Consider the following 424,949-nt stretch of genomic DNA (forward strand, 5'->3'; position numbering starts at 1 on the left):
TGCGCGCAGCTGCTGAACACGCTTCCGTCTGATCTCAGCAGCAAACATCGGGCCAAACCTGTTCCACCAATATCGGATAGTTTCGTGGCTCACGTCGATGCCTCTCTCGTGCAGCAGATCTTCGACATTCCGAAGCGAGAGCGGGAAACGGATGTACAGCATCACCGCAAGGCGGATGATCTCGGGACTGGTTTTAAAGTATTTGAATGAGGCAGGTCTGGTCATGGGCAAAAGCTACGCAACTGCCCTGCCCCGCTCAAGCAAAGTTCTTCTGACAAGACCCTCATAACAATCAAGAAACAACGCGACCAGAGGGAGTAGGCAATTTACGAAATCGTCGAACTTAGATGAAGTATTTACCATAGGCCGTTTAACAACCAATTGGCCTTGGGTTCGTCTACAATGTGCGTTTTTCCGTTGTGACTGTAGACCTATTTTGTCGAATTTGGAGCAAAATCTCTGAAAATTGCGAAAACTTTACGGGTCTGAGACCATGAATGTTAGTTTTCAACCGTTGTTTTTTAACGAGTTGAATATGTTAAGACTAGGTGAATGGAAGCTATTGCCTGCAAAAAGTAGGCTCTCCCAGTATTTCTCCCTTGGGAATAGCTCCCAATCATCTTTCAAAGCGTTTTTGGAAATAGCCGGCCCAATATGCGTTCTTGCAGTTTTGCTTGCCTATAGCCTTCATAAGGCTTCTGCCGCGAGCTACGCATCGATCCTCATGTGAAACAATTTAGCTTCGGCCGAGATGCCAGGTTCTTTGCTTAAAGATGTTGCAACAACTACTAGTCTTAAAGCGGGCATTCGCTTCAATTGCCACAAAGTCTGACCGCTAAAAACACAATTCATGACCAGACTGCTCCAGAGGCCTTCAAATTCAGACCGACGTGAACACAGGCTAGGGCATGATTGTTCGTTGGTTCATTAAATGAAGTCTCCAAAGAAAATGTAACAAATGCAACAACAGTATGAGTTCAGTGAAATTGAAGGAACACCGCGTGAAGATCTATTCTGTATTCGTTTGGATGCTGGCCCTGACCTTGATGGTTGGCGTCATCGATGTGGCTTCCGCCAAGGAAAAAGGCGGGAAGTCAAAAGACAAGAAAGTTCAGTTGGATGGCAAGCCGGATAAGGGTCAGAAAGCTGTGCCGCCAGGGCAAATAAAGCGCTATTCAAGAGGAGCCAAACTTCCCGCCGACTTGGATTACTCGGACATCGGCGACCTTTCCAACTGGAAATTGAAACCTCCAGGAAAAGGAAATCGTTACATACGCGTCAACGATGAAATTTTGGAAGTTTCTGATGATCTTTCGACTGTAGTCGACGCCGTTGGCATCGTTGGTGACCTTGCTAAGTAAAACGGCTGAATCATAACACCTGGACTCAACGCGGTCAGCTGATTGATTTGGTCAGATGTCGGCTTTTGGACGGATAGCAGACCCAACGTTGCAAAGCGCCAACGTCCGCCTTGCGGACAAAGCAGACCTTACATTATTCAGTGTCGGGCGTCCGTCATTTGGTTAGGACGGTGCTATTTGGATTGGCTGAGTTGCTCATTCATGTCCGCAAAAGACACGGCCCAGAATTCCGCCAAAAACGCTGAACATTCTTGTTCGGAGATTTCCGAACGCGTTCCATCGGCATCGGTTGCTATACCCATTGTGTAGCGAAGCTCGGTGCCCGTCTTAGTTTCTGTCAGATGGTAGGTCTCAGGGAAGCTGACGTTTGGGCGCGCAGGGTCCAGAATGCGCGTTGAAAAATAATCAAAGGGTTCCCAATCTGTAACACGATAAAAAAAATGGGCCATTTCGTGTGCGCAATGATAGCCCGACCCTGGACCAAGGCGTCCAAGGGGGTTCTCCATCTTGATATCGCCGACGCGATTCATCCACTTCAGTTTATGTTCGGGAGCAACGAGAGCCTCCCAAACGACCCCAATGGGAGCGTCGAAATGATATCGCAAGGTCCATACGCCATCCTGCTCTTCCAAGAAATCGCGTTGGCGATCAGCGCGCATTTTTTTCCAAGATTTGGCCAAATCGTAGACCTTCATGCGGACTTCACCAAAATGTTCGATATCCTGCGAAAAAGGCTGCATTATTTCACTGACGTCCATGGCGGCGGCGGCGGCTTCGCTGAACAGGGCATAGCTGTGAATACTGGTGTTCTCAGATACGTCTGTTTTGGTCATCCGGTGAACAAGGATGACATCGGCTCCCGAAATGTCCTTAGTCGGGCCAAGCTGCATTTCGTCAAATTGGCCGTGGTGGGCGATGATTTTGAGGTCCAAATTGTCGACATTGGCGCAAGCTCGGCATGGGCATGTCGTGTTTGCGATTATGTCCTGCCGCCTGAGGGTAAATGCGTTGTACAGGTTTTCGCAGATGGTCAGAAACGTCTCACCCGACGGGAAATCCTGACGTGTCGAGTATGCAAGGACAGCGTCGCCCTCGGTTTTCCAAAAATGCAACGGATCGCCGACTTGCTCAATCAGTGCTGCCAACAGCGATTGCAGGATAGGATTGGCATGGTCCATTTCCGAGGATGTCAGGAATTGCGTGTACCCCGAAATATCGGCGATCAGCAGATACCCAGTGTGTGTTGCTGTCATAGTCCCCTCCCCAAAGAGCGGTCGGTACGTTTCTTGCACCAGTACCGGAAAAGTACACGCAAGCGTCTGTCATGGCCATACGGCATAGAAGGTCTCAATTTCAGATTGCTGTAGTCGACCGCTTCGGGCTCAAAGTAGACATTCAGAGGAGTCCGCCCAATGTCTGCTGTGCGGGACGAAGCCGTCATCCGATTTCGACCCTTCGCCGACGCAGCATAGGTTTGCATCTGCAGCGACCCCAGCTCCGTTTCGCAGCCCATGTCGCCAAACCGGTCATTCGCCGGCGGCATTCCCGCCCGAACAAAGATCGTACTTTCGCTGCGCTTTGTAAGAGTCATCAGTCTGCGGGACCTTGTTGCCGTTTGCTTCCGCGGTTGTTGCTGACGCTGCATTTGCTCATGCTTGCAGCACGGCCATCTTTGCACCGTTGCCGAAGTCAGTAGTGCAGTCATTATAAACTGGTCTAAGCAGTCAAATCCAAACTGCTTTTTGGCTCTTTCACTCCTCGCACACATGGCAACGGAGCGCCGGTCTATCCCACGCGAAATCCCACATGTAATGTGCGGGCCTCACGTCGATCTTTGCCCGGATGCCGATCTGTTTTGCAACCCCACCCAGCGAACATGAGAGCGCCCGACAGCCGTGGGACGCCCTCAAATGCTCATGCAATCACGTAAGGCTTGGGGGACCGTTAGGGCAGTCGATCAAATACCCCCAACCGCCGCTCTCCAGCTTTTTGGCGACCTCGGTGGATTGACCTTCGGCCAACACCGTGCCGTCCGGTGCAATCACACTCCAATTTGCGCGCAGCATGGCGACATCACCATTAATGACCTCGCTGAACACCTCGCTTTTGATCTGAGGGCGGATGTCCAAGAAACCTTCAAAGGCTTTGCGAGCCCCTTCCAGCCCTGTCAGTGGCGGCTGGTCGGGTGGAAAGAAGATCTGGCAATCTGGATGAAACATCGAGGTGATGCCATCCAGATCACCTTCTTGCAGATAGGCGCTGACGCAATCAGCGATTTCACGGGGTTGATGGGCAATGCGTTGTGTCATGTCGTTGCCTTCGGATTGGGGGTGATCAGAAATCGAAGGCACCAGCGTCGCGCATCGCGTCAGGCAGCCACGTTTCATGGATGTGTAACCACGTCACTGGATTGGTCATCTTGACGACAACACTTGTGACGCGCGCGTTGTTTTTCTCTGCTGATAGCGCAGCACCCATTTGCCATTCGGTGTAGGTCGCCATCACCAGATCACCGATTTCATGCCGGATCGTGACATCGCGAATTTTGGTACGGAAATCCTTGTTCGCCCCATAGCCACGGTCAAAACCGCCCCGGAGCATATCGCCGGTCATGATGTGCCCCTCGGGCGGGATGAAGATGATGTTCGTATCTAGGCGTGACAAGAACTGTGGGTCCAGTTGGTCGCGCTCAACGGTTCCGTTGAACCACTCAGTAAAGAAGTCATGAAGATCGACGAATTCTTTGGTGACAATCTCAAGCGTATTCATGTCGAGCTCCTAAGCTAAAATTGCATTTTGGGGAGAATTGGCAGCGCCTGATCAGGCGCTGCCTCAGCCGTTTACTCCGGGCCGTTGTTGTCCATGTCGAGGAACATTTTCCACGCACCGCTCTCGTCGCGCTTGTAGCCAAGCATCAAGCGGCCTTCGGGCTTTTTGACTTCGCCGGTATCGCGCATCTTCATGGTGCCGTAGAAACGGCCAGACACAATGACCGTGTCGCCATATTCCTGCAACTCTTCGATATCATAGCCTGATGTAATCTCGGCGGCTGCGATACGCGGGTTGTACTTGTCATGGATGGCCTGCGTGCCAACGGTGACAGGCTGGCGTTCATTGATCGTCATGACATTTGGATGGCAAGTTGCTACCATTTGCTCGATGTCGCCGCCGTCTAGGCCGCTATTCCAAAGGTGGATGACTTCTTCGATTTCTTTACGGACACTCATGATCTTACTCCTTGGCTTATTGGGCGAAGAACCGGTCATCTACCAACTCTTCACTTCTTCATTTTTGCGTCTTGCTGAGTATGTACCGCACTGTTATCGTAAGAATAACCCTACATTATCCTAACGTTATGATCGGAAAAACGAACAATGGCCCGTAGCAACTTTGCTGACATTCGTGTCTTTGTCGAAGTCGCGCGCCGTGGTGGTTTCCGCGCGGCGGCTGAACATCTTCAGCAAGCTCCGGCGTCGGTGAGTGGGGCGATCCAACGTTTTGAAGACCGTCTGGGCGTGCGGCTGTTCGAACGTTCATCACGGTCCGTCGTGCTGACACCGGCGGGCGAACAGTTCTATGTAAAAAGCCTGCCCGCCATCGTTGATCTGGAAGGCGCGCTGGAGGACATCCATGCACAGAAAGATGAGGTCGCTGGCACCTTGAGGCTTTCGGCGCCTTACAGCGCTGGCCCCTTCTTTCTGGATGATCTGGTCGCGCGTTTCGCGGCTGCATTTCCAAAGGTCGATGTCGAAGTGATCTATGATGATCAGAAGGTCGATCTTCTGACGTCAGGCGTCGATGCCGCCATTCGTTCAAGCACGCTACTTGGGCCAGATACTCATGCCGTTTCTGTTGGGCCAGAGTTAGAAATGACCATCGTCGCATCTGATGCGTACCTTGCGCAGAAGGGGACACCCGACCATCCGCGGGACATCCTAGAGCACGGTGCAATTTGCTATGCTTTTGGCTCGGGTGGTAATCTGGCCGCGTGGGGGTTCAACGGGCCAGAGGGCATGTACACGATACAGCCAAAACCGCGTATGGTGGCAAACGATATGCGGTCGCTTCTTGCTTATGCAAAGCAAGGGCTTGGTCTTGCGTATCTTTACAGGGAAATAGCCGTGCCCCATCTGGAAGAGGGTGGCCTGACCGAAGTTCTTAGCGGCCAAGTGGGACAGCTTCCGCGCTATTCTTTAAATTACCGCAGTAAGCGTAATATGACACTACGGCTCAGAGCATTTGTCGATATGGCAAAAGCGTCAGGCAAGGCGGCGTAGCGCAGGTTGGGGCGATTTTCCGGGTCAGCCTGGCATTGTTGCGACGCTGTCAGAACACAAAGCCGCGTCGCCCGAGAGATGATCAATTAGCGCGCGCACCCGCGTTGTGAGGCGCCTGTTCTGCGGGAAGAGCGCAGCAACAGTATATGGCGAGACCCGGTGCTTAGCAAAAAGTTCAACCAAGTCGCCGGACCTGAAGGCCTCCGCCACCGTGTAGGCGGGGCAACGTGCGATTGCAGCGCCTGTTGCAGCGAGCCTGGCTGCGGCTGCGGGCGCGTTCATGCGAAAGCGTCCACTGACTGAGACAGCCTCTTCCTGGCCATTGATATTGAACCTCCAGACGGTGGGCTCGGTCATGTTCCCGTCGAGAATACACTCATGCGTGGCCAGCGCGCGCGGGTGGTTTGGCGTTCCAGCTTGCTCCAGATAGGCAGTTGATGCGCAGATCACCAAGGGCATGCGGCCCAGTTGCCGTACCTTGAGTGAGCTGTCTCGCATAGGGCCAATCCTGATGGCGAGGTCGAAGCCTTCTTCAATGATCGACACGCGGCGGTCAGAGAATTGCAGATTTAGTTCCACGTTGGGGTGTTTCGCTCCAAACTTTGCAAGCGACGGCGTTAGCCGCAATGCACCGAACCCGGTGGGGGCCGAAATGTGTATTGCACCACGTAGCGACGTCTGATCGTGTCTGACCCTTTCCTCCAACTCATCAAAGCCATCAAGGAGCGGTTCACACAGCGTCAGGTATGTCGCGCCGGCGTCTGTCAAAGAGACACTACGTGTGGTGCGGTTGAGCAGCTGCACACCAAGCGCGTTTTCCAAGTCAGCGACGTATTTGCTGACCAAACGCGCAGATCGCCCCATGCGTTGCGCAGCAATCGTGAAAGAGGCGTTCTTGGCGACAAGCGCAAACGCCCGCATTCGGTCAATTTTATCCATCTTATTGCGCCCTTTCAGGGCTTAAACACTCGCCAACTTAGACAATTATCGCTGAAGTGTGCAACTGGTAGGGCTTGCGCATACGTTGAAAAATGACTGGAGCCACAAATGCCAAACGCCGTTCGCATTCACCATTTTGCAAAATCAGGTCACGCCCATCGCGCCTTGGTGTTTGCGAAACTCGCAGGGATCGCTCACGAAGAAGTTCCCGTAGATCTGGCAGGTGGTGAACATAAATCGCCCGAGTTCTTGGCGATGAACCCAAATGGGCAGGTGCCCGTCATAGAAGATGGCGATCTCATTGTCTCGGATTCAAACGCGATCCTCGTCTATCTTGCACGGACATACGCGCCCGACTGGATGCCAAGTACCCCGGTCGACGAAGCTAATGTTCAGCGCTGGCTCACCCTTGCGGCGGGCGAACTTGCCTTTGGATCATGTGCTGCACGTTTGATTACTGTGTTTGGCGCTCAGTTGGACGTAGATTTCGCCGATGCGACCGCGACAAAGGCGATGCAAAAGCTGGAACATGGGCTGGCAGGACGTGATTGGTTAGTTGGCGATCGCCCGACGATCGCAGATGTCGCCAATTATTCCTATACCGCCCATGCGCCTGAGGGAAAAATCTCGCTGGACCCTTACCCGAATGTCCGCGCATGGCTCACCCGGTTCGAAGCCTTGCCAGGCTTTGAAGCGATGCCTGCGACCGCTGTCGGCCTCATGGCCGAATAAAGGGATTTTGTCATGACAACCGAAGCCCCCCGCCACCCGTTACCTCCGTTTACGAAAGAGACCGCAATCGAAAAGGTGCGCCTCGCAGAAGACGGTTGGAACGGCCAAAACCCGGCGAAAGTCGCCCTTGCATACACACCTGACAGCAAATGGCGCAACCGCGTCGAGTTTCCGAAAGGGCGTGCGCAGATTGAAGAATTCCTGACCCGCAAGTGGGCCAAGGAATTGGACTACCGTCTCATCAAAGAACTGTGGGCCCATGACGGCAATCGCATCGCGGTGCGATACGCCTATGAATATCACGACGACAGCGGAAACTGGTTTCGGGCCTATGGCAACGAGAATTGGGAATTCGACGAGGATGGCTTCATGGCACTTCGTTTTGCCAGTATCAACGAGCACCCTATTCAAGAGGCGGATCGCAAGTTTCATTGGCCGCTTGGTCGCCGTCCTGATGATCATTCGGGGCTAAGCGATCTGGGGCTTTAGTCCTAACGCTGTCGCACCAAGAATCGTTGACGCCTTCCATCCGATGGAAGGCGTCAACCGAAGCATCGCAAGACAACTGATTTTCAAACGGATGATTGGGACACGAAATGGTTCGGACACATAGATCGCACAAAGGTGAGCTGCTGCTTCAAAGGCGGCGCAATACGCCCAAAGAACTGATCAACGCCATTCCTCAGTACATAGATAGCGATATGCCGCAGCAGCACGCAGATTTCTTTGCGGGCCTGTCTTACTTGCCACTGGCGACGCTGGATCGAGACCGGCGGCCGTGGGTCAGCTTGCTGGTCACACAGTCGGAAAGTGATCCGGCGGTTGGCATCAAGATTACGGGTCACAACGCAATGGACGTCGTTGCAGAAAGCAACCCACACGATCCCTTTGTACGTGCTCTAACGCAGAACACACAGCCCGGCCCACAACCACAGCTTTTTGCTGGTGTTGGCGTAGATTTCACCAACCGTCGCCGAAACAAAATCGCTGGCGCAATTCGCACGTCCTTCGTGGAAGACACAGGAAAAATCAACCTGCAACTGGTATCCGACCAACACTTAGGAAACTGCCCCAAATACATTACCTTGCGCGATTTAGCGCACAAACAGCGCACCGCCGAACGCATGTATGACAGCTTTCAAAACCGCACTTTGGCCTTGCCGGATGCGGCCAAGGCGGTTGTGGATCAGGCCAGCACGGTCTTTCTGGCGACAAAGCACAGTGGAGATGAAACCGCGACTGGCACCAAGACGGATATGGGGGTCAATCATCGCGGCGGCGCTCCGGGCTTCACGCGTATCTACGAAGAAACCGATGGCGACCACATCACGACCTATCTGGTTTTGCCCGACCATTCGGGCAATCGTTTCTATCAGTCTTTGGGGAATATTGAGACGGATCCGCAGGTCGGCCTCGTATTTCCAGACTTCACGACAGGTGATGTCCTCTACATCACAGGGGATGCCGAAAACCTGCTAGATAACGAAGCCGAAGCATTGATGCCACGTGTCAGCATGCTAACGCGCATCAAGGTAACGGGCGCGGTATTTGTGAAAGATGGTCTGAACCTCAGGCTGACATCCGACGAACAGTATTCGCCCTATAATCCACCGGTGCGACACTTGCGTCAGGAGTTACAACAAATGGGGCACGCACTCCTTGCACACGAAACGTCGGCAGCCGTCACAGCCACACTCGTGTCGACGAAACCCCTTTCTGACAGCATCACAACCTTCAACTTCGCACTGTCGCAGCTGATTGATGCGCCATTTCCCGGCGGGTTTGGTGTTTTCGATTTCTCAGGTCTCCTCGACGCCGGATACAGTCACATGAACGAAGCCAACCCCCAGCTCGTCAACGAAGACTATGTGCGCACCTGGACGCTTTCGAACGCGCCCGGTTTCGATACCGCAAGCAAAGCGTTCGCTGAGACTGATCAGGTCAGCATTACTGTCAAAAGAAAGCCGGGCGGCTTAATGTCGAATGTTCTGCACGACAACGCTGACAAACTGATCGCGGACAAGCTGCCCATCGCATTCAAAGGCTCCGGCGCGGGCTTCACCTGCTTCACGCAAGACACTAAGAACGCTCCTCCAAATATCCCATCCAAGATGCTTTGGATCGCAGGTGGTGTTGGCATTACCCCATTCATGGCGATTTGGGACGGCATCCTTGTGATGGCGAGTTCACAGCCGCAAACATCGACCGACATCGTCCTGTTGTTCTCTGGTCGTGGTGACGAAATCAAAGTGCTAGAGCATTTTGCCAGGCAAATTGGGCCAGTCCCAGCCAATGTTAAACTGTGCATTGTCGCGTTCCAAAGCGTCGGAGATGACCCATCGGTCGCAAAATCTGCACGGGATGATCTGCGTCTGGCATTTTCTGAGGATGGGCTGCAGATTGAAGAACGGCGTGTGCAGGTTGAAGATATCGAATGCATCTCAGCAGTCGACTCGCGAGAGGTCTACATGTGCGGACCTGATGCGTTCATGACTTGGGGTGAAGCAGCGCTCACTGAACTAGACGTTGAGGAAAGTAGGCGTCATCGTGAATCCTTCATCTTCTGACTACAAGACTCACAAAGCCGATGACGGTTTGGCCCGCAGGCAATGAATTCTGCATCAGATCTTTGCTGCATTATGTACGAATGTCTGGTCTTTCCGCTGCGTGGCAGCATTAAAATTTACACCGGCGCAGCATTTCCCGCGCTGCATGCGCGCGCAGCGAGAAAACCGAATTTACAGGACGGGCTCGGAGCAGTCATTCGCCGCACTCGGCATGAACGACTGCTACGCGGACAAAGCAGCCACTGAAAGCAAGTTCGACCCTACCAATGAACGAAGACCACGAATGACAATCACAAGTACGTGGGTTTTCCTCTACGACACGCTCGTAGTCAGAAAGAGAAGGTTACACCAACCAGTGGTCCTGTTTGCATGACGTCATAGGCGAATGTCCCATCGGCCCGTTCAGTCTCATAGTCGATTTCGTAGTGCCGCCATCCGAAACGAATAGAGGTATTTTCCCAAGCTTGATAGGCGAAGCCCAGCGAAACACGCCAGTGGGAATTGACATTTTCGCCACCAAGGCCTGCGTCAGCCGCAGCAACCAAGAACCAACGGTCCGAGAGCTCCCACGTGCCACGAGCGCCAACAACCACCTCGGTCCATGTTTCAGTCCCGCCAAGGGTAACGCTAGGCCCCAAAGTGGAAACGTCTGCCTCCTGCTTCAGTTCATTGTAGCGAAGCCCAGCTTGTAGATCGACAGAGTATCGGTGGCCATTGTTGCCATAAACCCCATTTGCAACTTTGTAACCGCCCAAAAATCCGATCCACGATTGCTTAACATCGAGGTCAACTTCAATGTTCCCAGCCGGAAGCGGGATGGATTGTTCGGTCCCTAGCTTTGCGTAGTTTGCGTCGACTATGAAACCCCAGTTCCCCGTCCAACCTTCGTATTGTGCCGAGATGCCGAAGTCCAAGAGATCCAGCGCGTCTTGAAAATCCAAATCAAGATCAACGCTGGTATTAGCAATAGTCGAAGTCCCGGTCAGCGATTGTGGAAGAAAACCGTAGACAGTCACGCCATGTCGCCAGTCTTCAGAAAATGAAAGGGCCACGGGTTCGGCCTTTGTGACCGAGGGCAACACTATGCCGAAAACAGCAGCGATAAGAGCCAGAGATTTCGGGGAGAAAAAGAAAGCAAGTTTCATCGCGTTCGATCCTTCAATCGCGCAAGTTCTAGATAAACCTGACCGGACTGTGCCGGTCAGGACACCTGATAGGGGGCCGCTTAATCCGACTTTCTAGTGAGACCTTGAGCAAATAGGATGTTGTCCACGAGTTCCTTTGTTTCAGGTCGAAGGTTTTCAATTCCGCCATACAGTGGCCCATGCCCGGGAGGCTTGTCAGGATAAAGCTCTTTCATGGCAAGATGGCGTTGGGCCATCAGACTGAAATTGGCGCCGAAACCTACTCCAATACGAATGGAATCCTGCGGCCGATCCTCGCGCGGGTTCTTGTATAGGTCGTACATGGCAGCAAGGATGGGGTTTCCGCCAGGGGGTGGCAAATGCATCTTGTATTGTTGCTTGACAAGAGATCTCAGCACAAACCCTTCGTAGACGAATACATAATCTCGACGCCCATGCGTTTCCCCGAGAAGCCAAAGCGCGGTTTGATCGACCCCGTCGATAATCCGGTCGCGTGGGATGCTCGCCTCGCCGTCGCCCAGTCGCGCAAAGGTGCTGAAAAGATCAGAAACGTGAGTGATATCTTTTACGCGTGTCCCTTCCTCAATCATCCCGGGCCAGCGGACAAAGGCATTAACACGAACGCCACCCTCCAGATGCTCGGTCTTGCCGCCGCGATATATCCGGTCGGACTGGCCGCTCTTGTCGACGAACTCCATGAACGGGCCATTGTCTCCCATGATCACGATGATCGTATTGTCTGCTATTCCCAGTTCCTTGACCCGAGACAGGATTTCACCGATGTAACCATCGACCTTAACGATAGCTTCTGCGACCGGTCCACCGTTCAGAGTCTGCGCTTGTTCGATATCAGTCCTGGTAAAGCTGATCGGGAACAGCGGCCAGTACTGCAAAAAGAACGGCTTGTCGCCTTTGGCGAGCTTTTCCAGTTGATCTAGAGTGCTCTGCTTGTAGCGCTGCCCCATGGCAACATAGTCGTCCTGCGAGAACTTCTGCCCCGGCTCCATGTGGACCTCTCGTATCGCTCCACCTTTTTCGCCGACGGTTCCATAGACCATTGCATAAGGGTCGATGCGGAATATGTCATCCAGCATCAGATCGGTTGAACGAAGCCGCAGATCGACACCATCAACATGTCCTTCGTTCAAAGCCATCGAATTCATCAAGGCAAGTTGCGCCTGTTGGTGAATCGGATGTTCGGCATAATCGAAACCTTGGTTGATCGCATAGCTTTGCTCGATATCACCCATGTGCCACTTGCCGATATGGGCCGTTGCGTAGCCATTCTCGCTCAGCACTTCGGCCAAGGTCACTTCGCGGTCCGCCAAACCTTCGCCCTCAGGAACCGCTTTGGCCTCATCGAAACCGGTCCGGACCGGGTGTCGCCCGGTCAACATGGCGACTCGAGTGGGTGTGCAAGACGGTTCGGTATACATCCGCATCATGGACATACCTTGGTCTGCGAAGTTCGTTATGTTTGGTGTCGAGTATCCACGTACCACGTCCAGATCTGGCATTCCGACTTCGCCAAACCCTACGTCATCCAACAGGATGTACAGTATATTTGGGGGGTTTCCGCCGTTCTCATCTCGGAACTCCGCCAGCTTAACGTCGATGTCTTTGTCTTCAGCTGCCCAGCGATCTCCGTGCTGACGTTCCAGAATTCGATACTCGGCGTCTCGAATGATCGAGCCTTCTTGAGCCCGAGCTATGGATGTCGACAAGACAAGAGCGACCCCGAAAACCGGTACTAGGAATTGATATAGACTTCGCATTTTGGCTCCTCATTTGTTGTATTGTGAAACGGTGTTCGTAGCGCCCGAAAATCACCCGGGCGCTCCAAACTCTCTTGTCCGTTGTTCCAATTGTCCCGCTCTACTCAGTCGGGTTCGAGCTTTGCCAAAATTTCCTTCTTCAACCCTGCAAGGCTACTATTGAAGGCATCGTTCCAAACATCCTCTTGAGCGAATTCGCTTTGCCGGCTCGTCATCAGAAGTTCGAAATCTCTGCAAATCTCTTCAAGCTCAGCGTCCGTTTTTCGGCGCTTCTGAATTTTTTCTGCAAGTCCACCAAAGTGCTTCTCGAATACTCGCATGTGCCTATCGAACCCATTAGCTCCCGCTAAGATCACATTACCAACCGCTGAAGCCAGTGGGAGTTTCACACGGTGAGAAAGGGGTGAAAATCCTTTCAATTTGACCGTCTATCAGTAGTCTGCTGGCATGGGTCCTAGGGAAACTACAGCCAACAAGCACCCGCTTTGGTCGGGGCCTCTGGAGTTGGAAGAAGTTCGTGAAGAGCTCAATCGCGTGAAGTCCAGCGAGCTTTTCAAAGGCGCGATTCGGCTCTCTGAATTGCTGGACTACATCGTAGAACAGAACCTTCTTGATTACACACGAAAGCCACTCGCCAAAACAATCGCCGAGGATGTCTACGGCAGACCTCCGGATCAAAATGGTGACAGCCATAACATCGTTCGGGTTGACGCTGGGCGTCTCAGGCGCCGGCTTGCACAGTATTTTGCCGGCCCGGGAAGAGACGATCCAATCCATATTCATATCGATCCCGGCGGGTATGTACCTCGTTTCGAGCTCAGGTATCCAACGGACACTCAGACTGAGGAGGCTGCGACAGATTTACAACTCGATAGCAGATGGAAGAGCAGGGCGATTCAGTTTGCCGTTAGCATCTTTGTGGCGCTTGGTGTCGGTTTAGGCTTGGGGATCACGATCAGTTCTATGGGAGAAACCACGACCGACGTGTCCGGACAATTCGAGACCTCAAATGATCCCACGCTAGAGGCAGAAAGGCGCGCACATCTGGCTAAGTCACCGTCTAGCCTTCAAGCGGTGACGCTGTCAGATCAGGCGCGGAATTTGATTTTTCCCATGATTGAGCGCGCACAGCTTGAATTAGCTCTGGCCATGTTCCGTCATGCTATCGAGAAGGATGAATCCTACTTTGGTGGATATGCAGGTGCATCTCAGTGTTTGGCCGCTCTTGCGATTTTCGCGCCAGACGGTCCTGAGCGTTCTGCGCTGCTAGAGGAGGCACGCCATTTGGCCAACCAAGCCGAAGTTCTATCACCTGCCAACTCATGGACGCAATCGGCGCTGTCTTGGGTTGACCTTGCCGAAGGAGATACAAAGCGAGCTACGGAACACGCAGACATTGCCTTGGATCTCGCCCCTAAGGACGGCAACGTTCTAGATTTCTACGCAATGGTCATGCTGGCGACTGGCGACTTTGACGCTGCACTCGCCGCGTCGACGAGCGACCGTCCGCGGACATCAGGCTTAGGACGATTTGCAAACAAAAGTATCTATGGCGCTGCTAGCTTTCACGCAGGAAAATACGAGCAAGCCATCGACGCTCTCAATGCCGCCACCCGCGCTGGAGATCCGATTTCGGCTCCCACTTTGATCTACCTCGCAGCAGCGAATGCGGCGCTCGGAAATCAAGCAGAGGCCTTGGCATTGGAGGCAGACTTAAATCAAAACTGGCCGACAATTGACGCTGTTACCCTTTTGGATCGCCTTTATGTGAACTCAGAGCAGGTTCGCGCCTTAACTGATCACCTAAGTACCATACCTCAAAGGTGAGCTTTGGGCTCAGAGAAGCCGTAACCGCGGAACAGTATGTAAGGGTTGGACAAAGGACTGCTTCGGGCTCGAAGCCGTCATCCGACAGCATTAGCGATGAGACTGGTTTGTGGTTGCGAGCGGTCATTGGGGCCGCTCTCAGGATTGGTCCGACATCGGCCCTCCCAGCACTATTCAACGAGCTTCCAAGCTTGACGCTGAGGTTCTACCGTCGCCTGACCCTCTCTCGATTACGCTCCCGACGTTCGATGTTGATCCGGTGGTCGCGACCCAATGCCCGGTAGAACCCCAGTCCCTTGGACCAGTTCAGAAAATGCGCAAAGCTATCGACCTGATCGTCGTTACGCCCGCGTGGAAAGGACTGAAGCTCTCGTTTGAATACCGGCAGCCAGGGTGCGTCTGCAGGCAGATACACCTTGCCCTCTTCGACAGGACCGCAAGCGGACTGGAACCGGGTTTCCTTGTCCTTGTCGGGTTTAATGCGTTCGTAGCGCCGACGGTCATCACGAAACAGCTCGTCCAGAAGCGGTTTACCGGAGGCCGCATCTTCGATCAAAACACGATCCGGATCCCAAAGGCCGACAAGCTGTAGCGCCTTGGCTTTCAGGTCTGGGTAGTCCACCTGCCCGCGCCAGACGTCGAGAAGGTACCACGCATTTTCGCGGAATCCCCAGGTTGTACAGGCCGAGAAGTCGGACCGGGGATCCGCTGACATGCCCGTATCCCAGCTTTGAACCACCAGTTGGAACCAGCGACGATTTTCGATGGTCTCATAAATACTGAACCACTCCCAGCGAAGGGGCGATCCGTCTGGTGCAATCGGGTTCTGCTGATACTGGCAATTGAACACGGCTGCGCCCATTTCACGGCGCTTGGTATCCAGCGTTTGCTGATCCAGGCGCGACGGGCAAAGGAGATCACCCGGTTTGCGGTGCATGGCCCTTCCACGCCCAAGAGGCACCGTCTCATATTCTTCGGCGATGGCAGACAGATTCAGGTGCCGATAGGTACCGCGTTCAAGCAGGTAGCCTGGCGGATCCATCTCGTGCAACCGTTGTGCAACCATAACCACACGCCCTTCGGCCGGGTTGTCAAAGCGCGACAGCAAGGTCCCCTCAATGAACTCCTGTGCCTTGACCAGCTCGGCTTCGGAACCCGCATCACCAGCTTTCAGCAGGTCATCGATGATGATGTAATCAGCGCCATGGCCAGTAACAGAACTGCCGATGGAGACAGCCTTGCGACTGCCTCCCTTTGTGGTGCGGATTTCTTCTGAGGAGTTGCCCTTTTGGGCCAAAACCGTTTCAGGGAACATTTCCCGGTACCAGCGCGCGGACATGATCCGACGACAATCTTCAGAATGCTTGCGCGCCAAATCCAGCCCGTAGCTGGCAACAATAATCTTGGCGCTGGGTGAGTGCCCCAGAAGATAAGCGACATATGCAACGGCCACGGTGACCGATTTCAGGCAACGTGGCGGGATGTTGATGATCAGCCGCTTGTTTTCGCCTTGGCGGACATTGTCCAACTCATGGCACATGGCACGCACATGCCAAGCCGGATCAAAGCTGCGGTCAGTCCCTTGGTGCAGCGTGTCAAACACACGCCACACGAAAGGAAAGAAATTGTCCCGGCAAACCTCGCGAGCGGCTTGCAGGACCATTTTTGGATCAGGAGTCGTCATCTTCCGCCTCCTCGTTTTCCGGACCACCGTCACCGTCCAGTTGGCTGGAAAAGAAATCCCGGAGGATGTCATAGTCAACTGCCTCCGGCCCATTCACTTCAGAGCCAGCCTGTTCGCTCCCATCATCTGGACCGCCGAACAGATCAGCGTCGACCTTGAGAAGCGCCATTAGCAATTTCGTGTCGCCCTTCAACGCACCGGCCGTGAGCCGCTTTGCAATTGCCTCCGCCTTGGAAATCCGAGCTTCGTTGTTGCCTTCGCGGACGGTGATCTTGGCTTCCAGTTCGCGTTTCAAGCTAGCATTCACCCCTTTGGCACCTTTTGGTCGTCCCTTCGGATTGCCGGAGCGGCCTTTCTTGAATTGGGTCGCTTTGGGCGGCTTGCCGTAGCCCACCTCATACTCTTTCGTATCGTCAGACATGATCCACCTCCTGCTCTGAAGTGGTGTCGTTGGCTGCAGAACGCGTATCGAACGTTTGCCCCGTGACAGCATGCACCGCGCTTTCACCGGTCATCTCCTGCCAACGGTGGATGGCGACATCGACGTAAACAGGGTCAAGCTCAATGAGCCGCGCCCGGCGCCCGGTTTTCTCAGCTGCCAGCAAGGTCGCGCCGGACCCGCCAAAGACGTCCAGCACGACATCGCCGCGATGACTTACATCCATCATGGCATCTGCCATCAAAGCTGTCGGCTTCACCGTGGGATGATCAGCGAGATCCGCTTCGCGTCCTGCCCCAAAGCTGTTCACACCGGCGTAATCCCAGACATTGGTGCGGTTGCGCCCATGTTTGCCCAGTTCGACATTGTTGATATGCGACGCGCCGGGCTTCTTAAAGATTGCGACCAGCTCGTGTTTGGAACGATAAAGGCTGCCCATCCCTCCGTTAGTCTTATTCCAGACGCAAAGATTGATGAGATCCAAGCCGCCTGCCTTGCCGGCCGCAATCAGTTCTTCAATGTGACGCCAGTCCATGCAGATCATCGCAATGCTTCCGTCCGGCAAGCAGTCAAACAGCCGGGTGACCACGCCTGAAAGAAAGACGCGGAACTCACTGTTAGACATTTCACCCGACGCCATGGCAAACTCGCGATGTTCGCCACTGATGCCACAGCGGACATGCCCATTGACCGGTACGTTGTATGGAGGATCGGTGAAGACCATCTGCGGGCTCTCGCCCTTCAGCAAAGTGTCGTAGCTCTGGGCTTGCAGGGCATCCCCGCAGAAGATGCGATGATCTCCAAGAACCCAAAGATCGCCCGGCTGAGTGATTACGGGTGCCGCAGGGTCCGGGGCCTCTACAGTCTCCGCTTCCGTCTCCGTGGCCTCGCCCGCGCCGTCGATGATGATGTCGATCTCCGGCGTCTCAAACCCAGTGATATCGAGGCTGAAGTCCAGTTCACCATCAAGGCTGAGATCCATCAACTCGGCAAACTCAATCTGGAGGGCCGCTTCGTTCCAGTCGGACAATTCCGCCAGCTTGTTATCCGCAATGCGCAGAACGCGCACTTCTGCTTCTGACAAGTGATCCGCGACAACTGTCGGCACGGACGTCAACCCCAGAGCCTTGGCGGCCTCATAGCGGCCATGACCCGCGATGATTGTGCCCGAACCATCCAACAGGATCGGGGTGACAAAGCCAAACTGGGCCACCGACGCCATAAGCTTGTCGATGTTCTTGGCTGCATGCACGCGGTTGTTGTTGGCGTATGGCTTGATCTGGCTGATCTGAGATTGGACGACTTTGTCCGCCATCCAGATCGGCGCATTGGACGCCGTGGCGTCGCTCTGTGGTTTCTTGGCAGGCATGTTCGCCTCCTTTTGCTTGGCGCCATGTGGACGCCGAGATGGAGGGATCGCGTTGGAAAATCGGAGAGAGCACAAATCGCAACTCCCCGGACCAATCGATCCGAGACGTTGCTCCTTTGAATGCTCTCTGCGGAAACCTGTGTTTCCAATGAGTGCTGCCTGCGGGAGCAGTTTCTCGCCCTGATAGTCCGGGCGATTGAACAAAATGTAGGTTTCATCAATACAGGATGCAACCCCCAAAACAAAAGTAACCAATTAAGATTGTTGACTAATAATCGGGGGTACGGCAGCAGCGCCCTGCAAAACACACCCCTCCTGAGGCTGCTCCAGAAAGAGCTGGACTGTTGCTATGAACCACGCATCACTGAACCCACGCCCGAGTCATTCGGGCGCTCCTCGGTACTGGGGTTCCGTATCTCGCCGACCCAAGATTAGAGGAGACAGTTCATGCCCAAGCGGAAGCAAACTAAAATTGACAAGGTGCAAGCTTTGTTGCGTCGCCCGAGCGGCGCCAGCCTTGAGGCGCTCTGCAAAGCAACGGGGCGGCAGCCTCATTCGGTCCGAGCGGCTCTAAGCGGTCTGCGGAAAAAAGGCGTCACAATTGAAAGGCGGGCATCCGACAAACCAGATGGTTCTTCCACCTATCACCTGACGGTGGGAACAGGAGAAGAGTCATGACGAAGACTGGCGAAATTGCCGATCTGGCCGCCATGGGGCGATCGGATCTGGTCACGCTTTGGCAACAACTGTTTGATCAACCCGCACCCGCCATGCTCAGCCAACCCTTCCTGCGCCGTTTTATCGCCTTTGAGATGCAGTCCCGCCGTCATGGCGGGCTATCCCGGCAGGTCAAAGCCACGCTGGAAAAGGGCTCTGAGAAGAAACCCCGGCCTACATGCCCTGCCCTAAAACCCGGCGGGCGCCTGCTGCGCGAGTGGAATGGCGTGACCCATGTAGTCGACGTTACAGAGGATTGCTTTGTCTGGAACAGTTGGTCCTATCGCTCTCTCTCGGCCATCGCCCGAGAAATTACCGGTGCGCATTGGTCAGGTCCGCGTTTCTTTGGGCTCACCGGCAAGGGGGCCAAATGAGCCCGCGCCGTAAAATCCTATGCGCCATCTACACGCGCAAGTCCTCAGAAGATGGTCTGGATCAGGACTTTAATTCGCTGGACGCGCAATACGAAGCCTGCGCAGCCTATGTCACCAGCCAGCGACATGAAGGCTGGACCCTATTGCCAGAGCGCTACGATGACGGTGGCCTGTCGGGCGGCACAGTCGAACGCCCCGCCCTGCAAAGCCTGCTTGACGAGATTGATGCAGGGCGTATCGACTTGGTGGTGGTCTACAAGATCGACCGGCTGACCCGATCGCTCGCCGACTTCTCCAAGCTGGTCGACCGGCTGGAACAGGCGAACAGTTCTTTTGTGTCCGTCACACAGGCCTTCAACACTTCTTCCTCCATGGGGCGACTGACTCTCAATGTGCTACTGTCCTTTGCTCAGTTTGAACGGGAAGTTACCGCCGAACGTATTCGCGACAAGATTGCAGCGTCGAAGAAGAAGGGGCTTTGGATGGGTGGCAACCTGCCTCTGGGCTATGATCGTCACCCCGATCCAAAAGCAAGAACGCTGGTGGTGAATGAAGATGAGGCCAGAACCGTCCGGCTTCTCTTTGGTCTTTATGAGGAACTGGGGTGCCTGCGCAAGGTAGAAGAACGGGCAACAGCAGAAGGGTTGCGGTCAAAACGGGTAGTTCGAGCGGATGGCAGCGTGAAGGGGGATTGTCCGCTCTCACGCGGTCAGATCTATTACCTGCTGCGCAACCCGGTTTACATCGGAAAAATTCGCCACAAGGATAAGATCTGGGACGGACAACATCCGGCGATCATCGACAAGGGCATCTGGGACCGGGTGCAGGAAAAAATGCGCCAAGCGGCGCAACGATCTCGTGCAGACCCTTCACCCAATGCACGCCAACGTTCCAATGACCCCGGCGCCTGGCTCACCGGTCTGCTGCAGGACGAAACTGGTGATCGGTTGACGCCGACCCACACCACGCGCAAAGGCCGACGGTTGCGCTACTATATCTCCAATCGACTGATCTCGGGTGGCAAGGATATCTCTGCCTGGCGACTGCCCGGCCCGGCGCTGGAAAATGCGGTCATTGCTGTCATCGTCGGACATCTGCAAGACGCCGCCGCTGCACACCAGGTACTGGCGCAGCCCGAGGCTGGGTCAGCCAAGGCAGTCCAGACCTCAATTGCCGATCTAGTGACCCGCCTTCAACGCCAAGTCGGTCAGGTCGGCGCTGATATTCTGGCCAGCGGCGGAATCGCACGAGGACAGATCGACCTCGAATTGAACCCCAAAACCCTGGCAAGCGCAATTGGCATCGCGACCGATCATCTGCACCCGGATCTCACACACATCACCGCATCCCTCGATCTGCGCCGTCGCGGCGTCGAGGCCAAGGTCATCGTCGGAGACATGGCACCCCAACCCGATCCCCACCTCCGTTCCATGCTAATCCGCGCCCATAGCTGGGCCCGTGATCTGAAAGCCGGAGTTCAACTGATGGAAATTGCGCGGCGCGAAAGCGTCCCCGGCGCATTTATCCGTACCCGCGCCCAGCTCGCCTTTCTCTTACCGAAGATTCAGGCCGCGATTCTCGACGGCACGCAGCCGCCCGAACTCACACTCAAGCGTCTGATCAGCGTGACCCACCCACTAGACTGGTCCGAACAAGAACGCCTGTTCGGCTTCTGACATCTCCAAGTCCTTCGTCCCTGCTAGAGGGTTCGCCCTCCCTGATCCGTCGGCACAATTCCCTGTTCCCACGAGAAAACTCCCTGTTCCACCTCTTAGGGAATTTGCATCATAAGCCTCTGAAAAACAGACAGTTCTGGCATGTGAAGCTCTGGGTTCTCGACCCATCTAACGAAAATTCCCTGTAAACTGCCGGGTATCAGGGAAATCTGGCCCAAAGCGACCCCGCCAAAATGTGGCACTGAGACTGAGGCTTGAATCGTGCTCCGAGTGTACGGTCTGCTCCGTCTCTGATTGAAAGCGCACGCGCCAACGCGCGGGAATTGCGGCACAATTCCGGGTCAGAAATTACAACTCAAGTGAGACAGATATGAGTGGCGGGGAGACAGGGATTCGAACCCTGGGAACGCTCTCACGTTCAACGGTTTTCAAGACCGCCGCATTCGACCACTCTGCCACCTCCCCGCGTGGGGCCGGGTCTAAGGCCATCGCGAACCGGTGGCAAGACCAAATAGGGAATTCTTGCCGAAGCGCCCGCTGCGGTCTTTCCATGACACTTTGGCCGCGTTATGATCTGCAGGAAAGACCGAAGCAGGCTGGCATCACAGAACCAGCAATCGGCGGCGGGTCTCGGGAAACGAGGCCCAATCAGGCAAGGGATGACAAGATGAAGCGAGCGACAGAGACACGCGCACATCCGCGAGCGTTAGCGACTTTGGCCGTTGTGTCCGTGGTTTTGGTTGGTTGCGATGAGGTGCTTTCCCCCGAAAATGTCTCGGCAGATACCCAGAGCGCCGAATCCGCACCAGACGGTCGGACCGACCTTTTCCCCACTCCAAGCGGAAGCCCGAAAGATGATGTCGAAGCGCCCGAGGTGTTTCAGCTGTCTGAGCCCGGACTATGGGATGGCCGCCCGTCATTGGGCGGCATATGGGTTGCCCACCCGGATGTGACACAGCCTGAACGTGTGCGCGTCAAAAACCCCAAGAACAATAGAACAATCACCGCCGCGTTGTTCCGTCGCGAAAGAAACCTGCCGGGTCCTGAACTGCAGCTTTCCTCTGCTGCGGCCGAAAAACTGGGCATTCTGGCTGGCGCGCCTACACAGGTTGATGTCGTCGCCCTGCGTCGCAAAGCGCCCGAGCCGAAACCTGAGCCGGTTGAAGAAAAGCCCGCAGCCGAAGAGATCCCTGTCGAAGAAACGCAAACCGCAGCAGCGGATGAGCCCAAGACCGACATCGCCGAAAGTGAGGCCGCAGAAGCTGAACAGCCAGCCAAGCTCAAGTGGTGGCAACGCAAAAAACCTGCTGCGGCGGCCGGTGCCGCGACTGCGGCTGCTGTAGCCGCAGATGCCGCGACCGACACGGCCACCGACACAGCGGCGGAAGCAGCCACCGAGGCGGTCGAAACTGTCGCAGAGACGGAAGAACCGACCAAGCCCAAATGGTGGCAGCGCAAAAAACCTGCCACGGCGGCCGTGGCCGCTGATGCTGCGACCGATACGGCGACTGACACAGCGACTGAGGTGGTTGAAACGACGGCAGAAGCAGCATCATCGGCTTCACTGGTGGACCCAGAGGTTACCCCCCCGACTGAACAACCGGCCAAACGTAAATGGTGGCAAAAGAAAAGTCCCGATGAAATCACCGAAACGCCGCTGGACCCGATCGCGGGCGCGGCTGCGGCGATTGACGCGGCAGAACCCACACCGGCCAGCCCCCCCTCTGCCGCAACAGCGGGCGCATCGGCAGCCACGGCGGCTTCGGTATCGTCCTTGTCAAAACCGTTCGTCCAGGTTGGCACTTTCGGGGTTGAAACCAACGCCAATAGTGCTGCCAACAAGATCCGCCGCAACGGAATGCCTGCCGAGGTGCGAGAACTAACCTCGGACGGCAAAACGGTCTGGAGGGTCCTGGTCGGCCCAGCCACGTCGCGCTCGGAACGCAATGCCATGCAGCGCGATGTCAAAGACCTGGGCTTTAACGACGCGTTCACCGTCAAAAATTGAAACCTAGGAGGCCCCCATGCTGTCCTCACTGCGATCATCTGTTTTGACCCTCGGGCTGGCGCTGTTTGCCCTGCCCGCCCACGCTTTCGACACAACCGCCCGCGCGGCCTATGTGATCGATCAGACGACCGGAACGGTTCTGCTGTCGAAAGAAGCAGACCAGCCCCTGCCGCCTGCGTCGATGTCCAAACTGATGACGCTCTACGTCGCGTTTGAGGCGCTGCGCGATGGCCGCCTGACCCTGGGGGAAACCTTGCCCGTGTCGGAACACGCCATGAGCTATGGTGGGTCGACCATGTTCCTGAACACGCAGGATCGTGTCAGCGTCGAAGATCTGCTGCGTGGCATCATCGTTTTGTCTGGTAACGACGCATGTGTGGTGATTGCCGAGGCGCTAAGCCCCGATGGGACCGAGGCCGGGTTTGCCCGCTACATGACACAGCGCGCCAAACAGATGGGCATGGACAACTCGAACTTCGCCAACTCGAACGGATGGCCGGCGGCGGGCCACATGATGTCGGTCCATGACCTTGCCGTATTAGCCAACCGGCTGATCAGCGACTTCCCCGAATACTACCCACTGTTCGCTGAAGAAGAGTTTGAGTTTGATGGCCGTGCGCCGTCTAACAAACGTAACCGCAATCCGCTGCTGAAACTGGGGATCGGGGCCGACGGCCTGAAAACCGGGCACACGCAAGAGGCGGGTTACGGCCTTGTCGGCTCGGCCAAGCAAGGCGACCGTCGGGTTGTCTTTGTCCTGACCGGCCTCGATAGCACCGCCCGTCGCGCAGAGGAGGCTGAGGCCGTGGTTAACTGGTCGTTTCGCAATTTTGTCGAGAGGACAATTGCCGACGCCGAAACGCCGATAGCCGAAGCCCAGATTTGGATGGGCGCAGAAAAGACTGTTGGGCTGGTGCCCGAAGGGGATCTGACCTTGTTGTTCCCAGTTCTCAATGACAAGGATGTCAAAGCTGAGGTCGTCTATGAAGGTCCGATCAACGCGCCTGTGGAAAAGGGGCAGAAACTGGCTGAGCTGGTGATCACACCCGAAGGATTGCCCGAAATCCGTCGCCCACTTTTCGCGGCCAAAGACGTGCCTGTAGGCGGCTTTGTCGTGCGCATGAAAACCGTTGGCGGTATTGTTCTGGAAGACGTGATCGGCAATCCGCTGGAGGCGATGTGACGAAGGCAGGGTTGTTTCTGACCTTCGAAGGTATTGACGGGTCTGGAAAGTCATCACAAGCACGAATGCTTGCCGAACATTTGCGTGGCCTCGGTTACGATGTCGTTCTGACCCGCGAGCCCGGAGGATCTGCAGGCGCTGAAGAGATCCGAAGCCTTGTTCTGGAAGGTGACACGGATCGCTGGTCCGCAGAGACGGAAATCCTACTGTTTACGGCCGCCCGCCGGGATCATTTGGAACGCACGATCAGGCCAGCGCTGGCCGAGGGCAAAGTCGTGATCTGCGACCGCTTCGCCGACAGCACCCGCATGTATCAGGGCCTGTCGCGCGGCGATCTGCGGGGATTGGTCGATCAATTGCACGACCTGATGATCGGGCGCGAACCCGACATGACCGTTTTGATCGACATGGACCCCGAAACCGGGCTGTCCCGCGCCAAGGGGCGTCAGGGAACAGAAGAACGGTTCGAAGATTTCGGGCTGGATCTGCAACAACAGATGCGTGCAGGGTTTCTGGCCCTTGCGGATGAGTATTCCGACCGTTTCCGCGTGGTTGATGGTAACCGGGACATGGACAGTGTTGCACAGGATGTGACAGATATCGTTCTGCAAGCTTTGCGATAGACGATAGATGAGCGACGACACCCCAACCCCGGATCAGGCACCCGGTGCCCCACACCCGCGCGAGACACTGCGCCTGTTTGGTCAGGACGCGGCGGAACAGGCTTTTCTAAGTGCCTATACCTCTGAGCGTCTGCACCACGGCTGGTTGATTACTGGTCCACGTGGGGTCGGCAAGGCGACGCTGGCCTGGCGGATCGCGCGATTTCTACTGGCAACACCTCCGACTGAGGATGACGGGCTATTTGGTGCACCGCCACCGCCCGATAGCCTTGAGATCGATCCTGAACACCCCGTCGCGCACCGTATTCAGGCTGGGGCCGAGCCCGGCTTGGCCGCAATTACCCGATCTCTGAACGATCAGGGGCGGTTGCGTAATGAGATTGTGGTTGATGATATCCGCAAGCTTGGCAAGTTCTTCGGCCTTTCCTCGACTGACGGTGGTCGCCGCGTTGTGATTGTGGATGCCGCGGATGAGATGAATGTCAGCGCCGCCAACGCGCTGTTGAAAATGCTCGAGGAGCCCCCGGCCCGCACCACCCTGCTGCTGATCTCGCACCAGCCGTCGCGTCTGTTGCCGACAATCCGGTCGCGGTGCCGGACACTGCGCCTGTCTCCGCTGGGATCTGAGAATATGGAAGCCGCGCTGATGCAGACCGGCACAGAAATGCCGGGACAGGCGGATCATTTGGCTGCACTGGCTGCCGGGTCCGTGGGTGATGCGGTGCGCCTGATAAACCTGGGCGGGCTTGAGATTTACGCCGAGCTGATCGCCATTCTGGGCACCCTGCCCCGAATGGACCGTCAGCGCGCGCTTGCCTTGGCCGAGACTGCTGCCCAACGTGGCGCGGCCGAGCGGTTTGAACTGTTACTGACGTTGATCGACGTCGCCCTGTCCCGGCTTGCGCTGACCGGTGCAACCGGCGCGGCCCCGATGCCCGAGGCCGCTCCGAACGAGGCAGAAACCCTTGCCCGCCTGTCTGCCTCACCGCAGCAGGCCCGCAAATGGGCAGAGGTCGCTGCAGTGATCACCGCACGTGCGCGTCATGGGCAGGCGGTGAACCTTGACCCTGCCGCTCTGGTCCTAGATACGGTGTTCAAGATACAGGAAACCGCCGGTCAGAGCAGATGAGCAATACGCCCGAAATCACCGACAGCCATTGCCATCTGGACTTCCCCGATTTCGAAGGTCAGCTGGATCAGATCGTGGCCAATGCTACCGAGGCTGGCGTGACCCGCATGGTAACAATTTGCACCCGCTTGCGGAACGAACCAACCGTCCGCGCCATCGCCGAAACCCACGCGCCGGTCTTCTACGCGGCTGGAACGCACCCGATGAGTGCCGCTGATGAGCCGATGGCATCGGTCGATGAACTCGTCGCCTTGTCCCGGCACCCCAAATTTGTAGGTATCGGCGAAACCGGGCTGGATTATCACTATACCGCCGACAGCGCAGCGGTGCAGAAGCAATCCTTGCGGGTGCATATTGAGGCTGCCCAACGCACTGGCCTGCCTTTGATCATTCACGCCCGTGCCGCCGATGACGACATGGCCCGCATTCTGGCCCAGGAACACCGCAACGCGCCCTATTCCTGCGTGATGCACTGCTTTTCATCTTCTGCCGAACTGGCCAAAGCCGCCCTTGAACTGGGGTTCTACTTGTCGATGTCCGGCATCGCGGCCTTTCCCAAAAGCCAAGAGCTTCGCGATATCTTTGCCAGCGCCCCGGTCGACCGCATCCTTGTTGAAACCGACGCGCCATACCTGGCCCCCCCCCCGTATCGCGGCAAACGGAACGAGCCCGCCTATACCGCCCACACAGCGCGCAAAGGGGCCGAGGTGTTTGGGATGGACTACGCCGATTTTGCTGCCCATACGCAGGCAAATTTTGACCGGTTGTTCACCAAAGCAGCGACCTACAAGGCGGCTGCATGACCGAATTGCGATGCACCATCCTTGGCTGCGGATCATCCGGCGGCGTCCCCCGGCTGGGCGGGCACTGGGGCGATTGCGACCCCAAGAACCCCAAAAACATCCGTCGCCGCTGTTCATTGCTGGTGGAACGGGACGGCCCGGACGGTACAACCTCGGTGCTGATCGACACCTCCCCCGACATGCGCAGCCAATTGCTCGACAGCGGGACCGGACGTCTGGATGGAGTTATCTACACCCATTCGCACGCCGATCACGTCCACGGCATCGATGACCTGCGTATGATTGTGTTCAATATGCGCGAGCGCGTGCCCGTGTGGGCCGATGGCGACACGCAGAACGCCTTGTTGGGACGGTTCGGTTACGCCTTTGTCCAGCCCGAAGGTTCACCCTACCCGCCGATCCTTGACCTGAAGTCCATCGACGGCCCGTTCGAGGTGGACGGCCCCGGCGGCCCGATCCCGTTCCAGCCATTCAAAGTCAACCACGGCTCGATCGACTCGCTTGGTTTCCGGATGGGCAACCTGGCGTACCTGCCGGATGTGGCGGAAATCTACGAAGAGGCCTGGCCGATGATGGAAGGGTTGGATTGCCTGGTCATCGACGCGCTACGTCGGAAACCTCACCCGACCCATGCGCATCTGGAAAGGACCCTGGGCTGGATCGAACAACTGAACCCCAAGCGCGCGGTTCTGACCAACATGCATATCGATCTGGACTATGCCACGGTTGATGCAGAAACTGCCGACAACATCACCCCAGCCTATGACGGAATGGTGATCCATCAGGCGCTATAAGACCCCACGCAACCGACCTGGGACGCAGCAATTTTGCGTCGGCCCAGCCTGCAAAGCGGTGCCATGCTTCAAAGTCTGATCGACGTCATTCTACCGGTTTTCCTTGTGATCGGGGCAGGTTATGCCTCGACCCGGTTGGGGTATTTCAAGGAAATTCACATCGATGGATTGATGAAGTTCACCCAGGGCTTTGCAATCCCATGCCTTCTGTTCCTTGCAATCTCGCATCTGGATCTAAGCGCTAGTTTTGATCCCCGGCTTCTGGTCAGCTTCTACTCAGCAGCTGGCCTGTGTTTCACTGCTGGTCTGTTCGGTGCACGGTTGATCTTTGGCCGGGATTGGGAAGATTGCGTTGCCATCGGGTTTTGCTGTCTGTTCTCGAACTCTGTCCTTTTGGGACTGCCTATTACCGAACGCGCCTATGGCCCCGAAAACCTGACCGGCAACTATGCGATCATCGCCTTCCATTCACCCTTTTGCTACGGCGTTGGCATCACGGTGATGGAGGTTATTCGAAATCGCGGCCAAGGTGGCCCCCGCATGGTCAAATCCATCTTGTCGGCCATGTTCCGCAACGCACTGATCCTTGGCATCGCGCTGGGTTTTGCCGTGAACCTGTCGGGTATTGGCATACCTGCGGTCGTGGACGAAGCGCTGGGCCTTGTGACTCGCGCCGCCCTGCCCGGGGCGCTGTTCGCGCTTGGCGGAGTACTTGTGAAGTACAAGCCCGAAGGTGACCTGCGCGCCATCGCCTTTGTCTGCGCGATTTCACTAATGCTGCATCCCAGTCTTGTCTGGTTATTCGGCTCAACAGTTGGTCTGCCGCAAGACCTGTTCCGCTCGGGCGTGCTGACGGCAGCGATGGCTCCCGGTTTTAATGCTTACATCTTTGCCAATATGTACGGACGGGCAAAACGGGTCGCGGCCTCGTCCGTTCTGGTCGGAACCGGCGTCTCGATCCTGACAGTCTGGCTTTGGCTGACATTATTGGGATAGCGTGACGTCCCACGGATTGACTTTGCACCAGCCGGACACACCTAACTGAAAAGCCACAGGATACTCCTAAATGCCGCACGCCCTGATCGTCGCCCACGGCCAACCCTCGGACCCGGCCCCTGCCGAAGCGGCGCTAGCTTCCTATGCGGCAGAGGTCGATGCGTATTGCGATGGCGTCAGCGTTCATTCAGCTACGCTTGCTGCGCCTGGAATGCTGGAGGCTCGTTTGGATGAACTGCCCGACGAAACCGTCATCTATCCCCTTTTTATGGCCAAGGGGTGGTTCGTGACACGTGCGCTGCCCAAGCGTCTGGGTGATAGAAACATCCAAATTCTGGACCCGTTGGGCGTTGACCCAGAACTCCCCGCTTTGGCTGCGGGCGCATTGCTGGATGCGTTATCGGGCAAGGGGTGGGACGCGGACAAAACGGATCTGGTTCTGGCGGCACATGGATCGGGCCGTAGCCGCAATCCATCAGCTGTCGCCATTGAGTTTTCCAGAGAACTGGCCCGGTGCATGACCTTCCAATCCATCCGCGTCGGTTTTGTGGAAGAGGCCCCGTCCATTACAGAAGCCGCGACCGGGACTGGCGATCAATCTCTGTGCTTGCCCTTCTTTGCCAGCACCGGCGGGCATGTTTTGGAGGACGTGCCACAGGAACTAGAGCGAGCGCGGTTCAATGGCCACGTGATGCCGGTTGTCGGAGATCTTCCCCCGATCAAGCGCCATATTGCGGAAATTCTGACACGGGCTATTGCGCTGGATTAACTTAAATACCCGCCCCGCGCGGATTCATAAGTCATTGAGAACTGGCCGGCTTCAGCCCAGTGGTCGCAAGTGCCGAGTACAGACAATGCCGCGAACGCCCCTGCCGCTTTGCATCGTACAGCGCCTGATCCGCTGCATTCAGCAGCTCTGCCGCATCCGGCGTGCCAAATTGCGTGGACAAGGCCGTTCCGATGCTAGCTGAAATCTTACACTGGGCACCCTGAAACATCATGGGTTGGCATAGCCTGCTGATCAGGCGCCCCGCTATGTCAGACAGGACACTTTCGTCGACCAGACCTTTAAAAATGATAACAAACTCATCACCACCGATCCGGGCGACCGTGTCCTCAGTTCGTGTTTCTTCCTCCATAATGCATGCGGCCTGTTGCAACACAAAGTCCCCCGCCGCATGGCCAAGGCGGTCGTTGACACTTTTGAAGAAATCCAAGTCCAGATGCATAAGCGCAAAAGCGCAATTGGCCGAGATCAAGTGGCCGAGAACCACATCCATCGCACGGCGGTTTTTCAACCCCGTCAACATGTCTGTCACAGCCTGTTCTTCAGCGGCCAGCATAGCTCCCTGCAGTCGCAGGTTCAGTGAGCGCGATGCCTCCATCGCGGCCGTTTTCGCCTCAACCAGGTACAGCAGTTCGATCGCCAGATCTGTGCCAGAGAAATCCGCGCTGGTCAGGGCATAGTCACGAACTGCGTCCAGGATAGAAATCCCAAAGGACAGGTTAATGATTGCCCCGTTCCCTTTTGGCAAAGGCGCGATCAGCCCCGTCAGCGCGGTCCGAGGCTCGTCGTGAAATTTCAAATGCACCTTGTTACCGGTCAGAGATAACAGCGTGGAAATCGTTGTTATTGTTCGCGGTCGCACAAGTTCAAAAACGTCCAGTAAATCGCGCCCCTGCATCGGATGGTCCGGACGAAGCTTTTGCAGCGTTGGTCCTGCGTTTACGATCATGCCTTTGTCGTCCACCATCACGAACATGGGGCACAACGTGTCCAAAAGAGCTGAGAGTTCAGAGGTTTGCATCATGTTTTGCGTGCCCCCAGATCGAAATGACGCCCTTCGGCGAACGCGCTTTCGATCAGAACGATCGTGATGACCTCAGCGTCGGCCTGCTGCCCTTCATGCGACAGCATGGCCAATGCTCCATAATCGTCTGCAATTGCCCGTAATACGCCGACCATCACGCTGGAATAGCCTGGCAGACCGGGGTAGCAGTACAAGTGATATTCTGCCGGTGACACCTCACACAACTCCAGCATTGGCAGACGCAGATCGGATACTGCAAGGCGGGCACGATCCGATAAGTCATCCAGCGAGTGCAGGAATTCGACATATGTCACACCGCCGAACCGAAGCAGTCGGCGCAAATCTTCCATATTGTGGTGTGACACCAGATAGGTTCCAAGATCCTCCAGTATCTCGGCCCGTGGACGATTCAGGTCAGCACATAACACGTCCAAAACCTGCGCGGTCATGGCGTCGTCATAAAGCAGCATTGCCTCAAACTCGGCAAAACCCAGGCCCGCAGCCTCGGTCACCCGCAGCCAGCAGGGTTGTCCATAAGTCGCGCAAACAAATGATTGTATTGCCCGATTGATCAGACCATGCATGAGATGCCCCAAATTGGTTACGCCCCAATCTGGACAGATAATCCTTAACAAATAGCCAAAAAACACGTTGCGGTGATGGCAATCCGACAGAGTCTCAATCTGGAAGTCACTGTTGTTACATTAGAAATCCGTCGGCGCGCCACCCTCGGCCTTTCGGCGGGCAACAAAGTCCTCCAACTCCTCGCGAATCCCGTCATCTATCGGCGGGGGCTCAAAGCTGGTTACGATTTCCTTGAACATGTGGTGGGCGCGCTCAGCGGTCCAGATGCCGCCAGCCACGTCCCAACCTTCATAGTTTTTCCAATCGCTCAGGAACGGCTGATAAAACGCGGTCGTGTAACGGTCCTGGGTGTGCTGAATACCAAAGAAATGGCCATCGTTCCCAACAGACTTGATAGCATCCAGCGCGATTTCATCTGGGCCTGTTGCTGTGATCTCGGGCTGCATGTATCGCTGGATTTGCTGCAGAATTTCACAATCCATAATGAATTTTTCGGGGCTCGCAATCAGCCCGCCCTCAAGCCATCCGGCCGCGTGATACACCATGTTGGTACCCGACTGCACAGCAGCCCAAAGTGAGTTCGACGTCTCCCAAACAGCTTGCCCATCGGGTACGTTCGCCGCACACACGCCCGAAGACCGCATCGGCAAACCATAGTATCTTGCCATTTGGCCGGTCATCTGGGTTGAGCGCATATATTCGGGCGTTCCAAATGCAGGTGCGCCGGATTTCATGTCAACGTTGGAGGTGAACGTCCCGATAACACAGGGAATTCCCGGCCGGACATATTGGAACAGCGCAATTGCGCACAACGCCTCGGCCAAGGATTGCGCAACCGCACCGGCCATCGTAACGGGCGCCATCGCACCGGCCAATGTGAACGGTGTCACGACAATTGCTTGCCCGCGCCGCGCAAGACGCAGGCAGCCGTCAATCATCGGATGGTCGTGTTTCAACGGTGAGGTCGAGTTGATGTTGGTATACATCCGCGGGGTCGCTTCGAACTCTTCATGGCTGTGACCTCCAGCGATCCGCACCATCTCCATCACGTCCTCAACGCGTTCCTTACCCAGCGAATAGGCATGCATCGCCTTGTCGGTCAGCGTCAGCTTGTCATAGAGCACGTCCAGATGTCGGACGCTGGCGTGGATATCGACCGGCTCGACCGGATAGCCCCCCGCAAAGTGAATGCAGTTGAAGTACTGCGTCAGCTTCAGCAAATTCCGGCACATCTCGCGATTTCCGGCCACCTTGGTACCAATCTCAAGATCCCAGTAGTTCGGAGGAGAAGACACGTTCCCGAACAACAGGGTTTTGCCACCAACTTCAATCGTCTTGTCAGGATTTCGCGGCGTGATCGTGAACTTTGATGGCGCTTTGGCCACCATTTCCATCACAAAGTCACGACCCATGCGAACGTTGTCGCCATTGATCGTACAGCCTGCCTCTTTCAGGATGCCAAGGGCTTCTTCGTTGTAGAACTCGATCCCGATCTCTTCGAGGATGCGCATGGCCCCCTCGTGGATCGCTTCGATTCCAGCTTGGTCCAGCGGTTCGGTGGGTTTGTCGGTATTGATCGGCGGGTTCCACGGCATTTGGTCGATCACCGCGCTGCCCCTGCGCGCTGCCGCACCTGCCCGTCCCCCTCCGCGCCGTTTGCGAGTCTGTGTGTCAGCCATTGGATCCCTCCGGAACTTGCTTTCTTCAAGCAAGCCCTGAAGTCGGCCCAGTGGCCGCTCTGTCTGCGACAAGGTTTGTCGGTTTTATTACTTGGACAGTCGAATTCAGCCGAAGCTGGATCAGTTTTCTGCCAGCCAGGCGGGAATGTGACCGATGTCCGGCAGCACGACATCTGCCATCGGAGCAAGCGCCTTGGCCGGCGCCAACCCCGTCAGCACACCGATTGTGATCATCCCCGCCGCTCGCCCGGCCTGAAGATCATGCAGGCTGTCCCCCACCATCGCCACCCGCGACGGGTCGACACCAACATGGGTTGCAAAGGCAATCAATTGCCCGGGCCCGGGTTTGAACCCATGGCCGCTGTCGTAGCCAGCAACAAAATCAAAGTGGTCGCGAATCCCGACTGAGGCGAGATGTTGCAGCGCTGGCATTTCCCCGTCGTTCGTGGCCACGCCCAGCTTTAGGCCCGCCTGCCGCAAAGCATCGAGGAAGGGAACCAGCGGAACAGCCGGGGCCTGTGTCGCCGTCGCCGATTCCGTGTTCAGAATGTCAATCAGCTCATCGCTGGGCATATCCGGGAAGTAGGGTGCAAGGGCTTCGGCGATCTCCTCGACGGTCCCCGCAATCACGATGCTGTCGTCGGCATATTCTTCCGAAACCGGATCAAACCCGATGGCCCGGCCCAGTTCGGCAGCCCGTTTTTGGTCGCCATCTGACAACTTTTCCAACACGCTGCGCCCGAAACCACCCCATGTGTCCGCAAAGTCAAACAATGTTCCGTCCTTGTCGAACAAGATCGCATCGATGGGCATTACATGTTCCTGTCAGTGAATTGAATCAGGTCCAGTGAACGTCGCCACCAGACAAAACAGCCCGCGCCTGACCCGGCAGGTCATAGGGCACGGAATTGGCGTCACAAAAGGCGATCACCCACGAATCGTCAAGCATCAAGAATTCAAGAACCGAACTCAGGAACTCCGACTCTGATGCGCGAACCCGCAAGTCCTCGGTGGATGCACCCGTCGAGCCCAAAAAGATCGGCAGCAATTCGTCATTCCTGACCAGCCAGCCCAGGACGTTCAGGGCAAGCGTTTCGGCGGATTGGGCGGTGATCGGCATAAAGAGGCCTCGAATATGCATTTGGAAAGGGTTTGTTAACCAGACTCATAAACACTTTGGCAACGCATGCAATCAACGGTGACAGATATGTCCGTGCAGGGAACCATCCTTGTCCTCGACGGGACTTCGACCAATCGCATTATGCTAAAAGTTCAGCTGACGGCGGCGTGGTATCACGTGGTTCAGGCTGAAAAGCTGCAGGGGCTGGCCGGGCTGCTAAGTCGCACACGCCCCGATCTGGTGCTGGTGGCACAAACGCTGCCCGATGGCTCAGCTGCGGACGTCAAAAGACTGGTGATGGCGAATCCGGAACTGGCCGATGTACCGGTCGTTGCAATCGCGCCGCAGAACGACAAGGCGGCAAGGTTACAGGCATTGTCAGATGGGTTGGACGACGTGTTGGCAGCCCCGTTCAAGGACACCCTGCTTCTGGCGCGAATTCGCAGTCTGCTGCGCGCGCGCGCAGATACGCAAGAGCTTCAGCTGGGCGGCGGATCACATCCAGTCGGATTTGCAGAACCCGCGACCGTGCTGATTACGCCGTCGAAATCGGCCCATGTGGCCATACTGACCCAAAGCGCCCGGATCGGGACATTGTGGAAATCCGCGTTGTCCGAGAAATCGCATCACAGCCTAAGCACACATGCAGCTTCGAACATGCGTGCTTTGCTGTCAGGGCCAGTGCCAGACGCGATCCTAATCGAAATAGATACGACGGCCGCGGGCCTGAATACGTTGGCGGACCTGAAGTCACGCGGGGCAACTCGGCATACCGTATTGATCGCCGTCTTGGCCGATGAAAATGCGACAATGGCGAGCGAGGCGCTGGATCGTGGCGCTGACGCCGTGTGTATGGGGGGGTTCTACGTCGAAGAGGTGCAACTACATCTGGATAACCAGATCACGCGAAAGGCCCGAATGGACCAAATGCGCGCCTCATTAAAGCGCGGGCTGGCCGAGTCGTGGGTCGACCCCCTGACTGGGTTGCACAACCGTCGCTATGCTATGCAAGCTATGGATAAGTTGGCACGACAACCATCGCAAACCGGTCACGGTTTCGTTGTCATGTTGGCAGACCTGGATCATTTCAAAACCATCAACGACCGTTTTGGGCATGTCAGCGGCGACCAGGTTTTGACCGAGGCCGCAAAGCGCATGAAGCGCACGGTTGGCGCGGCGGGTTTTGTCGCGCGCATCGGGGGAGAGGAGTTTATGATAGGTCTGCCTGACAGCTCTCAGGCTGGGGCGATGGATCTGGCTAAAACCTTGCGCGACTGTATCAGCAAGACACCATTTTCTCTGCCCGATACCACAGCCCCCGTGCCAGTCACCATCAGCATCGGCCTGACGGCACCGATCCCGCCCCTGCCCCCTGGTGACCCGGTGGAGCGGTTGCTGAAATCCGCCGATACTGCGCTTTATGCAGCCAAGAAGGCTGGTCGCAATCAAGTAAGGATCAGACAGAGCGCTGCCTGAAACCCTCAGTCCTTTTTCTTGTGGCCACGCGGGCCGCGTTTAACGACCTCTTCCAGCCGGTCGGCATAGACCAGACGCTCTTCATCGCTCATGGCTTCTACCCGAGCCAACCACTCTTGCTGCAGGGCATTCTGCAGGTCCGCCATAGACTGCGCTTGCTGGTCTAGCAGGGCTTGAACCGCCGCAGCGTCAAAGGGGCTTGCCCGCAAAGCAGTGCTGAGTTGGGCAAAATCCTGGGATCGGTTGTGTGTCCCCTTTTTGTGTCGGTCGAACAGCTCGCCCCGCATGGCTTTACGCTCTTCCTTTGGCAGCGCACGATACAGCGCCGAACCAAAGCCTGGCGGAGATTTTGCATGATCCCCACCTTTGACTCGCAGTGCGGTCCCCAGGGCAACGCCGACGATCAGCAGGTTCAGGGCCAGCGAGATGACCAGTAGAACCGACATCCAGCGGTTTTTGGGTTTGGGGCTATCGCTCATTCGGCGTCCTCCAGAAAACTCGTATCCAGACTTAGGTCAGCGACCACGAAACTAACATCCTGCGCGTAAATGTAATTGGCGGGATCAGGCAAAAACGCCGGTGCTGAAAAGCCGATCCAGACGCCCGCCATACTGGCGGCAACCAAACCGCCCATTCCCTGCCAGCCGCCAAACCCGGCCAGCAGGCGCGCCCACAGAGAGTTTGTCTTTGGCTCATCTGGCTTCAGGCGACCCAGCCGAACAGATTCCGCGTCGGTGAGAATGCGCACAGCCAGATCATCCGGCAAGTCTTGCCGATCCTGCCGGGCTTGGGCGAACAACAGATCCAGATTGTCTTTGTCGTCAGTCATCGTCGTACCCCAGTTCATCACGTCGCCCGGCCAGAATCGCCGCTAACGACCGTTTTCCTCGTGCCGTAAGGCTTTCCACCGCTTCCACCGAAATACCCATGATCCCAGCGATTTCAGGGTTGGGCAATTCCTCAATATGCCGCAAAACAACAGCTTGTCGTTGACGCTCCGGCAGTTGTGATAGTGCCATTTGCAGGGCATCCTTTCGGGCTGCGTCCTGCAGACGATCGGCCGCACTGGCCTTTTCATCTGCTGGCTCTGGCACATCCGCCAGTAGGTCCGGCGTCTTTTTGCGGCGCAGATCAACACACAGATTTAGCGTCACGCGATAGAGCCATGTCGATACTTTGGCCTGACCGGGCACCCAATCGGGTGCCATCTGCCACAGGCGCATCATCGCATCTTGTGTCACATCTTCAGCCTCGGCGCGATTGCCCAGAAACCGAAGGGCCACTGATAAGCTGCGCGGCGCAAGCCGATCGGTGAGAACGCGCGCCGCCGCAGCATCGCCATCGGCAAACTGCCTGAGCAACACATCGTCGCCCAATTCGTCCGCGGCGTAATCCACGCCGCGAACGTATTGTGGAGCAGAGGTCAGGTCCTCCATCCCGCATCAGCTGTCGTCAGAGTCCGCTTTCCCATGTTTCTTGTGGCGCTTTCCCATTCTGTCTTTTGCATCGGCAAATTCTTCTTCCGTGATAGCGCCGTCCTCGTTCGCGTCGATCCGGTCAAACATCTTGTCAGCACGGCGCGGCTTGGGCAACTCGTCCTCGCTCAGAAAACCGTCCTTGTTGGCATCGTTGCGTTCAAACATCTTCGTAACACGGTCGTTGGCCTTCTTTTGACCTGCTGCCTGCATCTCTTCGACGCTCAGCTGGCCGTCGCCATCGGTGTCGGCATTGGTGAAACGCTGATTCCGATGAGCCTGCATTTCTTCCTTGGTCACCTGCCCGTCACCGTTCGCATCGAGCTGTTGAAAGGTCACAGGTTCGCGATCTTTACCCCCTGCGGCGAAAACGGATGTGCCAGTGATTGCCAGTGCTGACACAATGATTGCCGGAATGAATTTGGCGCTTTTCATAACGTTTTTCCCTTGTTTTCGCGGCGCCATTGCCGCTGCTTACATAGGTTCAAACGGGGCAGGCATCCCATTCCGTCGCAGGAAGTGAAACTTTTTTAGAAACGTCTTAGCGATGCAAAGCGACGCACCCCCTTTCCCGAAGCTGCAAACAAGCGTTATATCCTCATCATTGGAACGCGCGAGTATCAACATGACAGATCAGACGATCGAAACCCACGATGTAGAAGACCGCCCGACAAAGCCAGCACTGGTCAAAGGGTTCCGTTGCCGTTGCCCAAATTGCGGCGAGGGCAAACTGCTGCACAGCTACCTCAAGGTTAACAACGAATGTTCGAATTGCGGGCAAGAGCTGTTTCACCATCGCGCCGATGACGGGCCGGCCTATCTGACTATTCTTCTGGTGGGTCACCTGCTGGCACCGGCGCTGCACTTATCTTATGTCCATTGGCGCCCTGAGCCCCTGACGATGTTCCTGGTTTTGGCAATTGGCTGTACTGCCCTGTCACTATTCCTGCTGCCACGATTGAAAGGGGCAGTTGTCGCCTATCAATGGGCTCGTCGCATGCACGGCTTTGGCCAGTCCGCGTGATCTTGAACCGCAAGTTGAGCAACGGATGACGGTGGACAAAACAGCCATACGCGACGCGGCGACAGTCATCGTTTTGCGGGATCGTCTGACCAATCCATCCATCCTGATGGGGCAACGCGGTGCAAAAGCCGCGTTCATGCCGAACAAATTTGTCTTTCCAGGCGGCGCTGTCGATGCGTCTGATGCAGATGTTGCACTGTCAACAGATCTGCCCGCTGTGTGCTGTGATCGCCTTGCGGAGCGGTCACAAGCCGGGCTGCAAAATGCCTTGGCGGCGGCGGCGATCCGAGAGCTTTGGGAAGAAACCGGACTGATTTTGGGCCAACCAGGTGATTGGGCGGGCCCGCGGACCGAAGATTGGGCGACATTTGCGCAGATGGGATACCGCCCATCGGCACAAGCACTTCAGTTCGTTTTTCGTGCCGTCACCCCGCCTGGGCGACCCCGCCGGTTCGATGCACGCTTTTTCCTGGTAGACGCCGCCGCAATTCAGGGCGATCTGGATGATTTCAGCCACGCCTCGGACGAGCTGTCACATCTGCAATGGGTGCCGCTGGACCGGGCGCGCGAATTCGACCTGCCGTTCATTACAGAAGTCGTGCTGGCCGAAATCGCCGCTCGGGTGACAGACCCAACGCCACCTGAAACTGTTCCGTTCTTTCTGAACAGTGAGGAGGAAAGCCTTTTCCTCAAACTTCGCGGTTATCCCATGCCAGAAGCAGACTGAGGGCCGGTGGCCCTCAGACACGTTATTTCATGCGGCTGATTACCGTGGTGACTTCGGGCTTTTTCCCAATCTCGGTCTTTGCTGTTTGGCGAACGATCCGGCGTATTGCTTCTTCCAGTTTGTCATCATCGCGCAGGGTCTTGGCATCGGCCCGCATTAAGAACTGATTCAGGTCTTCTTCCAGAACTTCGACCAATGCAGCCCGGGACGATCCAATCTCGGACAGACCCATCGTATCGCACCACGGCTCGCCCAGTGGTTCGTCCTCTTCGTCCAGAATGACCGTGACAGTGACGTGCCCGTTCAGCGCCATGCGAATCCGGTCACGCACAACCCCATCCAGGGCGCCAACTTTGACCGTGCCGTCCAGATAGGTCCGTCCGGTTTCGACATAATCGACAACCCGTGGCGCATTCCCTGTCAGATCCAGCATGGTTCCGTTTACGGCCAGAATACCGGTACGCCCACCAGCTTCGGCCAGTTTGGCATGCTCGCGCAGGTGACGATGTTCACCGTGCATCGGAATAATCATCTGCGGATCGACCAGCCCGTGTACTTTCTCAAGATCCGGACGGTTGGCGTGACCAGACACATGGTACAGGCCCGCACTGTCATCGACCACATCCACGCCCTTTTCACTGAGCTGGTTCATGATGAAAATCACGCCACGCTCGTTGCCTGGGATGGTTTTGGACGAGAAGAGAAACAGATCGCCCTCTTTCAGTTCCAACCCGCGGTATTTGCCCCGCGCAAGTTGTGCGCTGGCCGCGCGGCGTTCTCCCTGGCTGCCGGTGACGATCAGCATCAGGTTCTGGCGCGGCATGTCCACAGCCTCTTCGGCGCTGACGACGCGTGGAAAGCTGGTCAGAATGCCCGTTTCGGTCGCGGCTTCGATCATCCGGCGCATCGCGCGACCCAGCAGAACGACCGAGCGCCCCGCCCGTTCACCCGCCTCGGCCAGCGTTTTCACACGTGCGACATTCGACGCAAATGTGGTGGCAACAACCATGCCGCTGGCTTCCTCAACCAGCCTGGTGATCTCGGGGCCGACCTCGGATTCCGAACGACCCGCATGGGGGGAAAACACGTTCGTACTGTCACACACCAGCGCTTTGACGCCAGACTTGGCAACCTCAGCCCAGAGATTGGGGTCAAAAGGTTCACCCACGATCGGATTTTCATCCAGCTTGAAGTCGCCGGTATGTACGATCCGCCCCTCTGGCGTGTCGATCACCAGGGCAGCGCTTTCGGGGATCGAATGCGAGACCGGCAGGAAACCCACCTTAAACGGACCAACGGAAATCTGTTCGGGCCAGGCCGATGCAGTATGTACGGCATCCTCGGGGTGTCCGTGCTCTTCCATCTTGCGGCGCGCGATGTTGGCGGTGAAGGCCCGTGCGTAAACAGGCGCACCCAGCGCCTCATAGCAATGCGCCACAGCGCCCACGTGGTCCTCGTGTGCGTGGGTAACGAACACGGCTTCCAGCCGGTCGGCACGTTCGCGCAGCCAAGAAATGTCGGCATGGATCAGGTCAACGCCCGGGGTGGTGTCCATGTCCGGAAATGTCACGCCCAGATCCACAAGGATCAGCCGTTCCTGACCGGGTTTGCCATAGCCGTAGACATAGGCGTTCATGCCAATTTCGCCGGCACCGCCCAGCGGTAGGTAGATCAATCTTTCGCTGCTCATGTCGAGCCATTGTCCTTGTTATAGCGATGTATCACGGTAAGCCCGTGCATCGTCAGATCATCTTCGATTGCGTCAAACCCCACGTCCGCCTGATCGAACAGCGGCGCGAGCCCACCGGTTCCAACGACTTTCATCGGCATTCCGTATTCCGCCTTGATCCGGGAAATCAGCCCCTCGATCAATCCGGAATAGCCCCAATACACGCCGGATTGGATACAGCCAACCGTATTCGTGCCAATCACATTTTCAGGGCGGGTGATATCGATATGCGGCAGGGCAGCCGCACCCTGGTGCAACGCCTCGAGGCTGAGGTTCACGCCCGGCGCAATGATCCCGCCGACATAGGCCCCATCCGCCGCAACCACATCAAAGTTCGTCGCCGTGCCAAAATCCACAACAACCACGTTGCCGCCATGCCGGTCAAACGCAGCCACCGCGTTGGCCAGACGATCCGGGCCGGGCACTGTACCCTCGTCAACACGCGGATTCATCGGCAACAGGCAATCGGGTTTGCCCACGACAAGCGGCCGACACCCAAAGAACCGATCCGCAAAGACCCGCAGGTTGAACACAACGCGCGGCACGGTCGAGGCGATGATCACATCAGTGATTTCAGCCTCGATCCCATAATGTTTCACCAGCGTCGAATACCACGTGAAATAGGCATCCGCCGTGCGCGCATGGTGGGTCGATGTGCGCAGGGTGCACAGAAACCTTTCACCGTCCCAGATCGAGAACACAGTGTTCGTGTTGCCGCAATCAATAGCCAGAAGCATCTGGGCCTCCTTCAGAAAAACACATCCGCCGCCGGAATGCTGACGCGGCCTTTGGCGGTGTTTAGGACAAGATTGCCCGCTGCGTCCACCGTTTCAAAGGTTCCAACCGTTTCCGACGCTGCGGTACGGGCGGTGATGACCTCACCCAACTTGGCAGCCCGGGCCAACCACGCGGTCCGGATCGGTTCGAACCCGTAAGTCACGAATTGGTTCTCGTATCTGGCATAGGCGACAGCCAGTTCGGTCAGAAAATCCTCGGGCGTTACGTTGGCTCCGGCTTCCGATAATAGGGAAACCGGTCGGACGGCGCCGGGTTCTACCTGATCTGCTCCGGGTGCCTCTGACAGGTTCACGCCGATGCCGATGGACAGGTGCGAAACGCCGCGCCCCTGCCCTGTGCTTTCCAACAGGATACCCGCCAGTTTGCCGCCATTAAGCAGTACGTCGTTGGGCCATTTGAGGGACAAGCCTGTCGCCCGACCGGTCACCGCAACGCAGGCGTCAAACAGCGCCAGCGCAGCCACAAAGCTGCGTAGTGCGGCCTGTTCCGGATTTCCCTGTGGCCGCATCAAAAGGGTCGCGGCAAGATTTCCCTTGGGATTTGCCCATGCCCGACCCCGTCGCCCACGCGCCGCCGTTTGGTGATGCGCCATGATCCACACCGGACCGGTCGTGGTCGGGGCCATGCGGGTGGCCTCGTTCAATGTGCTGTCGACCTCTTGCAGCACGTGCAGGCCGTATCCCTGTGGCCAGTCTGTCATGTCAAAAAGGCCCGGTCTGCTGACCGAGCCCCCAAGTTTGCTGTGTTACGCTGATCAATTGACAAGAGTGGCCGCCGCAGCTGCCGCCGCGCCTTCAATACCGAACTGATAGAACACACCCACCAGCATCAACGCAGCCGAGCCCATTAGAGCAACCCACAGAACCGGCGAAGAATGCGTTTCGATCGGGTCGTCGTTTTCAGCTCCGAAATACATGTAGAACACGATCCGCAGATAATAAAACGCGCCGATGACCGAGGCGATGGCTGAGGCGATCACCAGACCGGTCAGGCCCGCGCTTACGCCAGCCTGCCAGACACCGAATTTGGCGAAAAAGCCCAGCATTGGTGGGACACCCGCCAGGCTGAACATCAGGATCAGCACCGCCAGCGCCTTGCCCGGTTCGCGTTTGGAATATTGGCGTAGGGCGTCGATGTCCGTGACCGGTTTGCCGTCTCTCTCCATCATCAGGATGAAAGCGAAAGTGCCGATATTCATCGTCACATAGATGGCCAGATACATCAGCATAGCCTTGATGCCCAACTCGGTTCCCGCAGCCAGCCCGATCAGCGCATAGCCCATATGGGCAATCGACGAAAACGCCATCAGCCGCTTGATGTCACGCTGGCCAATCGCCGCGACCGCACCCAACAGCATCGACAGGACCGAGAGCAAGACGATCACCTGCTGCCAATCCTTGATCACACCACCAAAAGCGTCGTGCATTACGCGTGCGAACAGGGCCATGGCCGCCACTTTCGGCGCTGTGGCAAAGAAAGCGGTGATAGGCGTGGGCGAGCCTTCGTACACATCCGGTGTCCACATATGGAACGGCACAGCGGACACTTTGAACGCTAGACCCGAGATCAGGAACACCAGACCAAACAGCAGGCCAACCGAAATCTCACCATCCTGAACCGTTTGAATGATACCCGAGAACAGCGTGGTGCCTGTGAACCCATAAACCAGCGAGGCGCCGTACAGCAGCAGGCCCGAGCTGAGCGCACCAAGCACGAAGTACTTCAAACCGGCCTCGGTCGATTTGGCACTATCCCGGCGCAGCGCGGCCACGACGTACAGCGACAGTGACTGCAGCTCTAGCCCCATGTACAGCGACATCAGATCGCCAGCACTGACCATCATCATCATACCTACAGCGGCCAGCGCAACCAATAGAGGGAATTCGAACCGCAGCAGATCGCGACGCGCCATGTATTCCTGGCTCATCACCAGAATGGCAGCCGCTGATAGCAGGATCGCCACCTTCGAGAACCTTGCGAACCCGTCATCGACAAACATGCCATTGAACGCGACATTGGTACCATCGCCGTTGGTCGCGATCCAAATCGCCAGCAGCGCCATCAACCCAGCCGTTGTCCAGACCAGCAAAGGTGCCAGCCCGTCTTTCGTCGTGTAGACAGCCGCCAACAGCGCCGCCATCGCATATACGGCCAGAACAATCTCTGGCAGGATTATCGTCAGATCAGCCTGGATCATGTCTCCAAAGCCCCCTTAATGCGATGTGGCTGACTGGGTCGCGGCCTCAGCCGCGGCCAGAGCCATGTCATAGTTCGAAATCAGCGCGGCGGTCGAGTTGCCGATTACATCGGTCACCAGCGACGGGTAGACGCCCAGCAAGATGGTCATCACGATCAGCGGCGCAAAGATCAGCCGCTCGCGCGAGCTCATGTCCGTCATCGCCTTGAGGCTTTCTTTGATCAGATCGCCAAAGACCACCCGACGATACAGCCATAGCGCATAAGCTGCCGAGAAGATTACGCCAGAGGCCGCAACAGCTGTCACCCATGTGTTGACCTGGAAGGTGCCCATCAGTGTAAGGAATTCTCCGATGAATCCACTGGTGCCAGGCAGACCTACATTGGCCATCGTGAACAACATGAAAACCAGCGCATAGGCTGGCATGCGAATGACCAAACCACCGTAAGCCTCGATGTCGCGAGTATGCATCCGGTCATAGATCACGCCAACACACAGGAAGAGCGCAGCCGAGATGAACCCGTGGCTGAGCATCTGGAAGATCGCGCCGTCAATGCCCTGCTGGTTCGCCGCAAAAATACCCATGGTCACAAAGCCCATATGCGCGACTGAGGAATAAGCTATCAGCTTTTTCATGTCTTCCTGCACCAGCGCCACAAGCGAGGTATAGACAACGGCTATCGCTGACATCCACAACACTACATCGGTCATTACTGCCGAGCCCACCGGGAACATCGGCAGGCTGAACCGTAGAAAACCATAGCCGCCCATCTTCAACAGGATCGCCGCCAGAACGACCGACCCGGCGGTCGGCGCCTGAACGTGCGCATCCGGCAACCAGGTGTGTACTGGCCACATCGGCATCTTCACTGCGAATGATGCAAAGAACGCCAGGAACATAAGTGTCTGCATACCGCCGACAATATAGATTCCAAGCACGCTGAACCCTTCGGACGAGAAGTGGTGGCTCATCAGTGCTTCGATATCCGTAGTGCCCGCGTCCGCATACATCGCGACCATCGCGACCAGCATCAGCACTGATCCAAGGAAGGTATAGAGGAAGAACTTGAAACTGGCGTAGATGCGTTCTTTGCCGCCCCAGATGCCGATAATCAGGAACATCGGGATCAGCCCAGCCTCAAAAAACAGGTAGAACAGCACCAGATCCAGCGCCATGAACACGCCCAGCATCAGCGTCTCCAGAAGCAGGAAGGCGATCATGTATTCCTTGACGCGGTCCGTGACATGCCAGCTGGCCAGAATGGTCAGGGGCATGATGAAGGTGGTCAACAAGACAAACAGAACGCTGATACCGTCCACGCCCATCTTGTATTTCAGGCCCAGCAGCCATTCGCCTTCTTCCACCATCTGGAAGCCGGTGTTGGACGGATCAAAACCCGTGTAAATGCCGATCGAGACCAGGAACGTCACCGTGGTAGCCACCAGTGCAACCCATTTGGCATTGCGCTGCGCGGCCACGTCCTCGCCATGCAGGAACAGGGCCAGAATGCCTGCTGCCACGGCGGGGATGAAGGTGACAATGGAGAGGATATTATCCATTAGTGTGCGCCTCCGCCGATCGATATCCAGGTGACAAGGGCAGCGATACCCAGAACCATCCAGAAGGCGTAAGTAAAGATGTAGCCCGTCTGCGCCTTACCTGCGAGGCGGGTAAAGAAGGGCACAACGCCCATCGCCACCCCGTTGAGGAAACCGTCAATGGTGTTGCCGTCACCCCGTTTCCACAGGAACCGGCCGAGCGCGATGGTGGGTTTGACGAAGACCGCGTCATAGATCTCGTCAAAGTACCACTTGTTCAGCAGGAACAGGTACAGAGGACGCTGGTTCTGCGCCAAACGCGTCGGCAGCGATGTGTTCACGATGTAGAACCAGAAGGCCACGATAAAGCCCAAAGCCATGGCGACAAAAGGCGAAACCTTGACCCACTTGGGGGCAGCATGCGCATCGTCCAGAACATGATTGTCCGGCGCGATGTAAATCGCGCCCTCGCCCGGCTCACCCGCGAAGACGTAATGGTGGTCGTCGCCGTGCGCCGCTTTTTCTTCGTGTCCGGCGTCATCACCATGGCTTTCATCCGCGTGCGCCTCATCCGCATGCGTATCGTCTCCATGGGTCGTATCGGCTGTACCGTGATCACTGGCCTCTGCATGCTCGGACGCCTCAGCCACCGGTATACCGTAGAACTTGCCGACCTTGTCTGTGTGACCAAAGAAGTTGCCATACCAGATCATCCCGGCAAACACCGCGCCCAAGGACAGAACACCCAGCGGCACCAGCATGGTCATCGGACTTTCATGCGCGTGCTCATGCGTATGCTTGTCGCCACGCTCTTCGCCATAAAAGGTCAGGAATATCAGACGCCAGCTGTAGAATGACGTGAACGCCGCCGCGATCACCAGCATCCAGAAGGCATATCCGGTGCCGCCGGCAAAAGCGCTTTCGATGATGGCGTCCTTGGACAAGAACCCGGCGAACCCGATTTGGGTCAGCGGGATGCCGACGCCTGTAATCGCTAGGGTGCCGATCATCATCGCCCAGAATGTATAGGGGATCTTCTTCCGCAGGCCGCCGTATTCGGTCATCTCCTGCTCGTGATGCATCGCGTGGATCACCGAACCTGCGCCAAGGAACAACAGCGCCTTGAAGAAAGCATGGGTCAGCAAGTGGAACATCGCTGCCGAATACATACCAACACCCGCGGCCACGAACATGTAGCCCAACTGAGAACAGGTCGAATAGGCAATGACGCGCTTGATGTCGGTCTGAACCAGGCCAACGGTCGCGGCGAAAAACGCGGTCGAGGCCCCAAGGAAGGTGATGAACCCGGTGGCACCCGGCGCAAATTCCATTAATGGCGACATCCGGCAGATCAGGAACACACCCGCCGTCACCATGGTTGCAGCGTGGATCAGCGCCGAAACAGGCGTCGGGCCTTCCATCGCGTCTGGCAACCAGGTGTGCAGGATCAATTGCGCTGATTTCCCCATCGCGCCGATGAACAGCAGGACGCAGATCACCTCGATTGCGGTCCACTCACCCCACAGGAAGTGCAACTTCTCTTCGGCCAGCGCAGGGGCCGAGGCAAAAATGTCCGAGAAATTGATGCTGTCCGTCAGGAAGAACAACGCGAAGATGCCCAGAGCAAAGCCAAAGTCGCCAACCCGGTTTACGATGAATGCTTTCATCGCCGCCGCATTGGCCGTGGGCTTGCGATAATAGAACCCGATCAGCAGGTAAGAGGCCACACCCACACCTTCCCAGCCAAAGAACATCTGAACCAGATTGTCGGCTGTCACCAACATCAGCATGGCGAAGGTGAAGAACGACAGATAGGCAAAGAAGCGCGGCTTATAGCTCTCGCCCTCGCGCCATTGCGGATCGTGATCCATGTAGCCGAAGGAATAGAGGTGCACGAGCGCCGAAACCGTCGTCACCACGATCAGCATGATCGCGGTCAGACGATCCAGTCGAACGGCCCAGCTTGTCGACAGCGAACCGCTTTCGATCCAGCGCATGATTTCGATCTGCTGGGTCACACCGTCGAACGAGAAGAACACGATCCACGACAGCAGACAGGCCAGGAACAGAAGGCCAGTGGCGGTCCACATGGCGGCTTTCTCGCCAATGAACTTCCAGCCGAACCCGCAGATCAGCGCGCCCACCAGCGGGGCAAAGAGGATGGTGGTTTCCATGTTCTCTTACCCCTTCATCATATTGACGTCTTCAACCGCGATGGTGCCACGGTTGCGGAAGAAGCAGACCAGAATGGCCAGCCCGATCGCGGCCTCGGCCGCCGCCACGGTCAGCACGAACAGCGTAAACACCTGCCCGACCAGATCGCCGAGAAAGCTGGAAAACGCCACGAGGTTGATATTCACCGCCAGCAGCATCAGTTCGATGCTCATCAGCAGGATGATGACGTTCTTGCGGTTCAGGAAGAGACCGAAGATGCCGATGACGAACAGCGTCGCCGCGACTGTAAGATAGTGTTCAAGTCCGATCATCGTCTTAAAGCCCCTGCCCCGGTTTTACGTCCTTCAACTCCATCGCCTTGGCCGGGTCGCGCATCATCTGGCCGACGATGTCCTGACGCTTGATGTCCTTGCGGTGGCGCAGCGTCAGAACGATGGCGCCGATCATGGCCACCAGCAGGATCAGGCCCGCCAGTTGGAACAGAAGGAAGTATTGATCATAAAGGATAACACCTAGGGCCTCGGTGTTGTGACGGTCAGCCGGGACCGGTTGCGCTAAGTTGGCCGCTGCACCCTGCGCGCTGTCCCAAGCCCCGAAGGCCATGACGAACTGCATCAGGATGATCAGACCAATCAGCAGGGCCAGCGGCATATAGCGCGCCATCTCGGCCTTGAGCTCGGCAAAGTCAACATCCAGCATCATCACCACAAACAGGAACAGCACCGCGACCGCGCCGACATAGACGATGATCAGCAGCATCGCCACGAACTCGGCCCCCAGCAGCACGAACAGCCCCGCCGCTGACAGGAACGACAGGATCAGCCATAGCACCGAGTGCACCGGCTGACGGCTGATCACCGTGAACAGCCCGCCGGTGATGGCGCTGATTGCAAACAGGTAGAAGGCAAAGACGGTCATTGATCCTCATCCTCGTTGTCGCCCATGACCTCTTGCGCCAGTTCCAACGCGCGGGTCATAGCCGGGATGCCGGCAAAGACCGACATCTGACCGATCGTTTCCACGATCTCTTGTTTCTTTGCGCCCGCCTCCAGTGCATGGCGCACGGTCTGCCTTACGGCCGCATCCGCCTGCGCGCCCTGACAGGTCAGCCCGGCCAGCGTCAGCAGCAGGCGCGTCTTGGCATCCAACCCGTCCTTGTTGACAGTGTTGCCGAACATCATCTCCATGACCTCTTTGGGCATGGTCGGCCACAGCGCTTCGAACCCTTTGGGCGAGAAATTCTCCATCGCCGGGTTCATCGCCTTGGCCATGTCCTGAGCCTGCTTCATCATTAGGTCGAACGGATTTGTAGGATTATCAGTCATTGGGGGCGCAACCAGTATGCTGTCCACGTCGCAAAGACGAGAATATATAAAAGGACGTCCAATCCCGGCTTTTTGAATTTCGAAAGCACTAGATCAGCGGCAAAGTACAAAGTGCAAAGGAGAATCCCACCAACGAACGCATCGAAGGGCCTATCGAAACCCATGTACCAATTAAGACCAGAGAACAGCGAAAATCCCGCAATTATTGCAAGATAGAATTTTCGCCTGGACAAGAGCACATTCATCATCGGTACGGCGCGTCCATTTCCAGATTGCGGGCGATCTCGGCTTCCCAGCGTTCGCCGTTATCCAGCAGTTTTTCCTTGTCGTAAAACAGCTCTTCGCGGGTTTCGGTGGCGAATTCGAAATTCGGACCTTCGACAATGGCATCGACCGGGCAGGCCTCCTGACAGAAGCCGCAATAGATACACTTGGTCATGTCGATGTCATATCGCGTGGTGCGGCGGCTGCCGTCTTCGCGTGGTTCGGCGTCGATGGTGATCGCCTGCGCCGGGCAGATCGCCTCGCACAGCTTGCAGGCAATGCAGCGTTCTTCGCCGTTAGGATAACGGCGCAAGGCGTGCTCACCGCGGAAACGCGGGGACAGAGGGCCCTTTTCGTGCGGGTAGTTGATGGTGGCTTTCGGGCCGAAGAAATACTTCAGCCCCAGCTTCATGCCGACCCAGAAGTCCTGAAGCAGAAAGTATTTGGCAGCGCGGGTGTAGTCTATGTTTGCCATATCAGCCTCCTACGCTCCAACGCGCAAACGCGCCCCAGAACCAATCGAATTTTGCCGCGAAGGCCACGAAGACCACCCAGGCCAGCGAGAACGGCAGAAATACTTTCCAGCCCAGACGCATCAGCTGGTCATAGCGGTAGCGAGGGGTGATCGCCTTGACCATCGCAAAGAGGAAGAAGAAGAACGCCATCTTGGCGACCATCCACAGCACGCCATCCGGCAGGCCCGGGATCGGTGACAGCCAGCCGCCGAAGAACAGCAGCGTGGTCAGCGCGCACATCAGGAAGATCGCGATATACTCGCCGGCCATGAACAGCAGGAAGGGCGTGGCCGAGTATTCGACCTGATAACCGGCGACCAATTCCGACTCCGCCTCGGGCAGGTCAAACGGAGGCCGGTTGGTTTCCGCTAGCGCCGAGATGAAGAACAGAAAGACCATCGGGAAATGCGGCAGCCAGTACCAGCTGAAGAACCCGAACCGGCCATCTTGCGCCTCGACAATGTGGCCGAAGTTCATGGAACCGGTTGAGATGATAACACCGATGATAATCAGGCCAATGGAAACTTCATAAGAAATCATCTGAGCCGCAGAGCGCAATGATCCAAGGAAAGGGTACTTTGAGTTCGAGGCCCAACCGCCCATAATCACGCCATAAACTTCCAGTGAGGACACGGCAAAGACATACAGGATTGCGACATTGATATCCGACAACACCCAGCCATCATTGAACGGGATCACGGCCCAGGCGATCATCGCCAATACGAATGAGGTCAGCGGAGCGAGGATGAACACTGTGCGGTCGGCCCCGGCGGGTATGACCACCTCTTTTACCACGTACTTCAGGGCGTCAGCCACCGATTGCAGCAGTCCATAGACGCCAACCACGTTGGGGCCGCGGCGCATTTGGACGGCGGCCCAGATCTTGCGGTCGCCGTAAACAAGGAACAACAGCGAAATCATCACGAAGGCAACAACTGCAAGCACTTGCGCCAGAATGATGATGGCTATTCCGCCTGGGGTGCTAAAGAAATCAGCCATTGGTCCTCACACCGTGGGTATTCAATTTTTCGCGGGTGATGATCAGGCCAAGTGCCTGCGCATCTTGCGGTTGGGTCGGCGCATAGGTGTAAACAGCATCCACAGCCATAGCGCTACCTTTTTCATTGCGTTTCATGCGCAGTTCCCTGGTGCCCGCACCGCAAGCGATGTTGGCTTCTGAAAGCGATATGAAACGGGTCTGGTTCATTCTGCCGCAATCTTCCCGGTATTCCGAGACTGCGCCTGAGCAGAAAGCTCGGCCATCAACTGCGACGCCCGTGCAATCGGGTTGGTCAGATAAAAATCCCTGATCACATTGCGGAACGTCGCCTGACCCAGAGGGCCGGCATCCAACGGCTGGACCTCATTCTCGATCACGTGGTCGATCTGGGCCAGATGCGGGACAGCTTCGATCAACGCTGTGCGCAGTTGCGCCAGCGAGTCGAAAGGCAACGTAGCGCCCAGCTGTGCCGACAAAGCCCGCAAGATGGCCCAATTCTCTTTCGCCTCACCCGGGGCGAACCCGGCACGCATCGCCAGTTGCGGGCGGCCTTCTGTGTTCACGAACAACCCGTTTTCCTCGGTATACGCGGCACCAGGAAGGATCACATCGGCACGGTGCGCGCCACGATCACCATGGCTGCCCTGATAGATCACAAAGGCCCCTTCGCCGATTTCAACCTCATCTGCGCCGAGGTTGTAGATCACGTCAGCCGCACTAACCGCATCCATTCCGCCTTCGTTGGTGGCATCCACATCCATCGCCCCCACGCGAGACGCAGCGCTGTGCAGGATCAGCAATCCACTTTCGGTATTGGCTGCAATCGTTTGCGCGGCGGCCAGCACAGCTGCGCCGTCGGCTTCAAGCAGCGCGCCCTGCCCGACGATGACCAGCGAGGCTTTGCCCTTGATCTCAACATCGCCGCCCATATCGACAACCTTTTGCAACGCCGCGCGGTCGTCGCCCATATGGTGATACGCGTAGGTCAGATCGGCCGCTGGCCCAACCAAGGCCACCTCAGTCCCATGTGCCCAGGCCTTTCGGATACGCGCGTTCAAAACCGGAGCTTCGTCGCGCGGGTTCGTTCCGATCAGCAGAATACGCTCGGCTGTGTCGATATCCTCAATCGCGGCCGTCCCGGCATAGGCACCGCGATTTCCCGCAGGCAGCTTGGCCCCATCGGTTCGGCATTCAACAACACCGCCCTGCCCTTCGATCAATTGCTTCAGCGCGAACGCGGCCTCGACCGGAGCGAGATCACCTACGATACCCGCCGGCTTTTCGGCCTCTTTCAGCGCCTCGGCAACTTTGGTCAGCGCCTCGGGCCACGAGGCCGGGCGTAGCTTGCCGTTTTCGCGCACGTAAGGTTTGTCCAAACGCTGACGACGCAGGCCATCCCAAACGAACCGGGTCTTGTCGCTGATCCATTCTTCGTTCACGCCGTCATGGTTGCGCGGCAGGAAACGCATGACCTCGCGCCCCTTGGTGTCCACACGGATATTGGCCCCCAGCGCATCCATGACGTCTATGGATTCAGTCTTGGTCAACTCCCACGGGCGGGCGGTAAAGGCGTAAGGCTTGGAAGTCAGCGCCCCAACCGGGCAAAGGTCGATGATGTTGCCCTGCAAGTTCGAATTCAGCGTCTCGTTCAGATAGGACGTGATCTCGGCATCTTCGCCACGCCCGGTCTGGCCCATCTGCGTGATCCCGGCGACCTCGGTCGTGAACCGCACGCAGCGGGTGCAGCTGATGCAGCGGGTCATCGCGGTTCCGACCAGCGGCCCCAGATCCAGATCGTCTACGGCGCGCTTGGCTTCCTTGAAGCGCGAGCCCGACACACCGTACGCCATCGCCTGATCCTGCAGGTCACACTCCCCACCCTGATCACAGATCGGGCAGTCCAGCGGGTGGTTGATAAGCAGGAACTCCATCACCCCTTCGCGCGCTTTCTTGACCATGGGCGAGTTCGTCTTGACCTCTGGCGGCTGACCTTCCGGTCCCGGGCGCAGATCGCGTACCTGCATCGCACACGACGCCGCAGGTTTGGGCGGGCCGCCAACAACTTCGACCAGACACATCCGGCAATTCCCGGCAATCGACAGACGCTCGTGATAGCAAAAGCGCGGCACCTCGACCCCGGCCTGCTCACAGGCCTGGATTAGGGTCATCGCACCATCGACTTCGATTTCCTGCCCGTCGATATTGACTTTGCGGAGGTCAGACATGGTCTAGTTCACCCTCAAATAAACGCCGATGGCGCTGTTTCTTTCGATCTCTGCCTGCCCCAACGTGCAGAAAGATTTGGGATTGTCATAAGACACACCGTTCGCGGCCAGGTACGCCTCGCCTTTGGCACGCATCCGGTCCTTTTCGGCATCCGATTCCACGTAAGCGCGGATTTCGCCGTCCGAATACCCCATACTGTTCGCCTTGGACTTGAGCCCCCACATCACGCCAATCGCCTTCAGCCTGCGCCCGCTGATCGACGGGCAGTAATCCGAAATCTCGTTTGCGATAGCGATGTAATAGAGTTCGTCGTCAATCCCTTTGACTTCCCGCAAGGGCGGTTTGGCGTCGGCCATAGCCGGGATAGCCAGAACAGACAGCACAATAAGCAGTTTCACACCAGACATGACAAATCCTTTCGTCTTGGACAGGCCAAAACGATCCAGGACTGGCGCGCTATTCAATAACACGCCCTGCGTCACGCTCTGATATGCGAAAAACCGGTTCATGGTCGCTGGCAGGTTCCTGCAAAGGTCAATTTATTGTCGGTGATGCGCAAATTCTGCGGTTCGGTGTCGGGTCCGACTTTCCAGTTGATTTTAGAAGTCCCAAAGGCGTCGATACAGAATTTGGTTCCTTCGTGCCGCCCCGCTTCGCGCGCGCCATCCAAAGACGCGGACACGCCGTTCACCACAACCGTAAAATCCGTCGGAGCGTTCCTTTTGTCGACGGCCTTCGCTTTGGCCCGGAAGGCTTTGCCATCAAAGAGGATTCGGTCACTGGACGACGTGCCGCAGGCCGAGACAAAAACTGCAGCACCCAAGGCGGCGGTCAGTACCACACGTCCCATCCTGAATTTTGATCCAGTCAACGGATAAGTACCTTTCTTTTCCATTAGAACGCCGCCACCAATGCCATGAAGCCCATCACAACCATACAGGCCCATCCGACAACGTAGGATACCGATCGAACGCCGCTGTGCGGTTGTCCAATACCACGCATGTGAATAACCAACATGACGATGCGCGCAATCAGAGCGACCGATGCCAATAGGTTCACCCAGAACGGGCTGACCCCAAGCAACATGGCCGCGACTGTGACAGCGATATAGGCCGGCAGCGTCTCGGTCCCGTTCAGATAAGCCCGGTTCAGGCGATACGCCTTGTCCGAATAGTCCTGTTCCGGCGTTGCCCCGGGGGCCAGGCCCTTGCCCTGTTTGGCCAGCGCGGAAAACGGCGCAAGCGCCAGAATGATCAACGTAAAGACCACGAGGGATGCGATTGCATGTGAATACTCAGCAAAAGATTCCATTAGTTCAACTCCCTGATCTCAACTTGGTTTGGGTTTGATCCGATATCATGCAACTTGATCACTCCGCCGCCATCGCGCCCATACGGCCCGATTTCTGGGCCTTGATACGATCCTCGATTTCCTCACGGAAATTGCGGATCAGGCCCTGGATTGGCCAGGCGGCCGCATCGCCCAACGCACAGATCGTGTGGCCTTCGACCTGCTTGGTCACGTCAAACAACATGTCGATCTCTTCCAGTTCGGCCTCACCCCGCACCAGACGGTCCATCACGCGCATCATCCAGCCGGTGCCTTCGCGGCAAGGAGTACACTGACCACAGCTTTCATGTTTGTAGAACTTCGACAAACGCCAGATCGCTTTGATGATGTCCGTAGACTTATCCATCACGATTACAGCCGCCGTCCCCAGACCAGACCCCAGATCATTGCGCAAATGGTCGAAATCCATGATGGCCTCGCGCATGTCTTCACCGCGCACACAAGGCACCGAAGAACCACCGGGGATCACCGCCAGCAGGTTGTCCCATCCGCCGCGAATGCCGCCACAATGGGTTTCGATCAGTTGCTCAAACGGGATCGACATCGCCTCTTCAACCACGCAGGGGTTATTTACGTGGCCCGAGATCGCAAACAGCTTGGTGCCCGCATTGTTCTGGCGGCCAAATCCAGCAAACCAATCCGCACCACGGCGCAGAATGGTCGGCACAACGGCGATGGATTCCACGTTGTTCACCGTGGTCGGGCAGCCGTAAAGCCCCGCCCCCGCCGGGAACGGAGGTTTCATGCGCGGCATGCCCTTCTTGCCCTCAAGGCTTTCGATCAGGGCTGTTTCCTCACCGCAGATATACGCCCCGGCCCCGTGATGCAGAAACAGGTCGAAATCCCAACCCGAACCGGCGGCGTTTTTGCCCAGCAATCCGGCATCATAGGCCTCATCAATCGCGGCTTGCAGTGCCTCGCGCTCGCGGATGTACTCACCACGCAGGTAGATATAGCAGGTATGTGCATTCATCGCGAAAGACGCGATCAGGCAGCCTTCGATCAGCGTATGCGGATCGTGGCGCATAATCTCACGGTCTTTGCAAGTCCCGGGCTCGGATTCGTCCGCGTTCACCACCAGATAGGCCGGACGACCGTCGCTTTCCTTGGGCATGAACGACCATTTCAGACCGGTGGGAAAACCCGCACCGCCGCGACCGCGCAGGCCCGAGTCCTTCATCGTCTGGATGATCCAGTCACGCCCGTTCCCAATCAGGCCAGCTGTGCCGTCCCAATGCCCGCGGGTCTGCGCGCCTTTCAGCGTACGCTCATGCATCCCGTAGATATTGGTAAAGATCCTGTCCTGATCCTTCAGCATCATGTCTTACCTTCAGCTGTCCTGACGCATGCGCCAGAGTTGAAAAATGTTCACGCCCGCATAGATGAAACCCGCCAAAGCGGCGAAATCAAACAGCAGCGCATAGCGCCCGGGCAATCCCAGTGCCGGGCCGATGAACAACGAAATGGCAAGCCACAACAGCATGGTCACCGCGATGACCACCCCGATATGTCGGCCCTTGCGGGCCATGGCCTGTTCTTTTTCTTTGTCCATCTCACCTTGATGCCCTGAACGGGCACCGTCCTATTCAGTCTTGGTAGGTGCCGTCTTCTTTGGCACGTTTTGCAAATTCGGTTTCTTCGCCTGTCGCCAGTAGGGCTGCTTGTCCGATCCAACCGTCCCGCTCGATCCGGCCCTTGAATTTTAGCCGCGCATCTACCCAGGCCACCTGTTCCGGCGTCCATGCTGCGATCTGGTCAAAGTGGAAAAAGCCAAGTTCGTTCAGCGTCTGTTCAAGCTTGGGGCCCACACCTTTCAGCATCTTGAGGTCATCCGCTTTCCCCTCCCGCGCGGCGGTCAAAGTTTCGGGCTGATCCTCTTTGATCAGTGCCTTCTTTGCCTCTTCCGCCTGCTTCACGGCGGGTTTGGCGGGTGCCGGCGCCTTTGGTGGCTTTGGAGCGGCCTTGGTCGCCGCAGCCTTGCCGTCTTTGCCCAGCCATGGCGTCAGGATCGGAACCTCGGTCCCGTCGATGCGCTTGACCGTATCACCAAGTTCTTCGGCCAGTTCAGCACTGGCATTGTACTGCGGTTTTCCGGCATCGTAGTCCGTGAGGCTGGTCAGACCGCTCAGCGGTTCTGCCGCGTATCTGCCATTCTGCGGACCCGGTGTCGGCACCTTGCCTGCGGCCAGATCGTCAATGATCTTGCCAAAACTGTCAGCGGTCAGATCTTCGTAATAGTCCTTGCCGATCTGCGCCATCGGCGCATTGGTGCAGGACCCAAGGCATTCCACCTCTTCCCAACTCAATTTACCATCAACTGAAAGCTCATGCGGTTTGGCAGCGATCTTCTCCTTGCAAACCGCGATCAGGTCTTCGGCCCCGCAGATCATGCAGGAGGTCGTTCCGCAGACCTGAATATGCGCGACAGATCCAACCGGTTGCAGTTGGAACATGAAGTAGAACGACGCAACCTCGAGCACCCGGATATAGGCCATGCCCAGCATGTCGGCGACAGATTCAATCGCGGGACGGCTCAGCCAGCCTTCTTGTTCCTGCGCGCGCCAAAGCAGCGGGATAACCGCGCTGGCCTGACGGCCGTCAGGGTATTTGGTGATCTGTGCTGTGGCCCACTGCTGGTTGGCAGCAGTGAAGGCAAAGCTTTCAGGTTGTTCGGGGTGCAGACGGCGCAGCATTAGCAGGCATCTCCGATCACGAAAATATAGGGGTCTTCCTGATGCGCGCGGCCTTGATTGACAAGGCGGGCAATCAGATCAGGCGTTTCGGCCTGAGTAAAACCGGCGGGGCGCAATTTGATCTGAGCTTCTTCGTCGACCATGCGGCACCCGTTCAGACGCACAAAATCATAAAGTGCATCGGCACGGCCCGCCGTGTCCTCTGGCGCAAGCCCATGCGCACCGCAGATCGCCGGAGCAATTTCGAATGTCGCACCGTCCAGCCCGGCCACCCCCTGTTCAGCCCAGGAATTTATCACAGCGCTGACATCTTCGGGTCGCAGGTCATGGGCAGAAAAGGCTTCCTCGGCGCGCGATACATCCAGCCGGCAGCCGTTTTCGCGCATCACCTCAAGCACTTTTGCCGTCGGATGGGTCGAGGCGGCCTGCAACGGTGTGGCGGCTGCAAGCGCCAGGATCAAAACAAGGCGTTTCACCGGTCAATCTCTCCGAACACAACATCCATCGTCCCGATGATCGCGGCCACGTCAGCCAGTTGGTGGCCCCCGGCGATATGGTCCATGGCTTGTAGGTGCAGGAAACCCGGCGCGCGTAGCTTGGCGCGGTAAGGTTTGTTGGTGCCATCAGCGACGAGGTAGACGCCGAACTCGCCCTTAGGGGCCTCGACGGCGGCGTAAACCTCGCCTGCAGGCACGTGGAAGCCTTCGGTGTACAGCTTGAAATGATGGATCAGGCTTTCCATCGAGGTCTTCATGTCCGAGCGTTTCGGCGGGGTGATCTTGCCGCGGGCCAGAACGTCGCCCGGGCAGTCACGGATTTTGGCGATGGCCTGCTGGATGATCGACAGGGACTGGCGCATCTCTTCCATGCGGACCAAATAGCGGTCATAGCAGTCGCCGTTTTTGCCGACAGGGATCTGAAACTCGAACTCGTCATAGCATTCGTAGGGCTGTGCGCGGCGCAGGTCCCATGCCAACCCCGATCCGCGCACCATCACACCCGAGAAACCGTACTTCTGGATATCCTCTTCGGTCACGACACCTATATCGGCGTTGCGCTGCTTGAAGATGCGGTTTTCGGTCAATAGGCCATCGATGTCGTCCAAAACGGCGGGAAATTCCTGGCTCCACGCCTCGATATCGTCCAGCAGTTCGGGCGGCAGGTCCTGATGCACACCACCGGGCCGGAAATAGGCCGCGTGCAGGCGGGCACCGCAGGCACGCTCATAGAACACCATCAGCTTTTCGCGTTCTTCAAAGCCCCAGAGCGGTGGTGTCAAAGCACCCACATCCATCGCCTGCGTGGTTACGTTCAGCAGGTGGTTCAGAATGCGGCCGATCTCGGAATACAGCACCCGGATCAGTGAGCCCCGGCGCGGAACCTCGACGCCGGTCAGCTTTTCGATGGCCAAACACCAGGCGTGCTCCTGGTTCATTGGCGCCACATAATCCAGACGGTCGAAATACGGCAGGTTCTGCAGATACGTTCGGCTTTCCATCAGCTTTTCGGTGCCACGGTGAAGCAGGCCGATATGCGGGTCACAGCGTTCAACGATCTCGCCGTCCAGCTCAAGCACAAGACGCAGAACCCCGTGCGCCGCAGGGTGTTGCGGGCCGAAGTTAATGTTGAAATTGCGGATCTTCTGTTCTCCACTCAGCGCGTCGGTGCTGCCGTCATCGTATCTTGAGCCGTCCATCATAGCCTCTCAATTCGCTTTCGATGAATCATCATCGCCGCGATCATACAAAACGCTGGTACCGCAAACATTGGTATAAAACCCACAAATGCCCACCAAACAGGATACTTCAACTCGCGCAGACAGACCGCCATTCCGAGAACGCCGCTCAGGCTAAGCCCCCAGAGCAACCAAGGATTAAAGTCCTCAAAGTTCCAAAACCCTTGGATCAAGGTTGTAGGGTCTGTCAACGCCGCCCCCGTTTCTTTTTCGCATCAGCCCGAACCCGGACCTTTTCCGCCTCGACAGCCTTGGCCGCAGCCCCTGCCAGCAGGACCCCCAGCGCACCCAAAGCGATCAGTTCCCCCAGCAGCATCAGCATCTTATCGGCGCTCCAACTCTTGCAGTTTCAGCCCGACCCACCACAGCAACGCGATCGTGCCGAATGGAACCAGACAAAGAAGGCACCAGAATTTATTGATCCCGAAAAACGGCAATATCTTCACCATCGGGATGATGGTCAGCGCAGACAGGATCAGCCACCAGATGCCACCCATTATTCAGCCTCCTGCTTTTCATCACCCGGCAGTATGTAATTCGCGCCCTCCCACGGGGACATGAAATCGAACTGACGGTATTCCTGGACTAGCGACACCGGCTCATACACAACGCGCTTTTGGGCCTCGTCATATCGAACTTCGGTGTATCCTGTGGTTGGGAAATCCTTGCGCAGGGGATAGCCACGGAATCCATAGTCGGTCAGGATGCGCCGCAGATCCGGGTGGCCTGAGAACAGGATGCCGAACATGTCGAACACTTCGCGCTCAAACCAATTGGCCGAGGGATGCACATCCACGATCGAAGGCACCATGTCCTCTTCGCGGATCGAGACCCGCAGGCGGATGCGCTGGTTCTGATACATCGACAGGAAGTGATAAACCACGTCAAAACGCTTGGCCCGTTCCGGGTAGTCGACGCCGGTGATATCGACGAGCGTGGAGAACTGGCAGCCGCGGTCGGACTTCAGGAATTCAATGAATTCCACAACGTTCGACAGCGCCACATCTACGTTCAACTCACCATGGGTCACGTCCCAGGACAGAACACAATCAGTTCGCTTCAACTCCAGCTGGGTGCCGAGTTCTTTGAGTGCTTCGCTCATCAACTCTCTCCTCAGCGCACGATGGTGCCGGTACGGCGGATTTTGCGTTGCAACTGCATCAGACCGTACAGCAGCGCCTCAGCGGTCGGGGGGCAGCCGGGGACGTAGATGTCCACTGGAACAATACGGTCGCAGCCACGCACAACTGAATAGGAGTAGTGGTAATAGCCGCCACCATTGGCGCAGGAGCCCATTGAGATCACATAGCGCGGCTCGGGCATCTGGTCATAAACCTTGCGCAGAGCGGGGGCCATCTTGTTGGTCAGGGTGCCAGCCACGATCATCACGTCCGACTGACGGGGGGAAGCACGGGGTGCGATGCCAAACCGTTCCGCATCGTAACGCGGCATCGAGGTGTGCATCATCTCAACCGCGCAGCAGGCCAGACCGAAAGTCATCCAGTGCAGCGAGCCGGTGCGAGCCCAGTTGATGATGTCTTCGGTCGAGGTCAGCAGAAACCCTTTGTCCTGCAGCTCGGCATTCAGGGCCTGGGTGGCGACTTCTTTGTCGACGCCGGCGGTGTTTGCACCCGTCATCACTCCCATTCCAGGGCCCCCTTCTTCCATTCATAGGCAAAGCCGATGGTCAGAACGCCCAGGAACACGATCATGGACCAGAAGCCAACATCGCTGATGTCCTTGAAGCCGACAGCCCAGGGGAACAGAAACGCGATTTCCAGATCGAAGATGATGAACAGAATCGCGACCAGATAGAACCGGACATCAAACTTCATCCGCGCATCATCGAACGCGTTGAAACCACATTCATATGCGCTGACTTTCTCGGGGTCGGGATTGCGGACCGCCAGAATGACTGCCGCCAGAATCAAAACGATTCCAAGGCCCACAGCTACGGCCAGAAACACCAGAATCGGGAGATACTCCCGCAATAGGTCTTCCACGTACAGCTCCTTTCCTGCGCATACCCCGAAAGGGAGCGCCGTCAATTGGCGTGTTGACTGGACATTCTCTATCCCTGCGGGGTCAGAGGGTCAACCGAACACAAACGCACAGGGGGTTAATATTCGACTTATCGAAGCTCTGTCCCAGAAGGTCACCCACACAATCGCGGCCACATCACAAGTGGCGCCTAAACCTTACTAATCCATGCAGGTTTTCTTTTTTCAAAGAATGCGCCGATTCCCTCCTTGGCCTCTTCGGTTTCCCACCTGTCAACCAGCTCGCGGATCGTGTGGTCGATCACGGCATCGTCAATGCGCGGCCCCAGCTGGCGAACCAATTGCTTGGCCGATGCCACCGCGCCGGGTGCACAGGCAAGATAGGGCAGGACTTCGGACTCAACCGCATCATTCAGGTCGGCAGCGGGCACAATTCTGGCCAGCAGGCCCAGCTCTACCGCTTCTGCGGCTTCGAAGACCCGGGCCGACATGAACACGCGCCGCGCGCGGGCTTCGCCCATGCGGGCGATGACATAGGGGCCAATCGTGGCCGGGATTAGCCCCAGCTTGGTCTCTGTCAGCCCCATTTTGACCGTTTCCACTCCGATCGCTACGTCACAAACCGACGCCAATCCCACACCGCCGCCAAAAGCATTACCGTGGATCGCGCCAATTAGCGGTTTGGGCAACGTGTTCAGCGCCTGCAACATTTCGGCCAGCTTACGCGCCTCGACAAACCGGGTCTCGGATTCTGCCGCCATCTGAGATTGCATCCACCCCAGATCACCGCCAGCACAAAAGCTTTTGCCCGCACCGGTCAGTACAACAACACGCACGGCGTCGTCGGTTCCAAGCTGGTGCGCGGCTTGCGTAAGATCGGTGATCATCTGCGCCGACATGGCGTTGTGCTTGTCGGCACGGTTCAGGGTCAGAGTGGCCACACCACGCGCATCCGTGGTCACCGCAATCGTTTCAAACATGTCCGCTCCTTACTGGGATCGCATGTCGCGTGCCATCTGCGCGGCCTCTTCAATGACCGCAAGGTCGAGGCCGGTCTGATATCCAAGCCGCTCCAGATGGGCCACGACAGCTTCGGTGGCGACGTTTCCGGCAGCGCCCGGCGCGTAAGGACACCCACCCAATCCCCCAACGGCGCTGTCGAACACCCGAACGCCCAGCGCCAGCGCAGCGTCAATATTGTCGATGGCCCGCCCGTTGGTGTCGTGGAAATGCCCCGCCAGCCGCGTCATCGGTACGCGTTCGCGCACGGCCAGCAACATATGGGCGATAGTGTCGGGCGTGCCCTGCCCGATCGTGTCCCCCAGCGATACTTCGTAACACCCCATCGAAAACAGCCGGTCCGCAACTTCAGCCACTTTCTCAGGCGGTGTTGGTCCGTCATAGGGGCAATCAGTTACGCAGGACACATACCCACGTACTGGCAGGTCGATGTGGCGCGCAGCTTCAAGAATCGGGGCAAAGCGGTCGATGGATTCTTCGATAGTCGCGTTGATATTGGCTTTTGAGAACCCTTCCGAGGCCGAAGCGAATACCGCGATCTCATCCGCCTTTGCGGCCAGAGCGTCTTCGTATCCCTGCATGTTCGGCGTCAGCGCGCCATACCGGACACTGTCGGCCCGTGTGATCCCGGCCAACACCTCCGCGCTGCCCGCCATTTGCGGCACCCATTTGGGCGAGACAAAACTGGCCACTTCGATGCGGTTAAAACCGGCCTTGCTCAGGCAATTGACCAGCGCCACCTTGTCCGCCACTGCAATTTCGCGCTTTTCGTTTTGCAGACCGTCGCGCGGACCCACTTCGAAGATTTCGACCCGTTCACCCATTGCTGTGTCCTTCTCTGATTGCCGCATTCGATCCGACTGTGCCACGTTGTTCGAAAAGGGGACAGTTCATTCCTCCTCCAGCCGGACCAACGCGGCCCCAGCCTCAACCTGCGCCCCGGCATCCGCCAGCACTTCGGCAACGATGCCGTCACGGGCGGCCAGCAGGGAATGTTCCATTTTCATGGCCTCAAGGATTGCCAGCCGGTCGCCTTCCTGCACGGCTTGACCCACCTGCGCAAAGACAGCTTTGACCAGACCCGGCATCGGGGCCTCAATCACATTGGTGTCGCCAGCGGCACCGGCATCGCGGTCCAACGGATCAACAATTTCCAGGACTTGACCATAGTTTTCAAAGACTGTGATCTGCGAACCCGAGACAGACACGCACGGCATAGGGGCTCCGTCGATCATCCAACCGCCCGGACCGCGCTGGGCAAGGATTGTTTGCTCTCGGACCTGCCAGACCTGACGGTTCTGACCTTCTACCTGAACGTCCAGATCAATATCATCACCTGCCCGCAACTGGACCGCGCGATGCAGCGGTGCCCACAGCGAAAACCCTGTTTCCTCAACTGTATCCACCAGATCCAAAGCCGTCATCGCGGCCGCGACGATCGAAGACGCCGGGATCGGCTCTGCACGGGCCAGCACATCCAGATCGCGACCAATCAGGCCAGTATCAACATCACCGACGGCAAAGCCCGGATGCCGCGTCAATGCGCCCAGAAAGCCAAGGTTCGTGACTGTCCCCGCAACCTCAGTGCCTTTCAGGGCGCGATACAATTGTTCCAATGCGACAGCGCGTGTGGGGCCGTGCACGATCACCTTCGCGATCATCGGATCATACCAGGGGCTGATCGTATCACCCGCGCGCACGCCGCTATCTGCGCGGCACGCCACGGGGAAGCGCAGATGGGTCAGTGTACCGGTCGCCGGCAGAAAGCCCTTTGGCACGTCCTCGGCATAAAGCCGCGCTTCGAAGGAATGGCCTGAGATCGACAGGTCACTCTGCTGCTTCGGCAGGCTCTCGCCCGCCGCAACACGCAACTGCCATTCGACAAGGTCGACGCCGGTGATCGCCTCGGTCACCGGATGCTCGACCTGCAGGCGGGTGTTCATCTCCATGAACCAGAAACGGTCCGGACGCAGCCCGTCCGAGGCATCCACGATGAATTCAACCGTCCCCGCGCCTTTGTAACCGATGGCCTCGGCGGCACGTACGCCCGCCTGCCCCATCGCGTCGCGCATCTCAACGGTCATGCCCGGGGCCGGAGCTTCTTCGATCACCTTCTGATGTCGGCGTTGCAGCGAGCAGTCGCGTTCAAACAGATGCACTGCATGGGTGCCGTCGCCAAACACCTGGACCTCTATATGGCGAGGCTTGGAGACAAATTTCTCGACCAGAACAGCATCATTGCCAAAGGCGGTGCGAGCCTCACCCCGGGCGCTGTCCAATGCCTCGGGAAAATCCTCGGGCTGTTCGACCAGCCGCATACCTTTGCCTCCGCCACCCGCGACGGCCTTGATCAGGACCGGATAGCCAATCGTGTCGGCCGCACCCGCCAGATGCTCGGGGTCCTGATTGTCGCCGTGATACCCCGGAACAACCGGCACGCCCGCCTGCTCCATCAATACCTTGGCCGCGTCTTTGAGACCCATCTTGCGGATCGCATCCGCCGAAGGGCCAATAAAGGTCAGGCCAGCCGCCTCGACCGCATCCACGAAATCGGGGTTTTCCGAGAGAAATCCATAACCCGGATGGATCGCCTGCGCCCCGGTATCGAGCGCGGCTTGAATGATCACGTCGCCCTTGAGATAGCTCTCAGCCGGCGCCGCACCACCAATATGAACAGCTTCGTCCGCCATCTGCACATGCCTGGCCGACGCATCGGCATCAGAATACACAGCCACGCAAGTTACGCCCATTTTCTGAGCGGTTTCCATCACCCGGCAAGCAATCTCGCCCCGGTTGGCAATCAGGATTTTATTGAACATAGTTTAGCCCTTATCCACCAGGTCTTCGATCAGGCGGAACCGTTCGCAAAGCAATTCCATCTCGGGATCAAACCCGCCGTTACGCTCAAAGTAACGCCGGTGATCCTCGCGCCACCCGTCTAACGTTTCGTTTTCACCTTCGGCCAAGGCGAAGTCTTCGGTCATGTCACAATAGCGGCAGATCGAAACCTCGACCGTCTCAATCACCAATGCGGGACGATCATCCCATTCAAGGGCAATATCGCGCCGCCCAACAACCGGGGTATCAAGGCTGCCTTCTGGATAATCGCGCAGAGCGCCGCAGGTTGCCGTTTTTTGCCCTGCCCGAACCAGCGCTAAAAGCTCGGCACTCAGGATTGCACTGTCGCCGAATTTGAACGTCTGTGCATCGGGATAACGCGCTTTTATTTTTTCCAGGTCGATGCTCATCTTACATCCTGAACACGCCAAAGCGTGTCTCCTCAATCGGCGCATTCAGTGCCGCGTTCAACGACAAGGACAGCACGTCCCGGCTTTTGCGCGGGTCGATAATTCCGTCGTCCCACAGCCGCGCTGAGGCATAGAGCGGATGGGATTGTTCTTCGAACATCTCCAGCGTGGGGCGCTTGAACTCGGCCTCTTCTTCCGCCGACCAAGTTCCGCCCTGGCGTTCAATCCCATCGCGTTTTACGGTGGCCAGAACACCCGCCGCCTGCTCTCCACCCATCACGGAAATGCGCGAGTTTGGCCATGTCCACAGGAACCGCGGTTGGTAGGCCCGTCCTGACATGCCGTAATTCCCCGCTCCGAATGAGCCACCCACCAGCATGGTGATTTTTGGCACATTGGTCGTCGCGACCGCAGTCACCATCTTGGCCCCATGCCGCGCGATGCCTTCGTTTTCGTATTTCCGCCCAACCATGAAGCCAGTGATATTTTGCAGAAACACCAATGGAATTTTGCGCTGTGAACACAGTTCCACAAAATGCGCGCCCTTTTGCGCAGCTTCCGAAAACAGCACGCCGTTATTGGCGATGATCCCAACCGGGCAGCCTTTGACATGAGCGAACCCTGTCACCAGCGTCTCACCAAAGCGCGGCTTGAATTCGTCAAAGCGCGAGCCATCGACCAACCGCGCAATCACCTCGCGAATGTCATAGGGCGTGCGCAGATCGGCGGGGACGACGCCCAGAATCTCTTCGGGGTCATAGGCCGGATCCTCGGGGTTGGCCCAATCCACCGTCTGTGGCTTGCGCCGGTTCAGCGATCCGACGGCCCGCCGCGCCAAAGCTAGCGCGTGGGCGTCATCCTCGGCCAAATAATCCGCCACCCCGGACAGGCGCGTATGGACATCTCCGCCACCCAAGTCTTCGGCGCTGACCACCTCACCCGTCGCGGCCTTGACCAAAGGTGGTCCGGCGAGAAAGATGGTGCCCTGTTCCCTGACGATGATCGTTACATCTGACATCGCGGGCACGTAGGCCCCGCCAGCCGTACACGACCCCATCACCACAGCGATTTGCGGGATGCCCTTCGCGCTCATCCGCGCCTGATTATAGAAGATGCGGCCAAAGTGATCGCGATCGGGAAACACCTCATCCTGATTGGGCAGATTTGCGCCGCCGCTGTCGACCAGATAGATGCAGGGCAGTTGGTTTTCCTCGGCAATCTCTTGCGCGCGCAGGTGCTTTTTGACTGACAACGGATAATAGGTGCCACCCTTCACGGTGGCATCGTTGCACACCACCATGACCTCTTGCCCCTGCACCCGGCCAATCCCTGCAATTACCCCGGCACAGGGAGCGGCGTCGCCATACATCGCATGCGCCGCCGTCGCGCCGATCTCAAGGAACGGCGACCCCGGGTCCAACAGGTTCGCCACCCTACGACGCGGCAGCATCTTGCCCCGCGATTCATGCCGTGCGCGGGATTTTTCGCCGCCGCCCATGCGGGCGGCCTCAGCGGCGTCGGCAATTTGCGCCAACGCGTCCAGATGAGCCGCGCGGTTTTCCCGGAAGCCTTTGGACGAGGGCAAAGCAGAGGATCGGAGCTTCATCTTGTGTACTCTCTTAGAAAATCTCGAACGGGGTTTTCGCTGACTGCAAAGCTCTGCATCAGACGCGCGTAACCTTGCGCCACGTTGCTGGAACAAACTGCGTCAAGTTTTTTGATCTCTGGCTCTTCCAGAAAATCTTCCAGATCCGACATCGGGACCATAAAATAATAGTCAAATGGCAGCATCTCGGCCGCCATCTCCATCGCCTCGATGGCCTCTTCGTTATCCCCGCGGCACAAATAGGCCAGGGATAGGTTGTGATAGGCGCCTCCCATTGCGTCATAGTCGCCGTCCGCCTCGTACTGGCTCACGGCAAGTTTGAAACGCCCGACGACTTCGCGATTGTAAAAATTCTCATCCGCTTGCGCTTCCGGCAGGAACATCGAGACATAGGCCAGATTTTCATCATGCCATCCGTCGGTTTGCATCTCGGTGCTGAAGACACTTCTCAGCATGCGAATTTCGGGTTCATATTTCAAGGTGCTGTAAGAGGCAGAGATCGCATCTAAATAGTTGTCGTAAAATGCAATTTTTCGTTTGTCTTCGTCATCAAGGCTCGCCACTCGACCGGCTACTTTGCGCAATTCAGAGATAGCCTCGTCGGGATAATCATAATAAACTAGAAGGTCTGCCAGTTGCAGTTGCTCTATGACTGCAATTTTGTCTTCGACGGCTTTATCGATTGTGTCCCGCATCCACGTCTCGAAGTAAGCCTTACCGGCCCAAGCAGCGCCAATGACCGCAATTGCCGTCGCGCTGAATTCAATCCCCGTTCTGATACTGGACTTATCCGCCATGATTTCCCTCCTCAGACGCGCGACGCTTCAATTCCTTTCGGATTACTTTTCCGGTCACGGTCAAAGGCAACTCTTGCACAAAAGCCACTTCACGGGGGTAAGAATAATGCGCAAGGCGGGTTTTAACCCACTCCTGCAACTCGGATTCCGAGGCGTCAGCCGCCGGTTTCAAAACCACATATGCCTTGACGATTTCTGTCCGCAGCTTGTCGGGCTTGCCGACCACGCCCACCGTTGCCACCGCCGGGTGGGTCAGCAGGCAATCCTCGATCTCTGCCGGGCCGATACGATAACCGGACGAGGTGATGACATCATCGTCGCGCCCGACGAAACGCAGGTACTCACCCTCCCACACACCGCGGTCGCCGGTAATCAGCCAATCGCCGCGAAATTTCTCAGCCGTTGCCTCGGGGCGGTTCCAATATTCCAACAGCATTGAGGCCGAGCCTCGCCGGATGGCCACGTCACCCTCATCAGCCGTCGGGTTGCCGTCCTCGTCGATCACCGCAATTTCGTGCCCCGGGACCGGTTTGCCTATGCAACCGGGCCGCACCGGGAAGTCATCTGAGCAGGAAGAGACAACCATGTTGCATTCGGTCTGGCCGTAGAATTCGTTGATCGTTAGACCGAACGCCTCCTGCCCCCAGGCTAACATCTCGGCCCCCAGCGGCTCACCCCCGGACGCGACTGACCGTAGCCCGGGAAGTGCCTGATTCGCCGCCTTGAGCATTCGAAGTGCCGTTGGGGGAAAGAACACGTTTCGCACACCACCGCGCGCAATCACATCGGCGCAGGCTTCTGGGGTGAATTTATCCAGCCGTGCGGCGACTACGGGGATTCCCAGCGCAAGACCGGGCATCAGCACATCGAACAACCCGCCGATCCAGGCCCAATCGGCCGGTGTCCAGAGGCAGTCGCCTTCGCACAGGTTGTTATGGCTGATCGAAACCCCCGGCAGGTGGCCGGTCAGCACCCGGTGGCCATGCAACGCACCTTTCGGACTGCCCGTGGTGCCGGATGTATAGATCAACACCGCCGGATCCTCTGGCCCGGTGTCAGCGAATGGCACAACGCCTCCGTCTTCGCCAATCTGGTCCGCCATGAGCGGTTCTGCCAAGTCGCCTAACAGCGTCGCGCCGTCCGGGTCGGTCAGCACAACCTGCGCTCCGGCGTCGCCCACCCGAGACCGCAAAGCATCCTGCTTGAACAGTTTGAACAACGGCACCGAGATGGCACCGATCTTCCAGATCGCCAGATGCACCGCCGCACACCACGGTGACTGGCTGAGCAGCACGCCCACGCGATCCCCCGGCTGCACTTTCTTCGACAGCGCGCGCGCGATTCCGTCTGTCATTTCAGCAAGCTGCCCGTAGGTGACGCGCCGCTCGTCGCTTCCGGTCAAGTCGATCACGGCGACCTGATCCGGTGCGTGATCAAGACACTGGCGCGCCATATTCAGACGAGATGGCACGTCCCAGCCCCCCGCTGAACGCAAACCCGGTATGCGATTAGCTTCTGGCACGCTGCAATTCCCTTATTTTCAAGGGCCTTACCGGAGAAGCCTCCGATGACCCTCTCACACAAATTTGATGCAGATCAGAGTGCGCGGACCACGCGGCTGTCAATTCAATCTCATCAACTGAACCAAAGGCAAGACCATGACCAACAAACTCGCCGCTTTGACACTTTCCACCGCGCTGGTGGCGCTTGCCGCCCCCGCCTTCGCCCAATCGCAGGGTGATTGGACCGTCGGTGTCGGTGTCGGTTACCTCAACCCCAAGTCCGATAATGGCACGCTGGCCGGACAAAAGGCCGAGATCGACTCGGACACCCGCCCGATCTTCACTGCCGAGTATTTCATCCGTGACAATCTGGGCATCGAATTGCTGGCCGCGACACCGTTCAAGCACACCGTAACCCTGGGCGGAAGCATCGAGGCTGGCACCGTCAAGCACCTGCCGCCCACCCTGTCGCTGAACTATCACTTCCCGACCAACAGCGCATGGAAGCCCTATGTCGGTGCCGGTCTGAACTACACCATCTTCTTCGACGAGCAGTCCGCACTGGGTGATCTGAAGGTCGATGACTCTTTCGGTGTCTCGCTGCAGGCCGGTCTGGACTATATGGTCTCGGACAATGGTGCTGTCCGTCTGAACGTACGTTGGTTTGATATCGACACGGACGTCAAACTGAACGGAACCAAGATCGGCAAAGCCGATATCGATCCCTTCCTTGTCGGCGTATCCTACGTTCATAAGTTCTGATCCTTCCAAGGAAAACGCTTCGCAGTTCCCTCGTCTGCGAAGCGTTTTCTTCTCTCAGCGCATCTCGTTCATCAGTTCCCGCCCGATCAGCATCCGGCGGATTTCGCTAGTGCCCGCGCCAATCTCCATCAGCTTGGCATCGCGGAAAATCCGGCTGACCGCCGAGTCAGACAGGAACCCTGCCCCACCCATCGCCTGAACAGCTTGATGCGCCTGCGACATGCCCTGTTCTGAAGCATAAAGACAGCACGCAGCCGCATCCTGACGGGTTACATCCCCCCGGTCACAAGCCTTGGCGACCTCATAGACATAGGCCCGTGCGGAATTCATAGCGGTGTACATATCGGCGATCTTGCCCTGCATCAGTTGAAAGCTGCCGATCGGTTTGCCGAACTGCTTTCGCTCTGCCAGATAGGGCATGATCTCATCCAGACAGGCCGCCATGATGCCGGTTCCAATTCCGGCCAGAACCACACGTTCGTAATCCAGCCCGGACATCAGAACCGCAACGCCCTTACCTTCTTCGCCCAAAACGTTTTCGAACGGCACCTCGACATCTTCAAAGATCAGCTCGGCCGTGTTCGAACCGCGCATCCCCAACTTGTCGAAATGGGGCGAGGTCGAGAAGCCCTTCATCTCCTTCTCAATCAGAAACGCGGTGATGCCCTTCGATCCGGCCTCCGGGTTGGTCTTGGCATATACGACCAGCGTATCCGCGTCCGGCCCGTTGGTGATCCAGTATTTGTTGCCGTTCAGCCGGTAGTGATCATTGCGTTTTTCAGCACGCAACTTCATCGACACTACATCGGATCCGGCGGAAGCCTCGGACATGGCCAACGCACCAACATGCTCACCTGAGATCAGGCGCGGCAGGTATTTCGCCTTTTGCTCGTCATTACCGTTCAGCTTAATCTGATTGACGCACAGGTTCGAATGCGCGCCATAAGACAGAGAGACCGAGGCCGATGCCCGCGCAACCTCTTCCACCGCAACGGTGTGGGCCAGATAGGACATCCCTGCCCCACCGTATTCCTCGGACACAGTGATGCCGAGCAAACCCAGATCGCCCATCTCTTTCCAAAGCTCGTTTGGAAATGCGTTCGAGGCATCGATGTCACCCGCCATCGGCTTGACCCGCTCCTGCGCCCACCGGTGTACCATTTCACGCAGGGCATTCACGTCCTCGCCCAGATCAAATTGCATGGCCGCCGTGAACATAAGCGATCTCCTCTTTCGCATTAATGAACAGTTGTTCAATAAATAGCAGCGAATCTGAATTGGGTCAACGACGGCATCCCAAAAAACAAACCGCCGCCCTGATCGGGGCGGCGGTTTCATACAAATAAAGCGTGCGCGTCACGCGCACTCGATTGGATTACGACTGATACACTGCGCTCACCTCTGCCCGAATGATCCGTGCGATCAGCGCGCAATCATCAAGCGAAAAGGTCAAGGGAACGCGCATGTCGACGATCCCGGCGAGGATTCGATCACTTTTTGGCATCGGCGCGCTATCGGCATATCGCCAGCTGTCATAGCGCGATGTAAAGCCGTTCGGCTCGGCCCCGCCGAACCACTTAAGCTCGACCCCCCGGGCCGCGCAGCGCTGGATAACCTCGTTTACCCGCTCCGCCGACCAATCGAGCAACAGGAACTGGATCGAGGAACCGACAAATGTCTCGGCCTCTGGCCGGTCGACAACGCTCAGACCTGGCGTCTCGCGCAGGCCTTTTTCGATTTCGAAATAGCGTTCGTTCCAGCGTTCGATCTGCCGATCCAGATCGCGCAATTGCGGGCGCAGGATTGCGGCCCGCAGATTATCCATTCGCCCCGAGACATTGGGGGTATGATACTTGATCCGCTCAAACACCTCTGGCCCCGGTGCCGCAAGGTGGCGTTCGTACAGCATGTAGGACCCCGACAGCATCGTTGCCTTTGCCGCCAGTTCCTCATCATCGGTGATAAGCAAGCCGCCCTCGCCCGAATTGACGTGTTTGTAGGTCTGGCAGGAATAGCAGCCAATCGCGCCTTGTCGGCCCGAAACCTGCCCATGCCACGCAGCGCCCATTGTGTGGGCGCAATCCTCGATCACCGTGACACCTGCGGCATCGCACATCTGCATCAGCCGATCCATGTCACACAGATGACCACGCATATGGCTCAGCATCAAAACGCGGGCCTGATCCAGCTTGGTTTCGAGATCGTCCAGATCAATCGTAAGGTCTTCGGTCACACCCACAAAAACGGGGCGCGCACTGACCGAAGCAATAGATCCGGGCACAGGTGCCAGAGTGAACGTGTTCGTCAGCACCGGGTCCCCCGGGTTGACCCCCACGGCCCTCAGTGCCGTTGCCATCGCATAGCCGCCCGAGGACACGGCCAGACAGTATTTGGCACCTGTCTGGGCGGCAAATTCCTGTTCCAGCAGGGCGGTTTCGCCCAATTCGCCAGGTACGACGTTATAACGATGCAGACGCCCGTGGCGCAGTACCACCAGCGCGGCCTCAACCGCCTCTTCTGGAATGGGTTCCTGCTGTGTGAAGCTGCCAGTGAATATCTCTGTCATAAGAGTGTTCTGGTCCTGCAAAACGTTCGGGTCAAGGGATTACGCGGCCGCGCCAATCAACTCTGCAACCAATTCTGGTAAATCATGGAAATGGTGCAGCAGAGCTTCGGGTTCCAGCGCGGCCATATCATCGCCGGACGGGCCGAAGGTAACCAATACCGACGGCACACCCGCGGCGCGGGCCGTGTTTCGGTCAGTGTCGGAATCGCCAATCAGAACACATAAATCAGGATGACCACCCGCCCGGCGTGCAGCTTCACGCAGCGGTTCCGGATCAGGCTTGCGCACCGACAGCGTGTCTGCACCAACTAAAGAGGCAAACAGGTCACGCACTCCCATCTGCGTGAGCAACTGATGGGCCAAGGCTTCAGGCTTATTGGTACAGATGCCAACCCCGTAACCTGCGGACTTCAACAATTCCACTGCGTCCAGCGCGCCAGGGTAGAAATGGGTATGCGTGTCGATATCGTCGGAATACGCTTCAAGCAGCATCGGGTAGTAGTCTTGAACCGTTGCATCGTCATAAGCGCCCACCCGTTTCAATCCATGGGTCAGCATCATTCGGCCACCGCGCAGCGCAACGCCCGCATCTTCGCCGTGAACCAACACATCCCCATGCCCCATATGCCGAAAACAGTGGTTGGCGGCGGCCAGCAAATCGCCCGATGTATCGGCCAAGGTCCCGTCCAGATCGAAGATAACCGTACGCATTTTGCCCCCTAATTCGGCGAGACTTCGCCATAAGTGTTGCAAACGGCAATCTTGTTTGATGCCCGAACCGCTTGCGACTTTGAACTCAGCGGATAAAACGGGCCGCAACAAAACACAAAGAGAAATCGTTTTTATGACCATCGCCCTTGTTATCCTTGCCGCCGGAAAAGGCACCAGGATGAATTCGGATACCCCGAAAGTTTTGCACCCGATTGCCCAAACGCCGATGTTGGTGCACGCGATGCGCGCCGGTGCGGTGCTGTCACCCGAACGAACCGTTATTGTCACTGGTCACGGCTCTGAGGAGGTTGCTAGGACCGCCACTTCCGAGGATGAAGCCGCGCAGATTGTCGTTCAGAAAGAACAGCTTGGAACAGCGCATGCAGTTGCGCAGGCGCGGGATGCACTGGCCGATTTCGATGGCGATGTGATCATCCTTTACGGCGACACGCCCTTTATCGACCCCAGAACACTGGAGCGTATGATTGAGGCGCGCGCATCCTTTGATCTGGTCATGCTGGGCTTTGATATTGCCGAAGTTCAGCCCCGCTATGGCCGATTAATCATGGATGGCGAAAAACTGGTCGAAATCGTCGAGTACAAAGACGCAACCGAAGAACAGCGCGCCATACGCTTTACCAACAGTGGATTACTGGCCTGCAACGCAAAAGTACTGTTCGAATTGATTGACGCGGTCGGCAACGATAACGCCTCGGGTGAATACTACCTGACCGAAATCGTGGCACTGGCAAATGCGCGCGGTCTGTCGGCAACTGCCATCAAATGCGATGAGGCTGAAACGCTGGGCGTGGACTCTCGTGCTGATCTGGCTGCGGCCGATGCCGAGTTTCAGACCCGTGCGCGCAATGAGTTGTTGGCTTTGGGCGTGACGCTGATGGCCCCCGAAACGGTTTATCTGTCCGCTGACACGATCGTAGGTCGAGACACGGTGATCGAACCCAACGTCGTCTTCGGCCCCGGCGTTACCGTCGAAAGCGGCGCGACGATCCGTGCATTCTCACATCTGGAAGGCTGCCATGTTAGCCGCGGTGCCATCGTCGGCCCCTACGCGCGCCTGCGCCCAGGTACAGAACTGGCCGAAAACACCCGTATCGGCAATTTCGTTGAGACAAAGAATGCCCAGATCGCTGAAGGCGCTAAGGTCAACCACCTCAGCTATATCGGCGACGCCTCGGTTGGAGCGTCGACCAATATCGGCGCGGGTACGATCACCTGTAACTATGACGGCGTGATGAAGCACCAGACGACCATCGGAGAGAACGTCTTTATCGGCTCCAACACTATGCTAGTTGCCCCCGTTTCTGTTGGTGACGGCGCGATGACCGCAACAGGTACAGTCGTCACGCGGGATGTAGAACCCGACGCGCTGGCCGTGGCACGTGCCAAGCAGGACAACAAGCCCGGCTATGCGCGCAAATTGTTTGAGATGTTGAAGGCGAAGAAGGCTCGCCGCAACAAGGGAGCCTGAGTTATGTGTGGAATTGTAGGTGTACTGGGTGAGCATGAGGCCGCGCCAACTTTGGTCGAGGCGCTAAAACGTCTTGAATATCGTGGCTATGACAGCGCCGGGATTGCCACGGTCAATGGTGGCACGCTTGGACGTCGTCGGGCGGTCGGCAAGTTGGTCAACCTGAGCGATCTGCTGGTGCACGACCCGCTGCCCGGCAAATCCGGTATTGGTCATACCCGTTGGGCTACCCATGGCGTACCGTCGGTGACCAACGCGCACCCGCATCAGGCCGGCCCTGTGGCGGTTGTTCATAATGGTATCGTCGAAAACTATCGTGAGTTGCGGGCAGAACTGGCCGAACATGGCATCGGTTTCGCGACCGAGACGGACACCGAAACCGTCGCCCTGATGACGGAGTATTACCTGAAGACAGGCCTGTCGCCGGTTGAGGCCGCCTTCAAGACCATCGATCAGCTTGTTGGTGCGTTTGCGCTGGCCTTTCTGTTCGACGGTCAGGACGATCTTATCGTCGCCGCGCGCAAGGGATCACCTTTGGCCATCGGTCACGGAGATGGTGAGATGTACGTGGGCTCAGACGCCATTGCGCTGGCCCCGCTTACGGATCGCATCACCTATCTTGAGGAAGGCGACCGGGCTGTTCTGACCCGAACCTCTCTGGAAATCCGCAACGAAGCCGGTGAATTGGCTAATCGCGGGACTCGCCAGATCAAACTGGACCACACACAGACCGAAAAGAACGGCCATAAACACTTCATGGCCAAGGAAATTGCCGAACAACCCATCGTGATTGCCGACGCGATCCGGTCATACCTGCCAAGTGGTGGTGATCAGGTAGTTCTGCCTGGCGCCGATCTGGATTTCACCAAACTGGATCGTTTGACCATGGTGGCCTGCGGTACCGCATTTTACGCCTGCCTGACGGCGAAGTACTGGTTCGAGCAATTGGCCCAAATGCCCGTCGAGGTCGATATCGCCAGCGAGTTCCGCTATCGCGAACCTCCGATCACGGGGCGCACGATGGCGCTGTTCGTTAGTCAGTCGGGTGAAACTGCCGACACTCTGGCGGCACTGCGCTATTGCGAAGGCAAGGCGGACAAGATCGTCTCGGTCGTCAACGTCCCCGAAAGTTCGATCGCCCGCGAAAGCGATATCGCCCTGCCCATCCATGCAGGCGTTGAGATCGGCGTGGCTTCGACCAAGGCGTTCACGTGTCAACTGAGCGTTCTGCTGATGATGGCGCTCAAGGCGGCTGCGGATCGTGGTACGCTGACCGACGACGAGCTGGCCGACCACTATGCTGCGCTACGCGGCCTGCCAACGGTGATGAATGCAGCGCTGGATCAGAATCCGGCCATCAAGACGTCCGCACAGCGCCTGTCCGAAGCCCGCGACGTTCTGTTCCTGGGTCGCGGCCTGATGTATCCGCTGGCGATGGAGGGGGCGCTGAAGCTCAAGGAAATCAGCTATATCCACGCCGAAGGTTATGCTTCGGGTGAGCTGAAGCACGGACCAATCGCCCTGATCGACAAGAACATGCCTGTGGTGGTTATGGCCCCGCGCGACGCCGTGTTCGACAAAACGGTGTCGAACATGCAAGAGGTGATGGCGCGCAAGGGTAAGGTTATTCTAGTCTCGGACGATGACGGGATTGCCGAGGCTGAAGATGGCGTCTGGAGCATCATCCGGATGCCGCATGTCCACCCTAGCCTGGCGCCGATCCTCTACTCGGTCCCGGCGCAACTGCTGGCCTATCACACGGCGGTGGCCAAAGGCACGGATGTAGACCAGCCGCGCAACCTGGCAAAATCGGTTACAGTGGAGTGAGACATGGCCAAGCAATTTCCGGAACTGGACGACGGGCAGCGTAAATTCATCGAAGAACAGCACATGTTCTTCGTCGGCACTGCGGCACCCGACGGACGGGTCAACATCTCGCCCAAGGGCATGGATTCGCTACGCGTTCTTGGCCCGAACCGGATTGCCTGGATGAACCTGACCGGCAGCGGCAACGAAACCGCCGGTCATCTGCTTGAAGCGAACCGCATGACGCTGATGTGGTGTTCGTTCACGACCCGCCCCATGATCCTGAGAACCTATGGCACCGCGCGCACGCTGCATGTGGGGGACGATGGCTGGGATGAATTGGCTGGCCTTTTCCCTGATCACCGCAGCGCGCGTCAAATCTATGATCTGGATATCGATGTGGTCCAGACTTCGTGCGGCTATGCCGTGCCGTTCATGGAATATCAGTCCGAACGCGACACGATGCAGAAATGGGTCGATGGCAAGTCCGACGAGCAGATCCAATCCTACTGGGTTGAAAAGAACCATCAGACCATTGATGGCAAACCCACGCGCACCCGACCCTGAGTTTATTGATGCTTGAAGCCTATCTGGACCAGATCAAAGCCCATTCCGATCCCGAGCGCGCCGAACAAATGGCGGCCTACCACAAGGCCGACCGCACCCATCTGGGCGTGGCAAACCCGATCCTGAATGATCTGACCAAAACCTGGCGACAGGAGTTGGATGTGGCAGCGCGCGTCGAACTCGCAGATGCGCTGTGGCAAACCAATATTCACGAAGGACGTCTTGCCGCCGCAAAACTGCTGACACAGGCACGCATACGACCTGATGATGCCGTTTGGGACCTGCTGCAAAGCTGGTTGCCGGATTTTGATGCCTGGGCTGTGGCGGATCACGCCTGCATGGCGATGCAAAAGCGCCTGTCAGCCGACCCTTCGCGGCTGGATCAGGTGGAAAGCTGGACAAAATCGGACCACATGTGGACCAGGCGCGCGGCGCTGGTGGCGACCCTGCCCTGGACCAAACAGAACCACCCCAAACCGGAAGACCTGCAACGCCGAGACCGCATTCTGGGTTGGGCTGCAGGCTACGTGCCCGATCGCGACTGGTTCATTCAAAAAGCCGTCGCTTGGTGGCTGCGCGAATTGTCCAAGCACGACCCGGACCGGGTCATTGCCTTTTTGAAAACACACGGCGACGCGATGAAGCCATTTGCGCGAAAAGAGGCCGGTAAATATCTGAAAGGTCAGTTGGAATAAACTTCCAGCTCAACCAGTTCATCAAATGGCAGCAGCAGGGCCCGCATCGCATCCAGCGAAAGGCGGCTGCCGCCCCCGGCTGGCCCGGATGCCGGAATCAGCGTGATATAGGCCTGCGCGCCCGTCCGCGGTACAACCACGCGCCCGGTGAATTCAGTCTCCACCAAAGACGTTTCCAGCCATCGACCAGGTGTTGTGGGATCTCCCAGACCGGCAATCGTGGTTTTTGGACCGAGCCAACCAGTGGCGGCAACGGCAACGGGTTGCGGCTCGACCACCTCTTCTACAACGGCTGGTTCTGCCTCTTCAGGGGGCTTGTCACCACCAAAGACACGATCGGTGGTCGACCGAACGGTGTCACATCCCGCCACCAGAACACAAAAAGCCAAAAGCGCATATCTCATGACGCAAACCTATCGCCCTGCGCGCATCTGTTCCAGCGCAAAGCGCAGTTCGCCCTTGTCGCAGGGCGGTTGCAGCTTTACCTATGTCGCATGACAGCTCCGCTTATCGACCCGTTCGCACGTGCCATCACCTATCTCCGCGTATCCGTCACGGATCGCTGCGATTTCCGCTGCGTCTATTGCATGTCCGAAGACATGACCTTTCTGCCCAAGAAAGACCTACTGACGCTGGAAGAGCTTGACCGCATGTGCTCGACCTTTGTGAATATGGGTGTTGAAAAGTTGCGCATCACCGGCGGTGAGCCTCTGGTGCGCCGCAATATCATGACATTTTTCAATTCGATGACCCGACACCTGGACAGCGGCGCCCTGAAAGAGTTGACGCTGACCACCAATGGTTCGCAACTGCACCGATTTGCCGATGATCTGTACGCCGCAGGTGTGCGTCGCGTGAACGTATCGCTGGATACGCTGGACGAGGATAAATTTGCCAAGGTCACCCGTTGGGGACGCCTCAAACAGGTTCTTAACGGAATCGACGCCGCGCAGAAAGCGGGTCTGCGGATCAAGATCAATGCGGTCGCCTTGAAAGGGTTCAATGAACCCGAGTTGCCAAAGATCACTGAATGGTGTGCCGAGCGTGACATGGATCTGACCTGGATTGAGGTCATGCCCATGGGCGATATCGGAAACGAAGACCGCCTGGACCAGTACTGGTCTCTTGAAGATGTGCGCAAGGAATATGAAAAACACTATTCCGTCACGGATCTGGCCGAACGGACTGGTGGACCTGCGCGTTATGTACGGCTTGAGGATACGGGCCAGAAAATCGGCTTTATCACTCCGCTGTCGCATAACTTCTGCGAAAGTTGCAACCGCGTGCGCCTGACCTGCACCGGTGAGCTGTACATGTGCCTTGGGCAAGAGGATATGGCCGACCTGCGCGCGCCGCTGCGCGATCATCCCGACAGTGATAGATCATTGGAAGAGGCAATCAGGTCCGCGATCACGCTCAAGCCCAAAGGGCATGATTTCGACTATTCCCGTCAGGCCGTCGACGGCCAGATGAGCCGCCACATGAGCCACACGGGCGGCTAAAGTGCCAAACAACCCCGACCAGCCAACGCTGCTGTACAAGCTGTATTGCGGCCTGACTTCCGTTGCGGCCCCGCTGGCATGGCGCACCGTTCGCAAAAAGCTGCAGACGGCGGGCGTTCCCGAAACGCGCCAGCAGGAACGCCTTGGCCACGCCACGCAAACCCGCCCGGATGGGCAGCTGATCTGGTTCCACGCCGCCAGCGTTGGCGAAACTCTGTCGGTCATCAGCCTCATCAAACGTCTGGGCGAACGCCTGCCCGAGGCTGAGTTTCTGATCACTTCCGGAACCCCAACTTCGGCGGCGCTGATCGAGAAACGAATGCCGCCGCGCGCACGCCATCAATACCCACCACTGGACACAGCCGGACCGGTGAGGCGTTTTTTGGATCACTGGCACCCGGACGCTGGCGTTTTCGTCGAAAGCGAAATCTGGCCACGCCTGATTGTCGAAGCCTCTCGCCGCGAGGTTCCGCTGGCGCTGCTCAACGCGCGTCTATCGGATCGCTCGGTCGAGGGATGGAAGAAGCGACCCAAAACCGCGCGATTTATTCTGGACCATTTCACACTGTTCCTAACCCAGAATGACAAGACGGCGGGAAATCTTATCGACATGGGTGCACTCCCCGGTCGGGTACAGCCCGGCACCAACCTCAAAGCCATGTCGGACCCCCTGCCGGTCGATCGAACCACGCTGAGCGATATCCGCGCTCAAATCGCCGACCGCCCGGTCTGGATCGCCAGTTCGACCCATGCAGGTGAGGAAGAAACGGTTCTGGCCGCGCATGCCAAGCTGTTGCAACGCTGGCCCGATCTGCTGCTTCTGCTGATCCCCCGGCACCCCGAACGACGGTCAGAGGTTGCAGATCTTCTCGAGTCCGCCGGGCAGTCCGCCGCCTTCCGCACCAAGGGCGACAAGATCGCGCCGCAGACTCAAGTTTACGTCGCTGACACACTGGGCGAAACTGGCACATGGTACGCATTGTGCCCAATCGTGTTCCTGGGCGGCTCGCTCAAGGAAATCGGCGGTCACAACCCGTTTGAGCCCGCACAGGTCGGTGCCGCTGTGATCACTGGTCCTGGGTACTTCAATTTTGCGGAAACCTTCGCGCCACTGATCGAAAGCGGCGGCGCGACCGAGGTCAATTCCGCCCCGCAACTCGCGGATGCAGTTGCGAATTGGGTGTCAGACGACACCGCGCTCGACAAAGCGCAGGCTGGCGCAAAATCCTGCGTAATTCTCCAGAAATCCACGTTGGACGATGTCATCAACACCTTGTGCGATACACTCAACCTCGCCTGACACAGCAAGGGTCCAACTTCATCTGGCCAAAACCATCGCGGGGAGCGCGAGGGGCTACCCCCTCGCTTCCTTACGCCTACATCAGGCTGCGGGCATCCGTTGTTCCACGATCCCGGCCCACCAACTGCATCCAGCCGGAATAGCTTCGTCGTTAAAATTGTATTCAGGATGATGCACAGCAGCTGTATCGCCATTGCCAACCAGGATGTATGCTCCGGGCCGTTCTTCCAACATAAAGGCAAAGTCTTCACCGCCCATGATCAGTGGCGCTTCGTCACAGTTTCCAGACACCGAGCGCGCGACATCCGCTGCAAAATCGGTCTGCTCGTCGCTGTTTACCATCACCGGATAACCCCGGTAATAGGTCACATCGGCCTGACCACCAAAAGTGGTGGCGATACCTGCGCAGATTTCCTGAACGCGCTTTTCAGCCAAGTCGCGCATATCCTTGCTCATCGTGCGCACGGTCCCTTTGATCTTCACCGATTGGGGGATCACATTGAACGCGTTTGACGACGTCTCAAACGACGTGACCGAAACCACAAGACGATCAATCGGGTCAGCATTGCGCGATGCAATGGTCTGCAGCGCCAAGACAGCCTGAGCAGCCATCACAGTGGAGTCGACCGTTTCATGAGGCTTGGCGGCGTGCCCGCCTTTGCCTTCGAAAGTGATGTCGAACTGATCTGTAGCCGCAAAAAAGGCCCCAGGCCGAATGGCGAAGCTGCCCACCGGGCGGCCGGGCCAATTGTGCATGCCGTAGACCTCTTGAATGCCCCAGCGGTCCATCATGCCGTCTTCGCACATCTCGCGCCCACCGCCGCCGCCTTCTTCGGCGGGTTGGAAGATCACAATCACAGTGCCGTCAAAATTGCGCGTCTCGGACAGGTATTTCGCGGCCCCTAACAGCATCGCCGTATGCCCGTCATGGCCGCAAGCGTGCATCGCGCCATCGGTTTTTGAGGCATAGTCCAACCCCGTCGCTTCGTGGATCGGCAGCGCATCCATGTCTGCACGCAACCCGATCACCTTGCCGCTGGTGTCCGTCTTGCCCTGGATCACGCCGACAACTCCGGTTCGGCCGATGCCTGTCACCACTTCATCACAGCCAAAGTCTCGCAATCTTTCGGCGACCAGGGCACTGGTGCGGTGGGTTTCGAACAGGATTTCCGGGTTTTCATGAATATCGCGTCGCCACTCGGTGATTTCACCCTGCAACTCGGCGAACCGGTTTTTGATCGGCATGTTGGTCTCCTAACTGTTGGTTTTCCGGCCTGCTGCACCGCTATGACCCCGCCATGACTTCAATCTGTTTCGGCAGGTCGCAACGAACCCGCCAACAGGACAATGAATACGGCCAGCGGCAACAGCGCCGTGAATGCTACGCGCAATGTAAGCATCTCTGCGAGAAACCCAATAAGCGGTGGGCCAATCAACAGGCCTCCGTACCCCAGCGTGGCGACGCTGGCGATCGCCTGCCCCGGCGGTACGTTGGGATCACTTGCCGCCCGGCTGAACGCCAACGGCATGATCACCGCGTACCCGATCCCCATCATCGCAAAACCTGCCAATGCCAGTCCTGCCTCGGCAGCGGACACAACACAGAAAACACCCAAAGCGGCGCAAGCCCCGCCAAATCGCGCTGTTGCCACCGGTCCAAACCGCGCAATGACAAACCCGCCTGCCAAGCGGAAAGCAACCATGGCAACCGAGAATACCGCATAGCCCAATGCCGCAATGCTTTCGGCGGCGTCGGTCACGTCCCGCAGGAAAATCGCACTCCAATCCGCCACTGCACCTTCCCCCAAAGCTCCGCACAGGGCGGTGAAGCCCACAAGGATCAAAGCGCCTGAAGGCAAAGCAAAAACCTTGCCTCCGGACACGGCCGCGCGGCGCGATGTCCAGCGTACCCATGACAATGCCAATGCCAGCCCAACGACGATCCCGCCCGCCAGCAAAAAGTGTTGGATCACTGTCAGCCCCATCTGCACCGCTGCAAATCCGCTGAGGGCGCCCAACCCTGCCCCAAGGCTCCACATCGCGTGGAATGATGACATCACGGGCTTCTTATACGCCAGCTCAACCTCCGCCGCCCAGGCGTTCATCGCCACATCCATCGAGCCGTGGAAAGCCCCGAATACAAATAAAAAAGCCGCAAGCGACCAGAAGCTACCCGCGAGAGCCAGAAGGATCAACGAAACCGTATAGAGAACGGCAATGTACCGCGTCAGAACCACCGCGCCGAACCTGTCGGTCAACCGGCCTGTGATCGGAAATGAACACACCGCGCCCGCCGCCATGAACAACAGGCCATATCCCAGTGTCTCATGCGTCAGGTCCAGTTTATCCCTGACCGCTGGAATGCGCGATGCCCAGATGCCGAACAATGCGCCATTCAATATGAACATGGCGGCCACGGCCCGCCACGCCGACACGATTCCAATCACAGAGAATTCCTCGACCCAAGTGTCAAACGCGTTTGTTGTACAACTCGCTGGTCCAAAGGCAAATACGGATCTACTCCAACCGCTTTCGAATCCTACGAACGGCAAACCATACCGCCAAGACAACCGGAATCGTCACCGCTGCGCTTAACATCCCTTTACTGATCCCGGTATCCGTCAGGGGGTAGAGCAGATAGCTGACCAGCGATACGGCGTAATAGCTGATCGCGACCACGGAAAGCCCCTCGACTGTGTGCTGCAGACGCAGCGCCAGATCCGCGCGGCGATCCATGCTTTCCAACAGGGCCTGGTTCTGTGCGCTTCGCTCAACATCTACACGGGTTCGCAGCAATTCCCCTGCACGGATGGCCCTATCTGACAGGGCTTGCAGGCGGCGTTCCGTGGATTTCACCGTACGGATCGCCGGGTCGTATCGGCGCATCATAAAGTCCGCAAAGTTCTGACCGCCTTCAAAACGCTCTTCGCGCAGGACCTCAATCCGCTGATTTACGATGGCCTCATAGGCACCCGTGGCTCCGAACCGGAACGAACACTGCGCCGCCAAAGTTTCCAGTTCAATCGAGGTCGACAGCAAGTCCTGAAGCAACTCGTCGGGCTGGGCAGAATTGTCGGTCATCTGCCCCATCAGGCGCGTCAGTTTTTCATCCAGCTTTCCGATACGAGGCATCAGTTGTTTGACCCGCGCAAAACCCAGCATGGACATTGCCTTGTAGGTCTCGATCTCACACAAACGCTGGACGATCCGTCCCGTCCTGCGCCGACCGGTTCCATTCGCGACAAACAGCGCAAACCGCATGTGCCCTGCCGGATCGATACGAAAATCACTTGCACAAACAGCTGCGTCATCCAGCACCCGAGCAACAGCCAGGCTTTCTGGTTCGAACCAATCCAGCAGCTTGGATTTGATCACCTCGTCGCCTTCGCGTTCGACAACACGCACCATGGCCGACGTGACCCTCTGACCGGGGCTGGCCATCAACCAGTCGGGGGGAAAAACCTCAAAATCAGCCGGGTTGAACGCACGCTCGCTGACGTTCTGGGCGATGGCCGTATAGGTCACGAACTCGGTATGTTGCTCCCACTTCAACCAATGGCGGCCGATTTGTCCGGCATAGTGCGTGGCGTCCGGCTGCGGATGCTGCGCCCCGTGGCGGTCGAGAAGATCGATCAGGTGATCCAGATCTTCGCGGCGATCCCGTGCGACGGCGGCAACAGATTTCTTGATCGCAAGAAAGACCACTGTACAGGGCATTGCCGCCACCGGAAACGGACGGGCGTGCAATTCATTAGCCAACGCATAGCGCAGCGGATGGTCATCTATCGGCGTCATCTTGGGCTCCGTTTCGTCCGAAGCACTATACGACACCTATAAAATTCATCAATTCTCTTTTTATTTCATATACTTACAAGGATACTACGGCATACAAACCCGCTATCTCATTGATTTGGCTGCCACAGCTCGATCGGGTTGCCCTCTGGGTCATGGATGCGCGCGAACTTGCCAACCTCACTGTCCCACTCTGCGTTAGTTTCAACCTTGATCCCTGCGGCTTCAAGCTGTGCAATCATGGTGGCTAGGTCATCGACACGAAAATTGATCATCCACTCCTGCTCGGATCTTCCGAAGTACGCGGTGTCCTGCGCAAAGGGGGCGAAGACTGTGTAACCCTCGCGCTGTTTCCATGGCTCCGGGATATAGTGATTTACGCCCAGGTGCTTTTCATACCACGCGCTCAAGGCCTCGGGATCACGAGCGCGAAAGAACACGCCGCCTATGCCGTTCACTTTTTCCATCGGGCACCTCCTTTTCAATTCAGAATACACCAAAAACAGAAAAGGCGCCCACTGGGGCGCCTTTCCGATAGTTATCCTGACCCGTTCAGTCGATCATGGGCAGCAATTTGTCCAGGCTTGCCTTTGCGTCGCCGTAGAACATGCGGGTGTTTTCTTTGAAGAACAGCGGGTTTTCGATGCCCGAGTACCCGGTGCCTTGGCCGCGTTTGGACACGAAGACCTGCTTGGCCTTCCAGCATTCCAGAACCGGCATGCCGGCGATGGGGCTGTTGGGGTCTTCCTGCGCCGCAGGGTTCACGATGTCGTTCGAGCCGATGACGATGGCCACATCCGTTTCGGGGAAGTCGTCGTTGATCTCGTCCATTTCCAGCACGATGTCGTATGGCACCTTCGCCTCGGCCAGCAGCACGTTCATGTGGCCCGGCAAACGGCCCGCGACCGGGTGGATCGCAAAGCGCACATTCTTGCCCTGCGCCCGCAGCTTGCGGACCAGTTCGGACACCGATTGCTGTGCCTGCGCCACCGCCATGCCGTAGCCGGGGATGATCACCACGCTGTCAGCATCGTTCAGCGCGGCGGCCACACCGTCGGCTTCGATGGCGATCTGCTCGCCCTCAACCGCCATCTGTTCACCCTGTGGGCCACCAAAGCCGCCCAGGATCACGCTGACAAAGTGACGGTTCATCGCCTTACACATGATGTAGGACAGGATCGCACCCGACGAGCCCACAAGCGCACCAACCACGATCAGCAGGTCGTTGCCGAGGCTGAAGCCGATCGCCGCTGCCGCCCAGCCCGAGTAGCTGTTCAGCATCGACACAACCACCGGCATGTCGGCACCGCCGATACCCATGATCAGGTGATAGCCGATGAACAGCGCCGCCAGCGTCATCAGGAACAGCGGGAAGAAGCCGCCTGATGCGGTGTACCAGATCAGACAGATCAACGAGAGACCTGCCGCCGCCGCGTTCAGCGCATGGCCGCCCGGCAGCTTGGTTGCCGCAGACGTCACCTTGCCCGCCAGCTTGCCATAAGCCACGACCGACCCGGTAAAGGTGATCGCACCTATGAAGACGCCCAGAAACAGTTCGACATGCAGGATCGACAATTCCGCCGGGGTTTTCTTGGCGATCAGTTTGGCAAACCCTCCGAGGCCCGTGTACAGAACTTCTTTCGATGCATCCGAGACCGCCATCACCTCGGCGACGTTCAGAACTTCAAAATGCGCGTTGTATCCGACGAACACAGCTGCCAGACCGACCAGCGAGTGCATCGCGGCCACCAGCTGCGGCATCTCGGTCATCTGCACGCGCTGTGCGACGTACTGACCGATCAGACCACCGCCCGCGATCAGCAGCAGCGACAGCAGCCACAGACCCGAACCGGGACCAACCAGCGTGGCGAAGACCGCCAGCGCCATACCGACGATGCCATACCAGACCGCGCGCTTGGCGCTTTCCTGGTTCGACAGGCCGCCGAGCGAAAGGATGAACAGAACAGCCGCAACAACGTAGGCGGCAGTAGTGAAGCCAAATTCCATGTGCCCGGCCTCCTTAAGATTTCTGGAACATGGCGAGCATGCGCCGGGTTACGAGGAAGCCGCCGAAGATGTTGATCCCGGCCATGAAGATGGACAGCGCCGCCAGCAGAATGACCAGGATCGACCCCGATCCGATCTGCATCACAGCCCCAACGATGATGATCGACGAGATCGCGTTGGTGATCGCCATCAGCGGTGTGTGCAGGCTGTGCGCGACGCCCCAGATCACCTGGAAGCCCACAAAAATGGCCAGCACAAAGACGATGAAGTGCTGCATGAAGCTGGCCGGAGCGATCAGCCCCACCAACAGCATCAGCGCGCCACCAACCCCCAGCAGGGTGAACTGCTGTTTGGTCTGCGCCTTGAAGGCCGCAACCTCCTGCGCCTTTTTCTCTTCCGGGGTCAGTTCCTTGACTTCCGGTTTCTTCTGCGCCGCGATCGCCTGCACCTTGGGTGGCGGCGGCGGGAAGGTGATGTCGCCTTCAAATGTCACAGTCGCACCGCGGATCACGTCATCTTCCATGTCGTGATTGATCTGACCGTCCTTTTCAGGCGTCAGGTCGGTCATCATGTGACGGATGTTGGTCGCGTACAAAGACGAGGACTGCGCCGCCATCCGGCTGGGGAAGTCGGTATAGCCGATGATGGTCACGCCATTGTCGGTCACGATCTTCTCATCCGCCACGGTCAGCTTGCAGTTGCCGCCCTTTTCCGCCGCAAGATCAACAATGACCGAGCCCGGCTTCATCGCCTCAACCATATCCTTGGTCCAAAGCTCCGGCGCTTCGCGGTTCGGGATCAGCGCGGTGGTGATCACGATGTCTATCTCGGGTGCCAGCTCGCGGAACTTGGCCAGCTGCGCCTCGCGGAACTCTTCCGACTGAACGCTGGCGTAGCCACCGGTGGCCGCGCCGTCTTGCTGATCCTCACTGAAATCCAGATAGACGAACTCGGCCCCCATCGATTCGACCTGTTCGGCCACCTCGGGGCGCACGTCGAACGCGTAAGTGATCGCGCCCAGCGAGGTCGAGGTGCCGATGGCCGCCAGACCAGCCACACCGGCCCCAACGATCAACACCTTCGCAGGCGGAACCTTACCGGCAGCCGTCACCTGACCGGTGAAAAAACGGCCAAAGTTGTTGCCCGCCTCGATCACCGCACGGTAACCGGCGATATTTGCCATCGACGACAGCGCGTCCATCTTCTGCGCGCGGCTGATCCGCGGCACCATTTCCATGGCGATGACATTGGCACCCTTGGCCTTGGCCGCTTCCATCCCTTCTTCGTTCCCCGCAGGGTTGAAGAAGGAAATCAACGTCTTACCCTTGGTCAGACGCTTCAGCTCAGCCTCGTTCGGTTGACGCACCTTGGCAACAATGTCGGCCTGCTTCCACAGCGACGCAGCCGTCTTGACGACCTCAACCCCAGCTGCCTCATACGACGCATCCGAAAATCCAGCCGCAGCACCAGCACCCTTCTCAATCAGACATTCATAGCCCAACTTCTGAAGCTGCAACGCTGACTCTGGCGTCATCGCAACACGGTTTTCACCGTCATAAGTCTCTCTCGGTGTGCCTATCTTCACTGGCAGTCCCCCTAATTTTCACTCTGACCGAGCGGGTGGTCGGTATTGTTTGTTAAGCAAAGGTGTATCCCGCGCAACATTATTTCGCAAGCGCAGCATTATTACGTTGTGTCATTACCACATCACCTCATATCCATCGGCGGGTTTGGCGTTCATATCGGGCAAAGTCGGCGCGAAAAGTTCTGCGCATTCTGTCCTCTTCTGGCACGATGAAACGACGTTCCAAAAGCCACACGAAAATCGGAATCAGAACCAGTGATGCAACCGCATCAAACCGCAGGATCAGGCCGGACAAGATCAGCACATCGCCAACGTATATGGGGTTTCGGCTACGCTTGAAGATCCCGGATTGCACCAGCGATGTAGGCGTTTCATGCGGAATGATCGTGGTGCGATGACGGCGAAACTCGGCCGCGGCCAGGACGATCAGGATGATGCCGCCGCCGATCAGAACACCGCTGAGCAAATCGACAAACCCATTGTCGAGCGACAGCCCCATCGGCATATGCCGCGCCTGCAGCCATGCCAGCACCGCAAAGCCCAGCAACCACACCGGAGGGACGTCGATTTTTCGCATGTCAGGCAATCTTTCATATCCGGGCGGGACAAAGTGTCGCTTTTGCCCGATGACCTACCGCTTTTCGCTGGAAATAGCAAAATCACAGTTAGTCGCAGCCGTGCGATCGGCGCGCGTCCGGACATGGTTGCAGAGAGGGTCTTCGATGATGGACAGCCGCTTTTGGATCAGATAGCCGTTTTGCATCAACAATTGCCCACACAATGATGAGAAAACGATGACCGACTTTGCCGCGACAAAAGCCCTGTTCAACCTTCCCCAAGGCGTCGTTTATCTGGACGGAAACTCGCTTGGACCGCTGCCCCGCGCCGCCGGAGATCGGGTCAGTGACATGATGGTTCAGGAATGGGGGCAAATGCTGATCACCGGCTGGAACAAGGCAGGCTGGATGGCGTTGCCGACCGGTTTGGGTGATCGCATCGGACGGCTAATTGGCGCAGAACCCGGCAGTATCGTCACCGGCGACACCCTGTCGATCAAGGTTTACCAGGCCGTTGCTTCAGCGCTGGAATTGTGCCCGGACCGCAAGGTCGTGCTTTCGGACAACGGTAACTTTCCTTCCGACCTCTACATGGTGGATGGCCTGCTTCGCTCACTCGGGCCGGAATATGAACTGCGCGTCGTCGCACCGGAAGACGTAGCTGACAATGTGACCGAGGATGTAGCCGTTTTGATGCTGACCGAGGTGGATTACCGCTCGGGCCGGATCCACGACATGAAAGCTCTGACAGAACTTGCCCATGCAAACGGTACAGTGACAGTCTGGGACCTGGCCCATTCAGCTGGCGCGATTCCCGTCAATTTGGCGGCATGCAATGCAGATTTCGCGGTTGGTTGCACCTACAAATACCTGAACGGCGGGCCGGGTGCGCCCGCATTCATCTATGTCGCCCCACGCCTGACGGAACAGGTGCGCCCCGCATTGTCCGGGTGGTTGGGCCACGAGTCGCCTTTTGCCTTTGATCTGGACTATCGCGCCGGCGACGGGATCGAAAGAATGCGTGTAGGTACGCCTCCGATCCTTCAGATGGTCGCCCTATCCGCGGCGATGGACATATGGGATATGGCTGACATGCAGGACGTACGGACCAAATCCATTGAATTGACCGAGTTGTTCACCAAACGTGTCGAATCCGCCTGCCCCGATTTGCAACTGGCAAGCCCGCGTGATCCTGCCCAGCGCGGTAGTCAGGTGTCTTTCCGATTTGCCGACGGCTATGCCGCCATGCAGGCCCTGATTGCCCACGGTGTGATCGGAGACTTCCGCGCGCCTGACATCATGCGGTTTGGCTTCACGCCGCTGTACATTGATGAGCAGGATGTTGAAAATGCAGTCGAAATCTTGGCGGACATCATGCAGAACCGCCTGTGGGACGCACCAGAATTCAAGGTGCGTCAGCGCGTTACCTGACTTCTAGCCCAGCTCCTATCAGAGCGGCAAACTGGGCAACACGGGTTTCATATTCTTCCGCGCCAATAGCGCTTGCCTTCAGCCCCTTCAGAGTGGCCGTTATCGTTTTGGCCGTCTCGTCTGCCTCCACCTGCAACCTGACTCGCCCGGCCTGATCTTCGCGCTTCAGCCACTTGGCATATAGGCGCGCAAGCTTAGCCTCGCCTTGCGATATGATTTCTGACGACATGGATTTGGTCGTATCCAACATTTCAAGCCCATGTGGGGACGCTAGGATGGTGGCCATCCCTTCGGTTTGAGCGTGAACCGCGCCCTTGAAAATGTCCGAAACTGAGCCCGGTTTGGTCAGCGCCGCAGCCACTGCAACGCTTTTCGCTGCATAGTAGAGTTCGGTCAGCTTAGTGACGATCGCCTCTTTGTTTTTGAAATGCAGATACACTGCAGGACGGGACATCCCTGCGCCCTGCGCTATGTCGTCCATCGAGGTCTTGCGGAATCCATAAGTCGCAAAGGCCCGAAACGCCGAGTCCAGGATCGCCTGTTGCCGTGAATCTTCAGTTACATCTGCCATCCCCGAACTCGTGACACTTTTTGTTCATTTTGTCAATTGACATACTGACACTTTTCAACAATTATGTCAGAAACCAGCCACAGCTACGAGAGGTGCGCCATGGCGACCGCCCTTAAGATCAACGGAACGCAACATCAGGTTGACTTGCCCGATGACGTCCCCCTGCTTTGGGTTCTACGGGATGAGGTCGGTTTGACTGGCACCAAATTCGGCTGCGGCGTGGCCGTTTGCGGGGCCTGCACCGTGCACATTGACGGCGAGGCTGTGCGTTCGTGCCAAGTGGCCCTGTCCGATGTCTGGGGCGATGTGACCACGATTGAAGACATTGGCACCCCGGACGCGATGGCCGCGATTCAGCAGGCCTGGGTCGATCATCAGGTGGCGCAATGCGGCTACTGTCAGTCGGGCCAGATCATGCAGGCCGCAGCGCTGCTGGCCGAAAACCCTGCGCCTTCGGATACCGATATCGACGATGCCATGCAGGGCAATTTGTGCCGCTGTGGCACCTACCCCCGCATCCGCGCTGCAATCCACGACGCGGCATCCAAGCTGAAAGAGGCATAAACGATGGCATCCGTTGCAAAAATCCTCCGTCGTACTTTCTTGATTGGCTCAGCAGCGATTGTCGGGGGCGTGGCCTTTGGCGCCTATTACGTCAGCCGTCCGGCCGCCAATCCGCTCAAACCTGCTAGGGGCGAAACCGCGCTCAGCCCCTTTGTTCTGATTGATCAGCAAGGCGTCACCCTGTTCGCCCCGCGTGCTGAGATGGGACAAGGTGTAATGACCACGTGGGCGGCGCTGATCGCAGAAGAACTGGATGTGGAACTGGACCAGATCCGCGTTCTGCACGGCCCCGCAGCAGCGGCCTATTACAACTCGGCCCTGGTTGGTGAGGGATTGCCGAACAAGGGTTATGACATCTCGGACTTCCAGCACAATTTGGGGGAGGCTCTGGGCGTTCTTGGCAGGACGCTGAGCTTGCAGGTGACCGGTGGTTCGACCTCGATGAAAGATGGCTTCGAGCGTATGCGCGAAGCGGGTGCGACCGCGCGCGAAACGCTGAAACAGGCCGCCGCTGACCGTCTGGGCGTGGATCGTGCGCAACTGAAGACCGAAAACGGTGCTGTAATCGCGCCGAACGGGACGCGCATTCCGTATACTGAGCTTGCCGAGGCCGCCGGTCAGATTGAACCGCCGGAAGTCGAATTGCGCGATCCGTCCAACTGGCGCTTGCTGGGGCGGAACTTGCCGCGTGTGGATGTGGTCGGCAAATCCACCGGAACGGCTGAGTTCGGGATCGATGTGCGCCCCGAGGGTCTGAAATTCGCCTCGGTCCGGATCAATCCCAAGCTGGGCGGCGAGATGAAAGGCTTTGATGCCAGCGCGGCCGATCAGATGTCGGGCGTTGAAAAAGTGGTTGATCTGGGCAACGGCGTGGCTGTGATTGCCACCAACACATGGCTGGCCATTCAGGCCGTCGAGGCGATTGACGTAGATTGGGGCGACGCCCCATACCCGCCGGAAACCGACGCCATTTTCACCGAAATTGCCAGTGCATTCGACGCGTCCCCCAATTCGACCATGCGCGATGACGGCGACGTTGACACTCTGCCCGACGGCGCCACCGAAATCACGGCCGAATATACGGTGCCCTATCTGGCCCATTCCACGATGGAGCCGATGAACGCCACAGCGCTGTTCACAGGCTCGGCGCTGGAACTGTGGTGCGGCAATCAGGCCCCGACGCTTGTCCAAATACGCGCGGCCAACACGGCCAACCTGGACAAAGAGGCCGTTCAGATCCACACCACCTATCTGGGCGGAGGGTTTGGCCGCCGGGGCGAGCTGGACTTCGGCGAGATCGCGACAAAGGTCGCAATGGCCATGCCCGGCGTCCCTGTCCAGACCACCTGGAGCCGTGAAGAGGACATGCGCCATGACTACTATCGCCCCGGCGCGATGGCTCGGATGCGGGGGGCAGTCAAAGACGGCCAAGCCGTTCTGATTGACGGCAAGGTCGCGGCGCAATCCTGCACGCAACAAGCGGTTCAGCGCTATACCGGCTTGCCGGCTGGCGGACCTGACAAAGTGCTGGTCGAAGGGTTTTTTAACCAACCCTACGCGGTGCCAAACTATCGCATGAGCGGGCACATCGCCGATCTGGATATTCCGGTCGGCTTCTGGCGCTCGGTCGGGAACAGCCACAATGGCTTCTTCCACGAGACATTCATGGACGAGATGGCCAATGCCGCAGGACGAGATCCGCTGGAGTTCCGCTTGGAACTGGCCAAAGCCGAGCACGCGCCATCGGCAGGCTGCCTACAGGCCGTGAAAGAGATGTCCGGCTGGACCGGAGAAACCCCGGACGGTGTCGGGCGCGGTGTGGCGATGGCCTATAGTTTTGGCACGCCGGTCGCACAGGTGATCGAGGTCGTCGATGAGGACGGCACTATCCGTATCGCCAAGGCATGGATCGCCTGTGACGTCGGTCTGGCCTTGGACCCCGGCACAGTCGAGGCACAGATGTTCGGCGGCATGATTTATGGCCTGTCGGCGGCCGTGATGGGTGAGATCACATTCTCGGACGGTGAGGTCGAACAGTACAACTTCCCCGACTACGACGCTCTGCGGATGCACAATGCTCCGGTGACACAGGTGAAAATTCTGGAAACGAACCACCACATGGGTGGCGTTGGCGAACCGGGGACACCCCCGTCCATGCCCGCGCTCGGCAATGCCCTGTTCGACCTGACGGGTGAGCGCGCCCGCACCCTGCCTTTGATCAATCAGTTCAATCTGCTGGTTTGATCGCGCTGCGCCGGTCCGAACCCTCTCTCTCGGATCGGCGCAGGAATTACGCGGATTGTTGGACCAGCGCCCTATCCGAACCGGTTGCCCATGCATGTACAGCAGCACCGAACGCCTTGAATAAAGGGCGGGACACGGGATCATTTTCGGCGTCCCATTCCGGGTGCCATTGCACTGACAATGTAAACCCGGGTGCGTCCTGAATATAAATCGCCTCGGGCGTTCCATCGGGGGCTTGACCATCAATCACAACCCGACGCCCAACCGATTTGATCCCCTGTCCGTGCAACGTGTTCGTCATCACTTCGGTCGCGCCCATCAAGCGGTGGAATACACCGCCTTCGTTCAGCGCAACGACATGTCGCAAGGCAAATTTCTCTTCCAGAGTCCCATCGGGCGGCATGCGGTGGTTCATCCGACCCGGCAGATCGCGAATTTCCGGGTACAGTGTCCCGCCCATCGCCACGTTGACCTCTTGGAACCCTCGACAAATGCCAAAGAAGGGCTGCCCACGCACCACACAGGATCGCACCAGCGGCAGGGTAATGGCATCGCGCGCCCGGTCGAACTCGCCATGGGCCTCGGTCGCGGACTCGCCGTATTCCTCGGGGTGGACGTTCGGGCGCCCGCCGGTCAGCAGAAATCCGTCGCAGACCTCAAGCAGCTCATCGACCGAGACATAGCGCGGATCGGCTGGGATCAGCAGCGGCAGACAGTCCGAAACATTGGCAACCGCGTCCGAGTTCATCGTGCCACCGGCATGGGTCGGATATTGATCATTCATCAAGTACGAGTTGCCGATGATACCGACGACGGGTCGAGACATGCTGCGTTCCTGCGTTTTCTGTTTGCTTTCCAAAAACTATCGACCGCAAGAACAGCGCGCAATAGCACAGGCCCTGCGTGTCAGCGCAAGCTCTTGTTCAACTGTGCACATGATGGAATATGAACGCGCTTTGTCTGGTAATTTGGCCATTGCCCGTATTTGTGGCTGTGCACGAACATCGCATTGGGTCAGAGAGCCCAAAAGGCTCTCCGACAGTCATCAGGTTCAGATCTCGCCAATCAGGCCAGCAGTTTCGATCCCGGCCAATGCCGCTGCGGCATCATTGTCAGACGTATCGCCGGTCACGCCGACCGCACCGATCACTGCGCCCTTTTTGTCGCGCAGCAACACACCACCCGGGACCGGAACGACCTGCCCGCCATAGACGCCATTCACAGCTGCCATGAAATAGGCCTGCGCCTCGGCCCGCTGCATCTGCGCTGTGCCAGCCAGGCCAAGCATCACCGAGCCATATGCCTTGCCATGCGCAATCGCGAACCGACCGGGGGACGCGCCGTCTTCGCGTTCAAATGCGATCACGTAGCCGCCTGCATCAAGAACGACGACGGAAAGGGGTTTCAGCTCCATTTCGTGCCCCTTCTCAAGGGTCTTTCGGATGATGGTGCGGGCTTTGCGGAGGGAAACTCCCATGTCGTGTCCTATCGTTCCTGATGGTTTAAAGGCTGGCTTTCAGTTCCAGACGGCGAGCATGCAGGACCGGCTCGGTATAGCCCGAGGGTTGCACACGCCCCTTGAAGACCAGATCACAGGCCGCTTGGAAAGCAATTCCGTCGTAACCGGGTGCCAACGGGCGATAGTCTGCGTCATTTTCGTTCTGGCGATCCACCACAGCGGCCATTTTTTGCATCGCAGCCATGACCTGCCCTTCCGAGACAACATCATGGTGCAACCAGTTGGCCAGCGCCTGAGACGAAATCCGGCATGTCGCGCGATCCTCCATCAGACCGACATCGTTGATATCCGGCACCTTCGAACAGCCAACACCCTGATCGACCCAGCGCACCACGTATCCAAGAATGCCCTGCGCGTTGTTCTCGATCTCTCGGGTGATCTCGTTCTCGCTGAGGTTTCGACCGCCCAGCAACGGAATGGTCAGCAAATCCCCCAGCGTCCCCCGCGCCCCACCGGCAGCCAGTTCATCCTGGCGCGCCAGCACGTCGACCTTGTGATAATGCGTCGCGTGCAATGTCGCGGCTGTCGGCGACGGCACCCAGGCGCATGTCGCGCCGGATTTCGGGTGGCCGATCTTCTGCTCCAGCATATCACCCATCCGGTCGGGCATAGCCCACATGCCCTTACCAATCTGCGCCTTGCCCTTCAGGCCGCAGGCCAAACCAATATCTACGTTGCGATCTTCGTAAGACGCAATCCACGGCGTGTTCTTGATGTCGCCCTTAGGCAGCATTGGCCCAGCTTCGATCGAGGTGTGAATCTCATCCCCAGTCCGGTCAAGAAAACCGGTGTTGATGAAGGCCACCCGCGATTTCGCAGCGCGGATGCATTCCTTGAGGTTGACCGACGTGCGGCGTTCTTCATCCATGATGCCCAGCTTCACGGTATTGCGCGGCAGGCCAAGGATGTCTTCGACCATGTCAAAAATCTCGACAGAGAACGCGACTTCTTTCGGGCCGTGCATTTTGGGTTTCACCACATAGACCGAGCCTTGGACCGAATTTCCGCCGTCTCGCTTAAGATCGTGCATGGCAATCAGCGTCGTGCAGAGTGCATCCATCAACCCTTCGCCGATCTCATTGCCCTGTTCATCCAACACAGCAGGGTTTGTCATCAAATGCCCGACGTTGCGGATCAGCATCAGCGAACGACCCTTCAAGCTGCCTGTCTCACCGGATGCCGTTGTAAAGCTTAGGTCCTTGGCAAGTTTGCGGGTGAAAGTCGTGTTGCCCTTGTTCACCTCTTCGGTCAGGTCACCCTTCATCAACCCAAGCCAGTTGCCATATGCCACCACCTTGTCAGCGGCATCGACGCAAGCGACCGAATCCTCGCAATCCATGATGGTCGACAAGGCCGATTCCAGACGCATATCGGCAATACGCGCCGGATCAGTGGCCCCGATAGCGCTGTGTCCGTCGATCCTGATCTGAATGTGCAGCCCGTTGTTGCAGAGCAGTACCGCATCCGGTTTGCCCGGATCTCCGTCGTAACCTACAAATTGTTTAGGATTGGCCAGAGTTGGCATCAGCGCGCCGTCCTGTACGCTCAGATCTGAGACATCAGCCCATGACCCGAAAGCCAGCGGCACTGCGTCATCCAAGAACCCTTTGGCCCATGCAATCACCCGCGCGCCCCGCGCTGCGTCGTAGCCGCCAGCCGCGGGCAGATCACCCATCGCATCCGTTCCGTAAAGCGCATCGTAAAGGCTGCCCCAACGTGCATTGGCTGCGTTCAGTGCAAATCGCGCATTGGTAATCGGAACAACAAGCTGCGGTCCGGGGATCGAGGCGATCTCGGGGTCGACATTGGCGGTTTCAATCTGGAAATCCGCACCTTCCTCAACCAGATAGCCGATCTCGTGCAGGAAAGCCTGATAGACTTCGGCGTCGTGGTCCTGCCCTTGGCGCTCAAGATGCCATGCATCGACCTTGCCCTGAATGTCCTGCCGCTTGGCCAGAAAGGCGCGGTTCTTGGGGCCAAGCTCGGCGACCATGCGCGCCAGACCATCCCAGAAGGCATCTGCTGTGACACCGGTTCCCGGCAGGGCTTGGCCTTCGATGAACTCGGCCAGAACCGTATCCACCTGCAATCCGCTGCGCGCCTGTCTGCTGCTCATTTTGTTTCTCCCGGGAATGTGCACGACTGTATGCCGTCAGCATTTAGGACGAAAGTTTCCGATAGGCAACGTGCGCCGCAGCGTCGCGGTCAAAAAGACTTACCAAAATCAATTTTCGGGACATTCCGACGCGCGGATCGCACCGCTTGCAGCCAACCGCCACAGCCCATACGTTCGCGCAAACACAAAATCACGCGAGGCCCCTGATGCGCGACGCTGCCCCAACGACGATCTATCTGAAAGACTACACACCCTTTGGTTATCTGGTGGACAGCGTGCACCTGACGTTCGACCTCGCCGCCCACGCAACCCGCGTCACCTCTCGCATTGCATTTCGCCCGAACCCGGAGGCCAGCGACAAGACGTTCTTCCTGCACGGCGAAGACCTCAAGCTGATCCGCGCATCCATCGACGGTGCGGATATCACCCCCGAGACTACCGATAAGGGCCTGACCGTTGCTGCCCCCGACGCGCCATTTATCTGGGAAGCCGAGGTTGAGATCGACCCGGGAAACAACACCGCCCTCGAAGGGCTTTATATGTCGAACGGCATGTATTGCACCCAGTGCGAGGCAGAAGGGTTCCGCAAGATCACCTTTTACCCTGACCGCCCTGATGTGATGTCCACTTTCACTGTGCGCATCAATGGTGATCTTCCTGTTTTACTGTCCAACGGCAACCCCTCGGACAAAGGCGAAGGTTGGGCAGAATGGACCGACCCGTGGCCCAAGCCCGCCTACTTGTTCGCGTTGGTCGCGGGCGATCTGATTAACCATCCCGGCCAATTCACCACAATGTCGGGCCGCGAGGTCGAACTAAACCTCTGGGTCCGTCCCGGCGACGAAGGCAAATGTGCTTTTGGTATGGAAGCCCTGAAGAAATCCATGAAGTGGGACGAAGACGTCTATGGTCGGGAATACGACCTAGACGTGTTCAACATCGTGGCCGTAGACGATTTCAACATGGGTGCGATGGAGAACAAGGGGCTGAACATCTTCAACTCATCTGCTGTTCTGGCCAGCCCTGAAACCTCGACCGACGCCAATTTTGAACGGATCGAAGCGATCATCGCGCATGAGTATTTCCACAACTGGACCGGCAACCGGATCACCTGCCGCGACTGGTTCCAACTGTGCCTGAAAGAGGGCCTGACCGTTTTCCGGGATGCGCAGTTTACGTCAGATTTGCGCTCGGCCCCGGTAAAGCGGATTGAGGACGCTATCGACCTGCGTGCGCGGCAATTCCCCGAAGATAACGGGCCCTTGTCGCATCCAGTCCGGCCTGAGAGTTTTCAGGAAATCAACAACTTCTACACCGCGACCGTCTACGAAAAAGGTGCCGAGATCATCGGTATGCTGAAACGTCTGGTTGGTGATGAGGCCTACTCAAAGGCCTTGGATCTGTATTTCCTCCGCCATGACGGACAGGCCTGCACCATTGAAGACTGGATCAAGGTGTTTGAGGACACCACCGACCGCGATCTGAGCCAGTTCAAGCGCTGGTACAGCCAATCTGGCACGCCGCGCGTGACAGTGAGCGAAGATTGGAATGACGGCACATATACGCTGACATTGGCGCAGCACACCGAAGAAACACCTGGGCAGTCCGAAAAGCTGCCGCAAGTGATCCCTGTCGCGGTGGGTTTGCTTGGACAAAATGGTGACGAAGTACGCGCGACCGAAGTTCTGGAACTGACTGAGGCGGAACAAAGCTTCCAATTCACTGGGCTGGCGGCAAAACCTATGGCCTCGATCCTGCGAGATTTCTCGGCCCCTGTGATCCTTGAGCACGATCACACCGATGCCGAACGCGCCTTCCTTCTGGCCCACGACACTGATCCTTTCAATCGGTGGCAGGCGGGACGGTCATTGGCGCAGGACACGCTGTTGCGCATGATCCTCGAAGACGCAACGCCGGGTGCGGATTACTTGGACGGGGTGCTGGCCGTTCTGCGCGACGGCGAATTGGACCCGGCGTATCGCGCCCTGATGCTGGGTCTGCCTTCCCAATCCGAACTGGCCGCTGCGTTGTTCGACCGGGGTGAAACACCTGACCCGATGGCGATCTGGACAGCGGTAGAAACACTGCGGCAGGCAACCGCGCAGCACGTTCAGGACTTGCTGCCGCGCTTGCACAGCGAAACCTTGATCGAGGCACCATACAGTCCCGATGCAGACCAAGCCGGCAAACGTTCGCTTGGCAATGCCGCACTGGCCCTGACGTCACGGCTTGATGGTGCGGCAATGGCAGCCGAGCAATACGCGGCGGCTGGCAACATGACACAGCAACTGAACGCCCTGTCCTGCCTGCTGCGCGCAAGCAAGGGTGAGGCCGAGCTTTCTGCGTTCTACGAACAATGGCAGCACGACCGTCTGGTGATGGACAAATGGTTTGCCCTTCAGGTCGGAATGGCCTCGCCAGTGGCCACAGTAGACATCGCCCGCACCCTGACCGAGCACGCCGATTTCAACTGGAAAAACCCCAATCGTTTCCGGGCGGTGATGGGTGCGCTGGCGATGAACCATGCCGGTTTCCACCGCGCAGATGGTGCGGGTTATGCGTTGCTGGCCGACTGGCTGATTAAACTGGACCCGGTCAACCCGCAGACCACCGCGCGGATGTGTTCGGCCTTCCAGACCTGGAAACGCTATGACGCAGACCGTCAGGACCTGATCCGTGCAAAGCTGACCCGCATCGCAGAAACGCCTGACCTGTCGCGCGACACGACAGAAATGGTTTCGCGCATTCTCAACGCATGACGGAATTCGAATTTACGCGTCAGAACCGGGCACCGCGCACTGTCGGTGTCCTGATCTGCGTTTATGCGGCCTTGATGGCACTTGTGATCCTGTTCGACGCGGCATGGTGGCTGGTGGTGCTGTTGGCGTTGCCTACGTTACCGGCCATTTGGGATATTGCTCAGAACACCAGCGCAGGGCTGGTTCTTGATCAAAACAAACTGCGCTGGTTTACCGGCGCTCGTGAGGCCGAAATTGATCGTTCAGACGTTGATTATGTTCGCTTTGACACGCGTTGGGATTTCTCGGTGCGCGTTTCTCTGGTTCTGACATCCGGCAAGCGGATTCGGCTACCTGATGAGTCGTCTCCGCACCACAGGGAGTTCGAACAGGTCCTGCAACAGGCTGGTTTTCGAATTGAGCGTCATCACTTCGTCACATTTTGAAACAATAGGTTCATTTTTGAAAGATTAGAGGCAAATGCCAACCAGTCCCCTTCAAAGACCTTGAATTTGACACCGATTGCAGCAAAGCTCTTACCCTCAAGTTTCTGGTTTGTTTGTTTCGAGTGCCGCCATGTTCTGGTTTTTTAGGGACCGTTCGTCCCGTTCCCGATCTTCTATTACTCATCCGGCTGCATCCGGCGCGTATTTCGCTGACCCGGCTGTTTCGCCCGTGTTGCCAGACCAAGGGCAATTGAACATCCCATTGGCTGATGTTCAGGCCCAGGATGAGATTGGGCGCAGCTCGATAGAAAAAGGCCGCTTCCTGGCCAGACAGGATCGCTGGGCAGAATTGTCCGACCTAATGCACAAAGCAGACGACGCTCGGGAAACTGCACCCGACGGAATGCCTGTCGCGGAATTGCTGGCGTTTGGGGCGCGGGCCGATGTGGTTCTGGCGGCAGAACATGCGCTGTCCGATGCCAAAGCGCTATCAGAGTTTGACGTCCTGAGCGGCATTTCCGAATTGGAAGACGAGATGCGCGCGCATTCGGGTGACCCGATGATCGCCTTGGTTGTCGCTTTGGCCCACATTGATATGGCATGGGCATGGCGCGGTACGACGAACGAAGCAACCCTGCCCTCGCTGCACCAATCCCGCTGCGCCGCCCATTTCGATCGGGCAGCTGCAATCCTTCCCAATTGTCGCGAGGCCGCAGCGGACAGCCCCATTGTCGCCTCGGCTGGCTGCGCAATTTTGGCGGGTCAGCGTAGAGCCAACACACGGGTGGCGGATGAATACGAGCGGTTGATCAAGCTCGACCCGTTGAATCATCGGCACATGCGCGCGATGGGGACCCACCTGCTGCCGCGCTGGTTCGGAAGCTATGGCGAGCTTGAGGTCCAGGCACTGCGTATGGCGGCCCAAACCCAGGATATCTGGGGCGCCGGAGGATATACTTGGGTTCAGTTTGACGCGATCGCCCTGGACGAAGAGGCCTGCGCGCGTCTGGATGTCGATTTCTTCCTGGAAGGCATGCACGATATTCTGCGTCGGCGTCCTGACCAGCAAACCGTCAACATGCTGTCGGCTTACTGTGCCATCACGATCCAGAACGGCGTTGGCCAGTGCGACAAGGCTGATCTGGTGCGCAGTCAAATACACCAGGCTGCAAACTGGCTGATCCGCGACCACCTGACAGAACTGCACCCGTTGATTTGGGCCCATGCAGCAAATGGCTTCAACAACAGTGTTCGGATCAATTCACCCGAACGGTTCGCGGCCCGTGGGCAGCGCGATGCCCTGCGTGCAATTGGCGATCTGTTCCGTGATGAGCTGCGCAGCGGATTGGATGTGACGTTTACTCCGACGGGTTTGCGCCTGTCCGGGCACTGATTCCCCCTTGCCCCTCGGCCGAGCCGGGCCTAATACGCAGGCTTAGACTTCTGCGGAAATGAGGCGCGCCATGCTCGACCTGACATACGAAATGCCCAAACCCAAAACCATTGCCGGGGCCAAGCACGATTGGGAACTGGTCATCGGGATGGAGGTGCATGCGCAGGTCTCGTCCAATGCCAAGCTGTTCTCGGGCGCATCGACCCAATTCGGGGCCGAGCCGAACTCGAACGTGGCATTCGTGGACGCGGCGATGCCGGGAATGCTGCCGGTGATCAACAAATACTGCGTCGAACAGGCGGTACGAACCGGTCTGGGCCTGAAGGCGGATATCAACCTGGTATCGGCCTTTGACCGCAAGAACTATTTCTATCCCGACCTGCCGCAGGGCTATCAGATTTCCCAGCTGTACCAGCCTATCGTAGGCGAAGGTGAAGTGCTGGTGGAAATGGGCGACGGCACTGCGCGCATGGTGCGAATTGAACGCATCCACATGGAACAGGACGCAGGCAAATCGATCCATGACATGGACCCGCATATGTCCTTTGTCGACCTGAACCGGACCGGTGTTTGCCTGATGGAGATCGTCAGCCGCCCCGATATTCGCGGCCCCGAAGAAGCCGCAGCCTACATCGCCAAGATGCGCCAGATTCTTCGTTATCTGGGTACCTGCGATGGCAACATGCAAAACGGCAACTTGCGGGCGGACGTCAATGTTTCGATCTGCTTGCCCGGTGCCTATGAAAAGTATCAGGAAACGCAGGACTTCTCGCATCTGGGTACGCGTTGCGAGATCAAGAACATGAACTCGATGCGCTTTATCCAGCAAGCGATCGAGGTCGAGGCCCGGCGTCAGATTGCCATCGTCGAAGGTGGCGGTACTGTCGATCAGGAAACCCGCCTGTATGATCCGGACAAGGGTGAGACACGCTCGATGCGGTCAAAGGAAGAAGCGCATGATTACCGCTATTTCCCCGACCCTGACCTGCTGCCCCTGGAAATTGAACAGGCGTGGGTTGATGACATCGCAGCCAGGCTTCCGGAACTACCGGATGCCAAAAAGGCGCGTTTTATTGGCACCTTCGGTCTGACGGATTACGATGCGTCGGTTTTGACGGCCGAAGTAGAGTCGGCTGCCTATTTCGAAGAGGTCGCCAAAGGCCGCAACGGTAAACTGGCAGCGAACTGGGTCATCAACGAGCTATTCGGTCGCCTGAAGAAAGAAGACCACGACATCACCGCCTCACCGGTCTCGCCTGCGCAGCTGGGTGGGATCATCGACCTGATCGCCTCAGACGCCATTTCTGGCAAGATCGCTAAGGATCTGTTCGAGATTGTCTACACCGAAGGCGGCGACCCGGCGCAGATCGTTGAAGAACGCGGCATGAAACAAGTTACCGACACCGGTGCCATCGAAACTGCGCTGGACGAAATCATCGCGGCCAACCCATCGCAGGTCGAAAAAGCCAAGGTGAACCCGAAATTGGCAGGCTGGTTTGTTGGTCAGGTCATGAAAGCAACCGGCGGCAAGGCGAACCCCAAGGCCGTCAATGAGTTGGTCAGCAAAAAGCTGAGCTCGTAAGCCTTTCGGTTCATGAAACTGCAACGGCAAGGTCCGTGCGTCTGGCGCGGACTTTGCCGGTCCCGCGCGCGGGGCGCAAAAGACAAAACAGAATTTGCCCAAAGGGCGATGATGACTGTTCGAAACCCGACAACATGTTAGATTGCTGGGGATCGGCAACCAGGAAAATCTGATGCAGCGCTACGAATACAAAGTTGTCCCCGCCCCACAAAAAGGCACCAAGGCCAAGGGCGTCAAAACTGCCGAAGGGCGGTTTGCAGTGTCGATCGAACAGATACTGAATCAGATGGGGCAGGATGGCTGGGATTACCAGCGTGCGGAACTTTTGCCCAGCGAGGAACGCGCAGGCCTGACCAGTTCCACCGTGAACTGGCGCAATGTTCTGGTGTTTCGGCGACAGGTTGCAGTTGAGTTTTCTTCAGAGCGCGAGCCGGTTGAGAACAGCGATGATGCACCCGTGGCTCAGCCGGTGCCCGGACCAGAAGAAGTGAAGGCCCCTGCACCGATTTCAGAAGAGGTCAAAGATCCGCCATTGACCCTGAAGCCCACGGATCTGTCCGAAAAGGACAAAGAGCAGACCTAAGCGGTCTGCTCCGCGTTTTCACAGCCTGCAGCTGAATTACTCGGCAGCGCTTGCCGCTTGGCTAAGATCCTGCGCCAGCATCAGCGCATTGCCGTCCGGGTCGTAGAACGTTGCGGTGCTGACCATGCCCTCGATCGTTTCAGTCGCCCCATCGAACCTGACGCCCGAGGATTCGAGCGCCTGACGCGCCGTCGCAATATCGGACACCCCGAACACCGGCACCGTATTGCCTGGCGCAGGCTCGGCCTGCTCACCCAGGCCCAAGGTCACACCGTCGGTTTTGGTCTTCATCTCGCTCCAACCGGCTTCGTCAATATGGTGGATCAGCTCGAACCCCAGCTTGGCCTGATACCATTCGGCACTGACATGCCTGTCTTGCACGGACATGGCGAGCGTGATCGTGTTTTCCAGTGAAACGAGTGGCATTGAACTATCCCTTTGGCGAAAATTAAAGTAACTATACTTTATGGACATAAAGATTCTTGTCAAGCTTACGTCCCGCGCCTGGTCCCTGAACATTCTGGCGTTAATGCATGAAGGCATGCCGGGACGACAGGCACCGCTGCTGGCTGCGACAAGCGCCGGCAGAACGGCATTTGCCCAAAGCCTTGACCACCTGATTCAATTGGGTTTTCTGGAACGGAATCCCGGCCACGGTCATCCGCTGCGTCCCGAATTTCGATTGACCCAAGCGGGTGTATCTGCGGCCGAAATCGCCAGCAGGATCGTGAATGTCGTGCCAGATGACGCTGATTTCGCGTTGCTCAGACGCAGTTGGACGGCACCTATTCTGGCGCTGACCGACAGGCCCCAACGATTTTCGACTCTCAAATCCGGTCTGATCACGATTTCCGATCGCGCACTTTCGACGTCGCTTCTGCGCCTGGAAGAGCAAGCGTGGATACGGCGAGACATTGATGCGACGCACCGGCTGCCTTTTCCCACCTATCGCGCGGTGAATCAGGGAATCGCCGTCAACAGGGCCATTTCTCTGGTCGCCTAGGCATCGACCAATGGGTCTGTTCAGGCATCAATATCCAGCGCCAGCGCATGAATGCGGGGCACGATGTCGCCCAATGCCTTATGTACCGCACGGTGGCGGGCGACGCGGGATTGCCCCTGAAAAGCGTTGGCACGAATGCGGACGTTGAAATGGCTTTCGCCGCCCTCTTGAAACCCGGCGTGCCCGCGGTGGCTTTCGCTGTCATCTACGACTTCCAACTCGCGCGGTTCAAAGGCTGCCATCAGGCGGGTTCGGATCTCATCGGTCACGGTCATTTTTTTGCTCACGGGCGAAAATTTTACCGCCCCCCCTCTTCTACTTTCGGCTGCTTAGACTAAACTGCTGCCTCCGAGTCGAAAAGATGCGTTCTTAAGGATGAGCACATGGTGAAGTCAGACCCCTTCGGATTTGATATGTCCGTATCCACTTCCAAGAAAAAGAACCCGCGGGGGCGTCGCGGAATGTCGGGCGCGTCTGAAACCTCGACGCGTATCTGCGATCACGAAGGTTGCGAAGAACCGGGCAAGTTCCGTGCACCCAAGGCCCCGGATGTACTGGACGACTTTTTCTGGTTCTGCCAGCAGCACGTTCGCGAATACAACAACAAGTGGAACTTCTTTGACGGCACCACCGAGGCCGAGCTGAACGCTCAGCGGTCCAAGGACAAAGTGTGGGAGCGCGAGACCAAGCCGATGGGTGACCCCGAAGCGCGCGCATGGGCCCGTCTGGGAATCGAGGACCCGCATCAGGTACTTGGCGCAAACAGCACCCAAAACAAAGGACGCACGTCAGGTGGTGGCGGTCGTCGCCTGCCCCCCACGGAACGCCGCGCGATCGAAATTCTGGAAGCCAACGACAGCTGGACCAAAGCCGAGGTGCGCAAAGCGTACAAAAAGCTGATCAAGGTATTGCACCCCGACATGAACGGCGGCGACCGTTCTCAGGAAGAGCAGTTGCAAGAGGTTGTCTGGGCGTGGGATCAGATCAAGGACAGCCGGAACTTTAGGTAGTCGATCTATTGTTTGATCATTTCCCGTAAAAGCTCGGCTTCGGGGCGCTTCAAGCAACGCACACGCGTTTGTTTCCAGGCGGATCCACGGCTGAACCGTTCTGGAAAGAGCACACGAAGTTCTTCTACATCTCCGCGACCGAAAGACAACAGCGCCATATCACCCAGAAACAAGCTTTCCGTTGGCAAACCGTGCGACATCAAAACTGCGTGGCGGTTGCAGGCAATATGGAAGTATGTCACCGCCTCATTGGACCACACCTGTCGAATAGTGTTGTCGTTCACAAGATGTATTGCCGCTGCAAAAACCCTCGGCTCACCGAACAACAATTCGGCGCGCCACCCTTCCAGAACAATTCTGTGTTGCGGTGACAAGTACAAATCGCGGTCAGGCAAAGCATCTCCGATCGCTCCTTTTTTGATACAAACGGGACGCAATCGCGGGTTTTGCTGCAACGCTTCCGCCCTCACGGTCTTCTTGCCAATCCACAAAATGGGTAGCAGCGCACCGCTGGAAACACGAACTTTGTCCCCAACCGACAGTTCTTCGACAGGGCGAGGGCCTTTTTCGGTTTCTATCAAGGTGCCCTTTACAAAACACGGCACTGTTCCCGCAGGAAGATCGACTGTCACATTCAGGATGGCATTGTTACCGGCCCCTGGCTGCCCGTTCGTCGCCCCTATTCGAACCGTGAGTTGCGTATTCGGAGGGATGTCCGCCCCCTCAGTAAGCTCAACGGTCAAAACTCCACTAGGTGAAATCGAAACAGTGTAGTCTGATGGATCCAATCCACCATCGCCAGTTACGGTCACGCTCCAAGTCACAGCTTTGGTCGTGGTATACTGCTCCATAACCGAGGTCGACCCACTGGGGATCGAGATAGAAGTCGGACCTGAGATTACTAACGACATTTGTACCTACACTCATAAAATAACAAAATCGGGAACCGCTTTTGCATAATCATATATGCATATTTAACTCATCACATCTTACTATTGCAATATTAATGCTTCACGGGACTGCGTGGCGGCGTTCTGGGCCCAAAATTCGGGCTGTCCAAGATTTGAAAGATTAGCTCGAGACATTGGACGCAACATCGATAAGGCCAGTTTCAAAGAAACATCCGCCTAAGTTCCTACCAGCACGGCTTTCCCTTGCCCTTGCCCGCAATATGTTGCACCACACACGAGTTCAAACCCGGCAACGCGGGGCAAAGGATAAGGACAAGGCGAATGGCTGACGGATCGATCGACGTAAACGCAAAACCCACCGAAGAAATTTCGGTCCGTGACGTGTTCGGTATTGAAACCGACATGGCGATCAAGGGCTTTGCTGACCGCAGTGACCGCGTACCCGCGATCGACCCGACCTACAAGTTTGACCCGGAAACCACACTGGCCATTCTGGCAGGCTTTTCGCACAATCGGCGTGTGATGATCCAAGGCTATCACGGTACGGGCAAATCGACCCATATTGAACAGGTCGCGGCCCGCCTGAACTGGCCCGCCGTCCGTGTGAACCTCGACAGCCACATCAGCCGGATCGACTTGATCGGTAAGGACGCGATCAAGCTGCGTGATGGCAAACAGGTGACCGAGTTCCACGAAGGCATCCTGCCCTGGGCGCTGCGCAACCCCGTTGCCATCGTTTTCGACGAATACGACGCAGGTCGTGCGGACGTGATGTTCGTGATCCAGCGTGTTCTCGAACATGACGGTAAGCTGACCTTGCTGGACCAGAACGAGATTATCACGCCGAACCCGAACTTCCGCCTGTTTGCCACCGCGAACACCGTCGGTCTGGGCGACACTACCGGCCTGTATCACGGAACGCAGCAGATCAACCAGGCACAGATGGACCGCTGGTCGCTGGTCTCGACGCTGAACTACCTAAGCCACGATGCCGAGACGATGATCGTTCTGTCCAAGGCGCCACATTACAACACCGAAAAGGGCCGCAAGACCGTCAGCCAAATGGTCACCGTCGCCGACCTGACCCGGACCGCCTTCATGAATGGCGACCTGTCGACTGTCATGTCGCCCCGGACCGTGATCAACTGGGCCCAAAACGCCGAGATCTTCCGCGACGTCGGCTACGCCTTCCGCCTGTCCTTCTTGAACAAGTGTGATGAGCTGGAACGCCAGACCGTCGCCGAGTTCTATCAGCGTTGCTTTGACGAGGAGCTGCCGGAAAGCGCGGCGAGTGTGAGCTTGGGGTGATAATCTTCTTTGTCATAGCATCTATCTGGGTTGTTCTTGATTCAGCTTGGCTTTTTGACAAAGTAGATTGGAAAAAGACGGCGCCTTCAGAAATGACGGCGCCGCAGCATGTCCACCTGACACGGCTGCGCTGGGAATGCTTAGTGCTTTTCTCGGCAGCAATGATCTGGAGTACGTTCATTGTCTAAACCAAACGACAACCCCGCTGATCCGTTCAAGAAGGCCTTGGCCGAAGCCACCAAGGTGATGGCCGATGATCCCGAATTATCGGTAAGCTATACTGTCGACCCCTCGGGTCTGTCGGGCGAGTCGATGCGTTTGCCGCAGGTTTCTCGGCGCATGACTCGCGAAGAGGTTTTGCTGGCGCGCGGTACGGCGGATGCTTTGGCGTTGCAGCGCCGGTACCATGACGATGCGACCCATAATCGCTATGCGCCTCCGGGTGATATGGCGCGGGATCTTTATGAGGCCATGGAAGTTGCCCGGTGTGAGGCGATGGGCGCGCGGGATATGCCCGGCACGGCCTCTAACATCGATGTTAAAATTGGGCACGAGGCGCTGCGCCGTGGGTACGACCAGTGCAAGCAGCCTGCTGATGCCCCCTTGTCGGTGGCCGCGGGTTATCTGATCCGTCACTTGGCAACCGGACGGGACCTGCCGCCTGCGGCCGAGAACATCATGAACCTGTGGCGCGGCTTCATCGAAGAGCAAGCCGGCGGGACGCTGGAAAACCTGCAGGAAATCCTGTCGGATCAGGCCGAGTTTGCCAAATTTGCCCGTCAGATGATCAAGGATCTGGGGTATGGTGACCAGCTGGGCGAAGATCCGGACGAGCTGGACGAAGATCAGGAAGATCAGGCCGAGGACGACGCCGAAGAACAGCCCGACCCCGATAGCACTGGTCAGGATGATCAGGACGAGCAGGACGCCGACGCGACCCCCGAGCAAACGCAGGAAGAGCAGCAGGACCAATCTCAGGCCCAGGTCTCGATGGACGAGATGGCCGAGGATGAGATGGGCGATGAGGCCGAGATGCCTGACGGTGAGGCCCCGATGGAGCCGCCGTCCCCGCCCCCTGCATCCGAGGCCGACCCGGACTACAAGGTTTACCTTGGCACCTTCGACGAAGAGATCGCAGCCGAGGATTTGGCCGAGCCTGCTGAATTAGAACGGCTGCGCGCCTATCTGGATCAGCAGCTTGAGCCGCTTAAGGGTGCCGTCAGCCGTCTGGCGAACAAACTGCAGCGCCGATTGCAGGCGCAACAGAACCGTTCTTGGGAGTTTGACCGCGAGGAAGGCATTCTGGATGCCGGTCGTCTGGCGCGTGTTGTGGCCAACCCGACCACGCCGCTGAGCTTCAAGGTCGAGAAAGACACCGAGTTCCGCGATACAGTGGTGACGCTGCTGCTGGATAACTCGGGCTCAATGCGCGGTCGCCCGATCTCGATCGCGGCGATCTGTGCCGATGTTCTGGCCCGGACGCTGGAACGTTGCAACGTGAAAGTCGAAATCCTTGGCTTTACTACGCGCGCTTGGAAAGGCGGCCAGGCACGTGAGGCATGGCTGAATGACGGCCGCCCGCAACAGCCGGGGCGTCTGAACGATCTGCGTCACATCATCTACAAAGGTGCGGATGCCCCGTGGCGTCGAGCGCGACCCAACTTGGGTTTGATGATGAAAGAAGGCCTGCTGAAAGAGAACATCGATGGCGAAGCACTGGAATGGGCGCATCGCCGGATGCTTGCGCGACGCGAGCAGCGCAAAATCCTGATGGTGATCTCGGACGGTGCGCCGGTTGATGATTCAACACTCAGCGTTAACCCCGCGAATTACCTGGAAAAACACCTGCGCGACGTGATTGGGATGGTCGAAAAACGCAAGATGGTCGAGCTTTTGGCCATTGGTATCGGCCACGATGTAACCCGATACTACGATCGCGCGGTAACAATCACGGATGTCGAACAGCTGGCAGGTGCGATGACTGAACAGTTGGCGGCATTGTTCGACAGCGATCCTCGGGCACGTGCACGCGTGATGGGGATGAAAAGGGCCAGCTGACGCTGGCCCTGCCTCCGGCAGGAGTATTTTTCAAAAGATGAAGGGGACTGCCCCCCGTTTACGAGAGGTGTCACATGTTTCAGTCCTTTGCAGTCACTGCACGTCCGGAACAGGGACCGCCCAGACTGGCCGCTTTGCGATCCCAGATGGCGCAGGATGGGTTGGACGGTTTTCTGATCCCACGCGCAGATGCGCATCAGGGCGAGTATGTGGCCACACGCGATGAACGGCTGGCATGGCTGACGGGCTTTACCGGTTCGGCCGGCTTCTGTGCGGCATTGTCCGAAATTGCGGGTGTATTCATCGACGGCCGATACCGCACCCAGGTCAAGGCGCAAGTGGCGGAAGAATTCACGCCCGTACCCTGGCCCGAAACAAGCCTTAGCGCCTGGCTCAAGGAACAACTGCCGAGCGGCGGAAAGGTTGGTTTTGATCCCTGGCTGCATGCAGCTGGGCAGATTTCCAGCCTGAAGAAAGAGTTGAACGCGAGCGGCATCGAGCTGGTTCGGTGTGACAATCTGGTGGATCGGGTGTGGCCGGATCAGCCGGACGCCCCGATGAACCCGGTCAAGGCACACCCGATTGAGTTTGCCGGGGAAACCGCTACAAGCAAAATCGCGCGGCTGGCGGATGATTTAAAGCAGAACGGGTGTGAGGCGGCGATCATTTCCTTGCCGGATTCGATCATGTGGCTGCTTAACATTCGCGGATCGGACATCGGGTATAACCCGGTTGCCCATGGATTTGCCATTCTGCATGCCAACGGTCGGGTTGATCTGTTCATGGCGGCACAAAAACTGGCGGGGTTGGACGATCATCTTGGCGACCATGTTCAGGTTCACGACCCACAGGTGTTTCTGGAAGCCGTTGCGGGTTTGGTCGGCAAGGTTCAAGTCGACTTGGGGACTTTGCCGCAAGCAGTTGCTGACGTTCTCAGCGACAAGATGATGGATGCAGGGGATCCCTGTGCCTTGCCCAAAGCTCGCAAGAATCCGGCGGAAATCGCTGGAAGTGCCGAAGCGCATCTTCGCGACGCGGTGGCCGTTATTGAGACGTTATGCTGGCTGGACGCAAAGACCCCGAGCACAATGACGGAAACTCAGGTAGTCACGCAGCTTGAGGAAAACCGCCGCCGGGATAACGCGCTACAGGATATCTCGTTCGACACGATTGCGGGCACCGGGCCCAATGGCGCGATCATGCATTACCGGGTGACCGAAGAAACCGACAGCCGACTGGAAAATGGGCACCTGTTGGTTTTGGATAGCGGTGGGCAGTATCTGGATGGCACAACCGACATCACCCGCACCATTGCGATAGGGGAAGTAGGCGATCAGGAAAAAGCCTGCTTTACCCGCGTGCTAAAAGGGATGATCGATATGTCCATGCTGCGCTGGCCCGCCGGGCTGGCCGGACGAGATATCGAATGCATCGCACGCGCCCCCTTATGGGCAGCGGGCCAGGATTTCAATCACGGGGTCGGCCATGGCGTCGGTGCGTATCTGAGCGTCCATGAAGGGCCGCAGCGCTTGTCAAAGGTCAGCCATGTACCGCTGGAGCCGGGCATGATCCTGTCCAACGAGCCCGGATATTATCGCGAAGGCGCGTTCGGCATTCGGATCGAGAACCTTGTTGTGGTTCAAGATGCCCCGCCGCTGCCCACCGCTGACACCGAGCGTGCGATGCTGAACTGGCGGACGCTCACATACGTTCCAATTGACCGGCGGCTGATTGTAGTTGATATGCTAACGACAGAAGAACGCGCGTGGCTTAACGCATACCACCGCGACGTTGCGGAAAAAGTTCGCCCAAGGCTGGGCGACGACGCTCAACTGTGGTTGGATGCCGCAACTGCGCCGATCTGACACCGGACTGTCACATAAACCGGGCAGAGGAGTGATCCGTACTGAAGACGAGGGAAGAAGCAGAGATGACAGACATAACGATCCGCAAAGCAGCTGGTAAATGGAGCGTTCGTTCCGGGGGCGCCGTTCTCGGAGAGAGCATGAATGCGCTGGAGCTGCTGGAAGGTGATCTGGATCCGGTGATCTATTTCCCTCGCGCCGATATCGGAATGGCATTTCTGGACCGTACAGAAAAGGTTACGCACTGCCCGCACAAAGGCGATGCGACGCATTTCTCAATCGTCAATAAATCATCCGTGACCGAAAACGCAGCGTGGAGCTATGAGGACCCGGTCGCCGCAATGGCCGAGATCAAGGGTTATGTCGCGTTTTACCGCGTCGATTCTGTTAAGGTCGAACAGATCTAAATCCCTCAGATGGCCTCTCTGACCCGCTCGGTCGCGGCCATGTCGTGACGCACACGCCCATAGGCCTGTGCCATGGATGTCAGAGTATGCGGCGGGCAGCCAATTTCTGCGAGGCAAGAGGCATCGATCACACGCACGCGCCGCTGAAAGGCCTGCTCAACCACCTGATCTACAGGTTCATCGCCCGGTCCAAAGGTCAGGTTGTGATAGTGGAACCCCTGCCCTGGCGCAGTAACGCCCAGATTGTGTCGCACGCGATGCGAGCCCAGCCAGTGCAATAGAAACTGTAGCCCCTCGTCCTGCCCCGGGTCCGGTACATGCGTCGCCTCGATCTGACCAAGCTCAGGTTGCAGACGAAACTGTACATATGTCTTGGGCGTCCAGATCCGAACGGGTTGCACGAAATCAATGAAACGTCCCATGCGCCAGCCGCGCAGACGCGGACCCAGGCCCAGGGTTGTCGTAACAAGGCTTACCGGGGCTTGCGACACGGCATAGACAGACGCAAAAAGGCTGCATCGACCATCCTGTTTCCGCTTGAGTGTCAGCGCATTGAAATTTCCACGATTCGTGTAGTTCCGCGGGGATCCCAACGCGCGCGCCAGCCTCAGACAGTTGATCGTATAAGGCGCGTGGTCCAAAAAGCCGAACTGAGTGATTTGTGGCAGGCTTCGCGCAAGCAATGTGGCCGTGCCTAGGACGCCTGCAGCCAGGAACACCTGGCGGGCCTGAATGCGTGTCCCATCCGCCAGTTCCAAGCATACACAATTCTGGTCATTTTCGATCCGTTGCACACGGCCCGCACGGACTTCGACATTTGGCATTTCGCTTAGACGGTTTCCTACGGCCCGCGCCATTGCACCCAAGCCGATATCCGGGGCGTCTTTTGTTCCTGTCAAAAGGCGTGGCACACTTTTTTCCAACCCATCGCCCAGTTGCTCGCGCTGGATGCCGCCTATGACCTGCAGGTCACTTTGCACGGTCTCGCAGGCGGCGGTGTAATCTGCCCAGCTTTCAAGATATCGCCCCTGACCCCAGGGATCATCGTTATCGTAGACCTGCAATTGTTTGCCCCAAAAATTGGCAAGCCCACCCACTTCGGCGGCGACGAACAGCGGCGGGGCATCCCCGGATACATCGGTCCGTTCGGTCATAAAGGCCGGCTGCTGACGTTCGTACGCGACAGACACAATCTTGGCCGGGCCGTCCTCACATGGTTCAGATCCCGCGCCTGTAATCACCACCACCGAACCTGAAACCGCTCGCATTGCAGTCAAAGCGGCGTAGCCAGCGGGGCCCGCGCCTATCAACGCAACATCAAATACTCGCATAGTGTGGACCTTTGCCCGGCGCCCACCGTTGTATTGACCTGATGGTCGCCAAACCGTGGCTGAAACAGCCTCGTGGGGGCATTGCAGAAAAACTGGTAAAAAATTGGACGTCCTGAGATACTTGTTTGCCTGACCCGTCCCGATCAGCAAACCACCTGCCTCCCAATTTGGCGAGGTAAGAACCTCCTTGTTCGGACAACAACCCGCCCATCCGGTTATTTCCGTGCGAGACCCTCACACCAGGTCTCCGAGCCGGATACCTGAAGGAGGGGTTTTGAAACATAGCCGTTGAGACACGTGATGCGTGTAGGCTGCATAAATCCGGGAGTGCAAATCAAGATGCAGAAATAGCATTTTCAAAGTACTCCCGTTCGCGCGAGTTTCAGTTCAAAAATAAGTCAATGCAGTTATGTCGTTCAAGATCTTGAAATTTCTTGGCTCCCGACACTCGCTTTGGGAGTAAATTTCCTTTGGTCGCGTAGGGATATCGCTGCAATCGTCACAAATATTAACGATTTTTTGGCCTTTTGATCAAGAAATTCGGAAAAAAAGTGAAAATTTTAGATGTATTTGGGATGCAGCTTACCAGCAAAAACCCGCCAAGACATGCAGCCAGAAGGGTTTCGCCAGCAGTTCAACCCGGGCCACACCCCCAAAAACATCGGGTTCACGATCTAATCACGGGGCTGTTGCATGCATGTGAGGCATCAAGAGTGCACAATGCCACCAAACACCGCCCAGAGGATGCCATGTCACTTACTCGTCGCAGTTTCGCAGGATCATTGGGGACCGTGCTCTTGTTGCCTGGCGCATTGTCCGCGCAACAAGACCCCGTGCTGGATGCCGTGCGTTCCACCTTGTTCGGAAGCAACGCGGAGTTTGAGCAAGGCATGGCCTTTCTCGTGCAACGCGGCAACCCGGATGTGGTGCCTGCTTTGCTGACCGGTATGCGATACGCCAGACGTCGCAGCAGCGACATCGTGAAGGTCATGCAGACCCTGACTGGTGAGAGTATTGGTCAAGACTGGTTTGACTGGATGTTGTGGCAGGAAAAGAATCCGCAAATCGTGCCGCACCCCTCGCTCATCCCGTTCAAACGCGAGGTTCTCCTGGGGGTAGATACGAATTTTGATGTCTTCCTGAAGCCAAAGTACTTGCAGCGCGACAAGATGAAGATCCGGCTTGAAGAGATCGCTTGGGGTGGTGTGAACAAGGACGGTATCCCATCGCTGGACAATCCGGCGCTGATCCCTGCCGCGCGCGCAGATTACCTTAAGGACGATGACCTGGTCTTTGGCGTTTCGATCAACGGGGACGAACGAGCCTACCCGCTGCGGATCATGGGCTGGCATGAAATGTTCAATGAGGTGATTGGCGGGGTTCCGGTTGCCTTGGCCTACTGCACACTGTGTGGTTCAGGCATTCTGTTTGAAACGCAAGTGCCGGATCGCAGCAAACCGCTTATCTTCGGCTCATCCGGGTTTCTGTACAGATCCAATAAACTGATGTTCGATCGTCAAACGCATTCCCTGTGGAACCAATACACCGGCAAGCCTGTTGTTGGCGCGCTTGTTGGCAACGGTATCGAATTGAAACAACGCCCGGTGGTCATCACCACTTGGCAAAGCTGGAAAACATCTCACCCCAAGACGAAGGTCCTTTCAATGAACACCGGTCACCGGCGGAATTATGGGTCGGGTGTCGTGTATCGGGAGTATTTCGCTTCATCCGAATTGATGTTCCCGGCGCTGGTCGATCAGTCCAGCCACAGGCAGAAAGACTATGTTTTCGCCATCCGTCAATTTGGTGCGGCGCGAGCATGGCCCCTGGATGCGTTCGGCAGAAGCCGGGTAATCAATGACGCCATCGCCAACCGGCCGCTGGTGCTTATCGGAAACGACGAAAAGCGCGCAGTGCGGGCTTATGAACGCGCATCCCACAAGTTCGCTGCGTCTGGCAGCGATTTGGTGGATGAAACGGGTCAGAAGTGGACCATGACCGAAGAGGCGCTGGTTGGAGCAGGAGGCGCGGAATTGCCCCGGGTCGCAGGCCATATTTCGTACTGGTTTGCTTGGGACAACTACCTTGGCGATACCGCTACAGTGTATAAACGCTAAGAGTGCTCTTCAGCCGCAGTGGCAGCCAAGGCGCGATTATACGCTTTCAGTGCATCGACGTGGTAAAGCGCTCCGACCGGGTTTTCACTGCCGTCCTCTTCGACAATCACCACCGGAATACAGGGGATGTCATCCCTGTCGAAATAAGGCATCGCGGCCTCTAGCGTGGCGCTAGCTTGAACACATAGCCCTTGTTCGATCAATTCGACCGCCTGTTCTTTCGTGATCGAGCGCGAATCGCCCAAGGGGCGCATGACCGCCCCGGTTCGCAGCATCGCCAGCAGATAGGCTTGCGGCCCTGCGGCCAGATGCACGTTACGACGTTCCAGCTGGGTCAAGAAGAAGGACCGATCCACAAGACGCGAGGCCAGCGCTGTCGACATCGACACCGAAACCATCACAGCCAGGCCGATCTGCCAGTCTCCGGTCAGTTCAAAGACAATCATCGTGGTCGAAATCGGTGCGCCCAGAACCGCGGCAGCAACGGCCCCCATTCCGGCAAAGGCATAGAGCGTATGGGTGCCAGAAACATCAGGCAGCAGCCCGGTTGCGATCAGGCCGAAGGCCAGTCCGGTCAACGCCCCAATCATCAGCGATGGGGAAAACACCCCGCCGCCCATACGTCCGCCCATGGTGATCGCTACGGCAACCGTCTTGATTACCGCAAACAGGATGGCAAAACTCAGGGTCAGGTCACCTGCCAAAGCGCGGATCGTGGTTTCATACCCGACGCCGATGATGTGCGGGAACCAGATCGCCAGCAGCCCCAACATCGCGCCTGAAACAGCTGGGCGCAGCCAGCCAGGCAAGGCAAGCCGGTTCTGGATATGGTTGCCGATATCTTCGGCAAAAAAGATCGACCGCATGAGCAGAAGCGAAACCAGCCCGCAGATTAGGCCAAGTAGCAGGAAGGCGGGCAATTCCACGTAGAATTGCAGGGAACCGGGTGTATCCAGAACAAACTCGGTCACGTCGCCATATTCCAGCCGGTTGATTACTGTCCCCGCAACCGAAGCGATCACGATGGGCGCAAACGCATGCACTGCAAAGTGGCGCAGTACGACCTCAAGCGCGAAAAGTGCACCTGCGATCGGTGAGTTAAAGCTGGCCGAGACGGCTGCGGCAACGGCGCACCCCAACAGATCGCGCCCAGTGATGCCATCGGCATGGATGCGGTTGCTAACCCAGGTTGAGATCACGCCAGCCATGTGCACGACCGGCCCCTCTCGGCCCGTGGACCCGCCTGTACTGAGCGTGACGAGCGAGGCAAAGAACGACGCGATACCCGCCTTGCTTTCCACGCGACCATCGGTCACCGCAGCCCCTTCGATGACGTCAGCGACGGATCGCACGCGTCCGTCGTCGGTGAACTTGTTCAGGATCACGCCCACGATTAGCCCGCCGATGATGGGAATGATCAGGATCAGAAACCAAGGCAACTTTTCCGCATGGCTGTGCAGCAGCAAAATGTCATCCGTATCATAGACATAAGCCTGCAGCGACCGGATGGCCTTGCGGAACCCCAATGCCATGAAACCTGCCGCAATCCCGATCGCCAGCGCAATGAACCAGAACTGAATTTGGCTGGGCCCACGCCGCCGCATCACCCGCCAAGCGTCCTTGATCGCGGCCAAAGCCTGATTGAGCTGGTTGCGCAGAACAGTGCGGGTTGATTGGGTCATTGGCCCTCGGGGATCACGTCTTTCCCCTTAGTAAGCCACGGAGCGCCCTTATAAAAGTGGGATCGCGACGGATTGAACACGCGAAAGCGGCAGAATTGCCTCAGGCCTGCAAAAGGGCTCGGGCGGCAGCGCGCGCCTCGTCCGTGATCGTGTCGCCTGCGACCATACGGGCAATTTCATCCACGCGGTCGGGTTCGGCCAGCGGAACAACGGTAGAAAGGGTCTGCCCGTCGGTGACGTGTTTTTGCACCCGCCAGTGATGTGCCGCGCGGGCCGCCACCTGCGGTGAGTGCGTCACAACCAGCACCTGCCCGCCCTGCGCCAGCGCCGCCAGACGCCGCCCGACCGCATCGGCAGTTGCACCACCAACGCCCCGGTCTATCTCATCAAAAATCATCGTGCGCGCGCTGTCATTCCCGGTCAGGCAGACCTTGAGCGCCAGAAGAAACCGACTGAGTTCGCCGCCCGAGGCGATTTTGTTCAGCGGACCAGAAGGTGCGCCGGGGTTGGTGGCAACTGTGAAAGCTACTGCGTCAATTCCATCGGGACCGGGATCCGCGGCTGTAATTTCGGTTTGGAACACAGCGCGCTCCATCTTCAACGGGGCGAGTTCGGTCATCACGGCGGCATCCAGCTGACCGGCTGCCTTCTGTCGCACAGCACTTAGCTTGGCCGCTGCGCCGTTATATGCGGTCTGAGCGGCGTCCACCGCTGCCCGCTGAACGGCCAGATCCGCGTCGCCAGCGTCAAGCCGGTTCAAACGGTCACGCAAAATTTCGGCAAAGGTACCCAGTTCATCAGGTACAACATCATGTTTACGAGCCAGTGCGCGGATGGCGAACAGGCGTTCTTCGGCCTGTTCCAATTCCGCCGGATTGAAATCCAATTTCTGCAGACAAGCCTCGACACCGTCCTGCGCCTCACCCAATTCGATCAGGGCGCGCCCCAGGGCCGCGATTGGTGCCTCCAATTGGCCGCCGGCATTGTCCGAGACGCCTTCGAGCCAACGCACAGCGTCCGCCATTGCGCTTTCAGCCCCGTCCCCGCCTAGCAGAGAGAAAGCCCGAGCGACATCATCCCGGATACGCTCAGCTCCTTGCATCATGCGACGGCGGGCATCGAGCTCGGCGTCCTCGCCGGGTTGCGGGTCCAGCTGATCAAGCTCGGATACCGAATGCCTAAGAAATTCCTCTTCCGCGCGCATCGCCACAAGGGTCGATTCCGTTTGAGCAAGAGCTTTGCGCGCACGTGACATCTCGGACCAGGCCGACCGCACCTTTGCCAGTTGGGGTTCTGCGCCGGCGTAATCATCCAGCATTGTCCGGTGACCGCGCGGGTTCAACAGGCCGCGATCATCGTGTTGACCATGCAGTTCGATCAGGGTCTCGGACAATGCGCGCAGCACCTCGCCCGAACAACGGCGATCATTGACCCACGCGGTCTTGCGCCCCTCGGCCGTATTCACCCGCCGCAGGATAAGTTCCTCTCCGCCGGGCAGGCCCGCGTCGGCCAGAATTGCATGTGCAGGATGGTCTTCGTGTAATTCGAACTCCGCCACGACTTCACCCTGGGCGGCGCCCTGACGGACTAGTTCAGCCCGGCCACGCCAGCCCAGAACAAACCCCAGCGAATCCAGAAGAATCGACTTGCCCGCACCGGTTTCACCAGTCAACGCATTCAGGCCCGGCTGAAACGTCAGTTCCAGCCGGTCGATGATCAGCATGTCACGGATATCGAGGGCGCGCAGCATCGGGTCTTAGCGTCCCACCCCATTGGCCATGGCGATTACAACCACTCACCTTTGACGGTCTGACGGTAGATCGTGCTGAGCCAGTTGTTGCCACGGCTCTTGAGATCCAACCCGCGTGACGTCAGCAACGAATAGCCCGCATCGTACCATTCGGACGATTGATAGTTGTACCCAAGAATGGCCCCTGCCGACTGTGCCTCATCCACAAGACCCAGTGCCAGATAGGCTTCAATCAAGCGGTACAGAGCTTCGGCGGTATGAGATGTGGTCTGGAAATCTTCAACCACCACACGGAACCGGTTGATGGCTGCGGTATAATGGTCCTGGCGCAGATAATAGCGTCCAATTTCCATCTCTTTGCCAGCCAGATGGTCAAATGCCAGATCGAATTTCAACACCGCAGAGGTCGCGTATTCGCTATCCGGATAGACCTCGATCACTGTGCGCAGCGATTGCAACGCCTGAAAAGTCAGGCCCTGATCGCGCCCGACCTCGTCAATCTGGTCATAATAGCTGAGCGCCAGAAGATATTGGGCATAAGCCGCATCTTCGTCCGTCGGGTAAAAGTCGATGTACCGTTGTGCGGCGCCTCGGCTCTCTTCGTAGTTTTTGTCCGAGTGGTATGAGAACGCCTGCATGATCAGCGCGCGCTTGGCCCAATCGGAATACGGATACAGACGTTCAACTTCTGAAAAATACCACGCCGCATCGTCCGAACGATTCTGCGACAGCTCATATTCGCCGCGCGTGAAAATCTGTTCAGGAGTGAACCCTTCCAGGTTCTGATTGCGGTCTGCGCCTTTTCCAGCGCACGCCGTCAAAACTGCTGTCAGAAGAATCGCGCCTGCGAACCTGACTGCCGCTTTGCTGCCAACCATTCCGCCTATCCTTGTCGTATTACTTGACGGGGTTAAGCCCCGATTTAGGCCAAGGTCTAGCACATAAAATTCCGGTGCAAAACGTCTTATGCGCCCCTTCGCGGAATTGTCGACAGAGTTGATCCAATCAAGCGACTTCGGGGATTTCGTCCCGGACCAGGCCCTGCCCCGGAAGGCGGGCTGCCTGTTCGGGCGTACACAGGATCGGACGGACGGCACCCGGTGTTTCGAACAGCTTGCGCAGCAGAGTATTGGTCATTGCATGGCCGGATTTGTCACCGGTAAAGTGACCAAAGATCGGACCGCCTGCCAAATACAGGTCACCAAGGGCGTCCAGCATCTTGTGACGCACTGCCTCATCCGCGTGGCGGAAACCACCCGGGGTAAGGACTTCATCACCCTGGACAACGACGGCATTTTCCAGCGTACCGCCCAAAGCCAGCCCGTTTTCGCGCATCGCCTCAACATCAGTACGGCGACAGAACGTCCGGCAGTCACACAGCTCACGTGCGAACGAGCCGTTGCGCATATCCAGTGTCTTGGTCTGGCTGCCGATGGCACCGTCTTCGAAGTCGATATGGAAATCGATGATCAGACCATTTGCAGGCGCAATCGATGCGCTGGCACCTTCACGCACAGCGGTCACCGGCTTAAGAACCTCATAGGCCAGAACCGGGCTGGCTTGGCGACGCACGCCCTTCGCCATGATACCGCGAACGAAATCAATCGAAGACCCATCCATGATCGGAACTTCGGGACCATCAATCTCGATCAGTGCGTTATGTATTCCGCAACCGGCCAGCGCGGCCATGATGTGCTCAACCGTAGACACAGACACACCTGCGTCGTTGATCAGGCGGGTGCACAGCGGGGTGCGCTCGACCACGTCATAGATCGCAGGGACAAGGGCATTGCCCAGCTCAATATCCGTCCGTTTGAACCAGATGCCGTGACCGGCGGCCGCCGGTTTCAGGACCATCGTCGCAGGCTTACCGCTATGCAGTCCGACGCCTGTAAACGTGACCGGAGATTTGAGCGTATGTTGCAAGGTGAACCTCGAAGAGTGGTGTCCGGCCTCGGTTGGCCGTGTTGGACACTCAGTTAAGGAAGGCGGCGTCAAGGCTCAACTCACTCTTTGCAACCGAATGAAACATGTATGTGACAGATCGGCAAATCCCTGCTTACACCCCATTAAGCATCTGTAAAACAAAAGAAAAGGGCCGCCACTTGGCGACCCTCTGCATTCATTTTGTTACCGCGATCAGTTGGCCTGGCGCCGCAAAAAGGCGGGAATTTCGATCCGGTCCTGTTCGGGATCGATCTCATCCCTTGCAGGTGCCGTAGCGTCAGATTGGCGCATAACGGGCTGTTGGCGCGGTGGTTGCGCCGGAGTATCTGCCGCGTGACCGGTCATCCGATCGATCAATCGGTTAAAGCCAAACCGGGGACGATCATGCGCTTCTTCCTGCGGCGCAGGGGTCGGCTGTGGGATCGCAGGGCGAGCCATCGAAGGGCTCCGCTCGGACGGCGGAACGTTCTGGACTGCGGCCTGCAAGCGCTGCAGCGCCTCGGGCGACGGTGTTCCCGCTGCCGGTTGAGGCTGCGGCGCGACATAGTTTTCGGACGCAGGCTCAACCGGTTCGGGGGTCGGCTCGAATTCGGCAACGCGCGGCTGATAGGCCGGCGGAGGCAAACCATCATCATCCTGCCGGGCACGCGACTGGAACTGCGGCTGGGCAGGCTCTTCCGGCGCTTCAAACAGCGAGGGTTCGCGGATCATATCTTGCTGCGGCGCTTTCTCAGCGACTTCCGCAGCAACCGGGACCTCTTCCTGCACCGACTCTTCTGCCGAAACGGTGCGGGTCAGCGGTGCCGACATAGAGCGGCGCGCGACAGGGACATCTTCCTGCTTTTCACTGGCATCGATACCGGTCGCGACAACCGATACGCGCATGCCGCCTTCCATCACGGTATCCAGTGTCGAACCAACGATGATGTTCGCCTCGGGATCCACTTCTTCGCGGATGCGGTTGGCGGCTTCGTCCAGTTCGAACAGGGTCAGGTCGTGCGAGCCGGTGATGTTGATCAGAACGCCCTTGGCACCCTTGAGGCTGATTTCGTCCAGCAGCGGGTTGGCGATCGCCTTCTCGGCGGCCTGAACCGCGCGATCTTCGCCGGTGGCCTCGCCGGTTCCCATCATCGCTTTGCCCATCTCATCCATCACGGCGCGAACATCTGCAAAGTCGAGGTTGATCAGGCCCGGACGGACCATCAGATCGGTCACGCCTTTGACGCCCTGATAGAGAACATCGTCCGCCATCGAGAACGCCTCGGTAAAGGTGGTCTTTTCGTTGGCCAGACGGAACAGGTTCTGGTTCGGGATGATGATCAGAGTGTCGACGACCTTTTGCAGCATCTCAACGCCGTCTTCGGCCTGACGCATCCGCTTGGCACCCTCAAACTGGAAGGGCTTGGTCACAACACCAACAGTCAGAACGCCCAATTCCCGTGCAGCTTGCGCGATGATCGGGGCCGCGCCTGTACCGGTGCCACCGCCCATTCCGGCGGTGATAAAGCACATATGCGCCCCAGCCAGATGATCAACAATCTGTTCAATGCTTTCTTCGGCTGCTGCCGCACCCACAGTCGGACGGGCCCCTGCCCCCAGACCTTCGGTGACTTTCACGCCCAGTTGAACCCGTGCCGAGGACTGGCTTTGTTGCAGTGCCTGTGCATCGGTGTTGGCGACCACAAAATCGACGCCGTCCAGCTGTTTCTCAATCATATTGTTGACAGCGTTGCCGCCTGCACCACCAACGCCAAATACTGTGATCCGAGGCTTCAGTTCGTCGTGCCCGGGCATCGAAAGATTCAATGTCATGCTCTGTCCGCCTGTTTTTTTGTTCCCGCCAAAGCGGTGTTTTTCTTACCTATCCACTAACAATCCTACCGTTTGAAACGGCAAACGTCACGCCAAAAATCGCGCAATTCCACAAAATATGGAGGAAATAAGGCGCTGACCGGCAGTATTTCGCAAATACCGCCAGATGTTGCGCAAAGAACTCAATGTAGCACAAAACAGGCGATTTGTGCGCGGCACTCAACCGACGCATCACCAAAGGGACTCATAAACTGTCAAACTGCGGAAAACTGCTCAGGTCCTGCCGCGGGCCTCTGTCGGGCCTTGTGGATATCTTGCGGGATAAACGAGTCAGCTGCAACCCATTTCTTTAGCTGATCGGGGCACTTGGACAATTCAAACCGTCCTCGGTGATGCTGCGCACCTCCTGGATTTCGCTGTCCGCAAAAGTGGCCAGTCGCACCATCAACTTGCCCTTATATTCGAAAGGCCACCAACACACCGCTGGCCCTTCGACTGCATCATCATAGAGAAAACAGATTTGCCCGTTCGGCGTGGTGATTTGTCCGTATACGCACCCTCTTCCCTCACGGCGCCAAACCGAAACGGTGGAGCTGAGAAATTCTTCGGTGCCAACAAGGTCGCCGCTGCGAAAGTCATGAAAGTCGACGGTTTTGCCAAGAACCGCATCCAGAAATGCCTCAGGGGTGATCCGGGTTTGCGCCTGAGCGGTCAGCGGTGTCAGGGCCAGCAGCGCTGCGACCTCTAGCTTACCAATTGTCACGGAACCAACGCACGGCCCGCTTGAACGGGCGCGCGGCATAGGTGTCGACAGGGATTTCAAAGTCCCACCATTCGTCCTGTGGGTGCGCTGCAAACAGGCTAAGCCCCACTGCGGAGGAGAACCCCGGCCCGGTCGCCGATTGCGGTAGACCATGCACACGCAGCGGCCGGCCAAGGCGAACGCGCTGCCCAAGGATGCGGGTGGCCAGTCCGTCCAGCCCCATGATCTGACTGCCACCACCGGTTAGGACGATCTGCTGGCTTGGCATATGCTCAAACCCGGCCGCATCCAGGCGGACGCGCACTTCTTCAAGAATTTCCTCGACCCGCGGGCGCATGATCCCGATCAGTTCAGCACGGCTGACGGTGCGGCGATCATGTTCCCAGTCGCCGGTATCCCCGCCGATGTCGATCAGGTCCCGATCATCCGCGCCCGTTGCGTGAACGCCGCCATTAAAGGTTTTTATCCGCTCAGCCACCGAGGCGGGAATGCCCAACCCCATCGAAATGTCCGAGGTCACATGATCACCACCCATGCGCACGCAATCGGCATAGATCATGTGCTTTTTCATAAAGATCGACACGCTGGTCGTGCCGCCACCCATGTCGATACAGGCCGCGCCCAGTTCCTGCTCATCCTCGACTAAGGCGGAAACACCAGACACATAGGCCGAGTTTGCAATTCCGGCCAATTCCAGATCGCAGCGTTTGATGCAGCGCACGATGTTTTGGATTGCAGTTGCGTCGACGGTCAGCATGTGCATGTCGACGGCAAGGCTCTGCCCCATTTGGCCGCGCGGGTCGATCAGACCTGAGCGGTTGTCCAAAGCGAAGTTTACCGGTTGGGCATGCAACACCTCGCGCCCTGCCCCGTAGTCCGGCACATCACAGGCGTTCAGGACACGGCCAACCTCTGCCTCGGTCACGACCTGACCCTCAAGATCGACCTGCGCGTCCAACCCGTAAGAGCGCGGGTTCGCACCCGAGAAGCTGGCTATCACATGATCGACCCGGATATCGGCCATCTTTTGCGCCGCCTGCAGGGCGGTTCGGATCGCCCGTTCCGTTTCCTGCATGGCGGTGACTTCGCCAAATTGAACGCCCCGCGACCGTGTGGTCGCAGCACCAATCACCCGGAACCCGGTCTGCCCGGCCATCGACCCGATGGTGTTGTCCTCGGTCAGGCGGCCGGTCCCGTCAAAGCGCAATACAAGACAGGCAATCTTGGAACTGCCAACATCTAGAATGGCGACAACACCGCGTTGCATGGCTTGTCTGCGCATCTGCCGCATGGCGCGCTGGGACTGATAAAGATCGGTCATCATGGTCGTTACTGCTCGCTACCCACTGTCACTTTTGTATTCCACCAGTCTTCGCTGGCAGCTTTGGTCATTCTTATTGTCGGACGTTGCCCAAGGCGCATGTCGACCACCGCGACGTCGCGTTCCAAAAGGTCCTGCACCTCATTCACGGCCAGAACGCGTTCCAACGCGCGTACGGGGCGTTCGGTTGGCAACATGATGCGTTGGCCGCGGTCCATAACCAGGTCCCAGCGACGTTCACCAATCCGGACCAATCCGCGCACACGACCGCCGAGGCTGCGGGCGGTTGTCAGCAATTCAAGCGCCTCACCTACGTGACCGTCTGCACCTTTGCCCGCGATCAGAGGTAAATTAGAGTGATCCTTGCGCGACGCGATGCGTTCCACATGCGCGCCGGTCTCATCCAGCAATTCGATCCCACGGCGCGTACGCCAGACGATGACGGGCTGACGCTCGACAACATCCACCTGCAGAATGCCGCCCGGGCGCACCCGTACCGTGGCGGATTTGACCGGATTCAGCCCAGTAATCGTATCGCGGATTTGCTCAACATCCAGATCCCATGAGCTGACAGGGAAATCCAGCGGCACGACCTCACGAATATCCTCGGACAGGTTGGTCCCTGCCCCGTCAATGGCCATCAGATTGACCATGAACTCTGGCCGTTGCTGAATCGAAGTCTTGATGTCGATGACATAGGCCACCACCGCATCGCGACGCTCTTGCGAGCCGAAATAGATGCCAACTGCGGCGCAAACGGCAAACACCGGCAGGCCAATCTTTAGGCTGCGCCGAACGCCCCGCGTCAGCAACCAGCGCTGCAGGCGGTAGCTGAGGCGCGACGGGGCCGGGTCGAGGCGATCGCCCTTGCGGCCAAACATTCCGCGCAACCGCAATTTGGGTTCGGCTCCGGTACGCGCGCCGGATTCGAATTCGGCATCGGGACCGGCCAGTTGCTTGGGCCGGTGAACCACAGGCGCTCGGGTGGCTCTTAGCGGTCGCATGATGCGTCCTCCACCATCCAGGCGCAAAGCTGCCCGAAACTCATCCCCAGATGTGCGGCCTGTTCAGGCACCAGTGACGTCGGCGTCATGCCGGGCTGAGTGTTGGTCTCGAGCAGGAAAAGCCCATCGGCACCCATACTGTCATCCCAGCGGAAATCCGTACGGCTTACGCCTTTGCATCCCAGCGCGGAATGAGCGCGCAATGCGTAGTCCATGCACAGGCCAAAAATCTCGGTCGGTACGTCAGCGGGCAAAACATGCCACGATCCGCCGGGCTTGTACTTGGCGTCATAATCGTACCAACCGCCATCGGTCATGATCTCGGTAACCGTTACGGCCTTGTCGTTCATCACCGTCACGGTCAACTCGCGTCCGGCAATGTACTTCTCGACCATAACCTGATCGGGCATTTCATGCGAAAGTTGCGGAGGGCCATTAGACCCTTCATGCACGATGTAGATCCCAACGCTGGAGCCTTCGTTGTTGGGCTTGGCCACGTAAGGAGGCTCCATCACATGAACCTTAACTACCTCAACCTTTGGTACGATCACGCTGGCAACAACGGGTAGGCCCTCGGCCTCAAACACCTCTTTGCTGCGCTGCTTGTCCATCGCCAGCGCCGAGGCCAGAACGCCAGAGTGCGTGTACGGAATGCGCATCCATTCCAGCAGACCCTGAACACAGCCATCCTCGCCCCAGCGGCCATGAAGGGCGTTAAACACAACGTCTGGTTTGATTTCCAAAAGGCGCGCATAGAGGTCAGGACCTGCGTCCAGCTCAACTACTTCAAAGCCTTCTCCCACAAGGGCGGCCGCGCATTCGCGCCCAGAGCTGAGAGACACCTCGCGTTCCTTCGAGGGTCCACCCATCAATACCGCCACTTTGGGGATTGTCCTGCTCGACATACCCAACGTGCGCCTCAATGTCTCCGGACCTTATGTGGTGGTCCGTACTGCGTTTATCTCCTTGATCCGTCGCCTTAATTTGCCTGTTATGGTCTGACGGTCAGGGCTTTATTCTGTCAACGGATCACCGATCCGCATGATTTCCCACTCTAGCGTGATGCCGCTTGTTTCGTAAACCTTTTTTCGCACCTCTTCGCCCAGACCTTCGAGGTCAGCGGCAGAGGCATCACCGGTATTGATCAGGAAATTCGAGTGCTTTTCGCTCATCTGTGCGCCGCCGCGCGTCGCGCCGCGCATGCCCGCATCGTCAATGACCTTCCATGCCTTAAGGTCGTGTACATCATCCGCCCGCCCGGTCGAAGAAAACCCTGCCGGGTTGCGGAAGGTTGACCCGGCGCTGCGGTCTTTGGTCGGCTGGGTTTCGTCGCGTTTTTGCAACTGCGCGGACATCCGGGCGTGCAGCTCTTCCGGATCGCCGGATGGACCTTCGAAAGTGGCCGAGATCAGCACCGCGCCTTCGGGCAGATCGGACTGGCGATAACGAAAATTCAGGTCTTCCGGAGCCAGTTCCACAAGCTCTCCCTGCCGGGTAACTATGGTCGCCTTGCGCAGCACGTCTGCCGTGTAGCTGCCATAACACCCTGCGTTCATCCGCACCGCACCGCCAATTGAGCCCGGGATGGTACGCAAAAAGGTCAAGTCCACGCCCTCATCCGCCGCCTTGCGCGCCACATGCGCATCCAACGCAGCTGCTCCGGCGGTAACGATGTTTCCCTTTACCGAGATAGCATTGAACCCGCGCCCCAATCGGATCACAACCGCGCGCAGACCGCCATCACGCACAATCAGGTTTGACCCGACCCCCATCGGGAAAACCGAAATATCTGCGGGTAACCCATTCAGGAAACTCTGTAAGTCTTCTATGTCAGCTGGCTGGAACAGATAATCCGCCGGACCGCCAACGCGCAGCCATGTCAGATCATTGAGGGATCTCTGCTCGGTAAGTCTACCGCGAACCGGGAATGAAGTAAGTGTCATCGGCCTCTTCTATAACTGGCTTTCGTGGATGTCATCCTTCGAACAAACAATGATCAATGATTATCCCGCATCTTCTTAAGGGCACCAATCAACCCACCTAAGATGGCTCCCGCCAGAGCGGGAAGTACCAATGACCACGTCAAAATGACCGCCAAAAAATCAGCGTCTTCTGGCGGGCCGTCGTTACCAGGGGGGAAGAGATATGCGATGCTCATAGCTGATACCACGATTGCCACAATCACGATCCACGCAAATCCGCTCCTAAACAACAAATGGGCGACGGTTGTAGTGGCAAGAAAAGAAACAACACCCAGGAAACATAAGGCGATTAATGCAGCTGTCATTCAAAACTGCGCCCCATCCGCCGTACCCACCGCCCCAAATAGATCACCGGCCAACGCAGCACCGACATTCCTGCGGCCAAAACGATCAGTCCAATCCATGGGCCGTTTTGCAAGGTGACGTAACCCAATATCGGAATCCCCACAGCGATCAAAACATAGGCGCGCGTCCAGTGGTTGTCCTTGCTGGGGATCATCGCCAGCACATTCGCCGAAATTCCCCAAAGCGCAGCGAGGGCGATCGACAAATTCATTCCTCGACCTCTAGCCCGGTCCAGCGGCGCCAGTAATAGCGAATGGGATTGCGGAACATGGATGCAAAGGCGGCAAAGGCCAGCACCGAAAAAAACCAGCCAAAGTCATGGCCTAACCAGACGATCAGCGCAGGTGCAGAAATAAACAGCACAACGCCCGGCGGAAATTGAAGGCGCATCGGCAGCATGGCCACGACCGTTGAGGCCAAAACCCACAAGCCAGCAAAAAGCACTGAATATACCAACTGCCCCTCCGAGGACGATCATTGCTGCAACTGCAACATCACACTTTAAAGTTGCAATGCTAGAGAGTCCATTCCATCAAACGGCTTGCTTTTGTCGCAGCCTTTCTGGCAGCCCGTTGGCCCAAGTGCTGATCGTACCAGCGCCGAGACAGACGACCATGTCGCCGGGGCGGGCCTGTTCGCGCACAAGGCGCTCCAGATCGTTTTCGTTCAGCAATGCACGCGCGTGGCGGTGGCCGTGACGGATCAGGCCCTGCACCAGATCATCTCTACTGACTCCTTCGATCGGGTCCTCTCCGGCAGAGAAAACATCGGCGATGGCAACAACGTCCGCGTCATTGAAGCAGGTGCAGAAATCGTCAAACAGATTGGACAGGCGCGAGTACCGGTGCGGTTGGTGCACGGCGATAACGCGCCCGTCGGTTGCCTGACGCGCGGCTTTTAGAACGGCTGCGATTTCTACCGGGTGGTGGCCGTAATCGTCGATGATGGTAACGCCATCGACCTCTCCGACTTTGGTGAAGCGGCGGTTGACGCCACCGAAATTGGCCAGCGCATCGCGGATTTCAGAGGCCTTCATGCCCAGATGGCGGGCAACGGCCACTGCAGACAGCGCGTTCGAGACATTGTGGTCGCCGGGCATCGGCAATGTGCAGCCTTCGATCACCTTGTCTTCGTACTGAAGGTGGATGTCGAAATGCGCCACGCCGCCCTTGTAGGTCAGGTTCAAGGCGCGCACATCGGCCTGCGCGTTGAACCCATAGGTCCGGACACGGCGGTCGGTGATACGTCCAACCAATGTCTGCACTTCGGCGTGGTCCGTGCAGCACACAGCCAGACCGTAGAATGGCAGGTTTGATACGAACTCGTAGAACCCGTCGCGCAGTTGGTCGAAGTCACCCCAATGCTCCATATGCTCGGGGTCGATATTCGTAACAATGGCAATGGTCGCGGGCAGTCGGTTGAACGAACCGTCGGATTCGTCGGCCTCGACCACCATCCATTCACCCTGCCCCATCCGTGCGTTCGAACCGTAGGCGTGGATGATGCCGCCATTGATGACGGTCGGATCGAAATCGCCGGCCACCATCAGCTCGGCCATCATGGTGGTCGTGGTGGTCTTGCCGTGGGTTCCGGCAATAGCGATGTTGGATTTCAGGCGCATCAGCTCGGCCAGCATGTCGGCGCGACGAACAACCGGCAGGCCTTGCGCCCGGGCGCCGTCCAGCTCGGGGTTGCCAGGCTTGATCGCAGTCGACACCACGACAACGGCCGCGTTTTCAAGGTTTTCGGCACGCTGGCCGACAAATATCTCAGCCCCAAGGCTCGCAAGACGATCGGTGATCTTGGACGCCTTCAGGTCGGACCCCTGCACGCGGTAACCGAGGTTCAGCAAAACCTCGGCAATGCCCGACATCCCAATCCCGCCGATCCCCACAAAGTGAATCGACCCTACGTCTTGCGGCAGTTTGGTTGCAGGATTCATGTGGTCTCCTTCTGCGCCAGTTGTTCGACAAGGGCCGTCAGACGTTCAGTCGCGTCGGGGGCACCGGTCGAGAGGGCGGCATGGGCCATCTTTTGGGCGGCTTCGGGGTTGGTCAGAACGGCGCTGATTTGCTCGGCAAGCGCGGAAACGTCAAGTGCGTTTTCCGGGATCATGATCGCGCCGCCTGCCTGAACCAATCCTCGCGCATTGGCGGTCTGATGGTCGCCTGCGGCTGCGGCAAACGGGATCAGGATCGATGGACGTCCGATGACCGAGATATCCGCCACACTGGATGCGCCGGACCGGCTGATGACAAGTTGTGCATCCGACATGCGACGCGGAACGTCGTCGAAAAAAGGTTTGACCTCGGCCCGGATGCCACGTTCGGCATAGAACGCCGTAACACGTTCCCCGTCTTCGTCGCGGGCCTGATGTGCGACCCGGATATGGCTGCGGAGGTCGTCAGGCAGGGCAGCAATCGCGCCAGGGACAATATCGCTGAGAATGCGCGCACCCTGACTGCCGCCTATAACCAGAATAGACATAGGATAGTCGCCCGGTGGGATGTAACCTGCGGCCTCGCGCTCAAGCACGGCGGCGCGGACCGGGTTTCCGGTGTGGATGCCATTGGCCCCTTCGGGCAGATCGGTCGGCCAGACACCACAGGCGACGTTGGCAACACGCGTGGCAAACAATTGGTTCACGCGCCCCAGAACCCCATTCTGTTCGTGGATCATGCGCGGAACTTTCAGCATCGTCGCGGCCCCCAAAGCCGGGATCGACGGGTATCCGCCAAAGCCCACGACAACGTCCGGTTTGTCTCGCATCATCTGGAACGCCATGCTGCTGACGCCGCCCGCAATCCTTGGGCCGACCAATGCCTTAGCGGCCAGTCCGCCCCGCGAGAAGGTGGCAGAGGCAACCTCGACAATCTCCACCGTTTGCGGAAAGGCGCCTGTGTAGCGCGCGCCACGCTCATCCGTGGACAGGCGCACGCGCCAGCCTTTATTCAGCATCGCTTCGGCCAACGCCTGCGCCGGGAACATATGGCCCCCGGTGCCGCCAGCCGCAATCAACAGGTAAGGTTTCCCCATTATCCTCTTCCGCGTAGAATATCGCCAAGTTCGCCCTGTGGGCGGCTTCTGGTGAAGGCCAGCAGCATTCCTACAGCGATGCCGCCCGCAATCAGCGACGACCCACCATAGCTGACAAAGGGCAGCGTCATGCCCTTGGCAGGCAGCAGACGCACGGCCACACCCATGTTGATCATGGCCTGAACGCCAAACATGCAGGCCAGACCGGTCCCGGCCAGACGGATGAACATATCGCGCTCGCGCATCAGCCGCAGAAGCGAGCGTACAACGATCAGTGAATACAGCGCGATGATGATCAGCACCAGGATCAGCCCGTATTCCTCGGCCGCCACGGCGATGATGAAATCCGTATGGGCATCGGGCAAGGACCACTTCACCTGTCCCTCACCCACGCCGACACCGAACAGACCGCCTTCGCGGATGGCGTTCGTGGCATAGCCAAGCTGGGTGGTCGGGTCGACCTCCTGGTTCAAGAAGCCATCAATACGGCGGGCAAAGTGTTCCGAATTCGAATATGCGAACATACCCCCCAGGACAACGACGCCCGCCATACCAACCAGCAGCAGCATCGGGGCACCGGCCACAAAGTACATCACACCCCATCCAAACAGGATCAGGCAGGCCTGACCGAAGTCCGGTTGCAAAACCAGCATCGCCACAATCGCAATACACAGCGCAAATGACCACAACCGACCCGGAGGGCCGTTGATCTGTTGCGACGCAGCCAGCAGCCACGCGGCCACGACGACAAATCCGGGTTTCAGAAATTCCGACGGCTGCAAAGATGCAAAGCCCAGCGAGTACCAGCGCACCGCGCCTTTTCCGAAATCCGTTCCGAAGACGGGCAGAAAGGCCAGCGCCACAAACGAGGCAAGGAACCCAAGTACTGCCAATCGGCGCACCAGTGTCGGCGACATCATCGACGTCAGCAGCATCGCAATCAGCGCCAGTCCGCCGAACAGCGCCTGCCGTTCGACATAGTGGAACGGATCAAACCCGTTGCGCCCTGCCAGTGGTGGTGATGAGGCCAGCCCCAGCAACAATCCGATGACAAACAGGATCAGAACGCAGGACATCGTCCAGCGATCAATCGTCCGCCACCATTTCGGAAGAATCGGTTCTCCGCGCTGGTCCTGGACCGCGCCATACACCATCTCAGTCATGAGATACCGCCACTATCTGCCTCGTTAACGTCCCGTTTTTCGGGATCTGATTGAGAGTCTACAGGGATTTTTGCGTTTGGGCTAGCGGAATGAATAAGGATGGAGAAATCTGCTCATCGTTGCGGCTGAGCGGGGGAACACCTACCGGACTTTATCATGAAAAAGCTCGTCATGACGTTTCTTGATCTTGGGCCAGACTTCGGCAACCGCCGGGACATTCAGGCCAAAGTCATACTTCAGGCAGTCAACCAACTCCTTTGGTGTCGAAATGGTTTCCTCACGTATTCTCATAGTATCAATCGTCCTCATCACCAGACCGCGTAGTATGATATGCCTGTTGGTATAACGCCTTTGCGCGGTCAGGGTGCGTAGAAATGGCGAGTTGGGATCGGTCTGCAAATGTCGACTGGCAGACTGGAACAAGCTTGGTTCGACACTTTCCTGAGTAAACCAATAGCCTGTTTCCCCTCCGCCTGCGCTTTCTGAATATTGAACAAAGCCATCACGCTGGGCGGTTAGCGAAATATTGTAAGGCTGCTGCAATCCCGTGAATGGTTCCAGCGGGATTGGAGTAGACATCGCGCCACCAAATCCAACATCAACAAGCAAATGCTCATCGCACTTGACCTTCAAAAGCATATGATCCGGTGCCTGATCTGGAGAAGGTTTGTCCGGGCCGACGTATCCAGCCAGGTATGACACCTGAAATCCGATTTCCTGCAGTACCCAACTGAAAAGAGAGTTTAGCTCAAAACACCATCCGCCACGTTTCCGCGCAACGACTTTTTCAAACACGTCGTTCTGATCAAACGAAACCGGAACCCCCAATTGTTGATCGATATTTTCGAAAGCAACCATCCTTAGTTGCGCCGCGAAGAGATTGTCGAGCGTCACCCGATCTGGCTTTAGGTCGCCCGAATACGCTATTCGGTCCAAGTAGTTTTTCAAATCCATTTAAGCACCCTCAAAAGCACTGCACTGTTTGGCGTCATAAACTTGCTTGTAATTCCTCAAGCTAGGTTGAGCTCAAGACAAAATTCTGGATCGTTCATCTGAGACTTTGACCCCTTGCCTTCCTTTGCGATCCAAGCCATGCGCAGCACATGACCTATGACACGATCATCCTTGGCGCCGGTGCAACCGGTATGATGTGCGCCGCCCATTGCGGCGGGCGCGTTTTGGTGATCGACCACGCCAAGGCTGCCGGAGAGAAAATTCGTATCTCGGGCGGTGGGCGCTGCAACTTCACCAACATGTACGCGGGACCGGGAAACTTCCTGTCGCAGAATCCGCATTTCTGCAAATCCGCGCTGGCGCGGTATACGCAATGGGATTTCATTGATCTGGTCGGTCGACACGGCATTGCGTGGCATGAGAAAACGCTGGGGCAACTGTTCTGCGATGGGTCATCAAAACAGATCATCCAAATGTTGCTGGATGAGATGGAGCGCGCCGGGGCGGAATTGTGGGTTCGGACTGAACTGAAGAACCTGCGTAAGACCGATGGCGGATTTTCTGTTGACCTCGAATGTGAAGGGCAGCGGCATAGCCTTAATTGCACCAACCTCGTGCTGGCTACTGGCGGCAAGTCGATCCCCAAGATGGGCGCGACCGGGCTGGCCTACGAAATTGCGCGCCAGTTCGGACTATCGATAACCGAAACGCGGGCGGCACTCGTGCCGTTTACGTTTTCGGATGGTAAATTCAAGGACCTGTCTGGCGTATCCCTACCCGCGCGGCTGTCGAATGACCGGACCAGCTTTGACGAGGCTTTGCTGTTCACCCATCGCGGGCTTAGTGGACCATCGGTTCTGCAGTTGTCTTCCTATTGGCGCGAAGGCGAGGCGGTCCGCGTAAACCTGATCCCGGATCTGCCGCTGTTTGATTTGCTGCGGGATCAGCGGCAAAGCGGCGGACGCAAGGCGCTGACCACGGAACTTGCGCGCCACCTGCCCGGGCGTCTGGTCGAGTACCTGAGCCATCATATCCCCATGCCAGGCAATCTGGCCGATCAGTCGGACGCCGCGCTGTCCGAACTGATCGCAGCACTGTCCGACTGGCAGCTTACCCCCTCGGGCACCGAAGGGTATCGTACGGCCGAGGTGACGCTGGGCGGGATTGACACTGATAACTTGTCGTCAAAAACGATGGAGGCCAGGGATGTCCCCGGCCTCTATGCGATTGGCGAAGCGGTGGATGTCACCGGATGGCTGGGCGGTTACAACTTCCAATGGGCGTGGTCCTCGGGCCACGCCGCAGGAATTGCAATCGCCGGGCAGAGTTAGCCGACGACGTTGTAGCCACGTCCGCGCATGCAGTTGCGCACGATAACTTCTTTGTTCTGGTTTTTGTTAATCACGTCTGCGCCGGCGCCAACAAGCGCACCGGCAACTGCCGCACGGCCCAGATTGTCACTGCTGTCCTGAACAATCCCGGTTACAGCCGCCGCACCTGCCGCGCCTATCGCTGCGTTTCCTGCGGTAGAGCCATCAACGCTGGCTTGTGATGCCGCCAGTTGTTGGCACTGCTGAAGGTCTACGTTGTAGTTCGGGCCGATCGGGCCGTCGACGATTGGTTGATAATTGGCACCTGTGTTGGTGCAGGCACCGGCAACGAGAATGGCAGGCAGGATCAGAGAAAACTTACGAAATGGCATAGTCATAACCTCGTGTTGAATTTGCAGGCAAGCAAAACCAATAATGATGGCGCGTCAAGCTGATAGCATCGCAGCTTGGCCCAACCGGCGGTCTATTGCAAATGGCTATTCCGGAAGCCGTTGCCTGACTTCCGCTACAAAGTCCTCTCCGCGCTGCTCGAAATTGTCATATTGGTCGAAACTGGCCGCGGCTGGCGCAAGCAGGACTGTCTCGCCGGGTTGGGCATCCTTCATGGCTTGCTCAACAGCCACGGACATGGTGGTGCAAACCAGCGCATCGGCCTTAAGTTGCATGGCGAAACTCGCGGCCTCGCGACCAATGACATAAGCTTTGACCACCTGGTCTGCGGCTGCGTTCAGAGCGGCGACACCGCCTTCCTTCTCAAGCCCCCCACAGACCCAGCGGACCTTCCTGAAAGCGCTCAACGCCTTGAGAGCGCTGTCCACATTGGTGGCTTTTGAGTCATTCACATAAGTAATACCGCCTACCTCGGCGATGATCTGACTGCGATGCGGCAGGCCCGGATAGCTGTGCAGCGCGTCTTCGATTACGCGCGGTGCCAGCCCAAGCGCGCGACAGGCGGCATAGGCCGAACAGGCGTTTTGGTGGTTATGTGCGCCGGGAAGGCCCGTGATTCCGCGCAGGTCAATCGAGCCCGCTTGCCGTCCCTTACGGTATTCCGACAAGAACCCTTTACGCGCAAACACCTGCCATCCGGGTCCCGTCAGTTTGCGCGCAACCGACACCCGGATAACCCGATCGTCTGCGCGGCCCTCTGCCAGTTGACCGGCCAAAAACGCGCCCTCTTTCTCGTCAATGCCAATCACGGCGCGGTCCGGGCCACCTTCGGCGAACAACCGACGCTTGGCGGCAAAATAGCCCCCCATCCCGCCGTGGCGGTCAAGATGGTCGGGCGACAGGTTGGTGAAAACGGCCACGTCCGGGGTAAGGGCCCGGGCCAGTTCTGTTTGATAGCTGGACAGCTCCAGCACAACGACCGAACCGTCACCACCCGGATCAATATCCAGCACGCCACGACCGATATTACCCGCCAGCTGTGCCTCGCGCCCGGCTTCGGTCAGGATATGGTGGATCAAAGCCGCGGTGGTCGATTTCCCGTTCGACCCGGTCACCGCGATCACACGCGGCGGAGAGTCATAATTGTTCCACTCAGGCCCTGCAAAGGATCGGAAAAACAGCCCGATGTCGTTATCGACCGGGACACCGGCCTCAAGCGCCGCAGCCACAATTGGATTGGGGTCAGGATAGAGATGAGGAATACCGGGCGAAACGATCAGCGTGGCGATATCGTCAAACGCTCCATGACGGCGCAGATCGGCACAGACGAACCCTTCAGCCTCAGCCACTTCCCGGGCGGCAGGGTTGTCATCCCAACACACAGGCTCAGCTTTACCTGCCTGCAGGGCACGCGCCGTGGCCAGCCCCGACCGGCCAAGCCCCAGAACCGCAACCTTCTGCCCTGAAAACCCTTTGACCGGGATCATACTGCCTACCTTTTAGTGACTTAAATTTGGCCGCCACACTGCACCGAAGAAATCACCGATGGCAAGGGTGGCAAAAGGCTCGCGCTTCAGCGCGAGCCGGGCCCAACAGGTGACAGGTGGACCGCAGGTCCGCCGAACCTGACGGGAGCGTTACCGGACTTTCAGCGTTGCCAGACCGATCATTGCCAGGATTAGCGAGATGATCCAGAACCGGATCACGATCGTCGGCTCTGCCCAGCCCTTTTTCTCGTAATGGTGATGGATCGGCGCCATCAGGAACACCCGACGTCCAGTACGTTTGAAATACAGCACTTGGATGATCACGCTCAGCGCTTCGACCACGAACAAACCACCTACAATCGCCAAAACCAGTTCGTGCTTGGTGGCTACCGCGATGGCACCCAATGCACCGCCCAGAGCCAGCGATCCGGTGTCGCCCATGAACACCGCAGCTGGTGGCGCGTTGTACCAAAGGAAGCCAAGACCGGCACCGAACAGGGCCGAGGTAAAGACGAAAATCTCACCTGTTCCGGGCACGTAATGGACATCCAGGTATTCGGTAAAGTCGACCCGTCCAACGGCATAGGCAATCACTCCCAGCGTCGAAGCCGCAATCATCGCCGGCATGATGGCCAGACCATCCAGACCATCGGTCAGGTTCACAGCGTTGGCTGCACCTACGATCACTACGATCGAGAAGGGTATGTAGAACATGCCCAGATTGATCAGTGTATCCTTGAAAATGGGCAGCGCCAGCTGGTTCTGAAGGGCCTCGGGATGGTGCAGCGTAGCCCAGGCCGAGGCCAGAACTGCGATGATAACCCCCAGTGCCATACGCATTTTACCCGAAACGCCCTTGGTGTTCTGTTTCGACACCTTCGCATAGTCATCAGCAAACCCGATCGCCGCATAGGCCAGCGTTACAAACAGAACCATCCAGACATAGGGATTGTCCCACCGTGCCCAGATCAATGTCGATGTCATCAGCGCGCCCACGATCAGCAGCCCGCCCATCGTCGGTGTGCCCGCCTTCGAAAAATGCCCTTCGGGCCCATCATCCCGGATCGGCTGGCCCTTGCCCTGCTTTTTGCGCAGCACGTTGATCAGCGGTTTGCCGAAGAGAAAACCGAAAATCAGCGCGGTCAAAAAGGCGCCGCCTGCGCGGAACGTGATATAGCGGAAGAGGTTGAAAAAATCCCCTCCGTCCGACAGGGCGGTCAACCAATAGAGCATTTCAAAACCTTTCTCACACTGAGGTGGCGGGCGCGATCATCAATCAAGCGCGCCCCCTTGCCCCATTTTACGCAAACCGTCAACAATCTGCGCCAATGCCATGCTCAGCGATCCCTTGGCCAACACAGTATCACCGGCCTGAACAAGCTCGGGCAGTTGAACCGCCATCTCGGAGCTGGTCTCGAACCAAAGCCCGCGTTTATCCGCCGGAAGTGCATCGTACAGCGCCTTCATCAGCGGGCCGACGCAATGTACTTTGTCCACGCGCTGCATAGCCGAAACATCCGCCATCGCCGCATGCATAGCAGTTTCTTCCGGCCCCAACTCCTTCATATCCCCAAGAAAAGCGATACGACGATGCCCTTGCGCCGCGGCCAAAACATCCAGTGCGGCCTCCATCGACGTCGGGTTAGCGTTATAGCTGTCATCCAGCAGTTCGATCCGGCCACCGTCGGTCAACGCGATCTGTTCGCGCACCCCGCGACCCTTGACCGGCGACCATCCGCCGAGACCTGCAATCGCCTGATCCAGATCGACGCCCAATTCGACACAGGCAGCCAATGCCCCCAGCGCGTTCATGGCGAAATGCGTGCCCGCTGACTGCACGTCAAACGCAATCGGGCGCCCTGCGACTGTTGCCTTTGCATGAACCGAGTCAGTCTCTTGGGTTACATCGGTCAATGTGTAGTCGGTGCCATTGCGGCCGAAATCCACCGTTTTCGCGCCCAAGTCCCGCGCACAGTCGCGCAGGATGTCCGCGTGCTCGATATCCGCGTTCAGGATGGCCGCGCCGCCCTCGATCAGGCCGTCAAAAATTGCCGCCTTTTCATGCGCAATACCGGCCACCGACTCAAAAGCTTCTAGGTGCACTGCCGCCACGGTCGTGACCAGCGCCACATGCGGGCGGGCTTGCTGCGCCAGCGGAGAAATCTCTCCGGGGTGGTTCATACCGATTTCGATCACCGCGAATTCTGTGTCACGCGGCATCCGCGCCAAGGTAAGCGGCACGCCCCAATGATTGTTGTAGCTGGCAACGCTGGCATGAGTTTTTCCCTGCGTTTCCATAATCGTGGCCAGCATTTCCTTGGTCGATGTCTTGCCGACACTCCCGGTCACCCCGAGCACCCGCGCATTGCAGCGGTTACGACCTGTGCACCCCAGCGCCTCAAGCCCCAACTGCACGTCTTCGACGATCAGCAAGGGCGCATCTTCGGTTACGCCCTCAGGAATACGCGACACCAAGGCCGCCCCAGCGCCTTTTTCCAAAGCCTGCGCTACGAATTCATGCCCATCCCGCGCAGCTGTGAGTGCGACGAAAAGATCGCCGGGCTGGATGGTGCGCGTGTCGATCGACACACCATTGACCGCCCAATCCGAAGTGACGCGTCCACCGGTTGCCTCGGCGGCCTCGGCTGCAGCCCACAATGTCATGCCACCCTCCCGTCCAGTGCGGCCACACTGATGCTGGCCTGTTCGACATCATCAAATGGCAGAACCTGATCGCCAACGATCTGGCCGGTTTCATGCCCCTTGCCCGCAATCAAAAGCGCATCGCCGGGTTGCAGCGCGTCTATCCCGCGCAAGATGGCCTCGGCCCGATCGCCGACCTCGGTGGCCTCTGGAGCCCCGTCCATCACGGCGGCGCGTATGGTGGCCGGATCTTCGCTGCGCGGGTTGTCGTCGGTGACGAAAACAACATCTGCGTGGTTGGCGGCGGCTTGCCCCATCAGCGGGCGCTTGGTCGCGTCGCGATCACCGCCCGCGCCGACAATAGCGATCAGGCGGCCCATCACATGCGGGCGCAATGCCTTGAGTGCGGTCGCCACTGCGTCAGGTGTATGAGCGTAATCCACAAACACCGCTGCCCCATTCTCGCGCGTCGCGGCCAGCTGCATTCGTCCACGAACCGTCGTGAGATGCGGCAGGGTTTCGAACACGTGTTCAGGCTCTTCCCCTGCAGCAATAACCAGACCGCAGGCCAACAAGATATTTTCGGCCTGAAAACCGCCGATAAGATTCAAACGGGTTTGGAAAATCTTGCCCTGCCAAGAAAACCGCAGGTCCTGACCTGTTGCGTCAAACCGCTGATTCATCAGGCACAGGTCTGCTTCCCCAAGCCCAACGGTCAGAATCTTCTGCCCCCGGTCTTTGGCAATTCGGAGGATCTGAGCCCCCTTGGGATCGCTCATGTTGACGACAACAGTGCCGTCTTGCGGCAGAACCCGATCAAACAGACCTGCTTTGGCTTGGAAATACGCCTCGAACGTTTCGTGGTAGTCCAGATGGTCCTGAGTAAAGTTCGAAAACCCCGCCGCAGCCAGCTGTACCCCGTCCAAGCGGCGCTGTTCCAACCCGTGCGAGGATGCCTCCATCGCAGCATGAGTCACTCCGTTCTCTGCAGCCTGATACAGGCAACGATGCAAAGTGATTGGTTCGGGCGTTGTATGGGCTAGTGGTGCGGTCCACGCCCCCTCGACCCCTGTGGTCCCGAGGTTGACCGCGGCGTGACCAAGTTCGGTCCATATCTGGCGAACAAATGTCGCGACCGAGGTTTTGCCATTGGTGCCAGTAACCGCAACGATGGTCTTAGGCTGCGCTCCGAACCACAGTGCAGCGCACCCGGCCAGCGCCTGACGCGGGTCCTCGAGCACGATCAGCGCCGCATCTGATGCCGCCAGTTCCTCGGCTGCGATCTCTGCCCCTTCAGCATCCGTCAGGATGGCTGCGGCCCCCATACGCAAAGCGTATTGAATGAACTCACCGCCATGAACACGTGTACCGGGAAGTGCCGCAAAGAGGAAACCGTCTTTGACTTCGCGGCTGTCGACCGCCAGCCCTGTGATATCAGGATTGGTGCCACCTCGGGCGGTCAGGGCCAGTTGGCTGAGTTTCTTTGTCCTTGCGCCCATGACCCACCTCGTTTGGACAGCCTAATTTGAGGTCAGCGTTATAGCAGCGCCGGCCTCAGGCTCAACCCGAGGACGCAGGCCCAGCAACGGTGCGATGCGCCCGATCAATTCTGCGGCCACAGGAACCGCTGTCCAGCCTGCCGTACGGCGCTTTTCGCCATAAGCAAGGATGGATGGTTCGTCCAACGTTACGATCAGGACGTATTTTGGGTCATAGGCGGGAAAGAACGTCGCGAAGGTCGCGATCACCTTGTCGTCGTAATAACCACCACGCGGCTTGGGCTTATCTGCGGTGCCGGTCTTACCGGCCACATCATAGCCTGCCACATCGCCAAAACTGGCGGTGCCATCTGTTACCACCCGGCGCAACATGTTCTGCGCCTGGTTTGCCGCGTTATCAGACATCACCCGAGGACCGTATTGTGGCCCATTTTTGCGCAGGATCGTCGGGCTTACATAGTGCCCGCCATTGGCAATCGCCGCATACCCCGCCGCCAGGTGCATGGGGCTGGTCGACAGACCATGACCATATGAGATGGTCACCGTGCTCAGTTCGCCCCATTTCTTGGGCTTCAGCGGTTCGCCGCCCTTGGCTTCGACGATTTCGAACGGGGTGGGATCGAACATACCAAGCGATTCCAGGAAATCCTGCTGCCGTTGCGCGCCGATCTGCAGCGCCAGTCGCCCGGTGCCCCGGTTCGAGCTGTGGACGATCACATCGGCTACGCTGATCTTGCCGTAATTCTTGCCGTTGAACTCACCAATCGGGAAACGGCCGATCTTCATCGGCCCCGAGGTATCGATGATCGTGTTCGAATTCACCAAACCCAACTGAACCGCCTGCGCGGCGGTGAAAATCTTAAATACGGATCCCAGTTCGTAAACGCCCTGTACATAGCGATTGAACAGCGGGCTATCTGATGGATCGAACCCCGAGGTCGGCGGGCGCGGGCGATCATTGGGATCGAAAGACGGCAACGAGGCCGCTGAGATCACCTCGCCCGTATGCGCGTTCATCAGAACCGCCGACGCACCCTTGGCGTTCATGATCTTCATGCCGCCATATAGCACCTGCTCAACGGCGGCTTGAACCGTCAGGTCCAATGAAAGTTGCAGCGGCTTAGTCCCATTCGCGGGATCACGCAGGTAGTCGTCGAATTGCTTTTCAACACCGGCCACACCGATCACTTCAGCAGCGCTGACGCCTTCGCGCCCAAAGCTTGACCCGCCAAGGATATGCGCCGCCAGACGGCCATTCGGGTACAACCGCATCTCACGCGGGCCGAACAGGATGCCAGGATCACCGATATCGTGCACGGCTTGTTTCTGCTCGGGCGAGATACGCTTTTTGATCCACAGGAATTTGCGATTGCCGGTGAAGTCCTTGACCAGGCGTTCTTTTTCCAGATCTGGGAAAATCGCCACAAGCTGATCAGCTGCGGCAATCGGGTCGATCATCAGCGGCGGCTGCGCATATACCGAATAAGTGTCCAGATTGGTCGCAAGAATGCGCCCTTCCCGGTCTACGATGTTGGCCCGCTGCATCGCAATGGCTGCACCAGGGGCCGAAGCCACAGGCTCCTGCGCTTCGGATGTGGCCAACATGCCCATCCGGACGCCCACGACTGAAAAGGCACAGAAAAAGAACAGACCCAGCACCAGCAAGCGGCCCTCAGCACGGGTGCGGCTGCGGTCTTTCATGTCTTCGTGACGCTTGCGGATGTTTTCGCGCTCAATGGCTTTGGGATTCTCGCCCCGCGAGCGCGCGTCAAGGATTCGGGCGAGAGGGCGCAGCGGCGTGCGGGTCATGGAATCTGCACCTCACCCAGCGCCTGAATATTCGTGATGGCCTGCAGCTCGATCGGGTCGACGATCGGCAGGTCAGGATCTTCCGCATAGGCAATCTGATCGGCGCGACCGAATTGCTCAGCCCGCAGGGGCAAAAGGCCCAGCCGTTCAAAGTTTAGATCTGCAAGCTCACGCAACCTATCGGGGCGGTTCAGATAAGCCCATTCGGCGTTTAAAACCGCCAGCTTCACCTGCGCCATACCAATTTCGCGCTGCAGCTTCTGCGTTTCCTTCACCACCTGCTGCGTGCGATAGTTTTCCTGATACGCCCACAGCGCCAGTCCAAACACGGACAGAGCAGTCAACACATACAAAACACTCTTCATTTTGCTCTTCCCCCTAGTTGCGGCATGCCAACGGCGCGGGCATCAATTTCCCCCGACGGCGCATCCGTTCGAATTGCAACACGCAGCTTTGCCGAGCGTGAACGCGGATTTTCCTGCAGCTCCTGATCATCCGGCCCCACGGCCTTACGAGTCTTAAGCGTGAACTGCGGCAGCTCCTGCTCAATCTCGGGCGCATAGCGATTGGCCCGGCCCGTTTTGCCCGCACGGGACTGAAAGAACCGTTTGACCATCCGGTCTTCGATGGAATGGAACGTCACGACTGCCAGTTGCCCGCCCGGCTTCAAAGCGCGCTCAGCAGCCATAAGGCCCTGATACAGCTCTTCATATTCAGCATTCACTGCGATCCGCAGGCCCTGAAAACTGCGCGTTGCAGGGTGGGACTGCCCCGGCTTGGGACGCGGCAAACAGGATTCGATGATCTGAACCAGGCGCAGAGTTGTTGTTATCGGCTCTTCCGCACGCGCTTTGGCGATGGCTTTGGCAATGCGGCGGCTGGCACGCTCTTCGCCATAATGATACAGGATATCAGCCAGTTGTTCCTCGGTCGCAGTATTGACCAAATCTGCCGCGCTTTCGCCCTCCTGACTCATACGCATGTCGAGCGGGCCGTCCTTCATGAAAGAAAATCCGCGTTCCGCCAAGTCGAGCTGCATCGACGACACACCCAGATCCAGAACGACACCATCCAGATCCTGTGCGTATTCGTCCATGCGCGAGAATACACCCGGCTGCATCACAAGCCGGTCGCCATAATCTCCGACCCAATCCGCCGCCATTTCAAAGGCCAATGGATCACGGTCCACGCCGATGACCTTATCTGCGCCAGCGTCCAGCAGGCCCCTTGTATATCCGCCTGCGCCAAACGTTCCATCCAGCCAGACGCCCGACACGGGCGCAACAGCAGCCAGCAATGGACGCAGCAGAACGGGAATATGAGGTTTATCAGAAGGGGTGTTAGCGCCGGCCATGCCGTTACGCATCCCCGGTGCCGTCAAGGAACTCCAAAGGATCAAAGTCCTCGGGCTGTTCGTCCAACCACTCTTCGGCCGCAGCCAATTCTTCGGAATCGTAAGTTTCAGGCTTCCAAATCTGGAACGTGTCACCCGCGGCGATAAAGAATGCCTCACCTTCAAGATTGATCTTGTTGCGCAGCTTGGCCGGCAGCACCAGACGGCCGGTTTCATCCACTGTGGTCGGGAAAGATTGACCGTGGAACATGCGCTGCAACATCTTCCGCTGCATCGACCCGCGCGGCAGCGCATCGATCTTGGCATCGACCTCTTCGATCGCCTGCATAGTATAGCATTCCAAGAATTTGCGTCGGTGGTCGCCGTAGACAATTACAAGCTCAGGAGTGTCGCCGGGCTGCCAGTTCGGGTCAGAGGATTCAAGCACACGGCGAAACGAGGCCGGGATCGACACCCTGCCCTTCGTATCCACCTTGTGGTGGCTTTCACCTCTAAACCTGCGCGCCAAGACGACTGTCCCTTCCGCTTGCGCCCCACTTAAAATTCACTCCCCCAGATGAAAAACGGCGGGTTGATCTGCTGCCACTGATCAACCCGCCGCATTGACCCGCTGTGCGGGATGTCCAGCTGCGCGCGCCACCTGGGGGGATGTCTGCTCGCCCGCGCGCCGGATCTCTTGATTGATGAAAGCGAGATGCCTGTATGAAACCTGTTTTTATTGGTTCGGGGTCGTTTGGCGCCCCATGTGCCTCGTCCTCATCGGATGAACTAGGGATGACATGGGAATTCATGGAAATCAACAGAAAATTTGCCGACCCTATGTTCAGAATCACAGTTTAGCCAACGCAACTGGGAAAGAAAACCACCCCGCAGACACCAATTGTAGGTAGTTTATGTTATCAGAATACTAAATAGGCCAATTTCGGAGCCACCCCAAATATTCCCATAATTTCCCAGAAAATTCTCCCAGAGGTGATATTTTATGATGAGCATAGCGAAAATGGGCCACTGGGTTAACGAATCATCCCAATTTTTAACCTCAGCCACATGTGGATTCTGCGCCGCCCCAGCTGACGCCCATGAATTCCCACGATCAGAAATCATCATGTCAGCCGCCGCGCGCCTGGCCCGTCCAATACACAAAGCGCACAAGAATTGACAAACTACGCTCAAAAGACGCGCAGACACGAAAATTCAGAAAACCTTGTTGAGACCTTCCCTAGGGGAAACACTCACTGAAGGCCTTATTTTATTGGCTCGGCCAAACCCACACTGGCAACCGGTTGATATCTATGCATTTGCTGCATAGCAGCATTGACGTTGTCGGGTATTGTGCAATCGCAGCATTTGATTATTTTCAATCTCAAGCAAGCGCCGGACAACACCGGCAACAACGAATACATCGAGTAAAGCAAATGGCTGTAGCAACACAGAACACCGCGCTCAAAGGCGCACCGGCAGTTAGCCTGGCTTCGCTGTTCGAGGCGGCAAAGACCCGGTTCACCCGATATCGCGTCTATCGCCAGACAGTTCACGAACTGTCTGATCTGTCGAACCGCGAACTGACTGATCTGGGGCTTCACCGCTCAATGATCCGCCGCCTGGCTCAGCAAGCGGCCGAAGAGCACGTCGCGCGTTAAGCGACACAGAAACATCGAGATCAGGTCCTTCCTCCTCCCTTTTGGACCTGTATTTCAGCGGCGACATCTCTCCTCCTCCCTGATGTCGCCGCCCTTAATACCGGCCTTGAACGCCGGAACGTGACACACCGGGTACTCCTCCTCCCTTTCCCGGTGTTGAAAGCGCGCGGCGACGTCTCTCCTCCTCCCTGACGTCGCCGCGTCTTCCTCATACCGGGATCAAACCCGGGTTCGGATACATCGGGGCTCTCCTCCTCCCTGCCCTGATGTTGAAAAGAACGGCGGTTCCCTCTCCTCCTCCCTGGGAACCGCCGTTTTTGTTTCTGCAGACAAGAAAAAAGCGCCGCGGTCGAAACCGGGCGCTTTTCAAAAAGATCGAGCATGTGCCGTCAGGCAAATTCCGTTTGCTTAAAACGGCACATCATCCTTGGCGGACAGAAAGCGGGAAACCACTTTTTTCAATCCAGCTTTTTCGAAATCGACCTCGACCTTGTCGCCTTCGATGCCGATCACCGCGCCATAGCCGAATTTCTGATGAAACACGCGCTCGCCAAGGGTGAAACTGGCGACCGCAGTCGCGTCAATCACCGTATTGCGGCTTTCGCGGGGTTGGGACATTCCATACTGCCCCTGCCGGGCCTGCAATCGCCGCCAACCGGGGGAGTTATAGACATTGGCCTCGGCCGCACGGGTTTCGATACCGGCAGTCGGCTGACCACCCCCATACAGCCCCGGCGGCGTCAGAACTTCGACATGATCTTCAGGCAACTCGTCAATGAACCGCGACGGCATCGCGTTTTGCCATTGACCAAACACCCGACGATTGGCCGCAAAAGAAATCGTACAGATCTCTTCCGCGCGTGTGATGCCGACATAGGCCAATCGCCGTTCTTCCTCGAGTCCCTTGATCCCGGATTCGTCCATCGACCTTTGCGACGGGAACAACCCGTCCTCCCACCCCGGCAGGAACACGGCCGGGAACTCCAGCCCCTTTGCCGCGTGCAGGGTCATGATCGAGACTTTTGCCCCGTCCGATTCCTTCTCGTTGTCCATCACCAGGCTGACATGTTCCAAAAACCCTTGCAGATTCTCGAAATTATCCAGTTGGTTGACCAATTCCTTGAGGTTTTCCAACCGCCCCGGAGCCTCAGGCGTTTTCTCGTTCTGCCAGTGGGCCGTATAGCCGGATTCGTCCAGGATGATCTGCGCCAACTCAATATGTGACACCTCTGGCTCACCAAACCGCATCGGAGCTGTGCCGTCATCAATCACAGAATCATCGTCGACTTCGATCTTGGGCCCGCGCGTCATCGCGTTCCAACGCGCCAACCCGTCGATAAGCTCGCGCAGTGCTTTGCCGCCTTTGCCTTTGATCAGCCCATTGTCGACAGCAATCCGCGCCCCATCGACCAGCGACACGCCATTTTCCCGCGCCGTCATCTGAATCGTCTGCTGCGCCTTGTCACCAAGCCCGCGTTTCGGGGTATTCACGATCCGCTCGAAGGCCAGATCGTCGCCGGGGCTAACCACCAGCCGGAAATAGGCCATCGCGTCACGGATCTCCATCCGCTCATAGAATCGTGGGCCGCCTATGACCTTGTAGGGCAGGCCGATGGTCAAAAAACGGTCCTCAAACGCGCGCATTTGATGGCTGGCCCGCACGAGAATCGCAATTTCATCCAGATTAAAGGGCCGCGCACCGCGCGTTCCCCCCTGCATTGCGTCGATCTCTTCACCGATCCAGCGCGCCTCTTCCTCGCCATCCCAGTGGCCAATTAATCGTACTTTTTCGCCATCCTGCGCATCAGTCCACAGTTCTTTGCCCAACCGGCTTTCATTGCCGCGAATTACATTGGACGCAGCCGCCAGAATATGTGGGGTTGAACGATAATTTTGTTCCAGCCGGACAACATAAGCCCCGGGAAAATCTTTCTCGAACCGCAGGATGTTGCCCACTTCGGCCCCGCGCCAGCCATAAATTGACTGATCATCGTCCCCCACGCAACAAATGTTCTTGTGCGCCCCGGCCAGCAACCGCAACCACAAATATTGGGCGACGTTGGTATCCTGGTATTCGTCCACGAGAATGTAGCGGAACCAGCGTTGGTATTGCTCCAACACATCCTGATGAGTCTGGAAGATCGTGACCATGTGCAACAGTAGGTCGCCAAAATCCACCGCGTTCAGCTCTCGCAGACGAGTTTGGTACTGCGCGTAGATCTCGAGACCTTTGTGGTTATAAGCCCCCGCATCGGCTGCCGGCACTTTGTCGGGCGTCAGGGCGCGGTTCTTCCAGTCATCAATGATGCCGGCCAACATGCGCGCAGGCCAGCGTTTGTCATCAATATTAGCCGCTTGAATCAGCTGTTTGAGCAGCCGCAACTGATCATCCGTATCCAGAATGGTGAAATTTGATTTCAGATCGACCAGTTCCGCGTGCCGCCGCAGCAGCTTGACGCAGATCGAGTGGAACGTGCCCAGCCAAGGCATCCCCTCGGCTGGTTGCCCCAACAAACGGCCCACGCGGTTCTTCATCTCGCGCGCGGCCTTGTTGGTGAATGTCACCGACAAGATCTCGTTCGGGCGCGCACGCCCAATACTAAGCAGATGCGCGATACGCGCGGTCAGTGCCTTGGTTTTGCCCGTACCTGCGCCTGCCAGCATCAGGACAGGCCCATCCAGTCGCTCGACCGCGTCACGTTGCGCCGGGTTCAGCTCGTCCAGATAAGGCATAGGGCGCGCGGCCATGGCGCGCGCGGACAGGGATGCGCCCTCAAAGGCGTCCATTTCGTCGAAACTGCTCATCTTGCCAAACTACGCTGGATGTTGGCCGAGGGAAAGGGTTTGTTCACGCCTTGTTCGCACAGTTTTTGATGCTCTGTTACGATCAATTCTAATCAAGCGACTTGGACTGAGAACGGTTTCATTAACCATCTGTAAAACACCCGCCGCGATGATCAGTAAATTGCTGTGGGAGCGCGAAGGTATGACTCAGGATAATCGGGGGGCCGTAAATTACCGGCTGAAATGGATCGGTATCAGCATGTTGCTGATTTCTCTGACAATTGGATGCGCTGGGGAATTTACAAATTGCCTGCGCCGCTGGTCGACAGGATGCTAAAGGTCGACATTCTCAAGCAAGCCGAACTGTGGAAGCGCCGCGTCGTCTTGCATCTGGAGGACCCCGAGAGCGCGCTTAAGACCGGCGTGATTGATGCGCATGACGCCGAATTTCTGGCCGCGATGCCCGAAGCTTCTGATGTTTACCGCTTCAAATTGCTTGACTCGAATGGGCGTGTCACCTGGTCGACTCGTCCGACAGAGGTAGGCAGTGTTGAAAACCGTGATTTCTTTCGCAGCGACGTTGCCAGAGGAATGATTCACTACATTCAGGAAGTAGTTCCACTGTCCGAGATCGACGGGCTTGATCTGCATACGGACAATATCCTGAACGCAACGCAGCACCATGTTGCCGAAGTTTTTATGCCCGTGGCCAAGAATGGGCGTTTTATAGGCGCCATTGAATTCTTTACTGATATCTCCGACTTGCGCACCACGTTCATCACGCGGCTTAGGATTTCTTTGACCGTTCTAAGTGGCATCGCCCTGCTTGCGCTTGTTGCCGTGTCCTTTGCCAGCTACCGGGCGAACCGCTTGCAATTGCGGGCCCTGCAAAAACAATCCGCCAAAGAGCGTGATCTGATGGAAGATCAGCTGCGCCTGGCCCGCGAAGTACGATTGTTAGGCGAATTGAACGAGTGGTTGCAATCCAGCCGGTCCTTGGACGAGCTGTTCGATATGGTCTCGCGCTTCATGACCCATATCCTACCCGAGGCTGAGGGCAGCGTTTACGTGTATTCCAACTCGCGCGACGTCCTGGATGGCTGTGCCAGTTGGAATGGCGGGACCCATAAGGCGCACATCCATCCCGAAGGGTGTTGGGGGCTTCGGCGTGGCCGAACCTATGAATACGACGCGTCCGAGATCGACTTTGTCTGTGAACACGCCGAACCACATGACGGGCGACCTTATTTCTGCTTTCCGATACTGGCGCATGGGGAAACGGTCGGCCTTCTGCACCTCCGCGCCCTTGAGGGTACAGATGAGGCGTTTCACACGAGTAAAAAGCTGGCACAGCTCAGCGCCGAACAGATCAGCATGGCGATTGCCAATGTACGGATGCGCGATCAGTTGCATGACCAGTCCGTCCGGGACCCGTTGACCGGGCTGTTCAACCGGCGGCATATGCTTGAAACCCTGCGCAAATCCATCAATCGCAGTCAGCAAACCGGAGCGCCGCTCAGCCTGATTGCCGTGGATGTCGATCATTTCAAGAAATTCAACGACACCCATGGGCATGATGCCGGTGACATGGTGTTGCGTGCAGTTGGTGCCGCTTTGGAACAGGGCTGCGACCGGGATGAAGTTGCCTGCCGCATTGGTGGTGAAGAATTTATGCTGATCCTGCCCGACAATACATCGGACGACGCAGTCACCCGCGCCGAACAATTGCGGCAAGCGGTCGAGGCCGTCTCGGTGCGCTACGGTGAGAAATCCCTGCCCCGTATCACGATCTCGGTTGGGGTTTCGCATTATCCGGCACATGGCACCATGCCGCAGGATCTGATGCGCGCTGCCGATGATGCGTTGTATGCGGCAAAGGACAAAGGTCGCAATCAAGTGCAGGTCGCCGGCAGCGGAAGTGACTCACAGCAGATTTCCCAGCTCAAAAAGCCGGTAAAAGCCATTGGTGGGAAATCAACGGCTTAAAATCCTTGCCGAATCGCGCCTTTGGTCCGATCAATCCCCATGGACCTTCATAGTCGCTTTCCCGGCATCGCCGATCTGAAACACCGCGCCCAGCGCAGGATTCCTCATTTTGTCTGGGAGTATCTGGACAGCGGAACCGGGGTTGAAGCCACGCTGCGCCGCAATCGCGAGGGATTGGACCGCGTCGGTTTCCTGCCGTCTATCCTGCACGGACCATTGGAATTTGACACTTCGACCGAGTTCCTGGGTCAGACCTACCCATTACCGTTCGGCGTTGCCCCGATCGGTATGGCCGGCCTGATTTGGCCTGATGCCGAAGCTCATCTTGCCCGCGCTGCCGCAAGCGCCGGTCTGCCTTTTACCCTATCCAACGTTGCCTGCCAAAGCCCCGAGGACGTCGCGCCGCATCTGGGTGACAACGCGTGGTTTCAGCTTTATCCGCCAAAGGACCCGGACATTCGTAAGGATCTTCTGAATCGGGTCCGGGATGCTGGCTTTACGACGCTTGTGATGACCGCAGACGTTCCGGTTGCATCCCGACGCGAACGGCAGACACGCTCGGGCCTGACCAATCCACCAAGATTGACGCCGCGCCTGCTAGCCCAAATCGCGATGCGGCCGGAATGGGCGCTTGGAATAGCGCGCAGCGGGCCGCCGCGGATGCGGACACTGGACAAGTATACGGACAACTCCAGCAACTTGCCCCCGACGGCCCATGTTGGGTATCTGCTCCGCACGTCTCCGGACATGGACTATGTTCACTGGCTGCGCGATGCCTGGGATGGCCCGCTGATTGTAAAAGGCGTGCAGCGCCCTGAAGATGCCGAGCCATTGCAGCGGGCTGGCGTCGACGCCATCTGGATATCGAATCACGGCGGACGACAATTCGATGGTGCCCCCGCCGGAATCGACGCCTTGCCTGCAATCCGCGCGGCCACAGACCTGCCCCTGATCTTCGACAGTGGTATCGAAGGTGGTCTGGACATCTTGCGTGCCAAGGCCCTTGGGGCCGATTTTGTGATGCTGGGCCGTGGCTTCATGTATGGGCTGGCCGCCCTCGGCGCCAAAGGCCCTGCCCATGTCATCGACATTTTGCGGCAGGATATGCACGCGAATATGGGTCAAATGGGGGCTGTGTCGCTGAATCACCTGCCCCCAGTCGTGCCGCTTGCCGATGCTGCGGTGCAGCGTTATTAGATAAATAGCGCTAATAGGGGGCGTTTGCGAGCGTTAACATGCCGGTTCTACCCAGAACGACTGATATACGTGCGCGTATTGTCCGCCTATCAACACGGCCAAACAAGTAGGACCGGGACTCGACATGACTGAATTCACCAAGATCCTGATCGCCAACCGAGGCGAGATTGCCATTCGCGTTATGCGCGCCGCCAATGAGATGGGCAAACGCACCGTTGCCGTCTTTGCCGAAGAGGACAAGCTGGGCTTGCATCGGTTCAAAGCGGACGAAGCCTATCGCATTGGCGAAGGGATGGGGCCTGTTGCGGCCTACCTGAGCATCGATGAGATCATCCGCGTCGCTAAAGAATGTGGGGCAGATGCGATCCATCCCGGCTATGGCCTGCTGTCCGAGAACCCGGACTTTGTCGATGCCTGCGTGCAGAACGGCATCACCTTTATTGGCCCGAAGGCGGAAACCATGCGCGCCTTGGGTGACAAGGCCAGCGCGCGCCGCGTGGCCGTCGCGGCGGGTGTGCCTGTGATTCCGGCGACTGAGGTTCTGGGCGATGACATGGATGCGATCCGGGCCGAGGCAAAAGAAATCGGTTATCCCCTGATGCTCAAGGCGTCGTGGGGCGGTGGCGGGCGCGGTATGCGCCCGATCCTATCCGAGGATGAACTGGAAGAGATGGTTCTGGAAGGCCGTCGCGAGGCCGAGGCCGCGTTCGGCAATGGCGAGGGTTATCTGGAAAAGATGATCATCCGCGCCCGCCATGTCGAGGTGCAGATTCTGGGCGACAAGCATGGTGAGATCTATCACCTGTATGAACGCGACTGCTCGGTCCAGAGACGGAACCAGAAGGTGGTCGAGCGCGCCCCTGCCCCGTATCTGTCCGAAGAGCAGCGTGCCGAGATCTGCGAACTGGGCCGCAAAATCTGCGCCCATGTGAATTATGAATGCGCCGGCACTGTTGAATTCCTTATGGATATGGAAACCGGCAAGTTCTACTTCATCGAAGTGAACCCACGTGTTCAGGTGGAACACACCGTCACCGAAGAAGTCACCGGTATCGACATCGTTCAGGCGCAAATCCTGATTGCCGAAGGCAAAACTCTGGCCGAGGCCACCGGCGCAAACAGCCAGTCGGATGTGCACCTGACCGGCCACGCGCTGCAAACCCGGATCACCACCGAGGACCCGCAAAACAACTTCATTCCCGACTACGGTCGTATCACTGCCTATCGCTCGGCCACTGGCATGGGCATCCGTCTGGATGGCGGCACCGCTTATGCGGGGGGTGTGATCACGCGCTATTACGACTCGCTGTTGACCAAAGTGACTGCCAAGGCGCCGACACCCGAGGCTGCGATTGCCCGGATGGACCGCGCCTTGCGTGAATTCCGAATTCGCGGCGTCAGCACCAATATCGACTTTGTCATCAACCTGCTCAAACACCCGACTTTCTTGTCGAATGAATATACAACCAAATTCATCGACACGACGCCGGATCTGTTCTCCTTTAAACGCCGCCGCGACCGGGGCACCAAGGTTCTGACCTACATCGCCGACATCACGGTGAACGGGCATCCCGAGACCAAGGACCGCCCCGAACCTCGCGCTGATCTGAAAGACGCAAAGCCCCCGGCACCGAACTCCGAGCCGCAGATGGGCGCTCGCAACCTGCTGGAACAAAAAGGTCCGCAAGCCGTTGCTGATTGGATGAAGGCGCAGCGCCAGCTTCTGATCACCGATACAACCATGCGTGACGGGCATCAGTCTCTGCTGGCGACCCGGATGCGTTCGATCGACATGATCAAAGTGGCACCAACCTATGCAGCCAACTTGCCCCAGCTATTCTCGATCGAGTGCTGGGGGGGCGCGACCTTTGACGTGGCCTATCGTTTCTTGCAGGAATGCCCGTGGCAGCGCCTGCGCGACCTGCGCGAGGCGATGCCGAACTTGATGACCCAGATGCTGCTGCGCGGCGCGAACGGGGTCGGTTACACCAATTACCCTGACAACGTTGTGCAGGAGTTCGTGCGTCAAGCATCGCAGAACATCGACGTGTTCCGTGTGTTCGACTCGTTGAACTGGGTCGAGAATATGCGCGTGGCCATGGACGCCGTGGTTGAGAACGGCAAAATCTGTGAGGGCACCGTCTGTTACACCGGTGATATTCTGGACCCGGACCGCGCCAAGTATGACCTGAAATACTATGTCGGCATGGCGAAAGAACTGCGCGATGCAGGTGCACACGTTCTGGGTCTGAAGGATATGGCGGGTCTTTTGAAACCGGCCTCGGCCAAAATCCTGATCCGTGCGCTGAAGGAAGAGGTCGGCCTGCCAATCCACTTCCACACACACGATACTGCCGGTATCGCCAGCGCCACCATTCTCGCTGCATCCGAGGCGGGCGTGGACGCGGTGGATTGCGCGATGGACAGCTTCTCGGGCAACACTTCGCAGGCGACGCTGGGCACCGTGGTCGAAGCACTGCGCCATACCGAGCGCGACACCGGGTTGGACATCAAGGCAATCCGTGAGATCAGCGATTATTTCGAGGCAGTGCGGGAGCAATATGCGGCCTTTGAATCCAGCCTGCAGGCCCCGGCTTCTGAAGTTTACTTACACGAGATGCCCGGCGGTCAGTTCACCAACCTCAAGGCGCAGGCGCGGTCGCTGGGACTTGAGGAGCGTTGGCACGAAGTGGCTCAGATGTACGCGGACGTAAACCAAATGTTCGGCGACATCGTGAAAGTTACACCTTCGTCGAAAGTGGTCGGTGACATGGCGTTGATGATGGTCAGCCAGAACATGACCCGTGAACAGGTCGAAAACCCGGATACCGATGTGGCCTTCCCCGACTCGGTTGTGGACATGATGCGCGGCAATTTGGGTCAACCTCCGGGCGGGTTCCCCGACACTATAGTCACGAAGGTCCTCAAGGATGAAACACCCAACACAGATCGCCCGGGCAAGGATGTCCCACCGGTTGACCTTGAAGGCACACGCGCCGAGCTGTCCCAACTTTTGGAAGGCAAAGAGGTCGATGACGAGGATCTGAACGGCTATCTGATGTATCCCAAGGTGTTCCTGGACTACATGGGGCGTCACCGGGCTTACGGTCCTGTGCGCACTCTTCCCACGCGCACCTTCTTCTATGGCATGGAACCCGGCGAAGAGATCACGGCCGAGATCGACCCCGGCAAAACACTGGAAATCCGCTGTCAGGCCATCGGTGAGACCGATGAAAAGGGCGAGGTCAAAGTGTTCTTTGAACTCAACGGCCAACCGCGTGTGATCCGGGTTCCAAACCGTCTGGTGACCTCAACCACGCAGTCCCGTCCTAAAGCCGAGGCAGGCAACCCCAACCACATCGGCGCGCCGATGCCGGGCGTGGTGGCCACTGTTGCCGTGACCGCGGGTCAGGAGGTCAAGGAAGGCGACATGCTGCTGACCATCGAAGCGATGAAGATGGAAACCGGCATCCACGCCGAGCGCGATGCGACGGTCAAGGCTGTGCATGTTCAGCCGGGCAGCCAGATTGACGCAAAGGACCTACTGGTCGAACTGGAATAAACGACCTAACCTTTTCGGGAACAAGGGCCGTTCGGGGAACCGGGCGGCCCTTTTTTGATCCTGAAAGGAGCAGACCATGCTGTCCATCACCCCAGTCTATGCCGCATTGCTGGCACTTCTCTATGTCGCGCTCAGTGTGCGGGTCATCATGCAGCGCCGCGGCGACAAGATTTCTTACGGCGATGGTGGTAACACCGACATGCTCAAAGTGATGCGCACGCATTCCAACTTTGCCGAATATGCACCGTTTGCCCTGTTGCTGATCGCCATGGTCGAGCTGCAGGGCGCCGGTGGCTGGTTGGTCAATCTGTTGGGCCTTGGCATTCTGGCCGGGCGCGTGCTGCATGCCTATGGGTTCGGCCGCAAACCGCAGATCGTGATTCTGCGCCAGATCGGCATGTTGCTGACCTTCGCCGTGATTGTGTTAGCAGCCATAGCCAGCCTTTTGATGGCGCTGTGAACCGGATGGCGGGGATTACCCCGCCAAAATCTGCGTTTCGATTCGAGGGGATTCCGTAAAAATTGATTCGACATCGCCCATTCGATTCTCGCCTTTGCCAGACACCGCCGTAGCCAGCAAAATCATCGCCGCCAGGGCCGCCATCTTCAGATCCTTAGTATACGTCATTTTCGTCACCTCCACCGTTCTTATTCTTGGATGCTCTGGTTCTTGAACGGTTAAGAGGCGCGTTTCCGTCGCAAAGAATTTTCCTCTTTTTTGTTTTTTCCGCTTGAAGCCCTGCTTGGGAATTAATACACCCCTCCTCACTCAACGGCGCGGGCGTAGCTCAGGGGTAGAGCATAACCTTGCCAAGGTTAGGGTCGGGCGTTCGAATCGCCTCGCCCGCTCCATTGAGAGACCGAATGGTCGAAAATATGTATCTGATGCGGGCGTAGCTCAGGGGTAGAGCATAACCTTGCCAAGGTTAGGGTCGGGCGTTCGAATCGCCTCGCCCGCTCCAGATACAAACCTCTCTGAACATGCTGGTTCTTTGTCTGGTGTTGCGGCATTCTCGAATGGCACGCAATCACAACAGAGGTGCGCTGATGCCAGAATACGTTATTCGCGCTTTGACTGAAGACGAAGTACAAACGGCCGTCGATTGGGCCGGCCAGGAAGGCTGGAACCCAGGGCTACACGACGCGGTCTGCTTTCGCGGTTCCGACCCCGAAGGGTTTAAGGGCGGTTTCCTGGATGGGCAGATGATCGCATCGGCCTCTGCTGTGAATTATGACAATAACTACTCGTTTTTAGGCTTTTATATCGTGCAACCCGAGTATCGCGGATCGGGATATGGGCTGCAGGTTGCCGAGGCGGTCAAGGCGCATTGCCAGCACCGGAACATGGGCATGGACGGTGTCGTCGAACAGCAGGACAATTATCGAAAATTCGGGTTCGAGCTGGCCTATGACAATTACCGCTTCTCGGGCACGGTGGGTAAAATCCTAGATCAACTGGGCCGGTCCCTTCACGATCAGATCACACCCCTCAGCGCCCTGTCAGATGATCTGAGGTCGTATGATCGGGGCCTGTTCCCTGCCCCGCGCGACACATTCCTTCACGCCTGGCTCGGTGCGCCCAGCCACGTCTCTCGCGTGTTCGAAGAAGATGGTCAGATCAAGGGCTATGCAACCCTGCGGCGATGTTTGAGCGGGTACAAGGTCGGCCCCCTATTTGCGAACAATCCCGAGATCGCACAAGCCCTTTTAATGTCACTGCTGGCTACACTTCCCGCCGATCAGATGGATGCGGAGGTCTTCATCGACATGCCCAACCCCAACGCGCATGCTATGGCAATGGCGCAACAGTTGGGTTTGACCAAAGTCTTCGAAACAGGTCGCATGTATTCCAGCCACGCACCAAATATTGATCTGGACCGGATTTACGGCATCACAACATTCGAACTGGGGTAAATTTACCCCACACTCGACATTCCAAAAGCGCATTTACAAAAAGGAAATCTATAGAATGCCCAGCGATACCCAAAAGCGATTGCTGCTTGAGATGTTTGAGAATCTGCCGGGCGTAGTTTTCATGCTTTTGTTTCGGGCCACGGATGATATGCGATTGGCCGGGTGGATCGGCACGGTTCTGGCCGCCTCGGTTTGCGTTACCTATGTCAGGAAAACGCTGCGTCCACAGCCCATTTTACTTGGTATCAATCTCTTCATGGTGGCGATCACGCCACTGATCGAATGCCTGATCTTGCTTGGCTATCGCGACACGGCGACGATTTTGACCCGGAACATCGCGACCCTCGTTATTATGAGCGTTTTCTTGACGGGTGTCGTTTTGACCTTGTTCAGAACGAACGGATTCCTGAACTATCAGACCAATGGGACAAAACAGAGAAACACGCACTCTGCCGTTTTGCTGATTGTCTGCGCTTTCGGTGTGGTTTGGTCGCAATTGGCCGGAGAAAACTATCTGGTCTCGCTTGGCATTCCGCTGATGGTATTGTTCGGTGTGCATCAGTTGCTCCGGGCAGGAACAACTGATCAGCAGGCGCGCAATGGCGCGATTTTGGCATGTGCCGCGCCACAAGGTTCCGTGTCCGACGCTTCGGCCTGACTCAGAACGCCTTGAAGGTCATAGTGGTCAGCGAACGCTCGATATTCGGGATCACAAGCAGGTTTTCATTGATGAAATGACCGACATCGTCGGTTTCAGGGATGTAGAGCTTGAGTAGCAGGTCATATTCGCCGCTGGTCGAGTAAAGCTCGGAGTGAATCTCGCGCAGCGCGATCTCTTCGGCGACCTTATAGGTGGTGCCGGGTGTGCAGCGGATCTGAATGAAAACGCAGGTGGACATGTTTTGGACCTGTTGATTGAGTTTCCGGCAGGCTGGCATGGCACGTCACCGGGCGCAATCCCCTGCAACAGATTGTAGTGAAAGCAACGCTTGGTCTGGATAAGCCGACCAATCCCCGTCTATAAGCGCGCCTGTAGCAAAAGGAATTCGCCCATGCGCAGCGCAAAGATCAGCCGTCAAACCGCCGAGACCGAGATTTCGGTCGAGGTCAATCTTGACGGAACCGGCACCTATGACAACCAAACCGGTGTTGGGTTCTTCGATCACATGCTGGACCAACTTGCGCGCCATTCGCTGATCGACATGACGATCCGCGCCAAGGGTGATTACCACATCGACGACCACCACACTGTCGAAGATACCGGTATTGCACTGGGTCAGGCGCTGACACAGGCATTGGGCGACAAGAAGGGTATCCGACGCTATGGCGAGTGCCACCTGCCCATGGATGACGCGCAAGTACGCTGCGCTCTGGACTTGTCCGCGCGTCCATTTCTGATCTGGAACGTGGACCTGCCGACACCCAAGATCGGCAACTTTGACACCGAATTGGTGCGCGAGTTCTTTCAGGCGCTCAGCACCCACGGCGGCATCACGCTGCACATCGACCAGTTGCACGGCTTCAACAGCCACCACATCGCCGAGGCCGCGTTTAAGGCCGTCGCGCGTGCGTTGCGTTTGGCGGTCGAAACCGATCCGCGCAAGGCGGACGCGATTCCGTCCACGAAGGGCGCGTTGTAGATGCTGACGGCCATTATCGACTACGAAAGTGGCAATCTGCACTCGGCCGAAAAGGCGTTTCAGCGCATGGCGCGCGAGATGGACGCGGGTGAAGTTGTCGTAACCTCGGACGCGGAGGTGGTTGCCCGTGCGGACCGGCTGGTTCTACCCGGTGACGGCGCTTTTCCCGCCTGCGCGAATGAGCTGCGCGGGCACAAAGGCATCTACGACGCGATGGTCGAGGCCGTCGAACAGAAAGGCCGCCCCTTTCTGGGCATCTGCGTCGGCATGCAATTGATGGCCTCCAAGGGTCACGAATATCGCGAGACCGACGGTCTTGGCTGGGTTGCAGGCGATGTGGTGCGGATCGAGCCGTCAGATAGTGCGCTGAAAGTACCGCATATGGGCTGGAACGATCTGGTTCTGGAAAGCGAGCACCCGGTCTTTGCCGGGGTGCAATCAGGCGATCACGCCTATTTCGTGCACTCCTATCATTTCCGTGTCACCGATCCGGCGCAGCGTCTGGCCTTTGTGGATTATGGGCAGGAGGTCACGGCCGTGATCGGCCGCGACACAATGGTTGGGATGCAGTTTCACCCTGAGAAAAGTCAGGATTTGGGCCTGCGGATGATCGGGAACTTCCTGACCTGGACGCCCTGAGTGTTTACTGAACCCGCGTCCAGTCCTGCCCGCGACACACGAGACCGCCCACAGCACAGCCTTTGACGGTCAGCTTGTTCTGGCTGTCCAACGTCATTTTCGAGCTGTAGGTCTTGTCCCGGTCCGGGGCCCAGATCTTGCCGCCGCTATAGCTGCCGCCGCCATCGGGCACCATATCCCAGATGATCTGCTTGCCGAGGTTTTCATACGCCAGCTGCTCATTACCGTCTTTGTCAAAGGCGGTGTCGATGGTGCCACAAATCGCGCTGCCGCATTCCGAAATCGAAACGTGTAGATACCCACCGGTATCCCCGGGCTGAGTCTTCCAAAGACCGTCAACCGGATCGGCCGCAAAAGCAGCGCTGGCCAATACCGCAAACCCGGCTGCAAGTGTGAATGTTTTCATGATTTCCTCCCTTATTTCTGCTCAGTCTGGCCCGGCTGGGCAATTCCGGCAAGATTGACTTGGCGTCGCGTTGCATCCCCTGCCCCGCATGTGCGATATCCCGCGCGAACAAATCAGATATAGGGCCGCCTGACATGATCCTCTACCCCGCCATCGACCTCAAAGACGGACAGGCCGTACGCCTGCTGCGTGGTGAAATGGATAAGGCAACGGTGTTCAACGAAAACCCGGCGGCACAGGCCCGTGCTTTTGTCGAGGCAGGCTGTGAATGGCTTCACCTCGTCGACCTGAACGGCGCTTTCGCGGGTGAGCCGGTCAACGCCGCCCCGGTTGAAGCGATCCTGAGAGAATGCAACGTGCCCGCGCAGTTGGGCGGTGGCATTCGCGACATGTCCACGATTGAGACATGGATCGACAAAGGTCTGGCGCGCGTGATTCTGGGCACCGTGGCGGTCGAAAACCCCGATCTGGTGCGTGAAGCTGCCAAGGAATTTCCGGGCAAAGTTGCTGTCGGCATCGATGCGCGCGACGGCATGGTGGCCACCAAGGGCTGGGCCGAAGAGACCAACGTGAAGGTCACCGATCTGGCCGGCAGTTTCGAGGACGCAGGCGTTGCGGCCATCATCTATACCGACATTAATCGCGACGGGGCGATGCAGGGGCCGAACATCCAGGCAACGGCAGATTTGGCCCGTGCGGTGTCAATCCCGGTCATCGCCTCGGGTGGGGTCAGTTCGCTGGATGATCTGATCGCCCTGCGTGATTGTGGCGTGGCATTGGACGGCGCGATCTCGGGCCGGGCGCTTTATGATGGCGCGATTGACCTTTCCGAGGCCATTCGCGCCTTAAGCTGATCACTCGGCCGCAACCGAAGTCAGTTTTGCAAGCGCACCGCGCATCTTTTCGATGACAGGTGATTTCTCGACTTCGTCGAGCTCATCCATCGTCTCTTTCGGGTCCTCATAGGCCAGCCAGACCTGCCCGGTCTCGTCTTCGTATGCCTGCACTTTGAGCGGCAGGAAAAGCCCGGCACGTGGATCAATCTGCATCGCGGGCGTACCCAGTGCCGGGTTGCCAAAGATCAGAACCTGATTGGCGGGGATGGTCAGACCGACCTTTTCCGCACCAGCTGCATGATCGACGCGTGCAAAGACGGTCGCGCCCGCATTGCCAACGGCAGCTTCTAGCGCGTCCAACGCCTCTTGCACCGATTTGTTCGTGTTTACTTTGATGATGTCGTCAGCCATGGCAGACATCGCCCCTCCAAAAGTCAAAATTGTTGCCAATATCAGATTTCGCATATCGGGTTTCCTTCTGTAAATTTCATCCAAATTGTCTCAGCTTTTCGCGAACTTGCAATCACATCTCCGGCATCGGCGAAGCCTTGCCACGCACTCGACCCCTCGCAACTTTGAAACCCGCGCAGACCGTCCCGTATTCGAGAACAATAACCCATTCTGACAGATATTTTACCCAGCTTGGCCCAAACTTCGTCTTAATTCGCCTGTAGCAGTTCGCAAAAGAACTCGAGCAGGGAATTCCACCGTGAGTATTACCAGCACAGAATATTCGAACAATTCTTGGTTCAGAATTGCGATCATATTCAGCTTTTGCACCACAGTTTTTGTCAGCGCTTCTCTATTGTTTTTTGTTCAGCCCCTGTTTGCCAAGCTGGTCTTGCCGCAAATTGGTGGCGCTCCTGCGGTTTGGACGACCGCTATGCTGTTCTTTCAGGTGGTTCTGATCGTTGGCTACATTTACGCCCATGTGTTGACGAAATGGATCCCCTTGCGCTGGCAGCTTGTGACTCACCTGGCACTTTGGGCGGCTGCACTGACATACCTGCCCCTCTCAATTAGCGACGGCTGGAGTTATGACGCATCCAGCTCGACCGCGCTGCAAACCCTTAAGTTGTTTGCCCTGGGTGTCGGCCTGCCATTTGCGGTTCTTTCTGCGAATGCGCCATTGCTTCAGGCGTGGTATTCACGGTCCGGTGGGCCTTCGGCAGACGACCCCTATTTCCTATACAGCGCAAGTAACGTCGGTTCCCTGCTGGCTCTTTTGGCTTTTCCTTTGCTGGCAGACCCCCTTTTGGGTGCCAGTGCGACCAGTAAAATTTGGTCCATCGGGTTTGTCATCTTCGGTGGGTTAATGGCGATAAGTGGCCTTATAGCGCTGCGCGGATCGAGCAGCGTCATTGCGCCGATCGCAGCTGATATCGCGAAGAGCACCCCAAAAATGAAGCAGATTGCAACCTGGATTGTGATCGCCTTTGTACCTTCATCTCTGATGCTGTCATTTACCACGAAAGCCAGCACAGATCTGGGCTCAATCCCGCTTATCTGGGTTGTGCCTCTGGCAACTTACCTTCTTTCCTTCATTTTCGCCTTTGCGAAATTGAAAAGACTAAGTGCGAAATCTCTACACGTTCCAATGATTTTGGCACTGGCGACAGGTGTAGTCTTGCTGTCCAACAAAATCGGCCACCATTCGGGCCCAATCGTCTTTTTGTTGTACGTTCCCGTACTGTTCGTAATCGCCCTGTATGCGCACAGGTTGCTTTACGAAATGAGGCCGCCAGCAGAACAGCTTACAGTGTTCTACATCGCGCTGTCGGTAGGCGGCGCATTCGGTGGATTGTTCAATTCAATCCTTGCCCCTTTGGCATTTGCCCAAGAAGTCGAGGCGCAGCTGACACTATTCCTGGCCAGCGGATTGCTCTTGATAGGAAAAGGAACAGTTACGCCCAGAAACCTGGCGATTGGTCTGATTGTCAGCTACCCGATCCTCCTTCTGTTCGGCATGATCGATGGAGTTGATCTTATTGCAGACGGGCCTCTGAGTGCACTTGTAGCAACCGCAATGCTGCTGGGTGCATTGATCCTGTTTCGCAGTCAACCTGCACGTATCGTCGCCATCATCGCGGCGCTGATGCTGCCGGTCCTTTGGCCACATAAGGGTTCGCTGCTTCAGGATCGGAGCTTCTTTGGAACCCATAGGGTCTACTCGGAATCGGGTCTGAGAATTTATCAAAACGGGACCACTCTGCACGGTTTGCAATTGGAGTCAGAATTTGGCGAAAAACCAACGCCGAAGTCATACTTCTACCCCAACGGTCCGATCGCTCAGGTCATAACATCCGATTTCGGGCGTGACGCCGACAGCATTGGTATTATCGGCCTCGGAGTTGGGGCTTTGGCCTGCTACAAACTTCCATCGCAGGAATGGGCCTTCTTTGAAATCGACGCCATGGTGGATCAAGTAGCGCGCGACCCATCCCTTTTCACCTACATCTCGGAATGTGCACCAAATTCGCCAACGCATCTTGGTGACGCTCGTATCGTCCTGGCGCAGACAGACTATACCTTCGATGTACTCGTTCTGGACGCCTACAGCTCTGACGCAATCCCCCTGCATCTGACAACTGAAGAAGCGGTGCGGATGTACATGGATCGACTGGTTGATGACGGGATTCTGGTTTTCCACATCACCAATCGCTACTACGACTTAGTTGACCCGCTGGCGCGCATTGCAGGCAAGCTTGGGCTTCATACCGCCAGTCAGTTTCATCAGATCGAGCCGGACAGCAATGAACTTGGCGCGCACGAATCCCATGTGATGATTGCCAGCCAAGACCAGTCTAAGATCGACAGTTTTGTCGAGAGCGGAAAATGGAAGGCCGTGGTTTCGGATGGAGGTGAGCCGTGGACGGACGACAAGGCCAATCTTCTGTCTGCGCTCAAATTGCTAAAGGACAACAAGCAATAGAACCGGCGCAAGATCTTAGCCAATGATTGACCCCGCCATTTTCCGCAACGCGCCCTAACGGTACTGGAAAAGGCGGGGTTTTGCCGATACAGGTGCGCCAACAAAGGACGCCGGTATGCTGAAAACCCGTATCATTCCCTGCCTGGATGTCGCCGATGGCCGTGTTGTCAAAGGTGTCAATTTCGTTGGCCTGCGTGACGCGGGCGATCCTGTAGAGTCGGCCAAAGCCTATGACGCAGCAGGCGCGGATGAGATCTGTTTTCTGGACATTCATGCCACCCATGAAAATCGTGGCACCATGTTCGATGTGGTTCAGCGCACGGCAGAACAATGCTTTGTTCCGCTGACCGTCGGCGGAGGTGTCCGCACCAAGGACGACGTGCGTGCGCTGTTGCTGGCTGGCGCCGACAAGGTCAGCTTCAATTCGGCCGCTGTCGCCAACCCGGATGTCATCGCAGAAGCTGCCGATCAGTTCGGTAGCCAGTGTATTGTGTGTGCCATCGACGCAAAAACAACCAGCCCAGGCAAGTGGGAGATCTTCACCCACGGTGGCCGCAAGCCGACCGGTATCGACGCGCTTGAGTTCGCCAAAACCGTTGTCGCCAAAGGGGCTGGCGAAATCCTTTTGACCTCAATGGACCGCGACGGCACCAAGGCAGGCTTCAATCTGCCGCTGACCCGCGCGATCTCGGACGCGGTGGACGTGCCGGTGATTGCTTCTGGCGGCGTAGGCAACCTGGATCATCTGGTCGAAGGTGTGACAGAAGGCGGGGCCAGTGCCGTGCTGGCGGCCTCGATCTTCCATTTCGGCGAATACACCATCCGCGAGGCCAAAGAACACATGGCTGCGGCTGGCATCCCCATGAGGCTGATATGAACATCCTACACGATCTGGCCGCGACGATTAAGACCCGCAAAGGTGCCGAGCCCGACTCTAGCTGGACCGCAAAACTGCTGGCCAAGGGGCCAGAGAAATGTGCCGAGAAGTTCGGGGAAGAGGCTGTTGAGGCCATCATCGAAGCCGTCAAAGGCGACAAGGACAAGCTGACCGCCGAGGCTGCGGATGTCCTCTATCACCTGTTGGTCATGCTGGCCGCGCGGGACGTGGCGCTGGATGACGTTTTGGCCGAGTTGGCCCGACGCCAGGGCACAAGCGGAATCGCGGAAAAGGCATCACGCCCAAAGACCTAAGCGCGGGTTCCGTCCTGCCGCCCTGCCCTGTATAGTCAGGGACCAGTGTGGGACCGACCGAGGAACGCGGGAATGACCAGGGCTCTGGCCAGTGTAATGGCTTTGCTTTCGCTTGTGATGATTACCGCGTGTTCGGCACCGCCGCGCTCGACAGGTGATGAAGTTCAACGACTGGCAACGGAAATCCGCAGCCTTGGTCCCGACATCGACCCCGAAGAAGCTGACCGCGCAGCCCGCATCGCCTATTCCTATACCGCGCAGTTGGTTCAGGAATACGAAATCACTGACCCTCCGCTGATCCACAATGCCAAGGTCAACAAGGGTCTACGCCCGCGTGGGCTGTGCTGGCATTGGGCCGAGGATATCGAACGTCGGCTGAAGCAAGAGAACTTCCGGACGCTGGACTTGCACCGTGCGATAGCAAATGCGGACAACCAGTTCAGAATCGACCACAGCACAGCCATCATCAGCCGCAAGGGCGAGACGATGTATGACGGCGTGGTGCTGGACCCATGGCGGTACGGCGGTGTTCTGTTCTGGTCGCCCTTGGTGGAAGACACCAAGTATGAGTGGGTGCCCCGAAGCGTTGTTCTGGAAAAGCGCCGCCAGGAACAATACGGGGAATTGCTGCCGTATGTCGGCGGCTAACCTTCACAGTCTGGAAGAAATCACTCCGGTCGCGAATCCACCCATGCGCAGCTCGCCAAACAGGCGCTGATATTCGATTTTAGGACAGCGATTCATCACCACATCCACGCCGCGCGCCTGTGCTTTGGCTGCGGCTTCGGGGTGTTCAACGCCGATCTGCATCCAGATCGTGCGTAGGTCGGGAAAAGAAGACAGTGCTTCGTCGACTATTGACGGAACAGCTTCGGAACGGCGAAAGATGTCAACCATATCGACCGGCTGAGTAATCTCAGACAATGACGCGCGAACGGTCTGCCCGAAAAGTACTTTCCCGGCATGACCTGGGTTCACCGGGATCACCGTGTATCTCTTAAGTGAAAGATACCGCGCGACATAATAGCTGGGCCGCACCGGGTTCATCGAAACGCCCACGACAGCAATCACCTTGGTGCGACGCAGGATGTCTTTCAGGAATGGGTCTGTGTAATTCGGCATGCGGGCACCCTAGACTTGGCGCAGCAAAGAAAAAAGCGCTCAGGTCGAACCTGAGCGCCAGTTGTTGGAACGAGGGACAGTGAAATGACCCGCGGCAGTTCCGTTCCGCGGTCACTGTGACATTTAGGCATAAGTTCCGAGAAAAAAAGAGGGGCGTCGCATTTTTGTGATGACAGCCCAAAGAAGGCGGAAATTCGCCTAGTCTTGATACAGCACCACAGGCCAGTTTTCCTCGGCCATGTGAATGTATTCTGCACGATCTCCACGCCAGAGCTGCTCAATCTCAGGCGAGTGGGTCAGGTACAGCCGGCCTTCCACCATGTCCCAAAGCATCGGATCGGTGCTTTTTAAGATACCTTGCGCCATGGCATAGGCGCAGTAGCCCCCGAACTGAGGGGAAAAGGCGCGAGGATTGCTTTCAAACAGATCGCGATTCTCGGCCGAGGCGAAATGCCACTCGGCCCCTTTCCAGATCACAGAATATTCTGGCAATCCGCGGACCGGCGTTTCCTCAAGAAAATATGAGACAGGGTCGTAGCCGGCCATGACGGCACCGTCCGCCTCATAGAAGACGGGCATGTCCTGTGCTTGGGCGGCAGAAAGAAGGGCAACGGCGGCTATCGCGCCAAGTATGAAACGTTTGATTGGCATCACATGCTCAGGATTACAAATTCAGGGTACCAAAATGCAATCTTTTGTCGCGCGAAACACCCCTATTAACGCGGTTGTGAACGCTCGTGTCGCTTTATCCCGCGTCAGTCAAAGATATCCTCGACCACATCCCATGCTTCATCAATGACGCGCGCAAAAATCCCCTTTTTCTTCTTTTTCTTTTTGGACTTGTATGCGGTAGCGGTTTTGTAGCTGTCGCGCTTTGGCTTGTCATTGCTCAGCTTGCGCTTGGGAACCATCTTGAGGTCATGCAAAGGGGCCCCACAGCTAGAGCAGCTGAGTTCGTGGCGTTGCTTCCCTTTCAGAACCAACGCAGCGCGCGTTCCGCAGTAACAGCAAGTAGCGATTTTGGTCGGGCTGGTAATGGCTCTCTCCTGTCTATCGATGCCTTGAAGCATATAAGGCAATTGCGGCAGCATTTGAGACGTTAAGAGAACCAAACCCACCGGATGCGTCGATTTTCACCAGTTGATTGACAGTTTCCTTGGTCTTTTGCCGCAGGCCGGGACCTTCGGCCCCCAGAACCAACGCGACAGGTTGATCCAGTTTGCCGCCCAACGCCGTCTCGATGGTTTGTTCGGCCTCACCGTCCAGACCCAATACCAGAAAGCCCATGTTCTGCAGCTCGACAATGGTATCCGCCAGATTGCGCACGCGCAGATAGGGCTGACGCTCCAGTGCTCCACTCGCGGTTTTGGCCAGCGCGCCCGTCTCCGGCGCCGAATGGTGCCGCGTACCGATCACGGCACTGGCTCCAAGCACTTCGGCCGAGCGAAGAATCGCCCCAACATTGTGCGGGTCGGTAACACGGTCCAATAAAATGACCCTGGGATGCTCACGCCCAATGCAATTTTCAGCCAGCCCGCCCCAATCCAGCGGCTTGACCTCAAGTGCAGCCCCCTGATGGACTGAACCGGGATCAATGGGCGCGGTGAATTTTCGCGGATCGACCATTTCGGCCTCAATCCCTGCAAATTCAATCGCTTCTGCCAGTTTATCCCGTGCGTTCCGCGTCACAATCAGTTTCAGTTTCTGCCGGTTCAGGTTCATCAAAGCATCCCGAACGGCATGCAAACCGAACAGCCAAACGGTTTCAGACGCCGCAGCTTTGCGCGCCTGTTCCTTTTCAACGACCCACTTGGGTTTCTTCATTTCTTGGGCCTCCGGGCCGGGAATTCGGTTTCCTGCGTCAAAGCCAAATTTTCCTGTTGACGCTTCTTCAAGGCGCTAGTAATCACGCCTCCACGTCAGGTGCAACGCCTGACAGTGGGCGACAGGCCGCAAGGTGTGGCAGGGGACTGTAACTCCCTCGCGGAGACGCACGCCTGGTTCGATTCCAGGGTCGCCCACCACTTTCCAATCACATAGAGATCCCTCGATCCAAGCATTTTCGTTTGCACTGGCCTTCGATTGCGAGGCTCTGTTGCAAATTGTTGACCTTGGCAGAACGCTACGCGATTGCGCCGACGCTGGCCTACAGCTGTTGATTCTGGGGATCGCGGTCGACACCGGAACGGTCATAGCAGGCGATACACTGGTCGATCTTGGTGCCAGTCCGACTTGGCGCGATTTGGAAGACTGGCTTAAAAACCTGGCCGGGCGCTTTTGTCATATTCAGCAGGCTCGGGCGGGAACAAAGGCTATACTTCGATCCTACACTGGAATTGTCCTTTTTCTATTACCCTAAGACGGGCCTAATCGGCTCATCACCTTTTCTTGGCGCTGGACCGACCCATTGAGCCAGGTCGCTATATCCGGGTCGAGGACGTCATGTCGGGGGCAACTAACTTTTCTTTAGGCTTCACTGCTGACCGCGATCTTCGGCTGGCCCGACCAAGTCATTCGCTGACCCTGGACCGGTATCAGCAATATCGCCATTGGCCCCAATCGGACGCGCCGTTTACCGCAGATGCAGATATTGACACTGTTGCATCAGAAATAGTGACACGTCTCAGGGCGACAGCTGGTGCACTTGCGCGATCTTTCCGGTCCGCCATTCCGATTACCGGTGGGTATGACAGCCGGGCACTGGTCGCGTCGGCCAAGGAGCACCTTGAACATGTCAGTGCGTTTTATACGCACCGGATTAACTATCTGTCATCGCTGGATTGTCTGCTTGCCCAGAAAATTGGACAGAAGCTTGGTTTTTGAGCCCGAACGGATAGATAGCATGAAGCTGGCTGAAGAACACGGCCCGTCGGATGAACTGAGCCTCGAGGAAAAGCTGTTCGGGCTTCGAACGGGCGGACATACGTCGACCATGGGGTATCGTGAACTGGCGGCACACGAATTCCTGCCTGATGCCGAGATCTCGGTGCGTGGAAGTGTCAAGGACATGAACCGTGCAAATCAGTGGAAAGGGCAGGATGCGTTTCGATTTCCAGATCTGGTGCGGCACCTGCGCTTAAGGGCGCATGATGGCATTCCACCCGCTGTCCATTGGCAACGTGAGGTGATGACTTAGCTGACACACTGCCACCGGAAACGCACCGCAACGCGTTTGACCTATCATTTCTTGAGAACATCCTTCCAAACACAATGGGTGCCGGGCTGAACGGGATGCCGCGTCACTTTACGCTCAATCCGTTCAATGACAGATATCTGATCTCGCGCAATATGGGCATTACTCCTGCCCTACGCCGGAACGGAGAGATGAACGCGGCGATCTTGCGTCAGTCGGTGCCCGAACTGGCCGAGCTTCCTTACAACCAAGAAATCAAACGCGACCCCGAGGCGCGCCGCGCCGCCGAAGCCGTGTTTGCAGATTAACCGACGCCTAGTTAGGCAGGCATGGCCATTCACTAACCACCTGCCTGCCTCGGACGGCCAGAATGGTGCCGAACTGATTCAGCACAGCCTCGCTTTGATCAGGGCGAAGCAGTGCGATGTCGCCCGGCGATACCTCTGCCGAACGTGGACCTGTCCACACTTCCTGATTGCTTGAACGGCCAAAGACCGCTGAGTAGCCAAACGCTGCTGGGAAAACCGGCTGGGCAAGGAAGTGGCCGCCAAAGATCGCAATATCCGTTTTTTGTCGCGGCAAGAACTCCAGACCCGGCAATGCGTTTCCCGGCATTACTTTCAGAACCGGTGTCGCGATGAACGCGGCTGGGTCAAACGCCTGCGTCGTGGCGTGGTCAAAATCGCCGGGCTTTACCAGGACCGAGCCGAATGCCACTTCATTCGCTGAACCCTCGGCAAGGTAGGATTGAAAGGTCAGGCTGCCGCCTGTGTTCAGACACAACCCATCCTCGTCACGCGGCAAAGCGGCGACGGCTGTGTTGAACGCATCTGCACTGGCCCGAACCGCGCGGTTGCGCAGAATGCCGGGCAGTTTCGCCAAATGCGCCTCGTACCCCATGACCCCGGCTAGCTGCCCGTATGGGTGCGCCATTATTTGTTGGGCAAGTTCTGGGACATTCTGAGAATTTAGCCCGCCACGGTGCAGGCCGATATCCAGTTCCAAAGACAAACGCAGTGACGTCTGGCGATCTGAAGCCAACGCCAGATATTCCCCAAGCCGAGCTGGTGTGTCGATCAACCATTGAACGCGCCTTGCCGCGTCGTGATTGGTGGTCAGAAGCCTTGCAGCCATACTGACAGGCAGGGGCTTCCCGATCAGATTGTCCGTATCGGGCTCGGCCGTCAAAAGCGCCTGCAACATCGGTTCGGAAAACGTCATCAGGCCAGAGGTCGAGATGCGCTCGCGAATGAAATCCAACAAAGGAAGGCAGGGCAGAGACTTGGCGACCAGCCTGCGGGCCAGCCCAGCGTCAGCAGCCCTGTTCGCGACAACACAATTGGCGTCCAACAAGTCTAAGTCCACTACGACGACGGGCTTGTCGACCCCGTGTGATCGCAGAGCATTTGACAGAGCTTTCAGGGCTGCTGCGTTCATGGTCGAAACAACCGAGCAAGCGAGGGCGTCAGAAATTTACCCTGTGGATCGAGCTGTTCGCGCAACGCACAAAACTGGTCAAAATCCGGATACATTACGGACAGGTCTTTGTAAGTCAAATTGTGCATCTTGCCCCAATGAGGGCGGCCCCCTGCTTCGACAAATAGCGGCTCAATGGCTTCGAAATACCGTTTATGATCCTCGGCTGCGTCGGTGTGGATGGCAATGGAAATGCGCGGCCCACCCTGGAACGGAGACAGACAGGCCGTGTCACCAGCGGTCTGGCGCACCTCGATCGGAAAGTAGATATCCTTATGGTCGCGGTGCAGGCGCGTCAGAATCTCTTGCAGAACATCCCCAGCCACATCTGGCGGCAGATGGTATTCCATTTCCTTGAAACGAATATGCCGGTCGCTACACAAAACCCGCCAGCTTTCGCCGACGTAATCCTCGTCCGACTGCGCAAGCGTCAGTAGCTTGAGCATCGCACGGCGCAAACCCTCGCTGATCCGCCCCGCGCTGCGTGCAAGTTTCAGTACTTTTACAGCGATCATATCCAAATCGCGCGGTGCCTTGCTTTCGGCGGCATCGATGATGGCGTGACGTAGCTCGACAGTTTTTCCGGTAAACGGGATGCAGAAGAATTCGAAATTCCGGTTCTCCGTCCAATTCTGGTGCATCGTGGCCAGACTTTCCTCGACCGAGGCAAGCTGAACCTGACGACGTAAGTTGTATTTTGGCACGACCGAAATCTGCGCTTCGGTCAGAACGCCTAGCATCCCCAAACTGACCTGTACCATCTCAAGCGGGATATCATCCGTGGTCAGAATATCTCCACTTGCTCCGATCATCTGGGCTGCAGTGATTTCTGCCGCAAGGCACGGCAAGTCCCGCCCGGTCCCATGCGTCGCAGTCGACGCCGCACCCGCCAGCGATTGGGTGTTGATATCCCCAAGGTTTCGAAATGCCAGTCCTTTGTCCGCCAGCGCCGGTGACAGATCCCGCAACCGCGCATTGGCGTTGACCCACACCCGATCCTGCCGGGCATCACCAAGCGTTGGCAGATCCAAATCAGACAAGTCCACGATCCGGTCACCACCGGCCACGATTGGCGTAAAGGAATGCCCCGCACCCAAGACCCGCAGGCTTTGGGGTCGCGCGATCTCATTTTGCAGTTCAGCAATCGACGTCGGGCGCGCTATTGGCGTATCCGTGCGCTGGTTTCCGGCCCAGTTGGTCCACATGCACTGTCTCCTCCGAGAGAGAGGATTGCAGCACATGCGACACGAAACAAGTCAGGAAAACAGAAGCTTACCCGACGGGAGCTTTGTCAGGCCGCGGCCTCACGTTGCGCAGTGACGCGGTCGAACCATGCAATGATGCTTTCTGGATCAGGTGCGATCTGTTCGGCAGCACCACCAGTGAACGCGTCGAATTTTTCTTTGTTCAGACCGTTCACACCAACAAGGACGGGAATATCCAGTGCCAGAGCTTCGGCGATCACGGGGCGGAATCCACGCCCGTCAGCCTCGTGCTTGCCGAATTTGTTGATGATCAGCAATTGGGGCGCATCGGCCAGCGAAGACGTCACATATCCTACGGCCTGTTCCAACGCAGCAGGATCCAAACGGCAACCGCGCGACTGCTCACCAAGGGATTGCGAGATGCGAATGGTCTCTCCCTCGGGCAGAACCCGAACATCCATGTCACACTTGCTGCTATCCGCGCATTCGGTATTAGTTTGCACGACTCCGGCAAGGCTCGCGCCTTTCGCGAGCAGGTGTTCGGCAACCGCGCTTAAAAGACGATCGGTTGCGCCGCGGTCGGTGGTAGTGACATAGGCCAGATGCATCTAAGGACCCCTAAGTACAGATTTGTGACATTCCAGATAGCACGCAAGTACTCGCGCGGCCACTCTCTTGCTTTACGGCAGTGGTGACAACCCGATCACAGGCGCGTGCAGATGAAGCAGGGCCATGTAGATGATGATAGCAACAAACCAGACCCAAGGGCGCGGCCAAGGACGCGGCGCGCGCAGCGACAGACGACCTGTATTGCGGGACAACCGAGTCCATTCCATACCCATATCGCGTTGTTTACGGCGGTCGATCAAGGCCATGCCTAAGACAGAAAAACCGGCAAAAAGGCCAAACAGGATCACGTGTGACAGACTGCCATTGGCCAGCAGATGCGCCACTGCCCACAGCATCAAGGCGACAAGAATAGGGTGGCGCGTTGTCCGCAGAATGCCCGGTTTTTCAGGATCGAAGGCGCGGCGCCCCATCCCGCCAAAAGAGAACGGGTTTTGGATCGACAAGCCTGCAACCGCCAGCCAACACACGATCGGCATCACCAAGAGTGGTGCCCAGCGAAAAATGGCAAACGGTGGTATGACCTCAACATATGGTGCTTGGGCTGCAGCGACGATCAGCCACGCGAGAACCAATAGGGACAATGCGGAATATGCAGCGAAATACCCCCTGCGCCCCAACATATCGATCAGCCGACCGCGCACGGCCGGTCTTACCGTGATGGCGTGGCTGAGAAGAAAGGTAATCAGTGCTGCGAGGAAGAAGGCCCAACCGGTCATCGTGTTCTCCGAACGTGTTACGCGCGGTCTACGTCTCGAACGCTGTCCGGTCTTTGTCTAAGATCAAGTGCAGGGCAAAAGGGGCGGACGCGCCGCCCCTGCCCCATTTTACAGTCCCAGCGCTTTGCGCCGTTCTTCGGCAAAACCCTGTACGATACGGTCGGCAACAAGCGCCAGAATCGCCATAGCAGCACCGGCCGAGATGCCCAGACCCACATCCGCTTGCCCTAGTGCAAGATAGATCGACTGCCCCAGACCGGTGGTCCCGATCAGTGCCGCGATCACCAGCATTGCAAAGGCATAAAGGATGGTCTGGTTCAACCCCAGCAGGATCGTCGGCGCAGCATATGGCGCGCGCACGTCGCGCATGATCTGCCACTCGGTCGCACCGCTCGAGATTGCGGCCTCCATCATCTCTTCCGGTGTGTTGACCAAACCGTGCCTCGTGTAGCGGATCATCGGGACAATGGCGTAGGCACAGATCGCCAGAAAGGCCGAGAACTCGCCAATCTGGAAAACCATCAGCACAGGGATCAGGAAGACGAACAGCGGGATTGTCTGCAGCATGTCGCAGATCGGACGAACGACCTTCCAGACCGGCAACCATACGGCGCTGGCTAGGCCGATCAAGCCACCTGCGATGGCGCAGGAAAACACCGCAGCACCGCTGAGGTAAAGCGACAGCAAGGCGCGCTCCCACAGGCCGGACACTAGGATGGTGCAAAGCAACCCAACGGAAAGCGCCGCCAGACGCCAGCCCCCCGCGACATAGCTGAGCGCAGCCGCCCCGGTCAGGACGAAGGGCCATGGAAGGTTTGAAATACCCGTTTCCAGCATTCCGATCAGGATCAGAACAACCAAACCACCTGTCAGGTGGCCGCGCCATGCCATCAATGCGGCGATGACGCCGCCGGCAGCAAAAAGGCCAAAGCTCATCCCTGCTGTCCACTGGAAACCCCATGTGAAGGGCAGAACAGCTTGATCCAGTCCGATCCGCAACGGCAACAGCACGTAAAACAACGAGTTGTTCTTGAGAGCATCCAGCCAAGGACCATTCGCCTGCGTGAACGCTGTCAGTCCGCTGTCGACAGCCTCAGCCATCGGGTCCAGCAGGGTCAACTCGGACGGGTTCGGCAGCCAAGCCCAAAAGGCGGCGGTAAACAGGACCGTAAAGCCCAGAACTGCCCAGACAACGCGTGGATCATAGCGCTTACGCTCGGTCGCCAACGTACCGCTCATCCGATCGATCACCACGGCAAAGACCACGATGACGAGACCGGCCATCAGCGACTCACCAAACTGCGCCTTGCGCATGGTCAGAAGAACTTCCCAGCCGATATCGTTGAACCCGCCGATAACGGCGGCGATGATGACCATCGAAAGGGCGGCCATCAGGCATTGGTTTACGCCCACCATGATCTGCGTCGCCGCTGCGGGGATTTCGACCTGAAACAACTGCTGAAACCGCGTGCCGCCGGACATGATGGCGGCCTCTTTGATCTCGGGCTCGACCCGTTCCAGACCCAGCATCACGTTGCGCGCCATTGGCGGGGCCGCATAGATGGCCGAAGCGATCAGCCCTACGACCGGACCAAAGCCGAACAACAGCAACAGCGGGGTCAAATAGGCAAATGTCGGAACCGTCTGCATTACGTCCAGCACCGCCTGAACAAAGGACCTGACGCGCGGCACTTCGTTGGCAAGGATGCCGATGGCACCGCCGACGACTAACGCGACGGGCACAGAAACGGCAACCAGCGCCAGCGTATTCATACTCTCGGCCCAGTAGCCTGAGGCCAGCACGAAACACAGCCCAAAGAAACCCAACGCCGCCATGGGCAATCCGCCCAGGAACCAGCCCAGTGCCGTTACCAGACCGATGAGGATGGGCCATGGTGTATTACCCAATACGAAATTGGCCCCGTTCATGGGATATGCCATCAAATCGGAAAGCAACCGCATCGCTGGTTTGATGCCGTTCAGAAACCAGTCCAAAAACGCGCCAACCCACTCAGTCGCGGGCAATTCCCAAGCGGTGGGCCACTTGACCAACCAAGGCGCAAGACCCTCCAACGCAAGGCAAATCGCGCCGACAACGACTGTGATCAATGCCGCCTTCGCGCCAACCGTCAATTGGGCCGCGTTGTTACTGGGGATGTCTGAAACGGTAGTCATGTCTCATCCACCTGAAGGGCGGCGGCAAGATCAGAAGGATGAACCGTGCCGACAATATTGCCGTTTTCATCGCGTACAGGAACAGGTTCATAAAGCTCCATGCAATGCGCCAACGCGGCGTCCAGGGTCATCGAAGTTGTCAGGCCAGGATCATCCGGGCCACGTTCTGATTCGTCCCGCATGACCGAGGCAACCTTGGCGTGCTGACCCTTGGCGACGTCTTTCGAAAATTCGCGCACGTAGTCATCTACGGGGCGCAATACGATATCCGTCGGCGTTCCGATCTGGACGATCTTGCCATCGCGCATGATGGCGATGCGGTCGGCCAGTTTCAGCGCCTCTTGGATATCATGAGTAATGAAGACGATGGATTTCTTCAGCGTCGCCTGAATGCGCAGGAATTCGTCCTGCAGCTGTCGGCGGATCAGCGGGTCGAGGGCCGAGAACGGCTCGTCCAGAAACCAGATGTCCGGGTTCACCGCCAAAGACCGTGCAATTCCCACGCGCTGACGCTGACCACCGGAAAGCTGACGCGGGTAGCTGTCCTCGCGCCCCTCCAGTCCGACCAGAGTGATGACCTCTTGCGCACGGGCCATTCGTTCCTTTTTGCCGACGCCCGATACGCGCAGTGGATAGGCCACGTTGTCCGCAACAGTCATGTGTGGAAACAGGCCAAAATGCTGGAACACCATGCCCAGTTTTTTGCGCCGCAATTCGGTCAGCGCTTTCTTCGACGCGCCGATAACGTTTTCGCCGTCGACACGGATTTCGCCGCCCGTGCCCGGCAGCAATTGCGAGATACAGCGGATCAGTGTGGACTTGCCCGATCCCGACAGGCCCATGATGACGAACAGCTCGCCCTCTTTGACTTCAAAATTTGCGTCCTGAACGGCCGGGATGAACCCGTGTTCGCGCAGATCGGCGGCGGCTTTGTCTGCGTCATTCCCTGACCGAGACAGCGCGTCGGTCAGGGCTTTGTCTGCGCCTTGACCAAAAACCTGCCAGAGATTCTGGCAGGTAATGGCTGGCGTATTCGCGTCAGTCACTTATGCGAACTCACTGCGTTGCCGCGTCAACAACCGGACGCCATTTGTCTTCGTTCGCAGCCATCCATTCGGCGACAACTTCTTCGACTTTACCGCCGTCAACGTCGATCGCGCCCATCATCGGCTGCTGGTCCTCGACCGCCAATTGATAGTTGGACAGGATTTCATAGGCCGCGGGCCATTTTTCTTCCATCCCGTTCCAGCTGGCTTTGAAGATGCGCGAGGGCGAGAAATCGCAGTCGTTCACGGCGTTCGGGTTCGGTCCCCAGGCCGGGTCGTTAAAGCAAGCTTCTTCACCGGCAGGCAATTCAACGAACTGAACTTCATAGGCCGACATCGCCCAATGCGGCTGCCAGAAAGTGATCAGCAGCGGCGACTTGCGCTCGGTCGAGGCGCGCAATTCGGCGATCAAAGCACCTTCGGAACCGGCAGGCACAGCTTTGAACGGCAGTTCAAGACCGGTCATACGGTCGGCGCCGGGCGTACCCCAATCGGCAGGATAGTCGACCAGACGACCACCGGGCAGAGTTTCAGCGGTCGCGAAGACCTGCGCGCAATCCTTCAGCGCTTCCCATGCCGGCAGACCGGGGCACAGATCGGCCACGTGCGCCGGATAAGCGATGCCTTCCTTGGCATCCAGACCCAGATCGCCAATTTCGACGACGGTGCCTTCGTCGATTTTCTTGGCGTATTCGTCCGATACGTTTGACGACCAGATTTCCAGCGTCGCAGTGATGTCGCCATCCGCGATTGCCTGGAACTGGTTCATCATACCAGCGGTCACATATTCGACGTTGTAACCCGCGGCTTTCAGCATCTCGCCCGCCACTTGGGTCGTTACGTGCTGACCGGTCCATTCGTTGATCGCCAGTTTGATCGGCTCGTCCACGGCACCCATATCGGCGGCGTAAGCGGAACCGGCTACCATCATAGCCAACAGGCTGACACTAAGTTTTTTCATCGACATTCTCCCTGTCTTTTTTTGTTTTTCGTCCACCTCAGCGCACAGGTGCGCGCCGGAAGGTTGGACAGACGACAATACCATGTCGCAACATGCACAATATTGGCCGCAAAAGGGAAGTGAACACTTTGAACAAAGGCGGAATTTTTCGCCTTGTATTAAGCCGCAAGTCCCCACTCGCTGCGTTGTACTGATCGCGCGCGTTTTTGCTTAACACAAATATCAGGCGCAGGTCTTTGATTGACGAGTCAATCAGAAACCCGATTCCCCTGTTTTGTCGAGCATTTCTTTGCTCGATGTTCGATTTTTCTGCATTTTTTTGATCTCAGACGCACCAAAAGTCCAAAACCTCACTCTCTTTGAGACCTTGCAACGAAGCGTTCAACAAGCAACTTTAACGGTGGAGGACATGATTGATGCATCATTTCGATGAAATATTTGTAATGGCTGCCAATCGCCATGGTGGCCCGGATGCGTTGAATGAAAAATTGAGCAAACCCAAAAGCCTGGCCGAGCTTGCTGAGATGCCGGAAGATCGCTGGCTGTCGATTATTACCAAGACTATTTTTCAGGCGGGGTTCAACTGGAAGGTCATCGAAAACAAGTGGGACGGGTTTGAAATCGCATTTGACGGTTTCGATGTCGGACGCTGCGCCTTCATGGATGATGAGATATTCGACGCCTTGCTGCAGGACACCCGCATTGTGCGCAACGGAACCAAGATCGCGACCGTTCGTGACAATGCCGCATTTCTGCTGGAACTGCGTAATGAAGGCGGCGCGGGTCAGGTGCTTGGAGGATGGCCATCCGAAAACTACGTCGGTCTGTTGGCGATGCTGGCCAAGCGCGGGTCGCGTCTGGGCGGCGCGTCGGCCCAATACGCCATGCGATTTGCAGGGCGTGACAGTTTTATCCTCTCGCAAGATGTGACCGCGCGGCTGGTTGCCGAAGGGGTGGTTGATAAACCCGCGACTTCGAAAAAGGCAATGGCTGCGGTGCAAGAGGCCTTTAATACATGGATGGATCAATCAGGCCGGTCGCTAACCGAAATCAGCAGGGTTTTGGCGATGAGCCTGTGAAAACGGGTTGCAGCGCGGGCGCATCGCATTAGGCTTTGATTATGGCCTTTCGTATTTTGATGACGCTATTAATTTTGCTTGCTGCCTGTGGTCGCCCTTTGACGGATCAGGAACGCGCATTTGCAAGTGCCGTTCAAGGCGACACGCTGGATCTGGATCGCGTGCGACTTGTCGAAGGTGCGCCGGTAACGCCGATCACGTTTTACCGCAAGGACCGGCCGCGCCTGGCCTGTCGGGAACGTATCCTGCCACCAACCGAAGAAGGGGTCGTAACCGCGAAACCCGCCGCTGTTGCGTTGTTCAATAAGGTCTATTTTAACAAGGACTGGTACCTTGAGGACTATATGTCCGATTTCCCAGAACAGATGGACCTGATTGCCGGGATGTTGCTTGCACACGAACTGACCCACGTCTGGCAATGGCAGAACCGCCAGTCCACTGGTTACCATCCCTTGCGAGCCGCCGCCGAACATGGCGGAAGCAAGGACCCGTACTTGTTCGACCTGCAGACATCGCCGGATTTTTTATCCTATGGATTCGAACAACAGGGGGCGATCGTCGAGGAATACGTCTGCTGCCGGGCATTGGACCCTACCGCACCGCGGACCCTGCGCTTGCATGACATGTTGGGCGCGCATTTCGACTTGTCACCGCTGCCTGGCGCGCAGCGCAAGCGTGCCGTTGTCATTCCGTGGAGCGGAGCGAAGGTCGAAGGGATTTGCCGCGAAGGCTAAGCCTTATTGCAGCGTCTCCAGATAAGCCACCAGATCCACAATCGGCTGACTGGTCAGGATCGGCTGCCCATCGGGTGTTTTCATCGTGGTATCCTGCCCGTCGAAATAAGGACCGTAAACCGGCATCGGGCTGCCATGACTGACCAAGGGATCACGCCCGTCGATACGCGCCACAACACGGGCTGTTGGGAATACTCCATCCCTGGATGCCAGCAGGGTCAGATCAGTCGGCTGTATCACCAACACACCAGCCATTGGTCCATGCCCGGTCGCATCGATCCCATGACAAGTCGCACAATAATGCTGATAGAGTTCGGCACCGGTTTCAACGTTCTGCGCCATGGCCGGAGACGCCAACGCAGCAACACTCGCACAAACGGCCCTGAACATCGGTCTGATCATCGCATCCTCCTGTCACGATTGACATTTGCAGGCTTGCCCGCCGGGCGGCTTGGCGCAATGATCCAGATCAACGAAGCGGGAGGATACGGGCAATGACACAATACGCAGCCATTATGCTGGCGGCCGGGATCGGCGTTCCGATTCTGGCGGCTTTGAATGCCGCACTGGGCAAGCTGATCGGGTCCCCGACAACCGCCGGCGTAGTCCTGTTTGCCATCGCGTTCGTGGCGTCAGCCCTGGTCATGCTGCTGTTTCCAGGAATGGAAGCGCTATCCAAAGTGGCCCAAGCCCCGAAACACTTGTTGCTGGCCGGTGTTTTGATTGCGTTTTATGTTCTGTCGATCACGCATGTTGCCCCCCATTTCGGGGTCGGCAACGCAGTGTTCTTTGTTCTGCTGGGACAGCTGATCAGCACGGCGGCCATCGATCATTTTGGCCTGTTTGGTGCTCAGGTCACGCCGCTGACATGGATACGGGCCGGGGGCATCGCCGTGATGGCGGCCGGTGTCGCCATCACTCAACTGGCTTAAGAACGCCCGCCTCCAGCCGCAGTTTTCGGTCCATCCGCGCGGCCAGATCCATGTTATGCGTGGCAATCAACGCTGAAAGCCCTTCATCCCGAACCAGCGACATCAACGCACCAAATACCTGATCCGAGGTTTCGGGATCCAAGTTTCCAGTCGGCTCATCCGCCAGCAAAACGCGCGGCTTGTTTGCCAAGGCCCGACAAAACGCAACACGTTGCTGCTCGCCCCCCGATAAGGCGGCGGGGCGGTGATCGGCCCTTGCTGCAACACCAACGCGGTCCAGGAGGGTCATCGACCTGTCCTGCGATGCTTTGTCAGATACACCGTTAGCCAGTTGCGGCAGGGTGATGTTTTCCAGCGCGGTAAACTCGGGCAACAAATGATGGAACTGGTACACGAACCCAACGTCCTGCCGCCTAAGCGCAGTACGGGTTCGATCCCCCCTACCCGCTACATTCTGGCCCGCGATTTCTACGGTCCCCTCATCCGGTTTGTCCAGCAGTCCGGCAATGTGCAACAGTGTCGATTTGCCTGCCCCGGATGGCGCGACCAAAGCTACTGCCTCACCTGCGCGCAATTCCAGATCGACCCCACGCAACACCTGCACCTCACCTGGAGTGCCCTTGAGGTAGGTCTTGGTCAGACCGTTCAGCCGCATCGTCAGATCATTCATAGCGCAGCGCCTCAACCGGGTTCAGCCGCGCCGCGCGGCGGGCCGGGAAATAGGTGACAATGAACGACAGCCCCAACGACAGCCCAATTGCCTTGAGAACATCTGAAAGGTGCAATTCAGCGGGTAAGGAGTAGATGCCGCGAATGGACGGATCCCAGACGCCGCCGCCCATGACGTAGTTCACGAATGAGAATATCGGGTCGATATAGATGGCAAACAGGCAGCCGAGGATCACGCCCATAATGGTGCCGATGATGCCTGTGAACGCGCCGCAGATGAAAAAGACCCGCAGGATCGACCCTTCGCTCAGGCCAATGGTGCGCAGGATACCGATATCGCGCCCCTTGTTTTTCACCAGCATGATCAAGCCCGACACGATGTTCATCGCCGCGATCAAGACGAGGATCGACAGGATGATGAACATCACGTTGTCTTCCACCTCGAGCGCGCGCAGAAACCCGCCCGAAGCATCCTGCCACGTCCAGAGCTGACTGCGCCCCTCGGCAGCTTCGAGAATCGGGATCAGAACCGGGTTCAAGTCCTCGGGCCGTTCGACCATCACTTCGATCTCGTCGGCCACACCGTCGCGGTTGAAAAAGCTCTGAGCTTGCGTGAACGGCATGTACACGCGGGTGCGGTCGATGTCATACCGCCCGGCCGAGAACACATAGACCACCTGATAAGCGTTCACGCGCGGAGACGTCCCAAAGGCGGTTTTCACCCCATTGGGTGAGGTCAGCTTGACGCTGTCACCGACCGTCGCTCCGATGCTGCGCGCCACACCGGACCCAATGGCAATCACATCCTCTCCGTCTTGAAACTGGGTCAGATCACCGACGGCCTGTTCGCTTTGCGCGACGCCGGGCAGATCGCGCAGGTCGTCGGGGCGGATACCAAAGACCTCGACCCCGCTGCTGCGATCGCGATTGGTAATCAGGACCTGTCCTTTGACCAGCGGGGCCGCACGTTCCACGCCCGGAACCTGCGCGATCCGGCTGGTCATCTCTTCATATTCCGCGATTGTGCGGTCAACGCGCCCCTGCGCATCAAACTCTCCGGCGGAGTACACAGTCACATGGGCGTTTGCGCCCAGAATAGTGCCGACGAATTCGGACCGAAATCCAGAACGGACGGCCAGAGTGGCAATCAGGGCAAAGACGGCCAGCGTGATCCCGATCAGGGAAATCCACGTCATGACGCTCACGCCACCTTCGGCACGGCGCGCGCGCAGGTAACGCCACGCGATTTTCCACTCAAATAGGGCAAAGGGCGGGGGTGTTCTGGCCATGCCTGCTCCGGTTATTTTGTTGTCGCGACCCTTTCGGCATTTCACCGGATGGTCAAGCCGGTTGTCAGCCGGTCAGCGTCGCCGCGCGGTTTAGCACCTCTTCGGCGCGCGGTCGGGTACAAATACCCCTGTCTTCCAACTCGGAAAACACACGATCACGCAGATCGCCGGGCAACAGCGACAAGGCGCGGTTATGCAGACCCAACGTCAATGCAGCGGGATCATCCAGCATCGCCAACTGCGATGCCATTTCCTCGGGCGAATAGGTCGGCCAGAGCCCGATATTGCATTGCGCGTGGTCCTCGAACCACGGTGCATAGCCATCAGGTGACTTGAGGCAGAACGCATTCAGCAGCATGAACTCGGACGGCCGCCTGCGCGATCCAAACAACGCCTGCACCGAGCCATACCGATCGTTGATCTCGTCCAACAGCGCCAAGGCCAAGGATCGGCGCATCGCGAAAGGGGTCGCAAATGTCGTGGTCCTTAACCCGTTGAGGTCGGTACCTGACGCGCCCAGTGCATCAAGGCTCTCGACCAGCCAATTGCGGTGGTAATCGCTTTGGACGTCGATGAAAGCGATACGCGCCGCACCATTGTCAGCAAAGAACTCAGTCGGATCAAAGCTGCGCAGAAAGACGTTCTTGGTGTCCAGGATAACCATGTTCTCGGACGCCGCAACGCGCGCGGCGCCCAGCTTCAGAACTTGCTGACTGCGATACCCGTTGGACCCGCGCCACCCCTGCCTGCGAATGCCGGGAATACGAAACCGATTTTCGATCATGATCCGATCCGACAAGGATCGCCCCGCGTACTGACCGGGCTGCAACAACAGGTCATCGCCGCCCAGGACCTGAACCTTGGATCGCAGTGGGCCGTATGAAGCCAAAAGGGGTTCGATTTTTGCCCTGAGCGTATCTTCGTCGCAGTCATTCATGATCACGTGAATCGACGAAACCATGTCCGGATCGACAAAACGGGCAAAAGACAGCGCCTGAAGTTCAAGCAGGGGAAAGTCCTTGGAATACACGACGGTCGCGAAACTCAGCACAGCGCGGGCCCTTTCATCGTTTTGCTCGGTTTATCAGCAATTTCGGCGCGGTCAAATTCACTCTCAAAGCCTCGAAAATGCGAATCAGTAGGGCCACGGGTCGAACGGTCACACGAATTTAAGGAGATCGTCCGCCACCAAAATATACCCCCGGTTGTGACGCTCTTCACAGACAGCCCGGTATTGTTTCAGGTATGAAGTCAATGTGAGCATGGCGAGGCAAACTGAACTCAAAATGCAACATTTGAAACGCAACTTTATTTCGCGTTTTGCTTATTTTTGGAAACTTTGTCACCCTGATTGTGGGGGAATACATTTTTTAGAGCGGGGGTCGCTCATGAGTATTCGAATTGAAACTGAACAACCGGACGCATTTTCGGTCCGACAAACATCAACAGAACTGGATTGTGAATCCGCAGTTCTACTGCGAGCAACGATCCTTCCGATCTTTGCCAGCGCGGCAAGCTGGGCTGGTCTGACCGACATCCTGAACGACAAGGGGTATCGCCTGGTCTTCCGGGATGGACGGATGTGCCTAACCGATCAAACTACCGGAGACCGGATTTGCGGTCTGCGCTTTCTGGGCCTTGAGTTCAGGGATTTGGTGCGACGGCTGGGCCGTCCAGTCGTTGTCGCACGGGGCCATGAGGCAGACGGAGATGTTCTGACCGCCCGACCGACAGCCTGACGCGCCTAAAAGCTGCGCCAGAACTGAACGGATCGGCGTGTCGTCTTCCACAGACTATGGCGCGCGGCGGCTTTGATGGCATCCGACGTGCCGGGCTTTAACAAGCGCTCAAGGATCAGGGCCGTGGGCATGTGACCGCGTCGGTAATATCGAGCGAAATCGGACTGTGTTAGGCCATCGGCCGACCTGTACCCGCTGTAGTAATTCATCCAGACACGGGCGTAGTCTTCCGCTGTTGCGGCATCGTCGCTCGTAGCGCCCCTGCCCCAGAACATGGATATCGGGTCGTCAATGCGCTCGCCCTGATACCCTTCGGTCAAAAGGCGTAACATCAGATCGTAATCGGCCGCGACGCTAAATTGAGTGTCATGTCCGCCCAGCGCCAAAAACACATCCCGCTTCAGCAACACAGAGTTATGACAGAACGGCATCCGCTGCAGAATCGCTGTCAGCGACATCCGTTTCTCTCGGCTTTCCGACCCATCCTCGAACCGGCGCAGGGTCGAGCCGAACAGGAAATCCGGCTGTGTCGCTTCAAGCCGATCAGCGGCGATGTTCAAAATGTCGTCGGATGCCAGCGAGTCATCCGAGTTCAGGAACAACAGATATTCCCCTCGCGCGGCCTGCGCCCCCTTGTTCATCGCGTCATACAAACCGGTATCCGGTTCGCTAATCAGCCGAGTGCGAGCTGCGTCCGCAGTCAGGTCCTGTAGAACCTCGACCGTACCATCGGTCGAGGCCCCATCCTGAACGATATGCTCAGCCCAGTCGCAATTCTGACGCGCCATGCACTCAATCACCTCGCGAAAACTGTCCTGCCGTCCTTGCGATAGCAGGTCATAGGTCGCGGTGATGACCGAGATTAGCGGCGCGTCTGAGGTATCAGGCGATGCGCTCATAGATCTCGGCGATCTTGGTGACGGCGGCTTCGGGGGACATCTCCTCGCTTTCGCCTGTACGGCGACAGGTCAGTTCAACTACTCCGTTTTTCAGCCCGCGCGGGCCAACGGTGATACGCCAGGGCAGACCGATCAGGTCCATAGTGGCGAACTTGCCCCCTGCCCGTTCCTTACGGTCATCATACAACGGGTCGAGGCCCAGCGCAGTCAGCGCGCCGTAGATCTTGTTACAGGCGGCGTCGGCCTCGTCATCACCCTGTTTCAGGTTGACGATACCGCAATGGAACGGAGTCACGCCTTCGGGCCAGATGATGCCCTTGTCGTCATGGCTGGCCTCGATGATCGCGCCGATCAGGCGGCTGACGCCGATACCGTGGCTGCCCATGTGAACAGGAACCGGCTTTCCATCGGGGCCTTGAACAGTTGCGCCCATGGCTTCGGAATACTTGGTGCCGAAGTAGAAGATCTGACCAACCTCGATCCCGCGCGCCACACGGCGACGCTCTTCGGGGACCTGATTGAACAGCGCCTCGTCATGGGTTTCATCCGTGCGCGCGTATTTCGAGGTGAACTCCTCGAGAATGGCCTGACACTGCTCGTGACTGTCATAGTCGATCTGACGATCACCAAAGGTCAGATCGGTGACTGCACTGTCATAGAACACCTCAGATTCACCGGTATCGGCCAGAACGAGGAACTCGTGCGTGTTGTCGCCACCGATAGGGCCGGAATCGGCACGCATCGGTATGGCTTGCAGACCCATGCGCTCATAGGTGCGCAGATATGTGACCAGATGGCGGTTATAGGCGTGCAGCGAGTCTTCTTTGGTCAGGTCGAAATTGTACCCGTCCTTCATATAGAACTCACGTCCGCGCATTACGCCGAAACGGGGGCGGATTTCGTCGCGGAACTTCCACTGGATTTGGTACAGCGTCAGCGGCAAGTCTTTGTAGCTACTCACATGACCGCGGAAGATGTCGGTGACCAGTTCTTCGGCAGTCGGTGTGAACAGCATATCCCGGTCATGCCGGTCTTTCATGCGCAGCATTTCCTGACCGTAGTCATCATACCGCCCGGATTCGCGCCACAGGTCCGCCGACTGGATGATGGGCATCTGGATCGCGATGTGGCCAGCGCGTGCCTGCTCTTCATGGATGATGTTTTCCAGCTTACGCAGCACTTTGAAACCCAGCGGCAACCATGAATAAATTCCGGCAGCAGCTTGCTTGATCATCCCGGCGCGCAGCATCAGCCGGTGGCTGACGATCTGGGCCTCGGAGGGGTTTTCCTTGAGAACGGGCAGAAAGTAACGGCTGAGGCGCATTGGTGAACCTTTGAAGGTGAATTTGGACTTCAAAGTTGCTTATGCCAAAGCCCCGCCGGGGGCAATCATGCATTGGTTAATTTGCGACCTCGGGCCAGTCGGTTTTTTGATTGACCCGCCAGTCAGGGTTTTCAATTGTGACTGAAATACCAATTCCAGGGGGCACCCATGCAAACCATTCAGGAACCCGCGCGTCAAATACCGGTTGTTCATCAGACAGACGTTCTTGTGGTCGGGTCAGGACCGGCAGGGCTGGCCGCCGCGCTGGCCGCCGCTCGGGCCGGGGTCGAGGTGTCGCTGGTCGACCGCTTCGGCTGCATGGGTGGCAACATCACCGCCGTGGGCGTTGAGGGCTTCGCCTGGTATCGCCATGAACAGACGGTCGAAGCTGGTGGAATCGGCATGGAGTTCGAGACCCGCGCCAAGGACATGGGTGCGGCCGTACCAGAGAGCCAGTCGCTGAGCTATGAGTTGGACAGCGAAGGTTTTAAGCTAGTGGCCGACAAGCTGGTTGAAGAGGCAGGCGTTCATCCGATGCTGCACCGGCAATTCGTCGCTCCGATCATGGAAGGTGACCGGATCACCGGCATCATCACTGAATCCAAAGCAGGGCGCGAAGCGATCCTGGCCAAGTTGGTGATCGACGCCACCGGCGACGCCGATGTAGCCCACCGCGCAGGCGCGCCAACCCACAAAACCGCCCGCGAAGACATGATGGCCGCCTCGGTCATGTTCCATCTGGCCGGTGTCGACAAGCGCGCGTTCATGGAAGGTGTCAAAGCCGATCCGCAGACCTACAAGGATTGGGGCGGCGGCGGCGAGTGGAACATCGAAACTTCGGGCAAAGAAGACGACATGTTCTCTCCCTTCGTGCACAAGCCGTTCCAGCAGGCCATCGATCAGGGCCTGATCCCGCCGCATCTGAACACCATCGCGGGCACATGGGGCGCAATGCACGACACGGGCGAGCTCACTTACATGAACCTCATCCATCTGGGCGAAATCGACGGGACCGACCCCGACAGTCTGACGAAGGGCGAGATTGAAGGCCGCCGCCAATCCATGCTGGCAATCGAGGCGCTGCGCCGGTTCATGCCAGGTTGCGAGAATGCTCGGTTGCGCAATTTTGGGATGACCATCGGCATTCGCGACACGCGGAAGATCGACGCGGTCTATAACATGACTGAAGATGACGCCCGCCATCAGGGCCGGTTTGAGGACACGATCGGCATCTACCCTGAATTCATTGATGGCTATGGCATCCTCATCCTCCCGACTACCGGGCGATATATGCAGGTCCCCTATCGCTCGATGCTGCCCAAAGGTGTCAAAGGGCTGCTGGTAGCGGGCCGTTCGCACGGTGCCGACAAGGTTGCCCATGCCGCGACGCGCAATATGGCTTGCTGCGCGGTCATGGGTCAGGGTGCAGGAATTGCCGCAGCCATGTCGCTGAAAAGCAATCGGGACCTGCACGAGTTGAACCTCGCCCCTGTTCACGCCGAACTGGATCGGCAAGGCGTGAGGATTCACTGATGCAATCAATCCCGACGATCGACATCTCTCCACTGAAAGACACGGCCCATCCGGACCATGACGCAACCGTTCAGCGGATATTGGACGCCTGCACCGACATCGGCTTTCTCTCCATCACAGGCACTGGGGTTTCGCCTGACACCGTTGATCAGGTCCGCGTCAAGACGCGCGCGATCTTTGACATCGATGAACAGAGCAAGTGGGATCAGGCGATCACCCGCGACAACTATCGCGGATATATCCCCATGGGTTTCTTCACGCCCAATGATGGCTCGGGCAAAGCGGACAAATACGAAGGTTACAAGCTGCATTTCGAGGTTTCCGAGGACCACCCGGTTCGCGATGACTGTGCCCTTTATGGCCCGAACCTCTGGCCAGCGGAGGTACCGGGCGCGCGGGAAGTGATATTGGAGTATTGGTCGCAACTGGACCACGTGGCCGAACTGCTGCTGGGCGCGCTTGAAATCGGCTTGGGTCTGAAGCCCAACGTCCTGAAAGCGGCTTTTGCAACCCCCATGACCAACATGACACTGTTGCACTATCCGCCGCAGGCCCCGGATGAGGAAGGCTTTGGCATTCATCCGCACAAGGACACCGATGCCCTGACCATCATTGCCCCCGACCCCGTCGGCGGGCTTGAGGTGCAGACCAGGGATGGCGGATGGATCACCCCGGATTGCCCTCCCGGCGGTTTCATCGTGAATATCGGCGATATGCTTGAGCTTTGGTCCGGCGGTCAGCTTAAATCCACTCCGCATCGGGTGGTCAATAAATCTGGCAAAGAACGCTATTCCTTCCCTTATTTCGCAGTTCCGCGTCATGACGTGGTCGTTGAACCGCTACTGCCGCTCCTGCCCGGCTTTGATCGACCATCTGTTCATTGCGGACATTGGTCCGCCGAAATCTGGCGCACCAACTGGCCCGATGAAAATGCCACCGTCGATACACCCGAGCTTGGGACGCTCAGCTCATAATCCTTGGAAATTTCCATGGCATGAACCGCTTGCATCACGTGGCCGCTTACGCCAAGAACACCAGTAAGAGCCAAGAACAAGGGGACGAGCATGGCCTTGCCGGTAAAGGATCAACTCAGATACTGGGGCGTCGCGGCTGTCATTTTTGTGCTTTGCCTATGGGCGCTTGGCGACGTTTTACTACCGTTTGTGATTGGCGGTGCGATCGCCTATTTCCTTGATCCGCTCGCAGATCGTTTGGAAAATCTGGGCCTGTCGCGCATGGCGGCTACTGCGATAATAACGGTTGTCGGTATTTTGGGCTTTGCTCTGGCGATCCTGATGGTCGTTCCCGCGCTGATTACCCAGTTGATCGAATTGGTCGAGGTTATGCCAAGCCTGTTCCAACAGCTGCGCAGTTTCATCGAACAACAGTTCCCGTCCCTTCTGGACCGCGAATCCAACTCGCATCAATTCCTTGTCTCTTTGGGCGAAACGCTGAAGTCCAAAACAGGCGATGTATTGCAATCCGTAGCTGCCTCATTGGGTTCGGCGATCAACGTCGTAGTTCTGTTGGTCATTGTTCCGGTTGTGGCCGTCTACATGCTGCTGGACTGGGACCGCATGATCGCCCGGATCGGGGATCTGCTGCCCCGAGATCACGCCCCCACGATCAAACGCCTGGCCGGCGAAATTGACGCCGTTCTGGCCTCATTCGTGCGCGGTATGGGCACGGTCTGCCTGATCCTTGGCACCTATTACGCCGTAGCCCTGATGGCGGTCGGCCTGCAGTTCGGACTGATCGTCGGTTTCATCGCGGGTCTGGTCACATTCATTCCCTACCTCGGCGCGCTTATCGGTGGCACGCTGGCCATCGGTCTGGCGCTGTTCCAGTTCTGGGGGGATTGGGCGCATATCGGTCTGGTTGCCGGAATCTTTGCGCTGGGCCAGGTAACCGAAGGCAATTTCCTGACGCCAAAGCTTGTAGGTAGCTCAGTGGGTTTGCACCCAGTATGGTTGCTGCTGGCTCTGTCAGTTTTCGGTGCCTTGTTCGGCTTTGTCGGGATGCTGATCGCGGTGCCCGTTGCCGCAGCGCTGGGAGTGCTGGCGCGGTACGCAACATCGGTCTATTTGGGCAGCCGCCTGTATACCGGCCTCGAAAGCGCGGATCAGGAAGACCTGTAGGATGGCCCTTCAGCTAAGCTTTGATCTTCCGGCGAAAACTGCGCTGGGGCGTGAGGATTTTTTCGTCTCTCCCGCGAATGCACTTGCGGTTGCCATGATCTCGGCCACGTCCTGGCCGGGCAACAAACTGGTTCTGAGCGGCCCTGCGGGCGCAGGTAAAACCCATCTGGCACATGTCTGGGCAGCGGAAACCGGTGGTCGGATTTTTAAGGCCACGGATGTGCGTCACGAAGACGTGCCGGATCTGGCACGCGCGCCTGTCGCGGTTGAAGACGTCCCGATGATCGCGGACGACTTAGAACAACAGAAAACACTGTTTCACTTGCACAATCTTGTGTTGGCCGAAGGTAACGCCCTTCTTATGACTGGACGGCTTGCCCCTAATTTCTGGCAACTTCCGCTGCCCGATCTCCAAAGCCGGATCGAGGGCGCGCATCACGTGGCACTGGATCCTCCGGATGATGCATTGCTGGGCGCGGTTCTGGCCAAGCTGTTCGTAGACCGGCAATTGAACCCCAGCCCTGAGGTCATCGCCTATTTGGTCAAACATATGGACCGGCGCTTTGAAACTGCCGCCAGTGTTGTGGCGCAACTGGACCAGCTTGCCCTATCGGAAAAGCGCGACATTACCCGCGCCTTGGCGGTGCGTGTTTTGAGCGCAGATTTAGATGATATCCAATCTGGGAATTGACCCACGCCGGGTCATCTCGCATTCTGCACGCGGAATATCTGGAAGAGACATGGATCAGACTGTCGTTACCGAAATCCCTGACTGGGGTCCGTTCGGAAAGCCCCTCTTTGATGACCCCCAAGCCCGAGCTCTGTCACGCGTGGGCGTGGTTGACGTCGGATCAAACTCAGTCCGGATGGTGATCTTTGACGGCGCCGCGCGCTCACCGGCATATTTCTACAACGAAAAAGTGATGTGCGAGCTCGGCGCGGGCCTTTCGGACACGGGGCGGCTCAACCCTACGGGTCGCAAGCGCGCTCTGGCTGCTTTGGGTCGGTTTGCCCAACTCTCCGATGACCTTGGCCTGCCCGGCCTACATGTCGTCGCCACCGCCGCCGTGCGCGAGGCCGAGGATGGCCCCGAGTTTTGTGCTGAGGTCAAAGCCGAAACCGGCCTGACCGTATCGGTCATTAACGGCGATGAAGAGGCTCGCCTGTCCGCGCAGGGTGTCCTGCTTGGATGGCCCGGCGCATATGGCCTGATCTGCGACATCGGCGGGTCCTCAATGGAATTAGCCGAGATCGGAGACGGCGGCGTCGGCCGGCGCCTGACCTCGGTGCTGGGGCCGCTGAAACTGCGGGACATCAAAGGTGGCCGGCGTGCGCGCAAGGCGCACATCAAAGCCACGATGGAGGATCTGCGCGACCAGATGGGGCCGCAACGGGACCGGTTGTTCCTAGTGGGCGGAAGCTGGCGGGCCTTTGCGCGCCTGGACATGCTGCGTCGGGGTTATCCCCTGAACGTGCTGCATGAATATCGCATGACCACCAAGCAGGTGCGCGAGACCATTAAATTCATCGAAAAAGGTGACCCGGAAAAGCTGCGCAGCAAAGCCGGTGTGTCGGGATCACGGATGGCGCTGATCCCCTATGCGATGGATGTGCTGGCACGCTTGATTCGCACGTTCAAACCCAAGGATATCGCCATTTCCAGCTATGGTATCCGCGAGGGTCTGCTTTACGAGCAGATGCCACAAAACCTGCGGGACCGCGATCCGTTGATCGAGGCGAGCCGTTTTTCCGAAGCCAAGGACGCCCGCCTGCCCGGTTTCGGAAAACATCTGCTCGATTTCGTGATGCCGCTGTTCAAATCAGCCCCACCCGCGCGCATCCGCCTGATAAAGGCGGCCTGTCTGTTGCACGACGTCAGCTGGCGCGCACATCCTGACTATCGCGCCGAGGTCTGTTTCGACTACGTCACACGTGCCAATCTGGGCGGCTTGAAGCACTCAGAACGAGTCTATATCGGGCTGGCCCTGCAGCACCGGTATCGCAACAAACGCGAGGGCAACCGGTTCACCGCATTGTACGAACTCCTAGACGAGAAAGATCAAAAACAGGCCGAGATTTTGGGAAAGGCCATGCGGTTTGGTGCTATGCTGTGGATGCAGAACGATGCGCCGATGGCGACTTTAAAATTTTACCCCAAGAAGCAACAACTGGACCTGTTCTTGCCAACTGCAGCACGCCCCCTGTTCAACGAAGTGGCCGAGGCACGGCTAAAGTCACTCGGCAACGCTTTGAAATCCGAAACCCGCGTCATCATCCGGGACTAGATATCAAATCTCGGTTTCGCCCTCGGGCGGGCCTTCAGGGATCTCTGGCTGTATCTCTGGGTCCTGCGGCGGCTTTTTGCGGATAATTATATCGCCGTTAGGCAGGATCTCGGGAGTTTCATAGGCGCTCCAATCCTCAATCTCATCTGCCAGCTCGGCCAAGGCGGGCCCCATTTCCGCAATAAATGACTGCATTGCAGGGCCAAACTGTTCAGCGAGTCCCAGCAGTTCATCCAATGCAGGCTCCATCTCCTGGCGCAAGCCTTCAAAGAACAGCTCTGCCCCCTGCTCCATCAGGGATTTGTTCCCCTCTTCCTCGGCAGAGGCCGGAAGGGCAAAAGTGACGGTCAGCGCGCAGATTGGAATGAAACGTCTCATATCCAAAACATAGGGCAACTAAAAGTCGGTTGGAAGGTCACAGCTCGATATCCAGAGTGACAGGGAAATGGTCAGACGCGGTTAGCAACGCTTCATGTAGATCCTGCGCATCACGGCAAGCCGGATCGCGAAACGGATGCCATATGCGCCAGACCGGGCGACGATCCTTTAACCCATCGCTGATCATAATATAGTCCAACAACGCCTCAAGATACCCGCGATCTTGGGGCCGATAAAAGCGCGCGGTAGACGGGCGTTCACCCGGTTCTGACCCGAAGGCCGTATCCGCGTGGGGGTCGAACACCCCCGATTGCAGCAGGATTTCAACCGAAGAGCGACCAAACAAGTTTTCAAATTCGTCCAGCCCCGGACCATCGTTCAGATCGCCCATTAAGATCACCTGTTCATCAGCCGCCAGATGCGCCTTGATCCGCCTGCCCAGCCAGATCGCCTGAGCCAGCTGTTTCCGGCGATTGGCGATCGAGATGCGGATCGCCGCATCGCGGGTTTCCGCCCCATGAGGCGCCTTTGACTTCAGATGCGCGCCAATAAGACGGAACCGTTCGCCTGCCTTGGTTTCAACTGCCAATTCCATAGGCGGCTTGGAAAACTGCACCTGATCCTCGGTTGCGTCGATATCGAGGTCGATGTGAAACACCTGGTCGAAACGCGGAGCCCGTTGCCCTCCGTCTTTTGGATCATGTCGCACCGTCAGAACGCGCGGGTCATACAACAAAGCCAGTTCTTGATGTGTATCGTTGGCAAATCCCATCACGGCTTCGCTGGTGCGCAGATCGAAAGCCTCGGCAAAGTTTTGTTGCGCGCGGACCGTGTTCTGAGATTTCCCTGTGTTTGGTGCTTCGACAACCAGCACAGCATCCGCATCGATCGCCGTCAAAACTTTGGCGATAGCCTCGATCTGTTGCGCCTTGGTGACATCATGGCGACCTGACCAACTGTCATCGGCGATCAGTTCGTCATGACGATCAAACAGATTGGCGAACCACTCGATGTTATAAGTCGCGAGGCGCATGCCTCAGGCCTGCGCGCCGTTGATTTCGTCCCAGGCGCGGTTGATGTCGATCATCTTCTTTTCTGCCAAACGTACGGCCTCTTCTGGGACACCACGTGCCAACATCGCATCGGGATGCGTTTCGCGCACAAGTTGCCGCCAAACCTTGCGAATATCGGGTAACGGCATGTCCCGTGGCACCCCAAGAACCGTGTAAGGATCATTGGGCGCATCAGGCACAAAACGGGCACGCAAGGCCATGAACTGCGCATCGGTCTGGCCGAAAATATGGCTGACCTCTTCCAGAAACTCGTTTTCGTTGGGGTGATAGAACCCGTCTGCCATGGCGATGTGGAACAACCCCTCCATCAAATCGCACAACGTGGTGCTGTCTTCGGAAAACATGCGCGCGATCTTGCGGGCGTAGTCCTGATAACCCGCGACATCTGTACGGGCCATGTTGAATACGCGCGCCGCGCCTTCCTCATCATCGCGGGCAATCTGGAACACGTCACGAAACGCCGTGACCTCATCCCGCGTCACCTGCCCATCCGCCTTGGCCATTTTCGCACCCAAGGCGATCACAGCGATGGTGAAAGCCACCGACCGTTCGGGCGGCGAGCGCAGCTTTTCAAAGACTGCGGTAAGGCTTTCACCCTGGGCAAGCGCGCTTAGCGCATCGGATATACGGATCCAGATCGACATGAGCGCACCCTAGCGTCCCAAATCGGGACTGTCAGGTGCAACCAAACCGTCTGAGGCAAGAATTTTCTGCATCAGCACAAGGTCCAGACGTTTCCCCCACTTGAACCCAACCTCGGGCATGCGCCCTACCTCGACAAAGCCCACGGCCGCGTGAAAAGATACTGCCCCCGGATTTGCCGAAGAAATCCCCGCCACCAGTGCATGAGCTCCCTCTGCCCGGGCGGCGGCCTCAAGCGCCCGCATCAAAACGCGCCCCGTACCTTGTTCACGCGCATCAGTGGCCAGTTGGATCGTTAGCTCTCGGCACTGCGCGTATCCCGGACCGGATCGAAACGGACCATAGGTGGCAAACCCAAGAATCTGGTCGTCCTGTTCAGCCACAAGATAGGCCGGACCGCGCGCTTCGATGTCACGCGCAATGCTGTCTACACTGCGTTCGTCGGTTGTGAATGTTACCAGCGTGTCGCGGATGATTGCGTTGGTGATCGCAGCTATCTCTTTGGCATCCGCAGCTTTGGCTTGTCTAATTTTCATTCCAAAACGCGTTTCCCATGCGGAGTTTCGAACTCTGCTCGCAATGCGACCGGGCCTGTGTCGAAAACCACAGCGTCCATTTCGCCTAGCAGCTTGGCTAGCTCCAGTGCGTCCGGGTGAAAAACCACCAATCGACGCAAACGGCAGCCGCTATCCTGCAGCATATTTGCCGGATGCAAATCTCCGTGCCACTGAATAAGCGCCGGGAACAGATTGTCGAAAGGCAGACGCCCGTTTGGCGGAACCGCCATTTGCCAGCGTAACGCCCCGCGGGCCAAGTCGATCGGGTGGCCCACCCCATCCGGAAACACGGTCAACGAGGCTGAAATGTCCGGCACCCGGCATATCCAGTTGGTAAGGCGCGGCACGCCCTTGAACCGGTCCAGATCGAACCATCTGGTTCTTTGCGGATTCGGTGCCTGTGGGTCAATCGCGATGGCCTCAAGATACAAGCCGTCTCGCAATCCTAACAGGCGGTTATATGTGCCAAACCTTTCATGCTTGCCGCCGTCCTGCAGCGGTACTCCCAATGCCTGTTCGACATGGGCAGACGCTTCTTCGAGCGTTTCGCCCGCAACCGCCAGATGATCCAGTAACACGCAGCGCCTCCTATTAAAAACGACCAAACCCTATCGGATCTGGTCGCATGTTTTCCTTAAAGGCGGTGGATCACAAGATTTTTCGACGAAAATCTTTGAAACCCTCAGCCTTTCGCTTCACCGATCAGGCGCAGGATGTCCTGAGCGGCTTCGGGGATGTTGGTGCCCGGGCCAAAGATCGCTTTGACGCCGTGATCATAGAGGAATTGATAATCCTGCTGCGGGATCACCCCGCCGCAGATTACAAGAATGTCCTCGGCACCGGCTTTCTTCAGCTCTTCTACTAGCTGCGGTGCCAGTGTTTTGTGCCCCGCTGCCTGCGACGAAATACCGATGACGTGCACGTCGTTGTCCACGGCGTCCTGCGCGGCCTCAGCCGGGGTTTGGAACAGCGGGCCTACATCCACGTCAAACCCGATATCCGCAAAGGCGGTTGCGATCACCTTGGCACCGCGGTCATGCCCGTCTTGCCCCATCTTGACCACAAGCAGGCGTGGACGGCGGCCTTCGGCCTCGGCAAACTCTTCGATGGATTTCTGGATCGCAGCAAAGCCTTCATCGCCTTCATATGCCGCGCCATAGACACCGGCCAGCGTTTTCACTTCGGCGCGGTGGCGACCGAATTCTTTTTCCATTGCCATGCTGATCTCTCCTACGGATGCACGGGCGCGGGCGGCCTCAACGGCAGCAGCCAGCAGGTTTCCACCCTCGCGGGCGGTCTTGGTCAGAGCATCCAGTGCCGTTTGACAGGCGGCTTCGTCACGGGTTGCACGGATACGTTCCAATCGCGCGACCTGAGCTTCGCGCACGGCCACATTGTCGACGTCCAGAATGTCGATCGGGTCTTCCTTTTCCTTGCGGTACTTGTTGACGCCGACGATCACCTCGTCACCCCGGTCAATCATGGCCTGACGGCGGGCGGCGCTTTCCTCGATCCGCAGCTTGGGCATACCGCTGGCAACGGCCTTGGTCATACCGCCCATTTCCTCGACCTCTTCCATCAGAGCCCAGGCTTTTTCGATCAACTCGTTGGTCAGGCTTTCGATGTAATACGAACCGGCCAGCGGATCGACCACATCGGTCACGCCGGTTTCCTCTTGCAGAACCAGCTGCGTATTCCGCGCGATACGGGCCGAGAAGTCGGTCGGCAGCGCAATCGCCTCGTCCAACGCGTTGGTGTGCAACGACTGGGTGCCGCCCAGAACCGCGCTCATCGCTTCATAGGCGGTACGGATCACGTTGTTATAGGGATCCTGTTCCTGCAAAGACACGCCGGACGTCTGACAGTGGGTGCGCAGCATCTTGGACCGCTCGGATTTCGCGCCAAAATCGGTCATCACCCGGTGCCACAGCGTACGGGCGGCGCGCAGTTTGGCGATCTCCATGAAGAAGTTCATGCCGATGGCAAAGAAGAACGACAGACGGCCTGCGAACTTGTCCACGTCCATCCCGGCCTGTGTCGCTGCTCGGACGTATTCACGCCCGTCGGCCAGCGTATAGGCCAGTTCCTGCACCAGGTTCGCCCCGGCCTCTTGCATGTGATAGCCCGAGATCGAAATCGAGTTGAATTTCGGCATCTCATTCGACGTGAACTCAATGATGTCCGAGATGATCTTCATCGAAGGCTCAGGCGGGTAAATATAGGTGTTGCGCACCATGAACTCTTTCAGAATGTCATTCTGAATGGTGCCGGACAGGACGGATTTGTCATGCCCCTGCTCTTCGCCTGCAACGATGAAACTGGCCAGAATTGGAACAACCGCCCCGTTCATAGTCATCGAGACCGAGACCTTATCCAACGGAATGCCGTCGAACAGGATCTTCATGTCCTCGACGCTGTCGATTGCCACACCGGCCTTGCCCACGTCACCGACAACGCGCGGATGGTCACTGTCATAGCCGCGGTGCGTCGCCAGATCGAAGGCGACCGACACACCCTGCTGACCGGCCGCCAGATTGCGGCGATAGAACGCGTTTGATTCTTCAGCGGTCGAGAAACCCGCATATTGGCGGATCGTCCAAGGGCGGCCCGCATACATGGTCGCCTTCACACCGCGCGTGAACGGCCCGAACCCAGGCAGCGACCCCATATGCGGCAGTTCAGCGGTGTCTTCCTGCGTGTAAAGAGGTTTGACTTCGATACCTTCCAAAGTCTCTTTGGTCAGGTCGTCCAACGGGCGTCCGCGCAGCTCTTTCTCGGCCAGCGCCTGCCAGTCTTTCGTATCGGTCATTGCGTATTCCTTTTCTCAATTCGGGTCGCGAACAGGCTTGGCCTGCGCGTTTTAACGTTCGGTGCCGCGCGTCGCGGCAGGTGTAAACGCGATATTTTGAAGCCTGCGTGCATTTCGCCGGTCGCATTCACCGGCGCAGAGGCTATATTCAAACGAACAGGAGGCCCTATGACACGAACGCTTGCCCTTGTTTTCTCGGCACTATTCCCGCTGGTCGCGATGGCGGCAGATGGGTCTGCGCCCGCCGATGAAGATTTTGTCCGCCCCGCTGGTGATAGCGAGCTGAGCGAATACTTATGGGTCAACCGGCCCATCGTCGTCTTTGCCGATACCCCAGCCGACCCGCGTTTCCGGCAGCAAATCGACATGCTTCTGGAAGGCGAAGAAGCCATGCGCGACCGGGATGTGGTCGTGCTGACCGATACCGATCCGTCTGCCCGTTCTCCGATCCGGTCACAATTGCGCCCGCGCGGCTTCCAGATGGTGTTCGTCGACAAGGACGGCGTGGTTAAACTGCGCAAACCCTCGCCGTGGAGCACACGTGAAATCGGCCGTTCCATCGACAAAACGCCCCTGCGCGAACGCGAAATCCGCGAACGACGCGAGGGCGGCTGAGCGCTTTCGCCACGCCCAAAGCTCCCGGCGCGAACCGCCGGGAAACCATGGAGATATGGTGAAAACGCGATCATGATCACTCGAACTCTATGATCACGTCGTCCACGGCGAGGTTGTCGCCGGGGCCTGCGTTGACTTTGGACACGACACCCTTCTTCTCGGCGCGCAGGATGTTTTCCATCTTCATCGCCTCAACAGTGCACAGTGCCTGACCTTCCTGCACTTCCTGCCCCACTTCGACATCGATCTTCACGATCAGGCCGGGCATCGGGCACAGCAGCATTTTCGAAGTATCCGGCGGCAGCTTTTCGGGCATCATACGGGCCAGTTCGGCCTGACGCGTCGTACGGACATGGACTTTGAGGTCTGCACCCCGGTTGCGAATACGGAACCCGCCCGAGATTTTTCCGACCTTCAAAACCAGCGGGCTGCCATCGACGTCCAGCACCGCCAAATGATCGCCCGGCGTCCAGTCCGAAGTGACCCGCACGGTATTACCGTCCGAGAACGTCACGGTTGACCCATCGCGATCCGCATCAATCTCAACCGCATATTCCTGCCCTTGCAGTGTGACGACCCAATCAGAGCCGACCTTGCGTTCGTGATTGTCCATCCGGCCAGAAACGCGGGTGCGGCGAATCTCGGCCACGCGGTGCATCGCGGCGCAGGACGCGGCTATGCGGCGCAAGTCGGCCTCGGGCAGTTCAACGCCTTCGAACCCGTCGGGATATTCCTCGGCGATAAAGGCTGTGGTCATGTCACCGCTGACGAATTTCGGATGGTCCATCACAGCCGACAGGAATGGCAAGTTGTGGCCAATGCCTTCGACCTCGAAACTGTCCAGCGCCACGCGCATCGCCTCGATCGCCTGTTCCCGCGTCGGAGCCCAGGTGCACAGTTTGGCGATCATCGGGTCATAGTACATGCTGATCTCGCCGCCTTCGTAGACGCCGGTGTCGTTGCGCACGGCGGCTTCACCTTCGGGCGCTTCACCTTGCCATTTATCGTTCACCAACAGCGGACCAGAGGCAATCTCTTGCGGCGGACGATAGCGGGTCAGACGACCAATCGACGGCAGGAAGCCACGATACGGATCTTCGGCATACAGGCGGTTTTCGATGGCCCAGCCGGTCAGGGTCACGTCGTCCTGTGTGATCGACAGCTTTTCACCTGCTGCGACGCGGATCATCTGCTCAACCAGATCGACTCCGGTGATCAGTTCGGTGACCGGGTGTTCCACCTGCAGACGCGTGTTCATTTCCAGGAAGTAGAAATTCTTTTCGCCATCGACGATGAATTCAACCGTACCGGCGCTGGCATAGTCTACGGCCTTGGCCAGTGCCACGGCCTGTTCGCCCATCGCCTTACGGGTCGCTTCGTCCAGGAAAGGTGACGGTGCTTCTTCGACCACTTTCTGGTTCCGACGCTGGATCGAGCATTCACGCTCGCCCAGATAGATGCCGTTACCGTGGCTGTCGCATAGAACCTGAATCTCGATGTGACGCGGCTGGGTCACGAATTTTTCAATAAAGATACGGTCATCACCGAACGAGTTTGCCGCCTCGTTCTTGGACGACTGGAACCCCTCGCGCGCTTCTTCGTCATTCCACGCGATCCGCATGCCCTTGCCGCCGCCGCCGGCACTGGCCTTGATCATGACCGGATAGCCGACTTCGTTGGAAATCTTGACGGCCTCTTCTGCGTCTTCGATCAGCCCCATGTAACCGGGAACAGTGGAAACACCGGCTTCTTGCGCGATCTTCTTCGAGGTGATCTTGTCGCCCATGCTTTCGATTGCCCGAACCGGTGGACCAACAAATGCAACGCCTTCAGCCTCAAGCGCCTCGGCGAATTTCGAGTTTTCCGACAGGAAGCCATAACCAGGATGCACCGCCTGGGCCCCACTCTGGCGAATGGCATCCATGACCTTGTCGATCACGATATAGGACTGGTTCGCAGGCGGCGGGCCGATATGCACCGATTCATCCGCCATCGACACATGCAAGGCGTTCTTGTCTGCATCCGAATAGATGGCAACGGTGCCGATACCCATCTTGCGGGCTGTCTTGATGACCCGGCAGGCGATCTCGCCCCGGTTGGCGATCAGGATCTTGTTAAACATGGAACGTCCTTTGTCTTGATGTTCTGAGAACGCAAAACGCCGCCGCAGGGAACGTTCCCCACGGCGGCGTGATGCGCGATTACGGTCGGGGCGACGCGCGCCCCGAAAAACCCGGTATTACCTACAGTTGTTTTGTGTCTTGCAGTACAGGACGTTGCCCGCCGCGCCGACAACCGCGCCGAACAGCGGGTCGGCGCTGACAACAGCCGCCCCGACGGCGCCTGCGCCGCCGCCAAGCAGCGCCTGTTCGCCCGTCGTGTCACCACAGGCGGCAAGGCCTGCGCAGGTCGCCATTGCAAGAACGAGTTTCGAGATTCGCATGATATCTGCCCCTTTGGAATTCTTGATGCGTTCCGGGGCAGATGTCCGATTTCGACCTTGTTATTCAATAACAGGCAGTCCTGAACGGAGATTTGCGCAAATTTGTGCCGCTTTACGCTTGGATCATGCGCAAAGAAAAACGCGGGCAGGACTTTGTGAACATCACAAGCCTGCCCGCGGAAGGAAGGGGTACGGAATAGTAGGTGCTTGTGCGACGCAGGCAAAGTAGAGCCGCACGGCTTGGTCAGGTTGCTTGGCACAATTAAATGCGTAAACAACGTATTGTTTCCGGTCAGGTTTCCGGCTGGAAATCGCCCATTGGGCGAATCTGCGCGCAGATTCGTGCCGAGATCAGGTGCAGTTTTAGGTGAGAAACGCGAGGCCAATGCCGTCACGTTGCTGTTACTTTTCCTCAGCAATTGATCCGTTTCTGCACCTGCAACATCACGGGTTGCGGAAAAGGTCGTTAGAAATTCTCTTCTCAAACGCAAAGGGTTAACCGATCTGTTCACCATAGGGTGAAAACGGTTCGGAAGTTTTGCACGTTTCCTTGAGAAACTAGGCGCTTTCCATCCCGTTCTCGTGATTTCCCTCAAGTTCTCTTGCGTGGAACGGTACCCGTGCACACTCGCACACAAGGAAACATCCACATGATTGCAAAGAGAAAAACGGCGTTGCTGCTTGCCGTATCCGCGCTTGGCATGTCCGGCGCGGCTGCTTTCGCCCAAGACGCCCAGACGCAAACGGAACTTGATGCCCTGCGTGCCCGCGTCGAAGCCCTGGAGGCCGGGAAACCCGGCGCTGGCACTGGCGATCTTCGAATCGGAAACACAACTCTTGATGTTTACGGGTACGTTAAGGCTGATTTCTTCTACGACACCGACTTTGAACTGGGCGATCTTGCCGATGCGACCCGAATTGGCGAGCCAGCAAACGCCACCAGCGGCACCTTTGGGGCCACCGTGCGCCAATCGCGCATCGGGCTTCGGACCAATACGCCGTCTGCCATCGGCGATATTGCCGGCCAGCTGGAACTGGATCTGTTTTCCGGCGGGACGGATGGGCCTGCTGAACTGCGCCTGCGCCACGCCAATATCCGTATTGGTGATAACTGGTTGATCGGTCAATTCTGGACCAACTTCCAGCCGTTGGACACCTATCCCACGACCGTTGAATTCAACGGCCCCGTTGGCATTCCTTTCGCTCGCGTCCCTCAAGTGCGCTATACGAACACGCTGGGCTCTGACACAACTTTTGCGGTGGCGATCGAGGAAAACGTTGGCGGCTCGGATTCGAATGATCCCGTCCTGACCGGCTCCATCGAATACAACAACGGTACCTACCTGGCCCGCGCCTCGGCTTTGTATGGTAAGGCGCAATCCAGCGCGGTCGAAGTGGATCAGACCGGCTATACCCTCTCGGCAGGCATCCGGCCCTGGCAAGGCGGTCTGTTTCAGGTCAACTATGTCGACGGCGAGGCTTTGGGCCCCTACCTGATCGCTGCCGGTGACGCCATCGTCAACGGACAGGCCAACGACGTGGATGGATTTACCGTGGAATTCCGCCAGGAACTGAGCCCCAAATGGAACGTCGGCATCGCTTATGGGCAAGAGAATTACGACCTGCCGACCTCGACCGGGACCCTGTCCTTTACCGAGGTTGAAACGATCCACGTGAACGCCTTTTACAAAGCGACCGACAATCTGACGCTTAGCGCCGAATACTTCTATGGTGAGCGGAACGATGCACCGACCGGACGCACCTTTGACAGCAACCGAATTCAATTGGCGGCGCAACTGAACTTCTGACCACACATACCGACCCTGCCCCGACACGGGCAGGGTTTTTGGCCTGGATGGCCTCACCGCGTTATGTGCGACAGCGGTTGGCACGATCAGCGCACCCCGTCAAAAATTTCGGGGAAGGAAATCCGACCCACATTCGAATCAATAACCAAAAGCGCGTCGTAACTAGCTGGATCAAAAGGATCTTCGGCCGGAATGACTTCGCGTTCGAACAGCCAGCAAAGACGGCCAGCATCCAAATTGCCCCTCTCAAACGGTTGGTCGCCAAAATGCGCCCACAGGGCTTCCATAAAAGCCGCATCCGCGCGCTTGTCCGCGGGTTTACGATCTCGAAACCGCTCGCGGCGGGTCAGGGGCGTCACGCCTTTGGGATTGGCCCGACGAATAATGAACTGAAAGTCAGTTCCCGGCAGGCGCCCGGGAAATCCGCGATGTTTCAGCATGGTTCCACCTCAATTGCACAAGGGGTCATGGGGATCAGATATTCACATCCGTCACAGGATGATGTCATGGTGCGCACCTCCAAAGCCGCGTAGCTGTTCAGAAATGCCCTGACGGGATGAATAGCGCGATTCATAGTCAAAGCCCCTCCCAGATACACCGGGACTGTTCCAGCCGGTAGGCTTCAAAGAACTGCGTGGCATCAGGGGATGTACGGCCGAATTCGATGGGCCGGTCAGACAGGGAAATGACCACCCGGGCAGCGTCCAGTTCGTATTTAGCCACATAAGTAACCGCAAGCGTCTGGCACAGATGTTCCATGTCGACCGAGGCGATATCGTACCCGATCCGGCCAATGTCCGAACCGATCTTGGGCGCAATAAAGCGAAATCGCACCCAAAGTTCACCGGGGTTATTGTCCAGCAGAACGTCGCTCAGGTGCACTGGCTGTCCGGACGGGACCGGCAACAGGTTTTCGGAGTCAGCCAGAACGGGGATCGCAAAAACCGACAGTACAACAGCTAAGGCGCGATCCCGGACCCGCCACAGGCGAGCTCCTCTCTCCGGGATCGCGCGCGCCTGGCTTTCGGCCCGCGCTGTTCTATGTCTTATTGGGCAACTCATTAGCAGTTGTGGCCTCAAAGTCAATTTTGCACCCAAGTAATCTGCCCTGACCGTTTGTCCGAGACGCTGTCCAAACCGTTTTGGCCGGGCAGATTTCCTGGCACATCCCCTCAAAGAGGGATGTTGTCGTGCTTTTTCCACGGGTTTTTCACGTGCTTGTTCCGCAAGCTGGCAAAGGCTCGCGAAACGCGACGGCGGGTCGATTGAGGCATGATCACCTCATCGATAAAGCCACGCTCAGCCGCGACAAACGGGTTCGCAAACCTGTCCTCATAATCCTGCGTGTGCTGCACAATTTTCTCGGCATCGCCCAGATCGGCACGGTGAATGATCTCGGTCGCGCCCTTTGCGCCCATCACCGCGATTTCGGCTGTAGGCCAGGCATAGTTGAAGTCACCGCGCAGGTGCTTGGACGCCATAACATCATAGGCACCACCATAAGCCTTACGGGTGATGACGGTAACTTTTGGCACCGTGGCTTCACCGTAGGCAAACAACAGCTTGGCGCCGTGCTTGATCACTCCGCCATATTCCTGCGACGTCCCCGGCAGGAATCCAGGTACATCCACCAGCGTCAGGATCGGAATTTCGAAGCAATCGCAGAACCGCACAAACCGCGCGGCCTTGCGCGAGCTGTCGATGTCCAGACAACCGGCCAAAATCATCGGCTGATTGGCTACAACGCCCACTGTCTGCCCTTCAAGCCGGATGAACCCGGTGATGATGTTTTTGGCAAAATCCTCCTGAATTTCGTAGAAATCACCCTCATCCGCCACTTTGGTGATGAGTTCCTTCATGTCGTACGGCGTATTAGGGTTGTCGGGGATCAATGTATCCAGCGAGGTTTCCAGACGGTCGGGTTCGTCAAAGAACGGGCGCACAGGCGGCTTTTCGCGGTTGTTGAGCGGCAGGAAATCAACCAAACGCCGCACCTCGGCCAGTGCTTCAACGTCGTTCTCAAACGCTCCGTCAGCAACCGAGGATTTCTTGGTATGGGTCGACGCCCCACCCAGTTCCTCGGCGGTAACCACTTCGTTTGTGACCGTCTTGACCACGTCGGGGCCGGTCACAAACATGTACGAGGTGTCTTTGACCATGAAGATAAAGTCTGTCATCGCCGGGCTGTAGACTGCGCCACCAGCACAGGGCCCCATGATCACGCTGATCTGCGGAACCACGCCTGACGCCATGATGTTGCGCTGGAACACCTCGGCATAACCAGCCAGCGACGCCACGCCTTCCTGAATTCGCGCCCCGCCCGAGTCGTTAATGCCAATCACCGGTGCACCGTTCTGAACGGCCATATCCATGATCTTGCAGATCTTCTGAGCATGGGTTTCCGAAAGCGAGCCGCCAAAGACTGTAAAGTCCTGGCTGAACACATAAACCATGCGACCATTGATCGTACCCCAGCCAGTAACGACACCGTCACCCGCTGGCCTTTGCTTCTCCATCCCGAAATCGGTGCACCGATGGCTGACAAACATGTCAAATTCTTCAAAGCTGCCTTCATCCAGCAACAGTTCAACCCGTTCGCGCGCAGTCAGTTTGCCGCGCGAGTGCTGTGCGTCGATGCGCTTTTGTCCACCACCCAGCCGCGCGTTGTCGCGACGGTCTTCAAGTTCGGAAAGGATGTCTTTCATAACGATGATCCCCTGTAAAATCTGGCCGGACACTATACGCAGATGCCGCGAGACCAAAGTAACTTTCGGCAAATTTGCAAATCTTATCCAATCATCTTGGTGAATATTGTAAACTTGCTAAATTTCACTTACAAAACGCGTGATGGATGGCATTCCTATCCGTGGTGACTATACACGTGAACTATGCAGTTTAGTTCTTCGTCGGCGCATCGCTCGCCTCCTAAAATTACCACTCTGGTTTTGCTGTCCGGATTGTCCGCGCTCAGCCTCAATCTGTTTTTGCCGAGCCTGCCCAATATGGCACTGCACTTTCAGGCCGACTACAAGGTCATGCAACTGTCGATTGCCCTGTACCTGCTAGTCAATGCGGTTCTTCAGATTCTGATCGGACCAATTGCCGACAAGGCGGGGCGCCGCCCCGTTCTACTTTGGGGGTTGGTCCTTTTTTTGGTGGCTACGTTGGGCTGCATCTATGCCCCCAACATTCAGGTCTTTCTTGTCTTCCGGATGTGTCAGGCCATCATCGTGGTCGGGATGGTTCTCAGCCGTGCGGCGGTTCGGGACCTATATGATCAGGACCAGGCCGCGTCGATGATCGGTTACGTAACGATGGGCATGGCAATTGTCCCCATGATCGGACCCGCGATCGGAGGCCTGTTGGAGGAGAGCTTTGGCTGGAAAGCCAACTTCTGGCTACCCTTCGTTCTTGGCGTAATGACGCTGGTGCTAACTTACTTAGATTTTGGCGAAACCTCAGCCAAGAGCGGCAAAACACTGGTTCAACAATTCCGGGAATACCCCGAACTGCTGGGTTCACCGCGATTTTGGGGCTATTCGCTGTCATCCGCGCTGTCGTCTGGCGCCTTCTTTGCCTATCTGGGCGGCGCTCCCTTTATCGGCACCGAACTATTCGGCCTCAGCGCCGCCGAGGTCGGCATCTACTTTGGCGCCCCAGCCGTAGGGTATTTTTTTGGCAATTTCTTCAGCGGTCGCTATTCCGTTCACTTCGGCGTCAATCGAATGGTACTTTGGGGCTGCTGGCTGAACGCAGCAGGCGTTGCAATGTCCGCGATCTTGTTTCTGGCCGGCTTCGGAACGGCGCTTAGCTTTTTCGGCTTCATGACCTTTGTAGGCATTGGAAACGGCATGACGATTCCCAACGCAACGTCGGGCGCACTTTCGGTGCGACCGCATCTGGCCGCCACAGCATCCGGACTGAGTGGAGCGATCATGCTGGGCGGCGGCGCGGGCCTCAGCGCGCTTGCAGGAGCCTTGCTAACCCATGAAACTGGAGCAATGCCCCTGCTGTGGTTGATGCTGGCAACCTCGGTCCTGGCAGTATGCGCAATATTGTCCGTCATTCGACGCGAACGGCAACTGGGTCTTTGAATGGCTTGCCTATGACGGTTTGCAAAGTTAGCTTGCCGAATTAGGAAAGTTGCAAAGGCCCAACATGGCGACTCAGAAACTCTATGCAGGTGCAAAGCTACGCGAAATGCGTACGCGCTTGTCCCTGACCCAAAAGGAATTTGCCGCCAAACTGGGTGTTTCCCTGCCCTATCTAAACCAGATGGAGAACAACAACCGTCCGATTTCGACCACGGTCGTTCTGGCGCTGGCGCAAGAATTCGGAATGGATGTCACCGAGTTGAGCACCGGCGACAGTGAACGCCTGGTCTCGGACATGCGCGAGGCATTGGCCGATCCGGTCTTTGACGATGCCGTTCCGCCACTCGCCGATCTCCGCCTGACGGCTTCAAACGCACCCGCTCTGGCACGAGCCTTCATTGCTCTGCACCGCACCTATCGTCAGACGCATGAACGCCTGGCCTCTCTTGATGAAGCATTGGGGCGCGAAGACGCGCAAATCCAGGCCAGCCCATGGGAGGAAGTGCGGGACTTCTTCCACTATTGCGACAACTATATCGACGCGGTGGACCGCGCGGCTGAACGATTTGCCGGGCGCGCCGAGGATGCAGGTGGCATACGCGCCGCAGCCCTGGACGGCCTCGCGGAGCGCGGCATCCGGGTACAATTCCCGGATATCGATGAAACCCGAAAGTACGACCCAGAAAACAAAACACTGCAGCTTTCGTCCAGAACCGCACCACAAACTCAGGTGTTTCAGTTGTTGTTGCAGGTTGCACTGATCAGTCAGGACAAACTTCTTGAAGCAACGCTAGATTTTGCCAAATTTCACAGCGATGAGGCCCGTGCCATTGCCAAGATCGGGCTGGCAAATTACTTCGCCGGCGCATCACTGATGCCTTATGCCAAATTTCTGGCCACAGCACAGGAATATCGTCACGACCTTGAACTGCTTAGTAACCGGTTTGGCGCATCGATCGAACAGGTGGCGCACAGGTTGTCGACCCTGCAACGCCCTGGCGCAAAAGGCATTCCGTTTTTTTTCGTTCGCGTTGATCAGGCCGGAACGATCACCAAAAGACACTCGGCCACGCGCCTGCAATTTGCCCGGTTCGGCGGCGCCTGCCCCTTATGGAACGTGCACCGCGCCTTCGAAACACCCGGCCACTTTCTGCGTCAGCTTGCAGAAACACCCGATGGCGTTCAGTATATTTCTCTGGCTCGAGACGTGTCGAAATCCGGAGGCTCATACGGTGCACCGGTACGTCGTTATGCCATTGCCCTTGGGTGCGAAGTGCGTCACGCCGAGGCGCTGGTTTATGCCGACAATCTGGACTTCAACAACGCCAGCGCCTACGAGCCAATTGGCATATCCTGCCGCATCTGCGAGCGGCAGAATTGTCATCAGCGATCGGTTCCGCCATTGGAAAGACGCTTAACGATAGACGCCCATACCCGCGGCACCCTGCCCTATGAAGTCACCTGATCTTTACCTGGCCTGACAATATCCCGGGGGAGGCGCGGCCTGCCGCGACCGGGGGCGGAGCCCCCGACATGCCTCAGGCTTTCGACAGGATAGCCCAGATCTCGTCTTTCAAACCCGCACGTTTCTTACGCAGGTCCGTTTCAGCAAGATCATCCATCGGCTCGACATTCGTTTCGGCTCGATGCACTTCGCGGTTAATCTCATGGTATTCATCCGCCAGCCGCGCAAAGTGAGCGTCCGTCTGCTTGAGTTGGCTCATCAGCTCAACCTTTTCCGGAAACTCTTCAGCCAGTTCGTGCGGGGTATGGGACATTCCTGTTCGCTCCTCAAAACATGTTGTTGCGATTCAAGTCTATTCGTCCGGTCCCCGTCAATCTTTGACGCGGATCAAATCATTCTTTCGATCATCGCTGTGCAACCGCCCATTGGGGATTAATCCAAGGTTGGTCATTGGCTGCTGGCAGGGCATTCTTACCCAACAGATGATCGGACATCTTCTCACCCACCATGATAGATGGCGCGTTCAGATTGCCATTGGTGATCTGCGGGAAGATGGAGCTGTCGGCAACGCGCAGCCCGTCCACGCCAATAACGCGCCCCTCGGGATCGACCACAGCGTTTTTGTCATCAGCCCGACCCATCCGGCAGGTTCCACAAGGGTGATACGCGCTTTCGGCATGTTCCGCGATAAAGGCATTGAGCGCTTCGTCAGACTGCACGTCCGCACCCGGCTGAATTTCTTTACCGGAATACGGTTTGAACGCATCCTGCCCGAAAATCTCGCGTGTCAGGCGAATACAGGTGCGGAAATCTTCCCAATCCTGCTCGTGGCTCATGTAGTTAAAACGGATCACAGGCGCGTCCTCGGCATTGGCCGACCGAAGTGAGACCGCCCCGCGCGAGGGCGAGCGCATCGGCCCGACATGCGCCTGAAAACCATGACCTTCAGCTGCTGCCTGACCGTCGTAGCGTACGGCGATCGGCAGAAAATGGTACTGAATGTCAGGATATTCCACGCCCGGCTTTGATCGGATGAATGCCGCACTTTCGAACTGGTTTGATGCACCCAACCCGGTCTTTGTGAACAACCATTGTGCTCCGATCAGGCCTTTACTGATCAGGTTCCAGTGTTTGTAGAGTGTGATGGGCTGTAGGGATGCCTGCTGGATATAAAGCTCCAGGTGGTCTTGCAGATTGCCACCCACACCCGGACGGTCCGCCACAATTTCGATCCCATGCTCGGCCAGATGCGCTGCCGGACCGATGCCTGACAGCATCAGCAGCTTGGGAGAGTTGATGGAGGACGCGGCAAGAACCACTTCGCGCCGAGCGCGGATGACCTCAGTCTTGCCACCTCGGATCAATTCCACTCCAATTGCGCGGCCATTTTCCATAACCACCCTTGAGGCCAGTCCGCGCACGATATCGCAGTTGTCGCGCTTGAGCGCAGGTTTCAGATAGGCATTCGCCGCCGACCAACGCCGTCCTTTCCAGACGGTTTGTTCCATCGGGCCAAAGCCTTCCTGCTTTTCACCGTTGTAGTCGCCGGTAACCTCGTACCCCGCCTGCTGACCCGCATCGACGAAAGCCTGAAATAGAGGGTTCTCGCGCGGTCCGCGAGAAACATGCAGCGGGCCATCGGTGCCGCGCCATGTCGGATCACCGCCGTGGCCACCATCATGCCAGGTCTCCATGCGTTTGTAGTACGGAAGAACATCCGCAAAGGACCAGCCATCGGCGCCCATCTCGGCCCATGTATCGAAATCGCGCGCGTGGCCACGAACGTAGACCATACCATTGATCGAAGACGAGCCGCCAATCACCTTGCCGCGCGGGCAGGCCAGTTCGCGGTTATTCAGGTGCGGCTCAGGCTCGGACTTGTAACCCCAGTCATACATCGGCATGTTCATCGGATAGCTCAGCGCCGCTGGCATCTGGATGAACGGTCCGGCATCGGTGCCACCATGCTCGATCACCAGAACCGAGGCCCCGGCCTCGCTCAGGCGATATGCCATCGCGCAACCTGCGGATCCTGCGCCGACGATGACGAAATCTGCTTCCATTTTCAGGTCTCCATATCCTGCCGAACTGCGTTTTGAACCGTTCGGCAGGAGTATTTTCAAAAAGGTGAAGAGGTTACTCGCCGCGCGGGTAGCGGGCGTTTTCCTCGACGACATTCAGATCCATGTGATTGCGCATGTAGCGCTCGGATGCCTTCTGCAGTGGCTGGTAATCCCATGGGTAATACCCGCCCTGCCGCAGCGCCTCGTAAACAACCCAGCGGCGCGCCTGGCTGGCGCGGACATCCGCGTCGAATTTATCCAAGTCCCAACGCGCCTGAGATTTCGCGCGCAAAGTTTCCAGTGTACCTGCGTGTTCGGGATTTTCCGCGTGGTTTTCCAACTCATGCGGGTCAGCCTCAAGGTCGTACAACTGATCAGGGTCCAGTGCGCAGCGATTGTATTTCCACTTGCCATAGCGCAGCGAAACCAGCGGCGCATACGAGCCTTCGGCCGCGTATTCCATCTTCACCGGAGCAGTCCGTTCGGTGCCATTGGCCAGTGGTACAAGGTCTTCGCCATCGGTCCACGGCGCGATCTCGGCCATATCTACACCCGCCAGTGCGCCAAGGGTTGGCGTGACGTCGATTGTCGAAACCGGTGTGTCGATACGGCCTGCCGGCATATCCGGCGCGGCAATCATCAACGGCACGCGTGCCGATCCCTCGTAGAAGTTCATTTTGAACCACAGGCCCCGTTCACCCAGCATGTCGCCGTGATCCGAGACAAACATGATGATCGCCTCTTGCCGGGTTGTTTCCAGCACCTCGAGGATTTCACCGATCTTGTCGTCCAGATACGAGATATTGGAAAAGTACGCGCGGCGCGACTTGCGGATGTCTTCTTCTGTGATGTCGAAGCTGCGCCAATCATTGGCATCAAAGATACGCTTTGAGTGCGGGTCCTGATTGTCATAGCCAATGTCCGCAATCTCGGGCTGCAGGTGCTCGCAGTCTTCGTACAGATCCCAATACTTGCGGCGCGCCACGTAAGGGTCATGCGGGTGGGTAAAGCTGACGGTCACGCACCATGGGCGGTCATCCTTGCCGCGCGCCAGATCATAGAGCTTGGCCTTGGCGTTGTAGGCGACCTCGTCGTCATACTCCATCTGGTTGGAGATTTCGGCCACGCCTGCGCCCGTCACCGAGCCCATATTGTGGTACCACCAGTCAATACGCTCACCCGGTTTGCGATAGTCCGGCGTCCAGCCAAAATCAGCCGGGTAGATATCGGTTGTCAGGCGGTCCTCAAACCCGTGCATCTGATCTGGGCCGACAAAGTGCATTTTGCCGGACAGGCAGGTGTAGTAGCCCGCACGGCGCAGATGGTGCGCATAGGTCGGGATGTCGCTGCGGAATTCTGCGGCGTTGTCGTAGACACCCGTGCGCGAAGGCAGTTGACCGGACATGAAGCTGGCCCGCCCCGGCGCGCAAAGCGGCGAAGCCGTATAAGCATTGGCAAACCGGGTCGACCGCTCAGCCAGCTTCTTCAGGTTTGGAGCGTGAAGCCAGTCAGCGGGACCGTCTGGAAAGAGGGTCCCGTTCAGCTGATCCACCATCAGGATCAGAATGTTCGGTTTTGTCATTTTTCAGCCTCGAGCAGAGTGTTGAGGACACGCATTGCGTGATTGACCGCCAGCTGCGGTTCTTCCGGCGCGCTTAGTGCGGCGCGGATATACAGCCCATCGATCAGGGCGATCATGTTTTCGGCCGCCTCGGCCGGATCGCCCAGCAATGGGCGCAGGGCGTGTGTCAGGTTCGACCGGATACGCGCCTGATAGATTTGCCACAGGCGCAAGGCGTCATCATTCGTTTGGGCCAGCACGTAAAACGTCATCCACGCAGCGATGACATCCGGTGTGAAACACGATGGTGCAAAACAGGCCCGAATAATGGCCTGCGCGCGTTCCTGCGGGACAGCATTCTTCAGCTCCTGCCTAGCCTCGTCGGCAAAGTCCGACAGGATACGGCGCATGGCAGCCAGAAAGATCTGGTCTTTGCCACCGAAATAATGATGCGCCAGCGCGCTGGACATGCCTGCCCGTTTGGCAATCTGGCTGACCGTTACATCAAGGGATTTCTTCGACCCGAGCTCGGCAATTGTTGCCTTGACGATCGCGTCACGGCGGATTGGCTCCATTCCGAGTTTCGGCATCGCTATCCCCTCATTGCGTATTTGAGAAAACGCTAAGGGGTTTTTATTGACTCGTCAATCAATAACGTTTCATGCGGCCGTCAACGGTCAGAGTTTGGGTGCGATACTGGGGGTCGTCAAGCTGCTGCGGTTCAAAACCGCTTCGCGCCAGGCAATGAAACTGACCGCCAACAGAATCACCGTACCACCCGCGACAACCCAAATGTCGATGCTTTCGTTGAAGACCAGCGCGCCCAACAGGGTGGCCCAGATCAGCTGCAGGAATGTAACCGGCTGTGTGACCGCGACCGGGGCCGCCTTAAGTGCGATCGTCATGAAATAGTGGCCCGCCGTGGCAAAACTGGCCACCAGAAACAGCACGCCGAGGTCGCGCAAGCTGGGCGTGGTCCAAACTGCAATCGCAAAGGGGATCAAGGCTATGGTCACCCAGATCGACATATGCGCCACAACGACCGACGGCGGCAGATCACGCACAAGCACTTTGGCGATCAGATAAGATCCGCCCAGGGTCAGGGCCGTGCCCAGCATGGTGATATGACCCAGTGAAATCTCACGAAAACCCGGCCTTAGGATTATCAGAACGCCAACCAGTGCCACGCCAATCGCGGCGATCCGACGGATGGCCAGCTTTTCGCCCAGAAACAATGCGGCCCCCAACGTGACATAGACCGGCGTCATGTAGTTCATCGCCGTAACCTCGGCCAGCGGGATCTGGGTCATCGAGAAGAACCACAGCATCACTGCAAATGCGTGGACGACACCGCGTGTCCCCAGCAATACGATGTGGCTGCGTGTAAGGTGGGTTTTCAACACCAGGCGCAACGCTGGCAACAGAAAGATCAAGCCGAAGGCAAAGCGTAGGAACGCAGCCTGCGTAGGGTCCATCGTGGAGCCCAGCGACTTTACCAACGCGGTCATGACCACAAACGACAAGCCTGCCGAAAACATCCAGAGCATGCCAGCTACGGGGCGGTGTTGGGCGGTTAAAGTTGACATGTTAACGGTTGAACACCGAATACTTGGTAGAGGCAACCCGTCACATCAATACGAGCTTTGCAGCAATTGCCAGCATGACCACGCCGATTACTAAATCCAGCACCTGCCACGCCCGTGGTCTTGTGAAAATTGGGGACAGCATCCCTGCCCCGTAGCCCAGCGAAAAGAAGAACACAAAGCTGGACGTCATTGCCCCAAGCGCAAAGGCCAGCCGGTCATCATACTGCGCCGAGATTGACCCAATCAGCACAACTGTATCCAGATAGACATGCGGGTTCAGCCATGTGAACGCAAGAACGGTCAGCAAAACAGATTTCAGGCTGACCCGCTTCCCTTCGCCGATCTCCATCACCGCTCCGCCGCGCCAGGCCGAATTCAGGCTGCGCAAACCGTACCATATCAGAAAGATCGCCCCGCCATACCGCATGACGGTCTCGAACCAGGGCAACGCGTGCGCCAATGTTCCGAAACCCGCAACGCCGGCGGCTATGAGAATGGCATCAGACACCGCGCAAGTCAGGCACAGTGGGAATACGTGCTCGCGCCGCAATCCCTGACGCAGAACAAAGGCGTTTTGCGCGCCAATGGCGAGGATCAGGCTGAAGCCAAGCACAAAGCCTGCGATCAAGGATGTGGACATGAAACCTCCGATAGTCTGAGGCGTTGACTACTTGCTTACCAAGCATCTATCAAATTAAAGAAACTGACCTGAATTAAGTCTGTCTAATGCTGCTGGATCCAAACCACCTGACTGCGTTGTCTGCCATCCTGCGTCATGGCAGTTTTGACGCGGCCGCCTCAGAACTTGCGGTTACGCCTTCCGCGGTTTCACAGCGGATCAAAGCGCTGGAAGACCTTGTCGGCGCAACCCTGATCAATCGGGGAACGCCCTGCACGGGTACTCCGATGGGTTTGCGCATCGCTCAACACGCTGAGGACATCGGGCTACTTGAGACGCATCTGGCCCGCGAACTGACGCTTGATCAAACCAACGGCCCCGCGCGCGTGCGCGTCGCCGTGCCAGCCGACGTCCTGGCGACGTGGTTCATCAATGTCATGTCTCAGGTCGACGGCCTGCTGTTCGATCTGGTCGTTGACGATCAGGATCATTCGGCGGAATGGCTGAGGCGCGGAGAGGTCAGCGCCGCCATAACGGTCGGAGGTGATACAGTCCCAGGCAGCGACGCCGTCGCCCTTGGCGCCCTGCGGTACATCCCCACGGCCAGCCCCGATTTCATGCGCAAATGGTTCGCGGACGGTGTAAACGTCGACACGTTGTCCCGCGCCACCTGTTTGACATTCAACCGCAAGGATGGGCTGCAAAAAGCCTGGATTACCCGGCAGACAGGTCAACGGCTATCACCCCCTTCGCATTTCCTGCCGTCCTCTCAGGGATTTGTAGAAGCGGCCATTGCGGGGATTGGTTGGGGAATGAATCCGGAAAACCTTGCGCTCTCAGCGCTGGAAGACGGCCGGTTATGCCCTTTGGTACCGGGCGCGCATCTTGACGTAGGGCTGACCTGGCAGGTGGGTCGTGTGCTATCCACGGCGTTGGCCCCGATGACTGACGCAGTCAAACGCGCCGCCAATGGTGCCCTGCTTCCTGCTGACACGGCAGACTAGGACTGAACCGCTTTTTTCTCGCTGGGAATAACAACACGGTAACAGGCGACCGCCGCGAAAACGCTTGTGGCGACGATGAAGGCGATTGCCCAGGCGACCTCGTGCAAATGCGCAACGCCTGCCAACGCGGCCGAGAGCAATACGCCAGAGATCCGGCAAATGCTCTTGATCGCTGCGGCACCTTTGACCCTCTGATCTTTTGGGGCAACGTCCAGGAAGTACAGCTTGCGGGCACTGCTGATCCCTGTCACCGCAACAGTGACAACGAACAAGGCAATGGCGTGTAAGTGAACGTCATGGTCCATGCCCAGAAAGTGCACGGACAAAAGCGCACCGCCCGTCAGTGCCACCATCAGGTTCCCGGTGACCATCACGGCGCGATGCGATTTCATGTTCACCAATTGCCACAGTGGGGCAGATACAAGATACCCCGACGCCGACGACACGATCATCGCCGTCAGCCCTCTGGCCGAATCGTGGTGCGCTTCGGCTGCGATCAGCGCAAAGAACGGTACGGACAGGGATACGACAACAAGCGGCATGCGCATGATCATGTAACGGCGGAACCAGTGCTGATCGAACATTGCAGCGATATCGGTGAAGTTATCCAGGAACTTTCGCTTCTTGACCCGTTGCGCGCCCTGTTCCTGGGTGGGACCGGCGGTTTCGGACATCATTAGAATCGACAGGCCGGATAGGACAAAGAATGTTACCGAAACGGCGATGACTGCGGAATGGCGCGAAAACGGTGGGTTTTCTTTGGTGATCTCGTGAACCAGCAACGCCAATCCGATTGCGCCCAATCCACCCACCCCCAGCTGCAGATAATGCATGATCATCCGCGATTTGGAGCGCACCTGATCGCCCAGCAGATCGGTATACATCAGCGACTGAATTTCTTCGATCAAACCGATCATGAAAAATGCCGCGACAAAAGCCACACCTATGACCGGAACAACACCTGTTGAGGCCACCAACAAAGCCAAAATCAGGCAGGCACCGATTGCGACCTCAGTCATCGCGATTGCACGTTTCTTGCGGTCACGCGCTGCGATGGGATACGCGAGGAAAACATCCGAGATCATGCTGCCAACCATCCGCACCGACACCAGCGCGCCGGCTATGTACATCGGAAGCTCAAGCGACACGGCCAGAAACGGCAAGACCACGGATGGGCTACCAAGGGTCCACGCCACCTGAGACAGAATGCTTTGCCCAGCCAGGACTGGAACGTTTCTTTTTGATGTGTCCAGTGACTTGTCAGTCATATGCGCGCTTGGGTTCCTCGGCTCGCAAAAGGGCGCGCCACTTGGGTTTGATCAATCCATGGTACTCAGTTCCACGTAACCGGCCAAGAACCCCCTGTGTCAAAAATGAAAACCCGGCCAAAGACCGGGTTTTTCGTGCTTTTCTTGCAATGCGGATCAGAGCTGAGCCATGACTTCGTCCGTGGCTTCGAAATTCGTCGTCACGCGTTGAACGTCATCGTCGTCCTCCAGCGCATCGACCAGCTTCATCAGCTTTTGCATGTCTTCCAGACCCAACTCGGTTGTCGTCGTAGGCTTCCAGATCAGCTTGGTGGAATCGGTTTCCCCCAGCGCAGCTTCAAGGGCGCTCGACACTTCGTTCAGGTCGGTATCGGCACACCAGATGATATGCCCTTCTTCCGAGCTTTCGACATCTTCAGCGCCGGCTTCGATTGCGGCTTCGAACACGGTGTCCGCGTCGCCGACGGAACCCGGATAAACCACTTCGCCCTTGCGTTCGAACATGAAGCCAACTGAACCGGTTTCGCCCAGGTTGCCGCCGTTCTTGGAAAAAGTCGAACGCACGGTCGAAGCTGTGCGATTGCGGTTGTCGGTCATCGTCTCGACGATCACCGCCACGCCGTTCGGGCCATAGCCCTCATACCGGATTTCTTCGTATTCATCGCCTTCGCCCGCCGTCGATTTCTTGATCGCGCGGTCGATGACATCTTTTGGAACCGACTGTGACTTGGCTTCTTTCACGGCCAAACGCAGCCGTGGGTTTTTTTCAGGATCGGGGTCGCCCATCTTGGCAGCGACGGTGATCTCTTTCGACAGTTTGGAAAACAGTTTGGACCGCGCGGCGTCCTGACGCCCCTTGCGGTGCTGGATGTTGGCCCATTTGGAATGGCCTGCCATGTTGCGTCCTCGTCATCGTGATTGCGTATTCGGCGCTCATATAGACGTTTGCGGGGCCAAGGATCAAGAGAGCGGCTTGCGACAGTCGCCGCGAAGGGTATGGTGGCCGCATGACGACAGACCAGATTATTCTTTTTTCCCTTTTCGCCACTGTGTTTGGAATGCTGCTTTGGGGGAAGTTTCGATACGACCTTGTGGCCTTCACCGCGCTATTGATCGGAGTTACGCTGGGTGTTGTGCCGGTCGATGACGCCTTTGCCGGGTTCGGACACCCCGCCACGATCATCGTCGCTTTGGTATTGGTTGTCTCGGCCGGGTTGGTGCGCTCCGGCGCTGTTTTCCTGATCACCCGCACGCTGGTCGATGCCTCGCGCGGGCTTGGCGCACATATCGCGCTGATGGGCGGGATTGGCGCTGTTCTGTCGGCTTTTATGAACAACGTGGCCGCGCTGGCGCTGCTGATGCCGGTCGATATCCAAACCGCGCGCAAGGCGGGGCGGCCGGTCGGTCTGACCCTGATGCCGCTGAGCTTTGCCACCATTCTGGGCGGCATGGCCACGTTGATTGGAACGCCCCCTAACATCATCATCGCATCGATCCGGGCTGAAACATTGGGTGAACCGTTCCGAATGTTCGATTTCGCCCCCGTTGGTGGATTGGCAGCGATTGCCGGGCTGGCATTTGTCGCGCTGGTCGGATGGCGGTTGATTCCCAATCGCGGAACACAGGAAGAGGCCTCGGAAACCCTTGCCGAATACATCGCGGAACTGACGGTCCCGCCAGAGTCGCCGCAAATCGGAAAACGTGTCAGCGAGCTTTATGAGGCCGCTGAGAAATCCGACGTGGCCATCATCGGCCTTATTCGAGATGGCAAACGGCGCTATGGCCGGTCGGCCCATGCTACAATCAAACCGGGCGACGCTTTGGTGCTGGAGGCCCGCCCCGAGGCGCTAGATGAATTTCGCACCGCGCTGAACCTCGATTTCTCGGATACCCGCCGTCAGGAGTTGCTGACCGCCGAAGGGGACGGTCTTGAAGTGATTGAGGTAGTTGTGCCGCTAAACGCACGCGTCACCGGTCGCACCGCGCAGGGCCTGGGATTGGCCTGGCGTCAAAGCACCGTTTTGATGGGGATTTCACGTCAAGGGCGTCGCATTACCGAACAGGTCCGTAAAACTCAGATTGAGGCAGGCGACATTCTGTTGCTGCTATGCCCACGTGACCGCAGTGCCGATGTGACCGAATGGCTGGGGTGTTTGCCACTTGCTGAACGCGGTCTGAACGTCACCGCCAACGAAAAAGCGTGGCTTGCCATTGGCTTGTTTGGTGCAGCTGTTCTGGCGGCCAGTGTCGGGCTGATCTACCTGCCCATCGCTTTGGGGCTGGTCGTTGTCGCCTATGTTCTGACCAAGATCATGCCGATTGCCGATATCTACAATCATATCGAGTGGCCCGTTGTCGTTCTGCTGGGCTCGATGATCCCGCTAGGCAGCGCGTTGGAGACGTCAGGCGGTACAGAACTGATTGCGAATGCTTTGATTCAATTGACCGACGGGCTGCCGGCCTGGGCCATTCTGACCGTGTTGATGGTGGTCACAATGACCCTGTCAGACGTGCTGAACAACACAGCCACCGCCATTGTTGCGGCTCCGGTCGGTATCCAGATGGCCCGCACGCTTGAGGTTTCACCCGACCCTTTCCTGATGACCGTCGCCGTCGCAGCCTCGGCCGCGTTCCTGACGCCGATTGGACATAAGAACAATACGCTGGTCCTGGGTCCCGGAGGGTATCAGTTTGGTGACTATTGGCGCATGGGGCTGCCGCTGGAAATCCTGATCATTGCGGTTTCCGTTCCCGCCATCCTTGTGTTCTGGCCACTGTGACGGATAAAGGCCTTTCATGAAACGCTTTCTGATCCTGCAGCTACGTCCGGAAACCGATGCCTCGGATGCCGAATATACCTCGATCCTGGACAAAACCGGGCTGACTCCCGACCAGACCCATCGTATCCGATTGGATTGTGAGGCTTTGCCCGACGATTTGAATGTCACTGACTATGCTGGGGTGATTGTTGGTGGTGGACCGGGATGCGTCAGTGACGACCCCGCAACCAAATCCGAAGCCGACGCGCGCATTGAAGGCGCCATCATGGGATTGATGCCGCAGATCATCGCACAAGATCATCCCTTTATGGGCTGTTGCTATGGGCTGGGCATTCTGGCCGCCCATCTTGGCGGTGACGTCAGCAAAGAGAAATACGGTGAACCTGTCGGACCTTCGACCTGCCACCTGACTGCAGACGGAGCGCAAGACCCGCTAACGGCAGGGCTGACCGGAACATTCGACGCCTTCGTCGGCCACAAAGAGGCCGTGCAGGCGCTGCCGAACGGGTGCATCCACCTGCTGGCCTCGGACCCCTGCCCGTTTCAGATGATCCGCTGGGGGCAGAATGTCTATGCCACGCAGTTCCACCCCGAGGCGGACGCGCGCGATTTTGAGCAACGCATCAATATCTACAAGAACCACGGCTATTTTCCGCCCGAAGACGCCCAGCGCCTGATCGACATTTGTCACGCAGCGGACGTCACGCAACCGGCCGAAATCCTCCGCAGATTTGCCGAACGCTATGGGTGACCCAACGGCGTTATTGCCTGATCCACGACCGCTCGCTTAGGGTGGCCCGAACGGCTTTGGGAGGAGTTGTTCTTGGATCTTCTAATAAATGTCGGCCTGCCGCTGTCGCTGGCCATTATCATGCTGTCTCTGGGCGTTGGGCTCGAAGTCGCTGATTTCCGCCGCGTGCTCAGCCGGCGCTATCCATTCGCCATCGGTGCGTTGTGCCAGGTTGTGTTGCTGCCGGTCGCGGCTTTTGTCACGGTCACACTTTTTGCGTTGCCACCCGAGATCGCTGTCGGCTTCATGATCCTCAGTTTTTGCCCTGGCGGTGTGACCAGCAACATCCTGTCGAAACTGGCCAAAGGCGATGTCGCCCTTTCGGTCAGTTTGACGGCCGTCATCAGCCTGCTTTCGATGGTCACCGTGCCGTTTCTTGCCGCCTGGTCAGTGAACTATTTCATGGGCGATGCGGCACCCGAGGTGTCCATTTCAGGGCTTGCAATCGCCATGTTCCTGATCACAACGCTACCCGTGGCGCTTGGCATCACACTTCGCAGCGTTGCAACAGATTTTGCAAGGCGGATCGAGCCCGGGCTGTCCAAGCTTGCGACCGTATTGTTCGTGCTGATCGTTGTGGCTGCTCTGGCTGGAAATTGGCAGCTGTTTGTCGACAACCTCGGCGTCATGGGCGCTGGGTTGATCTCGTTGAACGTCGCGCTTTTGCTGATCGGGTTGGGGCTGGCACGTGCCGCAAAGCTGTCGTGGAACGAAAGCAAGACTGTTTCCATCGAAACCGGCATACAAAACTCGACACTTGGGATTACACTGGCCGCACTGATCACCGGGACGGAAAGCGGGTTCAGCCCGCTGGCCCTGCCGTCTGCGGTATACGGAATCACGATGTATGTTGTGGCCCTGCCCTTCATCCTTTGGTTCCGCAGTCGCTGAAAGGACGTGACATGACCAACAATACTGCTGATGCCATCGTCGTGGGGGCCGGGCTTGCCGGGTTGGCCGCAGCTGCCGAACTGGGCGACCGTGGCAAGAAGGTGATCGTGGTCGACCAGGAGCCCGCGCATTTCCTAGGTGGTCAGGCGTTTTGGAGTCTCGGCGGCCTATTCATGGTCGACACGCCGGAACAGCGGCGCATGGGCATCAAAGACAGCTACGACCTTGCCTTGCGCGACTGGATGGGCAGCGCGCAGTTCGATCGTGACGAGGACGCATGGCCCAGGAAATGGGCCGAGGCCTACGTTGAATTTGCCGCCGGCGAAATGCGCCCTTGGCTGCATGACATGGGCCTGCGCTGGTTTCCGATAGTCGGCTGGGCCGAACGCGGTGGATCATATGCGGATGGTCACGGCAATTCTGTGCCCCGCTTTCATATCACTTGGGGCACCGGCCCAGGTGTTCTGGAGCATTTCAAACGCCGGGTGCGTGACCATGTCAGCAACGGATTGATCGAGCTTAAATTCCGCCATCAAGTCAGCCACATCATCATGCAGAACAGCGCTGCCAAAGGCGTCTCGGGCGAAGTTCTGGCAGACGACACCGCACCCCACGGCGCCAAGACCAACCGTGATGAGGTCGGCGAGTTCGAGTTTTACGCCCCAGCCGTCATCGTCACGTCAGGTGGCATCGGCGGGAATTTTGAAATGGTGCGCAAAAGCTGGCCACGCGACCGTCTGGGCGAGCCACCACAGGACATGGTCGCAGGCGTGCCATTCCACGTTGATGGCCGCATGATCGGCATCAGCGAAAAAGCCGGCGGCCATGTGATCAACGGCGACCGGATGTGGCATTACACCGAAGGCGTGCGTAACTGGAATCCGATCTGGCCATCACACGGTATTCGCATTCTGCCCGGCCCGAGCTCAATGTGGTTCGACGCTGAAGGCAACCGGCTGAAACCGCCATGCCTGCCGGGATTTGATACGCTAGGGACGCTGAAGGAGATCCTGAAAACCGGCCATGAATACAGCTGGTTCGTCCTGACCCAGAAGGTAATCAAAAAAGAGTTCGCTCTGTCCGGGTCTGAACAGAACCCCGACATGACGGACGGAGGTTGGAAAGAAGTTCTGTTCCAACGCATTCTGACCGGGTCCAAGGCCACCGCTCCGGTCGAGGCTTTCAAGGAACACGGCGAAGACTTCATCGTCGCCAATACCTTGACCGAGCTTGTTAACGGCATGAACCATCTGGGCGGAGGGCTGATCGATGAGGCGCATCTACGCGCCCAGATCGAGGCGCGGGATTCCCAGATCGACAACCCGTTCACCAAGGATGCGCAGATGGCCGCCATTCTGGCCGCGCGCAACTACCGTGGTGACAAACTGATCCGAACCGCCAAGCCGCACAAGTTCCTTGATCCGGCCAATGGCCCGCTGATCGCGGTGAAACTGCACGTGCTGACGCGCAAAACGCTGGGTGGGCTTCAGACCAATCTGGACAGTCAGATGGTGGGCGCAGACGGTCAGGTCGTTCCTGGCCTGTTCGCAGCCGGAGAGGTCGCGGGTTTCGGTGGCGGTGGCTATCACGGCTACAACGCGCTCGAAGGTTCATTCCTGGGCGGCTGCATTTTCTCCGGCCGCAATGCAGGACGGTCAAGGGCCGTCGCGTGACAGCCCCTTAAACCCTACTGTTCCCGGGCAAACTGCACGACGGATTGCCCGGCGTTGTCCAGCAACACCAGCGTATCGCCTTTAAAGGCATATGCTGTCACCCCCTGAAGGGCTTTGAAGAACTGCCGCTCAACTTCATCCAGTGGCGGCGGGCAGGCCATCAGGGTGGCGGCCATGTTGTCGGGGAATTCAATATTGTTGCCCGCAATCTCGGCTTTGCCGGAAAACCGGTTACATCCACCGCTGCCTGAGAACGCGCCATCATTGGCGAATGAAAGCGCGGGGCGCCTTTCGGTCTCAAGTGCTGCGCCATTCAGGCCGGTTGCAGTCCAGTTGGTGTTCTCCAGCACGGCTGCCCCGGGCGGTTGTACTTTGACCAGCATCAGATCGGTCGTGTTCCCGGCCCCATTCGTCAGAACAGGGTAGGCAGTATCGGTTGTGAACAACAGCTTGTCGCCCTGAAAGATCGAACCACGCACTACGTAGCGCATCCCCTCTTGAATAAGGGCGTCGTCATAGCTCAGCTCGAATTGTGCTGGCACTCCGGTCAGCGCATAGCGCTTTGCCGACAGGGTCACCGACGGTGCGTCCGCGCGCGAGACGTCCTGCAATTGCACGTAAAGCGTCGCATCCGGTGGTACGGCGATGCGTTCGCGATATGCTGCAGTGCCTTCGATCGTTCCGCCGATGGCCGCGCTGCTCAGCATGGCTGACGTGGCCGCAACCGTAAGCGCAGTATATCCGGTCTTGAGCATTGACGTGCTCCTTTTCGCAAAATCACTTATTCAAAACATTGTATGAGGTTTTGATTTTACAAGGACTTCGCCGGAAAACCAGCGGTTCCGTGCCGAACTCAAAGCGGCCAGATCAGAGGGATCAACAGCGAAGCCAGCAAACCCACAGTCAGATTCAGCGGCACGCCAACTTTCAGAAAATCTGTGAACCTGTACCCACCGGGGCCGTAAACCATCATGTTGGTCTGATATCCGATCGGCGTCGCAAATGAAGCCGAGGCCGCCACCATGACCGCCACGACCAGCGGGCGCGGATCAACGCCCACTGCCTGCGCCAAACCAATGGCAATCGGCGTCACCACAACTGCCACGGCGTTATTCGACACCAGCTCTGTGAGCACAGAGGTCAGCAAATAGACCGCCCAGATGATCAGGAATGGTGGCAGGGCACCAAGACCCGGCGCCACGGCTTCGACAATTAAGGAAACTGCACCGGATTTATCCAATGCCGCGCCTATAGCCAGCATTGAGAAGATGAGGGCCAGCAATCGTCCTTCGACAAAGGAAAATGCCTCATCCGCGTCGATGCAGCGCGTAATCAAAACAACCGCAACAGCCAGGATCGACAGCAGCAAGATGGGCGCAACGCCCAGCGCGGCCAGCACAACGATCCCGGTCAGCGCCCCGATGGCAATCGGCGCGTGGCTGCGGCGGAATGCGCGGGCCGAAGGTTGAGTCACATCGACCATATCCATATCGGCTGCCAGTTTCCGGATATCTGCTGGTGAACCCTCCAGTAGCAGCGTGTCACCGACCCGCACGACCAGATCATCCAATTGCCGCCCGATATTCTGGTTTCTCCGATGCACCGCCAGCACATAGACGCCATAGCGACGGCGTAAACGCATCGCGCCCAGCGTCCGCCCGACCATGCGGCAGCCCGGAGTGATCAACACCTCGACCGTTTTCGTCTCAACCGCCGAGACCTGATCGACACGCTTGAGTTCTCTATTGGATTGCAGGCTCAGCAGCTCCGTCATCTCAGTCCGAAGAACGACACGGTCGCCAACTTTCAAAGCGACGCCCTTGAGGTTGCGCCGCAACGACTCGTCGCCGCGCACGACGTCGATCAGGCGCACGCCAGGACGTTTGAACAGCTGCACGCCCGTCACCTCACGCCCGATCAGGTTGCTGTCGGGGGGAATGACAGCCTCGGTAAAGAACTTCATCTTCGACCGATCGCTAAGCATTGTCGCCATGCTGTCCCGTTCCGGCAGCAGGCGCGGCGCGACAAACCGCAGGTAGAACATGCCGTAAATGACTAGCGCAATGCCCAGCGGCGTGACCTCGAAGATCGTAAACGGGGCCATCCCCTGGGACCGCGCAACGCCATCAACCAACAGGTTGGTCGAGGTCCCGATCAGGGTCAGCGTACCACCCAGAATGGCCGCATAGCTAAGCGGGATCAGCAGTTTCGAGGCCGACACGTTCAGCGTCCGCGCGATCTGAACGAATACGGGGATCATGACGACCACGACAGGTGTGTTTGAAACCACCGCCGAGGCAAAGACAACAAAGGCCATCAGCGTCGCGATTGCGACCTTGGGACTTACCTGTGCCTGTTTCTGTGCGGTCGATGTGAATGCGTCCAGTGCTCCGGTACGCACCAATGCTCCCATGATGATGAACATCGCGGCAATCGTCCAAGGGGCCGGATTTGACAGAACGGCGAGTGCGCTTTGGTAGGGCAGAATGCCCGTCACCAGCATCACGGCCACGCCACCAATTGCGACCACTTCAGTCGGATAGGATTCGCGCAGGAACGTGATGAACATGCCTGCAACGACCAACAGCGCCAGTATCGCGCTTCCCATTTCTGTCAGTTGAAGGAATTGCATTCTTGGTATTCTGTCCGAACCCTGGCCTGGCTTACGCGCCCGTCAGGCAGTTTCACGCATTGCGCGCGACAGAGCAAGCCTGACGTGCCTTTACTGTGGGCCAGCTTGCTGTAGCCGCCCACCAATGCGCACCATTTGAACAGATTTCGCCTGACCGTCACGGTCATCGGTTTCAACGAACACTCCGCTTAGCGTGGCCTCGCCACTAGCCGGAGTGAACCGGGCTTTGGGCATACCGGTGATAAACCGGCGCATCGGTTCCAGCTTGTCCATGCCGATGACCGAGTCATAATCGCCACACATGCCCGCATCCGTCAGATAGGCCGTGCCACCCGGCAGGATTTGCGCGTCAGCAGTCGGCACATGCGTATGCGTGCCCACAACAAGGCTGGCGCGTTTGTCGCAATAGTGGCCCATGGCCATCTTTTCGGAAGTCGCTTCACAATGCATATCGACGATGATCGCCTGCGCTTGCCCGCCACGCGGGTGCGACTTCAGGATTGGTTCAATAGCAGAGAACGGATCATCAAAGGGGCGTTTCATGAAGACTTGCCCCAACACCTGAACAACCAGAACCTTGCGCCCGCCCGACGCGGTGTACAACCGGTGGCCCCTGCCCGGCGCGCCCTTGGCAAAGTTCACCGGGCGCACAATACGGGGTTCACTTTCGATGAATTGCAACATGTCCTTCTGGTCGAACGCGTGATCGCCCAGTGTCAGGCAATCGGCCCCGGCATCCAGCAGCAGCTTGGCGTGATCCCCGGTCAGACCCATCCCGTTTGATGCGTTCTCGCCATTGACCACGACAAAATCCAACCGCCATTCGTCGCGCAGACGCGGCAAATGTTGCTGAATGGCCGCGCGTCCGGCGCGGCCCATCACGTCACCCAGAAAAAGTATCCTCATTCGAACTGTCCTAAGTGTGGTATCTCTCAAGCACAAGTGGTTAAGCTGGCAGAATAAACCGCCAAAGAACATAATGCAGGAGATTTCCCATGCGCCTTGCCCTTCTGACCGCCGCCAGTTTGACCGCGCTTTCAGCTTGCGACCAACCTGCTTCAAACGACTCGTCCACCCAGCTGGCGAACCCGGCAGCAACCTTTTGCGTTGAAAGCGGCAATCGTTACGAAATCCGAGATGGCGAAGGCGGCCAGATCGGTATCTGCATCCTGCCCGATGGCACAGAAGTGGACGCGTGGGAGTACTTTCGCGAAAACAGCCCGACCTAAGGCGGTCAGGCCGAGAACGTCAGTACTCGGCTTTCAGTGATGACCATATCCAACGGCTGATCCGTGGGTTCCAACGGCAGCCCCTCGGCTTCTTGTGCGTCAAAGGCAAAGCCGATGGCCAGTGTGGGGCGCTTGGCGCGCAATCCCTCCAGCGTGCGGTCATAAAAGCCACCGCCATATCCCAGTCTTCCGCCTTGCGCGTCAAAAGCAACCAGCGGCACAACCAGAATCTCGGGGTCAAAATAGTCGTCAATTTCGGGAACCTTAGCGCCGAACGGGCCATCCTTTAGCACGCCCTCGGGCGTCCAGCGCGAAAACCGCAACGCCTGCCCGGCGGCCTGAATGACCGGCACACCGACCGGGCCATAAGCCGCGGCCTCGGCCATAGCAGGCAAAGGATCAATTTCGGTGCGGATCGGCATGTACCCCGACATCGGGACGCCACGATGCCCCGCAAGCACTTCGGACAAACGTCCGGCTGCACCCGGCAAACGCGCATCGAATGCAGCCTTCCGGCGCGCAAATGCCGCCTTACGGGCGACGGCCTTGATTTCAGTCAGATCGGTCACAGTAGCACCACGCTGGCAAGCCCAAGAAAGATGAAGAACCCCATGACATCCGTTGTGGTGGTGACGAAAGTCCCTGACGCCAGCGCCGGGTCAATGCCCAGACGATCCAGCACAACCGGTACTACCGTACCTGCGAAGCCTGCGATCGCCATATTCACGACCAAGGCCGAGCCGATCACGACACCCAACAAGGGTGAATCGAACCACATCATGCCGACAGTCCCCAAAACGGTCGCAAAGCACAGACCATTGAGTACCCCCACAAGCAATTCTCGCCGGATAACGCGCGCCACGTTCGATCCGGTCAGGTCACGCGTTGCAAGCGCTCGCACCGCAACCGTCAGCGACTGCGTCCCGGCATTACCCCCCATCGAGGCAACGATTGGCATCAGGATTGCCAGTGCCACTAACTGATTGATCGCCGCTTCGAACTGCGAGATGACCAGTGACGCGCATATTGCGGTACACAGATTGACGGCCAGCCAAGGCAGGCGCCGCCTACTGGTCGCGGCGACACTGTCGGACAACGAGCTTTCGTCGCTGACGCCGGCAAGGCGTAACATGTCCTCTTCGTATTCTTCGTCCAGAACAACCATGGCGTCATCAATGGTAATCACGCCGACCAAACGCCCATCGGCATCGACCACCGGGGCGGAAATCAGGTGGTACTGGTTAAAAGCGTAGGCCACATCCTCTTCGTCCTGATCGACGGGGATGGTATGAAATTCCTCTTCGGCGATGTCGTGCAACGGCACTTCGCGCCGGGTTGCCATCAGCTTGCCCAACGTGACCTGTGCCACCGGTTTGAGCCGCGGATCAACCAGAACAACGTGATAGAACTGTTCCGGCAAGTCATCATTGGCGCGCATGAAATCAATGGTCTGCCCCACGGTCCAATGCTCGGGCGACATGACAACCTCGCGCTGCATGAGGCGACCGGCTGAGTTTTCCGGATAGGACAGCGCCTGTTCCGCGGCGATCCGCTCGGAATCTTCCAACGCGTCCAGGATGGCTTCTTGCTGCGGCTCTTCAAGGTCTTCCAGCAGGTCGACGACGTCATCGCTCTCCATTTCCCGCACGGCGTCGGCCAGAACATCGGGGCGCAGGACACTGATAACCTCTTCGCGGACGGACTCATCCAGTTCGGATAAGATATCGCCGTCAAATTCCTTGTCGTAAAGACGGATCAAACGCCCACGGTCATAGGGATTAATCTGTTCAAGGAGGTCAGCAATGTCCGCAGGGTGCAGCGGCTCCATCAGCTCGATCAGCTTGTCGCGATCTTCCACATCAACCGCATACAGGATCGCGGCAACCATCCGGCGATCCAGCGCATAGGCGTCATCGTCGCTTGCGGAATCGATTACGGGTTCATCATAGCCTGTCGTCATGTCTGCCCCCGGTTGGTTCGCGCATTGACCCCTAATTAGAAGAAGCAGCTACCGGAAAACAATGACAATGCGCCGATTTACCGACAACTTTCGCCCCACTATGCTGTTTCCCAGTCCCATACAGGCGGAGATGAACGGAAATGGCGCAAAAAACGCTGCTGAAAGGGCGTGTCCTGAGCTTCAACGGATCACCATTTGAAGGTGAGCCGACGGAGGCTGTGACAATCAGCGAAGCGGTCCTGATCGAAGACGGCCGCATATCTGCAGTCGGCGAGGCCGACAGCTTGATATCCGCGAACCGCGATGCCGAAGTTGTAAACCACGGTCAACACGTGATCATGGCTGGCTTTGTGGATGCGCATGTCCATTACCCACAGACCGCGATGATCGCCAGCTGGGGCAAGCGCCTGATCGACTGGCTGAACACATATACTTTCCCCGAGGAAATGAAGTTCGGGAATCCCGACTATGCAACCGAGATCGCCAATCGTTATTTGGATCTGACGGCGTCGCACGGTACCACGACAATGTGCAGTTTCTGCACCATCCACCCCGAAAGCGTCGACGCATTCTTCACAGCCGCCCAGCAACGCCGGCAGCGTGTGGTGGCAGGCAAAACCTGCATGGATCGCAACGCGCCCGAAGGGCTGCGGGATACCCCGCAGACGGCCTATGATCAATCGCAAGCGCTGCTTGAGAAATGGCACGGTGTCGACCGGATTTCCTACGCCATCACACCACGGTTCTCGCCCACATCCACGCCCGAGCAGCTTGAGGCGATGGGCGCACTGTGGGCCGAACACCCGCATTGCCTGATGCAAACACACCTGAGCGAGCAGACAGACGAAATCTCATGGGTTCGTGAGCTTTTCCCTGATGCGCGGGACTATTTGGATACCTATGAAAAGTTCGGACTGCTGGGCTCGCATGGCGTTTACGGCCATGTCATCCATCTGGAATCGCGCGAACGTGACCGGCTGCGCGAGGTTGACGCCTCGCTGATCCATTGCCCGACCTCGAACACCTTTATCGGATCCGGCTTGTTCGACATGGACGGGCTGATGCGCGAAGGGCACCGGGTTGGTCTGGCAACAGATACTGGTGGCGGGTCGAGCTTTTCAATGTTGCACACGATGGCCTCGGCCTATGAAATCGGGCAGCTGCGCGGGTCGCCGCTGCACGCGGCACAACTGCTGTGGCTGGGCACGGTTGGCTCGGCTCGCACGCTGCGGATGGATGATTGTATTGGCAATGTCGCACCGGGGATGGAGGCTGATCTGGTCGTTCTTGACCTCGCCTCAACCCCCGCAATTGCCCAGCGTGAAGCCTGCGCCGATGATCTGTGGGAGGCGATCTTTCCTACGATCATGATGGGCGACGACCGGGCAATTGCTGAGGTTTGGATCGCCGGTCGCCGCGTGTCTTCCTAAGCCTGCAAAGTGCGGGCCAATTGGGTCTGCCGTTCGATCACGCGCGGCAGGTCCAACGTCGTGACATGCCCGTCGCGCACAATCTGGCGGCCTTCGACAAACAGGTGCTTCACCTTCATTGGCCCGGCCAGCAGCAATGCCGCCGGGTCCCAACTGCCCGCGCTTTCGATCCCGCGCGTGTCCCATATGGCAATGTCGGCGCGCTTGCCGGGCTCTAGCCGACCGCAATCGGGGCGGTTCAGCACATCTGCACCGCCGCGTGTCGCGATTTCCAACGCTTCGCGTGACGACATCGCATCCGCGCCATTGGCAACGCGCTGCAGCAGCATGGCCTGTCGGGCCTCGAGGATCAGACTGCCGTTATCGTTGCTGGCCGAACCGTCGGCGCCCAGACCCACCGGAACCCCGTGATCACGCATGGTTCGAACCGGTGCGATACCGGACCCCAAGCGGCAGTTTGAGCACGGGCAATGCGCCACACCCGTTTGGGTTCTGGCGAACAGATCAATCTCGGCCCCGTCCAGTTTCACGCAATGCGCGTGCCAGACGTCTGATCCGGTCCAACCCAGATCTTCGGCATATTGACCAGGGCGGCACCCGAACTGCGCCTGCGAATACGCTATATCCTCATCATTTTCCGCCAAATGAGTGTGCAGCATCACACCCTTGTCGCGCGCAAGGATTGCCGTGTCGCGCATCAGGTCTCTGCTGACGGAAAACGGGGAGCAAGGTGCCAACCCTACCCGGCACATCGCCCCATCGGATGGATCATGAAACGCGTCAACCACGCGGATCATGTCGTCGAGGATATCGGATTCCACCTCGACCAATGCATCTGGCGGCAAGCCGCCGTCGCTTTCCCCGATGCTCATTGCGCCGCGGGTCGGATGGAATCGCAGACCAATTTCGGCGGCGGCAGCGATCGTATCGTCCAGGCGCGCGCCGTTGGGGTAAAGGTAAAGGTGGTCAGAGCTGAGCGTACAGCCCGACAGAGCCAATTCAGCCAGGCCAATCTGAGCCGACACAAACATCTCTTCAGGGCCGAAACGGGACCAGATCGGATAGAGTGTCTGCAACCATCCGAACAGCAGTGCATCCTGCCCGCCCGGCACAGCCCGCGTCAGGGTTTGGTACAGATGGTGATGGGTATTCACCAGCCCGGGCGTCACAACACAACCCGCAGCATCGTGGATCTCACCGTCGGTTTGCAAGTTGTGGGCGATCTGCGCGATCTGCCCCCCCACGATCAGAATGTCTGCGCCCGACAACTCATGCCGCGCGTCATCCATCGTCAGAATGGTATCTGCATTTTTGATAAGGATTTCGGTCAATTCGCCCTCCTGCAACAGCCCGTCTCATGCAAGAAGTGCAAAGGCTGGCGGAAAACGGGCATAAGAACCAGCCGCGTAGAACCTACCCGACCGGCCAAATTGCGGCAACCAGTTTCAATAGTTGCGCAGGATTTCCAGTGCGACCGCGTGCAGTTCGGGATTCGCCGCCGCCAGAGCCCGCCCGCCATTATGGGCCGGACCGCCCCGCCAGTCAGTCACAACCCCACCAGCAGCCTCGATCACTGCAATGGGGGCCTGAATGTCATAGGCGTTCAGGCTGGATTCGATCACCAGATCAACCTGCCCCGCCGCCACCAGCGCATAGGCATAACAATCCATGCCATAACGGGTCAGCTTTGCTTGCCGGGCCACCGCTTCGAACCCTGCACGGTCCTCAGGTGTGCCAACCTCTGGGAAAGTCGTAAAAACAACCGCCTGATCCAAAGCGGATGTCGAGCGCGTCTTCAACGGTGTCGTTCCGGATGGGCCGGTGACCTGCGCGATATCTGCCGAACCCACAAACCGTTCGCCGATATAGGGTTGGTCGATCACCCCCATAATCGGGCCGTCAGTTGTGCTGAGAGCAATCAGAACCCCCCAAGTCGGAGTACCGCTGATAAAACCGCGGGTACCGTCGATGGGGTCCAGAACCCAAGTTCGTCCGCTGGAGCCTTCTTCGCGACCAAACTCTTCGCCGAAAATGCCATCTTCGGGCCGATAGCGCGCCAGAACCGCGCGCATCGCCTTTTCGGCGTTTCGGTCGGCTATAGTGACGGGGTCAAACCCATCATCCAATTTGTTCGTGGTGTCCAGATTAGTTTGCCGGAAATACGGAAGAATGGCCGCACGCGCCGCGTCGGCCATTTCTTCGGCAACTTCCAGATCGCTTAGAGAGGTCTCTTGCATGCGTAACCCGTGAGGCGCGCACGGTTTGAAGTCAACCCGCTAATTTATGCGACGTCGCTAAGAACCCGCGCCAGCTCAAAAAGGCGGCGACGTTGGTTTTCGGGAATCGCGTAATAGGACCGCACGAGGTCCAGCGCTTCCTTGTCCCCCATCAGATCGGCAGGAACCGACTTTTTGCCTGATGTTTCTTTTTCGGCCTCTTCCAGACCCTCAAAGAAAAAGCTGACGGGAACGTCCAATGCCTCGGCAATGTCCCACAGTCGAGACGCGCTGATCCGGTTGGCCCCAGTTTCATACTTTTGAATTTGTTGAAACTTAATACCAACTTGCTGCGCCAACTGCTGCTGGGTCATGCCAATCAGCCAGCGGCGATGCCGGACGCGCTTGCCCACATGGACATCGACGTGATGGGTCATTGGTATTCTCCTCTTTTACACACAACTACTAGGGGCGCGCGTTGCTTTTTATCGCAACACTAGCGAGTCGCACTTAACCACTCCCTAATTTGGAACATACCCCCAAAACAGCACCATAGCGCAATATTGCCGCATTTGGGTAATTTTTCAAGAAGGTTGAATCCGTTTCCCGTCACAAAGATTTAAGGTTGTGTGTTTTTGACGTTTCGATGCGTACTGCACCCGCTGTCGGAAACCCGAATGCAACCAATGCGCCCGGAGAAATGATTGACAAACCCTGGCTGAAAAGAATCTATGCCTCAAAATTACGGAGCGCGATCATGCAGGCATTCACGATTCAATCCCAGGGAAGCGCGGCCCAATTGGCTGATATTGACCTTCCCGAACCCGGCACAGGGCAAGTGCGCATCGCAATCAAGGCCTGCGGATTGAATTTTGCCGACCTGCTAATGCAGAAGGGTACGTATCAGGACACGCCCGAGGCTCCGTTCACGCTGGGTATGGAAGTTGCGGGCGTTGTCGACAAGCTGGGTAACGGTGTTACGCGCCTGAATGTCGGGGACCGCGTGGCCGTATATTCCGGTCAGGGCGGGCTGGCGGAATATGGCGTTTTTGATGCGAGCCGTGCGATACCCCTGCCCGACGCAATTAGCTTTGAAAATGCAGCGGCCATTCAGATCGCTTACGGCACCAGCCACATCGCCCTTGATCACCGGGCGCATCTGCGGCCGGGCGAGACCCTTTTGGTGACCGGGGCCGCAGGTGGGGTTGGACTTACCGCCGTCGAAATCGGCAAGCTTATGGGCGCGACGGTAATTGCCCATGCGCGCGGGCAGGAAAAACTGGATGTGGCCCGCGCGGCTGGTGCGGATCACCTGATCGACGCCTCGGAAGACTTGCGCGCACGCGTCAAGGAACTGGGCGGCGCGGATGTCGTCTATGACGCTGTCGGAGGGGATGTCTTCAAAGCCGCGTTCCGGGCAACCAACCCCGAAGGGCGTCTGTTACCCATCGGGTTTGCGGGCGGCGACGTCCCCCAAATTCCGGCCAACCATCTGTTGGTGAAAAACCTGACAGTGATTGGGTTTTACATCGGCGGCTATTTGAAGTTCCGGCCGCAGATCGTTCAGGACAGCTTTGACACGCTGTTCGGCTGGCTTGCCGAGGGTCGGATCAAGCCGCATATCAGCCACGTACTTCCGTTGGCCGAGGCCGACAAAGGCATGCAGTTGCTGCGCGATCGCGTGGCCACCGGCAAAGTGGTTATTTCTCCCTGACGGGCGCTTTAACCCACGACAGCCTTGAGCGGTGCACTGCCCAGCATACGAAAATTCTGACGCACCAGCGCAGCCAGCGCTTCGACGACGGCGCCGCGCCCGGTCTCGCCCCCATACAGATTGATCATGTGGGCCGGCAGGTCCGGCAAAGCCCCTCCGGTATCGATCTGTTCAAGATGTGCGGGTTCGGTCCCGTCCAGCATCGCGTGAACAGCCAGATCCGCACTGACAGTCGCCTCGATCGTGCGGTCGTTTTCTGTTTCGACTGACAGTTCCCACGGGATACCTTCCACATCGAGGGCCGAGATCATTTGGGGCCGAAACGCGCACCGCCGCCCAACAGCCAGCGGAATCGGGTTCTTACGCCATGCTGACCCGCCCGGCGCCCCAATCCACCGCAAGGGCAACTCAGCGACGGTCTCAGATCCATCACTGGCTGATGCTTCGGTTGTCAGGATCAAATCGCATTCGCCGCGCTTGAACATTTCTTTCAGCTGAAGGGAATATGATGAAATCAGTTGCACTCGAACCCGCGGGAAGTCAGCGTTGAAACGCTGCAATACGCGCGGAATCGCAGGGTAGACGATGTCATGTGGGACCCCTAGAACGACCTCGCCTTCGTAGGCCTGATCTGTGAGCTTTGAGATCACTTCGTCATTCAGCGCGATCATGCGCCGGGCATAGGCCAGCAGCTGCTCGCCGGATGCAGTCAACGCAATTGTACGTCCACTACGGTCCAACAATTCGAGGCCCAGCAGCTCTTCCAACCGCTTCAACTGCATCGACACGGCGGATTGCGTCAGATGCAGAAATCCGGCGGCCCTTGTGACGCCACCTTGGTCAGCAACGGCAACGAAGGAACGGAGCGTGGTGATATCCAGATTTCGCATGTTCACAAATCCTTATGCATCTCTTCATAAATATTCATTTTCAAAATGTGACATGTTGCGCCATATAAATCAAGGAAGTTGATGGAAGCACGATCAACCATCATGAAACAGAGAAAGGACAATAAATATGACCCAAATTGCAATCAAACAGCACTGCACACCGCAGCGTCGTTCTTTGTTGTCCTCGCTTCGGGATGCGCTCTCTCTTCTGCGTCAGCGCAAAACGCTTGCCAGACTTGATGATCGCGCCCTGGAAGACATCGGTATCACCCGCCAACAGGCCGAAGCCGAGGCGTCACGATCCATTTGGGATGCGCCGGAGTTCTGGCAAAAGTGATTCGACACCGCACCTTTTCTCAGTGAATGGCAGCGCGAACCCTCGGGCTGCCATTTTTGTTGCGTGTTTTAGCCAGTTTCGGTCGTTAAACCCTTGAAACACAGCCCGCACTTGCCGATATTTGCGGGGAATGGGGTCAACATCATGGCCCGACAAGAAATATGCAAAGGGAGACCCTTAATGGCACAATTTGACACGATCCGGACGGCGACCGGTGCGCGCGCTGCCCAGATTGACGAGGGCCTGCGCGCCCATATGAACAAAGTCTACGGCACGATGTCTGTGGGCATGCTGATTACATTCATCGCGGCCTGGGCCATTTCCGGCCTTGCAACCACAACGGACCCGTCGGCTGCGGTCGGGCAAATCAACTCGGGCACCTATCTGACTTCGCTGGGTGCCGCGATCTATACGTCGCCCCTGCGCTGGGTGATCATGTTTGCACCGCTGGCGTTCATCTTTGGCTTTAGCGCGGGCATCAACCGCTTGTCCGCCGCAGCTGCGCAGCTGGTGTTCTATGCATTCGCAGCGGTGATGGGCCTGTCGATCAGCTGGATTTTCATTGCCTTTACAGGCATGTCGATCATTCAGGTGTTCCTGATTACTTCGATCGCCTTCGCTGGGCTGTCCTTGTATGGCTACGTGACCAAGAAAGACCTGTCTGGAATGGGTACCTTCCTGATCATGGGTCTTATCGGCCTGATCGTGGCGATGGTTGTAAACATCTTCCTGCAGTCACCCGCGATGATGTACGCGATCTCGGTGATCGGTGTACTGATCTTTGCTGGCCTGACCGCCTATGACACGCAGAAGATCAAAACCACCTACCTGCAGATGGCTCATTCGGGCGACCAGGAATGGTTGGGTAAAGCCGCAATCATGGGCGCGCTGAGCCTGTACCTGGACTTTATCAACATGTTCATGTTCCTGCTGCAGCTGTTCGGAAACCGCGAATAAGACAGCCGGAATTCGATTTCCAAGGCGGGCCAGATTTGGCCCGCTTTTTTTGTTTGCCTCGCTGCATGGCATCCTGCCCGGGACGGCAAACAGGCGGCGCAGACTTATGTCGCCAAGAACAAAAAAGCCTCCACCGAGACAGTGGAGGCTTTTCATTTCGTAACTGCGTGGTTCGATCAGCTGCAGTTCAGAGCAACCGCAAAACCCGAGCTGCGCGACGACGACCCCTTGCGGAACACGTCACCTGCAGGCAGGCAACCGGTAAACTGTTCGGCATTTTGGCCAAAGGCTGCGCCGATGTCGTTGTCCACGCGGGTGCTGTTGTTTGCGGTTCGAAGAACTCCGAACAAAGTGCCGTTCACGCTGACGGTGCTTAAGAACAGGTTCATATCCGAACCGGTCAGAACGACTGAGTTTGTGTCGCTGCGCCCACCGTTGTCGATCGCGACGCGGGCAATTTTTTCCGCCTCGGTCTGATCCGTTACGACCGGGATGGATGGCAACAAAGCCAGTTCCGCCGGAATATTAGTGGCGTCGGGAAGGAACGAGACCGCACCGGGAACATCCGAGAGGGTCCGGGGCTCACCATCGATGCCCGTGAAGCCAACGCCCGATCGATTAAAGGGGTCTTCACAAGCCGCAAGGGTGAATACGGCAATTGTGGATAACAAGATTTTTTTCATGGCGACCAACATTTTGGAACGATTTGCTGAAGCGTATGGCCAAGGGGTTCCAAAAAGCAACCCGCCGCCCAACCGAATAGCCGTTACGCTGATGCGCCACTGCAACGGCCAGTTTCTGATCCCGGGCATTTCACCCAGCCGCATGCAGAAAGAAAAAGGGTTCCGCATCAGCGAAACCCTTTTTCATTCTGTCCAAGTTGGACGGCAGATTACTTAATCTTGCCTTCCTTGTACTCGACATGTTTCCGAGCAACCGGATCGTATTTACGAACGATCATTTTCTCGGTCATGGTGCGAGCATTTTTCTTGGTCACGTAGAAGTGGCCCGTGCCCGCGGTCGAGTTCAGACGGATCTTGATTGTCGTCGGCTTCGCCATGGTTATCTCCTGCGTCCGAAAAGGCAGGGGCCTTTCGGTTGAATTCCTATGAGCGTGCGCTTTTACGCCTTGCACGGCTCGTGTCAAGGGCAATTGGGCACATGATCGGCTGATCAGGGATCAGGCCTATGTCGAAAGTGTCGGCGCGCCCATATACGTGTGAATCTGGTCGCGTTCGGCATCAGATAAACCCAGCGCAGTGGCCAGTTGAACAAGGTAAGAGGCCTCGCGCTGGTTATCCAGACGAATCGCCGCCAAAGACGTGGCATAGACCTGCGCTTTCAATGGCGCACCGGAATCAGCAGCCAGGCCGATAACATCAATCGGGCCATTCAACTGATCCTGAACAAAGGCGCGTTCTTCATCGCTGATGTCATCACCCAATTCGCCCAGAATGGTTTCCTTCTCTTGCTCATCTAGCTCTCCGTCCGCCTTGGCTGCCTGGATCATCGCGCGCAGCATCAGCTTGGCCTGCTCCTCCATCGCCGCGCCCCCGGGTGTGCCTTTGAATACCGTATCCATCATGTCGGCGGTCTGCTGGCTGCCTGATTTTGCTGCCCCCTGCATGGCATTCATCAGCCCACCAAGACCTGCGGCCCCGGCCGGATTGGCCATGCCAAGCTTTCCAATTATCTCTTGCAGCCCACCGGCACCCCCCGGCATCCCGAACTGTTCTGCCATCTTGCCCAGTTGATCCATGCCAAAGCCGCCCCCGGCGCCCTGCATTATATCTTGCAGACCGGCCATCCCGCCCATTTGCTTGTACTTTTCCATGCCTTTTGCTGCAGCAAATCCAACTGCGACCGAAGCCAGTGCCTTCATGAAACTCATAACAATCCTCCCAATATTCAAAATGCGTTTTTGCAATATAGCAGATAACTGCGACTCAAAATCCGCGGATTAAGCAGATGCCCTAACGCTAGCGCAAAGCTGACCAATGGTGGCTTCGTTTCATCAAGTGAACATGTAACAGGCGTATTCCCGCACAAGCGCATGTCTAATTTGTCAGAAATTCGAATATGTGATACTTACCGCGCCATCAACAATCCAAAGAAGCCAATTTTCGGCTCGATCTTCGAGGCTCCATGAACAGGCAAGCAACCGTGCAAGCAGGGTTTGCACGATTGATTTTGTTTAGGGGGCATCATGACTGAATGGACCATTAAGGGCGAAGAGCTGGCCAACTGTAACTGCAACTTCGGTTGTCCTTGCCAGTTCAGCGTACTTCCGACACATGGCAATTGCGAGGCCGTCGTCGTATTCGACATCGAAAGCGGTCACTACGGGGACACAGATCTGGCGGGCGTAAGGGCGGCTGGGGTGTACTATTGGCCTGGCCCGATCCATGAGGGCAACGGTCAGATGCAACTGATCATAGATGCCAGCGCCAGCGCTGATCAGCGTGCGGCCCTGCAAGCCATAATGACCGGTGAAGATACCGATGAAATGGCAACCTTCTGGTATGTCTACAGCGCCATGGCTCCGACCAAACATGAAACGCTCTTCGTTCCGATCGAGCTGAACTGGAACCGCGACGAGCGCACCGGGTTTGCAAAGGTGAACGGCGTCTTCGATGTCGAAGTCAGCCCGATTCCGCATATCGTGTCGGGTGCGGCGCATCGGGCGTCAATTCAGCTGCCAAACGGGTTTGAATACCGTCACGCCGAAGCTGCCTCGGGCTCTGCCAAGACTCATGGCGGCGAAATTAGCCTGACCGTTGACGCGACGCACGCTCATCTGGCCCACCTGAACATTTCGGGCCACGGTGTCCTGGGCGCCTGATCCGGGGGTCATCATGACATCCCATCCCACACCGCCCCGCACTGGGGCGGTAGAGCGGCTTATGCGGCGTGAGCGGGTCATCGTGCTGTTCGGTGTGTCGCTGATTGTTCTGTTTACAGCCTGGTACACCATCGCTGGGATTGGCATGAACATGACGGCCAGCGAAATGACCAATATGGCGGGTCCGATCGGAGAACCCATGCACATGGGCGAAGCGCCCAGTTGGGGCGTGCAATACGTAATCCTGATTTTTCTGATGTGGTGGGTCATGATGATCGCGATGATGACCCCCAGCGCTGCACCTGCAGTCTTGCTGTATTCGGCGATAAAGCGTGCGGGACCCGAACGTGACAAGGCCGCGCAGTTCAGCTTTTGCTTTCTCGCAGGCTACCTGATCGCCTGGGCTATATTCAGCCTTGCCGCGACGGGGTTGCAATGGGGGCTGGAAAGCATCGGGCTGTCCGATGGTCCAATGATGACAATCCGGTCCAAAACATTTGCTGGCTGCGTCCTGATTACGGCAGGCGCGTATCAGTTGTCGGACCTCAAGTCCGCCTGTCTGCGGCATTGTCAAAGCCCTGCCCGATTCATCGCCGATCATCACAAACCCGGCGCATATGGTGCGTTCCGAATTGGTGCTTTGCATGGGCTGTACTGTCTGGGCTGTTGCTGGGCCTTGATGGCGCTGCTGTTCGTAGGCGGGATCATGAACCTTTACTGGATTGCCGGAATCGCCATTTACGTGGCTTTGGAAAAGTTGCTGCCGGGCGCACGCTGGTTGCCCACTTTGACTGGCTTGGCCCTAATTGCCGTGGGTCTCTGGGTCGTCCTGGACGCCGTTATGAGCATTTTTTAGATCCCGTTTCCAGGCCGCGGAACCGGCCAATTTCAGCGTTCCAAACCATTGAAACAAGGAGAAGACTGATGCCTATTTTCATCACTTATGCGACCTACTCCCAGGATGGCGTCAAAGGAATGCTAAAGAAGCCCGCAGACCGCACGGCGGCCGTCCGGGCGTTGTTGAAAAAAGTCGGCGGCAAGCTTTTGGCTTTTTACATGACGACCGGCGAAAATGACGTGGTGGTCGTAAGCGAAGTTCCGGATGGCACTGACGCAGTAGCAATTGGAATGGCCGTTGCGGCCTCGGGTGCAGTATCAAACGTTGAAACAGTACGCGCCTGGAAGGCGAAGGACTTTGCCGCCATTACCAAAAAGGCCGCCAAGCTGACCGGGGCTTACACGCCGCCCGGTAAGTGAACAGAGTTATGCGCGGAGGGCCTGTAAGCCGGATCTTGTTCCGGGGTTGCCCCCTTCGATGACCATTCCTCTAGGCCGCGCATTGCTGCGCGGCTCAAGCTGCCAACCCGGTCCCTCTTGGCCAGGACGTGCCTAGCGGCGGTATCGGCTTACGCCGACCTGCCCGCGCGGGGACCCTATTTGGCATTGCTCCCGGTGGGGCTTGCCGTGCCGCCCCTGTTGCCAGCGGCGCGGTGGGCTCTTACCCCACCGTTTCACCCTTACCTCGGACCGAAGTCCGGGGCGGTCTGATTTCTGTGGCGCTTTCCGTCGGGTTGCCCCGCCCGGGCGTTACCCGGCACCGTTGTCTTGTGGAGTCCGGACTTTCCTCTCGGGCCTTGCGGCCCCAGCGGCCATCCGGCCCTCCGCGCAAGCGGTGGGTATGCCTTGTGACAGGCTGCGTCAAGAGTGCACCACGGATCAGGATCGGGCGGTCATCGGTACGAGATCAGCACTCTGCAACGGCCCTGTAGCCCAAGGACGATATCGCAGACGAACGGCGGATAGCAAAGTTTCGTCGTCTACGTCAGCGCTGAAGCCGGCGGATTGTGCCAGAATTCGAAACTGATCCATCGGCGCATCTAGCGGGCCATCGTTTTGTCCGCGCGGCGCGGCCAGTTTGTTGCGCTCGAGCCGCAGCCAGTCAAATCGCGGTCCGGGATCAAATTTGCGTCCGGGTGCCATGTCGGAATGACCGATCACACCGTATGGTCGAATGCTCCAGCGATGCATGATCTGAGGCAACAACTGTTCCAGCCTGCGCATTTGCAGGTCTGAAAATGGGTGCCTGCCAGTGTTGTCCAGCTCGATGCCAATCGAACGGGAGTTGATATCCTTCTGACCGCTCCATTCTCCGGCCCCGGCATGCCACGCGCGGTCCTCTTCTCGCACCATGTGCCAGAGCGTCCCGTCGCCCCCAATCAGGTAATGCGCCGAAACTTCGTGGACAGGGTCACACAACCTGTCCAGCGCCTCTTGCGCGCTGTTCATCGCCGTATAGTGCAAAACGATCAGGGACGGCTTCAGCCCGTCCCTGCGTGGTCCGTAGTTAGGCGAAGCGTGCCAGATTGGCGCTTGTGGATCAGTTGTTGACGGCACTGCGGAATGCACTTGGATCCCAGCCACATGCGTACCCATCCCCATCCGGGTCCAGACCGTTGCGATCACGCTGCGGGCCGCCGTTGGCCAGAAACTCGATCTGAGCTTGGTCAGGCGACGGGAACTTGGCGCAATTCCGCTGCGCCTTGGCCTCAAGATTGAAACCAGCGCGGCTGTAAAGCTGTGTACCAACTGGATTCGATGTGCTTAAAGCGTATTGCACGATGTTAGGCTGGCCGTCCGATCCGCGCTGCGGAACAGCAGTTGGGGTGACGACTTCGTAGGTCTGGCGGTTCTGTTGAATCAGGGCCGCGTCGTTTTCGATCGTGCGACGTCCCGATACAGCCGCGAAATCCTGTTCGTCGGAGATCGCATTGTTACTGGCGGCAGACAGCGGGACTTGCGTCAACGTGCTTTGCCCCGACGTGTTGGCCAATGCAGCCGCCGTTGCCGACGCGATATCAGCGTTATCCCCGGTTGGGGTGCTGCCGGGTGCGCCCAGTTGTTGTTCTGACACTTCAGCAGGGCCGGTCAATGGGTTGCCGGTGTAGCCCGGCCCGGCCAGCGAGGCCTCGCGCTGTGCCTGATATTGAGGCGTGTTAAATCCAGTACCCTGGACCGGGGCCACCGTGTTGCAGGCGGCCACAAGTCCGATTGCGGGGATCAGAAGCGTAAAGCGCATTCAGCTGCTCCGTTTTAGCTGGTCTTGCCTGATCCGAGGATTACCACCATTTGCCCGGCTTGGCCACAAATCCGGCGGCACTTTCCAACGCATAAGCTGTGTTCAGCAAATCGCCTTCTTCCCACGGGCGGCCGATCAGCTGCAGACCCAGCGGCAATCCCTGTTGGTCCAAACCTGCGGGAACCGAGATACCGGGCAAACCGGCAAGGTTCACTGTCACGGTAAAGACGTCGTTGAGGTACATCTGCACCGGGTCCGCCTCGGTCATCTCGCCCAGACCAAAGGACGCCGACGGGGTAGCAGGCGTCAGGATTGCGTCGATCCCTGCGGCGAAGACATCTTCGAAGTCTTTCTTGATCAGTGTCCGCACCTTACGGGCGCGGTTATAGTAGGCATCATAGAACCCCGCTGACAGCACATAAGTACCGATCATGACACGGCGCTGCACTTCGTGGCCAAAGCCTTCGGCGCGGGTTTTTTCGTACATCTCGGTGATGCCGTCGCCCTGTGCCAGCTGCGCGCGGCGGCCATAGCGGACACCGTCGTAGCGGGCGAGGTTTGAGGACGCTTCGGCCGGTGCAATCACGTAGTATGCGGGCAGCGCATACTTGGTGTGCGGCAGCGAAATGTCGACGATCTCGGCGCCTGCTGCTTTCAGCATCTCGGCGCCTTCGGCCCACAGCTTTTCGATCTCGGCAGGCATGCCTTCCATGCGGTATTCTTTGGGGATACCGATCTTCTTGCCTTTGATATCGCCGGTCAGCATCGCCTCAAAATTTGGAACGGCCAGTTCGGTGCTGGTCGAATCCTTGGGGTCGTGACCACACATCGTCTCGAGCATGATCGCAGCGTCGCGCACGTTCTTGGTCATCGGCCCGGCTTGATCCAATGAAGAAGCGAACGCAACGATGCCCCAGCGCGAGCAACGACCATAGGTCGGCTTGATGCCAGTAATGCCAACAAATGCAGCAGGCTGGCGGATCGAGCCGCCGGTATCGGTGCCGGTGGCGGCCAGACAAAGATCTGCCGCGACGGCCGAGGCCGACCCACCGGATGAGCCACCTGGTGTCAGCTGCGCATCGTCATTGCCGCGGCGCCATGGGCTGACCGCATTGCCGTACACGGAAGTTTCGTTAGACGAGCCCATCGCGAATTCGTCCATGTTCAGCTTGCCCAGCATCACCGCGCCAGAATCTGCCAGTTGCTGAGACACAGTAGATTCGTATTCGGGCTTGAACCCTTCGAGGATTTTGGAAGCCGCCTGCGAGGGTACGCCTTTGGTGCAGAACAGATCCTTGATGCCGATCGGCAGGCCGCACATCGACGGCGCGTCGCCTGCTTTGATCCTTACGTCCGCCGCCTTGGCGCGCTCCAGCGCGATTTCGGGCGTTTTGTGGACAAAAGCGTTCAGCGCGTCGGCGTCATCGATTGCCTTCAGGCAGGATTCGGTCAGCTCGACAGAGGTTACGTCGCCAGCGCGCAGAGCGTCGCGCGCTTCGGCCAGGCCCAGTTTGTTCAGATCGCTCATGTCTTACTCCACAACTTTGGGAACAGCGAAAAACCCTTCGCGCGCATCGGGGGCATTGGCCAATACCTTGTCTTGCTGGTTGCCGTCAGTGACCACATCCTCGCGGCGTTTTAGGCGCATCGGCTCGACCGAAACCATCGGTTCGACACCTTCGACATCAACCTCGTTGAGTTGTTCGATGAAGCCAAGGATGGTGTTGAATTCGGATGCCAGCGCAGGCAGCGCGTCATCCTCGACCTTGATCCGGGCCAGTTTGGCCACCTTGGCGGCGTTGCTTTGGTCAATCGACATCGGATATCCTCATATGCGTTAGGGGGCATTTACCTGTCTGGTCGCCGGGTCGCAAGACCGCCAAGGCGCTGATCCACCCTTGAGCGCATGGCAAAGGTCCATAAATCCTGTCCGATCATTCATTTCTAATTACTCCCATGCAAAAAATGAACCAATTAGTTCACTTCGCATCTTGAAATACTGAACTGAACTGTTCATTTCATATGATACGGCACAGCCTTATATGGAGAAAAACGATGAAAACGTTCATGACTGCCTTTGTACTGGCCACTACGGTTCTTGCTGCGCAAGCTCAGGCGGGCGCTTTTGGCCCAAGCATGGACACCCTGACCCGCAGCCTGATTTTCCCCGATCAGGTGTCGGAACCTGTCACTCAGGATCAGAACAAACCGGGCAAGTAATTTAGCCCGCAAAAACCGGGTTGGGTCCAAATGCCCCGGCCCGGCAATTGCCTGCTGCGTTCCGCGCGGCGTATCGCTACGGTGGTCCACAAGTAACCCGCCGGCCTGCCCTGCAGACCCGGCAAGCCAACGGAGCGGAAGATGGACGCGCGCAAGCAAGCTGTTCTGGACGCAATTGATGCGGCCAACTCACACGACCCCAACCTCGAAGACGGCCAGCCCACTGAACTGCTTTATGGTCAGCGCATGAGCGCCGAGTTGGACAGGTTGTTCCCGGACGCCTCTGACCCGTTGCAGATTGCAGCGCGGGGTCAGCATGTGGAGCGGTGGAAACTGGCGCGCAGTAAATTCCCCGAAGGTCGCGCTGGATATCTGGCCTGGCGCAAGGCGCAGGGCGTCCACCACGCCGAGGTCGTGATGGGGCTTATGGAGCAGAACAGCTACTCTTCCGATGATGTGGAATCTGCCGGTCGGATGCTGCGCAAACAGGGCATCAAGCGTGACGACGAGGTGCAGGCGCTGGAGGATGTGATCTGTTTCGTTTTCCTTAAATGGTATTTCGCACCGTTCGCCGAAAAGCACTCGGCCGAGAAAATCCAAAGCATCGTCGAGAAAACCGCGCGCAAGATGTCGGATCAAGGCCGCGCACGCGTGCTGTCTGAATTTGACCTGCCCGCAGAACTGGCCGCAGCGTTTCAGGCCTGAGCCGCGCGGGTCAGGTGCCTACGATACACCTCGATCATCCAGCCCAGCATGAGGGCATTCAGGATGTGCCACATGAAATGCGTGCCAAACGGGATCTGCCCGCATATGGGTTCGTCCAGCGCACGAAAGGTGATCGAGGCGATCAGGATCATCGCCCCGATGGCCAGACCACGGGCGGTGTCCGGCACCCGGTGGCGCAAAAGAAACGCATAGATCAAGATCAGCAGCGGCACCGGGGCATAGGCTGCTGACCCACCCAAACCCGGAACCAACTGAAACAGGGGCACCGTCGCCGCGGCATAGGGAATGAACAGCGCCGTCACGATCCCGGCCGCAAGCGGACGCATGTGCCAGACGTCCCGGTTGATCGCGAAGATGTAAACCAGGATGTATAGCAAAATCGGCAGAACATCCGCCATGGCGGCCCAGACCTGCGCGTGGGTATGGAACAGGTAACTGCCGACCCCGATAGCGGCGAGAATGACGACCAGCACCATCGCCAACGGCATCCCCTGCCCGCGCACGCGCAGCCACATGACAAATGCCGCAATCAGAAACGCCGCGTTTGTCACCGCGTTTATCGGTTCGGCCCAATAGGCGGGCGACAAGCGCTCGCAATAGCCATCAATTTCCTGAAACCAGTCCATGAACTTTTACATAGCCGATGCTAAGTTAATGCCAACAGTTTGTTTTGGGAGGATGAATTCATGAACATCATTTGGCTGGGACACGGCAGTTTCCGCATCGAAACCGGCGGACAGGTTCTGCTGGTCGACCCCTGGCTGACGGGTAATCCGGTCTTGTCCGAGGAACAGCATGATGACGCTCTAAACGGTGCGACTCATATCCTTCTGACGCATACACATTTCGATCACGTCGCCGATGTCGTATCGCTGGCCAAGCACCTGAACATCCCCGTGGTCGGACAATACGACCTGATGGGGTATTGGAACGAGTCCGAGGGGCTGGAAACTATTGGCTACAACAAGGGCGGCACCGTGAACCTGAACGGCGTCAAAGTGTCGATGGTGCCAGCCTCGCACAGCTCGACCTTTTCTACACCTGACGGGCTGCGTACCGGCGGCAGCGAGGTCGGGTTCATGATCGCCTCGGAAGGGCACATGCTGTATGTCTCGGGCGATACCGACATCATGGCCGATATGGATTGGATGGGGGATTACTACAAACCCGATATCGGGATCTTGTCGGCAGGCGGTCATTTCACGATGGACATGAAGGGCGCCGCATATGCATCCAAGCGGTACTTCAACTTCAAGACCGTGATTCCCTGCCACTACAAGACCTTCCCAATCCTCGAACAATCAGCTCAGGCGCTGGTCGACGGGTTGCCGGGGGTCGATGTCATCGAACCCGAGGTGATGAAGGCCATTACTCTTTGAGGTTAACGCCGCGCGGCGAAGAACTCTTTCAAAAGCTCGGCGGCCTCCTGCCCTCGGATGCCGTCGTAAACCTCTGGCACGTGGTGTGCTTGTGTATGGGTGAAAACCCGCGCGCCATGAGCAACGCCGCCTGATTTCGGATCGGCGGCCCCGTAATAGATGCGCCGGATACGCGCCGCTGCCAGAGCCGCCGCACACATCGCGCAAGGCTCTAGCGTCACATAAAGGTCGTGATCGGGCAGACGTTCGGATCCGGCTGCGGCGCATGCAGCACGCAGGGCCAGTATCTCGGCATGGGCGGTGGGATCGTTCAGCTCTCGTGTTCGGTTGCCCGCAGAGGCCACGATCGATCCATCGGGGCCGGCAATAACAGCGCCCACAGGTACTTCACCACGATCCGCCGCAGCGCGCGCTTCAACCAGCGCCTTATCCATGTGCGATCTGAACACCATGCCTCTGACTGCAACAGAAACCTGTCTTTCGCAAGCGGCCGGGATGCGCTATGGGCTGCGGATGACCAAAACCCCTCCTCCCGGCGACCGGATCGCCAAAGTCCTTGCCCGCGCAGGCGTTGCCTCGCGCCGCGAAGCTGAACGCATGATCGAAGCAGGTCGTGTGAGTGTAAACGGCAAGACCATCGACAGCCCCGCGCTGAACGTCACCGCCAAGGACAAGATTTTTGTCGACGGCAAACCGGTGTCGGAACCGGAACCTTCGCGCCTGTGGCTGTATCACAAGCCTTCGGGTCTGGTGACAACGACACGTGACGAAAAAGGACGCGCGACAATTTTTGACAAACTGCCCGAGGATATGCCCCGGGTCATGAGTGTCGGGCGGTTGGACCTGAACTCGGAAGGGTTGCTGCTGTTGACCAATGATGGCGGCATCAAGCGCAAGTTGGAACTGCCCTCGACCGGATGGCTACGCAAATACCGCGTGCGGGTGAATGGCCGCCCCAAGGATGAGGATTTTGCACCGCTTCGTAAGGGGCTTGTGATCGACGGGGAACGCTTTTTGCCGATGGACGTCACGTTGGACCGTCAACAAGGCGCAAATGCCTGGCTGACCATCGGTCTGCGCGAAGGCAAGAACCGTGAAATTCGGCGTGCGATAGAAGATATCGGTTTTGCGGTGAACCGGCTGCTGCGAGTGTCCTACGGCCCCTTCCAGCTGGGAAGCCTGAAACCCGGCGAAGTCGAAGAGATCCGCCGACGGGTCATGCGCGATCAACTGGGGTTGGAAGCCGAGCCCGAAGCACCGGCCAAACGACCCGCTCGCCCACAGCGAAATCGGCCCCCAATCGGCAAGAAACCTCGCAAGTGACGCAGGTTAGGCAACCTTCCCCCTAGCGCCACGGCCTCTCATGGCCTAGATTTCCCCAAGGGACATTTTTGGGGGGCGCCATGTCCGGGACCGGAGTGCAAAAACTGGCCTATGTCGTGTTGTTGATGCTGATGTTCGGCGTCTGCACCGGCGTGTTGGGAGGCTTGTAAGCACATGGCCAAACGGTATGGCGGGAAATTCAGCCCACAGGACGACTCCTCGTCTCCGAATCAACCTTCGCGCGGACAGTTTGACGTCGCTCGGGTCGAACCGGCCGGGGCGCGCGCTAACCTGTTGTTTCTTCCGGCTGTTCCCTTGGTTTTTCTGTCGCTGAACGATGGGGCCGTCGGATTGACGATCGGCCTGATCGCAGCGGGTCTTTTGACAGCTGCAGCATTTCTGCTGCGCGAAGGGCTGCGGGCCGAATCCGCCTACAACGCTCGCCGCACAGCCCGTCGCCCGGCGTTTCCCAGAAAGATATTCTCCAGCCTATTAACCGGACTTGGCGTCGGATTGGCCGCTTATCGCACCGAATATCTGGATGCAGCCGCAGCGTCTGAAGCCAGCTTGATCGCCCCGATTCTGTTCGGTTTGATGGCCAGCGTCCTGCACTCTGTCTCTTTCGGAATTGATCCGATGACTGACAAAGGCATGGAAGGCATCGACACTTTCCAGCAAGATCGCGTTGCCCGCGTCGTGGAAGATGCTGAAACACATCTGTCCGAGATGACCGACGCCATCAAACGCGCTGGCGACCGCAGGATCGAAGCCCGGGTTGAACGTTTTCAGGATACCGCCCGCGACCTGTTCCGCACGGTCGAGGAAGACCCCCGCGATCTGGCCGGTGCGCGTAAATACCTGACCGTTTACTTAAAGGGCGCGCGTGACGCGACGGTCAAGTTTGCTGACGTTTATGCCCGCACCCGCGATGCCCAGGCGCTGGAGGATTATTCGTCCCTCCTGGATGATCTTGAACAGAATTTCGCGGCGCGTACCCGCAAGTTGCTTTTGGACGACCGCAGTGATCTGACGGTTGAAATTGATGTGTTGCGCGAAAGGCTGCAACGCGAAGGCGTCCGGTTGGACTGACCGGCCACAATTTGAGAGAGGATTACCCCATGTCCGATGACATCAAGAACAAGGCGGTCGAGGCTGAAACGCTGGTGCAGGAAGTGACCGCTGTCACCCTGCCCGACCCGACCGCCGAAATCGTCTTGCTTGAGGAAGCCGACGAACCTGTCAGCGCCGAAATCCGCAAGCGGATGGATGAGATCGACATGGATAACACCAATTCCATCGTCGCGTTCGGATCGTCTGCCCAGGCGGAATTGCAGGAAATCAGCCAGGCCATGCTGGCGGATGTCCGCAACAAAGATGTCGGACCCGCCGGGGACAGTCTGCGCAATATCGTCACGACGATCCGTGGGTTTTCAGTCAGTGAGCTGGACGTCCGGCGCGAACGCAGCTGGTGGGAAAAGTTGTTGGGCAAGGCTGCACCTTTCGCCCAGTTTACCGCCAAGTTTGAAGACGTTCAGGGGCAGATCGACAGGATCACCGACGACTTGCTGGGCCACGAACATACGCTGCTGAAAGACATCAAGTCGCTGGACCTGTTGTATGAAAAGACGCTGGGCTTTTATGACGAGCTTGCGCTGTATATCGCAGCAGGTGAAGAAAAACTGACCGAGCTGGACAGCCAGAACATCCCCGAAAAAGAAGCCGAAGTTCAGGCCGCGCCCGAAGACCAACAAGTTATGAAAGCACAGGAGCTGCGTGACCTGCGCGCAGCGCGGGATGATCTGGAACGGCGTGTTCACGACCTGAAGCTGACGCGACAGGTGACGATGCAATCGCTGCCCTCGATCCGATTGGTGCAGGAAAATGACAAGTCGCTGGTGACCAAGATCAACTCAACCCTCGTCAACACAGTGCCTTTGTGGGAAACGCAACTGGCGCAGGCCGTCACCATCCAGCGTAGCGCCGAGGCGGCTGCAGCCGTGCGCGATGCGAATGACCTGACGAATGAGCTGCTGACCTCGAACGCGGCGAACCTGCGTGAGTCGAACAAGATGATCCGCGAGGAAATGGAGCGCGGTGTGTTTGATATCGAAGCGGTCAAGCAAGCCAATGCCGACCTGATCGGTACGATCAACGAAAGTCTTGCAATTGCTGACGAAGGCAAGGCCAAACGCGCCGCAGCCGAACAGGAACTGCAGAAGATGGAGACCGAGCTGCGCGACACCCTTGCCTCTGCCAAGGCGCGCAAAGACGGCGTCGGCGACAACGCTGGAACTGCGGTTTCGAGCTAAAGGCGGGCTGGACGTGCAGGTGCCGGGATATCTGAAACCCTTGTTGGGTATGGTGGCGCTGTTAGCGCTGGCCAATTGTGATGAGGCGCTGACGTCGTCCGTTGTGCCGCAACCGCGCCCGGTGGCACCTGCACCAGCACCCAATGCTTATGTTCCCCCGTCTGCGGCAAGTCAGGATCTGGCCCGGTTCTATCAGCGAGTCGAACGTGACCTACTGACCCGCGATATGTTGCGCGTGGACGGAGGCGGGCCCGACACACCCTATGATGCCGATGATCTGGCCCGCAATTTCGAGGCCATAGCCTTTTACAGCGAATACCCCGATCACGCTGTAACTACACGCATTCGGCGAACGGACGGACAGCTTAGCCGGTGGGCAGGACCTGTGCGAATTCAGACCGAGTTCGCCCCGTCCGTGGCACCCGAGATACGCGCAAAAGACTCCGCCGACGTCGAAGCGTTTGCGGAACGGCTGAGCAAATTGACGGATCATCCAATCTCGGTCGTCAATCGCAAGGCCAATTTCCATGTCTTCTTTGCAGGCAAAGATGACAGCGCCTATGTGGTCAAACGCCTGAAACAGCTAATCCCTGGCATCAGCACGCCTTCACTGGACTTGGTTGCAAACCCGCGCGCCAATATTGACTGTCTTGTTTTTGCGTCTCCGACCAATACCTCACCGTATAAATTTGTGCGGGCTGTCACGCTCATCCGGGCTGAACTGCCGGACCTCACCCGGCGCAGCTGCATCCACGAAGAAATTGCGCAGGGGCTTGGATTGTCCAATGACAGCCCGGCGGCACGACCGTCGATATTCAACGACAATGACGAGTTTGCGCTGTTGACCAGCCATGACGAGAAACTTCTGACAATGCTTTATGACCCGCGCCTTGAACCCGGTGTGACAGCCGAGGACGCCCGCCCCGTGGTACGGATTATTGCACGCGAATTGATGGGCCAGCAGCTCTGAGCCCAAGAAAAGGAGACCCCAATGGGTATTTTCGATTTTCTGACCGGAGAGTTTATCGACGTCATTCACTGGGTCGACGACACCCGTGACACCATGGTCTGGCGGTTCGAGCGTGAAGGACATGCCATCAAGTACGGCGCCAAACTGACGGTGCGCGAAGGACAGGCAGCGGTGTTCGTGCACGAAGGGCAATTGGCGGATGTATTCACGCCCGGCCTCTACATGCTTGAGACCAACAACATGCCGATCCTGACGACGCTGCAGCATTGGGATCACGGGTTTCAATCGCCCTTCAAGTCTGAGATCTATTTCGTCAACACGACGCGGTTCAATGATCTAAAATGGGGCACCAAGAACCCGATCATGTTGCGCGACCCGGAGTTCGGTCCGACCCGTATCCGCGCCTTTGGCACATACACGGTCCGGGTCAAGGACCCCGCGAAGTTCCTGATTGAAATCGTCGGCACCGATGGTGAATTCACCATGGATGAGATCAGCTTTCAGATCCGTAACATCATCGTGCAGGAGTTCAGCCGCGTAATTGCCGGGTCGGGCATTCCGGTGCTGGACATGGCCGCCAACACCGCCGATCTGGGCAAGCTGATTGCGGCCGAGGTCTCGCCCGTTCTAGAAGGTTACGGGTTGGAGATGCCGGAATTCTACATCGAAAACATCTCGCTACCGCCTGCGGTCGAGGCTGCGTTGGACAAGCGGACGTCGATGGGATTGGCAGGCGATCTGGGCAAGTTCACCCAGTATTCCGCCGCCGAAGCGATGACCGCAGCAGCCAACAACCCCGGTCAGGGCGGCGGCATGGGTGCAGGCCTAGGCATGGGTATGGGCATGGCGATGGCCAACCAGATGGCAAACATGGCAGCGGGTCAACCAAGCGGACCGTGGGGCGGTTCCGCCCCCGCTGCCTCGCAACCGACCGCACATGCGGCACCGCCCCCTCCTCCGGTTGAGCATGTGTGGCATATCGCAGTGGAAGGGCAGACCAGCGGGCCGTTTTCCAAGGCCAAGATGGGCCGCATGGCGACTGATGGTGAGATCACCCGCGATACCCATGTCTGGACCGCCGGTCAGGACGGGTGGAAAAAAGCTGGCGACGTGCAGGAGCTTGCGCAGCTGTTTACCATCCTGCCCCCGCCGCCTCCTGGGGCCTAACCCTGTGGCTAACGCCGATCAAATGGCTCCATATTCCCAACGCGATATCGCGTGCGCGGTCAAGCTGTCTGCGCTTTTGGGGTGGGTCGGCGTTATTGGCGTACCAGTTTTCTCAAACGAATATCGAAGCGGCCTTGACCTGAACTCGCTGTCCCTTGTTTTTTGGTATGCGTTATTTGGGTTGCCTATTTCTCTTTTCATTTGCTGGCTGTTCGTCAAGCCGTTTTTGCGCGTCATGATGCGGCGCAAGGTTGGTTATGTCCGAGCAGCCTGTTGGGGCGCAGGAATCGGGTTCGTTCTCGTGACTGTTTCAGTTGCTTTTAGCCGTTACAGGGGCTGGCGTCAGGCACATGATCCAAAGACCACGTCCGGCTATGGCGACGGCATTGGTACGTTAGAAGTAAGCGGTCTATTGACTGATTACGATTGGTGGCGGTTTGCTCAGAACTCCTTCCATTTCATCCTGATCTGCAACGTCGCGGCAATAATCGTGCGCCTGATTATCGGCCCCGGAAAAATCGCCCCTCCAATCGAGGCAAAGCAATGACAGACGAACACCGCTTTCCCTGCGAGCAATGCGGCTCGGACTATCGGTTCAATCCGGGCGACGGGACCCTGACCTGCGATCATTGCGGGCATTCGGAATCCATAGGCGCCGGACCGTGGGGCGGTGCCAGCCTGAAAGAACTGGATTTCAACGCAGCGCTGGCGAACAAGCTGCCGGAAGCAGAGATCGAAGAAACGCGGGTTCTGTCCTGCCCGAACTGCGCAGCTGAGGTCGAGTTTGACCCGAACACCCATGCGGCCGAATGCCCGTTCTGTGCCACTCCGGTAGTCACGGAGACGGGAGTTAACCGGCATATCAAGCCAAAAGGCGTGTTGCCCTTTGCTCTGGATGAACGGTCGGCTCATAAGGCGATGTCGAGCTGGCTTGGCAAGTTGTGGTTCGCGCCCAACGGGTTGAAGGATTACGCCCGCAAAGGTCGCAAGATGCAGGGGATTTACGTCCCCTACTGGACCTTCGACGCGGATACCAAGTCAGCTTATCGCGGCGAGCGGGGCACGGTGTATTACGAGACCCGGACCGTCATGCGTGACGGCAAGCGCGTGCAACAGCAGGTGGCAAAGGTGCGGTGGTCCCCAAAATCCGGTCGGGTTGCCCGGTTCTTTGACGATGTTCTTGTGCTGGCATCCCAGTCATTGCCGAAACGCTATACTGACGCATTGGAACCCTGGGACTTGCCGGCGCTTGAACCTTACCAGCCGGAGTATCTGGCGGGATTCCGGGCCGAGGCTTATACAGTCGAATTGCAGGACGGGTATACCGAAGCGCGCGGGCATATGGCCCGCGTAATTGAGCGGGATGTGCGTTTTGATATCGGCGGAGACCGGCAGCGCATTCACGCAATCGACACGGATGTGCAAAATGTAACCTTCAAACATATTTTACTACCTGTCTGGCTGGCCGCATACAAATACAGGGGCCAGACCTATCGTTTCGTTGTGAACGGCAGAACGGGGCGTGTTCAGGGCGAACGCCCTTGGTCCGCTATCAAGATCACGATCGCTGTTGTGTTGGGTCTGCTGGTTGCAGCGGGTGTCGGATACCTCATGGCAACTGGTCAGCAGTAGCACCTGTCCCCTTTTAACCGCTTGAATATCGCCGAACCTGACGCCATCCTGCGCCTCGGCTACACGAAGGGGGAGCAGAGTGACGCTATCCGATTTGGATCGATTGCTGGCTGAGCGACATTCTTGCCGGGCGTTCCGACCTGAACCCGTTCCCAAAGACCAGATCAAACAGATTCTGACCAGTGCGTCCCGTGCGCCCAGCTGGTGTAATGCGCAGCCCTGGAACATCGTGATCACCAGTGGAGCCGAGACTGACGCTTTTCGAAAAGCGCTGCAAAACGAAGTCACAACCGGCGCACCGGAACCCGACCTGCCGTTCCCGACGGCGTATACCGGTATCTATCAGGAGCGACGTCGCGAATGTGGCTGGGCATTATACGAAGCCGTGGGCGTGCAGCGCGGGGACCGCGCCGGTTCGGCCAAGCAAATGATGGAAAACTTTACCCTTTTCGGTGCGCCCCATTGTGCGATCATCTCAAGCCCTGCCGACCTTGGCCCTTACGGAGCAATGGACAGCGGAGGTTTTGTCATGGCTTTCACCCTCGCCGCGCAAGCCTTGGGAGTGGCCTCAATCCCTCAGGCCGCCGTGGCCAGCTATGGCAAGTTTCTGCACCGATATTTCGACATTCCCGATGATCGGTTGATCTTGTGTGCAATCTCATTCGGATACTCGGATGCAGACCACCCTGCGAACGGGTTTCGAGCCGACCGGGCCGATCTGGACGAGATCGCTCGTTGGGTCGGGTAACCACGCTACAAAACGGAGAACGGATTTGCGCGCACTTCTACAGAGGGTTTCCCGGGCAAAAGTCTCGGTTGACGAACAAACGGTTGGGCAGTCCGGTCCGGGGCTGATGATCCTGGTCTGTGCGATAAAGGGTGACGACGAACAAAAGGTCGAACAACTGGCGGCCAAGGTTTCAAAGCTGCGTATTTTCAAAGATGACACCGGCAAGATGAACCGCTCTGTCGTGGATGTGGGTGGCTCGGCGTTGGTGATCAGCCAGTTCACTCTGGCCGCCGATACCTCGCGCGGGAACCGGCCGGGGTTTTCCGAGGCCGCCCCCCCTGATGTGGGGCAGCGCCTTTATGAAGAGTTTGCGCGGCGGTTGCAGGCCCATGGCGTGCCCGTCGAAACCGGGCAGTTCGGGGCCGACATGGCGGTAGAACTGGTCAATGATGGACCGGTCACAATTTGGATGGAAAGCTGATGGACCAAAGGCAACAGGCAATTCGCATTTGGCAGGCCGGCGTTGACGCTGTTGACGGGAAAAGGGCCACTAAGGCTGTTCTGAATGATATCCAAACGCCCGACCAGATTCTGGCCGTCGGCAAGGCAGCTGCAGCGATGGCCAGCGCGGCATTGGACCACTTCGGCCCGCGTCCGACGCTGGTTGTCACCAAGGACGATCACGGGCGCGACCTGCCGGAACATGTGCAGTTGATCGAAGCCTCTCATCCGGTTCCGGACACACGCAGCCTGGACGGTGGCCGCGCCCTGCGCGAAGAGATCGAGGCGATGGCACCTGGTTCCCATCTACTGCTGCTGGTTTCAGGCGGGGCATCATCCTTGGCAGAGGACTTACTGCCGGGTAACTCTTTGGCAGATCTGGCGCAATTGAACACAAGGCTGCTGGCCGAAGGTTTGGATATCACCGCAATGAATGCCGAGCGTCGAAAGCAGTCGCGGATCAAGGGCGGCGGGCTGTTGTCCCATTTCGACGGGGCGAAAGCGACCGTTCTGGCAATCTCGGATGTGCCCGGGGACGACCTGAAAGTCATCGGATCGGGAATTGGTGCATTGCCCGTCACTTACAAATTTGACGCCTCGACCAAGATCGTTGCTTCGAACGCCCATGCACGCTTGGCAGCCGCAGAAATGGCGCGCCGAGACGGATTGCAATTGCTGGCTGAGGAAGAATGCCTGCATGACGACTTCTTAAGCGTCGCATCCCTTATCGGGCAACGCCTGAGGGATATACCCCCCGGCGTCATGGTTTTCGGCGGCGAACCAACGGTGGTTTTGCCGGACAAGCCGGGCCGTGGCGGGCGCAATCAGGCGTTGGCGCTGGCACTCGCCCGGGAAATAGCTGGAACACCAAACTTGACTGTTGTTGTCGGTGGTACCGATGGCACCGATGGTCCAACCAATGCGGCCGGAGCCGTAGTCGACGGCAAAACTTGGGGCAAAGGGGCCGATACCGCCTTGCAGCAGGCAGACAGTGGCAGTTTTCTGGACAAGGCCGGAGCTTTGCTGGTGACAGGCCCAACCGGAACGAACGTGATGGACCTTGTTGTCGCAATCAAACAGTGATTTGACGATTTTAGTACGTTGCAAAAAGACAAAGACCGAAAGACTTCCGAAATGACTCGCTCGCCCAATTCGCTATGCGATATCGAAGATCTACCGGATGTCGGCATAGTGATGCCGGATGGATGTCGTCTTTCAGCGCGTGTCTGGCGCCCGGTGGATGCGGACAGCAACCCCGTTCCGGCCATTTTGGAGTTCCTGCCCTATCGCAAGCGCGACGGCACGGCGACGCGGGATGCCCTGACCCATCCATGGTTTGCCAAACGCGGCTATGCTTGCATTCGTGTGGACATGCGCGGCAATGGAGACAGCGAAGGGTTGATGGAAGACGAGTACACCCAGCAAGAGCTGGAGGATGCCGTTTCCACAATTCAATGGCTGGCGGATCAGCCGTGGTGTTCAGGCACCGTTGGGATGATGGGAATCAGCTGGGGCGGGTTCAACGCGCTGCAGGTTGCCGCCCTTCAACCCGCGCCGCTGAAAGCAATTATCACTCTGTGTTCAACCGCAGATCGTTACGCAGACGACATCCACTTTAAGGGCGGATGCTTGCTGAATGAAAACCTGGGTTGGGGCGCGACCATGTGGTCGTACTCATCCCGCGCACCGGACCCTACGCTGCGCCCCAACTGGCGGGAGTTATGGCTTGAGCGTTTGGAAAACCAACCGTTCCTACCCTCGGTCTGGCTGCGCCACCAGACGCGCGACGCCTATTGGCAGCATGGCTCTGTCTGCGAAGACTTCAGCGCGATCCGCGCGGCGACTTTGGCCATAGGCGGCTGGGGTGACGCGTACAAGAACACCGTGCCGCTGCTGGTCGAACAGCTTAGCGCTCCGGTCAAGGGAATCGTGGGGCCATGGGTGCACAAATACCCGCATTTCGCAGTGCCCGAACCGAGGATCGGTTTTCTGCAAGAGGCGCTGCGTTGGTGGGATCATTGGCTGAAGGGTCTGGAAAGCGGCGTTGAAACCGACCCAGACTATCGAGCGTATCTGATGGACGGCGTCCGCCCAAAGCGGTGGTACAACAACAGACCCGGGCGCTGGATCAGCGAGCAAGCCGGCGCGACCTCGCATTTGTCCAACCTAACTTTGAACCTGTCGAACGATGGGCTCGGGCAAGATGAGCCGCTGGACACGCGGATCCAGTCGCCCCAAACCTGCGGCATGGATGGCGGCGAGTATTGCGCAATTTGGCTGGGCCCGGACATGCCGGGAGATCAGCGCGCCGATGATGCGTTGTCCGCCTGTTTCGATGGCCCGCCTTTGTCGGAAGATCTGGATATTGTCGGCGCTCCGCGCATTTGCCTGAATGTCAGGGCCGACCGTCCGCAGGCACAGATTGCGGTGCGGTTAAATCATGTCCATCCGGACGGGGCCTCAACCCGGATCACCTATGGCGTTCTGAACCTGTCGCACCGAGATTGCCACGCGCAACCAACTCCGTTGATGCCCGGAGCGCCCTACGAAATCTCACTGGACCTAGATCACATCGCCTATCGCGTTCCCAAAGGGCATCGCGTGCGGGTGGCTGTGTCCAGCGCGTATTGGCCGCTGATCTGGCCCTCACCCGAACCCGTCGAACTGCACCTGACAGGTGGTACGATCACGATCCCGAACCGGCCGACAGCGGGTGATGATGAGCATGTGTTTCAGCCGCCCGATTCTGAAACCCCGATTGATGTGACGACCCTGCGGGACAGCAGCAATTCTCGCCGGGTGGAAACAGACATGAATTCAGGTGAAACCAGCCTGATCATCGAAGACGATTTCGGTCGCGTAACGGACAATCACCACGGGCTTACGCATGGTGGCACTGCATATGAACGCTGGACCATCCACCCCGACGACCCGCTATCTGCCCACGGGCAGTGCCGCTGGACACAGGAGATCAGTCGGGACGGGATAGACCTGCGCACGGAAACATCCTGCGAAATGTGGTCGGATCGAGAGAGCTTTTTTCTTAAGGCACAGATAAGTGCTTTTGAAAACGAAACTTTGGTATTCTCTAAACAAACGGAGGACGCCGTTCCACGAAACCAGATGTGATATTTTGGTGACCAAAGGTCAGACATTTGTCCTTGCTCGGTAGACCGAAATGCGCCTAACTTGACTCATGCGTCAATAAAAATGCCCGAGAAGGGCTGAAATCCAATCAACTGGGAGATCACTAAATGAACGAACAACTCACTCACATGGCCGGTCAGGTCACTGCGGGCAAACTGACCCGTCGCGAATTCATGGGGAAAGCGGCGGCTCTGGGTGTGTCAGCGGCGATGGCCAGCACCATGTTCGCTGACGCTGCGCGCGCGGCAGGACCGAAGAAGGGCGGCGACCTGAAATTTGGCTTGCAAGGCGGCGAATCCACCAACTCGCTGGATCCGGCGACCTATGCCAGCTCGGTGCCGTTCCAGAACGGCAAACAATTCGGTGACCAGCTTGTGGAAGTTGCGCCCGACGGGTCGATCGAGCCGCGCCTGGCTGAAGCCGTCGAAGGCAGCGCGGACGCCAAAGTTTGGACATTCAAACTGCGTCAGGGTGTCGAATTCCACAACGGCAAGACTATGACCAGCGAAGACGTGCTGAAAACCATGGAGCGCCACTCGAACGAAGACTCCAAGTCCGGTGCCCTGGGTATCATGAAGGGCATCGAGTCAATGAAGGCCGATGGCGACAATTTCCAGGTCACACTGACCGAGCCAAATGCCGACTTGCCCTATCTGATGGCCGACTATCACCTGATCATTCAGCCTGATGGCGGAATGGAAAACCCAGGTGCGGGCATTGGCACCGGACCATACCAGTTGGAAGTCGACGAGCCGGGCGTACGCCACGTGTTCAAGAAATTTGCCAACCACTGGAACCCCGATTTCGGCAATTTCGACAGCGTCGAAGTAATTGTCATCAACGATGCGACTGCCCGTACGGCTGCTCTGCAGTCTGGTCAGGTTCACGCGATAAACCGCGTAGAACCTAAGGTTGCCGATCTGCTGGGCCGCGCCCCAAACTTGACAGTGCACTCGACCGCCGGCCGTGGACATTATGTGTTCATCATGCATTGCGACACCGCGCCGTTCGACAACAACGAACTGCGGCTGGCGCTGAAACACGCAATCAACCGCCAGGACTTGGTCGACAAGGTTCTGCGCGGCTACGGCACAATTGGCAACGACATGCCGATCAATGCGGCATACCCGCTGTTTGACGGCTCAATCCCGCAACGCGACTTCAGCCTTGAAAAGGCGGCAGAACACTATGCGAAGTCGGGCCATGACGGTTCGCCGATCATCCTGCGTGTCGCAGATGGCGCCTTCCCGGGTGCCGTTGACGCAGCGGCCCTGTTCCAGCAAAGCGCGGCTCAGGCCGGTATCCCGCTGGAAATCAAGCGCGAGCCCAACGATGGCTACTGGTCCGAGGTCTGGAACGTTCAGCCGTTCTGCGCATCCTATTGGGGTGGCCGTCCGGTGCAGGATCAGATGTACGCGACAGCGTATCTGTCAACCGCCGACTGGAACGACACCCGCTTCAAGGTGCCGGAGTTCGACGAAATGCTGTTTGCAGCACGGGCCGAACTGGACAACGACAAACGCAAGGACATCTACAGCAAAATGGGCATGATGGTTCGCGACCAAGGCGGTCTGATCTGCCCGATGTTCAACGATTTTGTCGAAGGCGTCACCAATCAGCTCGAAGGTTGGGAAAGCGACCCTACCCAAGAGATGATGAATGGCAACATGTCACGCAAGATGTGGTTCGCCTGATAGGGCCCACGGATAATGCATCCTATCATCAAACTGGTTTCCCAGCGCCTTGCGCTGGGACTCCTGCTTCTCTTCGGTGCATCGGCTCTGATTTTCGGCCTCACCGAAGCCCTGCCTGGGGACGCTGCGCAAGCGGTCCTTGGCCAATCCGCAACCCCCGAGGCGCTGGCAAACCTGCGCGAGGAAATGGGCCTCAACCGTCCCGCTCTAACCCGATATTTCGAATGGCTGGGCGGCATCCTGCAGGGCGATCTGGGTCAGTCTTTGACCAACAAACTCGACATCGCAGAAAGCATCGGAAAGCGCTTAGGGAATACCCTGTTCCTGGCATGTGCTGCAGCCGTCGTTTCCGTGCCGCTTGCTATCTTTCTAGGCCTTCTGGCCGTTCGGTACCGCAACCGCTGGCCTGACAAACTGATTTCTGCAATCACCCTGACAACGGTTTCGATCCCGGAATTCCTGATCGGTTACGTGGTGATCTACTTCGTCTCGGTGAAACTGGGCTGGTTCTCCTCACTCGCAATGATCAACGATACAATGTCCTTCGGGCAAAAGCTCAATGCCATCGCCTTGCCTGCCTTCGTTCTGACACTGGTGGTTCTGGCGCAGATGATGCGAATGACCCGCGCTGCGATCCTGAACCTGATGCAGTCGGCCTATATCGAAACGGCTGAACTGAAAGGCCTCTCGAATTTTCAGGTCATTGCGCGCCACGCGTTTCCCAACGCGATTTCCCCTATTGTCAACGTTGTGATGCTGAACCTGGCCTATCTGGTTGTGGGCGTCGTCGTTGTCGAAGTGGTGTTCGTATATCCCGGCATGGGGCAATATCTGGTGGATTCGGTGACCAAGCGTGACGTGCCAGTCGTTCTGGCCTGCGGCGTCGTCTTTGCCGCGGTCTATATCGGGCTCAACATGGTTGCCGATATTGTGTCTATCCTTGCCAACCCAAGACTGAGGCATCCGAAATGATGAAGAACATTCCTATTTCGGCCGCCGTCGGTCTGTTTTTCACCGGACTGTACTTTTTCATAGCGATCGCAGCCCCACTGATCGCCCCTTACGGAATGGCCGAAGTGGTCGGTGATGTGTGGGAACCGTCAAGCGCCGAGCATCTGCTGGGCACGGACAATATCGGGCGCGATCTGCTGACACGTATGATCTATGGTGGTCGCACGACCATCTTTATCGCTGCGATGGCTACGATCCTCAGCTTTATCACTGGCACCTCGCTGGGCCTTTTGGCTGCGGTTCTGGGTGGTTGGGCTGACCAGGCGCTGAGCCGGACGGTTGACCTGATCATGTCGATCCCAACGCTGATCCTGGCACTGGTTATCCTGGCGATTGTTCCGGTTACCGTTCCGATCCTGATCCTTGTGATGGGGCTGTTGGACGCCACACGTCCTTACCGACTTTCTCGATCGGTCGCCGTGGACATCAACGTGATGGACTATGTCGAAGCCGCAAAGCTGCGCGGTGAAGGTCGGCGCTGGATCATTTTCCGGGAAATCCTGCCAAACGCTCTGTCGCCTCTGGTGGCTGAATTCGGGCTGCGGTTCATCTTTATGGTTCTGTTCATCTCGACCCTGTCGTTCCTGGGTCTGGGCGTCCAGCCACCGCTGGCGGACTGGGGCGGCATCGTGAAGGAAAACAAGGACGGGATCGTCTATGGCATCGGCGCGGCCCTATACCCCGCTGTCGCCATCGCGACGCTCGCCATCTCGGTCAACCTTGTAGCTGACTGGGTTCTGAACCGTACCACATCGCTGAAAGGAGGCCGGGGATGAGTGATACCCTTCTCAAGGTCCGCAACCTCAAGATTGGCGCGACCGTCTATCCGCCGGGTGAAAAACCCCATGACATCGAAATCGTGCACGGGGTCAACTTTGACCTCGAACGCGGCAAGGTGTTGGGGCTGATCGGTGAATCCGGTGCCGGTAAATCGACCATCGGTCTGGCGTCCATGGCTTATGGCCGCGGTGGCGTCGAACTGACCGGTGGCGAAGTCTGGGTCAACGGGCGCGACATTCTGAAATCTCCGCATAGCGATATCCGCAACCTGCGTGGTGGCGAGGTTGCCTATGTCTCGCAATCTGCCGCCGCCTCGTTCAACCCGGCCAAGAAGATCATGGATCAGGTGGTCGAAGCTGCGGTCGAACATAAGAAGTTTTCGCGTAAAGAGGCCGAAGGCCGTGCGCGTGAACTGTTCGCCAAGCTAGGGCTGCCCGATCCGGACAATATCGGGGATCGTTATCCTCACCAGGTCTCGGGCGGTCAGCTACAGCGTTGCATGACGGCGCTGGCGCTGTGCCCCGAGCCTGATCTTGTGGTGTTTGATGAACCGACCACAGCACTGGATGTGACCACTCAGATCGACGTTCTGATGGCGATTAAAGAGGCCATTCGCGATACCGGCGTGGCTGCGCTCTACATCACGCATGACCTCGCCGTTGTTGCTCAGGTCAGTGATGACATCATGGTTCTGCGGATGGGCAATACGGTCGAGTATGGCAATACCGACCAGATCATCAACAACCCGCAGGAAGAGTATACCAAGGCGCTGGTTTCGGTCCGCTCGATCGAGCACGAAGAGAAAAAACCCACACCGGAATCGGTATTGAGCGTCGAAGGTATTACCGCGCGCTACAAGGGTTTGAATTTCGACGTGCTACACAACGTCAATGTCGAACTTCACCCGGGGCAGACACTGGCCGTCGTCGGCGAATCCGGCTCGGGCAAGTCGACACTGGCGCGGGTGATCACAGGCTTGCTGCCGCCGCGCGATGGTGAAATTACCTTTGCTGGTCGCAAGCTTAGTGGCGATCTGAAGGGCCGCAGCCGTGAAGACCTGCGCGAGCTGCAGATGATCTACCAGATGGCTGACGTGGCAATGAACCCACGCCAGACGGTTGGTACGATCATCGGACGCCCGCTGGAGTTCTACTTCAACATGCGCGGTGCCGAAAAACGCAAGCGGATCGTCGAACTGTTGGATGAGATCGAACTGGGCGAAAAGTACATGGACCGCTATCCGGCGGAACTGTCAGGTGGTCAGAAACAGCGTGTCTGCATCGCGCGGTCGCTGGCAGCCAAGCCCAAGATGATCATCTGTGACGAGGTCACCTCGGCACTTGATCCACTGGTTGCGGACGGCATCCTGAAACTGCTGCTGGACCTGCAAAAGATCGAGGATGTGGCATACCTGTTCATCACCCACGATCTGGCGACGGTGCGCGCGATTAGCGATAGTATTGCGGTGATGTATCAGGGTCGGGTGGTTCGCTATGGGTCGAAAAGCGAGGTGCTGAGCCCGCCGTTCGACGACTATACCGACCTGCTGCTCAGTTCCGTCCCCGAGATGCATCTGGGTTGGCTGGAAGAGGTCGTTGCCCACCGCAAAATGGAAAGCGCCGGGAACTGACCCCTGCCCTTTCCGTGACAGTTAAGTGAAAAATTGAAATCCCGGCGCCTTGTTCGATGACAGGTGTCGGGATTTTGCTATTGGGGGCGTGAACGGGCAGACCCCTGATCGCGAATCCCCTAGGGTCGCCAGAAATATTTAGTCAAAAGGCCAAAGACATGGACCGCAAACTACTCCTTATCATCCTGGACGGTGTTCCGTGGCGCAATTTCCGACGGTTGTTCGGTAACCTTGAAGGTTGGGTCGACAGCGGTGAGGCGCGCGTGTGGAAACTACGCGCTGTTTTGCCGTCCACGTCCGCCAGCTGCTATGCTTCGATCCACACCGGTGTCACACCACAGGAGCATGGCTGTACCGGCAACGGCAATGTCTTTCGTCTAGGCCATAAGGATGTCTTTAGCCAGGTTCGTGAGGCTGGTGGCGTAACCGGGGCGGTCACCCACAGCTATTGGTCGCAGTTCTTCAACCGCCACCCGTTCGATTACGTCCGCGACATCGAATATGATGAGCCTGAGAGCAAGACAATCAACCACGGCCGCTTTCACACCATGACCGGCTATGGCAAAGCCAATCAGATGACCCCGTCTGACGTGGATCTCTATGCCACTCTGACCAACCTTTGCCTGCGTCATGGGCTGGATTACGGCCTACTGCATGCCTGCACATTGGACAGTATGGGGCACCGTTTTTACCATGATTGCGAGGAGATGGACCACGCCTGTTTCGTCGCAGACGAGATGCTGGCCCCCTTCATCCCGCGTTGGCGGCAACTAGGCTATGAGGTCATCGTGACCGCCGATCACGGTCAGGATGAGCGGGGGCACCACGGCGGGCGCAGCCCGCTACAACAGGAAACGGCACTGTACTACTTTGGCGAGGCGGAAGGTCCCGAGGTCGACACGGTGATCGACCAACTGCAACTAGCGCCCACGATCCTGAACCGGATGGGTGCGCCCATTGCCCAAACGATGAAGGCGAAACCGTTCCTGCAGTGAGAGATCAGTCGTAGGGCCAGATCTGCTGACCCAACGCCTCGATCGCGACCGAAATCCTCTCAAAACTGTCTGCCGCGCGCTTAACACTGGTACGCGCGCGCAGATAACCGTGAACGAGGCCCGGCTCGTTGATCCAATGCGCTTGCCCTCCGGCGGCTGAAATCTTGTCGCAATAAGCGCCACCATCATCCCGTAGCGGATCACAATCTGCAGTCACCACCACGGTTGGCGGTAGGCCCGAGAAACCTGTGTCGTGAAGCGGCGCGAAGGTCGGATCATCTTGCGGGATATCACCACCACAACGCACTTTTTCGTAGAATTGAATCTCATCCAGCGTCAAAAGGGGCGCGTGAGCGTGCTCAATATACGACCCTTTCGTGCTGTCACCACCCAAACCGGGGTAGATCAGGACCTGACCCAGCACATGGTCCAACTTACCTCGTCCGTATTGGGCGACTGCGGCCGCCAGGTTGCCACCGGCACTGTCACCCGCAAGGACAATCGGGTCGCCGAATTCCTGCGCCACCCAGTTTGTCACATTCCAGCTGTCCTGAAATTGCGCCGGGTGGACATGTTCGGGACACAGACGGTAGTCCACGGCCACAACCCGATATCCGGTCTGCGCGCAGATCTCGGCGCAAACATCATCGTGGCTGTCCAGACCTCCAACAACAAATCCGCCACCATGAAAATAAGTGACGGTTCGCGTCGGCTGACCCGCGTTGTAGACCCGGACAGGCACGCCAAATGCCTGCCTGTCCTCAGTCTCGACCCCCTGCGGGCGGGGTTGGCGAAAGTCGCGACACATCGTGTCGTACACCCGGCGTTGATCCTGGATCGACTGTTCGACCGCATCATCGGGATAGCTTTCAGCCGTTCGTTTTATGAACGCCCAAGTCTCTTCATCAATCAGACGTTCATAATCCATGTTTCCTCCCGGTCAGGCAGCCCACTCCCACGGCCGGGTGAACGATCCCAGCACTTTGCTGACATCGTCCTCTGCGGAACCCTTCGCGTCAAGCTGCGCAACGAGTCCGCGTTTCTTATCGTCGATGACCGAAATGACCCGTGCCTCAAGACCAGCCTCTTCCAACGCGCCGTTATAGATACGCGTGATCGCCTGTTTGCGAAGTTCGGGCTTAAAGACCTTACCGACCGCAGTTTTAGGCAGCTCGTCCAGAATGGTCATGTGCTTGGGTTGTGCCGCGCGTTCATGGACATGCACATTGCAATACTCCATCAGCTCTTTCTCGGTGACCGAGGCTCCATCGACCAATTCGACAAAGGCGCAAGGCACCTCGCCCGAATAGGCGTCAGGCTGCCCGATGGCACCGGCAAACGCGACAGCATCGTGCCCCAGCAGAGCTTCTTCGATCTCGGCCGGGTCAATGTTGTGACCGCCGCGAATGATCAGGTCCTTGGCACGACCTGTGATCCACAGGTAGCCGTCCCCGTCAAAACGTCCCAGATCACCTGTGCGCAGGTATTTGTCGAAGTGGTAAAGACCTACGTTCTTGTCCGCCTCGGTATAGGTATTGCCCGCAAAGACACCGGGGTTCGAAATGCAAATCTCACCAATTTCATCTGCGGCGCATTCCTTTGGTCCATCCGGACCATCCTGCAGGATTTTCACATCCGTATAGGGAAACGGAATACCGATCGAGCCAATCTTCTTTTCCCCGTCCACCGGGTTGCAGGACACCAGACAGGTGGCCTCGGTTAGCCCATAGCCTTCTACGATGGTCACACCGGTCGCTTCTTCGAACCTGCGGAACAGTTCGACGGGCAAAGGCGCTGAACCTGAGAACGCCGTCTTCACGCTTGAGATGTCCGCATCCACGGGGCGCTGCATCTTGGCAGCAATCGCTGTGGGTACGGTGATGATGAACGTTACTTTCCAGCGCTCAATCAATTTCCAGAAATTGTCGAAAACACCGTCGCCGCGATATCCCGCAGGCGTTGGGAAGACCACATGGGCGCCCGACGATACAGCAGCCATCATGATCACATGCACGGCAAAAACGTGGAACATGGGCAGCGGGCACATGATCACGTCCTCGTCCGAGAACAACAGAGTGTTCCCCAGCCAGCCGTTGTAGATAAGGCCCGAGTATTTGTGCTGCGCGACCTTCGGCATGCCCGTTGTGCCGCCGGTGTGGAAATAGCAGGCAACGCGATCTTCCTTGCTGTCTTCGAAAGTCAGCGTCGTAGGCTGCTTGGCCAGCTCTTTATTGAAGTTCTTGTAATCCGCATGGGCCAGTTTTTCCTTGTCGCCCATCTTTGGACGCAGGAACGGCACCAGCCAGGATTTTGGCGGCGTCAGATAGCGGTTGAGATCAATCTCGAGAATGGTTTTGACGTTGGGCGCGTGGCGCACCGCCTCTTCAACCTTTTGCGCCACATCAGTCTTGGGGAAGGACTTCAGCGTCACGACCACTTTGGCACCGGTTTCGCGTAGAATTGCTGCGATCTGCTCGGGCTCTAGTAGCGGGTTGATCGGGTTCACGATCCCTGCGACTGCACCGCCCATCATGGTGACCAGCGTTTCGTTGCAGTTGGGCAGCACATATGCCACCACGTCTTTCTCACCGACACCCAAAGACCGGAACAGGTTCGCTGCCTGATTGACTTTGCCAAGCAGTTGCGACCACGTCAGAGTCTCGGCCTTGTCTGTCGGACCAGACATGAGCTGAAAGCTGACCGCATCACTGTTCGGAAATTTGCCTGCTGTGCGTGACAGCAACTGGTGGAAAGTGACCGGAACATCCCGATCCCCCCACGACATTTCCTGCTCCATTCTCGCCTTGTCTTCCAAACCCACAAAGGCCATGTGACTCCTCCCTGTTTTTCTCCCGCGTCTTGCGCGGTTTTTTCCAAAACAAGATGGAAGCAAAACCCCGCAGGTGCAAGCGACGGGTTAGAGGGGCCACGCCCAAATTTGTAGAATTACGCAGCGGCGTAAAACTGACTTCCCCGACGTCAGGCTATTCTGCCGCAACTCCGTCGGTGAATTGCAGGCGCGCCAGGCGAGCATACAAGCCATCCTGAACGACCAGATCCTCGTGCGTGCCTTGGGCCACGATCTGACCGGCTTCCATCACAACGATCCGATCTGCCTTTTTGACCGTCGCCAGACGGTGGGCCACGATCAGTGTGGTGCGCCCGGCGCGCATCTGGTCAACCGCGCCCTGAACCGCGCGTTCGCTTTCGGCATCCAAGGCCGAAGTCGCCTCGTCCAGCAGCAGAACCGGAGCATCACGCAAGATGGCGCGTGCAATCGCGATCCGCTGTTTCTGACCACCCGACAGCATCACACCACGTTCTCCTACAAAACTGTTATAGCCTTCGGGCAGTTTCGAGATGAACTCATGTGCCGCAGCCGCGCGCGCGGCGGCCTCGACCTCTGCATCCGAGGCGTCCAGGCGCCCGAACCGGATATTCTCGCGGGCCGAGGCTGCAAAGATGATCGGGTCCTGGGGCACCAATGCCATGTGCTGCCGGAAATCGGATCGGTCGAGGTCGCGCAGGTCAACGCCGTCCAGACTGACATGACCTGCATCCGGATCGTAGAACCGCTGGATCATTTGAATCACTGTGGTTTTGCCTGCACCCGATGGACCAACGAAAGCCACGGTTTCACCCGGTTGGATCGACAGGGTCAGATGGTCCAGTGCCACAACAGCCGGACGGGCCGGATAGTGGAAGATCACATCCTCAAAACGGATTTCGCCCCGAACAGGTGTAGGCAGTGATGCTGCCTTGTCCGGATCGATCACGGTATCCTGCGCATTCAGCAATTCCACCAGACGCTCGGTCGCGCCGGCTGCACGTTGCAGCTCGCTCCAAATCTCAGAGAGGGCGGCGACAGAGCCTGCCATGATGATTGAATAGATCACGAACTGGATCAGAACACCTTCGGTCATCACGCCGTTACGAACGTCGTTTGCCCCCATCCACAACACGCCGACGATGCCCGAAAATACAAGGAAGATAACGATTACCGTCATCACGGCGCGCGTTTGAATACGCCGAAGAGAAACCGCATAAGAGGTTTCGGTCATATCGTCGAACTGCTTCCGGCTGGCTTTTTCATGCGTAAAGGCCTGAACGGTTTGCACCGCGCTCAGTGCCTCTCCCGCGTTGCCCGACGAGGCCGCGATCCAGTCCTGATTTTCGCGGCTGAGGACCCGCAGACGACGCCCCAGAACAAGTATCGGCACCACCACCACCGGGATCAGCAAAAGTACCAAACCCGTTAGCTTGGCCGAGGTCAGCAGCATTAGAACCAAACCGCCCGCGAACAAAAGCATATTGCGCAAGGCAATGGATACGGACGATCCCAGCACGGACTGAATCAGGGTCGTGTCCGTGGTGATACGGCTGAGAACCTCTCCGGTCATGACCCGTTCATAGAACTCGGGGCTCATCCCGATAACGCGGTTAAACACGGCCTTGCGGATATCGGCCACAACGCGCTCACCCAACCGGGTGACCAGCGCATAGCGGATGCCTGTTCCCACCGCCAAAATCGCGGCAATGCCCAGTGCCGCCAGAAAGTACCAATCCAGCAACTCGCCATCTTCAATTCGGAAATTGTCGACTACGCGGCGTACCGCAAGTGGCAGGGTTAGCGTCATGCTGGCTGTCAACACCAGTGCCAGAACCGCACCCGTCATCAGGGCCCGATACGGCTTCATAAATGGCCAAAGAGACGACAGAACGCCTATCTTCCGCGATCCAGCACGCTCTTCCGTGGCACCGGGTGCAGGTTTGCCCTTAGGCGTGGCTGAGGCAGAGTTTGCCATAATTGGCCCTTACGTCTTTTTCGCACTTAAGTGTTCGCTTCTTGGCGGCCACGGCAAGCCGGGTCAAGAACCACAATATATGACCCAACATAAAAGGGCTATTTGACGCAGAATTTTAGGGCTGATTTGGAGCGGGCGGCGGGAATCGAACCCGCTTCATCAGCTTGGAAGGCTGAGGTAATAGCCAGTATACGACGCCCGCTCAGCGCTGGTCGGTTTAAGCGATGCGTCAGATGTCGTCAAGCGCCGTTCGAAGCCAGATTTCAAATTCGTCGACAAAAATTGACAGGCGGTATACCGCATCCCGCAGACAGTCGTTCTGGCAGTTAAAGACAAACTCAAGATTGCGCGGGCAGCCATTCGCAACGGCTGAAATCGGCAGATATCCGGATCACCGAACCGTATTCTAAGGCCGTTGGCGGGGCCAACCCGATCAGCTGAGCCGGATAAGAAGTGGCCGCCGCCAGTGCGTCCTGCAACGGCACACCGACTTGTTTGACCAACAAGCCAACGGCGGTCGTCAGGTCCAGGTCCGCGCCGGCCAGCGTTCCGTCTGCCAGTGTCAACCTGCCTTCGGTTCGCGTGATTTTGCGGCCTTCAAGGGTGAATTCGGTTTGATCCGTACCCGCCACAGCCATCGCATCGCTGACCAGAAAGATTTGACCCGGCGCAGTTTTCGCAGCCCAGGCAGCGCGCATCGCGGCGGGGTGCACATGGACACCGTCGGCAATCAGCCCTGCAGACAGCGTTCCGCTGGCCAGCGCTGCGCCGACGAGGCCGGGTTCACGATTGCCCAGCTGGCTCATCGCGTTGAACAGATGGGTTACGCAACGCGCACCGGCGGCAGCATACCGCTGGCAAGTCGCAAAATCCGCATCGCTGTGCCCGAGCGAAATAAGGATACCAGCGTCGCTCATGGCGCGGACCTGCTGCTCGGACACACCCTCGGGGGCGACAGTTACCTTCAGGCAGGGAAGTGCATTAGCCGCTTCTATCAGCGTGCCCAGATCCGATGGTTCCATCGGCCGTATCAAATTACCGTCGTGCGCCCCTTTCCGCGCGACCGACAAATGCGGCCCTTCCAAATGCAGCCCTGCGACGCCCGGCACTTGTGCTCGCACTGCCTCGATCGTCGCATGTATTGCTGCGCGGGTTTTGGCGGGTTCGTCGGTGATCAGAGTGGGCAGCAGCGAAATCACCCCCAATCGGCGATGGGCGCCGGCAATTCTGCGGATCGTTTCGACCGACGGATCATCGTTGAACATAACGCCATCGCCGCCATTGACCTGCAGATCCACAAAACCGGGGCTGAGGATATCGCCGTTCAGATCTACAACGTCCTTTTCTTCGGTCACCTCAGCGTCAGGGAAAACTTCACCAACCCGCCCCTCGCAAAAAACAATCGCGTGGTCGTGTAACAATCGGCTGCCGTCAAAGATTGGCCCGTTTCGAAAAATCACCTTGCGTTCTATCATACCGTCTCGGTCACTTTTTTAAGGTGCCGCGGTGCATCCGGGTCGATCCCCCGCGCACTGGCGACGGCCTCTACCATGCTGTAGAAAGACGTAATCGCCGTTATTGGGTCGGTGATCCAATGATCCGTTCGAACCACTGGCAGAGCCTGCGCGCGCGTTACTTTGGTGGTCGTCGCAAAAACCGCAGCACCTTTTTCGGCCAAGGCATCAGCCGCATCGGCAGTCGCCTGTTCGGCTGCATCATTGGCCGCGAACGAAATCACCGGAAACCCTTCTTCGACAATCGACACCGGGCCATGCAGCACTTCGGCCGCTGAATAGCTCTCGGCATGGATTTGGCATGTCTCTTTGATCTTCAATGCAGCTTCGTCAGAGATCGCATAAGAAGGCCCCCGACCAAGCGTAAACAAAGACCGCCCGCTGATTGTTTCGGCTGCAGACGACCAATCGCATTGGGCCGCTCGCGCCAGGTATTCGGGCAAGGATTGGATCGCCCCGATCAATTCAGCATCCTCTTTGACCTCGGCCAGCAACCATAGACCTGACACCAACGAGGTCACAAATGTCTTGGTTGCTGCGACGCTCAGTTCCGGCCCCGCGTGCAATGGCAGAACTGCATCCGCCACGTCGGCCAGGCGCGATTCCGAGTTGTTGGTCACCGCAATTGTCAGTGCGCCAGAGTTTCGCAAAGACCCTGTGAGGCCAACGATATCCGGGCTTTGGCCGGATTGCGAAATGGACAGGCAGACAGATCCTTTTGCCCTGAGATCCACCCCGTAAATCGAACTGACGGATGGCCCTACTGAGGCAACCGGTAATCCAAGAAGCAGTTCACTGGCATATTTCAAATAGCTGCAGGCATGGTCGGATGATCCCCGGGCGACCGAGATCAAAAAACGTGGATCCGTATCCCTTACGCTTTGCGCAGCTGCTCGGATATTGTCTGCCCCCGTGCTGAGCAATCTGTCGACGGCATCAGGGATCTCCAGAATTTCCTGACGCATTTTCGAGTTCTTTTCGGACATTTGATCCCGGTCCTTCCGGTTATAGGCGCAATTCAGCGACAAAGTCATAAGCGTCGCCGCGATAGAGCGACCGCGTCATTTCTGCGACCCGCCCGTTTTTTAAAAATGAGATACGCTCAATGTTCAGCCCCGCCGCACCTTCGGGCACCTCCAGCAGTTCCGCTTCTCGCGCGGCTAGATTCAGAGCCGATATCTTTTGCACCGCGCGCACCGGGCGGCGCCCCAGACCATCAAGCACTTCGTACAGAGACGTCGTGACTTCGATTGGGTTCGGCAGGATATCCAGTGGCAGCGCAGCACGTTCCAACGCCAGCGGACGCCCGTCCGCCTCGCGCAGGCGGTAAATGCGGGATATCTGCTCACCATCTGACAGATTCAGCGCAGTGACCTCTTCCGGGGTTGGCGCAAATACTCCGCGCTCCAACCATTTTGACGTCGTCTCCATCCCCCGGCTCGACATATCTTCGGTGAACGAGGTCAGGTGTTTCAGCGATTGTTCAACCCTTTGAACACGTTCTCGAATGAAGGACCCTGACCCCTGACGTTGCTCGATTACACCTTCCTGCACCAGCTCCTGAATCGCCTTGCGCACGGTTACGCGGGATAATTCTGTGATTTCCACCAGCTCCCGTTCGGATGGCAGCGATGAGTTCGGCGCAAGGACGCCCGTATCGATCCCCTCTTGCAACCTGCGCCGCAACTGCACGTAGCGGGGACCATTTTCCGAGGTCAGCCAAAGATCAGAGCGTAGGAATTCAGCAATGCTCATGCGGGACCTCCTTCGCCAAAGCCAGTGCCCCGGTCAACGGCTCGCCCGATGGAGGGCGTATCTCTGACTGCATGGCAGCAGGCAGATAGTGCGCATAATGCGGAGAGATACCGCCGGTCAGGCAGATCGCGACTTCTGGCTGCCATCCGAAACGTGCCGCCATATCGGCGATGTAAGTAGCACCGGCCTGCATAATTTTTCTGGCGACGTCGTCTCCGGAAACTGCTGCAGTGGTAACCATCGGGGCCAACGCGCCGAACTCTGTCGGCGTCGCCCGCCCGGCAAATTCGACGATCCCTGCACTACCGCCAAAATCATCCAGCAATTTCTGCGTAAGATCGCTAGTGACCTGAATTCCATCCATGGAATTCAATGCTTCTGCCAATGCAAAACGACCAACCCATTGCGCAGATGCCTCATCCCCCAATACTGGCCCCCACCCCCCGGCAAACCGCATCACCCGATCCTTCTGCGAAGCAACAAAGGACCCCGTGCCACAATGGGCGATCAAGCCGTCCTGAGACGCGAGCGCGCCCCGCAGCGCGGCTGGTCGATCATCGGAAACGCGTGCCCGCGTTAGGCCCAGCGCGCTCTGCACGCGACGGGCAATATGGTCATCTGTGACGCCAGCCAATCCAACAAAGGCGGGCAACTGAGTCAGGTCCTGAACATCTACAGCAAGCGTTTGCGCGATCTGGGTGATCCCCGATTTCATCTGCAGAACGGACGCATCGAAATCTGTCGAGACATTGGCAGCCCCGGTTTCAACAGAATGGACAATACCATCGACTTCACATGCAACCCGACATCGGGTTCCGCCACCATCTATGGCCAGTACAGCATTGCTCAGAGACTCAGTCATGACAATACCATTATAATACCTATTTGAATTTAGGAAGGCAAAAATAGGCCGATTTCCGTAGCTTTTCTCTGTTTTGATACAGAATACGTTGATTTCCACTGGAAAAATAAAATTATGGACAAGTGGTATTGAATAGGTATTGTATTGGGAACCGCAAAGGGGGATTCTTTTGACGCTGCCGCCGACCGAACAACTGCATCCAGACGCCAACAAGCTGGACCCACAAGACCCTGTCGCCTCTGCTCGGGCGCTGGTTGAGGGGCAGATTGCAGCCGCGGCCTCAGCGCGTGGCGCATTGGACGCGATCGCGCGGGGCGGCAACGCCATGGCGCAGACCATCCGCGCCGGCGGCGTGCTGCACTATGTGGCCGCAGGCTCGTCCGGGTTGATGGCCGCTGCCGACGCGCAAGAGCTGGGCGGTACCTTCTCAATTCCCGCAAACCAACTCCGTATACATATGGCAGGCGGCCTGCCTACCGGTGTCGAAATGCCCGGAGGCGCAGAAGACGAAGCCGACGGACTAGCGGACGCGCTTTCGACATTGCAACCGACGGATACGATCATCGCAGTGTCCGCAAGCGGATCGACGCCATACACCCTGACCGCCAGCAATTTGGCACAGTCACAGGGCGCAACGGTTATCGGAATTGCCAATAACGCAGGCAGCCCTTTGCTGGAAAGCGCGGATATTCCGATTCTTTTGGCAACGCCGCCGGAATTAATCTCGGGCTCGACGCGTATGGGTGCTGGAACAGCTCAGAAAATCGCTCTGAACATGCTGTCGTCTCTCATGGCACTGCAACTTGGCCATGTTCACGGCGGCATGATGGTCAACCTGCGCGCCGACAACGACAAGTTGCGCGCGCGGGCGACGGGGATCGTCGCGCGGATCGCCAAAGTTGATACAAAAAAAGCAAAACTCGCGCTGGACGCCGCGAACGGAGACGTGAAGCCGGCGGTGCTAGTCGCTGCACGTGGCATATCACCCAAAGATGCCTCGGCCGTTCTGGACGCAAGCGGCGGGGTTCTGAAATCCGCACTGGAACAAGATAAATAACTGCTAACCAACTGGGAGAACACGAATGAAACGCAATAGCCTGAAACTGGCCTTACTGGGCACGACCCTGATGGCTTCAAGCGCCTATGCCGAGGACGTCACGCTGATCATCGAAAGCTGGCGCAATGACGACCTGACCTTGTGGCAGGAACAGATCATCCCGGCGTTCGAAGCCAAACACCCTGGGATCAAACTGCAGTTCACCCCATCAGCTCCGGCGGAATACAACGCCGTGCTGAACTCGAAACTGGATGCGGGTTCGGCCGGTGATCTTATCACGTGCCGTCCGTTTGATGCGTCGCTGGCACTGTATGAGGCCGGGCACCTGACCGATCTGTCCTCGGTCGAAGCGATGAGCAACTTTTCGGACGTAGCCAAGTCGGCATGGCAGACGGATGACGGCTCGGCCAGCTTCTGTGTTCCCATGGCGTCGGTGATCCATGGCTTCATTTACAACAAGGATGCGTTTGCTGAGTTGGGCATCGAAGTCCCAACGACTGAAGAAGAGTTCTTTGCCGCACTCGACAAGATCAAGGAAGACGGCACTTACATCCCAATGGCGATGGGCACCAACGATCAGTGGGAAGCCGCCACAATGGGCTACAACAACATCGGCCCGAACTATTGGAAAGGTGAAGAAGGTCGCCAGGCCCTTATCGCTGGCGAACAGAAACTGACGGATGAAGCCTGGACCGCTCCCTACGCCACTCTGGCACGCTGGGGACAGTATCTGGGCGACGGGTATGAGGCACAAACCTATCCCGACAGCCAGAACATCTTCACCCTGGGCCGGGCTGCGATCTACCCTGCCGGATCGTGGGAAATCGCTGGCTTCAACACACAAGCCGACTTTGAGATGGGCGCGTTCAAGCCGCCGGTCCAAAACGCGGGCGACACTTGCTATATCTCTGACCACACGGATATCGGCATCGGCATGAATGCTGCTTCCGAGCACCCCGAGGCCGCTGAGACCTTCCTCGCGTGGGTCGCAAGCCCCGAGTTTGCCGAAATCTTTGGCAACGCCGTACCGGGCTTCTTCCCGCTGTCCAACACTCCGGTCGAGCTGGCAGATCCGTTGGCCAAAGAGTTCGTCGGTTGGCGCGACGAGTGTGAATCGACCATCCGTTCGACATATCAGATCCTGTCGCGCGGCACGCCGAACCTTGAGAACGAGACCTGGGGCGCATCCGTTGCCGCCATCAAGGGTGCCAACAGCCCCGAAGAACTGGGCGCCGACCTGCAAAAAGGTCTGTCCTCCTGGTACGCTCCGCACCAGTAAGCGCTGATCTGACATATACCCGGGCGGCGGTGATCGCCCGGGTATCCCCGACACCCCATTGAAAGCAGTCCCATGAACCGCCCCCGCTTCCGCTGGCATATCCTTGTGTTTCTTGCACCGGCCGTTCTTGTTTACACGGCGGTGATGATCTTCCCGCTGTTCAACACGCTGCGTCTGGCGCTCTACACCGAGATTGACCAAAGCCGCGTTTTCGTTGGATTGCAGAACTTTCAAACCCTGTTCTTTGATCCGATCTGGTCCGAACAGTTCTGGAACGCCTTGGGCAATAACTTCTGGTTCTTCCTGATCCACATGCTGGTTCAAAACCCGATCGGGATCGCCTTGGCCGCCCTGCTCAGCCACCCACGCCTGAGGTTTGCGGCCTTGTATCGGTCGGCGATCTTCATTCCCACGATCCTGAGCTTTGTGATTGTCGGGTTCGCGTGGAAACTGATCCTCTCGCCGATCTGGGGCATTGCGCCGTCAATGCTGGATGCTGTCGGGCTCAAGTCACTGTTTGCGCCCTGGCTGGGGAAAGAAGAATACGCGCTGACCACGCTGGCCTTGATCTCGGTCTGGCAGTTTGTCGGCATCCCGATGATGTTGATCTACGCCGCGCTGTTGACCATTCCCGAAGAAATTCTTGAGGCCGGAGAGATCGACGGAATCACCGGAACCGCGGCCTTCTGGAAGATCAAACTTCCGCTGATCCTGCCCTCGATCGGGATCATCTCGATCCTGACCTTCGTGGGGAATTTCAACGCATTCGATCTGATCTACGCGTCACAAGGCGCGCTGGCAGGACCGGACTTCTCGACCGATATTCTTGGGACCTTCATGTACCGCACATTCTTTGGCTTCCAACTTCAATTGGGTGACCCGCATATGGGTTCGGCTATCGCCGGGGCGATGTTCGCCATCATCCTTGTGGGTGTCTGTATCTACCTGTTCGGCATCCAGACCCGGATGCGCCGGTATCAATTGTGAGGGCCACGCGATGAACAAAGCACGTCATAACCACCTCAACATGGTCGCGATGCACGGCGCGCTGATCCTGTACACACTGATCGCGCTGTTTCCGGTCTTTGTTATCCTGATCAACAGCTTCAAATCCCGCCGCGCGATCTTTCGCGAGCCATTGGCTCTGCCCAATGCTGACAGCTTCTCGATGATTGGCTATGAGACGGTGATGAAGCAGGGGGACTTCTTCCTGTATTTCCAGAACTCGATGATCGTCACAGTGGCGTCGCTGTCCTTTATCCTGTTGTTCGGCGCGATGGCCGCCTATGCGTTGTCGGAATACCAGTTCAAGGGCAACCTGATCATGGGGCTGTATCTGGCGCTGGGGATCATGATCCCCATCCGTATCGGCACCGTGGCGATCCTTGAGATGATGGTGGCGACCGGGCTGGTAAACTCGCTCTGGGCGCTTATCCTGGTGTATACTGCCCAAGGGTTGCCATTGGCCGTATTCATCCTGTCCGAATTCATGCGTCAAGTCAGCGATGACCTGAAGAATGCCGGGCGCATCGACGGTTTGTCCGAATACACGATATTCTTTCGCCTTGTTCTGCCACTAGTCAGGCCCGCGATGGCGACCGTGGCCGTGTTCAACATGATCCCGATCTGGAACGACCTTTGGTTCCCGTTGATCCTCGCCCCAGCCGAAGAAACCAAGACCCTGACGCTGGGCAGCCAAGTGTTCATCGGCCAGTTCGTGACGGACTGGAACGCGGTCCTGTCGGCCCTGTCGATGGCAATCCTGCCGGTGCTTGTCCTGTATGTCATCTTCTCGCGCCAGCTGATCCGCGGCATCACATCCGGAGCAGTCAAATGACCCGCGTTCTGATTGCAGGCCTCGGCAATATGGGTTTGAGCCACGCGTTAGCCCATCACCACCACCCTGACGCGCAGATCGTTGGCTTGGTGAACCGGTCTGGTCGTGTGGATCATCCAGACCTTGCTGGCTATCCGGTGTTTACCGAATTCGACACGGCGCTGGCTGAAACGAAACCCGATCTGGTCGTGGTCGCCACCTACTCTGATAGCCACGCGGATTTCGCCTGCGCGGCGATGGAGGCTGGCGCACATGTGTTTGTTGAAAAACCGCTGGCCACTAATGTCGCCGACGCCCGGCGTGTCGTCGAAACAGCAACGCGGCTGAATCGTAAGCTGGTGGTTGGATATATCCTGCGCCATCACCCCTCTTGGATGCGGCTGATTGACGAGGCGCGCAATCTTGGCGGGCCCTACGTGTTCCGGTTGAACCTGAACCAGCAGTCGTCAGGCGCGGAATGGGAAACGCATAAGGCACTGATGCAGACGACTTCGCCCATTGTCGATTGCGGCGTGCACTATGTCGACGTGATGTGCCAGATCACCGACGCGCAGCCCGTCCGGGTGCATGGTATGGGCCTGCGCCTGTCGGATGAAATCGCGCCGGATATGTATAATTACGGCCAGTTTCAGGTGGTCTTCGACGACAGCTCTGTCGGCTGGTACGAGGCTGGATGGGGCCCGATGATGTCGGAGACCGCGTTCTTTGTGAAAGATATTGTGTCGCCCAACGGGTCGGTCTCGATCACCGACGGAAACAAGGGTGCGTCTGCCGACATCGACGGCCATACCAAAGTCGGCGGCTTGCTGGTCCATACACCGCAAGGCGACCACACGATCGAGATGCCGGACGAACCCGGCCATCAAGACCTTTGTGATGCTGAGCAGGCTTATATGCTGCGCGCCATCGCCGAAGATATCGACCTGACCCGTCATATGAATGACGCCGTCCAATCGCTCGCCATTTGTCTGGCTGCGGATCAAAGTATCCGAACCGGCCAGCCCGTTTCCCTTGAGGAGCCCGCATCATGACCGCCCTGACGCTGAACAATGTGAACAAGTCCTTTGGCAACGTGCATGTCCTGAAAGACATCACACTGGAAGTCGAAGAAGGCGAATTCGTCGTCTTTGTCGGACCGTCGGGCTGTGGCAAGTCCACCCTGTTGCGCGTGATTGCAGGGCTAGAGGATGCATCGTCAGGTGAGATCAACATTGGCGGGCAGCAAGTCAATCTGGTGCCACCATCCAAGCGTGGGATCGCGATGGTTTTCCAAAGCTATGCGCTCTACCCTCACCTCAGCGTTCGGGGCAATATGACCCTTGCGCTGAAGCAGGAAAAGCAGCCCAAATCGGAAATCGAAGGCCGTGTCGCCAAAGCCAGCCGGATGCTGAACCTTGAACCCTATTTGGACCGTTACCCGTCCGAGCTGTCAGGTGGCCAGCGCCAGCGCGTCGCCATCGGGCGCGCCATTGTGCGTGAACCTAAACTGTTCCTGTTTGATGAGCCGCTGTCCAATCTGGACGCCGCCCTGCGAATGAACACTCGGATCGAGATCGCCAATCTGCACCGTGCTTTGGATGCATCGATGATCTACGTCACCCATGACCAGACCGAAGCCATGACGTTGGCCGACAAGATCGTTGTTTTGCGCGATGGTCGGGTCGAGCAGATCGGTAGCCCGATGGAACTGTACAACAACCCCGCAAATCAATTCGTCGCCGGGTTCCTGGGCTCACCTTCCATGAACTTCCTGCCTGAAGCGTTAGTTCAAGAAAGCGGTCAGAACACGATCGGAATTCGCCCCGAGGACCTGTTCCTGTCAGATGACGGCCCGCTTGCCGCGCGTGTCAGCCATGTGGAAAAGTTGGGCGGGGACACCAATGTGATAGCCAAAGTTCAGGACCACGACGTCACAGCCCGTTTGTTTGGCCAGCATGCCATCGCCGAAGGTCAGGAGTTGCGATTCGGATATGCATCCGAGAAGGCCTATCGCTTTGACGAAGCAGGGCAGCGGCTGGCTTAAACCGGCATATTGCTGGGATCACACAACCTGATCATCACAACAACATTTTACCAAGATAACAAGCGCGGCTGGCAGAAAGCTTTGGTATGCTTTCGCCAGCCGATTGCTTTTTCTTGAGGGCCAAATGAAGTCATTAATAATGTTGTTAAGAACATGTCACAAAGTCGCCCTACATGCCTTTCATCGACTACTCTAAGACAGCCAGGAGCCATTCATGAAAGACGTTGATACCACCACCCTGTCCGCCGACGATTGGGACGAGCTGCATTTCCCCCGCCCCGAAGAAAACGATTTTGATCGCGTCGTCGAAAACGCCATCTCGCGCCGTGGGTTTCTGGCTGGCGTAGTGGCCTTTGGCTCGGGTGCCGCCGCAATGGGCACGGGCCTGCTGGGCTCAACTGCAGCACACGCTGTTACGGCTTCGCGCTTTGCCTTCACGCCGATCGCTGCCCAGACAGACGGCACTGTTCACGTACCTGAAGGCTATGAGTGGAAGGTTATGACGCGCTGGGGCGACCCGCTGTTTTCCGATGCCGACGGCTATGACATCACCGATGGTGGCCCAGTTGAAAAATCGGACCGCATCTTCGGTGAAAACACCGACGGGATGGAGACATTCTCGTTCCAGGGCCACGAGTTGATCGCGATCAACCACGAATACCCGAACCGCAAAATCAACCTGCCCGCCGCGCAGGAAGGTGTTCCGGCCAACGCCGACGATGTTCTGAAGTTGCAGAACATTCAGGGTGTCACCGTGATGGAAATCACCGAAGGCCCCGATGGCTGGTCGGTCGTCAAGGACAGCCCTTTCAACCGTCGTATCCACCATAACACGCCGATGAAGATCGTTGGCCCCGCAGCAGGTCACGACCTGCTGAAAACTGAAGCTGATCCGACCGGAACCACGTCGCTAGGTACGATGAACAACTGTGGTGCGGGTAAAACTCCGTGGGGTACCTACCTGACCTGCGAAGAGAACTTTAACGGCTACTTCGGGTCTAGCGATGAAAACGCCACTTACGACCAAAAGGTTGCAGATGGCTTCAAGCGCTATGGTGTGAAGGCCGAAAGCTGGAACGGCTATGAACTGTTCGATGCTCGTTTCGATACGTCGAAAAACCCGAACGAGCCGCACCGCGCGGGCTGGATCGTCGAAATCGACCCGACCAAGCCCGACAGCACGCCGGTCAAGCACACCGGTCTGGGCCGTTTCAAGCACGAGAATGCCGAGGTCACTCTGGCCGCAGATGGTCGTGTTGTTGTCTACATGGGCGACGATGAGCGGGGCGAGTACCTGTACAAGTTTGTTTCGAACGGCACCTACCAACCGGGAGGTGAAACCGAGGGCCTGCTGAACGACGGCACGCTCTACGTCGCCAAGTTCAACGACGACATGAAGGGCGAATGGCTGGCTCTGACACCGGAAACCACCGGGATGGACGAAGCCGATATCGCAGTCTTTACCCGTATGGCCGCGTCCAAGGCCGGCGGCACGACCATGGACCGCCCTGAATGGGTCGCATCCAGCCCTGTTGCGGTAGAAGCGTATTGCTGTCTGACCAACAACAAGAACCGCGGCGTGAAGGCTAACGCCGGTGGAGATGACACCTCGGTCAACGCCCCCAACCCGCGCGAGGCCAACAAGTACGGTCAGATCGTGCGCTGGCGCCCCGCAAATGACGACCACGCCGCCGAAGGGTTCGATTGGGACCTGTACGTGATGGCGGGCAATCCGACGGTTCACTCGGACGATCGCGCCGGCTCGGCAAACGTGAATGAAGGGAACCTGTTCAACTCGCCCGATGGCATGGTGATAGACTCGACCGGGTTGATCTGGATCCAGACGGACGGCAATGACGACAATGAAGGAGACTTCGCAGGCAACGGCAACAACCAGATGCTGGTTGGTGACCCGATCACCGGCGAGATCGCGCGCTTCATGACCGGCCCGAACGGCTGTGAGGTTACCGGTCTCGCCTGGTCCAGCGATCTGCGCACCATGTTTGTCGGCATTCAGCACCCCGGCAGCAATTGGCCGGACGGCGGCACGCCACGGTCGTCGGTTATAGCAATCAAACGTACCGATAACGGTCTGGTCGGCTAATCCCCACAAAACCTATACGCCCCCGACCTTGCGGTTTCGGGGGCGTTTTGTTTCAAATGTCCTCACCCGGTATGGCAAGTGGCCCACCCGGTGCCATGAGATGGCGCTCTGAAAGCCACGGGTTCAGCTCCAACGCCTGAGACAACGCTTCTCGCGCCTCGTCCATGCGCTTTAGTCCCATCAGGGTCAGCGCACGGCCACTGATCGCGGCGACGTGGTTGGGAGACAGCTCGATTGCCTTGTCCAAGTCAGGCAGCGCGGATTGAAAATCCTGACGCAGGTAGTGGGCGAATGCGCGTTGGTTGTACCCTTCGGCGTAGGACGGGCAGTACGCGACAAGCTTGTCAAAATCTTCAATCGCGCCCAGCAAGTCCCACGCATTTCGACGTGTCATGCCACGGTCCAGAACGGCCTGAGCACTTTCGTCCGGGGCATCGGTCCATAACTCCCATAACTGACCGGACAGTGCACGAGCGGACTGTTCGGTTTCAGCGCTCTGTATTTGTTCCAGAACCGCCGATACATCTGCGGAATGGTCTGGCGCGGCAGGGCAGTCTTGCGCATTGGCCACAAAAACGGTCGCAGCATAGAAAATTGAGGCGTAAGCAAAGCGTTTCATGCGCCAATGGTGACGCGTGCAACGTGTTCGTCAACCCATCGCATCCAAGGCCCCAGACATCCCGGTCTCTTTCACAGCCTCCATCGCGACAAAGGTTGAAGTGCTGGCGACATGCGGCAATGATGAGATCTTTTCGGCCAGAACCGCGCGGTATTCCGACATAGACCCGGTGCGAATTTTCAGAAGATAGTCAAAATTCGACGCAATCATATGGGCTTGTTCGATCTCAGGCACTTTACGAACGGCCGCGTTGAAATCGGCTAAAGCTCTCTCGCGCGTGTCAGTCAATCGGACTTCGACAAAGGCTACGTGGTCCAAACCAAGGCGAATGGGGTCCAGCAAGGCACGATATCCGGTAATGATGCCATCAGCCTCAAGTCTCTTCACACGTGCTTGAGTTGGGGATTTCGAAAGCCCGATACGCCGCGCGAGATCGGCGATGGGGATCCGGCCGTCCTCGGCCAGAATCGCCAGAATTGATGTGTCAAACCGATCCAGCCCCGGAAAGTCTTTTTGCATCGCCCAAACCTCAAAAAACAGGCTGATCGCCTGACCAAAGACAAAACTAAGGCAATCGTCCCGAAAAATCGACACTATATTACTCAAAAGACCGGAGGACACATGTCACACAGCCTGCGCGCCCGCATTGATGCCAAAACCTATGCCGATCCGTCGAGAATTCTTGACGCGTTGATCGCAAATGCTGATCTGAGCGAAGCCGACCGCGCCGCGATCTGCGCGGCTGCGGCGCAATTGGTGCTTGATATCAGGTCCAGCACCTCACCCGGTATGATGGAAGTGTTCCTGGCCGAATACGGCCTGTCCACCGACGAAGGCATCGCGTTGATGTGTCTGGCCGAGGCGCTGCTGCGCGTCCCCGATGCCGACACCATCGACGCGCTGATCGAGGACAAGATTGCCCCGTCGGATTGGGGCAAGCATCTGGGTCAATCCTCATCGTCTCTGGTCAATGCGTCCACATGGGCCCTGATGCTGACAGGCAAGGTGCTGGATGAAGACAAGACCTCTCCGGTCGGTGTCTTGCGCGGTGCGATCAAACGGCTGGGCGAACCCGTAATCCGAACGGCCGTCGGGCGCGCGATGAAGGAAATGGGTCGCCAGTTTGTCTTGGGCGAGACCATCAAATCCGCCATGGATCGCGCAAGCGGGATGGAGGCAAAGGGCTACACCTATTCCTACGACATGCTGGGCGAAGCCGCGCGAACCGAAGCCGATGCCGCCCGCTATCACCTGTCCTACTCACGGGCGATTGCTGCAATCGCCGAAGCCTGCATTCACGACGATATCCGGGCCAATCCGGGGATTTCCGTCAAACTGTCGGCGCTCCATCCACGCTATGAGTTGGCGCAAGAAGCAGAAGTCATGGAAGAACTGGTGCCCCGGTTGCGGGCGTTGGCCCTTTTGGCCAAGGCGGCAGGCATGGGCCTGAATGTGGACGCTGAGGAAGCAGATCGCCTGTCCTTGTCTTTGCAGGTGATCGAGGCGGTGATGGCCGAACCGGCCCTGGATGGTTGGGGCGGCCTGGGTATCGTCGTTCAGGCTTATGGCCCGCGCGCCGGGATCGTGCTGGACACACTGTATGACATGGCTGGGCGTCACGATCGAAAGCTGATGGTTCGTTTGGTCAAAGGGGCCTACTGGGATACCGAGGTCAAACGAGCTCAGGTTGAAGGCATCGATGGCTTTCCCGTGTTCACCCGCAAGGCGGCCACGGACATTTCTTACATCTCGAATGCGCGCAAACTGCTGGGTATGACCGATCGAATTTACCCGCAATTTGCCACCCACAACGCCCATACGGTCAGTGCGATCCTTCACATGGCCGATGACCAGCCATTCGAGTTCCAGCGCCTGCATGGAATGGGCGAAACCCTGCACCAGCTTGTCAAAGACCAAAACAACACACGGTGCCGGATCTATGCGCCGGTCGGGGCGCATCGGGACCTGCTGGCCTATCTGGTGCGGCGTCTGCTGGAGAACGGTGCAAACTCATCATTCGTTAACCAAATCGTGGACGAGAACGTTCCGCCGGAAGAGGTCGCCGCTGATCCGTTCCTGACCATTGTGGATCAGACACGACCGCTGCCAACCGGACCGAACCTGTTCCAACCCGAACGCGTGAATTCGAAGGGTTTCGACCTTCACCACACCCCGACACTGGACAAGATCGACGCCGCGCGGGATGCTTTCCGGGCGCACCATTGGTATGCCCAGCCGCTGCTGTCCGGCGATGCAAGCCCGGAACAGGACCAACCGGTCACCAATCCGGCCCAATCACAGGATCGTCCCGGAGCAATCGCCCCCGCCAGCGCCGAGGATGTCGAGCTTGCCCTGAATTCCGCGGCACCGTGGCAGGCACCACCAGCAGAACGGTCGCGTATTTTGAATACTGCTGCCGATCTATATGAGGCTCATTTTGGCGAGCTTTTCGCCTTGCTCGCGCGCGAGGCAGGTAAGTCCCTGCCCGATGCCGTTGCCGAACTGCGTGAGGCGGTCGATTTCCTGCGCTACTACGCTGCGAACATTCCCGATGCGGAACCGGCAGGCGTTTTCACCTGCATCAGCCCATGGAACTTCCCGCTCGCTATCTTCACAGGCCAGATTTCAGCAGCCTTGGCCACAGGCAACGCAGTTCTGGCCAAGCCCGCACCACAAACGCCACTGATCTCGCATCGGGCCGTTCAATTGCTGCACGAGGCCGGAGTTCCCCGCGACGTGCTGCAATTATTGCCCGGCGGCCCGTCCGTTGGTGCGGCGTTGACCTCTGATCCGCGTGTATCCGGCGTGGCGTTTACCGGATCGACGGCGACCGCGTTGAAAATACGCGCAGCCATGGCCGACAACCTGCGCCCCGGCACGCCTCTGATCGCCGAGACCGGCGGATTGAACGCGATGATCGTGGACAGTACCGCCCTGCCCGAACAAGCTGTTCAATCCATCATCGAAAGTGCGTTTCAATCTGCCGGGCAGCGGTGTTCTGCCTTGCGGTGTCTCTATGTCCAGGAAGATATCGCCGACGATTTGCTGACGATGCTAACCGGTGCGATGCAGGTTCTGCAGGTCGGAGATCCTTGGTTGATCTCAACCGATTGCGGACCGGTTATTGACGAGACCGCGCGCCAGGGCATTGCAGATCACGTTGCCAATGCCCGCGCCGAAGGCCGCGTCTTAAAAGACACGCCTATACCGCCGGAAGGGACATTCATCGCCCCAACACTTATTGAGATACCCGGCATTTCCGCGCTGAAGCGTGAGATTTTTGGCCCTGTCCTGCATGTCGTTCGCTTCAAGGCATCTGAGATTGATCAGGTGATCGCCGACATTAACGCAACCGGGTACGGACTGACATTTGGTTTGCACACACGCATTGACGACCGGGTGCAACACATCACCGAAGCGGTGCATGCGGGCAATATCTACGTCAACCGCAACCAAATCGGCGCCATCGTAGGATCTCAGCCATTTGGCGGTGAGGGGCTTTCGGGCACTGGCCCCAAGGCGGGTGGACCGAATTACATGACGCGGTTCTGCGCCCCGGACCGGCAGCAGTCCGACGAACAATGGGAACACCCAATGAGCGAGCTTCCCGATGTTCAGGGTACGCCCGCGTCGGTGCAGACCCAATCCCTGCCCGGCCCGACGGGCGAATCCAACCGGTTGAGCGAATTCGCACGCCCGCCATTGCTGTGCATGGGACCCGGAACCGAGGCCGCGCGCGCGCAAGCCGACTCCGTTCAGGCGCTGGGTGGTACGGCCATTCAGGCGACCGGTTCGTTAGACTTGCATCGGTTGGAGAACGTGACCGGGATATCGGGCGTTCTTTGGTGGGGCGATGACGACACAGCGCGTGAGATCGAACGTCACCTCGCCCGCCGGGACGGTCCGATCCTGCCGCTGATCCCCGGCCTTCCGGACCGCGCACGAGTTCTGGCCGAGCGCCACCTGTGCGTTGATACAACAGCCGCGGGCGGCAATGCCGCATTGCTTGGGGGTGCGGCGTAAGCATGCCTTGACGCTGGGCCGGGAAAAGCCCAGCGTCGCCTCATGTTTCCAATCCGCGACCATAACCCTTCGGGGCGAACACCCTATGTCGTCTATCTGCTGATGGCGGCCAATATCCTGATATTCCTCAGCTATGTGGGTATCATGAACGATGTCCGGCTGATCAATCAGCTGTACTACGACTATGCGATTATCCCGGCGCGGATCACGGACGGTTTTGCTTTTGAGACGCTGGTGACCTCGATGTTCCTGCACGGAGGTTGGATGCATCTGGCCGGAAACATGCTGTTCCTGTGGATTTTCGGCGACAACCTCGAAGATGAAATGGGCCACCTGCCCTTTCTGCTGTTCTATATTGCAGCCGGAATCGGGGCGGGTCTGATCCATGTTTTCACAGCGCCGGGCTCGGTCGTGCCGACCATTGGCGCATCCGGTGCGATTGCGGGTGTCATGGGTGGTTACTTGCTGCTGTTCCCCAAGGCCCGCGTGGATATCCTGCTGATCCTCATTGTCTATTTCCGCATATTCACAATACCTGCCTTTGTCATGCTGGGGGTTTGGTTGGCTATGCAGTTCTTTGGCAGTCTGGCCAGCAACCCGGACGAAGGCGGGGTGGCCTATTGGGCGCATACGGGTGGGTTTTTCGTGGGTCTGATCTTGTGCATCCCAATCTGGCTGCGGCGCGGCGGCACTGATTTTTGGGGCCGAACCCACGGCCATCCGCCGCATCCTGAACACAAGTACAAGCTAACTCAGTCGCGTATTCCCCGCGTACCCCGCAGGTAGCAGGGCTTCAGGTTTTCGGGGTCTGGCCGCCGCTAAGATGGGTGATTTCCCGCGCTGCGGCCAGAACCAATTCACCCAGCGCATGCGCTCGATCCGCGCCAAACCGAGCGGTCGGACCCGATACCGAGATCCCTGCACATGGCTCCCCCCGGTCATTGAAAATCGCCGAGCCGATACAGGACATGCCCTGATATCTTTCTTCTCGGTCATGCGACCAGCCGCGTGCACGGGTCTTGGAAAGATCCTGTTGAAGTCCGTCGCCCGGTATCTGCGTGTTCGCGGTGAATTCCACCGGATCAATTGCCTCTAGCGTTTTGGCCAACCCCGTTTCGGTCATCGCGGCAAGGATCGCCTTGCCGGTGCCCGAGGCATACATCGGCGTTCTTGCCCCGGGCGGGAAAAAGGCGCGAATGGGGTTCGGAGTTTCGACCTGCCCGACAAAGACCACCTCGGACCCATCCGGAACCGCCAGGTTGGCGGTCTCACCGCTCTCCTGCATAAGGCGTCTCAGGATTGGGCGCCCGATTTCAAGCACACTGTTGCGGCGCAGGAACGAGGCGCCGGTCCGATATGCCTCGATCCCGATCATCCATTCCTGACGTTCGTCGTCAAAGGCCACAAAGCCGTGTTTCTGCAAGGTCACCAGAATGCGGTGCGTCGTGGCCGTCGGCACATCGATCTCGCGTGCCAGATCGCTGAGCGCTGCGCGTTCCAGACGGGCCACCGTTGTCAGAACACCCAGTGCCCGATCCAGCGATTGCATAGTCCCGGCCGAACTTGCCTTGAACAGGGATTTGGGCCTGCCGCGCGGTCTTTTCTGATTGTCCATCACCCTACTCCCTTGCTCTACGCCAGAATATTTCTGAACCATCCATTTTTGAGGTCCAAAAATGAAAAACGAAAAACCGCATAAATACAGCGCGTTAAATATTTAATCGCAAAAATGAAAATACTTTTCAAGAAAATTGCACGTCGTGAGGTTTTCCCGGACACTTACACCCAAAGCGGAGGAATAACAGATGTCCAACCAAAACCCGGTTTTCATACCCGGCCCAACCAACATCCCAGACCGGTTGCGTCTTGCCATGCAGGTTCAGACGCAGGATCACCGCGCACCGGATTTTGTCGAAACCTTTGCGCCCGTTCTTGAGGACACAAAAAAGGTGTTCGGCACCACGACCGGCCAGATCGTGACCTTCCCAGCCAGCGGCACCGGTGGGTGGGAAGCGGCCGTGACCAACACACTCAGCCCCGGCGACAAGGTTCTGGTTGCGCGCTATGGCGTGTTCAGCCATCGCTGGATCGACTTGTGCGAGCGGCACGGGCTGGACGTTCAGATTGTCGAATGCCCTTGGGGCACCGGCGCGCCCGCTGATCAGTTTCAGGCCGCCTTGGCCGATGATACCGCGCACGAAATCCGCGCTGTTCTGGTGACCCACAACGAAACGGCCACCGGGGTGCGTTCGGACATCGCCGCGGTTCGGCAGGCGATGGACTCGGAAAACCATCCCGCGATGCTGTTTGTCGATTGCGTCAGCTCTCTGGCCTCGATGCCGTTCGACTTTGACGCTTGGGGCGTCGATATCGCCGTATCGGGGTCGCAAAAGGGGTTTATGCTGGCGACCGGAATGGCAATTCTGTGCGTCAGCCCCAAGGCACAGGACGCGATGAAAAGCGCCAAGCTGCCGCGCACTTTCTTTGACTTCGACGATATGATGGCAGCCAATGCATCGGGCGGGTTTCCCTATACGCCGCCGCTGCAATTGATCTACGGCATGCGCGAAAGCCTCAAGATGCTGTTCGAAGAAGGGCTTGAGAACGTTTATGCCCGGCATTTCCGACTGGCCGAAGGTGTGCGCCGCGCCGTTGACGCATGGGGGCTGAAACTGGTCGCGCAATCGCCCGATCTGTATTCTGACACTGTCAGCGCGATCTACGTGCCAGACGGGTATGATAGCAACACACTGACTGACCACGCGTTCAATGCTTATGGCGTGTCCTTTGGTATTGGACTTGGTCAACTGAATGGTAAGGCGTTCCGCATCGGCCATCTGGGCAGTCTGACGGATGTGATGGTTCTGTCCGGCCTTAGCACAATCGAGATGGCGATGGCCGATCTGAACTATCCGATCACTTTGGGCAGCGGGGTCGCGGCCGCACAGGATTTCTATCGCACCGGCCCATCTGACCGCGCCCAGGCCGCAGCCTGAGGAGGATGGCAATGCTGGATCACATCCCCGCAGCCGATCTGACGATCGACGATATGCGCGCTGCGCATGAACGGATCAAACCCTTCATCCGGCGCACGCCGATCATGGAGTCGGATTATTTGAACAACCTGACCGGAGCGCAGCTGTTCTTTAAATGCGAGAACTTCCAAGAGGCTGGTGCGTTCAAAGTACGCGGTGCGAGCAATGCGGTTTTCGGCCTGAGTGATGATATGGCGACCAAGGGTGTTTGCACACACTCCAGTGGCAACCACGCTTTGTCCCTGTCTTATGCCGCCGGACGGCGGGGTATTCCCTGTAACGTGGTGATGCCGCGCACTGCGCCGCAAGCCAAGAAGGACGCCGTGCGCCGCTATGGAGGTACGATCACGGAGTGCGAGCCGTCAACCTCATCCCGCGAGGCGACCTTTGCCGAAGTTCAAGCCAGAACAGGCGGAGAGTTCGTGCACCCTTATAACGACCCGCGCGTCATTGCGGGTCAGGCCACTTGCTCGGCCGAAATGTTGGAACAGACAGACGGAGTGGATGCGGTCATCGCCCCGATCGGAGGCGGGGGCATGGTCTCGGGCACGTGCCTGACTGTTTCGAACCTGGCCCCCGACACCGCGATCTATGCCGCCGAGCCAGAACAGGCGGACGACGCATACCGGTCCTTCAAAGCAGGTCACATCATCGCCGACGACGCGCCAAAAACGATCGCCGACGGGCTGCTGGTGCCGCTAAAAGAGAATACGTGGCACTTCGTGTCCCGAAATGTGACCGACATTTTCACCGCCTCTGACGACGAGATCATCGAAGCGATGAAGCTGACGTGGAAATACCTGCGCGTCGTGATGGAGCCGTCATCGGCCGTGCCTCTGGCAACCATACTCAAGAACCCGGACGTATTCCGCGGCAATCGCGTCGGCGTGATCATCACCGGCGGCAACGTGGATCTGGACAAACTGCCCTGGCTGAAAGGGTAAGGAGGAACGACATGAACAAACCTGTGAACATCAAAGAACTGGAAGTCGGGTTCGACATCCCCGCTGCCATCGGTATGGATGAAAGCGAAATCCAAACCCCTTGCCTGATCCTGAATCTCGATGCGCTGGAGCGGAACATCAAGAAGATGGGCGATTATGCGAAGGCCCACGGTATGCGCCACCGCGTGCACGGCAAGATGCACAAATCCGTCGACGTCGCCAAGCTACAAGAACAGCTCGGCGGTGCGGTTGGCGTCTGCTGTCAAAAGGTATCTGAGGCTGAGGTTTTCGCGCGGGGCGGCATCAAGGATGTCCTCGTGTCGAACCAGGTCCGCGACCCGGCCAAGATCGACCGATTGGCGCAACTGCCCAAATTGGGCGCGCGCACTATTGTGTGCGTGGACGACATCGACAATGTCGCCGACCTGTCCAAAGCCGCTGTCGATCACAGCACGGAGCTTGAAGTCTTTGTCGAAATTGACTGCGGTGCAGGTCGGTGCGGCGTGACCACGACCCAAGCCGTTGTCGATATCGCAAAAGCTGTCAACGCTGCGCCCAACCTGAAATTTACCGGCATTCAGGCCTATCAGGGCGCGATGCAGCACCTCGACACCTATGAGGCGCGCAAAGAGAAGCTGGATACAGCCATCGCCATGGTCAAAGACGCAGTTGACGGTTTGAAAGCCGAAGGCATCGAATGTGAACTGGTCTCGGGTGGCGGAACAGGATCATACTACTTCGAGAGCAATTCAGGCGTTTACAACGAGTTGCAGTGCGGATCCTACGCTTTCATGGATGCGGATTATGGGCGCATTCTGGACGAGAACGGCAAACGGATCGATCAGGGCGAATGGGAAAACGCGCTGTTCATTCTGACCAGCGTTATGAGCCATGCCAAGACTGACAAGGCCATCTGCGACGCCGGCCTCAAGGCGCAATCGGTCGATAGCGGCCTGCCCTTCATCTTTGGGCGCGACGATGTGGAATACCTCAAATGTTCGGACGAGCACGGTGTCATCGGCGACCCCGACGGCGTTTTGAAGGTGAACGACAAGCTTCGGCTTGTGCCCGGACATTGTGATCCCACCTGCAACGTCCACGATTGGTACGTCGGCGTGCGCGACGGCAAGGTTGAGGCGCTGTGGCCCGTGTCGGCCCGCGGAAAGGCTTATTGATGAGGGATGCTATGACCACGCAAGATGGCCTGCTGATAGTGGGCGAAGACCTGTGCGAACAGCTGGTGGGCCGCCAACAGGCATTTGACGCGGTCCAATCCGTGTTTGGTGCGATGGCCAACGGCGGGGCACGGAACTTTCCTGTCGTTCGCGAGGCACTGGGTTATGCCGATGCACTGTATGGGTTCAAATCCGGTTTTGATCGGGATGGACAGGTTTTGGGCGTTAAGTCTGGCGGCTATTGGCCGGGCAATGCCGAACAAGGATTGACCAATCACCAATCCACGGTGTTTCTGTTCGATCCCGACACGGGACGGCTTTCGGCATTGGTGGGTGGCAACTACCTAACAGCCGTGCGAACAGCAGCTTCATCAGCGGTTTCCATCGCACATCTTGCCCGAAAAGACGCCAAAGTGCTGGGCATGGTTGGCGCCGGACATCAGTCGGCCTTCCAGCTACGCGCCGCCGCTGAACAGCGGGACTTTGAAAAAGTTGTCGCCTGGAATCCGCACCCGGACATGCTGCCGCGTTTGGCGGCTGTCGCCGAGGAAATCGGACTGGAATTCGAAGCCGTCAGTCAACAAGAGCTGGGTGCCCAATCGGATGTCATCATCACCATCACCTCGGCGTTCGAGCCGCTATTGATGAAAGACTGGATCAAACCCGGCACGCATCTGGCCTGTATGGGCACAGACACGAAAGGCAAGATGGAGGTCGACCCGGCGCTGGTCGCCTCGGCCACCGTTTTCACCGACGAGGTCGCGCAATCCGCGACGATTGGCGAGGCACAGCACGCCATGGGAAGCGGCACTTTGACCGAAACACAGATCACCCCAATTGGTGCGGTCATCAACGGCGATCACCCCGGGCGGAGCAGTGCTGACGAGATCACCCTGTTCGACGGAACTGGCGTGGGTCTGCAGGACCTCGCTGTTGCATCCGTCGCCGCGCGGCTGGCGGACGAAGCAGGTCTGGCACAACGCGCGACCCTTTGAAAACAAAAAAAAGCGCGCCTCAATCGGGGCGCGCTTACGGAATTGCTATATGGCCAGTCAGCCTCGGATCACCTTGGAAAACTGATCGAAAATCGGCTCGTTCGAACAGATCACTTCACCGTCGTCCAAAACGTTGCCTTCAGGGTTTAGCGCCTGAACAAATCCGCCCGCTTCTTGGACGATGATGATCCCTGCGGCCACATCCCAGGAATTCAGGCGACGCTCCCAAAAGCCTTCGTAACGCCCCGCTGCCACATAAGCCATGTCCAGCGCGGCGGCACCCCAGCGGCGCACACCGGCACAAGCAGGCATTAGACGCGCCAGATCCTGCAGGGTCGCAGGCAGGTCCGAACGGCCACCAAAAGGCAGGCCCGTCGAGAAAATCGACTCGATCATCCGATGACGGCCCGACACGCGGATACGCATGTCGTTCATCCAAGCGCCTTCGCCTTTTTCGGCAAAGAACATCTCATCCTTGGCGGCGTCATAGATAACACCGGCGACGATCTTGCCCTTATGTTCCAGCGCGATTGAGATCGCCCAGTGCGGCAGGCCGTGCAAGAAGTTCGTGGTGCCGTCCAGCGGGTCGACAATCCAGCGGCGGGTCGGGTCTTCGCCCTCAATCACGCCACCCTCTTCGGCCAGCCACCCGTAGGTCGGGCGCGCGCCCAGCAGTTCCTCTTTCAGGATCGCCTCGGCAGCAATGTCAGCTTTGGACACAAAGTCGCCTGCGCCTTTCATCGAAACCTGAAGGTTCTCGACTTCACGGAAATCCTTGACCAAAGAACGCCCCGCCTTACGCGCGGCTTTGATCATGATGTTGAGGTTTGCACTGCCAACCATTGTCCAAAGGCTCCTGTCCGGTCAAACCGCGCGTATACTGATGCAAAGCGCCCTTGCCAAGAGGAATGATGCGCATAGCAGACCCGCGTTTTTTGCCTATTGCTCTTGCAGCTTGCGCGCCTCGGTTTCGGCCAGCTTGATCAGCTCTTGTACGAAAGGTTTTTCTAGGTCCTCGCTGCGCACTGCCGCGTAAAGCCTGCGGGTGATGCCGCCCTTGGTCAGGGGGCGAGTGACGTAGTCGGAACTGTACTTCACTTCGCGCACAACCCAGTCAGGCAGCACCGAAATACCGCGGTTCGACGCGACGAGCAAAAGGATCACTGCAGTCAATTCGACCTGCCGGATTGCGGCCGGCTCGACCCGCGCGGGTATCAGCAACTGGCTGAACACATCCAGCCGGGTGCGCTCGACCGGATAGGTAATCAGGGTTTGCCCACGGAAATCCTCGGCCTCGATGAACTCTTTCTGCGCCAACGGGTGGGATGATGCAGCGACAAAGACGGCATCATAGTCAAACAGTTCAATGAACTCGATGCCCGGCAGGTCCTCGGGGTCGGACGAGACAACCAGATCCACCTCTTCTTTTTGCAGTGCTGGCAGGGCGTCGAATGCCAAACCTGGGCGGATATCAACGTCCACATCACCCCATGATTTCCGGAAAGATTCAAGAACTGGAAACAGCCATTCGAAACACGCGTGACATTCGATCGCGATATGCATCCGCCCAGCGCGCCCATCCCGAAGCGCCGAGAATTCCTGTTGTGTGGCCTGAACTTGCGGCAATATCTGTTCGGCTAAACGCAACAGGCGCAGCCCGGCCGCAGACAGTTTCATCGGCTTGGACCGGCGCAGGAACAATTCAACCCCCGCCTGATCCTCTAACCCTTTGATTTGGTGGCTCAGAGCCGATTGGGTGATGTTCAATTGATCCGCCGCACGGGCCAAACCACCACATTCATGGATCGCCTTGATCGTACGCAGGTGGCGGAATTCGATGTGCATTACAGCGATACTCATGTTGTTCTTGAATAATATGAGTTTGTCTCACATTGCCCGAACTGGCACAAGTGCTCTGCACCAACCAAATGAGGCCGAGATGACCAAGCCAGAAATTTCATTCGAGTTCTTTCCGCCCAAGACGCTCGAAGCCTCGTTTCGTCTTTGGGACACGGTCCAGACTCTGGCCCCTTTAGAGCCGCGCTTTGTCTCGGTCACCTATGGTGCGGGTGGCACAACGCGGGAACTGACCCGTGATGCGGTGGCGACCCTGCACAAATCCTCGGGGCTGCCTGTTGCCGCCCATTTGACATGTGTTGATGCCTCGCGGCAGGAAACGCTGGAAATCGCGGATACTTTCGCGCGCGCGGGCGTTCAGGATATCGTTGCCCTGCGCGGTGATCCGCCAAGCGGTCAGGATCGTTTTGAGCCACACCCCGAAGGTTTTGCAAATTCGGTTGAACTGATCTCAGCCCTGGCTGAGACCGAGATGTTCAACATTCGGGTCGGCGCCTACCCCGACATTCACCCCGAGGCACAAAACGCCCGCACCGATATTGATTGGCTCAAAGCCAAACTGGATGCAGGGGCAGACGAGGCCCTGACCCAGTTCTTTTTTGAGGCCGAGACGTTTTTCCGGTTCCGGGACGCCTGTGAAAAAGCCGGCATCGACAAGCCCATCGTGCCCGGCATCCTGCCGATCGAGAACTGGAAGGGTGCACGCAATTTTGCCAAACGATGCGGCACGCGCATTCCCCAATGGGTCGAACAGGCGTTTGAAAAGGCCGTGCGCGACGATCGTGAGGATTTGCTGGCTACAGCATTGTGTACCGAGCTGTGCTCGGACCTGATCGACGGGGGCGTGGACAAGCTGCATTTCTACACGCTGAACCGGCCGGAATTGACGCGTGATGTGTGTTTTGCCCTTGGCATAACGCCGAAGGCTGATCTGCAAAACGTGGCCTAATCAGGTCGGCCCGAAAGACAGTATCCCACTGCGGGGAAAGAAACTAAGAACAATTGCCGCGACGCGCTGCAATTGTTCCCGTAAGCACTTCAATTTTGCGTGAAATTTGACAAATTCAACGTCCTGCACAAACTGAAGGAGTGACGTTTTTTTGTTTTGTAATGAGTAAATTGGGTTATGGAAACTGTTGAGAAGATCAGAGCCCGCACAGAAGCACTGCATGCTCTGGGGTTGGATCAAAACGCCAGTTCGGACGACATCAGAAGCGCCTGGCGGGACATTGCGTTCCATGGTCATCCAGACCAAGCCAAGGGCGATAGCTCCGGATTTACCCGCGCCAAGGATGCATATGATTTTTTGCGTAAAGAAGGGCTGGCGGGTAAGGGTGTTGGATCGGGAAAACCGCGGCGCCCGAAACTGCGCCGTCGTATTCTGACACTGGAAACCGCCGATATCAACGCATGCCGCGCCCTGTTGAACAACGCGTTGCCGGACCGATCAGACGAGGTTGAAACACCGGATTCCGAGCTGATGTGCAAGTCGGACCATGTGCCCGATGCGGTCGGGTTCTTTGGCCGCCATTTGACATTCTTTGTCTCAACGCCGGTCTATGAAGGTGCAAACCGGGTGGCATTGCCCACGTCGGTTTTGGCGAGCTCACGCCAGACGGAAACCGAGGTACTGAATTTCCAGTCCAACGACTCTGGCGGCGGCGAGGTTGTTGTACCCGAAGCGATTACTGCGCGTACGTTCCCTGGGGCCAAAAGCGTTCGCATTCGGTTCGATGCCGATCAGCAAATGCGGGACGAATTCTCGTTTGCGCATTGACGAAAAAGCCCGGCTTAAATGCGCCGGGCTTTGGCTTGGTGAGTGGCCACTTAGTTTGGAATCGGGCCTTCCGATGTGAATTTCGGGATCACGCTGGAGGATGCGGCATCGGGTTCGATCCCCGGCCAGTTGCCTTCGGCGAGGTTGATATTGCCGGGCACATCTTCTTCCCAGAAACCGACGACGACATCGGTGATGTTCAGATAAAGCTTGTCGTCGACAATGCGCCACAGGTTCGGGTTCGCAGGGACTTTGCCGCCCTTCGAAACACCGTATGCGCAATGTCCGTCATATTGCGGCGCGTAGAAGGCTGGGTTCTCCTGAAATCTATCGCGGTTCTCTTCAGACGAAAATGCCCAGGTGGCACCATTGTATTCCGCGGTGATGTCTGCACGGCCGCGTACAGGTGCGGGCTGAGATTGACCAACCGCAACCTGATCTAGACCACGGTATGCGACGACATCGTAGCCGGACACGGCGAACCCGGTGCCGTCAATATACTGGTCACCAGCAAAGGCCGGAGCGGCAAGGGTCAGAGCCGCAGCTACAGTCAGGGCAAAACGTTTCATGGTGGTAAGTCCTTTTGTCCTCGGGGTTGTTGATTTGCCCGAACTTGCGGGTCTGAACATACAATAGGCGATTCAGACCGCTTGCGAAGTCCCCCTCGCGTCGCTGTGACGTTGAATGAGAATTCGTGAGATGTAGGGTGAGGATTGTTACAAAAACGCTGCGCTCTGGGGGGTTGGACTTGGTGCTTTGCAACATTAGCTGTTGTGATGGACGGACAATTCACCTGCACTTTGCGAAGAAAGGCAAGAAATGAGCGAGCAACCGACCTATACGCCCCCAAAGGTCTGGACATGGGACAGCCAGAATGGCGGCCAATTTGCCAACATCAATCGCCCAATCGCTGGCGCCACCCACGACAAGGATCTGCCGATTGGACGGCACCCTCTGCAGCTCTATTCACTGGCCACGCCGAACGGCGTTAAAGTGACCGTGATGCTGGAGGAACTGCTGGCGCTGGGTCACGAAGGTGCCGAATACAACGCCTGGCTGGTCAATATCGGCGAAGGCGATCAGTTCAGCTCGGGCTTTGTCGGCGCCAACCCAAATTCGAAAATCCCCGCTCTTTGGGATCGCTCGGGCGATAAGCCGACACGCGTGTTCGAAAGCGCGTCGATCCTGTTTCATCTGGCCGAAAAGTTTGGTGCGTTTTTGCCCGCGTCCGGACCGGAACGTACGGAAGTCATGAACTGGGTCTTCTGGCAGATGGGCAGTGCACCCTATCTGGGCGGTGGGTTTGGCCATTTCTACGCCTATGCGCCGGAAAAGTTCGAATACCCAATTGACCGCTTTACGATGGAGACTAAGCGCCAGCTGGACGTTCTGGATCGCGAACTGGCCGACAAGACGTATATCGCAGGCGAGGATTACACCATCGCGGATATGGCGATCTGGCCATGGTATGGCCAGCTGGTTTTGGGCCGCCTTTACAGCGCCGCCGAGTTCCTAGACGTGGAATCCTACAAGAACGTCATGCGGTGGGCCAAGGCGATCGACGCACGCCCTGCCGTTCAGCGGGGCCGCATGGTCAACCGCCCGTTCGGTGAGCCACATACCCAGCTGCACGAACGTCACGAGGCCAGCGATTTCGAAACCCGCACCCAGGACAAACTGGAAGCAGCTGCGGAATAATCACAAAAAGCCCCGCAGATCAGTTGTGCGCGGGGCTTTTTTCCTACCTCAGAATAGGCGGTTTATCCGGGTTGCTGCCGGGTGTCGTCTGCGCGACAACACGCGCCTCTGGCTGTGGCAGATCGAACCGCAAACCGATCCGCGCCAATGAGGCAGCAGCCTGATCGTGTGCACCGAAGAACCCGACATCCATTGCCCCGGCCTCAATCCCGGAAAACGTCAGCGCCTCGGACGCGGCCTTGGCCAGTGCGGGCTCTGCCCCTTCTACCGCACCAATGAACCCAAGCAGGTGACCGGAACCGCCGCCTTCGGACTTCGTTCCCACCAAATATGCAGCTTCCGCCAGCCCAACTGCGGTGGCAAGTTTTGCGTCTAGCGCGGTCAACAGATCGTCGGGCAGGCCCGCAGGGGGCAAGAACTCTGCCAACCGTTGCTGAACCTCCTCTGGCTCATGCTGCAGAGTTTCCGCCAGCCAGCCCAGCGCCTCGGACGGGATCAGCATAGAGGACGGCGCAACTTCGAGGTTGAGGCCCAGCCCAATCCCTTGCCCCGCGAGCATGGAGGACAACACCCGGCCCGAAAGCGCCACATAAGGGACAGGACGTTCGGCAAACTGCGCCAACCGGTCCTCTCGGTCAAAGGCCAGCACAAAGCGCCCATCGGCGACGTCGAACAACTCGGGTGAGATGTTTTCGCCCTTCGCCTCTTCTGTCAGCATCAAAAACAGCTCGCTATCGGCAAGCCGTTCGAAGAACCGCAATCGCGCTGCATCATCTTGTGGGGCGGCAGTCATTGCGGCGTAGGCAGTGTCCAGAGCCGTGGTTTCAGTCATTCAGAACCTCTTGCACCCGTGCACGCAGAACCGGCAGAAGGTCGGTCTGGAACCACGGGTTTTTCTTCATCCATGCCGTATTCCGCCACGAGGGATGAGGCAAGGCAAAGACGCGCGGCGCATGGTCCCGCCAGTTGCGAACCGTTTCCGTCACCGAGCTGCGCACATGCAGGTGGTATTTATGAGCGTGCCCACCCACCAAAATAGTAAGGGGTATTTCCCCCAGCGTTTGCATGACTTTGTTGTGCCAGGTTTGCCCGCAGACGGGGGGCGGCGGCAAATCCGCCTTGCGCGCATCATACCCCGGAAAGCAAAAAGCCATCGGCACGATCGAAACCTGTGACCGATCGTAGAACACAGCTTCATCCACCCCAAGCCAGTCCCGTAAGCGATCTCCGGACGGATCGGTGAACGGTCGGCCCGACTCATGCACCCGTGCGCCAGGGGCCTGACCGGCAACCAAAATCGGCGTTCCCGGCTGAAACCAGACCACTGGGCGCGGCTGATGCGCGGTCTCTGTCGCAGCAAATCTTTCCGCGCAAATACGGCAGGCCGAGATTTCTTTCTGTAGCGAATTCATCAGATGGCAAGGTTTCCTGCATCAAATTGGTTGACGGTCACCCTGAAAGATAGTCAACGCAATGCGTGGGTCCAACCGATGGAAAAGTCACATTACCAACAGCACACGTGCCGGTACATTGATCATTGCCACCAAAACTCGACATAATATGGCCCACATAAAACGTAGGATAACAACCCGATTACCGGCACATCCGGTACTTATAAAATGGTGCAAGCAGCAGGCCCTCAATGCTTGAGTTTGAAAATGTCAGTAAGTCCTTCTGGACCGGGACACGCCGCAAGGTGATCCTGGACAGTGTCTCGTTTCGGGTTCAATTGGGCCGTTCGATTGGCATTCTTGCACCTAACGGAACCGGCAAGACTACCTTGATCAATATGATGGCCGGCCTGGAAAAGCCCGATGAAGGCGTGATTCGAAAGTCCTGCCGAGTGTCTTTTCCTATGGGTTTCACCGGAGGTGTCGCAAACAAACTGTCCGCCCTGGAAAACGCGCGCTACGTCGCCAACATCTACGGGATGGACCCCGATTACGTCGAAGCCTACTGCAAATGGCTATGCGGATTGGGGGAGTATTTCAACCAACCTTTGGCCACTTACTCCAGCGGTATGAAAGCGCGCTTTACGTTTGCGTTGATGTTGGCCCTGGATTTCGACATGTACCTGATTGACGAAGGGATGCCGGCGTCGACGGATGTGGAATTCAACAGGAAGGCCGGCGACATCCTTCGGGAAAAACTACGCACGACTACAATGGTGATCGTGTCGCACAGTCCCGCCGTGCTGGAGAAATTTGCGCAAGAGGCTGCCGTTTTGATGGATGGCCAGCTTTATATGTTCGACACCTTGGAAGAGGCAAAGCAGCTATATGACTACCAAACCCAAGGCTAGCATCTACAACTGGCGCCGCAAACGCCGCAACGCGGGAACGGAAGAAGACCGCGCTGATGCCATTTCACGCATTCGCAACGCGACCCAGCCACCCACTGCGGCCAATGACTCGGAGTCCAATACCGAGATTGACGCCATCAAACGCGAGGGACTGACCGGGCGCCAATTGCGGTTGGCACGCAGATTGGCGCAAAAGAACGGCCTAGAGGCGACCTCGGACTATGATGCGGTGCGTTTGCTACGCCAAAAGGGCATCGATCCGTTTCATCGCGCCAATTTGCTAGGGATGGCCGGTGAAACGGCACAGACCGAGGATCAAGCCAAGGACAAAGTCACGATTCATTTGCCGCAAACGGTCAGTGAAGGTGGAAAGACCCTGCCCGGGCCCGAGATGTCTCCTGCGCAACGACGCGAGCTTGAAATTGGCGAGATACAAAAAGACATCGCCCGCCGTCGCCGTCGCAAACTGCTTGCCCTGTTTGCCCGCCTGACGGTTTTCGTCTTCCTGCCCACCTTTATTGTCGGGTTCTATTTCTACCGTGTGGCGACGCCCATGTATGCCAGCGACTCGGCCTTTTCGATCCTGCAGGCGGACGGGGGCGGTGCAGCTTTTGGCGGGCTTTTGGCGGGCACACAATTCGCCACCGCACAGGATTCTGTCGCTACTCAGGAATTTCTTGAGTCCAAGGATGCGCTGCTGAGGCTTGAACGTGACATGGGCTTCGCAGAGATTTTCCAGCAAGACTGGATCGACCCTATTCAACGGCTTTCGCCGGACGCCACGCTGGAAGAGGCCTACAAGCTTTTCCGACGCATGATCACCATCGGATACGACCCGAGTGATGGCATTATCCGAATGGAAGTTGCGGCACCTGATCCGCAGATTTCGGTGGCCATCTCTGACCGTCTTCTGTCCTACGCCGAAGAAACCATAAACGGGCTCACAGAACTCAAGCGCGAGGACCAGATGCGCGACGCGCTGGATGGTTTTGAAATGGCACAGAAGGAGCGCAGGAGGGCGCAGGAAGATCTGATCGAACTTCAGATTCAAGGCGCGCTGCTGGACCCGCAAAACGTCATCGTCAGCTTGCGCGGCCGCATCGACGCCCTAGAAACACAGATTCAAGAAAAAGAGCTGCAGCTGGCCGCATTGCTGGACAACCGTCGTCCAAACCAGGCCAAGGTGGATGGTGCCCGCGCTGACATCGCGCGGCTTGAGGCTGTGTTGGAAGAACTCAACTCGGAAATGCTGGATGTGTCTGCAGGCGAAAACTCGCTTGCCCGGCTCAGTTTACGAATTCAGATGGCACAAGCCGATCTTGTTGCCAGGGACATGATGCTGCAGACAGCCATGCAGCAAATGGAAACCACGCGGACCGAAGCAAACCGCAAAGTGCGCTATCTGACAGTATCTGTGAGGCCGGTGCCAAGTCAGGAACCCACCTATCCGCGCAAGTTCGAAAATACGATTTTGGCTTTTCTGTTGTTTGCTGGTATCTACCTGTTGATCTCGCTTACCGCGTCGGTCCTTCGTGAACAGGTATCCTCGTAAGACACATGAAACATGTAAAAATCTCCGACCTCACGGTCGGCAATGATCTGCCTCTGACGATCATTGCCGGCCCCTGTCAGCTTGAAAGCGCGGATCATGCGCAGATGATCGCAGGCAAAATGAAAGAAGCCTGTGATGCCGCCGGTGCGCAGTACGTCTTTAAGGCCTCGTATGACAAGGCGAACCGGACATCAATTTCAGGTGTCCGTGGGCCCGGAATTGCCAAAGGACTGGACATTCTGGAAGGTGTGAAAAAACAAATTGGGGTGCCTGTCCTGACTGACGTACATACGCCAGAGCAATGCTCAGACGCGGCCAGTGTTTGTGATGTTTTGCAGATTCCCGCGCTATTGTGCCGTCAAACCGACTTGGTGTTGGCCGCAGCCCAAACAGGCGCAGCGATCAATGTCAAAAAAGGGCAATTTCTGGCACCATGGGATATGGCGAACATTGTCGCCAAGATCGAGAGTGTTGGTAACTCGAATATTCTGCTGACAGAACGTGGCACCTCGTTTGGGTACAACACCTTGGTGACAGATATGCGCTCGCTCCCGCAGATGGCGGCGACAGGCTATCCGGTTGTGATGGACGCAACCCACTCGGTTCAGCAGCCTGCAGGGCTTGGAGGTTCGACCGGCGGTCAGCGTGAATTTGCTCCGGTGATGGCACGCGCAGCCGCCGCCATCGGCGTAGGTGCTGTGTTTATTGAAACACACGAAGACCCGGACAAGTCTCCGTCAGACGGGCCTAACATGATCTATCTGGATCAAATGCCTCAATTGATTGACACATTGATGCGCTTTGATGCATTGGCCAAGGCCAATCCTATACAGATTTAAGCAAGAGCAATAGCATGACCAAACCCATCCCAGAGGTGACCCCGAACACCTGGAGTTTTCTGCGCGATCCGATGATCAAGCCAACCGGCTTTCGCGAATATGACGCGCGCTGGAAATACCCGGAAGAGATCAACCTGCCCGGCATGACCGCGCTTGGCTTGGGTCTGGGCACACAGATGCGCAAGCGTGGGATCGAACCGGTGATCGCGGTGGGTAATGACTATCGCGACTACTCACTGGCGATCAAAAACGCGCTGATCCTGGGCCTGATGCAGGCGGGTATTCAGGTTAAAGATATTGGCCCTGCGCTTAGCCCGATGGCCTATTTCGCGCAATTCCATCTGGATGTGCCGGCCGTGGCCATGGTCACAGCCAGCCACAACCCTAACGGCTGGACCGGCGTCAAGATGGGCTTTGATCGTCCTTTGACACACGGCCCCGACGAGATGTCAGAGCTCCGCGACATCGTCCTGAACGGTGAAGGCACCCCGCATGAAGGCGGAACATACGAATTCGTTGATGGTGTAAAAGAAGCCTACATCGACGATCTGGTCGGCGATTTCAAAATGTCCCGCCCCCTGAAAGTCGTGTGCGCAACTGGTAATGGAACGGCTTCGGCCTTTGCGCCTGAGATTTTCGAGCGCATTGGCGTCGAAATGGTGCCCAGCCATACCCAATTGGATTATACTTTCCCCCACTATAACCCCAACCCCGAGGCTATGGAGATGTTGCACGACATGTCCGCCTCTGTGAAAGCCAGCGGTGCCGATCTGGCTCTGGGCTTTGACGGCGACGGCGATCGCTGCGGTCTTGTGGATGATGAGGGGGAAGAGATCTTCGCCGATAAGGTCGGAGTGATCATGGCCCGTGATCTGGCCAAATTGTATCCGAACTCGACCTTTGTGGCAGATGTGAAATCCACTGGTCTGTTTGCCAGCGACCCCGAACTGCAGGCCCTTGGTGTCAAAGCGGATTATTGGAAGACCGGGCACAGCCACATGAAGCGTCGGGTCAAAGAGATCAATGCGCTGGCCGGCTTTGAGAAGTCTGGTCATTACTTTCTGGCTGAACCTATCGGGCGCGGCTACGACTGCGGGATGCGCGTCGCCGTTGAGATCTGCAAGCTGATGGATCGCAACCCGGATCAAAGAATGTCGGACTTGCGCAAGGCGCTGCCAAAAACCTGGTCTACGCCGACCATGTCACCCTATGCCGCCGATACAGAGAAATATGACATTCTTCAGCGGCTGGTCGACAAGCTGGTTGCAAAAGCTGATGCCGGAGACAGTTTTGCCGGTCGCGCGATCAAAGAGGTTGTCACCGTCAACGGCGCTCGTGTTATTCTGGACAATGGCAGCTGGGGTTTGGTGCGCGCATCCTCGAACACTCCGAACCTTGTCGTGGTCTGCGAAAGCAGCGAGAGCGAGGATGAAATGCGCGCAATCTTTGGCGATATCGACGCGGTCATTCGCACGGAACCCGGTGTGGGCGACTACGATCAGACCATCTAAGTGCTACTGCGTTTCGGGGCACCTTCTGCCCCGACGCCCTTGCGTATCGGCGCTGATTAGTTACCGCCAAACAGCTTCAGCAGCCCCTTGTTCACTTCGTCTTCCAGTTTGTTCTTGATCGCGTCTTCGATCTGATCGCTGTCCGTAATCGTCGTATTCAGCTCGTCCCCGACCTTGTCCAAAACTTTCTGCTTGGCCTCATCTTCAAGCTCTTTGGCCTTTCCTTCAGCAACAGCTTCGATGACTTTGGTTAGATCCGGCTTGATCGACGGGTCGCTCCACGGCCCGACAATTTTCACTGGTACCGCGATGCCGTTTCCCGAATTCGCGCGCAGCGCCACAGGTGTGAAAAGATAGTCGATATCGCGGTTGCCGATTCCGACCCGACCGGAACCGTCGGCCCGGAAGTTATCCAGCGACATCAACAGGTCGTTGTTCCACAACACCCCTTGATCCATGGTGAAGCTGGCAGACAAGCTGTTGAACACGGTTGTGCCGCGCTCGCCCCCGCTGCGGCCCATCAGGCGGTCCAGATCAAATCCCGAGATCACGCCCTTGCCCACGTCCACACGACCCTTGCCGCTGAGTGAGCGCATAATCTGATCCTCGGTCTGTCCAACTCCCAGAAATTCAAACGACCCTGATCCGGTGCCGGACAACCGCTCGATCCCGCCAAGGGCGGACAGAGCTTGCTGCACATCCATGCCATCCGCGGTCAGATTGCCGCCGACCGATAAACCGTTCCGGTTGTTGGCGACCACTTGCCCGTTCAGATGCCCTGAAAACAATGTGGCAGGGTTCATCTGAAGAACCGCTCTGGATCGATCAAGGTTAAGCGTCAGATCGCTGGGTCCCAGCGTCAGACCCGGTACGGCAATGGAATTGGCTTTGAGGCGGATTTTGCCATTCGCCAAGGCCAGCGCAGACGCATCAATCGGGGTGGTCGACCACCCTTGGTCAGGTGACGGCGCCGACCCGCCGCCAGCGCCACCAGGCGTATCATTGAAATGAGTAAGATCCAGGTCACCGCCTTCCAGCCGCGCGGTAATCTGCGGCGGGTTCGAGATAACGATATCTGCCTCACCAGTCAGGCGATTATTATCCAGCAACGCCACCAAATTGCGCAGCGAAATCCGACCATCGCTGGTATAGGTCATTTGCCCGGCCACGTCGGCCTCGCGCCCCAGACCCAATGGCACCCCAACACCGGCCTGACCAAAAGCAGCCAGCATACGTTCCGTGTTCGTCGTTTTGGCCAGCATTCTGCCATCCATTTCACCAGCCAGATTGACCCGGCCTGCAAAACCGAACTCTCCGCCGGGCGCGGTCATGGTCAAATCCAGCGGCGTTACCGCGCCGGACGCGTAAGCTGGCAGATCTTGAATCTTGAGGTCGACATCGACCGCCCCCCCGGGCACTGCCATCTGAGCCTGAACCTGCAGAGGCGCCGAAACGTCCGGCCAACTGGCCGCCAGATCGACATTGGCAAAATCGAATTTAGTTGCGCCGTTTTCGATATAGACCAAACGTGCATTCGTCAGCTTCAGATGATCCAGCGTCACCTCGCCCTGCTGCCCTTGCGGTGCCGCGCCGCTTGTGGCGCCTACCGAGGCTGCGTTTGCGGGTGCCGAAAGCTCCCAATTCCCGCGCCCATCCGAAAGTTCCAACCGCAGAACCGGATTATCGGCGACCACCCGTTTGATGCGCAGGTCCCCTGAGATCAGCGCGGCAGCATCAACCCCCACGGCCAGGCTTTCGGCGCTTAGCATGGGTTCAGGACCGGCCCATTGCGCATTTCCAAAAGTCACCGGACCAGTTTCCAGCCCCAGCACGGGCCAGAAAGACAGGTTCACATCGCCCGTAAGCTTCAGGTCGCGCCCGGTTTGGGTGCGGACCTGCTCAGCCAATATGGTGGCCAGCTTGTCGCCGGGCATCAGCAGCAATGCCCCGATGACCAAGCCAAAAACCGCCACCAACAGGAAAACTATGCGCAACAGCCACTTCATATTCTGCTCTCCGCCTTTTTCATGCGTTAAAAAGATCATCCAAAGCCTGCGCCGCATTTGCAAGGGGAAGCGTTCCCCACTATATGCCGCGCAATGACAACGAACCCGCCAAACCTCCGCCCCGACCTGGCGCCTGCCGCCCGGATCCCCGAGACGCCACGTTCGAACCAGCCGACCATCGGTATGGTCTCTTTGGGCTGCCCTAAGGCTTTGGTCGACAGTGAGCGTATACTGACCCGCCTGCGTGCCGAAGGATACGGCATCTCGCCCGACTATTCAGGCGCGGATGCCGTGATCGTGAATACCTGCGGGTTTCTGGATAGTGCCAAGGCCGAGTCGCTGGACGCTATTGGTGAGGCATTGGTGGAGAATGGCAAAGTCATCGTGACCGGCTGTCTGGGTGCGGAACCGGATTACATCCGCGAACATCACCCGCGCATAATGGCCGTTACCGGCCCTCACCAATACGAGCAGGTGCTGGATGCAGTGCATTCGGCAGTGCCGCCTGATCCTGACCCGTTTGTGGACCTGCTGCCCGCCGCAAGTGTGCAACTGACACCACGCCATTACAGCTATCTCAAGATATCCGAGGGCTGTAACCACAAATGCAAGTTCTGCATCATCCCCGACATGCGCGGCAAACTGGCCAGCCGCCCAGCCCACGCGGTACTGCGCGAAGCTGAAAAGCTGGTCGACAATGGTGTACGAGAATTGCTGGTGATCTCGCAGGATACATCCGCCTATGGGTTGGATCGGAAATACGATGTGAACCCGTGGAAGGACCGCGAGGTGCGCAGCCACATCACCGATCTGGCGCGTGAGCTGGGGCAGTTGGATGCCTGGGTTCGGCTCCACTATGTCTACCCCTACCCGCATGTTCGCGAGTTGATCCCCCTTATGGCAGACGCCGGATCCAACATCCTGCCCTATCTGGATATTCCGTTCCAGCATGCCCATCCGGACGTTCTGAAACGTATGGCGCGCCCGGCAGCGGCAGCCAAGACTTTGGAGGAGATCGCCGCATGGCGCGCAACCTGCCCGGACATCACGCTGCGGTCGACCTTTATCGTCGGTTATCCGGGCGAGACCGAGGCCGAGTTCCAGACCCTTCTGGATTGGATGGACGAGGCGCAACTGGATCGTGTTGGCTGCTTCCAATACGAAAACGTCGATGGCGCGCGATCAAACGACCTCCCGGATCACATACCAGCCGAGGTCAAACAAGAGCGTTGGGACCGCTTCATGGAAAAAGCGCAGGCCATCTCCGAGGCTAAGCTGGCCGCCAAGGTTGGCCAGACCATCGACGTGATCGTGGACGAGATTGATGACGAAGCCGCCACGTGCCGCACCAAGGCAGACGCGCCCGAGATCGACGGGAATCTGTTCATCGATGAGGGTTTTGATGACCTGAAACCTGGTGACATCGTGTCGGTCGAGATTGATGAGGCCGGCGAATACGATTTATGGGGTACACGCACCTAAGCCAAATGTGCCGTTCACCCTAGATAGGCAGAGCGTGATTTAAGTTTATTGGCTTGAGACGGGATTTTCCCGGACCATGAATAAAAACCTCAACTCGCTAGAAGGAGGGTTTTCATGGCGTACCTTCGTGCCATCTCTTTCAATTGCATGGCCGCTATACTTGCGTCCCAACTTTTTGCCGTCCCGGCTACCGCAGGCAGCATCACCGTCGAAACGAGCGGCCAAGTTGTTGTTGGGTCAAATTCGCAGAATGCTCATAGCCGCAATAATATCCGCATTCACCGGCACTATTACTCTCCGAAAGTCTACACACCCAAAGTCTACCACCCAAAACCGGTTCCTAAGAACGCGCCCTACGTTCAGCAAAAGCTAAAAAAGAAATCCTATCGCTACCTTTATGCGCCACGGTACGGGTCAAAGCGTCAACACTATCACCGCAAGTCATTTGGACACGGTTACTGACGGCTGGTGAGGTGATGATTGCCAATTATCGACGTATTCTGATCCGAGTCCGCGTCAGCACAAAGCGGGCACAAAAAAACCGCCCAACAAGGGCGGACGGCTGCGTTGAGTAAGCGGGCGGCCAAAACAAGACCGCCCGCAGAATTCTTACTGAGCGACCGGGTTACAGATGGTCTGTCCCGCTTCGGTCGTGGCCAGCTCGGTTCCAGCCGGGCAGCTCGGTGTGCCGAACTTGTCGTACTCAGGTGTGATGTAAACCGGCGTCGGCTCTTCCTGCTGCGAGCATGCAGCCAGAACCAGGGCAATTGCGCTAACGGCAGCAAATTTAAGTTTCATGTCCGTCATTCCTCTAAAAATTTTCTCATATTGCCCTATTATCTGGGGCCAGTCTCAAAATACGACCTCGTTGATATTATTGCAACAAAATCAATCACAGATTCGTGAGAGCGGCAAAACCATGCTGCTTACATAAAGAAACATAAGCGCTCTACACGCCCCGCGCGAAGGCCTTATAGTTGTTTCACGACATTAGCCAAAAGCGGAGCAGCCACATGTCAGATCAGCCGAAACCTGCCCAAAAAGCCCCCTACCCGGTCGAAGTGACCGAAGGGAAAACCTATTTCTGGTGTGCCTGTGGCAAGTCAGAGCGTCAGCCCTTCTGCGATGGTTCACACAAGGGAACCCAGTTTGAACCGGTGAAGTTTACTGCCGAGACCAGCAAGAAGGTGTTCTTTTGCGGGTGCAAACAAACGGCCAATCCGCCGCTGTGCGACGGTTCGCATTCCAAGCTCTGACTAAGTCTTCAAAGCGTTCAGCGTTTCCGCATTCGCGCAGAATTCAGGGGCCGAATCGGCTTTGACCTGTTGTTTCGACAGCCACAATTCGCATTGGTCGCTGCACCCAGAGGCACGACAGCGCGTCACGATCTCCGCATAACCATTGGTGGTCAACCGCCCCTCGGCCATCGCTTCGGTCAACGAAACATCCATACATCTGGCCACCGACCGGGTTAGCCAAAAGTGTTTCTCCACGTCGCCCAGATTGTCTCGGGTCATTGGCAGATCTGCCTTTTGTTTGCACAAAGCGCCATCAAACGCGGCGATGGCGGGGCATGATTATTCCTAGCCGTCGAGTTTGCTTTCCGACAGCGAAGTGAGGCGGTCAAACAGGGACGTATTCCTGCAGTATTCCGGGGTTTTCTGGTCTTGGGCAGATTGGGCCAGAAACTGCGCGCAATGATCTGGGTTCGAACAATCTCTGCAACGCAGGACCGCATCAGATATCTGGTCAATCGAGACGTCACCGCCTATGGCCGCATCCTCCAGATCGACCCCGACGTGGGTTGCCATCTGGTCGACCAGTTCCGCATGTCGTTTCAGAGTATTTTTGCCAAGCATTGCGCTGTCTCCCTGTCGCACAGTTCTGACAGGATAGCGCAGCGGCCCGAACAGGCATTTGACTCAGGTCAAGACCCGGCGCCGATATGCTCCAGATAGGCGCGGGTGGCATCCTGCACCCTGCGAAAGCGGTCACCGCCCAGCTTTTTACCCCCGTACCAGCGGGTGACAATGATGATGTGGCCCTCCAGTCCGGCCCTTTCGAGCATGCGCAGGATGACCATTCCGGCACCGCTTTCGCCATCGTCGGCCTTGAGAGCCCCTGTCGGCAAGATCGTCGCCCAGGTATTGTGCGTCGCCTTGGCATAGGCTTTGTCGGACTTGAGGTCTTGCAGAACGGCATCCACGTCCTCGCGCGTTTGCACAGCAGCCCCCGACACCGCGTATTTCGATCCACGATCCGTCAGGATTACGCCCAGCCTTGCTATTTGGGTCATTGCGTCAGCCCAAGTTTTCGGGCCGTGTTCTGAACCATCTGCACACGTTGCGCATTCGGCGGATGTGACGCGAGAAAACTGTCCTCCGGGTCCGGGATGCGGTCAAAGTACTTTGCACCGATCAACGGGTTATATCCGGCATTGTAGGTAATGATTGTGCCCAACTGGTCAGCCTCTAGCTCGAAAGCCTTAACATTCAATTGCACACCCACTTCCGCCCCGATTTTCTGCGTGCGCTCCAGGTCTTCTCCCTCTTCTCCAAAGAGCTTGCCCAGATTGTTGAATATGACTGCGCTTTCCTGCGCGTTTTCGGCCTGGCGCGGAATGTGACGCAGCAGATGATGAGCAGTCTCGTGCCCGAGTACAAAAGCCAGCTCATCTGGATTTTGCGCCGACTGAATCATGGATCGGGTCATTATGATCACCGGCTGGCCCCTGTCATCCAAGGTCTGAAACGCATTCGCTTCCGCTTGTGGATTGAGATCAACAAGAACCGTGAAATCACAATTTTTGACTTTGGCCCGCTTCAGACACTCTGCCCGGGCTTCCTTGCCGATGGAGCGGCTGGCATCCCGAACCGCAGCCGCCTCTACCTGATACTCGCCCAAGGTCCCCGACCATTGGGTCGCGGGCTGCAATCGCATCTCGCCAGCACTACAGGCCGCCAGAAAAAGAGGAAGAAACAAACAGATCAGACGATACATTCATAATCCTTTGAAACGGTCGGCCCGTTTTCACGACCATAGCGCGGAGCCGCGCCAATCACCACAGCCCGATTGGTAAGCTACGGGTTGCATTGCATTCGGCTGACCTGCACTCTGCTTTCATGTTTTCGATTGAGCATGAATTCGACTCGACAGTCATTACTCTGGTGGACGAAGGCCCAAAGCCTTTGCAAGAGGATGTCGTCATCAACAGCTTCGCCGAATGTGTGACGCTTGAACAATTGGACCCGCGCACGGATCAGATTCAGAGGATCACGTTATCCCCTGAACAGGTGCGCGATCTGGCGGCGGCTTTGGACTTGCCGGAAGGCGTGTACCAAATCCGGGAAACACCGGATCAGGGTAAATAGACAAATACCTTGTCGCGCGACGCCTGCCCCCGCCTGAGAATCAGAGTAGACGGTGCCACCCCCATGGCCACGGCCAATATGTTACGCGCCGCCTCGTTTGCCTTGCCGTTTTCGGGCGGCGCGGTGACGAAGATGCGAATGTTTCCCTGATCGGTCAAAATCCCATCCTTCGCAGCTTTCGGCGTGACCCGGACCTCGATCCCTTCATCGGGTACGGCGCGCGCGCCCGGATCCGGTACATTTCGCAGCTTTGGTTTGGCCATCTTCCCTCTCTTCTTCTTGAACACCCTTGCACGAACGCTCAGGGAGTGAAATTGATCTCCTGCATCCAGCCACTTGCCCTTGAAACCCGCCAGATGTTCAACCACATACACAACCGCCTATGTAAAGGAAGTTAACATATGTCCTTGAAGAATCCGGCCGCTCTGGAGTTTCTGCAATCGCGCCGGTCGCGCCCTGCAAAAACGCTGATTGAACCCGCCCCCACGCGGGACCAGCTGTTGCCCCTGCTGACCGCCGCTGCACGCAGCCCGGATCATGGCAAGCTGGAACCCTGGCGTTTCATCGTACTCGATAAAGGCGCTATGCCGCGCCTTGCGCAGTTGACCGAAGAATGTGGCTCGGCGCTGGGTAAATCCGCTGAGGACATAGCCAAGGCCCGCAACCAGTTCGACATGGGCCATCTGGCGGTCGCCGTGATCGAGGTTCAAAAACCCTCCGCGAAAATCCCTGCAATCGAACAGACCTATTCCGCTGGCGCAGTGTGCCTGGCTTTGCTGAACGCGGCACTTGCTGCGGGTTGGGGCGCAAACTGGCTGTCCGGTTGGCAGACCCACGACCGCGACTTTTGCCAAAAGGCGTTCGGGCTGCAAGAAAATGAACGCGTCGCGGGTCTGGTTCATATCGCGACCGAGGGCAAAGCACCGCCCGAAAGACCCCGCCCTGACGTGGGTGGGTTGACGCAGTGGGTTTCGGAATGACCATTCTCAACGCCTTTTTTGCGGCACTGGGACAGATCGGCGACCCAAAGTTCCGGGCTGTCCTGTTGCGCGGCGTTGGTCTGACGATCGTTTTGCTGATCGCCGCCTGTGCTTTGGCAATCTGGCTGATCAACCGGCTGTCGGGGAACGAGATCTCTCTGCCCTTTATCGGTGCCGTGCCGTGGCTGAACGACGTGCTGAACTATTCCGGCATCTTTGTCGTCCTGATCCTGCCAATATTTCTGATGGTCCCGGTGGCCTCGGCGATTACGTCGATGTTTCTGGAAGACGTTGCGCAAGCGGTCGAAGACAAGCATTACCCATCTTTGCCAACTGTTCCCGGCATTCCGTTCAGCGAAAGCCTGCGCGACGGGCTGAGCTTCATGGGGGTATTGGTCGTTGCCAATCTGCTGGCCCTGATCCTCTATGCGATATTTACTCCGCTCGCCCCCTTCATCTTCTGGGGCATGAACGGTTTCTTGTTGGGACGAGAATACTTTACGTTGGCTGCCATGCGCAGATTGGGTCGGGAAGGTGCACGTAAGCTGCGCGCCAAACACGCAACGACCATCTGGATGGCAGGTATTTTGATGGCGATCCCGCTATCCGTGCCCCTGGTGAACCTTGTGATCCCAATCCTTGGCGTCGCAACGTTCACCCATATCTACCACAAGCTATCAGGGCCTATGGCTTAAAGATCAACCGCGCGGCTCCAGCTGGTTCAGCCAGTCGAAATCACGCACAGAAATCACGCCGGACAGGATGATGCCTGCTATAATGGCCCAGAGCACCACCGTGATACCGGTGGTGATCCACATCTTTTTCTTCAGGTGATGCTCTTCCGGTGCGCCCGCGTGGGTGCCCGGAACGATATCACCCAGATCGCCCTGCGTCTTGATGCGGATTGGCAGCACCACCAGCAAGGTCATGAACCAGATCACGGCGAACAGAACGGCTGCACCAGTAATCGACATCTCATCCCCTCCGGGGTTAGGTTACACCTGTTCCAGCTCGACCAGGCAGCCGTTAAAATCTTTGGGGTGCAGGAACAGCACCGGTTTACCATGCGCACCGATCTTGGGCTCACCCGAACCCAGCACGCGTGCGCCGGTTTCCTTCAGGTGATCGCGGGCAGCGATGATATCCTCGACCTCATAGCAGACATGGTGGATGCCGCCAGAGGGGTTCTTTTCCAGAAACCCGTTGATCGGGCTGTCATCGCCCATCGGATAGAGCAGTTCTATCTTGGTATTGGGCAGTTCGATGAACACAACTGTGACGCCGTGATCCGGCTCATCCTGTGGCGCGCCGACTTTCGCGCCCAGCGCGTTGCGGTACTGCTCAGAGGCGGCCTCAAGATCGGGTACGGCAATGGCTACGTGGTTCAGGCGACCAATCATGGAACTCTCCTCTGTTCTGCGTTGCAGCGGTTATGGGGGCTGGTTGAACAAAGAACAAGTGCGCCAAATTGCCGTTAACGCCCTGTTAGCCAGAAGTTCCTACCGTGAGGCATCTGCTGATTAGGAGTTCCGCCATGGACGATTCGAGCCCCTTCGCCTCTCCCGCGCAGCCGACGGCCACGCGGCCCCTGCTGGGACAAACTATTTTGGTTGTGGAAGACAGCCGCTATGCCTGCGACGCCATCCGGTTGATGTGCCTGCACAGCGGCGCGCGCATCAGGCGGGCGGACTGCCTGCAATCGGCACGGCGTCACCTGCAGATCTACCGCCCGTCTGTCATCATTGTGGACATGGGTCTGCCGGACGGGTCCGGCACGGATCTGATCGCCGATCTGTCTAAGGCTGCGCCCCGTATTGGGGCCATTCTTGGCATGTCCGGGGATGACCACATGAAACGCACCGCAATGCGGGCCGGTGCTGATGGGTTCCTGGAAAAACCCCTCAAATCGCTGGCCTATTTCCAGACATCCGTTTTGGAACGTTTGCCCGAAGATCGCCGCCCCAGCAGCCTGCATGCCGTCCGGGATGAGATCATTAACGCCGATCCGTTGGCCTATCAGGATGACATGGCCCATATCGCCGACATTCTGGCCGGTCCGAATGATCAGCGCACGCTGGATTACGCGGCACAGTTTCTGCGCGGGGTCGCCCGCGATGCCGACGATACAGTTCTGGCAGAAGCGGCGCAGCGGCTTGCCGAATCCCGGGCAGACGGGACCCCAGTAACGGCCGTGGCCGCTCAGGTCACCGGGATTGTGCAGTCCCGTTTGGAACAGCGTGAGGCGATTTGAGATGACGACCGCTTACTTCATAACCGCAACGATCCTGTGCCTTTGGGTCTACTGGCAAACTCGCGCCACCGCCCGCGATATTCGCTCTAGCCGGAAGTCATTTAGGGACCCGTGGGAATAGACCCCCGACTAACGGGCTATGCAGACCTGCGACCAAGCTATGAATACCGGTCCATAGCCATGACCTTTGCAACAGTGCAAACCATGAAAAAACCCGCTGCAGGGTAAGCAGCGGGTTTTGTTATTCTCAGTCCTGAGGGATGATCCGCAAGCCCAGCTCCATCATCTGATCCGAGGTCGGATCGGATGGTGCGTCCATCATCAGGTCTTCGGCACGCTGGTTCATGGGGAACATCATGACCTCGCGGATGTTGGCTTCATCGGCCAACAGCATCACGATACGGTCGATACCAGCGGCGCAGCCACCGTGCGGCGGGGCACCATAATGAAAGGCGTTGAACAGCGCCCCAAAACGGCTTTTCACTTCTTCTTCGCCGTATCCAGCCAGTTCAAAGGCTTTCAACATAATTTCCGGCTTGTGGTTCCGGATCGCACCCGACACCAGCTCATACCCGTTACAGGCCAGATCGTACTGATAGCCACGCACGTCCAAGGGGTTCCCCAGCAGCGCTTCCATCCCGCCTTGCGGCATCGAGAACGGGTTGTGTTCAAAGTCGATGGCCCCGGATTCTTCGTCCTGCTCGTAGATCGGAAAATCTACGATCCAGGCAAAGGCGAAGCGGTTTTTCTCGGTCAGATTCAGTTCCTCACCGATCACATCACGCGCCTTGCCTGCGACTTTTTCAAAGGCTTTCGGCTTACCACCCAGGAAGAACGCCGCATCACCAACGCCCAGCCCCAATTGCTGACGGATGGCCTCGGTGCGTTCGGGGCCGATGTTTTTGGCCAGCGGACCTGCGGCCTCCATCCCTTCGCCCTGATCGCGCCAGAAGATGTAACCCATGCCGGGCAAACCCTCTTTCTGAGCGAATGCGTTCATGCGGTCACAGAATTTTCGGCTACCACCGGTCGGCGCGGGGATTGCGCGGATCTCGGTACCTTCCTGCTCCAACAGCTTCGCGAAAATCGCGAAGCCGGAGCCGCGGAAGTGATCAGAGACCACTTGCATTTTGATAGGATTCCGAAGGTCAGGCTTGTCGGAACCGTACCACAGCGCCGCATCCTTGTAGGAAATCTGCGGCCATTCCTGATCGACCTTACGCCCTCCGCCGAACTCTTCGAACACACCGGTCAGAACCGGCTGGATCGTGTCGAACACGTCCTGCTGTTCGACAAACGACATCTCAAGGTCAAGCTGGTAGAAATCAGTGGGCGAGCGGTCGGCACGTGGGTCTTCGTCACGGAAGCAGGGCGCGATCTGAAAATACTTGTCGAAGCCCGACACCATGATCAGCTGTTTGAACTGCTGTGGGGCCTGTGGCAGCGCGTAGAACTTGCCCGGGTGCAAACGCGACGGCACAAGAAAGTCACGCGCGCCTTCAGGCGACGATGCGGTGATAATCGGCGTCTGATACTCGCGGAAGCCCAGATCCCACATACGCTTGCGCATCGAGGCGACAACGTCCGAACGCAGGGTCATGTTCTGCTGCATCGCCTCGCGGCGCAGGTCCAGGTAACGGTAGCGCAGACGCGTTTCTTCGGGGTATTCTTGATCTCCGAACACCATCAGCGGCAGTTCGTCAGCCGCGCCCAGAACCTCAAGCTCTCGCACGTAAACTTCAATCTCACCGGTCGGCAGTTTCGAGTTCACCAGCTCCGGGTCACGTGCTTTGACGGTGCCGTCGATGCGGATACACCATTCCGAACGTACTTTCTCAAGCTCGGCAAAGGCTGCACTGTCGCCGTCACACAGAACCTGTGTCACACCGAAATGATCGCGCAGATCGATGAACAGCACGCCGCCGTGATCTCGTACCCGATGCACCCAACCGGACAGGCGGACGGTTTCACCGACATTGGCGGCGGTCAGTGCGGCGCAGGTGTGGCTGCGGTAGGCGTGCATGGATTTATCCCTTCGGGCGTAGAATTCGTCGCGCCGGTACACCCTGTCAGGCTTGGAAAGTCAAGGCAGGTCGCGCCGTCAAAACGGCCTTTGCACATTGCCGGAATAGAAATAGATGCCCAGACCCGCCGCAAAGATAACATTCCCCGCAATAGCGTGCAGCAGGACCGCGTAGAAAAACGACCCGCGTTGGCGGTAGGCCCAAGTGAACAACAGTCCTCCGCCAAAGGTCATGATGGCGACAATCCAGCTCCAGTACATCAGGTGGGCCAGCGAAAACAGGGACGCGTTCAGTAGGTAAGCCGCCTTCCCGTTTGGAAGGATCGCCTGGTAGCGGCGGAAAAACAGTGATCGGAACAGAAGCTCTTGCGGCAGAGCCGAAGCGATCGGGTACGCCAGCCAGATCACTGCCAGGAATTCGGGCCGGTAGAGAAGCATGCGAAATGCAACGTCCGGTCGCATCGCCATAACGACCGCCGAGCAAAACGCCGTCATGGCAACAGCAAAAAGAGCGATTTCGCGCCACGTCCAATTGCGCCAGTTGTACCGAAGTTCGGACCAAGTAAAACCGGGCGTGTAATGGAGCAGGATGATACCGATGGCCGTGAAGGTGAACAGCGACGGAAACATCCAATTCGGAGGGAAAAAGACCGCGATCAGAACTGGTACTGCGACAAAGAACAGACCGAACTCCAGCCGTAGCCGCCCGTGATGCGCCCCTTCATGCGCCCAATCGCTTTGTTTGCTCACAATACCGCCAACTCCGCCCGGATCAGGCCACGTAAGGAATTCCCTACGAAAACTTTTTCCGCGTTTTTCAGATCGATCAAGAACAAGACGCTTTCGGTAACCTGTTTATTATCAATCAGTTCTTCACGCAGAATTCCCGGAAGCAATCCGCAGGTCAGCTTTGGCGTCAGACGTCGGCCGTCCGGCATGTGCAGGAACAGGTTGGTGATGGTCCCTTCGCACAGTTCGTCACGTTCGTTCAGGAACAGAAATTCGTCTATTCCGTCCGGCAGCGATGCGCGGGCGGTGTCATAAACCGCGCGTTGTGTTGTCTTGTGCTGCAACCAAACATCCGACGCGGCAAGCCGCATATCGGTGACCGCGACCCGCCATAATGGTGGGTTACCGGCCAGTACTCCGGTTGTCACATCGTATGTTCCATCAACTGCCAGCGTAAGCCGGCAACGCTGAGGTGATTGCCCTACGACATTGTCCAGTGCCTGGATAGCGGCGCCCGCATCGAAAGGAATGCCCATGGCCGCAGCTGACCGAGCCATACGGGATAGATGTCGATCTCGGCGAACGAACCCTTGCCCAGATCGAAAGGCCAGTGTTTCGATCAGGCGGAAGTCAGGGTCAGCTGGTGGGCAAAGCGAGCTTTCCATAGCGCTTCCTCATATTCCGATGGGGCCGTGCTGTCCCAAATCACTCCACCGCCGACGTTGAGGGTGGCCGCGCCATCCTCGACCATCAGCGTCCGGATCGCCACGTTGAATTCTGAACGCCCGTCCGGCGCGGCCCAGCCGATCGCACCGCAATAAACATCGCGAGGCCAGGGTTCGAGATCGGACAGAATCTCCATGGCTCGAATTTTGGGGGCACCGGTGATGGAACCGCAGGGAAACAGAGCCGTCAGGATATCGGACAGCTCGGCGCCCATATGCAGCTGCGCCTGCACCAGCGAGATCATCTGATGCACGGTCGCATAGGTTTCGACCTTGAACAGTTCGGGCACCTTAACGGATCCGGGCATCGCGACGCGGCTGATATCGTTGCGCAACAGATCGACGATCATCAGGTTTTCAGCCCGGTTCTTTTCGTCGATCGCCAGGAACGCGCGACGCCGGGCGTCTTCAGCCATATCCTCGCTGCGGGGTTGGGTCCCCTTCATTGGACGGGTTTCGATCCTGCGGTCCGCGTTCGTGCGAAAGAATAGCTCAGGAGACCGGCTGAGTAGATCGGGCAACCCATCCTGCTGGATCAGGGCGCCGTGACCTACGGGCTGTCCGGCTGTGAGCGCGGCATAAAGCGCGGCGCTGTTGCCCTGTACGGTCATATCAATCGGGAATGTCAGGTTGGCCTGATAAATATCCCCTGCCCCAATGGCGTCATGCACATGTTGAAACGCCTGCGTGTACCGCGCCTCGTCCCAGCGCGGTTCAAAATGGGTCACCCCACCGGATGCAGCGGGCAATTCCCGCTGAATGGGGTGATCATAAACGCCGAAGCATAGTAAAGGCAGCCGACGGCCATCTGGCATGCGGTCAGACAGGCGCGGTTCCAGCACGTACCCCAGCTCATAGCTAGCATAGCCAGCCAACCAAGCCCCTTGCGCGCGCGCCTCGTCCAGCGCCTCCAACGCTTGGGGCACGTCCTCCGCATTGTCCGCGCGGATCATCTCGGCTGGCCGGTCAAAACTGGTTCCTGACCCGGCTGGTCCCTGATCAAAACGAATACGCAATTGCATCCTCATTTGCCGTGCTGCGCGGTATAGAGAATACGCCGCCAAGGGAAAGGGGGGAAAGCGGCAATTTCGCCCCTGTTTCCGATCCCCCTTGCACCTTTTCGCGCGGTCCCTATAACGCAGGACAATTTGGGCGCTTGGGGGTGCCCTGAATCGCGGACAATCGAAGGAACGTGGCCATGCCGAGAAGAACCGACATTCAGTCGATCATGATCATCGGGGCGGGCCCCATTGTTATTGGTCAGGCTTGCGAGTTCGACTATTCCGGCGCTCAGGCCTGCAAGGCACTACGGGAAGAAGGATACCGGGTCATTCTGGTGAACTCAAACCCCGCCACGATCATGACCGACCCCGGGCTGGCCGACGCGACATATGTCGAACCGATCACGCCAGAAGTTGTCGCCAAGATCATTGAAAAAGAACGCCCCGACGCGCTGCTGCCCACCATGGGCGGGCAGACCGGCCTGAACACCTCGCTCGCGCTGGAAGAGATGGGCGTGCTGGACAAGTTTGGCGTCGAGATGATCGGTGCCAAGCGCGACGCCATTGAAATGGCCGAAGACCGCGCCTTGTTCCGCGAGGCGATGGACCGGCTGGGCATCGAAAATCCCAAGGCCGAGATCGTGACTGCCCCCAAGAACGAAAGCGGCAAGAAAGACCTGGACGCCGGTGTGGCGCTGGCCCTCGAAACCCTTGAAAATGTCGGCTTACCCGCCATCATTCGCCCCGCCTTTACGCTGGGCGGCACAGGCGGCGGCGTGGCGTATAACCGCGAAGACTATATCCATATTTGTCGCACCGGCATGGATGCCTCGCCAGTGGGCCAGATCCTAATCGACGAAAGCCTTTTGGGATGGAAAGAATACGAGATGGAAGTGGTGCGCGACACCGCCGACAATGCCATCATCGTCTGTTCCATCGAAAACATCGACCCAATGGGCGTGCACACGGGTGACTCGATCACCGTTGCCCCGGCCCTGACGCTGACCGACAAAGAATACCAGGTCATGCGCAATCACTCGATTGCCGTACTACGCGAGATCGGGGTCGAGACCGGCGGATCGAACGTGCAATGGGCGATCAACCCGGTCGACGGACGGATGGTCGTGATCGAGATGAACCCGCGCGTATCGCGGTCTTCGGCGTTGGCGTCAAAGGCAACCGGTTTCCCGATTGCCAAGATCGCCGCCAAGCTGGCTGTGGGCTACACGCTGGACGAGTTGGACAACGACATCACCAAGGTCACCCCGGCCAGCTTTGAGCCGACCATCGACTATGTTGTCACCAAGATCCCAAAATTCGCGTTCGAGAAGTTCCCCGGCTCCGAGCCCTACCTGACCACCGCGATGAAATCGGTGGGTGAGGCGATGTCCATCGGCCGCACTATCCACGAATCGATGCAAAAGGCGCTGGCTTCAATGGAATCGGGCCTGACCGGGTTTGATGAGATTGAAATCCCCGGCCTGAACGTAGGCGTCTGGGACGAAGCCGTCGACAAGGCCGCCGTTATCAAGGCAATCAGCCAGCAGACGCCTGACCGTCTGCGCACCATTGCTCAAGCAATGCGCCACGGGCTGACCGATGATGAGATCTTTGGCGTCACCAAGTTCGACCCTTGGTTCCTTGCCCGTATCCGCGAGATCATCGAAGCCGAACGCCAAGTACGCAAAGACGGCCTGCCCGTGACCGAGGAAGGCATCCGTAAGCTCAAGATGCTGGGCTTTACTGACGCGCGTTTGGGAAATCTGACTGGTCGTGACGAAGACAACGTCCGCCGGGCGCGCCGCAATCTGGGCGTTACAGCCGTGTTCAAACGCATCGACACCTGCGCCGCGGAGTTCGAGGCGCAGACGCCCTATATGTACTCGACCTACGAAGCCCCCATGATGGGTGACGTAGAATGCGAGGCGCGTCCGTCTGACCGCAAGAAAGTCGTCATCCTTGGCGGTGGCCCGAACCGGATTGGTCAGGGCATCGAGTTCGACTATTGCTGCTGCCACGCCTGTTTCGCGCTGACCGACGCTGGTTATGAAACCATCATGATCAACTGCAACCCCGAGACCGTGTCGACCGACTACGACACCTCGGATCGTCTGTATTTTGAACCTTTGACTTTCGAACACGTCATGGAAATCCTGACGAAGGAACAGGAAAACGGCACCCTGCACGGCGTGATTGTTCAGTACGGCGGTCAGACCCCCCTGAAACTAGCCAACGCGCTGGAAGCCGAAGGCATCCCGATCCTGGGCACCACGCCGGATGCCATCGATCTGGCCGAAGACCGTGAACGCTTTCAGGCGCTGGTTAATGATCTGGGCCTGAAACAGCCCAGAAACGGCATCGCTTCAACCGACGCGCAAGCGCTGGATATTGCTGAAGAGATCGGTTTCCCGCTGGTGATCCGCCCCTCTTACGTTTTGGGCGGTCGTGCGATGGAAATCGTGCGCGATATGGATCAACTGAGGCGCTACATCAACGAGGCCGTGGTCGTCTCGGGCGACAGCCCTGTGCTGCTGGACAGCTACTTGGCCGGTGCGGTCGAGCTGGACGTGGATGCGCTGTGCGATGGTACCGACGTGCATGTTGCGGGCATCATGCAGCATATCGAAGAGGCGGGCGTACATTCCGGCGACTCGGCCTGTTCGCTGCCGCCCTACTCGCTATCGGCAGAGATTATCGATCAGATCAAGGGCCAGACGTTCAAGCTGGCCAAGGCACTGAACGTTGTCGGCCTGATGAATGTGCAGTTCGCGATCAAGGACGATGAGATCTACCTGATCGAAGTGAACCCGCGCGCCTCGCGGACAGTACCGTTTGTGGCCAAGGCGACCGACAGCGCAATTGCTTCGATTGCAGCGCGCGTCATGGCCGGTGAGAAACTGTCGAACTTCCCCATGCGCCCCGCTTATAAGGAAGGTCAGGACACCAAGATTGCCGACCAGATGACGCTGGCCGATCCGGACATGCCGTGGTTCTCGGTGAAAGAGGCTGTTTTGCCTTTTGCCCGCTTCCCCGGCGTTGACACCATTCTGGGCCCGGAAATGCGTTCCACTGGCGAGGTCATGGGCTGGGACCGCGACTTCCCGCGTGCTTTCCTCAAGGCGCAGATGGGCGCAGGCATGGTTCTACCGTCCTCGGGTCGCGCATTTATCTCGATCAAGGACGCCGATAAAGGTGCCGCTATGCTTGAAGCCGCTCAAGTTCTGACGGAACAAGGCTTCTCGCTTGTCGCGACCCGCGGCACACAAAGCTGGCTGGCCGAGCAGGGCGTTGCCTGTGAGATCGTGAACAAGGTCTATGAGGGCCGCCCGGACGTGGTCGATATGTTGAAAGACGGCCAGGTTCAGCTGTTGATGAACACCACCGAAGGTGCTCAAGCGGTTGAGGACAGCAAAGCCATCCGATCCATCGCACTGTATGACAAGATCCCATACTACACGACAGCTGCCGCAAGCCACGCCGCCGCACTGGCGATCAAGGCGCAGACCGAGGGTGATGTCGAGGTTAGATCGCTGCAGGGCTGATCGGCCTTAACCTGCTTACACGACCGAACGTTTCGCGCGCCCGTTGACCTTATGTCGCCGGGCGCGCATCTTTTCTGTGATTGAGCAGAAGGAAAAAACAAATGCGCAGGTTTATGGTTTTCGCCGCAATGATGACGCTTGCAGCGTGTGATGTACCCTTGGTCCCGTTGATCTAGAAACAGCTTTCAATGCTGCATTTCTTTAACCCGTCGGTATGAGGGACGCGTGGCACTGACCGTAAAGTGGGGAAAGCGTGCGCCTTTATGCCACCTATGGGACCAATGACCTGCCACAGGCTGTTCGGTTTTAGGACGCAGTCTTTACCGTTCTGGAACTGCCGCGCCTTTCGGGGTGGATAGAGGATCGTTCAGGCTGGGAAGCGAACCAGATGATGAGACCGTTTTTTAGATTTGCACGCCCTTGGATGTGAACCCTGCCAATGTGCGCAACGGCACGATGATCGCGTTTCCGGTGCAAAGCGCCCCCAAGGTCAGAGAGTTTCATACCGTGGGGCAGGAGCACGGTGGTGTGGATGCAGGCCCACCCTGCACACGGGACTGTTATGCGCCTGATTTATATGTCACCTATCTGTGCGACCCGGACGGGAATAAACTGTCCTGTTTTACTATCACTATGACCCGAAAATGGATTCGGGAGACTAGTTAAACTGCGCAATGCAAAGGCAATGTCGACGTGAAAACGCAAAAAGGTTTAGAGGCCACGACATTGACAAAGCCACGCCATCCAGTTCTTGCCGCCAGCAGCCTGACGGAACTCGGTCTGTGTCGCGAAATGAAACCGGGCCATACCGGCCCGGACTACACTGAACACCTGTATGACTTTGACACGTTCTGGTATGACGCCTTTTGGGCCAAAGGGCGCCTGACGGTGATCTGCCCCAAGTTGTTTGGTCTTTATCATGTCATCCAGGAAGGTCAGTTTTTCCTGGATGGAGAAAAGGCGGGAAAATTCCGCCTGAAACCCCATGAATTCTATGACGCCCTGATATTCCGGGCAACTGAACAGCCCAGTACGCTGGCATTTGACTGGAGTGGGTCACGTGTTGAATCTTCGGTGAATTCGGTCCGGCAAGACTCGGTCCCGTTTACTGGGAAAAACGTTGCCGTAACCCTGTCGCGTGACAACGACCTGACGTGGATCGAAGATTTTGCACGCTACCATTGTCAGGTGCATGGGCTGGAGCAGATGTTGTTCTTTGACAATGCTTCTTCCCGGTATGGTCTGGACGATATTCGTGATGCGCTAAAGAGGGGCGGGATCGCAGATCCTGTTGTGTTATCTGCCCCGTTTCGCTTCGGGTTAGCGACGCGCGACAAAAAGGGAAAGCTACGATACAATACCGAGTTTTTGCAGACCACCCTTTTGAATATCGCGCGAATTAGATTTCTTTCCGGTTCCCGCGCCGTATTGCAGTGCGACATTGACGAATTGGTATGGAGCAAGAAAGGCAGGATTTTCGACCTAACTCGGGAGCGGCCAACAGGATTGATCCGTCTAGGCGTTGAATGGAGATACCCCATTTCTGGCCTCACCGAGGATTTCCGCCATTTAGACCACATACGCAAAACAACCGGCGACAAACTGTGTAGGGCCAAGTACTGTATCGTTCCTTCCGGTCCGCTGTGGTTTTCTTCATGGCACATTCACTCGATCGGCCTGTTAAGGTCGCGTGGAAGCTTGATCACCCCTAAAGAGCATGGCATTTGGCATTGCAAGGCGATCACGTCGAGCCCATGGCGAAGCTACGACCCAGGAGCCATGCCCAATCTCGTGAAAGCACCAAGCACCCAATCTGCGTTTGAAGCCGTCGACTGGGCAAATGACCCGGCCAGAGAAGACCCCGGCCAGGTTTGAATTTTGCTGACGCGCCTGCTGGCAATCTTTGTCAGGCTTGCGCTGTCTTCATCTCACGCTTTTCGTCCCGCGCGAAGAAGATCATGTAGAAGACGGGCGCTGCGACCATCGTCAGGATTGTCGCGAAGGCCAAGCCACCCATAATCGTCACCGCCATGGATTTGAAAAACGCATCCGTCAGCAATGGCGCCATGCCCAGAATAGTGGTGATTGCGGCCAGCATCACGGGGCGCAGACGTGAGACCGAAGCCTCGATGATCGACTCGCGCAGGCCTTTGCCGGTTTCACGGGCCAGATCGATTTCCTCAACCAAAACAATGCCGTTCTTGATCAGCATCCCTGACAGGCTGAGCAACCCCAGCAGCGCCGTGAAGGTGAACGGCAGACCCGTGCCCAGCAGTCCAATGACCACACCATTCACGGACATCGGCACCAGCAACCAGATGATAATCGGCTGACGGATGGCGTTAAAAATCAGCACCGAAATCAGCACCATGATCAGCAGGCTGACCGGCAACTGACGGCCCAGGCTTTCATTGGCGTCACCGGCGTTCTCGAACTCGCCACCCCACTCCATGCGATACCCTGCGGGCAGTTCCATCTCTTCGATGGCAGCGCGCACTTCCGAGTGGACCTGAGCCGCCGTCAGACCCGCCGGAATTTCGGCGCCGACGGTAATGGTCAACACCCGGTCACGACGATGAACCAGCGTGTTGAGCGATTTGTACTCGAACCCGTCGACCATCTGTTCGATTGGCACAAACTTTTCGGACTGGTCCGAGTACACGACCTGATCGACGATCGAGTAATCTCCGTCCGCAGGCCGGCGGATAATGATCGGGATCAAACGGTCGCGTTCCCGGAATACACCCGCCCTGATGCCATCGGTCGAAAATTGCAGCGTTCCGGCGATGTCTTCACGGGTGACACCGGCAGTCTGCGCTCGTTCTGTCGCATAGATAGGCTGAACCGCCAGTTCTTTCTCACGCCAGTCCTGATAGACATGCAAAGCGTTCTCGGACGCACCGCGCATCCGCTGAATCGCTTCGTCCGCAAGCTGCCGCAGAACGGCCGGATCACTACCCGAGAACCGGGCCTGGATCGGATCACCGCCGCCAGGGCCAAAGATCAGACGCTTGGTGCGGAACTCACCTTCGGGGAATTGAGCCGAGCCAAACGCCTCTAGATCAGCCTGCAATGCGGGAATGTCATCCAGAGTTTCTGTACGGATGATCATGTGGCCATAGCTGGGGTTCGGTTTCTCTGCCGAATAGGTCAGCAGAAACCGGGTTGCCCCCTGCCCAACAAATGTGGTGACGGCAACGACATCGTCGCGTTTGTCCAGCCATTCTTCGAATACAGCCATATCCTCGGCCGTTCGCGCGATGGGCGTACCTTGCGGCAGTTTGTAGTGCACGAAGAACAGCGGCGTGTTCGAATCCGGGAAGAACTGCTGTTTGACCAGTCCAAACCCGGCGAAACAGGCAACAGTGACGCTAATCAAACCGGCAACAACCAGCCAGCGGAACCGGAGCGCCCAGCGCAGGATGCTGCCGTAGACACGGAACATGATCCCGCCATAGGCATCCACAGCGCCTGCCTCACCCTGCTTGAAGAAATAGTGGCCCAGCATTGGTGTCACCGTCAGAGCCAGCACCCAGCTCAGCAGCAGTGAAATACCGATCACCGCAAACAGAGAGAACAGGAACTCGCCCGTCGCATCGGGGCTGAGACCGATCCCTGCAAAGGCCATGATCCCGATGACGGTCGCGCCCAACAACGGGATTTGCGTCTTGGAGGCAGCCTCATCCGCGGCATCGCGCGAGTTTTTTCCGCGCAGCATCGCAATCTGCATGCCCTCGGCAACAACGATCGCGTTATCCACCAGCATACCCATTGCGATGATCAGCGCACCCAGTGAAATCCGCTCCATCTCGATCGAGAACATCGACATGAACAGAAGCGTTCCCACCACGGTCAACAAAAGGGTCGAGCCGACAACAACCGCCGCGCGCCATCCCATAAACACCGCGAGTACGATAACCACAATGGTCACGGACATGGCCAGATTTACCAGAAAGTCATTCGAGGCCTGCTCGACCACCACGTGCTGTTGGTAGATCGGCAGGATTTCGACGCCAAACGGGATTTGCGAGTCCAGCTCGGCGAATTTTGCATCAGCGCGTTTGCCGACCTCGACAATGTTCTCGGTGGACAGACCCGCAATGCCCAATGTGAAAGCTTCGGTGCCGTTGAACCGGATCATCACCTCGGGGTCGGTCTGGCGACCACGATACACGTCGGACATATCAAACAGGTTGATCACCTGCCCTTGCGAGCCAACCGACAATCCCGCAATCGCTGAGACACTGTCCGACCCTTCGGCAGTCAGGATGGTCGTGCGGTCATTCTCTGAGCGGACCGAGCCCGAAGCGTTCACCGAATCCGCATTGGCAATGGCCTCGTTGAGGGACTGCAGTGGCACATTCTGGTTCACCGAGATGGCCAGATCGGGCTCCACAAAGATCGCCTCTTGCGGCAGGCCCATCACTTCTACGTCTGCGACGCCTTCGACGGTCAGCAATTCGCGCCGCAAGTAGGTCGACAGTTCGTGTTTTTCAGCGTCTGAAAACCCATCAGCCGTTACCGCATAGAACAGTCCGAACACATCGCCGAACCTGTCATTGACCAGCGGTGCCTGCACACCGGAGGGCAGACTGCGGGCCGTATCACGCACTTTGGCGCGCAGTTTGGTCCAGATTTCAGGTAATTCGGTTCCGTCATATGTTGATTGGATCTCAACCTCGATCAGCGAAAGACCGGGCTGGTTCACGGATGTGATCGTATCAACCTCACCCATTTGCTGGATGGCGGATTCTAGTGGCTCGGATACCTCCAGCGCCACCTGTTCAGCGGTTGCACCGGGATATTGGGTCACGATGACCGCGTTTTTGATGGTGAAGGCCGGATCTTCCAGACGTCCCAACGACAGGAAACCCCAGACGCCACCAAACAGGGCGATCAGGATTATCAGCCACGTATAGATCGGGCGATCAATGGATGCGCGCGCAATGTTCATCGACCCGCCCTTCAGTTCGCAAAGCCAGCAAAGCGGCGAACGGCTTGACCATCTGTCAAGGTGCTGCCACCCGCGACGACGATCTCATCGCCATCGTTCAACCCTGTCAGAACACGGACTTCGCCGGTCTGCGTGGGTTCGATGGTAACCGGCACAAGCTGGACGGCGCCTTCATCGGCCCCAACCGGTGAAAACACCATGACACCCAGACCGCCCTCTGCGTCCGAAATGATGGCCGTTGCAGGCACAACGATACCTGTCCGAGCGTCCTGGACCTTCACATTCACGGTCACTGACGAACCCGGCAAAATCTGCAATCCTTCAGGTGGCGTGAGGCCAAATTGGATGCGGAAAGTCTGACCCACGCTCGAGGTTTCGGCGTCAAATTCCCGGATCTGCAGAGGGAAGACCTCGTCGCTGGTTGGAAACTTCGCCGTAATCGCAATGTCATCTTCCTGACCCGATCGTTGGAACAGGATTTCCGGAACATCTACTTCAATCCGCAATTCGGACATATCGTGGATACGCACGATGGGCGCCCCTGCGTTTACAGTCGTAAAAGCCTCGACCGTTCGGCGTGAGACCAGCGCGTCAAACGGAGCAGTGAGTGTTGCATGTTCCAGATCGTATTCTGCATCGCGGACGGCGATATCCGCCAGTTGCGCTTCGGTTTCCGCGTCATCCACTGCCACCTGACTGGCTGTAGTTCCGCGCAGACGGGAAAGGCGGGCGACGGTACGATCTGCCTGATCCTTTTGCAGGACAGCGCGGTCATAGCGGCGCTGGAATGGTTCCTGATCCAATTGTGCGATCAGCTCGCCCTTGGGTATCACGAACCCCTCGGTCACCGGCATTTCGACGATTTGCCCGGAAACCTGAAAGGCCAGGTCGACCGTCTGTCGCGCAGCGACGCGTCCAAAAAACTGGCGCGAAAAACCGGGCGATGTCTCTTGGACCATCATGAGTTTTACGGGTTTGGCGCTATCCTGCGCCAAAACAGAGGTGGCAAACACGGTCAGAGCGACGCTCAGTACAGTGAAGAGTTTCATTTCTTCAATCCCTCAGGAATTCCTGTTTTCATTATGTTTTCCCGGATCTTCCGGGCCAGTCGTGCAAATTCGGCAGTTTCGTCAGCATCCAGCCCAGAGGCTCGGCGGAACAGATCCCCCGCCTCGGACATCAGAACCTGTCGCATCTCAAGCCCCTTGTCGGTCAGAACCAACAACCACGCCCGACGGTCCTCCGGATCGCGCTGGCGGGTCAGGTATCCTGCCTCTTCTAGCGCGTCAGCGGTTGACGTGATGGTGGACGGCACCGTCAGCATGTCTGCAGCCAAAACGCCCATGCGTTTGGGTCGCTCAAGCTTGACCATCATATGGCATTCCTGATGGCTCAGCCCGACCTCTAGTGCGTCCAGGCTTTCTTCCAGTTTCCAGTACAGCGCATAGACCCCCATCATCGCCTGCACTTCGGGGCTGAGGCAGCGGATCAGCGCACTGTCGTCATGGGTCATCGGTGAATCCGTTTGTAACTTTGGCCCCGCATATACTTCGAAATATGAACTATTCAAGATGTGAAGTGGGTTTCAGCGCAAACTTTGACATTCCCTTGGGTCAACGTCTCTTGATCTAACCCATATATGACTGCATTTTGGGCGAATCCGAAACATTCAGGTCTTATCATGTACACGCCCGCGATCACTGGTTCAGGTGTTTTCACCCCCGAAAACGTCATCACCAACGCCGAGCTTGTCACGGCTTTCAATAAGTATGCCGACAAGATGAACGCCCAAAACGCAGACGCAATCGCGGCAGGCGAGATTGAGCCGATGCAGCATTCATCGGAAGAGTTCATCTTCAAGGCCTCCGGCATCGAGAAACGCTATGTGATGGACAAGGACGGTGTTCTAGACCCTGACGTGATGCATCCCTTGTTGCGTCAACGTGGCGATGACGAACCGGGCATTATGACCGAGATGGCCGTGGATGCCTGCAAAAAAGCGCTGAAACAAGCCGGGCGCAGCGCCGAGGACGTTGATCTGGTGATCTGTGCCGCGTCTAACCACGAACGCGCCTATCCCGCCGTCGCGATCGAAATCCAGCAAGCGCTTGGGATCAACGGGTTCGGGTTTGATATGAATGTCGCCTGTTCTTCAGCCACTTTCGGGATTCAGGCCGCCGCAGACATGGTCCGCTCCGGCTCGGTCCGCGCCGCATTGGTGGTAAACCCCGAGATTTGTTCAGGCCATCTGGAATGGCGCGACCGCGATTGCCATTTCATCTTTGGCGACGTGGCCACCGCCACTTTGATCGAGCGGGTCGAAGACGCGAAGGGTCCGCATTTCGAAATTTTATCGACACGCTGCGCGACCGAATTCTCGAACAATATCCGCAACAACAACGGCTTCCTACGCCGTTCACGCCCTGACGGGGTGGTCGACCGTCGTGACATGCAGTTCATGCAGAACGGGCGCAAAGTCTTCAAAGAGGTGCTGCCGATGGTCAGCAGGCACATCTCGGATCACATGGACGCGGAAGGCGTGAACAGCGATGACCTGAAACGCCTGTGGCTGCATCAGGCCAACAAAACGATGAACGATTTCATTGGTAAGAAAGTGCTGGGCCGCGAGCCTGAAGCAAGCGAACAGCCCAACATCCTGCAGGACTATGCCAACACCTCCTCGGCCGGGTCCATCATCGCGTTTTCCAAGTATTCGGATGACCTGTCAGAGGGAGATGTCGGCCTGATCTGTTCGTTCGGTGCGGGGTATTCGGTTGGATCGGTGATCGTCAAACGGCACAGTTGACTTCTTGGCATCGCGACACACCGATCACAATCCAGGATACGCCGCACCACAGCGCGCAAAACGACATTAGGAACGCTTGATTGGGACGCAAAAGGTATAATACCCGCTTAACTTACACTGCGGTGTAGAATCGTGGAAAGGCGTTCGGTTCCATCCCAATGGACAGCCTTCCATCCTGCGGATCGGGCTGCCTCAATATTCGGCAGGGTATCATCGACCAGCAAAAGTTCACCCGGTTGGCGCCCGACCTCCCGCGCTGCGAAAGCGAAGAACTCAGGTTTTGGCTTTCTGCACCCTGCTTTTGCTGAGTACACGATGCCGTCAACTTCATCGCCGAGCGCCATTGTCTGCATGAGATAGATTGCTCTCATGTGATCCTGGTTGGTTGCAAGATAAACAGGTATGCCTTTGCGTCTCGCCTCTTGCACATCCGCAACAGTGGTTTCGACTATACTTGAATCCCCTCTAAACCAATAGTCTATCAAATCAGGAGCTTTGATGGTCGGTGCAACACGCTTCAGAACAGCCTCTAGTATCGGTAAGAGTTCAGCCCGTCCCTCGACAATGGCAGTCCATTCAGTTTTGAAAAACTCTTCCGCAAGCAGATTAGGATCTAGTCCCAGATCCTTCGATAAATCAGTGTCCCATCGCAGACCATCGCCGGGACGACCGTCGACGAGGACACCATCAACATCAAGCATCAGGCATTTTGCCATTACCGAACCATTTGGTGATGTAACTGGAATGGTGCACTAGTCGCTTGCGGAACAAATGAAACGAAACACACCTGTTCAAATCCAATTCAACCTAAAGACTGCTGAAGAGGTTGCGGGTTGTTCACAGGAACATCGTCCTGATCCCTGGGCGGTGCACACCGAAACCTCAGCTCACGCTTTCCTCTTCCAGATGCAGCTTCATGTCCAACAGGACCTGTTGCAGCTGGCTCGTTTCCCTCAACAGGCGCTTGGCTTCGTTCACCGTGATGATGCCGTCCTCGATCGCCGATTGATATTCGGTCATCAGCATCGCAAACCGCTGGCTCAGCGCGATGACATCGGAATTCACTCCACCAGTGCGGGGGCTGTCGTCATTGCGCCCGTCATAGGACAGGGTGATATTTTTCAGATCGGCAAGCGCCGAGGTGACGTGGGGGAAGTTTGCCACTGCCTCAAGCCGCGCCACCGCATCGACCGGCATGAACCGATCAGTATGTTCGACATTGTCAGAATAATAACGGCCCAACGTGGCTTTGGATTTGCCTGTAATCTCGCACGCGGATTCGATTCCCACGTCTTTAACCAGCGCTTCTGTGTGTTTTTTCAGGTAGGCCCCGATATCTGCCATGTTTTTACCTTTTCTGCCTGCACGCCCCACTAAATCTGCCATTGCGGGGGAAAGGGAAAAGAAAATTCCCATACTCGATTCATAATTGAAATGTCATATGTTGGCTATCCCTCAGATATGCGGGGGTTTTGTGAGTGAGTGGCGGCATTTAATGCCGGTAATGAGTGATTGCGGGTCGGTATTCTTGTCCCGCTACGGTTAGGCCGCATGTTGGCCGACGGCGTCGCCGTTGTTGGGGCGGGGGGATCCATCCCCAATGGGCTTACGCTCGACCTCCGCAACGATAATGGCGGCGTCGCTTTTTGAAGGCTATTGATGGCTTGCCCGAATTGGACAGGCGTTTTAGACCCAACCCATGGCAAAACTATACTTTAATTATTCGACGATGAACGCGGGAAAATCGACCGTGTTGCTGCAAGCCTCGCACAATTACCGTGAGAGGGGGATGGACACCTATTTGATGACCGCGGCCCTTGATGGCCGGGCCGGTGTTGGCAGGATTGCGTCGCGGATCGGCATATCGGCCGATGCGGACACGTTCGCCGCCGAAACCGACGTTTTTGCGATGATTGAACAGCGCCTGAAAATAGGGAACGTCACCTGCGTCTTTATTGATGAGGCGCAATTTCTGACCGAAGAGCAAGTCTGGCAATTGGCCCGTGCAGTGGATGACCTGCGGGTGCCTGTGCTTGCCTATGGCTTGCGCGTGGATTTTCAGGGCTGCCTGTTTCCCGGCTCCGCTGCCTTGCTGGCATTGGCAGACGAGATGCGCGAAGTGCGGACCATTTGCGAATGCGGCCGCAAGGCGACGATGGTCATCCGTCAAGACGAAAACGGCAACGCCATCACCGAGGGCGCGCAGGTGCAGATCGGCGGCAATGAAACTTATGTTTCGCTGTGCCGCAAACACTGGCGCGAGGCCGTCGGGCGCTAGACCGGGTTCGGCAAAGATCGCCCCGCGACGAAAGCAGTAACGTTGTCCAGCGCTATATGCCCCATATCGGTGCGCACCTCTTCGGTCGCGGTGCCAAGATGGGGCAGTATCGTCACATTCTCCATATCGCGCAGGGCCTGCGGAACGGTGGGTTCGAACTCATACACATCAAGGCCGGCGCCTGCGATCTGACCGGATTGCAGGGCAGCGATCAGGGAGGATTCGTCCACAACTTCTCCGCGCGCGATGTTGATCAAGATGCCCGAAGGTTTCATCGCCTCCAGCACCGGCGCATTGATCAGGTGGCGCGTTTGCGCACCGCCTGGAACGGCGAGCACCAGGAAATCGACCGCAGCCGCAAGTTCTTTCAGGTCTGGTATGTTTTCTGCGGGAAACTCCACCTCTTTCGGGGTGCGCGACTGGTACGCCACGTCCATCCCAAAACCGAAATGACAACGCCACGAAATGGCCTGACCAATTCGGCCCATCCCGACGATCCCAACGCGTTTTCCGGTCACATGATGCCCCAGCATTTGCGTCGGATGCCAGCCTTGCCATTTGCCCGAACGAACCAGCCGTTCCCCCTCGCCCGCGCGGCGCGCGGTCGACAACAGCAACGTCATCGCGATGTCAGCAGTGGCATCGGTAACCGCACCGGGGGTGTTAGTGACCTGAACCCCTGCGGCCTGCGCGGCAGCGACGTCGATATGGTTGTACCCCACACCGAAATTGGCCAGCAGTTTGCAGCGCGGTTGCGGCACTTCCGCGAAAATTGTGGCCGAAAACTGATCGCCCAGGGTGGGCACGACCACATCAAATTCGGCCAATGCGTGCCGCATTTCGTCGGGCGACATTGGCAACGTGCTGCTGCGGATTTCGACGTCGAACTCGGCGCGGGCGCGCGCCTCGACAGCGGCGGTCATGGGGCGTGCGATCAAAAGTTTCATCAGTGTATCCGTCCGCCGGTTGGAACCTCGCCATCCGGACCGATCAGAACGATCTCGCCCTTGTCATCGGGCAGGCCCAGCACCAGAACCTCGGACATGAACTTGCCGATCTGGCGCGGCGGGAAATTGACAACGGCCATCACCTGTTTGCCCACCAGCGTCTCCGGATCGTAATGCGCCGTTATCTGGGCTGAGGTTCGGCGCTCGCCAATATCGTCACCAAAGTCGATCCACATCTTGATCGCGGGCTTACGGGCCTCAGGATAGGGTTCTGCCCGGATGACCTTGCCGACGCGGATGTCGACCTTCAGAAAATCGTCGAATGAAATCTCACTCACGGGACAGCTCCTTGGATCGGTCAGTTGCGGCCTTGACGGCGCGGTGCAGCAGGTCCGGGAAACCTTCTTCCTCGTGCATCAGCACTTCAAGCGCGGCCTGCGTCGTACCATTGGGCGACGTTACGTTGACGCGCAGTTGCGAAGGGTCCTCGTCGGCCGCCATTGCCAAAGCTCCTGCCCCGGCCACCGTGGATTTGGCCAGCTTCATCGCCAGATCGTTCGGCAGACCCTGAGCCTGCCCGGCAGCGGCCAGCGTCTCGATCAGATGAAAGACATAAGCCGGACCAGAGCCACTAAGACCTGTCACCGCATCCATCTGCGATTCTTCCTCAAGGCGAACTGTGTCGCCGATGGCGGACAGCAGGTTTTCGGCAAGAGAAACATCAGCATCCGATGCAACCAAATTGCCAATCAGCGCCGTGATTCCCTGCCGGATTGCTGCCGGAGTGTTCGGCATGGCGCGCACGATCGGAGTGCCTTCGCCCAGTACATTCTCGAAGGTTGCAATAGACGTACCCGCAGCGACCGAGACGAAAAGGCTACCGCCACCGCCCAGCGCCTTGATCGATGGCAGCGCATCGCCCATCATTTGCGGCTTGACGGCAACCAGCACGACCGCCGGGGCCTCGGGTAATGGAGTGTTGATATTGACGCCCTGCGCCTTCAGCCATTCTGAGGGGTACGGATCAATCACCCAGACAGCTGACGCAGGAAGGCCATGCTCCAGCCAACCGGCGAGCATGGCCGAACCCATCTTGCCGCACCCCAGAAGAACCAGCCCCTGCTCGGCGACGCGTGACATGTCCATGATTGCCCCTCTCCTTATCCGGTTTGGGGCAAAGCTTTACGCGCGGCCGTAGGCCTCTGCAATGGCGACCTGCATTGCATCCTCGGGATCGCGGTTGCCCCAGGTGACCAGTTGGATCGCGGGGTAATAGCGCTCGGCGCTCAGAACCGCAGCGGTGATCATCGTGTCGATCTGTTCCGGGCTGGCCATCTGGCCACCCGCTAGAACCAAACCATACCTGTAGACCATCAGCTTTTGATTGGCCCAGTAGGTGAACGCCCCTGCCCAGCACTGATCGTTCATCTTGTTGAGCAGCTCATAAAGCACGTTTTCACGCTCGGAAGGCGGCTCCATTTCGAAAGAACACACCATGCGGAGCGTTTCGTCATAGTTGGACCAGGCCAAGGTGATCGAATAGGTGCGCCACTGTCCTTCGACAGCCATGGCAATCTGATCATCCCCGATCCGGTCGAAATCCCAGTCGTGGTGTTCGGCAAGATGTTCAACAATGTCGATTGGATGAAGGTCTTCTTCGAGAAACTGTTCGGAAAGGGCCATAATGCCACCTCACTAATCTCTAGCCTTTTAGGGGCTGGCAGCGCCCCAGCGCTAGTTGCTTGCTCTACAAGCCGGGCTTCCCCAGTCTGCCTGTACTAGATATGGTGCGCCGCGGGCAGGGATCTGGCAACCCTATTTGTTGGGGATAACGGCAATAAGTTGTGGACAGTCAGCAACGGCGATCAAAATATTGGTGCTACCGCCAGCTTTGTCTTGATTAAATTTGGTAAGGCGTCAGAATACACAACACCGCACAATCCCAGCGTGGATTGCGCGGCGGTTTTCTTTTTTCAAAATCTCGAGTGTGCGGAACTTATTTGTCCAGTTTGACTTCAAGCGCCGCAATGCGCGCCTCAAGTGCGGCGTTCTCTTCGCGCGCTTTCTGGGCCATGGCGCGCACAGCATCAAACTCTTCGCGCGTGACGAAATCGCGGTCGGCCAGCCAGCGGTCGATCATCGACTTCATCGCGTTTTCGGCCTCGTCCTTCGCGCCTTGGGCCACGCCCATGGCATTGGTCATCAGTTGGGAAACGTCATCAAGAATCTTGTTACGGGTTTGCATGGCTTTACTCCGGTATCGCGGTTGGTCTCTATATGGGTAAAGAATGGCCCGGGCTCAAGGTTGACTTGCCCCGCTAACCCCGGGCAATGAGACGCACATGCAGGCTGTTCTGAATTTCCCCGACCTTTCGCCCGAAGTTTTCTCGATCTCGCTGTTCGGGATGGAGTTCGCACTTAGATGGTACGCGCTGGCCTATATCGCCGGTATTCTGATCGCATGGCGATTGGGTACTGCGGCGCTGAAGCGTCCGGCCCTTTGGCCTGATCAAACACCACCGATGAAACCGCAGCAACTAGAGGATCTGATCACCTGGATCATCCTTGGGGTGATTCTCGGCGGGCGACTGGGGTTCGTTCTGTTTTATCAACCGGCCTATTACTTATCGCATCCACTAGAGATTTTGATGATCTGGCAGGGCGGCATGGCCTTCCATGGTGGTCTGCTGGGGGTTGTCGTTGCGTCCTATCTCTATGCTCGGCGTTACCAGGTGCCGGTATTGTCTTTGGCTGATCTGATCGCACATGCTGTGCCGCCCGGGCTGTTGTTAGGGCGGTTGGCGAACTTCACTAATGCCGAGCTTTGGGGGCGACCCAGCGACGTTCCATGGGCGGTGATCTTTCCAGGTGGTGCCGCACAGGACTGCTCGGGTGTTGTAGCCGGGATGTGTGCCAGACACCCTTCACAACTTTATGAAGCCGCACTGGAAGGTTTGTTGCTGGGCGCACTTTTGCTGTGGATGGCCTATCGACGTGGGGCGTTTCACAAGCCCGGTCTGGTGATGGGTGTATTTCTGGCAGGTTATGGTGCCTCGCGTTTCATTGTTGAGTTCTTTCGTCAGCCTGACGCACAGTTCGTCTCGGCCGGGAATCCGCTGGGGCTGGCATGGCACGTGGGTGGTTATGGCCTGACCATGGGGCAAATGCTGTCGCTGCCAATGATCGCGCTTGGCCTGTGGTTTGCGCTGCGCGCGCGACGCACTCAATGAACCTTAAGGATCACCTACTGGCGCAAATTGCGCTGAATGGCCCGATGAGCGTGGCCGATTTCATGACTGAATGCCTGCTGAACCCCAAGTTTGGATACTACACCACTCGTGATCCGCTGGGCGCGCAGGGGGATTTCATCACCGCCCCGGAAATCAGCCAGATGTTCGGAGAAATGATCGGACTTGCACTGGCGCAAAGCTGGATGGATCAGGACAAGCCGGACAGATTCATTCTAGCAGAGTTGGGACCGGGTCGCGGCACCCTGATGGCGGATATCCTGCGCGCAACCAGCAGCGTATCCGGGTTTCACGAGGCCGCAGAAATTGTTTTGTTCGAAGCCTCCCCTGCCCTGCGGGACAGACAGGCGCAATCGCTGAGCGGTCACAACCCGCGTTGGATCGATATGCTCACAGACCTCCCCGATGCACCCCTGTTTCTGGTGGCGAACGAATTTTTTGATGCCCTGCCAGTCCGCCAATTCATACGTGACGGCGATGGCTGGTGCGAACGTCTGATCGGTGTGCAGGGTGAATCGCTGACGTATGGGCTGGGGCCGAACACAGCTCAGGTCGCGCTAACGGATCGCATGATAGACACCCAAGATGGCGACCTGGTTGAACTTTGCGCGGCCGCAATTCCGATCCTGACCGTGATCGCTGGGCGGATCGCCACTTATGGCGGGGCGGGTCTGATCGTGGATTACGGTGACTGGCATTCGCTGGGCGACACATTTCAAGCTTTGCAATCACATGAACGTGTTGATCCCCTGCAATCTCCGGGTCGGGCGGATCTGACCGCGCATGTAGATTTCGAGCCCCTTGCCATAGCCGCACGGGCCGCCGGTTGCGCCCATACAAAGCTGACACCTCAGGGCATGTTTCTGGAACGGTTGGGCATCACGGCCCGCGCGCAGGCGCTGGCTGCGCCACTCGGCGGGTCTGAGCTTGAGACGCTCATTGCTGCACATCGCCGGTTGACGCATCCCGAGGAAATGGGAAATCTGTTCAAAGTACTGGGTCTCTATCCTTCTTACGCTGCACCTCCACCGGGACTGGAACCATGACATTGGAAATTCTGACCTCGGACGTCCTATCGCCTGTCCGCCACGGGTTCTTCAGCCGTCGGGGCGGTGCGTCCTCCGGAATATTCGCGGGTTTGAACTGCGGCTATGGCTCGTCTGACCAAACCGAAGCAGTGGCGGTGAACCGTCAGCGCGTGGCCGCCGCGATGGAAGTCAACCCGGACGCTTTGGTTGGTGTGCATCAAGTGCATTCCCCAACTGTTCTGACGGTGGACGCTCCGATAAATGGCGACAAACCCAAGGCGGATGCGGTTGTCACCGCAACCCCGGGACTGGCACTGACGATTCTGACAGCGGATTGCCAACCGGTCCTGTTTGCCGATTCTGACGCGAATGTGATCGGGGCTGCGCATGCCGGGTGGCGCGGAGCGTTGGACGGTGTATTGGAGGCAACCTTGGACGCGATGGAGGCATTGGGCGCAAAGCGGGAAAACACCGTGGCTGTCATTGGTCCTACGATTTCTCAAAACGCCTATGAGGTCGGTCCAGATTTTCTGGATGAATTCGCGGCGGATTCACCCGAAAACCTCAGGTTCTTTGCGAATGGCAATGGGGATCGGCTGCAGTTCGACCTGCCCGCCTTTGGTCTGCACAAATTGCGGCAAGCCGGGGTGGGTGAGGCCGAATGGACGCGGCACTGCACCTATTCGGACCCGGACAGGTTTTATTCCTACCGCCGCTCCACCCACGCGAAAGAAGCCGATTATGGCCGCCTGATTTCCGCCATAAAATTATAGTGCTCGTCCCAAATGTGGCAAAAGCGCCGCTTTTTTGCCACATTTGTTGTGTCTGTTTGAGTCGAGACATTTTGATTTTTATTGTCCGTACTCAGGTGTTTATCAAACGATTATCCAGCAGTACGAGGCATTCCGAAAGAAGAGGATCTGCTGACTTTCAACTTTGCTGCTTTAACCCCGGATCAGCCTTATCGGTGCCGTATTGACGCATCACAGTGATCCAACAAGGGAAACCGGGTGTTCACCCCGATACGAGCAGGAATAATAACATGAAGGTTAAATCTCGCTTTCTTAGCGCCGTTGTTGCGGCGACGCGAGAGCAGGCACCGGAAATGCCGTGGAAACGGGTTTCCAGTACTTCGGTCAGGGTCGCGCGCCGCTTGGCACGCCAACGCTGACCAAAAGCCCAAGGAACCATGCTGCCGGTTCCAAGGGTCAAGACGCACATCGGAGGGGTGCTCCGGGCCGATGTGTGACTAACCGCTGAAATTTCCAGCGGCCATGTTCAGGGGTGTGTGTGCGCAGGTAATTTCCGCCTGCGTTTAGTGAGTTTGTCTGGGGGGTCAGTGTGTTGACCAAAGAAAAGCAAAAACTTATCGCGTCGCGACGCCGGAATGGCGTGCGCACTATGGTCGCTCTCTCATTAAAGACAAAGAAAACGCCGGTCAGGTTGCCCTGTACGGAGGGCTTTACCCGTCTGAACGGTATTTTAGAGGGGACGGAATGAAAATGACAATTCCACATTCCTTGACGCGCGCAGCCAGAAACGCGGTCGAAACTTCGGCCATGCTGCGCGAAATTCCGAGGACAAACGCAAGACCAAAGGCCCAGTTGCGGCGCTATGAGGTCAGTACCTTGATGCCAAACGGAGATGTTTCGCAAACGCGCCACATCGCTCCGGCATTGCCCATGTTCGAAGACGCCTTTTGTGCCTTTACACGCGGATCCCTGGTGGAAACCGAAAACGGCCCATTGGCGATCGAAGATCTGCTGCCGGGCGACTTGGTTCTGACACAGGATGGCGCGCTGCAGACCGTGTTGTGGAAGGGGTCGGTGACCCTGATTCCCGGACGCGAGGATTCGCGTGGTCGAACACGCCCGCTAACTCGGATCATGGCCGATACATTTGGAATGCAAAAGCCGCTGTCCGGCGTAATCGCGGGACCCGCAGCACGTCTGCTGGGCACACCTGCGCATCTGCGCCATTTACACGACGGGGCCGAAATTCTGACCCCTGTCCATGAATTCCAGGACGGTATGAGCGTGATCGAAACATTGCCGCCGACCCCGATTGAGCTGTTTCACATCTGCCTGAAACGTCATTCGGTCATCAAGGTCGATGGCCTGCAATTCGAATCATACCATCCAGGAGTCAATGCCGCACGCCAGGTTAGCCAATCGCTCAGATCGATCTACCTGAACTTGTTTGCGCATATCGAATCGCTGAGCGATTTTGGCCCGCTGGTTTTGCCACGCGCCGGAGACGGTGAGATAGATGCGCTTACGGCCTGAAAACAAAAAACTAACTGCAGTGTGGGGGCATTATGCAGCTGATAATTAGTTGGGTTCTATCATTGACGGTCGCAGCATTTCTGCCGCCGTCAAAATCGCATCAAAAGCGAATGATGTTCACGCCGTCCGGTTCATTCGTTCTTCCAGAACGTCGAAGGGAACGCCGGGTTCGTCCTTGGCGCCGCGAATAACCAGCGATGTTTTTACGCTGGCTACATTGGGCGTAGTCAGCAGCTCGCCCGTCAGAAACTGCTGAAAACTGCTCAGGTCGGGGGCGACGCATTTCAGGATAAAGTCCACCTCGCCGTTCAACATGTGGCATTCCCGAACCAGCGGCCATTCGCGGCAGCGTTCCTCAAATGCGTTAAGTTCGGATTCGGCCTGGCTTTCCAACCCCACCATGGCAAAGACCTGAACCTCGAACCCCAACTCGCGTGAGTTCACATCGGCATGGTAGCCGCGAATAAGCCCGGATTCTTCCAACGTACGCACGCGCCGCAGGCAAGGCGGCGCTGAAATACCTACGCGTTTTGCCAACTCGACATTGGTCATGCGACCGTCTGCCTGCAATTCTGCCAAAATCTTGCGGTCAATCTCATCCAGCCGTATCGCGACCATGAAATGCTCCTAATTTTTCGGTTGTTATATCAGCACCCGACCAATGCGCAATTATCTTTCGCACCTGCGCAATATTCTATATTTTCAATGTTCTTTTTTTGGGCACCTTGCCGCAAATGCATGACTGCCTGTCAAAAGGTTGGGGGTTTAAGCCCTGCGCGACGCTCGCTATATCCATCCGTCAGGGGCCACGCGCCCCAATCAGGCAGATCGAGTTGGGGGTACTATGGCCGAAACACGACACACCAGGGTTCTGATCATCGGATCGGGACCGGCCGGTTACACGGCCGGCGTTTATGCAAGCCGCGCGATGCTGGAGCCGATTCTGGTTCAGGGCATCGAGCCGGGTGGCCAACTGACCACAACGACCGAGGTCGAAAACTGGCCCGGAGACACCGAGGTTCAAGGCCCCGACCTGATGGTGCGTATGCAGGACCATGCCAAGGCGATGGGCTGTGAAATCATCGGTGACATCATCAACGATCTGGACGTCAGCAAACGCCCGTTCACCGCAACAGGCGACAGCGGCACGGTCTACACAGCTGATGCTGTCATTCTGGCCACCGGCGCGCGCGCCAAATGGCTGGGCCTGCCGTCGGAAGAGAAATTTAAGGGCTTTGGCGTTTCCGCTTGCGCGACCTGCGACGGCTTCTTTTATCGCGGACAGGAAATCGTGGTCATCGGTGGCGGCAACACCGCCGTCGAAGAGGCGCTGTTTCTGACTAATTTTGCCAGCAAGGTCACTTTGATCCATCGTCGTGATGAGCTGCGCGCGGAAAAGATCCTGCAGGACCGGCTGCTGAAGCATGAAAAAATCGAACCCCTGTGGTTCCACGAGTTGGAAGAAGTGACCGGCACCGATGCCCCGCTGGGTGTCGAAGGTGTGCGGGTCAAAAACGTGAAGACCGGCGAGATTACCGAGATCCCCTGCAAAGGCGTTTTTGTCGCGATCGGACACGCACCTGCCAATGAACTGGTCAAGGACTCACTGGAAAGCCATATGGGCGGCTATGTCGTGACCAAGCCAGGTTCGACCGAGACCTCGGTGCCGGGTGTATTTGCCGCCGGGGATCTGACGGACCATATCTACCGGCAGGCTGTGACCAGCGCCGGCATGGGATGCATGGCCGCACTGGATGCCGAGCGTTTCCTGGCCGAACAGGATTGATCTGATGCTGGAATTCTCCGGCCCGGTCTGGAGAATTCTTTTTCTGACGCAATTGGACGCCCCTTTGGCCCCTGCTCGGGCGCCAGAGGGGCGTTTTCATTACTCGGGGCAGACGGCGCTTTACGCCTCGCTCAGCGCAGAAGGTGCCGGGGTTGCTATTCGAAGATATGTTTCGGCGGGCGATCCACCACGGGTCTTACAGCGGGCAACCGTGACAGGCGCAAAACTGGTCGACGTACGTGGACAGCGCGAGGCATCGGTCGTTTGGCAGGACATTCACGCCAAGCAGGGCACCTCGCCGACATGGAGCTTCTCGGACCGCGCGCGTGACGCAGGCGCTGACGGGTTGCTATACAGCTCACGCTCGCGCCCCGAACTCAGCCACATTGTCCTGTTCGACCCGTCTCCTTCGCTGATCCGTGCGAATACGCCGTCAACAGATTGGACACCGCCCTATCCGCAACCTGCGCTTGACCGCTAAGCTGCGGCGTATCAGACTCGGCCTCAAGCGAGACCAACGCAGGTGATCTGATTGAAAACTGTTCTGTGGCAAGGCGGGTGGGCGACCCGGCTGAGGATCGGCAGCGGCCTAGTTCTGTTCGCCTTTGCGTTCTTTCACTTCATCAACATCGGCCTTGGTCTGTTTCACACGGACTACCTGCATGACATGCAGGATGCCCGGCATGTAATCACACGTCACGATGTAGGCAGCATAATACTCTATGCTGCTCTTTTGATTCACGCGGGGTTAGCCCTGTACTCGATCAGCCAGCGCCGGACTTTGCGCATGCCGTTCAGCACGGGGTTGCAGATGGTTCTGGGGTTGTTGATCCCATTGCAGCTGATCTCGCATATCGTGCAAACGCGCTATGCGAACACGGTTTACGATGTGAACGATGAAATGGGCTATATCATCGTTCTGATGTGGCCGAGCTACGCGGTCTGGATGCAAAGCCTGTTGTTGCTGGTGGTGTGGGTACATGGCTGTATCGGACTGCACATGTGGCTGCGGCTGACCCGCTGGTGGCCCAAATTGGTGCCATATCTGATTGGCCTGGCTGTGTTTGTTCCGACATTTGCCCTTGCCGGAGTGTTGACGGAGGGGCGCCGTATCTGGGCTGATTTTGCAGACCCGTTTTTGCGCGAACAATATATCGAGCATTACAACTGGCCCTCTCCCGAAGACTTCCAGCACCTGTTCAGCGTAAAAGACAATGCGCTCATGGCGTTCTGGGTGGCCCTTGGCGCATCCCTGGCGGTATTTGCGATCCGCAAGCTGTGGCGCCGCCGACATTCCGTGCGCGTCAAGTACGCTCAAGGCCCTGAGGTCGTTGCCGAAAAAGGGATGACCCTGCTTGAAATTTCCCAAGCCAACGGCATTCCACACACGGCGCTATGCGGTGGCAAAGGGCGCTGCACCACCTGCCGCGTGATTGTCGAGGCGGGCGGGGATCAACTGCCCGAACCTGGTGAGGTCGAAGCCCGAAGCCTAGCTGCGGTCAGCGCCCCGGCGGGTGCCCGGCTGGCATGTCAAATCCGACCGATGGCTCCGATCACAGCGTTTCGCATGTTCCGCCCAGATGGCGCCCGACACCGGGCACATGCAAGCCAGGGTCAGGAACGGCAATTGGCGGTCCTGTTTCTGGACATGCGCGGCTTTACCTCGCGCACCGCTGGCCAACTGCCCTACGACATCGTTTTCCTGCTAAACCGCTTTTTCGACGCCATCGTCCCCGCGATCACGGCCGAGGGCGGAGTGGTCGACAAATACATGGGCGACGGCCTGTTGGCCGTGTTCGAAACCAACGACGCCCAAAGCTCTGCTCGGGCAGGGATGAAAGCGGCCATTGATATCAGCCTTGCCTTGCAGCGTTTCAACCAGCAGCTGGAAACAGAGGGCAGCCCTCGGATCCGCATCGGAATGGGCCTGCATCTGGGGGACCTTGTTCTGGGTGAAATCGGTGCCGCGGGCCACGCCGCCCGTACAATCATCGGCGACACCGTAAACGTGGCCAGCCGGTTAGAGGCGGAAACCAAGAACTTGGGCTGCGAACTTTTGGTCTCGGAAGAGTTGTTGCTGGCGGCAGGATATGACGGCGATATGCGGCAGGTTCGCCCTTTCGACCTGCGTGGCGTGACGCGACCGATTCCCGCCCTGCCCGTCCCTAAAGCGGCGGATTTGAGCGCCAGTGCGGCTGCATAAGAACACTCGCCCTGAATTGGGTGGAATTGTTGCCCACCTCGGGAACCAGCTTCGCAGATTGCCACACAAACCGGAATATCCTTCCATTGCGGGAAAAAACCGCGCATATCGTCCTTTGTTTCACCAATGTATATGGACTTCACCCAAAAGCCGGGGCAAACGCCCCTTAATCAATGGCAAAGCAGCACTTTTACAAGAGTAATCCCATGACGATGTTAAGTAACCTGGCCCCGATCCCCGAATTGTTCGTGTCCTACGATTCAGCACAGAAACTGAAGGTGGAAGCCGCAGATCTGACCAGCTGGGACCTGAGCCCGCGCCAGATCTGTGATCTGGAACTGCTGATGAACGGCGGGTTCAACCCTCTCAAAGGTTTCCTAGGCGAGGCGGACTACGACAACGTCGTCGAGAACATGCGTCTGGCCGACGGCACACTGTGGCCGATGCCCATTACTCTGGACGTAGACGAGGCGTTCGCCGACAAAATCGAATTGGGCCAGGACATCGCTCTGCGTGATCAGGAAGGCGTCATTCTGGGCACCATGACAGTCACGGACCGCTGGACGCCTAACAAGGCACGCGAGGCCGAAAAAGTCTTTGGTGCAGATGACGACGCCCACCCGGCGGTGAACTACCTGCACAACGTCGCGGGCAAAGTTTATCTGGGCGGGCCTGTGGTCGGTATTCAACAGCCGGTCCATTATGACTTCCGCGCGCGCCGCGACACTCCGAACGAGCTGCGCGCCTATTTCCGCAAAGTCGGCTGGCGGCGTATCGTTGCGTTTCAGACCCGCAACCCGCTGCACCGCGCGCACCAGGAACTGACCTTCCGCGCCGCGAAAGAGGCGCAGGCCAACCTGCTGATCCATCCGGTCGTGGGCATGACCAAACCGGGCGACGTGGATCATTTCACCCGCGTGCGCTGCTATGAGGCAGTGCTGGACAAATACCCGGCCTCGACCACATCGATGTCGTTGTTGAACCTGGCAATGCGCATGGCCGGCCCGCGCGAGGCCGTCTGGCACGGGCTGATCCGCGCAAATCATGGCTGCACCCACTTTATCGTCGGTCGTGACCATGCAGGCCCGGGCAAGAACAGCCAGGGCGAAGATTTCTACGGCCCCTATGACGCGCAGGATCTGTTCCGCAAATACCAGGATGAGATCGGCGTCGAGATGGTCGATTTCAAACACATGGTCTATGTGCAGGAACGCGCGCAATACGAGCCGAACGATGAGATTTTGGACAAGGACAATGTCACTATCCTGAACATCTCGGGCACCGAGTTACGCCGTCGTCTAGCCGAAGGTCTGGAGATCCCGGAATGGTTCAGCTTTCCCGAGGTTGTCGCCGAATTGCGCAAGACCCGCCCACCGCGCAGCCAGCAGGGCTTTACTGTGTTCTTCACCGGCTTTTCGGGCTCGGGCAAATCCACCATCGCCAACGCGCTTATGGTCAAACTGATGGAGATGGGCGGCCGCCCGGTTACTTTGCTGGATGGTGACATCGTTCGGAAAAACCTGTCGTCCGAACTGGGCTTTTCGAAAGAACACCGCGACCTGAACATCCGCCGCATTGGCTATGTGGCCAGCGAGATCACCAAGAACGGCGGCATCGCAATCTGCGCCCCGATCGCGCCCTATGCCACGACCCGCCGTGCGGTCCGGGAAGAGATCGAACAATTCGGCGCCTTCTGCGAGGTTCACGTGGCCACCACCATTGAGGAATGCGAACGCCGCGACCGCAAGGGACTGTACAAGCTTGCCCGCGAAGGCAAGATCAAAGAGTTCACCGGAATCTCGGACCCTTATGATGTTCCCGCGGACCCCGAACTGAGCGTCGAGACCGAAAATGTCGAGGTCGACAACTGCGCCCATCAGGTTCTGCTGAAACTGGAAAGCATGGGTCTCATTGCAGCATCCTAATTGCTACAACGAACAAGCAAAGCGGCCAGCATTGGCCGCTTTTTTTGTTGGATTGACAAGCGCACGCTGCCTTGGTGCAAATGCAGACCCTAATCAAAATGCAAAGTGCCCATGACCCGCGACCTGCCTGCAATTGCCAGTTTCTGGTTTGGTTCAGACCTGAGCTGGCTCGAGGCGTTATGCATTCAATCCTATCTGGATAACGGTCACCGGTTTATCCTGTATACCGTGCATGACATCGAAGGCGTGCCTATCGGCACCGAGATACGGCCCGCTTCTGATATCCTTTGGCCAGCGCCGTTTGATTTTCGACCGGAAGACCGGTTAGGGGTCGCAGTGTTTTCTGACATCTTTCGACTGCGGCTTATGCAGAAAACTCCGTTTATCTGGGTCGATCTGGATGCATATTGTGTCAGGCCATTCGACTTTTCCTCGACTTACGTTTTCGGGTCGTCGCAATCAGGCACCTTTCCCAACGGCGTCCTGCGGCTGCCGGAAGGTTCAGAGACACTGGCGTTATGGATTGACTTCGTGACCTCTGCCAACCCAACACAGCCCTGGCGCGGCGGTCGGCTGCTTCGACACAATCGCAGGCGCATCCGAAACGGTGAAACCTGGGGCATTGAAACACTGCCCTGGGGCAGCTCTGGCCCCAAGGCGCTGGAGTTCTTTCTGCGCCAGACTGGCGAAGACAGCCACGCGATGCAGCCGGAGGTGTTCTATCCTTTGGACAAGGATCAGCTATGGCAACTGCACGATCCGCGCATTTCCACGGCCGAGATCGAACGGGATAAGGTGCATACAGTCCACATCTACGGACATCAGAAAAAGTTCATGGCAGGCAAAACCGCCGGGCTGCCGGTCAGCGGATCATATCTGCAGCGGCTTTGCCTTCGACATGGGATCGACGCCTCGGCGAATCCGATCTTGCCGGTGGGGTGGCTGGCCCCGCGGCCATAGCACCACTAGGCTGCGTTTATCTGTTCGCGCAGGGTCCGCACCGCACGGCCTTCAAAGTCACCGAACTCTGCCGCCTTGCTTTGCGCAGCTTTCATATGCGGCAGGCGTTCGGCATAGTCGTCAGCGGACAGGCTGTTGATCGCGCGCTGAATGTCGGCCTCGGATTCACAGAGGATCATACCGGCTGTGTCCATGAATTCCCCTATATTCGGACACCCCCAATAGATCGGGACCGTTGAGCATAAGATCGCATCTGTCAGCTTTTCCGAGAAATAGTTCTTCTCGCGAACATTCTCGATCACAATGGAATAGCGATACGGGGCCAAGCCGTCGGATTTGCGGTCAAATGGCATGTATCCCCGCCCCATGATATCAACGTCAGCACCCGTTTCCCGCACCCAGTCAATCACCGAATGGCGCAGTTGGTGCCCCTCCAGATCGCGTTTGGCTGAGGCAATGAGCGAGCAGGACTTCGTTTTCTCTACGTTGAGGTCACGCCAATCCGGCACCATCGTCACGCCGTAAGGCAGAAACACCGCATTGGGAAGGTTTCGCAACAGCACATCATGAAACGTCATCACCCGAAAGAACCGCCGCCATGTGTAGCGGAGCATCTTGTCGTGCTTGGCGTGAATGGCCGACGGTTCGCCCATCATCAGCGAAATCCGGGCGCCGGTGCCCCGGCGCAGGCGCAAATGCACGGTAGAATTGGGATACATAATCAGATGGTCGGTACGCTCAAGATCGCCAACCGTTTTGCCCATCAAGCGCTCGGGGCACCCTTCGGGCCAGATCAGATCGGACAATGGAACCGAAGCCAGTTTCGGCCCTAATCGATGCCCGTAAGGCAGGATGGCGATCGCGGGTTCGGTCATGACAGTTGCCCGGGAAAATTCACCTGACCGCGCATTAGAATATAGCCGCGACCCGCCACCTTGATACCGGTCATCGCATCGGCGGGTCCAACGCGTGTAACGGTCGCTTGGCCGGGGCGGCCCAAGTCGTGGCCCTGTTCTGCCGTAAACGTATCTTTGGGCATCAAGCCATACTTCCACAGATAAGCTGCCATCGCCCCGGTTGCGGATCCCGTGAACGGATCCTCGGGCGGGCTGGGCGGCAGCATCAACAGACGTGAGAATGTGTCGCCCGCCTCGGTCGCACCTTCCAGCGTCACAAGGAAGGGCTCGGCCATGTCCGACCCCGAATACCCGCCTGCTTCGATCACTTTTCGCAAAGGTTCTTCAACCAACTTCGCGGCGCGCAAGGCTTCATGATCACGCAAAACGGTGACACAAAAAGGCAACCCTGTGGATACCATCTGAGGTGGGGAGATGATCGCGCTTTCCGGCAGGCTGATGGCGGCGGCAACCAGATCGGCAGGAACCATCGCACCAAATTGCGGGGCAACCTGCGTCATCTCAATCTCATCACCATTGAGTTGGATGGAAACGATCCCTGCCCCGGTGTCCAGTGTCAGCGCATCCCCCTGAAACAGCCCACGCGACCGCATCGCTGCGACAGTGGCAATGGTTGGATGCCCCGCAAAAGGGATTTCACGGCTGGCCAGAAAATAGCGCACTTGGAAGTCGGCCACGTCAGACGGCCCGGTAAAGGTACATTCGACCAAGGACGTTTCGCGCACGTAAGCCGTGCAGACATCTTTGGGTAGGACGGCCCCACCATGCACCACGGCGCATCCATTGCCGCCAAAGGCGCGGTCGCTGAATGCGTCCACCCAGTCAAAATCAAACCAACTCATGTTTGGTGCCTCCGCCTGCGAACCCGTATTGGTTCGCATATCTCACCCGTGGGGCGGCGGATGTCACGGGAAAATCACACGCTGCGGGGGCCGATTTAGTGCACGGCCACCGGGGAAAAGTCATGTTCGCGCGCCAGAATAAAGGCCAGCTTGCGATCTGCGACCAGGGCCAGTTGCTGACCATCCGAGTCATGCACAGCGTAGAGCTGATCCAGATCACCAGCCTGTTCGCGCACTTCACGCGGCAGGTCAGCCACATCGACGGCTTTTACATAGACGATCCGGTCGCCTTCGGTGTTGATTTCAATCGGTGTATTCATTGCTCTTACCCCTTCCGTATATTGATTGTCTGAACCACGGTTTCAGGCACGGCGCGGGTCAGATCCACATGCAGCAGACCGTTTTCCATGATCGCCTCGCCCACCTCGACACCGTCCGCTAGCACAAACATGCGCTGGAACTGACGCGCCGCGATGCCGCGATGCAGAAAGATGCGCCCCTCGCTATCGTCGCGTTGACGGCCCCGGATCACCAGTTGGCGATCCTCGATGGTAATCGACAGGTCCTCTTCCGCAAAACCGGCAACTGCCAAGGTGATACGATAGGAAAAATCCGAGGTCTGTTCGATGTTATAGGGCGGGTATCCTTCGTTTCCGGCCTTTGCAGACCGTTCTAGAAGGCGTTCCAATTGCTCGAACCCCAAAAGATGCGGGTATGAGCCAAGAGTAAGTTTCGACACGTATTTTCGTCCTTTATTGCCAAAGCGACGTGTGGTGCGGTCCCGTTTTGGCAACCGCGTATGATAGAATATGGGAATATGCAGGGATGTCCACAAGGTCTGGCCGGATAAACCCTGACACACTATCTTGTGTGGAAAGCACCACAACAACAACCGAGTCGTTCATGAACGCGCCCACTGACATTTCAATGAAAACAGATGAAGTTCTTCGGGTCGAGCTGGAGGTATTTCGCCGCCAGCACCGCGATCTGGACGAGGCGATCGAGGCGCTGCAAGCGACGGGGACGTCGGATCAGTTAACGATCAAGCGGCTGAAAAAGCAGAAACTGCGCCTTAAGGACATCATTCGCCTGATCGAGGATCGTCTGACCCCGGATATCATCGCCTGAAGGCCCTGTACCGCATTGCCAGATAGGCCGATTTGGCTATAGTGCGCGCTCTTTCGGCAGGCAAGGGCGACAAGCGGATGAGCGATGTGAAAGTGGGGATCATCATGGGCAGCCAGTCGGACTGGCCCACGATGAAAGAAGCCGCAGACATTCTGGATGAACTGGGCATTGCGTATGAAAAACGCATCGTTTCGGCCCACCGCACCCCTGATCGCCTTTGGGACTATGGCAAAACCGCCGTTCAGCGCGGCCTGGATGTGATTATCGCCGGTGCGGGCGGTGCTGCGCATCTGCCTGGGATGATGGCCTCAAAAACCCGCGTGCCGGTGATCGGTGTGCCTGTGCAGACGCGGGCCCTGTCCGGCGTCGATTCGCTGTATTCCATTGTGCAGATGCCCAAAGGCTTTCCGGTGGCGACGATGGCTATCGGCTCGGCCGGTGGGGCCAATGCCGGGTTGATGGCGGCCGGTATCCTTGCTCTGCAAGACCCAGCGCTGGCTGATCGTCTGGATGCCTGGCGCGCGGCCCTTTCGGCCTCGATCCCCGAGGAACCGCAGGGATGAGCCGTATCGGCTTCATCGGAACCGGACACATTGCAGCCCCCATTGCGCGTTTTCTTGCGGCAAAAGGGCACGAGATCGCTGTGACAGAGCGCAACGCCACAGTCTCGTCCGAACTGAAAGCTGAACTGGATATCGTGGTCGCGAACCCACAAGCGGTTCTTGACGCATCAGATATCGTTTTTCTTTGCCTGCGCCCTCAAATCGCCCCGGAAGTATTGGAACAGCTAAACTTTCGCTCGGATCAGCAGATCGTGTCAGTGATGGCGGCTGTATCGGTGGATCAGCTTGCCGCGTTATGCGCCCCCGCAACTGACTTTGTACAAACGATCCCATTGGGTTTTCTTCAGCAAGGTGGATGCCCGCTTGCAGCGTTCGGAAACGACGCCTTGCTGGCTGAATTGTTCGAGCCCGAAAACCCGGTCGTCAAGGTATCCAACGAGGCCGCGCTGAATGCACATTTTGCCGTCTGCGCCATGGTCCCGGGCATTCTGGACGTGTTGGCAACGGGTGCCGAGTGGCTGGCCGAGCAAACGGGCGACGCGGATGCCTCAGAGTTTTATACGACACAGCTGCTATCCGGGTTTCTGCACACGATGCAAACCGGGCAAGCCGGGCGTTTGGCCGAAGAGCGGGACGCGCTGGCAACGGATGGAACACTCAGCCTGCAAATGACGCAGGCCTTGCATGCGGGCAACGCACATGATGCGCTGCGCTCGGCCCTGCAGGCGATTGGAAAAAGGTTGGAGACTGATTGATGACGGACATGCTTGCTCCGGGGGCGCGGATTGGAATTCTGGGCGGTGGCCAATTAGGCCGGATGTTGTCCGTCGCGGCGGCCCGGTTGGGCTTTGTAACCCACATCTTTGAGCCGGGAGCCAACCCACCCGCCGGTCAGGTGGCGGATCATGTAACGACTGCAGCTTATGATGACGCTGCGGCACTGAAGGCCTTTGCCGAGTCCGTCGATGTCATCACCTATGAATTCGAAAATATCCCGACCGAAGCGCTGGACCTGTTGGAAGCACATTGCCCTATCCATCCGGGGCGCGAGGCGCTGCGTGTCAGTCAAGATCGACTGACCGAAAAGACTTTCCTTGCCGGGTTGGGTTTGAAGACAGCGCCGTTCGCCGACATCACCAATCTGGACAGCCTAAAGGCAGCGATTGACCAGATTGGCACGCCAGCCATCCTGAAAACACGTCGTTTCGGCTATGACGGCAAGGGACAGGCGCGGTTGCGCGGCCCCGAGGATGCCGAGGCCGCACTGGCCGATATGGCAGGCGCGCCCGCAATCCTCGAAGGGTTCGTAAATTTCAGCCACGAGGTATCGGTCATCGCCGCCCGCAGCATCGACGGTCAAGTGTCCTGTTTCGACCCCGGTGAAAACGTGCACCGCGATGGCATCTTGCACACCACCACGGTACCCGCCCGCCTTGCCCCGGCGCAACGAACCGATGCTGTTCTTCTGGCCGCCAATATCTTGAACGCGCTGGATTACGTCGGTGTCATGGGTGTCGAACTGTTCGTCACGTCAGAAGGGTTGATCGTGAATGAGGTTGCGCCTCGGGTGCACAACTCGGGTCACTGGACACAGAACGGCTGCGCGGTGGATCAGTTCGAACAGCATATCCGCGCTGTGGCGGGATGGCCCCTGGGTGATGGTCAACGCCATTCGGACGTGGTCATGGAGAACTTGATCGGTGATGATATGGACCGTGTGCCGGAATTAGCACGGGAACGCGACGTAGCGCTGCATCTATATGGCAAGGCCGAGGTAAAGGCGGGCCGCAAAATGGCGCATTTCAACCGTATCTCGCGGTAACTCAGCCCACGAACCGTGCGGCGATATCGCCTGACATGAAGCTAACCCGCCCGCCCGCCAGCGTGGCGGCGACGCGGTGGGACCGAGCATCAAGGATCACCATGTCTGCGCGCTGACCAGGGGCAAGTGTGCCCCGGTCCTGCAACCCAAGAACTCGCGCCGGCCCTGATGACACCAGCGCCCACGCCATTGCCAAATCCAGCAGGCCAGATTTGGCAAGCATCAGCGCAGCCCGCCGCGGGCTGGGATAGTGATAGTCCGATGCCAAGGCATCGCACAGCCCCATCGTGATCAGATCCAACGCACTGACGTTGCCCTTGTGCGATCCGCCACGCACCACGTTGGGTGATCCGAGAATCACGTGATCCCCAGCAGCCCGTGCAGCCTCGGCTGCCTCTAGCGTTTCTGGGAATTCCGCGATCTGCGCCCCCCGCGCCCGCCAATCGGCGCGGGTTTGGGCGGTTGCGTCGTCATGACTGCCCATACGGACACCCTGCTCGGCCAGCGCCGTACAGAGTGTGTCTAAGGCAGCGGGCACGTCATCCCGGCGGGCATGCATGGACAGCAGCATCTCAAAATGTGCGTCCGGATTGCGTCCGGCCTTAAGCGCCTGACCCGTCAAACGTGGCGGCTTGCGCCCCTCGGCCAACCGGTCATGCGGCAAGTGGTCGTTGAACACGACATAGGGCACCTGCCAATCGGTGATGCGTTCAAGCAGGCTGGGGTATTCCTCCAGCATGTGGGTTTCGAACCGTAGCTGAGGTAGCAGATCAGTCACGACGCGATCTTTGACCGACGCGATAGCATCAAACACTTGGCCAGCGAATTCCGGGCCGCGTACGCCGCCCTCCCAACTCAGGAACTGGGCCAGAACCGCCGTCGTGATCCCGTTGGCGGCCAGTTCAGCTTCGACCGACAAAATACCCTCGCCCATCTGCTTCATCGCCCCGCGGCGCGGTGCGATATGACGCTCAAACCCATCACCGTGCAGATCGATAATACCGGGCATCACAAGATATCCCGATAGATCGATTGTTCTGCCTGCGCGGTCCTCTTGCACGATCCCCTCGGCAATGGGCAGGTCTGCACGAGTCATCCCTTGGTCCGGCAACAAGACCTCTGCGCCGGTTAAAGTCAGAGAAAGTGCAGTCATTGGGAGGGCTCCGACGCGGGTTCCGAACAATCCTGCCCGATGCAGATTTCGTCGATGATTTCCATCACCCCGTCCAACCAAGTAATCTGTGGGTCAAACTGCCCAAACTCTATGAAATGCAACGCCTGCGCCATTACGCGCGGGTTGTTCATCATGAATGTGTGTGTCACCGGCAAAACGATATGGTCCGCCATCCCTTCGACCTTGGTGGTCTCAACCGAGACCTTGCCGTCATCCGACCCATCGATCATCGACGAAAACAGCGGGTTCAGCGAATTCTCACCGGCGATGACACCCAGTTCGAAATCCGCTGGCGGCAGTTGCCTTGGGATACCTTCGGGGCCTGTGCCCAGCGCCAGGCCAGCTGGGCCATTCAGCATCCCAAACACCTCATACGCGCTAAGTTCGTCCACCAGCTGACTTCCTTGATTGGGCGGCCCGAGCATGACTACGCGGCCCAGATTCTCCGGATGGTTATCCTGCAGCCAATAGCGCAACAGGATACCACCCATCGAATGCGCAACCACATTGACTTTATCGTCACCGCATTCAGCAAACGCGTCCGGCAGTGTCTGTGCAGCCAATTCGGGAATAGGTAGGTCAGTGGACGGATATCCCGGGCGCACGACGGTATAACCATGCGTCTTGAACAGCTGCTCCATCACGGTAAAGGACGCTTCGGTCCGTGCCAGCCCATGCAGCAGGACCACGCATTTTGCCTGCACAATGGCAGGCACAAAGAACAGAAAGAGTGCAAGCAAACAACGCATAGCCGCCAGATAAGGCCTAACGTCCAGCGAATAAACCCCTACCGCGGCGTCCTGCGCAGAACGGCCAGTGCAATTCCGCCCAATACCAGACCCGCCCCCAGGATCAGGCGCAGACTGGCGGCCTCGCCCAGCAGGAGGACACCGCCAACAATGGCTATGATCGGAACGCTGAGTTGCACGACGGCCGCCGTTGTGGGCGTCAATTCCCGCAAAACCTGATACCAAAGCGCATACCCCATCCCCGAAGTAACCGCGCCGGCCAACGCGGCCAGCAAGTATCCGTTAGCGGTCATGTGCCAGGCCCCTCCTGTCGCCAACAAAGCCAGCGTTGTCACGGGCAATGCCACGACAAAATTGGCCGCAGTGCCGGATAAGGCATCCGGTTCGGACTTGCCAACCAACGAATAGATCGCCCAGCCGATCCCGGCGGCGATCATCAGGACAGCCCCGATCGGGTTGACCTGTATCGATCCGGACGGCCACAGCACGTAGACCAACCCCAGCAACGCGATTGCGGCGCCCGCGATCTGCCGACCAGTGGGCAGCGTGCCTTTCACTGATGTCACAGTGAACATCGTCACCTGCACCACCCCAAACAGGATCAGCGCGCCAAGACCCGCGTCCAGCGTCAGATAGGCGACCGAGAATCCGATCATATACAGGGACAACGACCCCGCCCCGGCAATCCTGCGTCGGTCAAACAGGGGCAAGTGGCCAGCCCTTAGAAGAACCAACCCGGCCAGCACCACTGCACCAGCTAAGACCCGCACCACGGCAAAGGCAGCAGGATCGCTGGCGCCACTATCAATCGCCAGACGATTAAGTATTGAGTTGGACGCAAAGGCGCACATCGTCAGGCACGTGAGTAGGAACAGTTTCATATCAACCGCATAACCGGTTTCGGCGCGTTTTGCACACTCACATCCCCGCGGGTGGTCCGCAAAACGAAACGGGGCCGCCCGAAGGCGACCCCGTCCCTATATTTTAAGGCTTCCCCTTCGGCAGCTTGGCCTTACAGCCAAGCGCCTGTCGGGACCGTCAGAATTCGCCGAGGCGAATTCGACGTCTTACATCATGCCGCCCATGCCGCCCATGTCGGGCATGCCGCCGCCAGCAGGCGCGCCGTCTTTGGCAGGCTTGTCAGCAACCATTGCTTCGGTGGTGACCAGCAGGCCAGCAACCGATGCTGCATCTTCCAGCGCAGTGCGGACAACTTTGGCCGGATCGATAACGCCGAACGAGAACATGTCGCCATACTCTTCGGTCTGAGCGTTGAAACCAAAGGCCGCTTCCGAAGATTCGCGAACTTTGCCTGCAACAACTGCGCCGTCGACGCCCGCGTTCTCAGCAATCTGGCGCAGCGGCGCTTCGATGGCTTTACGCACGATATTGATGCCTGCGTCCTGATCAGCGTTTGCGCCTTTCAGAGTGTCCAGTGCTTTACCGGCCTGAACCAGCGAAACGCCACCGCCCACAACAACGCCTTCCTGAACGGCTGCGCGCGTTGCGTTCAGAGCATCGTCAACACGATCCTTACGCTCTTTCACTTCAACTTCGGTCATGCCACCTACGCGGATAACAGCAACACCGCCTGCCAGTTTGGCAACGCGCTCTTGCAGCTTCTCACGGTCGTAGTCCGACGAGGTTTCTTCGATCTGAGTGCGGATCTGAGCAACACGTGCTTCGATCTCGGCTTTCTCGCCAGCACCGTCGACGATGGTGGTTTCGTCTTTGGTGATTTCGATTTTCTTGGCAGTGCCCAGCATGTCCATAGTGACGGACTCGAGCTTCATGCCCAGATCTTCGCTGATGACCTGACCGCCGGTCAGGATTGCGATGTCCTGCAGCATGGCCTTGCGGCGATCGCCGAAGCCCGGTGCTTTGACAGCAGCAATTTTCAGGCCGCCGCGCAGTTTGTTGACAACCAGAGTTGCCAGCGCTTCGCCTTCAACGTCTTCAGCAATGATCAGCAGCGGCTTTTGCGACTGGATCACTTGCTCCAGCAGCGGAACCATCGGCTGCAGCGAGGACAGTTTCTTTTCGTGCAGCAGGATCATGCAGTCGTCGAGATCTGCGATCATCTTGTCAGCATTGGTGACGAAGTAAGGCGACAGGTAGCCACGGTCGAACTGCATACCTTCGACAACATCGGTCTCGGTTTCCAGACCTTTGTTTTCTTCGACGGTGATAACGCCTTCGTTGCCAACCTTCTGCATCGCGTCTGCGATTTGCTGACCGATTTCGGCTTCGCCGTTGGCCGAGATGGTGCCAACCTGAGCGACTTCTGCCGAGTCTTTGACTTCACGCGCCATCTCTTTGATGCCTTCAACGACCTTGGCAGTTGCCAGGTCGATGCCGCGCTTCAGGTCCATCGGGTTCAGGCCAGCAGCAACCTGCTTCAGACCTTCTTTGACGATCGACTGAGCCAGAACAGTTGCAGTGGTGGTGCCGTCGCCGGCTTCGTCATTGGTGCGGCTGGCGACTTCTTTCACCATCTGCGCGCCCATGTTTTCGAACTTGTCTTCCAGTTCGATTTCCTTGGCAACCGATACACCGTCTTTGGTGATGCGCGGTGCGCCGAAGGATTTGTCCAGAACCACGTTGCGGCCTTTGGGGCCCAGGGTCACTTTGACAGCATCGGCCAGGATGTTCACACCTGACAGCATGCGGTTGCGGGCATCGGTGTCGAACTTGACGTCCTTAGCAGCCATGTTGTTTCTCCTTGAGAAAAATGTTGGAAATGAAGATCAGAGAAGCGCGGGCGCTTACTCGATGATCCCCATGATGTCGCTTTCTTTCATCATCAGCAGCTCTTCGCCGTTGACCTGAACCTCGGTGCCCGACCACTTGCCGAACAGGATCTTGTCGCCAGCTTTTACAGCCATTGCGATCAGTTCGCCGCTGTCCTTGCGCGCGCCTTCACCGGTCGAAACGACTTCGCCTTCGCTGGGCTTTTCTTTTGCGCTTTCGGGAATGATCAACCCGCCTGCGGTTTTCTCATCGCTTTCGGTACGACGAACCAGCACACGGTCATGAAGCGGTTTCAATGCCATCTTTGCAGCTCCTTGGGCTCAAAGTTTATCTATCCTCCCCCCGCCTTTCAGCGAGGCGTTAGCACTCGGTAGTAGAGAGTGATAACGACGCATAGCTAGGGGGTCGAAATGACCGAGTCAACAAGTTGCCTGAATATTTTTCGCACGCAGAGCCCCAGAACGCCCGGTTTACACAGCGCCCTAGCCAACTAAGGTGATGGCAACCACATTTGACCAAGGCAGATTCGATGCGTGGGCTCAGGAAAATCACAACTACCCTGTTGTTTTTAATTACTATTACTGTTGGTTTAGCCACATCAGCACAGGCGCAGCCCCTTACCGAAACGGTCCAGAGCTGGGAGCGCCGCCTTGATGCCCGGATCGGACTGCTACTTTATGATCCCGGCAACGAATGGGAAGTTTCATACCGCGCCGATGAGCTGTTTCCGATGTCCAGCACGTTCAAAACGCTCTTGTGCGGCGCCGTGCTGGCAGAGGTGGATGCAGGTACGGAAAGCCTGTCAGATCACGTCACGTACCAGACGACGGACCTGGTAGATTACGCCCCTGTCACCAGCAAATATGTTGAGACCGGTATGACTGTCGGAGCGCTATGCGAAGCAACAATGACGATCAGCGACAATGCTGCGGCCAATCTGCTGTTGCGCCGCTTGGATGGGCCTGCCGGACTGACCGAGTTTCTTCGGACAAACGGCGACGACATCACCCGCCTTGATCGATGGGAGACGGCGCTGAACGAAGCCACTCCAGGCGATCCGCGCGACACTACAACGCCTCGGACAATACTGGCGACGCTGGACCGGTTGCTATTTGGCCAGACGCTCTCACCCGCATCCTCTGCTCAACTCAGGCAATGGATGATAGACGATCAAGTGGCCGACGGTCTTATCCGCGCGCACGTGCCTGACGGGTGGACGATCGGGGACAAGACCGGTGCCGGAGGCCACGGCAGCCGAGCGATCGTTGCCTTTTTGCAGACACCCGAGCCCCGCACCTATCTGGCCGCCATCTATCTGACCGAAAGCGATGCGCCATTTCCTGAACGCAATGCCGTCCTTTCAGATATTGGCCGCGCTATGATTTCCGAAATCGCCGCACGGCCTGACTAGTTCGCATCTTCCCAGCTATACGCCCAGTGCTTCAACCCTTCGGCCCCCGTAGCCGACAGCGCATAGACCCCTTTCTCGACCTTGTCGAACCACCCGTAGTGATTGTCCCGCATCAGGCGCGTGGCCTGGGCGACGCCGGTGGATTGGGCAACTTCCGCCCCCTTTGTCGCGCCGCATTCGGCCAGATGGGCTGCACATTTCAGCGCGTCCTGACGATAGGCCGTCACGATCCCGTGCCGGGTGGCCCCACCTGCGTTGGGGTCACCTTCAAGCCGGTCAAATTCACGCAAAAGACGAGCCGCTTTTGCTTTGTTTTTTCGCGGTGCATACGGGCCAGGGTCACATTGCACCTCGACCGCGCCGTCAGCACGTACAGTGATCAGACCGAGACCAAGTCTGCGGCACAGCGCCAAATTGTCCTTTAACGCACGCCGCGCCGTTCGCCCCTTGGGTTTGCACACGCCGACATAGACCTGGTCAGTCACCCTTAACCGCGTGATCGCCTGATGAAACAGCGCCAATGAGAACCGCAGCTTCAGCTCAACAATCACCGGCTCATCGCCATCCCGAACAGCGACGATATCGGCAGCGCCGACTTCGCCTTTGACGGTATAGCCCTGACGCTCGAACAGCGCCTTGATCGGCGGGTATAGATCCTGCTCGCGGTCCATTTCGCCATGCTATGCAAATTTGCCGCGAACGCCAGCCATCACCTGCATCTGACTTGAATACAATGCTGCGCAAAGGCAATGTCGCGATCACACTGAAGATTCCGAGATGATCCTTATGCGCTTGTTTGCACCGCTGCTTTTCCTTTTCCTGCCCGCCGCCGTACAGGCCGCATGCGAAGGGAATGATCTGAGGCCGGGACTGAGCCCTGCGGTAAAGTCCGAACTGCAACAGGCAGTGGCCGATATCCCGTTTCCCGAAGGTAATCACTGGATCGCGTCCAAGGGCGACACGACCCTGCACCTTGTTGGTACGTTGCATGCCAATGACCCACGCATGGACGCAGTGGTCGAACGACTAACGCCGGCCCTCAGCGATGCGGACGCGTTTTATTTCGAGGTAACGCAGGAAGAAATGGACGCGTTCGAACAAGACCTGGCCAAGGACATGAGCCCGGTGATGATCACCTCGGGACCCAGCCTGATTGACCTGATGTCCGATGAGGACTGGTCTGCCCTGTCCGACGGGTTATCCGAACGCGGTATCCCTGGCTGGATGGCAACCAAAATGCGTCCCTGGTTTCTAAGCATGATGCTGGGCATCCCCCCGTGTATGATGCAGGACCCCACTGCAAACCACGGGATGGACGCCCGTCTGGATCAGCTGGCTGACGAATTGGGCATCCCCAAACGCTCGCTTGAACAGATTGCCGATCTTATGAGTATGTTCGACAGCCACCCCATCGAAAAGCAGGTCCAGTCCCTTGTGCGGATGGCCGGCGCCATGGGCGGCAGCGAGGATCAACTGGCGACGATGGCCAACGCCTACCTGGAAGAGAAGCATGTCGAAATCATCCAGCTCGCCCGCCTGCAGGGCTTGGAAGACTCGGGGCTGCCGCCCGAGGTTTTCGACGAGGAATGGAACGATTTCGAACAAAAACTTCTGGTCGAGCGCAACAGCAACTGGATGCAGAAAATTCTAAACATTCAGGACCAAACTGTCGTGATCGCGGTCGGTGCCGGGCATCTTGGGGGCGACTACGGGCTGCTGAACCAATTGCAACAGACTGGGTACACCCTGACCCGCGCCCCGTTCTGACCCCACCTCGATTTCAGACCAACCGTCGCAGCGTAAACACTGTCGGGTGACAACCCCGGCGGACCGCCCTATAAGGCGCGCAAAATGATCACCCTCAGGACGCTGACATGACAACGCTCGTATTTGGACATAAATCCCCCGACACCGACTCCACAGGCTCACCTATCCTGTGGTCATGGTACCTGAACGAAATCAAAGGCGAACAGGCTGAGCCGGTTTTGCTGGGCGAACCCAACACCGAAGCGGCATTCCTGCTGCAGCGCTGGGACCTGCCAAAGCCGCGCATCATCGAGGACGTGGCCGAGGGCGCACCGGTAGTCATCGTGGACACCAACAACCCGGCCGAGCTGCCAGCCAGCGTAAACAGCGCCGACATCCGCGCAATCATCGACCACCACAAGCTGGTTGGCGGTCTGGAAACCAAAGGCCCGATCGACATCACCGTGCGTCCGCTGGCTTGCACTGCGACCATCATGATGGACCTGATCGGTGACGACGCCGCCAAGATGCCCGACGCCATCAAAGCCGCCGCACTGACCTGCATCCTGTCGGATACGCTGGAATTCCGCTCACCCACCACCACCGCACATGACCGCGCAGTGGCCGAGAGGCTGGCCGCTGATCTGGGTCTGGACGTTGCGACCTATGCCGCGGAAATGTTCGCGGCCAAATCGGATGTGTCGTCTTTTTCGGACGCCGAACTGATCCGAATGGACAGCAAGGAATATGAGGTCGACGGCACCAAGTTCCGCGTTTCGGTTCTGGAAACCACTGCACCGGGCGTCGTTCTGGACCGCAAGGCCAGCCTGGCGGGTTCGATGGCTGACGTAGCCAAGGAAGACGGCGTTGATCAGGTTCTGCTGTTCGTGGTCGATATCCTGAACGAAGAGGCCACCCTGCTGGTGCCGAACGATCTGGTCAAAGGCGTCGCGGAAAAGAGCTTTGGCGCAAGCGTGGACGGCGATGCCGTAGTCCTGCCTGGCATCATGAGCCGCAAAAAACAGATCATCCCGAACCTCAAGGTTTGACGCTGACAAACATCCCAACCGAAAGGCGCCCCTCCCGGGCGCCTTTTTTCTTTGCTACTATTGTTTTGCGCGAATGGCATCCGTTGGTAGTCTGACATCAATAGCCAGACAGCGAATTGGGTCAGACGACGTTCATGAGTTCCCGCAAGTTCAGCACCACACGCGACATCCTGAGGTTTGAAGGCAAGGACAAATCTGCCTATTGGCGACGGTTTGCCATGCTTCTGACCTTATCCGTTGTGATCGCCACGATGGGCATGCTGCGAGATTCCGGTGCGGTGGTCATTGCCGCAATGCTTGTTGCGCCATTGATGACACCTATCCTTGGGGTCGCGGCCGCGATGGTCATGGGGTGGCTGGGTCGCGCGTTCAAGTTAGCTCTGATCGTCTGCGGCGCGGCGGTAATCAGCGTCTTGCTGGCGTGGCTTCTCGTCTATGTCGCAGACGTCCCGCGCGGTATTCTGATCCCCGATCAGGTTCTGGCCAGAACGGATCCGGGCACCGAGGATCTGATCGTTGCGCTGGCCGCCGGGGTGGCCGCCGCCTACGTTCAGATCAACCGGTCCGAGGCCAGCCTACTTCCCGGTGCAGCCATCGGCGTGTCATTGGTGCCACCTCTGTCTGCATCGGGTGTGTTGCTGTATTTCGACGAACCCGCCGAGGCCTATGAAGCCGGCCTGCTGTTTGCCACCAACCTTGGTGCGATCATTCTGTCCGCTTGCGCGGTTTACATCGTGTATGCAGCGCGGGCGGTGGTGTTTAGCAAGGGTAGGCGCAAGCTGAACTTCACCGCAAGCGTGGTGGTGACACTGGCATTCCTAGCCTTCGTTGTCCTTCAACTGGGAAAGTCGACCTACAACCGTTACCTCGAAACCCGGACCGAGGCGCAGTTGGCGCAAACGATCCGGGACTGGGCCGATCCGGTCTCAGTTGAGATCATCCGCGTGGACGTGAATGCCAAACGTAAACACGCCGATATTTGGCTGATCGTGGACCTTCCGATTGAAGCGGCTTACAAAGTATCCTCGATCGCCGGTTTGCTGCCCGAGACCCTGCGTGACACGCCTTTGGTCGACGTACTTCAGAAAGAACTGGGGCCGGGTTTTCTGGTCGTAGTGCGTTTCCAGAACAGGATCGGCGCACAGATCATATTGGGCACCGAAAACGTCCAACAAGCACCCGATGTCGAAGAAATCGTCGAATGACGCGATCAGACACACCGTGTTCGACCCGCAATTGATATTGCGGGATGGCCAAGAGGTGAAAGCTTTGCCATAGCTGTCACAACTCAGAATTTCAGGTCCCGAGGCTCCCATGACCCAGATCATCCACACGCTTTCCGAGATTTCAGGCCGCTACAAGGCACTGTTCGTTGACCTGTGGGGATGCGTTCACAACGGCATCACTGCCTATCCCGATGCGGTCGCGGCTTTGCAAAACTACCGGGCGCAAGGCGGGATCGTTGTGCTGGTCACCAACTCACCCAAACCGCGTGCTGGCGTGGCTGAGCAGCTTGGGCAGTTCAATGTCCCCGCAGATGCCTATGACACCATCGCCACCAGCGGGGACTCGGCTCGGTCGGCCATGTTCCGTGGGGCGGTTGGTGAAAAAGTCTATTTCATGGGGGAATGGGAACGCGACGCGGGTTTCTTTGAGCCGCTAAAAATACTACACCATCCGATCCACATCGAACGTGTCCCGCTGGATGAGGCCGAAGGGATCGTCTGCTGCGGGCCGTTCGACCCAATGGCGGATCCGGCGGTCAATCGCGCCGATTTCCTCTATGCCAAGCAGAAAGGCATGAAGCTGCTCTGCGCCAACCCCGACATCGTTGTTGACCGGGGCGAGATACGCGAATGGTGCGCGGGCGCGTTGGCGAAGCTGTATACCGAGATGGGAGGCGAGAGCCTGTATTTCGGAAAACCCCACCCGCCGATCTATGATCTTGCGCGGCGCAGGCTGCAGGAATTGGGTCATGACATCCCTGATGGCGACATTCTTGTGATCGGCGACGGCCCACATACGGACATTCTCGGCGGTATGGGCGAAGGGATTGATTCTCTGTTCATCTCGGGTGGTTTGGCCGCAGCGGAAACAAAAACTGAGCATCATCCGCATCATGAATCCCTAAGTGATTATATTGCAAAGGAAAACATCAATCCTACCTACACAATCGGTCGATTGAGGTAGTCAGAAAAGACTTGATTTTCTGCAGTTGCGAAGTAATAAAGTTGCCAAACCGGGGCAACTTGAGTTGTTTTGTTGCCCATTGAACTCGAGTGAGGGCGACATGTTGGATAATCTTCCACGCGGCACGATCTGTATTGAAGACATCGAGATGGGCATGACCCGCCACCTGCGCAAAGTGGTGACGGACGAAGATATCGAGATGTTCGCGCAGGTTTCGACGGACCGGAATCCCGTACACTTGGACGACGACTATGCCCGCGACACGATCTTTGAAGGGCGTATCGCCCACGGCATGTTGACGGCGGGCCTGATCTCGGCCGTGATCGGCGAGCAGCTGCCGGGCCACGGCACGGTCTATATGGGTCAGTCTCTCAAATTTCTGGCTCCGGTGCGCCCCGGTGATATGGTCTATGCCGAGGTCAAAGTGATCGATATTGATTTTGCCAAGCGTCGCGTGAAACTGGATTGTCACTGTGCGGTCGACGGCAAGAAGGTGTTGGTGGGCGAAGCGATGGTTCTGGCCCCGTCGCGCAAATTCGACTGAAGCCTCGATACCTCTATCCTTTTGAAGGGCGCCGGAAACGGTGCCCTTTTTTGTTGCGCAGCATTTGGACCAATCAGGTGCTTGAACCCGGTCTCCAGTCCCGCTAGGCAAGCTGCATGCAGATCATCCGTGATTTCCAGTTTGTCGAGCCAGAAGACCGCGGTGCCAGTGTGGCAATCGGGAACTTCGATGGCGTACATGTGGGCCATCAGTCGGTGATTGAACTTGCACAAAGCGTGGCCCCGGATGCTCCGCTTGGTGTTCTGACGTTCGAGCCTCACCCTCGCGAGTACTTTGCACCCGATGCCCCACCTTTTCGTCTGATGCGCGGAAACGCACGTGCGCACCGGTTGGAGAAACTGGGTGTACAAAAGCTGTACGAATTGCCGTTCAATGCAGCGCTTGCCGGTCTGACGCCCGAAGGCTTTGCCCGCAATGTCATCTGCGAGGGACTTGGTCTATCGCACGTCGTGGTCGGCGCGGATTTCTGTTTCGGCAAAGGGCGCAGTGGCACCGCCGAAGATATGGCCCGGTTCGGGCAAGAGATGGGGTTTGGCGTCACCATTGCACCGCTGATGGAACGGTCTGACGATGTGGTATCCTCGACTGGTATCCGCACCGCGCTGACCGATGGCCGCCCCCGCGACGCAGCGGCAATGCTGGGCCATTGGCACCGCGTCGAGGGCGAAGTGATCGGCGGCGAACAACGCGGGCGCGAGCTTGGGTTCCCCACCGCGAATATGTCTATCGAAGGGTTGCACCCGCCAAAATTTGGCGTCTATGCGGTGCTGGTCGATGTGCTCGACGGACCTCATCAGGGCAGCTATCACGGCGCATCCTCTGTCGGCGTACGGCCAATGTTCAACGGAGAGGTTCCGAATATCGAGACCTTCCTGTTCGATTTCTCAGGCGATCTATATGGTTCGACCCTGTCCGTCGGCCTGGTCGAATACCTGCGCCCCGAGATGACGTTTGACGGGCTGGATGCCCTGATCGCGCAGATGGATGCCGATTGTGACAAGGCGCGCATCCTGCTGGCCGCGCTATGACCACCGATCCGATCAATCGCAAAGGCCTTGGCCCGCGGTTCTGGGAACGCAAACCCCTAACCAAGATGAACCAGCGCGAATGGGAAGCCTTGTGCGACGGCTGCGGCAAATGCTGCCTGAACAAGCTTGAGGATGAGGACACCGGCGAGGTCGCCCTGACCTGCGTCGCCTGCCGTCTGCTGGACGATGAGACCTGCCGCTGCACGCAATACGACATCCGCCACCAATTCGTCCCGGAATGCATCGTGATGAAGCCCAACAACATCGACGATCACGCCTATTGGCTGCCTCAAACCTGCGCCTATCGACTGCTGTGGGAGGGGAAACCGCTTTACGAATGGCATCCCCTGATATCAGGTACACCGGACAGCGTGCACGCAGCTGGCATGTCAGTTCAGGGGCGCACGGTGTCCGAATTCGAAACCCCCTTGGAAGAGTGGGAAGACTATATCATTGAGGAACCCAGCTGATGTATTTCGCCTCTGACAATTCCGGTCCGGTTCACCCACAGGTCATGGCCGCATTGAACGAAGCCAATCAGGGCTATCAAATGGCCTATGGCGCGGACACCCTGATGAACGAAGTGCGCGATCGTATTCGCGGAATCTTCGAAGCGCCAGGGGCCGCAGTTTATCTGGTAGCCACCGGGACAGCCGCGAATTCGCTGGCTCTGGCGACACTCTCAAACCCATGGGAAACCGTGTTCTGTTCACCCGTCGCGCATATCCACGAGGATGAATGCAACGCGCCCGAGTTCTATAGCGGCGCAAAGCTGACACTGGTGCCGGGCGGCGACAAGATGGAGCCCGCAGCGCTGCGTCGCTCGATTTTGGCCGAAGAAACACGTGGCGTGCACGGCCCCCAGCGTGGGCCCGTGTCGATCACTCAGGTGACAGAGCGTGGCTCGGTTTATTCACTGGCCGAATTGCAGGTGCTGTGCAGTATCGCCAAAGAATACGACCTGCCAGTTCATCTGGATGGTGCCCGGTTCACTAACGCATTGGTCGCGCTCAATTGCTCGCCTGCTGAGATGACGTGGAAAGCGGGCGTCGATGCGGTCAGCTTTGGCGGCACCAAGAACGGGTTGATGGGTGTCGAAGCGGTAGTTTTCTTTGACGAATCCAAGGCCTGGGAATTCGAACTGCGGCGCAAGCGTGGTGCGCATCTGTTCTCCAAGCATCGTTACTTGTCCGCCCAGATGGCCGCATATCTGAACGATGATCTGTGGCTGCAGATGGCGCGACAAGCCAACGCCAACTGCGCGCATTTGGCCGGCGGTCTACGCGGCAAAGGCGCAACCTTTCTACATGAGCCGCAAGCCAACATGATCTTTGCGCAGTTTTCGCGCGCGCGTCACAAGCAGTTGCACAAAGCGGGTGCGGTCTATCATCTGTGGGGCGCAGAACTGGACGGTGCGGATGACGACGAGATCCTGGCCTGTCGACTGGTCTGCGACTGGTCGATCAACTCGAATGATATCGACCGGTTCATCGGCTTGTTGTGATTTCAGGGATTAGGGGCGTCATCCTGTCCACAACATGGTTCAGGATAGACCACCCCAAAACTTTCGAATGACGGCAGCCGTCTGATCCGGGTGAGTGATTGGGACCATGTGGTCAGCACCCGAAACAACACCCGTTCCGGCATTGGGAAGCCGCCGGGCAAGACCTTCTCCGATCGCGGGCATGACGGGGTGCGTCTCAGACCCGCTCAGGATCAGAACCGGCATAGATGCGCGGTCGAGAACGCCAGGGTTCAGCATCCCCTTCTGATCAAGGAACAAAGCGTCATCAACGGCGGGCACAACGTGAATACCACGGATCATTCCCGCGCGTGTCCGCTCTGGCAATTCGGGCCATCGTGGGCCGTCCTGTGCGCCCCACATCCGGTTGAACAAACGGGCGGCCTGCTCAAAATTTCCGGCCGCGAGCGCATCAGAGACAGGTTTCGCCTCTTCATCATGTTGCCGCACCAAATCGGGCGTGTCCTGAATCGCAACCGCAAAGAACACTGGCTCGATCAGGACCGCACTGCGGACCAGGTCCGGAAACTCGACAGCCAGCCGAAGGGCTAGCATCCCGCCAAAGGAATGCCCGATCACATCCATCGGTTCGGTCAGATGCGCGGCCGACAGTTGGGTCACTTGGTCAAAGAAATCCCCGTGCCCATCCCAATCCGCGCTGCGGCCATGGGACGGCATGTCGGGGGCCGTAAATGTCGCCTCGCCCTCTAGAGCCGTCGCCAGCCCCGACCACGCCCCGGAATGCGCGATTGTGCAGTGCAGGGCGAGCACCTCGCGCGCGCCCTGCCCCAACGTTCTGACAAAAGTGTTGTCTGCCAGGGGGGTGTCCCTCACCCCTTCAGTTCCGACATATGGCGGTCCAGATCATCCAGCCGGTCCTGCCCCCAGAACCGCTGATCGTCTTCGGTGATGTAAAACGGCGCGCCAAATACACCGCGATCCACGGCCTCTTCCAGATTGGCGGCATAAGTTTCCGCGCCCACCAGAAGGCCGCTATCCGCCAGCCCCGGATTAAAACCGGCCTTTGTCAGGCAATCGCGGATCACATCGTCCTGCGCGATGTCTTTCTCCTCGGCCCAACAGGCCCGCACGAAGGAATGCGCAAGTTTGCCAACATCCCCTGACCCGTCCTTGATCGCAGCGATGATCGCATAGGATGACGGCGCCGCATTGGTCGGCCAATGCGCGGGCTGTAGATTGAATTCCATACCAAGCTGCTTGGACTGTCGCTGTAGTTCCTGCGCCCGATATTCGATGCGAGAGATGTGGCGGTCTTTGGGAGGAGTGCCCCCCGTACGCCCAAACAGAGCGACAATATCCAGCGGTTTGTAGTTGATCGTCGCGCCATGTTTCGCCGCCACCTCTTCCAACCGCATACCTGCAAGGTAGGTATAGGGCGAGAGTGTCGCAAAATAGTAGTCAATCTGGGTCATCTGCACTTTCTCCGCTGCGTTATCTTTGCTGGACGTTAGACCCGTGCTAAGCGGTGTCAACATCACGAATCTGTCACATTGCCATTGCTGCCCGGGGACCTCAGCCGATGCCGACACTCAACGAACCCAAGCTTATCGCTGGGAACGCCAACCTTCCTCTTGCCGAATCTATCTCGCGACGCATGAGCCTGTATCGCGGCGTCGATCAGAATCTGGTCGATGCGCGGGTCGAACGCTTCAATGACGGCGAGATTTTCGTCGAAGTGTTCGAAAACGTGCGCGGTGAGGATATGTTCATTGTCCAACCGACATCGAACCCGGCGAATGACAACCTGATGGAGCTGCTGATCATCGCTGACGCGCTGCGTCGATCTTCTGCACAGCGTATCACCGCCGTGATCCCCTACTTTGGTTACGCCCGTCAGGACCGCCGCACCAAGGCGCGGACGCCAATCAGCGCCAAGTTGGTGGCCAACATGCTGACCGGTGCAGGGATCGAGCGGATCCTGACCATGGACCTGCACGCAGCTCAGATTCAGGGGTTCTTCGACATGCCTGTCGACAACCTTTATGCATCGCCGATTTTTGCGCTGGATGTGAAACACCAGTTCCAGGACAATCTGGACGAGCTTATGGTCGTATCACCTGACGTTGGCGGCGTTGCCCGCGCGCGGGAATTGGCCAAGCGCATCAACGCCCCCCTGTCGATCGTGGACAAGCGCCGCGAAAAGGCTGGCGAAGTGGCTGAGATGACAGTGATTGGCGACGTCAAAGACAAAATCTGCCTGATCGTCGACGACATGTGCGACACTGCCGGTACGCTTTGCAAGGCCGCTCAGGTCCTGCTGGATAACGGCGCGAAAGAGGTACATTCGTACATCACCCACGGCGTCATGAGCGGTCCGGCGGTCGAACGTGTGACGAATTCTGTAATGAAATCTTTGGTGCTGACCGACACGATCCAGCCCACCAAAGAGATCACCAACGCCAAGAACATCCGCATCGTGCCAACCGCGCCTATTTTTACTCAGGCGATCCTGAACATCTGGAACGGAACAAGCGTGTCTTCATTGTTCGAGGACAAGACACTGACACCGATCTACGAGTCGATGTATCACATGGACTGACCGAGTTGGGCGGCGTTACAGCCGCCCTTTTTTGTCAACACAGCAAGACAGGACGTACCCGTGACAGCCTCAAAACGCATTGTTCTTTCCAGCGACCACGCGGCTATCGAGCTGCGCCAAGCGGTCGCCGACCACATCGCAGCGCAAGGCTGGGAGGTCGTCGATATCGGCCCCAAGACGCCTGAAAGCACACATTATCCCATCCACGGTAAAGCTGCGGCTCAGGCCGTTGCCTCGGGCGATTGCCACCTTGGGATCGTCCTGTGTGGTACAGGTCAGGGCATCATGATGGCGGCCAACAAGGTTCCGGGCATTCGCTGTGGCGTGTGTTCTGACGCCTTCTCGGCCCGCATGATCCGCGCGCACAACAACGCCAACATGCTGTCGATTGGCGCACGTGTCGTGGGTGAAGGTCAGGCCCTGGATATCGTAGATGCGTTTCTGGAGGCCGAGTTCGAAGGCGGGCGTCACGCAACCCGTGTGGACATGATCGAAGAAAAAGACGGTTAGGGCTCCGTTCCAAAGGCCATTCAAAGTGAAACTAAGTGCATCACCGCGTGTCCACGACACGGATGCAAACATGTAGCGCCTGCCCCCTATGAACCGGGTGGGTGGTTCAGCCTAGCCGCCCGTCCTTGTCGCACACCCAGTTACAACGGGTTTCAACGTTGCGCCTGTTTGGGAAAACTCAGAAGCTCCCTCCCGACCAATTGTCACCACATTCCGTCGGCACGATGAAGTGATTTCGAAGCTGAAAGAAGATACCATATGTCAAACACCAATTTTCAAGATCGAATTCAACGCATCAACGCCAAAAGCCCACAGCCGAATTCTGCTCTTGCACAAAGGGCTGCCAAAACCCCGTCATCCCGACCAAATTACGGAAAGGTATTGATTGGCGCTGTGTTAATGAGCACCGGACAACATGCGGTAAGGCAGGCGAACGAAAACTACGAAGCGATAAAGCAGAGCTACGGGATCGGTGCAGCAGCCGGGTTGGGGCTTGCGGGCGCGGTGGCGCTGGTGGTTGGCGTTGTCCTGATGTACTGAGGCTTCACTGCGGCCAATAAACAGGGGATCGAACCAATCTCCGACGGGTCAGAAACAGGCCCGGGTCAGAACCGCACGGCGTCCAAAAGGGCGCGGACGCTTAGTTCTGTTTTAGGCCTGATATTCGACGTTTGTGCATGCACAAGCTTAATTCTAGGAGCCGGAGCTACAAAAGTTGCAACCGAGACCGCGTATCAGTTCTTTCGGATTGCTTTTCATACTTCGGTTTTATTGCTTGTTGCCTCGATCGTCATTGGGTTAGTTGGCGTTCTTCTGCGCAGATATGCGCTGGTTCGAGTGCCGGTGTACTTTCTAATCGGTGCTTTGGCGACTTATTCGACCGTCCGCTTCACAGGATTTCCCATTCAGTTCTTGGAATATTTCAATTCTGCGCTGCAGTAACTATGAGCAAAAATAACAAAGGTATTGCCAGACCTTAGCCCCCGGATGCGTTAAGAGATATTCCAATCGTCGTCATGGGCCACCTCTCCGATGGCGGTCCATGTGACCCGTATCCGGGCGATCCGTGTATCGGACCATGTGCGAAAAACGGCGCTAAAGCCCTCTGGCGTGATGTCTTCAGCCGTGACTTCGGCGCGCAGAGCGGAAGATGTATCCACATCCCACAAAGAGACACCGATCTGAACCACCGGATTTGATCGGAAGGGTTGGTTGAACATAACGCTCGAACGCCGCTGGCGCGGTCCTTCGCCCGTCCACATTTCGCCACCATCGGCGAATTCGGAAAAAATAACTGCCTCGCCTTGGTCAATACCAATTGGATGGGTTCGAAACGTCTTCATTGATTTGTCTTTATCTATGTAATTCCGGACCTTAACCCGTCGCATTGATAAAATCACGATAAAAAAAACGGCCCCGTGTTTACGGGGCCGTTTCTAACTGTCGGAATGCGGTGAGCCTTACAGGCTCATATGCGTTCCAAGGGCTTCCATGTCGGCCAGCAGTTTGGCAGCGTCATCGACAATTGTCTGATCATCGCCTGCCTTGGCTGCTTCGTGCGAAGCACGCGCCTCGGCGACCAGATCGTCCAGATGCGACCGTGTCACTTCGGCGACCGGAATGGCTTTTTCAGCCAGAACCGACAGGCCATCGCCATTGATCTGAGCAAACCCGCCGGTGACCAGATATTCACTGGACCCTTCGGGTGCCTCGACCTTCAGGATACCCGGGCGCAGCGTCGTGATGGTGGGGGCATGATCAGGCATCGCCGTCATGTCCCCGTCCGCGCCGGGAAGCTGGACCGCGGTCGCGCTGTGCGAAGCAAGGCTCCGCTCGGGGCTGACGAGGTCGAATTGCATCGTGTTTGCCATCAGGTTTGCTCCTTAGGCGGCTTCTGCGGCCATCTTCTCCGCTTTGGCGATCACGTCGTCGATGCCGCCAACCATCAGGAAGGCTGCCTCGGGCAGGTGATCGTATTCGCCGGCCACAACGGCCTTGAACGACGCGATGGTGACATCCAGAGGAACCTGAACGCCGGGCGAGCCGGTGAAGACCTGTGCCACGTCGAACGGCTGCGACATGAAGCGTTCGATCTTACGGGCACGGGCCACGGTCAGTTTGTCCTCTTCCGACAGTTCGTCCATGCCGAGGATGGCGATGATGTCCTGCAGCGACTTGTAGCGCTGGAGGATCTGCTGAACGTCGGTCGCAACGGTATAGTGCTCTTCACCGACGATTGCCGGATCAAGCAGACGCGAGGTCGAATCGAGCGGGTCAACAGCAGGGTAAATACCCTTTTCCGAGATCGCACGGTTCAGAACGGTGGTCGCATCGAGGTGCGCGAACGACGTCGCAGGCGCGGGGTCGGTAAGGTCATCCGCAGGGACGTAGACGGCTTGCACAGAGGTGATCGAGCCCGACTTGGTCGAGGTGATCCGTTCCTGCATCGCGCCCATGTCAGTCGCCAGCGTCGGCTGATAGCCCACCGCCGAAGGGATACGGCCCAACAGGGCGGACACTTCGGAACCTGCCTGTGTGAAGCGGAAGATGTTGTCGACAAAGAACAAAACATCGGTACCGGTTGCGTCACGGAATTGTTCCGCAAGGGTCAGGCCCGACAGAGCGATCCGCATACGTGCACCCGGAGGCTCGTTCATCTGGCCGTACACCAGCGCGATTTTCGAATCTTCCAGCTTTTCGGGAACGATAACACCGGATTCGATCATCTCGTGATACAGGTCGTTGCCTTCACGGGTCCGTTCACCAACACCCGCGAACACGGACACGCCCGAGTGCACTTTGGCGATGTTGTTGATCAGCTCCATGATCAGAACTGTTTTACCAACGCCGGCTCCGCCGAACAGACCGATCTTACCGCCTTTGGCGTAAGGGGCCAGCAGGTCAACAACCTTGATGCCGGTAACCAGAACTTCGGATTCCGTTGCCTGATCCGAAAAGTCTGGCGCAGGCTGGTGAATGGCGCGCGTTTCTTTGGTTTCAACGGGGCCTTTTTCGTCGATAGGTTCGCCCACAACGTTCAGGATTCGTCCCAGTGTTGCGTTGCCGACCGGAACCGCGATCGGTGCGCCAGTGTCAGTTACAGCTTCGCCGCGAACCAGACCTTCGGTTGCGTCCATCGCAATGGTGCGGACAGTGTTTTCGCCCAGATGCTGTGCAACCTCCAGAACCAGCTTTTTGCCGTTGTTGGTTGTATCCAGCGCGTTCAGAATTTCTGGCAGCTGATCTTCGAAGTGCACGTCGACGACGGCCCCGATGATCTGTGTGACTTTGCCTTTTGCATTCGCCATGTTTCGTCTCCGGTTTGTCTCTACAGCGCCTCAGCGCCGGAAATAATTTCAATCAGCTCGTTGGTGATCACGGCCTGACGCGAACGGTTGAACTGGATCGTCAGCTTGTCGATCATCTCACCCGCGTTGCGTGTTGCGTTGTCCATCGCGGACATACGTGCACCCTGTTCCGAGGCTCCGTTTTCGAGCAGAGCCGAGAAGATTGCAGTCGCAACCCCCTTTGGTAGCAGGTCGGCCAGAATGGCCTCTTCGCTGGGCTCGTAGTCGAACACGGCACCACTGTCGTCGCCCTCGGTATCCTCAAACGAGGCTGGGATGACCTGTTGTGCCGTCGGGATCTGGGTCACAACGTTGACGAACTTCGAGTAGAAGATCGTGGCAACATCGAACTCACCCCCATCGAAACGGGACAGGATGCCCTTGGCGATGTCTTGCGCGTTGGTGTAACCCAGACGCTTGACTTCGCTCAGGTCGATATGTCCAACGAACAGATCGCCAAGGTCACGCTTGAGCGCGTCGCGGCCTTTTTTGCCGACAGTCAAAACCTTGACCGTCTTGCCTTTCAGGCGCAGCTCTTCCGCTTTGACACGGGCCAGCTTGGCGATGCTCGAGTTGAAGCCGCCACACAGGCCGCGTTCAGCTGTCATGACAACCAGCAGGTGGACATCATCACTGCCCGTACCACGGAGCAGCTTGGGGGCGCTGTCGCTGCCCCCGACCGATGCCGCCAGCCCCGCCATCACGGCATTGAACCGTTCAGCATAGGGACGCGAGGCTTCGGCAGATTCTTGGGCGCGGCGCAGTTTTGCAGCCGCGACCATCTGCATGGCCTTGGTGATCTTGCGGGTCGATTTGACCGACTCGATCCTGTTTTTAAGATCCTTAAGATTTGGCATGTGCCCGCCTCTCCCTTAAGCGAAGGTTGCGGCGTATTCGTCCAGCGCAGCCTTGATCTTGTCGGAAGCGTCGCCCTTGATCTTGGGATCTTCGTCGGTGATCCACTGAAGCAGGTCGGCGTGCTTGCCGCGCAGGTGCGCCAGCAGGCCAGCTTCGTAACGGCCAACATCGGAAACGTCGATCTTGTCGAGGTAACCGTTGGTGCCGGCGAAGATGACACAGACGATTTCAGCGTTGGTCAGCGGCGAGTACTGCGGCTGCTTCATCAGCTCGGTCAGACGCGCACCACGGTTCAGCAGCTGCTGGGTCGCGGCGTCAAGGTCGGAACCAAACTGCGCAAACGCAGCCATTTCGCGGTACTGAGCCAGTTCCAGCTTAACCGGACCGGCAACCGACTTCATCGAGTTGGTCTGAGCCGAAGAGCCCACACGCGAAACCGACAGACCGGTGTTCACAGCAGGACGGATGCCCTGATAGAACAGTTCGGTTTCCAGGAAGATCTGGCCGTCGGTGATCGAGATCACGTTGGTCGGAATAAACGCCGAAACGTCACCACCTTGCGTTTCGATAACCGGCAGAGCGGTCAGCGAGCCAGCACCGAAGTCTTCGTTCAGCTTCGCCGAACGCTCCAGCAGGCGGGAGTGGAGATAGAAAACGTCGCCAGGATAGGCTTCACGTCCGGGCGGACGACGCAGCAGCAGCGACATCTGACGATAGGACACAGCCTGTTTCGACAGGTCATCATAGATGATCAGTGCGTGGCGGCCATTGTCGCGGAAGAATTCGGCCATTGCGGTCGCGGCATAGGGTGCCAGGAACTGCATCGGCGCCGGGTCGGACGCGGTTGCGGCCACAACGATCGAGTAGTCAATCGCGCCGGACTCTTCCAGTTTCTTCACCAGCTGCGCAACGGTCGAACGCTTTTGGCCGATCGCAACGTAAACGCAGTACAGCTTCTTCGACTCGTCGTCGCCTGCTGCATCGTTGTAGGTTTTCTGGTTCAGGATGGCGTCCAGAGCAACGGCAGTTTTACCGGTCTGACGGTCACCAATGATCAGCTCACGCTGGCCACGACCAATCGGGATCATCGCGTCAACCGATTTCAGGCCGGTTGCCATCGGTTCATGAACCGATTTACGCGGGATGATGCCAGGTGCTTTGACGTCAGCAACGCCACGCTCGGTGGATTCGATGGGGCCTTTGCCGTCCAGCGGGTTGCCCAGACCGTCAACAACACGACCCAGCAGACCGTTACCAATCGGAACGTCCACGATCGAGTTGGTGCGCTTGACGATGTCACCTTCTTTGATGTCACGGTCGGAACCGAAGATAACAACACCAACGTTGTCGCTTTCCAGGTTCAGCGCCATGCCCATGATGCCACCGGGGAATTCGACCATCTCACCCGCTTGCACATTGTCCAGACCGTATACGCGGGCAATCCCGTCACCGACGCTCAGCACGCGACCGATTTCGGCCACTTCGGCTTCCTGACCAAAATTCTTGATCTGGTCCTTCAGGATTGCAGAAATCTCTGCAGCTTGGATTCCCATTTATCCGACCTCTTTCATTGCATTCTGTAGGGAGTTGAGCTTCGAACGGATCGAGCTATCGATCATCTTCGAGCCCACTTTAACGACAAGACCGCCAATGAGGCTTTCATCAACGGTCGCATTTATTGTCACGGTCTTGCCCACACGCTCGGACAGCGTCTTGGACAGTTTTTCCAGTTGTGTCTTGGTCAGCGCCTTGGCCGACGCGACATCGGCGGTCACTTCGCCACGTTCGTCCGCCAGCATGTCGCGCAGAACCTGCACCAACTCGGGAACTACGAACAGACGGCGCTTCTGAGCCATCAGAGCCAGCGTGTTACGCATGATGGCGTGCAGACCCATTTTGTCAGCGATTGCGGTAATGGCGCCTTCTTGTTCGGCACGCGAAACCAGAGGCGATGCGATCAGGTCGCGCAGTTCGGCGCTTTCGCCCAATGCTGCTGCCAGATCGTTGATTCCGGTTTCCAGACCTGCGAGGTCATTATTCTCTTTGGCGATCTCAAAGATCGCGGTGGCATAGCGCTTGGCAATGCCTGTGGAAATCGAAGCTGGTTCGGACACGTCCACCCTTCCGATATTTTGGGCCCCGAATTCGCGTTGCGGCAGCTACCCCGGGGGCGTGAAGAAACCCCGGCCAGACGGTCGGGGATCAAAATCACCGGGGATGTAGCAGAGCCGAACCCAGCTAGCAATATATTATCACGGCAACAGGTTTATCCACAAAATGTTCAATTTCAATTACTTAAGGAGGGTGCGACCCTTTTATCCGGCTGAAGCAGACGAAAAATGTTACGAAAGTGTAGGTTTTTGCGATTCCTGTGTCCTTTTTCCCTCAATTTTTGCGAATTGAAGAGGGAAAACGACCGGGCTGCTCAGGCTGGTTTCAGAAGGCCATCAAGTGCCTTTATCGGACGACGTTCGGCATCCTTTGCAACACTGCCGCTGGGCGGTCGGATGTGTTTTGTCACCTCAACCATAAGCACTCCGCCTGCCATGACTGTTGGCAGCCTTTGGCCAGTCTTTTCGATCAGGCTCGCCGACTTCAGCCAGAAACGGCGAAATGACGGCGGCAGATACAGAGCCGAGCAATGGCTTTCCGGGATGAAGTGGTGCGCCTTGAGCTGACTTTCCAGCTGCGAGGCTGTGTACGGTCGGCCAAAGCCAAACGGGGTCTTATCCGTCCGCGACCACAAACCAGCCCGATTGGGCACGACAAAGAATGCGCGCCCCCCTGGCCCCAACACGCGCCAGCACTCATTTAGCAATTGGCTGGGCCGCTGCGAGGTTTCAAGCCCGTGCATCACAATCAGCTTGTCGACATGACCTGTTTCAATCGGCCACAGGGTTTCTTCGGTCAGAACCGACACATTGGGCATTCCGGCGGGCCAGGGCATGACGCCTTGCGGGCCTGGCATCAAACCGATCACGCGGCGGGCGTCCGCAAGATAAGGACGCAGCAATGGAACCGCGAAGCCGAATCCAGCAACCGTTTGCCCCTTGGCCTCGGGCCATTGCTCGATCAGTCGCCCACGGATCGCCGCCTGCGCGGCACGACCCAGAGTGCTGCGATAGTAGAAGTTCCTCAAATCCTGCACATCAAGATGCATTGCAGACACCCGGTCAATCGGCTTAGCTGGGCGCAGTCTAGCAACGAAAGGGCAAAAGGCCATGCCTCTTGAGGTCGTTACCATCCCATGTCTCAGCGACAATTACGCATTTCTGGCGCATGACGCCGCAAGCGGCAATACCGCACTGGTCGACGCGCCCGAAGCCGGACCCATTCTGGCCGAGTTGGACAAGCGCGGCTGGACATTATCCCATATTCTTCTAACCCATCACCATTGGGACCATGTGGATGGCCTGTCTGCCATTTTGGAAAAGCACCCGGCTAAAGTTGTTGGCGCGGCCTCCGATGCACACCGCCTGCCCCCGCTGGATCAGCAGGTCAGCGACGGCGATACGTTTGAATTCGGAAGCGAGCAGATTCGGGTGCTGGATGTGTCCGGCCATACTGTTGGCCATGTCGCCTTTTACATGCCGGACAGCGCAGTGGTTTTCACAGCAGACAGCCTCATGGCATTGGGGTGTGGACGCTTGTTCGAAGGCACGGCACCGCAGATGTGGGCCTCTCTCAGCAAGCTGGCCGCGCTTCCCGATGAGACAATCGTTTGCTCGGGCCACGAATACACGCAATCAAACGCAAAATTCGCTTTAACCGTCGATCCCACCAATGCCGCACTGCAAAAACGCGCGGATGATATTAACCGCGCTCGCGCTGCCGGAGAACCCACGGTTCCTTCGACGATGGCGCTGGAAAAGGCCACAAACCCGTTCTTGCGGGCCGCTGACCCGGCGATTCAGGCTCATTTGGGAATGCAAAATTCAGACCCCGCAGACGTTTTTGCTGAAATTCGGACTAGAAAAGACAGCTTCTAGTACCCAAATTGCCTTCCTCACGGCCACGGTCACGTGAAATGTGACTGTCAAGAGCAAGAAAACCCTTGAAGCCGGGCCACGATCAACCAAACTCTAATAGTATGAGGACATGGTTGGGATGGGGTTCCGGCCGAAGCCTGCCCCTTTCGACCCAAGACAGAGGAGCACCCGCGTGCCTTCATTCTCGAGCACATTAGAACAAGCCATCCACGCGGCCTTGGCAGCTGCGAATGAACGGCGTCATGAATTTGCCACGCTAGAGCATCTGCTTCTGGCGTTACTGGAAGAACCTGACGCCATCCGCGTCATGAAAGCCTGCAGCGTCGATCTGGAAGAACTGCGCAGCACTCTGGTCGAATTCATTGACGAAGACCTGTCCAATCTGGTCACGGATATCGACGGTTCCGAGGCCGTGCCAACGGCCGCTTTCCAGCGCGTCATACAACGCGCGGCGATCCACGTCCAAAGCTCGGGCCGGACCGAAGTGACCGGCGCAAACGTTCTGGTCGCCATCTTCGCCGAACGTGAAAGCAATGCGGCCTATTTCCTGCAAGAGCAGGACATGACGCGCTATGACGCGGTTAACTTCATCGCGCATGGCGTGGCCAAAGACCCTGCGTACGGCGAAAACCGCTCGGTATCCGGCGCGGATCAGGTCGAGGAAGAAGCTCAACCTGGCGTTACCGAAGGCGAACAAAAGGAAAGCGCGCTTGGGAAGTACTGCATTGACCTGAACGCTAAATCGCGCGCAGGCGATGTCGACCCGTTGATCGGTCGAGCTGACGAGGTTGAGCGTTGTATTCAGGTCTTGTGCCGCCGCCGCAAGAACAACCCGCTGCTGGTGGGTGATCCGGGCGTGGGTAAGACCGCCATCGCCGAAGGCCTGGCACGCAAGATTGTTGGCGGCGAAGCGCCAGATGTGCTGTCTGAGACCACAATTTATTCTCTCGACATGGGTGCTCTGCTGGCAGGTACCCGCTATCGCGGCGACTTCGAGGAACGCCTGAAGGCGGTTGTGACCGAATTGGAGGACCACCCCGACGCGGTGCTGTTCATTGACGAGATCCACACCGTGATCGGTGCCGGTGCCACCTCGGGTGGCGCGATGGATGCGTCGAACCTGCTGAAACCTGCCCTGCAGGGCGGCAAGCTGCGCACCATGGGCTCGACCACATACAAGGAATTCCGTCAGCATTTTGAAAAAGACCGCGCGCTGAGCCGCCGGTTCCAGAAGATCGACGTGAGCGAGCCTTCGGTCGAAGATAGCGTGAAAATTCTGCGCGGTCTGAAACCCTATTTCGAAGAGCATCATGAGATCAAATATACCGCCGATGCGATCAAGACCGCGGTGGAACTGTCGGCCCGCTATATCAACGACCGTAAACTGCCCGATAAAGCCATCGATGTAATCGATGAGGCTGGTGCGGCGCAGCATCTGGTGGCTGAGAGCAAACGGCGCAAGACCATCGGGGTCAAGGAAATCGAGGCGGTCGTCGCCAAGATCGCCCGCATTCCACCCAAGAACGTCACCAAAGATGATGCCGAGGTGCTGAAAGACCTCGAGGCCTCGCTGAAACGTGTCGTATTCGGTCAGGATCTGGCAATCGAGGCGCTGTCCAGTGCAATCAAACTGGCGCGTGCCGGTCTGCGTGAACCTGAAAAGCCCATCGGCAACTATCTGTTCGCCGGCCCGACCGGTGTGGGTAAGACCGAAGTAGCGAAACAGCTGGCGGATACGCTGGGTGTAGAACTGCTGCGCTTTGACATGTCAGAGTACATGGAGAAGCACGCCGTCAGCCGTCTGATCGGCGCGCCTCCGGGCTATGTAGGATTTGATCAGGGCGGTCTGCTGACCGATGGCGTCGACCAGCATCCGCATTGCGTGCTGCTGCTGGATGAGATCGAAAAGGCCCATCCGGACGTGTTCAACATCCTGTTGCAGGTGATGGACCACGGTGAGTTGACCGATCACAATGGACGTACGGTGAACTTCCGCAACGTGGTGCTGATCATGACCTCGAACGCAGGTGCGCAGGAACAGGCCAAGGCCGCCATCGGCTTTGCCCGTGACCGACGCGAAGGCGAGGATACGGCCGCAATCGAACGTATGTTCACGCCGGAATTCCGCAACCGCCTGGACGCTGTGATCTCATTCGCGCCACTACCGAAAGAGGTCATCCTGCAGGTGGTCGAGAAGTTCGTTCTGCAGCTTGAGGCGCAATTGCTGGATCGCAATGTGACCATCGATCTGACCCCCAAAGCCGCCGCGTGGCTGGCGGAAAAAGGGTATGACGACAAGATGGGTGCACGTCCTCTGGGTCGTGTCATTCAGGAACACATCAAGAAACCACTGGCCGAGGAGTTGCTGTTCGGCAAGCTGGCCAAGGGTGGTGTGGTCCGCGTGTCTGTCAAGAAAGGCGATTTGAACCTGGATATCCTTGGCCCCGATCAGCCAAGAATTCCGGGCGACAAACCTCCGCTTTTGACCGCGGATTAAGACGCCGCATTCGCCTAACAAGTCTAATCGCCCGGTTGTTCAGCAGCCGGGCGATTTCGTTTCGGCCACAAACTTTTTCGACGGAACAGCCAAACCTGCGCGTTTCATTATCACTGATAAATTGCAAAGGTGATTTTGATGACCAAAACCGTCGCCGTTTGGAGCGTAGCATTCGCCCTTTCTGCCGTTGCCGCCATAGCAACCGCTCAGCATAGATTTCGGTATCATGACGAAACGGAAACACGACCGTTGCGCCTGCAGGCCGCAACGGTTGATCCGGGGCACAGCCACTCTGAAATCTCTGAGACCCGCAAAAGTATACGCGTCTCGGCCAACGGGATCCCCGATCACCTTGTCGGGCGCTTTCCGAACCAAGGCAATCCGCACAGCATTTCCGAGCAGCGCGTCAACTTGAAAGTACCGACGAACCCGAAATCCAATCGATCCACCACCCCGCTTGAAATGGGTTGGAACTTTGGTGTGTCTCTAAACGGCGTCGTGTTTGACCCGTTGGCCGCAGAGTTTTGGCACGGCAATCCCCGCTCAGGCTGGTCCTACAATGCGCTTGGGGGCGCGGTTACTTTGGGGTTCGACGAAAACTATGCCCATGTGCAACCCAATGGAAAATATCATTACCACGGCATCCCCACGGGCTTTATTGAGCTGCTGAACTATACACCCAGCCAACATTCACCGCTGATCGGATACGCGGCAGACGGCTTCCCGATTTACGCAATGACCGGCGTTTTGGATGGGAAAGTGACGCAAATGAAGTCGTCGTACAGATTGAAAAGCGGCAACCGCCCTGGAGGAAGCGCACCCGACGGAAAGCATGATGGCACGTTCAATGAGGACTACGCTTATGTAGCAGGCGCCGGAAGTCTGGATGAATGTAACGGAGCCTTTACGATTTCGCCTGAATATCCATCTGGAACGTATGCCTATTTCCTGACCGAAAGTTACCCGGTCGTCCCGCGCTGCTTTGCGGGTAAGCCAGACAACAGCTTTCGGTTTGGTCGTCGCTGACCCGTACCCTTAACGAGTGTCTCGGTTACCTTTCGGTGAGTTTCAGCTCGATCCGGCGGTTTTGTGCCCGGGCCTCCGGGGTGTCTGCCGGGTTTACGGGCTGGAACTCACCAAAACCGTTTGCGGCCAACCGGCTCGGCGGGATGCCCAGCGCATCGACCATGTAGCGCACGACGGACAAGGCGCGGCCCTGACTAAGCTCCCAATTGTCGCGATAGCGCCCGGACCCGGCAAGTGGCACGTTATCGGTGTGACCATCGACGCGGATCACCCAGTTCAGGCCTTCGGGAATTTCAGCCGCCACGCTGCGAAGGATATTGGCCACTTTGGCGATGTCCTGCTGCCCGGCCGGTGACAAAACGGCCGAACCCGTGTCAAACAGGACCTCGGACGAGAATACAAAACGGTCGCCTTCGATCCGAACGCCTTCTTCATCCCCGAGAACGTCGCGCAGTCTTCCAAAGAACTCTGACCGATAGCGCTGCAGATCTTCGGCCTGCGCCGCCAGTTCCTGATTTTGTCCAGACAGAGCTTCTGCCTCGGCTTCAAGCCGGACACGCTCAGCCTCTTCCAGCAGGCGCCGGCGACGTTCTTCCGAGGCCGCGCGGGCCAAAGCTGCGTTCAGGTCCTGACCCAGGGTCTGAATTCGAATGTCCGAAGCGGCGTTGCGTTCTTCATAGTCGTCCAACAACGCCTGCAACCCGCCAAGTTGTTGGCGCAGCGCCGCCATCTGTTGATTCAACAACGCCGTCTCTCGCTGCGCTTTTGCGGAAATCGTTTTCTCCGCCGAGATCGCTTCACGGGCCACAGCCAATAGGTTTGCACGCTCTTCGGCTAATGATCGCTGCGATTGTGCCTCGGCCTGTGCCGCGGTCTGCGCAGCCAAAGCGGCTTGTAGTTGCGCCTGCAACTCGTCCGCATCCAGCGCACCGAACTGGCGCTCAAGCTCGGCCCTGGCGGCTTGTGCTGCGGCAAGCAGGGTCAATGTATCCTCAGCTTCTTTGCGCTGTGCTTCCAAGGCCAGTGTCATTGCTGTCAACTCGGCATCTGCATCCTGCAGACGGTTGCGCAGGTTCTCGGCAGCTGCAGCTTCGGCTAGCTTGGCGGCCTCTTCCGCACTGATCTGTTCTTCCAGTTCACTGATCCGGGTGGATTGCGCCGCGTCGCTTTGTTCAAGATCCGCAACCAACGCCTCCAGCGCCTCGCGTTGGGCGGCAGCCAGCCGGGCGGCTTCGGCCTGTTCGTCGATCTCAGATCGGCTTTGCGCCAGTGCGAGGTTCAGCGCCTCTTGGTCCTCCAGCAACTTGGCGCGCTGGGATTCCAGTGTTGCAATGGCACCGCGCGCCCGCTCCTGATCCGTCAGAAGTGCGGCGACCTGCGCCTCGAAATCCGTGATACGTGCCTGCGACAAGGCCAGGTCCACTTCGGCCCGCGCCAGCGTATCTTCAGTTTGCGACAGGGTCGTGTTCAAGGCGCCAAGACGGGCCTCCAGGCGGCTATTCTCACGCTCCTCCAATCCCAATGCCCCGGCCAGCGCTGCGACTTCGTCCGACAGGGCGGTCAATTCGTCCTCTTGCCCGGAAATGGTTTCGCGCAACACGAACTGCACCACCATAAAGATGGTCAGAACGAAGGTCAGCACCATCAGCAAACCGGTGATCGCGTCAACAAAACCCGGCCAAACCGAGCCCTGAAAACGCTGACCTGTGCGACGGGACAGAGCCATGGATTACTCTCCTTCCGGAGCGGTGCGCACGGCGCCTCGGGGCAATGTCAGAGCTTTGACCAGCAATTCGATATCCTTGCGCAGTTCGCTCATGCTTTCCTGACGACCGGCCGAGATTTCTTCGAGGATGCGCAATAGCTGAACGTCCATCGACCGCAGGCGCATCCGGCTTTCGGCGTCAATTCCTTCACCCGTGCCCTGATCACGCATGTGATCCAGAAGGGCGTCCTGCCCAAGGGCCACGCGTTCCAATGCGGCTGTCACCCCTTCGGATTCAGACTGTCGCACATTCATCTCACCAATCGCGTCGACCAACTGGCCCAGCTTGACCGACACGGTGGCGCGATCAGCCTCTTGCCCCGAAAACAGGTCTTGCAACGCGTCCATCTGTTCAGACATCGCGTCTAGAACGGGTGTCAGGACCGCAATTTCCGCCCCACCCTCCTCAGCTGCGGCAAAGCCAACACGGGTGATTGAGGACAACCATTCCTCAAGCTCGCGGTAGAACCGGTTCTGACCGTGACCCGTGAACAGTTCCAGCAACCCGACGATCAGAGACCCGGCAAGGCCCAAAAGGGACGAACCGAATGCCACGCCCATTCCTTGTAGCTGGGCCTCAAGCCCCACCATCAGGCGGTTGAACACGGCCAGTCCTTCTTCGCCCTCTTGCGGGTTCAGGCTGCGGATCGTGTCGACAATAGCTGGGACAGTGGTCGCCAATCCAAAGAACGTGCCCAAAAGGCCCAGATAAATCAGAACATTGGTAATATAGCGCGTGATCTCACGTTCTTCCTCGACGCGTTCTGCAACCGAATCCAGGATCGACCGGGTCGAACTGGAACTGATCTGTGACCGTGCACCACGTTCGCGCAGCAATGAGGCCAAAGGTGCCAGCAATTGCGGGGTGCGCGCGTCCTCGCGGACAACGCCGCCAACAAAAGCCTCGATCCAGCGCACCGAGCCAATCAGCTGTGTCACCTGAAAGAAACAGGCGAAAACGCCGATTATGAAAACCAGGATGATAAAGCCGTTCAGGTACGGGTTGGCCTGAAACACCGGCAGCACATAAGGCAGCGCCATAAAGACGCCCAAACCCGCCAGGCCAATTGCGACCAACATCATCACAATCTGACGAATGGGATGCGAGAAATGGGGTCTCGCGCCCTGATGTGCCTGCGCCATGCGCGTGTTTCCCGGTTTTTGCCTGCTCTGGCTTGAATCTAGCCAAAATCCGCCGGTGACGCCAAGGGTTTATGCTGTGATACTGCGCACCCGTTGCGCTAACCACTCAAGATCAGGATCGCGCAGGTCGATCTCGGCCAGATGTTCCGCAGTATTATACAGGTATTCTGTATTCGGCCCGCGCCCGCCAACCGCATGCGCAATGATCTGCGCTTGCTCCTCTAACGGCATACCACCACAGTATTGAACGTGGTCTGCGTCGATCACATAGGTCACGGCGGTGATGACATCGCCAGTGTTCAGATGCACATCAAGGTTTTTCTCGACATAGGCCGATGAGATCAGCTCGCGTTCACGCAATTCGTGAAGGGTTCGTTCTTCATGGCCAGCTTCGACCGCAAGCGCCAAGCCTGTGCAATTGGCGTCGATCTGTTCGTCCAACGCCAGCACCAGACCCGGATGTTCCTCGGTTCCGCGGTGGTGGATCGAACTCATACAAAAGGACCGCGCATACCCATGCAGCGTGGCGTGTTCGCTTCGGGCCACCGGAAAGCCCGGATTCCACAGCAGCGATCCATATCCGAAAACCCACATCGTCATAGCTCTGGTCCTTGCCCGTTTGGGCCTATAAACATCAAATTCAACGCGGGAAAAAGGGCCAACTGCCATGCGCGGTCTAATACGAGTAGTCATTTTCTTAACGGTTATCTGGAGCGCCTACTGGTTCGTTGCCGGATTCGGATTGCGCAACGCAATCACCGCCTGGTTCGACAATCAGCAGAAACAAGGCTGGCAGGCGGACTTTTCCGATGTTTCAACAGCCGGGTATCCGTTGCGCCACGTTACGCGCCTGAACAGTCCGGCGCTGGCTGATCCAGTCAACGGCACCGCATGGAGCGCCGATTGGATCGAATTCCAAAGCCCTGCAATCTGGCCGGGACGTCAGGTGCTGCGCTTTGCTGACACCCCCCAGCGCCTGTCCTATTTTGATCAGACGGCGACCATTGAAGCCAGCGACCTGCAAGCCGAGCTGCAGCTACAGCCCGGTGTCGCGCTGGTACTGGAAAAAATGGCTTTGACCGCGGGTTCATGGTTGATCACTGATGATGCCGAAGCGCTGGCTGGCGGCGATACGCTGACAGTGGTTATGGAACAGACCTCTATTCCGGTAACCTATGCCATCGGTGCTCGAATAGACGGGTTCACCCCGGGAGATGGTCTGCGCGATTTGATGCGGTCGGCCACCACATTGCCGCAGGCGTTTGAGACGCTCGAACTGGACATGACAGCCACGTTCAACAAACCGTGGGATCGTACGGCTCTGGAACAGGGTAGACCACAGCCGGTGAAGATTGACCTGAACCTTGCCGAGATGAAATGGGGTGCTTTGCGTTTGTTTGCAGCGGGTGAGCTCGACATCGACCACCAGGGAATCCCAACGGGCGAGATTGCGGTCAAAGCTGAAAACTGGCGCGACATGATTGCAATGGCCAATGCCGCAGGTGCCCTGCCCGATCAGGCCGTTGATCCTGTGACGCGCGCGCTGAATTTCATGGCCGGGCTGGGCGGTAATCCAAATGCGCTAGACCTGCAGCTTAACTTCCGCGACGGATTCGTGGCGCTGGGGCCTTTGCCGCTGGGGCCTGCCCCCCGCCTGATCCTGCGCTAACGGCAGTATGGCCCGCGACGGTGGCGGGCTGTATCCAGATGGAAATGATCCCGGTGATAACGGTCCGCGTTTGGCCCCAATACGGTGCCAAACGGCCCGCATGCATCGCGCCAGATCTTGACCAGTTGTTTTTGCGATGGGTTCTTGCGCCAGCCATTCAGGACCGTCACAACCTCTCCATCGGCCATCTTGAAGGCCGAGATATCAATCGCGCGGCCTTTTCCATGCTCGGAAATGCGGGCGCCCTTGCGGTTGTTGCGCGTCCGACACGCGTAGTGTGCGGCAACCTGCAATTGAACCACAGGCCCGCGTCGCTTGAACGTCGGCTTGACCGCTTTCTCAACCCATTTGTTCAGCGCAATCGCCGTTCCACAATCCATCGTGGAGGGACGGCTAAGCGTCACACCTGAGACCGAGGTGATCTGAACAGCGTCCTTGATCCCGCAAGCCTTGATTTTGCCCGGTACCGTCCCGACAGGCTTACCCTGAATATCGATGTCGCCACACACCGATCCTTTACGCAGTTTGCGCTTTTTGAACAGCGCCTCCTGCTCCAAGGCTTTGGGCCGCAGGTAAGGCATCAGCGACGTGTCCGGGCCAAGCAGAGGCAGCTCTGCAGGCCGTGCCGCGGCTGCTAAAACCTGCGGTGAATCCGGCCGCAATTCTGGGCGAATGGTTGCCGGAGGCAGCTGAGGCACTGCGCTGCTAAGGACCGCAAGTGTAGCCTGAGGTCGCGATATCGGTATTAACGAACGTTCCAGCGAACCAGCCTGAGTTGACATTGCGCAAAGCGCTGCAAATCCGGTCAGAATGGTTCTCCAGCCCTGCGTCATGGGTTCGTTTTTCCCCGTCCGAAATCAGGCGCATCCGTATCCTGGCCTGCATCAATGATGCCGCGGCGGATGGCGCGCGTACGGGTGAAATAGTCGAATAACTGCTCGCCGTCACCTGTTCTGATCGCGCGCTGCAGTGCAAACAGTTCTTCGGTGAACCGGCCAAGGATCTCCAGCGTCGCATCCTTGTTGGTCAGGAACACGTCCCGCCACATGGTCGGGTCAGAGGCCGCGATGCGGGTGAAGTCTCGGAATCCTGCGGCGGAATACTTGATGACCTCGGTATCGGTGACCCGGCGCAGATCATCCGCAACGCCCACCATCGTATAGGCGATCAGGTGCGGCGCGTGCGATGTGACTGCCAGAACCAGATCATGGTGATCCGCGTCCATCTCATCGACGTTTGACCCCATGCCTTCCCAAAGTGCCCGCAAACGGGCAATCGCATCCGGGTCCGACCCTTCAACCGGAACCAAAAGGCACCAGCGGTTGTCAAAGAGTTCTGCAAAACCCGATTCCGGGCCAGAATGCTCAGTTCCTGCCAGGGGGTGCGCGGGGATGAAATGCACACCATCCGGGATTACCGGCCCGACGGCCTGAATAACGTGACGCTTGACCGAGCCGACATCAGTCACCGTCGCCCCGGGTTTCAGGACAGGTGCAATATCTTTTGCAACAGCGCCCATCGCGCCGACAGGAACGCAGAGAACGACCAGATCCGCGCCCTCGACCGCCTCTTGCGCAGTATCGCAGACGCGATCACACAAGCCGATGCGGCGGGCCGTGTCGCGGGTGGTCTCGGACCGGGCATAGCCAGTCACTTCGCCAGCAAGCCCGGCACGTTTGATCGCCCAGAACATGGACGAGGCGATCAGGCCAAGACCAATCAAGGCCACACGGTCGTAAACTTGGCTCATGCGACGCCCCCTTTGAACGCGGTGATGGCCGCAACAACGCGGCGGCAGGCTTCTTCGTCGCCTACGGTGACCCGCAGGGCATTTGGCAGGTTGTAGCCCGCCACACGGCGCACGATCAAACCTTGTGTCTTCAGATAGTCGTCACACGCCTCAGCCTCTGCCCGATCGGCAAAGCGGGCGAGGATAAAGTTGGTGCAGGACGCATCCGAGGGCACGCCGATCTTGGCCAGTTCTTCCGACAGCCACACCCGCAGGCGCGCATTTTCAGCCTGACAATAGGACAGGAATTCTATGTCATTCACCGCAGCCTCTGCTGCCGCCAAAGCGGTCAAGGACAGGTTAAAGGGCTGACGCACCCGGTTCAGTACGTCGATAATCGATTGCGCAGCATAGCCCCAACCGACACGCATTCCGCCCAGACCGTACACCTTGGAAAAGGTCCGCGTCATGATCACGTTGTCAAACCGATCCACCAGCGATGCACCACCGTCGAACCCATCGACAAACTCGGCATAGGCCCCGTCGATCACCATCAGGCAGGTCTTAGGCAATGCTTCGGCCAGACGCAGCAACTCAGCCTCGGGGATCATAGTCGAGGTCGGGTTGCCCGGGTTCGTCACAAACACGATCCGGGTCTGGTCGCTCACGGCGGCCAGAATGTTTTCGACATCCACGTGGCGATTGCGCTCGGCCACCATCACCGGTGTCGCGCCCGCCATGCGGGCGATGATCGGGTACATTGAAAACCCGTGCTCGGTATAGATGACCTCATCCCCCGGGCCCGCATAAGCCTGAGCGATGAACTGCAGGACTTCGTCACTGCCAACGCCGCAGATAAGTCGTGCCGGGTCCAGCGCGTGACGCTCGCCGATCGCCGCGCGCAGACTGGCGTGGTCGGTGCTGGGATAACGATGAAGCGTTGCCGCGCTATCGCGAACCGCTTCGATAGCCTTGGGGCTTGGCCCAAACGGATTTTCGTTCGAGCTGAGCTTGATCACATGCTCGATCCCGGCCACATGCGACTGACCGCCTTGATAAAGCGCGATGTCCATAATGCCGGGTTGCGGGGTGATCTTGTTCATAAGAGGCTCCGTTGTTGGAGCCTCTCATACCCGTCTCAACGCGTTGAGAAAAGCGGCAATTCCGTCACGCCGCTTTGAAGCGGGCGGTCGCCGGGTCCGCGTTGTAATAAGGGGTAAATTCCTCAGTCCGGTGGGACAGGTCATTGACGCTGTCGATGATGAACTGAACCGTCTCTTCGCTCATAAGATACGAGAAATTCAGGCGGACCCATCCGGGTTTCTTCATCTCTTCCCCTGCGGACAATGCGGCATGCAATTCAGCGGACGTTTCACGGTCGATTTCCAGCAAGCGATGCGCATATGGCCCGGCACACGCGCAACCACCGCGCGCCTGAATGCCGTAGATGTCGCTGAGCATCCGGGTAAACAGCTGCTGATGCACCGGCTGGCCAGAGTTGTCCCGCACAAGGAAAGAATAGATCGGCAAACGATGCGGGTTTTCAGTACCTAGCAAAGTCAGGTTCGGATTGTCGCCCCACCCTTTCAATGCCATTTCATTGTACCGGGCTTCCCGTTCAGCAATTTCATCCGTGCCGACGACATCCTTAACGATGAAGGCCAGCGCGGCGCGAATATCTCCGATCACATTGGGTGTTCCGGCTTCTTCTCGCGTGGCCAAATCCTCGCTGTAGTCATGGCGCCAGGGCGACACAAAGCTGACAGTGCCGCCACCAGGCCAACTTGGGCAAGTGCGGCGAACTGCGTTCTGATTGACGATCAGCACACCGGACGCGCCCGGGCCGCCCGGGAATTTGTGCGGGGATACTACGATGGCGTCCTTGCGCGCATCTTCCGGCCCCATGTCCATCGGCAAATATGGTCCACCACCAGCGTAATCCCAGATCGAAACAGCGCCATGAGACTTGAGCAGCCGCGTGATCGGGTCCGGGTCTGTAATGATGCCGGTTACGTTAGAGGCAGCGGAAAAAGAACCGACAATCAGATCGGATTCGGCATTGTCCACCAATGTCCGTTCAAGTGCACCGAGATCAACGCCGCCTTCGGGCGCTTCGGGGATTTCGATGACCTGCGCTTTGCTTTCCCGCCAGGGGAGGATGTTCGAATGATGCTCATACGGCCCGATCAAAACAACCGGCCGGTCAGCCCCCTCAATTCCCATCAAACTGACCAGCCGGTTAAGACCCGCAGTGGCGCCGGACCCGGTAAAGATCACCGCGTCGTCTTCCTTTGCTCCAACAATGCGGGCTATTTCCGCGCGCGCTTCGCGGCGCAGACGGGTCATATACGACCCACAATAGGAGGCCTCAGTGTGGCTGTTGGCATAAAAAGGCAGCACCTCATGGGCGACAAAATCCTCTACCTGCTGCAGCGCACGACCCGAAGCGACGTAGTCCGCATAAACCAGCGGCACGTCCCCATTCAGACCGGGGATCAGAACATTCTCTCCGATCAGCCCGTCGCGCAGGGTTGAATTGCGAGTGGTGGATTGGAGGTCTGCGCGAAATTTGGACAAGGTCATGATTAATTCTCCGTATTGCATCACCAAATATGATTGAATAGGGATGCAGAAACTTCACCTTTCTTTTGGTAGATATCTAAAATTTTGTGTCATATGCTCCTTTATGGCAGAAAAATTAGATCATATTGACAAGCGCATCCTTCGCGAACTTCAAACAGACGCAACACTGTCCCAGCGTGAGTTGGCGGACCGGGTCGGGTTGTCGCAAAATGCCTGTTGGCGGCGGCTGAAGGCGTTGAACGAAAATGGCGTCATTACCGGTTCGACCGCGCGGATCGCCCGCGAAAAATTGGGGCTGAACCTTGTGGTCTTTGTTATGCTGCGCACCCGGCACCATTCGGCGGAATGGCTGCAAGCCTTTCGAAGCCATGTCCTAACCATCCCCGAGGTGGTGGATTTTCACCGCATTGGTGGCGACTATGACTATCAGTTGAAAGTCGTCACGCAAGATATGACGTCATATGACAAGGTGTATCAGCGATTGATCGACAAGGTCGAACTAGACAGTGTGACCTCGTACTTTGCGATGGAGGCCATCGCCGAAAGCAGGCCCCTGCCAATTTGACCCAGCGCCTTCGGCGGACTTCTTCAATGGTCAGGCTGGAATACTGCTCGTAGGTTGTTACGCGTTCAATTCAAAACACAGCCTGCGCCACCCAAGCGTGTACTTCAGCATTCCCACCCACTGCAGGCGTTCCATTGGGGCACTTCGGTGGATATTTTCTAATAGCCGAGATGCAACTTGCTGGATCAGCCTTCAAACCCAATACGCGTCATCGCATGTCCAAACAAAAAAGGGCCGCGCAAATTGCGCGGCCCTGGAATTCTGGATGTCGGCGAAGATTAGTTCTTCGCGTAGAATTCGACGACCAGGTTCGGTTCCATGACGACCGGGTAAGGCACATCGCCCAGGCCCGGCGCGCGAACGAAGGTCGCGGTCATTTTCGAGTGGTCGGCGTCGATGTAGTCAGGCACGTCACGCTCGGCCAGAGCAGCGGCTTCCAGAACTACAGCCAGTTGCTTGGACTTGTCGCGTACTTCGATCACGTCGCCTTCTTTGACACGGTAGCTGGGGATGTTGACCCGCTTGCCGTTCACTTTGACGTGGCCGTGGTTCACGAACTGACGTGCAGCAAAGACGGTTGCAACGAACTTGGCACGGTAGACAACCGCGTCCAGACGACGCTCCAGCAGACCGATCAGGTTTTCACCGGTATCACCGTTCACACGTACAGCTTCGGCGTAGATGCGGCGGAATTGCTTCTCGGTCAGGTCGCCATAGTAGCCTTTCAGCTTCTGCTTGGCGCGCAGCTGCAGACCGAAGTCCGACAGTTTGCCCTTGCGGCGCTGGCCGTGCTGGCCGGGGCCGTATTCGCGACGGTTAACCGGGGATTTCGGACGACCCCAGATGTTTTCACCCATCCGGCGGTCAATTTTGTACTTGGCAGACGTGCGTTTGGTCACGGCTGATCTCCTTCGTTAGGTCGAGGCCCGTACAGGCCACTATGAAGGGCGTTGTCCTCTTGAGGTTTCCCCCATGACAGGAATCCCCTTACGGGGTCCACCAACACCAGTGAAGCCGCGCTTATATCCGCAGAATTGGCGGAGTCAACACGGCTGTGGATTTTTTGCTATGTGCGAATTTCGTCGGCCTGCTTGGCGTTTTAGTCTGCTACGCTTCGGACGCCCGCAACTGTGTTTTCCCAACTCTTATCCATCGGCGACCGCGTCGGGAAAGCGACAACGTTTTGGTCCGGGAGGCTGGAATTGCTTTCGCTTTCAAACTCGGTATACGCACTGACCCAGAATTCCTGATCGCGCGCGGGATACCCGTTTTCAAAAACCAGCGTTGGGTTTGCTTCTCCGGCGACCAAAAACAGGAGCGCCGTGTACTTTTGCGCGCCATTGGTCAGAACGATACGACCCAGCGCCCCGTCCGCCAGATTCGGCGACGGTGCTATGCTGCTTTGCAATTTTGAGGAATAAACTTCGGCCTGGCCTGACAACACAAGGCCCTGCTCGGCCGGACTGGCCAATGAAAGAGCCTGCCCACGCCACGACCATGCGGCTCCGATTTTCAAAAAAGACTGAGGCGCCGCCTCAAGTCCGTTTAACTCTGTCTGCGTCCACGAAATGGATATGCGACCGCTGTCCCCGGCTGTCATTGTATCCGCCTGTACCTTTCAACAAATCACTGCTTACTGCACCTTCTTATCAGGACAGAATCTGGCGGAAAAGAGACCGAAGCGCAGCAATCACGTAAATGTTTCCGGTGTGTCAAGTCAAACTGATACTAAAAGTGAAATAAATTCAACCTTAGATTGTTTTTGAAAAAAAGGCGATGGACCAACCTCAAGAAAGCTCAAAGCGATTCTCTACTCAAATATTTGTTTTTAAATTGCAAATTATACCTAAGGTATTCGCTCTTCATGCACCACCAATTCCCAGCGGTATTTCGGAAACCATGATATTCTGGTTCATCCAATCCTATCTGGGCATCCGATTTGAGCCGTCTGATCGTTGCATTACAGCAACTAAATTGGGCAGTGGTACCAATCTGGGCCAACCCTTGCTTCAACTCATCAATGGATGCCATTCGACCGCTTCAGCTTGTCCAAGTAAGCTCGTTTCGCGGCCGCTACCTCTTCATCGCTCAAATTCGATCGGTTCAGGTCCAGAAAATAGTCCGTGCCTCCGGCTGGCTGGACGTTCCGATTGTCACTTGTGATGAGCCTATCGGATCTCACGTTTAGAATGGACAGTGCCTTAATCAACGGGAAATCGTGATCGTCCGGACCAGAAACGTTGACAGATTCCACCTCGGCGCGCGGTGAAACCACCTCTTTCACGCGGCGGACCACCGCCTCAAGATCTGCACCCTGTTGCAACGCCTTGCCGTATTGTGTCAGATCCTCGCGGATTCTGTGGCTGCGAAGGTTTTGCCAATACGTACTTCTGATCCAATCAGCCGCGTTTCTGGTCGTAAATAGAAAGATAATGCGATCCCCGGCATCAGTCAGGCGCAAGACCTGATCCAACAGAATTTTGGCAAGAACGTGCGTTTGCTCATATGACCAAACCCCTTTGCGACCGGGGATCAAACCAGCGAATTCTTCATTGCTGATCAGCAGGGGTTTGCCACCATGGTCCGCAAAAGGCTTCAGCGCCTCGCGAACGATTGCTCCGAAATTGCGAAGGGTGCGATCCTTGGGGGCGACCGCATACCGCCGTGCAGCCAGGCTGGCTTCTTGCAAGTCATCAGGCAATAGAACATTCACGCGATCTTTCAGGTATTCCCGATTTTTCGAGAGCGTCTTTTGCAGGGTCGTTGTGCCCGTTTTATGGAAACCTTGATGAATTACGACCTTCAATACAATACGTCCCGTTCGTCCTTGGCCTGCGTGCTGCAGGGCTTTCAAAAAAAATGCCAAACCTGCTCAACACAGGCTTGGCACTTCTTTGGTCAGACCAATTTGAAACCGGCTGTTCCGTTGGGCATAAATAACCCATAATCGGCAGCCCCCAAAAACCAAAACATTGTTTTTTATATACATTTAGTATCACCCTTGATTATGCTGCGGCCACTTCGCCCATCTTGACAACTCATTGTCGCCCACAAAAAAATTTGGGCCACAAAAAAGCCGCCCCGAAGGGCGGCTGTTACTCCAGCTTTTTGTTCTTCTAGAATTCTGAGGTTCTGTAGAGCTCCACTCCCGCCGCTTTGGGTTCCCAAACTGGCAAGATCCCTCGAGATTTTAACTTCCTTCGGGCTTCCGGAACTGTTGTTGCCATTCTCGTCGCAACGTCGGTAATCTTTTGATAGTCCACCTTGAAACGGTCCACGCTAGCAGGGCTAACAAGATCGCGCATCTGCCCCATGTGTCTAGCTTGTCCGCAAATTGTCAGAACCGGTTCCATTCCGTCTGGTGGAGTTCGAAGAAGGAAGTCGACTGAGGTGGCAGAAAAGCCAAGCTTTCGCGCGACATCCGAAATCGATTTCCCGGGAGAACCGGTTTGACAACCGAGTTTTTCACCCACTTCTGCCACGTCAACAAGTACAGATTGGTAACGCAGTTCTTCGTCGAGAAGCTCAACTCCAGTTAGTTGCCTTTGGAGCAACAGTTCGACAATCTTGACAGCGGGCACTTTCAAGGCTTCAGCCGCATTGGCAATTCCCAACATACGCTCTGAGGGCTCAGAAATGGGCTGTCCGAAACTTCGCAAGCGATTCACAAAACTGTCCAGGTCGTTGGCGTCAACTCCCTGAGCAATGCTCCTTCGGCCATCTCTACAGCCCGCGATTGGTTTAAGCATCCCAGCTTCGATGAGCTGCGTCACTTGGGGCCGTTTGCAGCCTAGGTATTTTGGAACCTCTGAAATCGGAACCGAACGCCGCATCCTGCTGAGAAGGTCTTCAGAACGAGCAACGTCAATGGCTCCGAAATCCCGTTTCGCGTCATAGTCCGCAGGCAGCAGATCGGCGACCATCAGCGCATTTCGAACTGTTCTGGGGTGCACACCAAACTTCTGGCTCAGTGACACTACAGAATGACGCCGCCGCTGCAAAACGGGTTCTCCAAACAGAATCGTCCCCGCACCAATTGGCATGGTTTCCAGAATATGTTCACGGAAAACCTCCCGAAATGGCCCAATCGGTTTTCGGTTTTTTTTGAACTGAATCCACTTATAAAGAACACCGAACACACCTTGCGGCCCGGCTTGGACCTTGGACCTTGGACCTTGGAGCATGGCGTCTTCTTCTGCACCGCTTCAAGCCCTTCTCGAACGCCTTCAGGGCCACATCGAGTAAACTCGTACCCAACCGCCCCGGCCAAGTCCCAATCCGCTTGCGATAGATTTGGAAGATTTGCATTTGGACCAAATGCGATACACGCACCGAGCATTTCAGATGTACGTGAGGCTAGATCAATCAGCTGCCCATCTAGCCACTCTGGCCCAGGGCGTCCTTCAAGTCTGGCTTCAAGGTAAGATTGCAATTCAGAGACGCGCCTCTGTTTCCCAATTTCGGCCAGCTTCGCCAACCGCGCTTCGTCTGGCATATGGGCAGCCAAGTCCAGAAAGAGATTACCTCGGCCTCTCCCAGGCTCTCGGACCAAAGAAACGGAATGAACGGGACAAGTTCTCACAGGTGAAAAAGCCCAATTGATCTTCCCAACCGGCATTCTCAACGACTGATGGCAGTCCGAGATGTCGTTCAAGATGCATTGCGGGCAATAACTTACCCGATTGCCCGCAACGAATTCTGAATGAAACTCTTCATCTCGATGTTTGTAGTAGCGAAAGGCAAGCTGTGTGTATCCGCCCTGAGTAAGTCGCTCCGCAGGAATGCCGGTCAGCTGGCGCATCTGCTCAACCGCGTTGTCTCGGGTCCTTGCGAGGTCCTGAAGCGGAATACGTACAAAAGAAGAAAACTCTTTCGCAGACATATCACATTGAACACGGGCGAACCGGCTGACCCATGAAACAAAGCTCTCACCTGGCAAAATGGGCATCATTGGCAAAATTGTACTCAATGAATCAACCCCGTCCAACTTGCTGATGTTGCCGCCGGGTTCGTTCTGCATCAAACTCTTCGGCGTCGCTATCGATCTCCAGCGCTGCCCAATCATTGATCTCGAACACGTTTTGATCCCAAGAACAGCCTTCTTGGATGCTCCAAGCTTCAGCAAAGTGAGATCGCTTCAAACAGCAGCTCTCTTCGTAGAGGGCTTGTTCGATGGCCGCGAGGATAGTCTCGATTGCTCTTCCGAACAGACCCCGGCTGCCATGGATAAGTCGCGTCAGTGTATCCGGTTCGATGTCGGGTCGGATGCCGGCCATCAGACAGTATGTATCAATCAAGCCTTGAAGGTTTTGTTCGTGGTGGCCCACGACGAGCGGTCGAGACATGATTTTTCTGAACCGTCGGTCGACTTGCTGATCATAACGCGCCACCTCAAGAAGCCGGTCAGTACCACTGAGAACAAGGACTACTGCTTGGTCTCCTTGCATCAACGATTTCAGCGTTTTGAGCATGTCGTCAATCTCACGTGCTGAGCGTGACAGGAAAACGTCTTGGGCTTCATCGATCCAAAGCACGACGATGCCCAACAACGACAAGCGATGCTTCACGACACGCCAGATGTCCCAAGCGGGGGCCCGCTCTGAAACGTCGTTCATTCCAAGTTCTCCGAGAATGGCGCGGCCCAGGCTTTTGAGTGTCGCTGGACTTGGCACCTGAATGCGGATGTACCGAGGCAAGTCCTGCTCTGTCGCCGCTTGCAACGCCGGGTGGCGACTCAGGACCCTGTGAACCGCGGTAGTTTTGCCATCCCCCGGCTTTGCAACAACCATAAGCCCCCTGGCCTCAAGCCCTCCTGCATGGAGTTCCGGAGCAGGCAACCTACCACCTTGCTGGTCGGGTTGAAGCAAACGGTCAAGTTCACGCGTAATTTGGTGGTGCCGATTGTTTGTGAAGTACTTGGCCCGCAACGACTGCATAACAGTCTGAGGATCGATAACTGGGTTGGTCTGGTTCATTTGTCACCCTCCTCGTCGCTCTCCCAAACATCTTTTTCAACGAGTGGATGACGGTCCTGGTTACCCTCGTCCTCGGACAAGTAGTTCGGTTTTTTCGGAGCAACGGTAGTGCCAAACTGCGTTGGCCCCTGTTCCAGCCGTGTCTCAGACGAGGAAACGGTGAATCCGACAAACAGTTCCTTTTCCAACGCCTCCATGCGTGACTCAGAGTAGACCTGTGAAACCAGACCGAACTCGAGCGATTTTTTGAGGTTCATTGCGTCAATGGCTTCAAGCGCATTTGCGACGACATTTTGCTCCCACGCGCTTTGGCGCGGTTCAGCACTCTTCATCTTGCGTCGAGCTGCAACCCACTGTTGTGCATGAACACTGTCGAATTCATCGTAAACCGCTGGCACTTCATGCCAGTGTTCCCCAAGCTTCACAGAGATCGTCCCAATATTCTCAGGCAACCAGCTGACTTGCAGATCCTGCTTGCCACGATGCGCAAACCACTCCGCCAATTGCTCTGAGTGATACTGAACACCCAAAACTGTGACACCTGATTTGCTCAGGGTCCGTTCAAGTTTCTTTCCAAAAATCAGCCGCCTCTTGCGCATATCAGGCGCTGCCTGAGCGGGGAAGTTGCCGTCCGCGATGTCTTTGTTCCACTGCTCGAGCGGTGTCCGGCCGTGCAGACCTTCATGAGGTGTATTATGGTAAACGTCCACAATCCAGCGTACCAGCGCAAAGCACAGATCTTCTGTGTTCAAGCAGGTGCGCTCCTCTGTCGGATGATCTCCGCGTTCAACCGAATTCGAAAACGTGCGACCATGAAGTCGGGCGGCAAGCCCCGTCGATGCAGTCTTGAAAAACCTTTCGACTGTTCCGCGCATACCAGGCATGCCGGCGATAGTTTTTTCGACGGTAATACCCAGATCCAGGCAAGTGCTGATGAACTCTTGAGATTTGAATGCAGCTCCATTGTCAGTAACAAGGACTTCCGGCAAACCAAACATGTCCCAAGCCGCTTCGGCGCCTACGGCATCCACCCATGCACCTTTATCCTGTACCGCCATTTGCAAGCAATCGATTGCTGTGGCGGATTTAGGGTTCTTCGTCAGCTTCATCGCAAGAATGCAGCGGCTGCGGCAATCAATAATGACAGACAACCACCAACGTGTGCTCTTTGCCCCCTTTTCACCAAGCAAACCGAGGTCCTCAAGCTCTTTCAGGGTCAAAAGTTCGCCGAGACGTGTACTAGAAACCAGAGTGCGAAGATCGACCCGCCATTCGTCCATTTCGCACCGTTCAAGCGGCCGGGATGTCTCGATCCCTCGCCCAACTGGCTTGCACCGTTTCATCGCCTCGTCGTACCCGTACCGGTGCAGCAAAACTTCGAACTCACTGAAGCTCTTGATGCATTGACGCACCGCACTCCGACTAGGAACCCGAAGCGGGGTCAGACCCTCCTTTTTGCGATCTTCATTGACCTTTTCAAACGCCCTCTGAACGTCTTCTGTGGTTTTTACTTGAGTGGGACGGTTGAGATTGAAGTAACTATTTCGCGTTTCTGAATTGAGCAACTTCTGCTCTTCGGAGCTAAAATAGCTATACCGATTTCCGCGGTTGTGAACGCTATCGAGAAGACCAAGCTTGCCGTTTCGACGATATGCGGTCACCCACTTCCTCAGCGTGGTCGCATGGACGGGCTCAACGCTCCTTACAATCCGTCCGCCGCCCTGCCGACGCCGCCGCTTTCCAGACCGAATTTCTTCGTCGCGCATGCACTCTTCTGGGGTCCGCATCTCTTCCGAGGCAATTGTTGCGGCCAATTGACAAATTTCCGCCATACACTCCTTGATCGACTTGTCATTTGGTGAGACACGATCCTCGCTTTCCAGCTCCAGATAAGCGCTTACCAAGCTGTAGCGTTTCCAGAACCGCTCTTTCTGCTTTTCCGTCAAATCGAAAAGCGAGATAGAGTTATTGAAGTTTTGATTGCGATCCGCCTTGGGCAGGAAGTGGTTACGTTCATGCACAATTTCGCCAGAGGCGTTGCGACGGCTCAATTCTTCATAACCAAAAAACTCGGCAAGTCCTGATCCAGAAGTTGGGTAAAGGACATAGCCATTTGCCGTTTTGCCAGCCAACCGCATACGTTTCCCTGCAATCGTTACGCGGTCATGCATCGAGATTTCAAAGCGGCTTTTTGTTGAAGTACTTGCGGTATTCTTCGCTTCAGCCATTTTCTTGATCAGATCATAGTGAACAGTCATGGGAATTATCCTTTCCGTTGGACAATTGTTTGGGGGTCGATGATTTCACGGGTAAGTGGCACAAGGTGTTGCGCGGAAACCAAGCGTACGAGCGCTTGCCAACCGTCTACGCCAAGCCCAGTTTTGATCGTCAGGTCGCGCAGCGAAGCAGCGCCAACAAGGTCTTGGGCTACATTCCAGGCCACTTCGTCGGCACTGGGCATTGGATGACGCGCAGCCCAGAACAACTGAGCATTCCGTTGTTCAATCCGGTCTGCGCTGTGCTCCGTCAGGATCCGTACTTCATCGCAAAAGCCAGACCGAGTGGAAAACCACGCAATCTCCTGCATTTGCTTCACAAATTCTGGCTTCGTAGCCCGGAGACTTGGCTTTACGGCAAAGGCAACTTTAGAGCCTCCACGAATGTGTGCGACGTAGTCGAACACATGCTCCCGGACCTTTTCGCTGAAGCCATTCCAACGGAACCGCACTTGATCGAAGATGTCTTCAATCTCCAGCTGGGCGTTCAATACCAGCAGATTGACCAACTCAAGACGAGACTCCGCCTGAACCCTTACACCCGGGTTTGAACCGATCACGGTGTAAGCAGTGCAATGGTGTTTCGCGGCCTTCGCAATGGCGCGGTCTGAACGAAAATCCGACGGGAGCCGAATTCCGTCAGGAAAGTTTTTCTTCATGTGAATACCTCACGTCTTATCGAGCCCACCGAACATGTTCGGTAGAAAAACTCGTGATTTGAATTTTGGTGGGAAGCAGGCGGCCGAAACCGCCCGATCACACGGCTATTCGCGTGAGATTCAAGAAACGTGGAGCAAAAGAAGGAGTGATGTCGCGATGGCTATCGCAACACGTCTTCAAGAACCCCAAATGTTTTGTAGTAAACGCCATGATAAGCGCCTCATATCGACTTAGTGCCTATAGGAGCTCACAGCAGAAGCAGGATATGTAAACCTATCGCTGAAGAGAGCTACCAACGGATCGGAAACTCAGAAAACCCGTATCTGATTGGGCGCGATATGTTGGTCAGCATTTTGCATGGGCGTTTCTCGTACTCAAAACTCGGAGGTCTGCGCAATCGAAAAGACGCGGGTGTAGTTGATGTGACTTTCACGCCGACAAAATGTGACAAATTTGTCAAATCATTCGACCGCGCTTCAAGCAACTGGCAGCCTCATTGATTAGCCGATTTGTGCATTTCGTCTTTTTCAACGAAAAGGCGCCTCCGAACTCAGCACTGCGTCACCGGCAGCAAATTTATCTACAACGAATGGCATATCTCTCAGCCTCGCTTTCATTTCGTGCACCGCCCAGGTTGGGATAGGTTTGACACGCCAATCAGCATATCAAACTTCCGCCAATATCTCAATAAAACATTGTTTTTAAACATTTATCCTTGGGAGTACTTGCGTTGCAAAAACCGACCCTGAATTAGGCTCTGCCTAATTCACTTCTTCCGAGTAAGGATAAATTGAAAGAGAGATAGTTGTCGTTGCGGCATGAGAGAGCGCTCAAGTGTAAGAATAGAATTCCTGCACTTTCGTCTCGTCAAATGGCCTCAATAGCCAAATCACCCGTGTCCTGATCGAGGTGATTCGCCGATTGTTGAAACTGGAGTCGGGGCTCTTTGGAACTCTCGGCAGTCTCCGCTCAATGTGCTCCGACACTATCGCAGTCAATTAATCGGGACGGTTTCGCGGCGGTTAGTCCAATAGTGATATTGCGCGGATTGCCTTGCAAGTTATCAACGGCAAAAATGTTCATTTCCCGGAGCTGTCGAATTCACGCACCGGTTTTGCAGTAAAAAGCCGGGATTTGATGATTTTATTCAGGTCGCGAAAGTTATGCATTTGCAATATCGCGATCTCGCATCCTGCGGACCCGATCAGTGTTTTGAATAATCCCATTTCAATGCGATTGGCCTTTTCGCCGCGTTGCTTGATGATCTTCACCAAGCATCGTGCGCCATACTCATCGCGCACCTCCTTCCTCTGAGGCCTTCACTGCTTGGTAGCAGGCCCACAACCGCTCCACCTCTTCGCGAGGAACATCAGATATCCGCTTGTGTACCTTCAGTTGCTGTTTCATCGCTCGACGAGATGCATCATCTTGCATGATTTGTTCCGCACGAAGTACGTCGACTTTGTGTAGATGCCCAACCTCTGCTTCAGCCAATAGACGCTCCAACAATCCTGAAGTCGCTGAAGAATCCGAGTAGATCCATCCGGCTTCACAGAACTCGATGAGATCGAGTGTTTGGTTTGCTACCTCCTCAGCGACCGGAGCCGTCGACAGGTCGATTGGAGACGCATCCAGAACCTGTTGTGGCCATGATCGCGCAGGATAAATGGGCGAACTCCAAATTTGTGGCTTGTCATCGATCACCCTCAAAACTGCGATCTCAATCGGGTAAAAGCTGTCTTGGACGGCGACGATCCTTAAGTCGCAGAATATGTGGCTGACTGTTGGTTCCGGGAGGCCAAGGTCTTGATAGGCGCTACCAGACCCTTCTGTGATTTTGTCTTTTTCGGTCACTTTGGCCACTTATTCTCTTTTATCCAGATGTCTGTCCATTCTGCTGGTCCATCAGCTGGAGCAGCGTCCACGATGTGCTCTTGTACAGTCGTCAGAAGTGCCGGCCATGCATCTGAATCCTTTTTCAGACGTGCTTTTAGCTCATCAATCAGGTCATCCAGAGGGATGGACTCCAACGGACGTCCAAAGGTCTCTCCATCGGAAAGCTCATCACTCAACGAAGGGATTCCAATCGCCTTGCTCATGACAATGCGCGCACAGGGCAGTTGCCTTGTGCTTCTTCCGTACGATATCCCCGACATGACCACATCTTGCACATGTGCGCTTGCTGTCCAGTACGAGACGCTTGAGCGGGAGATCCAGGCATTGATCGTACCGACGGAAGATGATCTGGATTGAACCGTCTGAGGCCGCCGTCACATCCGAGATCTGCACTTGAATCGGTGTCTCACAGTTCTCTCGAACCAGATGCTCTGCTTCCGCGAGGAACCTTCCAAGCAGGACGAGCCGACCCGGACCAATGCTTGGCCATAATGATGCCGTATCAGCGCTCACCAGGTCTGGAAAACGATTTGCTACGTTGAGCTCAAGATCTGTTGGCCACCTCGCCTCAGCGCCTTCAAATCGACTTTGAAGGTAGTTGTTGTAGCACCAGCAACAAAGCGTCGTGAGATAGCCCTGGATGCTTTGGATTCCGGCAGAATTTCCACATCTCTCACACCTCTTCTCGATCTCTTCGACACGCGTCTCCAGCTCGTCGAAGATGTTTCGATTGCATTCTCGTGTGTAGACGCGCAATCCGCCGAGTTTTTGCTTGATCTGCACGACCACCGGCAACTCATCCCCAAAGATGTCAGGGTGTTGTGCAGCACTGCGCTTTACATCCTCAAGCACCAGTGCGAGTTGGTCAGCCCATCCCTGGCGATGCTCTCCAAGCTCCTTCAGCACGCTTGTGTGGATGTCATTCCAGTCGACAACCTGTTTCATCACTCATCCTCCAGCGCGTCAGCTTTCTCATGAATAACACGCCTGATTTCTTCTTCCGTGAGATCTTCGATACCTTCGAAACCCTTGGGTGAGCTTGGGAGCACGACATTGCGTTCACTGTCGTGAACCGCAATCGACAGGCGTAGGAATCTCGGATCTTCAGTTTTCGAGAAAACTGGGTCAATCGTCCTGGCCATCGTCATTCTCTTTCTTAGCGATGCGCTCATCCAATTCGCGAATGCTCGCTTGAATCAGCGACAGCAATTCGTTGTCACTCTCATTCACCTTGCGCGCTCTGATTTCCTCTGCACTGACCGGACCAGACAGTTTTGCGCGGCCCAATGCGATCTCTGCTGCTTGCAGTGCCAAAAGTGCCCTGGTCAGTGGATCAATCTCGACGCCATCAATGAGAGCATCAAACTCCTCTGCGCCGCTGATCGGATCAGACAGCGGTACTTGTCCGGCGAGAAATTTGGCCTTCTTCAGCTTCAGGAATGCGCGCGCCACCTCATCAGCCTTAGGGCGGGGCTCTCGCGCACCGGTCTTCTCTAGCCACATTGAGGCGATCTTCTCAACCAGTGCCCACACGGTCTGCGTGCGATCATGCAGCGAGATCTCGAAGCGTACTGCTTTCTCTTCGATACCGAGCTGCTCGGACTGTCGTTCGCTCACGCGCACTTCGTAGTCGCAGAGCCCACTAATATCATCGCTGACGTTCCCGGCATGGGCCCGGGCAATCTCTCTTTCGTTTGCGAAGACGACGATTTTGAGCATCACTCACCACCCTTTCTTCACACATGCAGGGCAGCGCCCCCGATCATCAGTCCGGTCGATCTGGCCGATGTAGCCGCAAACAGAACAGGTCATTCGATCCCGAACAGGCTTTTTCCGAACACCAAAAAACCTCTTCCTTTCAGGGTGGCGCTTGCTCGCGACATCATGCGCGCACCAACAGCACAGGGTCGTGTACCACCCATCCAAAATGTGGGTCTCGGCAGCGTTTGAGCATCGTTCACAGGTACGATTTTCTCGTGCAATCGTGACGGTGATGATCGACTGGATGTGTCGATCATCACACCGGTGGTAGATGCGGAGCTCTCCCAGTTTCTCTTTGATCTGGAGGATGAAGGGGTAGGTGGCATCCTTCAGATCGCAGTATTCTTTGATCTCTGTGAAGAGCGTCGTCGCCAACCCAGACCAACCTTCGGGTGTACGACCGAGGCTCTCCTCGACCGATTGCTTGATATCGTTGAAGTCAATTGTGTTCGTGACGTCGTCCGCCATGTCGGACTCCTCCTGAGGATGGTAGGAGGCGTCGGAATCGAACCGACTCGTGCACTCTAATCTGGAGCAATTACAAGGATATAAGCCTCGCCCGCATACCAATGCTGCCTCCCACGGATTTCGCGTGGGTTATCGACCTCAGGTCGATATTCGTTGGCAGTGGATGCGTGTGTACGTCATGAGCCAAAGCTGAACCAGATCGTGTCGCCATGTCAAGACGGAGTGTGCTGCACTTCGAAATTCACCGCGTAGTTCCGGGAACCTTCTCGCTAAACGAGTGCCAAATAGGCTGTCCGCATCGCAGAATTGTAAGCACAGTAGGCATGTGCGGTCTAAGGCTTTCTCTAGCCACTTATACGAAAGTCAGCGACGGTCGATACCGAGGCCACTTTAATAGACGCTACGCGGTGCCCAAATTGCAGCAAAGCGCAGATAGCGACCTTTGCAAAGTTTCGCGGACGGCCCAAACCGAACCTTCTAAAATAGGCTTTGCAGCTCCGGGTTGCGGACAAAAGTAGCTTTCGCTGCGCTTGCACCAATGACCGTTTTTTCTGGTATTCATGGCCCAGTTTCTTTGCAAAATCCACGTCCAAAATATCTAAAACTCATCAAATTCCGGGACGTTGCCAAGCCTAATGAGGAAACTTGGCGACCCGACTTCGCCACTGTTCGGATCTTCACTGACCATGTAGGCATCGGCGCCAGCGCAATCGTCGGATTGCGCTTCTCTTTCTGCTCTGTTTTGTGCTTCCGCTGCCGTGGAGTATTCAAATTGCTTGCCAATTTTCAAGCTTCCTTGCCCTCCGCGTCCTGGCTTCCGTTCCACATATGTTTGGCAGATGTAGTGAACTTTTTCTGAGCTCTCATCTGAGAGTGTCATGGCAATATCCTTGAAACGAGTACGGGCGCTACTGATGCATGAGATAAACAGTGCTCGCTAGCCACTTTGTTTGTGTTTCGCTCAATCAAGTCGCGCGGAGAGGAGGGCCAACGATCCTGTCACCGCTTTTTGGCGGGCTTCGGCGGACAGGCTTCAGATGGAGTCGTCGCATCCCTTTCGAGCCGAGTTTTGCGAAGCCGGGCGTTCTTGATCTGTCTTTGCTCAGCTTCTTCGTTGACCATTTCCCTAACGACCCGCGTTGTTTTGTCCATCGGCGTTTCCGCCTTGGGAACGTGTGCATTGAAGACAGTTGTTTTTTTCAGCTTTGCCAATGGTTATTCTCCTATCCGTTTTCAACGGCGCATTTGTCAGTTGAGTATTTCAAATTGATGCCAGGTGATTGCCTGGTCCTTGAGAGACACGCGCGTGTCGTAAAGGACTGCGATGGAGCAGCTTTGTTTTAACGTCAGGAGCGGACATAGCTTTCATCAACGCACTATAGTTCATTTGGAATCTCATTTCCGATCCTACGTTTGTTGTCGAATGGGGTGTGCCGATGACAAGATGGTCGCTTGTTGCACCGATGAGTCTGTTTCTGGGAGGCATAGAAAGCCCCAAAACGTCCGTATCTTGCTGACCAATGGCGAGAACTAATTGTGTGCTCTGTCCACTTTTTGGAACAAGGTGAAGTCTTTTGAATACCGGGTCGCAGATGCTCTGAGGGTAAGATGAAGGTTTGGACCCTGTTTCAATGACCTCGGCGACAAGCGTAAAGGCATCCGTATACATCCCGCCTATCTGATCTCCGGAAACCGGATCAACGCCCAGAAGTATTGCTTCCCCCAGCCTTAAATCGTTGATGCGACCAGCTGGGTGCCCACTGAAGGCCCAAGGAAGGTTGGCCGAGTTACCGCCAGATACCGTCTGAAGGAAGGGGCCACACTGCCCCTCTGTGTCATTCGCCAAGACAGACAAGGCGTCCATGTCTGCTGCATTCGGGGCAATTCCACTCAGGCATGCGAAGTTCGCTCCGATGCCTTTTAGCGCGACACCTGGCATATCCACCACTTGCCGTGCAATTGAACCGAGGTATTTGGGCATGACCCCTTCGCGCAGATCGCCCATCTCAACCATCAAGATAATGCCGTGAATGCAGTCCTTCCGGATTGCGGCGGCGGCTAGAGCGGTAATCACGAGGATTTCTGTGTTGTAGCTTGCCTCACAGTACTGGACGACCTGATCGACCTGGCTCAGCATTGGTGTACGGATCAAGGTGATCGGGCATGTCATGCCCGCATTGCGTAACTTCCGAACGTTGCTAAGACGCGCTTCTGCAAGTCCCACAGCGCCACCGTCCAGCATGGCCCGAGCGATGGTTGGATGCCCGCACACCGCTTTGGTCACACCGGTGACGCTGATGCCGCGTGTCTTGAGGCGCCCGATCACAGTCTTTGCATTGTGGCGTATCTTGCTCAGATGCACCTCAATGCGGGGTGTACTCATATCGCAGCCACAGGCGTGGGTTGATGCAACCCAGGATAGGCGGCGACAACCATTGCAAGCAAATGCGATGCCGGCCGGCTGAGCACATCCGTTACGGGTAACCCGAGCATTTGTGACTGTGCGGCGATAGTGTCGGTAATCTCGGCCTCAGACATCCCCTCGTGATTGAGCGTGACGCCGATGACTTTTGTGTCAGCAAACGCTTCGATGAGGGCAATCTCACTTGCAGGCTTGGGCATTGACATATTGGGAAAATCACAGCGATGCGCGCGCTTTGGAGCGTGTTGAAGGATCACGGCGTCCGGCTGGCTGCCCCGCAGGATAAAGGCGGATGTGCAGAACGCCGGATGGCTCAACGCTCCTTGACCTTCAATCAAAATGACATCGGGTTGTTCAGCCTCGGAAGCGTCAACAATCGCACCTTCAAGCTCGCCGCAACAGAACTGCGGCGGCACGGCATCCATTGCCACTCCAAATTTTGCGCCCTGCATCAAACCCGTTTGGCCCGTACCAACAAGAACAGTCTTGATGCCCCTTGCATTCAAGGCGCGGGCCAATACGGTCGCTGTTGTCCGTTTTCCAATGGCGCAATCGGTTCCAAGAACCGCTATGCGCAGTGCCTTCACACCTGCAATACTTCCGTCGAACAGACGCATATCCTTGCTGGGTTTAGGTTTTCGAATATCTCGAATGGTGACTTTGCGTTCGACTGCAAAAGACGCGATTTCGAGATCATCGCTCAAATACTCATGCAATCCACTGACGATGTTCATACCAAGTGAAATCGCATCGAGAACAACGTCGCGATCTGTCGATGAGAGTCTCCCCGTAGATGGTGCCATTCCGTAAATGAGGGTATCTGGGATGACGGTTTCATGGGCGATAGCAGCGTCCAAACTTCTAAAGACCGGAATGTGGTTTACTGCATCGTCAAGAATCTGCCCGCTGTCTTCGCCGTCGTGGTTGCTATCAATGACAGACAGGATCCTGTAGGCCTCTGAATGACGAACAAGGCCATTAGCAGTTTTGCCATCAATGTTGGCGAAGTTACCTTGGCAATAGACAATCGCAGTTGGTGGCGAGACGATCTTAGTGGTAGAGATTGATCTTATGGGTTCATCGCTGGTCAATGGCGGCGCTTGTGCACCGCTGACGGGACGACGGATAGTGTTAGCCGCGCTAAAGTCGGTTTTCATGATGTTTCCTTTTTGTGGTCGACACCGAAGGCAACGCTGCCGTCACCATTGAGTAATGAAGTCGAGAATATCGTGCCGCACGCTCAGTTATCGAGAATGCAAAGTCCCTTAGATAACTTGAAATTCTTGTTGCAGTCCCACCGGTTTCCGGACCTGTCGAGATGGGCATTCGCAGGAAGGTCTATTACGTCACAGCTCGCACCTAAGGCAGCGTATCCCCGCTCGCACTTCCATCCCGTTCCGTAACTTGCATCGTCAAAGAAGGCATGTTCAGGGATCACAACGGGCGCGCACGACCCATCTTGTGCAAAGTACCCACGTTCGCATGTCCAGGGTCGACCGTGTCCTGATGAATTCAGATACGCGTTGGCCGGGACTTCAATAGCGACGCAAAGGTCGTCCGATGCTTCGAACCCCCGTTTGCATTTCCACGCTGGCCCATAGGTAGTAGCTGCCAGGTAAGCGTTTGCGGGTACGACAATTTCTTGGCATGTGTCGTCGATTTTGAGAAAACCGCGAGAGCAATGCCAGCGCTCACCTGATGGATCAAGAAACCCGCCATCAGGTACAATCACCGCAACACAGGCCGTGTCATCCTTCTTGCGAAACCCATGAAGACATTCCCAACCAGAGCCATAGGTGCGGTTGGTCGGATACGCATTTGCTGGCACTATGACAACGGCGCAGACATCGCCACTCAGCCTATACCCGGCGTTACATTTCCAGCCGCCACCGTAGCTCTTTGCAGTGGCATTTTCAGGCACAGGTTGCGATGTGGATTGAGCATATGCAGGCGTTGAAAACAGAAGCAGAGCACAGATTGGGAGCACAATCAGAGCCGCAATCATCTGAATGCCTGGTGACGGATGCGCTCCCCAGATCGCCTGACAGAGTTGCGGCATTGCCTTTGAGTTATGATCCATCCAGCTCAAGCCCCGCGATACAGGCATCTGCAAGGTCACGGCTTGGCGTTTCCGACCCCGGCAACGTAGCCCAACCCGTATCCATCATAGCCTTGCGGCGACTGAAGCCAGAGGCCTCTTGGAGGGTTACGATTATTTCTTCGCGCTTGGGGTCAGCAGCTGACCTGTTCAGGCAAACCGGCACCATCGCGAGCGTCACTTCTTCGCTTGCATGGTCCTTCGCCAATTCTTGAGCGCCACCGCTGGTTGTCCACCCGCCCCAGGTAAAGCCAAGGATTGAGACCGCAATCGCACCACACAAAGCACCGTAGATGCCTGGTTTCGTCCATTCTGGAAATGTCATTTTAGATCCTCTGGCGGAGAAAGCGCCGCCGCGCTGTTTTGTGTCTTTTTGCGCATTCTTATTCTCGCGCTAGGGCCATTCCCAAGCCGCGATGACCGATAGGCGCAGTTCGGGCCTACCGGAAGCTCGTTTGATCAACGGTTGCGTTGTGGTTCTTTGGCAAACCGACGGTGCGTCTGATCACCAAAACGGATCAACAAACGTCACAAGCGATGTGGTTGTGCGCGAAAACATCGGCAACGTTCCCAAACATCAGATCCAAGTAGAGGACGTGACAGCTGAATTTTCATGATGGAAGAACTTAGTTTACTCTGGCAGGCGATACGCCTAGGCCGCAGAAAACCAGAACCTTAGTGGGGTGTATATAACCACTTGGCGACGGTATTACAACGTTCATGGGCTTAACGCTTTTTTCACGGCCCCGATACAGATGAAAGAATTGGTTACAACCCAGCCTTCGCCTCGTGTATCGGCAAATTCGTGACCACTTGTGTAGCCTCTATAGCATGCCACTCTGAAGCCGACATTCGCTGCATCACAGAAAACATGTAGTTTGGGCTCGAAGCGGTCATTCGCGGCAGTTGGTACGAACGACCACTCTGCGGACAAAGCTGACATTCAAGATCACCGAGTCTACCATAGCGGCATAAGTTAGGGAGGCTTCAACATGACTGATCCCAATGAAGTCGCGCACCACTACCACTCCGGTCACTTGCTAAAGCGAATTTCTGATGGTTGCGCAGCACTGGACTTGACCCCACCGATTTCTCGCGACGCTTTGGCGCCGGTTGACGAGTTTCACATTGGCGGACGCCTTGCGACCGAACCTTTTGTGAAGGCTTTGGACCTTTCGCCCCAAAGTCGGGTTGTCGATTTTGGATGTGGCCTCGGTGGTCCTGCCCGCTATGTCGCAGCGGCCACTGGGGCTCATGTGACCGGCATCGATTTAACCGCCGAGTTTGTTGAAACAGGACGCGCCCTTACAGAATGGACGGGCATGTCGGATCGGGTTCAACTCATCGAAGGCAGCGTACTTGATCTGCCGTTAGAATCTGACTCGATGGACGCTGCTTACATGATCCACGTCGGCATGAATATTGTGGACAAAGTTGGCATCGCGCGGGAGGCAATGCGTTTGCTTAAACCAGGGGGTATTTTTGCGATTTACGATGTGATGCAAGTCGGCGAGGGCAATATGGATTATCCAGCGCCTTGGGCTTCGACTTCGGATCAGAGTGCGCTTGCACCACCAGAGACATATGAGGCGGCTTTGAAGTCCGTTGGTTTCGAATTGACCGATAGGATCGACCGCACCGTGTTTGCCAAACAATTCTTTGAAGATTTGGCGGCTGCGCAAAGCCGTGCGGATGGTCCTCCACATCTTGGCCTGCATCTGATCATGGGCGACGACACAGCGATAAAGGTCCAAAACATGGTGCGAAACATAGAAGGCGGATTGATAGCCCCGATTGAGATCCACGCCCGTCTGCCCATCTAACTTTGCGTCCGCACTGGGCTCGAATTAATCATTCTCTGCGGTGTGCGGATGGGCCGATGGCAGCCCGAAGCAGACAATCACAGTCACGCTTTTCAGTTTTGCACCAAGCCATTCACTAGGACATGCGCGACGTTCAGGAAATCATGTTGTCTTTTCCAAGCAGCGTAATTTGCGCTACCATTAGACATGAATGGAGACCGCAGACTTTCCGCAGTACTCTCGGCCGATGTAGTAAACTACTCAGGCCAGATTAAGGCAGATGAAAATAGGACTCTCGGCGAACTTCGCGTTCTACGTCGAGAGTTATTTGATCCTTTGGTTAGCGATCATCGCGGTAATGTCGTTAAGAGGATGGGTGATGGATGGATAGTCGAGTTTAACTCGGTATCTGATGCAGTACGATGCGCCCTTGATCTTCAAAGCCAGGTGTTAACTCAGTCCTCATTGAAACTACGAGTGGGTGTGCATCTTGGAGATGTCGTATTCGACGAAGATGACATTTTCGGCGATGGCATCAATCTATCCGCACGTCTACAAGAGGCTTCCAACGAAGGGGCTGTGTTAATTTCAGATGTCGTCCATCGCAGCCTTGACGAGCGCCTCGCTGAGCAATTTTATCGCGCTGGAGAGCGACAGTTTAAGAACGCGCCGTCACCAATAGAAGTTTTCCAATGGTCGCCGCCAGGTTCTGCCCCACCGCGAGTAACTCCGGCTAGCCATACAAAGTCTCTGCTAATCGGCGTCTTACCTTTCGATAATCTTTCTTCTGACCCCGATCAGGAGTTTTTTGCAGATGGAATTACCGAAGAGATCATCACCACTTTATCAAAACTCCCGAATTTACTGGTCGTCGCGCGTAACTCTACATTCGTTTACAAAGGTCGCTCCGTTGACGTGAAACAGGTCGGTCTGGAGCAGGGTGTCGATCTTGTTCTTGAGGGAAGTGTCCGTCAAAGCAGGAACCGGGTGAGGATCACAGCACAGCTAATCGATGCAAAGTCCGGTATGCACATTTGGGCAGACCGCTATGATCGCCTCATTGAAGATGTATTCGAAGTTCAGGATGAACTCGCACTTAGGATTGCAACCGAGTTACAAGTCGAACTTTTGGCGGGAGAAATGGCTCGTTTCAGAGGATCCGGCACGAAAAACCTAGGCGCGTGGACCGCTCAACTAAAGGCCGTGGAGGCTTCGCGCAGAATTACTAGGGAAGCTCACGCCGACGCTCGCCGATTTGCACAACAGGCAATTGCACTCGACCCGGGTTACTCGGCTCCGTACTGTACTTTGGGATTCATTTGCACTGTCGAAGCACGACATGGATTTGTTGCTGACCGGCGTGCCGCGCTAGCGGAGGCTCGTGACTGCGCTCAGCGGGCTCTGGAAATAGACAGCTACAACCCAGAGGCTCACGCTATTGCGGGTTTTGCAGATGCAATCGATGGCAAGCTGGTTTCGGCTATCGATAAGTTCAACGAGGCACTAGCGCTAAATCCAAACCACGCTGACGTGGCTGCCAGACTGTCAATCACCCTAGCTTTCAATGGCCAGGCAAATGAAGCGATCCAAGTCGCACAACAAGCCATTACCCTGAACCCTCACTATCCAGGTTGGTATGCAGGCGTTCTGGGTTTAGCCCTTCGACTTGACGGTCAATACGAGGAAGCCAAGAAAGCATTCACCGAATATGGTCAAAGGGTTGAAGGCTTTGGTCACCTCGACCTCGTAATCGTCCATGTAGAGACAGAGAACTTTGAGGCCGCTCGCGATGAAGCACGGAATGTGATGAAATACCGCCCTCAGTTTTCCATATCGGACTGGGCGAAAACTCAACTTTTCTCTAACAGAAAAAGGCTGGAGAAAGACTGTGCGTCTTTGCGACTAGCCGGTTTGCCTGAATAAGAGCAGGGTTTCGCTGTAGCAGGTTGGTTTGTGATGGAAACCGATCTCACACATTTCCGATTTGGGTTCGTGATGGCCTTGCGCTTCTAGGTGCCTTGGCGGTGGGCCGCAGCCCAAACCGGATACTCACAAATGGGCCCAGCAATTTCCCAGTTGCAGAGGAAAGTTGCCCTTCGCGGTTAAACAAACCAAGCCGAAAATTTTGGCCGATTATCCCTAGGAATTTGAGGCCTAATTTATTTGATCACGCGGGCTTTATCAGTGTTTCCAGATATTCTCGAGTGTCGGCGTCCCACGAGCTGGGGTCCTCTCCATGAGCGACCACCGCGTGGAGTTCCATGAGCTTCCAGACTTCGTCCTTGGTCGCAGCAACTACTTTACCTGGGCAGGCCTCCATGCCTTCGCAATCCTTGCAGGCATATGAGTATGCAGTGTTCATCGCTTTCTCCTCCGTGCGCTCGGAAAGTTGGTTAGAACTCAAGAAACGTCGGCAGCCCGTCGTCGAGTTTTATCCATGGCTGCTGATGCGAAACGAAGACATGTGCTTTTGGCTGAGTAATCGATGGGTCGTCCAACGTCACAGCAGAAAACCACGCGTCAGCGCTCCAGTCTTGGCCCTCAACTTCATTTAGGGCGGCATAGGTCAACGTCGTTCCACAGTCCCGACAAAATCCGCGGCGAATACCCGGAGTTTTCTCAATGTGTTGGATTTCGCCTTTGATAACGGCGAAGTCTTCGGCGGCTACCTTAGCCCAAGTTACAAAGGCACCGCCAAGGGCCATTTGGCATGAACGGCAATGGCAATGACCCGACCACGCTGGCAGGGTCGCTAACTGGTATCTAACAGCACCACAGTAACATCCACCTTGGAGTTTTTCCATCGTATCAAGATCTCCTGGCATGCGGCTAGGTTGACATCGGCACTAAAGCATCCGCTCCAAAATTTTATAATAGCCGCTCAGATTTCACTGTGAATAATGTCAAGAATGCCGATATCATGCGACTCAAATAGTTTAACCAAGCATTAGAAAATCTACAGTATGGATTGGTTGCACCTTCCCCCGATGAACGCTTTGCGCGCTTTCTCAGCAGTTGCGGAAGCAGGGAGTTACACCGTGGCGGCTGAACGCTTGAACGTGACCCAAGCGGCTGTCAGCCAGCAGGTGAAATCGTTGGAAAGACATTTGGGTGTAGCTCTCGTTGCCAGACGTGGGCGCAGCATTGAACTGACTGAGCCAGGCATCATTCTTTCACGTGAACTGGGTATCGGCTTTGAAATTATCGGAAGGGGTGTCCAACGACTGGCGGAACATGCAGCGCACCGTCCCGTTCAAGTGACAATGTCACCAGCATTCGCGGTGGAGTGGCTATTGCCGAGAATGGCAGAGTTTCAACAACAACACCCAGAGATCACTTTGATGCTGAACCCAACTTCTGAACTGGTTCAGATAAAGCCAGGTGGCATCGATGTCGCCATTCGGTATCACGACAGACGCATGCCGAGAAAAGAAGAGGATACTGTTCTTGTCTCCGACATGGTCGTGATCGGGGCACCTTCACTGTTGGGAGGCCAAGATTTGCCTGACCCGGCCTCTTTAACGAAGCTGCCCTGGTTGCAGGAACTGGGCACAAATGAGGCGGCCGACTGGTTCACCTATCATGGGGTCGTACCTCCCGAGCCATTGACCATAAATCACATGCCGGGGAACCTGATCATGACAGCGGTTCGCCGGGGCGACGGTATCACGTATTCCGCCAGAGCTTTTTTCGAGGACGATCTGTCATCTGGTCGGATGATTGAGTTGTTCTCTGAGCCACTCTTCGGCGTCTACTACATCCAGACGCAGGTAGAATTTCAGCGTCCCGAGGCTAAGGTGTTCGTCAACTGGCTAAAATCTCAGTCGCAAGTCGTATCGAGACACAACTCTGGAAGCTGAGACGTATCTATTTCCACCTGCTCTGTTTGCTCAAGACCGTTGGTTTCGCCGTTTCTTAAGGCTGCTCTGTGGAGGAGCCAGCTGCGATCAGAGCCGCCATCCCTCCATCGATAAACTGCACGTTTTGAAAACCCATCGCAGTCAATACGTTTGCCGCTGCCGCGCCTCGGTAGCTAGGAGCGCCGCCACAGGTGGTGAAAATTCGCCTTCCACGATCCTGTAACTCTTGAGATCTGTATTCACTTTCAAGGTCTGCCATCCAAGCGACGGCGCGACCAGGAGCCAGAATTGCTCTAGGGCTGATACCTGTAGCCGCCATTTCAGCGCTATCCCTCACGTCCACTAAAAGTACGTTGGGGTCTTCGATCAGTACTGCCAGTGCGTCAGTTGCTGAAATCGGATCTGCTTTGGATATTTCCCGAGCTTCCATTTGTGCGAATGTTAAGACCATATTGCCCCCGGACTGCAAATCCTGCGCTATGCTACCATGCGGCTGATTTACCGCAAAACGGCATCCAAGCGATGCTTGGCAGTCTTGTGGTCGCCCAGGCGGTTGCCATCAACGAAGTTAAACAAGTCCCGGTCAAAGGCAGAAGCGGGCCTCGCAAATGCCCCAGCCATTGCTTTTGATCAGTGATTACTCGGCGGCCAAAGCCTTCTGCCTGCAATAACACGATGCCTTGATCGGCACCTCGGCGCGGGCAGTGGCCTTGTCCAGTTGTAGCTTAATATGGGCGGCTTCGACCGTTTCACCGCGCCGGGTGAGACATTCGTGCAAGCCATGCAGGCTCCAGACGTTGCCGGGATGCTGACAGGCCCGGCTAAGCGTTGCATCCAGGCCAAGGTCTGCACGGTAAACAGCTTCGGCTTCCTCCATCTGGCCTTGCTCAAGAAGAAGAGCACCCAGCGCATGACGGGTGGGTTGCATCCAGCCCCAAGGCTCGTCGTATGGCAAGTTGTCGTCGATCTCGACTGACTTTCGCAGGTGGTCAAAGGCCGTTTCGTGCTCTCCTGCGTGATAGGCCAACTCACCCAGCATCATTTGCTCAGCGACCTTCAGAATGTCCCGGCATGTGTTGTTGAACAGCATTCGGGTCTTAGGAACTCTGGCCAGAGCATAATAGAATTTGGCTTTTTCACTCTCGGCTTCGGCGACCCTGTGTAGGTTGGCCAAGGCGACCGTCCTTGCGTAACGCATCATGGCAATGGTCACGCTGTAAAGCTCTTCATCCTCTGGCAGATCCTGATCGAGAATATCCTGCCAGCGACCAAACCTGATCAGCACATGTTGCTTCATTGGTATGAAGCCTTCAAACCAGTCCGCCATCGGCCGAAGAGTGTCTGACGGCAAGGTGTCGATCAGCTCATCGGCGGCTTCGATTGCTGCCGATGGTTGCCCCAAGAACATCGCACCGTATATTTTAAAGTGATAGTTGTGGCACCGATAGACGGAATAGAAATTGTCAGGGCCTTCGCGCTTCAGAAACTTGCGATCTGCCAATATGGCTTTGTGATTGCGCAGTACCACGTTCATGTAGTCTCCGCACAACACGTCGATATGGGTCGGCATGTGCAACAAATGCCCGGCCTCGGGCACCAGCGTGCTGAGCACATCGCCGTGACGCAGTGCCCGTTCGGGGTGGGGCGACATTTCCATCAGGTGAATGTACATGTGCAATAGTCCTGCGTGCTCCCATACTCCGGAAAGTGTATCGAACGCATTTTCGAGCACGGATATTGCCTCGAGCGTATCGGCCCCTTCGGCGGGCTTTCCGGTCGGCAAATCCCAAAGCTGCCAAGGTGTCCGGTTCATGAGCGACTCGGCCAGAATCGCAGACACGTCCAGGTCCTGATCGAATTCGGTGTGAACCTTTCGCATCGCATCAGCGAAGGCATCATTCCACGGGCTGAAATCCTCAATATCCGATGAAGATGGATAACGCGCTGGAATGGCATCGATTAGCGCGCGTTCAACAGGCGTCAGCCGCTCCTTTAACGACGCAGCAGCCTCGATTGACGCTTTCGCCAAGGCGATACAGTCAGGCTTTTCGTCTTCTTCGAATGTTTCCCAGGGCTTGTTGTAGTTCGGCCCAATACAATACGCGATGCCCCAGTGCGCCATTGCGCAATTTGGATCTGCAGCTACAGCATTCTGAAAGCATACAATCGCTTCTTCGTGGTTGTAGGCGTAAGTCCAAGCCAAACCACGATCAAACCAAAGCTGGGCTTCGTCCGACGAGGTTGTGATCTTTCGACTGTAGCTACCGAGATCATAGTATTCCATCACAATAACCCCCTAATTAAAGGTAGGAGGTTACCACAATGGGCTGTTTCTCGATACTGGCGCCATCAAAGCCGACCCAAGGCATAGACCCGTCTTATATGAACTCCATTTGATCGAAGCACTCTTCTTGGCGACTGATCAACTTGTCGGCCGCGTGAGTGACGCGCCGTCCAATCCCTCCACTGTAGCCCACCGACAAGACCACAAACACCGCTCGCACACACCTAAGACGGGCTTTTGAGAAAGCTGATGTCAGCAGTCAGATTGGTCTTTTCCGCCAACTAACACTTTTGGGGCTTGGTAGCGTCGTGCGACAGCTTCCGTTCTAAGTGGTGTTGAAAACGTGTAATTTGGGCTCATTGCGGGCGTCAAAGATTCAGGCACCCTATCCTTCTAGCGTGGCAACTGCATGGTCATGAGAGGTATGGGGTCGATGCATGTTGAGAATGCGTCGAGCTTCATTCGATTGTCCCGAAATTGCCAGCGCATGCGCCAATGAAAACTCAATTAAGTCGCGTTGCGCCCGGCTGCCGCCTAGGCGCTCGTGCTCAGACATGACACCTACAAATTTCTCAATCGCTTCATCCGCATTTCCATCCGCCAACGCACGGAATGCGCCTGCGACCGAAGCAACGGTGGGGCCTGCGCGGCCCTTTGCGCCGTCAATGGTTGTTTCCAGACGCTCTCTGTTTCCAGCCATCGCACGCGCAAGAGCAGCGTGAACATCCGCAAAAGCCAAGCCAGGTGAAGGAAAGAACTGAACAGCATAGTCGCTGAGTTGTTGCCAACGCTCCTGAGGAATTTGCTCACCAGCCAAAAAGGCGCGGTGAACAATTGCCACACTATCAGTCAGAACGTTCAGTGGTGGCGCAGGAGGTCGGTCGGGGGAAACATAATCATCGAACAGCTTCCACATACCCGCCACATCGCCGCTCTCAAGCGCCCACAGAGCAACGTGCCAACTGAGATGGCAGTGCAGATACGCCGTGAAGGGATAGTCTTGCCAGAACTCGCGCAGATAAGCGTAGCCAGCGTCCGTCTCCCCGTTCTCATAGTAGAGATGGGCCTTGACATGTGCACTGTGTGCGCTGTCTGGCTTCAATTCAAGCGCGCGCTCAATGTTTTCAGCGGCCAGGCCAATCTGTCCGGCCTCCATCTGGGCAAATGCATGCTGGCAGAGAAACCACCAGTCGTCGCCATAGTGTGGCTTTAACATGGTTGTGTACGCAAGCTGCTCCGCCTCGCGTCCTGCCTGACCTGAAAACCCAATCAGACCAAATACGCTGGTACATGTCTGAGCCAGCAAAATATCTCGCGGATGGTCTGCGACGTGATCTCGAATGCGCCTGTAGGCCTGCGGTGCACGCCCCTCAATGAGATCGCTGATAATGTCGATCTGGGCGGCTTCGCTCGGGCTGACGCCATGCGAGAGTTCCTTTGCGACGGCTATTTCACGCTTTGCATCTTGTCCACGCCCGACAGTAACAAGGTAGCGTGCAAGCCCAACATGAGGCATAGCAAAACTATCATCTGCCCGCATTGCAGAACGGTAAGCGTCTTCAACATCATCAAAAGCGCCTAGAAAACGGTCGATGCCTTCAACGTAGGCGTCTCGCGCAGCTTGTGATGTGGTCGTTAGCGGGCTTTCGTATCGATCTTCAAGCATCCAAACCTTCCACTATCTGTACCAAACCTGTCCGTCAGCGAGCTATATGAGCATGCCTAGCCATAAACGAGTCAAAGGAAATCGACGTTACGAGGCACCATGATTTCAGCATCAGTTTCTTTCAGAAGCCTCATAAAATCATCGAAATTTCGTTCAAACCATAGTTGCTTCACCAAATCCAGATTTTCCAAAATTGGACTCCGAAAGCAATTTTGAGGATTATTCCATACGGCTCGACCCACGTCCGGTTAGAGGAGAACGTAGGGATGGTAATACACAATCGCCCACTCATTGATACGGCTTGGTTGGCAAATAACCTGACTGACCCGAAACTGCGCATCATTGATGTTCGCTGGAAGTTTAGGGAGGAAAACGGCAAGGGCGTGGCCTATGACGATAGGAGCGAGTTCCAAGCCGAGCACATTCCTGGCGCAGTGTATGTTGGCATGTCGACAGAGCTTGCAGACGGCACTGAGAACATTCCCGATATGATGCTTGGGCCAGAGGGTTTTGGGGAAAAGATGCGCGAGTTGGGTGTTTCCAACGACAGTCATGTCGTGGTCTACGATGACTCCGGGCTTCCGCTGGCTTCCGCGCGTCTTTGGTGGGCACTTTCGCACTATGGACATAAAAACGTGCAGGTCTTGGACGGCGGCTTGCAGCAATGGAAACTCGAAAGTCGACCCACTGAAACTGGCGATCTAACCGTTGAGCACGGTGACTTTGAACCAACAGTGCAGGGTAATTGGATTGCCCACAAAGCTGATGTTCTGCACGCGATAGGTAAGCCCGGAGTCAGAATTGTGGACTTTCTGCCAAACGACCTCTTCCGAGGCGACGGCCTTCACACATGGGGAGGTCGCTCGGGACATATCCCCAGTGCCGTCAACATACCGGCGATATCGAACATCGATCCGGATTTGGCACACACACCCATTGCCGAACGGGCTGCGAAACTAAAGGAACGTGGTTCATTTAAGTTGGCGGATCATTCCAAGCTCCTCAAGCACTATCAGGACAAGGGAATTCAAATTGACGATGAGGTCATCGCCTATTGCGGCCGTGGCATAGCTGCTTCTTGTGGGCTCCTTGCGCTGCGCCAAATTGGGTTCGAAAAGTCCTGCCTGTATGATGGTTCATGGGCTGAGTGGAGCGCCGATGAGAGCCTTCCGGTTGAAACCTCGTGAGACTACGATTTTGGGTCATTTTGGGTGGTCCAATTATTAACGCGTTGCTAGGAGGATATTTTTGATGACGGACAAATTCCGGCTGACCAAAGAAGCTGCGCAGAAGTACAACAACCACAGTGTGCCTGCGATGTTTGGCCCATTGGCTGAAGCAACCATGCAGAAGGTTCAGCTTCGAAGCGGCGCTTGTGTCATCGACATTGCATGCGGCACCGGGGCTTTGACGCGAGAGATAGCAAGGAAACTGACCGGCGAAGGCCGGGTTGTTGGCGTAGATCTGAACGAAACCATGATTGAGGTCGCGCAGTCCTATCAGCCGGATTGTCGTCATGTGCTCGAGTGGTATGCAGCAGATGTAACCGAGTTACCTTTTGGAAAGGCTACGTTTGACTATGCCTTCATACAACAGGGGCTTCAGTTCTTCCCTGACAAATCCGCCGCGTTGCAAGAAGTTCATAGGATCTTGCGCAATGACGGTCAGCTATTTTTGACATGTTGGCGCGCTGTGTCGCCCTTCAATGGAGCGCTTTCAAAAGCTCTCGAACGGCATGTTGGAACAGATGCCGCAGTCAAGGCCAGAGCGCCTTTTTCGTTTCGAGATGGGGGCCTCATATCGAACTTGTTGGTCGATGCAGGCTTCAAGATAGCTCGTCACGAGCCGTTGGTACTAGAGCGAAGATTTATTGATCTTCGTGCGCAGATCATGGCGCTGCCAATCGAAACTGATCTTAGGGATGCAGGTGCTGACGTCACCAACAAGGTCGTGGAAGAGGTTGCAGACGCTTTGTCTAGATATGACAAAGAAGGCGTTTTGCATGTACCGCAAGAAGCGCACCTTTTTGTCGCCACGGCATAGGTCAACGACCACTGGCTCAGTTCTCAATTACGATCTTTACCATGGTCGAATGACAATGCGGCATTAGTGGCTGCCGAGCGTGGCTCCGCGTTGACGGTTGAGTGTGCATCAAACTATACTTTTGCCATGGTCAGCGGAAAATACATCGACGATTTGTCGGTTGGCAGAACCTTCGAAACCGGTGGCGTTACGCTGACCGAGGGAGCGATTATTGACTTCGCACTGGTTCATGACCCGCAGCCCTTCCACGTTAACAAAGTGGCTGCCGCAGAGTCGATTTTCGGCGGTCTCATCGCCAGTGGATTTCAGACAATTGCGCTTACTTTCAGGTTGTTCCGCGACACTGGTGTACTTACCGGCACCAATCTGGGTGGACATGGTATGGACGAGGTGCGGTGGCTGGCTCCGGTGTATTCCGGTGACACGATCAGCGTGCGCGTCACGGTTGAGGCAATTACACCATCACGTTCGAAGCCAGACCGGGGAACGGTCAAATTCCGATACCAGACATTTAACCAGAACGATGTTGAAGTTCTTAACCTGGTCATGCACCACGTGATGGCATATCGGAGTTAAGGCGGTTTGCAGCGACTTGGGCGCGGCGATCAATTCGACCTCACTTTGTCATCTTCAAGAGTATCCTTGGGCTCGCCACATAAGGCTTCTATTCGCAATTGCGGTCGTGGCGTACATGCAAACAAGTTTGTTCGCGTGTTCTCAATCCTTTTTTGCCCAAATAACTACTTATAGATTGCCGCATAGCGAGGTGCGAAGAACTTGACGAAGGCTTTAACCTCTGGCCGACGATAGGCTTCCGGCGAAATGAGCATTAGGTGCGGCACCGCAAGTTCGGGGATTTCGTCGAAACATCGGATAAAGGACATGTCTGTTTCAACCAGCTTGACATTGCTGATCCCAAGGCCTTGCCCTGACCTGATCGCCGCATGCATTAGCTCCAGTTCAGTGAAAGACATGACGATCTGTTCTGGTGCCACGTGATTGGTCAACCATTCGTGGAAAACATTCGGTACATCGTCCCGCTGAAAGGTAACAAACTGATGCCCGGCCAGATCATTTGTTGACCCCGGCAGGCCAAATTTGTCCGCGTAGTTTTTGCTGCCGAACAAAGACCAGCGTGCCGTGCTAATCTTCCGGCAGATCAGGTCAGGATCAGGATCGGTTCTCGCAAGGCGCAACGCAATGTCTGCCTCCCCGGCCATCAGGTCCAGCGTCCGAACGCTGGACAAAAACTCGAATACGACGTCCTGATTGTCGGCGGAAAACGCGTTTACGATTTCGATCATGCGTGCTGAGAAGTTTGCCGAATAAGCGGTGATACGGATGGGTTGTGTCGACGTCAATTCTTTCGCGCAGTCGGTAAATTCGAGGACTGAAGCCTCGATTGCTTCGGCGAGGGGAACGAGGCGAAGGGCTTCTCGGGTCGGTTTGAACCCGTGCGTACCGCGCTGAAACAGCGTCAAGCCTGTTTCTTTTTCGAGAACATCAATGCGCCGGGCAACCGTTGGTTGGGAGACCTGTAGCTTTTTGGAGGCCGCAAGCGTCGATCCTTCTCTGAAGACAGAGAGGAACACGCGAATATCCGACCAATTTCGGAACCCGTTCTTCATTTTTGTAGAACAGCACAATTTTGTGCTGGATACCAGAAAAACGGGTGAACAGTTACTCTTGTTGCGACAGCGCAAGTAAGTCGGAAAGGACCACGAGATGGCTTCCCATACAATGTCACCCAGCATCTGGACCGTATTTGGTGGACTGTTCGGTTGGACCAAGAGAGACTTCCCCGAAAACCGGAAATCACGGCCTACAGCCAACGATCTTCACTCGGAACGCGACTATATTAACGAGGTGATCTGGAGTAATCCTGACGCGTTTTCGAGTGAACTGGACGTGCAGAACATGATGAGTCTGTATCCAGGAAGGTTCTGACGACACTTGTTGACAATCGGCCGAGTAAGGCGATTAGATCACGCCAAATTCAGCTGCAAGCTGGAAGAGACAGCAACGCACCTGTGTTGTAGCCATTGAGTAAGTACCAACACGAGACCTTCTCGTGCAACCTGGCGCCTTGTTTGACGATATTGAAGTGAGCCACCTGCTGGCAAAGGTCACTCACCTCACCTCCGCATGTTCGTCGTTTGGTGAAAGGCAATTTCCTTTGATCCGTTCTCGTAAATTTGCAAAGGCCGCTTTCTGCGCCTCACTTTCATTCGAGCAGCACGCAGCATCCAAACACTCCATCTTTGCTCTCAAAGTGAAGTGTTGCGTCGATCAATTGAGACCGCCGCCTAAACCGGACCTTCGCAACCAAGCTTTGCAAATTCCGAAATGCTAACCGAACAGACCTTTGTCCGAGACTACACCCGATACCAGTTTTCAACTTCTCGGGCGGCTTCTTCGGCTGTAAAAGTAGTCTCTACCTCTGCGATTGCGTACTTTACTTCGTCTGAGCTAGCACTGAGTTCTAAGGCGTCCGCATCCAGATCATGGGCTGACCCAGCATTTGAATAGATCGTATCGACCCCAATTCTGATGGCGTGTCGGAGTTGCAGCAGGTGCTCAAAAAACCGCACATAAATCATCTCCTCGTACGGAGAATGAATATCCGCTTCAGAGATCAAGCCCAATTCTGCGGCCTTGGCACACGTCAAACGCCAAGCCAGTTCCATTGTGGATGGTGGCGCGTCCCTGGCCTCTTCAGGATGTCCGGGGTTCGCAAACGTAGATCTTCGAATAGCTTTGAGATTGGCACGTAAGCCCTTTGTGGGAACCGGATAGATGAATTTGGTTTCCTCGGAAGCTAAGGCAGGCTCAATCTGATCCGGCTGCGCCTGGATGAACTCTGAAAACCTGTTTCCGATGATAGGGACTTCGCCCACAATCATGTCTGTGGGATCGGAATTCTCCGCCTGCCATCGCGCTAAGGTTCTCCGGCCCCACAATCCGGCGGCCCGTCGGATCAACGGATGAGTTCCATCCGAAACATCTGGATACTTTGTTAGTATGTCTTCGGTCTGAAACGCCGCGAGCCCCTTATCCCAACGCATGATATGCACGCGACGTCCCAAGGAGATCGCAATGGATATTTGCTGGCGCAATAGGAATGACTTTCCAGATGCCGGCAATCCAGTGAAGAAAACCATGCGGCAACGACGTGCAGCGTCCGCTAGGTGTCTTCCAATTTCTGCGTCCGCAAAACTGTCCTTAGAAATTACGAATCTCCTTATTCGGTGTCGGCAACAGCGTTAGGTAGCAAACGCAACTTGGTTCCAGAGCCGCTACAAACATTCTACGCCCGCCATTCTGAAAGCGATGTTTGCAAGCAATCGCGGCGTTAGTTCTCTGAAACTTCAATACCGGCAATGCGAAGCCCATCCATTATCTTTTCGATCAGCTCCGTTGGCATTCCACGCGCTCGATACGGTGAGCGTGGATCGTCAAGAAACTCCGGGTGTTCGTTTTGCAAGCGTCGCGCCATCTCTTGCGCCTTTTGTTGCTCGCCGTCCAAAGCATAGCTTGCAGTCAGGCTTGCCATCGACATGGTGGATTTCGGCGTGCCCCAGCTCAAGATGACTTTTTGTGCCTCATCATAATTGCCTTGCAAGATCGCGTGCAGCACCCAAGCGTTATTGTAGCCAGGATGAAGTTTGGGGTTGAGGTCTTTTGCGCGGGAAATCCACTCTTTACCTTTTTCAAACTCGCCGGAGTAAGCAAGAAAGATACCCAGATCCGCGAGGATCCAGGAATCATTGGGACTAAGCTCCGTGGCGTTCTTTGCGTGTTCAAAGAAGACCGCCTTGTCTTCTCCCGTCATTCTGCTGAGGATTGCCAGGGCGTAGTGCGCATCCGCATTGTCCGGGTCTTCCTCAAGTGCACGTGTCGCGGCGTCTCGGGCCTTATTTGCCCAATCCGGATCGGTGTCGAATGATCGTTTCTTAGACTCGAGATAGTTAAAGGCCAATCGCGACCAAGCAAGAGAGTAACCAGGTTCTTCCTTCACGGTTCGCAATAGACAGTCCCGAGCCTTGCGATGCGCTTCAATGCTGAAACTTTGATAAAACCAGAATCCCAACAGATAACATTCATAGGCTTCCAGGTTTTCCGGAGCCTTGTCGCGGATAGCCTGCTGTACAGAAGTGTTGAACAAAGGGGCATCGCTTGAACCGATTTGCGAGGCGACCTTTCTTGCAATCTCAACCTGGATATCCATGACATTTGCGATGCTGAGGTCCATATCAAAGGGGCCCGGCGGTGTGAGTTGACGGCAAGTCCTTGCATTGATGAATGTAGTTGTCACCCGCAATTTCGAGTCAGACCGTTGGGCCGTGCCGCCAAGTATGTAATCGGCCCGTAACGCATCCCTGATCGCTTCGCAATCTTTGTTACTGCTGAAGTCGGCTCCAGCTTCGGGAGCTATAACAAACAGGTTAGAGAACTTCGCCAACAAGGCGTTAAGATCACGCGTCAAACCTTCAGCAAAATACTCGTCTTCCTTGTTTTCCCCGATTGTTTCAAAAGGTGTAATGACAATCCGCGCACCTGACGGAAGGTCGCGCGGATCATCTCTTCCAAATACAAAAAAAGCTGAAATCGCGGTAGCTGTGGCGACAACAGCCGTCGCGGCAGTCCATCGGATCGCTGCGCTGCGCTTGGGTTTGACCGCAAGTTCCGGAGGCCAGGTCCAAACCTCGACCTTATTGGCGATATTCTTCAATTCATGGGCGCCAGCATGCGCAAATTCCGCGTCCACCTTTCCCGAAAGTTGATCGGCAACTGCTTTGGAAACACAAAGGCCTCCGGGCGGTGCGATTGCTTCCAACCGAGCCGCAATGTTGACACCGTCTCCCAGCAGGTTATCGCCATCTGCCACGACATCACCGAGATGTATTCCGATACGAAGGTTCATGCGCCCTTTTTCCGGCAGATCGAGGTTCCGGACTTTCAGCTCTCTTTGAATTTCCAATGCACAGCGGGACGCGTCCGTTGCACTTGTGAATTCAGCGATGACGCTGTCACCCGCGCTGCCGAACACGCGACCACCGTAGTTTGAGATGAGGCCATCAATGAGTATTCGGTAGCCCTTTAGCGCTGTAATGGTGCCCTCTTCATCACGCCCGATCAGGCGTGAGAATCCCACAAAATCCGCAGCCATAATGGCAGTTAGACGGCGTTCCATAAGTCCCCCCGTACCACTTTAATGAAAGTTACCTGGGTTCTCGAACAAAATCTAAGTTCCTTCCCAAGCTCACAACTACTTATTTGGATAGAGATAGACCGGCCAACTTTGCCTAGACTTCAGATGGTTCACAAACGCTTGGCCGCTGCCTTCGGAGATGCGCAACGCTGTGCTATGATCTTCTGTGACCTAACCACAGAGGTACACTTTTGATGCGACCCGAAACGCGCAATCGCATTTTGACGCTCGGTATTGCCATTGCTGTTATTGCTGCGAAGCCGAACGCTGCCCTCGCTTCTGATGGAGAGTGTGGTGCGCCAGATGCACCGTGCACACTGGAAGGCGGTAAATACTACGTGGCCCTGCCAGAGGCTCCGGATGAACGACCTGCCGTCATTTGGTTGCACGGTTATGGACGGTCTGGCAAGGCGATGATCCAGAATTCTGCCTATGTTGACCCTTTCATCCGGCGTGGCTACGCGGTGATTATGCCGAGCGGGCAGCCCAGTATTAATGACAAAGACCTCGATTGGGGTGTGGCTGACGGATATGACCTGGCGCGCGATGATGTAGCCTTTATCGACGCCGTACGCGCCGACGCTGTGGAGCGCTTCGGAATTGACCCGTCGCGAATACTGATCGCAGGCTTCTCCCGCGGCGGCTCGATGGTCTGGGACATTGCGTGCCAAGCGCCAGAGATGGCAAGAGGTTTTGCCGCTGCGGCTGGGGCGTTCTGGGAGCCTATGACCACTGAGTGCGATGCGCCAGTTCACCTGTTTCACGTACACGGCTTCAAAGACAGAATGGTGCCGTTCGAAGGCCGAGAGCTGACATGGGAGGGTGTCGATTTTCACCAGGGTAACGTCATGAAGGGCTTGGACGTCTGGCGCCGAGAAAACGCCTGCTTGGGTAGCGCGGAAAACAGCTTTGGCGACGATGGTTCGATGCAGAAGGATTGGATGGACTGTGAGGCCGGCTCGATTCGGTTGAAGGTCACCAAAGGCGGACACGGCGTTCCGGAGGGCTGGCGGGACGCGGTGCTAGACTGGTTCGAAGCTCTACCTTGAGCACTCGAGTGCCTGCCGACCCTCCGCGAGTTTTGATCTGATGGGCATTCAGTAGCATTCAACATGATTGGTAAAAGGGGTTGAGAATGAGAGAGCAAGTTTCCGACTACTATGGTCCCAGCCGCAGGCTGATCGACCAGATAGCTGATAGCCTGAAGGCCGCGAGCATTGACCCGAAGAAACTACGCGCCGCGGATTTCCAACCAATCGATGAGTTCCATTTCCGAGGCAGACAGACGGCTTTACAGTTATTGGAGAAACTGAAGTTAACGACAGGCGCGAATGTACTTGATATTGGTAGTGGCTTGGGTGGGGTCACCAAAACAATTGCAGAAGAAGCAAGCGCTAAGGTTAGAGGCATTGATCTGACGCAAGAGTTTTGCGACGCAGCCAAAACCATTTCCGATTGGAAACGTAAGAACAACATCAATTCAAGGGATGTCGAGGCCGTTCTCTCGTCCGAAATCGGTATAGAAGCTGTCACTGCGGCATCGGTTTAAAGTGGCTTCGTCCGCTTCTCTTGGGTCGGTGCCAGGGCTTTGGACACCTGTTCCTTCTATGAAGCGATTCACGAGATTAAAGACACCGCAAACTTGGATAGCATCGAACAGCGCACTCTCCGACCAGCCTGCCGCGTAGACTGCTTTTGCGTCGGCTTCCGTCATTCGGGATGGTGAGACGGTGAGCTTTTCAATGTATGCCAGTAACGGTTTGAGTTGGTCTTCGACGGGTGCCGTATCGCGGTCTTCCATCAGTGCCTCGATTGTCTCGACCTCAATGCCGTAGGCTTTGGCGAAAACGATGTGCGCCCCATGGCAATACGCACAAGCATTCAAGCCAGAGACATAAGCTGCGATTAGTTCACGCTCAGCAACCGAGAGGTCGCTCTCGCCCCTCATAACCAGGCTTTCGTACGCGCAAAGCGGCGAAAGTTTGTCTGGAAAGGCTTGATAGACACTTCCAAGCGTCGCGTTCTCAGGCAGAGATGGAAACAGGCGTTTCATTCAATTCTCTTTCAGTCTTGCTTTGGATAGCTTTGTCTCAAAGTGAGGAACCTAACGGTACATACGCAACCTTAAAGCAATTCTGGGATCCGAACAGAGCTTCTGTTGGAATACAGCCGAAGGTAAGTTTGCCTAACAACACCCCAACGTGATCGTAGTTTGGCTATCTGCGGTGCCCAATTGCAGCTTACTCCCAATCGCCAGCAGACGAGCGCCACGTCTTAGTTTCCGCATCCCAAACACTGGCTGTGACGCAAGGCGTCGGATTTGTTCCGTCACAATTGGTTCCGTGGACGTCAGCAAGGACAATGCGTTGACGCCCGAAGTCAACGACCGTCCAGCCTTGATTGAGCAATGAATGAACCTCCTCTTCAATCAAGAAGTGCGACATGCATCCGCCAGTTCCGCAATA

Annotated in this window: 425 protein-coding genes, 6 tRNA genes, 1 other RNA gene and 3 pseudogenes; 179 read left to right on the forward strand and 256 right to left on the reverse strand. The window is 57.2% G+C overall.

From position 1 onward, the window contains the following. A pseudogene (locus AC2FJE_RS06165) lies at positions 1–225 on the reverse strand (IS6 family transposase); the annotation flags it as partial. Positions 226–1,001: 776 nt separating this feature from the next. Between AC2FJE_RS06165 and AC2FJE_RS06170 the strand changes: the two are divergent. Beyond that, positions 1,002–1,361: a hypothetical protein gene (locus tag AC2FJE_RS06170; RefSeq protein ID WP_496760770.1), complete on the forward strand. Its 360-nt coding sequence runs from the start codon at positions 1,002–1,004 to the stop codon at positions 1,359–1,361. A 173-nt stretch (positions 1,362–1,534) separates the two neighbouring features. Here AC2FJE_RS06170 and AC2FJE_RS06175 read toward each other — a convergent pair whose 3' ends face one another. The 4 genes from AC2FJE_RS06175 to AC2FJE_RS06190 form a co-directional block, all read right to left on the reverse strand. Beyond that, entirely contained in the window at positions 1,535–2,614 is a 1,080-nt protein-coding gene (locus AC2FJE_RS06175) for a DUF2652 domain-containing protein (protein WP_496760771.1), read from the reverse strand. 669 nt (positions 2,615–3,283) lie between these two features. Further along, positions 3,284–3,670 carry a YybH family protein gene (locus tag AC2FJE_RS06180; protein ID WP_496760772.1) on the reverse strand — a complete coding sequence of 129 codons (387 nt, stop codon included), beginning with the start codon at positions 3,668–3,670 and terminating at the stop codon, positions 3,284–3,286. A gap of 25 nt (positions 3,671–3,695) precedes the next feature. Further along, positions 3,696–4,130: a hypothetical protein gene (locus AC2FJE_RS06185; protein WP_496760773.1), complete on the reverse strand. Its 435-nt coding sequence runs from the start codon at positions 4,128–4,130 to the stop codon at positions 3,696–3,698. A gap of 71 nt (positions 4,131–4,201) precedes the next feature. Then, entirely contained in the window at positions 4,202–4,588 is a 387-nt protein-coding gene (locus tag AC2FJE_RS06190; RefSeq protein ID WP_496760774.1) for a YybH family protein, read from the reverse strand. Between the two features lie 147 nt (positions 4,589–4,735). On the opposite strand from AC2FJE_RS06190, the gene AC2FJE_RS06195 reads away from it, so the two are divergent. Then, positions 4,736–5,638, forward strand: a complete 903-nt coding sequence (locus AC2FJE_RS06195) for a LysR family transcriptional regulator (RefSeq protein ID WP_496760775.1) — start codon at positions 4,736–4,738, stop codon at positions 5,636–5,638. A gap of 24 nt (positions 5,639–5,662) precedes the next feature. Here AC2FJE_RS06195 and AC2FJE_RS06200 read toward each other — a convergent pair whose 3' ends face one another. Next, entirely contained in the window at positions 5,663–6,577 is a 915-nt protein-coding gene (locus AC2FJE_RS06200) for a LysR family transcriptional regulator (RefSeq protein WP_496760776.1), read from the reverse strand. Positions 6,578–6,685: 108 nt separating this feature from the next. Here AC2FJE_RS06200 and AC2FJE_RS06205 point away from each other — a divergent pair, with 108 nt between their 5' ends. From AC2FJE_RS06205 to AC2FJE_RS06215, 3 genes are all read left to right on the forward strand, one after another. Beyond that, the gene (locus AC2FJE_RS06205; RefSeq protein WP_496760777.1) at positions 6,686–7,309 is read left to right on the forward strand and encodes a glutathione S-transferase family protein; all 624 of its coding nucleotides are present in this window, start codon (positions 6,686–6,688) and stop codon (positions 7,307–7,309) included. 12 nt (positions 7,310–7,321) lie between these two features. After that, positions 7,322–7,798: a nuclear transport factor 2 family protein gene (locus AC2FJE_RS06210; RefSeq protein ID WP_496760778.1), complete on the forward strand. Its 477-nt coding sequence runs from the start codon at positions 7,322–7,324 to the stop codon at positions 7,796–7,798. Positions 7,799–7,905: 107 nt separating this feature from the next. Continuing rightward, on the forward strand, positions 7,906–9,876 hold the full coding sequence (locus AC2FJE_RS06215) for a pyridoxamine 5'-phosphate oxidase family protein (protein WP_496760779.1): 1,971 nt from the start codon (positions 7,906–7,908) through the stop codon (positions 9,874–9,876). Positions 9,877–10,205: 329 nt separating this feature from the next. Here AC2FJE_RS06215 and AC2FJE_RS06220 read toward each other — a convergent pair whose 3' ends face one another. The 3 genes from AC2FJE_RS06220 to AC2FJE_RS06230 form a co-directional block, all read right to left on the reverse strand. After that, positions 10,206–11,021 (reverse strand): hypothetical protein, encoded by an 816-nt coding sequence (locus tag AC2FJE_RS06220; RefSeq protein ID WP_496760780.1) that lies wholly within the window; start codon positions 11,019–11,021, stop codon positions 10,206–10,208. Positions 11,022–11,101: 80 nt separating this feature from the next. Then, entirely contained in the window at positions 11,102–12,796 is a 1,695-nt protein-coding gene (locus tag AC2FJE_RS06225) for a sulfatase-like hydrolase/transferase (RefSeq protein WP_496760781.1), read from the reverse strand. 104 nt (positions 12,797–12,900) lie between these two features. Further along, positions 12,901–13,116: a hypothetical protein gene (locus tag AC2FJE_RS06230; protein ID WP_145975776.1), complete on the reverse strand. Its 216-nt coding sequence runs from the start codon at positions 13,114–13,116 to the stop codon at positions 12,901–12,903. Between the two features lie 184 nt (positions 13,117–13,300). Here AC2FJE_RS06230 and AC2FJE_RS06235 point away from each other — a divergent pair, with 184 nt between their 5' ends. After that, entirely contained in the window at positions 13,301–14,623 is a 1,323-nt protein-coding gene (locus AC2FJE_RS06235) for a tetratricopeptide repeat protein (protein ID WP_496760782.1), read from the forward strand. A 205-nt stretch (positions 14,624–14,828) separates the two neighbouring features. Here the strand turns inward: AC2FJE_RS06235 and terL are convergent, their stop codons facing one another. Genes terL through AC2FJE_RS06250 form a run of 3 tightly spaced genes read right to left on the reverse strand, consistent with a single transcriptional unit; the run spans position 14,829 to position 18,115 of the window. Continuing rightward, entirely contained in the window at positions 14,829–16,307 is a 1,479-nt protein-coding gene (gene terL, locus AC2FJE_RS06240; RefSeq protein WP_496760783.1) for a phage terminase large subunit, read from the reverse strand. After that, positions 16,294–16,728, reverse strand: a complete 435-nt coding sequence (locus AC2FJE_RS06245) for a DUF5681 domain-containing protein (RefSeq protein WP_271950126.1) — start codon at positions 16,726–16,728, stop codon at positions 16,294–16,296. Before AC2FJE_RS06245 ends, terL begins: the two co-directional genes overlap by 14 nt. Further along, positions 16,721–18,115, reverse strand: coding sequence for a site-specific DNA-methyltransferase (locus tag AC2FJE_RS06250; protein ID WP_496760784.1), 1,395 nt, complete (start codon positions 18,113–18,115; stop codon positions 16,721–16,723). The genes AC2FJE_RS06245 and AC2FJE_RS06250 overlap by 8 nt, the downstream gene beginning before the upstream one ends. A gap of 447 nt (positions 18,116–18,562) precedes the next feature. Here AC2FJE_RS06250 and AC2FJE_RS06255 point away from each other — a divergent pair, with 447 nt between their 5' ends. The 3 genes from AC2FJE_RS06255 to AC2FJE_RS06265 are packed head-to-tail and all read left to right on the forward strand — an operon-like array spanning position 18,563 to position 20,882. Then, the gene (locus tag AC2FJE_RS06255; protein ID WP_496760785.1) at positions 18,563–18,793 is read left to right on the forward strand and encodes a DUF3489 domain-containing protein; all 231 of its coding nucleotides are present in this window, start codon (positions 18,563–18,565) and stop codon (positions 18,791–18,793) included. Further along, complete coding sequence (locus tag AC2FJE_RS06260) at positions 18,790–19,206, forward strand: DUF2924 domain-containing protein (protein ID WP_496754871.1); 417 nt, start codon at positions 18,790–18,792, stop codon at positions 19,204–19,206. The genes AC2FJE_RS06255 and AC2FJE_RS06260 overlap by 4 nt, the downstream gene beginning before the upstream one ends. Further along, positions 19,203–20,882 carry a recombinase family protein gene (locus AC2FJE_RS06265; protein ID WP_496760786.1) on the forward strand — a complete coding sequence of 560 codons (1,680 nt, stop codon included), beginning with the start codon at positions 19,203–19,205 and terminating at the stop codon, positions 20,880–20,882. The genes AC2FJE_RS06260 and AC2FJE_RS06265 overlap by 4 nt, the downstream gene beginning before the upstream one ends. A gap of 375 nt (positions 20,883–21,257) precedes the next feature. Here the strand turns inward: AC2FJE_RS06265 and AC2FJE_RS06270 are convergent. Further along, positions 21,258–21,347, reverse strand: a tRNA-Ser gene (locus AC2FJE_RS06270). Between the two features lie 202 nt (positions 21,348–21,549). Between AC2FJE_RS06270 and AC2FJE_RS06275 the strand changes: the two genes are divergently transcribed. From AC2FJE_RS06275 to AC2FJE_RS06310, 8 genes are all read left to right on the forward strand, one after another. After that, complete coding sequence (locus AC2FJE_RS06275; protein ID WP_496760787.1) at positions 21,550–22,890, forward strand: SPOR domain-containing protein; 1,341 nt, start codon at positions 21,550–21,552, stop codon at positions 22,888–22,890. A 16-nt stretch (positions 22,891–22,906) separates the two neighbouring features. After that, on the forward strand, positions 22,907–24,073 hold the full coding sequence (locus tag AC2FJE_RS06280) for a D-alanyl-D-alanine carboxypeptidase family protein (RefSeq protein WP_108861555.1): 1,167 nt from the start codon (positions 22,907–22,909) through the stop codon (positions 24,071–24,073). After that, positions 24,070–24,696 carry a dTMP kinase gene (tmk, locus tag AC2FJE_RS06285; protein ID WP_496760788.1) on the forward strand — a complete coding sequence of 209 codons (627 nt, stop codon included), beginning with the start codon at positions 24,070–24,072 and terminating at the stop codon, positions 24,694–24,696. The genes AC2FJE_RS06280 and tmk overlap by 4 nt, the downstream gene beginning before the upstream one ends. A gap of 7 nt (positions 24,697–24,703) precedes the next feature. Next, complete coding sequence (locus AC2FJE_RS06290; protein ID WP_496754877.1) at positions 24,704–25,825, forward strand: DNA polymerase III subunit delta'; 1,122 nt, start codon at positions 24,704–24,706, stop codon at positions 25,823–25,825. Continuing rightward, positions 25,822–26,628, forward strand: coding sequence for a TatD family hydrolase (locus AC2FJE_RS06295; RefSeq protein ID WP_496704529.1), 807 nt, complete (start codon positions 25,822–25,824; stop codon positions 26,626–26,628). Before AC2FJE_RS06290 ends, AC2FJE_RS06295 begins: the two co-directional genes overlap by 4 nt. Beyond that, positions 26,625–27,422: an MBL fold metallo-hydrolase gene (locus AC2FJE_RS06300; RefSeq protein WP_472723324.1), complete on the forward strand. Its 798-nt coding sequence runs from the start codon at positions 26,625–26,627 to the stop codon at positions 27,420–27,422. Before AC2FJE_RS06295 ends, AC2FJE_RS06300 begins: the two co-directional genes overlap by 4 nt. Before the next feature lie 63 nt (positions 27,423–27,485). Next, complete coding sequence (locus tag AC2FJE_RS06305; RefSeq protein WP_282168765.1) at positions 27,486–28,418, forward strand: AEC family transporter; 933 nt, start codon at positions 27,486–27,488, stop codon at positions 28,416–28,418. 70 nt (positions 28,419–28,488) lie between these two features. Then, positions 28,489–29,187, forward strand: coding sequence for a CbiX/SirB N-terminal domain-containing protein (locus AC2FJE_RS06310; protein WP_496760789.1), 699 nt, complete (start codon positions 28,489–28,491; stop codon positions 29,185–29,187). 31 nt (positions 29,188–29,218) lie between these two features. On the opposite strand, the gene AC2FJE_RS06315 is transcribed toward AC2FJE_RS06310, so the two are convergent. The 5 genes from AC2FJE_RS06315 to AC2FJE_RS06335 form a co-directional block, all read right to left on the reverse strand. Then, entirely contained in the window at positions 29,219–30,229 is a 1,011-nt protein-coding gene (locus AC2FJE_RS06315; protein ID WP_496754885.1) for a diguanylate cyclase domain-containing protein, read from the reverse strand. Next, on the reverse strand, positions 30,226–30,813 hold the full coding sequence (locus AC2FJE_RS06320; protein WP_496760790.1) for a heme NO-binding domain-containing protein: 588 nt from the start codon (positions 30,811–30,813) through the stop codon (positions 30,226–30,228). The genes AC2FJE_RS06315 and AC2FJE_RS06320 overlap by 4 nt, the downstream gene beginning before the upstream one ends. A gap of 120 nt (positions 30,814–30,933) precedes the next feature. Then, positions 30,934–32,493 carry a trimethylamine methyltransferase family protein gene (locus AC2FJE_RS06325; RefSeq protein ID WP_282119200.1) on the reverse strand — a complete coding sequence of 520 codons (1,560 nt, stop codon included), beginning with the start codon at positions 32,491–32,493 and terminating at the stop codon, positions 30,934–30,936. A 120-nt stretch (positions 32,494–32,613) separates the two neighbouring features. Further along, on the reverse strand, positions 32,614–33,306 hold the full coding sequence (locus tag AC2FJE_RS06330; RefSeq protein WP_496754889.1) for an HAD family hydrolase: 693 nt from the start codon (positions 33,304–33,306) through the stop codon (positions 32,614–32,616). 25 nt (positions 33,307–33,331) lie between these two features. Continuing rightward, on the reverse strand, positions 33,332–33,613 hold the full coding sequence (locus AC2FJE_RS06335; protein WP_496754892.1) for a DUF3572 domain-containing protein: 282 nt from the start codon (positions 33,611–33,613) through the stop codon (positions 33,332–33,334). Between the two features lie 87 nt (positions 33,614–33,700). Here AC2FJE_RS06335 and AC2FJE_RS06340 point away from each other — a divergent pair, with 87 nt between their 5' ends. Next, positions 33,701–35,089 carry a diguanylate cyclase gene (locus AC2FJE_RS06340; RefSeq protein WP_496760791.1) on the forward strand — a complete coding sequence of 463 codons (1,389 nt, stop codon included), beginning with the start codon at positions 33,701–33,703 and terminating at the stop codon, positions 35,087–35,089. Positions 35,090–35,094: 5 nt separating this feature from the next. Here AC2FJE_RS06340 and AC2FJE_RS06345 read toward each other — a convergent pair whose 3' ends face one another. The 4 genes from AC2FJE_RS06345 to AC2FJE_RS06360 are packed head-to-tail and all read right to left on the reverse strand — an operon-like array spanning position 35,095 to position 36,999. Further along, positions 35,095–35,568 carry a periplasmic heavy metal sensor gene (locus AC2FJE_RS06345; RefSeq protein ID WP_496704542.1) on the reverse strand — a complete coding sequence of 158 codons (474 nt, stop codon included), beginning with the start codon at positions 35,566–35,568 and terminating at the stop codon, positions 35,095–35,097. After that, entirely contained in the window at positions 35,565–35,918 is a 354-nt protein-coding gene (locus tag AC2FJE_RS06350) for a hypothetical protein (protein ID WP_496704544.1), read from the reverse strand. Before AC2FJE_RS06350 ends, AC2FJE_RS06345 begins: the two co-directional genes overlap by 4 nt. After that, positions 35,911–36,525: an RNA polymerase sigma factor gene (locus AC2FJE_RS06355; protein WP_496760792.1), complete on the reverse strand. Its 615-nt coding sequence runs from the start codon at positions 36,523–36,525 to the stop codon at positions 35,911–35,913. The genes AC2FJE_RS06350 and AC2FJE_RS06355 overlap by 8 nt, the downstream gene beginning before the upstream one ends. A gap of 6 nt (positions 36,526–36,531) precedes the next feature. Then, a complete protein-coding gene (locus AC2FJE_RS06360) occupies positions 36,532–36,999 on the reverse strand; it encodes an EF-hand domain-containing protein (RefSeq protein WP_496760793.1) in 468 nt (155 codons plus the stop codon). 190 nt (positions 37,000–37,189) lie between these two features. Between AC2FJE_RS06360 and AC2FJE_RS06365 the strand changes: the two genes are divergently transcribed. Continuing rightward, positions 37,190–37,588, forward strand: coding sequence for a DUF983 domain-containing protein (locus AC2FJE_RS06365; RefSeq protein WP_058279642.1), 399 nt, complete (start codon positions 37,190–37,192; stop codon positions 37,586–37,588). A 25-nt stretch (positions 37,589–37,613) separates the two neighbouring features. Beyond that, positions 37,614–38,315: an NUDIX hydrolase gene (locus AC2FJE_RS06370; RefSeq protein ID WP_058279673.1), complete on the forward strand. Its 702-nt coding sequence runs from the start codon at positions 37,614–37,616 to the stop codon at positions 38,313–38,315. A 22-nt stretch (positions 38,316–38,337) separates the two neighbouring features. On the opposite strand, the gene AC2FJE_RS06375 is transcribed toward AC2FJE_RS06370, so the two are convergent. The 33 genes from AC2FJE_RS06375 to AC2FJE_RS06535 form a co-directional block, all read right to left on the reverse strand. Beyond that, a complete protein-coding gene (locus AC2FJE_RS06375) occupies positions 38,338–40,005 on the reverse strand; it encodes a ribonuclease J (protein WP_058274410.1) in 1,668 nt (555 codons plus the stop codon). Further along, the gene (locus tag AC2FJE_RS06380; protein WP_058274409.1) at positions 40,002–40,781 is read right to left on the reverse strand and encodes a type III pantothenate kinase; all 780 of its coding nucleotides are present in this window, start codon (positions 40,779–40,781) and stop codon (positions 40,002–40,004) included. Before AC2FJE_RS06380 ends, AC2FJE_RS06375 begins: the two co-directional genes overlap by 4 nt. Positions 40,782–40,792: 11 nt before the next feature. Beyond that, entirely contained in the window at positions 40,793–41,542 is a 750-nt protein-coding gene (locus AC2FJE_RS06385) for a biotin--[acetyl-CoA-carboxylase] ligase (RefSeq protein ID WP_282119193.1), read from the reverse strand. Between the two features lie 54 nt (positions 41,543–41,596). Next, positions 41,597–43,039, reverse strand: a complete 1,443-nt coding sequence (gene nuoN, locus AC2FJE_RS06390) for an NADH-quinone oxidoreductase subunit NuoN (RefSeq protein ID WP_058279639.1) — start codon at positions 43,037–43,039, stop codon at positions 41,597–41,599. A 15-nt stretch (positions 43,040–43,054) separates the two neighbouring features. Next, positions 43,055–44,599 (reverse strand): NADH-quinone oxidoreductase subunit M, encoded by a 1,545-nt coding sequence (locus AC2FJE_RS06395; protein ID WP_496754901.1) that lies wholly within the window; start codon positions 44,597–44,599, stop codon positions 43,055–43,057. Continuing rightward, complete coding sequence (gene nuoL, locus AC2FJE_RS06400; RefSeq protein WP_496754903.1) at positions 44,599–46,752, reverse strand: NADH-quinone oxidoreductase subunit L; 2,154 nt, start codon at positions 46,750–46,752, stop codon at positions 44,599–44,601. The genes AC2FJE_RS06395 and nuoL overlap by 1 nt, the downstream gene beginning before the upstream one ends. 6 nt (positions 46,753–46,758) lie before the next feature. Continuing rightward, a complete protein-coding gene (nuoK, locus tag AC2FJE_RS06405; protein WP_005984024.1) occupies positions 46,759–47,064 on the reverse strand; it encodes an NADH-quinone oxidoreductase subunit NuoK in 306 nt (101 codons plus the stop codon). 4 nt (positions 47,065–47,068) lie between these two features. Beyond that, complete coding sequence (locus tag AC2FJE_RS06410) at positions 47,069–47,671, reverse strand: NADH-quinone oxidoreductase subunit J (RefSeq protein ID WP_282168776.1); 603 nt, start codon at positions 47,669–47,671, stop codon at positions 47,069–47,071. Next, positions 47,668–48,078 carry a carboxymuconolactone decarboxylase family protein gene (locus AC2FJE_RS06415; RefSeq protein WP_496695810.1) on the reverse strand — a complete coding sequence of 137 codons (411 nt, stop codon included), beginning with the start codon at positions 48,076–48,078 and terminating at the stop codon, positions 47,668–47,670. Before AC2FJE_RS06415 ends, AC2FJE_RS06410 begins: the two co-directional genes overlap by 4 nt. A gap of 244 nt (positions 48,079–48,322) precedes the next feature. Next, a complete protein-coding gene (nuoI, locus tag AC2FJE_RS06420; RefSeq protein ID WP_496695812.1) occupies positions 48,323–48,817 on the reverse strand; it encodes an NADH-quinone oxidoreductase subunit NuoI in 495 nt (164 codons plus the stop codon). A 1-nt stretch (position 48,818) separates the two neighbouring features. Beyond that, positions 48,819–49,856, reverse strand: a complete 1,038-nt coding sequence (gene nuoH / locus AC2FJE_RS06425; RefSeq protein ID WP_496754905.1) for an NADH-quinone oxidoreductase subunit NuoH — start codon at positions 49,854–49,856, stop codon at positions 48,819–48,821. Next, the gene (locus AC2FJE_RS06430) at positions 49,849–50,064 is read right to left on the reverse strand and encodes a hypothetical protein (protein WP_108861577.1); all 216 of its coding nucleotides are present in this window, start codon (positions 50,062–50,064) and stop codon (positions 49,849–49,851) included. Before AC2FJE_RS06430 ends, nuoH begins: the two co-directional genes overlap by 8 nt. Beyond that, the gene (gene nuoG, locus AC2FJE_RS06435; RefSeq protein WP_496754907.1) at positions 50,061–52,082 is read right to left on the reverse strand and encodes an NADH-quinone oxidoreductase subunit NuoG; all 2,022 of its coding nucleotides are present in this window, start codon (positions 52,080–52,082) and stop codon (positions 50,061–50,063) included. Before nuoG ends, AC2FJE_RS06430 begins: the two co-directional genes overlap by 4 nt. Positions 52,083–52,085: 3 nt before the next feature. Then, entirely contained in the window at positions 52,086–52,592 is a 507-nt protein-coding gene (locus AC2FJE_RS06440; RefSeq protein ID WP_496754909.1) for a DUF5333 domain-containing protein, read from the reverse strand. Then, entirely contained in the window at positions 52,589–52,978 is a 390-nt protein-coding gene (locus AC2FJE_RS06445; RefSeq protein ID WP_282119184.1) for a hypothetical protein, read from the reverse strand. The genes AC2FJE_RS06440 and AC2FJE_RS06445 overlap by 4 nt, the downstream gene beginning before the upstream one ends. Continuing rightward, on the reverse strand, positions 52,978–53,394 hold the full coding sequence (locus tag AC2FJE_RS06450; RefSeq protein WP_282168782.1) for an MAPEG family protein: 417 nt from the start codon (positions 53,392–53,394) through the stop codon (positions 52,978–52,980). Before AC2FJE_RS06450 ends, AC2FJE_RS06445 begins: the two co-directional genes overlap by 1 nt. Positions 53,395–53,452: 58 nt before the next feature. Beyond that, positions 53,453–54,751, reverse strand: a complete 1,299-nt coding sequence (nuoF, locus tag AC2FJE_RS06455; protein WP_496754911.1) for an NADH-quinone oxidoreductase subunit NuoF — start codon at positions 54,749–54,751, stop codon at positions 53,453–53,455. Positions 54,752–54,763: 12 nt separating this feature from the next. Continuing rightward, positions 54,764–54,985 (reverse strand): DUF5337 domain-containing protein, encoded by a 222-nt coding sequence (locus tag AC2FJE_RS06460; RefSeq protein WP_058274396.1) that lies wholly within the window; start codon positions 54,983–54,985, stop codon positions 54,764–54,766. A 34-nt stretch (positions 54,986–55,019) separates the two neighbouring features. Next, positions 55,020–56,126: an NADH-quinone oxidoreductase subunit NuoE gene (nuoE, locus tag AC2FJE_RS06465; RefSeq protein WP_282119182.1), complete on the reverse strand. Its 1,107-nt coding sequence runs from the start codon at positions 56,124–56,126 to the stop codon at positions 55,020–55,022. Further along, entirely contained in the window at positions 56,126–56,602 is a 477-nt protein-coding gene (locus tag AC2FJE_RS06470; protein ID WP_496760794.1) for a hypothetical protein, read from the reverse strand. The genes nuoE and AC2FJE_RS06470 overlap by 1 nt, the downstream gene beginning before the upstream one ends. Continuing rightward, entirely contained in the window at positions 56,599–57,822 is a 1,224-nt protein-coding gene (locus AC2FJE_RS06475; protein WP_496754915.1) for an NADH-quinone oxidoreductase subunit D, read from the reverse strand. Before AC2FJE_RS06475 ends, AC2FJE_RS06470 begins: the two co-directional genes overlap by 4 nt. 226 nt (positions 57,823–58,048) lie before the next feature. After that, complete coding sequence (locus AC2FJE_RS06480; RefSeq protein WP_496754918.1) at positions 58,049–58,183, reverse strand: hypothetical protein; 135 nt, start codon at positions 58,181–58,183, stop codon at positions 58,049–58,051. A gap of 1 nt (position 58,184) precedes the next feature. Continuing rightward, a complete protein-coding gene (locus AC2FJE_RS06485) occupies positions 58,185–58,358 on the reverse strand; it encodes a hypothetical protein (RefSeq protein WP_058274391.1) in 174 nt (57 codons plus the stop codon). Continuing rightward, positions 58,358–58,963: an NADH-quinone oxidoreductase subunit C gene (locus AC2FJE_RS06490; protein ID WP_058274390.1), complete on the reverse strand. Its 606-nt coding sequence runs from the start codon at positions 58,961–58,963 to the stop codon at positions 58,358–58,360. The genes AC2FJE_RS06485 and AC2FJE_RS06490 overlap by 1 nt, the downstream gene beginning before the upstream one ends. A gap of 11 nt (positions 58,964–58,974) precedes the next feature. Further along, positions 58,975–59,508 (reverse strand): NuoB/complex I 20 kDa subunit family protein, encoded by a 534-nt coding sequence (locus AC2FJE_RS06495; protein WP_037307875.1) that lies wholly within the window; start codon positions 59,506–59,508, stop codon positions 58,975–58,977. After that, a complete protein-coding gene (locus tag AC2FJE_RS06500; RefSeq protein ID WP_037307878.1) occupies positions 59,499–59,864 on the reverse strand; it encodes an NADH-quinone oxidoreductase subunit A in 366 nt (121 codons plus the stop codon). The genes AC2FJE_RS06495 and AC2FJE_RS06500 overlap by 10 nt, the downstream gene beginning before the upstream one ends. 188 nt (positions 59,865–60,052) lie before the next feature. Next, positions 60,053–60,841 carry a crotonase/enoyl-CoA hydratase family protein gene (locus AC2FJE_RS06505; RefSeq protein ID WP_496754921.1) on the reverse strand — a complete coding sequence of 263 codons (789 nt, stop codon included), beginning with the start codon at positions 60,839–60,841 and terminating at the stop codon, positions 60,053–60,055. 9 nt (positions 60,842–60,850) lie between these two features. Beyond that, positions 60,851–61,705 carry a hydroxymethylglutaryl-CoA lyase gene (locus AC2FJE_RS06510; RefSeq protein WP_496754923.1) on the reverse strand — a complete coding sequence of 285 codons (855 nt, stop codon included), beginning with the start codon at positions 61,703–61,705 and terminating at the stop codon, positions 60,851–60,853. 66 nt (positions 61,706–61,771) lie between these two features. Further along, positions 61,772–63,700, reverse strand: coding sequence for an acetyl/propionyl/methylcrotonyl-CoA carboxylase subunit alpha (locus AC2FJE_RS06515; RefSeq protein WP_496754925.1), 1,929 nt, complete (start codon positions 63,698–63,700; stop codon positions 61,772–61,774). A 3-nt stretch (positions 63,701–63,703) separates the two neighbouring features. Continuing rightward, on the reverse strand, positions 63,704–64,129 hold the full coding sequence (locus AC2FJE_RS06520; protein WP_496695837.1) for an ASCH domain-containing protein: 426 nt from the start codon (positions 64,127–64,129) through the stop codon (positions 63,704–63,706). Position 64,130: 1 nt separating this feature from the next. After that, on the reverse strand, positions 64,131–65,735 hold the full coding sequence (locus tag AC2FJE_RS06525) for a carboxyl transferase domain-containing protein (RefSeq protein ID WP_496760795.1): 1,605 nt from the start codon (positions 65,733–65,735) through the stop codon (positions 64,131–64,133). Beyond that, on the reverse strand, positions 65,732–66,532 hold the full coding sequence (locus AC2FJE_RS06530; protein WP_108861589.1) for a hypothetical protein: 801 nt from the start codon (positions 66,530–66,532) through the stop codon (positions 65,732–65,734). The genes AC2FJE_RS06525 and AC2FJE_RS06530 overlap by 4 nt, the downstream gene beginning before the upstream one ends. Next, positions 66,522–67,985: an AMP-binding protein gene (locus tag AC2FJE_RS06535; protein WP_496755304.1), complete on the reverse strand. Its 1,464-nt coding sequence runs from the start codon at positions 67,983–67,985 to the stop codon at positions 66,522–66,524. The genes AC2FJE_RS06530 and AC2FJE_RS06535 overlap by 11 nt, the downstream gene beginning before the upstream one ends. A 205-nt stretch (positions 67,986–68,190) precedes the next feature. On the opposite strand from AC2FJE_RS06535, the gene AC2FJE_RS06540 reads away from it, so the two are divergent. Beyond that, entirely contained in the window at positions 68,191–68,796 is a 606-nt protein-coding gene (locus AC2FJE_RS06540; protein ID WP_496754930.1) for an OmpW/AlkL family protein, read from the forward strand. A 54-nt stretch (positions 68,797–68,850) separates the two neighbouring features. On the opposite strand, the gene AC2FJE_RS06545 is transcribed toward AC2FJE_RS06540, so the two are convergent. The 3 genes from AC2FJE_RS06545 to AC2FJE_RS06555 all read right to left on the reverse strand — a co-directional run bounded on the left by AC2FJE_RS06545 (position 68,851) and on the right by AC2FJE_RS06555 (position 72,073). After that, positions 68,851–70,014 (reverse strand): isovaleryl-CoA dehydrogenase, encoded by a 1,164-nt coding sequence (locus AC2FJE_RS06545; protein ID WP_496736396.1) that lies wholly within the window; start codon positions 70,012–70,014, stop codon positions 68,851–68,853. A 157-nt stretch (positions 70,015–70,171) separates the two neighbouring features. Continuing rightward, entirely contained in the window at positions 70,172–71,362 is a 1,191-nt protein-coding gene (locus tag AC2FJE_RS06550; RefSeq protein WP_496754932.1) for a DegT/DnrJ/EryC1/StrS family aminotransferase, read from the reverse strand. 39 nt (positions 71,363–71,401) lie between these two features. After that, complete coding sequence (locus AC2FJE_RS06555; RefSeq protein WP_496754934.1) at positions 71,402–72,073, reverse strand: HAD-IA family hydrolase; 672 nt, start codon at positions 72,071–72,073, stop codon at positions 71,402–71,404. Positions 72,074–72,206: 133 nt separating this feature from the next. Here AC2FJE_RS06555 and glmU point away from each other — a divergent pair, with 133 nt between their 5' ends. The 4 genes from glmU to AC2FJE_RS06575 are packed head-to-tail and all read left to right on the forward strand — an operon-like array spanning position 72,207 to position 76,630. Beyond that, positions 72,207–73,562: a bifunctional UDP-N-acetylglucosamine diphosphorylase/glucosamine-1-phosphate N-acetyltransferase GlmU gene (gene glmU / locus AC2FJE_RS06560; protein ID WP_496754936.1), complete on the forward strand. Its 1,356-nt coding sequence runs from the start codon at positions 72,207–72,209 to the stop codon at positions 73,560–73,562. Between the two features lie 3 nt (positions 73,563–73,565). Continuing rightward, positions 73,566–75,389, forward strand: a complete 1,824-nt coding sequence (gene glmS, locus AC2FJE_RS06565; RefSeq protein WP_496760796.1) for a glutamine--fructose-6-phosphate transaminase (isomerizing) — start codon at positions 73,566–73,568, stop codon at positions 75,387–75,389. Positions 75,390–75,392: 3 nt separating this feature from the next. Continuing rightward, on the forward strand, positions 75,393–75,935 hold the full coding sequence (locus AC2FJE_RS06570; protein WP_496695848.1) for a pyridoxamine 5'-phosphate oxidase family protein: 543 nt from the start codon (positions 75,393–75,395) through the stop codon (positions 75,933–75,935). Between the two features lie 8 nt (positions 75,936–75,943). Then, positions 75,944–76,630, forward strand: coding sequence for a DNA alkylation repair protein (locus AC2FJE_RS06575; protein WP_496760797.1), 687 nt, complete (start codon positions 75,944–75,946; stop codon positions 76,628–76,630). Here the strand turns inward: AC2FJE_RS06575 and AC2FJE_RS06580 are convergent. Continuing rightward, positions 76,618–77,034 (reverse strand): hypothetical protein, encoded by a 417-nt coding sequence (locus AC2FJE_RS06580; protein ID WP_058274375.1) that lies wholly within the window; start codon positions 77,032–77,034, stop codon positions 76,618–76,620. The genes AC2FJE_RS06575 and AC2FJE_RS06580 overlap by 13 nt on opposite strands. Positions 77,035–77,124: 90 nt before the next feature. Here AC2FJE_RS06580 and moaA point away from each other — a divergent pair, with 90 nt between their 5' ends. Both moaA and AC2FJE_RS06590 read left to right on the forward strand, forming a co-directional pair. Next, positions 77,125–78,132 (forward strand): GTP 3',8-cyclase MoaA, encoded by a 1,008-nt coding sequence (gene moaA / locus AC2FJE_RS06585; protein ID WP_496760798.1) that lies wholly within the window; start codon positions 77,125–77,127, stop codon positions 78,130–78,132. Between the two features lies 1 nt (position 78,133). Next, on the forward strand, positions 78,134–79,432 hold the full coding sequence (locus AC2FJE_RS06590; RefSeq protein WP_496760799.1) for a 3-deoxy-D-manno-octulosonic acid transferase: 1,299 nt from the start codon (positions 78,134–78,136) through the stop codon (positions 79,430–79,432). An 81-nt stretch (positions 79,433–79,513) separates the two neighbouring features. Here AC2FJE_RS06590 and AC2FJE_RS06595 read toward each other — a convergent pair whose 3' ends face one another. The 7 genes from AC2FJE_RS06595 to AC2FJE_RS06625 form a co-directional block, all read right to left on the reverse strand. Continuing rightward, a complete protein-coding gene (locus AC2FJE_RS06595; protein WP_282119162.1) occupies positions 79,514–80,677 on the reverse strand; it encodes a M20 aminoacylase family protein in 1,164 nt (387 codons plus the stop codon). 59 nt (positions 80,678–80,736) lie between these two features. Next, positions 80,737–81,879: an MFS transporter gene (locus tag AC2FJE_RS06600; RefSeq protein WP_282119161.1), complete on the reverse strand. Its 1,143-nt coding sequence runs from the start codon at positions 81,877–81,879 to the stop codon at positions 80,737–80,739. A gap of 70 nt (positions 81,880–81,949) precedes the next feature. After that, positions 81,950–83,227 (reverse strand): DUF3422 family protein, encoded by a 1,278-nt coding sequence (locus AC2FJE_RS06605; protein WP_282153988.1) that lies wholly within the window; start codon positions 83,225–83,227, stop codon positions 81,950–81,952. Between the two features lie 107 nt (positions 83,228–83,334). Next, a complete protein-coding gene (locus AC2FJE_RS06610) occupies positions 83,335–83,691 on the reverse strand; it encodes a VOC family protein (RefSeq protein WP_496754945.1) in 357 nt (118 codons plus the stop codon). An 85-nt stretch (positions 83,692–83,776) separates the two neighbouring features. Next, positions 83,777–85,231, reverse strand: a complete 1,455-nt coding sequence (locus tag AC2FJE_RS06615) for an NAD(P)(+) transhydrogenase (Re/Si-specific) subunit beta (protein WP_282119159.1) — start codon at positions 85,229–85,231, stop codon at positions 83,777–83,779. Between the two features lie 13 nt (positions 85,232–85,244). Continuing rightward, complete coding sequence (locus tag AC2FJE_RS06620; RefSeq protein WP_058274367.1) at positions 85,245–86,816, reverse strand: Re/Si-specific NAD(P)(+) transhydrogenase subunit alpha; 1,572 nt, start codon at positions 86,814–86,816, stop codon at positions 85,245–85,247. Positions 86,817–86,943: 127 nt separating this feature from the next. Beyond that, positions 86,944–87,393, reverse strand: a complete 450-nt coding sequence (locus AC2FJE_RS06625; RefSeq protein ID WP_496754949.1) for a methyltransferase family protein — start codon at positions 87,391–87,393, stop codon at positions 86,944–86,946. 217 nt (positions 87,394–87,610) lie between these two features. Here AC2FJE_RS06625 and kynU point away from each other — a divergent pair, with 217 nt between their 5' ends. Beyond that, on the forward strand, positions 87,611–88,804 hold the full coding sequence (gene kynU, locus AC2FJE_RS06630) for a kynureninase (RefSeq protein WP_496754951.1): 1,194 nt from the start codon (positions 87,611–87,613) through the stop codon (positions 88,802–88,804). Here kynU and AC2FJE_RS06635 read toward each other — a convergent pair. After that, positions 88,797–89,375 carry a TetR/AcrR family transcriptional regulator gene (locus tag AC2FJE_RS06635; RefSeq protein ID WP_496760800.1) on the reverse strand — a complete coding sequence of 193 codons (579 nt, stop codon included), beginning with the start codon at positions 89,373–89,375 and terminating at the stop codon, positions 88,797–88,799. The genes kynU and AC2FJE_RS06635 overlap by 8 nt on opposite strands. A 99-nt stretch (positions 89,376–89,474) precedes the next feature. Between AC2FJE_RS06635 and AC2FJE_RS06640 the strand changes: the two genes are divergently transcribed. Then, the gene (locus AC2FJE_RS06640; protein WP_496760801.1) at positions 89,475–89,939 is read left to right on the forward strand and encodes a (2Fe-2S)-binding protein; all 465 of its coding nucleotides are present in this window, start codon (positions 89,475–89,477) and stop codon (positions 89,937–89,939) included. A 3-nt stretch (positions 89,940–89,942) separates the two neighbouring features. After that, entirely contained in the window at positions 89,943–92,183 is a 2,241-nt protein-coding gene (locus tag AC2FJE_RS06645; RefSeq protein ID WP_496754955.1) for a xanthine dehydrogenase family protein molybdopterin-binding subunit, read from the forward strand. Between the two features lie 46 nt (positions 92,184–92,229). Here the strand turns inward: AC2FJE_RS06645 and AC2FJE_RS06650 are convergent, their stop codons facing one another. The 3 genes from AC2FJE_RS06650 to AC2FJE_RS06660 form a co-directional block, all read right to left on the reverse strand. Further along, positions 92,230–93,009: a gamma-glutamyl-gamma-aminobutyrate hydrolase family protein gene (locus AC2FJE_RS06650; protein ID WP_496754957.1), complete on the reverse strand. Its 780-nt coding sequence runs from the start codon at positions 93,007–93,009 to the stop codon at positions 92,230–92,232. Positions 93,010–93,234: 225 nt separating this feature from the next. Beyond that, positions 93,235–93,660, reverse strand: coding sequence for a GlcG/HbpS family heme-binding protein (locus tag AC2FJE_RS06655; RefSeq protein WP_109313084.1), 426 nt, complete (start codon positions 93,658–93,660; stop codon positions 93,235–93,237). A gap of 25 nt (positions 93,661–93,685) precedes the next feature. Next, positions 93,686–95,818: a malate synthase G gene (locus AC2FJE_RS06660; protein ID WP_496760802.1), complete on the reverse strand. Its 2,133-nt coding sequence runs from the start codon at positions 95,816–95,818 to the stop codon at positions 93,686–93,688. 206 nt (positions 95,819–96,024) lie between these two features. On the opposite strand from AC2FJE_RS06660, the gene pepN reads away from it, so the two are divergent. From pepN to AC2FJE_RS06685, 5 genes are all read left to right on the forward strand, one after another. Further along, a complete protein-coding gene (gene pepN, locus AC2FJE_RS06665) occupies positions 96,025–98,577 on the forward strand; it encodes an aminopeptidase N (protein ID WP_496754961.1) in 2,553 nt (850 codons plus the stop codon). After that, positions 98,574–99,002, forward strand: a complete 429-nt coding sequence (locus AC2FJE_RS06670) for a hypothetical protein (protein WP_496754963.1) — start codon at positions 98,574–98,576, stop codon at positions 99,000–99,002. The genes pepN and AC2FJE_RS06670 overlap by 4 nt, the downstream gene beginning before the upstream one ends. A 130-nt stretch (positions 99,003–99,132) precedes the next feature. Next, a complete protein-coding gene (locus AC2FJE_RS06675) occupies positions 99,133–100,395 on the forward strand; it encodes a hypothetical protein (protein WP_496754965.1) in 1,263 nt (420 codons plus the stop codon). 70 nt (positions 100,396–100,465) lie between these two features. After that, the gene (gatB, locus tag AC2FJE_RS06680) at positions 100,466–101,977 is read left to right on the forward strand and encodes an Asp-tRNA(Asn)/Glu-tRNA(Gln) amidotransferase subunit GatB (protein ID WP_496754967.1); all 1,512 of its coding nucleotides are present in this window, start codon (positions 100,466–100,468) and stop codon (positions 101,975–101,977) included. A gap of 172 nt (positions 101,978–102,149) precedes the next feature. After that, complete coding sequence (locus tag AC2FJE_RS06685; protein ID WP_496754969.1) at positions 102,150–102,560, forward strand: DUF4177 domain-containing protein; 411 nt, start codon at positions 102,150–102,152, stop codon at positions 102,558–102,560. 36 nt (positions 102,561–102,596) lie between these two features. On the opposite strand, the gene AC2FJE_RS06690 is transcribed toward AC2FJE_RS06685, so the two are convergent. Then, a complete protein-coding gene (locus AC2FJE_RS06690; RefSeq protein ID WP_058274355.1) occupies positions 102,597–102,986 on the reverse strand; it encodes a VOC family protein in 390 nt (129 codons plus the stop codon). Positions 102,987–103,026: 40 nt separating this feature from the next. Between AC2FJE_RS06690 and AC2FJE_RS06695 the strand changes: the two genes are divergently transcribed. Beyond that, complete coding sequence (locus AC2FJE_RS06695; RefSeq protein WP_282119146.1) at positions 103,027–103,563, forward strand: winged helix-turn-helix transcriptional regulator; 537 nt, start codon at positions 103,027–103,029, stop codon at positions 103,561–103,563. A 20-nt stretch (positions 103,564–103,583) separates the two neighbouring features. Here AC2FJE_RS06695 and AC2FJE_RS06700 read toward each other — a convergent pair whose 3' ends face one another. Further along, positions 103,584–103,838 (reverse strand): BolA family protein, encoded by a 255-nt coding sequence (locus AC2FJE_RS06700; protein WP_282119145.1) that lies wholly within the window; start codon positions 103,836–103,838, stop codon positions 103,584–103,586. 108 nt (positions 103,839–103,946) lie between these two features. Between AC2FJE_RS06700 and AC2FJE_RS06705 the strand changes: the two genes are divergently transcribed. Then, positions 103,947–104,573 carry a J domain-containing protein gene (locus AC2FJE_RS06705; protein ID WP_058274352.1) on the forward strand — a complete coding sequence of 209 codons (627 nt, stop codon included), beginning with the start codon at positions 103,947–103,949 and terminating at the stop codon, positions 104,571–104,573. Between the two features lie 5 nt (positions 104,574–104,578). Here AC2FJE_RS06705 and AC2FJE_RS06710 read toward each other — a convergent pair whose 3' ends face one another. Then, the gene (locus AC2FJE_RS06710; RefSeq protein ID WP_496754971.1) at positions 104,579–105,484 is read right to left on the reverse strand and encodes a Hint domain-containing protein; all 906 of its coding nucleotides are present in this window, start codon (positions 105,482–105,484) and stop codon (positions 104,579–104,581) included. A gap of 321 nt (positions 105,485–105,805) precedes the next feature. On the opposite strand from AC2FJE_RS06710, the gene cobS reads away from it, so the two are divergent. The 4 genes from cobS (at position 105,806) to AC2FJE_RS06730 (ending at position 111,122) form a co-directional block, all read left to right on the forward strand. Further along, positions 105,806–106,792 carry a cobaltochelatase subunit CobS gene (gene cobS / locus AC2FJE_RS06715; protein WP_058274350.1) on the forward strand — a complete coding sequence of 329 codons (987 nt, stop codon included), beginning with the start codon at positions 105,806–105,808 and terminating at the stop codon, positions 106,790–106,792. A gap of 180 nt (positions 106,793–106,972) precedes the next feature. Beyond that, positions 106,973–108,850: a cobaltochelatase subunit CobT gene (gene cobT, locus AC2FJE_RS06720; RefSeq protein ID WP_058274349.1), complete on the forward strand. Its 1,878-nt coding sequence runs from the start codon at positions 106,973–106,975 to the stop codon at positions 108,848–108,850. Positions 108,851–108,924: 74 nt separating this feature from the next. Then, entirely contained in the window at positions 108,925–110,715 is a 1,791-nt protein-coding gene (locus AC2FJE_RS06725) for an aminopeptidase P family protein (RefSeq protein ID WP_496760803.1), read from the forward strand. Between the two features lie 65 nt (positions 110,716–110,780). After that, positions 110,781–111,122 (forward strand): DUF427 domain-containing protein, encoded by a 342-nt coding sequence (locus AC2FJE_RS06730; protein WP_496754975.1) that lies wholly within the window; start codon positions 110,781–110,783, stop codon positions 111,120–111,122. Positions 111,123–111,127: 5 nt separating this feature from the next. On the opposite strand, the gene AC2FJE_RS06735 is transcribed toward AC2FJE_RS06730, so the two are convergent. Next, complete coding sequence (locus AC2FJE_RS06735) at positions 111,128–112,453, reverse strand: hypothetical protein (protein WP_496754978.1); 1,326 nt, start codon at positions 112,451–112,453, stop codon at positions 111,128–111,130. Positions 112,454–113,202: 749 nt separating this feature from the next. Between AC2FJE_RS06735 and AC2FJE_RS06740 the strand changes: the two genes are divergently transcribed. Next, on the forward strand, positions 113,203–114,570 hold the full coding sequence (locus tag AC2FJE_RS06740; protein WP_496760804.1) for a DUF3179 domain-containing protein: 1,368 nt from the start codon (positions 113,203–113,205) through the stop codon (positions 114,568–114,570). Here the strand turns inward: AC2FJE_RS06740 and AC2FJE_RS06745 are convergent. The 17 genes from AC2FJE_RS06745 to AC2FJE_RS06825 form a co-directional block, all read right to left on the reverse strand. Further along, positions 114,567–116,252, reverse strand: coding sequence for a chloride channel protein (locus AC2FJE_RS06745; RefSeq protein ID WP_282119140.1), 1,686 nt, complete (start codon positions 116,250–116,252; stop codon positions 114,567–114,569). The two genes, AC2FJE_RS06740 and AC2FJE_RS06745, sit on opposite strands and share 4 nt — an antisense overlap. Positions 116,253–116,352: 100 nt before the next feature. Then, a complete protein-coding gene (gene recN / locus AC2FJE_RS06750; protein WP_496754982.1) occupies positions 116,353–118,002 on the reverse strand; it encodes a DNA repair protein RecN in 1,650 nt (549 codons plus the stop codon). A 35-nt stretch (positions 118,003–118,037) separates the two neighbouring features. Continuing rightward, the gene (locus AC2FJE_RS06755; RefSeq protein ID WP_109313100.1) at positions 118,038–118,880 is read right to left on the reverse strand and encodes an outer membrane protein assembly factor BamD; all 843 of its coding nucleotides are present in this window, start codon (positions 118,878–118,880) and stop codon (positions 118,038–118,040) included. Between the two features lie 127 nt (positions 118,881–119,007). Next, a complete protein-coding gene (lpxC, locus tag AC2FJE_RS06760; RefSeq protein ID WP_113789279.1) occupies positions 119,008–119,928 on the reverse strand; it encodes a UDP-3-O-acyl-N-acetylglucosamine deacetylase in 921 nt (306 codons plus the stop codon). Positions 119,929–120,141: 213 nt separating this feature from the next. Continuing rightward, positions 120,142–121,761, reverse strand: a complete 1,620-nt coding sequence (gene ftsZ / locus AC2FJE_RS06765; protein WP_282119138.1) for a cell division protein FtsZ — start codon at positions 121,759–121,761, stop codon at positions 120,142–120,144. A gap of 349 nt (positions 121,762–122,110) precedes the next feature. Further along, positions 122,111–122,524 carry a hypothetical protein gene (locus tag AC2FJE_RS06770; RefSeq protein WP_496754983.1) on the reverse strand — a complete coding sequence of 138 codons (414 nt, stop codon included), beginning with the start codon at positions 122,522–122,524 and terminating at the stop codon, positions 122,111–122,113. Continuing rightward, positions 122,511–123,845, reverse strand: coding sequence for a cell division protein FtsA (gene ftsA / locus AC2FJE_RS06775; RefSeq protein WP_282151894.1), 1,335 nt, complete (start codon positions 123,843–123,845; stop codon positions 122,511–122,513). The genes AC2FJE_RS06770 and ftsA overlap by 14 nt, the downstream gene beginning before the upstream one ends. An 8-nt stretch (positions 123,846–123,853) precedes the next feature. Next, entirely contained in the window at positions 123,854–124,849 is a 996-nt protein-coding gene (locus AC2FJE_RS06780; RefSeq protein WP_496754984.1) for a cell division protein FtsQ/DivIB, read from the reverse strand. Then, positions 124,837–125,754 (reverse strand): D-alanine--D-alanine ligase, encoded by a 918-nt coding sequence (locus tag AC2FJE_RS06785; protein WP_496754985.1) that lies wholly within the window; start codon positions 125,752–125,754, stop codon positions 124,837–124,839. Before AC2FJE_RS06785 ends, AC2FJE_RS06780 begins: the two co-directional genes overlap by 13 nt. A 108-nt stretch (positions 125,755–125,862) precedes the next feature. Then, entirely contained in the window at positions 125,863–126,792 is a 930-nt protein-coding gene (murB, locus tag AC2FJE_RS06790; RefSeq protein WP_496754986.1) for a UDP-N-acetylmuramate dehydrogenase, read from the reverse strand. 53 nt (positions 126,793–126,845) lie between these two features. Next, complete coding sequence (locus AC2FJE_RS06795; protein WP_496760805.1) at positions 126,846–127,136, reverse strand: hypothetical protein; 291 nt, start codon at positions 127,134–127,136, stop codon at positions 126,846–126,848. Beyond that, on the reverse strand, positions 127,133–127,387 hold the full coding sequence (locus AC2FJE_RS06800) for a DUF2484 family protein (protein ID WP_496695904.1): 255 nt from the start codon (positions 127,385–127,387) through the stop codon (positions 127,133–127,135). Before AC2FJE_RS06800 ends, AC2FJE_RS06795 begins: the two co-directional genes overlap by 4 nt. Then, entirely contained in the window at positions 127,384–127,632 is a 249-nt protein-coding gene (locus AC2FJE_RS06805; RefSeq protein ID WP_496760806.1) for a DUF2484 family protein, read from the reverse strand. The genes AC2FJE_RS06800 and AC2FJE_RS06805 overlap by 4 nt, the downstream gene beginning before the upstream one ends. Before the next feature lie 76 nt (positions 127,633–127,708). Continuing rightward, positions 127,709–129,118, reverse strand: a complete 1,410-nt coding sequence (murC, locus tag AC2FJE_RS06810) for a UDP-N-acetylmuramate--L-alanine ligase (protein WP_496754990.1) — start codon at positions 129,116–129,118, stop codon at positions 127,709–127,711. Beyond that, a complete protein-coding gene (locus AC2FJE_RS06815; RefSeq protein ID WP_496754992.1) occupies positions 129,115–130,212 on the reverse strand; it encodes a UDP-N-acetylglucosamine--N-acetylmuramyl-(pentapeptide) pyrophosphoryl-undecaprenol N-acetylglucosamine transferase in 1,098 nt (365 codons plus the stop codon). Before AC2FJE_RS06815 ends, murC begins: the two co-directional genes overlap by 4 nt. Beyond that, on the reverse strand, positions 130,212–131,375 hold the full coding sequence (gene ftsW / locus AC2FJE_RS06820; RefSeq protein WP_058279575.1) for a putative lipid II flippase FtsW: 1,164 nt from the start codon (positions 131,373–131,375) through the stop codon (positions 130,212–130,214). Before ftsW ends, AC2FJE_RS06815 begins: the two co-directional genes overlap by 1 nt. Positions 131,376–131,516: 141 nt before the next feature. Beyond that, the gene (locus AC2FJE_RS06825; protein WP_496695910.1) at positions 131,517–132,329 is read right to left on the reverse strand and encodes an arylamine N-acetyltransferase family protein; all 813 of its coding nucleotides are present in this window, start codon (positions 132,327–132,329) and stop codon (positions 131,517–131,519) included. A 149-nt stretch (positions 132,330–132,478) separates the two neighbouring features. Here AC2FJE_RS06825 and AC2FJE_RS06830 point away from each other — a divergent pair, with 149 nt between their 5' ends. Next, the gene (locus tag AC2FJE_RS06830) at positions 132,479–133,660 is read left to right on the forward strand and encodes a BaiN/RdsA family NAD(P)/FAD-dependent oxidoreductase (protein ID WP_496695912.1); all 1,182 of its coding nucleotides are present in this window, start codon (positions 132,479–132,481) and stop codon (positions 133,658–133,660) included. Here the strand turns inward: AC2FJE_RS06830 and AC2FJE_RS06835 are convergent. The 9 genes from AC2FJE_RS06835 to mraZ form a co-directional block, all read right to left on the reverse strand. Then, positions 133,657–134,031, reverse strand: a complete 375-nt coding sequence (locus AC2FJE_RS06835) for a glycine zipper family protein (protein ID WP_233493524.1) — start codon at positions 134,029–134,031, stop codon at positions 133,657–133,659. The two genes, AC2FJE_RS06830 and AC2FJE_RS06835, sit on opposite strands and share 4 nt — an antisense overlap. Before the next feature lie 105 nt (positions 134,032–134,136). After that, on the reverse strand, positions 134,137–135,537 hold the full coding sequence (gene murD, locus AC2FJE_RS06840; RefSeq protein WP_496754996.1) for a UDP-N-acetylmuramoyl-L-alanine--D-glutamate ligase: 1,401 nt from the start codon (positions 135,535–135,537) through the stop codon (positions 134,137–134,139). Positions 135,538–135,687: 150 nt separating this feature from the next. Further along, complete coding sequence (gene mraY, locus AC2FJE_RS06845) at positions 135,688–136,770, reverse strand: phospho-N-acetylmuramoyl-pentapeptide-transferase (protein ID WP_058274330.1); 1,083 nt, start codon at positions 136,768–136,770, stop codon at positions 135,688–135,690. Between the two features lie 39 nt (positions 136,771–136,809). Continuing rightward, complete coding sequence (locus AC2FJE_RS06850) at positions 136,810–138,201, reverse strand: UDP-N-acetylmuramoyl-tripeptide--D-alanyl-D-alanine ligase (protein WP_496760807.1); 1,392 nt, start codon at positions 138,199–138,201, stop codon at positions 136,810–136,812. Further along, a complete protein-coding gene (locus tag AC2FJE_RS06855) occupies positions 138,198–139,679 on the reverse strand; it encodes a UDP-N-acetylmuramoyl-L-alanyl-D-glutamate--2,6-diaminopimelate ligase (RefSeq protein WP_496760808.1) in 1,482 nt (493 codons plus the stop codon). The genes AC2FJE_RS06850 and AC2FJE_RS06855 overlap by 4 nt, the downstream gene beginning before the upstream one ends. 21 nt (positions 139,680–139,700) lie before the next feature. After that, positions 139,701–141,488, reverse strand: coding sequence for a peptidoglycan D,D-transpeptidase FtsI family protein (locus AC2FJE_RS06860; protein WP_109313115.1), 1,788 nt, complete (start codon positions 141,486–141,488; stop codon positions 139,701–139,703). Next, positions 141,485–141,853: a cell division protein FtsL gene (gene ftsL, locus AC2FJE_RS06865; RefSeq protein WP_058274326.1), complete on the reverse strand. Its 369-nt coding sequence runs from the start codon at positions 141,851–141,853 to the stop codon at positions 141,485–141,487. The genes AC2FJE_RS06860 and ftsL overlap by 4 nt, the downstream gene beginning before the upstream one ends. Further along, a complete protein-coding gene (gene rsmH, locus AC2FJE_RS06870) occupies positions 141,850–142,842 on the reverse strand; it encodes a 16S rRNA (cytosine(1402)-N(4))-methyltransferase RsmH (protein ID WP_282119125.1) in 993 nt (330 codons plus the stop codon). The genes ftsL and rsmH overlap by 4 nt, the downstream gene beginning before the upstream one ends. A 4-nt stretch (positions 142,843–142,846) precedes the next feature. Continuing rightward, positions 142,847–143,350, reverse strand: coding sequence for a division/cell wall cluster transcriptional repressor MraZ (gene mraZ, locus AC2FJE_RS06875; RefSeq protein ID WP_082637227.1), 504 nt, complete (start codon positions 143,348–143,350; stop codon positions 142,847–142,849). Positions 143,351–144,257: 907 nt separating this feature from the next. Between mraZ and AC2FJE_RS06880 the strand changes: the two genes are divergently transcribed. Then, complete coding sequence (locus tag AC2FJE_RS06880; protein WP_496760809.1) at positions 144,258–144,482, forward strand: DUF1127 domain-containing protein; 225 nt, start codon at positions 144,258–144,260, stop codon at positions 144,480–144,482. 408 nt (positions 144,483–144,890) lie between these two features. Here the strand turns inward: AC2FJE_RS06880 and AC2FJE_RS06885 are convergent, their stop codons facing one another. Next, complete coding sequence (locus tag AC2FJE_RS06885) at positions 144,891–147,287, reverse strand: ATP-dependent helicase (RefSeq protein WP_496755001.1); 2,397 nt, start codon at positions 147,285–147,287, stop codon at positions 144,891–144,893. A 264-nt stretch (positions 147,288–147,551) separates the two neighbouring features. Between AC2FJE_RS06885 and AC2FJE_RS06890 the strand changes: the two genes are divergently transcribed. From AC2FJE_RS06890 to AC2FJE_RS06905, 4 genes are all read left to right on the forward strand, one after another. Next, a complete protein-coding gene (locus AC2FJE_RS06890; RefSeq protein ID WP_496755003.1) occupies positions 147,552–149,252 on the forward strand; it encodes a sensor domain-containing diguanylate cyclase in 1,701 nt (566 codons plus the stop codon). A 39-nt stretch (positions 149,253–149,291) separates the two neighbouring features. Beyond that, entirely contained in the window at positions 149,292–150,449 is a 1,158-nt protein-coding gene (locus tag AC2FJE_RS06895) for an alpha-hydroxy acid oxidase (protein ID WP_496695925.1), read from the forward strand. Between the two features lie 124 nt (positions 150,450–150,573). Further along, positions 150,574–154,011: a pyruvate carboxylase gene (locus tag AC2FJE_RS06900; RefSeq protein WP_496760810.1), complete on the forward strand. Its 3,438-nt coding sequence runs from the start codon at positions 150,574–150,576 to the stop codon at positions 154,009–154,011. A 76-nt stretch (positions 154,012–154,087) separates the two neighbouring features. Beyond that, positions 154,088–154,471 (forward strand): MAPEG family protein, encoded by a 384-nt coding sequence (locus AC2FJE_RS06905; RefSeq protein ID WP_496755008.1) that lies wholly within the window; start codon positions 154,088–154,090, stop codon positions 154,469–154,471. 15 nt (positions 154,472–154,486) lie between these two features. Here AC2FJE_RS06905 and AC2FJE_RS06910 read toward each other — a convergent pair whose 3' ends face one another. After that, a complete protein-coding gene (locus tag AC2FJE_RS06910; protein WP_158507079.1) occupies positions 154,487–154,639 on the reverse strand; it encodes a hypothetical protein in 153 nt (50 codons plus the stop codon). 149 nt (positions 154,640–154,788) lie between these two features. Here AC2FJE_RS06910 and AC2FJE_RS06915 point away from each other — a divergent pair. From AC2FJE_RS06915 to AC2FJE_RS06930, 4 genes are all read left to right on the forward strand, one after another. After that, positions 154,789–154,863, forward strand: a tRNA-Gly gene (locus AC2FJE_RS06915). A gap of 35 nt (positions 154,864–154,898) precedes the next feature. Continuing rightward, positions 154,899–154,973, forward strand: a tRNA-Gly gene (locus tag AC2FJE_RS06920). A 55-nt stretch (positions 154,974–155,028) separates the two neighbouring features. Then, the gene (locus AC2FJE_RS06925) at positions 155,029–155,925 is read left to right on the forward strand and encodes a GNAT family N-acetyltransferase (RefSeq protein ID WP_496755010.1); all 897 of its coding nucleotides are present in this window, start codon (positions 155,029–155,031) and stop codon (positions 155,923–155,925) included. A gap of 55 nt (positions 155,926–155,980) precedes the next feature. After that, positions 155,981–156,583 carry a hypothetical protein gene (locus AC2FJE_RS06930; RefSeq protein ID WP_282168839.1) on the forward strand — a complete coding sequence of 201 codons (603 nt, stop codon included), beginning with the start codon at positions 155,981–155,983 and terminating at the stop codon, positions 156,581–156,583. Position 156,584: 1 nt separating this feature from the next. On the opposite strand, the gene AC2FJE_RS06935 is transcribed toward AC2FJE_RS06930, so the two are convergent. Continuing rightward, positions 156,585–156,824 (reverse strand): Lrp/AsnC family transcriptional regulator, encoded by a 240-nt coding sequence (locus AC2FJE_RS06935; RefSeq protein ID WP_058274459.1) that lies wholly within the window; start codon positions 156,822–156,824, stop codon positions 156,585–156,587. A 153-nt stretch (positions 156,825–156,977) separates the two neighbouring features. On the opposite strand from AC2FJE_RS06935, the gene hisB reads away from it, so the two are divergent. Together hisB and hisH are read left to right on the forward strand one after the other, a co-directional pair. After that, complete coding sequence (hisB, locus tag AC2FJE_RS06940; RefSeq protein WP_282151628.1) at positions 156,978–157,565, forward strand: imidazoleglycerol-phosphate dehydratase HisB; 588 nt, start codon at positions 156,978–156,980, stop codon at positions 157,563–157,565. Further along, positions 157,566–158,204, forward strand: a complete 639-nt coding sequence (hisH, locus tag AC2FJE_RS06945; protein ID WP_496755013.1) for an imidazole glycerol phosphate synthase subunit HisH — start codon at positions 157,566–157,568, stop codon at positions 158,202–158,204. A gap of 4 nt (positions 158,205–158,208) precedes the next feature. On the opposite strand, the gene AC2FJE_RS06950 is transcribed toward hisH, so the two are convergent. Next, positions 158,209–158,610, reverse strand: coding sequence for a DUF2147 domain-containing protein (locus AC2FJE_RS06950; protein ID WP_058274317.1), 402 nt, complete (start codon positions 158,608–158,610; stop codon positions 158,209–158,211). A gap of 134 nt (positions 158,611–158,744) precedes the next feature. On the opposite strand from AC2FJE_RS06950, the gene hisA reads away from it, so the two are divergent. Beyond that, a complete protein-coding gene (gene hisA / locus AC2FJE_RS06955) occupies positions 158,745–159,464 on the forward strand; it encodes a 1-(5-phosphoribosyl)-5-[(5-phosphoribosylamino)methylideneamino]imidazole-4-carboxamide isomerase (RefSeq protein ID WP_496695936.1) in 720 nt (239 codons plus the stop codon). Here hisA and AC2FJE_RS06960 read toward each other — a convergent pair whose 3' ends face one another. Continuing rightward, positions 159,465–159,911, reverse strand: coding sequence for a DUF302 domain-containing protein (locus AC2FJE_RS06960; RefSeq protein WP_282119114.1), 447 nt, complete (start codon positions 159,909–159,911; stop codon positions 159,465–159,467). Positions 159,912–160,329: 418 nt separating this feature from the next. Here AC2FJE_RS06960 and AC2FJE_RS06965 point away from each other — a divergent pair, with 418 nt between their 5' ends. The 4 genes from AC2FJE_RS06965 (at position 160,330) to AC2FJE_RS06980 (ending at position 164,217) form a co-directional block, all read left to right on the forward strand. Next, complete coding sequence (locus AC2FJE_RS06965) at positions 160,330–162,378, forward strand: fused MFS/spermidine synthase (protein WP_496755015.1); 2,049 nt, start codon at positions 160,330–160,332, stop codon at positions 162,376–162,378. A gap of 115 nt (positions 162,379–162,493) precedes the next feature. After that, the gene (hisF, locus tag AC2FJE_RS06970) at positions 162,494–163,255 is read left to right on the forward strand and encodes an imidazole glycerol phosphate synthase subunit HisF (protein WP_496755017.1); all 762 of its coding nucleotides are present in this window, start codon (positions 162,494–162,496) and stop codon (positions 163,253–163,255) included. Then, positions 163,252–163,569, forward strand: a complete 318-nt coding sequence (locus AC2FJE_RS06975) for a phosphoribosyl-ATP diphosphatase (RefSeq protein WP_496755019.1) — start codon at positions 163,252–163,254, stop codon at positions 163,567–163,569. The genes hisF and AC2FJE_RS06975 overlap by 4 nt, the downstream gene beginning before the upstream one ends. 72 nt (positions 163,570–163,641) lie before the next feature. Beyond that, positions 163,642–164,217 carry a hypothetical protein gene (locus AC2FJE_RS06980; protein ID WP_496755021.1) on the forward strand — a complete coding sequence of 192 codons (576 nt, stop codon included), beginning with the start codon at positions 163,642–163,644 and terminating at the stop codon, positions 164,215–164,217. A 3-nt stretch (positions 164,218–164,220) separates the two neighbouring features. Here AC2FJE_RS06980 and AC2FJE_RS06985 read toward each other — a convergent pair whose 3' ends face one another. The 4 genes from AC2FJE_RS06985 to rlmB form a co-directional block, all read right to left on the reverse strand. Further along, positions 164,221–164,691, reverse strand: a complete 471-nt coding sequence (locus tag AC2FJE_RS06985) for a CoA-binding protein (protein ID WP_282168844.1) — start codon at positions 164,689–164,691, stop codon at positions 164,221–164,223. A 198-nt stretch (positions 164,692–164,889) separates the two neighbouring features. After that, the gene (locus AC2FJE_RS06990) at positions 164,890–165,342 is read right to left on the reverse strand and encodes a YHS domain-containing (seleno)protein (RefSeq protein ID WP_282151636.1); all 453 of its coding nucleotides are present in this window, start codon (positions 165,340–165,342) and stop codon (positions 164,890–164,892) included. Between the two features lie 104 nt (positions 165,343–165,446). Then, positions 165,447–165,761 carry a hypothetical protein gene (locus tag AC2FJE_RS06995; protein WP_200833257.1) on the reverse strand — a complete coding sequence of 105 codons (315 nt, stop codon included), beginning with the start codon at positions 165,759–165,761 and terminating at the stop codon, positions 165,447–165,449. After that, positions 165,742–166,515, reverse strand: a complete 774-nt coding sequence (gene rlmB, locus AC2FJE_RS07000) for a 23S rRNA (guanosine(2251)-2'-O)-methyltransferase RlmB (RefSeq protein WP_282168845.1) — start codon at positions 166,513–166,515, stop codon at positions 165,742–165,744. Before rlmB ends, AC2FJE_RS06995 begins: the two co-directional genes overlap by 20 nt. A gap of 116 nt (positions 166,516–166,631) precedes the next feature. Here rlmB and AC2FJE_RS07005 point away from each other — a divergent pair. The 4 genes from AC2FJE_RS07005 (at position 166,632) to AC2FJE_RS07020 (ending at position 168,132) form a co-directional block, all read left to right on the forward strand. Then, a tRNA-Tyr gene (locus tag AC2FJE_RS07005) sits at positions 166,632–166,715 on the forward strand. 418 nt (positions 166,716–167,133) lie between these two features. Continuing rightward, positions 167,134–167,514: a hypothetical protein gene (locus AC2FJE_RS07010; RefSeq protein WP_496755023.1), complete on the forward strand. Its 381-nt coding sequence runs from the start codon at positions 167,134–167,136 to the stop codon at positions 167,512–167,514. Positions 167,515–167,533: 19 nt separating this feature from the next. Then, complete coding sequence (locus AC2FJE_RS07015) at positions 167,534–167,827, forward strand: hypothetical protein (RefSeq protein WP_496755025.1); 294 nt, start codon at positions 167,534–167,536, stop codon at positions 167,825–167,827. Between the two features lie 95 nt (positions 167,828–167,922). After that, the gene (locus tag AC2FJE_RS07020; RefSeq protein ID WP_496760811.1) at positions 167,923–168,132 is read left to right on the forward strand and encodes a hypothetical protein; all 210 of its coding nucleotides are present in this window, start codon (positions 167,923–167,925) and stop codon (positions 168,130–168,132) included. Positions 168,133–168,139: 7 nt separating this feature from the next. On the opposite strand, the gene AC2FJE_RS07025 is transcribed toward AC2FJE_RS07020, so the two are convergent. The 7 genes from AC2FJE_RS07025 to AC2FJE_RS07055 form a co-directional block, all read right to left on the reverse strand. After that, complete coding sequence (locus tag AC2FJE_RS07025; RefSeq protein WP_496755029.1) at positions 168,140–169,261, reverse strand: alanine racemase; 1,122 nt, start codon at positions 169,259–169,261, stop codon at positions 168,140–168,142. Then, complete coding sequence (locus AC2FJE_RS07030) at positions 169,258–170,505, reverse strand: D-arabinono-1,4-lactone oxidase (protein ID WP_496755031.1); 1,248 nt, start codon at positions 170,503–170,505, stop codon at positions 169,258–169,260. The genes AC2FJE_RS07025 and AC2FJE_RS07030 overlap by 4 nt, the downstream gene beginning before the upstream one ends. Positions 170,506–170,591: 86 nt before the next feature. Continuing rightward, a complete protein-coding gene (locus tag AC2FJE_RS07035; RefSeq protein WP_496755033.1) occupies positions 170,592–171,113 on the reverse strand; it encodes a DUF2478 domain-containing protein in 522 nt (173 codons plus the stop codon). 72 nt (positions 171,114–171,185) lie between these two features. Continuing rightward, positions 171,186–171,851 carry an NnrU family protein gene (locus AC2FJE_RS07040; RefSeq protein ID WP_496755035.1) on the reverse strand — a complete coding sequence of 222 codons (666 nt, stop codon included), beginning with the start codon at positions 171,849–171,851 and terminating at the stop codon, positions 171,186–171,188. 108 nt (positions 171,852–171,959) lie between these two features. Beyond that, positions 171,960–174,026: an ABC transporter permease gene (locus AC2FJE_RS07045; protein ID WP_496760812.1), complete on the reverse strand. Its 2,067-nt coding sequence runs from the start codon at positions 174,024–174,026 to the stop codon at positions 171,960–171,962. Next, positions 174,023–175,072 carry a quaternary amine ABC transporter ATP-binding protein gene (locus AC2FJE_RS07050; protein WP_496695957.1) on the reverse strand — a complete coding sequence of 350 codons (1,050 nt, stop codon included), beginning with the start codon at positions 175,070–175,072 and terminating at the stop codon, positions 174,023–174,025. Before AC2FJE_RS07050 ends, AC2FJE_RS07045 begins: the two co-directional genes overlap by 4 nt. Positions 175,073–175,082: 10 nt before the next feature. After that, positions 175,083–176,033 (reverse strand): ABC transporter substrate-binding protein, encoded by a 951-nt coding sequence (locus AC2FJE_RS07055; RefSeq protein WP_496755038.1) that lies wholly within the window; start codon positions 176,031–176,033, stop codon positions 175,083–175,085. Positions 176,034–176,449: 416 nt separating this feature from the next. Between AC2FJE_RS07055 and AC2FJE_RS07060 the strand changes: the two genes are divergently transcribed. Both AC2FJE_RS07060 and AC2FJE_RS07065 read left to right on the forward strand, forming a co-directional pair. Next, positions 176,450–177,112 (forward strand): DNA-3-methyladenine glycosylase I, encoded by a 663-nt coding sequence (locus AC2FJE_RS07060; protein WP_496755040.1) that lies wholly within the window; start codon positions 176,450–176,452, stop codon positions 177,110–177,112. A gap of 41 nt (positions 177,113–177,153) precedes the next feature. Continuing rightward, entirely contained in the window at positions 177,154–177,846 is a 693-nt protein-coding gene (locus AC2FJE_RS07065) for a hypothetical protein (RefSeq protein ID WP_496760813.1), read from the forward strand. A gap of 3 nt (positions 177,847–177,849) precedes the next feature. Here AC2FJE_RS07065 and AC2FJE_RS07070 read toward each other — a convergent pair whose 3' ends face one another. Then, positions 177,850–178,248, reverse strand: a complete 399-nt coding sequence (locus AC2FJE_RS07070; RefSeq protein WP_496695962.1) for a c-type cytochrome — start codon at positions 178,246–178,248, stop codon at positions 177,850–177,852. 92 nt (positions 178,249–178,340) lie between these two features. Between AC2FJE_RS07070 and AC2FJE_RS07075 the strand changes: the two genes are divergently transcribed. After that, on the forward strand, positions 178,341–178,778 hold the full coding sequence (locus AC2FJE_RS07075; protein ID WP_058275676.1) for a DMT family transporter: 438 nt from the start codon (positions 178,341–178,343) through the stop codon (positions 178,776–178,778). Here AC2FJE_RS07075 and AC2FJE_RS07080 read toward each other — a convergent pair. The 3 genes from AC2FJE_RS07080 to AC2FJE_RS07090 all read right to left on the reverse strand — a co-directional run bounded on the left by AC2FJE_RS07080 (position 178,762) and on the right by AC2FJE_RS07090 (position 181,787). After that, a complete protein-coding gene (locus tag AC2FJE_RS07080) occupies positions 178,762–179,448 on the reverse strand; it encodes an ABC transporter ATP-binding protein (protein ID WP_496755045.1) in 687 nt (228 codons plus the stop codon). The two genes, AC2FJE_RS07075 and AC2FJE_RS07080, sit on opposite strands and share 17 nt — an antisense overlap. Continuing rightward, positions 179,441–180,736: a lipoprotein-releasing ABC transporter permease subunit gene (locus AC2FJE_RS07085; RefSeq protein WP_496760814.1), complete on the reverse strand. Its 1,296-nt coding sequence runs from the start codon at positions 180,734–180,736 to the stop codon at positions 179,441–179,443. Before AC2FJE_RS07085 ends, AC2FJE_RS07080 begins: the two co-directional genes overlap by 8 nt. Positions 180,737–180,800: 64 nt before the next feature. Then, positions 180,801–181,787 carry a DUF6492 family protein gene (locus AC2FJE_RS07090; protein ID WP_496760815.1) on the reverse strand — a complete coding sequence of 329 codons (987 nt, stop codon included), beginning with the start codon at positions 181,785–181,787 and terminating at the stop codon, positions 180,801–180,803. Between the two features lie 337 nt (positions 181,788–182,124). Here AC2FJE_RS07090 and AC2FJE_RS07095 point away from each other — a divergent pair, with 337 nt between their 5' ends. Then, on the forward strand, positions 182,125–182,475 hold the full coding sequence (locus AC2FJE_RS07095) for a hypothetical protein (protein WP_058275672.1): 351 nt from the start codon (positions 182,125–182,127) through the stop codon (positions 182,473–182,475). Between the two features lie 5 nt (positions 182,476–182,480). On the opposite strand, the gene AC2FJE_RS07100 is transcribed toward AC2FJE_RS07095, so the two are convergent. Then, positions 182,481–183,374: a glycosyltransferase family 2 protein gene (locus AC2FJE_RS07100; protein WP_496760816.1), complete on the reverse strand. Its 894-nt coding sequence runs from the start codon at positions 183,372–183,374 to the stop codon at positions 182,481–182,483. Further along, positions 183,358–184,698, reverse strand: a complete 1,341-nt coding sequence (gene proS, locus AC2FJE_RS07105; protein WP_058276849.1) for a proline--tRNA ligase — start codon at positions 184,696–184,698, stop codon at positions 183,358–183,360. The genes AC2FJE_RS07100 and proS overlap by 17 nt, the downstream gene beginning before the upstream one ends. Before the next feature lie 168 nt (positions 184,699–184,866). Here proS and AC2FJE_RS07110 point away from each other — a divergent pair, with 168 nt between their 5' ends. From AC2FJE_RS07110 to AC2FJE_RS07130, 5 genes are all read left to right on the forward strand, one after another. After that, positions 184,867–186,231 carry an FAD-dependent oxidoreductase gene (locus AC2FJE_RS07110; protein ID WP_282168857.1) on the forward strand — a complete coding sequence of 455 codons (1,365 nt, stop codon included), beginning with the start codon at positions 184,867–184,869 and terminating at the stop codon, positions 186,229–186,231. Further along, positions 186,231–187,205: an isopenicillin N synthase family dioxygenase gene (locus AC2FJE_RS07115; protein WP_282168858.1), complete on the forward strand. Its 975-nt coding sequence runs from the start codon at positions 186,231–186,233 to the stop codon at positions 187,203–187,205. The genes AC2FJE_RS07110 and AC2FJE_RS07115 overlap by 1 nt, the downstream gene beginning before the upstream one ends. A gap of 90 nt (positions 187,206–187,295) precedes the next feature. Beyond that, a complete protein-coding gene (locus AC2FJE_RS07120) occupies positions 187,296–188,369 on the forward strand; it encodes an AI-2E family transporter (RefSeq protein WP_282168859.1) in 1,074 nt (357 codons plus the stop codon). Position 188,370: 1 nt separating this feature from the next. Next, a complete protein-coding gene (locus tag AC2FJE_RS07125; protein ID WP_108859407.1) occupies positions 188,371–189,060 on the forward strand; it encodes an HdaA/DnaA family protein in 690 nt (229 codons plus the stop codon). A 49-nt stretch (positions 189,061–189,109) separates the two neighbouring features. Continuing rightward, complete coding sequence (locus AC2FJE_RS07130) at positions 189,110–190,654, forward strand: Ppx/GppA family phosphatase (protein WP_282151657.1); 1,545 nt, start codon at positions 189,110–189,112, stop codon at positions 190,652–190,654. A 3-nt stretch (positions 190,655–190,657) separates the two neighbouring features. Here AC2FJE_RS07130 and AC2FJE_RS07135 read toward each other — a convergent pair whose 3' ends face one another. The 6 genes from AC2FJE_RS07135 to scpA all read right to left on the reverse strand — a co-directional run bounded on the left by AC2FJE_RS07135 (position 190,658) and on the right by scpA (position 196,113). Beyond that, positions 190,658–191,032, reverse strand: a complete 375-nt coding sequence (locus AC2FJE_RS07135) for a hypothetical protein (protein WP_496755060.1) — start codon at positions 191,030–191,032, stop codon at positions 190,658–190,660. Between the two features lie 37 nt (positions 191,033–191,069). Next, on the reverse strand, positions 191,070–192,065 hold the full coding sequence (locus AC2FJE_RS07140) for an endonuclease/exonuclease/phosphatase family protein (protein ID WP_496755062.1): 996 nt from the start codon (positions 192,063–192,065) through the stop codon (positions 191,070–191,072). Between the two features lie 3 nt (positions 192,066–192,068). Then, the gene (locus tag AC2FJE_RS07145) at positions 192,069–192,749 is read right to left on the reverse strand and encodes a molecular chaperone DjiA (RefSeq protein ID WP_058275662.1); all 681 of its coding nucleotides are present in this window, start codon (positions 192,747–192,749) and stop codon (positions 192,069–192,071) included. 9 nt (positions 192,750–192,758) lie between these two features. Then, positions 192,759–193,283, reverse strand: a complete 525-nt coding sequence (locus tag AC2FJE_RS07150) for a GNAT family N-acetyltransferase (protein WP_496695987.1) — start codon at positions 193,281–193,283, stop codon at positions 192,759–192,761. Beyond that, positions 193,280–193,882 (reverse strand): VOC family protein, encoded by a 603-nt coding sequence (locus AC2FJE_RS07155; protein ID WP_496695989.1) that lies wholly within the window; start codon positions 193,880–193,882, stop codon positions 193,280–193,282. The genes AC2FJE_RS07150 and AC2FJE_RS07155 overlap by 4 nt, the downstream gene beginning before the upstream one ends. Before the next feature lie 104 nt (positions 193,883–193,986). Beyond that, on the reverse strand, positions 193,987–196,113 hold the full coding sequence (scpA, locus tag AC2FJE_RS07160; RefSeq protein WP_496760817.1) for a methylmalonyl-CoA mutase: 2,127 nt from the start codon (positions 196,111–196,113) through the stop codon (positions 193,987–193,989). 168 nt (positions 196,114–196,281) lie between these two features. On the opposite strand from scpA, the gene AC2FJE_RS07165 reads away from it, so the two are divergent. After that, positions 196,282–196,728: a DUF4174 domain-containing protein gene (locus tag AC2FJE_RS07165; RefSeq protein ID WP_058275658.1), complete on the forward strand. Its 447-nt coding sequence runs from the start codon at positions 196,282–196,284 to the stop codon at positions 196,726–196,728. Positions 196,729–196,804: 76 nt separating this feature from the next. Here the strand turns inward: AC2FJE_RS07165 and AC2FJE_RS07170 are convergent, their stop codons facing one another. Together AC2FJE_RS07170 and AC2FJE_RS07175 are read right to left on the reverse strand one after the other, a co-directional pair. Continuing rightward, positions 196,805–198,850, reverse strand: a complete 2,046-nt coding sequence (locus tag AC2FJE_RS07170; RefSeq protein WP_496704669.1) for an ATP-binding protein — start codon at positions 198,848–198,850, stop codon at positions 196,805–196,807. Between the two features lie 117 nt (positions 198,851–198,967). After that, a complete protein-coding gene (locus AC2FJE_RS07175) occupies positions 198,968–199,171 on the reverse strand; it encodes a hypothetical protein (RefSeq protein WP_058275656.1) in 204 nt (67 codons plus the stop codon). A gap of 650 nt (positions 199,172–199,821) precedes the next feature. On the opposite strand from AC2FJE_RS07175, the gene AC2FJE_RS07180 reads away from it, so the two are divergent. Further along, on the forward strand, positions 199,822–200,979 hold the full coding sequence (locus AC2FJE_RS07180; RefSeq protein ID WP_496760818.1) for a DcaP family trimeric outer membrane transporter: 1,158 nt from the start codon (positions 199,822–199,824) through the stop codon (positions 200,977–200,979). A gap of 86 nt (positions 200,980–201,065) precedes the next feature. On the opposite strand, the gene AC2FJE_RS07185 is transcribed toward AC2FJE_RS07180, so the two are convergent. The 3 genes from AC2FJE_RS07185 to AC2FJE_RS07195 form a co-directional block, all read right to left on the reverse strand. Beyond that, entirely contained in the window at positions 201,066–201,419 is a 354-nt protein-coding gene (locus AC2FJE_RS07185) for a hypothetical protein (protein WP_496760819.1), read from the reverse strand. A 136-nt stretch (positions 201,420–201,555) separates the two neighbouring features. Then, complete coding sequence (locus AC2FJE_RS07190; protein ID WP_234999129.1) at positions 201,556–202,041, reverse strand: DUF6497 family protein; 486 nt, start codon at positions 202,039–202,041, stop codon at positions 201,556–201,558. A gap of 110 nt (positions 202,042–202,151) precedes the next feature. Then, positions 202,152–203,684, reverse strand: a complete 1,533-nt coding sequence (locus AC2FJE_RS07195) for an acyl-CoA carboxylase subunit beta (RefSeq protein ID WP_109313344.1) — start codon at positions 203,682–203,684, stop codon at positions 202,152–202,154. 183 nt (positions 203,685–203,867) lie between these two features. On the opposite strand from AC2FJE_RS07195, the gene AC2FJE_RS07200 reads away from it, so the two are divergent. Continuing rightward, positions 203,868–205,073 carry a multidrug effflux MFS transporter gene (locus AC2FJE_RS07200; protein ID WP_472723218.1) on the forward strand — a complete coding sequence of 402 codons (1,206 nt, stop codon included), beginning with the start codon at positions 203,868–203,870 and terminating at the stop codon, positions 205,071–205,073. Between the two features lie 64 nt (positions 205,074–205,137). Continuing rightward, entirely contained in the window at positions 205,138–206,538 is a 1,401-nt protein-coding gene (locus AC2FJE_RS07205) for a helix-turn-helix domain-containing protein (protein WP_496755071.1), read from the forward strand. A gap of 73 nt (positions 206,539–206,611) precedes the next feature. On the opposite strand, the gene AC2FJE_RS07210 is transcribed toward AC2FJE_RS07205, so the two are convergent. The 6 genes from AC2FJE_RS07210 to lysE all read right to left on the reverse strand — a co-directional run bounded on the left by AC2FJE_RS07210 (position 206,612) and on the right by lysE (position 212,388). Continuing rightward, positions 206,612–206,851, reverse strand: a complete 240-nt coding sequence (locus AC2FJE_RS07210) for an HP1242/YdcH family protein (RefSeq protein WP_496755076.1) — start codon at positions 206,849–206,851, stop codon at positions 206,612–206,614. A gap of 91 nt (positions 206,852–206,942) precedes the next feature. After that, positions 206,943–208,601 carry a choline dehydrogenase gene (betA, locus tag AC2FJE_RS07215; protein ID WP_472723216.1) on the reverse strand — a complete coding sequence of 553 codons (1,659 nt, stop codon included), beginning with the start codon at positions 208,599–208,601 and terminating at the stop codon, positions 206,943–206,945. Between the two features lie 73 nt (positions 208,602–208,674). Further along, the gene (gene betC, locus AC2FJE_RS07220; RefSeq protein WP_496760820.1) at positions 208,675–210,183 is read right to left on the reverse strand and encodes a choline-sulfatase; all 1,509 of its coding nucleotides are present in this window, start codon (positions 210,181–210,183) and stop codon (positions 208,675–208,677) included. After that, entirely contained in the window at positions 210,180–210,752 is a 573-nt protein-coding gene (betI, locus tag AC2FJE_RS07225; RefSeq protein ID WP_108859390.1) for a choline-binding transcriptional repressor BetI, read from the reverse strand. Before betI ends, betC begins: the two co-directional genes overlap by 4 nt. 87 nt (positions 210,753–210,839) lie before the next feature. After that, a complete protein-coding gene (locus tag AC2FJE_RS07230) occupies positions 210,840–211,748 on the reverse strand; it encodes a DMT family transporter (RefSeq protein WP_282151670.1) in 909 nt (302 codons plus the stop codon). 40 nt (positions 211,749–211,788) lie between these two features. Further along, positions 211,789–212,388 (reverse strand): L-lysine exporter, encoded by a 600-nt coding sequence (gene lysE / locus AC2FJE_RS07235; protein WP_496755083.1) that lies wholly within the window; start codon positions 212,386–212,388, stop codon positions 211,789–211,791. Positions 212,389–212,474: 86 nt separating this feature from the next. On the opposite strand from lysE, the gene AC2FJE_RS07240 reads away from it, so the two are divergent. Further along, entirely contained in the window at positions 212,475–213,371 is an 897-nt protein-coding gene (locus tag AC2FJE_RS07240; RefSeq protein WP_282151672.1) for a LysR family transcriptional regulator ArgP, read from the forward strand. On the opposite strand, the gene AC2FJE_RS07245 is transcribed toward AC2FJE_RS07240, so the two are convergent. After that, a complete protein-coding gene (locus AC2FJE_RS07245) occupies positions 213,368–214,639 on the reverse strand; it encodes an MFS transporter (protein WP_282119075.1) in 1,272 nt (423 codons plus the stop codon). The genes AC2FJE_RS07240 and AC2FJE_RS07245 overlap by 4 nt on opposite strands. A gap of 156 nt (positions 214,640–214,795) precedes the next feature. Then, positions 214,796–215,536, reverse strand: a complete 741-nt coding sequence (locus AC2FJE_RS07250; protein WP_058275643.1) for a YebC/PmpR family DNA-binding transcriptional regulator — start codon at positions 215,534–215,536, stop codon at positions 214,796–214,798. 110 nt (positions 215,537–215,646) lie between these two features. On the opposite strand from AC2FJE_RS07250, the gene AC2FJE_RS07255 reads away from it, so the two are divergent. The 4 genes from AC2FJE_RS07255 to AC2FJE_RS07270 all read left to right on the forward strand — a co-directional run bounded on the left by AC2FJE_RS07255 (position 215,647) and on the right by AC2FJE_RS07270 (position 220,773). After that, on the forward strand, positions 215,647–217,419 hold the full coding sequence (locus AC2FJE_RS07255) for an SLC13 family permease (protein WP_108859384.1): 1,773 nt from the start codon (positions 215,647–215,649) through the stop codon (positions 217,417–217,419). A gap of 16 nt (positions 217,420–217,435) precedes the next feature. Beyond that, positions 217,436–218,170, forward strand: coding sequence for a glutamine amidotransferase (locus tag AC2FJE_RS07260; protein ID WP_282168877.1), 735 nt, complete (start codon positions 217,436–217,438; stop codon positions 218,168–218,170). A gap of 72 nt (positions 218,171–218,242) precedes the next feature. After that, positions 218,243–219,100 (forward strand): bile acid:sodium symporter family protein, encoded by an 858-nt coding sequence (locus AC2FJE_RS07265; RefSeq protein WP_282168878.1) that lies wholly within the window; start codon positions 218,243–218,245, stop codon positions 219,098–219,100. An 11-nt stretch (positions 219,101–219,111) separates the two neighbouring features. Beyond that, positions 219,112–220,773 carry an FAD-binding dehydrogenase gene (locus tag AC2FJE_RS07270; protein ID WP_496760821.1) on the forward strand — a complete coding sequence of 554 codons (1,662 nt, stop codon included), beginning with the start codon at positions 219,112–219,114 and terminating at the stop codon, positions 220,771–220,773. Positions 220,774–220,787: 14 nt separating this feature from the next. Here AC2FJE_RS07270 and AC2FJE_RS07275 read toward each other — a convergent pair whose 3' ends face one another. From AC2FJE_RS07275 to AC2FJE_RS07285, 3 genes are all read right to left on the reverse strand, one after another. Further along, entirely contained in the window at positions 220,788–221,528 is a 741-nt protein-coding gene (locus AC2FJE_RS07275; RefSeq protein ID WP_496755089.1) for a YbaY family lipoprotein, read from the reverse strand. Between the two features lie 98 nt (positions 221,529–221,626). After that, positions 221,627–223,405, reverse strand: a complete 1,779-nt coding sequence (locus tag AC2FJE_RS07280) for an SLC13 family permease (protein WP_496760822.1) — start codon at positions 223,403–223,405, stop codon at positions 221,627–221,629. 90 nt (positions 223,406–223,495) lie between these two features. Beyond that, positions 223,496–224,311, reverse strand: a complete 816-nt coding sequence (locus AC2FJE_RS07285) for a TIGR00282 family metallophosphoesterase (RefSeq protein ID WP_496755093.1) — start codon at positions 224,309–224,311, stop codon at positions 223,496–223,498. Positions 224,312–224,400: 89 nt separating this feature from the next. Here AC2FJE_RS07285 and AC2FJE_RS07290 point away from each other — a divergent pair, with 89 nt between their 5' ends. Beyond that, the gene (locus AC2FJE_RS07290; RefSeq protein ID WP_058275635.1) at positions 224,401–224,634 is read left to right on the forward strand and encodes a putative hemolysin; all 234 of its coding nucleotides are present in this window, start codon (positions 224,401–224,403) and stop codon (positions 224,632–224,634) included. A gap of 5 nt (positions 224,635–224,639) precedes the next feature. On the opposite strand, the gene AC2FJE_RS07295 is transcribed toward AC2FJE_RS07290, so the two are convergent. After that, positions 224,640–225,203 (reverse strand): 5-formyltetrahydrofolate cyclo-ligase, encoded by a 564-nt coding sequence (locus AC2FJE_RS07295; protein WP_058276815.1) that lies wholly within the window; start codon positions 225,201–225,203, stop codon positions 224,640–224,642. Next, positions 225,200–226,594, reverse strand: coding sequence for a magnesium transporter (gene mgtE / locus AC2FJE_RS07300; protein WP_282151683.1), 1,395 nt, complete (start codon positions 226,592–226,594; stop codon positions 225,200–225,202). Before mgtE ends, AC2FJE_RS07295 begins: the two co-directional genes overlap by 4 nt. 140 nt (positions 226,595–226,734) lie before the next feature. Here mgtE and guaD point away from each other — a divergent pair, with 140 nt between their 5' ends. Next, a complete protein-coding gene (gene guaD, locus AC2FJE_RS07305; protein ID WP_496755096.1) occupies positions 226,735–228,024 on the forward strand; it encodes a guanine deaminase in 1,290 nt (429 codons plus the stop codon). Here the strand turns inward: guaD and AC2FJE_RS07310 are convergent. The 3 genes from AC2FJE_RS07310 to AC2FJE_RS07320 all read right to left on the reverse strand — a co-directional run bounded on the left by AC2FJE_RS07310 (position 228,021) and on the right by AC2FJE_RS07320 (position 230,677). After that, complete coding sequence (locus AC2FJE_RS07310; RefSeq protein WP_108859507.1) at positions 228,021–229,355, reverse strand: 8-oxoguanine deaminase; 1,335 nt, start codon at positions 229,353–229,355, stop codon at positions 228,021–228,023. The genes guaD and AC2FJE_RS07310 overlap by 4 nt on opposite strands. Positions 229,356–229,469: 114 nt before the next feature. Next, the gene (hisN, locus tag AC2FJE_RS07315) at positions 229,470–230,261 is read right to left on the reverse strand and encodes a histidinol-phosphatase (RefSeq protein ID WP_282168886.1); all 792 of its coding nucleotides are present in this window, start codon (positions 230,259–230,261) and stop codon (positions 229,470–229,472) included. 44 nt (positions 230,262–230,305) lie between these two features. Beyond that, positions 230,306–230,677 (reverse strand): helix-turn-helix domain-containing protein, encoded by a 372-nt coding sequence (locus AC2FJE_RS07320; protein ID WP_058275630.1) that lies wholly within the window; start codon positions 230,675–230,677, stop codon positions 230,306–230,308. Between the two features lie 320 nt (positions 230,678–230,997). Between AC2FJE_RS07320 and AC2FJE_RS07325 the strand changes: the two genes are divergently transcribed. Continuing rightward, entirely contained in the window at positions 230,998–231,954 is a 957-nt protein-coding gene (locus AC2FJE_RS07325; RefSeq protein ID WP_472723203.1) for an NADPH:quinone oxidoreductase family protein, read from the forward strand. An 8-nt stretch (positions 231,955–231,962) separates the two neighbouring features. On the opposite strand, the gene AC2FJE_RS07330 is transcribed toward AC2FJE_RS07325, so the two are convergent. Then, positions 231,963–232,844: a LysR family transcriptional regulator gene (locus AC2FJE_RS07330; protein ID WP_496760823.1), complete on the reverse strand. Its 882-nt coding sequence runs from the start codon at positions 232,842–232,844 to the stop codon at positions 231,963–231,965. Positions 232,845–232,971: 127 nt separating this feature from the next. Here AC2FJE_RS07330 and AC2FJE_RS07335 point away from each other — a divergent pair, with 127 nt between their 5' ends. Both AC2FJE_RS07335 and AC2FJE_RS07340 read left to right on the forward strand, forming a co-directional pair. Continuing rightward, positions 232,972–233,181 (forward strand): DUF1127 domain-containing protein, encoded by a 210-nt coding sequence (locus AC2FJE_RS07335; RefSeq protein WP_282119062.1) that lies wholly within the window; start codon positions 232,972–232,974, stop codon positions 233,179–233,181. 180 nt (positions 233,182–233,361) lie between these two features. Continuing rightward, complete coding sequence (locus tag AC2FJE_RS07340) at positions 233,362–234,138, forward strand: Bax inhibitor-1/YccA family protein (RefSeq protein ID WP_496755104.1); 777 nt, start codon at positions 233,362–233,364, stop codon at positions 234,136–234,138. Positions 234,139–234,314: 176 nt separating this feature from the next. Here the strand turns inward: AC2FJE_RS07340 and AC2FJE_RS07345 are convergent, their stop codons facing one another. Next, entirely contained in the window at positions 234,315–234,821 is a 507-nt protein-coding gene (locus tag AC2FJE_RS07345; protein ID WP_282119060.1) for a hypothetical protein, read from the reverse strand. Between AC2FJE_RS07345 and AC2FJE_RS07350 the strand changes: the two genes are divergently transcribed. Beyond that, entirely contained in the window at positions 234,820–235,038 is a 219-nt protein-coding gene (locus tag AC2FJE_RS07350; RefSeq protein WP_496760824.1) for a hypothetical protein, read from the forward strand. The genes AC2FJE_RS07345 and AC2FJE_RS07350 overlap by 2 nt on opposite strands. Here the strand turns inward: AC2FJE_RS07350 and rpmG are convergent. Both rpmG and AC2FJE_RS07360 read right to left on the reverse strand, forming a co-directional pair. Then, a complete protein-coding gene (rpmG, locus tag AC2FJE_RS07355; protein WP_058275626.1) occupies positions 235,031–235,198 on the reverse strand; it encodes a 50S ribosomal protein L33 in 168 nt (55 codons plus the stop codon). The genes AC2FJE_RS07350 and rpmG overlap by 8 nt on opposite strands. A 126-nt stretch (positions 235,199–235,324) precedes the next feature. Beyond that, on the reverse strand, positions 235,325–236,029 hold the full coding sequence (locus tag AC2FJE_RS07360) for a DUF533 domain-containing protein (RefSeq protein WP_496755108.1): 705 nt from the start codon (positions 236,027–236,029) through the stop codon (positions 235,325–235,327). Positions 236,030–236,344: 315 nt separating this feature from the next. Between AC2FJE_RS07360 and AC2FJE_RS07365 the strand changes: the two genes are divergently transcribed. The 3 genes from AC2FJE_RS07365 (at position 236,345) to AC2FJE_RS07375 (ending at position 238,237) form a co-directional block, all read left to right on the forward strand. Then, positions 236,345–236,980 (forward strand): DUF1326 domain-containing protein, encoded by a 636-nt coding sequence (locus AC2FJE_RS07365; protein WP_496755111.1) that lies wholly within the window; start codon positions 236,345–236,347, stop codon positions 236,978–236,980. A gap of 13 nt (positions 236,981–236,993) precedes the next feature. Further along, a complete protein-coding gene (locus AC2FJE_RS07370) occupies positions 236,994–237,836 on the forward strand; it encodes a DUF2182 domain-containing protein (RefSeq protein ID WP_496755114.1) in 843 nt (280 codons plus the stop codon). A 68-nt stretch (positions 237,837–237,904) separates the two neighbouring features. Next, positions 237,905–238,237, forward strand: a complete 333-nt coding sequence (locus tag AC2FJE_RS07375) for a GYD domain-containing protein (protein WP_058275623.1) — start codon at positions 237,905–237,907, stop codon at positions 238,235–238,237. Between the two features lie 8 nt (positions 238,238–238,245). On the opposite strand, the gene rnpB is transcribed toward AC2FJE_RS07375, so the two are convergent. The 5 genes from rnpB to gatC all read right to left on the reverse strand — a co-directional run bounded on the left by rnpB (position 238,246) and on the right by gatC (position 241,875). Beyond that, positions 238,246–238,645: RNase P RNA component class A (rnpB, locus tag AC2FJE_RS07380), an RNA gene on the reverse strand. 51 nt (positions 238,646–238,696) lie between these two features. Further along, on the reverse strand, positions 238,697–239,413 hold the full coding sequence (locus AC2FJE_RS07385; RefSeq protein WP_496696512.1) for an N-acetylmuramoyl-L-alanine amidase: 717 nt from the start codon (positions 239,411–239,413) through the stop codon (positions 238,697–238,699). Beyond that, positions 239,358–240,056, reverse strand: coding sequence for a hypothetical protein (locus AC2FJE_RS07390; RefSeq protein ID WP_496755119.1), 699 nt, complete (start codon positions 240,054–240,056; stop codon positions 239,358–239,360). The genes AC2FJE_RS07385 and AC2FJE_RS07390 overlap by 56 nt, the downstream gene beginning before the upstream one ends. A gap of 40 nt (positions 240,057–240,096) precedes the next feature. After that, a complete protein-coding gene (gatA, locus tag AC2FJE_RS07395) occupies positions 240,097–241,584 on the reverse strand; it encodes an Asp-tRNA(Asn)/Glu-tRNA(Gln) amidotransferase subunit GatA (protein ID WP_109313190.1) in 1,488 nt (495 codons plus the stop codon). Positions 241,585–241,587: 3 nt separating this feature from the next. After that, positions 241,588–241,875 carry an Asp-tRNA(Asn)/Glu-tRNA(Gln) amidotransferase subunit GatC gene (gene gatC, locus AC2FJE_RS07400; protein WP_058275619.1) on the reverse strand — a complete coding sequence of 96 codons (288 nt, stop codon included), beginning with the start codon at positions 241,873–241,875 and terminating at the stop codon, positions 241,588–241,590. Between the two features lie 236 nt (positions 241,876–242,111). Between gatC and AC2FJE_RS07405 the strand changes: the two genes are divergently transcribed. Further along, positions 242,112–242,276, forward strand: a complete 165-nt coding sequence (locus AC2FJE_RS07405; RefSeq protein WP_186437502.1) for a hypothetical protein — start codon at positions 242,112–242,114, stop codon at positions 242,274–242,276. 141 nt (positions 242,277–242,417) lie between these two features. Continuing rightward, a complete protein-coding gene (locus tag AC2FJE_RS07410; RefSeq protein ID WP_496755122.1) occupies positions 242,418–242,981 on the forward strand; it encodes a DUF4202 domain-containing protein in 564 nt (187 codons plus the stop codon). On the opposite strand, the gene AC2FJE_RS07415 is transcribed toward AC2FJE_RS07410, so the two are convergent. After that, on the reverse strand, positions 242,972–243,628 hold the full coding sequence (locus tag AC2FJE_RS07415; protein WP_496755125.1) for a ceramidase domain-containing protein: 657 nt from the start codon (positions 243,626–243,628) through the stop codon (positions 242,972–242,974). The two genes, AC2FJE_RS07410 and AC2FJE_RS07415, sit on opposite strands and share 10 nt — an antisense overlap. 60 nt (positions 243,629–243,688) lie before the next feature. Here AC2FJE_RS07415 and AC2FJE_RS07420 point away from each other — a divergent pair, with 60 nt between their 5' ends. After that, positions 243,689–244,381 carry a metal-dependent hydrolase gene (locus tag AC2FJE_RS07420; RefSeq protein ID WP_282119053.1) on the forward strand — a complete coding sequence of 231 codons (693 nt, stop codon included), beginning with the start codon at positions 243,689–243,691 and terminating at the stop codon, positions 244,379–244,381. Positions 244,382–244,383: 2 nt separating this feature from the next. Here AC2FJE_RS07420 and AC2FJE_RS07425 read toward each other — a convergent pair whose 3' ends face one another. Continuing rightward, a complete protein-coding gene (locus AC2FJE_RS07425) occupies positions 244,384–244,833 on the reverse strand; it encodes a nucleoside deaminase (RefSeq protein WP_108859360.1) in 450 nt (149 codons plus the stop codon). Between AC2FJE_RS07425 and AC2FJE_RS07430 the strand changes: the two genes are divergently transcribed. The 16 genes from AC2FJE_RS07430 (at position 244,814) to AC2FJE_RS07505 (ending at position 262,270) form a co-directional block, all read left to right on the forward strand. Further along, positions 244,814–245,704, forward strand: a complete 891-nt coding sequence (locus AC2FJE_RS07430) for a pseudouridine synthase (RefSeq protein ID WP_496755130.1) — start codon at positions 244,814–244,816, stop codon at positions 245,702–245,704. The genes AC2FJE_RS07425 and AC2FJE_RS07430 overlap by 20 nt on opposite strands. A 174-nt stretch (positions 245,705–245,878) precedes the next feature. Beyond that, positions 245,879–246,793 (forward strand): 5-bromo-4-chloroindolyl phosphate hydrolysis family protein, encoded by a 915-nt coding sequence (locus AC2FJE_RS07435; protein ID WP_282119050.1) that lies wholly within the window; start codon positions 245,879–245,881, stop codon positions 246,791–246,793. 29 nt (positions 246,794–246,822) lie between these two features. Beyond that, a complete protein-coding gene (locus AC2FJE_RS07440; RefSeq protein WP_058275612.1) occupies positions 246,823–248,013 on the forward strand; it encodes a toxic anion resistance protein in 1,191 nt (396 codons plus the stop codon). Between the two features lie 49 nt (positions 248,014–248,062). After that, positions 248,063–248,983, forward strand: coding sequence for a DUF2927 domain-containing protein (locus tag AC2FJE_RS07445; protein ID WP_282119213.1), 921 nt, complete (start codon positions 248,063–248,065; stop codon positions 248,981–248,983). A gap of 21 nt (positions 248,984–249,004) precedes the next feature. Next, entirely contained in the window at positions 249,005–250,150 is a 1,146-nt protein-coding gene (locus tag AC2FJE_RS07450; protein WP_282168907.1) for an SPFH domain-containing protein, read from the forward strand. A gap of 4 nt (positions 250,151–250,154) precedes the next feature. Then, on the forward strand, positions 250,155–250,697 hold the full coding sequence (locus AC2FJE_RS07455) for a hypothetical protein (RefSeq protein WP_496755135.1): 543 nt from the start codon (positions 250,155–250,157) through the stop codon (positions 250,695–250,697). After that, positions 250,694–251,782, forward strand: a complete 1,089-nt coding sequence (locus AC2FJE_RS07460) for a TFIIB-type zinc finger domain-containing protein (RefSeq protein WP_496755138.1) — start codon at positions 250,694–250,696, stop codon at positions 251,780–251,782. The genes AC2FJE_RS07455 and AC2FJE_RS07460 overlap by 4 nt, the downstream gene beginning before the upstream one ends. Before the next feature lie 79 nt (positions 251,783–251,861). Next, complete coding sequence (locus AC2FJE_RS07465; RefSeq protein ID WP_496755140.1) at positions 251,862–252,530, forward strand: nitroreductase; 669 nt, start codon at positions 251,862–251,864, stop codon at positions 252,528–252,530. A 25-nt stretch (positions 252,531–252,555) separates the two neighbouring features. Further along, positions 252,556–252,993, forward strand: coding sequence for a D-aminoacyl-tRNA deacylase (gene dtd, locus AC2FJE_RS07470; RefSeq protein ID WP_496755142.1), 438 nt, complete (start codon positions 252,556–252,558; stop codon positions 252,991–252,993). Continuing rightward, positions 252,993–254,096: a glycerate kinase type-2 family protein gene (locus AC2FJE_RS07475; RefSeq protein ID WP_496755144.1), complete on the forward strand. Its 1,104-nt coding sequence runs from the start codon at positions 252,993–252,995 to the stop codon at positions 254,094–254,096. The genes dtd and AC2FJE_RS07475 overlap by 1 nt, the downstream gene beginning before the upstream one ends. A gap of 51 nt (positions 254,097–254,147) precedes the next feature. After that, positions 254,148–256,142 carry a CocE/NonD family hydrolase gene (locus AC2FJE_RS07480; RefSeq protein WP_496755147.1) on the forward strand — a complete coding sequence of 665 codons (1,995 nt, stop codon included), beginning with the start codon at positions 254,148–254,150 and terminating at the stop codon, positions 256,140–256,142. A gap of 125 nt (positions 256,143–256,267) precedes the next feature. Then, the gene (locus AC2FJE_RS07485; protein WP_108859350.1) at positions 256,268–257,854 is read left to right on the forward strand and encodes an ABC transporter substrate-binding protein; all 1,587 of its coding nucleotides are present in this window, start codon (positions 256,268–256,270) and stop codon (positions 257,852–257,854) included. 15 nt (positions 257,855–257,869) lie between these two features. After that, entirely contained in the window at positions 257,870–258,826 is a 957-nt protein-coding gene (locus tag AC2FJE_RS07490; RefSeq protein ID WP_058276793.1) for an ABC transporter permease, read from the forward strand. Then, positions 258,826–259,641, forward strand: coding sequence for an ABC transporter permease (locus AC2FJE_RS07495; protein WP_108859503.1), 816 nt, complete (start codon positions 258,826–258,828; stop codon positions 259,639–259,641). The genes AC2FJE_RS07490 and AC2FJE_RS07495 overlap by 1 nt, the downstream gene beginning before the upstream one ends. Then, on the forward strand, positions 259,638–261,275 hold the full coding sequence (locus tag AC2FJE_RS07500; RefSeq protein WP_496755151.1) for an ABC transporter ATP-binding protein: 1,638 nt from the start codon (positions 259,638–259,640) through the stop codon (positions 261,273–261,275). Before AC2FJE_RS07495 ends, AC2FJE_RS07500 begins: the two co-directional genes overlap by 4 nt. Positions 261,276–261,433: 158 nt before the next feature. Continuing rightward, positions 261,434–262,270 (forward strand): alkaline phosphatase family protein, encoded by an 837-nt coding sequence (locus tag AC2FJE_RS07505; protein ID WP_496755155.1) that lies wholly within the window; start codon positions 261,434–261,436, stop codon positions 262,268–262,270. A gap of 4 nt (positions 262,271–262,274) precedes the next feature. Here AC2FJE_RS07505 and AC2FJE_RS07510 read toward each other — a convergent pair whose 3' ends face one another. The 8 genes from AC2FJE_RS07510 to AC2FJE_RS07545 all read right to left on the reverse strand — a co-directional run bounded on the left by AC2FJE_RS07510 (position 262,275) and on the right by AC2FJE_RS07545 (position 271,206). After that, entirely contained in the window at positions 262,275–263,198 is a 924-nt protein-coding gene (locus tag AC2FJE_RS07510) for an alpha/beta hydrolase (protein WP_496755157.1), read from the reverse strand. A 12-nt stretch (positions 263,199–263,210) separates the two neighbouring features. After that, positions 263,211–265,100, reverse strand: a complete 1,890-nt coding sequence (locus tag AC2FJE_RS07515; protein WP_496760825.1) for an acyl-CoA synthetase — start codon at positions 265,098–265,100, stop codon at positions 263,211–263,213. Between the two features lie 154 nt (positions 265,101–265,254). Further along, the gene (locus AC2FJE_RS07520; protein ID WP_496760826.1) at positions 265,255–267,075 is read right to left on the reverse strand and encodes an ABC transporter transmembrane domain-containing protein; all 1,821 of its coding nucleotides are present in this window, start codon (positions 267,073–267,075) and stop codon (positions 265,255–265,257) included. A gap of 127 nt (positions 267,076–267,202) precedes the next feature. Further along, a tRNA-Gly gene (locus AC2FJE_RS07525) sits at positions 267,203–267,277 on the reverse strand. Positions 267,278–267,413: 136 nt separating this feature from the next. Continuing rightward, the gene (gene nagA, locus AC2FJE_RS07530) at positions 267,414–268,550 is read right to left on the reverse strand and encodes an N-acetylglucosamine-6-phosphate deacetylase (protein ID WP_496760827.1); all 1,137 of its coding nucleotides are present in this window, start codon (positions 268,548–268,550) and stop codon (positions 267,414–267,416) included. After that, positions 268,547–269,575, reverse strand: coding sequence for an SIS domain-containing protein (locus AC2FJE_RS07535; RefSeq protein ID WP_282169093.1), 1,029 nt, complete (start codon positions 269,573–269,575; stop codon positions 268,547–268,549). The genes nagA and AC2FJE_RS07535 overlap by 4 nt, the downstream gene beginning before the upstream one ends. A 19-nt stretch (positions 269,576–269,594) precedes the next feature. Continuing rightward, positions 269,595–270,344 (reverse strand): GntR family transcriptional regulator, encoded by a 750-nt coding sequence (locus AC2FJE_RS07540; RefSeq protein WP_058275597.1) that lies wholly within the window; start codon positions 270,342–270,344, stop codon positions 269,595–269,597. Next, the gene (locus AC2FJE_RS07545) at positions 270,331–271,206 is read right to left on the reverse strand and encodes a glucosamine kinase nucleotide-binding domain-containing protein (RefSeq protein WP_282168921.1); all 876 of its coding nucleotides are present in this window, start codon (positions 271,204–271,206) and stop codon (positions 270,331–270,333) included. The genes AC2FJE_RS07540 and AC2FJE_RS07545 overlap by 14 nt, the downstream gene beginning before the upstream one ends. Positions 271,207–271,375: 169 nt before the next feature. On the opposite strand from AC2FJE_RS07545, the gene AC2FJE_RS07550 reads away from it, so the two are divergent. From AC2FJE_RS07550 to AC2FJE_RS07580, 7 genes are all read left to right on the forward strand, one after another. Further along, the gene (locus tag AC2FJE_RS07550; protein WP_496755165.1) at positions 271,376–272,263 is read left to right on the forward strand and encodes an N-acetylmuramic acid 6-phosphate etherase; all 888 of its coding nucleotides are present in this window, start codon (positions 271,376–271,378) and stop codon (positions 272,261–272,263) included. A 25-nt stretch (positions 272,264–272,288) separates the two neighbouring features. Next, on the forward strand, positions 272,289–273,542 hold the full coding sequence (locus AC2FJE_RS07555) for an ABC transporter substrate-binding protein (RefSeq protein WP_058275595.1): 1,254 nt from the start codon (positions 272,289–272,291) through the stop codon (positions 273,540–273,542). 72 nt (positions 273,543–273,614) lie between these two features. Then, positions 273,615–274,529 carry a carbohydrate ABC transporter permease gene (locus AC2FJE_RS07560; protein ID WP_058275594.1) on the forward strand — a complete coding sequence of 305 codons (915 nt, stop codon included), beginning with the start codon at positions 273,615–273,617 and terminating at the stop codon, positions 274,527–274,529. A gap of 10 nt (positions 274,530–274,539) precedes the next feature. Next, positions 274,540–275,379, forward strand: coding sequence for a carbohydrate ABC transporter permease (locus AC2FJE_RS07565; RefSeq protein ID WP_496755168.1), 840 nt, complete (start codon positions 274,540–274,542; stop codon positions 275,377–275,379). Beyond that, positions 275,376–276,410 carry a Gfo/Idh/MocA family protein gene (locus tag AC2FJE_RS07570; RefSeq protein WP_282168924.1) on the forward strand — a complete coding sequence of 345 codons (1,035 nt, stop codon included), beginning with the start codon at positions 275,376–275,378 and terminating at the stop codon, positions 276,408–276,410. Before AC2FJE_RS07565 ends, AC2FJE_RS07570 begins: the two co-directional genes overlap by 4 nt. After that, positions 276,407–277,402, forward strand: coding sequence for an ABC transporter ATP-binding protein (locus AC2FJE_RS07575; RefSeq protein WP_058275591.1), 996 nt, complete (start codon positions 276,407–276,409; stop codon positions 277,400–277,402). The genes AC2FJE_RS07570 and AC2FJE_RS07575 overlap by 4 nt, the downstream gene beginning before the upstream one ends. A gap of 214 nt (positions 277,403–277,616) precedes the next feature. Further along, positions 277,617–279,506, forward strand: coding sequence for a PhoX family protein (locus AC2FJE_RS07580; protein ID WP_496755170.1), 1,890 nt, complete (start codon positions 277,617–277,619; stop codon positions 279,504–279,506). A 52-nt stretch (positions 279,507–279,558) separates the two neighbouring features. Here AC2FJE_RS07580 and AC2FJE_RS07585 read toward each other — a convergent pair whose 3' ends face one another. Both AC2FJE_RS07585 and AC2FJE_RS07590 read right to left on the reverse strand, forming a co-directional pair. Beyond that, on the reverse strand, positions 279,559–280,125 hold the full coding sequence (locus AC2FJE_RS07585) for a tetratricopeptide repeat protein (RefSeq protein ID WP_496755173.1): 567 nt from the start codon (positions 280,123–280,125) through the stop codon (positions 279,559–279,561). A gap of 30 nt (positions 280,126–280,155) precedes the next feature. After that, positions 280,156–280,644 (reverse strand): Lrp/AsnC family transcriptional regulator, encoded by a 489-nt coding sequence (locus tag AC2FJE_RS07590; protein ID WP_058275736.1) that lies wholly within the window; start codon positions 280,642–280,644, stop codon positions 280,156–280,158. A gap of 102 nt (positions 280,645–280,746) precedes the next feature. On the opposite strand from AC2FJE_RS07590, the gene putA reads away from it, so the two are divergent. Next, positions 280,747–284,148, forward strand: coding sequence for a bifunctional proline dehydrogenase/L-glutamate gamma-semialdehyde dehydrogenase PutA (gene putA, locus AC2FJE_RS07595; RefSeq protein WP_496760828.1), 3,402 nt, complete (start codon positions 280,747–280,749; stop codon positions 284,146–284,148). Positions 284,149–284,190: 42 nt separating this feature from the next. Continuing rightward, entirely contained in the window at positions 284,191–284,934 is a 744-nt protein-coding gene (locus tag AC2FJE_RS07600; RefSeq protein WP_496704744.1) for a rhomboid family intramembrane serine protease, read from the forward strand. 7 nt (positions 284,935–284,941) lie between these two features. Here AC2FJE_RS07600 and AC2FJE_RS07605 read toward each other — a convergent pair whose 3' ends face one another. Further along, on the reverse strand, positions 284,942–285,763 hold the full coding sequence (locus AC2FJE_RS07605; RefSeq protein ID WP_496704746.1) for an IclR family transcriptional regulator: 822 nt from the start codon (positions 285,761–285,763) through the stop codon (positions 284,942–284,944). Positions 285,764–285,953: 190 nt separating this feature from the next. Here AC2FJE_RS07605 and bhcA point away from each other — a divergent pair, with 190 nt between their 5' ends. Genes bhcA through bhcD form a run of 4 tightly spaced genes read left to right on the forward strand, consistent with a single transcriptional unit; the run spans position 285,954 to position 290,297 of the window. Continuing rightward, on the forward strand, positions 285,954–287,144 hold the full coding sequence (bhcA, locus tag AC2FJE_RS07610) for an L-aspartate--glyoxylate aminotransferase BhcA (protein ID WP_496760829.1): 1,191 nt from the start codon (positions 285,954–285,956) through the stop codon (positions 287,142–287,144). An 11-nt stretch (positions 287,145–287,155) separates the two neighbouring features. After that, positions 287,156–288,127, forward strand: a complete 972-nt coding sequence (gene bhcB / locus AC2FJE_RS07615) for a beta-hydroxyaspartate dehydratase BhcB (RefSeq protein WP_496760830.1) — start codon at positions 287,156–287,158, stop codon at positions 288,125–288,127. Positions 288,128–288,138: 11 nt separating this feature from the next. Further along, positions 288,139–289,302 (forward strand): 3-hydroxy-D-aspartate aldolase BhcC, encoded by a 1,164-nt coding sequence (gene bhcC, locus AC2FJE_RS07620; RefSeq protein WP_496755183.1) that lies wholly within the window; start codon positions 288,139–288,141, stop codon positions 289,300–289,302. Between the two features lie 11 nt (positions 289,303–289,313). After that, the gene (gene bhcD / locus AC2FJE_RS07625; protein ID WP_496755185.1) at positions 289,314–290,297 is read left to right on the forward strand and encodes an iminosuccinate reductase BhcD; all 984 of its coding nucleotides are present in this window, start codon (positions 289,314–289,316) and stop codon (positions 290,295–290,297) included. A 57-nt stretch (positions 290,298–290,354) separates the two neighbouring features. Here the strand turns inward: bhcD and AC2FJE_RS07630 are convergent, their stop codons facing one another. Both AC2FJE_RS07630 and AC2FJE_RS07635 read right to left on the reverse strand, forming a co-directional pair. Beyond that, entirely contained in the window at positions 290,355–291,140 is a 786-nt protein-coding gene (locus tag AC2FJE_RS07630) for an inositol monophosphatase family protein (protein ID WP_496755190.1), read from the reverse strand. A 96-nt stretch (positions 291,141–291,236) separates the two neighbouring features. Next, positions 291,237–292,142 carry a LysR family transcriptional regulator gene (locus tag AC2FJE_RS07635; RefSeq protein ID WP_496760852.1) on the reverse strand — a complete coding sequence of 302 codons (906 nt, stop codon included), beginning with the start codon at positions 292,140–292,142 and terminating at the stop codon, positions 291,237–291,239. 94 nt (positions 292,143–292,236) lie between these two features. Between AC2FJE_RS07635 and metF the strand changes: the two genes are divergently transcribed. Beyond that, a complete protein-coding gene (metF, locus tag AC2FJE_RS07640) occupies positions 292,237–293,103 on the forward strand; it encodes a methylenetetrahydrofolate reductase [NAD(P)H] (protein WP_109313221.1) in 867 nt (288 codons plus the stop codon). 177 nt (positions 293,104–293,280) lie between these two features. Further along, positions 293,281–293,931 (forward strand): J domain-containing protein, encoded by a 651-nt coding sequence (locus tag AC2FJE_RS07645; protein WP_472723168.1) that lies wholly within the window; start codon positions 293,281–293,283, stop codon positions 293,929–293,931. Between the two features lie 50 nt (positions 293,932–293,981). Here AC2FJE_RS07645 and AC2FJE_RS07650 read toward each other — a convergent pair whose 3' ends face one another. Beyond that, on the reverse strand, positions 293,982–294,500 hold the full coding sequence (locus tag AC2FJE_RS07650; protein ID WP_496760831.1) for a YHS domain-containing (seleno)protein: 519 nt from the start codon (positions 294,498–294,500) through the stop codon (positions 293,982–293,984). 250 nt (positions 294,501–294,750) lie between these two features. Between AC2FJE_RS07650 and yghU the strand changes: the two genes are divergently transcribed. Next, on the forward strand, positions 294,751–295,629 hold the full coding sequence (gene yghU / locus AC2FJE_RS07655) for a glutathione-dependent disulfide-bond oxidoreductase (protein WP_282151734.1): 879 nt from the start codon (positions 294,751–294,753) through the stop codon (positions 295,627–295,629). A 43-nt stretch (positions 295,630–295,672) separates the two neighbouring features. On the opposite strand, the gene AC2FJE_RS07660 is transcribed toward yghU, so the two are convergent. Continuing rightward, positions 295,673–296,461 (reverse strand): SseB family protein, encoded by a 789-nt coding sequence (locus AC2FJE_RS07660; RefSeq protein WP_496755198.1) that lies wholly within the window; start codon positions 296,459–296,461, stop codon positions 295,673–295,675. Continuing rightward, positions 296,454–297,041 carry a uracil-DNA glycosylase family protein gene (locus AC2FJE_RS07665; protein ID WP_496755200.1) on the reverse strand — a complete coding sequence of 196 codons (588 nt, stop codon included), beginning with the start codon at positions 297,039–297,041 and terminating at the stop codon, positions 296,454–296,456. Before AC2FJE_RS07665 ends, AC2FJE_RS07660 begins: the two co-directional genes overlap by 8 nt. Before the next feature lie 230 nt (positions 297,042–297,271). On the opposite strand from AC2FJE_RS07665, the gene AC2FJE_RS07670 reads away from it, so the two are divergent. From AC2FJE_RS07670 to AC2FJE_RS07685, 4 genes are read left to right on the forward strand one after another with little or no spacing between them, the layout of a single operon-like run. Further along, on the forward strand, positions 297,272–297,931 hold the full coding sequence (locus AC2FJE_RS07670; RefSeq protein WP_282119017.1) for an ABC transporter ATP-binding protein: 660 nt from the start codon (positions 297,272–297,274) through the stop codon (positions 297,929–297,931). After that, positions 297,909–299,483: a KpsE/RkpR family capsule polysaccharide export protein gene (locus tag AC2FJE_RS07675; RefSeq protein ID WP_282168937.1), complete on the forward strand. Its 1,575-nt coding sequence runs from the start codon at positions 297,909–297,911 to the stop codon at positions 299,481–299,483. Before AC2FJE_RS07670 ends, AC2FJE_RS07675 begins: the two co-directional genes overlap by 23 nt. Before the next feature lie 5 nt (positions 299,484–299,488). Further along, positions 299,489–300,322 (forward strand): 3-deoxy-8-phosphooctulonate synthase, encoded by an 834-nt coding sequence (kdsA, locus tag AC2FJE_RS07680; protein ID WP_282168938.1) that lies wholly within the window; start codon positions 299,489–299,491, stop codon positions 300,320–300,322. Between the two features lie 14 nt (positions 300,323–300,336). Then, entirely contained in the window at positions 300,337–301,833 is a 1,497-nt protein-coding gene (locus tag AC2FJE_RS07685; RefSeq protein ID WP_496755202.1) for a phosphomannomutase/phosphoglucomutase, read from the forward strand. A 56-nt stretch (positions 301,834–301,889) separates the two neighbouring features. On the opposite strand, the gene AC2FJE_RS07690 is transcribed toward AC2FJE_RS07685, so the two are convergent. After that, entirely contained in the window at positions 301,890–303,839 is a 1,950-nt protein-coding gene (locus AC2FJE_RS07690; RefSeq protein ID WP_496755204.1) for an AsmA family protein, read from the reverse strand. Between the two features lie 93 nt (positions 303,840–303,932). Here AC2FJE_RS07690 and rimO point away from each other — a divergent pair, with 93 nt between their 5' ends. Continuing rightward, a complete protein-coding gene (gene rimO, locus AC2FJE_RS07695; protein ID WP_496755206.1) occupies positions 303,933–305,321 on the forward strand; it encodes a 30S ribosomal protein S12 methylthiotransferase RimO in 1,389 nt (462 codons plus the stop codon). A 609-nt stretch (positions 305,322–305,930) separates the two neighbouring features. Here rimO and AC2FJE_RS07700 read toward each other — a convergent pair. Next, positions 305,931–306,119 carry a hypothetical protein gene (locus AC2FJE_RS07700; protein WP_058275732.1) on the reverse strand — a complete coding sequence of 63 codons (189 nt, stop codon included), beginning with the start codon at positions 306,117–306,119 and terminating at the stop codon, positions 305,931–305,933. A gap of 215 nt (positions 306,120–306,334) precedes the next feature. On the opposite strand from AC2FJE_RS07700, the gene AC2FJE_RS07705 reads away from it, so the two are divergent. Further along, positions 306,335–306,577: a CDGSH iron-sulfur domain-containing protein gene (locus AC2FJE_RS07705; protein ID WP_058275570.1), complete on the forward strand. Its 243-nt coding sequence runs from the start codon at positions 306,335–306,337 to the stop codon at positions 306,575–306,577. Here AC2FJE_RS07705 and AC2FJE_RS07710 read toward each other — a convergent pair whose 3' ends face one another. The 4 genes from AC2FJE_RS07710 to AC2FJE_RS07725 form a co-directional block, all read right to left on the reverse strand. After that, on the reverse strand, positions 306,578–306,838 hold the full coding sequence (locus AC2FJE_RS07710) for a DUF6455 family protein (RefSeq protein ID WP_058275569.1): 261 nt from the start codon (positions 306,836–306,838) through the stop codon (positions 306,578–306,580). Between the two features lie 66 nt (positions 306,839–306,904). Further along, positions 306,905–307,180 carry a DUF6455 family protein gene (locus AC2FJE_RS07715; protein WP_496755210.1) on the reverse strand — a complete coding sequence of 92 codons (276 nt, stop codon included), beginning with the start codon at positions 307,178–307,180 and terminating at the stop codon, positions 306,905–306,907. A gap of 68 nt (positions 307,181–307,248) precedes the next feature. Then, a complete protein-coding gene (locus tag AC2FJE_RS07720) occupies positions 307,249–307,617 on the reverse strand; it encodes a YigZ family protein (RefSeq protein WP_282168942.1) in 369 nt (122 codons plus the stop codon). Further along, on the reverse strand, positions 307,614–308,321 hold the full coding sequence (locus AC2FJE_RS07725) for a M48 family metallopeptidase (RefSeq protein WP_496755212.1): 708 nt from the start codon (positions 308,319–308,321) through the stop codon (positions 307,614–307,616). Before AC2FJE_RS07725 ends, AC2FJE_RS07720 begins: the two co-directional genes overlap by 4 nt. A gap of 122 nt (positions 308,322–308,443) precedes the next feature. Here AC2FJE_RS07725 and AC2FJE_RS07730 point away from each other — a divergent pair, with 122 nt between their 5' ends. Further along, positions 308,444–308,692 carry a DUF8831 family protein gene (locus AC2FJE_RS07730; protein ID WP_058275565.1) on the forward strand — a complete coding sequence of 83 codons (249 nt, stop codon included), beginning with the start codon at positions 308,444–308,446 and terminating at the stop codon, positions 308,690–308,692. Here AC2FJE_RS07730 and AC2FJE_RS07735 read toward each other — a convergent pair. Beyond that, positions 308,680–308,955: a DUF167 domain-containing protein gene (locus AC2FJE_RS07735; RefSeq protein WP_109313354.1), complete on the reverse strand. Its 276-nt coding sequence runs from the start codon at positions 308,953–308,955 to the stop codon at positions 308,680–308,682. The two genes, AC2FJE_RS07730 and AC2FJE_RS07735, sit on opposite strands and share 13 nt — an antisense overlap. A gap of 138 nt (positions 308,956–309,093) precedes the next feature. Between AC2FJE_RS07735 and AC2FJE_RS07740 the strand changes: the two genes are divergently transcribed. Together AC2FJE_RS07740 and AC2FJE_RS07745 are read left to right on the forward strand one after the other, a co-directional pair. Beyond that, positions 309,094–309,672: a nitroreductase family protein gene (locus AC2FJE_RS07740; protein ID WP_496755214.1), complete on the forward strand. Its 579-nt coding sequence runs from the start codon at positions 309,094–309,096 to the stop codon at positions 309,670–309,672. Continuing rightward, positions 309,669–310,367, forward strand: a complete 699-nt coding sequence (locus AC2FJE_RS07745) for an EI24 domain-containing protein (protein WP_496755216.1) — start codon at positions 309,669–309,671, stop codon at positions 310,365–310,367. The genes AC2FJE_RS07740 and AC2FJE_RS07745 overlap by 4 nt, the downstream gene beginning before the upstream one ends. Before the next feature lie 3 nt (positions 310,368–310,370). On the opposite strand, the gene AC2FJE_RS07750 is transcribed toward AC2FJE_RS07745, so the two are convergent. After that, positions 310,371–310,646 carry a DUF1467 family protein gene (locus AC2FJE_RS07750; RefSeq protein WP_058275562.1) on the reverse strand — a complete coding sequence of 92 codons (276 nt, stop codon included), beginning with the start codon at positions 310,644–310,646 and terminating at the stop codon, positions 310,371–310,373. Positions 310,647–310,667: 21 nt separating this feature from the next. Beyond that, entirely contained in the window at positions 310,668–311,072 is a 405-nt protein-coding gene (gene mce, locus AC2FJE_RS07755) for a methylmalonyl-CoA epimerase (RefSeq protein ID WP_496755218.1), read from the reverse strand. Between the two features lie 134 nt (positions 311,073–311,206). Here mce and AC2FJE_RS07760 point away from each other — a divergent pair, with 134 nt between their 5' ends. After that, positions 311,207–311,923: a response regulator gene (locus AC2FJE_RS07760; RefSeq protein ID WP_496755220.1), complete on the forward strand. Its 717-nt coding sequence runs from the start codon at positions 311,207–311,209 to the stop codon at positions 311,921–311,923. Between the two features lie 247 nt (positions 311,924–312,170). Here AC2FJE_RS07760 and aspS read toward each other — a convergent pair whose 3' ends face one another. From aspS to AC2FJE_RS07780, 4 genes are all read right to left on the reverse strand, one after another. Then, positions 312,171–313,946 carry an aspartate--tRNA ligase gene (gene aspS / locus AC2FJE_RS07765; RefSeq protein WP_496755222.1) on the reverse strand — a complete coding sequence of 592 codons (1,776 nt, stop codon included), beginning with the start codon at positions 313,944–313,946 and terminating at the stop codon, positions 312,171–312,173. 78 nt (positions 313,947–314,024) lie between these two features. Beyond that, positions 314,025–314,696, reverse strand: coding sequence for a CPBP family intramembrane glutamic endopeptidase (locus AC2FJE_RS07770; RefSeq protein WP_496755224.1), 672 nt, complete (start codon positions 314,694–314,696; stop codon positions 314,025–314,027). Then, positions 314,693–315,340, reverse strand: a complete 648-nt coding sequence (locus tag AC2FJE_RS07775) for an aminotransferase class IV family protein (RefSeq protein WP_496760832.1) — start codon at positions 315,338–315,340, stop codon at positions 314,693–314,695. Before AC2FJE_RS07775 ends, AC2FJE_RS07770 begins: the two co-directional genes overlap by 4 nt. Next, positions 315,295–316,422: an aminodeoxychorismate synthase component I gene (locus tag AC2FJE_RS07780; RefSeq protein ID WP_282168952.1), complete on the reverse strand. Its 1,128-nt coding sequence runs from the start codon at positions 316,420–316,422 to the stop codon at positions 315,295–315,297. The genes AC2FJE_RS07775 and AC2FJE_RS07780 overlap by 46 nt, the downstream gene beginning before the upstream one ends. A 176-nt stretch (positions 316,423–316,598) precedes the next feature. Between AC2FJE_RS07780 and carB the strand changes: the two genes are divergently transcribed. Continuing rightward, positions 316,599–319,943 carry a carbamoyl-phosphate synthase large subunit gene (gene carB / locus AC2FJE_RS07785; protein ID WP_496760833.1) on the forward strand — a complete coding sequence of 1,115 codons (3,345 nt, stop codon included), beginning with the start codon at positions 316,599–316,601 and terminating at the stop codon, positions 319,941–319,943. A 693-nt stretch (positions 319,944–320,636) separates the two neighbouring features. Next, on the forward strand, positions 320,637–321,818 hold the full coding sequence (locus tag AC2FJE_RS07790; protein ID WP_496755228.1) for a hypothetical protein: 1,182 nt from the start codon (positions 320,637–320,639) through the stop codon (positions 321,816–321,818). A 31-nt stretch (positions 321,819–321,849) separates the two neighbouring features. Here AC2FJE_RS07790 and AC2FJE_RS07795 read toward each other — a convergent pair whose 3' ends face one another. The 3 genes from AC2FJE_RS07795 to AC2FJE_RS07805 are packed head-to-tail and all read right to left on the reverse strand — an operon-like array spanning position 321,850 to position 326,410. Then, the gene (locus AC2FJE_RS07795) at positions 321,850–324,897 is read right to left on the reverse strand and encodes an efflux RND transporter permease subunit (protein ID WP_496755230.1); all 3,048 of its coding nucleotides are present in this window, start codon (positions 324,895–324,897) and stop codon (positions 321,850–321,852) included. An 11-nt stretch (positions 324,898–324,908) separates the two neighbouring features. Next, positions 324,909–325,946 (reverse strand): efflux RND transporter periplasmic adaptor subunit, encoded by a 1,038-nt coding sequence (locus tag AC2FJE_RS07800; RefSeq protein ID WP_058275551.1) that lies wholly within the window; start codon positions 325,944–325,946, stop codon positions 324,909–324,911. Continuing rightward, on the reverse strand, positions 325,943–326,410 hold the full coding sequence (locus tag AC2FJE_RS07805) for a MarR family winged helix-turn-helix transcriptional regulator (RefSeq protein WP_058275550.1): 468 nt from the start codon (positions 326,408–326,410) through the stop codon (positions 325,943–325,945). Before AC2FJE_RS07805 ends, AC2FJE_RS07800 begins: the two co-directional genes overlap by 4 nt. A 168-nt stretch (positions 326,411–326,578) precedes the next feature. Here AC2FJE_RS07805 and AC2FJE_RS07810 point away from each other — a divergent pair, with 168 nt between their 5' ends. After that, positions 326,579–327,703 carry a beta-ketoacyl-ACP synthase III gene (locus AC2FJE_RS07810; RefSeq protein WP_496755232.1) on the forward strand — a complete coding sequence of 375 codons (1,125 nt, stop codon included), beginning with the start codon at positions 326,579–326,581 and terminating at the stop codon, positions 327,701–327,703. A 107-nt stretch (positions 327,704–327,810) separates the two neighbouring features. On the opposite strand, the gene AC2FJE_RS07815 is transcribed toward AC2FJE_RS07810, so the two are convergent. Together AC2FJE_RS07815 and AC2FJE_RS07820 are read right to left on the reverse strand one after the other, a co-directional pair. Next, positions 327,811–328,404 (reverse strand): HAD-IA family hydrolase, encoded by a 594-nt coding sequence (locus tag AC2FJE_RS07815; protein WP_496755234.1) that lies wholly within the window; start codon positions 328,402–328,404, stop codon positions 327,811–327,813. Between the two features lie 181 nt (positions 328,405–328,585). Further along, positions 328,586–329,047: a hypothetical protein gene (locus AC2FJE_RS07820; RefSeq protein ID WP_058275729.1), complete on the reverse strand. Its 462-nt coding sequence runs from the start codon at positions 329,045–329,047 to the stop codon at positions 328,586–328,588. 355 nt (positions 329,048–329,402) lie between these two features. Between AC2FJE_RS07820 and AC2FJE_RS07825 the strand changes: the two genes are divergently transcribed. Further along, positions 329,403–329,981, forward strand: coding sequence for a thymidine kinase (locus AC2FJE_RS07825; protein WP_496760834.1), 579 nt, complete (start codon positions 329,403–329,405; stop codon positions 329,979–329,981). Here the strand turns inward: AC2FJE_RS07825 and AC2FJE_RS07830 are convergent. The 5 genes from AC2FJE_RS07830 to AC2FJE_RS07850 all read right to left on the reverse strand — a co-directional run bounded on the left by AC2FJE_RS07830 (position 329,978) and on the right by AC2FJE_RS07850 (position 333,173). Next, a complete protein-coding gene (locus AC2FJE_RS07830; protein ID WP_496724035.1) occupies positions 329,978–330,928 on the reverse strand; it encodes a 2-hydroxyacid dehydrogenase in 951 nt (316 codons plus the stop codon). The two genes, AC2FJE_RS07825 and AC2FJE_RS07830, sit on opposite strands and share 4 nt — an antisense overlap. Further along, complete coding sequence (locus AC2FJE_RS07835) at positions 330,928–331,266, reverse strand: tRNA-binding protein (RefSeq protein WP_496760835.1); 339 nt, start codon at positions 331,264–331,266, stop codon at positions 330,928–330,930. Before AC2FJE_RS07835 ends, AC2FJE_RS07830 begins: the two co-directional genes overlap by 1 nt. Then, positions 331,259–332,074, reverse strand: a complete 816-nt coding sequence (proC, locus tag AC2FJE_RS07840) for a pyrroline-5-carboxylate reductase (RefSeq protein WP_496760836.1) — start codon at positions 332,072–332,074, stop codon at positions 331,259–331,261. The genes AC2FJE_RS07835 and proC overlap by 8 nt, the downstream gene beginning before the upstream one ends. Before the next feature lie 36 nt (positions 332,075–332,110). Next, positions 332,111–332,611 (reverse strand): type III secretion system chaperone family protein, encoded by a 501-nt coding sequence (locus AC2FJE_RS07845; protein WP_058275545.1) that lies wholly within the window; start codon positions 332,609–332,611, stop codon positions 332,111–332,113. A 313-nt stretch (positions 332,612–332,924) separates the two neighbouring features. After that, entirely contained in the window at positions 332,925–333,173 is a 249-nt protein-coding gene (locus AC2FJE_RS07850) for an accessory factor UbiK family protein (protein ID WP_496760837.1), read from the reverse strand. 97 nt (positions 333,174–333,270) lie between these two features. Here AC2FJE_RS07850 and lgt point away from each other — a divergent pair, with 97 nt between their 5' ends. The 5 genes from lgt (at position 333,271) to AC2FJE_RS07875 (ending at position 337,489) form a co-directional block, all read left to right on the forward strand. Further along, a complete protein-coding gene (gene lgt, locus AC2FJE_RS07855; RefSeq protein WP_282151764.1) occupies positions 333,271–334,158 on the forward strand; it encodes a prolipoprotein diacylglyceryl transferase in 888 nt (295 codons plus the stop codon). Then, positions 334,155–335,222 carry a class I SAM-dependent methyltransferase gene (locus AC2FJE_RS07860; protein ID WP_496755240.1) on the forward strand — a complete coding sequence of 356 codons (1,068 nt, stop codon included), beginning with the start codon at positions 334,155–334,157 and terminating at the stop codon, positions 335,220–335,222. Before lgt ends, AC2FJE_RS07860 begins: the two co-directional genes overlap by 4 nt. Beyond that, positions 335,219–335,977 carry a peptidoglycan editing factor PgeF gene (gene pgeF / locus AC2FJE_RS07865; RefSeq protein WP_109313260.1) on the forward strand — a complete coding sequence of 253 codons (759 nt, stop codon included), beginning with the start codon at positions 335,219–335,221 and terminating at the stop codon, positions 335,975–335,977. Before AC2FJE_RS07860 ends, pgeF begins: the two co-directional genes overlap by 4 nt. Before the next feature lie 269 nt (positions 335,978–336,246). Beyond that, positions 336,247–336,375 carry a hypothetical protein gene (locus AC2FJE_RS07870; RefSeq protein WP_282118988.1) on the forward strand — a complete coding sequence of 43 codons (129 nt, stop codon included), beginning with the start codon at positions 336,247–336,249 and terminating at the stop codon, positions 336,373–336,375. Between the two features lie 331 nt (positions 336,376–336,706). Beyond that, positions 336,707–337,489 carry a Hint domain-containing protein gene (locus tag AC2FJE_RS07875; protein ID WP_282169096.1) on the forward strand — a complete coding sequence of 261 codons (783 nt, stop codon included), beginning with the start codon at positions 336,707–336,709 and terminating at the stop codon, positions 337,487–337,489. A gap of 117 nt (positions 337,490–337,606) precedes the next feature. Here the strand turns inward: AC2FJE_RS07875 and AC2FJE_RS07880 are convergent, their stop codons facing one another. Beyond that, complete coding sequence (locus AC2FJE_RS07880) at positions 337,607–338,107, reverse strand: Lrp/AsnC family transcriptional regulator (RefSeq protein ID WP_058275538.1); 501 nt, start codon at positions 338,105–338,107, stop codon at positions 337,607–337,609. Positions 338,108–338,333: 226 nt separating this feature from the next. Between AC2FJE_RS07880 and trxB the strand changes: the two genes are divergently transcribed. The 5 genes from trxB (at position 338,334) to AC2FJE_RS07905 (ending at position 344,363) form a co-directional block, all read left to right on the forward strand. After that, positions 338,334–339,275 (forward strand): thioredoxin-disulfide reductase, encoded by a 942-nt coding sequence (gene trxB, locus AC2FJE_RS07885; protein WP_282151768.1) that lies wholly within the window; start codon positions 338,334–338,336, stop codon positions 339,273–339,275. Positions 339,276–339,279: 4 nt separating this feature from the next. After that, a complete protein-coding gene (locus tag AC2FJE_RS07890) occupies positions 339,280–339,756 on the forward strand; it encodes an RES family NAD+ phosphorylase (protein ID WP_496755242.1) in 477 nt (158 codons plus the stop codon). A 51-nt stretch (positions 339,757–339,807) separates the two neighbouring features. Continuing rightward, a complete protein-coding gene (locus AC2FJE_RS07895) occupies positions 339,808–341,478 on the forward strand; it encodes an adenylate/guanylate cyclase domain-containing protein (RefSeq protein WP_496760838.1) in 1,671 nt (556 codons plus the stop codon). Between the two features lie 206 nt (positions 341,479–341,684). Next, complete coding sequence (locus tag AC2FJE_RS07900) at positions 341,685–343,403, forward strand: bifunctional sulfate adenylyltransferase/adenylylsulfate kinase (RefSeq protein WP_496696156.1); 1,719 nt, start codon at positions 341,685–341,687, stop codon at positions 343,401–343,403. 111 nt (positions 343,404–343,514) lie between these two features. Further along, positions 343,515–344,363 carry a hypothetical protein gene (locus AC2FJE_RS07905; protein ID WP_496755246.1) on the forward strand — a complete coding sequence of 283 codons (849 nt, stop codon included), beginning with the start codon at positions 343,515–343,517 and terminating at the stop codon, positions 344,361–344,363. Between the two features lie 5 nt (positions 344,364–344,368). Here AC2FJE_RS07905 and AC2FJE_RS07910 read toward each other — a convergent pair whose 3' ends face one another. The 4 genes from AC2FJE_RS07910 to AC2FJE_RS07925 all read right to left on the reverse strand — a co-directional run bounded on the left by AC2FJE_RS07910 (position 344,369) and on the right by AC2FJE_RS07925 (position 346,861). Continuing rightward, complete coding sequence (locus tag AC2FJE_RS07910; RefSeq protein WP_496760839.1) at positions 344,369–345,238, reverse strand: hypothetical protein; 870 nt, start codon at positions 345,236–345,238, stop codon at positions 344,369–344,371. Further along, complete coding sequence (locus AC2FJE_RS07915; protein ID WP_496755249.1) at positions 345,235–346,122, reverse strand: PhzF family phenazine biosynthesis protein; 888 nt, start codon at positions 346,120–346,122, stop codon at positions 345,235–345,237. Before AC2FJE_RS07915 ends, AC2FJE_RS07910 begins: the two co-directional genes overlap by 4 nt. Before the next feature lie 95 nt (positions 346,123–346,217). Continuing rightward, complete coding sequence (locus tag AC2FJE_RS07920; RefSeq protein WP_058275531.1) at positions 346,218–346,442, reverse strand: DUF1150 family protein; 225 nt, start codon at positions 346,440–346,442, stop codon at positions 346,218–346,220. Positions 346,443–346,447: 5 nt separating this feature from the next. Further along, positions 346,448–346,861, reverse strand: coding sequence for an Hsp20 family protein (locus AC2FJE_RS07925; protein ID WP_058275530.1), 414 nt, complete (start codon positions 346,859–346,861; stop codon positions 346,448–346,450). A 164-nt stretch (positions 346,862–347,025) separates the two neighbouring features. On the opposite strand from AC2FJE_RS07925, the gene AC2FJE_RS07930 reads away from it, so the two are divergent. The 4 genes from AC2FJE_RS07930 (at position 347,026) to AC2FJE_RS07945 (ending at position 349,635) form a co-directional block, all read left to right on the forward strand. Next, the gene (locus AC2FJE_RS07930; protein ID WP_058275529.1) at positions 347,026–347,250 is read left to right on the forward strand and encodes a YdcH family protein; all 225 of its coding nucleotides are present in this window, start codon (positions 347,026–347,028) and stop codon (positions 347,248–347,250) included. Between the two features lie 77 nt (positions 347,251–347,327). Further along, positions 347,328–347,813 carry a 5-(carboxyamino)imidazole ribonucleotide mutase gene (gene purE / locus AC2FJE_RS07935; protein WP_058276051.1) on the forward strand — a complete coding sequence of 162 codons (486 nt, stop codon included), beginning with the start codon at positions 347,328–347,330 and terminating at the stop codon, positions 347,811–347,813. After that, the gene (locus AC2FJE_RS07940; RefSeq protein ID WP_496755251.1) at positions 347,810–348,568 is read left to right on the forward strand and encodes an NAD(P)-binding domain-containing protein; all 759 of its coding nucleotides are present in this window, start codon (positions 347,810–347,812) and stop codon (positions 348,566–348,568) included. The genes purE and AC2FJE_RS07940 overlap by 4 nt, the downstream gene beginning before the upstream one ends. After that, complete coding sequence (locus tag AC2FJE_RS07945; RefSeq protein WP_496755253.1) at positions 348,568–349,635, forward strand: 5-(carboxyamino)imidazole ribonucleotide synthase; 1,068 nt, start codon at positions 348,568–348,570, stop codon at positions 349,633–349,635. Before AC2FJE_RS07940 ends, AC2FJE_RS07945 begins: the two co-directional genes overlap by 1 nt. Position 349,636: 1 nt before the next feature. Here the strand turns inward: AC2FJE_RS07945 and AC2FJE_RS07950 are convergent, their stop codons facing one another. The 5 genes from AC2FJE_RS07950 to AC2FJE_RS07970 form a co-directional block, all read right to left on the reverse strand. Next, a complete protein-coding gene (locus AC2FJE_RS07950; protein WP_496755255.1) occupies positions 349,637–350,788 on the reverse strand; it encodes an alpha-D-ribose 1-methylphosphonate 5-triphosphate diphosphatase in 1,152 nt (383 codons plus the stop codon). Next, on the reverse strand, positions 350,785–351,558 hold the full coding sequence (locus tag AC2FJE_RS07955; RefSeq protein ID WP_496755257.1) for an alpha/beta fold hydrolase: 774 nt from the start codon (positions 351,556–351,558) through the stop codon (positions 350,785–350,787). Before AC2FJE_RS07955 ends, AC2FJE_RS07950 begins: the two co-directional genes overlap by 4 nt. A 38-nt stretch (positions 351,559–351,596) precedes the next feature. Beyond that, the gene (locus tag AC2FJE_RS07960) at positions 351,597–352,439 is read right to left on the reverse strand and encodes a DMT family transporter (RefSeq protein WP_496755259.1); all 843 of its coding nucleotides are present in this window, start codon (positions 352,437–352,439) and stop codon (positions 351,597–351,599) included. A gap of 186 nt (positions 352,440–352,625) precedes the next feature. After that, the gene (gene groL / locus AC2FJE_RS07965) at positions 352,626–354,269 is read right to left on the reverse strand and encodes a chaperonin GroEL (protein WP_058275524.1); all 1,644 of its coding nucleotides are present in this window, start codon (positions 354,267–354,269) and stop codon (positions 352,626–352,628) included. A 54-nt stretch (positions 354,270–354,323) separates the two neighbouring features. After that, entirely contained in the window at positions 354,324–354,611 is a 288-nt protein-coding gene (locus AC2FJE_RS07970) for a co-chaperone GroES (protein ID WP_058275523.1), read from the reverse strand. 227 nt (positions 354,612–354,838) lie between these two features. Between AC2FJE_RS07970 and bla the strand changes: the two genes are divergently transcribed. Then, positions 354,839–355,720, forward strand: a complete 882-nt coding sequence (bla, locus tag AC2FJE_RS07975) for a class A beta-lactamase (RefSeq protein ID WP_496755307.1) — start codon at positions 354,839–354,841, stop codon at positions 355,718–355,720. Here bla and AC2FJE_RS07980 read toward each other — a convergent pair. Then, positions 355,717–356,391, reverse strand: a complete 675-nt coding sequence (locus AC2FJE_RS07980) for a DUF2161 domain-containing phosphodiesterase (protein WP_496755261.1) — start codon at positions 356,389–356,391, stop codon at positions 355,717–355,719. The two genes, bla and AC2FJE_RS07980, sit on opposite strands and share 4 nt — an antisense overlap. A gap of 106 nt (positions 356,392–356,497) precedes the next feature. On the opposite strand from AC2FJE_RS07980, the gene AC2FJE_RS07985 reads away from it, so the two are divergent. The 8 genes from AC2FJE_RS07985 to AC2FJE_RS08020 all read left to right on the forward strand — a co-directional run bounded on the left by AC2FJE_RS07985 (position 356,498) and on the right by AC2FJE_RS08020 (position 363,802). Further along, positions 356,498–357,487 (forward strand): TraB/GumN family protein, encoded by a 990-nt coding sequence (locus AC2FJE_RS07985; protein WP_496760840.1) that lies wholly within the window; start codon positions 356,498–356,500, stop codon positions 357,485–357,487. Positions 357,488–357,594: 107 nt separating this feature from the next. Next, positions 357,595–358,515 (forward strand): manganese-dependent inorganic pyrophosphatase, encoded by a 921-nt coding sequence (locus AC2FJE_RS07990; protein ID WP_496696176.1) that lies wholly within the window; start codon positions 357,595–357,597, stop codon positions 358,513–358,515. Positions 358,516–358,649: 134 nt separating this feature from the next. Next, positions 358,650–359,720 (forward strand): DUF389 domain-containing protein, encoded by a 1,071-nt coding sequence (locus AC2FJE_RS07995; RefSeq protein ID WP_058275520.1) that lies wholly within the window; start codon positions 358,650–358,652, stop codon positions 359,718–359,720. A 109-nt stretch (positions 359,721–359,829) separates the two neighbouring features. Beyond that, positions 359,830–360,705: a TIGR01459 family HAD-type hydrolase gene (locus AC2FJE_RS08000; protein WP_282151786.1), complete on the forward strand. Its 876-nt coding sequence runs from the start codon at positions 359,830–359,832 to the stop codon at positions 360,703–360,705. 100 nt (positions 360,706–360,805) lie between these two features. Further along, positions 360,806–361,249 carry a MaoC family dehydratase gene (locus AC2FJE_RS08005; protein WP_058275996.1) on the forward strand — a complete coding sequence of 148 codons (444 nt, stop codon included), beginning with the start codon at positions 360,806–360,808 and terminating at the stop codon, positions 361,247–361,249. A gap of 116 nt (positions 361,250–361,365) precedes the next feature. Beyond that, positions 361,366–362,298, forward strand: coding sequence for a bifunctional riboflavin kinase/FAD synthetase (locus AC2FJE_RS08010; protein ID WP_496696180.1), 933 nt, complete (start codon positions 361,366–361,368; stop codon positions 362,296–362,298). After that, positions 362,295–362,768 carry a YcgN family cysteine cluster protein gene (locus AC2FJE_RS08015; protein ID WP_282118967.1) on the forward strand — a complete coding sequence of 158 codons (474 nt, stop codon included), beginning with the start codon at positions 362,295–362,297 and terminating at the stop codon, positions 362,766–362,768. The genes AC2FJE_RS08010 and AC2FJE_RS08015 overlap by 4 nt, the downstream gene beginning before the upstream one ends. Further along, positions 362,768–363,802 carry a threonine aldolase family protein gene (locus AC2FJE_RS08020; protein ID WP_496755271.1) on the forward strand — a complete coding sequence of 345 codons (1,035 nt, stop codon included), beginning with the start codon at positions 362,768–362,770 and terminating at the stop codon, positions 363,800–363,802. Before AC2FJE_RS08015 ends, AC2FJE_RS08020 begins: the two co-directional genes overlap by 1 nt. A 39-nt stretch (positions 363,803–363,841) precedes the next feature. On the opposite strand, the gene AC2FJE_RS08025 is transcribed toward AC2FJE_RS08020, so the two are convergent. Then, positions 363,842–364,654: an alpha/beta fold hydrolase gene (locus tag AC2FJE_RS08025; RefSeq protein WP_496755273.1), complete on the reverse strand. Its 813-nt coding sequence runs from the start codon at positions 364,652–364,654 to the stop codon at positions 363,842–363,844. Further along, positions 364,651–365,253, reverse strand: a complete 603-nt coding sequence (locus AC2FJE_RS08030; RefSeq protein WP_058276053.1) for a 2-hydroxychromene-2-carboxylate isomerase — start codon at positions 365,251–365,253, stop codon at positions 364,651–364,653. The genes AC2FJE_RS08025 and AC2FJE_RS08030 overlap by 4 nt, the downstream gene beginning before the upstream one ends. 107 nt (positions 365,254–365,360) lie before the next feature. Between AC2FJE_RS08030 and AC2FJE_RS08035 the strand changes: the two genes are divergently transcribed. From AC2FJE_RS08035 to AC2FJE_RS08045, 3 genes are all read left to right on the forward strand, one after another. After that, positions 365,361–366,380: a ribose-phosphate pyrophosphokinase gene (locus AC2FJE_RS08035; RefSeq protein ID WP_058275513.1), complete on the forward strand. Its 1,020-nt coding sequence runs from the start codon at positions 365,361–365,363 to the stop codon at positions 366,378–366,380. A gap of 60 nt (positions 366,381–366,440) precedes the next feature. Continuing rightward, on the forward strand, positions 366,441–366,890 hold the full coding sequence (gene rpiB, locus AC2FJE_RS08040) for a ribose 5-phosphate isomerase B (protein ID WP_496755275.1): 450 nt from the start codon (positions 366,441–366,443) through the stop codon (positions 366,888–366,890). Between the two features lie 399 nt (positions 366,891–367,289). Then, positions 367,290–367,430 (forward strand): hypothetical protein, encoded by a 141-nt coding sequence (locus AC2FJE_RS08045; RefSeq protein WP_496755277.1) that lies wholly within the window; start codon positions 367,290–367,292, stop codon positions 367,428–367,430. Positions 367,431–367,882: 452 nt separating this feature from the next. On the opposite strand, the gene AC2FJE_RS08050 is transcribed toward AC2FJE_RS08045, so the two are convergent. The 7 genes from AC2FJE_RS08050 to AC2FJE_RS08080 form a co-directional block, all read right to left on the reverse strand. Then, positions 367,883–368,233, reverse strand: coding sequence for an H-type lectin domain-containing protein (locus AC2FJE_RS08050; protein ID WP_058275511.1), 351 nt, complete (start codon positions 368,231–368,233; stop codon positions 367,883–367,885). Positions 368,234–368,350: 117 nt separating this feature from the next. Then, positions 368,351–368,761 (reverse strand): F0F1 ATP synthase subunit epsilon, encoded by a 411-nt coding sequence (locus tag AC2FJE_RS08055; protein ID WP_496755279.1) that lies wholly within the window; start codon positions 368,759–368,761, stop codon positions 368,351–368,353. Between the two features lie 12 nt (positions 368,762–368,773). Then, positions 368,774–370,198 (reverse strand): F0F1 ATP synthase subunit beta, encoded by a 1,425-nt coding sequence (gene atpD, locus AC2FJE_RS08060; protein ID WP_058275509.1) that lies wholly within the window; start codon positions 370,196–370,198, stop codon positions 368,774–368,776. 20 nt (positions 370,199–370,218) lie between these two features. Continuing rightward, on the reverse strand, positions 370,219–371,094 hold the full coding sequence (locus AC2FJE_RS08065) for a F0F1 ATP synthase subunit gamma (protein ID WP_058276006.1): 876 nt from the start codon (positions 371,092–371,094) through the stop codon (positions 370,219–370,221). A gap of 15 nt (positions 371,095–371,109) precedes the next feature. Next, positions 371,110–372,648 carry a F0F1 ATP synthase subunit alpha gene (gene atpA, locus AC2FJE_RS08070; protein ID WP_058275507.1) on the reverse strand — a complete coding sequence of 513 codons (1,539 nt, stop codon included), beginning with the start codon at positions 372,646–372,648 and terminating at the stop codon, positions 371,110–371,112. Next, positions 372,649–373,209, reverse strand: a complete 561-nt coding sequence (locus tag AC2FJE_RS08075; RefSeq protein WP_058276054.1) for a F0F1 ATP synthase subunit delta — start codon at positions 373,207–373,209, stop codon at positions 372,649–372,651. A 311-nt stretch (positions 373,210–373,520) separates the two neighbouring features. After that, positions 373,521–374,255, reverse strand: coding sequence for a class I SAM-dependent methyltransferase (locus AC2FJE_RS08080; protein WP_109313357.1), 735 nt, complete (start codon positions 374,253–374,255; stop codon positions 373,521–373,523). Between the two features lie 61 nt (positions 374,256–374,316). Here AC2FJE_RS08080 and gloB point away from each other — a divergent pair, with 61 nt between their 5' ends. From gloB to AC2FJE_RS08095, 3 genes are all read left to right on the forward strand, one after another. Further along, positions 374,317–375,084, forward strand: a complete 768-nt coding sequence (gene gloB, locus AC2FJE_RS08085) for a hydroxyacylglutathione hydrolase (RefSeq protein WP_496696194.1) — start codon at positions 374,317–374,319, stop codon at positions 375,082–375,084. Between the two features lie 172 nt (positions 375,085–375,256). Then, positions 375,257–377,581, forward strand: coding sequence for an ATP-dependent Clp protease ATP-binding subunit ClpA (clpA, locus tag AC2FJE_RS08090; RefSeq protein ID WP_058275504.1), 2,325 nt, complete (start codon positions 375,257–375,259; stop codon positions 377,579–377,581). Positions 377,582–377,719: 138 nt separating this feature from the next. Further along, complete coding sequence (locus AC2FJE_RS08095; protein ID WP_496696197.1) at positions 377,720–378,607, forward strand: YHYH protein; 888 nt, start codon at positions 377,720–377,722, stop codon at positions 378,605–378,607. A gap of 25 nt (positions 378,608–378,632) precedes the next feature. On the opposite strand, the gene AC2FJE_RS08100 is transcribed toward AC2FJE_RS08095, so the two are convergent. The 3 genes from AC2FJE_RS08100 to AC2FJE_RS08110 all read right to left on the reverse strand — a co-directional run bounded on the left by AC2FJE_RS08100 (position 378,633) and on the right by AC2FJE_RS08110 (position 382,115). After that, positions 378,633–380,333, reverse strand: coding sequence for a peptidoglycan -binding protein (locus AC2FJE_RS08100; protein ID WP_496760841.1), 1,701 nt, complete (start codon positions 380,331–380,333; stop codon positions 378,633–378,635). A 3-nt stretch (positions 380,334–380,336) separates the two neighbouring features. After that, positions 380,337–381,515: a biopolymer transporter ExbB gene (locus AC2FJE_RS08105; RefSeq protein WP_282118959.1), complete on the reverse strand. Its 1,179-nt coding sequence runs from the start codon at positions 381,513–381,515 to the stop codon at positions 380,337–380,339. 69 nt (positions 381,516–381,584) lie between these two features. Beyond that, positions 381,585–382,115 (reverse strand): gamma-glutamylcyclotransferase, encoded by a 531-nt coding sequence (locus AC2FJE_RS08110; RefSeq protein ID WP_496755284.1) that lies wholly within the window; start codon positions 382,113–382,115, stop codon positions 381,585–381,587. Between the two features lie 67 nt (positions 382,116–382,182). Between AC2FJE_RS08110 and AC2FJE_RS08115 the strand changes: the two genes are divergently transcribed. Beyond that, a complete protein-coding gene (locus AC2FJE_RS08115; protein WP_496755286.1) occupies positions 382,183–383,184 on the forward strand; it encodes a DUF2125 domain-containing protein in 1,002 nt (333 codons plus the stop codon). On the opposite strand, the gene AC2FJE_RS08120 is transcribed toward AC2FJE_RS08115, so the two are convergent. The 4 genes from AC2FJE_RS08120 to AC2FJE_RS08135 form a co-directional block, all read right to left on the reverse strand. Then, positions 383,181–384,017, reverse strand: coding sequence for an extensin-like domain-containing protein (locus AC2FJE_RS08120; protein WP_496760842.1), 837 nt, complete (start codon positions 384,015–384,017; stop codon positions 383,181–383,183). The genes AC2FJE_RS08115 and AC2FJE_RS08120 overlap by 4 nt on opposite strands. Continuing rightward, the gene (locus tag AC2FJE_RS08125; RefSeq protein ID WP_496696203.1) at positions 384,014–384,934 is read right to left on the reverse strand and encodes a prephenate/arogenate dehydrogenase family protein; all 921 of its coding nucleotides are present in this window, start codon (positions 384,932–384,934) and stop codon (positions 384,014–384,016) included. Before AC2FJE_RS08125 ends, AC2FJE_RS08120 begins: the two co-directional genes overlap by 4 nt. Further along, positions 384,931–386,016, reverse strand: a complete 1,086-nt coding sequence (hisC, locus tag AC2FJE_RS08130) for a histidinol-phosphate transaminase (protein ID WP_496755291.1) — start codon at positions 386,014–386,016, stop codon at positions 384,931–384,933. The genes AC2FJE_RS08125 and hisC overlap by 4 nt, the downstream gene beginning before the upstream one ends. Positions 386,017–386,080: 64 nt before the next feature. Then, entirely contained in the window at positions 386,081–387,496 is a 1,416-nt protein-coding gene (locus tag AC2FJE_RS08135) for an aminotransferase class V-fold PLP-dependent enzyme (RefSeq protein ID WP_496760843.1), read from the reverse strand. A gap of 103 nt (positions 387,497–387,599) precedes the next feature. Here AC2FJE_RS08135 and AC2FJE_RS08140 point away from each other — a divergent pair, with 103 nt between their 5' ends. Next, positions 387,600–388,061 carry an Lrp/AsnC family transcriptional regulator gene (locus AC2FJE_RS08140; RefSeq protein WP_496755295.1) on the forward strand — a complete coding sequence of 154 codons (462 nt, stop codon included), beginning with the start codon at positions 387,600–387,602 and terminating at the stop codon, positions 388,059–388,061. A gap of 278 nt (positions 388,062–388,339) precedes the next feature. On the opposite strand, the gene rpsD is transcribed toward AC2FJE_RS08140, so the two are convergent. From rpsD to AC2FJE_RS08240, 20 genes and pseudogenes are all read right to left on the reverse strand, one after another. Continuing rightward, complete coding sequence (rpsD, locus tag AC2FJE_RS08145) at positions 388,340–388,960, reverse strand: 30S ribosomal protein S4 (protein WP_058275494.1); 621 nt, start codon at positions 388,958–388,960, stop codon at positions 388,340–388,342. A 200-nt stretch (positions 388,961–389,160) separates the two neighbouring features. After that, complete coding sequence (locus AC2FJE_RS08150; protein ID WP_496704832.1) at positions 389,161–389,661, reverse strand: hypothetical protein; 501 nt, start codon at positions 389,659–389,661, stop codon at positions 389,161–389,163. 417 nt (positions 389,662–390,078) lie between these two features. Next, on the reverse strand, positions 390,079–390,867 hold the full coding sequence (locus AC2FJE_RS08155; RefSeq protein ID WP_496755296.1) for a hypothetical protein: 789 nt from the start codon (positions 390,865–390,867) through the stop codon (positions 390,079–390,081). 310 nt (positions 390,868–391,177) lie between these two features. Beyond that, the gene (locus AC2FJE_RS08160) at positions 391,178–392,245 is read right to left on the reverse strand and encodes a hypothetical protein (protein WP_496760853.1); all 1,068 of its coding nucleotides are present in this window, start codon (positions 392,243–392,245) and stop codon (positions 391,178–391,180) included. A 377-nt stretch (positions 392,246–392,622) separates the two neighbouring features. Further along, positions 392,623–393,126: pseudogene (locus AC2FJE_RS08165) on the reverse strand (TniQ family protein); the annotation flags it as partial. Continuing rightward, complete coding sequence (locus AC2FJE_RS08170) at positions 393,035–394,036, reverse strand: TniB family NTP-binding protein (RefSeq protein ID WP_496755300.1); 1,002 nt, start codon at positions 394,034–394,036, stop codon at positions 393,035–393,037. The pseudogene AC2FJE_RS08165 and the gene AC2FJE_RS08170, both read right to left, overlap by 92 nt. After that, positions 394,033–396,294 (reverse strand): TnsB C-terminal domain-containing protein, encoded by a 2,262-nt coding sequence (locus AC2FJE_RS08175; protein WP_496760844.1) that lies wholly within the window; start codon positions 396,292–396,294, stop codon positions 394,033–394,035. Before AC2FJE_RS08175 ends, AC2FJE_RS08170 begins: the two co-directional genes overlap by 4 nt. A gap of 5 nt (positions 396,295–396,299) precedes the next feature. Then, positions 396,300–396,971 (reverse strand): hypothetical protein, encoded by a 672-nt coding sequence (locus AC2FJE_RS08180; protein WP_496755302.1) that lies wholly within the window; start codon positions 396,969–396,971, stop codon positions 396,300–396,302. Between the two features lie 1,291 nt (positions 396,972–398,262). Further along, positions 398,263–398,835, reverse strand: coding sequence for a hypothetical protein (locus AC2FJE_RS08185; RefSeq protein ID WP_496760845.1), 573 nt, complete (start codon positions 398,833–398,835; stop codon positions 398,263–398,265). Further along, positions 398,823–399,044, reverse strand: a complete 222-nt coding sequence (locus AC2FJE_RS08190) for a hypothetical protein (RefSeq protein ID WP_496760846.1) — start codon at positions 399,042–399,044, stop codon at positions 398,823–398,825. The genes AC2FJE_RS08185 and AC2FJE_RS08190 overlap by 13 nt, the downstream gene beginning before the upstream one ends. After that, on the reverse strand, positions 399,037–399,813 hold the full coding sequence (locus AC2FJE_RS08195) for a hypothetical protein (RefSeq protein ID WP_496723900.1): 777 nt from the start codon (positions 399,811–399,813) through the stop codon (positions 399,037–399,039). Before AC2FJE_RS08195 ends, AC2FJE_RS08190 begins: the two co-directional genes overlap by 8 nt. Then, positions 399,813–400,010 carry a hypothetical protein gene (locus tag AC2FJE_RS08200; protein ID WP_496723898.1) on the reverse strand — a complete coding sequence of 66 codons (198 nt, stop codon included), beginning with the start codon at positions 400,008–400,010 and terminating at the stop codon, positions 399,813–399,815. The genes AC2FJE_RS08195 and AC2FJE_RS08200 overlap by 1 nt, the downstream gene beginning before the upstream one ends. Next, entirely contained in the window at positions 399,994–400,587 is a 594-nt protein-coding gene (locus tag AC2FJE_RS08205; protein WP_496760847.1) for a hypothetical protein, read from the reverse strand. Before AC2FJE_RS08205 ends, AC2FJE_RS08200 begins: the two co-directional genes overlap by 17 nt. A gap of 3 nt (positions 400,588–400,590) precedes the next feature. Next, positions 400,591–401,097 (reverse strand): hypothetical protein, encoded by a 507-nt coding sequence (locus AC2FJE_RS08210; RefSeq protein ID WP_496720525.1) that lies wholly within the window; start codon positions 401,095–401,097, stop codon positions 400,591–400,593. 19 nt (positions 401,098–401,116) lie between these two features. Continuing rightward, positions 401,117–401,210 (reverse strand) — tRNA-OTHER (locus AC2FJE_RS08215). Positions 401,211–401,695: 485 nt separating this feature from the next. Beyond that, positions 401,696–401,977, reverse strand: coding sequence for a hypothetical protein (locus tag AC2FJE_RS08220; protein ID WP_282154323.1), 282 nt, complete (start codon positions 401,975–401,977; stop codon positions 401,696–401,698). A gap of 119 nt (positions 401,978–402,096) precedes the next feature. Then, positions 402,097–402,309: a hypothetical protein gene (locus tag AC2FJE_RS08225; RefSeq protein WP_496720527.1), complete on the reverse strand. Its 213-nt coding sequence runs from the start codon at positions 402,307–402,309 to the stop codon at positions 402,097–402,099. A 49-nt stretch (positions 402,310–402,358) separates the two neighbouring features. Then, complete coding sequence (locus tag AC2FJE_RS08230; RefSeq protein ID WP_496720529.1) at positions 402,359–403,480, reverse strand: alanine/ornithine racemase family PLP-dependent enzyme; 1,122 nt, start codon at positions 403,478–403,480, stop codon at positions 402,359–402,361. Beyond that, positions 403,477–404,676: an N-acetyltransferase DgcN family protein gene (locus AC2FJE_RS08235; protein ID WP_496720531.1), complete on the reverse strand. Its 1,200-nt coding sequence runs from the start codon at positions 404,674–404,676 to the stop codon at positions 403,477–403,479. The genes AC2FJE_RS08230 and AC2FJE_RS08235 overlap by 4 nt, the downstream gene beginning before the upstream one ends. 912 nt (positions 404,677–405,588) lie before the next feature. Beyond that, positions 405,589–405,942: a hypothetical protein gene (locus AC2FJE_RS08240; RefSeq protein ID WP_496723895.1), complete on the reverse strand. Its 354-nt coding sequence runs from the start codon at positions 405,940–405,942 to the stop codon at positions 405,589–405,591. A gap of 667 nt (positions 405,943–406,609) precedes the next feature. Between AC2FJE_RS08240 and AC2FJE_RS08245 the strand changes: the two genes are divergently transcribed. Together AC2FJE_RS08245 and AC2FJE_RS08250 are read left to right on the forward strand one after the other, a co-directional pair. Further along, positions 406,610–407,440 carry a class I SAM-dependent methyltransferase gene (locus AC2FJE_RS08245; RefSeq protein WP_496723893.1) on the forward strand — a complete coding sequence of 277 codons (831 nt, stop codon included), beginning with the start codon at positions 406,610–406,612 and terminating at the stop codon, positions 407,438–407,440. Between the two features lie 186 nt (positions 407,441–407,626). Then, entirely contained in the window at positions 407,627–409,342 is a 1,716-nt protein-coding gene (locus tag AC2FJE_RS08250; RefSeq protein WP_496720535.1) for an adenylate/guanylate cyclase domain-containing protein, read from the forward strand. 244 nt (positions 409,343–409,586) lie between these two features. Here the strand turns inward: AC2FJE_RS08250 and AC2FJE_RS08255 are convergent, their stop codons facing one another. Then, the gene (locus tag AC2FJE_RS08255) at positions 409,587–409,781 is read right to left on the reverse strand and encodes a DUF1059 domain-containing protein (RefSeq protein WP_282170805.1); all 195 of its coding nucleotides are present in this window, start codon (positions 409,779–409,781) and stop codon (positions 409,587–409,589) included. A gap of 31 nt (positions 409,782–409,812) precedes the next feature. Continuing rightward, the gene (locus AC2FJE_RS08260; RefSeq protein ID WP_496720537.1) at positions 409,813–410,223 is read right to left on the reverse strand and encodes a GFA family protein; all 411 of its coding nucleotides are present in this window, start codon (positions 410,221–410,223) and stop codon (positions 409,813–409,815) included. Between the two features lie 183 nt (positions 410,224–410,406). Here AC2FJE_RS08260 and AC2FJE_RS08265 point away from each other — a divergent pair, with 183 nt between their 5' ends. Then, positions 410,407–411,279, forward strand: a complete 873-nt coding sequence (locus AC2FJE_RS08265; RefSeq protein ID WP_496720539.1) for a LysR family transcriptional regulator — start codon at positions 410,407–410,409, stop codon at positions 411,277–411,279. Positions 411,280–411,334: 55 nt separating this feature from the next. Here AC2FJE_RS08265 and AC2FJE_RS08270 read toward each other — a convergent pair whose 3' ends face one another. From AC2FJE_RS08270 to AC2FJE_RS08280, 3 genes are all read right to left on the reverse strand, one after another. Then, the gene (locus tag AC2FJE_RS08270) at positions 411,335–411,730 is read right to left on the reverse strand and encodes a rhodanese-like domain-containing protein (protein ID WP_496760848.1); all 396 of its coding nucleotides are present in this window, start codon (positions 411,728–411,730) and stop codon (positions 411,335–411,337) included. A gap of 186 nt (positions 411,731–411,916) precedes the next feature. Continuing rightward, entirely contained in the window at positions 411,917–413,563 is a 1,647-nt protein-coding gene (locus tag AC2FJE_RS08275) for a hypothetical protein (RefSeq protein WP_496758656.1), read from the reverse strand. A 385-nt stretch (positions 413,564–413,948) separates the two neighbouring features. Beyond that, on the reverse strand, positions 413,949–415,229 hold the full coding sequence (locus AC2FJE_RS08280; protein ID WP_496760849.1) for a tetratricopeptide repeat protein: 1,281 nt from the start codon (positions 415,227–415,229) through the stop codon (positions 413,949–413,951). Between the two features lie 266 nt (positions 415,230–415,495). Here AC2FJE_RS08280 and AC2FJE_RS08285 point away from each other — a divergent pair, with 266 nt between their 5' ends. The 3 genes from AC2FJE_RS08285 to AC2FJE_RS08295 all read left to right on the forward strand — a co-directional run bounded on the left by AC2FJE_RS08285 (position 415,496) and on the right by AC2FJE_RS08295 (position 417,848). Beyond that, a complete protein-coding gene (locus tag AC2FJE_RS08285) occupies positions 415,496–416,416 on the forward strand; it encodes a sulfurtransferase (RefSeq protein WP_496727530.1) in 921 nt (306 codons plus the stop codon). 64 nt (positions 416,417–416,480) lie between these two features. Next, entirely contained in the window at positions 416,481–417,272 is a 792-nt protein-coding gene (locus AC2FJE_RS08290; RefSeq protein ID WP_496758654.1) for a class I SAM-dependent methyltransferase, read from the forward strand. Positions 417,273–417,338: 66 nt separating this feature from the next. Beyond that, the gene (locus tag AC2FJE_RS08295) at positions 417,339–417,848 is read left to right on the forward strand and encodes a MaoC family dehydratase (protein ID WP_496727528.1); all 510 of its coding nucleotides are present in this window, start codon (positions 417,339–417,341) and stop codon (positions 417,846–417,848) included. Between the two features lie 164 nt (positions 417,849–418,012). On the opposite strand, the gene AC2FJE_RS08300 is transcribed toward AC2FJE_RS08295, so the two are convergent. Next, complete coding sequence (locus AC2FJE_RS08300) at positions 418,013–418,864, reverse strand: LysR family transcriptional regulator (RefSeq protein ID WP_496760850.1); 852 nt, start codon at positions 418,862–418,864, stop codon at positions 418,013–418,015. Between the two features lie 133 nt (positions 418,865–418,997). On the opposite strand from AC2FJE_RS08300, the gene AC2FJE_RS08305 reads away from it, so the two are divergent. Beyond that, positions 418,998–419,219, forward strand: a complete 222-nt coding sequence (locus tag AC2FJE_RS08305) for a hypothetical protein (protein WP_496727526.1) — start codon at positions 418,998–419,000, stop codon at positions 419,217–419,219. A gap of 428 nt (positions 419,220–419,647) precedes the next feature. Here the strand turns inward: AC2FJE_RS08305 and AC2FJE_RS08310 are convergent, their stop codons facing one another. After that, positions 419,648–420,433 carry a hypothetical protein gene (locus AC2FJE_RS08310; RefSeq protein ID WP_496727525.1) on the reverse strand — a complete coding sequence of 262 codons (786 nt, stop codon included), beginning with the start codon at positions 420,431–420,433 and terminating at the stop codon, positions 419,648–419,650. Positions 420,434–420,624: 191 nt separating this feature from the next. Next, a complete protein-coding gene (locus AC2FJE_RS08315) occupies positions 420,625–422,466 on the reverse strand; it encodes an adenylate/guanylate cyclase domain-containing protein (protein ID WP_496727524.1) in 1,842 nt (613 codons plus the stop codon). A 212-nt stretch (positions 422,467–422,678) separates the two neighbouring features. Between AC2FJE_RS08315 and AC2FJE_RS08320 the strand changes: the two genes are divergently transcribed. Beyond that, complete coding sequence (locus AC2FJE_RS08320; protein WP_299637033.1) at positions 422,679–423,533, forward strand: CE1 family esterase; 855 nt, start codon at positions 422,679–422,681, stop codon at positions 423,531–423,533. A gap of 86 nt (positions 423,534–423,619) precedes the next feature. After that, positions 423,620–424,033 (forward strand): SAM-dependent methyltransferase, encoded by a 414-nt coding sequence (locus AC2FJE_RS08325; protein WP_496760851.1) that lies wholly within the window; start codon positions 423,620–423,622, stop codon positions 424,031–424,033. On the opposite strand, the gene AC2FJE_RS08330 is transcribed toward AC2FJE_RS08325, so the two are convergent. Together AC2FJE_RS08330 and AC2FJE_RS08335 are read right to left on the reverse strand one after the other, a co-directional pair. Next, the gene (locus tag AC2FJE_RS08330; RefSeq protein WP_299637032.1) at positions 423,965–424,537 is read right to left on the reverse strand and encodes a carboxymuconolactone decarboxylase family protein; all 573 of its coding nucleotides are present in this window, start codon (positions 424,535–424,537) and stop codon (positions 423,965–423,967) included. The two genes, AC2FJE_RS08325 and AC2FJE_RS08330, sit on opposite strands and share 69 nt — an antisense overlap. Positions 424,538–424,724: 187 nt before the next feature. Then, positions 424,725–424,949: pseudogene (locus AC2FJE_RS08335) on the reverse strand (hypothetical protein); the annotation flags it as partial.

It is taken from the genome of Ruegeria sp. CDSC002 (assembly GCF_059610905.1).

Bases quoted from the DNA above. Each gene is read 5' to 3' on its own strand.
- AC2FJE_RS06175 (WP_496760771.1), bottom strand. From the start codon at position 2,614: ATGACAGCAACACACACTGGGTATCTGCTGATCGCCGATATTTCGGGG.
- AC2FJE_RS06180 (WP_496760772.1), bottom strand. From the start codon at position 3,670: ATGACACAACGCATTGCCCATCAACCCCGTGAAATCGCTGATTGCGTC.
- AC2FJE_RS06185 (WP_496760773.1), bottom strand. From the start codon at position 4,130: ATGAATACGCTTGAGATTGTCACCAAAGAATTCGTCGATCTTCATGAC.
- AC2FJE_RS06190 (WP_496760774.1), bottom strand. From the start codon at position 4,588: ATGAGTGTCCGTAAAGAAATCGAAGAAGTCATCCACCTTTGGAATAGC.
- AC2FJE_RS06195 (WP_496760775.1), top strand. From the start codon at position 4,736: ATGGCCCGTAGCAACTTTGCTGACATTCGTGTCTTTGTCGAAGTCGCG.
- AC2FJE_RS06200 (WP_496760776.1), bottom strand. From the start codon at position 6,577: ATGGATAAAATTGACCGAATGCGGGCGTTTGCGCTTGTCGCCAAGAAC.
- AC2FJE_RS06205 (WP_496760777.1), top strand. From the start codon at position 6,686: ATGCCAAACGCCGTTCGCATTCACCATTTTGCAAAATCAGGTCACGCC.
- AC2FJE_RS06210 (WP_496760778.1), top strand. From the start codon at position 7,322: ATGACAACCGAAGCCCCCCGCCACCCGTTACCTCCGTTTACGAAAGAG.
- AC2FJE_RS06215 (WP_496760779.1), top strand. From the start codon at position 7,906: ATGGTTCGGACACATAGATCGCACAAAGGTGAGCTGCTGCTTCAAAGG.
- AC2FJE_RS06220 (WP_496760780.1), bottom strand. From the start codon at position 11,021: ATGAAACTTGCTTTCTTTTTCTCCCCGAAATCTCTGGCTCTTATCGCT.
- AC2FJE_RS06225 (WP_496760781.1), bottom strand. From the start codon at position 12,796: ATGCGAAGTCTATATCAATTCCTAGTACCGGTTTTCGGGGTCGCTCTT.
- AC2FJE_RS06230 (WP_145975776.1), bottom strand. From the start codon at position 13,116: ATGCGAGTATTCGAGAAGCACTTTGGTGGACTTGCAGAAAAAATTCAG.
- terL (WP_496760783.1), bottom strand. From the start codon at position 16,307: ATGACGACTCCTGATCCAAAAATGGTCCTGCAAGCCGCTCGCGAGGTT.
- AC2FJE_RS06245 (WP_271950126.1), bottom strand. From the start codon at position 16,728: ATGTCTGACGATACGAAAGAGTATGAGGTGGGCTACGGCAAGCCGCCC.
- AC2FJE_RS06250 (WP_496760784.1), bottom strand. From the start codon at position 18,115: ATGCCTGCCAAGAAACCACAGAGCGACGCCACGGCGTCCAATGCGCCG.
- AC2FJE_RS06255 (WP_496760785.1), top strand. From the start codon at position 18,563: ATGCCCAAGCGGAAGCAAACTAAAATTGACAAGGTGCAAGCTTTGTTG.
- AC2FJE_RS06260 (WP_496754871.1), top strand. From the start codon at position 18,790: ATGACGAAGACTGGCGAAATTGCCGATCTGGCCGCCATGGGGCGATCG.
- AC2FJE_RS06265 (WP_496760786.1), top strand. From the start codon at position 19,203: ATGAGCCCGCGCCGTAAAATCCTATGCGCCATCTACACGCGCAAGTCC.
- AC2FJE_RS06275 (WP_496760787.1), top strand. From the start codon at position 21,550: ATGAAGCGAGCGACAGAGACACGCGCACATCCGCGAGCGTTAGCGACT.
- AC2FJE_RS06280 (WP_108861555.1), top strand. From the start codon at position 22,907: ATGCTGTCCTCACTGCGATCATCTGTTTTGACCCTCGGGCTGGCGCTG.
- AC2FJE_RS06290 (WP_496754877.1), top strand. From the start codon at position 24,704: ATGAGCGACGACACCCCAACCCCGGATCAGGCACCCGGTGCCCCACAC.
- AC2FJE_RS06295 (WP_496704529.1), top strand. From the start codon at position 25,822: ATGAGCAATACGCCCGAAATCACCGACAGCCATTGCCATCTGGACTTC.
- AC2FJE_RS06300 (WP_472723324.1), top strand. From the start codon at position 26,625: ATGACCGAATTGCGATGCACCATCCTTGGCTGCGGATCATCCGGCGGC.
- AC2FJE_RS06305 (WP_282168765.1), top strand. From the start codon at position 27,486: ATGCTTCAAAGTCTGATCGACGTCATTCTACCGGTTTTCCTTGTGATC.
- AC2FJE_RS06310 (WP_496760789.1), top strand. From the start codon at position 28,489: ATGCCGCACGCCCTGATCGTCGCCCACGGCCAACCCTCGGACCCGGCC.
- AC2FJE_RS06315 (WP_496754885.1), bottom strand. From the start codon at position 30,229: ATGATGCAAACCTCTGAACTCTCAGCTCTTTTGGACACGTTGTGCCCC.
- AC2FJE_RS06320 (WP_496760790.1), bottom strand. From the start codon at position 30,813: ATGCATGGTCTGATCAATCGGGCAATACAATCATTTGTTTGCGCGACT.
- AC2FJE_RS06325 (WP_282119200.1), bottom strand. From the start codon at position 32,493: ATGGCTGACACACAGACTCGCAAACGGCGCGGAGGGGGACGGGCAGGT.
- AC2FJE_RS06330 (WP_496754889.1), bottom strand. From the start codon at position 33,306: ATGCCCATCGATGCGATCTTGTTCGACAAGGACGGAACATTGTTTGAC.
- AC2FJE_RS06335 (WP_496754892.1), bottom strand. From the start codon at position 33,613: ATGCCGATCACCGCCCAATCCGCCGAAACGCTTGCCCTGAACGTCCTG.
- AC2FJE_RS06340 (WP_496760791.1), top strand. From the start codon at position 33,701: ATGTCCGTGCAGGGAACCATCCTTGTCCTCGACGGGACTTCGACCAAT.
- AC2FJE_RS06345 (WP_496704542.1), bottom strand. From the start codon at position 35,568: ATGAGCGATAGCCCCAAACCCAAAAACCGCTGGATGTCGGTTCTACTG.
- AC2FJE_RS06350 (WP_496704544.1), bottom strand. From the start codon at position 35,918: ATGACTGACGACAAAGACAATCTGGATCTGTTGTTCGCCCAAGCCCGG.
- AC2FJE_RS06355 (WP_496760792.1), bottom strand. From the start codon at position 36,525: ATGGAGGACCTGACCTCTGCTCCACAATACGTTCGCGGCGTGGATTAC.
- AC2FJE_RS06360 (WP_496760793.1), bottom strand. From the start codon at position 36,999: ATGAAAAGCGCCAAATTCATTCCGGCAATCATTGTGTCAGCACTGGCA.
- AC2FJE_RS06365 (WP_058279642.1), top strand. From the start codon at position 37,190: ATGACAGATCAGACGATCGAAACCCACGATGTAGAAGACCGCCCGACA.
- AC2FJE_RS06370 (WP_058279673.1), top strand. From the start codon at position 37,614: ATGACGGTGGACAAAACAGCCATACGCGACGCGGCGACAGTCATCGTT.
- AC2FJE_RS06375 (WP_058274410.1), bottom strand. From the start codon at position 40,005: ATGAGCAGCGAAAGATTGATCTACCTACCGCTGGGCGGTGCCGGCGAA.
- AC2FJE_RS06380 (WP_058274409.1), bottom strand. From the start codon at position 40,781: ATGCTTCTGGCTATTGATTGCGGCAACACGAACACTGTGTTCTCGATC.
- AC2FJE_RS06385 (WP_282119193.1), bottom strand. From the start codon at position 41,542: ATGACAGACTGGCCACAGGGATACGGCCTGCACGTGCTGCAAGAGGTC.
- nuoN (WP_058279639.1), bottom strand. From the start codon at position 43,039: ATGATCCAGGCTGATCTGACGATAATCCTGCCAGAGATTGTTCTGGCC.
- AC2FJE_RS06395 (WP_496754901.1), bottom strand. From the start codon at position 44,599: ATGGATAATATCCTCTCCATTGTCACCTTCATCCCCGCCGTGGCAGCA.
- nuoL (WP_496754903.1), bottom strand. From the start codon at position 46,752: ATGGAAACCACCATCCTCTTTGCCCCGCTGGTGGGCGCGCTGATCTGC.
- nuoK (WP_005984024.1), bottom strand. From the start codon at position 47,064: ATGATCGGACTTGAACACTATCTTACAGTCGCGGCGACGCTGTTCGTC.
- AC2FJE_RS06410 (WP_282168776.1), bottom strand. From the start codon at position 47,671: ATGACCGTCTTTGCCTTCTACCTGTTTGCAATCAGCGCCATCACCGGC.
- AC2FJE_RS06415 (WP_496695810.1), bottom strand. From the start codon at position 48,078: ATGACTGATAATCCTACAAATCCGTTCGACCTAATGATGAAGCAGGCT.
- nuoI (WP_496695812.1), bottom strand. From the start codon at position 48,817: ATGGCAAACATAGACTACACCCGCGCTGCCAAATACTTTCTGCTTCAG.
- nuoH (WP_496754905.1), bottom strand. From the start codon at position 49,856: ATGGCTGATTTCTTTAGCACCCCAGGCGGAATAGCCATCATCATTCTG.
- AC2FJE_RS06430 (WP_108861577.1), bottom strand. From the start codon at position 50,064: ATGAACCAGACCCGTTTCATATCGCTTTCAGAAGCCAACATCGCTTGC.
- nuoG (WP_496754907.1), bottom strand. From the start codon at position 52,082: ATGTCTGACCTCCGCAAAGTCAATATCGACGGGCAGGAAATCGAAGTC.
- AC2FJE_RS06440 (WP_496754909.1), bottom strand. From the start codon at position 52,592: ATGAACCGGTTTTTCGCATATCAGAGCGTGACGCAGGGCGTGTTATTG.
- AC2FJE_RS06445 (WP_282119184.1), bottom strand. From the start codon at position 52,978: ATGGAAAAGAAAGGTACTTATCCGTTGACTGGATCAAAATTCAGGATG.
- AC2FJE_RS06450 (WP_282168782.1), bottom strand. From the start codon at position 53,394: ATGGAATCTTTTGCTGAGTATTCACATGCAATCGCATCCCTCGTGGTC.
- nuoF (WP_496754911.1), bottom strand. From the start codon at position 54,751: ATGCTGAAGGATCAGGACAGGATCTTTACCAATATCTACGGGATGCAT.
- AC2FJE_RS06460 (WP_058274396.1), bottom strand. From the start codon at position 54,985: ATGGACAAAGAAAAAGAACAGGCCATGGCCCGCAAGGGCCGACATATC.
- nuoE (WP_282119182.1), bottom strand. From the start codon at position 56,126: ATGCTGCGCCGTCTGCACCCCGAACAACCTGAAAGCTTTGCCTTCACT.
- AC2FJE_RS06475 (WP_496754915.1), bottom strand. From the start codon at position 57,822: ATGGACGGCTCAAGATACGATGACGGCAGCACCGACGCGCTGAGTGGA.
- AC2FJE_RS06480 (WP_496754918.1), bottom strand. From the start codon at position 58,183: ATGCTGATGCTGCTGGGGGAACTGATCGCTTTGGGTGCGCTGGGGGTC.
- AC2FJE_RS06485 (WP_058274391.1), bottom strand. From the start codon at position 58,358: ATGGGTGGCATCTGGTGGCTGATCCTGTCTGCGCTGACCATCATCCCG.
- AC2FJE_RS06490 (WP_058274390.1), bottom strand. From the start codon at position 58,963: ATGAGCGAAGCACTCAAAGAACTCGGCACCCAGCTGGAGTTGAAGCGA.
- AC2FJE_RS06495 (WP_037307875.1), bottom strand. From the start codon at position 59,508: ATGGGAGTGATGACGGGTGCAAACACCGCCGGCGTCGACAAAGAAGTC.
- AC2FJE_RS06505 (WP_496754921.1), bottom strand. From the start codon at position 60,841: ATGTTTGAAACGATTGCGGTGACCACGGATGCGCGTGGTGTGGCCACT.
- AC2FJE_RS06510 (WP_496754923.1), bottom strand. From the start codon at position 61,705: ATGGGTGAACGGGTCGAAATCTTCGAAGTGGGTCCGCGCGACGGTCTG.
- AC2FJE_RS06515 (WP_496754925.1), bottom strand. From the start codon at position 63,700: ATGTTCAATAAAATCCTGATTGCCAACCGGGGCGAGATTGCTTGCCGG.
- AC2FJE_RS06520 (WP_496695837.1), bottom strand. From the start codon at position 64,129: ATGAGCATCGACCTGGAAAAAATAAAAGCGCGTTATCCCGATGCACAG.
- AC2FJE_RS06525 (WP_496760795.1), bottom strand. From the start codon at position 65,735: ATGAAGCTCCGATCCTCTGCTTTGCCCTCGTCCAAAGGCTTCCGGGAA.
- AC2FJE_RS06530 (WP_108861589.1), bottom strand. From the start codon at position 66,532: ATGGCGGATAAGTCCAGTATCAGAACGGGGATTGAATTCAGCGCGACG.
- AC2FJE_RS06535 (WP_496755304.1), bottom strand. From the start codon at position 67,985: ATGGCGCGCCAGTGTCTTGATCACGCACCGGATCAGGTCGCCGTGATC.
- AC2FJE_RS06540 (WP_496754930.1), top strand. From the start codon at position 68,191: ATGACCAACAAACTCGCCGCTTTGACACTTTCCACCGCGCTGGTGGCG.
- AC2FJE_RS06545 (WP_496736396.1), bottom strand. From the start codon at position 70,014: ATGTTCACGGCGGCCATGCAATTTGATCTGGGCGAGGACGTGAATGCC.
- AC2FJE_RS06550 (WP_496754932.1), bottom strand. From the start codon at position 71,362: ATGACAGAGATATTCACTGGCAGCTTCACACAGCAGGAACCCATTCCA.
- AC2FJE_RS06555 (WP_496754934.1), bottom strand. From the start codon at position 72,073: ATGCGTACGGTTATCTTCGATCTGGACGGGACCTTGGCCGATACATCG.
- glmU (WP_496754936.1), top strand. From the start codon at position 72,207: ATGACCATCGCCCTTGTTATCCTTGCCGCCGGAAAAGGCACCAGGATG.
- glmS (WP_496760796.1), top strand. From the start codon at position 73,566: ATGTGTGGAATTGTAGGTGTACTGGGTGAGCATGAGGCCGCGCCAACT.
- AC2FJE_RS06570 (WP_496695848.1), top strand. From the start codon at position 75,393: ATGGCCAAGCAATTTCCGGAACTGGACGACGGGCAGCGTAAATTCATC.
- AC2FJE_RS06575 (WP_496760797.1), top strand. From the start codon at position 75,944: ATGCTTGAAGCCTATCTGGACCAGATCAAAGCCCATTCCGATCCCGAG.
- AC2FJE_RS06580 (WP_058274375.1), bottom strand. From the start codon at position 77,034: ATGAGATATGCGCTTTTGGCTTTTTGTGTTCTGGTGGCGGGATGTGAC.
- moaA (WP_496760798.1), top strand. From the start codon at position 77,125: ATGACAGCTCCGCTTATCGACCCGTTCGCACGTGCCATCACCTATCTC.
- AC2FJE_RS06595 (WP_282119162.1), bottom strand. From the start codon at position 80,677: ATGCCGATCAAAAACCGGTTCGCCGAGTTGCAGGGTGAAATCACCGAG.
- AC2FJE_RS06605 (WP_282153988.1), bottom strand. From the start codon at position 83,227: ATGACGCCGATAGATGACCATCCGCTGCGCTATGCGTTGGCTAATGAA.
- AC2FJE_RS06610 (WP_496754945.1), bottom strand. From the start codon at position 83,691: ATGGAAAAAGTGAACGGCATAGGCGGCGTGTTCTTTCGCGCTCGTGAT.
- AC2FJE_RS06615 (WP_282119159.1), bottom strand. From the start codon at position 85,231: ATGGAATTTGGCTTCACTACTGCCGCCTACGTTGTTGCGGCTGTTCTG.
- AC2FJE_RS06625 (WP_496754949.1), bottom strand. From the start codon at position 87,393: ATGCGAAAAATCGACGTCCCTCCGGTGTGGTTGCTGGGCTTTGCGGTG.
- kynU (WP_496754951.1), top strand. From the start codon at position 87,611: ATGACCGACTTTGCCGCGACAAAAGCCCTGTTCAACCTTCCCCAAGGC.
- AC2FJE_RS06635 (WP_496760800.1), bottom strand. From the start codon at position 89,375: ATGGCAGATGTAACTGAAGATTCACGGCAACAGGCGATCCTGGACTCG.
- AC2FJE_RS06640 (WP_496760801.1), top strand. From the start codon at position 89,475: ATGGCGACCGCCCTTAAGATCAACGGAACGCAACATCAGGTTGACTTG.
- AC2FJE_RS06645 (WP_496754955.1), top strand. From the start codon at position 89,943: ATGGCATCCGTTGCAAAAATCCTCCGTCGTACTTTCTTGATTGGCTCA.
- AC2FJE_RS06650 (WP_496754957.1), bottom strand. From the start codon at position 93,009: ATGTCTCGACCCGTCGTCGGTATCATCGGCAACTCGTACTTGATGAAT.
- AC2FJE_RS06655 (WP_109313084.1), bottom strand. From the start codon at position 93,660: ATGGGAGTTTCCCTCCGCAAAGCCCGCACCATCATCCGAAAGACCCTT.
- AC2FJE_RS06660 (WP_496760802.1), bottom strand. From the start codon at position 95,818: ATGAGCAGCAGACAGGCGCGCAGCGGATTGCAGGTGGATACGGTTCTG.
- pepN (WP_496754961.1), top strand. From the start codon at position 96,025: ATGCGCGACGCTGCCCCAACGACGATCTATCTGAAAGACTACACACCC.
- AC2FJE_RS06670 (WP_496754963.1), top strand. From the start codon at position 98,574: ATGACGGAATTCGAATTTACGCGTCAGAACCGGGCACCGCGCACTGTC.
- AC2FJE_RS06675 (WP_496754965.1), top strand. From the start codon at position 99,133: ATGTTCTGGTTTTTTAGGGACCGTTCGTCCCGTTCCCGATCTTCTATT.
- gatB (WP_496754967.1), top strand. From the start codon at position 100,466: ATGCTCGACCTGACATACGAAATGCCCAAACCCAAAACCATTGCCGGG.
- AC2FJE_RS06685 (WP_496754969.1), top strand. From the start codon at position 102,150: ATGCAGCGCTACGAATACAAAGTTGTCCCCGCCCCACAAAAAGGCACC.
- AC2FJE_RS06690 (WP_058274355.1), bottom strand. From the start codon at position 102,986: ATGCCACTCGTTTCACTGGAAAACACGATCACGCTCGCCATGTCCGTG.
- AC2FJE_RS06695 (WP_282119146.1), top strand. From the start codon at position 103,027: ATGGACATAAAGATTCTTGTCAAGCTTACGTCCCGCGCCTGGTCCCTG.
- AC2FJE_RS06700 (WP_282119145.1), bottom strand. From the start codon at position 103,838: ATGACCGTGACCGATGAGATCCGAACCCGCCTGATGGCAGCCTTTGAA.
- AC2FJE_RS06705 (WP_058274352.1), top strand. From the start codon at position 103,947: ATGGTGAAGTCAGACCCCTTCGGATTTGATATGTCCGTATCCACTTCC.
- AC2FJE_RS06710 (WP_496754971.1), bottom strand. From the start codon at position 105,484: ATGTCGTTAGTAATCTCAGGTCCGACTTCTATCTCGATCCCCAGTGGG.
- cobS (WP_058274350.1), top strand. From the start codon at position 105,806: ATGGCTGACGGATCGATCGACGTAAACGCAAAACCCACCGAAGAAATT.
- AC2FJE_RS06725 (WP_496760803.1), top strand. From the start codon at position 108,925: ATGTTTCAGTCCTTTGCAGTCACTGCACGTCCGGAACAGGGACCGCCC.
- AC2FJE_RS06730 (WP_496754975.1), top strand. From the start codon at position 110,781: ATGACAGACATAACGATCCGCAAAGCAGCTGGTAAATGGAGCGTTCGT.
- AC2FJE_RS06735 (WP_496754978.1), bottom strand. From the start codon at position 112,453: ATGCGAGTATTTGATGTTGCGTTGATAGGCGCGGGCCCCGCTGGCTAC.
- AC2FJE_RS06740 (WP_496760804.1), top strand. From the start codon at position 113,203: ATGTCACTTACTCGTCGCAGTTTCGCAGGATCATTGGGGACCGTGCTC.
- AC2FJE_RS06745 (WP_282119140.1), bottom strand. From the start codon at position 116,252: ATGACCCAATCAACCCGCACTGTTCTGCGCAACCAGCTCAATCAGGCT.
- recN (WP_496754982.1), bottom strand. From the start codon at position 118,002: ATGCTGCGCGCCCTCGATATCCGTGACATGCTGATCATCGACCGGCTG.
- AC2FJE_RS06755 (WP_109313100.1), bottom strand. From the start codon at position 118,880: ATGGTTGGCAGCAAAGCGGCAGTCAGGTTCGCAGGCGCGATTCTTCTG.
- ftsZ (WP_282119138.1), bottom strand. From the start codon at position 121,761: ATGACATTGAATCTTTCGATGCCCGGGCACGACGAACTGAAGCCTCGG.
- ftsA (WP_282151894.1), bottom strand. From the start codon at position 123,845: ATGACCGATCTTTATCAGTCCCAGCGCGCCATGCGGCAGATGCGCAGA.
- AC2FJE_RS06780 (WP_496754984.1), bottom strand. From the start codon at position 124,849: ATGCGACCGCTAAGAGCCACCCGAGCGCCTGTGGTTCACCGGCCCAAG.
- AC2FJE_RS06785 (WP_496754985.1), bottom strand. From the start codon at position 125,754: ATGTCGAGCAGGACAATCCCCAAAGTGGCGGTATTGATGGGTGGACCC.
- murB (WP_496754986.1), bottom strand. From the start codon at position 126,792: ATGACACTTACTTCATTCCCGGTTCGCGGTAGACTTACCGAGCAGAGA.
- AC2FJE_RS06795 (WP_496760805.1), bottom strand. From the start codon at position 127,136: ATGACAGCTGCATTAATCGCCTTATGTTTCCTGGGTGTTGTTTCTTTT.
- AC2FJE_RS06800 (WP_496695904.1), bottom strand. From the start codon at position 127,387: ATGAATTTGTCGATCGCCCTCGCTGCGCTTTGGGGAATTTCGGCGAAT.
- murC (WP_496754990.1), bottom strand. From the start codon at position 129,118: ATGAATCCTGCAACCAAACTGCCGCAAGACGTAGGGTCGATTCACTTT.
- AC2FJE_RS06815 (WP_496754992.1), bottom strand. From the start codon at position 130,212: ATGGGGAAACCTTACCTGTTGATTGCGGCTGGCGGCACCGGGGGCCAT.
- ftsW (WP_058279575.1), bottom strand. From the start codon at position 131,375: ATGACTGAGATGGTGTATGGCGCGGTCCAGGACCAGCGCGGAGAACCG.
- AC2FJE_RS06825 (WP_496695910.1), bottom strand. From the start codon at position 132,329: ATGGATTTGAAAAACTACTTGGACCGAATAGCGTATTCGGGCGACCTA.
- AC2FJE_RS06830 (WP_496695912.1), top strand. From the start codon at position 132,479: ATGACCTATGACACGATCATCCTTGGCGCCGGTGCAACCGGTATGATG.
- AC2FJE_RS06835 (WP_233493524.1), bottom strand. From the start codon at position 134,031: ATGCCATTTCGTAAGTTTTCTCTGATCCTGCCTGCCATTCTCGTTGCC.
- murD (WP_496754996.1), bottom strand. From the start codon at position 135,537: ATGATCCCGGTCAAAGGGTTTTCAGGGCAGAAGGTTGCGGTTCTGGGG.
- mraY (WP_058274330.1), bottom strand. From the start codon at position 136,770: ATGCTCTATTGGTTGACCGCCCTGTCGGACGGAGGGGATTTTTTCAAC.
- AC2FJE_RS06850 (WP_496760807.1), bottom strand. From the start codon at position 138,201: ATGACATTGTGGGCTGCAGCCGAGGCCGCCGAGGCAACCGGTGGACGC.
- AC2FJE_RS06855 (WP_496760808.1), bottom strand. From the start codon at position 139,679: ATGGGCGCAAGGACAAAGAAACTCAGCCAACTGGCCCTGACCGCCCGA.
- AC2FJE_RS06860 (WP_109313115.1), bottom strand. From the start codon at position 141,488: ATGACCCGCACGCCGCTGCGCCCTCTCGCCCGAATCCTTGACGCGCGC.
- ftsL (WP_058274326.1), bottom strand. From the start codon at position 141,853: ATGAAGAGTGTTTTGTATGTGTTGACTGCTCTGTCCGTGTTTGGACTG.
- rsmH (WP_282119125.1), bottom strand. From the start codon at position 142,842: ATGGCCGGCGCTAACACCCCTTCTGATAAACCTCATATTCCCGTTCTG.
- AC2FJE_RS06880 (WP_496760809.1), top strand. From the start codon at position 144,258: ATGGCTGTAGCAACACAGAACACCGCGCTCAAAGGCGCACCGGCAGTT.
- AC2FJE_RS06885 (WP_496755001.1), bottom strand. From the start codon at position 147,287: ATGAGCAGTTTCGACGAAATGGACGCCTTTGAGGGCGCATCCCTGTCC.
- AC2FJE_RS06890 (WP_496755003.1), top strand. From the start codon at position 147,552: ATGCGCTGGGGAATTTACAAATTGCCTGCGCCGCTGGTCGACAGGATG.
- AC2FJE_RS06895 (WP_496695925.1), top strand. From the start codon at position 149,292: ATGGACCTTCATAGTCGCTTTCCCGGCATCGCCGATCTGAAACACCGC.
- AC2FJE_RS06900 (WP_496760810.1), top strand. From the start codon at position 150,574: ATGACTGAATTCACCAAGATCCTGATCGCCAACCGAGGCGAGATTGCC.
- AC2FJE_RS06905 (WP_496755008.1), top strand. From the start codon at position 154,088: ATGCTGTCCATCACCCCAGTCTATGCCGCATTGCTGGCACTTCTCTAT.
- AC2FJE_RS06910 (WP_158507079.1), bottom strand. From the start codon at position 154,639: ATGACGTATACTAAGGATCTGAAGATGGCGGCCCTGGCGGCGATGATT.
- AC2FJE_RS06925 (WP_496755010.1), top strand. From the start codon at position 155,029: ATGGCACGCAATCACAACAGAGGTGCGCTGATGCCAGAATACGTTATT.
- AC2FJE_RS06930 (WP_282168839.1), top strand. From the start codon at position 155,981: ATGCCCAGCGATACCCAAAAGCGATTGCTGCTTGAGATGTTTGAGAAT.
- AC2FJE_RS06935 (WP_058274459.1), bottom strand. From the start codon at position 156,824: ATGTCCACCTGCGTTTTCATTCAGATCCGCTGCACACCCGGCACCACC.
- hisB (WP_282151628.1), top strand. From the start codon at position 156,978: ATGCGCAGCGCAAAGATCAGCCGTCAAACCGCCGAGACCGAGATTTCG.
- hisH (WP_496755013.1), top strand. From the start codon at position 157,566: ATGCTGACGGCCATTATCGACTACGAAAGTGGCAATCTGCACTCGGCC.
- AC2FJE_RS06950 (WP_058274317.1), bottom strand. From the start codon at position 158,610: ATGAAAACATTCACACTTGCAGCCGGGTTTGCGGTATTGGCCAGCGCT.
- hisA (WP_496695936.1), top strand. From the start codon at position 158,745: ATGATCCTCTACCCCGCCATCGACCTCAAAGACGGACAGGCCGTACGC.
- AC2FJE_RS06960 (WP_282119114.1), bottom strand. From the start codon at position 159,911: ATGCGAAATCTGATATTGGCAACAATTTTGACTTTTGGAGGGGCGATG.
- AC2FJE_RS06965 (WP_496755015.1), top strand. From the start codon at position 160,330: ATGCTGTTCTTTCAGGTGGTTCTGATCGTTGGCTACATTTACGCCCAT.
- hisF (WP_496755017.1), top strand. From the start codon at position 162,494: ATGCTGAAAACCCGTATCATTCCCTGCCTGGATGTCGCCGATGGCCGT.
- AC2FJE_RS06975 (WP_496755019.1), top strand. From the start codon at position 163,252: ATGAACATCCTACACGATCTGGCCGCGACGATTAAGACCCGCAAAGGT.
- AC2FJE_RS06980 (WP_496755021.1), top strand. From the start codon at position 163,642: ATGACCAGGGCTCTGGCCAGTGTAATGGCTTTGCTTTCGCTTGTGATG.
- AC2FJE_RS06985 (WP_282168844.1), bottom strand. From the start codon at position 164,691: ATGCCGAATTACACAGACCCATTCCTGAAAGACATCCTGCGTCGCACC.
- AC2FJE_RS06990 (WP_282151636.1), bottom strand. From the start codon at position 165,342: ATGCCAATCAAACGTTTCATACTTGGCGCGATAGCCGCCGTTGCCCTT.
- AC2FJE_RS06995 (WP_200833257.1), bottom strand. From the start codon at position 165,761: ATGCTTCAAGGCATCGATAGACAGGAGAGAGCCATTACCAGCCCGACC.
- rlmB (WP_282168845.1), bottom strand. From the start codon at position 166,515: ATGAAGAAACCCAAGTGGGTCGTTGAAAAGGAACAGGCGCGCAAAGCT.
- AC2FJE_RS07010 (WP_496755023.1), top strand. From the start codon at position 167,134: ATGTCGGGGGCAACTAACTTTTCTTTAGGCTTCACTGCTGACCGCGAT.
- AC2FJE_RS07015 (WP_496755025.1), top strand. From the start codon at position 167,534: ATGAAGCTGGCTGAAGAACACGGCCCGTCGGATGAACTGAGCCTCGAG.
- AC2FJE_RS07020 (WP_496760811.1), top strand. From the start codon at position 167,923: ATGCCGCGTCACTTTACGCTCAATCCGTTCAATGACAGATATCTGATC.
- AC2FJE_RS07025 (WP_496755029.1), bottom strand. From the start codon at position 169,261: ATGAACGCAGCAGCCCTGAAAGCTCTGTCAAATGCTCTGCGATCACAC.
- AC2FJE_RS07030 (WP_496755031.1), bottom strand. From the start codon at position 170,505: ATGTGGACCAACTGGGCCGGAAACCAGCGCACGGATACGCCAATAGCG.
- AC2FJE_RS07035 (WP_496755033.1), bottom strand. From the start codon at position 171,113: ATGCATCTGGCCTATGTCACTACCACCGACCGCGGCGCAACCGATCGT.
- AC2FJE_RS07040 (WP_496755035.1), bottom strand. From the start codon at position 171,851: ATGACCGGTTGGGCCTTCTTCCTCGCAGCACTGATTACCTTTCTTCTC.
- AC2FJE_RS07045 (WP_496760812.1), bottom strand. From the start codon at position 174,026: ATGACTACCGTTTCAGACATCCCCAGTAACAACGCGGCCCAATTGACG.
- AC2FJE_RS07055 (WP_496755038.1), bottom strand. From the start codon at position 176,033: ATGAAAAAACTTAGTGTCAGCCTGTTGGCTATGATGGTAGCCGGTTCC.
- AC2FJE_RS07060 (WP_496755040.1), top strand. From the start codon at position 176,450: ATGCATCATTTCGATGAAATATTTGTAATGGCTGCCAATCGCCATGGT.
- AC2FJE_RS07065 (WP_496760813.1), top strand. From the start codon at position 177,154: ATGGCCTTTCGTATTTTGATGACGCTATTAATTTTGCTTGCTGCCTGT.
- AC2FJE_RS07070 (WP_496695962.1), bottom strand. From the start codon at position 178,248: ATGATCAGACCGATGTTCAGGGCCGTTTGTGCGAGTGTTGCTGCGTTG.
- AC2FJE_RS07075 (WP_058275676.1), top strand. From the start codon at position 178,341: ATGACACAATACGCAGCCATTATGCTGGCGGCCGGGATCGGCGTTCCG.
- AC2FJE_RS07080 (WP_496755045.1), bottom strand. From the start codon at position 179,448: ATGAATGATCTGACGATGCGGCTGAACGGTCTGACCAAGACCTACCTC.
- AC2FJE_RS07085 (WP_496760814.1), bottom strand. From the start codon at position 180,736: ATGGCCAGAACACCCCCGCCCTTTGCCCTATTTGAGTGGAAAATCGCG.
- AC2FJE_RS07095 (WP_058275672.1), top strand. From the start codon at position 182,125: ATGAGTATTCGAATTGAAACTGAACAACCGGACGCATTTTCGGTCCGA.
- AC2FJE_RS07100 (WP_496760816.1), bottom strand. From the start codon at position 183,374: ATGAGCGCATCGCCTGATACCTCAGACGCGCCGCTAATCTCGGTCATC.
- proS (WP_058276849.1), bottom strand. From the start codon at position 184,698: ATGCGCCTCAGCCGTTACTTTCTGCCCGTTCTCAAGGAAAACCCCTCC.
- AC2FJE_RS07110 (WP_282168857.1), top strand. From the start codon at position 184,867: ATGCAAACCATTCAGGAACCCGCGCGTCAAATACCGGTTGTTCATCAG.
- AC2FJE_RS07115 (WP_282168858.1), top strand. From the start codon at position 186,231: ATGCAATCAATCCCGACGATCGACATCTCTCCACTGAAAGACACGGCC.
- AC2FJE_RS07120 (WP_282168859.1), top strand. From the start codon at position 187,296: ATGGCCTTGCCGGTAAAGGATCAACTCAGATACTGGGGCGTCGCGGCT.
- AC2FJE_RS07125 (WP_108859407.1), top strand. From the start codon at position 188,371: ATGGCCCTTCAGCTAAGCTTTGATCTTCCGGCGAAAACTGCGCTGGGG.
- AC2FJE_RS07130 (WP_282151657.1), top strand. From the start codon at position 189,110: ATGGATCAGACTGTCGTTACCGAAATCCCTGACTGGGGTCCGTTCGGA.
- AC2FJE_RS07135 (WP_496755060.1), bottom strand. From the start codon at position 191,032: ATGAGACGTTTCATTCCAATCTGCGCGCTGACCGTCACTTTTGCCCTT.
- AC2FJE_RS07140 (WP_496755062.1), bottom strand. From the start codon at position 192,065: ATGCGCCTCGCGACTTATAACATCGAGTGGTTCGCCAATCTGTTTGAT.
- AC2FJE_RS07145 (WP_058275662.1), bottom strand. From the start codon at position 192,749: ATGTCGATCTGGATCCGTATATCCGATGCGCTAAGCGCGCTTGCCCAG.
- AC2FJE_RS07150 (WP_496695987.1), bottom strand. From the start codon at position 193,283: ATGAAAATTAGACAAGCCAAAGCTGCGGATGCCAAAGAGATAGCTGCG.
- scpA (WP_496760817.1), bottom strand. From the start codon at position 196,113: ATGACCGATACGAAAGACTGGCAGGCGCTGGCCGAGAAAGAGCTGCGC.
- AC2FJE_RS07165 (WP_058275658.1), top strand. From the start codon at position 196,282: ATGACACGAACGCTTGCCCTTGTTTTCTCGGCACTATTCCCGCTGGTC.
- AC2FJE_RS07170 (WP_496704669.1), bottom strand. From the start codon at position 198,850: ATGTTTAACAAGATCCTGATCGCCAACCGGGGCGAGATCGCCTGCCGG.
- AC2FJE_RS07175 (WP_058275656.1), bottom strand. From the start codon at position 199,171: ATGCGAATCTCGAAACTCGTTCTTGCAATGGCGACCTGCGCAGGCCTT.
- AC2FJE_RS07180 (WP_496760818.1), top strand. From the start codon at position 199,822: ATGATTGCAAAGAGAAAAACGGCGTTGCTGCTTGCCGTATCCGCGCTT.
- AC2FJE_RS07185 (WP_496760819.1), bottom strand. From the start codon at position 201,419: ATGCTGAAACATCGCGGATTTCCCGGGCGCCTGCCGGGAACTGACTTT.
- AC2FJE_RS07190 (WP_234999129.1), bottom strand. From the start codon at position 202,041: ATGAGTTGCCCAATAAGACATAGAACAGCGCGGGCCGAAAGCCAGGCG.
- AC2FJE_RS07195 (WP_109313344.1), bottom strand. From the start codon at position 203,684: ATGAAAGACATCCTTTCCGAACTTGAAGACCGTCGCGACAACGCGCGG.
- AC2FJE_RS07200 (WP_472723218.1), top strand. From the start codon at position 203,868: ATGCAGTTTAGTTCTTCGTCGGCGCATCGCTCGCCTCCTAAAATTACC.
- AC2FJE_RS07205 (WP_496755071.1), top strand. From the start codon at position 205,138: ATGGCGACTCAGAAACTCTATGCAGGTGCAAAGCTACGCGAAATGCGT.
- AC2FJE_RS07210 (WP_496755076.1), bottom strand. From the start codon at position 206,851: ATGTCCCATACCCCGCACGAACTGGCTGAAGAGTTTCCGGAAAAGGTT.
- betA (WP_472723216.1), bottom strand. From the start codon at position 208,601: ATGGAAGCAGATTTCGTCATCGTCGGCGCAGGATCCGCAGGTTGCGCG.
- betC (WP_496760820.1), bottom strand. From the start codon at position 210,183: ATGACAAAACCGAACATTCTGATCCTGATGGTGGATCAGCTGAACGGG.
- betI (WP_108859390.1), bottom strand. From the start codon at position 210,752: ATGCCGAAACTCGGAATGGAGCCAATCCGCCGTGACGCGATCGTCAAG.
- AC2FJE_RS07230 (WP_282151670.1), bottom strand. From the start codon at position 211,748: ATGTCAACTTTAACCGCCCAACACCGCCCCGTAGCTGGCATGCTCTGG.
- lysE (WP_496755083.1), bottom strand. From the start codon at position 212,388: ATGTCCACATCCTTGATCGCAGGCTTTGTGCTTGGCTTCAGCCTGATC.
- AC2FJE_RS07240 (WP_282151672.1), top strand. From the start codon at position 212,475: ATGCTGCTGGATCCAAACCACCTGACTGCGTTGTCTGCCATCCTGCGT.
- AC2FJE_RS07245 (WP_282119075.1), bottom strand. From the start codon at position 214,639: ATGACTGACAAGTCACTGGACACATCAAAAAGAAACGTTCCAGTCCTG.
- AC2FJE_RS07250 (WP_058275643.1), bottom strand. From the start codon at position 215,536: ATGGCAGGCCATTCCAAATGGGCCAACATCCAGCACCGCAAGGGGCGT.
- AC2FJE_RS07255 (WP_108859384.1), top strand. From the start codon at position 215,647: ATGACGACAGACCAGATTATTCTTTTTTCCCTTTTCGCCACTGTGTTT.
- AC2FJE_RS07260 (WP_282168877.1), top strand. From the start codon at position 217,436: ATGAAACGCTTTCTGATCCTGCAGCTACGTCCGGAAACCGATGCCTCG.
- AC2FJE_RS07270 (WP_496760821.1), top strand. From the start codon at position 219,112: ATGACCAACAATACTGCTGATGCCATCGTCGTGGGGGCCGGGCTTGCC.
- AC2FJE_RS07275 (WP_496755089.1), bottom strand. From the start codon at position 221,528: ATGCTCAAGACCGGATATACTGCGCTTACGGTTGCGGCCACGTCAGCC.
- AC2FJE_RS07280 (WP_496760822.1), bottom strand. From the start codon at position 223,405: ATGCAATTCCTTCAACTGACAGAAATGGGAAGCGCGATACTGGCGCTG.
- AC2FJE_RS07285 (WP_496755093.1), bottom strand. From the start codon at position 224,311: ATGAGGATACTTTTTCTGGGTGACGTGATGGGCCGCGCCGGACGCGCG.
- AC2FJE_RS07290 (WP_058275635.1), top strand. From the start codon at position 224,401: ATGCGCCTTGCCCTTCTGACCGCCGCCAGTTTGACCGCGCTTTCAGCT.
- mgtE (WP_282151683.1), bottom strand. From the start codon at position 226,594: ATGACGACAGGCTATGATGAACCCGTAATCGATTCCGCAAGCGACGAT.
- guaD (WP_496755096.1), top strand. From the start codon at position 226,735: ATGGCGCAAAAAACGCTGCTGAAAGGGCGTGTCCTGAGCTTCAACGGA.
- hisN (WP_282168886.1), bottom strand. From the start codon at position 230,261: ATGCAAGAGACCTCTCTAAGCGATCTGGAAGTTGCCGAAGAAATGGCC.
- AC2FJE_RS07320 (WP_058275630.1), bottom strand. From the start codon at position 230,677: ATGACCCATCACGTCGATGTCCATGTGGGCAAGCGCGTCCGGCATCGC.
- AC2FJE_RS07325 (WP_472723203.1), top strand. From the start codon at position 230,998: ATGCAGGCATTCACGATTCAATCCCAGGGAAGCGCGGCCCAATTGGCT.
- AC2FJE_RS07330 (WP_496760823.1), bottom strand. From the start codon at position 232,844: ATGCGAAATCTGGATATCACCACGCTCCGTTCCTTCGTTGCCGTTGCT.
- AC2FJE_RS07335 (WP_282119062.1), top strand. From the start codon at position 232,972: ATGACCCAAATTGCAATCAAACAGCACTGCACACCGCAGCGTCGTTCT.
- AC2FJE_RS07340 (WP_496755104.1), top strand. From the start codon at position 233,362: ATGGCACAATTTGACACGATCCGGACGGCGACCGGTGCGCGCGCTGCC.
- AC2FJE_RS07350 (WP_496760824.1), top strand. From the start codon at position 234,820: ATGGCGACCAACATTTTGGAACGATTTGCTGAAGCGTATGGCCAAGGG.
- AC2FJE_RS07345 (WP_282119060.1), bottom strand. From the start codon at position 234,821: ATGAAAAAAATCTTGTTATCCACAATTGCCGTATTCACCCTTGCGGCT.
- rpmG (WP_058275626.1), bottom strand. From the start codon at position 235,198: ATGGCGAAGCCGACGACAATCAAGATCCGTCTGAACTCGACCGCGGGC.
- AC2FJE_RS07360 (WP_496755108.1), bottom strand. From the start codon at position 236,029: ATGAGTTTCATGAAGGCACTGGCTTCGGTCGCAGTTGGATTTGCTGCA.
- AC2FJE_RS07365 (WP_496755111.1), top strand. From the start codon at position 236,345: ATGACTGAATGGACCATTAAGGGCGAAGAGCTGGCCAACTGTAACTGC.
- AC2FJE_RS07370 (WP_496755114.1), top strand. From the start codon at position 236,994: ATGACATCCCATCCCACACCGCCCCGCACTGGGGCGGTAGAGCGGCTT.
- AC2FJE_RS07375 (WP_058275623.1), top strand. From the start codon at position 237,905: ATGCCTATTTTCATCACTTATGCGACCTACTCCCAGGATGGCGTCAAA.
- AC2FJE_RS07385 (WP_496696512.1), bottom strand. From the start codon at position 239,413: ATGGGTACGCATGTGGCTGGGATCCAAGTGCATTCCGCAGTGCCGTCA.
- AC2FJE_RS07390 (WP_496755119.1), bottom strand. From the start codon at position 240,056: ATGCGCTTTACGCTTCTGATCCCCGCAATCGGACTTGTGGCCGCCTGC.
- gatA (WP_109313190.1), bottom strand. From the start codon at position 241,584: ATGAGCGATCTGAACAAACTGGGCCTGGCCGAAGCGCGCGACGCTCTG.
- gatC (WP_058275619.1), bottom strand. From the start codon at position 241,875: ATGTCGATTGACCAAAGCAACGCCGCCAAGGTGGCCAAACTGGCCCGG.
- AC2FJE_RS07405 (WP_186437502.1), top strand. From the start codon at position 242,112: ATGAAAACGTTCATGACTGCCTTTGTACTGGCCACTACGGTTCTTGCT.
- AC2FJE_RS07410 (WP_496755122.1), top strand. From the start codon at position 242,418: ATGGACGCGCGCAAGCAAGCTGTTCTGGACGCAATTGATGCGGCCAAC.
- AC2FJE_RS07415 (WP_496755125.1), bottom strand. From the start codon at position 243,628: ATGGACTGGTTTCAGGAAATTGATGGCTATTGCGAGCGCTTGTCGCCC.
- AC2FJE_RS07420 (WP_282119053.1), top strand. From the start codon at position 243,689: ATGAACATCATTTGGCTGGGACACGGCAGTTTCCGCATCGAAACCGGC.
- AC2FJE_RS07430 (WP_496755130.1), top strand. From the start codon at position 244,814: ATGTGCGATCTGAACACCATGCCTCTGACTGCAACAGAAACCTGTCTT.
- AC2FJE_RS07425 (WP_108859360.1), bottom strand. From the start codon at position 244,833: ATGGTGTTCAGATCGCACATGGATAAGGCGCTGGTTGAAGCGCGCGCT.
- AC2FJE_RS07435 (WP_282119050.1), top strand. From the start codon at position 245,879: ATGGCCAAACGGTATGGCGGGAAATTCAGCCCACAGGACGACTCCTCG.
- AC2FJE_RS07440 (WP_058275612.1), top strand. From the start codon at position 246,823: ATGTCCGATGACATCAAGAACAAGGCGGTCGAGGCTGAAACGCTGGTG.
- AC2FJE_RS07445 (WP_282119213.1), top strand. From the start codon at position 248,063: ATGGTGGCGCTGTTAGCGCTGGCCAATTGTGATGAGGCGCTGACGTCG.
- AC2FJE_RS07450 (WP_282168907.1), top strand. From the start codon at position 249,005: ATGGGTATTTTCGATTTTCTGACCGGAGAGTTTATCGACGTCATTCAC.
- AC2FJE_RS07460 (WP_496755138.1), top strand. From the start codon at position 250,694: ATGACAGACGAACACCGCTTTCCCTGCGAGCAATGCGGCTCGGACTAT.
- AC2FJE_RS07475 (WP_496755144.1), top strand. From the start codon at position 252,993: ATGGACCAAAGGCAACAGGCAATTCGCATTTGGCAGGCCGGCGTTGAC.
- AC2FJE_RS07480 (WP_496755147.1), top strand. From the start codon at position 254,148: ATGACTCGCTCGCCCAATTCGCTATGCGATATCGAAGATCTACCGGAT.
- AC2FJE_RS07485 (WP_108859350.1), top strand. From the start codon at position 256,268: ATGAACGAACAACTCACTCACATGGCCGGTCAGGTCACTGCGGGCAAA.
- AC2FJE_RS07490 (WP_058276793.1), top strand. From the start codon at position 257,870: ATGCATCCTATCATCAAACTGGTTTCCCAGCGCCTTGCGCTGGGACTC.
- AC2FJE_RS07495 (WP_108859503.1), top strand. From the start codon at position 258,826: ATGAAGAACATTCCTATTTCGGCCGCCGTCGGTCTGTTTTTCACCGGA.
- AC2FJE_RS07500 (WP_496755151.1), top strand. From the start codon at position 259,638: ATGAGTGATACCCTTCTCAAGGTCCGCAACCTCAAGATTGGCGCGACC.
- AC2FJE_RS07505 (WP_496755155.1), top strand. From the start codon at position 261,434: ATGGACCGCAAACTACTCCTTATCATCCTGGACGGTGTTCCGTGGCGC.
- AC2FJE_RS07510 (WP_496755157.1), bottom strand. From the start codon at position 263,198: ATGGATTATGAACGTCTGATTGATGAAGAGACTTGGGCGTTCATAAAA.
- AC2FJE_RS07515 (WP_496760825.1), bottom strand. From the start codon at position 265,100: ATGGCCTTTGTGGGTTTGGAAGACAAGGCGAGAATGGAGCAGGAAATG.
- AC2FJE_RS07520 (WP_496760826.1), bottom strand. From the start codon at position 267,075: ATGGCAAACTCTGCCTCAGCCACGCCTAAGGGCAAACCTGCACCCGGT.
- nagA (WP_496760827.1), bottom strand. From the start codon at position 268,550: ATGATAGAACGCAAGGTGATTTTTCGAAACGGGCCAATCTTTGACGGC.
- AC2FJE_RS07535 (WP_282169093.1), bottom strand. From the start codon at position 269,575: ATGTCCGAAAAGAACTCGAAAATGCGTCAGGAAATTCTGGAGATCCCT.
- AC2FJE_RS07540 (WP_058275597.1), bottom strand. From the start codon at position 270,344: ATGAGCATTGCTGAATTCCTACGCTCTGATCTTTGGCTGACCTCGGAA.
- AC2FJE_RS07545 (WP_282168921.1), bottom strand. From the start codon at position 271,206: ATGACTGAGTCTCTGAGCAATGCTGTACTGGCCATAGATGGTGGCGGA.
- AC2FJE_RS07555 (WP_058275595.1), top strand. From the start codon at position 272,289: ATGAAACGCAATAGCCTGAAACTGGCCTTACTGGGCACGACCCTGATG.
- AC2FJE_RS07560 (WP_058275594.1), top strand. From the start codon at position 273,615: ATGAACCGCCCCCGCTTCCGCTGGCATATCCTTGTGTTTCTTGCACCG.
- AC2FJE_RS07565 (WP_496755168.1), top strand. From the start codon at position 274,540: ATGAACAAAGCACGTCATAACCACCTCAACATGGTCGCGATGCACGGC.
- AC2FJE_RS07570 (WP_282168924.1), top strand. From the start codon at position 275,376: ATGACCCGCGTTCTGATTGCAGGCCTCGGCAATATGGGTTTGAGCCAC.
- AC2FJE_RS07575 (WP_058275591.1), top strand. From the start codon at position 276,407: ATGACCGCCCTGACGCTGAACAATGTGAACAAGTCCTTTGGCAACGTG.
- AC2FJE_RS07580 (WP_496755170.1), top strand. From the start codon at position 277,617: ATGAAAGACGTTGATACCACCACCCTGTCCGCCGACGATTGGGACGAG.
- AC2FJE_RS07585 (WP_496755173.1), bottom strand. From the start codon at position 280,125: ATGAAACGCTTTGCTTACGCCTCAATTTTCTATGCTGCGACCGTTTTT.
- AC2FJE_RS07590 (WP_058275736.1), bottom strand. From the start codon at position 280,644: ATGCAAAAAGACTTTCCGGGGCTGGATCGGTTTGACACATCAATTCTG.
- putA (WP_496760828.1), top strand. From the start codon at position 280,747: ATGTCACACAGCCTGCGCGCCCGCATTGATGCCAAAACCTATGCCGAT.
- AC2FJE_RS07600 (WP_496704744.1), top strand. From the start codon at position 284,191: ATGTTTCCAATCCGCGACCATAACCCTTCGGGGCGAACACCCTATGTC.
- AC2FJE_RS07605 (WP_496704746.1), bottom strand. From the start codon at position 285,763: ATGGACAATCAGAAAAGACCGCGCGGCAGGCCCAAATCCCTGTTCAAG.
- bhcA (WP_496760829.1), top strand. From the start codon at position 285,954: ATGTCCAACCAAAACCCGGTTTTCATACCCGGCCCAACCAACATCCCA.
- bhcB (WP_496760830.1), top strand. From the start codon at position 287,156: ATGCTGGATCACATCCCCGCAGCCGATCTGACGATCGACGATATGCGC.
- bhcC (WP_496755183.1), top strand. From the start codon at position 288,139: ATGAACAAACCTGTGAACATCAAAGAACTGGAAGTCGGGTTCGACATC.
- bhcD (WP_496755185.1), top strand. From the start codon at position 289,314: ATGACCACGCAAGATGGCCTGCTGATAGTGGGCGAAGACCTGTGCGAA.
- AC2FJE_RS07630 (WP_496755190.1), bottom strand. From the start codon at position 291,140: ATGGTTGGCAGTGCAAACCTCAACATCATGATCAAAGCCGCGCGTAAG.
- AC2FJE_RS07635 (WP_496760852.1), bottom strand. From the start codon at position 292,142: ATGCACATCGAATTCCGCCACCTGCGTACGATCAAGGCGATCCATGAA.
- metF (WP_109313221.1), top strand. From the start codon at position 292,237: ATGACCAAGCCAGAAATTTCATTCGAGTTCTTTCCGCCCAAGACGCTC.
- AC2FJE_RS07645 (WP_472723168.1), top strand. From the start codon at position 293,281: ATGGAAACTGTTGAGAAGATCAGAGCCCGCACAGAAGCACTGCATGCT.
- AC2FJE_RS07650 (WP_496760831.1), bottom strand. From the start codon at position 294,500: ATGAAACGTTTTGCCCTGACTGTAGCTGCGGCTCTGACCCTTGCCGCT.
- yghU (WP_282151734.1), top strand. From the start codon at position 294,751: ATGAGCGAGCAACCGACCTATACGCCCCCAAAGGTCTGGACATGGGAC.
- AC2FJE_RS07660 (WP_496755198.1), bottom strand. From the start codon at position 296,461: ATGACTGAAACCACGGCTCTGGACACTGCCTACGCCGCAATGACTGCC.
- AC2FJE_RS07665 (WP_496755200.1), bottom strand. From the start codon at position 297,041: ATGAATTCGCTACAGAAAGAAATCTCGGCCTGCCGTATTTGCGCGGAA.
- AC2FJE_RS07670 (WP_282119017.1), top strand. From the start codon at position 297,272: ATGCTTGAGTTTGAAAATGTCAGTAAGTCCTTCTGGACCGGGACACGC.
- AC2FJE_RS07675 (WP_282168937.1), top strand. From the start codon at position 297,909: ATGACTACCAAACCCAAGGCTAGCATCTACAACTGGCGCCGCAAACGC.
- kdsA (WP_282168938.1), top strand. From the start codon at position 299,489: ATGAAACATGTAAAAATCTCCGACCTCACGGTCGGCAATGATCTGCCT.
- AC2FJE_RS07685 (WP_496755202.1), top strand. From the start codon at position 300,337: ATGACCAAACCCATCCCAGAGGTGACCCCGAACACCTGGAGTTTTCTG.
- AC2FJE_RS07690 (WP_496755204.1), bottom strand. From the start codon at position 303,839: ATGAAGTGGCTGTTGCGCATAGTTTTCCTGTTGGTGGCGGTTTTTGGC.
- rimO (WP_496755206.1), top strand. From the start codon at position 303,933: ATGACAACGAACCCGCCAAACCTCCGCCCCGACCTGGCGCCTGCCGCC.
- AC2FJE_RS07700 (WP_058275732.1), bottom strand. From the start codon at position 306,119: ATGAAACTTAAATTTGCTGCCGTTAGCGCAATTGCCCTGGTTCTGGCT.
- AC2FJE_RS07705 (WP_058275570.1), top strand. From the start codon at position 306,335: ATGTCAGATCAGCCGAAACCTGCCCAAAAAGCCCCCTACCCGGTCGAA.
- AC2FJE_RS07710 (WP_058275569.1), bottom strand. From the start codon at position 306,838: ATGACCCGAGACAATCTGGGCGACGTGGAGAAACACTTTTGGCTAACC.
- AC2FJE_RS07715 (WP_496755210.1), bottom strand. From the start codon at position 307,180: ATGCTTGGCAAAAATACTCTGAAACGACATGCGGAACTGGTCGACCAG.
- AC2FJE_RS07720 (WP_282168942.1), bottom strand. From the start codon at position 307,617: ATGACCCAAATAGCAAGGCTGGGCGTAATCCTGACGGATCGTGGATCG.
- AC2FJE_RS07725 (WP_496755212.1), bottom strand. From the start codon at position 308,321: ATGTATCGTCTGATCTGTTTGTTTCTTCCTCTTTTTCTGGCGGCCTGT.
- AC2FJE_RS07730 (WP_058275565.1), top strand. From the start codon at position 308,444: ATGTTTTCGATTGAGCATGAATTCGACTCGACAGTCATTACTCTGGTG.
- AC2FJE_RS07735 (WP_109313354.1), bottom strand. From the start codon at position 308,955: ATGGCCAAACCAAAGCTGCGAAATGTACCGGATCCGGGCGCGCGCGCC.
- AC2FJE_RS07740 (WP_496755214.1), top strand. From the start codon at position 309,094: ATGTCCTTGAAGAATCCGGCCGCTCTGGAGTTTCTGCAATCGCGCCGG.
- AC2FJE_RS07745 (WP_496755216.1), top strand. From the start codon at position 309,669: ATGACCATTCTCAACGCCTTTTTTGCGGCACTGGGACAGATCGGCGAC.
- AC2FJE_RS07750 (WP_058275562.1), bottom strand. From the start codon at position 310,646: ATGTCGATTACTGGTGCAGCCGTTCTGTTCGCCGTGATCTGGTTCATG.
- mce (WP_496755218.1), bottom strand. From the start codon at position 311,072: ATGATTGGTCGCCTGAACCACGTAGCCATTGCCGTACCCGATCTTGAG.
- AC2FJE_RS07760 (WP_496755220.1), top strand. From the start codon at position 311,207: ATGGACGATTCGAGCCCCTTCGCCTCTCCCGCGCAGCCGACGGCCACG.
- aspS (WP_496755222.1), bottom strand. From the start codon at position 313,946: ATGCACGCCTACCGCAGCCACACCTGCGCCGCACTGACCGCCGCCAAT.
- AC2FJE_RS07775 (WP_496760832.1), bottom strand. From the start codon at position 315,340: ATGGAAAGCTCGCTTTGCCCACCAGCTGACCCTGACTTCCGCCTGATC.
- AC2FJE_RS07780 (WP_282168952.1), bottom strand. From the start codon at position 316,422: ATGCAATTGCGTATTCGTTTTGATCAGGGACCAGCCGGGTCAGGAACC.
- carB (WP_496760833.1), top strand. From the start codon at position 316,599: ATGCCGAGAAGAACCGACATTCAGTCGATCATGATCATCGGGGCGGGC.
- AC2FJE_RS07795 (WP_496755230.1), bottom strand. From the start codon at position 324,897: ATGAACATTGCGCGCGCATCCATTGATCGCCCGATCTATACGTGGCTG.
- AC2FJE_RS07800 (WP_058275551.1), bottom strand. From the start codon at position 325,946: ATGAAACTCTTCACTGTACTGAGCGTCGCTCTGACCGTGTTTGCCACC.
- AC2FJE_RS07805 (WP_058275550.1), bottom strand. From the start codon at position 326,410: ATGACCCATGACGACAGTGCGCTGATCCGCTGCCTCAGCCCCGAAGTG.
- AC2FJE_RS07810 (WP_496755232.1), top strand. From the start codon at position 326,579: ATGTACACGCCCGCGATCACTGGTTCAGGTGTTTTCACCCCCGAAAAC.
- AC2FJE_RS07815 (WP_496755234.1), bottom strand. From the start codon at position 328,404: ATGCTTGATGTTGATGGTGTCCTCGTCGACGGTCGTCCCGGCGATGGT.
- AC2FJE_RS07820 (WP_058275729.1), bottom strand. From the start codon at position 329,047: ATGGCAGATATCGGGGCCTACCTGAAAAAACACACAGAAGCGCTGGTT.
- AC2FJE_RS07825 (WP_496760834.1), top strand. From the start codon at position 329,403: ATGGCAAAACTATACTTTAATTATTCGACGATGAACGCGGGAAAATCG.
- AC2FJE_RS07830 (WP_496724035.1), bottom strand. From the start codon at position 330,928: ATGAAACTTTTGATCGCACGCCCCATGACCGCCGCTGTCGAGGCGCGC.
- proC (WP_496760836.1), bottom strand. From the start codon at position 332,074: ATGGACATGTCACGCGTCGCCGAGCAGGGGCTGGTTCTTCTGGGGTGC.
- AC2FJE_RS07845 (WP_058275545.1), bottom strand. From the start codon at position 332,611: ATGGCCCTTTCCGAACAGTTTCTCGAAGAAGACCTTCATCCAATCGAC.
- AC2FJE_RS07850 (WP_496760837.1), bottom strand. From the start codon at position 333,173: ATGCAAACCCGTAACAAGATTCTTGATGACGTTTCCCAACTGATGACC.
- lgt (WP_282151764.1), top strand. From the start codon at position 333,271: ATGCAGGCTGTTCTGAATTTCCCCGACCTTTCGCCCGAAGTTTTCTCG.
- AC2FJE_RS07860 (WP_496755240.1), top strand. From the start codon at position 334,155: ATGAACCTTAAGGATCACCTACTGGCGCAAATTGCGCTGAATGGCCCG.
- pgeF (WP_109313260.1), top strand. From the start codon at position 335,219: ATGACATTGGAAATTCTGACCTCGGACGTCCTATCGCCTGTCCGCCAC.
- AC2FJE_RS07870 (WP_282118988.1), top strand. From the start codon at position 336,247: ATGAAGGTTAAATCTCGCTTTCTTAGCGCCGTTGTTGCGGCGACGCGA.
- AC2FJE_RS07875 (WP_282169096.1), top strand. From the start codon at position 336,707: ATGACAATTCCACATTCCTTGACGCGCGCAGCCAGAAACGCGGTCGAA.
- AC2FJE_RS07880 (WP_058275538.1), bottom strand. From the start codon at position 338,107: ATGGTCGCGATACGGCTGGATGAGATTGACCGCAAGATTTTGGCAGAA.
- trxB (WP_282151768.1), top strand. From the start codon at position 338,334: ATGGCCGAAACACGACACACCAGGGTTCTGATCATCGGATCGGGACCG.
- AC2FJE_RS07890 (WP_496755242.1), top strand. From the start codon at position 339,280: ATGCTGGAATTCTCCGGCCCGGTCTGGAGAATTCTTTTTCTGACGCAA.
- AC2FJE_RS07900 (WP_496696156.1), top strand. From the start codon at position 341,685: ATGACGATGTTAAGTAACCTGGCCCCGATCCCCGAATTGTTCGTGTCC.
- AC2FJE_RS07905 (WP_496755246.1), top strand. From the start codon at position 343,515: ATGACCCGCGACCTGCCTGCAATTGCCAGTTTCTGGTTTGGTTCAGAC.
- AC2FJE_RS07910 (WP_496760839.1), bottom strand. From the start codon at position 345,238: ATGACCGAACCCGCGATCGCCATCCTGCCTTACGGGCATCGATTAGGG.
- AC2FJE_RS07915 (WP_496755249.1), bottom strand. From the start codon at position 346,122: ATGAGTTGGTTTGATTTTGACTGGGTGGACGCATTCAGCGACCGCGCC.
- AC2FJE_RS07920 (WP_058275531.1), bottom strand. From the start codon at position 346,442: ATGAATACACCGATTGAAATCAACACCGAAGGCGACCGGATCGTCTAT.
- AC2FJE_RS07930 (WP_058275529.1), top strand. From the start codon at position 347,026: ATGAACGCGCCCACTGACATTTCAATGAAAACAGATGAAGTTCTTCGG.
- purE (WP_058276051.1), top strand. From the start codon at position 347,328: ATGAGCGATGTGAAAGTGGGGATCATCATGGGCAGCCAGTCGGACTGG.
- AC2FJE_RS07940 (WP_496755251.1), top strand. From the start codon at position 347,810: ATGAGCCGTATCGGCTTCATCGGAACCGGACACATTGCAGCCCCCATT.
- AC2FJE_RS07945 (WP_496755253.1), top strand. From the start codon at position 348,568: ATGACGGACATGCTTGCTCCGGGGGCGCGGATTGGAATTCTGGGCGGT.
- AC2FJE_RS07950 (WP_496755255.1), bottom strand. From the start codon at position 350,788: ATGACTGCACTTTCTCTGACTTTAACCGGCGCAGAGGTCTTGTTGCCG.
- AC2FJE_RS07955 (WP_496755257.1), bottom strand. From the start codon at position 351,558: ATGCGTTGTTTGCTTGCACTCTTTCTGTTCTTTGTGCCTGCCATTGTG.
- AC2FJE_RS07960 (WP_496755259.1), bottom strand. From the start codon at position 352,439: ATGAAACTGTTCCTACTCACGTGCCTGACGATGTGCGCCTTTGCGTCC.
- groL (WP_058275524.1), bottom strand. From the start codon at position 354,269: ATGGCTGCTAAGGACGTCAAGTTCGACACCGATGCCCGCAACCGCATG.
- AC2FJE_RS07970 (WP_058275523.1), bottom strand. From the start codon at position 354,611: ATGGCATTGAAACCGCTTCATGACCGTGTGCTGGTTCGTCGTACCGAA.
- bla (WP_496755307.1), top strand. From the start codon at position 354,839: ATGCGTGGGCTCAGGAAAATCACAACTACCCTGTTGTTTTTAATTACT.
- AC2FJE_RS07980 (WP_496755261.1), bottom strand. From the start codon at position 356,391: ATGGACCGCGAGCAGGATCTATACCCGCCGATCAAGGCGCTGTTCGAG.
- AC2FJE_RS07985 (WP_496760840.1), top strand. From the start codon at position 356,498: ATGATCCTTATGCGCTTGTTTGCACCGCTGCTTTTCCTTTTCCTGCCC.
- AC2FJE_RS07990 (WP_496696176.1), top strand. From the start codon at position 357,595: ATGACAACGCTCGTATTTGGACATAAATCCCCCGACACCGACTCCACA.
- AC2FJE_RS07995 (WP_058275520.1), top strand. From the start codon at position 358,650: ATGAGTTCCCGCAAGTTCAGCACCACACGCGACATCCTGAGGTTTGAA.
- AC2FJE_RS08000 (WP_282151786.1), top strand. From the start codon at position 359,830: ATGACCCAGATCATCCACACGCTTTCCGAGATTTCAGGCCGCTACAAG.
- AC2FJE_RS08005 (WP_058275996.1), top strand. From the start codon at position 360,806: ATGTTGGATAATCTTCCACGCGGCACGATCTGTATTGAAGACATCGAG.
- AC2FJE_RS08010 (WP_496696180.1), top strand. From the start codon at position 361,366: ATGCAGATCATCCGTGATTTCCAGTTTGTCGAGCCAGAAGACCGCGGT.
- AC2FJE_RS08015 (WP_282118967.1), top strand. From the start codon at position 362,295: ATGACCACCGATCCGATCAATCGCAAAGGCCTTGGCCCGCGGTTCTGG.
- AC2FJE_RS08020 (WP_496755271.1), top strand. From the start codon at position 362,768: ATGTATTTCGCCTCTGACAATTCCGGTCCGGTTCACCCACAGGTCATG.
- AC2FJE_RS08030 (WP_058276053.1), bottom strand. From the start codon at position 365,253: ATGACCCAGATTGACTACTATTTTGCGACACTCTCGCCCTATACCTAC.
- AC2FJE_RS08035 (WP_058275513.1), top strand. From the start codon at position 365,361: ATGCCGACACTCAACGAACCCAAGCTTATCGCTGGGAACGCCAACCTT.
- AC2FJE_RS08045 (WP_496755277.1), top strand. From the start codon at position 367,290: ATGAGCACCGGACAACATGCGGTAAGGCAGGCGAACGAAAACTACGAA.
- AC2FJE_RS08050 (WP_058275511.1), bottom strand. From the start codon at position 368,233: ATGAAGACGTTTCGAACCCATCCAATTGGTATTGACCAAGGCGAGGCA.
- AC2FJE_RS08055 (WP_496755279.1), bottom strand. From the start codon at position 368,761: ATGGCAAACACGATGCAATTCGACCTCGTCAGCCCCGAGCGGAGCCTT.
- atpD (WP_058275509.1), bottom strand. From the start codon at position 370,198: ATGGCGAATGCAAAAGGCAAAGTCACACAGATCATCGGGGCCGTCGTC.
- AC2FJE_RS08065 (WP_058276006.1), bottom strand. From the start codon at position 371,094: ATGCCAAATCTTAAGGATCTTAAAAACAGGATCGAGTCGGTCAAATCG.
- atpA (WP_058275507.1), bottom strand. From the start codon at position 372,648: ATGGGAATCCAAGCTGCAGAGATTTCTGCAATCCTGAAGGACCAGATC.
- AC2FJE_RS08080 (WP_109313357.1), bottom strand. From the start codon at position 374,255: ATGCATCTTGATGTGCAGGATTTGAGGAACTTCTACTATCGCAGCACT.
- gloB (WP_496696194.1), top strand. From the start codon at position 374,317: ATGCCTCTTGAGGTCGTTACCATCCCATGTCTCAGCGACAATTACGCA.
- AC2FJE_RS08095 (WP_496696197.1), top strand. From the start codon at position 377,720: ATGACCAAAACCGTCGCCGTTTGGAGCGTAGCATTCGCCCTTTCTGCC.
- AC2FJE_RS08100 (WP_496760841.1), bottom strand. From the start codon at position 380,333: ATGGCTCTGTCCCGTCGCACAGGTCAGCGTTTTCAGGGCTCGGTTTGG.
- AC2FJE_RS08105 (WP_282118959.1), bottom strand. From the start codon at position 381,515: ATGGCGCAGGCACATCAGGGCGCGAGACCCCATTTCTCGCATCCCATT.
- AC2FJE_RS08110 (WP_496755284.1), bottom strand. From the start codon at position 382,115: ATGACGATGTGGGTTTTCGGATATGGATCGCTGCTGTGGAATCCGGGC.
- AC2FJE_RS08115 (WP_496755286.1), top strand. From the start codon at position 382,183: ATGCGCGGTCTAATACGAGTAGTCATTTTCTTAACGGTTATCTGGAGC.
- AC2FJE_RS08120 (WP_496760842.1), bottom strand. From the start codon at position 384,017: ATGACGCAGGGCTGGAGAACCATTCTGACCGGATTTGCAGCGCTTTGC.
- AC2FJE_RS08125 (WP_496696203.1), bottom strand. From the start codon at position 384,934: ATGAGCCAAGTTTACGACCGTGTGGCCTTGATTGGTCTTGGCCTGATC.
- hisC (WP_496755291.1), bottom strand. From the start codon at position 386,016: ATGAACAAGATCACCCCGCAACCCGGCATTATGGACATCGCGCTTTAT.
- AC2FJE_RS08135 (WP_496760843.1), bottom strand. From the start codon at position 387,496: ATGACCTTGTCCAAATTTCGCGCAGACCTCCAATCCACCACTCGCAAT.
- AC2FJE_RS08140 (WP_496755295.1), top strand. From the start codon at position 387,600: ATGGCAGAAAAATTAGATCATATTGACAAGCGCATCCTTCGCGAACTT.
- AC2FJE_RS08150 (WP_496704832.1), bottom strand. From the start codon at position 389,661: ATGACAGCCGGGGACAGCGGTCGCATATCCATTTCGTGGACGCAGACA.
- AC2FJE_RS08160 (WP_496760853.1), bottom strand. From the start codon at position 392,245: ATGCTCCAAGGTCCAAGGTCCAAGGTCCAAGCCGGGCCGCAAGGTGTG.
- AC2FJE_RS08170 (WP_496755300.1), bottom strand. From the start codon at position 394,036: ATGAACCAGACCAACCCAGTTATCGATCCTCAGACTGTTATGCAGTCG.
- AC2FJE_RS08175 (WP_496760844.1), bottom strand. From the start codon at position 396,294: ATGACTGTTCACTATGATCTGATCAAGAAAATGGCTGAAGCGAAGAAT.
- AC2FJE_RS08180 (WP_496755302.1), bottom strand. From the start codon at position 396,971: ATGAAGAAAAACTTTCCTGACGGAATTCGGCTCCCGTCGGATTTTCGT.
- AC2FJE_RS08195 (WP_496723900.1), bottom strand. From the start codon at position 399,813: ATGAAACAGGTTGTCGACTGGAATGACATCCACACAAGCGTGCTGAAG.
- AC2FJE_RS08200 (WP_496723898.1), bottom strand. From the start codon at position 400,010: ATGGCCAGGACGATTGACCCAGTTTTCTCGAAAACTGAAGATCCGAGA.
- AC2FJE_RS08205 (WP_496760847.1), bottom strand. From the start codon at position 400,587: ATGCTCAAAATCGTCGTCTTCGCAAACGAAAGAGAGATTGCCCGGGCC.
- AC2FJE_RS08210 (WP_496720525.1), bottom strand. From the start codon at position 401,097: ATGGCGGACGACGTCACGAACACAATTGACTTCAACGATATCAAGCAA.
- AC2FJE_RS08220 (WP_282154323.1), bottom strand. From the start codon at position 401,977: ATGACACTCTCAGATGAGAGCTCAGAAAAAGTTCACTACATCTGCCAA.
- AC2FJE_RS08230 (WP_496720529.1), bottom strand. From the start codon at position 403,480: ATGAGTACACCCCGCATTGAGGTGCATCTGAGCAAGATACGCCACAAT.
- AC2FJE_RS08235 (WP_496720531.1), bottom strand. From the start codon at position 404,676: ATGAAAACCGACTTTAGCGCGGCTAACACTATCCGTCGTCCCGTCAGC.
- AC2FJE_RS08240 (WP_496723895.1), bottom strand. From the start codon at position 405,942: ATGACATTTCCAGAATGGACGAAACCAGGCATCTACGGTGCTTTGTGT.
- AC2FJE_RS08245 (WP_496723893.1), top strand. From the start codon at position 406,610: ATGACTGATCCCAATGAAGTCGCGCACCACTACCACTCCGGTCACTTG.
- AC2FJE_RS08250 (WP_496720535.1), top strand. From the start codon at position 407,627: ATGAATGGAGACCGCAGACTTTCCGCAGTACTCTCGGCCGATGTAGTA.
- AC2FJE_RS08255 (WP_282170805.1), bottom strand. From the start codon at position 409,781: ATGAACACTGCATACTCATATGCCTGCAAGGATTGCGAAGGCATGGAG.
- AC2FJE_RS08260 (WP_496720537.1), bottom strand. From the start codon at position 410,223: ATGGAAAAACTCCAAGGTGGATGTTACTGTGGTGCTGTTAGATACCAG.
- AC2FJE_RS08265 (WP_496720539.1), top strand. From the start codon at position 410,407: ATGAACGCTTTGCGCGCTTTCTCAGCAGTTGCGGAAGCAGGGAGTTAC.
- AC2FJE_RS08270 (WP_496760848.1), bottom strand. From the start codon at position 411,730: ATGGTCTTAACATTCGCACAAATGGAAGCTCGGGAAATATCCAAAGCA.
- AC2FJE_RS08275 (WP_496758656.1), bottom strand. From the start codon at position 413,563: ATGGAATACTATGATCTCGGTAGCTACAGTCGAAAGATCACAACCTCG.
- AC2FJE_RS08280 (WP_496760849.1), bottom strand. From the start codon at position 415,229: ATGCTTGAAGATCGATACGAAAGCCCGCTAACGACCACATCACAAGCT.
- AC2FJE_RS08285 (WP_496727530.1), top strand. From the start codon at position 415,496: ATGGTAATACACAATCGCCCACTCATTGATACGGCTTGGTTGGCAAAT.
- AC2FJE_RS08290 (WP_496758654.1), top strand. From the start codon at position 416,481: ATGACGGACAAATTCCGGCTGACCAAAGAAGCTGCGCAGAAGTACAAC.
- AC2FJE_RS08305 (WP_496727526.1), top strand. From the start codon at position 418,998: ATGGCTTCCCATACAATGTCACCCAGCATCTGGACCGTATTTGGTGGA.
- AC2FJE_RS08310 (WP_496727525.1), bottom strand. From the start codon at position 420,433: ATGGTTTTCTTCACTGGATTGCCGGCATCTGGAAAGTCATTCCTATTG.
- AC2FJE_RS08315 (WP_496727524.1), bottom strand. From the start codon at position 422,466: ATGGAACGCCGTCTAACTGCCATTATGGCTGCGGATTTTGTGGGATTC.
- AC2FJE_RS08320 (WP_299637033.1), top strand. From the start codon at position 422,679: ATGCGACCCGAAACGCGCAATCGCATTTTGACGCTCGGTATTGCCATT.
- AC2FJE_RS08325 (WP_496760851.1), top strand. From the start codon at position 423,620: ATGAGAGAGCAAGTTTCCGACTACTATGGTCCCAGCCGCAGGCTGATC.
- AC2FJE_RS08330 (WP_299637032.1), bottom strand. From the start codon at position 424,537: ATGAAACGCCTGTTTCCATCTCTGCCTGAGAACGCGACGCTTGGAAGT.